430 protein-coding genes, 8 tRNA genes and 3 pseudogenes (2 of these 441 running past the window's edge) are annotated in these 455412 nt (G+C 63.0%); 213 read left to right on the forward strand and 228 right to left on the reverse strand.

Features of this window, described 5'->3' with window-relative positions; translation table 11 throughout:
- The 3 genes in view from ASD44_RS04155 to ASD44_RS04165 are tightly spaced (at most 17 nt apart) and all read right to left on the reverse strand, a layout consistent with a single transcriptional unit that may run on beyond the window.
- Positions 1-136 carry the beginning of a CaiB/BaiF CoA-transferase family protein gene (locus tag ASD44_RS04155; RefSeq protein WP_056109147.1) on the reverse strand. Its footprint begins 1016 nt before the window's first position, so only the first 136 of its 1152 coding nucleotides appear in the window; its start codon is at positions 134-136; its stop codon lies beyond the left edge, outside the window.
- Position 137: 1 nt separating this feature from the next.
- Positions 138-1808 carry an acyl-CoA dehydrogenase family protein gene (locus tag ASD44_RS04160; protein WP_156459768.1) on the reverse strand — a complete coding sequence of 557 codons (1671 nt, stop codon included), beginning with the start codon at positions 1806-1808 and terminating at the stop codon, positions 138-140.
- A gap of 17 nt (positions 1809-1825) precedes the next feature.
- A complete protein-coding gene (locus tag ASD44_RS04165; protein ID WP_056109153.1) occupies positions 1826-3061 on the reverse strand; it encodes a CoA transferase in 1236 nt (411 codons plus the stop codon).
- Between the two features lie 266 nt (positions 3062-3327).
- Between ASD44_RS04165 and dctP the strand changes: the two genes are divergently transcribed.
- From dctP to ASD44_RS04190, 5 genes are read left to right on the forward strand one after another with little or no spacing between them, the layout of a single operon-like run.
- A complete protein-coding gene (gene dctP, locus ASD44_RS04170; protein ID WP_056109155.1) occupies positions 3328-4410 on the forward strand; it encodes a TRAP transporter substrate-binding protein DctP in 1083 nt (360 codons plus the stop codon).
- Between the two features lie 59 nt (positions 4411-4469).
- On the forward strand, positions 4470-4985 hold the full coding sequence (locus ASD44_RS04175) for a TRAP transporter small permease (RefSeq protein WP_056109160.1): 516 nt from the start codon (positions 4470-4472) through the stop codon (positions 4983-4985).
- Positions 4982-6274: a TRAP transporter large permease subunit gene (locus ASD44_RS04180; RefSeq protein WP_056109164.1), complete on the forward strand. Its 1293-nt coding sequence runs from the start codon at positions 4982-4984 to the stop codon at positions 6272-6274. Before ASD44_RS04175 ends, ASD44_RS04180 begins: the two co-directional genes overlap by 4 nt.
- Positions 6250-7629, forward strand: a complete 1380-nt coding sequence (locus tag ASD44_RS04185) for an MmgE/PrpD family protein (RefSeq protein WP_082542378.1) — start codon at positions 6250-6252, stop codon at positions 7627-7629. The genes ASD44_RS04180 and ASD44_RS04185 overlap by 25 nt, the downstream gene beginning before the upstream one ends.
- Positions 7626-8843 carry a CaiB/BaiF CoA-transferase family protein gene (locus tag ASD44_RS04190; RefSeq protein WP_056109170.1) on the forward strand — a complete coding sequence of 406 codons (1218 nt, stop codon included), beginning with the start codon at positions 7626-7628 and terminating at the stop codon, positions 8841-8843. Before ASD44_RS04185 ends, ASD44_RS04190 begins: the two co-directional genes overlap by 4 nt.
- A gap of 9 nt (positions 8844-8852) precedes the next feature.
- Here ASD44_RS04190 and ASD44_RS04195 read toward each other — a convergent pair whose 3' ends face one another.
- Complete coding sequence (locus ASD44_RS04195) at positions 8853-9698, reverse strand: MaoC family dehydratase N-terminal domain-containing protein (RefSeq protein WP_056109172.1); 846 nt, start codon at positions 9696-9698, stop codon at positions 8853-8855.
- 269 nt (positions 9699-9967) lie between these two features.
- Here ASD44_RS04195 and ASD44_RS04200 point away from each other — a divergent pair, with 269 nt between their 5' ends.
- Genes ASD44_RS04200 through ASD44_RS04220 form a run of 5 tightly spaced genes read left to right on the forward strand, consistent with a single transcriptional unit; the run spans position 9968 to position 14184 of the window.
- Complete coding sequence (locus ASD44_RS04200; protein ID WP_056109173.1) at positions 9968-11101, forward strand: thiolase family protein; 1134 nt, start codon at positions 9968-9970, stop codon at positions 11099-11101.
- The gene (locus tag ASD44_RS04205; protein ID WP_056109175.1) at positions 11098-11535 is read left to right on the forward strand and encodes an OB-fold domain-containing protein; all 438 of its coding nucleotides are present in this window, start codon (positions 11098-11100) and stop codon (positions 11533-11535) included. The genes ASD44_RS04200 and ASD44_RS04205 overlap by 4 nt, the downstream gene beginning before the upstream one ends.
- Positions 11532-12575 (forward strand): alcohol dehydrogenase catalytic domain-containing protein, encoded by a 1044-nt coding sequence (locus ASD44_RS04210; RefSeq protein WP_056109182.1) that lies wholly within the window; start codon positions 11532-11534, stop codon positions 12573-12575. Before ASD44_RS04205 ends, ASD44_RS04210 begins: the two co-directional genes overlap by 4 nt.
- 10 nt (positions 12576-12585) lie before the next feature.
- Entirely contained in the window at positions 12586-13752 is a 1167-nt protein-coding gene (locus ASD44_RS04215; protein WP_056115420.1) for a hypothetical protein, read from the forward strand.
- Positions 13753-13764: 12 nt separating this feature from the next.
- Positions 13765-14184: a Zn-ribbon domain-containing OB-fold protein gene (locus ASD44_RS04220; RefSeq protein ID WP_056109183.1), complete on the forward strand. Its 420-nt coding sequence runs from the start codon at positions 13765-13767 to the stop codon at positions 14182-14184.
- Between the two features lie 63 nt (positions 14185-14247).
- On the opposite strand, the gene ASD44_RS04225 is transcribed toward ASD44_RS04220, so the two are convergent.
- Entirely contained in the window at positions 14248-15132 is an 885-nt protein-coding gene (locus ASD44_RS04225) for an SMP-30/gluconolactonase/LRE family protein (protein ID WP_056109186.1), read from the reverse strand.
- 268 nt (positions 15133-15400) lie between these two features.
- Here ASD44_RS04225 and ASD44_RS04230 point away from each other — a divergent pair, with 268 nt between their 5' ends.
- From ASD44_RS04230 to ASD44_RS04245, 4 genes are read left to right on the forward strand one after another with little or no spacing between them, the layout of a single operon-like run.
- Entirely contained in the window at positions 15401-16363 is a 963-nt protein-coding gene (locus ASD44_RS04230) for a branched-chain amino acid ABC transporter permease (protein WP_056109187.1), read from the forward strand.
- Positions 16363-18129, forward strand: a complete 1767-nt coding sequence (locus tag ASD44_RS04235; RefSeq protein ID WP_056109190.1) for a branched-chain amino acid ABC transporter ATP-binding protein/permease — start codon at positions 16363-16365, stop codon at positions 18127-18129. The genes ASD44_RS04230 and ASD44_RS04235 overlap by 1 nt, the downstream gene beginning before the upstream one ends.
- Positions 18122-18829 (forward strand): ABC transporter ATP-binding protein, encoded by a 708-nt coding sequence (locus ASD44_RS04240; RefSeq protein WP_056109193.1) that lies wholly within the window; start codon positions 18122-18124, stop codon positions 18827-18829. The genes ASD44_RS04235 and ASD44_RS04240 overlap by 8 nt, the downstream gene beginning before the upstream one ends.
- Before the next feature lie 56 nt (positions 18830-18885).
- A complete protein-coding gene (locus tag ASD44_RS04245; RefSeq protein ID WP_244478719.1) occupies positions 18886-20100 on the forward strand; it encodes an ABC transporter substrate-binding protein in 1215 nt (404 codons plus the stop codon).
- A 136-nt stretch (positions 20101-20236) separates the two neighbouring features.
- Here the strand turns inward: ASD44_RS04245 and ASD44_RS04250 are convergent, their stop codons facing one another.
- Together ASD44_RS04250 and ASD44_RS04255 are read right to left on the reverse strand one after the other, a co-directional pair.
- A complete protein-coding gene (locus ASD44_RS04250; protein ID WP_056109200.1) occupies positions 20237-21226 on the reverse strand; it encodes an Ldh family oxidoreductase in 990 nt (329 codons plus the stop codon).
- Between the two features lie 38 nt (positions 21227-21264).
- Complete coding sequence (locus ASD44_RS04255; RefSeq protein ID WP_056109202.1) at positions 21265-22446, reverse strand: acyl-CoA dehydrogenase family protein; 1182 nt, start codon at positions 22444-22446, stop codon at positions 21265-21267.
- A 151-nt stretch (positions 22447-22597) separates the two neighbouring features.
- On the opposite strand from ASD44_RS04255, the gene ASD44_RS04260 reads away from it, so the two are divergent.
- From ASD44_RS04260 to ASD44_RS04275, 4 genes are all read left to right on the forward strand, one after another.
- Positions 22598-23533: a LysR substrate-binding domain-containing protein gene (locus ASD44_RS04260; protein ID WP_056109206.1), complete on the forward strand. Its 936-nt coding sequence runs from the start codon at positions 22598-22600 to the stop codon at positions 23531-23533.
- A gap of 144 nt (positions 23534-23677) precedes the next feature.
- On the forward strand, positions 23678-24646 hold the full coding sequence (locus ASD44_RS04265; RefSeq protein WP_056109208.1) for an amidohydrolase family protein: 969 nt from the start codon (positions 23678-23680) through the stop codon (positions 24644-24646).
- Between the two features lie 10 nt (positions 24647-24656).
- On the forward strand, positions 24657-26261 hold the full coding sequence (locus ASD44_RS04270) for an AMP-binding protein (protein ID WP_056109212.1): 1605 nt from the start codon (positions 24657-24659) through the stop codon (positions 26259-26261).
- Positions 26258-27715, forward strand: a complete 1458-nt coding sequence (locus ASD44_RS04275) for a hypothetical protein (protein WP_056109214.1) — start codon at positions 26258-26260, stop codon at positions 27713-27715. Before ASD44_RS04270 ends, ASD44_RS04275 begins: the two co-directional genes overlap by 4 nt.
- 49 nt (positions 27716-27764) lie before the next feature.
- Here the strand turns inward: ASD44_RS04275 and ASD44_RS04280 are convergent, their stop codons facing one another.
- The 5 genes from ASD44_RS04280 to ASD44_RS04300 form a co-directional block, all read right to left on the reverse strand.
- Complete coding sequence (locus ASD44_RS04280) at positions 27765-28514, reverse strand: ABC transporter ATP-binding protein (RefSeq protein WP_056109215.1); 750 nt, start codon at positions 28512-28514, stop codon at positions 27765-27767.
- The gene (locus ASD44_RS04285) at positions 28514-29278 is read right to left on the reverse strand and encodes an ABC transporter ATP-binding protein (protein WP_056109219.1); all 765 of its coding nucleotides are present in this window, start codon (positions 29276-29278) and stop codon (positions 28514-28516) included. Before ASD44_RS04285 ends, ASD44_RS04280 begins: the two co-directional genes overlap by 1 nt.
- A gap of 4 nt (positions 29279-29282) precedes the next feature.
- On the reverse strand, positions 29283-30434 hold the full coding sequence (locus ASD44_RS04290) for a branched-chain amino acid ABC transporter permease (protein ID WP_056109222.1): 1152 nt from the start codon (positions 30432-30434) through the stop codon (positions 29283-29285).
- 4 nt (positions 30435-30438) lie between these two features.
- Positions 30439-31464 carry a branched-chain amino acid ABC transporter permease gene (locus tag ASD44_RS04295; RefSeq protein ID WP_056109225.1) on the reverse strand — a complete coding sequence of 342 codons (1026 nt, stop codon included), beginning with the start codon at positions 31462-31464 and terminating at the stop codon, positions 30439-30441.
- An 81-nt stretch (positions 31465-31545) separates the two neighbouring features.
- Entirely contained in the window at positions 31546-32892 is a 1347-nt protein-coding gene (locus tag ASD44_RS04300; RefSeq protein WP_056109226.1) for a substrate-binding protein, read from the reverse strand.
- A gap of 187 nt (positions 32893-33079) precedes the next feature.
- Here ASD44_RS04300 and ASD44_RS04305 point away from each other — a divergent pair, with 187 nt between their 5' ends.
- From ASD44_RS04305 to dusA, 5 genes are all read left to right on the forward strand, one after another.
- Positions 33080-34540, forward strand: a complete 1461-nt coding sequence (locus ASD44_RS04305) for a helix-turn-helix transcriptional regulator (RefSeq protein WP_056109230.1) — start codon at positions 33080-33082, stop codon at positions 34538-34540.
- Between the two features lie 82 nt (positions 34541-34622).
- Positions 34623-35003, forward strand: coding sequence for a response regulator (locus tag ASD44_RS04310; RefSeq protein ID WP_056109233.1), 381 nt, complete (start codon positions 34623-34625; stop codon positions 35001-35003).
- Positions 35000-35272, forward strand: a complete 273-nt coding sequence (locus ASD44_RS04315; protein WP_056109235.1) for a hypothetical protein — start codon at positions 35000-35002, stop codon at positions 35270-35272. Before ASD44_RS04310 ends, ASD44_RS04315 begins: the two co-directional genes overlap by 4 nt.
- Positions 35272-37956: a sensor histidine kinase gene (locus tag ASD44_RS04320; RefSeq protein WP_056109238.1), complete on the forward strand. Its 2685-nt coding sequence runs from the start codon at positions 35272-35274 to the stop codon at positions 37954-37956. The genes ASD44_RS04315 and ASD44_RS04320 overlap by 1 nt, the downstream gene beginning before the upstream one ends.
- 214 nt (positions 37957-38170) lie before the next feature.
- Positions 38171-39169, forward strand: coding sequence for a tRNA dihydrouridine(20/20a) synthase DusA (gene dusA, locus ASD44_RS04325; RefSeq protein WP_056109241.1), 999 nt, complete (start codon positions 38171-38173; stop codon positions 39167-39169).
- Between the two features lie 13 nt (positions 39170-39182).
- Here the strand turns inward: dusA and ASD44_RS04330 are convergent, their stop codons facing one another.
- Both ASD44_RS04330 and ASD44_RS04335 read right to left on the reverse strand, forming a co-directional pair.
- A complete protein-coding gene (locus ASD44_RS04330) occupies positions 39183-39887 on the reverse strand; it encodes a TIGR02281 family clan AA aspartic protease (RefSeq protein ID WP_056109244.1) in 705 nt (234 codons plus the stop codon).
- 6 nt (positions 39888-39893) lie between these two features.
- Complete coding sequence (locus ASD44_RS04335; protein WP_056109246.1) at positions 39894-40127, reverse strand: DUF1289 domain-containing protein; 234 nt, start codon at positions 40125-40127, stop codon at positions 39894-39896.
- A gap of 157 nt (positions 40128-40284) precedes the next feature.
- Here ASD44_RS04335 and ASD44_RS04340 point away from each other — a divergent pair, with 157 nt between their 5' ends.
- Entirely contained in the window at positions 40285-41292 is a 1008-nt protein-coding gene (locus ASD44_RS04340) for a nicotinate-nucleotide--dimethylbenzimidazole phosphoribosyltransferase (protein ID WP_056109248.1), read from the forward strand.
- Positions 41293-41300: 8 nt separating this feature from the next.
- Here ASD44_RS04340 and ASD44_RS04345 read toward each other — a convergent pair whose 3' ends face one another.
- Positions 41301-42824, reverse strand: coding sequence for a HAMP domain-containing sensor histidine kinase (locus ASD44_RS04345; RefSeq protein WP_056109250.1), 1524 nt, complete (start codon positions 42822-42824; stop codon positions 41301-41303).
- A gap of 87 nt (positions 42825-42911) precedes the next feature.
- Here ASD44_RS04345 and ASD44_RS04350 point away from each other — a divergent pair, with 87 nt between their 5' ends.
- The 4 genes from ASD44_RS04350 to ASD44_RS04365 all read left to right on the forward strand — a co-directional run bounded on the left by ASD44_RS04350 (position 42912) and on the right by ASD44_RS04365 (position 45415).
- The gene (locus ASD44_RS04350; RefSeq protein WP_056109252.1) at positions 42912-43532 is read left to right on the forward strand and encodes a thermonuclease family protein; all 621 of its coding nucleotides are present in this window, start codon (positions 42912-42914) and stop codon (positions 43530-43532) included.
- Between the two features lie 49 nt (positions 43533-43581).
- Positions 43582-44193 (forward strand): glutathione S-transferase, encoded by a 612-nt coding sequence (locus tag ASD44_RS04355; protein ID WP_056109254.1) that lies wholly within the window; start codon positions 43582-43584, stop codon positions 44191-44193.
- A gap of 2 nt (positions 44194-44195) precedes the next feature.
- The gene (locus ASD44_RS04360) at positions 44196-44813 is read left to right on the forward strand and encodes a uracil-DNA glycosylase family protein (protein WP_082542380.1); all 618 of its coding nucleotides are present in this window, start codon (positions 44196-44198) and stop codon (positions 44811-44813) included.
- A gap of 110 nt (positions 44814-44923) precedes the next feature.
- Positions 44924-45415 (forward strand): Lrp/AsnC family transcriptional regulator, encoded by a 492-nt coding sequence (locus ASD44_RS04365; RefSeq protein ID WP_056109255.1) that lies wholly within the window; start codon positions 44924-44926, stop codon positions 45413-45415.
- 39 nt (positions 45416-45454) lie between these two features.
- On the opposite strand, the gene ASD44_RS04370 is transcribed toward ASD44_RS04365, so the two are convergent.
- From ASD44_RS04370 to moaA, 9 genes are all read right to left on the reverse strand, one after another.
- Positions 45455-46330 (reverse strand): NAD(P)-dependent oxidoreductase, encoded by an 876-nt coding sequence (locus tag ASD44_RS04370; protein ID WP_274533090.1) that lies wholly within the window; start codon positions 46328-46330, stop codon positions 45455-45457.
- A 90-nt stretch (positions 46331-46420) separates the two neighbouring features.
- On the reverse strand, positions 46421-47239 hold the full coding sequence (locus tag ASD44_RS04375; RefSeq protein WP_056109257.1) for an ABC transporter permease: 819 nt from the start codon (positions 47237-47239) through the stop codon (positions 46421-46423).
- Positions 47236-47949 carry an ABC transporter permease gene (locus ASD44_RS04380; RefSeq protein ID WP_056109259.1) on the reverse strand — a complete coding sequence of 238 codons (714 nt, stop codon included), beginning with the start codon at positions 47947-47949 and terminating at the stop codon, positions 47236-47238. The genes ASD44_RS04375 and ASD44_RS04380 overlap by 4 nt, the downstream gene beginning before the upstream one ends.
- A gap of 107 nt (positions 47950-48056) precedes the next feature.
- Complete coding sequence (locus tag ASD44_RS04385; RefSeq protein ID WP_056109260.1) at positions 48057-48845, reverse strand: ABC transporter substrate-binding protein; 789 nt, start codon at positions 48843-48845, stop codon at positions 48057-48059.
- Between the two features lie 191 nt (positions 48846-49036).
- The gene (mobB, locus tag ASD44_RS04390; protein WP_056109263.1) at positions 49037-49558 is read right to left on the reverse strand and encodes a molybdopterin-guanine dinucleotide biosynthesis protein B; all 522 of its coding nucleotides are present in this window, start codon (positions 49556-49558) and stop codon (positions 49037-49039) included.
- Positions 49555-50187: a molybdenum cofactor guanylyltransferase MobA gene (mobA, locus tag ASD44_RS04395; protein ID WP_056109265.1), complete on the reverse strand. Its 633-nt coding sequence runs from the start codon at positions 50185-50187 to the stop codon at positions 49555-49557. Before mobA ends, mobB begins: the two co-directional genes overlap by 4 nt.
- Positions 50188-50210: 23 nt before the next feature.
- The gene (locus ASD44_RS04400; protein ID WP_056109266.1) at positions 50211-51131 is read right to left on the reverse strand and encodes a DMT family transporter; all 921 of its coding nucleotides are present in this window, start codon (positions 51129-51131) and stop codon (positions 50211-50213) included.
- A 114-nt stretch (positions 51132-51245) separates the two neighbouring features.
- Positions 51246-51716: a hypothetical protein gene (locus ASD44_RS04405; protein ID WP_056109268.1), complete on the reverse strand. Its 471-nt coding sequence runs from the start codon at positions 51714-51716 to the stop codon at positions 51246-51248.
- Between the two features lie 53 nt (positions 51717-51769).
- A complete protein-coding gene (moaA, locus tag ASD44_RS04410; protein ID WP_056109270.1) occupies positions 51770-52765 on the reverse strand; it encodes a GTP 3',8-cyclase MoaA in 996 nt (331 codons plus the stop codon).
- A gap of 164 nt (positions 52766-52929) precedes the next feature.
- Between moaA and ASD44_RS04415 the strand changes: the two genes are divergently transcribed.
- Positions 52930-53658 carry a class I SAM-dependent methyltransferase gene (locus ASD44_RS04415; protein WP_056115428.1) on the forward strand — a complete coding sequence of 243 codons (729 nt, stop codon included), beginning with the start codon at positions 52930-52932 and terminating at the stop codon, positions 53656-53658.
- Positions 53659-53675: 17 nt separating this feature from the next.
- Here ASD44_RS04415 and ASD44_RS04420 read toward each other — a convergent pair whose 3' ends face one another.
- Entirely contained in the window at positions 53676-54089 is a 414-nt protein-coding gene (locus ASD44_RS04420; RefSeq protein ID WP_056109272.1) for a lysozyme inhibitor LprI family protein, read from the reverse strand.
- 129 nt (positions 54090-54218) lie between these two features.
- Here ASD44_RS04420 and ASD44_RS04425 point away from each other — a divergent pair, with 129 nt between their 5' ends.
- Both ASD44_RS04425 and ASD44_RS04430 read left to right on the forward strand, forming a co-directional pair.
- Positions 54219-54572, forward strand: a complete 354-nt coding sequence (locus ASD44_RS04425; RefSeq protein WP_056109274.1) for a DUF971 domain-containing protein — start codon at positions 54219-54221, stop codon at positions 54570-54572.
- A 43-nt stretch (positions 54573-54615) separates the two neighbouring features.
- The gene (locus ASD44_RS04430; protein WP_056109275.1) at positions 54616-55227 is read left to right on the forward strand and encodes a pyridoxamine 5'-phosphate oxidase family protein; all 612 of its coding nucleotides are present in this window, start codon (positions 54616-54618) and stop codon (positions 55225-55227) included.
- A 12-nt stretch (positions 55228-55239) separates the two neighbouring features.
- On the opposite strand, the gene ASD44_RS04435 is transcribed toward ASD44_RS04430, so the two are convergent.
- On the reverse strand, positions 55240-55692 hold the full coding sequence (locus tag ASD44_RS04435; RefSeq protein ID WP_056109277.1) for a MarR family transcriptional regulator: 453 nt from the start codon (positions 55690-55692) through the stop codon (positions 55240-55242).
- A gap of 50 nt (positions 55693-55742) precedes the next feature.
- Between ASD44_RS04435 and ASD44_RS04440 the strand changes: the two genes are divergently transcribed.
- Both ASD44_RS04440 and ASD44_RS04445 read left to right on the forward strand, forming a co-directional pair.
- Complete coding sequence (locus ASD44_RS04440; protein ID WP_056109279.1) at positions 55743-56645, forward strand: alpha/beta hydrolase; 903 nt, start codon at positions 55743-55745, stop codon at positions 56643-56645.
- Positions 56646-56931: 286 nt separating this feature from the next.
- The gene (locus tag ASD44_RS04445) at positions 56932-58836 is read left to right on the forward strand and encodes a murein L,D-transpeptidase (protein WP_056109281.1); all 1905 of its coding nucleotides are present in this window, start codon (positions 56932-56934) and stop codon (positions 58834-58836) included.
- A gap of 35 nt (positions 58837-58871) precedes the next feature.
- On the opposite strand, the gene ASD44_RS04450 is transcribed toward ASD44_RS04445, so the two are convergent.
- Positions 58872-58946 (reverse strand) — tRNA-Val (locus tag ASD44_RS04450).
- 75 nt (positions 58947-59021) lie between these two features.
- A complete protein-coding gene (locus ASD44_RS04455) occupies positions 59022-59720 on the reverse strand; it encodes a phosphoglycolate phosphatase (protein WP_056109283.1) in 699 nt (232 codons plus the stop codon).
- Between the two features lie 136 nt (positions 59721-59856).
- Here ASD44_RS04455 and rpiA point away from each other — a divergent pair, with 136 nt between their 5' ends.
- The 3 genes from rpiA to gor all read left to right on the forward strand — a co-directional run bounded on the left by rpiA (position 59857) and on the right by gor (position 62946).
- The gene (gene rpiA, locus ASD44_RS04460) at positions 59857-60555 is read left to right on the forward strand and encodes a ribose-5-phosphate isomerase RpiA (protein WP_056109285.1); all 699 of its coding nucleotides are present in this window, start codon (positions 59857-59859) and stop codon (positions 60553-60555) included.
- Between the two features lie 284 nt (positions 60556-60839).
- Positions 60840-61448: a DUF2059 domain-containing protein gene (locus ASD44_RS04465; RefSeq protein WP_056109286.1), complete on the forward strand. Its 609-nt coding sequence runs from the start codon at positions 60840-60842 to the stop codon at positions 61446-61448.
- A 106-nt stretch (positions 61449-61554) separates the two neighbouring features.
- Positions 61555-62946, forward strand: a complete 1392-nt coding sequence (gor, locus tag ASD44_RS04470; protein WP_056109288.1) for a glutathione-disulfide reductase — start codon at positions 61555-61557, stop codon at positions 62944-62946.
- On the opposite strand, the gene ASD44_RS04475 is transcribed toward gor, so the two are convergent.
- Positions 62947-64833, reverse strand: coding sequence for an ABC transporter ATP-binding protein/permease (locus ASD44_RS04475; RefSeq protein ID WP_056109290.1), 1887 nt, complete (start codon positions 64831-64833; stop codon positions 62947-62949). It abuts the gene before it with no gap.
- A gap of 532 nt (positions 64834-65365) precedes the next feature.
- Here ASD44_RS04475 and ASD44_RS04480 point away from each other — a divergent pair.
- Positions 65366-66739, forward strand: a complete 1374-nt coding sequence (locus tag ASD44_RS04480) for a 3-deoxy-7-phosphoheptulonate synthase class II (protein ID WP_056109292.1) — start codon at positions 65366-65368, stop codon at positions 66737-66739.
- Between the two features lie 81 nt (positions 66740-66820).
- Here the strand turns inward: ASD44_RS04480 and ASD44_RS04485 are convergent, their stop codons facing one another.
- The gene (locus ASD44_RS04485) at positions 66821-67891 is read right to left on the reverse strand and encodes a GGDEF domain-containing protein (RefSeq protein WP_056109295.1); all 1071 of its coding nucleotides are present in this window, start codon (positions 67889-67891) and stop codon (positions 66821-66823) included.
- Between the two features lie 318 nt (positions 67892-68209).
- On the opposite strand from ASD44_RS04485, the gene ASD44_RS04490 reads away from it, so the two are divergent.
- The 3 genes from ASD44_RS04490 (at position 68210) to ASD44_RS04500 (ending at position 69696) form a co-directional block, all read left to right on the forward strand.
- Positions 68210-68629, forward strand: coding sequence for a GFA family protein (locus ASD44_RS04490; RefSeq protein WP_056109296.1), 420 nt, complete (start codon positions 68210-68212; stop codon positions 68627-68629).
- An 82-nt stretch (positions 68630-68711) separates the two neighbouring features.
- Positions 68712-69071, forward strand: a complete 360-nt coding sequence (locus ASD44_RS04495) for a diacylglycerol kinase (RefSeq protein WP_056109298.1) — start codon at positions 68712-68714, stop codon at positions 69069-69071.
- Between the two features lie 40 nt (positions 69072-69111).
- Positions 69112-69696 (forward strand): hemerythrin domain-containing protein, encoded by a 585-nt coding sequence (locus tag ASD44_RS04500; protein ID WP_056109299.1) that lies wholly within the window; start codon positions 69112-69114, stop codon positions 69694-69696.
- On the opposite strand, the gene ASD44_RS04505 is transcribed toward ASD44_RS04500, so the two are convergent.
- Together ASD44_RS04505 and ASD44_RS04510 are read right to left on the reverse strand one after the other, a co-directional pair.
- On the reverse strand, positions 69697-70284 hold the full coding sequence (locus ASD44_RS04505; protein WP_056109301.1) for a DedA family protein: 588 nt from the start codon (positions 70282-70284) through the stop codon (positions 69697-69699).
- 13 nt (positions 70285-70297) lie between these two features.
- Positions 70298-70888, reverse strand: coding sequence for a DUF1003 domain-containing protein (locus ASD44_RS04510; protein ID WP_056115431.1), 591 nt, complete (start codon positions 70886-70888; stop codon positions 70298-70300).
- 146 nt (positions 70889-71034) lie between these two features.
- Between ASD44_RS04510 and ASD44_RS04515 the strand changes: the two genes are divergently transcribed.
- Both ASD44_RS04515 and gltX (ASD44_RS04520) read left to right on the forward strand, forming a co-directional pair.
- Complete coding sequence (locus ASD44_RS04515) at positions 71035-72717, forward strand: NAD+ synthase (RefSeq protein ID WP_056109303.1); 1683 nt, start codon at positions 71035-71037, stop codon at positions 72715-72717.
- Positions 72718-72837: 120 nt separating this feature from the next.
- The gene (gene gltX / locus ASD44_RS04520) at positions 72838-74211 is read left to right on the forward strand and encodes a glutamate--tRNA ligase (RefSeq protein WP_056115433.1); all 1374 of its coding nucleotides are present in this window, start codon (positions 72838-72840) and stop codon (positions 74209-74211) included.
- Here the strand turns inward: gltX (ASD44_RS04520) and ASD44_RS04525 are convergent.
- From ASD44_RS04525 to ASD44_RS04535, 3 genes are all read right to left on the reverse strand, one after another.
- Positions 74129-75250 carry a DUF2865 domain-containing protein gene (locus ASD44_RS04525; protein ID WP_056109306.1) on the reverse strand — a complete coding sequence of 374 codons (1122 nt, stop codon included), beginning with the start codon at positions 75248-75250 and terminating at the stop codon, positions 74129-74131. The two genes, gltX (ASD44_RS04520) and ASD44_RS04525, sit on opposite strands and share 83 nt — an antisense overlap.
- 58 nt (positions 75251-75308) lie before the next feature.
- Positions 75309-77666: an NADP-dependent malic enzyme gene (locus tag ASD44_RS04530; protein WP_056109308.1), complete on the reverse strand. Its 2358-nt coding sequence runs from the start codon at positions 77664-77666 to the stop codon at positions 75309-75311.
- A 118-nt stretch (positions 77667-77784) separates the two neighbouring features.
- Positions 77785-78564: an SDR family oxidoreductase gene (locus tag ASD44_RS04535; protein WP_056109311.1), complete on the reverse strand. Its 780-nt coding sequence runs from the start codon at positions 78562-78564 to the stop codon at positions 77785-77787.
- Between the two features lie 113 nt (positions 78565-78677).
- Between ASD44_RS04535 and ASD44_RS04540 the strand changes: the two genes are divergently transcribed.
- The 6 genes from ASD44_RS04540 to ASD44_RS04565 all read left to right on the forward strand — a co-directional run bounded on the left by ASD44_RS04540 (position 78678) and on the right by ASD44_RS04565 (position 85067).
- Positions 78678-79541, forward strand: coding sequence for a UDP-2,3-diacylglucosamine diphosphatase (locus ASD44_RS04540; RefSeq protein WP_156459769.1), 864 nt, complete (start codon positions 78678-78680; stop codon positions 79539-79541).
- Positions 79542-79653: 112 nt separating this feature from the next.
- On the forward strand, positions 79654-80856 hold the full coding sequence (locus tag ASD44_RS04545) for an MFS transporter (protein ID WP_056109313.1): 1203 nt from the start codon (positions 79654-79656) through the stop codon (positions 80854-80856).
- A gap of 131 nt (positions 80857-80987) precedes the next feature.
- Positions 80988-82172, forward strand: a complete 1185-nt coding sequence (locus ASD44_RS04550; protein ID WP_056109314.1) for an ABC transporter permease — start codon at positions 80988-80990, stop codon at positions 82170-82172.
- Between the two features lies 1 nt (position 82173).
- Complete coding sequence (locus ASD44_RS04555) at positions 82174-82992, forward strand: ABC transporter ATP-binding protein (protein WP_056109316.1); 819 nt, start codon at positions 82174-82176, stop codon at positions 82990-82992.
- A gap of 19 nt (positions 82993-83011) precedes the next feature.
- Positions 83012-84385: an MlaD family protein gene (locus ASD44_RS04560; protein ID WP_056109318.1), complete on the forward strand. Its 1374-nt coding sequence runs from the start codon at positions 83012-83014 to the stop codon at positions 84383-84385.
- An 85-nt stretch (positions 84386-84470) separates the two neighbouring features.
- Positions 84471-85067 carry an ABC-type transport auxiliary lipoprotein family protein gene (locus ASD44_RS04565; RefSeq protein ID WP_056109320.1) on the forward strand — a complete coding sequence of 199 codons (597 nt, stop codon included), beginning with the start codon at positions 84471-84473 and terminating at the stop codon, positions 85065-85067.
- A gap of 268 nt (positions 85068-85335) precedes the next feature.
- Here the strand turns inward: ASD44_RS04565 and ASD44_RS04570 are convergent, their stop codons facing one another.
- Entirely contained in the window at positions 85336-91413 is a 6078-nt protein-coding gene (locus tag ASD44_RS04570; RefSeq protein ID WP_056109322.1) for a kinesin, read from the reverse strand.
- A 273-nt stretch (positions 91414-91686) separates the two neighbouring features.
- On the opposite strand from ASD44_RS04570, the gene ASD44_RS04575 reads away from it, so the two are divergent.
- Both ASD44_RS04575 and ASD44_RS04580 read left to right on the forward strand, forming a co-directional pair.
- Positions 91687-92055, forward strand: a complete 369-nt coding sequence (locus ASD44_RS04575; protein ID WP_056109324.1) for an Hpt domain-containing protein — start codon at positions 91687-91689, stop codon at positions 92053-92055.
- 114 nt (positions 92056-92169) lie between these two features.
- Entirely contained in the window at positions 92170-92490 is a 321-nt protein-coding gene (locus ASD44_RS04580; RefSeq protein WP_056109326.1) for a 2Fe-2S iron-sulfur cluster-binding protein, read from the forward strand.
- A 45-nt stretch (positions 92491-92535) separates the two neighbouring features.
- Here ASD44_RS04580 and ASD44_RS04585 read toward each other — a convergent pair whose 3' ends face one another.
- Complete coding sequence (locus ASD44_RS04585; RefSeq protein WP_082542381.1) at positions 92536-93153, reverse strand: DUF922 domain-containing protein; 618 nt, start codon at positions 93151-93153, stop codon at positions 92536-92538.
- 90 nt (positions 93154-93243) lie between these two features.
- On the opposite strand from ASD44_RS04585, the gene folP reads away from it, so the two are divergent.
- The 4 genes from folP to ASD44_RS04605 are packed head-to-tail and all read left to right on the forward strand — an operon-like array spanning position 93244 to position 96184.
- Complete coding sequence (gene folP, locus ASD44_RS04590; protein WP_056109328.1) at positions 93244-94098, forward strand: dihydropteroate synthase; 855 nt, start codon at positions 93244-93246, stop codon at positions 94096-94098.
- On the forward strand, positions 94098-94457 hold the full coding sequence (folB, locus tag ASD44_RS04595) for a dihydroneopterin aldolase (RefSeq protein ID WP_056109330.1): 360 nt from the start codon (positions 94098-94100) through the stop codon (positions 94455-94457). The genes folP and folB overlap by 1 nt, the downstream gene beginning before the upstream one ends.
- The gene (gene folK, locus ASD44_RS04600) at positions 94441-94953 is read left to right on the forward strand and encodes a 2-amino-4-hydroxy-6-hydroxymethyldihydropteridine diphosphokinase (RefSeq protein ID WP_056109332.1); all 513 of its coding nucleotides are present in this window, start codon (positions 94441-94443) and stop codon (positions 94951-94953) included. Before folB ends, folK begins: the two co-directional genes overlap by 17 nt.
- Positions 94898-96184 (forward strand): low temperature requirement protein A, encoded by a 1287-nt coding sequence (locus ASD44_RS04605; RefSeq protein WP_320409823.1) that lies wholly within the window; start codon positions 94898-94900, stop codon positions 96182-96184. Before folK ends, ASD44_RS04605 begins: the two co-directional genes overlap by 56 nt.
- On the opposite strand, the gene ASD44_RS04610 is transcribed toward ASD44_RS04605, so the two are convergent.
- Positions 96181-96729, reverse strand: coding sequence for a DUF924 family protein (locus tag ASD44_RS04610; RefSeq protein WP_056109338.1), 549 nt, complete (start codon positions 96727-96729; stop codon positions 96181-96183). The genes ASD44_RS04605 and ASD44_RS04610 overlap by 4 nt on opposite strands.
- A 23-nt stretch (positions 96730-96752) precedes the next feature.
- Positions 96753-98600, reverse strand: coding sequence for a monovalent cation:proton antiporter-2 (CPA2) family protein (locus ASD44_RS04615; protein WP_056109340.1), 1848 nt, complete (start codon positions 98598-98600; stop codon positions 96753-96755).
- A gap of 248 nt (positions 98601-98848) precedes the next feature.
- Between ASD44_RS04615 and ASD44_RS04620 the strand changes: the two genes are divergently transcribed.
- The gene (locus tag ASD44_RS04620) at positions 98849-99181 is read left to right on the forward strand and encodes a hypothetical protein (protein ID WP_244478720.1); all 333 of its coding nucleotides are present in this window, start codon (positions 98849-98851) and stop codon (positions 99179-99181) included.
- Positions 99182-99253: 72 nt separating this feature from the next.
- Here ASD44_RS04620 and ASD44_RS04625 read toward each other — a convergent pair whose 3' ends face one another.
- From ASD44_RS04625 to ASD44_RS04685, 13 genes are all read right to left on the reverse strand, one after another.
- Positions 99254-99808, reverse strand: coding sequence for a hypothetical protein (locus ASD44_RS04625; protein WP_056109343.1), 555 nt, complete (start codon positions 99806-99808; stop codon positions 99254-99256).
- A gap of 108 nt (positions 99809-99916) precedes the next feature.
- The gene (locus ASD44_RS04630) at positions 99917-100996 is read right to left on the reverse strand and encodes a TIGR01620 family protein (protein ID WP_056109345.1); all 1080 of its coding nucleotides are present in this window, start codon (positions 100994-100996) and stop codon (positions 99917-99919) included.
- Positions 100993-102462: a YcjX family protein gene (locus ASD44_RS04635; RefSeq protein WP_056109347.1), complete on the reverse strand. Its 1470-nt coding sequence runs from the start codon at positions 102460-102462 to the stop codon at positions 100993-100995. Before ASD44_RS04635 ends, ASD44_RS04630 begins: the two co-directional genes overlap by 4 nt.
- Positions 102463-102523: 61 nt before the next feature.
- Positions 102524-103027, reverse strand: a complete 504-nt coding sequence (locus tag ASD44_RS04640) for a histidine phosphatase family protein (RefSeq protein ID WP_056115438.1) — start codon at positions 103025-103027, stop codon at positions 102524-102526.
- A 78-nt stretch (positions 103028-103105) separates the two neighbouring features.
- A complete protein-coding gene (locus ASD44_RS04645; protein ID WP_056109349.1) occupies positions 103106-103498 on the reverse strand; it encodes a PPC domain-containing DNA-binding protein in 393 nt (130 codons plus the stop codon).
- A complete protein-coding gene (locus ASD44_RS04650) occupies positions 103491-104054 on the reverse strand; it encodes a DUF296 domain-containing protein (protein WP_056109350.1) in 564 nt (187 codons plus the stop codon). The genes ASD44_RS04645 and ASD44_RS04650 overlap by 8 nt, the downstream gene beginning before the upstream one ends.
- 201 nt (positions 104055-104255) lie before the next feature.
- Positions 104256-104984, reverse strand: a complete 729-nt coding sequence (locus ASD44_RS04655) for a FadR/GntR family transcriptional regulator (protein WP_056115441.1) — start codon at positions 104982-104984, stop codon at positions 104256-104258.
- A gap of 53 nt (positions 104985-105037) precedes the next feature.
- Complete coding sequence (locus tag ASD44_RS04660) at positions 105038-106117, reverse strand: four-carbon acid sugar kinase family protein (protein WP_056109352.1); 1080 nt, start codon at positions 106115-106117, stop codon at positions 105038-105040.
- Positions 106114-107109: an ABC transporter ATP-binding protein gene (locus ASD44_RS04665; protein ID WP_056109353.1), complete on the reverse strand. Its 996-nt coding sequence runs from the start codon at positions 107107-107109 to the stop codon at positions 106114-106116. Before ASD44_RS04665 ends, ASD44_RS04660 begins: the two co-directional genes overlap by 4 nt.
- Positions 107109-108116 carry an ABC transporter ATP-binding protein gene (locus ASD44_RS04670; RefSeq protein WP_056109355.1) on the reverse strand — a complete coding sequence of 336 codons (1008 nt, stop codon included), beginning with the start codon at positions 108114-108116 and terminating at the stop codon, positions 107109-107111. Before ASD44_RS04670 ends, ASD44_RS04665 begins: the two co-directional genes overlap by 1 nt.
- Positions 108113-109057, reverse strand: a complete 945-nt coding sequence (locus ASD44_RS04675; protein ID WP_056115445.1) for an ABC transporter permease — start codon at positions 109055-109057, stop codon at positions 108113-108115. The genes ASD44_RS04670 and ASD44_RS04675 overlap by 4 nt, the downstream gene beginning before the upstream one ends.
- Positions 109058-109085: 28 nt before the next feature.
- Positions 109086-110042, reverse strand: a complete 957-nt coding sequence (locus ASD44_RS04680) for an ABC transporter permease (RefSeq protein ID WP_056109356.1) — start codon at positions 110040-110042, stop codon at positions 109086-109088.
- Between the two features lie 80 nt (positions 110043-110122).
- The gene (locus ASD44_RS04685; protein WP_056109358.1) at positions 110123-111760 is read right to left on the reverse strand and encodes an ABC transporter substrate-binding protein; all 1638 of its coding nucleotides are present in this window, start codon (positions 111758-111760) and stop codon (positions 110123-110125) included.
- Positions 111761-112087: 327 nt separating this feature from the next.
- On the opposite strand from ASD44_RS04685, the gene pdxA (ASD44_RS04690) reads away from it, so the two are divergent.
- From pdxA (ASD44_RS04690) to ASD44_RS04705, 4 genes are all read left to right on the forward strand, one after another.
- Positions 112088-113077, forward strand: coding sequence for a 4-hydroxythreonine-4-phosphate dehydrogenase PdxA (gene pdxA / locus ASD44_RS04690; protein ID WP_056109361.1), 990 nt, complete (start codon positions 112088-112090; stop codon positions 113075-113077).
- Positions 113074-113979: a dihydrodipicolinate synthase family protein gene (locus tag ASD44_RS04695; protein ID WP_056109363.1), complete on the forward strand. Its 906-nt coding sequence runs from the start codon at positions 113074-113076 to the stop codon at positions 113977-113979. Before pdxA (ASD44_RS04690) ends, ASD44_RS04695 begins: the two co-directional genes overlap by 4 nt.
- A 79-nt stretch (positions 113980-114058) precedes the next feature.
- Entirely contained in the window at positions 114059-115195 is a 1137-nt protein-coding gene (locus ASD44_RS04700; protein WP_056115448.1) for an exo-alpha-sialidase, read from the forward strand.
- Positions 115192-116322 carry an iron-containing alcohol dehydrogenase gene (locus ASD44_RS04705; protein ID WP_056109365.1) on the forward strand — a complete coding sequence of 377 codons (1131 nt, stop codon included), beginning with the start codon at positions 115192-115194 and terminating at the stop codon, positions 116320-116322. The genes ASD44_RS04700 and ASD44_RS04705 overlap by 4 nt, the downstream gene beginning before the upstream one ends.
- Positions 116323-116343: 21 nt before the next feature.
- On the opposite strand, the gene ASD44_RS04710 is transcribed toward ASD44_RS04705, so the two are convergent.
- The 13 genes from ASD44_RS04710 to ASD44_RS04770 all read right to left on the reverse strand — a co-directional run bounded on the left by ASD44_RS04710 (position 116344) and on the right by ASD44_RS04770 (position 128894).
- Complete coding sequence (locus ASD44_RS04710; RefSeq protein WP_156459771.1) at positions 116344-116673, reverse strand: hypothetical protein; 330 nt, start codon at positions 116671-116673, stop codon at positions 116344-116346.
- A gap of 88 nt (positions 116674-116761) precedes the next feature.
- Positions 116762-117487, reverse strand: a complete 726-nt coding sequence (locus tag ASD44_RS04715; protein WP_056109367.1) for a ribonuclease activity regulator RraA — start codon at positions 117485-117487, stop codon at positions 116762-116764.
- 45 nt (positions 117488-117532) lie between these two features.
- Positions 117533-119266: an L-arabinonate dehydratase gene (gene araD, locus ASD44_RS04720; protein ID WP_056109368.1), complete on the reverse strand. Its 1734-nt coding sequence runs from the start codon at positions 119264-119266 to the stop codon at positions 117533-117535.
- Positions 119263-120171: an aldose 1-epimerase gene (locus tag ASD44_RS04725; protein WP_056109370.1), complete on the reverse strand. Its 909-nt coding sequence runs from the start codon at positions 120169-120171 to the stop codon at positions 119263-119265. Before ASD44_RS04725 ends, araD (ASD44_RS04720) begins: the two co-directional genes overlap by 4 nt.
- A 7-nt stretch (positions 120172-120178) precedes the next feature.
- The gene (locus ASD44_RS04730; protein WP_056109372.1) at positions 120179-120961 is read right to left on the reverse strand and encodes an NAD(P)-dependent oxidoreductase; all 783 of its coding nucleotides are present in this window, start codon (positions 120959-120961) and stop codon (positions 120179-120181) included.
- A 1-nt stretch (position 120962) separates the two neighbouring features.
- Complete coding sequence (locus tag ASD44_RS04735) at positions 120963-121841, reverse strand: SMP-30/gluconolactonase/LRE family protein (RefSeq protein WP_056109374.1); 879 nt, start codon at positions 121839-121841, stop codon at positions 120963-120965.
- Complete coding sequence (locus tag ASD44_RS04740; RefSeq protein WP_056109376.1) at positions 121838-123037, reverse strand: mandelate racemase/muconate lactonizing enzyme family protein; 1200 nt, start codon at positions 123035-123037, stop codon at positions 121838-121840. The genes ASD44_RS04735 and ASD44_RS04740 overlap by 4 nt, the downstream gene beginning before the upstream one ends.
- Positions 123038-123091: 54 nt before the next feature.
- Complete coding sequence (locus tag ASD44_RS04745) at positions 123092-123934, reverse strand: ABC transporter permease subunit (protein WP_056109378.1); 843 nt, start codon at positions 123932-123934, stop codon at positions 123092-123094.
- 3 nt (positions 123935-123937) lie between these two features.
- A complete protein-coding gene (locus ASD44_RS04750) occupies positions 123938-124846 on the reverse strand; it encodes an ABC transporter permease subunit (RefSeq protein WP_056109380.1) in 909 nt (302 codons plus the stop codon).
- 3 nt (positions 124847-124849) lie between these two features.
- Positions 124850-125923, reverse strand: a complete 1074-nt coding sequence (locus ASD44_RS04755) for an ABC transporter ATP-binding protein (protein WP_056109382.1) — start codon at positions 125921-125923, stop codon at positions 124850-124852.
- Positions 125924-126010: 87 nt separating this feature from the next.
- Positions 126011-127195, reverse strand: a complete 1185-nt coding sequence (locus ASD44_RS04760; RefSeq protein ID WP_056109385.1) for an extracellular solute-binding protein — start codon at positions 127193-127195, stop codon at positions 126011-126013.
- A gap of 69 nt (positions 127196-127264) precedes the next feature.
- Positions 127265-128176: a dihydrodipicolinate synthase family protein gene (locus tag ASD44_RS04765; RefSeq protein WP_056109387.1), complete on the reverse strand. Its 912-nt coding sequence runs from the start codon at positions 128174-128176 to the stop codon at positions 127265-127267.
- Between the two features lie 25 nt (positions 128177-128201).
- A complete protein-coding gene (locus tag ASD44_RS04770) occupies positions 128202-128894 on the reverse strand; it encodes a GntR family transcriptional regulator (RefSeq protein WP_056109389.1) in 693 nt (230 codons plus the stop codon).
- 260 nt (positions 128895-129154) lie between these two features.
- Here ASD44_RS04770 and ytfQ point away from each other — a divergent pair, with 260 nt between their 5' ends.
- The 8 genes from ytfQ to ASD44_RS04810 all read left to right on the forward strand — a co-directional run bounded on the left by ytfQ (position 129155) and on the right by ASD44_RS04810 (position 138671).
- Positions 129155-130099 carry a galactofuranose ABC transporter, galactofuranose-binding protein YtfQ gene (gene ytfQ / locus ASD44_RS04775; RefSeq protein ID WP_244478813.1) on the forward strand — a complete coding sequence of 315 codons (945 nt, stop codon included), beginning with the start codon at positions 129155-129157 and terminating at the stop codon, positions 130097-130099.
- Positions 130100-130169: 70 nt separating this feature from the next.
- Positions 130170-131684, forward strand: a complete 1515-nt coding sequence (gene ytfR / locus ASD44_RS04780; RefSeq protein WP_320409825.1) for a galactofuranose ABC transporter, ATP-binding protein YtfR — start codon at positions 130170-130172, stop codon at positions 131682-131684.
- Positions 131681-132694 carry an ABC transporter permease gene (locus ASD44_RS04785; RefSeq protein WP_056109395.1) on the forward strand — a complete coding sequence of 338 codons (1014 nt, stop codon included), beginning with the start codon at positions 131681-131683 and terminating at the stop codon, positions 132692-132694. Before ytfR ends, ASD44_RS04785 begins: the two co-directional genes overlap by 4 nt.
- Positions 132691-133674, forward strand: a complete 984-nt coding sequence (gene yjfF, locus ASD44_RS04790; RefSeq protein ID WP_056109397.1) for a galactofuranose ABC transporter, permease protein YjfF — start codon at positions 132691-132693, stop codon at positions 133672-133674. The genes ASD44_RS04785 and yjfF overlap by 4 nt, the downstream gene beginning before the upstream one ends.
- Positions 133671-134426: a FadR/GntR family transcriptional regulator gene (locus tag ASD44_RS04795; protein WP_056109399.1), complete on the forward strand. Its 756-nt coding sequence runs from the start codon at positions 133671-133673 to the stop codon at positions 134424-134426. The genes yjfF and ASD44_RS04795 overlap by 4 nt, the downstream gene beginning before the upstream one ends.
- Positions 134423-136192, forward strand: a complete 1770-nt coding sequence (gene araD, locus ASD44_RS04800; RefSeq protein WP_056109401.1) for an L-arabinonate dehydratase — start codon at positions 134423-134425, stop codon at positions 136190-136192. Before ASD44_RS04795 ends, araD (ASD44_RS04800) begins: the two co-directional genes overlap by 4 nt.
- A 29-nt stretch (positions 136193-136221) precedes the next feature.
- Positions 136222-137145 (forward strand): dihydrodipicolinate synthase family protein, encoded by a 924-nt coding sequence (locus ASD44_RS04805; protein WP_056109403.1) that lies wholly within the window; start codon positions 136222-136224, stop codon positions 137143-137145.
- A gap of 20 nt (positions 137146-137165) precedes the next feature.
- Positions 137166-138671, forward strand: a complete 1506-nt coding sequence (locus ASD44_RS04810; RefSeq protein ID WP_056109405.1) for an aldehyde dehydrogenase (NADP(+)) — start codon at positions 137166-137168, stop codon at positions 138669-138671.
- Between the two features lie 77 nt (positions 138672-138748).
- Here ASD44_RS04810 and ASD44_RS04815 read toward each other — a convergent pair whose 3' ends face one another.
- Both ASD44_RS04815 and ASD44_RS04820 read right to left on the reverse strand, forming a co-directional pair.
- Positions 138749-139924 (reverse strand): GAF domain-containing sensor histidine kinase, encoded by a 1176-nt coding sequence (locus ASD44_RS04815; RefSeq protein ID WP_156459772.1) that lies wholly within the window; start codon positions 139922-139924, stop codon positions 138749-138751.
- 158 nt (positions 139925-140082) lie between these two features.
- Positions 140083-140156, reverse strand: a tRNA-Gln gene (locus ASD44_RS04820).
- 477 nt (positions 140157-140633) lie between these two features.
- Here ASD44_RS04820 and ASD44_RS04825 point away from each other — a divergent pair.
- Both ASD44_RS04825 and ASD44_RS04830 read left to right on the forward strand, forming a co-directional pair.
- Positions 140634-142028: a Ppx/GppA phosphatase family protein gene (locus tag ASD44_RS04825; protein ID WP_082542546.1), complete on the forward strand. Its 1395-nt coding sequence runs from the start codon at positions 140634-140636 to the stop codon at positions 142026-142028.
- Positions 142025-142738, forward strand: coding sequence for an RlmE family RNA methyltransferase (locus ASD44_RS04830; protein ID WP_056109408.1), 714 nt, complete (start codon positions 142025-142027; stop codon positions 142736-142738). The genes ASD44_RS04825 and ASD44_RS04830 overlap by 4 nt, the downstream gene beginning before the upstream one ends.
- On the opposite strand, the gene ASD44_RS04835 is transcribed toward ASD44_RS04830, so the two are convergent.
- Positions 142735-144150: an MFS transporter gene (locus ASD44_RS04835; protein ID WP_056109410.1), complete on the reverse strand. Its 1416-nt coding sequence runs from the start codon at positions 144148-144150 to the stop codon at positions 142735-142737. The two genes, ASD44_RS04830 and ASD44_RS04835, sit on opposite strands and share 4 nt — an antisense overlap.
- A gap of 308 nt (positions 144151-144458) precedes the next feature.
- Between ASD44_RS04835 and guaB the strand changes: the two genes are divergently transcribed.
- From guaB to ASD44_RS04850, 3 genes are read left to right on the forward strand one after another with little or no spacing between them, the layout of a single operon-like run.
- Positions 144459-145961, forward strand: coding sequence for an IMP dehydrogenase (guaB, locus tag ASD44_RS04840; RefSeq protein ID WP_056109413.1), 1503 nt, complete (start codon positions 144459-144461; stop codon positions 145959-145961).
- Between the two features lie 25 nt (positions 145962-145986).
- Positions 145987-146535, forward strand: a complete 549-nt coding sequence (locus tag ASD44_RS04845) for a hypothetical protein (protein ID WP_056109415.1) — start codon at positions 145987-145989, stop codon at positions 146533-146535.
- A 24-nt stretch (positions 146536-146559) separates the two neighbouring features.
- Positions 146560-146979, forward strand: a complete 420-nt coding sequence (locus ASD44_RS04850) for an MAPEG family protein (RefSeq protein ID WP_056109417.1) — start codon at positions 146560-146562, stop codon at positions 146977-146979.
- Positions 146980-146997: 18 nt separating this feature from the next.
- On the opposite strand, the gene rnd is transcribed toward ASD44_RS04850, so the two are convergent.
- The 3 genes from rnd to ASD44_RS18305 form a co-directional block, all read right to left on the reverse strand.
- Positions 146998-148155 carry a ribonuclease D gene (gene rnd / locus ASD44_RS04855; RefSeq protein WP_056109419.1) on the reverse strand — a complete coding sequence of 386 codons (1158 nt, stop codon included), beginning with the start codon at positions 148153-148155 and terminating at the stop codon, positions 146998-147000.
- A gap of 94 nt (positions 148156-148249) precedes the next feature.
- Entirely contained in the window at positions 148250-149377 is a 1128-nt protein-coding gene (locus ASD44_RS04860; protein ID WP_056109421.1) for an S-(hydroxymethyl)glutathione dehydrogenase/class III alcohol dehydrogenase, read from the reverse strand.
- 18 nt (positions 149378-149395) lie between these two features.
- Positions 149396-149845: a hypothetical protein gene (locus ASD44_RS18305; protein ID WP_156459774.1), complete on the reverse strand. Its 450-nt coding sequence runs from the start codon at positions 149843-149845 to the stop codon at positions 149396-149398.
- A gap of 193 nt (positions 149846-150038) precedes the next feature.
- Here ASD44_RS18305 and ASD44_RS04865 point away from each other — a divergent pair, with 193 nt between their 5' ends.
- The 3 genes from ASD44_RS04865 (at position 150039) to ASD44_RS04875 (ending at position 156586) form a co-directional block, all read left to right on the forward strand.
- Positions 150039-152051, forward strand: coding sequence for an acetyl/propionyl/methylcrotonyl-CoA carboxylase subunit alpha (locus tag ASD44_RS04865; RefSeq protein ID WP_056109424.1), 2013 nt, complete (start codon positions 150039-150041; stop codon positions 152049-152051).
- 130 nt (positions 152052-152181) lie between these two features.
- Complete coding sequence (gene dnaE / locus ASD44_RS04870) at positions 152182-155679, forward strand: DNA polymerase III subunit alpha (protein ID WP_244478814.1); 3498 nt, start codon at positions 152182-152184, stop codon at positions 155677-155679.
- Between the two features lie 103 nt (positions 155680-155782).
- On the forward strand, positions 155783-156586 hold the full coding sequence (locus tag ASD44_RS04875; RefSeq protein WP_056109428.1) for a potassium channel family protein: 804 nt from the start codon (positions 155783-155785) through the stop codon (positions 156584-156586).
- A 19-nt stretch (positions 156587-156605) separates the two neighbouring features.
- Here the strand turns inward: ASD44_RS04875 and ASD44_RS04880 are convergent, their stop codons facing one another.
- The 5 genes from ASD44_RS04880 to ASD44_RS04895 form a co-directional block, all read right to left on the reverse strand.
- On the reverse strand, positions 156606-157487 hold the full coding sequence (locus ASD44_RS04880; RefSeq protein ID WP_056109430.1) for a DMT family transporter: 882 nt from the start codon (positions 157485-157487) through the stop codon (positions 156606-156608).
- Between the two features lie 90 nt (positions 157488-157577).
- Complete coding sequence (locus tag ASD44_RS18565; protein WP_156459775.1) at positions 157578-157745, reverse strand: Thivi_2564 family membrane protein; 168 nt, start codon at positions 157743-157745, stop codon at positions 157578-157580.
- 123 nt (positions 157746-157868) lie between these two features.
- The gene (locus tag ASD44_RS04885; RefSeq protein WP_056109433.1) at positions 157869-159185 is read right to left on the reverse strand and encodes a DNA polymerase IV; all 1317 of its coding nucleotides are present in this window, start codon (positions 159183-159185) and stop codon (positions 157869-157871) included.
- A 64-nt stretch (positions 159186-159249) separates the two neighbouring features.
- Positions 159250-159903, reverse strand: a complete 654-nt coding sequence (locus tag ASD44_RS04890) for a hypothetical protein (RefSeq protein WP_056109434.1) — start codon at positions 159901-159903, stop codon at positions 159250-159252.
- Complete coding sequence (locus ASD44_RS04895) at positions 159900-160199, reverse strand: DUF3572 domain-containing protein (protein WP_056109437.1); 300 nt, start codon at positions 160197-160199, stop codon at positions 159900-159902. The genes ASD44_RS04890 and ASD44_RS04895 overlap by 4 nt, the downstream gene beginning before the upstream one ends.
- 235 nt (positions 160200-160434) lie before the next feature.
- On the opposite strand from ASD44_RS04895, the gene ASD44_RS04900 reads away from it, so the two are divergent.
- Entirely contained in the window at positions 160435-160806 is a 372-nt protein-coding gene (locus ASD44_RS04900) for a response regulator (RefSeq protein WP_010909712.1), read from the forward strand.
- Between the two features lie 34 nt (positions 160807-160840).
- Entirely contained in the window at positions 160841-162214 is a 1374-nt protein-coding gene (locus ASD44_RS04905; protein WP_056109439.1) for a PleD family two-component system response regulator, read from the forward strand.
- Between the two features lie 412 nt (positions 162215-162626).
- Here ASD44_RS04905 and rpmG read toward each other — a convergent pair whose 3' ends face one another.
- Positions 162627-162794 carry a 50S ribosomal protein L33 gene (gene rpmG, locus ASD44_RS04910; protein WP_006201775.1) on the reverse strand — a complete coding sequence of 56 codons (168 nt, stop codon included), beginning with the start codon at positions 162792-162794 and terminating at the stop codon, positions 162627-162629.
- 180 nt (positions 162795-162974) lie between these two features.
- Positions 162975-164789, reverse strand: coding sequence for an LTA synthase family protein (locus ASD44_RS04915; RefSeq protein WP_244478721.1), 1815 nt, complete (start codon positions 164787-164789; stop codon positions 162975-162977).
- A gap of 525 nt (positions 164790-165314) precedes the next feature.
- Between ASD44_RS04915 and ASD44_RS04920 the strand changes: the two genes are divergently transcribed.
- The 8 genes from ASD44_RS04920 to gmk all read left to right on the forward strand — a co-directional run bounded on the left by ASD44_RS04920 (position 165315) and on the right by gmk (position 172487).
- Positions 165315-165941, forward strand: coding sequence for a class I SAM-dependent methyltransferase (locus ASD44_RS04920; protein ID WP_056109441.1), 627 nt, complete (start codon positions 165315-165317; stop codon positions 165939-165941).
- A 200-nt stretch (positions 165942-166141) separates the two neighbouring features.
- Positions 166142-167083 carry an ACP S-malonyltransferase gene (fabD, locus tag ASD44_RS04925; protein WP_056115460.1) on the forward strand — a complete coding sequence of 314 codons (942 nt, stop codon included), beginning with the start codon at positions 166142-166144 and terminating at the stop codon, positions 167081-167083.
- A 49-nt stretch (positions 167084-167132) separates the two neighbouring features.
- A complete protein-coding gene (fabG, locus tag ASD44_RS04930; protein ID WP_056109443.1) occupies positions 167133-167870 on the forward strand; it encodes a 3-oxoacyl-[acyl-carrier-protein] reductase in 738 nt (245 codons plus the stop codon).
- A gap of 199 nt (positions 167871-168069) precedes the next feature.
- Positions 168070-168306 (forward strand): acyl carrier protein, encoded by a 237-nt coding sequence (locus tag ASD44_RS04935; RefSeq protein WP_056109445.1) that lies wholly within the window; start codon positions 168070-168072, stop codon positions 168304-168306.
- Between the two features lie 34 nt (positions 168307-168340).
- The gene (gene fabF / locus ASD44_RS04940; protein ID WP_056109447.1) at positions 168341-169603 is read left to right on the forward strand and encodes a beta-ketoacyl-ACP synthase II; all 1263 of its coding nucleotides are present in this window, start codon (positions 168341-168343) and stop codon (positions 169601-169603) included.
- Between the two features lie 99 nt (positions 169604-169702).
- Positions 169703-170890, forward strand: coding sequence for an endolytic transglycosylase MltG (gene mltG, locus ASD44_RS04945; RefSeq protein WP_056109450.1), 1188 nt, complete (start codon positions 169703-169705; stop codon positions 170888-170890).
- 46 nt (positions 170891-170936) lie between these two features.
- Positions 170937-171827: a YicC/YloC family endoribonuclease gene (locus tag ASD44_RS04950; protein ID WP_056109452.1), complete on the forward strand. Its 891-nt coding sequence runs from the start codon at positions 170937-170939 to the stop codon at positions 171825-171827.
- Positions 171828-171830: 3 nt separating this feature from the next.
- Complete coding sequence (gene gmk / locus ASD44_RS04955; RefSeq protein ID WP_056109454.1) at positions 171831-172487, forward strand: guanylate kinase; 657 nt, start codon at positions 171831-171833, stop codon at positions 172485-172487.
- A 10-nt stretch (positions 172488-172497) separates the two neighbouring features.
- Here the strand turns inward: gmk and rsmA are convergent, their stop codons facing one another.
- The 6 genes from rsmA to lptF form a co-directional block, all read right to left on the reverse strand.
- Positions 172498-173319: a 16S rRNA (adenine(1518)-N(6)/adenine(1519)-N(6))-dimethyltransferase RsmA gene (gene rsmA / locus ASD44_RS04960; protein WP_056109456.1), complete on the reverse strand. Its 822-nt coding sequence runs from the start codon at positions 173317-173319 to the stop codon at positions 172498-172500.
- Complete coding sequence (gene pdxA, locus ASD44_RS04965) at positions 173316-174332, reverse strand: 4-hydroxythreonine-4-phosphate dehydrogenase PdxA (protein ID WP_056109458.1); 1017 nt, start codon at positions 174330-174332, stop codon at positions 173316-173318. Before pdxA (ASD44_RS04965) ends, rsmA begins: the two co-directional genes overlap by 4 nt.
- Before the next feature lie 6 nt (positions 174333-174338).
- Positions 174339-175256 (reverse strand): SurA N-terminal domain-containing protein, encoded by a 918-nt coding sequence (locus ASD44_RS04970; RefSeq protein WP_156459776.1) that lies wholly within the window; start codon positions 175254-175256, stop codon positions 174339-174341.
- Positions 175257-175351: 95 nt separating this feature from the next.
- A complete protein-coding gene (locus tag ASD44_RS04975; RefSeq protein ID WP_244478815.1) occupies positions 175352-177613 on the reverse strand; it encodes an LPS-assembly protein LptD in 2262 nt (753 codons plus the stop codon).
- A 161-nt stretch (positions 177614-177774) separates the two neighbouring features.
- Positions 177775-178863 carry an LPS export ABC transporter permease LptG gene (lptG, locus tag ASD44_RS04980; RefSeq protein WP_200946442.1) on the reverse strand — a complete coding sequence of 363 codons (1089 nt, stop codon included), beginning with the start codon at positions 178861-178863 and terminating at the stop codon, positions 177775-177777.
- A complete protein-coding gene (lptF, locus tag ASD44_RS04985; RefSeq protein WP_056109465.1) occupies positions 178860-180059 on the reverse strand; it encodes an LPS export ABC transporter permease LptF in 1200 nt (399 codons plus the stop codon). The genes lptG and lptF overlap by 4 nt, the downstream gene beginning before the upstream one ends.
- Before the next feature lie 324 nt (positions 180060-180383).
- Between lptF and ASD44_RS04990 the strand changes: the two genes are divergently transcribed.
- From ASD44_RS04990 to ASD44_RS05020, 7 genes are all read left to right on the forward strand, one after another.
- On the forward strand, positions 180384-181871 hold the full coding sequence (locus tag ASD44_RS04990; protein WP_162246413.1) for a leucyl aminopeptidase: 1488 nt from the start codon (positions 180384-180386) through the stop codon (positions 181869-181871).
- Between the two features lie 33 nt (positions 181872-181904).
- Complete coding sequence (locus ASD44_RS04995) at positions 181905-182354, forward strand: DNA polymerase III subunit chi (RefSeq protein WP_056109469.1); 450 nt, start codon at positions 181905-181907, stop codon at positions 182352-182354.
- Between the two features lie 45 nt (positions 182355-182399).
- Positions 182400-183017, forward strand: coding sequence for a hypothetical protein (locus ASD44_RS05000; protein WP_056109471.1), 618 nt, complete (start codon positions 182400-182402; stop codon positions 183015-183017).
- On the forward strand, positions 183017-183910 hold the full coding sequence (locus ASD44_RS05005) for a 23S rRNA (adenine(2030)-N(6))-methyltransferase RlmJ (RefSeq protein ID WP_056109473.1): 894 nt from the start codon (positions 183017-183019) through the stop codon (positions 183908-183910). Before ASD44_RS05000 ends, ASD44_RS05005 begins: the two co-directional genes overlap by 1 nt.
- Before the next feature lie 51 nt (positions 183911-183961).
- Positions 183962-184405, forward strand: coding sequence for a hypothetical protein (locus ASD44_RS05010; protein WP_056109475.1), 444 nt, complete (start codon positions 183962-183964; stop codon positions 184403-184405).
- Positions 184406-184419: 14 nt separating this feature from the next.
- Complete coding sequence (locus ASD44_RS05015; RefSeq protein WP_056109477.1) at positions 184420-185184, forward strand: ribonuclease; 765 nt, start codon at positions 184420-184422, stop codon at positions 185182-185184.
- 87 nt (positions 185185-185271) lie between these two features.
- Entirely contained in the window at positions 185272-185868 is a 597-nt protein-coding gene (locus ASD44_RS05020; protein WP_056109479.1) for a glutathione S-transferase family protein, read from the forward strand.
- A 61-nt stretch (positions 185869-185929) separates the two neighbouring features.
- On the opposite strand, the gene ASD44_RS05025 is transcribed toward ASD44_RS05020, so the two are convergent.
- On the reverse strand, positions 185930-186580 hold the full coding sequence (locus ASD44_RS05025) for an outer membrane protein (protein ID WP_056109481.1): 651 nt from the start codon (positions 186578-186580) through the stop codon (positions 185930-185932).
- A gap of 407 nt (positions 186581-186987) precedes the next feature.
- Here ASD44_RS05025 and ASD44_RS05030 point away from each other — a divergent pair, with 407 nt between their 5' ends.
- The 6 genes from ASD44_RS05030 to ASD44_RS05055 all read left to right on the forward strand — a co-directional run bounded on the left by ASD44_RS05030 (position 186988) and on the right by ASD44_RS05055 (position 191814).
- Entirely contained in the window at positions 186988-187752 is a 765-nt protein-coding gene (locus ASD44_RS05030; RefSeq protein ID WP_056109483.1) for an SDR family oxidoreductase, read from the forward strand.
- Positions 187749-189794 (forward strand): excinuclease ABC subunit UvrC, encoded by a 2046-nt coding sequence (uvrC, locus tag ASD44_RS05035; protein WP_056109485.1) that lies wholly within the window; start codon positions 187749-187751, stop codon positions 189792-189794. Before ASD44_RS05030 ends, uvrC begins: the two co-directional genes overlap by 4 nt.
- Before the next feature lie 146 nt (positions 189795-189940).
- The gene (gene pgsA / locus ASD44_RS05040) at positions 189941-190537 is read left to right on the forward strand and encodes a CDP-diacylglycerol--glycerol-3-phosphate 3-phosphatidyltransferase (protein WP_056109487.1); all 597 of its coding nucleotides are present in this window, start codon (positions 189941-189943) and stop codon (positions 190535-190537) included.
- Positions 190538-190543: 6 nt separating this feature from the next.
- Entirely contained in the window at positions 190544-190795 is a 252-nt protein-coding gene (gene moaD, locus ASD44_RS05045; RefSeq protein ID WP_056109489.1) for a molybdopterin converting factor subunit 1, read from the forward strand.
- Positions 190796-190799: 4 nt separating this feature from the next.
- Positions 190800-191294, forward strand: a complete 495-nt coding sequence (locus tag ASD44_RS05050) for a molybdenum cofactor biosynthesis protein MoaE (RefSeq protein ID WP_056109490.1) — start codon at positions 190800-190802, stop codon at positions 191292-191294.
- A gap of 103 nt (positions 191295-191397) precedes the next feature.
- Entirely contained in the window at positions 191398-191814 is a 417-nt protein-coding gene (locus ASD44_RS05055; protein ID WP_082542385.1) for a YbaY family lipoprotein, read from the forward strand.
- Positions 191815-191881: 67 nt separating this feature from the next.
- Here the strand turns inward: ASD44_RS05055 and ndk are convergent, their stop codons facing one another.
- Together ndk and ASD44_RS05065 are read right to left on the reverse strand one after the other, a co-directional pair.
- The gene (gene ndk, locus ASD44_RS05060; RefSeq protein ID WP_056109492.1) at positions 191882-192304 is read right to left on the reverse strand and encodes a nucleoside-diphosphate kinase; all 423 of its coding nucleotides are present in this window, start codon (positions 192302-192304) and stop codon (positions 191882-191884) included.
- Positions 192305-192386: 82 nt separating this feature from the next.
- Positions 192387-193076, reverse strand: a complete 690-nt coding sequence (locus ASD44_RS05065; RefSeq protein WP_056109494.1) for a glutathione S-transferase family protein — start codon at positions 193074-193076, stop codon at positions 192387-192389.
- Between the two features lie 62 nt (positions 193077-193138).
- On the opposite strand from ASD44_RS05065, the gene ASD44_RS05070 reads away from it, so the two are divergent.
- The 3 genes from ASD44_RS05070 (at position 193139) to ASD44_RS05080 (ending at position 196539) form a co-directional block, all read left to right on the forward strand.
- Positions 193139-193651, forward strand: a complete 513-nt coding sequence (locus ASD44_RS05070) for a DinB family protein (RefSeq protein ID WP_056109495.1) — start codon at positions 193139-193141, stop codon at positions 193649-193651.
- A gap of 228 nt (positions 193652-193879) precedes the next feature.
- Positions 193880-194545: a hypothetical protein gene (locus tag ASD44_RS18315; RefSeq protein ID WP_156459778.1), complete on the forward strand. Its 666-nt coding sequence runs from the start codon at positions 193880-193882 to the stop codon at positions 194543-194545.
- Positions 194546-194661: 116 nt separating this feature from the next.
- Positions 194662-196539 carry an ABC-F family ATP-binding cassette domain-containing protein gene (locus ASD44_RS05080; RefSeq protein ID WP_056115467.1) on the forward strand — a complete coding sequence of 626 codons (1878 nt, stop codon included), beginning with the start codon at positions 194662-194664 and terminating at the stop codon, positions 196537-196539.
- Between the two features lie 109 nt (positions 196540-196648).
- Here ASD44_RS05080 and ASD44_RS05085 read toward each other — a convergent pair whose 3' ends face one another.
- The gene (locus ASD44_RS05085; RefSeq protein ID WP_056109497.1) at positions 196649-197890 is read right to left on the reverse strand and encodes a glycosyltransferase; all 1242 of its coding nucleotides are present in this window, start codon (positions 197888-197890) and stop codon (positions 196649-196651) included.
- A gap of 196 nt (positions 197891-198086) precedes the next feature.
- Here ASD44_RS05085 and ASD44_RS05090 point away from each other — a divergent pair, with 196 nt between their 5' ends.
- Entirely contained in the window at positions 198087-200198 is a 2112-nt protein-coding gene (locus tag ASD44_RS05090) for a molybdopterin oxidoreductase family protein (RefSeq protein WP_056109498.1), read from the forward strand.
- 40 nt (positions 200199-200238) lie between these two features.
- Here the strand turns inward: ASD44_RS05090 and ASD44_RS05095 are convergent, their stop codons facing one another.
- The 3 genes from ASD44_RS05095 to purM all read right to left on the reverse strand — a co-directional run bounded on the left by ASD44_RS05095 (position 200239) and on the right by purM (position 202482).
- Positions 200239-200643, reverse strand: a complete 405-nt coding sequence (locus ASD44_RS05095; protein WP_056115471.1) for a host attachment protein — start codon at positions 200641-200643, stop codon at positions 200239-200241.
- Between the two features lie 70 nt (positions 200644-200713).
- Positions 200714-201421 (reverse strand): phosphoribosylglycinamide formyltransferase, encoded by a 708-nt coding sequence (gene purN, locus ASD44_RS05100; protein ID WP_056109500.1) that lies wholly within the window; start codon positions 201419-201421, stop codon positions 200714-200716.
- Positions 201418-202482: a phosphoribosylformylglycinamidine cyclo-ligase gene (gene purM / locus ASD44_RS05105; RefSeq protein ID WP_056115474.1), complete on the reverse strand. Its 1065-nt coding sequence runs from the start codon at positions 202480-202482 to the stop codon at positions 201418-201420. The genes purN and purM overlap by 4 nt, the downstream gene beginning before the upstream one ends.
- 135 nt (positions 202483-202617) lie before the next feature.
- Between purM and ASD44_RS05110 the strand changes: the two genes are divergently transcribed.
- From ASD44_RS05110 to hdaA, 3 genes are read left to right on the forward strand one after another with little or no spacing between them, the layout of a single operon-like run.
- Positions 202618-203244 (forward strand): CDP-alcohol phosphatidyltransferase family protein, encoded by a 627-nt coding sequence (locus ASD44_RS05110; RefSeq protein WP_082542387.1) that lies wholly within the window; start codon positions 202618-202620, stop codon positions 203242-203244.
- Positions 203219-204391 (forward strand): AI-2E family transporter, encoded by a 1173-nt coding sequence (locus tag ASD44_RS05115; protein WP_056109502.1) that lies wholly within the window; start codon positions 203219-203221, stop codon positions 204389-204391. Before ASD44_RS05110 ends, ASD44_RS05115 begins: the two co-directional genes overlap by 26 nt.
- Positions 204392-204399: 8 nt before the next feature.
- Positions 204400-205089 (forward strand): DnaA regulatory inactivator HdaA, encoded by a 690-nt coding sequence (gene hdaA / locus ASD44_RS05120; protein WP_056109504.1) that lies wholly within the window; start codon positions 204400-204402, stop codon positions 205087-205089.
- 22 nt (positions 205090-205111) lie between these two features.
- On the opposite strand, the gene ASD44_RS05125 is transcribed toward hdaA, so the two are convergent.
- Positions 205112-205188, reverse strand: a tRNA-Pro gene (locus ASD44_RS05125).
- Between the two features lie 130 nt (positions 205189-205318).
- Here ASD44_RS05125 and ASD44_RS05130 point away from each other — a divergent pair.
- The 5 genes from ASD44_RS05130 (at position 205319) to ASD44_RS05150 (ending at position 207596) form a co-directional block, all read left to right on the forward strand.
- Positions 205319-205624, forward strand: a complete 306-nt coding sequence (locus tag ASD44_RS05130; RefSeq protein WP_056109506.1) for an ETC complex I subunit — start codon at positions 205319-205321, stop codon at positions 205622-205624.
- Between the two features lie 38 nt (positions 205625-205662).
- Positions 205663-205739 (forward strand) — tRNA-Arg (locus tag ASD44_RS05135).
- A 134-nt stretch (positions 205740-205873) separates the two neighbouring features.
- A complete protein-coding gene (locus ASD44_RS05140; protein WP_056109508.1) occupies positions 205874-206464 on the forward strand; it encodes a hypothetical protein in 591 nt (196 codons plus the stop codon).
- Positions 206461-207054 (forward strand): hypothetical protein, encoded by a 594-nt coding sequence (locus tag ASD44_RS05145; protein ID WP_056109511.1) that lies wholly within the window; start codon positions 206461-206463, stop codon positions 207052-207054. The genes ASD44_RS05140 and ASD44_RS05145 overlap by 4 nt, the downstream gene beginning before the upstream one ends.
- Positions 207055-207128: 74 nt before the next feature.
- Positions 207129-207596 carry a hypothetical protein gene (locus ASD44_RS05150; protein WP_156459780.1) on the forward strand — a complete coding sequence of 156 codons (468 nt, stop codon included), beginning with the start codon at positions 207129-207131 and terminating at the stop codon, positions 207594-207596.
- Here the strand turns inward: ASD44_RS05150 and ASD44_RS05155 are convergent.
- Positions 207589-208842, reverse strand: a complete 1254-nt coding sequence (locus ASD44_RS05155; protein WP_244478817.1) for a hypothetical protein — start codon at positions 208840-208842, stop codon at positions 207589-207591. The genes ASD44_RS05150 and ASD44_RS05155 overlap by 8 nt on opposite strands.
- A gap of 90 nt (positions 208843-208932) precedes the next feature.
- Positions 208933-210102, reverse strand: a complete 1170-nt coding sequence (locus ASD44_RS05160) for a cystathionine beta-lyase (RefSeq protein WP_056109516.1) — start codon at positions 210100-210102, stop codon at positions 208933-208935.
- Between the two features lie 398 nt (positions 210103-210500).
- Between ASD44_RS05160 and ASD44_RS05165 the strand changes: the two genes are divergently transcribed.
- From ASD44_RS05165 to ASD44_RS05185, 5 genes are all read left to right on the forward strand, one after another.
- Entirely contained in the window at positions 210501-211532 is a 1032-nt protein-coding gene (locus ASD44_RS05165; protein ID WP_056109518.1) for an amino acid ABC transporter substrate-binding protein, read from the forward strand.
- Between the two features lie 97 nt (positions 211533-211629).
- On the forward strand, positions 211630-212817 hold the full coding sequence (locus tag ASD44_RS05170; RefSeq protein ID WP_056109521.1) for an amino acid ABC transporter permease: 1188 nt from the start codon (positions 211630-211632) through the stop codon (positions 212815-212817).
- A gap of 3 nt (positions 212818-212820) precedes the next feature.
- Positions 212821-213981, forward strand: a complete 1161-nt coding sequence (locus tag ASD44_RS05175) for an amino acid ABC transporter permease (RefSeq protein WP_056109523.1) — start codon at positions 212821-212823, stop codon at positions 213979-213981.
- Between the two features lie 16 nt (positions 213982-213997).
- Positions 213998-214801 carry an amino acid ABC transporter ATP-binding protein gene (locus tag ASD44_RS05180; RefSeq protein WP_056109524.1) on the forward strand — a complete coding sequence of 268 codons (804 nt, stop codon included), beginning with the start codon at positions 213998-214000 and terminating at the stop codon, positions 214799-214801.
- Between the two features lie 130 nt (positions 214802-214931).
- A complete protein-coding gene (locus ASD44_RS05185; RefSeq protein WP_056109526.1) occupies positions 214932-215603 on the forward strand; it encodes a TIGR02117 family protein in 672 nt (223 codons plus the stop codon).
- Here the strand turns inward: ASD44_RS05185 and ASD44_RS05190 are convergent.
- Both ASD44_RS05190 and ASD44_RS05195 read right to left on the reverse strand, forming a co-directional pair.
- Positions 215594-216817 carry an FAD-dependent monooxygenase gene (locus ASD44_RS05190; protein WP_056109528.1) on the reverse strand — a complete coding sequence of 408 codons (1224 nt, stop codon included), beginning with the start codon at positions 216815-216817 and terminating at the stop codon, positions 215594-215596. The genes ASD44_RS05185 and ASD44_RS05190 overlap by 10 nt on opposite strands.
- 9 nt (positions 216818-216826) lie before the next feature.
- Complete coding sequence (locus ASD44_RS05195) at positions 216827-217072, reverse strand: zinc-finger domain-containing protein (RefSeq protein ID WP_056109530.1); 246 nt, start codon at positions 217070-217072, stop codon at positions 216827-216829.
- 150 nt (positions 217073-217222) lie between these two features.
- On the opposite strand from ASD44_RS05195, the gene ASD44_RS05200 reads away from it, so the two are divergent.
- Positions 217223-219424 carry an RNA degradosome polyphosphate kinase gene (locus tag ASD44_RS05200; protein ID WP_056109532.1) on the forward strand — a complete coding sequence of 734 codons (2202 nt, stop codon included), beginning with the start codon at positions 217223-217225 and terminating at the stop codon, positions 219422-219424.
- A 30-nt stretch (positions 219425-219454) separates the two neighbouring features.
- Complete coding sequence (ppx, locus tag ASD44_RS05205; RefSeq protein WP_056109534.1) at positions 219455-220987, forward strand: exopolyphosphatase; 1533 nt, start codon at positions 219455-219457, stop codon at positions 220985-220987.
- Here the strand turns inward: ppx and ASD44_RS05210 are convergent.
- From ASD44_RS05210 to fumC, 3 genes are all read right to left on the reverse strand, one after another.
- Positions 220980-221390 carry a DoxX family protein gene (locus ASD44_RS05210; protein WP_056115487.1) on the reverse strand — a complete coding sequence of 137 codons (411 nt, stop codon included), beginning with the start codon at positions 221388-221390 and terminating at the stop codon, positions 220980-220982. The two genes, ppx and ASD44_RS05210, sit on opposite strands and share 8 nt — an antisense overlap.
- A gap of 117 nt (positions 221391-221507) precedes the next feature.
- Positions 221508-221927, reverse strand: coding sequence for a DoxX family protein (locus tag ASD44_RS05215; protein WP_056109536.1), 420 nt, complete (start codon positions 221925-221927; stop codon positions 221508-221510).
- A gap of 130 nt (positions 221928-222057) precedes the next feature.
- The gene (gene fumC, locus ASD44_RS05220; RefSeq protein WP_056109538.1) at positions 222058-223455 is read right to left on the reverse strand and encodes a class II fumarate hydratase; all 1398 of its coding nucleotides are present in this window, start codon (positions 223453-223455) and stop codon (positions 222058-222060) included.
- 185 nt (positions 223456-223640) lie between these two features.
- On the opposite strand from fumC, the gene ASD44_RS05225 reads away from it, so the two are divergent.
- Complete coding sequence (locus tag ASD44_RS05225; RefSeq protein WP_056109541.1) at positions 223641-224402, forward strand: NYN domain-containing protein; 762 nt, start codon at positions 223641-223643, stop codon at positions 224400-224402.
- 3 nt (positions 224403-224405) lie between these two features.
- On the opposite strand, the gene ASD44_RS05230 is transcribed toward ASD44_RS05225, so the two are convergent.
- A complete protein-coding gene (locus tag ASD44_RS05230) occupies positions 224406-225938 on the reverse strand; it encodes an acyl-CoA carboxylase subunit beta (RefSeq protein ID WP_056115489.1) in 1533 nt (510 codons plus the stop codon).
- Positions 225939-226179: 241 nt separating this feature from the next.
- On the opposite strand from ASD44_RS05230, the gene ASD44_RS18480 reads away from it, so the two are divergent.
- Together ASD44_RS18480 and ASD44_RS05235 are read left to right on the forward strand one after the other, a co-directional pair.
- A complete protein-coding gene (locus ASD44_RS18480; RefSeq protein ID WP_156459781.1) occupies positions 226180-226332 on the forward strand; it encodes a hypothetical protein in 153 nt (50 codons plus the stop codon).
- A gap of 16 nt (positions 226333-226348) precedes the next feature.
- Positions 226349-227764 carry a DEAD/DEAH box helicase gene (locus ASD44_RS05235; protein ID WP_156459782.1) on the forward strand — a complete coding sequence of 472 codons (1416 nt, stop codon included), beginning with the start codon at positions 226349-226351 and terminating at the stop codon, positions 227762-227764.
- 78 nt (positions 227765-227842) lie between these two features.
- On the opposite strand, the gene ASD44_RS05240 is transcribed toward ASD44_RS05235, so the two are convergent.
- The gene (locus tag ASD44_RS05240) at positions 227843-228700 is read right to left on the reverse strand and encodes an SDR family NAD(P)-dependent oxidoreductase (protein WP_056115492.1); all 858 of its coding nucleotides are present in this window, start codon (positions 228698-228700) and stop codon (positions 227843-227845) included.
- 248 nt (positions 228701-228948) lie between these two features.
- Here ASD44_RS05240 and ASD44_RS05245 point away from each other — a divergent pair, with 248 nt between their 5' ends.
- The 6 genes from ASD44_RS05245 to dapB all read left to right on the forward strand — a co-directional run bounded on the left by ASD44_RS05245 (position 228949) and on the right by dapB (position 233744).
- Positions 228949-229986 (forward strand): cysteine synthase A, encoded by a 1038-nt coding sequence (locus tag ASD44_RS05245; protein WP_056109545.1) that lies wholly within the window; start codon positions 228949-228951, stop codon positions 229984-229986.
- On the forward strand, positions 229983-230726 hold the full coding sequence (locus ASD44_RS05250) for an alanyl-tRNA editing protein (RefSeq protein ID WP_056109547.1): 744 nt from the start codon (positions 229983-229985) through the stop codon (positions 230724-230726). Before ASD44_RS05245 ends, ASD44_RS05250 begins: the two co-directional genes overlap by 4 nt.
- 36 nt (positions 230727-230762) lie before the next feature.
- A complete protein-coding gene (gene sseA, locus ASD44_RS05255) occupies positions 230763-231614 on the forward strand; it encodes a 3-mercaptopyruvate sulfurtransferase (protein ID WP_056109548.1) in 852 nt (283 codons plus the stop codon).
- Positions 231611-232180, forward strand: a complete 570-nt coding sequence (locus ASD44_RS05260) for a GNAT family N-acetyltransferase (protein WP_056109549.1) — start codon at positions 231611-231613, stop codon at positions 232178-232180. Before sseA ends, ASD44_RS05260 begins: the two co-directional genes overlap by 4 nt.
- Positions 232181-232278: 98 nt before the next feature.
- The gene (locus ASD44_RS05265) at positions 232279-232836 is read left to right on the forward strand and encodes an OmpA family protein (RefSeq protein WP_056109550.1); all 558 of its coding nucleotides are present in this window, start codon (positions 232279-232281) and stop codon (positions 232834-232836) included.
- Positions 232837-232937: 101 nt separating this feature from the next.
- A complete protein-coding gene (gene dapB / locus ASD44_RS05270) occupies positions 232938-233744 on the forward strand; it encodes a 4-hydroxy-tetrahydrodipicolinate reductase (RefSeq protein ID WP_056109551.1) in 807 nt (268 codons plus the stop codon).
- Between the two features lie 236 nt (positions 233745-233980).
- Here the strand turns inward: dapB and ald are convergent, their stop codons facing one another.
- A complete protein-coding gene (ald, locus tag ASD44_RS05275; RefSeq protein WP_056109554.1) occupies positions 233981-235099 on the reverse strand; it encodes an alanine dehydrogenase in 1119 nt (372 codons plus the stop codon).
- A gap of 152 nt (positions 235100-235251) precedes the next feature.
- Here ald and ASD44_RS05280 point away from each other — a divergent pair, with 152 nt between their 5' ends.
- Both ASD44_RS05280 and ASD44_RS05285 read left to right on the forward strand, forming a co-directional pair.
- Complete coding sequence (locus tag ASD44_RS05280) at positions 235252-235725, forward strand: Lrp/AsnC family transcriptional regulator (RefSeq protein WP_056109556.1); 474 nt, start codon at positions 235252-235254, stop codon at positions 235723-235725.
- A 161-nt stretch (positions 235726-235886) separates the two neighbouring features.
- The gene (locus tag ASD44_RS05285; RefSeq protein ID WP_056109559.1) at positions 235887-236693 is read left to right on the forward strand and encodes a DUF72 domain-containing protein; all 807 of its coding nucleotides are present in this window, start codon (positions 235887-235889) and stop codon (positions 236691-236693) included.
- 93 nt (positions 236694-236786) lie between these two features.
- Here ASD44_RS05285 and ASD44_RS05290 read toward each other — a convergent pair whose 3' ends face one another.
- From ASD44_RS05290 to ASD44_RS05310, 5 genes are all read right to left on the reverse strand, one after another.
- A complete protein-coding gene (locus ASD44_RS05290; RefSeq protein WP_244478723.1) occupies positions 236787-237557 on the reverse strand; it encodes a PopZ family protein in 771 nt (256 codons plus the stop codon).
- Positions 237558-237757: 200 nt separating this feature from the next.
- Positions 237758-239146, reverse strand: coding sequence for a TolC family outer membrane protein (locus ASD44_RS05295; RefSeq protein ID WP_056109563.1), 1389 nt, complete (start codon positions 239144-239146; stop codon positions 237758-237760).
- Positions 239147-239320: 174 nt separating this feature from the next.
- Complete coding sequence (locus ASD44_RS05300; RefSeq protein ID WP_056109565.1) at positions 239321-239989, reverse strand: protein-L-isoaspartate O-methyltransferase; 669 nt, start codon at positions 239987-239989, stop codon at positions 239321-239323.
- A gap of 81 nt (positions 239990-240070) precedes the next feature.
- A tRNA-Cys gene (locus ASD44_RS05305) sits at positions 240071-240144 on the reverse strand.
- Positions 240145-240283: 139 nt separating this feature from the next.
- On the reverse strand, positions 240284-240574 hold the full coding sequence (locus ASD44_RS05310; protein ID WP_244480480.1) for a PGPGW domain-containing protein: 291 nt from the start codon (positions 240572-240574) through the stop codon (positions 240284-240286).
- Between the two features lie 161 nt (positions 240575-240735).
- Between ASD44_RS05310 and ASD44_RS05315 the strand changes: the two genes are divergently transcribed.
- Positions 240736-240810: transfer RNA gene (locus ASD44_RS05315), tRNA-Asn, on the forward strand.
- 92 nt (positions 240811-240902) lie between these two features.
- Here the strand turns inward: ASD44_RS05315 and ASD44_RS05320 are convergent.
- A complete protein-coding gene (locus ASD44_RS05320) occupies positions 240903-241190 on the reverse strand; it encodes a Dabb family protein (protein ID WP_056109567.1) in 288 nt (95 codons plus the stop codon).
- Between the two features lie 144 nt (positions 241191-241334).
- Entirely contained in the window at positions 241335-241463 is a 129-nt protein-coding gene (locus tag ASD44_RS18855) for a hypothetical protein (RefSeq protein ID WP_274533091.1), read from the reverse strand.
- Between the two features lie 128 nt (positions 241464-241591).
- On the opposite strand from ASD44_RS18855, the gene ASD44_RS05325 reads away from it, so the two are divergent.
- The 4 genes from ASD44_RS05325 to ASD44_RS05340 all read left to right on the forward strand — a co-directional run bounded on the left by ASD44_RS05325 (position 241592) and on the right by ASD44_RS05340 (position 246583).
- On the forward strand, positions 241592-243040 hold the full coding sequence (locus ASD44_RS05325) for a deoxyribodipyrimidine photo-lyase (protein WP_056109569.1): 1449 nt from the start codon (positions 241592-241594) through the stop codon (positions 243038-243040).
- Positions 243041-243051: 11 nt separating this feature from the next.
- The gene (locus ASD44_RS05330) at positions 243052-244392 is read left to right on the forward strand and encodes an FAD-dependent oxidoreductase (RefSeq protein WP_056109571.1); all 1341 of its coding nucleotides are present in this window, start codon (positions 243052-243054) and stop codon (positions 244390-244392) included.
- A gap of 15 nt (positions 244393-244407) precedes the next feature.
- Positions 244408-245256: a DUF1365 domain-containing protein gene (locus ASD44_RS05335; RefSeq protein WP_056109573.1), complete on the forward strand. Its 849-nt coding sequence runs from the start codon at positions 244408-244410 to the stop codon at positions 245254-245256.
- 94 nt (positions 245257-245350) lie between these two features.
- On the forward strand, positions 245351-246583 hold the full coding sequence (locus ASD44_RS05340; RefSeq protein WP_156459783.1) for a cyclopropane-fatty-acyl-phospholipid synthase family protein: 1233 nt from the start codon (positions 245351-245353) through the stop codon (positions 246581-246583).
- Positions 246584-246622: 39 nt separating this feature from the next.
- On the opposite strand, the gene ASD44_RS05345 is transcribed toward ASD44_RS05340, so the two are convergent.
- Both ASD44_RS05345 and ASD44_RS05350 read right to left on the reverse strand, forming a co-directional pair.
- Positions 246623-248596, reverse strand: a complete 1974-nt coding sequence (locus ASD44_RS05345) for a bifunctional 2',3'-cyclic-nucleotide 2'-phosphodiesterase/3'-nucleotidase (protein WP_056109577.1) — start codon at positions 248594-248596, stop codon at positions 246623-246625.
- A 151-nt stretch (positions 248597-248747) separates the two neighbouring features.
- A complete protein-coding gene (locus ASD44_RS05350; RefSeq protein ID WP_056109579.1) occupies positions 248748-250040 on the reverse strand; it encodes an NAD(P)/FAD-dependent oxidoreductase in 1293 nt (430 codons plus the stop codon).
- Positions 250041-250219: 179 nt separating this feature from the next.
- Here ASD44_RS05350 and ASD44_RS05355 point away from each other — a divergent pair, with 179 nt between their 5' ends.
- Positions 250220-250867 carry a 5-formyltetrahydrofolate cyclo-ligase gene (locus ASD44_RS05355; RefSeq protein ID WP_156459784.1) on the forward strand — a complete coding sequence of 216 codons (648 nt, stop codon included), beginning with the start codon at positions 250220-250222 and terminating at the stop codon, positions 250865-250867.
- Positions 250868-250989: 122 nt separating this feature from the next.
- Here ASD44_RS05355 and ASD44_RS05360 read toward each other — a convergent pair whose 3' ends face one another.
- From ASD44_RS05360 to ASD44_RS05395, 8 genes are all read right to left on the reverse strand, one after another.
- Positions 250990-251898 carry a hypothetical protein gene (locus tag ASD44_RS05360; RefSeq protein WP_056109581.1) on the reverse strand — a complete coding sequence of 303 codons (909 nt, stop codon included), beginning with the start codon at positions 251896-251898 and terminating at the stop codon, positions 250990-250992.
- A gap of 259 nt (positions 251899-252157) precedes the next feature.
- Positions 252158-253438 carry an MvaI/BcnI family restriction endonuclease gene (locus ASD44_RS05365; protein WP_162246414.1) on the reverse strand — a complete coding sequence of 427 codons (1281 nt, stop codon included), beginning with the start codon at positions 253436-253438 and terminating at the stop codon, positions 252158-252160.
- Between the two features lie 28 nt (positions 253439-253466).
- Positions 253467-253913 carry a very short patch repair endonuclease gene (locus tag ASD44_RS05370; protein WP_244480481.1) on the reverse strand — a complete coding sequence of 149 codons (447 nt, stop codon included), beginning with the start codon at positions 253911-253913 and terminating at the stop codon, positions 253467-253469.
- A 31-nt stretch (positions 253914-253944) separates the two neighbouring features.
- Positions 253945-255141 carry a DNA (cytosine-5-)-methyltransferase gene (gene dcm, locus ASD44_RS05375; protein ID WP_244478724.1) on the reverse strand — a complete coding sequence of 399 codons (1197 nt, stop codon included), beginning with the start codon at positions 255139-255141 and terminating at the stop codon, positions 253945-253947.
- Positions 255142-255208: 67 nt separating this feature from the next.
- Positions 255209-258133 carry an excinuclease ABC subunit UvrA gene (gene uvrA / locus ASD44_RS05380; protein WP_056109586.1) on the reverse strand — a complete coding sequence of 975 codons (2925 nt, stop codon included), beginning with the start codon at positions 258131-258133 and terminating at the stop codon, positions 255209-255211.
- Between the two features lie 1084 nt (positions 258134-259217).
- The gene (locus ASD44_RS05385) at positions 259218-259823 is read right to left on the reverse strand and encodes an ATP-dependent Clp protease proteolytic subunit (RefSeq protein WP_056109588.1); all 606 of its coding nucleotides are present in this window, start codon (positions 259821-259823) and stop codon (positions 259218-259220) included.
- Positions 259824-259850: 27 nt separating this feature from the next.
- On the reverse strand, positions 259851-260315 hold the full coding sequence (locus ASD44_RS05390) for an SRPBCC domain-containing protein (protein ID WP_056109590.1): 465 nt from the start codon (positions 260313-260315) through the stop codon (positions 259851-259853).
- Positions 260312-260626, reverse strand: coding sequence for a metalloregulator ArsR/SmtB family transcription factor (locus ASD44_RS05395; RefSeq protein ID WP_056109592.1), 315 nt, complete (start codon positions 260624-260626; stop codon positions 260312-260314). The genes ASD44_RS05390 and ASD44_RS05395 overlap by 4 nt, the downstream gene beginning before the upstream one ends.
- A 239-nt stretch (positions 260627-260865) precedes the next feature.
- On the opposite strand from ASD44_RS05395, the gene ssb reads away from it, so the two are divergent.
- Together ssb and ASD44_RS05405 are read left to right on the forward strand one after the other, a co-directional pair.
- Entirely contained in the window at positions 260866-261384 is a 519-nt protein-coding gene (gene ssb / locus ASD44_RS05400; protein WP_056109595.1) for a single-stranded DNA-binding protein, read from the forward strand.
- Positions 261385-261468: 84 nt separating this feature from the next.
- Positions 261469-261894, forward strand: coding sequence for an OsmC family protein (locus ASD44_RS05405; RefSeq protein ID WP_056109597.1), 426 nt, complete (start codon positions 261469-261471; stop codon positions 261892-261894).
- A 32-nt stretch (positions 261895-261926) separates the two neighbouring features.
- On the opposite strand, the gene ASD44_RS05410 is transcribed toward ASD44_RS05405, so the two are convergent.
- A complete protein-coding gene (locus tag ASD44_RS05410) occupies positions 261927-262556 on the reverse strand; it encodes a MarC family protein (RefSeq protein ID WP_056109598.1) in 630 nt (209 codons plus the stop codon).
- Positions 262557-262809: 253 nt separating this feature from the next.
- On the opposite strand from ASD44_RS05410, the gene gyrA reads away from it, so the two are divergent.
- Together gyrA and ASD44_RS05425 are read left to right on the forward strand one after the other, a co-directional pair.
- Complete coding sequence (gene gyrA / locus ASD44_RS05420) at positions 262810-265653, forward strand: DNA gyrase subunit A (RefSeq protein ID WP_056109602.1); 2844 nt, start codon at positions 262810-262812, stop codon at positions 265651-265653.
- Positions 265650-266122 (forward strand): annotated as a pseudogene (locus ASD44_RS05425) (GNAT family N-acetyltransferase); the annotation flags it as partial. The gene gyrA and the pseudogene ASD44_RS05425, both read left to right, overlap by 4 nt.
- A 31-nt stretch (positions 266123-266153) precedes the next feature.
- On the opposite strand, the gene ASD44_RS18860 reads toward ASD44_RS05425, so the two are convergent.
- On the reverse strand, positions 266154-266288 hold the full coding sequence (locus ASD44_RS18860; RefSeq protein ID WP_274533092.1) for a hypothetical protein: 135 nt from the start codon (positions 266286-266288) through the stop codon (positions 266154-266156).
- 191 nt (positions 266289-266479) lie between these two features.
- On the opposite strand from ASD44_RS18860, the gene coaD reads away from it, so the two are divergent.
- The 4 genes from coaD (at position 266480) to ASD44_RS05445 (ending at position 268703) form a co-directional block, all read left to right on the forward strand.
- Positions 266480-266980 carry a pantetheine-phosphate adenylyltransferase gene (coaD, locus tag ASD44_RS05430; RefSeq protein WP_056109604.1) on the forward strand — a complete coding sequence of 167 codons (501 nt, stop codon included), beginning with the start codon at positions 266480-266482 and terminating at the stop codon, positions 266978-266980.
- Between the two features lie 60 nt (positions 266981-267040).
- Positions 267041-267577, forward strand: a complete 537-nt coding sequence (locus tag ASD44_RS05435) for a peptidylprolyl isomerase (protein WP_244478818.1) — start codon at positions 267041-267043, stop codon at positions 267575-267577.
- A gap of 145 nt (positions 267578-267722) precedes the next feature.
- Positions 267723-268235 (forward strand): peptidylprolyl isomerase, encoded by a 513-nt coding sequence (locus ASD44_RS05440; RefSeq protein ID WP_056109607.1) that lies wholly within the window; start codon positions 267723-267725, stop codon positions 268233-268235.
- A gap of 18 nt (positions 268236-268253) precedes the next feature.
- Positions 268254-268703: a DMT family transporter gene (locus ASD44_RS05445; RefSeq protein ID WP_056109609.1), complete on the forward strand. Its 450-nt coding sequence runs from the start codon at positions 268254-268256 to the stop codon at positions 268701-268703.
- Between the two features lie 8 nt (positions 268704-268711).
- Here the strand turns inward: ASD44_RS05445 and ASD44_RS05450 are convergent, their stop codons facing one another.
- The gene (locus ASD44_RS05450; RefSeq protein WP_056109612.1) at positions 268712-269356 is read right to left on the reverse strand and encodes a dihydrofolate reductase family protein; all 645 of its coding nucleotides are present in this window, start codon (positions 269354-269356) and stop codon (positions 268712-268714) included.
- 165 nt (positions 269357-269521) lie between these two features.
- On the opposite strand from ASD44_RS05450, the gene queA reads away from it, so the two are divergent.
- Together queA and tgt are read left to right on the forward strand one after the other, a co-directional pair.
- Positions 269522-270601, forward strand: coding sequence for a tRNA preQ1(34) S-adenosylmethionine ribosyltransferase-isomerase QueA (queA, locus tag ASD44_RS05455; protein WP_056109614.1), 1080 nt, complete (start codon positions 269522-269524; stop codon positions 270599-270601).
- Positions 270598-271728: a tRNA guanosine(34) transglycosylase Tgt gene (tgt, locus tag ASD44_RS05460; protein WP_056109616.1), complete on the forward strand. Its 1131-nt coding sequence runs from the start codon at positions 270598-270600 to the stop codon at positions 271726-271728. The genes queA and tgt overlap by 4 nt, the downstream gene beginning before the upstream one ends.
- Before the next feature lie 2 nt (positions 271729-271730).
- Here the strand turns inward: tgt and ASD44_RS05465 are convergent, their stop codons facing one another.
- A complete protein-coding gene (locus ASD44_RS05465; RefSeq protein ID WP_056109618.1) occupies positions 271731-272162 on the reverse strand; it encodes a DUF4864 domain-containing protein in 432 nt (143 codons plus the stop codon).
- A gap of 147 nt (positions 272163-272309) precedes the next feature.
- Between ASD44_RS05465 and ASD44_RS05470 the strand changes: the two genes are divergently transcribed.
- The 15 genes from ASD44_RS05470 to glpK all read left to right on the forward strand — a co-directional run bounded on the left by ASD44_RS05470 (position 272310) and on the right by glpK (position 287901).
- Positions 272310-272921, forward strand: coding sequence for a thioredoxin domain-containing protein (locus ASD44_RS05470; RefSeq protein ID WP_056109620.1), 612 nt, complete (start codon positions 272310-272312; stop codon positions 272919-272921).
- Positions 272922-273148: 227 nt separating this feature from the next.
- Positions 273149-274561: a circularly permuted type 2 ATP-grasp protein gene (locus tag ASD44_RS05475; protein ID WP_056109622.1), complete on the forward strand. Its 1413-nt coding sequence runs from the start codon at positions 273149-273151 to the stop codon at positions 274559-274561.
- A 126-nt stretch (positions 274562-274687) separates the two neighbouring features.
- Positions 274688-275629, forward strand: coding sequence for an alpha-E domain-containing protein (locus ASD44_RS05480; RefSeq protein ID WP_056109623.1), 942 nt, complete (start codon positions 274688-274690; stop codon positions 275627-275629).
- A gap of 1 nt (position 275630) precedes the next feature.
- Positions 275631-276425, forward strand: coding sequence for a transglutaminase family protein (locus tag ASD44_RS05485; RefSeq protein WP_056109625.1), 795 nt, complete (start codon positions 275631-275633; stop codon positions 276423-276425).
- A 29-nt stretch (positions 276426-276454) separates the two neighbouring features.
- Positions 276455-277186: a peptidase gene (locus ASD44_RS05490; protein WP_056109627.1), complete on the forward strand. Its 732-nt coding sequence runs from the start codon at positions 276455-276457 to the stop codon at positions 277184-277186.
- 173 nt (positions 277187-277359) lie between these two features.
- The gene (locus tag ASD44_RS05495) at positions 277360-278127 is read left to right on the forward strand and encodes a DeoR/GlpR family DNA-binding transcription regulator (RefSeq protein WP_056109629.1); all 768 of its coding nucleotides are present in this window, start codon (positions 277360-277362) and stop codon (positions 278125-278127) included.
- Positions 278128-278253: 126 nt separating this feature from the next.
- Complete coding sequence (glpD, locus tag ASD44_RS05500; RefSeq protein ID WP_056109630.1) at positions 278254-279783, forward strand: glycerol-3-phosphate dehydrogenase; 1530 nt, start codon at positions 278254-278256, stop codon at positions 279781-279783.
- A gap of 31 nt (positions 279784-279814) precedes the next feature.
- Positions 279815-280894, forward strand: coding sequence for an ABC transporter ATP-binding protein (locus ASD44_RS05505; RefSeq protein WP_056109632.1), 1080 nt, complete (start codon positions 279815-279817; stop codon positions 280892-280894).
- Positions 280895-280904: 10 nt separating this feature from the next.
- The gene (locus ASD44_RS05510) at positions 280905-281984 is read left to right on the forward strand and encodes an ABC transporter ATP-binding protein (RefSeq protein ID WP_056109634.1); all 1080 of its coding nucleotides are present in this window, start codon (positions 280905-280907) and stop codon (positions 281982-281984) included.
- 2 nt (positions 281985-281986) lie between these two features.
- Positions 281987-282853 (forward strand): sugar ABC transporter permease, encoded by an 867-nt coding sequence (locus tag ASD44_RS05515; RefSeq protein ID WP_056109637.1) that lies wholly within the window; start codon positions 281987-281989, stop codon positions 282851-282853.
- Positions 282854-282897: 44 nt separating this feature from the next.
- Entirely contained in the window at positions 282898-283773 is an 876-nt protein-coding gene (locus ASD44_RS05520) for a carbohydrate ABC transporter permease (protein ID WP_056115504.1), read from the forward strand.
- Entirely contained in the window at positions 283773-284123 is a 351-nt protein-coding gene (locus tag ASD44_RS05525; protein WP_056109639.1) for a hypothetical protein, read from the forward strand. The genes ASD44_RS05520 and ASD44_RS05525 overlap by 1 nt, the downstream gene beginning before the upstream one ends.
- A 133-nt stretch (positions 284124-284256) precedes the next feature.
- The gene (locus ASD44_RS05530; RefSeq protein WP_056115507.1) at positions 284257-284523 is read left to right on the forward strand and encodes a DUF2160 domain-containing protein; all 267 of its coding nucleotides are present in this window, start codon (positions 284257-284259) and stop codon (positions 284521-284523) included.
- A gap of 75 nt (positions 284524-284598) precedes the next feature.
- A complete protein-coding gene (locus ASD44_RS05535) occupies positions 284599-286323 on the forward strand; it encodes an ABC transporter substrate-binding protein (RefSeq protein ID WP_056109641.1) in 1725 nt (574 codons plus the stop codon).
- An 87-nt stretch (positions 286324-286410) separates the two neighbouring features.
- Complete coding sequence (gene glpK, locus ASD44_RS05540) at positions 286411-287901, forward strand: glycerol kinase GlpK (RefSeq protein ID WP_056115509.1); 1491 nt, start codon at positions 286411-286413, stop codon at positions 287899-287901.
- A 60-nt stretch (positions 287902-287961) separates the two neighbouring features.
- On the opposite strand, the gene ASD44_RS05545 is transcribed toward glpK, so the two are convergent.
- Entirely contained in the window at positions 287962-288444 is a 483-nt protein-coding gene (locus ASD44_RS05545; RefSeq protein WP_056109643.1) for a BA14K family protein, read from the reverse strand.
- Between the two features lie 328 nt (positions 288445-288772).
- Here ASD44_RS05545 and ASD44_RS05550 point away from each other — a divergent pair.
- Positions 288773-288847: transfer RNA gene (locus ASD44_RS05550), tRNA-Lys, on the forward strand.
- A gap of 16 nt (positions 288848-288863) precedes the next feature.
- On the opposite strand, the gene ASD44_RS18705 is transcribed toward ASD44_RS05550, so the two are convergent.
- The 5 genes and pseudogenes from ASD44_RS18705 to ASD44_RS05570 form a co-directional block, all read right to left on the reverse strand.
- The coding region (locus ASD44_RS18705; RefSeq protein WP_244480482.1) for a DNA-processing protein DprA at positions 288864-289356 on the reverse strand (493 nt) is incomplete at its 5' end.
- Between the two features lie 2 nt (positions 289357-289358).
- Positions 289359-289960 (reverse strand): annotated as a pseudogene (locus tag ASD44_RS18710) (DNA-processing protein DprA); the annotation flags it as partial.
- Positions 289960-290547: a glycerol-3-phosphate 1-O-acyltransferase PlsY gene (gene plsY, locus ASD44_RS05560; protein WP_056109645.1), complete on the reverse strand. Its 588-nt coding sequence runs from the start codon at positions 290545-290547 to the stop codon at positions 289960-289962. The gene plsY and the pseudogene ASD44_RS18710, both read right to left, overlap by 1 nt.
- Before the next feature lie 35 nt (positions 290548-290582).
- A complete protein-coding gene (locus ASD44_RS05565; protein WP_056109647.1) occupies positions 290583-291869 on the reverse strand; it encodes a dihydroorotase in 1287 nt (428 codons plus the stop codon).
- Positions 291869-292831 (reverse strand): aspartate carbamoyltransferase catalytic subunit, encoded by a 963-nt coding sequence (locus ASD44_RS05570; protein ID WP_056109649.1) that lies wholly within the window; start codon positions 292829-292831, stop codon positions 291869-291871. Before ASD44_RS05570 ends, ASD44_RS05565 begins: the two co-directional genes overlap by 1 nt.
- Before the next feature lie 171 nt (positions 292832-293002).
- On the opposite strand from ASD44_RS05570, the gene ASD44_RS05575 reads away from it, so the two are divergent.
- Positions 293003-294634, forward strand: coding sequence for a DNA alkylation response protein (locus ASD44_RS05575; protein ID WP_056109651.1), 1632 nt, complete (start codon positions 293003-293005; stop codon positions 294632-294634).
- Here ASD44_RS05575 and ASD44_RS05580 read toward each other — a convergent pair.
- Entirely contained in the window at positions 294616-295554 is a 939-nt protein-coding gene (locus ASD44_RS05580) for an AEC family transporter (protein WP_056109652.1), read from the reverse strand. The genes ASD44_RS05575 and ASD44_RS05580 overlap by 19 nt on opposite strands.
- Positions 295555-295723: 169 nt before the next feature.
- On the opposite strand from ASD44_RS05580, the gene ASD44_RS05585 reads away from it, so the two are divergent.
- The gene (locus tag ASD44_RS05585; protein WP_056109654.1) at positions 295724-296278 is read left to right on the forward strand and encodes a hypothetical protein; all 555 of its coding nucleotides are present in this window, start codon (positions 295724-295726) and stop codon (positions 296276-296278) included.
- Complete coding sequence (locus ASD44_RS05590) at positions 296278-296613, forward strand: DUF6105 family protein (protein ID WP_056109656.1); 336 nt, start codon at positions 296278-296280, stop codon at positions 296611-296613. Before ASD44_RS05585 ends, ASD44_RS05590 begins: the two co-directional genes overlap by 1 nt.
- On the opposite strand, the gene ruvX is transcribed toward ASD44_RS05590, so the two are convergent.
- Entirely contained in the window at positions 296546-297037 is a 492-nt protein-coding gene (gene ruvX, locus ASD44_RS05595) for a Holliday junction resolvase RuvX (protein ID WP_056109658.1), read from the reverse strand. The two genes, ASD44_RS05590 and ruvX, sit on opposite strands and share 68 nt — an antisense overlap.
- A gap of 68 nt (positions 297038-297105) precedes the next feature.
- On the opposite strand from ruvX, the gene ASD44_RS05600 reads away from it, so the two are divergent.
- The 6 genes from ASD44_RS05600 to ASD44_RS05625 all read left to right on the forward strand — a co-directional run bounded on the left by ASD44_RS05600 (position 297106) and on the right by ASD44_RS05625 (position 301711).
- On the forward strand, positions 297106-297813 hold the full coding sequence (locus ASD44_RS05600) for a metal-dependent hydrolase (RefSeq protein WP_056109660.1): 708 nt from the start codon (positions 297106-297108) through the stop codon (positions 297811-297813).
- Between the two features lie 24 nt (positions 297814-297837).
- Positions 297838-298257: a hypothetical protein gene (locus ASD44_RS05605; protein ID WP_244478725.1), complete on the forward strand. Its 420-nt coding sequence runs from the start codon at positions 297838-297840 to the stop codon at positions 298255-298257.
- 100 nt (positions 298258-298357) lie between these two features.
- Positions 298358-298645 carry an Asp-tRNA(Asn)/Glu-tRNA(Gln) amidotransferase subunit GatC gene (gatC, locus tag ASD44_RS05610; RefSeq protein ID WP_056109663.1) on the forward strand — a complete coding sequence of 96 codons (288 nt, stop codon included), beginning with the start codon at positions 298358-298360 and terminating at the stop codon, positions 298643-298645.
- A 5-nt stretch (positions 298646-298650) separates the two neighbouring features.
- On the forward strand, positions 298651-299109 hold the full coding sequence (locus ASD44_RS05615; protein WP_056109665.1) for a GNAT family N-acetyltransferase: 459 nt from the start codon (positions 298651-298653) through the stop codon (positions 299107-299109).
- Positions 299109-300674 (forward strand): amidase family protein, encoded by a 1566-nt coding sequence (locus ASD44_RS05620; protein WP_056109667.1) that lies wholly within the window; start codon positions 299109-299111, stop codon positions 300672-300674. Before ASD44_RS05615 ends, ASD44_RS05620 begins: the two co-directional genes overlap by 1 nt.
- A gap of 239 nt (positions 300675-300913) precedes the next feature.
- Positions 300914-301711, forward strand: coding sequence for a YdcF family protein (locus tag ASD44_RS05625; protein WP_056109669.1), 798 nt, complete (start codon positions 300914-300916; stop codon positions 301709-301711).
- A gap of 48 nt (positions 301712-301759) precedes the next feature.
- Here ASD44_RS05625 and ASD44_RS05630 read toward each other — a convergent pair whose 3' ends face one another.
- The 4 genes from ASD44_RS05630 to aztA form a co-directional block, all read right to left on the reverse strand.
- On the reverse strand, positions 301760-302098 hold the full coding sequence (locus ASD44_RS05630; RefSeq protein WP_056109671.1) for a TIGR01244 family sulfur transferase: 339 nt from the start codon (positions 302096-302098) through the stop codon (positions 301760-301762).
- A gap of 138 nt (positions 302099-302236) precedes the next feature.
- The gene (gene aztC / locus ASD44_RS05635; protein WP_056109673.1) at positions 302237-303208 is read right to left on the reverse strand and encodes a zinc ABC transporter substrate-binding protein AztC; all 972 of its coding nucleotides are present in this window, start codon (positions 303206-303208) and stop codon (positions 302237-302239) included.
- Between the two features lie 21 nt (positions 303209-303229).
- Complete coding sequence (gene aztB, locus ASD44_RS05640) at positions 303230-304105, reverse strand: zinc ABC transporter permease AztB (RefSeq protein ID WP_056109675.1); 876 nt, start codon at positions 304103-304105, stop codon at positions 303230-303232.
- Positions 304105-304920 carry a zinc ABC transporter ATP-binding protein AztA gene (aztA, locus tag ASD44_RS05645; protein WP_056109677.1) on the reverse strand — a complete coding sequence of 272 codons (816 nt, stop codon included), beginning with the start codon at positions 304918-304920 and terminating at the stop codon, positions 304105-304107. Before aztA ends, aztB begins: the two co-directional genes overlap by 1 nt.
- A 196-nt stretch (positions 304921-305116) precedes the next feature.
- Between aztA and ASD44_RS05650 the strand changes: the two genes are divergently transcribed.
- Positions 305117-305458, forward strand: a complete 342-nt coding sequence (locus ASD44_RS05650; protein WP_056109679.1) for a RidA family protein — start codon at positions 305117-305119, stop codon at positions 305456-305458.
- A gap of 135 nt (positions 305459-305593) precedes the next feature.
- Here ASD44_RS05650 and hutC read toward each other — a convergent pair whose 3' ends face one another.
- Together hutC and ASD44_RS05660 are read right to left on the reverse strand one after the other, a co-directional pair.
- Positions 305594-306334: a histidine utilization repressor gene (gene hutC / locus ASD44_RS05655; protein WP_056109682.1), complete on the reverse strand. Its 741-nt coding sequence runs from the start codon at positions 306332-306334 to the stop codon at positions 305594-305596.
- Between the two features lie 16 nt (positions 306335-306350).
- Positions 306351-307706, reverse strand: coding sequence for a formimidoylglutamate deiminase (locus tag ASD44_RS05660; protein ID WP_056109684.1), 1356 nt, complete (start codon positions 307704-307706; stop codon positions 306351-306353).
- Positions 307707-307810: 104 nt separating this feature from the next.
- Here ASD44_RS05660 and hutI point away from each other — a divergent pair, with 104 nt between their 5' ends.
- From hutI to ASD44_RS05695, 7 genes are all read left to right on the forward strand, one after another.
- Complete coding sequence (gene hutI / locus ASD44_RS05665; RefSeq protein WP_056109686.1) at positions 307811-309067, forward strand: imidazolonepropionase; 1257 nt, start codon at positions 307811-307813, stop codon at positions 309065-309067.
- Positions 309064-310620: a histidine ammonia-lyase gene (hutH, locus tag ASD44_RS05670; protein WP_056109687.1), complete on the forward strand. Its 1557-nt coding sequence runs from the start codon at positions 309064-309066 to the stop codon at positions 310618-310620. The genes hutI and hutH overlap by 4 nt, the downstream gene beginning before the upstream one ends.
- Positions 310617-311435 (forward strand): N-formylglutamate deformylase, encoded by an 819-nt coding sequence (gene hutG / locus ASD44_RS05675; RefSeq protein ID WP_056109689.1) that lies wholly within the window; start codon positions 310617-310619, stop codon positions 311433-311435. Before hutH ends, hutG begins: the two co-directional genes overlap by 4 nt.
- Positions 311436-311449: 14 nt before the next feature.
- A complete protein-coding gene (gene hutU / locus ASD44_RS05680) occupies positions 311450-313120 on the forward strand; it encodes a urocanate hydratase (RefSeq protein ID WP_056109691.1) in 1671 nt (556 codons plus the stop codon).
- Positions 313121-313479: 359 nt separating this feature from the next.
- On the forward strand, positions 313480-322032 hold the full coding sequence (locus ASD44_RS05685) for a glucoamylase family protein (RefSeq protein WP_056109693.1): 8553 nt from the start codon (positions 313480-313482) through the stop codon (positions 322030-322032).
- 250 nt (positions 322033-322282) lie between these two features.
- Positions 322283-324061 carry a glucan ABC transporter ATP-binding protein/ permease gene (locus tag ASD44_RS05690; protein ID WP_056109695.1) on the forward strand — a complete coding sequence of 593 codons (1779 nt, stop codon included), beginning with the start codon at positions 322283-322285 and terminating at the stop codon, positions 324059-324061.
- A gap of 67 nt (positions 324062-324128) precedes the next feature.
- Entirely contained in the window at positions 324129-324884 is a 756-nt protein-coding gene (locus ASD44_RS05695) for a heme ABC transporter permease (RefSeq protein WP_056109697.1), read from the forward strand.
- A 27-nt stretch (positions 324885-324911) separates the two neighbouring features.
- Here ASD44_RS05695 and ASD44_RS05700 read toward each other — a convergent pair whose 3' ends face one another.
- Positions 324912-325304, reverse strand: a complete 393-nt coding sequence (locus tag ASD44_RS05700) for a GFA family protein (protein ID WP_056109699.1) — start codon at positions 325302-325304, stop codon at positions 324912-324914.
- A 246-nt stretch (positions 325305-325550) separates the two neighbouring features.
- Between ASD44_RS05700 and ASD44_RS05705 the strand changes: the two genes are divergently transcribed.
- Positions 325551-326207 carry a glutathione S-transferase family protein gene (locus ASD44_RS05705; protein WP_056109701.1) on the forward strand — a complete coding sequence of 219 codons (657 nt, stop codon included), beginning with the start codon at positions 325551-325553 and terminating at the stop codon, positions 326205-326207.
- A 165-nt stretch (positions 326208-326372) separates the two neighbouring features.
- Positions 326373-327026, forward strand: coding sequence for an alpha/beta hydrolase (locus tag ASD44_RS05710; protein ID WP_056109703.1), 654 nt, complete (start codon positions 326373-326375; stop codon positions 327024-327026).
- Positions 327027-327259: 233 nt separating this feature from the next.
- Here ASD44_RS05710 and ASD44_RS05715 read toward each other — a convergent pair whose 3' ends face one another.
- The 8 genes from ASD44_RS05715 to ASD44_RS05750 all read right to left on the reverse strand — a co-directional run bounded on the left by ASD44_RS05715 (position 327260) and on the right by ASD44_RS05750 (position 335310).
- On the reverse strand, positions 327260-327733 hold the full coding sequence (locus tag ASD44_RS05715; protein WP_056109705.1) for a YbaK/EbsC family protein: 474 nt from the start codon (positions 327731-327733) through the stop codon (positions 327260-327262).
- Positions 327734-327748: 15 nt separating this feature from the next.
- Positions 327749-328567 carry an MBL fold metallo-hydrolase gene (locus tag ASD44_RS05720; RefSeq protein WP_056109707.1) on the reverse strand — a complete coding sequence of 273 codons (819 nt, stop codon included), beginning with the start codon at positions 328565-328567 and terminating at the stop codon, positions 327749-327751.
- A gap of 2 nt (positions 328568-328569) precedes the next feature.
- Positions 328570-329364, reverse strand: coding sequence for a TatD family hydrolase (locus ASD44_RS05725; protein ID WP_056109709.1), 795 nt, complete (start codon positions 329362-329364; stop codon positions 328570-328572).
- The gene (metG, locus tag ASD44_RS05730; RefSeq protein ID WP_056109711.1) at positions 329364-330917 is read right to left on the reverse strand and encodes a methionine--tRNA ligase; all 1554 of its coding nucleotides are present in this window, start codon (positions 330915-330917) and stop codon (positions 329364-329366) included. The genes ASD44_RS05725 and metG overlap by 1 nt, the downstream gene beginning before the upstream one ends.
- An 81-nt stretch (positions 330918-330998) precedes the next feature.
- Complete coding sequence (locus tag ASD44_RS05735) at positions 330999-332054, reverse strand: DNA polymerase III subunit delta' (protein ID WP_056109713.1); 1056 nt, start codon at positions 332052-332054, stop codon at positions 330999-331001.
- Entirely contained in the window at positions 332051-332719 is a 669-nt protein-coding gene (gene tmk / locus ASD44_RS05740; protein ID WP_056109715.1) for a dTMP kinase, read from the reverse strand. Before tmk ends, ASD44_RS05735 begins: the two co-directional genes overlap by 4 nt.
- 74 nt (positions 332720-332793) lie before the next feature.
- Complete coding sequence (locus ASD44_RS05745) at positions 332794-333927, reverse strand: D-alanyl-D-alanine carboxypeptidase family protein (RefSeq protein ID WP_056115512.1); 1134 nt, start codon at positions 333925-333927, stop codon at positions 332794-332796.
- A gap of 135 nt (positions 333928-334062) precedes the next feature.
- Complete coding sequence (locus tag ASD44_RS05750) at positions 334063-335310, reverse strand: septal ring lytic transglycosylase RlpA family protein (protein WP_056109717.1); 1248 nt, start codon at positions 335308-335310, stop codon at positions 334063-334065.
- 304 nt (positions 335311-335614) lie between these two features.
- On the opposite strand from ASD44_RS05750, the gene ASD44_RS05755 reads away from it, so the two are divergent.
- The 3 genes from ASD44_RS05755 (at position 335615) to rimO (ending at position 338049) form a co-directional block, all read left to right on the forward strand.
- Positions 335615-335704 (forward strand) — tRNA-Ser (locus ASD44_RS05755).
- A 271-nt stretch (positions 335705-335975) separates the two neighbouring features.
- Complete coding sequence (locus tag ASD44_RS05760) at positions 335976-336629, forward strand: TerC family protein (protein WP_056115513.1); 654 nt, start codon at positions 335976-335978, stop codon at positions 336627-336629.
- Positions 336630-336735: 106 nt separating this feature from the next.
- Entirely contained in the window at positions 336736-338049 is a 1314-nt protein-coding gene (rimO, locus tag ASD44_RS05765) for a 30S ribosomal protein S12 methylthiotransferase RimO (protein ID WP_056109719.1), read from the forward strand.
- A gap of 104 nt (positions 338050-338153) precedes the next feature.
- Here rimO and ASD44_RS05770 read toward each other — a convergent pair whose 3' ends face one another.
- From ASD44_RS05770 to pcsA, 6 genes are all read right to left on the reverse strand, one after another.
- Positions 338154-339221 carry a BMP family ABC transporter substrate-binding protein gene (locus ASD44_RS05770; RefSeq protein ID WP_056109721.1) on the reverse strand — a complete coding sequence of 356 codons (1068 nt, stop codon included), beginning with the start codon at positions 339219-339221 and terminating at the stop codon, positions 338154-338156.
- Between the two features lie 39 nt (positions 339222-339260).
- Positions 339261-340235, reverse strand: a complete 975-nt coding sequence (locus tag ASD44_RS05775) for an ABC transporter permease (protein ID WP_200946402.1) — start codon at positions 340233-340235, stop codon at positions 339261-339263.
- Positions 340222-341349 (reverse strand): ABC transporter permease, encoded by a 1128-nt coding sequence (locus ASD44_RS05780; RefSeq protein ID WP_200946403.1) that lies wholly within the window; start codon positions 341347-341349, stop codon positions 340222-340224. The genes ASD44_RS05775 and ASD44_RS05780 overlap by 14 nt, the downstream gene beginning before the upstream one ends.
- On the reverse strand, positions 341349-342926 hold the full coding sequence (locus ASD44_RS05785) for an ABC transporter ATP-binding protein (protein WP_056109727.1): 1578 nt from the start codon (positions 342924-342926) through the stop codon (positions 341349-341351). Before ASD44_RS05785 ends, ASD44_RS05780 begins: the two co-directional genes overlap by 1 nt.
- A gap of 106 nt (positions 342927-343032) precedes the next feature.
- On the reverse strand, positions 343033-344010 hold the full coding sequence (locus tag ASD44_RS05790; protein WP_056109729.1) for a quinone oxidoreductase: 978 nt from the start codon (positions 344008-344010) through the stop codon (positions 343033-343035).
- Positions 344011-344013: 3 nt separating this feature from the next.
- Entirely contained in the window at positions 344014-344823 is an 810-nt protein-coding gene (pcsA, locus tag ASD44_RS05795) for a phosphatidylcholine synthase (protein ID WP_244478726.1), read from the reverse strand.
- A 278-nt stretch (positions 344824-345101) separates the two neighbouring features.
- On the opposite strand from pcsA, the gene ASD44_RS05800 reads away from it, so the two are divergent.
- On the forward strand, positions 345102-346316 hold the full coding sequence (locus tag ASD44_RS05800; RefSeq protein WP_056115516.1) for a UbiH/UbiF family hydroxylase: 1215 nt from the start codon (positions 345102-345104) through the stop codon (positions 346314-346316).
- Here ASD44_RS05800 and ASD44_RS05805 read toward each other — a convergent pair.
- Positions 346290-347252, reverse strand: coding sequence for an AEC family transporter (locus tag ASD44_RS05805; protein WP_056109733.1), 963 nt, complete (start codon positions 347250-347252; stop codon positions 346290-346292). The two genes, ASD44_RS05800 and ASD44_RS05805, sit on opposite strands and share 27 nt — an antisense overlap.
- A gap of 123 nt (positions 347253-347375) precedes the next feature.
- On the opposite strand from ASD44_RS05805, the gene hspQ reads away from it, so the two are divergent.
- Positions 347376-347699: a heat shock protein HspQ gene (hspQ, locus tag ASD44_RS05810; protein ID WP_056109735.1), complete on the forward strand. Its 324-nt coding sequence runs from the start codon at positions 347376-347378 to the stop codon at positions 347697-347699.
- A 58-nt stretch (positions 347700-347757) separates the two neighbouring features.
- On the opposite strand, the gene aspS is transcribed toward hspQ, so the two are convergent.
- Entirely contained in the window at positions 347758-349548 is a 1791-nt protein-coding gene (gene aspS, locus ASD44_RS05815) for an aspartate--tRNA ligase (RefSeq protein WP_056109737.1), read from the reverse strand.
- A 246-nt stretch (positions 349549-349794) separates the two neighbouring features.
- Between aspS and ASD44_RS05820 the strand changes: the two genes are divergently transcribed.
- The 4 genes from ASD44_RS05820 to ASD44_RS05835 all read left to right on the forward strand — a co-directional run bounded on the left by ASD44_RS05820 (position 349795) and on the right by ASD44_RS05835 (position 352722).
- Positions 349795-350265 carry a YaiI/YqxD family protein gene (locus ASD44_RS05820; RefSeq protein ID WP_056109739.1) on the forward strand — a complete coding sequence of 157 codons (471 nt, stop codon included), beginning with the start codon at positions 349795-349797 and terminating at the stop codon, positions 350263-350265.
- 16 nt (positions 350266-350281) lie between these two features.
- The gene (locus tag ASD44_RS05825; protein WP_056109741.1) at positions 350282-350944 is read left to right on the forward strand and encodes a DUF1345 domain-containing protein; all 663 of its coding nucleotides are present in this window, start codon (positions 350282-350284) and stop codon (positions 350942-350944) included.
- Between the two features lie 115 nt (positions 350945-351059).
- On the forward strand, positions 351060-351929 hold the full coding sequence (locus ASD44_RS05830) for a cytochrome b/b6 domain-containing protein (RefSeq protein ID WP_056115518.1): 870 nt from the start codon (positions 351060-351062) through the stop codon (positions 351927-351929).
- Position 351930: 1 nt separating this feature from the next.
- Positions 351931-352722: a molybdopterin-binding protein gene (locus ASD44_RS05835; protein ID WP_056109743.1), complete on the forward strand. Its 792-nt coding sequence runs from the start codon at positions 351931-351933 to the stop codon at positions 352720-352722.
- Between the two features lie 21 nt (positions 352723-352743).
- On the opposite strand, the gene ASD44_RS05840 is transcribed toward ASD44_RS05835, so the two are convergent.
- Positions 352744-352923 carry a hypothetical protein gene (locus tag ASD44_RS05840; RefSeq protein WP_056109745.1) on the reverse strand — a complete coding sequence of 60 codons (180 nt, stop codon included), beginning with the start codon at positions 352921-352923 and terminating at the stop codon, positions 352744-352746.
- A gap of 332 nt (positions 352924-353255) precedes the next feature.
- Here ASD44_RS05840 and ASD44_RS05845 point away from each other — a divergent pair, with 332 nt between their 5' ends.
- Positions 353256-353666: a hypothetical protein gene (locus ASD44_RS05845; RefSeq protein ID WP_056109747.1), complete on the forward strand. Its 411-nt coding sequence runs from the start codon at positions 353256-353258 to the stop codon at positions 353664-353666.
- A gap of 4 nt (positions 353667-353670) precedes the next feature.
- Here the strand turns inward: ASD44_RS05845 and ASD44_RS05850 are convergent, their stop codons facing one another.
- Positions 353671-356253, reverse strand: coding sequence for a PAS domain-containing sensor histidine kinase (locus ASD44_RS05850; RefSeq protein WP_056109749.1), 2583 nt, complete (start codon positions 356251-356253; stop codon positions 353671-353673).
- Between the two features lie 210 nt (positions 356254-356463).
- On the opposite strand from ASD44_RS05850, the gene ASD44_RS05855 reads away from it, so the two are divergent.
- A complete protein-coding gene (locus tag ASD44_RS05855) occupies positions 356464-357147 on the forward strand; it encodes a flagellar biosynthetic protein FliO (protein ID WP_056109751.1) in 684 nt (227 codons plus the stop codon).
- 65 nt (positions 357148-357212) lie between these two features.
- Here the strand turns inward: ASD44_RS05855 and dksA are convergent, their stop codons facing one another.
- From dksA to ASD44_RS05905, 10 genes are all read right to left on the reverse strand, one after another.
- Positions 357213-357629: an RNA polymerase-binding protein DksA gene (gene dksA / locus ASD44_RS05860; protein WP_056109754.1), complete on the reverse strand. Its 417-nt coding sequence runs from the start codon at positions 357627-357629 to the stop codon at positions 357213-357215.
- 207 nt (positions 357630-357836) lie between these two features.
- Positions 357837-358571 carry a DUF296 domain-containing protein gene (locus ASD44_RS05865; protein ID WP_056109756.1) on the reverse strand — a complete coding sequence of 245 codons (735 nt, stop codon included), beginning with the start codon at positions 358569-358571 and terminating at the stop codon, positions 357837-357839.
- 113 nt (positions 358572-358684) lie between these two features.
- Positions 358685-359440 (reverse strand): SDR family NAD(P)-dependent oxidoreductase, encoded by a 756-nt coding sequence (locus ASD44_RS05870; protein WP_056109757.1) that lies wholly within the window; start codon positions 359438-359440, stop codon positions 358685-358687.
- A gap of 5 nt (positions 359441-359445) precedes the next feature.
- A complete protein-coding gene (locus tag ASD44_RS05875; RefSeq protein WP_200946448.1) occupies positions 359446-361077 on the reverse strand; it encodes an acyl-CoA synthetase in 1632 nt (543 codons plus the stop codon).
- On the reverse strand, positions 361074-362243 hold the full coding sequence (locus ASD44_RS05880; RefSeq protein ID WP_056109761.1) for an acetyl-CoA acetyltransferase: 1170 nt from the start codon (positions 362241-362243) through the stop codon (positions 361074-361076). The genes ASD44_RS05875 and ASD44_RS05880 overlap by 4 nt, the downstream gene beginning before the upstream one ends.
- A 2-nt stretch (positions 362244-362245) precedes the next feature.
- The gene (locus ASD44_RS05885) at positions 362246-363094 is read right to left on the reverse strand and encodes an IclR family transcriptional regulator (protein ID WP_056109763.1); all 849 of its coding nucleotides are present in this window, start codon (positions 363092-363094) and stop codon (positions 362246-362248) included.
- A gap of 3 nt (positions 363095-363097) precedes the next feature.
- Positions 363098-363901: a glucose 1-dehydrogenase gene (locus tag ASD44_RS05890; RefSeq protein WP_056109765.1), complete on the reverse strand. Its 804-nt coding sequence runs from the start codon at positions 363899-363901 to the stop codon at positions 363098-363100.
- A 63-nt stretch (positions 363902-363964) separates the two neighbouring features.
- On the reverse strand, positions 363965-364981 hold the full coding sequence (locus ASD44_RS05895) for a TRAP transporter substrate-binding protein (RefSeq protein ID WP_056109767.1): 1017 nt from the start codon (positions 364979-364981) through the stop codon (positions 363965-363967).
- A 32-nt stretch (positions 364982-365013) separates the two neighbouring features.
- The gene (locus ASD44_RS05900; RefSeq protein WP_244478819.1) at positions 365014-366852 is read right to left on the reverse strand and encodes a TRAP transporter large permease subunit; all 1839 of its coding nucleotides are present in this window, start codon (positions 366850-366852) and stop codon (positions 365014-365016) included.
- 449 nt (positions 366853-367301) lie between these two features.
- Positions 367302-368255 (reverse strand): LLM class flavin-dependent oxidoreductase, encoded by a 954-nt coding sequence (locus tag ASD44_RS05905; RefSeq protein WP_056109769.1) that lies wholly within the window; start codon positions 368253-368255, stop codon positions 367302-367304.
- Between the two features lie 444 nt (positions 368256-368699).
- Between ASD44_RS05905 and ASD44_RS05910 the strand changes: the two genes are divergently transcribed.
- Both ASD44_RS05910 and mazG read left to right on the forward strand, forming a co-directional pair.
- Positions 368700-369884 carry an amino acid aminotransferase gene (locus ASD44_RS05910; RefSeq protein ID WP_056109771.1) on the forward strand — a complete coding sequence of 395 codons (1185 nt, stop codon included), beginning with the start codon at positions 368700-368702 and terminating at the stop codon, positions 369882-369884.
- Positions 369885-369970: 86 nt separating this feature from the next.
- The gene (gene mazG / locus ASD44_RS05915; protein WP_056109773.1) at positions 369971-370810 is read left to right on the forward strand and encodes a nucleoside triphosphate pyrophosphohydrolase; all 840 of its coding nucleotides are present in this window, start codon (positions 369971-369973) and stop codon (positions 370808-370810) included.
- A 3-nt stretch (positions 370811-370813) separates the two neighbouring features.
- On the opposite strand, the gene hflX is transcribed toward mazG, so the two are convergent.
- The 8 genes from hflX to dusB form a co-directional block, all read right to left on the reverse strand.
- Positions 370814-372103 (reverse strand): GTPase HflX, encoded by a 1290-nt coding sequence (gene hflX, locus ASD44_RS05920; RefSeq protein WP_244478820.1) that lies wholly within the window; start codon positions 372101-372103, stop codon positions 370814-370816.
- A 96-nt stretch (positions 372104-372199) separates the two neighbouring features.
- Positions 372200-372445, reverse strand: coding sequence for an RNA chaperone Hfq (gene hfq, locus ASD44_RS05925; RefSeq protein WP_018428055.1), 246 nt, complete (start codon positions 372443-372445; stop codon positions 372200-372202).
- Positions 372446-372551: 106 nt separating this feature from the next.
- On the reverse strand, positions 372552-373412 hold the full coding sequence (locus ASD44_RS05930; protein WP_056109776.1) for a D-amino-acid transaminase: 861 nt from the start codon (positions 373410-373412) through the stop codon (positions 372552-372554).
- 90 nt (positions 373413-373502) lie between these two features.
- Positions 373503-374864 (reverse strand): sigma-54 dependent transcriptional regulator, encoded by a 1362-nt coding sequence (locus tag ASD44_RS05935; protein ID WP_056109779.1) that lies wholly within the window; start codon positions 374862-374864, stop codon positions 373503-373505.
- Entirely contained in the window at positions 374854-377130 is a 2277-nt protein-coding gene (locus ASD44_RS05940) for a PAS domain-containing sensor histidine kinase (RefSeq protein WP_056109780.1), read from the reverse strand. The genes ASD44_RS05935 and ASD44_RS05940 overlap by 11 nt, the downstream gene beginning before the upstream one ends.
- A 116-nt stretch (positions 377131-377246) precedes the next feature.
- Positions 377247-378707 (reverse strand): nitrogen regulation protein NR(I), encoded by a 1461-nt coding sequence (ntrC, locus tag ASD44_RS05945; protein ID WP_056109782.1) that lies wholly within the window; start codon positions 378705-378707, stop codon positions 377247-377249.
- The gene (locus ASD44_RS05950) at positions 378704-379843 is read right to left on the reverse strand and encodes a nitrogen regulation protein NR(II) (RefSeq protein ID WP_056109784.1); all 1140 of its coding nucleotides are present in this window, start codon (positions 379841-379843) and stop codon (positions 378704-378706) included. Before ASD44_RS05950 ends, ntrC begins: the two co-directional genes overlap by 4 nt.
- Positions 379840-380865, reverse strand: coding sequence for a tRNA dihydrouridine synthase DusB (gene dusB / locus ASD44_RS05955; protein WP_056109786.1), 1026 nt, complete (start codon positions 380863-380865; stop codon positions 379840-379842). The genes ASD44_RS05950 and dusB overlap by 4 nt, the downstream gene beginning before the upstream one ends.
- Before the next feature lie 141 nt (positions 380866-381006).
- Between dusB and ASD44_RS05960 the strand changes: the two genes are divergently transcribed.
- Together ASD44_RS05960 and ASD44_RS05965 are read left to right on the forward strand one after the other, a co-directional pair.
- Positions 381007-382227, forward strand: a complete 1221-nt coding sequence (locus ASD44_RS05960; RefSeq protein WP_056109787.1) for a bifunctional 2-C-methyl-D-erythritol 4-phosphate cytidylyltransferase/2-C-methyl-D-erythritol 2,4-cyclodiphosphate synthase — start codon at positions 381007-381009, stop codon at positions 382225-382227.
- A complete protein-coding gene (locus ASD44_RS05965) occupies positions 382224-382745 on the forward strand; it encodes a CinA family protein (RefSeq protein ID WP_056109789.1) in 522 nt (173 codons plus the stop codon). The genes ASD44_RS05960 and ASD44_RS05965 overlap by 4 nt, the downstream gene beginning before the upstream one ends.
- Positions 382746-382791: 46 nt before the next feature.
- Here ASD44_RS05965 and ASD44_RS05970 read toward each other — a convergent pair whose 3' ends face one another.
- From ASD44_RS05970 to ASD44_RS06050, 16 genes are all read right to left on the reverse strand, one after another.
- Entirely contained in the window at positions 382792-383244 is a 453-nt protein-coding gene (locus ASD44_RS05970; protein WP_056109792.1) for a type II toxin-antitoxin system RatA family toxin, read from the reverse strand.
- 7 nt (positions 383245-383251) lie between these two features.
- Positions 383252-384217, reverse strand: coding sequence for a lipoyl synthase (lipA, locus tag ASD44_RS05975; protein ID WP_056109793.1), 966 nt, complete (start codon positions 384215-384217; stop codon positions 383252-383254).
- 127 nt (positions 384218-384344) lie between these two features.
- Positions 384345-384602 (reverse strand): GlsB/YeaQ/YmgE family stress response membrane protein, encoded by a 258-nt coding sequence (locus ASD44_RS05980; RefSeq protein WP_056109794.1) that lies wholly within the window; start codon positions 384600-384602, stop codon positions 384345-384347.
- 91 nt (positions 384603-384693) lie between these two features.
- Complete coding sequence (gene lpdA, locus ASD44_RS05985; RefSeq protein ID WP_056109797.1) at positions 384694-386157, reverse strand: dihydrolipoyl dehydrogenase; 1464 nt, start codon at positions 386155-386157, stop codon at positions 384694-384696.
- A 14-nt stretch (positions 386158-386171) separates the two neighbouring features.
- The gene (locus tag ASD44_RS05990; RefSeq protein WP_056109799.1) at positions 386172-386810 is read right to left on the reverse strand and encodes an SGNH/GDSL hydrolase family protein; all 639 of its coding nucleotides are present in this window, start codon (positions 386808-386810) and stop codon (positions 386172-386174) included.
- Positions 386807-387244, reverse strand: a complete 438-nt coding sequence (locus ASD44_RS18100; protein WP_156459790.1) for a DUF559 domain-containing protein — start codon at positions 387242-387244, stop codon at positions 386807-386809. The genes ASD44_RS05990 and ASD44_RS18100 overlap by 4 nt, the downstream gene beginning before the upstream one ends.
- A 94-nt stretch (positions 387245-387338) precedes the next feature.
- On the reverse strand, positions 387339-388724 hold the full coding sequence (locus ASD44_RS06000) for a pyruvate dehydrogenase complex dihydrolipoamide acetyltransferase (RefSeq protein WP_056109802.1): 1386 nt from the start codon (positions 388722-388724) through the stop codon (positions 387339-387341).
- 485 nt (positions 388725-389209) lie between these two features.
- On the reverse strand, positions 389210-390658 hold the full coding sequence (locus ASD44_RS06010; RefSeq protein WP_056109806.1) for a pyruvate dehydrogenase complex E1 component subunit beta: 1449 nt from the start codon (positions 390656-390658) through the stop codon (positions 389210-389212).
- A gap of 14 nt (positions 390659-390672) precedes the next feature.
- On the reverse strand, positions 390673-391713 hold the full coding sequence (gene pdhA, locus ASD44_RS06015) for a pyruvate dehydrogenase (acetyl-transferring) E1 component subunit alpha (RefSeq protein WP_056109808.1): 1041 nt from the start codon (positions 391711-391713) through the stop codon (positions 390673-390675).
- A gap of 175 nt (positions 391714-391888) precedes the next feature.
- Positions 391889-392212: a septum formation initiator family protein gene (locus ASD44_RS06020; RefSeq protein ID WP_056109810.1), complete on the reverse strand. Its 324-nt coding sequence runs from the start codon at positions 392210-392212 to the stop codon at positions 391889-391891.
- Positions 392213-392276: 64 nt separating this feature from the next.
- Positions 392277-392648 carry a DCC1-like thiol-disulfide oxidoreductase family protein gene (locus ASD44_RS06025; RefSeq protein WP_056109811.1) on the reverse strand — a complete coding sequence of 124 codons (372 nt, stop codon included), beginning with the start codon at positions 392646-392648 and terminating at the stop codon, positions 392277-392279.
- A gap of 31 nt (positions 392649-392679) precedes the next feature.
- Positions 392680-393954 (reverse strand): phosphopyruvate hydratase, encoded by a 1275-nt coding sequence (eno, locus tag ASD44_RS06030; protein ID WP_056109814.1) that lies wholly within the window; start codon positions 393952-393954, stop codon positions 392680-392682.
- 177 nt (positions 393955-394131) lie between these two features.
- Positions 394132-394497, reverse strand: coding sequence for a PRC-barrel domain-containing protein (locus tag ASD44_RS06035; RefSeq protein WP_056109816.1), 366 nt, complete (start codon positions 394495-394497; stop codon positions 394132-394134).
- Positions 394498-394582: 85 nt separating this feature from the next.
- The gene (locus ASD44_RS06040; RefSeq protein ID WP_056109817.1) at positions 394583-394786 is read right to left on the reverse strand and encodes a dodecin family protein; all 204 of its coding nucleotides are present in this window, start codon (positions 394784-394786) and stop codon (positions 394583-394585) included.
- Between the two features lie 109 nt (positions 394787-394895).
- Positions 394896-395732 (reverse strand): 3-deoxy-8-phosphooctulonate synthase, encoded by an 837-nt coding sequence (gene kdsA / locus ASD44_RS06045; protein ID WP_056109820.1) that lies wholly within the window; start codon positions 395730-395732, stop codon positions 394896-394898.
- A complete protein-coding gene (locus ASD44_RS06050; protein ID WP_056109822.1) occupies positions 395729-396598 on the reverse strand; it encodes a VOC family protein in 870 nt (289 codons plus the stop codon). The genes kdsA and ASD44_RS06050 overlap by 4 nt, the downstream gene beginning before the upstream one ends.
- A gap of 283 nt (positions 396599-396881) precedes the next feature.
- On the opposite strand from ASD44_RS06050, the gene ASD44_RS06055 reads away from it, so the two are divergent.
- Positions 396882-398366, forward strand: coding sequence for an NCS1 family nucleobase:cation symporter-1 (locus ASD44_RS06055; RefSeq protein WP_056109823.1), 1485 nt, complete (start codon positions 396882-396884; stop codon positions 398364-398366).
- 34 nt (positions 398367-398400) lie between these two features.
- Here the strand turns inward: ASD44_RS06055 and ASD44_RS06060 are convergent, their stop codons facing one another.
- The 7 genes from ASD44_RS06060 to tpiA form a co-directional block, all read right to left on the reverse strand.
- Positions 398401-399300 (reverse strand): helix-turn-helix domain-containing GNAT family N-acetyltransferase, encoded by a 900-nt coding sequence (locus ASD44_RS06060; RefSeq protein WP_056109825.1) that lies wholly within the window; start codon positions 399298-399300, stop codon positions 398401-398403.
- 101 nt (positions 399301-399401) lie between these two features.
- Entirely contained in the window at positions 399402-399941 is a 540-nt protein-coding gene (locus ASD44_RS06065; protein WP_056115524.1) for a DUF1697 domain-containing protein, read from the reverse strand.
- Between the two features lie 255 nt (positions 399942-400196).
- Positions 400197-400397: a hypothetical protein gene (locus ASD44_RS06075; protein WP_056109829.1), complete on the reverse strand. Its 201-nt coding sequence runs from the start codon at positions 400395-400397 to the stop codon at positions 400197-400199.
- Positions 400398-400438: 41 nt separating this feature from the next.
- Entirely contained in the window at positions 400439-402076 is a 1638-nt protein-coding gene (locus tag ASD44_RS06080; RefSeq protein ID WP_156459791.1) for a CTP synthase, read from the reverse strand.
- Between the two features lie 132 nt (positions 402077-402208).
- Positions 402209-403345, reverse strand: coding sequence for a L,D-transpeptidase (locus ASD44_RS06085; RefSeq protein WP_056109834.1), 1137 nt, complete (start codon positions 403343-403345; stop codon positions 402209-402211).
- 325 nt (positions 403346-403670) lie between these two features.
- Positions 403671-404153, reverse strand: coding sequence for a preprotein translocase subunit SecG (secG, locus tag ASD44_RS06090; RefSeq protein ID WP_056109836.1), 483 nt, complete (start codon positions 404151-404153; stop codon positions 403671-403673).
- A gap of 154 nt (positions 404154-404307) precedes the next feature.
- The gene (gene tpiA / locus ASD44_RS06095; RefSeq protein ID WP_056115527.1) at positions 404308-405072 is read right to left on the reverse strand and encodes a triose-phosphate isomerase; all 765 of its coding nucleotides are present in this window, start codon (positions 405070-405072) and stop codon (positions 404308-404310) included.
- Between the two features lie 121 nt (positions 405073-405193).
- Between tpiA and ASD44_RS06100 the strand changes: the two genes are divergently transcribed.
- The 6 genes from ASD44_RS06100 (at position 405194) to lexA (ending at position 411478) form a co-directional block, all read left to right on the forward strand.
- Positions 405194-407086: a SurA N-terminal domain-containing protein gene (locus ASD44_RS06100; RefSeq protein ID WP_056109838.1), complete on the forward strand. Its 1893-nt coding sequence runs from the start codon at positions 405194-405196 to the stop codon at positions 407084-407086.
- On the forward strand, positions 407083-408093 hold the full coding sequence (gene trpD / locus ASD44_RS06105) for an anthranilate phosphoribosyltransferase (RefSeq protein ID WP_056109841.1): 1011 nt from the start codon (positions 407083-407085) through the stop codon (positions 408091-408093). Before ASD44_RS06100 ends, trpD begins: the two co-directional genes overlap by 4 nt.
- A gap of 4 nt (positions 408094-408097) precedes the next feature.
- Entirely contained in the window at positions 408098-408910 is an 813-nt protein-coding gene (gene trpC / locus ASD44_RS06110) for an indole-3-glycerol phosphate synthase TrpC (protein ID WP_056109843.1), read from the forward strand.
- Between the two features lies 1 nt (position 408911).
- Complete coding sequence (moaC, locus tag ASD44_RS06115; RefSeq protein ID WP_056109845.1) at positions 408912-409409, forward strand: cyclic pyranopterin monophosphate synthase MoaC; 498 nt, start codon at positions 408912-408914, stop codon at positions 409407-409409.
- On the forward strand, positions 409409-410614 hold the full coding sequence (gene glp, locus ASD44_RS06120) for a gephyrin-like molybdotransferase Glp (RefSeq protein WP_056109847.1): 1206 nt from the start codon (positions 409409-409411) through the stop codon (positions 410612-410614). Before moaC ends, glp begins: the two co-directional genes overlap by 1 nt.
- Positions 410615-410755: 141 nt before the next feature.
- On the forward strand, positions 410756-411478 hold the full coding sequence (gene lexA / locus ASD44_RS06125; protein ID WP_056109849.1) for a transcriptional repressor LexA: 723 nt from the start codon (positions 410756-410758) through the stop codon (positions 411476-411478).
- Between the two features lie 75 nt (positions 411479-411553).
- Here lexA and ASD44_RS06130 read toward each other — a convergent pair whose 3' ends face one another.
- On the reverse strand, positions 411554-414133 hold the full coding sequence (locus tag ASD44_RS06130) for a ComEC/Rec2 family competence protein (protein ID WP_056109851.1): 2580 nt from the start codon (positions 414131-414133) through the stop codon (positions 411554-411556).
- Positions 414134-414224: 91 nt separating this feature from the next.
- On the opposite strand from ASD44_RS06130, the gene gltX (ASD44_RS06135) reads away from it, so the two are divergent.
- Positions 414225-415646: a glutamate--tRNA ligase gene (gene gltX / locus ASD44_RS06135; RefSeq protein WP_056109853.1), complete on the forward strand. Its 1422-nt coding sequence runs from the start codon at positions 414225-414227 to the stop codon at positions 415644-415646.
- 183 nt (positions 415647-415829) lie between these two features.
- Positions 415830-417119: a citrate synthase gene (gene gltA, locus ASD44_RS06140; RefSeq protein ID WP_056109855.1), complete on the forward strand. Its 1290-nt coding sequence runs from the start codon at positions 415830-415832 to the stop codon at positions 417117-417119.
- A gap of 125 nt (positions 417120-417244) precedes the next feature.
- On the opposite strand, the gene lpxB is transcribed toward gltA, so the two are convergent.
- From lpxB to rpsB, 13 genes and pseudogenes are all read right to left on the reverse strand, one after another.
- Positions 417245-418438, reverse strand: coding sequence for a lipid-A-disaccharide synthase (lpxB, locus tag ASD44_RS06145; RefSeq protein ID WP_244478727.1), 1194 nt, complete (start codon positions 418436-418438; stop codon positions 417245-417247).
- The gene (gene lpxI / locus ASD44_RS06150) at positions 418413-419327 is read right to left on the reverse strand and encodes a UDP-2,3-diacylglucosamine diphosphatase LpxI (RefSeq protein WP_056115534.1); all 915 of its coding nucleotides are present in this window, start codon (positions 419325-419327) and stop codon (positions 418413-418415) included. Before lpxI ends, lpxB begins: the two co-directional genes overlap by 26 nt.
- Entirely contained in the window at positions 419314-420147 is an 834-nt protein-coding gene (lpxA, locus tag ASD44_RS06155) for an acyl-ACP--UDP-N-acetylglucosamine O-acyltransferase (RefSeq protein ID WP_056109857.1), read from the reverse strand. The genes lpxI and lpxA overlap by 14 nt, the downstream gene beginning before the upstream one ends.
- 14 nt (positions 420148-420161) lie before the next feature.
- The gene (gene fabZ / locus ASD44_RS06160; RefSeq protein WP_056109858.1) at positions 420162-420626 is read right to left on the reverse strand and encodes a 3-hydroxyacyl-ACP dehydratase FabZ; all 465 of its coding nucleotides are present in this window, start codon (positions 420624-420626) and stop codon (positions 420162-420164) included.
- On the reverse strand, positions 420619-421671 hold the full coding sequence (lpxD, locus tag ASD44_RS06165) for a UDP-3-O-(3-hydroxymyristoyl)glucosamine N-acyltransferase (RefSeq protein ID WP_056109860.1): 1053 nt from the start codon (positions 421669-421671) through the stop codon (positions 420619-420621). Before lpxD ends, fabZ begins: the two co-directional genes overlap by 8 nt.
- 66 nt (positions 421672-421737) lie before the next feature.
- Positions 421738-424101 (reverse strand): outer membrane protein assembly factor BamA, encoded by a 2364-nt coding sequence (bamA, locus tag ASD44_RS06170; protein WP_056109862.1) that lies wholly within the window; start codon positions 424099-424101, stop codon positions 421738-421740.
- 220 nt (positions 424102-424321) lie between these two features.
- A complete protein-coding gene (gene rseP, locus ASD44_RS06175) occupies positions 424322-425464 on the reverse strand; it encodes an RIP metalloprotease RseP (RefSeq protein WP_056109864.1) in 1143 nt (380 codons plus the stop codon).
- An 85-nt stretch (positions 425465-425549) separates the two neighbouring features.
- Positions 425550-426374 carry a phosphatidate cytidylyltransferase gene (locus tag ASD44_RS06180; protein WP_056115539.1) on the reverse strand — a complete coding sequence of 275 codons (825 nt, stop codon included), beginning with the start codon at positions 426372-426374 and terminating at the stop codon, positions 425550-425552.
- Between the two features lie 7 nt (positions 426375-426381).
- A pseudogene (locus tag ASD44_RS06185) lies at positions 426382-427119 on the reverse strand (isoprenyl transferase); the annotation flags it as partial.
- Positions 427120-427142: 23 nt separating this feature from the next.
- Positions 427143-427697 (reverse strand): ribosome recycling factor, encoded by a 555-nt coding sequence (gene frr / locus ASD44_RS06190; protein ID WP_056109867.1) that lies wholly within the window; start codon positions 427695-427697, stop codon positions 427143-427145.
- 34 nt (positions 427698-427731) lie between these two features.
- Positions 427732-428454 (reverse strand): UMP kinase, encoded by a 723-nt coding sequence (gene pyrH, locus ASD44_RS06195; protein ID WP_056109869.1) that lies wholly within the window; start codon positions 428452-428454, stop codon positions 427732-427734.
- 218 nt (positions 428455-428672) lie between these two features.
- Positions 428673-429593, reverse strand: coding sequence for a translation elongation factor Ts (gene tsf / locus ASD44_RS06205; protein ID WP_056115545.1), 921 nt, complete (start codon positions 429591-429593; stop codon positions 428673-428675).
- A 134-nt stretch (positions 429594-429727) separates the two neighbouring features.
- Positions 429728-430543 (reverse strand): 30S ribosomal protein S2, encoded by an 816-nt coding sequence (gene rpsB / locus ASD44_RS06210; protein WP_056109873.1) that lies wholly within the window; start codon positions 430541-430543, stop codon positions 429728-429730.
- Between the two features lie 266 nt (positions 430544-430809).
- Here rpsB and chrA point away from each other — a divergent pair, with 266 nt between their 5' ends.
- A complete protein-coding gene (gene chrA / locus ASD44_RS06215; RefSeq protein ID WP_056109875.1) occupies positions 430810-432033 on the forward strand; it encodes a chromate efflux transporter in 1224 nt (407 codons plus the stop codon).
- Here chrA and ASD44_RS06220 read toward each other — a convergent pair.
- Positions 432024-432308, reverse strand: coding sequence for a DUF4031 domain-containing protein (locus tag ASD44_RS06220; RefSeq protein WP_056109877.1), 285 nt, complete (start codon positions 432306-432308; stop codon positions 432024-432026). The two genes, chrA and ASD44_RS06220, sit on opposite strands and share 10 nt — an antisense overlap.
- 10 nt (positions 432309-432318) lie before the next feature.
- Positions 432319-433152, reverse strand: a complete 834-nt coding sequence (locus tag ASD44_RS06225) for a cell envelope integrity EipB family protein (protein WP_056109879.1) — start codon at positions 433150-433152, stop codon at positions 432319-432321.
- A 136-nt stretch (positions 433153-433288) separates the two neighbouring features.
- Between ASD44_RS06225 and ASD44_RS06230 the strand changes: the two genes are divergently transcribed.
- The 4 genes from ASD44_RS06230 (at position 433289) to ASD44_RS06245 (ending at position 436293) form a co-directional block, all read left to right on the forward strand.
- Complete coding sequence (locus ASD44_RS06230; protein ID WP_056109880.1) at positions 433289-433753, forward strand: RidA family protein; 465 nt, start codon at positions 433289-433291, stop codon at positions 433751-433753.
- A 5-nt stretch (positions 433754-433758) separates the two neighbouring features.
- Complete coding sequence (locus ASD44_RS06235) at positions 433759-434484, forward strand: glycerophosphodiester phosphodiesterase (RefSeq protein WP_056109882.1); 726 nt, start codon at positions 433759-433761, stop codon at positions 434482-434484.
- Positions 434485-434540: 56 nt separating this feature from the next.
- Complete coding sequence (locus ASD44_RS06240) at positions 434541-435767, forward strand: GNAT family N-acetyltransferase (RefSeq protein WP_056109885.1); 1227 nt, start codon at positions 434541-434543, stop codon at positions 435765-435767.
- 94 nt (positions 435768-435861) lie between these two features.
- The gene (locus ASD44_RS06245; RefSeq protein WP_056109887.1) at positions 435862-436293 is read left to right on the forward strand and encodes an HIT family protein; all 432 of its coding nucleotides are present in this window, start codon (positions 435862-435864) and stop codon (positions 436291-436293) included.
- Between the two features lie 3 nt (positions 436294-436296).
- On the opposite strand, the gene ASD44_RS06250 is transcribed toward ASD44_RS06245, so the two are convergent.
- Complete coding sequence (locus ASD44_RS06250; protein WP_056109888.1) at positions 436297-436647, reverse strand: AzlD domain-containing protein; 351 nt, start codon at positions 436645-436647, stop codon at positions 436297-436299.
- A complete protein-coding gene (locus tag ASD44_RS06255; protein ID WP_056115548.1) occupies positions 436644-437387 on the reverse strand; it encodes an AzlC family ABC transporter permease in 744 nt (247 codons plus the stop codon). The genes ASD44_RS06250 and ASD44_RS06255 overlap by 4 nt, the downstream gene beginning before the upstream one ends.
- Before the next feature lie 187 nt (positions 437388-437574).
- Here ASD44_RS06255 and ASD44_RS06260 point away from each other — a divergent pair, with 187 nt between their 5' ends.
- A complete protein-coding gene (locus ASD44_RS06260; RefSeq protein ID WP_156459792.1) occupies positions 437575-438669 on the forward strand; it encodes a phosphatase PAP2 family protein in 1095 nt (364 codons plus the stop codon).
- Between the two features lie 68 nt (positions 438670-438737).
- Here the strand turns inward: ASD44_RS06260 and clpA are convergent, their stop codons facing one another.
- From clpA to ASD44_RS06275, 3 genes are all read right to left on the reverse strand, one after another.
- Positions 438738-441203, reverse strand: a complete 2466-nt coding sequence (gene clpA / locus ASD44_RS06265; RefSeq protein ID WP_056109890.1) for an ATP-dependent Clp protease ATP-binding subunit ClpA — start codon at positions 441201-441203, stop codon at positions 438738-438740.
- 7 nt (positions 441204-441210) lie between these two features.
- The gene (clpS, locus tag ASD44_RS06270) at positions 441211-441540 is read right to left on the reverse strand and encodes an ATP-dependent Clp protease adapter ClpS (RefSeq protein ID WP_056109892.1); all 330 of its coding nucleotides are present in this window, start codon (positions 441538-441540) and stop codon (positions 441211-441213) included.
- A gap of 269 nt (positions 441541-441809) precedes the next feature.
- Entirely contained in the window at positions 441810-442139 is a 330-nt protein-coding gene (locus tag ASD44_RS06275) for a phasin family protein (protein WP_056109894.1), read from the reverse strand.
- A gap of 260 nt (positions 442140-442399) precedes the next feature.
- Between ASD44_RS06275 and ASD44_RS06280 the strand changes: the two genes are divergently transcribed.
- Positions 442400-443749: a D-alanyl-D-alanine carboxypeptidase family protein gene (locus ASD44_RS06280; RefSeq protein ID WP_056109897.1), complete on the forward strand. Its 1350-nt coding sequence runs from the start codon at positions 442400-442402 to the stop codon at positions 443747-443749.
- A 47-nt stretch (positions 443750-443796) separates the two neighbouring features.
- Here the strand turns inward: ASD44_RS06280 and ASD44_RS06285 are convergent, their stop codons facing one another.
- The 5 genes from ASD44_RS06285 to ASD44_RS06305 all read right to left on the reverse strand — a co-directional run bounded on the left by ASD44_RS06285 (position 443797) and on the right by ASD44_RS06305 (position 447763).
- On the reverse strand, positions 443797-444492 hold the full coding sequence (locus ASD44_RS06285; RefSeq protein WP_056109899.1) for a DnaJ domain-containing protein: 696 nt from the start codon (positions 444490-444492) through the stop codon (positions 443797-443799).
- 205 nt (positions 444493-444697) lie between these two features.
- Positions 444698-445138 carry a DUF1489 family protein gene (locus tag ASD44_RS06290; protein WP_056109900.1) on the reverse strand — a complete coding sequence of 147 codons (441 nt, stop codon included), beginning with the start codon at positions 445136-445138 and terminating at the stop codon, positions 444698-444700.
- Between the two features lie 95 nt (positions 445139-445233).
- A complete protein-coding gene (locus ASD44_RS06295) occupies positions 445234-446637 on the reverse strand; it encodes an L-serine ammonia-lyase (protein WP_056109902.1) in 1404 nt (467 codons plus the stop codon).
- A 112-nt stretch (positions 446638-446749) separates the two neighbouring features.
- Positions 446750-447268 carry a hypothetical protein gene (locus ASD44_RS06300; RefSeq protein WP_056109904.1) on the reverse strand — a complete coding sequence of 173 codons (519 nt, stop codon included), beginning with the start codon at positions 447266-447268 and terminating at the stop codon, positions 446750-446752.
- 12 nt (positions 447269-447280) lie between these two features.
- A complete protein-coding gene (locus ASD44_RS06305) occupies positions 447281-447763 on the reverse strand; it encodes a hypothetical protein (RefSeq protein WP_056115555.1) in 483 nt (160 codons plus the stop codon).
- A 183-nt stretch (positions 447764-447946) separates the two neighbouring features.
- Between ASD44_RS06305 and mutL the strand changes: the two genes are divergently transcribed.
- A complete protein-coding gene (mutL, locus tag ASD44_RS06310) occupies positions 447947-449806 on the forward strand; it encodes a DNA mismatch repair endonuclease MutL (protein ID WP_056115557.1) in 1860 nt (619 codons plus the stop codon).
- Positions 449807-449842: 36 nt separating this feature from the next.
- On the opposite strand, the gene ASD44_RS06315 is transcribed toward mutL, so the two are convergent.
- Positions 449843-450736 carry a DMT family transporter gene (locus tag ASD44_RS06315; RefSeq protein ID WP_056109906.1) on the reverse strand — a complete coding sequence of 298 codons (894 nt, stop codon included), beginning with the start codon at positions 450734-450736 and terminating at the stop codon, positions 449843-449845.
- Between the two features lie 105 nt (positions 450737-450841).
- Between ASD44_RS06315 and ASD44_RS06320 the strand changes: the two genes are divergently transcribed.
- Positions 450842-451765 carry a LysR substrate-binding domain-containing protein gene (locus tag ASD44_RS06320; protein ID WP_156459794.1) on the forward strand — a complete coding sequence of 308 codons (924 nt, stop codon included), beginning with the start codon at positions 450842-450844 and terminating at the stop codon, positions 451763-451765.
- A gap of 1 nt (position 451766) precedes the next feature.
- Here the strand turns inward: ASD44_RS06320 and ASD44_RS06325 are convergent, their stop codons facing one another.
- The gene (locus ASD44_RS06325; protein ID WP_056109908.1) at positions 451767-452357 is read right to left on the reverse strand and encodes a hypothetical protein; all 591 of its coding nucleotides are present in this window, start codon (positions 452355-452357) and stop codon (positions 451767-451769) included.
- Positions 452358-452481: 124 nt separating this feature from the next.
- Between ASD44_RS06325 and ASD44_RS06330 the strand changes: the two genes are divergently transcribed.
- Complete coding sequence (locus ASD44_RS06330; RefSeq protein ID WP_056115563.1) at positions 452482-452715, forward strand: DUF2093 domain-containing protein; 234 nt, start codon at positions 452482-452484, stop codon at positions 452713-452715.
- On the opposite strand, the gene lpxK is transcribed toward ASD44_RS06330, so the two are convergent.
- The 3 genes in view from lpxK to ASD44_RS06345 are tightly spaced (at most 1 nt apart) and all read right to left on the reverse strand, a layout consistent with a single transcriptional unit that may run on beyond the window.
- Complete coding sequence (gene lpxK, locus ASD44_RS06335; RefSeq protein WP_056109909.1) at positions 452712-453755, reverse strand: tetraacyldisaccharide 4'-kinase; 1044 nt, start codon at positions 453753-453755, stop codon at positions 452712-452714. The two genes, ASD44_RS06330 and lpxK, sit on opposite strands and share 4 nt — an antisense overlap.
- 1 nt (position 453756) lies before the next feature.
- Entirely contained in the window at positions 453757-455073 is a 1317-nt protein-coding gene (gene waaA / locus ASD44_RS06340) for a lipid IV(A) 3-deoxy-D-manno-octulosonic acid transferase (RefSeq protein WP_056109911.1), read from the reverse strand.
- Positions 455073-455412, reverse strand: the end of a protein-coding gene (locus tag ASD44_RS06345) for a lysophospholipid acyltransferase family protein (RefSeq protein WP_244478728.1). The gene runs 428 nt beyond the window's last position; 340 of the gene's 768 nt are visible here — the last part of the coding sequence; the start codon falls outside the window, past its right edge; its stop codon occupies positions 455073-455075. Before ASD44_RS06345 ends, waaA begins: the two co-directional genes overlap by 1 nt.

A 455412-nucleotide genomic window follows, 5' to 3' on the forward strand; every position in this document is an offset into this window, starting at 1 on the left:
CACCCTCGGCGCGCTCGATCTTGATGACGCGCGCGCCGGCATCGGCCAGCAGCAGGCCGCAATAGGGCGCGGCCACCGCCTGCTCGATCGAGATGACGGTGAAGCCGTCCAGTTCCTTGCCGAGACCCGCTCCCATGTCAGTTCTGCCGCGAGAGCAGGCCGCGGCCGATGACCTGCGCCTGGATTTCGGCGGCGCCCTCGAAGATGTTGAGGATGCGGGCGTCGCACAACACGCGGCTGATCTCCGTCTCCAGAGCATAGCCGATGCCGCCGTGAATCTGCAGGCTCGTATCGGCATTGGACCAGGCGACGCGCGCGGCAAGCAGCTTGGCCATGCCGGCTTCGATGTCGCAGCGCCGGCCCTTGTCCTTTTCGCGCGCGGCGAAATAGGTCAGCTCGCGCGCCATGACGATTTCGACCAGCATCATCGCCAGCTTGTCGGAAACGCGCGGAAATTCCGCCAGCTTGCGGCCGAACTGCTTGCGGTCCTCGGCATAGCGCAGGCCCAGCTCATAGGCGTTGCGGGCAACGCCGATGGAGCGCGCGGCGGTCTGGATGCGGGCGCCTTCGAACGTCTGCATGAGGTGCTTGAAGCCCTGGCCCTCCACGCCGCCGAGCAACCCATCGGCCGGGACCTCGAAGTCCTGGAAGGCGATCTCGTATTCGCGCATGCCGCGATAGCCGAGCACTTCGATGTCGGAACCCCTCATGCCCGGAGAGGGGAACGGATCGGCTTCCGAGCCGCGGATTTTCGGCGCGAGGAAAAGGCTGAGGCCGCTGTACCCGGGCGAGGTCGCATCGGTGCGGGCGAGCACGGTCATCAGGTCGGAGCGGCCGCCATGGGTGATCCAGGTCTTGTTGCCGTTGATGCGCCAGGAACCGTCCGGCGCCTTGTCGGCGCGCGTCCGCAGGCTGCCGAGGTCGGAGCCTGTGTCGGGTTCGGTGAAGACGGCGGTCGGCATCACTTCGCCCGACGCGATGCGCGGCAGCCAGTGCTTCTTCTGCGCCTGCGTTCCGCCGATGGAGACAAGCTCGCCGGCGATCTCCGAGCGCGTGCCAAGCGATCCAGCCGCAATCCAGCCCCGGCTTAACTCCTCGGTGGTGACGCACATGGCCAGCTTGCCCATGCCGAGGCCGCCATGTTCGGGATCGATGCAGATGCCGAAAACGCCGAGTTCGGCCAGCTTGTCCACCACTTCGATCGGGATCAGGCTGTCGGCGAGGTGCCAGCGATGGGCGTGCGGCGCGATATGCGTATTGGCGAAGCGCCGGAACTGGTCGCGGATCAGGTCGAGCGTATCGTCTTCCAAGGTCTCGTCGATCTCGCCGCCGGCGCGGACATATTCGATCAGTTCGCGGCGCAGGCCGGCGAGGTCGGTGTGATCGACGAATTCCGAAACCGCCTGCCGCATGGTCTCAGCCGCCTTGCCGACGCCGATTTCGGAGGGCCGGATGTATTCGTTCTGGCTCATCGGCACGCCGCCGATCAATTGCCCCAGATATTCCGCGAAGCCGATCTGCACGATCAACTGCTCGCCGCGCCTGAAGCGTCCGCGCTCCTGCAGCCGCGCCGCCCAGGCGGCGGTGGCGACGATTGCCTTCACCGTCGTCGCCGTCCAGGCGAGGCCATGCACGGCGCGCTGGTATACGTCGCCCAGGTCGCCGTCGAATTTACCATTCTTCATAACCAGCGGCTCGACCGCGCGGCGCACCGCCAGCAGATAGGCTTCGCTCGCCGCGGCGGCGCGCCGGGCCGAGGTGACCAGATCCTCTTCCGGCGAAACGGTCTTCTTGAGCGGTGCGGTCATGGTGTTCTCAATTCCCATCAGGCGCCGGCCGGTGCGGGACCGGCGACGATTCCAGCGTCATGCAATTTGCCGATCTCGGCTGCGGACAGGCCCAGCACAACGGCCAGCACTTCGTCCGTATTGGCGCCGAGGCCGCCGCTCGGCACGGCCGGCAGCCGCGTCTGCGACGGCAGCGTGGCAGCGGCGCCGGGCGTCGGATAGCGGTTGCGGCTCGGATGCTCGACCATGTCGAACAGCCGGCCATCGGTTCCGAAGGGCTCGCCGGCCGCGATGGCTTCCTTCAATGTGTTGTACGGACCCCAGCAGACGCCTGTTCCTTCGAACGCGCGTTCGAGTTCGGCCAATGTGCGGGCTTCGATGGCAGCTATCAGGAGCGGGTTCAGCCTGTCGCGATGCTCGAAGCGCAGCCCCTCGTCGGAGGCGAGATCGACGCCGAGTTCCGCCTCGATCGCCGCAATGCGCTCGCGCAGGCCGAGCGCCTTGACCAAATCGCTCCAGTGCCGCTTCGTCAGTGCCACGATCATCACGCGGCGGTTGTCCCTGGTGCGAAAGTCGCGGCCCAGCGCGCCGAACAGGTCGTTGCCCATGCGCGGGCGATCCTCGCCGGAGACGAAGACCTCCGCAACCTGACCGAGATGGCCGAGCGACGTCGCGGCGACATCGCCCAACGGCACCCGGACTTCCTCGCCCTTGCCAGTCATGCGGCGATTGCGTTCGGCGGCCAGCAGGGCGAAGGCGGCGTAGGTTCCGGTGGCGAGGTCCCAGGCCGGCAGCACATGGTTTACCGGCACATCGCCCATCGATTCCGGTCCCGTCATCGACGGAATGCCGATGGCGCTGTTGACGGTATAATCGACGGCCGAGCTGCCGTCGGCCCAGCCCATGATCCGCACGGTGATGATGTCTGGCCGGTGTTTGGCCAGGTTCTCGTGCGACAGGAAACCGGAGACCGGATAGTTGGTGACGAACAGGCCGGCGCCTTCGCCCGGCGCCGTCGCGATTGATACGGCCAGCTCGCGGCCTTCGGACCGCGACAGGTCGATGGCGATGGACTTCTTGCCCTTGTTGAGGCCTTCCCAATAGAAGCTCGGCCCGTTGGGTGATCGCGGCCAACGGTGATAATCCGGTCCGCCGCCGATCATGTCGAAGCGGATGACTTCCGCGCCCATCTGCGCGCAATGGAGGGCGCAGGAAGGGGCGGCCACGAACGCCGCGCCCTCGACGATACGCAACCCGGAAAGCAGCTTGTACATATCAGCCGGTCACCGATGAACGGCAGTCATCGCGGCAGTATTGGAAAGGGTGCATGGGCATCCGTCTTCACGCTTCTTGGGATCGATTGGCTTGCTTCGATCATTGCCTAGGGCTGTACTAAAGGCGACGCTCAAGAAGCTGAAACCTGTTATGCCGAGGCATGGACTCCCATCCAGGTCCAAAGGCCCGAATGATCCCTCCCGTTGAAAATGCATCGAAGCATTTGACGATCCGGCGCCTTGCCGGAGCTTGGAGGAGCAAAAAAATGATAAATCTGAGGGCAATTCTGCGCGAACCCTGGGCTGCGTTTCGCGGCCTTGCCATCGGCGGCCTCGCCGCTACCGGGTTCACAATGTTCGCCGCGTCCGCCTCGGCCGCCGAATTCGAGTGGCGCTATTATTCGGTGTCGCCGCTGGGTCATCCGTACTCCCAGATACTCGACAAGCATTTCAAGGAAATCCAGAAACGCTCCGGCGACAAGCTCAAGATCGACCTCGTCTATTTCGGCGAGACGCCCTACAAGGGCGCCGAGGCCGAGAAGCTGATGCGTGACGGTCTTGGCGAGATGACCGAATGGCTGGTCGGATACTCCACCAGCACCTATCCTCTGCTGTCGGCGCCAGAACTGCCGTTCCTGCCCACTGCCGCCATGAAGCCGGCGGACCAGATTCCGGCGCTCGACAAGGCTTGGCAGAGCCCAAGCGTCGCCGCCGAGTTGCAGGGCATTCTCGACCGGCACAAGGCCGTACGCCTGTCGCGTTTCTACTGGCCGCCGCAGAACCATTGGCTCAACAAGGCGATCGACGGACCGGCCGGCTTCAAGGGCCTGAAAATCCGCGAGTACTCCGCCGAGGGCATCGACTTCACCACCGCCATCGGCGCGACGCCTGTGTCGATGACCGCGCCGGACGTCTACGCCGCCCTGCAGCGCGGTGCGCTGGACGGCGTCGTCACAGCGTCGACCTCGATGACCGGCATCAAGTGGGGCGAGGTGCTCAAGGCCGGCTACATCACCAACTTCAAGCTGACGATCAGCCTGATCCTGGTTTCGCAGCGGGAATACGACAAGCTGCCGCCGGACGTGCAGAAGATCCTCACCGAGGAGGTCAACAAGGCGACCGACGAAATCCTCGCCTTCATGGTCGACAATGAGACCAAGCTGCATGAGCAGCTCAAGAAGGACTACGGCTTCACCATCACCTACGCCAAGCCCGAGGACTACACGGCGCTGCGCAAGGTTGCCCAGGAGGCCGTCTGGCCGGCATGGGTCAATCGGGTTGGACCCGAAGTCGGCAAGCCGCTGATCAATGATGTGCTCACCGCGCTCGGCGCTCCCGAGCGGCTCTGATCGAATGGAGGACGCCCTGAAAGCGGGCGTCCTTCCCTCCATGTCGAAGGAGCAGTTTCATGGATCGCAAACCCGATGCCTTGCGGGCGATAGACCGCTCGCTTTTCTTCCTCGCCTGCCTTTGTGGCCTGGCCATTCTCGTCTTGCAGCTGGCCGAGATCACTGCCCGCCTGTTTGGCGGCAGCGTCGTCTTCTCGTCCGAGGTCACCGGCTTCCTGATGGCCATCATGGTGTTCCTGGCGCTGCCTGAGGTAACGCGCCTCAACGAGCACATCACCGCCGATTTCGTCGTGCTGATGATGGGCCCGAAGATGCGGCGCTTCATCGAGCATTTCATCGCGCCGCTGTTTTCCGCGATCTATGCCGCCATCCTCATCTACCTGCTCTACACGCTGACCCGAGACTCCTATGTCGATGGCGTCCGCTCGGAAGGCGTGACCCGGACGCCAGTCTTCATTCCGCAGGCAATCCTCGTCTTCGGCACCGCCATGATGCTGCTGCGGCTGGTCCTTCAGCTGGTTTCGCCGCAGCCGCCGCGCCCGCATTCCGACGAGGCGAAGGAACATATCCAATGATCGTGCTGACGGCGATTTTCGCCACCCTCATCGTTTTCCTGTTCGTCGGCCTGCCGATCGCGGTGTCGCTCGGCCTGTCCGGCCTGATCTGGATCATCGCCAAGGACCCGATGCTGCTGCGCGGCGCCGCCTATGCCGTGTGGAACAACGCCAACAGCGTGACGCTGGTGGCCGTGCCGATGTTCCTTTTGATGGGCGAGATCATCCAGCGCAGCCAGGTGGCGGTGAAGTTCTACCGCGCCATGTCGCTGTGGGTACGCTGGCTGCCCGGCGGCCTGCTGCATTCCAACATCGGCGCTTCCGCGGTGTTCTCGGCCGTCTCCGGATCGAGCGTCGCCACCGCCGCGACCATCGCCACCACCGCAATCCCCGATCTGCTGCGGCTGGGCTACAAGCGTTCGCTCGTCGCCGGAACGCTGACGGCCGGCGGCACGCTCGGCATCCTGATCCCACCCTCCATTCCGATGATCATCTATGGCGCGATCACCGAAACCTCGGTCGGCCAGCTGTTCATGGGCGGCGTTATGCCCGGGATCATGATGACGGTGCTGTTCTTCCTCTACGTCGTCATCGCCTCGATGTTCAACCAGCGCAGCAAGCCGCGCGAACCGCGTCAGGCTGTTAGTGTGGGCGAGCGGCTACGCTCGCTGGGCGACATCTTCCCGATCGCGGTGCTGATCGCCGTCATCATCCTCGGCATCTATCGCGGCTGGGCGACACCGACCGAAGTCGCATCGCTTGGCGTCGCCGGCGCCATCATAATCGCCGCGGTGTTCGGCCAGTTCTCCTGGGCGATCTTCCGTGAATCGCTCATCTCGACGGTCCGCTTCACCGCCATGCTGACCTTTGTCATCCTGTCGGCGCATGTCTTCGCCTTCGCCCTGTTCGGCTGGGGGTCGACCCGCGCCGTGGTCGGCATCATCGGTGACCTCGGCCTCCCGCCCGCAGGCGTGCTGCTGGCTATCGTCATCCTGTGCCTGTTCCTCGGCATGTTCATCGACGCCATCTCGATGATGGTGCTGATCCTCGGCGTCGTGTTCCCGATCATCACGGCGGTCGGCTACGACCCGGTCTGGTTCGGTATCGTGCTGGTGCTGCTGCTGGAGATCGGCCTTATTACGCCGCCCGTTGGCCTCAACCTCTACACGATACGGGGGCTGATGCCGGGCGCCACGCTGTCGGAGGTCAGTTGGGCGTCGCTGCCCTTCGTGTTCCTGCTGCTGCTCGGCATCTTCATCCTTTGGCTCTTTCCGGAGATCGTCCTATGGCTTCCACGCAACGTAAAGTGAGCGCCGCACAGACAAACGCGGCGGAACGGTTGGCCGAATTCGCCGTTGGCGCCGATATGACGGGATTGCCGCGCGAGGTGATCGAGAAGGCGCAAGGCTGCCTGACCGACTATCTCGCCTGCGCGCTCGAAGCCCGGTCGCTGCCCTGGGGCAAGCAGGTGACGGAATACGCCGCCATCGGCCCCGCCGGCCCGGCAGCGGTGATTGGTGCCGGCCTTCGGGTTGGCGCGCCGGACGCCGCCTTCGCCAACGGCACGCTCGGCCACGGCCTGGTGCGCGAGGACATGCATGTCGCCAGCTGCTGCCATCTCGGCGTCGTTGTCTGGCCGACGCTGCTGGCGCTGGCTGATCTGACCGGCACTGCCCGGGGCGAGGATTTCCTCGCAGCTGGCGTCGTCGGCTATGAGGTTGGCGCGCGGGTCGGACGCGCTTTGTTCGACGCCGATCTGGCGGCAAAAGTCAGGCCGACCGGCACGGTCGGCGCGATTGGCGCGGCGGCGGCCGGTGCGCGGCTGCTCGGCCTGAGCCGGGAGCAGACGATTGCCGCAATCGGTTTCGCCGCGAACTGCGCCGGCGGCGTCAACGAATGGCCGTGGGTCGGTGGCACCGAAGTGTTCTTCCATGCCGGCTTTGCCGCGCGCAATGCCGTGACGGCGGTGCTGCTGGCCAAGGCCGGCGCCTTCGCATCCCCTACGGCGATTGACGGGCGGGCAGGGCTGTTCGCCGCCTTCGACCGGCGCGACAAGGCGGATGCTATAGTCCCTCTCGCCGACGGAAAGTATGAGATCATGTCCGTCTACTGGAAGCCGGCGCCGGCTTGCAACTATGTGCAGACGCCGTGCCAGGCGGCCCTTGCGGTGGCGAAATCCGGAGTGAAGGCACACGACATAGCCGAAGTGCGGGTCGGCAGCTTCACTTCGGCGATCCGCTATCCGGGTTGCGACCAGGAAGGGCCGTTCGACGGCATTCTTGAAGCCAAGATGAGCATCCAGTATTCCGTTGCGGCGACGCTGGTGAATGGCGTGGTGGCGGAATCCAATTATGCGAAAGTCGATTCAGCGGAGGTGCTGCGCCTCGCCAAGGCAACGAAACTCTCCATCGATCCGCAATTCGAGCGAGTGTTCCCGGCAAAGCAGGGTGCGGAGGTGACGGTCGTGCTCAAGGACGGCTCGCAGATCGGCGAAAGGCGGGACGATATCCGCCCGGTCGATCGTCAAGGCGTTCGCACCCGCTTCCTCGAAACCGCGACGCAGGCTTTCGACAAGGAAAGTGCGGCTGAAATTCTGGCCGCTGTCGATGCGCTCTCCGCAGACGGAGCTGCGAGCGAAATCACCAGACTGGCGGGTAGGGCATGAACAGCAAAGGTGCTACGGGGAAAACGGCCGGGCAGGACAAGACCGCACTCGGCGGCATCCGCATCATCGAGCTCAGCCGGCTTTTGCCCGGCGGGCTGGCGACGCAGATGCTGGGCGACCTTGGTGCGGATGTCATCAAGGTCGAGCAGCCGGTGGTGGGCGACTATACGCGCGCCTTTCCGCCGATGGGCAAGCAGGATTCCGGCTTCTTCCTCGTCGGCAACCGCAACAAGCGCTCGATCACCGTCGATCTCAAGAGCGAGGCCGGCAAGGAAATCGTGCGCAAGCTCGTCGCCGAAAGCGACGTGGTGGTCGAAGGCTTCCGCCCCGGCGTTGCCGATCGTCTCGGCCTCGGTTACGAAGCGTTGAAGGCGCTCAACCCCGGTCTGATCTACTGTTCGATCTCGGGCTATGGCCAGGACGGACCGTACCGCGACGTGCCCGGCCATGACATGAACTATCTCGGCATCACCGGCATGCTGCAGCTCACATCGCGTCCGGGCATCGGCCCGCAGGTTCCCGGCCCGCTCATCGCCGATATAGGCGGCGGCTCGATGATGGCGGTGTTCGGCATACTCGCGGCTCTGATGGCGCGGCAGAAGAGCGGCGTCGGGCAGTTCGTCGATGTCTCGATGACGGATGGCTCGATGCATTTCATGCATTCGCACGCCTCGAACTATCTGCTGGCCGGCGAGGAGCCGACGGGCGGCGAGCACCGCATCGCCGGGGGTTCCATGCCCTACAACATCTATCGTTGCGCCGACGGCAAGTACCTGACGCTCGGCATCATCGAGGACCATTTCTGGCAGCGGCTGCGCAAGGCGCTGGGCCGCGACGACCTGCCGGAAGATCCGTTTCCCGCCCGCGCGGAAATGGAAAAGGCCAAGGCCGTGCTCGGCGACATCTTCGCCGGCAAGCCACGCGACGAATGGGTCAAATTCCTGTGGGAGCACGACCTGCCGGCCGGCCCGGTCAATTCCTTCGCCGAAGCCTTCAGAGACCCGCAGATGGTGGCGCGCGAAATGCTGCTGCATGTCGACCATCCGGTCGAGGGCAAGGTACCGCAGATCGGCTTTCCGGTGAAGTTTTCCGAAACGCCGGGCCAGATCACCCGCCATCCGCCGGTTCTCGGCGAGCACACCGACGAAGTGTTGGAATCGCTCGGTTATGATGACGAGGCGATTGAGGTGCTTAAGGCTGAAAAAGCGGTCTAGGCGGCTTGCCTAGACCAGTATCCCCTCGATCCGCATCGCGATTTCGTTGGCGTGATCGATGGCCGCGAGCTGGAAGGCGCTGCCTTCCGCTCCGCCAACGATTTCGAACGGCGCCACTGCGTAGAGCGGCCGCATCGCAGTCACCTTGAACTCCGCAACCTGCCGGCCGGGCAGGCTGGCTGCGAGCAGATCCATCAGAAGCGTCGCCGTCAGCGGGCCGTGCACGATCAGCCCCGGATACCCCTCGACGCCCGTCGCATAGGGATGGTCGTAGTGGATGCGGTGGGTGTTGTAGGTCACGGCGGAATACTGGAACAGCAGCACCGGGTCCGGCGTGATTGTGCGCCGCCATTGCGGCTCGAAGCCGATGTCGGCGGTGGCGCGCCGTTCCGGTGCGGCCTGGGGGGGCGTCGCCGAGGCGGCTTCCCGGTAGGCAATGCGCTGGCTCTCGCGCACCCGTCCACCATTGGCGCCCTCGATCAGGTGATCCACGGTCAGAAAAACCAGCTCTCCGCTGCGTCCGGTCTTTTCGGCGATGTCGGCGATGGTGGACGTGCGCCGGGCGGCTTCGCCGACAGTCAGCGGCATGCCGATAGTAACCGTGGAGCCAGCCCACATGCGGCGCGGCAGGTGGATCGGCGGCAGAAATTTCCCGCGTGCCGAGTGTCCATCCGGTCCGGCTTCGTCATGACGCATGGCCGGCCAGAACAACGCCCATATCCATGCTGGCGGCCACGCATCGCAGGCGGCGGGACGGGGACGGTCGAGCAGCCCGGCCATGCGCGCTGCGACCAGTTCGGTTGCGACATCGTCCACCGTCTCGCTTTTTCCGATCCAGTCGGCGTAATTCGGCATCGAAATCCTCCGCTATTCGCAGACCACTATTGGACACCTCTTCGCGCGCGGTCGAGACACGCGACGGAAAGTGCTTCGAATAACAGCTATTCCTGTGGGCTGTGCAGTTCTGCTATTCAGGGATAATTGATTGAAATCAATATTTTGGCAGAAGTTCCTGCGAGCATTGCACCTTCGTCCAGCCCTTGGCGGGTCTATGCGGCGGTGACGAAATCCCCCACTCTTGCCCGGTCTGAAAAGACAACGACTTCAGGTGAGGAAACAAACACATGGCTAAAGCGCAGGCGGCGGTTGTCGGCGTCGGGACCACGGCCTATGGCCGGCTTCCCGAATACGACGCCTATGATCTCGGCATGTGGGCTCTGTCGGATGCACTGGCGGATGCCGGTCTCGGTTTCGGCGACATCGACGGCATCGTCATCAACCGCATTCCCGACTATCAGCGCTTCTGCGAGATTGCCGGCATCGATCCGCAGTTCGTCACCATCACGCCTGGCCACGGGCGCTTTGCCGCCATCTGCATTGAAACCGCGATCAATCTTGTGTCGAGCGGCCGCTGCAAGACGGTGGCGCTTGTCTATGGCAACAATGGACGCTCCGCCGGCGCGGCCTATGGCGGCCCGGAGGACAGTTATGGATCTGGCGCCAACGGGCTCTGGTTCCCCTATGGCATGACGTCTCCCGGCGCCTTCCACGCGCTGATGATGCGGCGGCATATGGGCCTCTATGGCACCACGCCTGAGCAGATCGCCCAGATATCGATGACATTCCGCAATCACGCCGCGCTCAACCCGCAGGCGGTGATGCGCCAGCCCTTCGATCTCGACACTTATCTCAACGCGCGCATGATCTGCGATCCGCTGCGGCTGCTGGATTATTGCCTGATCAACGATGGCGGCGTGGCGCTCATCATCACCTCGGCGGAGCGCGCCAAGGACCACGCCAAGCCGCCTGTTTATCTGCGCGGCGCGGCGCTGCAGACGGTGTTCGCCGACTCGATGTTCCCGCCCGACGATTTCTGGCGCGGCGCGATGAAAAAGGTCGCCGACCGCAGCTTCGGCGAGGCCGGGCTGTCGCGTGAGGACATGTCGGCGCTGATGATTTACGACAATTTCACCCCTACGGTGATGTTCTCGCTGGAAGGCTGCGGCTATTGCGGCGAGGGCGAGAGCGGTCCCTTCGTCGCCGAAGGCCATCTGGCGCTTGGCGCGAAATATCCCACCAACACCTCCGGCGGGCATTTGTCGGAAAGCTACATGCAGGGCTGGGCGCTCAACGTCGAGGCGGTGCGCCAGCTTCGTGGCGAGTGCGGAGATCGCCAGGTGCATGATGCGGCCAACGTCCATTATAGCGCCGCCGCACCCGTCTGCTCCTCCATCGTCTATTCGAGGGATGCGTCATGACGCCGATCGATACAACAGTGCCCGAAAAGCCGCGTCCGAAGCTGGACGGCCCGGAAAAACCGTTCTGGGACGGGCTGCGCGAGGGGGAAATCCGCGTGCAGCGTTGCGAGAATTGCGGGAGGCACCGTTTCCCGGCGAGCCGTTACTGCCCGCATTGCCACAGCCCTGAATTCCAATGGGAAGCGGTAGCGGGCGAAGGCGAGGTGGAAAGCTTCTGCGTCTTCCACAAGGCCTACTTCCCCGGCTTCGTGCCCGAAATGCCCTATACCGTGCTCCAGGTGAAGCTCGACAGCGGCGTGCGCTTCTTCTCCAACCCGGCCGAAGGCGAGGCCAAGGATGCACTGGCGGTGGGCACACGGGTGCGTGCCGTGTTCGAGCCGGTGGACAACGATCTCACGCTTCTCAAATTTCGTAGCGCGGAGGCAAGATCATGAAAGCCATGGTTGTCGAACAGCCCGGCGGCGTCGAGGTTCTGACGCCGCAGATCGTGCCCGATCCCGTGGCGCAGCCGCAGGATGTTATCATCAAGGTGGATAGCTGCGGCGTCTGTTTCCACGACATCGTCACCCGCAACGGCACGCTCAAGGCCGGCGTGAAGATGCCGCTGATCCTCGGCCATGAGATCGCGGGAACGGTGGTCGATGTCGGCAGTCGCGTCGGCAAGTTCCGGCCTGGAGACCGCGTGACGACGACGCAGCGCTACCATATCTGCGGTTCCTGCCAGCATTGCCGCACGGGCTACGAGCCACTGTGTGAGGATCGCAAGTTCCTCGGCGATTATGGACTGGTCGGCGGCTATGCCGAGTTCGTCGGCGTCGAGGACGACAATGTCGCCCATGTGCCGGACAACGTGCCGTTGCACGAGGCGGCGATCGTCGCCTGCACCATCGGCACCATCGTCAACGCCATGCGCGAGGTCGGCCGCGTGTCTGCCGGCGAGACCGTGCTGGTTACCGGCTCCGGCGGCGGACTTGGCATGCATTCGATCCAGTTCGCCAGGCTGCAGGGGGCGCGCGTCATCGCCCAGACAACCTCGCCGAAGAAGGCCGAACGGCTGCGTGAACTCGGTGCGCACGAAGTGGTCGTGCACGAGCGCGGAGCCGACTTCTCCGGCGAGGTGCGCAAGCTGACCGGCGGGCGCGGCGTCGATGTGGTGGTCGACAATGTCGGCTCGCTGCTGTTCCAGCCGATCCGCAAATCGCTCGCCGTGCGCGGACGCTGGATCCTGATCGGCCAGCTCAACGGCGATTTCGTGCCGTTCAATCCGGCGCAGCTTTTCCTGAAGAACATTTCGATGCTGTCGGCGACCTCGACGACGCGAAGGCAGCTCGAACAATGCCTGGAGATCGTCTCGCGCGGCGGCATCAAGCCGGTGGTCGATCAATTGCTGCCTTTGTCCGAAGCGCGCCGGGCGCATGAACTGGTCGAGGCTGGCGCGGCGGCGGGGCGCATCGTCCTGCAGCCCGGAGCGTGAGGAGAACAGGGTGAAAATAAACGCAGCCATTGTCGGCGTCGGTGCGTCTGAATTCGGGCGTTTCCTGCCGGATACGCAGCTCAGGCTGGCGGCCAAGGCGCTGAAACAGGCGCTGGACGATTCCGGCCTCGAGCGCGAGGACATTGACGGCCTTTCCATGCACATGGGCTGGCCGCTCGGCCTCGACTATGACCAGGTGGCCGACGGCCTCGGGCTCAACATCCGCTACGTGAACCAGGCCTGGACGCATGGCCGCTTCGTCACCAACACGCTTCAGCATGCGGCGCTTGCCGTGTCGGCGGGCCTCGCCAATGTGGTCGCCTGCGTCACCGCCATCAGCTTCACCCGCGAGCGCGATATTCTCGGCGGGCCGGGCGACATGGAAGGCTACCGCGAGGGCGGCGGCACCCATGGCGAGTCCCCGACTTACGGGCTTACCTCTCCGTCCGGGGGGGCTGCGCTGTCCATGCAGCGCTACATGAAGCTCTATGGCGGCACCAGCGAGAAGCTCGCCGCCGTGCCGATCCAGATTCGCCAGCACGCGCTGCTCAATCCGGATTCGGTCATGAAGGAAGAGCTGACGCTGGAGAAGCACCAGTCTTCACGCATGGTGGTCGATCCGCTGCATCTGTTCGACTGCTGCCTGATGACGGATGGCGCCATCGTCACGCTGGTGACCACGAAGGAGCGCGCCAGGGACCTGAAGCAGAAGCCGGTGGTCTTCGCGGGCATGCAGGGCATTCGCTCCAGCCGCGACGAATTCATCTTCGCGCCGCCAGGTCTTGGCATCGGCCAGCAGCCGGTGACGCATGTGCGCTCGCGCCCCATCGATACCGAAGTGTTCGACAAGGCCGGGGTTACGCAGAAGGACGTCAAGGGCGTCTACACCTACGATGCCTTCTCGCCGCTCGTCCTGTTCGTGCTCGAGCGTTACGGCTATTGCGGCGAGGGCGAGGCGCTCGATTTCGTCCAGAACAATGGCATCGGGCCGGGCGGCAGGCTGCCCGTGAACACGAATGGCGGGTTGCTGTCGGAGGCGCATGTCGCCGGCTGGAACCATATCCGAGAAATGACGCGGCAGATTCGCGGCACCGCGGGTCCCCGGCAGATCCCGAACGCCGACGTCCTGCAATGGGGCACCGTCTGGGGCGATTCCGTAATCCTGACGGCGGCTTGAGGAGGACCGACAATGAGTTTCCATCAAGGCATCACCGCCAAGCCGCGGCCACGCATCACGCCCGACCATCAGCCGCTCTGGGACGGCTTCAAGCAGCACAAGATGATGCTGCCCTTCTGCGAGGATTGCGGCAAGCCGCATCTGCCTCCCGGACCTGTCTGCCCGCATTGCTTTTCCGACCGGCTCGACTGGCGCGAGGTCTCGGGACGTGGCGTCGTCACGACATGGGTCGTCGTCCACAAGGCCTGGTTCCCGGCCTTTGCCGAGGACATTCCCTACAATGTCGTGCAGGTCGAGTTGGAGGAGGGGCCGCGCATCACTGCCAGCCTCGTCGGCGCAGGCGATCAGAAGCTGGACGTCGGCCAGAAGGTGGTCGCGGTCTTCGAGCCGGTCGATGAGGATTTGACGCTGCTCAGGTTCAAGCCGGCCTAGAGGCGGCCGTTATCCAAGGAAGAAAAAGGGCGCGGCAGCGAGTCTGCCCGCGCCCTTTTTGCGTCAGGAATAGAGCGCTTCGGGCAGTCCGGCCACATCCGAGTCCATCGCCAGCAGCCCGCCGGAGAACGGTTCGGACGCGAGTTTCTCGGCGGGAAGGCGGAATCGGGCGGTGGTGACGTACATGGTCTTCAGGTTCGGCCCGCCAAAGGTGACATGCGTCGGCTTGGTCACGCCGAGTTCGAGTGTCTGGTCGACCCTGCCGTCGGGCGTGAAGCGGATCAGGCAACCGCCATCGTAACGCGCATTCCACAGATAACCCGCGGCATCGACGCTGGAGCCGTCCACATCGCCCGGCAAACCCTTGGTGTCGGCAAACAGACGGCGATTGGAAATCGCGCCAGTGTCGACATCGTAGTCATGGGCGAAGATCAGATTGGTGTGGCTGTCGCCGAGGTAGAATGTCGCGCCATCCGGGCTCCAGCAGATCGAGTTCGGCAGGAAGATGTCCTTGTCCTGCACGAGCTGCGTGCCTTTGGGGCCGCTGACCTGCCAAAGCCGGCCATTGGCGCCCGACAGCATCTTGTCCATGCTGGCGACGAGAAAGCGTCCGCGCGGATCAGTCCGCCCGTCGTTCAAAATGTTGTCCGGCCTGTCGCTTTCAGGATGCGAGAGACGGTGCAGGGCACCGTCGGTCGGGCTCCACAGCGCCATGCCGTTGCGGCCCGAAATCAAAACCTCTTGTGAATCGGTGATTGCGTAGGAGCCGAGCTTTTCCGGCGGCGTCCAGCTCTCTGTCGTCCCGGTTGCGGGATCGTAGGCATGAAAGGCCGGCTTCAGCACGTCGATCCACGTCAGCACCTTGCGCTCGGGATGCCACAACGGCACTTCGCCCAAGACATCCTCGGTCTGTGCGACCAGCTTTATGTCCCCGGTCTTGATCGGCATGGGCTTCTCCCTTGGTGGCCTTCGCGGGGCCGTAGCAGCGATTTGACGGAATCCTTATTCGCTTGGCGGAAGCAGGTACCACTATAGCAGCTATGCGTATGGCCTGAATTGACGCGCGAGGGGCGGGGCTACCTACTAGGGCAACTTATCCGGTCGCCTTTCGGGCAGGCCGGACGCTGCGGCAGGATCAGGGAGGATCGCCGATGTCTCTTCGCCACCGGCTTGTTCAGCGCGCATCGCGTCGTGCCAGCCATGTCATGGACGTAGCATGAGCGACAATCTCATCCTGCTTGAGAATTTCCTGCAGGCGCTCGCCGCCGGCCTGATGGTCGGCTGCCTGTATGGATTGATGTGCACGGGCCTCGGCATGATCTTCGGCATCATGCGCGTCATCAACTTCGCGCAGGGCGATCTGATGATGCTGGGCATGTACGCCGCCTGGTACCTGTTCACCGGCTTCGGCGTTCTTGCCTTCCTCGGTCCGTACGCCGGCCCTGTCATTGCCGCGATGCTGGCTGGACCCATCCTCTACGTCGTCGGCTATTTCATGCATCAGTTTCTGGTTTCGCGGGTGACAGGCGTCAGCGTCGCGTCGAGCGACAACCAGGGCCACTACGCGCAGCTCATCCTGACGCTCGGCATCGCGCTCATCCTGCAGAACGGCGGCCTGATCCTGTTCGGATCGGAGCCGAATTCGATCCGCACACCCATGTCCTCGAGCGCCTGGGAAGTCGGGCCGCTCGTTGGCGAATGGGTCAGTGTCTTCCTCAACAAGGCGCGTCTGGTCGGCGCCGTGGTGTCGATCCTGGTGGCCTTGGGCCTCTATGCCTTCGTCACCCGCACACGGCTCGGCAAGGCGCTGCGCGCTTCCGCCGACAACGTCGTGGCGGCGCAGTACATGGGTATCAACGTCGACCGGGCGCACCGCATCGCCTTCGGCATCGGCACCGCGATCACCGCTGTCGCCGGCGGACTGGTCGCCATGTACTATCCGTTCCAGCCCTATGTCGGCATCGAGTTCGTCATCGTCATGTATGCCGGTGTGGTGCTGGGCGGACTGGGCTCCATCACCGGCGCTTTCTGGGGCGGCATGACCATCGGCCTGGTGCAGCAGCTTTCGACGCTGATCCTGCCGATCCAGCTGCAGAACACGGCGATCTTCGTCGTCTTCCTCCTCGTCATTTTCTTCCGGCCCCAAGGCCTGTTCGGCAATAGCGTGGAGCGCGTGTGATGGGCCGCGGTACCAGCTTCAAACGTTCCGCCGGCATACTGGCCGCCCTTTCCGCGGTTTACCTGCTGCTCGTCTTCATCGTTCCGGACCAGTATTACCAGTTGATGCTGACCTTGGTCGCCATCTGGGCGGTCATGGGCATCTCGTGGAACGTGCTGTCCGGTTATTCCGGCCTGGTGTCGTTCGGCCACGCGGCCTTCTTCGGCCTCGGCGCTTACACGGTGGCGCTCTCCTTGCTGCATTTCGGCCTGACGCCGTGGATCGGCATACCGCTGGCGGGCGTCGTCGGCGCGATAGCCGGCGTCCTTGTCGGCCTGCCGACCTTCCGGCTGCGCGGTCATTATTTCGCGCTCGCCATGCTCGCCTATCCGCTGGCGCTGCTCTACGTCTTCGAATGGCTGGGCTATCAGGAAGTCGCGCTGCCGATGCATCGCGAGAATCCCGCCGCCTTCATGCAGTTTTCCGATGGCCGCATCTATTCGGTGATCGCGCTGGTGCTGCTGATCGTCGCGATCCTCATCTCGCGCTGGATCGAGACCACCCGCTTCGGCATGGCGCTGCTTGCCATCAAGCAGAACGAACTGGCGGCCGAAGCGGCGGGCATCGAGACCCGCAAGTGGAAGCTCAAGGCCATCGCCATATCCGGCGCGATCGCCGGCGCCATAGGCGGCTTCTATGCGGTGATCCTCATCGTGGTGACGCCGGCCAGCGTGTTCTCCATGCTGACATCGGCGCAGGCGCTCATCATGGCGCTGTTCGGCGGCATCGGCACCGTCTGGGGTCCCGTCATCGGCGCGGCGATCCTCATCCCCTTGTCCGAGACGCTCCATGCCGAACTCGGCAATGTGCTGCCTGGCATCCAGGGCGTGGTGTTCGGCGTCGCCATCGTGCTGGTCATCCTGCTGGCGCCGGAAGGCATCTTCTGGAAAGTCCGCGATCTTCTCGGGCGCGATGACAAGGACCAAAAGCCCGGCGATGTGGAGACTGTTTTCTCCGATCCCGGAGAACTGATCGAGCGTCCGGAGATCATGTCCGGCAGGACTATCCTCGAAGTCCGCGACCTGTCGAAGAATTTCGGTGGTCTCAAGGCACTGCAGAACGTGTCGTTCAAGGTGCCGGAAGGCGCGGTCGTCGGAATTATCGGACCGAACGGCGCTGGCAAGACCACCCTGTTCAACCTTCTCAATGGCTTTGTCACGCCAAGCACCGGCGAGGTGACGCTCGAAGGCCAGAACCTGATCGGTCTCCAGCCAAGCGGCGTCTGCAAGCTGGGGGTAGGGCGCACGTTCCAGGTCGCCCGCCCGTTCGCCCGGCTGTCCGTGCTCGATAACGTCCTTGTCGGCGCATATGTGCGGGCAGACGACGACGAGACGGCCTTCCGGCACGCCCGCGAGGCCCTGGCTCTGGTCGGCATGGAAGCCGACGCGGATCGCCCGGCTGGCGGGCTGCCGAGCAAGGAGCAGCGGCTGATGGAGCTGGCGCGCGCGCTGGCCGGCAAGCCGAAGATCCTGTTCCTCGACGAAATCCTCGCCGGGTTGGGCTCGAGCGAAATCAACGACGTAATCGTCGTGCTTCGCAAGCTGACCGAGTCCGGCATCACCATATTGATTATCGAGCACACGATGCAGGCCATGCTGCGGCTGGCCGACCACTTCATCGTCCTCGACCACGGGGCCCTGCTCGGCGAGGGCAAGCCGCGCGACATGATGCGCGATCCCAAGGTCATCGAAGCTTATCTCGGCAAAAGGTGGCGCGAACGTGCTTGAGATCAGGGACCTCCATGTTGCCTACGGCGGCGTATCGGCGCTCAACGGCATATCGCTGACCGTCAACAGCGGCGACTTCGTTTCCATCGTCGGCCCCAACGGCGCCGGCAAGACGACGCTGTTCAAATCCATATCCGGCTCGGTGCCGGTGCGGTCCGGTGCGATCACTTTCGAAGGCCGCGACCTCAACGCCGTTCCGGCGCATGAACGTCCGCATCTGGGCATCGCCCACGTTCCGGAAGGGCGGCAGGTTTTTCCAAATCTGACGGTCGAGGAAAACCTCGAGATGGGCGCCTACACCGAGGCTGGCCAGAAGCACTGGAAGGACAATCTCGACTATGTCCTCAAGCTGTTTCCGATCCTGGGCGAAAGGCGTCTGCAGCAGGCGGGCACGCTTTCCGGCGGCCAGCAGCAGATGGTCGCCATTGCGCGCGGACTGGCCTCGTCGCCGAAGCTTCTGATGCTCGACGAGCCGTCGATGGGTCTGGCTCCGGCGGTCGCCGATTCGATCTTCGAGGCGATCGTCGAAATCCGCAAGGCGCGCAACCTGACGGTCCTGCTGGTCGAGCAGCGCGCCGTCGAGGCGCTCGAAAGCTGCGACCGCGGTTACGTCATTGAAACCGGTCGGGTGGTGCTGGAAGGCGCCCAGACTGAATTGCTTTCCGACGACAGGGTCCGCAAGGCCTATCTCGGCATCTAAGACGACCACGAAACATTCGGGAGGAATATAGAATGGTTACACGCAGAAGAGTTCTCATGACCGGCGTCGCGGCGCTCGCAATGTCGGCTGTTTCCTATGGGTCGGTCTTCGCCCAGGCGAACCCGGCCGAGGTCAAGGTGGCGCTGATCGCACCGATGTCCGGCCCCTGGGCGCGCCAGGGCGAATTGATGAAGAAGGGCGCCGAACTGGCCATCAAGGACATCAACGCAGCCGGAGGCGTCGAAAAGCTCGGCGGCGCCAAGATGAAGCTGATGATCTTCGATGCCGGCGACACGACCGAAAAGGCAAAGAACGCCGCCCAGCGCATGGTCTCGCAGGAGCCGGATCTGGTCGGTGTTTCAGGCGCCTGGCTGTCGTCCTTCACGCTGTCGGTCTCGGAAGTGACCGAGCGCGCCGAACTGCCGATGGTGACGCTGTCCTATTCCGACCAGATCACCTCGCGCGGCTTCAAATACATCTTCCAGATGCCGCCGACGGGTGTGAAGCAGGCGGAAGACGCACTGCCGGCGCTGATGGAAGTGGCGCAGAAGGCGACCGGCAAGAAGCCGACCAAGACCGGCATCGTTTCCGACAACACGGCTTCCTCGGTCAGCTTCGCCAAGCCGATGCGCGAGGGCGGATTGAAGGCAATGGGCATCGACCTTCTGTTCGATGAAACCTTCACGCCTCCTCTGGCCGACGCCACCGCGCTGATCCAGCAGGCGCGTTCGAAGCGGCCTGAGTTTCTCATCATGCTGGGCACCTCGGTGCCGGACGACAAGCTGATGCTGGAGAAGGTCAACGAGTTCAATCTCGGCGGCGGCCGCATGCCGATCATCTCGAGCGGCGCTCACATCGGCGCACCGGAGCTTCTGAAGAATATCGGTCCCGACCTGCTCGAGGGCGTGATGTCGGTCGTCGGCAATTGGGGCGCCAAGGGTCAGGAAGAAATCATCCAGCGTTTCAAGACCGAAACCGGCGAACCCTGGATGACGCAGGACTCCATCAGCGCCTATGGCGACATGTGGCTGTTCAAGCAGGCGCTGGAAGACGCCGGCAAGGCCGACAAGAAGGCGGTGGGCGAGGCCCTGCGCAAGATGGACACGACCGAAGGTCCGGCCAAGTATTATCCCGGCGGTCACATCAAGTTCGACGAGGCCGGCCACAACGTCAATGCCAAGCTGATTATCGTGCAGTGGCAGGGCGGCGAACCGAAGCCGATCTATCCGCCGGAATCGGCGCTGGCCGAGCCGGTCTGGCCGACGAACTGATAGGCAGTCCGACTCCCAGGACAACCGCCCGCGGCCAGCGATGGCCGCGGGTTTTTCTTTGAGAGACGAGTGGTTGCCGGGCAATAGAAAAGGCCGCCCTCCCAGGCGGCCTTTTGGATAGTTCCGGCAGCCTGTTTCAGGCGGCGTTGAGGATTGCCTGGATGCCGGCATGGACTGTGTCCGGCATTTCGATGTAGCCGCGTTCGATGGCTGCGGCGCGGTCGGCGCGGGAGCGGTCGAACGGCATCCGCACTGGCTCGCCGCCCTCGACCGGCCGGGTCGAGCGAACGGCTTCGGCATAGCTTGAAATCTCGGCCTTGAAGGCGTCCGTATCGGTCAGGATGTCGGGCCGGATGGCGACGATGAGATAGCCGAATTCGCGCAGTTCGCCGGGGATCATCGGCGATCCCGCCAGCATGCCGAGCATCTGCACCACCATGGCCAGACCCGAGCCGCGATGGCCGCCCCACGGCGCGAAGGCGCCTTGCAAGGCCGCGTCTGGATCGTTGGTCGGCTTGCCGTCAGGCCCGAAAGCCATGCCGGGCGACAATTGCTGCCCTAGCCGCCGCGCCAGCACGACCTGCGCATGGATGATCGCCGAGGTTCCGATGTCCCAGATCACCGGCTCGCCCTTGCTGGGAAAGCCGAAGCAGATGGGGTTGGTGCCGAAGCGCCCCTCCGTGCCGCCATGCGGCGCCACCCAGGGTGAGGCGTTCGACGCGATCATGGTGACGAGGTCGTGTTCGGCCGCCATCTCGGCGTAGTAGGACAGCATGCCGGTGTACCAGGTGTCGCTGGCGCCGACGATGGCGATGCCGCCGGCCTTGGCCTTCTCGATGGCGATCTCGGTCGCCCGCTGCGCCACGATGTAGCCGAGCTTGTCGGCGCCATCGAGCCGCGCCGACACCGGCGTTTCCCTGAGCACTGTGATCGGCCTGGTCGAACGGCCCTGCTTTTCAAGCCGCTCCGAGATCGAGATCATGCGGGCAAAGCCCGCATAGTCGAGACCGCGCAACTCGCTGTCCATCAGGTGGCCGGCGGCGATACGCGCCTCGTCCGCGGTGCAGCCCAGTTTCGTCATGACCTTTTCGGCCAGCGTGTAGGCGTCGGCGACGGGAAGTCGCATGGTTTCCTCCTCCTTTGTGATGATCCGGTCGCCGCTGCTCAGTAGGAGCGCGGCATGCCGAGAACGTGCTCGGCGATGAATGCGAGGATGAGGTTCGTCGAGATCGGAGCGACCTGGTAGAGCCGCGTCTCGCGGAACTTGCGCTCGACATCGTACTCTTCGGCGAAACCGAACCCGCCATGTGTTTGCAGGCAAGCCTCGGCGGCGTGCCATGCGGCTTCGGAAGCCAGAAGCTTCGCCATATTGGCTTCCTTGCCGCAGGGCGCGTGTTGCTCGTAGAGGCTGGCACCGTGATAGACCATCAGCCGCGCGGCTGACATTTCCGCATAGGAGCGGGCGATGGGGAACTGCACACCCTGGTTCTGGCCGATGGGCCGTCCGAAGACGACGCGCTCGCCGGAGTAAGCCGCCGCCTTGTTGATGAACCAGTTCGCGTCGCCGATGCATTCCGAGGCGATCAGCAGCCGCTCGGCATTCATGCCGTCGAGCACGTAGCGAAAGCCCTTGCCTTCCTCGCCGATCAGATGATCGGCCGGAACCTTGAGATTGTCGAAGAACACCTCGGTGGTCGCATGGTTCATCATTGTGCGGATGGGGCGGATGGTCAGCCCGTTGCCGACGGCCTCGCGCATGTCGACGACGAGGATCGACAGCCCGTCGGCACGTTTCGTCACCTTGTCTTTTGGCGTCGTGCGGACAAGCAGAACCATCAGGTCGGAATGTTCGGCGCGCGACGTCCATATCTTCTGGCCGTTCACCACATAGTGGTCGCCTTCGCGCACGGCGGTCGTCTTGATCGAGGTGGTGTCGGTGCCGGCGGTGGGTTCGGTCACGCCGAAAGCCTGCAGGCGCAGTTCGCCCGACGCGATCTTGGGCAGCCAGCGCTGCTTCTGCTCCTCGTTGCCATGGCGCAGGATGATGCCCATGACATACATCTGCGCATGGCAGGCGCTGCCATTGCCGCCATTGGCATGGACGGTTTCGAGAATGGCGACGGCATCGGAGAGGCCGAGGCCGGAGCCGCCATACTCTTCCGGGATCAGCGCGCCGAGATAGCCGGCCTCAGTCATCGCCTTGACGAATTCGGACGGATAGCGCCGCTCGCGGTCCACTTCGCGCCAGTATTTGTCGGGAAACCGCGCGCATAAGGCCGTGACGGCTTCGCGGATTTCAGCCTTGTCGTCGCCCAAGGCGGGATTGTCTGTCGATTTGTTGAGCATGGCGCGTCCTCGCGTGCCTGGTTTAAGCCTGAACCAACAGACTAGTGGCCGCGCTCCGTCATCGTCAGACGCCCACTGATCCTATCAGATATATTGTTAATGGTGGCCCTTGGTCGTATCTTCCGCGGACGCCAGAAGGCATATTGCCCCCATGGAGTTGAAGCAGCTCAAATACCTCCTGTCCGTCTCCGAATTGGGCAGTTTTTCCAAGGCGGCGGTCGTGCTTTCGGTCGCCCAGCCGGTGCTTTCGCGCCAGATCCGCAGCCTTGAGGAAGAGCTTGGGGTCGAACTGCTCTACCGTAACGGCCGCGGCATCGTCGTTTCCGATGCCGGCCAGATCGTCGTCGAGCACGCGCGCGCGATCGTCAACTCCGTCGGGTCCATTTCCGCCGATATCGACACCTTGCGGTCGGACCCGAGCGGCAAGATTTCCATAGGCATGCCGCCGACTGCGGGTTCCGTGCTGACGGCGCCGCTGATCCAGCGTTTCCACGAGGAATATCCCCGCATCAAGCTGAAGGTGCAGGAAGGCTACAGCGGCCATGTCCTCGAATGGCTTTCGACCGGCCGCATCGACGTGGCCATCCTTTATAACGCGCCCAAGACCTCAACGCTGCTGACACAGCCCTTGATCGAAGAGGAACTGCTGCTGATCGGTCCTGGCCGCAAGCCTGATATGGCGGTGGAAGGCCCGGTGAACGGGGCCAGTCTAGCCGAAATGCCGCTCATCCTGCCGTCGCATCCGCACGGGCTGCGCGTGCTGGTGGAGTCGCTGCTCGGCCCGCAGCGCATCTATCCGAATGTCGAATACGAGATCGACAGCCTCAGCGCCGTCGTCAACATGGTGGAACAGGGCATCGGCTATACGATCCTGCCCTACGCCGCCGTCAGCGCCAAGGTCGAGGCGGGCGACCTGACCGCCACCTCGATCGTCGAGCCGAGGATGACGCGGCATCTCGTTCTCGCTACCTCCACCCAGCGTCCCGTCACCAACGCCACCCGCACGCTGGCCAAGATGGTCACGCTGCTGGTCCGCGACCTGGTTAAGGACGGCGTCTGGATGCCGCGCGCGCAGCTCGACCATTAAGCGGGTCCGCTCTCCGGCCTTGTCCGAAAGTCCTATCTATACCTGCTATGCCATTCGCCGCGATTGTCCGCGCGGCGCCGATTTCCGAAAATGCTGCGAACACATTGAGGGTTCAGAGGCGCGGACGCGCCGGGAGGTCTGGACGTGACGGTCGTCGATTCACACGCGCATATCTGGGGCGAGGGCTTCCTGCCGCCGGCGTTCTTTCGCCGCGCCGCCGAACAGTGGGCGGCGAAGGCCGACGATCGCAGCGCCGACATGATCCTGCCGCGGCTCTTGTCCGGCGTCGAGGACCCCGATGGTGACGACTTCGTCGCCAACATGGACCGCGCCGGCGTCGACCGTTCGATGATCATGATGATCGACGTCGGCGAGCCGGTCTTCGGCGAAGAGCCGCGCGTCAATGTCGACCGCCAGATCGAATTCTATGGCGAACTGCAGAAGCGCCACAGAAACCGGCTGCATTGCCATGTCTCGGTGGATTTCCGCCGCGCAGGCTATCTCGACTCCATCAAGCGGGGCGTGAGGGACCACGGCCTCGTCGGCATCGGCGAACTGACGCCGGACGGCTTCGCCGCCGATGGCGAGAATGTTCGCCCGATGTTCAGGCTTGCCGCGGATCTGGGTGTGCCGGTGCAGATCCACACGCGGGCAGGGGTGTGGACCGATTTCGCCGGCGCCGATTATTCCGAGAATAATCCTGTCCATCCGGTTCACGTCGCGCGGCTGGCCAAGGCGCTTCCCGATCTCAAGATCATCCTGTGCCATGCCGGCTTTCCGCTGTGGTGGCAGGTGGCGGCCGAGGCTGTCGCCGATCTCCCCAACTGCGTTCTCGATGTGTCCAACTGGAACGAGCATCTCGCCGAAAATCCCGGTGATCTCGTCGCGCGGCTGGCCACATGGCGCTCGCTGGTCGGCAGCGAACGCATCCTCTTCGCCTCGGATCACGCCTCCGGCAAACGCTTCACTGGAGAGCGTTCCGAACTGCGGCACTGGGTCGATTTCTTCCGCGACCTTCCGGCCAATGCGGCCAGATGGGGTTATCGGTTCACCGAAGCGGAAGCCGAGCAGATGCTGGGCGCCAACGCCCTCAAATTCTACAACCTGTCCTGAGGTATAAGCGATGCCGACGATCCCGAATGCACGAACCATCCCGGCATTGCTGAAGGAGCTTGCGGATACCTGGCCTGACCGCGAGGCGCTCGTTGCTCGCGACAAGCGCTTTACCTATGCCCAGTTGCGGGCGGAAGTGCGCGCCTTCGCCAAGGGCCTGTCGGCCATGGGTATCGGCAAGGGCAGCCGCGTCGCCATCCTGATGGGCAACAAATGGGAATGGATTATCGCCGATCTCGCCGTGTGCAGCCTTGGCGGCATCATGGTCTCGGTCAACACCTGGGTGACGGCGCGCGAGCTTGCCTACATCCTCAACCACTCCGACGCCGACACGCTGGTCTACACCAGCCGCTTCCTGAAATACGACTACGCCGCCATGCTGACAGAGCTTGAGCCGCATGCGGAGGCGATGCCGAAGCTGAAGCGCTTCATCCATGTCGGCGCCGAAGGCTACAAGGAAAGTGTGCCGTTCAACGATGTCTACGGCATGGGCGCGAACGTCTCCGACAGGATTCTGGACGATGCCGCCGCCGCCGTCGATCCGCTCGACGTTACCTATCTGCTCTACACCTCGGGCTCGACCTCGACGCCGAAGGGCGTCCAGCTCCAGCATTACGGCCTGATCGAGAACATGTGGAACATCGGCGAGCGGATGCATTGCACGCATGAGGACCGTCTGTGGCTGGCCGTTTCGCTCTATTGGGGGCTGGGCTGCGAGAACGCGCTCTTCAACATCTTCACCCATGGCGGATGCCTTGTGTTGCAGGAGCATTTCGAGGCCGGCGAAGCCCTGCGCCTCATCGAGGAAGAGCGCTGCACCCTCTACTACGGCACGCCGAACATGGCGCAGGCCATGGCGGAGCATCCTGACCGACCGAAGCGCGATCTGACTACCCTGCGTTCGGGCGGCGCCACCGGCCTGCCGGACCAGCTCCAGCGCGTCGTCGATCTCGGCGCCAGGGAGATATGCCACATCTACGGGCTGACCGAGACCTACGGCAATTGCACCGTCACCGACGGCAAGCTCGACCCGGCCAGCAAGCGTTTCGCCACCGTCGGACGGCCGCTCGACGGGGTCGATCTGCGCGTCGTCGATCCGGAAACGTTCAAGCCCCTGCCGGCAGGCGCCACAGGCGAGGTCCAGGTCAAGCGCTACGTCACCAAGGGCTACTACAAGGACGAGGACAAGAACCGCGATGCCTTCACCCCGGACGGGTATTTCCGCACAGGCGATCTGGGGCTGCTCGACGACGAGGGATACCTTCACTTCCGTGGCCGCATGAAGGAGATGATCAAGACCGGCGGCATCAACGTCGCGCCGGCCGAGGTCGAGGAAATCCTCATGCAGCAGGAAGGCGTGCAACTTGCCTTCGTCGTGGGTGTTCCGGATGCGGTGCGCGACGAGATCATCGGCGCCGTGGTGGTCACTGAACGCGACCCCGGTCCCGGCGCGGAAAAGAAGCTGGCGGAAGCGCTCAAGAAGGAGCTGGCCGCCTACAAGATGCCGCGCGCCTACCGGTTCGTGCGCGAAATCGACCTGCCGCTGACGACGACCGGCAAGGTCAAGAAGAACGAACTGGCGAACCTTTTCCTCGAAGTGCCGGCCGACGCATGAACGACCAGTCCCCGCCCGCGCAGGGCGCGGGACCAGAGCTGGAACCGGATGGGCCGCCGGCGAAGCGGCTTGTTGCCGGCGACTGGCAAGGCATCGCGGGCGCGCTCCTCGTTGCCGCCACCTGCGCCGTCATCGTCGGCGAATTTGGTTTTCGTCAGCAGGCCGGTAACATCGCTGCGATGCTGGTTACCGGGTTTGCGCTGCTGCAATTGCGGCGGCTGAGTTTTTCCGTGCTCATCCTCGCCGCTGCCGGACTTGCCTTCCTCGTCTTCGGCTTTTCGACCCGCTCCGACATGGTTCTGCTGATCGAGTCGGTCGCGGTGCGCTCGGCCTGGGTCGTTGCCGTGTTCGTCTCGCTGCTGTCGCTGCGTTCAGCGGTCAACGACATTCCCGGCATCGTCCGTTCCGGCCTCTATCTGGTCAGTCAGCCGCCCGGCCGCCGCTACGCGGCGCTGACGCTGGGCTCGCAGCTGTTTTCCCACATACTTCAATATGGCGCCGTCACGCTGCTGGGCGGGCTGGTCACCAACATCACGGCGCGCGAGCCCGACGGCTGGCTGCGGCAGGCGCGCGAGCGCCGCATGCTGCTCGCCATCCAGCGGGGCTTCGTTGCGACGCTGTGCTGGTCCCCGGTGGCGTTTCCGATGATCATCTCGACCGCCGTGGTGCCGGGATCGGACTGGATCGGCTCGGTACCCGGCGCGCTTGGCACCAGCGTGCTCATCATGGGGATCGGCTGGTTCCTGGATTCGCTTTTCAAGCCGCAGATGGCCGCGACGCGTCCCATGGCCGTCCTGGGGGCCGCGAAGGACCTGCTGCCGCTTGCTCTGCTTCTCGGCGCCCTTTTCGCCGGCGCTGCCGCCATCGTCCTGACGACCGGCATGTCGACCTCGGTCGCCGTGCTGATCATGGTGCCGTTCATGGCGTTGGTGATCGTGCTGGTTCGCGCCGGCGGTTCGGGCAGCCGCAGGGTCGCGGCGGCGGGCAGCTGGATCCGCCAATTCGCGCGAGAGGAATTGCCGCTGTTCTCGTCGGAATCGATGCTGGTCATCGCCGCCACGTTTACAGGTCTGCTTTCGGTCGAACTGCTGGGTCCGGTCATCCAGACCGTCGCCTTGCCGGCCATGCCCGGCTGGCTGGTGCTCGTCCTGGTGGTCTGGTGGATGCCAGCGGCGGGGCAGGTCGGTCTTCACCCGATATTGGCGGCATCGCTGGTCGGTGGTCTGTTCCCGCAGCCGGCTCTCTATGGTTTGACGCCCGACCAACTCGTCGTCGCGATCACCGGCGGCTGGGCCCTGTCTGGCGCCACGTCGCCGTTCACCGCTGTGACGGCGCTGGTGGCGCGGCTTGGCCGGGTCAGCGCCTACACGGTCGGCTGGCGCTGGAACGGGCTGTTCCTGCTCTGCACCGGCATCGCCGTTTCGCTCTGGGCGGCCTTCAACCCGGTCAGCTGAACCGGCGCTACAAACGGCCGGGGCAACTGAATGCGGTAACCCGTTGCGCCTACAGCGCGAGATATTTGTTGCGAAGCTCGACATCGCCGAGCACGTCCTGCGCCGTGCCGTCGAAAACGATCTGGCCCATATCGAGGATCAGGGCCCGGTTTGCCAACTCCAGCGCGGCCACCGCATTCTGTTCTACGATGATGGTGGTGATGCCGAGTTTCTTGATCTCCCGCACAATGCGTTCGATCTCCTGCACGATGACCGGCGCAAGCCCTTCATAGGGTTCGTCGAGCAGAAGCAGTTTGATGTCGCGGGCCAAAGCGCGGGCCACGGCGAGCATCTGCTGCTCACCGCCGGAAAGCGTCACGCCCTCCTGCTTGCGACGCTCCGCAAGGCGTGGGAAGTGCTCGTAGATCTGCTCCAGGGGCCAGCCCTTGGGCTCGGCGATACGGGCAAGGATGAGGTTCTCTTCCACGGTAAGGCCGGGGATGATGCGGCGATCTTCCTGGACGAGCTGCACGCCGAGTTGAGCGGCCTGGAAATCCTTGAGCTTGTGGAGGGGTTGGCCGTTCAGCCAGATCTCCCCGCCCTTCAATTCCGGGTCCTGGGCTCGGGCCAGCGTACGCAGCGTCGATGTCTTGCCGGCGCCGTTACGGCCGAGAAGAGCAATGACGTCGCCCTCGGCGACGTCGAAGCTGACGCCCTGCACGATATAGCTCTCGCCGTAATAGGCGTGGATGTCGCGCACGCTGAAATAGGCGGGCGCCGTCGTGGCTGCACTCACGTCCGACATCGTCATGGCATTCATCAGTGCACGCCTCCCAGATAGGCTTCCTGGACCTTCGGGTTGCCCCTGACTTCGTCGGGAGGGCCATCGGCGATGATCCTGCCCTGTGCCAGCACCGTGATGCGGTCGGCCAGCGAAAACACGACATGCATGTCGTGTTCGATGATGACTTTGGTCATGCCGCGGCCCTTGAATTTCTTAAGAAGGTCGATGGTCGAATTGGTGTCATGGCGCGACATGCCGGCTGTCGGCTCGTCGAGCAGCAGCAGGCGCGGCTTCTGCACCAGGCCCATGGCGAGTTCCAGCCGGCGCTTGTCGCCGCGCGACAGGCTGCCGGCGATGGCATGGCTCTGTGTGGCGAGGCCGACATCCTCAAGCCAGTGCATGGCCTCGTCGCGGATATCCGTCCGCCTCCAGACCGGTTGGAAGGCATTGAGCCGAAATGGCCCATCGCGCTTGGCGAAGGCCGGAACCATGACGTTGTGGAGCAGGGACAGGTCGGGAAATATCTCCGGCGTCTGGAAGACGCGCACGACACCCATCTGGTTAATCTCGTGCGGTTGCTTGCCGGTGATGACTTGGCCGTCGAAGACGACCGCGCCGCTGTCGGGGGCGAGGCGGCCGATACAGACATTGAGCAGGGTCGATTTGCCGGCGCCGTTCGGTCCGATGATGGCATGGATGGTGCCTTCCTCGACCTGGAGATCGATGTCGGCCAGGGCGTGAAGCCCGGCGAACCTCTTGTGTACGTCGGCGACGTGGAGGACGACGTTGCGTGTCGACATGGTGCTACTCCGCCGGTTGGGTTTGCGTGGCGGGAATCTTCCTGCCATTGCCGGGCCGCCGGTTGAACATCATGCGGATGCGCCGCAGTCCTTCCATAATGCCGCCGGGCAGGAAGATCACGATGAGCATGAACACCACGCCGAGCGTCAGATTCCAGCCGTCGCCGACGAAGAGCGAAAGGAAACTGACGATCGGGTCCTCGATCGCATCCGGCAGAAAACCGAATGCGCCGTGCAGCGTGCCCGGGCTGAAGGACGAAAAGATGTTCTCGCAATATTTGATGACGGCTGCTCCGAGCACCGGCCCGACCAGTGTGCCGGCGCCGCCAAGAATCGTCATAAGCACCACTTCGCCTGACGCGGTCCATTGCATCCGCTCGGCGCCGACAAGCGGATCGGTGACGGCCATCAGCCCGCCGGCAAGCCCCGCATACATGCCGGAAATGACGAATGCCGCGAGCAGATAGGGGCGGGTGTTGAAACCGGTGTAGCGCATGCGGGTCTGGTTGGACTTTATCGCCCGCAGCATCATGCCGAAGGGCGAGCGGAAGATGCACATTGCAATGAAGAAGCAAATGATCAGCATTACGGCGCACAGATAGAACCCGGCATAGCCGCCGCCGCTGATGTTGAGGGCGAAGAGATTGACGCGCGGCAGTCCCGCCGCCGGCTCGATGAACATCGCGTCGATGACGCGCGGATCCTGAAGCGAAAGCTGCAGGCCGGTCTCGCCATTGGTCAGCGGCGTCAGCACCGAATAGACCAGATTGTAGCACATCTGGGCGAAGGCCAGCGTCAGGATGGAGAAGTAGATTCCTGACCGCTTCAGGCTGACATAGCCGATGACCACGGCGAACAGTGCGGCGAAGAAGACGGCCATGACGATCGCCGGAATGGCGTTCATCGTGAACAGCTTGAACGACCATACGGCGGCGTAGGAGCCGACGCCCAGGAACGCGGCATGGCCGAACGACAGATATCCCGTCAGGCCGAAGAGGATGTTGAAGCCGATCGCGAAAATGCCGAAGATGCAGAATTTCTGCATCAGCGCGGGATAGGCCGCGCCGATCGGCTCGAGAAGGACCGGCAGGCAAAGGACGACGGCGGAGAAGCCGGCCAGCAGCAGCCAGTCGTTGCGGGCGGGATTGTTGAACACTGGCTCAGTCCTCCATCATGCCTTTGCGGCCGAGCAGGCCACGCGGCAAGGTCAGCAGAATGACGACGGCGACCAGATAGATGATGACGTGGTCGATGCCGGGGATGATCGCCTTGACTTCGTTCATCGAGGCGAAGGACTGCAGGATCCCGAGCAGGAAACCAGCGACCACCGCGCCGCCGAGCGAACCCATGCCGCCGACCACCACGACGACGAAGGAAAGCACCAGGAATTCCATTCCCATGTGGTAATCGGGCGGCACGATCGGCGTGTACATGACGCCGGCGACACCGGCGATCACAGCAGCGAGGCCGAACACCACGGTGAACCGTCGTTCGATGTCGATGCCGAGGAAACCGACGGTTTGCCGGTCGTGCATGCCCGCGCGCACCACCATGCCATAGGTGGTGAATTGCAGGAATGCGAACACCGCGCCGATCACCGCCAGCGAGAAGAAGAGATAGACGATGCGCCACCACGGATAGGCGAGCGTCTGCCCCATGCCGAGGATTTCTCCGACATAGACGGTGCCGCCGAAGGCTTCGGGCGCCGGTTGCGGTATCGGATTGGCACCGAAGAAGTGCTTGATGATTTCCTGGATGATGATCGCCAGACCGAAGGTCACGAGTATCTGATCAGCATGGGGCCGCTTGTAGAAATGGCGGATGAGGCCGCGCTCCATCACGATGCCGATGGCGAGCATGACGGGGACAGCGAGTACGATCGATGCCGGAACCGAATAATCGTTGAGAAAAGCGCCGAAATCGCCGAGCCACGCCTCGACATAGGGCGTCCGCACCTCCAGCGGTGTGCCCCAGGGCGTCTTCTGTGCGGGATCGATGACGACGCTTTCGAGATTGAGCAGCCGGTTGAATGTGACGGCGCAAAAGGCGCCCAGCATGAACAGCGCGCCATGCGCGAAATTCACCACGCCGAGCGTTCCGAAAACCAGGGTGAGACCGAGCGCGATCAGCGCGTAGGCGCCGCCCTTGTCGAGGCCGTTCAATACTTGAAGCAGAAGTGCATCCATCGCCGTTTGCCGGTCTCGCTATCGAGGTGAAAGGAGCCGACCGCCGGAGGACAATCTGGCGGCCGGCTGTGGACCGTCAGATCAGCACTGCTTCGGATCGGACGGACCAAGCTCGCCACCGAAGATGGCGGGATCGTAGTCGAGCTCTTCGCGCGGTACGACCTTCACGACTTCCATCAGGTCGAATTTGTCCTTCGGGTTCTCCTTGCCCTTCACCACGACGCAGGACTTCATGCACTGATGGTCCTCGGCGCGGTAGAGCGTCTTGCCATTGCCCATGCCATCGAATTCGAAGCCTTCCAGCGCCTTGATGACGGCGGGTGCGTAGAAGGTGCCGGCGCGCTCGCAGGCGTCGGCATAGAGCAGCGCCTGCACGTAGCAGGTGTGCGCGGCCTGTGACGGAGGCGAGCCGAATTCGGCGCCGAAGGATTTGGTGAAGGCCTTGGTCGCGTCGTCGTCGAGTTTCCAGTCCCAGTTGCCGGTGCCGTAGATGCCCTTGACCGCGTCGCCCGCGCCCTGCGCCATCAGTTCGGAGAACAGCGGCACGACGATTTCAAATTTCTTGCCGTTGACCTGCTTGTCGCGCAGGCCGAACTGCACGGACTGGGTCAGCGAGTTGACCATGTCCTTGCCATAGTGGTTGAGGATCAGAACGTCGGCGCCCGAATTAAGGACCGGCGTGATGTACTGCGAAAAGTCCGCTGCGCCGAGCGGCGTGCGCACCGCGGCGACGGTTTTCCAGCCGAGCTTCTCGGTGGCCGCCTTCATCGATTCTTCCTGCGTCCAGCCCCAGGTGTAGTCGGCCGTCAGATGATAGGCCCTGCGCTCCTTGCCGTATTCCTGGCCGAGCACGGGGCCGAGCGCCACGCCCGACTGATAGGCATTGAAGAAGTGACGGAAGCCGTAGCGCTTCTTGTCCTTGCCCGTTGTGTCGTTGGAATGCGTGAGACCGGACATGAAGATGATGCCCAGTTCCTGACACAGACCCTGCACGGCGACCGCCACGCCCGATGACGAACCGCCGGAGATCATGATCGCGCCGTCGCGCTCGACCATGCGCTTGGCGCCGTCGCGGGCCGCATCGGACTTGGTCTGCGAGTCGCTCTGCACATAGGCGACCTTCTTGCCGAGGATGCCGTTGCCCTTGAGCGCGGTCGGCTTCATCGTTGCGATCATGCCGCCGTCGCCCTCACCGTTGAGGTGCTTGACGGCGAGCTGGAAGGCCTTGAGTTCGTCGGCGCCTTCGTCGGCGTAAGCTCCGGTCAGCGGCACGTTCCAGCCGAAGGTCACCGTGTCGCCCTTCGGCATGTTGCAGGACATGTCCTCGGCATAGGCTCCGCGAATGAAATGCATCGGCGCGGCAAGGCCGACGCCCAAGGCCGCACCGCTTTTGAGAATGAAGCGGCGGTTCACGTTCTCGAATTTCATTGATACCTCCCATTGATACCGCGCCGGTGAAGCGGTGCGGATGAGCGTTTCGCCCGCACTATCGTGGGTGATAATTGTCATTCTATCAATAAGCCTTTGGTTTAACAGCGAATTTTTGTAAATCCTTGTAGTTGAATGGCGTTTGTTTTGTCAGTAATTTACAAGCCTGAAATTGGGCGGAGGATGCATGATGCGTAGTCTGGCTGGCTCGAAGATACGGGCACTGCGCAAGAACGCCGGGCTTACGCAGGGCGAACTGGCGCAGCGAACGGGCATCTCGCCGTCCTATCTGAACCTTATCGAAATGAACAAGCGCACGGTTGCCGGCGCGTTGATCGACCGCGTCGCAGCGGGCCTGGGCGTCGAACGCTCCGAACTGGACGACACCGCGGAGCGGCGCACCATCGACGGTCTGAACGAACTCCTGTCGGACCCGGCTTTTTCCGGAAGACCGCAGGGGCCGAGCACCGATCTGGAGTTCGTCAGCCGCCATCCGGAATGGGCCGATCTGCTCTTACGGGTTTACCGGGCCTTCATCGACCGCAACCAGTCCGTTTTGGCCTTGGCCGATCGGCTCAATAGAGACCCGTTTCTCGGAGAAAGCGTCCACCGGATTCTGACCAACGTGACCGCGATCCGCTCAGCATCCGAGATTCTCGAGACGGATGACCGGCTCAGCGATGCGCAACGAAGCCGTTTCCTGCGGATCGTGGCGGCCGACAGCGAGAGCCTGTCGGCGACAGCGAGGGCATTGGCGACCTTCTTCGACAATCCGGAGATGCGTGTCCAGTCGGGCACTGCGATGGAGCAGGTCGATGCTCTCATGCTGGACTCCGACAACTATTTCGGCGAACTCGAGCAAGTCGCCGATGATTTCCGGAAAAGACGGGAATTTGCCGGCGCAATCGCCGGAGCCTGTGACGCGGCCTCGGAGGAGTTCAACGCGCCGCTCGACAGCGTCGAATCCCGGCGTTTCCGTGCGATTATGCAAATGTCCACGCCGCTCGCGCAGCCGGCCGTCATGCGACTTGTCGGGACCCACCCGGCGCTGGCCTCGGAGGAGGCCCGCTCCTATGCCGCTTCCGCGCTTCATGCCTATGTCGCGGCGGCGATACTGATGCCGTATGAGCAGTTTCTCGACGCGACCGAGCGGCGGCGCTACGATCTCGATGCGCTGTCGCGGCAATTCGCCGTATCCTACGAGCAGGCGTCCCACCGGCTTGCGACGCTGCGTCGCCCGGGCGCTGAAGGGGTGCGCTTCGCGTTCATGCGCTCCGACCCTTCCGGCTATATAACCAAGCGTCTCCCGCTGCCGGCACTGCCTTTGCCGCGCTACAGCAACGCCTGCCCTTTATGGGCGATCTACGCCGCTTTCCAGAGCCCCGGCGCGACGGTGCGGTCGTTTGGCACATTGCCGGGAGGCGATCGCTTCCTTTTCTTCGCCCGCGCCATAGAGAAGCGGCCGCAAACGGTTGCGTTTCCCCGGCATCTTCTCTCTATCATGCTTGTTTGTCCGGCTGCGGACGCCAGTCGTGTCGTCTATGCCGACGGGCTGGATGCGCAGGTCTCCGTTCCGGTTGGGACCACCTGCCGGATGTGTCCGCGCCACCAGTGCGGCCATCGGCAGGAGGCCCCGCTTTTCTTGTGACATGTAGTCACAAAGGTGTATGCCGGCTGGCTCGCGATGTGTGTAGGATGGAAAGAATTCGGTGAACGGGAGGTAGCCGGACTTGTCAAAAACCCGCGTTCTCATCGTCGAAGATGAGCCGCATATCGTCGAATCCCTGAGTTTTATCCTGCAGCGCGCCGATTTCGAAGTCGATACCGCGCTGGACGGGACCGAAGCTCTGCGGCGTCTGAGCAGGCATATCTATTCGGTTCTCATTCTCGACATCATGCTGCCGGGGATCAGCGGCCTCGACGTTTTGCGCGCAGTGCGCTCCGACCGGGCGCTGGACCGTCTGCCGGTTATCGTCCTCACCGCCAAAGGGCAGGCGGCTGATCGCAGTGCAGCGGAGGCGTTCGGCGCGACGGCCTTCATCACCAAACCGTTTTCCAACACCGAGATCGTCGAACGGGTCTGCCAACTGGCTGCAGGTGTGTCGAAATGAGGCGCTGGGAGGCGGACGCGCAAGGCACGCGCGATGCCGCGACGCTTCTGCCCGTCGCCGCCGCGTTCCTGTTTCTGCCGCCATTCCTCTTCGTGTTCATAGCACCCGCTCGCGTCGCCGGTATCCCGCTCGTCCTGATTTATGTCTTCGGCGTATGGGCTGCGATCGTGTTCAGCGCCTGGTTGCTGGCGCGCCGCCATGCGCGGATGGCGGAAGGCGCCAGCGACGCGGCAGACGCTGCAGGGCAGCGGCTACCCGGTCAGCACTGATGCATCAGGCCAATTTCGTCGTCTTCGTCTGCATAACCTATGTCGCCATCCTGTTCGCCGTCGCTTTCGCCGGCGATCGCAGGGCGCGCAAGAACCCGGCAGGGTTGCTCTCCTCGCCGCTCGTCTACACACTGTCGATCTCCATCTATTGCAGCTCGTGGACCTTTTTCGGCTCCGTCGGCTCGGCGGCGAAGAACGGGCTCGAATTCCTCACCATCTATCTTGGCCCGACAATCGTGTTCGCCGGTTGGTGGCTGTTTCTGCGGAAGCTCGTCACCGTCGGGCGGGTCCATCACACGACCTCGATCGCCGATTTCATCTCAGCGCGATTTGGCAAAAGTCCGGTGCTCGGCGCGCTCATCACTATCCTGGCCCTGGTTGCCATCACCCCCTATATCGCGTTGCAGCTTAAGGCGCTGACCGCCAGCTTCCAGGTCATCACTTATCCGGCGGGAGCGGTGGTGGCCGCTTCCCGTCCGCTAGAGCCGGACTTCGCCGTCGCCTTCTGGCTGGCTGCGGGCCTGTGTCTGTTCTCGATCGTCTTCGGCGTTCGCAACATCGACGTGAACGAGCGCCATCACGGCGTGATCGCGGCGATCGCGGTCGAGGCGCTGGTGAAGCTCGTCGCCTTCATGGCCGTCGGCCTATGGGTTTTTTTCGTCCTTTCGCGGACGCCGGATTTGATGTTCCGCAACGCGCCGGCAAGCCTGATGAGCCCGGAAGAAGGTTTTGCGGCGCGCTGGGTCGCGCTCTGCTTCCTGTCCGGTGCGGCCGTCATCTGCCTGCCGCGCCAGTTTCAGGTGACGGTCGTCGAGAATTCCAGCGAGGAACAGATCCGCACGGCTTCCTGGATGTTTCCGCTTTATCTCTTGCTCATCAATCTGTTCGTCATCCCGATTGCTATGGCCGGGCTCAACAACCTGCCGCCGGGTTCCGACCCCGATCTCTTCGTATTGACGCTGCCGATGACGAATGGCGGCGAGACGGTCGGCCTGCTTGCGTTTCTCGGCGGATTTTCATCGGCGACTTCGATGGTGATCGTATCTTCGATCGCGCTGTCGACGATGATCTCCAACCATATCGTCATGCCCCTGGCCCTGCGCTTCTCCCTGGTTCCGACCGGCGGGGGACAGAGCGCGCGTAATTTCATCCTCGTCGCCCGGCGCATGAGCATCGTCTTCACCATCTTCCTCGGCTTCACCTATTTCTGGATAAGCCGGACCTCCGGTGCGCTGGCTTCGATCGGGTTGATCTCGTTCTGCGGCCTGATCCAGCCTCTGCCGAGCCTGATCGCGGGGCTGTACTGGCACCGGGCCACACACCGCGGCGCCATTGCCGGCCTCGCCGCCGGCTTCCTGATCTGGGCCTACACGCTTTTCCTGCCGAGCTTCAAAGGCGCGTTTCTGATGTCGGCCGACGTCATCGCCAACGGACCCTTCGGGCTGAACTGGCTGAACCCGCACGCGCTGTTCGGTCTGGATGCGTTCGACCCGCTGGTGCACGCGCTGTTCTGGAGCATGACCGTCAATACGGCGCTGCTGGTAATTGTCTCGTTGCTGCGCGAACCGACGCCGTTGACCCGCTTTCAAGCGACGCTGTTCATCGATATTTTCCGCCGGCAGACGGAAAGCGAACTCGGCGTCATCCGCCGCACGGCGAGGGTCTCGGAATTGCGCCAGATCGCCGACCGCATCCTCGGGCCGGTCGAATCGGTCAGCCTGTTCGACAAGGGCGACGTGGAACCCGCCGTCATCGCCAGCGACGAGCTCATAACCCTGGTCGAAACCCGCCTTGCGGCGAATGTCGGCGCGGCGTCCGCCCGCTCGCTGGTGTCGCGCGTCGTCACTAGCGAAACGATCAGCGTCGACGAACTGAAGCGCCTCGCCGGCGAGGCGGAACAGATTCGCGCCTATTCAGCCGAACTGGAAAGCAAGTCCCGGCAGATCGAGGCGACGGCGGCGGAACTGGCGGAGGCGAACGACAGGCTGCGTGAGATCGACGTGCAGAAGGACGAGTTCCTCAGCCAGGTCAGCCACGAGGTCCGGACCCCGATGACGTCGATCCGCTCGTTCAGCGAGATACTGCTCAAGAACCGCGACCTCGACGAATCGCGCAAGCTCCATTTCCTCGGCATCATCCAGTCGGAAAGTTTCCGCCTGACACGGTTGCTCGACGGAATTCTCGATCTGAATTTCCTGGAGCCGGGGACACAGACCTGGGAGGTGACGGTGTTCGATCCGGAGACCGCCATCGATCAGGCCATCGAGACCTGCGAGCCGCTTGCCCGCGCTGCCGGCGTCAGGATCAAGCGCGGCCGCCGGTCGCGCAATGCCCGCGTGCTTGGAAGCAGGGATCGTCTGACGCAGGTCTTCATCAACCTCGTCTCGAATGCCATCAAGCACAATACGAGCGCCAATCCTGAGGTCGTCGTAACCGGGGCCGCCGGAAGGAAAGGCTTCTACGAGGCGCGAGTGACCGACAACGGTCCGGGCATTCCGCTGAAGGATCGCGAACTCATCTTCACCAAGTTCTTCCGCGGCCAGAAGGCGCGGCAGGGAGGCGTCGGGCTCGGACTGCCGATCAGCCGGCAGATCGTCGAACGGTTCGGCGGCGACCTTAGCTGCACAAGCGCCAAGACAAAGGGCGCCGAGTTCGTCGTCCGACTGCCGCTGCGTTTCGATTAAGGCGCGTCGGCTTCGCAGGCGCACGCTGGCAACCTGAAGCCATTTTTTTCCTGGCCCAGCATCGTCGCGGGCAAATTGCTCAACAGAAGTCTGGAGGCATTCCACGGCATTGAAGCGGAGAGGGGGCTTGCCCACATTGCTCCTGTCGGTGATATGAGGTCGGTCAGGACATGTATTCGGATGTCCACTCCGACGATCGAGATCGCTCAGGAAGATGACGCAGTACCAAGCACATAGACTGGCCATTGCGCCGATGATGGACTGGACGGACCGGCACTGCCGGTTCTTTCACCGTCAGCTGACGCGCCGTGCCCTACTCTACACCGAGATGGTGGTTGCCGATGCCGTCATCCACGGCGCGCGCGAGCGGTTGCTGGGCTTTGATGCACAGGAGCATCCCGCAGCGCTCCAGCTTGGCGGTTCGGACCCCGAAAAACTCGCCGAAGCGGCGCGTATTGGCGAGGCCTTCGGCTATGACGAGATCAACCTCAATGTCGGCTGCCCGTCCGATCGCGTTCAATCCGGTACATTCGGCGCCTGCCTGATGAAGACGCCGTCGTTGGTGGCGGATTGCGTCGCCGCCATGAAGACGAGCGTGTCCATCCCCGTTACCGTCAAATGCCGGCTCGGCGTTGACGACCAGGATCCGGAAGCTGCGCTCGACGCGGTTTGCGATGGCGTGTTCGCCGCCGGCGCGGATGCTGTTTGGGTCCATGCCCGCAAGGCATGGCTGGAAGGCCTGTCGCCGAAGGAGAACCGCGACATTCCGCCCCTGGATTACAATCGCGTCTACCGGCTCAAGGCGAAGAACGCCGACCGCTTCATCGGCATCAATGGCGGCGTTCCCGATCTGCGGGAAGCGGGGACGCATCTTGCCCATGTCGATGGCGTCATGCTCGGGCGCGCAGCCTACCATACGCCGGGAATACTGGCCGATGCCGACGCTGCCTTCTACGGCGCGGAGAAAAACGCCTTCGATTTCGCAGCCCTGATCGACGTCATGGCAGGTTACGCCGCCCGGCATGTCGAGCAAGGAGGCCGCCTCGGTCACGTCACGCGACACATGGTCGGGCTGTTCCATGGGCAGCCGGGCGCCCGACGCTGGCGGCAGATCCTGTCGATGGATGCGGCAAAGCCCGGAGCGGGACCAGAAGTGCTCTACGCTGCCTTTGCCGCTATCGGTGCCGCAGCCAGCGAAGATCGGGCGGCTTGAACGGGCTCGTCGCTCAGCCGCGTAGGATCATGCGGTCGCCGCGCACATCGAAGCCCGACAGCGAACCGATGAAATTCATGCCGAGCAGGCTTTGACCCAGCGAGCCGGGCGCTGCGATCAGGACCGTGATGTCCTTGCGCACGATATCGCCCAGCTTCAATTGATCGGCACGCACCGCCGCTGCATTGGTCATGCCGTTGGCGGTGGAAACAGGCACTGTATAGCTGAGCGTTGCCGGGTTGAAGCCTGCGGCCATGGCGTCTTGCGACGTCAACACAGTGCTTGTAGCCCCCGTATCGACGACCGCGCGGATGGTTGCGCCATTGACCATGATGCGCGCCTCGAAATGGCCGTTGTCGCCTTTGTCCAGCGTCACCGTCGGCCGTCCATCCGCGACGCCGAGCGTCAGCGGGCTCCCGGGTATCAGGCCGGCGCTGACCCGGCTGGCGAAATCCTGCAGTTCATAGCGGTATTGATAGCCGGCGATCAGCCCAAGAATAATGACCGCCCATGTGCCGAGGCTGCGAGCCATGTCACCGACCGGCCGCCCGGAGCGGAACAATCCTGCGCCGACCACGGCGACCAGAACGCCGAGCCAGACCAGCCGGCTGAAATCGTAATTCTCGATGCCCATGGTGCTGCCGGCGCCATCGTTCAGCACCAGCAGCCCGATGGCCGCGGCGATGACGATCAGAATGATCCACAGGCTTCGGCTCATGCTGGTTCAGACCGCCTCACCGCGCTCGCGCGCCATGCGGGCGCGGCGGGTTTCCCGGCGCGGACGGCGCTCTACGGTTGCCAGACGGGCGGGCAGTGCGGCCATGACATGCTGCCGCGCCTCCGGTGTCATCTCGATCCACGCGGCGATTTCATCGCGCGTGCGCCCGCAACCGAAGCAGAAGCCGGTCTTGAGGTCTATCGAGCAGACCAGAATGCAGGGCGATTCGATGGCCGTCATGGGTGTCTCTGCGCGTGCATCTTCCACATGGTGCAATGGAAAAGGCAATGCAAGTCCGGCAATTTGGCGTGAACCCGGTTTCTCAATCGTTTGGAAACGGTGGGCGGTTGTGCATATCGGGCAGGAAAGCTATGCCGCGCTGTAAAAGGACCAGAAGATGACCGTCAGCGCGCTGCCTTTCGACGATTTTCGCAAATTGATCTCAGGGCTGCCGGAGGCCGACCGCTTCGCCGAAGCCCAGACGCGGTCTTTTCTTGCCGGCAAACCGGGCCAGAACGGGCCGCAACTCGGCCGCGTTGTCGAAATGGCCGAATGGCTGTCAGCCTGGACGGGCAGGGCGCCGCCTTCTGTCAACAAGGCGCAGGTAGCGCTGTTTGCAGGCAACCATGGCGTCGCGCGCCACGGCATCTCCCCGCGACCGGTTTCGGCAACGGCCGATGCGGTCGAGTTCTGCGCGGCGGGCGGCGCTGCGGTCAACCAGGTTTGCGTGGCGCATGATCTTGGCCTGCGGGTGTTCGACCTGGCGCTTAATATTCCCACTGGCGACATTACCCAGGAAGCCGCCCTCGACGAACGCGGTTGCGCCGCGACCATGGCGTTCGGCATGGAAGCGGTCGCCGGCGGCATTGACCTGCTCTGCCTCGGCGATCTCGGCGTCGGCAATTCGACCGTCGCCGCCGCATTGCTGGCGGCGATGCTCGGCGGAACGGGGGCGGATTGGGTCGGTCCCGGCTCCGGCGCGGATGCAGCCATGATGGCGCGCAAGGCCGAGGCGGTCGATGCTGCGCTGGCTTTCCATGGCGGCAACCTGAAGGATCCGTTCGAGGCGTTGCGCCGGGTCGGCGGCCGTGAATTCGCGGCCATCGCAGGCGCAATCCTGGCAGCGCGCGTGCAGAAAGTTCCGGTGCTCCTCGATGGGTTCGCTGCGCTCGCGGTGGCGGCTGCGCTGAGGGCCGCCGAACCAACGGCTATCGATCACTGCCGGCTTGCCGGCTTGTCGCCCGAACCCGGTCACGCCAAGGCCGCCGGTATGCTGGGACTGAAGCCTCTGCTCGATTTCACAATTGGCACAGGCGGCGAGGGCGTCGCCGCAGCGCTGGCGGCCGGAGTGGTCAAGGCGGCGGCGCTGGTGGCGTCAGGTGCCGCTGCAGCGGCGAAAAACTGAGACGGCTTCTATCGCCGGCGGCCGACCGCGACAGCCTGGGTCGGCAATGCCGGCAGTTCCTCCATCACGCGCGTCGGCGGGAAGACGGCAAGCGCCTCGGTGCCTTCGCGCAGCTTGGAGTTGAGCTGGAATTCGCCGCCATGCATGGCGATCAGCCCCTGCACGATCGGCAGCCCAAGACCGGTTCCCTGTTCGGCGCTCTTGATGGCGATGGAACCCTGACCGAAGGCGGAAAGCACCACCGGAATCTCGTCTTCGGGAATGCCGGGTCCATTGTCCCGGATGGAAATGTATTGTCCGCCACCGGCCGTCCAGCCGACACGGACCAGCACTTCGCCGCCGGTCGGGGTGAACTTGATGGCGTTCGACAAAAGGTTGAGCGCGATCTGCCGCACCGCCCGTTCATCCGCGAAAAGGCGCGGCAGCACGCTCTCGAAATCCTGGACGATACGGATATCCTTGTTGCGCGCCCGCAGTTCCATCATGTGGCAGCAATCCTCCACGATGTTCAGCAGCATCACCGGCTCTTCGTTGAGCTGGTAGCGCCCGGCCTCGATGCGCGAAAGGTCGAGGATCTCGTTGATGAGGTCGAGCAGGTGCTGCCCGGATTCATGCACGTCGCTGGCGTAAGCGCGATAGGTCGGATTGCCCATCGGCCCGAGCACCTCGTCGGCCATCACCTCGGAAAAGCCGAGAATGGCGTTGAGCGGCGTGCGCAGCTCATGGCTCATCGAAGCCAGGAAGCGGGATTTTGCCAGGTTCGCTTCCTCGGCGCGCCGTCGCGCCTCATCCGACATGGATTTGGCCGTTTCGAGCTCGGCGATCAGCGCGTCCTTTTCCGTTCGGAAAGACAAGAGCATCAGCGACGACCGGTAGAGGTTTTGCGCGACATAGGCGAAGAAGGGCAGCGCCGCCACCAGCAGCGCCACCATGATCGCCTCGACCGGCTCCCAGGGCTGCGACGTGGTATAGATATAGGCCGCGACAGGCAGGGCGAATGTCGCCAGCAGCGCTCCGCTCAGTGAAGAGGCCATGATCGCCGTCGCGGCCATGGCCAACAGCAAAATGACTGCCTTGATGACCTGGAACTGGTCGATGGCGCATGGATTGCAGCCCAGCGCGGCGAAATACACCCAGCCGAGGCCGCTGATGCCATGCGCGATCAGGAAATTCCGCGTCGTCTGCCCCGGCTTGATATCGGCGGCCGCCATGCGGTCGATACGCAGCGCCAGAAGCGCCAGCGCCGCGTAGCATCCGACAGTAATGAGCGCCCAGATGAGGATTTCGCTGCTCATGCTGGCGAACAGGCCGGCGGCCGAAACCGTCAGCACCAGCAAGGGCAGGGCGATGGCGCTTCCGACCATGGCGCGGGCGTGCAGCTTCAGCAGTTCGCGGTCGAAATCGGGATTGCCGCCCTGCTGGGAAAGGCGGTCACGGGTCTTCTTCACCGCGCGCGCGACATCGGTGTTGCGATGGCGCTTCCTGCGGTCCACAATGTTCTTGTCCGCTGTGTTCGAGCGTTGCAGAGACATCAAACTTCAATTCACGCGTGCAGCGGTGTTCGGGCTGTAATCCTCGGCCCCAAACTACGTTCGAATGATTAAGAGACTGTTTGCCATATGAGCCGTTCCTGGTCGCGAAGGCCGCAAAGGCGATATGCGGCAGCACGGCCGCGCGGCCTTGTCCGCCGGCTTTTCGACTACGCTTTGACCTTTGTCCTGCTTGGTTTGCTGATCCTTCTGGCCGCGCGGCTCGATCGCGTGGAAACGAGGAAGGTCCAGGGCGCTACGGCCATCATCAATGACGGAGATTCCCTGACGCTTGGAGCCGAGCGCATCCGACTGCGCGGCATCGACGCACCTGAATACAACCAGACATGTCAACGGAACGGGGCGGATTATCCTTGCGGCCGTCAGGCCAGGCAGGCGCTGGCAAGGCTCGTCGCCGGCAAGGCTGTGTCATGCAGTGGATGGCAGCGCGACCGCTATGGCCGCACGCTTGGCGACTGCACCGCCGGCGGCGTTGATCTGAACCGTGCGCAGGTGGAGGCCGGCTGGGCCGTGGCCTACGGTGATTTCGAGGGGTTGGAAGGGACGGCGCGTGCTGCGAAGCTGGGTATCTGGGCCGGCGATTTCGTCAGCCCGCAGGAATGGCGTGCAACGCACAGCGAGTTCGTCGAACGCAAGCATGACACGCTGGGAAGTCTGGGCGACGGCTTGCGGGAAATGTTTCGCTTCTGATTGGTTGTGCCTATATTATGAAACAAAATCATAGGCCTCGGAGGAAATTATGAAGCTGTTCGACGGTGGTCGCGCACCCAACCCGCGCCGGGTTCGCGTGTTTTTGGCAGAGAAAGGCATCGAGGTGCCGCTTGTCCCCGTCGATATGGGCGCCATGGAGCACAAGAAGGAGGCGGTTGCGACACGCAACCCGTTGCAGCGCCTGCCGGTGCTGGAACTGGATGACGGCACGATCCTTACGGAGTCGGTCGCGATCTGCCGTTACTTTGAAGAACTGCATCCCGAACCGGCGCTTTTCGGTACCGGAGCGCTCGGCAAGGCCGTCGTGGAGATGTGGCAGCGACGTATAGAGTTCAATCTGTTCGGCGCGGTGGCGTATGCTTTTCGCCATATCCATCCTGCCATGAAGGAATGGGAGGTGCCGCAGGTTCCCGAATGGGGCGAGGCCAACAAGCCGAAGGCGCTCGAATTCCTGCGCATTCTCGACACCGAGCTGGCCGGTCGCGAATTTGCCGCCGGCGACGCTTATTCCATAGCCGACATCACCGGCATGATTGCGATCGATTTCATGAAACCAGCGCGCATCGCCTTGCCGGAAGACTGCGCCAACGTCCAGCGCTGGTACAAATCCTTATCCAGCCGGCCGAGCGCCACTGCCTGAGAATGAGCGAACAACTCGAACGGCTGACGGCAAAGGTTCGCGCTTGCCGCATATGCGTGGAGGAGCCCCTGGGACGTCCGCTGCCGCACGCGCCGCGCCCGGTGCTCCTGCCGTCGTCCACGGCCCGCATCCTGCTGGCAAGCCAGGCGCCGGGAACCAAGGTACACCAGACCGGCATGCCGTTCACCGATGCATCGGGAGACAGGCTGCGCAGTTGGCTTGGCGTGACCAGCGAAGAATTCTACGACACGGACAAGTTCGCCATCGTCCCGATGGGGTTTTGCTTTCCCGGCCAGGACGCCAAGGGTGGCGACCTGCCGCCGCGGGCCGAATGCGCGCCGACCTGGCGCGAACCGTTGATGGCGCTGATGCCGCAGATCGACCTGGTTCTGACCATAGGCATCTATGCGCAGCGTTGGCACATGGGATCGGCGCGGTTGCCGTCGCTCACCGAGACGGTCGCGAGCTGGCGCGACATCTGGGCCAGCCCCGAGGTGCCGAAGGTTCTGCCGCTGCCGCATCCTTCATGGCGCAATACCGGATGGCTGAAGCGGAATCGCTGGTTTGAAATGGATTTGCTGCCCTTTCTGAAAGAGGAAATCCGTAGTCGGATCGGCTAGGGTGCAGAGAAAAACCAACTCGATTCATCCGATATGATCGGAATTTCTTTCTTGTTGATCCCGCTCATAAAGCCGAAGATGGTAGAATAGGTTTCTCTAGGAGTCGCTTTATGGACCGTCTCGATAGAAAAATCCTCCGCTTGTTGCAGGAGGATGCGACGCTCGCTGTCGCCGATGTGGCCAAGAAAGTCGGCCTTTCCACGACGCCGTGCTGGCGGCGTATCCAGAAGCTCGAGGAGGAAGGCGTCATCAAGCGGCGCGTCGCGCTTCTCAACCCGGAGAAGATCAATGTCCGGGTCAACGTCTTCGTGTCGATCCGCACCAACTCGCACAGCCATGAATGGCTGCGGCGGTTTTCCGAGGTCATCCAGGAATTTCCCGAAGTGGTCGAGTTCTACCGCATGAGCGGCGATGTCGATTACCTGCTACGTGTCGTCGTTCCGGATATCGCCGCCTACGATGCCTTCTACAAACGCCTCATCGCCAAGATCGAGATCCGCGAGGTCTCGTCGTCCTTCGCGATGGAGCAGATCAAGTACACCACGGAAATGCCGCTGGATTACATGGTGCTCGACCGGGAGTCCGGATCGAATGCCGCCTGATCGGAACCCTCCCGGATTTTCTGACATGCTGGAAACGCTCTATCTTTCCAGCCGCGCCAGCAGTGAGGACGTATCCCAGCGCTGGCCGCCCATCTGCTGCACATCCTTGTAGAACTGGTCGACCAGAGCCGTCAGCGGCAGAGCCGCGCCATTGCGGTCGGCCTCGGCGAGGCAGATGCCGAGGTCCTTGCGCATCCAGTCGACGGCGAAACCGAAATCGTACTTGCCGGCATTCATCGTCTTGTGGCGGTTCTCCATCTGCCAGGAGCCGGCGGCGCCCTTGGAAATGACCTCCACTACCTTCCCGATGTCGAGCCCAGCCTTCTTGCCAAAATGGATGCCTTCCGCCAGGCCCTGGACGATGCCGGCAATGGCGATCTGGTTGATCATCTTGGTCAGCTGGCCGGCGCCGGTCGGACCCATCAGGCCGACCATCTTGGCATAGGCGTCGATCACCGGTTGGGCACGGTCGAATGCCGCCTGTTCGCCGCCCACCATGACGGTCAAAGCCGCATTTTCGGCGCCGGCCTGTCCGCCGGAGACAGGGGCGTCGAGGAAAGAAAACCCGCGCGAAGTCGCGGCTTCGGCAAGCTCGCGCGCGACCTCCGCGGAGGCCGTGGTGTTGTCGATGAAGACGGCGCCGGCCTGTATGGACTGGAATGCGCCGCCGTCGCCGACCGTCACCTGCCGCAGATCGTCGTCATTGCCGACGCAGGAGAACACGAATTCCTTGCCAGCCGCCGCCTCGGCAGGCGTCCTGGCAAAGGCGCCGCCATGCTCGGCGGCCCATTTTTCCGCCTTTGCGGTGGTGCGGTTGTAGACGGTTACGTCGTGGCCGCCCTTGTGCTTGAGATGAGCTGCCATCGGATAACCCATCACGCCCAAGCCGAGAAACGCCACATTTGCCATCTTCAATCCTTTCAGCACGTTGCAGCGGCATGCTTACGCAATCAATCGCATCGAGGCAACGCGAAGCGACCGTCTTTGATGATGCCAGGATTGGTTTTAGCGCTTGAGATGTATGGTGATGCGCCGCTCGATCCATTCGATGCCGTGGCGCAAGACCTCCACGATCACCAGGTAGATGATCGCCGCCCACAGATAGGTCTGAAAATCGAAGGTGCGTGCATAGGCGAGGCGGGTCACGCCCATAAGGTCATAGACCGTGATGATGGCGACGATGGCCGAGCCCTTGATCATCAGGATGATCTCGTTGCCGTAGGGACGCAGCGCGACGATCAACGCCTGCGGCAGGATGATCTTGCGCAGCGTCACCCACCTCGGAAGCCCGAGCGCCGCCGCGCCCTCCCACTGGCCTCGGGAAACGCTGTCGATCGCACCGCGCAGGATCTCGGCCTGATAGGCGGCGGTGTTCAGCGAAAAGGCGAAGATGGCGCAATACCAGGCTTCGCGAAAGAAGACCCAGAGCCCGACTGATTCCAGCGCCGGCCGGAAGGAGCCGAGGCCGTAATAGATGAGGAATGTCTGGGCCAGAAGCGGCGTGCCGCGGAAGAAATAGACATAGGCGTAGGAAATGGCCGCCAGCACCTTGTTGTTCGACATGCGCGCATAGGCGATCGGCACCGACAGCACCGCGCCGATCGCGACCGAGATGGCCACGAGCAGCAGGGTGACTTTCACGCCATCGACATAAGACGGGGCATACCGCTCGAAAATCTCTGGTTTCCATGCTGTGACCAGGAACCACACCAGCGCCAGCGCCAGCAGCGCCCACAGCGCCAGCAGCGCATATCCGAGCACGCGCCGCCTAGGCCAGCCGCGCGGCGGCGGCGGTGGACGATCGACGATGTCGACCGCGCTCATCGGCGCACCGCCTGTTTGCTGACCGCGCGCTCTATGGCGTTGATGCCGACGGACGAGATGATGGCCAGCGCAAGGTAGATCAGGCCCGCCAGGCCGAAGAACAGGAACGCATGCTTTGTAACACGCGCGGCGACGCCGACCTGCCGCAGGATGTCGCTCAGCCCGATTGCCGAAACGAGCGCGGTATCCTTGAGCAGGATCAGCCAGAGATTGGCCAGGCCGGGCAGGGCGATGCGGATCAGTTGCGGCAGGATGACGAACCGCATGGTCTGCACGTTCGACAGGCCGATCGAGTACCCGCCTTCATATTGTCCGCGCGGTATGGCGCGGAATGCCGAAAGAAACACTTCGCTGGAGTAGGAGGAGAAGACGACGCCGAGTGCGATCATGCCGGACACGAAGGCGTTGACCTCGACCGTTGCGCCGGGACTGACAAACTGCAGCAGTTTCTGGATGCCGATCTGCGCGCCGTAAAAGACGAGGAACAGCGTCAGCAGTTCAGGCAGGCCCCGGAAGATGGTGGTATAGACATTGCCGGCGAGCCTCAGCGAAGCCTCTTCGGACTGTTTGGCCAGGGCGACCAGAAAACCGATGGCGAGCCCTACGGGGAGCGTGGCAAGGGCCAGCGATACGGTGATGAACACACCATAGGCGATGTCATCCAGCCAGCCTTCAGGTCCCCAGCTCAGCAGCGTCCATGCGCTTTGCATCCGCCCGCCTGTTTCCCTTCCGTTCAAAAGGTCGAGCCGTGCATCCCCTCACGCACGACCTGTTCATGGACGGCGCGGGTTCGCGCCGTCCATGAACATGGAATCGATCAGGACTCGCTGCCGTAAACGTCGAACTTGAAGTACTTGTCGTTGATTTCCTTGTACTTTCCGTTGGCGCGAATGGCGTCGATGGCTGCGTTCAGCTTATTCGCCAGATCGGTCTCGCCCTTGCGGATGGCGACGCCGGCGCCCGGACCAAAGATTTCCACCGGCTGCGGCGAAGGCTGGCCGAGGATCTTGCAGCAGGCGCCGTCCGGCGAGTCCAGCCATTGGGTGAGCACCACAATATCGTCTTCCACGGCGTCGAGGCGGCCGTTGGCGATATCGAGCTGGTATTCCTGGGCGGTCGGATAAGGCTTGACCGTCGCATCCGGATAATTCTTCGACGCGAAATTGAAGTGGGTTGTGGAGCCCTGCACGCCGATGGTCTTGCCGGCCAGGTCTTCCTTGGCGACGCCCTTGATGGCGCTGTCCTTCGGCACTGCGATGGCGGAAGGCGTATTGTAGTATTTATGGCTGAAATCGACCTGCTCCAGGCGTTCCGGCGTGATCGACATCGACGCGACGATGGCGTCGAACTTGCCGGCCTTCAGCGCCGGGATCATGCCGTCCCAATCCTGGGTGATGAACTCGCACTTCACCTTCATCTCGTCGCAGAGCGCCTGCGCGATGTCGATGTCGAAGCCTTCGAGCTTTCCGTCGGCGGTCAGATTGTTGAAGGGCGGATAAGCGCCTTCGGAGCCGATTTTCAGAACTTTTTCCTGTGCCTGGGCGGCGCCCAGCATCAGCATGGCGGTCGAAGCCGCCGCCAGCGCAACTCGCAGTGAAAGACGCATGAGGTCCTCTCTTTATGATCTAGCCGTGGTTCGACGCGGCTTTCCAGGTGCGTTCCCATGCACCCACTGACCAGATACTCCCACTCTTTTCGCGCAAAAAGCAACTGCAAAACCGCGGGTCAGGCAGCCATTCGACGCGGGACATTCGTTTAGCTCGATCGCCGAAAACGTCATCTTTCCTTGACGTTACGTCACTTTGTCGATTTTGGACGCAGCCCGATGGTCGCTTCGACGAAATCGCTGATTGCTCCGATGTCGTCGAGGTCGAACACCGGCAGGTTCGAGCCTTCAACGGCGTGATCTGCGGCAATGGCGATGATGCCGGGGTCACTGTCGGAAAGCGGGGCGCGGTCGCGGGCGTCGAGGCGTCTTACTTCGATCTTGCGGTGTGATTCCCGCTTGTAGCCTTCGACGATAACGAGATCGGCAGGGGCCAGCCGCGCCAGCACCGTTTCGAGCGCCGGTTCCTGCTCGCCGCGCAATTCATGCATCAGAGCCCAGCGGCGGTCGGAGACGATGGCCACTTCCGTGGCACCGGCCTTGCGGTGCCGGAACGAATCCGTGCCGTCCTTGTCGATGTCGAAATCATGATGGGCATGCTTGACGGTCGACACGCGCCAGCCGCGCCGGACCATCTCGGCGACGAGCCTTTCCGTCAGCGTCGTCTTGCCGGAATTCTTCCACCCTGTGATGCCGAGGACGTGGCTCTTCATGGGTCCATGCTTGATGCGATGCGCCGCGCTTCCGCAAGCTCGGCCGGCGTGTTGATGTTGAAGAACGGATCTACCTGTATTCCGCTCATGTTGGCGATCGGGAATTCGACGTCCATGTTCGGGTACCGGTTGATGAACGCCGTAACCCGCCGTTCTTCGTCGTCCGTGATGGCGTGCCGAAGCGCATGACGCAGGCCGACCGGCCAGAGAGCCGAGGTCGGGTGGGGCCGCCCGGCCGACGATGCGACCGCTATGGCGTCCTCAGATGCATCGGACAGTGAGGCTGCGAGCCTTGCGACGAAATCCGTGGGCAGGAACGGCGTGTCGCCTGCAATGGTCGCCACCTGATTGAAGCCGAGGCCGGCGGCCCACTCCATGGCGGCCAGGATGCCGGCCAGCGGACCGGGGAAATCGGCAAGGCCGTCGGCGACGGTCGTGAGGCCGAGTTGTGCAAAGCGGGCAACATCGCCATTGGCGTTCAGCGCCAGGGCCTCCACCTGCGGCGCCATGCGCCGGGCAACATGGTGCAGGACCGTCTGGTCGCCGATCATCAACAGGCCCTTGTCGCCGCCACCCATGCGCTGCGACAGCCCTCCCGCCAGAATGGTGCCGGCAATCCCAATCGTCATCGTTCTCCGCCCGAATGCCCGACCTATATGCCGTCGGGTTCCATGGCCGGTCCAGTGCTTTCCGCTGCGGGGCGGCGAGGGCCGACCACTCGTTCCCTGTAGAGGGTGTAAAGCCCGGACATCACGATCACCAGCGCCCCGACGATCATGGCCAAGTCCGGAACGTCGCCGAAGATGACGAGACCGAGCATGATGGACGACAGAAGCGACGTGTAACGGAACGGCGCTATGAAGGAGATTTCACCCATGCGCATGGCCGTGATGATGGCCTGGTAGCCGATCAGCAGCAGAACGGAAGCGAGGGCCAGAAGCCCGAACGACTGGCCCGACATCGGCGTCCAGCCCCCGAAGGGCTGCAGGAGAAGCCCGCCCGTCAGCATGATCACCAGCGTCGTCATGGTCGACACGAGAAGCGTGGGGACGTGCTGCGGTATGCGTTTGGTGGCAAGATCCCGCACCGCGCAGAAGAAAACACTGGCCAGCGCCAGGAGCGAATAGAGGCTGAAACCCTCGAAGCCCGGCCGCACGATGACCAGCACGCCGGCAAAGCCGGCCGCGATTGCCAGCCAGCGTCGCCACCCGACGCCCTCGCCGAAAACCAGCGCCGCACCCATCGTCACCGCCAGCGGCAGCGCCTGCAGGACAGCGGATACATTAGCGATGGGAAGGTGGGCCAGCGCCGCCAGGAAGGTGACAGTGGCGAAAACCTCCGCCGCGACCCGCAAGCCGACCATTGGCTGAAGCGCCAGCCGCAGATCGGCAAGCGCACCGCGCCGCCAGGCCAGCAACCCGACGAACACGCAGGCGAAAAGGCCGCGCACAAGCATGATCTGCGCCGGGTTCATCTCTTCCGACACGAATTTCGTAATGGCGTCGTTGACCGTGAAGCCGGCCATGGCCACGGTCATATACACGGCGCCTTGCAGATTGGGGGACAGAGACACGGACAGGTCCCATTCGATCAGACTATGAGTTCACGACCTAGCATCCGCTGACGAACCAGCAACGCCAAAGCGATAGGCCAAGGACACCGGGCGCGTCATCATCGGTTCAATAGTTCAGGGTCCGTGCAGGCTGCCGGCGATGCGTCCGACCAACGGATCGTACTTTGCCTTGAGCGACGCGGGATACTCGATGACGATGCCGTGCACGATGTCGGTCGGGCCGAACACGTAGCGTTCGTAGAAGACCTCGTCGCCGTCGGTGCCTGAAAGCACCACCCAGTTTTTTCCCGTTCGGGAATACGTCGCCGGCCGGTCCTTTTCAGCCTTCGCAGCGGCTTCCCGGGTCTTCGGCGTTTCGTCGAGGACGTTATAGGAGCCGAAGATGGCAAGGCTGGCGCCGTCGTCGGAGAGCCAGCGCAATCCGTCGCCGTTCTCCGGCGGCGCCTGTTCCTGACTGAATATATCGGACGGGAAGGTTGCTGAGGTGCCGAAGCGGTCGTTCTCGTAGGTGAATGGCGCCGCCAAGGCGATCGATGCAACCAGCGTGAAGCCAAAAAGGGCCGAAATTACCGCGAAGCGCTCCATGAAACCTCCAGGACATCTGCCTGGAAACATCTTGCATCATTCCGCTTCAAAAATCAGCCGCCGGTAACACTCATATGGCGTGAAACGGCGGGACGGCTGGTGCGGCGGTCGATGATGAAGTCATGGCCTTTCGGCTTGCGGCCGATCGCTTCGTCGATGGCGGCGGAAAGCAGCTCGTTGCCTTCCGAGGCCCGCAGCGGCTTGCGCAGATCGGCGGCGTCTTCCTGTCCGAGACACATATAGAGCGTGCCGGTGCAGGTCAGCCGCACCCTGTTGCAGCTTTCGCAGAAATTATGCGTCATCGGCGTGATGAAACCGAGCCTGCCGCCGGTTTCGGCAACCTCGACATAGCGCGCCGGGCCGCCGGTCTTGAACGGGATGTCGGCCAGCGTGAATTGCTGCGCAAGCTGGGCGCGCAACAGCGAAAGCGGCAGGTACTGGTCGGTGCGGTCGGCGTCGATCTCGCCCATCGGCATCGTCTCGATCACCGTCATGTCCATGCCGCGGCCATGGGCCCAGCGCAGCATGTGCGGGATTTCAATGTCGTTGAAATCCTTCAGCGCCACGGCGTTGATCTTCACCTTGATGCCCGCCGCCTGTGCCGCGTCGATACCGGCCAGAACCTTGTCGATGTGGCCCCAGCGGGTGATCTGATGGAACTTGTCGGCATCCAGCGTGTCGAGCGACACGTTGATGCGCTTGATGCCGCAATCGGCCAGCTCCGCTGCGAAGCGCGAAAGCTGCGAGCCGTTGGTGGTGAGCGTCAGTTCTTCCAGCGCACCGCTGGCGAGATGGCGCGAAAGCTCGCGCACCAGATGCATGATGTTCTTGCGCACCAGCGGCTCGCCGCCGGTGAGGCGCAATCTCCTGACGCCTTTCTCGATGAAGACGGTGCAGAGCCGGTCGAGCTCTTCCAGCGACAGGAGGTCTTTCTTGGGCAGGAACGTCATGTTCTCCGCCATGCAGTAGGTGCAACGGAAGTCGCAGCGGTCGGTGACCGACACCCGCAGGTAGTTGATGGTACGACCGAATGGGTCGATCATGTCCATGCGTTTCCGTTCCCTTGGCCAGCGCGCTGCCCGCGCCGTTATATACCGCTATGTGATACGATCGGGCGCAAGGTTCAAGATAGGATGTCTCGGACTTTGGTTATATCGCGTCTGCGACGCGACGCGTCCTGCCACGGCAGCGCCCGATATTGATGAAACAGGCCATGACACAGAACATCTATGACGATCCTCGTTTCTTCAAAGGTTATAGCGGCCTGCCGCGCTCGGTCCACGGACTGGCGGGCGCACCGGAATGGCCGTCGCTGCGGGCGTTGCTGCCGCCATTGAGCGGCGCATCGGTCATCGATCTCGGCTGCGGCTTCGGCTGGTTCTGCCGCTGGGCGCGCGAGCAGGGGGCCTTCGATGTCCTGGGGCTCGACGTCTCGCGTAACATGCTGGAGCGGGCGCGGAATGAAACGCAGGACCCAAATATCCGCTACGAAATCGCCGATCTCGAACAGTTGATGCTGCCGGCTGCGTCGTTCGATCTTGTCTACAGCTCGCTCGCCTTCCACTACATCGTCGATCTGGACACCATGCTCAACACCGTACATCGCGCGCTGAAGCCGGGCGGCAGGCTGGTGTTTTCAGCCGAGCATCCGTTGCTGACCGCGCCCTCGCGCCCCGGCTGGACGGTCGATGGCGATGGTCGCAAGGTCTGGCCCGTCGACGATTATCTGGTCGAAGGCCCGCGCACGACCGACTGGCTGGCGTCGGGCGTGGTCAAGCAGCATCGCACCATCGCGACCTATTTCAGGCTTCTCCGTGAGGCTGGCTTCACGCCGGCCCACATCGAGGAATGGGGGCCGACAGACAGCCAGATCGCCGCGGACCCCGCATTGGCTGAGGAACGCCAGCGGCCAACCTTCATGCTGTTTTCCGCGTTCCGGTGACCGCGGAAGCGAAACGCCTAGTTCGCCGCCGGCACCGGACAGCTCATGTCGCCTTCCTCGCAATCGAGGTAGCCCCGGAACGTATCGATGCGGCCCTGCGTGATGCCGTCGAGGCACATCGATACGGTTGCCGGATAGGCGCTTCCCTCAGCCACGCCGGAACTCGAGAAGTCGCATTCGGCGTCGCGGAACCCGATCCACGCCTTTTGCGCCGTGACGAGCAGCTTGCGCGTATCCGCATCGTCCTTGAGCCGGCCTTCGATCTGTTTGTAGAGCTTGTTCAGTTCGGCGTCCGATGCCTGATAGGCCTTGTCGGCGCATTCGTTCGCCGACATCTGGTCCGGCGCCTCCGTGCAGTCCTCAGCCCGGGCTGCTGTCGAGGAGAGGGCCATGAGAGCCAGGGCGGGCAAAGCGAAAAGCAGTGTGCGCATCGTATCTTCCTCACAGGGCATGAATCGGAGCCTGAGCCCACAATGACCAGCTTGCGCAGTCGATGCAATTGTTTGCGGCTTTAACTCGGAGCAAATCCGGCGTAACCGGAAGCGGAGGGAGAGACGTGCATGACTGCGCCCACCGAATTGAGGGTCTCGAAGGACCGCAGACTGCTGACCGTGAGCTTCCCCGGCCATCAGCCGTTCCAGTTGCCGGCGGAACTGCTGCGCGTGCTTTCGCCGTCCGCCGAAGTGCAGGGACATTCGCCGGAGCAGCGGGTAACGGTGCCGGGCAAGCGCGAGGTTGCTATTTTCAAGATCGAGCCGGTCGGGAATTATGCCGTGCGCATAACCTTCGACGACATGCACGACACCGGTATTTTCACCTGGGACTATCTCCACACGCTCGGTCACGAGCATGTAACCCGGTGGAACGACTATCTTGCCGAGCTTGAAGCAAAAGGCTTGAGCCGCGATCGCTAGAACAACGCGCGACGCTTTTCCGGAGTGCCCAATGTCCAGGCCAATGTCCAGGATAGAATCCATCGAGCAGCTCGAAACCCTTTATGGTGTGCCCGGTCAAACGTCGCTGGTGAAGGAACTGGACCACGTCATTCCTGAATATGCCGCCCTCATCGAGGCGTCGCCCTTCGTCGCATTGGCGACGAGCGGACCGGAGGGACTGGATTGCTCGCCGCGTGGCGATCTTGCCGGCTTCATCCGCATTCATGACGAGAAGACGCTGATGATGCCCGATCGCCGCGGCAACAACCGCGCCGACTCGTTGCGCAACATCATCCGCGATCCGCGTGTTGCCCTGCTGTTCCTCGTGCCGGGCTCCGGCACCACGCTGCGGGTCAACGGAAACGCGCACATCACCGCGGACCCGGACCTGTGTTCCTCTTTCACCGTCGAAGGAAAAGCGGCGCGGTCTGTCACAATCGTCAAGATCGAGTCGGTCTATTTCCAATGCGCCCGCGCCATTCATCGCTCGGATTTGTGGAACCCCGAAAAGCACGTCGATCCGAAATCGCTGCCGACGCCCGGCCAGATACTGGAAGTCGCCAGCCGCAAGGCGATCGACGGCGATGCCTACGACATTGAATGGCCGGAGCGTGCCCGAAAATCGATGTGGTGAGCGCCCGGACTGTCAGGCGCTATCGAGCGCCTCGGTGATCTTGCGCATTTGTTCGCCGATCAGGTCGCATTGTTCCAGCGTCGATTGACCCATGGCGGTCTCGATCAGCGCCGTATGCACTTTCAGCGCCTCCATCAGAAGGGTTATTCCAGCCTCGGTCAGTTCCAGGCGCAGGATGCGTTTGTCCTTGCCGTCGCTTTCGCGGCGAAGCAGGCCGCGCTTTTCAAGCTGCGGCAGAAGCATGGTGATGTTGGATCGTCCGACCAGCAGCTTGCGCGCAAGGTCGTGCTGCGACATGCCGGGGTGGCGGTAAAGGTTCATCAGCACGTCGAGTTGTGCCGGTTTCAGGTCCAGCGGCGCCAGCTTGGCCGTCAGCGTCCGTTCCAGGACATGGCAGGCGCGGGCGACCGCAACCCAGTTGCGGAAGCGCGGATTGTCCCAGGGCAGGTCTTGTTTATTGTTCATGGTTGAACTAACATGTTCATGGTTGAACGATCGGCTTTTGGATTCGGAATATGGCACCATTTGGTTTGAAGGTCATCCGCGGTGCGTTCGGCTTCGGCGAGCGTGTCGCTCCCGCACTCACGGGCAGGGCCGCCTTCGAGCTTTTCTGCCGCACGCCAAGCCCGAAGAAGATGACCGAGGGCGAGCGCCGTGCTGTGACGCGGGCGTCGTCATTCATGAGCGAGGCGCGCCACCATCAGCTGAAAACCAGAAGCGGCTGCATCGTCGCGCATGAGTTCCGTCCGCAGGGCGGGGCGGCCGCGGGCACTGTCCTCGTCATGCATGGTTGGCGGTCGCGCACCGAATATATGCGCAGCCTGATCGAAGGCTACCGCAACGCCGGTTACAAGGTCGTATCGCTGGATCTGCCCGGCCATGGCCAATCGCCGGGACGCCGGCTCAACCTCGTCAGCGCGGTGGAGGCGGCGGCGCAGGTGGGCCAATGGTTCGGTCCTTTCGCGGCCGTCGTCGGCCACTCCTTTGGCGGTGCCGTGGCCGCAAATGCCGCTGCGGGATCGGTCCCGGGAATTCCGCCGCTTGCCACCGAATGCCTTGTGTTGGTCGCCGCGCCCAGCTCGATGCCGGCGGTGTTCGCCGACTTCAGCCGGATGCTCAATGTCGGGCCCCGGTCTCAGAAGGCCATGGCGGGCAGGGTGAAACGCATTTCCGGCCGCCCGCTCGACGAATTTATGGGTGAAAGGCAGCTGGCCGAAACTCCGGTGCCAACGCTGGTTGTCCACGCTCCTGACGACAAGGAAGTGCCGGCCTGGCACGCGCAGCGCTATGCCGATGCCGGTCTCCATGTCCGGCTTCACTGGGCCGACGGTCTCGGCCACCGCCGGATCCTGGCCGACCGCGCCGTCGTCACGCGCGCCGTCGATTTCGTCCGCGAAGGTCATCTGGTCGTTCACTGAGGCCGAGGGCCTTCTTCGACAAAATATCTTCCGAACGGGCTTCTCTGTCGGGCCGGGGTCATGGTGTGCAAGGGTTTGCTGTATGGTCGGCCGGCCGGCCGGCTCTGCTTGGCGCCCGGCGGCTCACCGTTTTGTGAAACGCTTCTGCAACAACCCTGCGGAAATTTATGGAAGCTTAACGAAATCGGTATGAATCGGTATAGTCGTGTCATACATCCGCCACGCCGCCGGCGAGGCTCGGGCATTGCGGAAGAGGGATCCGGCACTGGCCGGAAGCGGGTGATCCATGAAATGCTTGGACAGAAGAACAGTCGTGCTGCCTTTGGCGGTCGCCGCGACATTGGTTTTCGGTGCGCCACAAGCCGGAGCGCAGGGGTTCTTCGAGTCACTTTTCGGCGGTGGCGTGCGGCATTCGCGCCAGCCGGCCGGAGAATTTCCGCCAGCACCCAAACCGAGAAAGAATACTGCCGCCAGAACCTCCACAAGCGGCGGCGGGGCCGCCAGGATCAGCAGCCCCAGCTATTATACCTACAAGGCGGATTCGCTGGCGCGGGTCGACTTCTCGTCGCTGATCGGCGGCGAACCCGTAACCACCGGGGCAACGGTTCAGAAAGCCGCGTTTGATCCCTCGACCGCCGACGTGGCATTCCGCGAAGCGTTGTCCGGCCTGAACGGCTATGATCTGTTGGCCGAGCGCGACATCGGCAAGGCGCTGCTTGCTTACTATTCCGCCAATCCCGAATTCATCTGGGTGTCAGGCTCCAGCGCCAACGAGCGCGCCAGGGAGGCCGTCCGGGTACTAAGCGAGGCCGCAAGCCATGGGTTGGTTCCGGCCGACTATGCGGTGCAGATTCCAGCGGCAGGAAATCCTGCGGAGGATGCCGGAGCGCGCCTCCAGGAATTGATCCGTTTCGAGATGGCTCTGTCGGCGCGCGTTCTGCGCTACGTTCACGACGCCCGCAGCGGCCGCATAGATCCCAACCGGATTTCGGGCTATTACGACTTCCCGGCCAAGCCACTCGATATGGTCAGTGTGCTCGATACGCTGGCCCATACGCCGGCGCCGCAAGCCTATCTCGAATCCTGGCATCCGCAGAACGCCGAGTACAAGGCCCTGCGCGCCGAACTGGAAACGCTCGAGGCGACGACTGAAAACGAAATTGTCGTCGATCCGAAGCTTATGCTCAAGCCTGGCCAGACCAGCCCGGAACTGCCGAAGCTGCTGGCGCTGATCGCCCGCGATCTCGATGACGAGATGGGCGGCGAATATGGCGAAACGCTTGTGCGGCTGGCCTCCAGCGAGACATACGTGCCCGAACTGGTCCCGGTGATCGAGGCGGCGCAGAAGAAAGCCGGCGAAAAGGGCGACGGCGTCGTCGGCCCGCGCACCGTTGCCGCGCTTGCTGGCACGTCCAAGGCCGACCGGCTCGACAAAGTCCAGTATGCCATGGAGCAGTTGCGTTGGCTGCCGTCCGATCTGGGCAGCCCCCGCGTCTTCATCAATCAGCCTGCCTTTACCGCCAGCTACATCGACGGCGGCGAGGAGAAGCTGAAGATGCGGGCGGTGATCGGCAAGATCACCAACCAGACTTCATTCTTCTACGACGAGATCGAGCAGGTTGACTACAATCCGTATTGGGGCGTGCCGCAGTCCATCATCGTCAACGAGATGCTGCCGCGTCTGCGCCGCGATCCGGGCTACCTGGACCGGGCGGGCTATCAGGTGACCGATTCGCGTGGCAAGCGTATCCCGTCGTCCTCGGTAAACTGGGGCGCTTACGGCTCGAAAGTGCCTTATGCGATCCGCCAGGAACCGAGCGAGGCCAACGCTCTGGGCGAATTGAAGATCCTGTTCCCCAACAAGCATGCGATCTACATGCACGACACCCCGCAAAAGGCGTTCTTCCAGCGCGACATGCGTGCGCTCAGCCATGGCTGCGTGCGCCTGCAGGATCCGCGCGGCATGGCCGCCGCCGTGATGAACAAGCCCGTCGATTATATCGCAAAGAAGATCAAGGCCGGCCATTCGGTGGACAAGGTGACACGCAAGATTCCCGTTTACGTATCGTACTTCACCGCCTGGCCGGATATGTCGGGCAAGGTCGAGTATTTCAACGATGTCTATGACAGGGATGCGCGGCTGAAGCAGGCGCTGGAAGCCACCGAGCAGACGCGCGCGCCGTCTGCCTGAGACCGGGGCGGATCGAGCTTAAAGTTCAAGGGAAATGGTGGGCGATGTAGGGATTGAACCTACGACCCCACCCGTGTGAAGGGTGTGCTCTCCCGCTGAGCTAATCGCCCGCCGCGGCCCGAAGGCCTGACGCGCCGCGATATAAGGGAGCGGCCGGGCCTAAGTCAACCACCTGACTGGCCGCTTTATCCGGCTTGCCGCCCGCCGCTTGCGGCAGTCATCATGCGCTCGACCAACTCGACCGTCAGCTCATCGAAATGCGAGATGATCGCAGTCGGCTCGAACTCCCGCACATGCCGGTCGGTATAGCCGAAATCGACGGCGACGACCGGGATTCCCGCGGCTTTTGCCGTATCGATGTCGGTTTTGGAATCGCCAACCATGACGGCCCGTTCCGGGTCGCCGTCGGCCAGTCGTATGGTTTCGAAGAGGTGCCGCGGGTCCGGTTTCTTGAAAGGAAAAGTGTCCTGTCCGGCAATGGCGATAAAATGCCTGGTGAGCCCCAGCGCCTCGATCAGCGTCAGCGAACTGGCCTCGTATTTGTTCGTGCAAACGGCGAGCGCGTAGCCGGCGTCCTCGAGACGGGCAATCGCTTCCAGCACGCCCGGGTAGGGCAGGGATTTGCCGGGGATGTTGCGCGTATAGTGGTCGAGATAGATATCGAAGAGCCGATCAAGGTCCGCTTCCGATATTGCCTTCTGCCGGTCGGCATAGGCATACTCGATCATCGCCCGGCCACCGTGGCCGATATAGCGCCGGATCGCCATCGGATCGACAGCGGAAATGCCTTCGCCGGCAATGCTGTGATTGAGGCTGTCGAGAAGGTCCGGACCGGTGTCGATCAGCGTGCCATCCAGGTCGAAAACAACGATCGGGCGTTTCATGAAGGATCCTGTCTTTTTGCGCTGCCGCAGGCGATAGCCGCTCGCCGCCGATCAGGCAACCGGTGATTGGCCCTTGGGCTACCCTTTGACCCGTCCGCCAAAAATGCTAGGAGCGCCCAATGGGGGCGAACTTTCCATGGATGCCAGGCAGTTGAAGATCGAGGCCGCAAGGGCGGCGCTGGCCCATGTCTCGGATGGCATGCGGCTCGGAATCGGCACCGGCACGACGGCCGAGGAATTCGTCCGCCTGCTGGCGGCCAAGGTCGCCACCGGCTTCCGGGTGCTCGGTGTGGCGACGTCCGAGCGAACGGCGGCCTTGTGCAACGAACTGGGCGTGCCGCTGTCGACGCTGGATGAGACGCCTCAGCTCGACCTGACGGTCGATGGCGCCGACGAACTGGACCCCGCCCTGACGCTGATCAAGGGCGGCGGCGGCGCACTTCTGCGGGAGAAGATCGTGGCCGTCGCTTCCGCTCGCATGATCGTCATCGCCGACCAGACCAAGATGGTCGGGACGCTCGGCCGTTTTCCGCTGCCCATCGAAGTCAATCGATTCGGCCTCAAAGCCACTGAGATCGCCATCGCCGAAGCGGCAAGCGCGCTCGGCCTGTCTGGCGCCGTTACATTGAGGGTGACGGATCGCCAGCCTTTTGTTACAGACGGCGGGCATTTCATACTCGATGCATCTTTTGGCCGCATTCCGGATACAAGAGCGCTGTCGAATGCTCTTCACGCCATTCCGGGTGTGGTCGAACACGGTCTTTTCATTGGGCTGGCGGATATGGCTATCATAGCCGGCGACAGTGGCATCGAAACCGTCCACGCTGCCCGATAATCAGGGTCAGGACCTATTAATATGATCGAAATGGCGCCTGAAACGGCAAAGAGATGCAAGGAGAAGCCCGAAGGCCGATGTGGTTTTATCGGCCGAGGGCTTCGACGCCGCAGCTCGAAGCCGTTTCGGCGTCCTTCGGATGCGGTCCATCTGGCCAGCAACTTCGTCGCGAAAGCTCGACAATGGTCAACATTGCCTTCGCCTTCGCTCCTCGTATCCGGCCAGATGGCCTCACACCATTTCGACCAGATTAACAGGTCGTGACCCTTAGGGAGTTTTGTTGAATGACGCTGCATACCCGCATCCGCCGCCTGTCAGCCATGGCGGCGACATCTGCTTTCATCGCCTTTTCTTTCCCGGCCTTCGCACAGGACATCAGCGAAGCGCACTTGAAGGCGGCTCATGCGGCGATCGCATCGATCCACGCCACCGATCAGTTCGACCTGATCCTGCCGCAGGCTGCTGGCGCGCTGCAGCAGCAGCTTATCCAGAAGAACCCCGACATGGGCGACCTGATCACCAAGACCATCAAGGAAAAGACGCTTGCCATGGCGGCGCGGCGCGCCGACCTGGAAAAGGAGGCGGCGACGGCCTACGCCAAGGGCTTCTCCGAGAAAGAGCTTACCGACATTGCTGCGTTCTACAATTCGGAGGCGGGTAAGAAGCTTCTGGAAAGCGGTCCGATCGTTACGCGTGAATTGGGCAAGGCGGCTGAAATCTGGCAGAACGGCGTTGCCCGTGATCTGGCCCAGCAGGTTGGCGAGTCGCTTGCCGCTGCCGTAAATGCCAAGGCGCCTGCGCCTGCGGCGCCAGCTGACGGAGCTGCGCCCGCCGCACCCGCGGGTGGGGCAGCACCAGCGGCTCCCGCCACGCCGGCAGCTCCAAAGCAATAATCCTCGCAGCATGTACACAACCGAAAGCCCGGCTTCTGCCGGGCTTTTCTTTTGCCTTTCCGCAGCCTACCTGTGATTTCGCAATAACGAACTGCAGGAGCATCGCATGGCCGCCTATGATTACGACCTCTTTGTCATCGGTGGCGGTTCCGGCGGGGTGAGGGCGGCAAGGGTCGCCGCGGCGCTCGGCAAGCGGGTTGGCATAGCCGAGGAATACCGCTTCGGCGGCACCTGCGTCATCCGCGGCTGCGTGCCGAAGAAGCTTTTCGTCTACGCTTCCCAGTTCCCTGAGCATTTCGAAGACGCGGCCGGCCATGGCTGGACGGTACCGCAGGCCAGTTTCGACTGGCCGACACTGATCGCCAACAAGGACCGCGAGATCGCCCGCCTCGAGGGCATCTACCGCAATAACGTCCAGGGCGCCGGCGGCGAGACCTTCCAGACGCGCGCCGTACTGGTCGACAGGCATACAGTTCGGCTCGAGGCCGAGGGCCGCACAATAACCGCCGACCAGATTCTCGTCGCCACCGGCGGGCGTCCGGCGCTGCATCCGGCGTTGCCCGGCCACGAGCATTGCATCACCTCCAACGAGGCGTTTCATCTGGCCGAATTGCCGAAGGCGATCATGATCGAGGGCGGTGGCTACATCGCGGTTGAATTTGCCAACATCTTCCACGGCCTCGGCGTCGCCACCACGCTGGTTTACCGCGGCACCGAGATACTCAGCCGCTTCGACATGGATCTTCGCCGAACCCTGCATGAAACCATGGAGACGAAGGGCATCAGGATTCTCTGCCATTCGATTTCCGAGAAGGTCGAAAAACGCCCTGACGGCAGGCTGGACGTGACCGTCACCGGCGGTGAGGTGCTGACGGTCGATCAGGTCATGCTCGCCATCGGTCGTACGCCGAACACCGAGGGGCTTGGACTGGAAGCGGCCGGCATCGAGACTGGCGTGACCGGCGCCATTGAGGTCGATGCCTTTTCGCGCACCAATATCGACAACATCTGGGCCATAGGCGACGTGACCAACCGTGTCCAACTGACGCCGGTGGCGATCCATGAGGCAATGTGCTTCATCGAGACCGCCTTCAAGGACAACCCGACCCGTCCCGATCACGAGACGATTGCCACGGCGGTGTTTTCGCAGCCTGAAATCGGCACAGTCGGCCTGTCGGAAGACGAGGCGGTGAAGCGTTTCGACGAGGTCGAGATTTATCGCGCGACGTTCAGGCCGATGCGGCACACGCTTTCGGGCCGTCAGGAAAAAATGCTGATGAAGCTGGTCGTCGACGCCAAGAGCCGCAAGGTGTTGGGCGCTCACATCCTGGGACCCGACGCCGGCGAAATGGCGCAGCTTCTCGGCATTCCAATCAAGGCTGAACTGACCAAGGACGATTTCGACCGCACCATGGCGGTTCACCCCACCGCCGCCGAGGAACTGGTCACCATGTACAAGCCGACCTATCGCGTGAAGAACGGCCAGCGGATCGACTAACTACTTCTGCTTCAGCCTGACGCGCGGGATGCGCAGCCAGCCATCGTCCATGGCAGGCGGACGCGCCAGGATCTTGGTGATCTCGGCCGGCAGGGTGGGCTGCAGCGGCTTCTTGCTCGCCGCGCCGTCGGCGATCGTCAACACGCTGTGATAGAACTCTTCGCCTGTCAGCGAGCGGGGTGGCACCGGCTCATGCATGACGCTGATGACGGTGACGTTCGGGCAGTTGTCCTTGATCGCCTGATGGAAAGCCGTCTTGCCGTCTGGATCGAGCGCCGCCGTAGCCTCGTCGAGGAACAGCAGGCCGGGCTGCTGGAGGAGAATGCGCCCGACCACCAGTTTCTGTTTCTGGCCGCCTGAGAGCTCCTGGTCCCAGCTCTTGCCCTCGCGGCTGGTCTCGCCGAGATATTCGATGAATTCACCCAAACCCGCCTTGTGCAGCGCCGATGCGACACGCGTGTCGGAATGGTCGTCCGCCGACCCCGGCAGGCAGACCAGTTCCTTCAGTGAAATCTGGGGCAACTTCACTTCCTGCGCGGCGTAGAATGTCTTCACGCCTTCCGGAAACACGATGGTGCCCTTGCCGTAGGGCCAAAGGCCGTTGATCGCCTTGATGAGCGAAGTCTTGCCGCAGCCGGACTCGCCTTTCAGGAAGGTCCATTCCCCGCGCCGGAAACGCAACCGCTCGGTGGCGAGGAAAGGGGTCGTCTCGTGACCCTGATGCGTCAGCTCCAGATGCTGGATAGTCAGGCCGAAAACAGGGTTCTGCGTGGCGTAGCGGAAATCCGACTGGCCGGTCTGACGGTAGAACGCGGCAGGCTGCTGGACGTTCTCGATCGCCTCTGCCAGATCCATAACGCGCTTGGTGTTGGCGCGCAGCGTCGCGATCGCCGGCATGACATGGATGAACCATGAGCACTGGCTGATCAGCGAATTCACCAGTTCCGCGCCGGTTATGTAGCCCTTGAGGTCGATGCGGTGGTTGATGAACGGGATGAGCCCTGGTCCATAGGCGACGATGCGGGCGCCGACGAAATTATAGACCAGTTCGAAAGATGTGTAGCCGGCATGGACCTTGTTCAGCCGCGCCCACGTGCTGTCGATATCGACATAAAGCCGTTCGTGCATTTCTTTCTGCACTCGCTCGCCGCGCGACGCAGCCACATGGAATGACCGGCGCAGGAAGGTCGTCAACTCGCCACGGTAGCTGCCCTCGGCCTTCTGCATGCCGATGGAAAGGCGCTCCAGCAGGCCGCCGAGCTTTATGGCGATCCACGTGTTGACAGGGACATAGGTCGCAACGGCGACGAAAGTCAGCACCGCGCTGCCATAGTGGCCGAGGAATTCCAGCCCGGTGACTTCGGTGGAAATGGAAAGCAGCTTCTGACCAACGAAGAAAAGCGAACTTGCGACGGCCATGACGCCCATGGCGAGCCCGATGGCGCCGCCGGTCAGGCCCTTGATCGATTCCTGCACGCGCTGGTCGATATTGTCGGGTACGGAAGTGTCGGCCCCATGCTGGGCATGGAAATGCGTATGGTTGGAATCGAGCAGCGCTTCGTTGAAGCGGCTATCGAGCCAGCCCCGCCATTTGCGGTGCAAGGTCGATGAAACGAACGTGCGCGCGCCTGTAATGCCTGCATCCTTTAACAACACCAGCAGGACCAGCATCCCGGCATTGCCGAGAAGCGAGGCCAGCGGCGTGGTGTTGGCGGCGTCATGGAAGAAGGCGATGGAATTTACCAATTCGCCGGAGGCTTCGGCAAACCAGACGCCGGCTTTGCTCGACAGCGCCGTCAACAGCGCGATCACCAGCGTCAGCGCCCAGGCTTCTTTCCACCGGCTGGAGAACCAGTAGGCCCGCATGAGCCCCCAGAAATTCCTCATCGATGAAACCGGCGTAAGCGGCGCTCGCTTACCCGTGCGGCTAAAAAGACGTGTCAGCATTGATTGGCGCGGTCTTGCGACCCGAATCATATCTTCCGCCCCACAACCCTTCTTATTGTTACGAAGAGTAACACCGCTTGATCAGAGTCCATGAAAAATATCGCCAGAACTGCCGAGTCCGCATGATGGCGTGGTAAGGGAGCCACAGCTTCCCTTACGGAAGGATGAGATAAATCGGCGAAAATTAACGATGCTTAAACGAAGATGGCGCGCAAGCAGGCGCTTTCGTTTCCTGCCTCAAAATTGAGCGAAGACTTTGCTGGCAAACAATGGCCGTCGCGAATCACTCCGGCGCTGACCTGGGGTCATCATCGATGCGTTGTCCTGTAGCGACGCGAGGAGAACGGTCCGTCGCTTTGCGGCCAAATCCGGGCTAGAATAGCCAACTGGCTTCATGTATTGAGCCGCCAACCCCATATGGGGCAGGGCTGCGGGCAATTGTTGCCGCCTGCAAAGCGCGTTGGGTGCCGAAATGACGAAATGGTCGCCGAATTCCTGGAGAGCCAAGCCTATCCAGCAGGTGCCGGCCTATCCGGACCTGAACGCACTCAAGGAAACCGAAGGCCGATTGGCCACCTTCCCGCCGCTGGTCTTTGCCGGCGAGGCGCGCAAGCTGAAGAAGCATCTGGCCGCCGTCGCCGCAGGCGAGGCGTTCCTTCTTCAGGGCGGCGATTGCGCCGAGAGCTTCGCCGAGCATGGCGCCGACAACATCCGCGACTTCTTCCGTGTCTTCCTGCAGATGTCGGTCGTGCTGACCTTCGCCGGCTCGCAGCCGGTGGTGAAGGTCGGCCGCGTCGCCGGTCAGTTCGCCAAGCCGCGTTCCTCCGATACGGAAACCAAGGACGGCGTAGCGCTGCCGAGCTATCGCGGCGACATCATCAACGGCATCGAGTTCGAATCCAGGTCGCGCATTCCCGATCCTGCGCGGCAGGAAATGGCGTACCGTCAATCGGCGGCAACGCTGAACCTTTTGCGGGCCTTCGCGCAGGGCGGCTACGCCAGCCTGGAAAACGTCCATCGCTGGATGCTGAGCTTCGTCGCCGACAGCCCGCAGGCCGACCGCTATGAGGCGCTCGCCAACCGCATCACCGAAACCATGGATTTCATGCGGGCGGTCGGCATCACTTCGGAAACCAACTTCGCACTGCGCGAGACCGATTTCTACACCAGCCACGAAGCCCTCCTGCTGGGCTATGAGGAGGCGTTGACCCGCGTCGATTCCACCTCCGGCGACTGGTATGCGACCTCCGGCCATATGATCTGGATCGGCGACCGCACGCGCCAGCCCGACCATGCCCATATCGAATATTGCCGCGGCATCAAGAACCCGCTCGGCCTGAAATGCGGTCCGTCGCTGACGCCCGATGGCTTGCTGGAGCTGATCGATCTCCTCAATCCGGAGAATGAGCCAGGCCGCCTGACCCTCATCGCCCGCTTCGGCGCCGACAAGGTCGGCGAACACCTGCCCAAGCTGGTGCGCGCGGTCAAGAAGGCCGGCCGAAGCGTCGTCTGGTCATGCGACCCGATGCACGGGAATACGATTACCGCCGCCGGCTACAAGACGCGTCCGTTCGAGCGCATTCTGACCGAGGTCCAGACTTTCTTCGACGTGCATCATGCCGAGGGCACGCATCCCGGCGGCATCCATATCGAAATGACCGGCAAGAACGTCACCGAATGCACCGGCGGCGCCCGCGCCATCACGGCCGAGGAATTGCAGGATCGCTATCACACGCATTGCGACCCGCGCCTCAATGCAGATCAGGCAATCGAGCTGGCCTTTCTCGTTTCGGACCTGCTCAAGAAGAACCACGTCCGTCCGCAACGGACAGAAGCCGCGGAATAGGGCCTGATCGAAATGAAAAATGGCGCCGGAGACGGCGCCATTTTTGTTGTCGGCATTGGCCGACGGTTCGATCCCTAAATCTCAGTCCTTCTTGTACAGCATCCAGTTCTTGCCGGTGCGCCCGGCCATGACCGAATGCCGCGTGACCTTGTTGCGGCCCTCGACCTTGGAACGATAGAGGGCGCGGTCGGCCTTGGTGTAGAGGTCTTCGGGGCTGTCGGCTTCCGATGCCATGCAAACGCCCATGGAAACGGAGACTTTCCCGTAATTCGCGCCCGTCTGGCTGCTGGAAAACGACGTCTGCTCGATCAGCAGGCGGATACGGTCGGCGACCTCGAATGTCGTGCCCTCGCTGACGCCCTCGACGATGAGGGCGAATTCCTCGCCGCCGGTGCGCGCCACGAACATGTTGGCGCCGATGCTGGTGCGGAAGATGTCGGCGATCTGCTGCAGGATCTTGTCGCCCACCGGATGGCCGAAGCGGTCGTTGATGTCCTTGAAGCGGTCGATATCGGCCAGGATCAGTGCGTTGAACAGGATGCCGCGGTCGCTGTTGTAGATGCGGGCGATTTCCTTGTCGAAAGCCCGCCGGTTCCAGATTTGCGTGAGTGGATCGGTGTCGGCGAGGCGCTTGTATTCCTCCAGCGTCGACTTGACGCTTTCCAGTTCGGCCGTCTTGTCGTGCAGGGTCGCGGCAACATGTTTGCTGTGATCGATGGTCGAAGTGGTTGCCATCGATACGGCGCTGACCACTTTTTGCAGCAAGTCCTTCGAGATCGCGCTGCGGCTGTTCAGCCCATCCGACGTTTCGTCGAGAATCCTGCCGTATTTTTCCATGTGGGTGCGTTCGCTGCGCAGCAGGGATGCGACATCTTCCAGTTCCTGCGCGAGCACGTCGCGCGCCTGTTCGACGACGCTCTGCCCATGATTGTGGGCGAAAAACCTATGGCTGATGGCGTCCAGTTCCTCCTGCGTCGGCCGGTTCCCCAGACCGACGACGGCGAGGCTCAGCTCGGAAGTCGGACCGCTCAGCACTTCGTAGAAGATTTCATAGTTGCGGGGCAGGCCGAGAACGCCCAGTTGGCGCATCGTGGCGACCACGGTGCCGGCAATGTCAGTGGTTACTTCCGGTGACACGACAGCCGGTTGCATGAAAGACCTATCAATCCCCTCAAACCACCGATGGTTCGCCATTGCCGGGCGGGCAAGTGCAGACCTTACCGTTGGCACATGGCGAAGGGTCGCGTTCCGATTGCGATCTTCGCTTGCATCAAAGTAGCCCAGCTCGCGCTAAAGTTTCCTTAATTTGCCGGCTTTCCGGGGCTTTTATTGATCCCGTTGCTACCACAGGGTGTGACGGGGGCCGCCATCCGAGGGCATTCCCGCGCTTGCATGTCGTATTCTCACGCGCCGTCTTGCGCGCTGGCCATATGATCGCTGGATAAGGCTATCGCCGGATAGGAGGACACCATGGAAGCAAATCACACTGGTTCGTGCCTGTGCGGCGCGGTTCGGTTCGTCACCCGAGGCCCTCTGCGTGGCGTCGTCTATTGCCACTGCTCGCAATGCCGCAGGCAGACCGGCCATTATTACGCGGCGACGAATGTCGCCGACGCCGATATCGCCATTGAAGGAGCGGACAATGTAAGCTGGTACGCGGCCTCGGCATTCGCCAGGCGCGGCTTTTGCCGGACCTGCGGCTCGGCACTGTTCTGGAAGCCAATCGACAACGATTACGTTTCCGTCATGGCCGGCGCCTTCGACAGGCCGAGCGGCTTGAAGGGTGAGAGCCACATCTTTGTCGCCGACAAGGGCGACTATTACGAAATCGGCGACGGCTTGCCGCAATTTGAGAGGTCCTCGCCAACGATCCATGTTGCAGACGGCTGAAAGACGTTGGATAAGCGCGCTTTGCACCGATCTGCCGGGGTGACGACCGAGTCTTCCCCGGTCGGGCTTTCAGGGAACTCGCATGAAGCGGCTGATCGACGCCTTCCATAATTCGGTTAGGGCCTTCCGCAAACTGGCCAGCAGCGAGGCCGCATTCCAGCAGGAACTCATCCTGCTGGCCATCGCCCTGCCGCTCGGCTGGTTCGTCGCCTCGAGCTGGACCATCTATGCCCTGCTGATCGCCTCCATTCTGGTGCTGATCCTGGTCGAGGTGCTGAACACCGGCATCGAGGCTGCCTGCGATGCGATCTCGCGTGAATTCCACATCGACATCCAGCTCGCCAAGGATTGCGGTTCGCTGGCGGTGCTGATCTCCATCGTACTCGCGGCAGGTGTCTGGATCATCGCCATCGTCGAACGGCTGACGGGCCTACCCATCTAGCCGGGCGCATCCTATATGGCGGTTACCAAAGGAGACTGCCATGGACGACGCCCCCCTGCCATTGCTGGAACAGCGCTCCGGCCTGCCGGAAGATCTGCGCTGGCTGGCGGACAGATATCCACGCAATGAATGGCAGGCGCATGAGAACATCCATGGCATGGCTGGATTCTGGCTGCAGCGACACGACATGTTCCGCGAACTGGGCGGTCTGCTCAGCGGGGGTATCGCCGACTATCGCGAGGGCCGTCTCACGGCGCCAGAATTTGCCCGCTGGTTCGCGCCGCGCCTCAATCATTTTCTGGGCAATCTGGATGGCCACCATAATGTCGAGGATCAGCACTATTTCCCGATCTTCGCCAAGGCCGAGAGCCGGCTGAAGCGCGGCTTCGACATTCTGGATGCCGATCATCACACGATCCATGATGCGCTGGAGCGCAACGCGGCGGCGGCCAATGCGTTTGTCAAAGCATTGCAGGAAAGCGAGGACAGGCAGCGTTTCGCAGCAGACGACTATGCCGGCGAGAACGACCGATTGCTGGCGATGCTGACCCGGCACCTGGACGACGAGGAAGACCTCATCATTCCGCTGATCCTCGATCGCGGCGACCGGCAACTCGGCGGCTGATCAAGGCCCGTGCTTGCGCTCCCTCTTGGCGACATGATGCGCCAGCAGGAACGCCGCGACTGCCACCACGAGCCCGACTGCCAGCGCGATCAGCAGCCTTTCATGATGGACCAGAGTGCGTCCGACGACCTGCTCGGCTCCCAGTCCGAACACATAGCCTATGGCGCAGAAAAGCGCCGCCCATATTGCAGACGAGATCACGTTCAACACCACGAACCTCGGCAACGATATGCCTGAAAGTCCTGCGGCGATCCCGCCCACCAGTCGCATGCCGTAGATGAATCGGTTTCCGAGCACGAAGGCGTTCGGGTGTTGCCGCACGAGGCTGTAGGCATGGCTGAAGCCGGGCCGGGTCCGCATCCTTGTGGTCCACGGATGATCGGCGAAGCTGCGGCCAACCACAAAGAATCCGGTATCGCCGGCGAATGCGCCGAGAAAAGCCGTCGCAAATGCCTGCCATGGGATGAAAACATGCTGATGGGCGAAGAAGCCGGCAAGGATGGCGACGCTTTCGCCCTCGGCAAGGCAGCCGAGGAAAACAGCAATCAGCCCGTACTCCTCGATCAGCTGATGGATCGTATGCGTCATCGCCTTTCGGTTCTCAAAGACCTGATGACCATTTCGCGGTCATCAGCCGGTCCTCTATGCGTTTCAATCGCTCGGCCACAAGGGCGATGTCGCTGCGGATGTCGGTGATCTGGTCCGGCATGCCGCTCATCTGCGCATGGCGCAATTCGTCCAGCTTCTCGTGCAGCGCCATGATCTCGATTTCGGCCTTCAAGTTCACTGCGTAGTCGTGCGCAGCGTCGATCCGGTCGCGCTGGCTCTGCCGGTTCTGCGACATCATGATGACCGGCGCCTGCAGCGCCGCGATCATCGACAGCACCAGATTCAGGAAGATGAAGGGGTAAGGATCGAACGAGTCGCGGCCCAGCAGCCAGGCATTGGCGATCGCCCACAGGACCAGAAAGGCAAGGAAGCCGAGGATGAAAGTCCAGGAGCCGCCGAAGCGCGCGATGCCGTCTGCCACCTTGTCGCCGAAACTCTGATGCGCGGCATAGGCGTCGTTTGGATTGTGCGCAATCGTCTTGCGCTCGATCGTGCTTTGCAAAACCCTGCTTTCCAGCTTGCCCAGCCCTTCGGCGCCGGGCTTCAGCCAGCGTGCGGCAAGGTCCTCGATCGTCTTGTTCATGGCGGCCTCCAAGCATTCCTCCTGCCAGTCCTAAAGGCTGCTCGTGTCCGCCGGAAGTGAAATTGCTGGCGCAGCCGAGGCATACTCTCCAATGGCCCAAGCGTTTGCGGTTGCCGGTTGCGGGCGGCCACGGTAAATCCGCAGGCATGAGCAGAAAAACCGCCCCCGATACGCTTCGCATCGCCGTCGCCCAGTTGAACCCGACCGTCGGCGACATTGCCGGAAATCTCGCCAAGGCGCGCGAGGCGAGGGCGGATGCCGCACGGCAGGGCGCCGACATCGTGTTGTTCACGGAACTCTTCATCGCTGGCTATCCGCCGGAAGACCTTGTGCTGAAGCCGGCCTTCCTCAAGGCGTGCGAGCGGGCTGTCCTCGACTTCGCCGAGGAAACCTCGGATGGCGGCCCGGGTTTCATCATGGGGACGCCGCTGAAACGCGACAGCGGCACGCACAATTCGGTCATCGTTGCAGACAACGGCAAAATTATTGCCGAGCGCTACAAGGTCGATCTGCCGAATTATGGCGAGTTCGACGAGAAGCGCGTCTTCCAGGCTGGTCCCGAGATTGCCGGGCCGGTGAATTTCCGTGGCGTCAGACTGGGCATCCCCATCTGCGAGGACATCTGGGGAGATCTTGCCGTCTGCGAGACACTGGCCGAAAGCGGCGCCGAACTCTTGCTGGTCCCGAACGGTTCGCCCTACTACCGCGCCAAGATCGACGTGCGCCATCAGGTCGTCATCAGGCAGGTCATCGAATCGGGCCTGCCGATCATCTATGCCAACCAACTCGGCGGCCAGGATGAACTCGTCTTCGACGGCGCATCCTTTGCGATCGCAGCCGACAAGTCGCTGGCGTTCCAGATGAGCCAGTTCGAGGAGACACTGGCGATCACAACCTGGAGCCGCGAGGGCGAGGGATGGGTGTGCAGCGCGGGGCCGATGTCGCGCATCCCGGATCGCGAGGAGGCCGACTACCGCGCCTGCATGCTCGGCCTGCGCGACTACGTCAACAAGAACGGCTTCAAGAATGTGGTCCTTGGCCTCTCAGGCGGCATCGATTCGGCCATCTGCGCGGCGCTCGCCGTCGATGCGCTGGGCGAGGAGCGGCTCCGCGCGGTGATGATGCCCTACCGCTATACCTCGAAGGATTCGCTGAAGGACGCCGAGGACTGCGCCCGCGCGCTCGGCTGCCGCTATGACATCGTGCCGATCTTCGAACCTGTGGACGGCTTTTCGAAGGCTTTGAAGCCGCTGTTCGAGGGCACCAAGGAAGGCATCACCGAGGAAAACCTGCAAAGCCGGGCGCGCGGCACGATCCTGATGGCGATTTCCAACAAGTTCGGCTCGATGGTCGTCACCACCGGCAACAAGTCGGAAATGTCGGTCGGCTATGCGACGCTCTATGGCGACATGAATGGCGGCTTCAACCCGATCAAGGATCTGTACAAGATGCAGGTCTACGGGCTATCGCGCTGGCGCAACGCGCATGTGCCGCCGACCGCGCTCGGTCCGTCCGGCGAGGTGATTCCGGCAAGCATCATCGACAAGGCGCCGTCGGCCGAGCTACGCGAAAACCAGACGGATCAGGACTCACTGCCGCCCTATCCGGTGCTGGACGATATTCTCGAATGCCTGGTCGAAAACGAGATGGGCGTCGACGAGATCGTCGCACGCGGCCATGAGCGGGCCACCGTCACGCGCATCGAGCATCTGCTCTACGTCGCCGAATACAAGCGTCGGCAGGCTGCCCCCGGCGTCAAGATCACCAGGAAGAATTTCGGCCGCGACCGCCGCTATCCGATCACCAACCGGTTCCGCGACCGGGGCTGAACCGAGCCGCCCTTGACTGAGGACATGGGCGGCTTCCCATGGACGCGGCAATGCCCTATGTCTCGACCGGTGCGCGGGGGCGCGCTTGTCAACGCCGAGAGCATCCTTTACGCCGCGCCCATGACAGTCACAGTCCGCTTTGCCCCATCCCCGACCGGCCGCATCCATATCGGCAATGCGCGCACGGCGCTTTTCAACTGGCTGTTCGCGCAGAAGAACAAGGGCCGTTTCATCCAGCGCTTCGACGATACGGACGTCGCCCGGTCGACGCAGGAATTCGCCGACTCCATCCTCTACGATCTTCACTGGCTGGGCATATTCCCCGACGCGACCGACTATCAGTCGAGGCGTGTCGAAATCTATGACGCCGCCGTCGAGCGGCTGAAGGCGGCCGGCGTCCTCTATGCCTGCTACGAAACCCCGGAGGAACTCGACCTGCGGCGCAAGGTGCGCCGCACGCGCGGACTGCCGCCCGTCTACGGCCGCGAGGCGCTGACGCTGACCGCCGCCCAGATCAACGAATACGAGTCCGATGGCCGCCGGCCGCACTGGCGCTTCCTGCTGCCAAACTTCAGGAGCGACCCGCAGGAACCCGAACGCACGGACGTCCATTGGAACGACCTTGTTCGCGGCGACGAAACGGTCGATCTGGCCTCGCTGTCGGACCCGGTCCTGATGCGTGAGGACGGCACCTACCTCTACACGCTGCCGTCGGTCGTCGACGACATCGACATGGGGATCAGCCATGTCATTCGCGGCGACGACCACGTCACCAACACCGGCGTCCAGATCGCGCTGTTCAAGGCGCTGGGAGCCGAGCCGCCGGTATTTGGACATCACAATCTGCTCACCACCACATCGGGCGAGGGGCTTTCCAAGCGCAGCGGCTCGCTCTCCATCGAAGGATTGCGCGCGGGCGGCATCGAGCCGATGGCGGTGGCGTCGCTCGCCGTGCTGATCGGCACGTCCGAGAATGTTCATGCCGTGCCCTCCCTGAGCGAGCTTGCGGAGAATTTCGACCCGGCCACCACGTCGAAATCCTCTTCAAAGTTCGACCCCGAAGAACTGCTGGTGCTGAACCGGACGTTGTTGCATCACATGTCCTTTGCCGATGCGCAGGACCGCCTCCTCGTGCTCGGCATTTCAGGCGAACGCGCCGAACCTTTCTGGAATGCTGTGCGCGGCAACATCGACCGGTTGAGCGACGCCGTGGCCTGGTGGAACGTCGTCAATGACGGCCCTGCCCAGAAGCCGAAATTCCCTAGGGAAGACCGCGATTTCCTCCGGCAGGCGTTCGATTTGCTGCCCGACGAGCCGTGGGGCGCGACCATCTGGAAGCAATGGACCGGTGCGATAAGGGAAGCGACTGGCCGCAAGGGCAAAGCGCTGTTCATGCCGCTCCGGCTGGCGCTTACTGGACTGGAGTCGGGGCCGGAGCTTGCGGATCTGTTGCCGCTTGTGGGACGGGAAGGAACGTTGGCCCGACGACCCTGACTTTGCGGTCCGGATCCGGCGTGTGCGAAATGGCTGGCGTGACGCCCGGCTCTTCGACGGCGCTGGCCCTGGTGGCTTTGGACGGCGCCGGCGCGATGGCTGGCATGGTCATCACCGACGAGCTTTCCGAAACCGGCTGGCCCGCCGTGACGGAGCCGCCTCCGATAATCGAGAACGTTCCCGCCGCGTTGCAGCCGCAGCTGACGGGCCGCGCCACGCCGGGCTTCTTGTAGAGATAGGCGGTCGGCAATTCGCTGTAGGGACGGCCATTGGCGGACGAGGTCATTTTCGCCGAATCTTCGGCAAGCCCGCGCTGGTAGAACACCTGCATCTCGGTGCCCGGGCAGCTCGACTCGCAGTTCTTCTGGTCGCGCTCGAAATCACCAAGCGAGGCGGCATTGGACATCGGGTAAAAATAACCATCGCAGGTACGCACGCACATGGTGCGGTACTCGCCGTCTGGCGAGCCGCTAAACCCGGGTGGACTGATAATGAGGTGCGCGCTTTGCCGAGGCTCGTCCTCGGGGGCGATCTGTTCGATCTGCCGTAACTGATCTTCCGGCGTCTCCTGCAGCGATTCACGAGTTGCCGCCCTGGCTTCCGTCCGTTCCACTACGCCTGGCCGGTTGCAGCCATGGGCATCCAGGCGGGATAGGATGCGGTAGCGTTCGGCCCGGCCGCCGCCGCCGCCCGCCAACTGCTCGCGCTTGCGCTGCAGGGCATCGAGATTGCCGTTCATGCGGTCCAGCGTCGCGTTCAGAGAGGCGCATTGCGCGACGCTGCCACCGAAAAGGAAGAAATTGCATCCAGCGCTGCGCGCGCGATCCCGGGCCTTGGCGATCTGGTCGCGCTGCCTGTCGATGGCGTCGTCATATCTGCCGATCTGCCGTGCGCTCCCACCGCCACGCGGCAGGCTGGCCAGTTCGGCTTGCAGTTGACGGCATATGCGGGAGGCGGCCTCAGCTTCGACAGCCGCGGAGGAGGCTGCCATGCCGAACAGCACGGCGACCAATATCAGCCTCCAGCCTTTGCCCTTCATCGGTTTGCCCCACCGGCAGATTCGCAAGACACTAGCCTGCGGCGAGTTAACCTTTTCTTTAGCCTGTTGCCGGACCTGTCTCAGCCATCCGATCCTGAAGCTTCAGCGTGGCCTGCGCCTGTTGGGAAGCCTCGACCACCGCCAGCGCCGTCATGTTGACGACGCCGCGCGATGTAACGGAGGGGGTGAGGATATGGGCAGGTTTTTCCGTTCCCAGCAGGATCGGCCCGACATGCAGCGCATCCAGCATGGTGCGCAGCGCCGTCAACGTGATGTTGGCCGAATCCAGGCTCGGGAACACAAGCAGGTTGGCTTCGCCCTTCAGCCGCGAATGCGGGAACACGCGCTGGCGTAGATGTTCAGAGAGGGCGGAATCAGCGTGCATTTCGCCGTCGCATTCGAGGTCCGGCGCGACGCGGGCCAGGATTTCGGCAGCCTTGCGCATCTTCTGCGCGCTTGGCGCATCGCGTGAGCCGAAATCCGAAAGCGACAGCAGGGCGGCTTTCGGCTCGATGCCGAACCGCCGGATTTCCTCCGCCGCCAGGATGGTCATCTCGGCGATCTCCTCGGCGGTTGGATCGATCGTCACATAGGTGTCGGTCAGGAAAAGGACGCCGCGCTGGGAAATCAGCATGGAAAGCGTCGACAGGTCGCGGTCCTTGATGCCGGCGCGTGCGCCGATGATGAGCGTGACGTTTCGAAGGTGCCGGGCAAAGCGTCCCTCCAGCCCACAGATCATCGCGTCGGCGTCGCCGCGCTGGAGCGCGAGGGCGGCGATCACGGTGTTGTCGGTGCGAACCATGGTGCGGGCCGCTTCCGGGGTGACGCCGCGCCGTCCGCCGCGTTCGATCAGCAGATCGACATAGTGCCGGTAGCGCGGATCGTCCTCGGGATTGATGAGGTCGAAGTCGACGCCCTGCTTGATGCGCAGCCCGTAGCGCTTCAGGCGCACCTCAATGACATGCGGCCGGCCGATCAGGATCGGCGAGGCGATGCCTTCCTCGAGCACCACTTGCGCGGCGCGCAGCACGCGCTCGTCCTCGCCATCGGCATAGATGACGCGCTTGGCGTTCGACGTCTTGGCGGCCGAGAACACTGGCTTCATCACCAGCCCGGAGCGGAAGACGAAGCGGTTCAGCTTGTCGATATAGGCGGGCATGTCGGCAATGGGCCGTGTCGCAACGCCACTGTCGTTGGCGGCCTTGGCCACGGCCGGTGCGATCCGCAGGATCAGGCGCGGGTCGAAGGGCGAGGGAATCAGGAAATCCGGCCCGAAGATCGGCGTTTCGCCTGAATAGGCGCGCGCCGCCACGTCGGAAGGCTCCTCGCGCGCAAGCGCCGCGATGGCGCGCACCGCGGCCATCTTCATTTCCTCGTTGATGGCGCTGGCGCCACAATCCAGCGCACCGCGGAAGATGTAAGGAAAACACAGTACGTTGTTGACCTGATTGGGAAAATCGGAACGACCGGTACAGATCATCGCGTCCGGCCGGGCGGCGCGCGCCATTTCCGGCATGATTTCGGGGTTGGGATTGGCAAGCGCCAGGATGAGCGGCTTCGGCGCCATCTCGGCCAGCAATTCAGGTTTCAGCACGCCCGCCGCCGACAAGCCGAGGAAAACATCGGCGCCGGAAATGACATCGGCCAGCACGCGGGCAGGGGTATCCTTGACGTATGGGTCCTTCCAGCGATCCATTTCCTCTGTGCGGCCCTTGTAGGCGACGCCGAAACGGTCGGTGACCCAGATATTCTCGATACGTGCGCCGAGCGACACCAGAAGGTTTAGGCAAGCTAGCGCCGCCGCCCCCGCGCCGGACGTGACGATCTTGACGTCCTCTATCTTTTTACCCGCCAACTCCAACCCGTTCAGCACCGCCGCCGCCACGATGATGGCCGTGCCATGCTGGTCGTCGTGGAAGACCGGAATGCCCATGCGCGCCTTCAGCCGTTCCTCGACCTCGAAGCACTCCGGGGCCTTGATGTCCTCCAGATTGATGCCGCCAAAGGTCGGTTCAAGCGCTGAGACGGTTTCCACCATGCGGTCGATTCCCGGCGCGTCGATCTCGATGTCGAAAACGTCGATGCCGGCGAATTTCTTGAAAAGGACCGCCTTGCCTTCCATCACCGGCTTGGAGGCCAGCGGGCCGATATTGCCGAGGCCGAGCACAGCGGAGCCGTTGGAGACCACCGCCACCAGATTGGCGCGGCCGGTATAATCGGCGGCGGTCGCCGGATCGTCGCGGATTTCCAGGCAGGGTGCTGCGACGCCGGGAGAATAGGCCAACGCCAGGTCGCGCTGGTTGCCCAGCGGCTTGGTCGCCTGGATCTCGAGTTTTCCCGGTGTCGGGAATTTGTGAAAGAATAGCGCCGCCTCGTCGAGGTCGGATCGCGCAGCTTTTTTGTTCTCGGCGTCCATGCTCGGCCCCGTGGAATCTCTTTTTTGGTTCTCTTACGCCGAAAAGCCGGTCCCGGCCATCAAATGTACGGCAGCCCGGAATCGACCCGGATCGGCGCGGCCCGCTGCGTCTCTCAGTCTAGAAAGCACTGACGTAAAGTCCGCCGTCGACCGGGATATTCTGCCCCGTCAGATAACCGACATGGATGGAGCAAAGAAACGCGCAGATCTGACCGAATTCCTCCGGCGTTCCGAGCCTTTTGGCCGGGATTTCGGCGCTGATGCGCGCCTTTCGCGCCGCCGCGGCGTCCGGCGATTCGACCGAACCGGGTTCATGCGGACCGCGCAGCCGATCGGTGTCGAGCTTGCCCGGTAGCATGTTGTTGATGGTGACGTTGCGGTCGATCACCGTGCGCGCCACGCCCGCCAGGAACGAGGTGAGGCCCGCGCGTGCTCCCGAAGACAGATCCAGCCCCGCAAGCGGCATATAGACCGAGAGCGAAGTGATGTTGACGATGCGGCCGAAGCCGCGCTCGGCCATGCCGTCGATCACCGCTTTGATCAGCTCGATCGGCGTCACCATGTTCTGGGTGACGCCTTGAAGGATTTTTTCGCGGTCCAGTTCGCGGAAATCGCGAAAGGGCGGTCCGCCATTGTTGTTGACCAGGATGTCCGGGTCGGGGCAGGCGGCGAGCAGGGCCATCTGGACGTCGGGCATCGAGACATCACCTGCAACCTCGGTCACGGCAACGCCATGCCGACGCCTCAGGTCTTCAGCGGTCCGGGCGAGCACATCCGCATCGCGGCCATTGACGATCAGATCGCAACCGGCTTCGGCGAGCGCTGTGGCGCAGCCGCGGCCCAGTCCCTTGCTCGATGCGCATATGATCGCCTTCTTGCCGCGTATTCCCAAATCCACTTTGAAATCCTTTCCTGTTTGCGGGGAGGCTAGCCTTGCTTCGGGGCAAGCCGCAACCGTCATATGTTTGTTGCATGAATCGGGGCATACGCATCGCGAAAGGTGAGGTCGCGATGCCCAGTGCCCAACCCCGCACGTTCCGCAGCATATTCCTGTCCGATATCCATCTCGGCTCGAAGGCGGCCAAGGCGGAATTCCTGATCGATTTCCTGCGCCACCATGACGCCGATATCATCTACCTTGTCGGCGATATCGTCGACGGCTGGCGGCTGCGCCGCTCCTGGCACTGGCCGCAGAGCCACAATGATGTTGTCCAGAAGCTGCTGCGCAAAGCCCGCAAGGGTGCAAGCATCACCTATATCGCTGGCAACCACGACGAATTCGCCCGTGATTTCCAGGGCACCCATTTCGGCGGCATCGTCGTTGCCGACAGGGCGATCCACGAAACCGCCGATGGCAGGCGCTTTCTCGTCATCCATGGCGACCAGTTCGATACGGTGGTCCACAATGTGCGCTGGCTCGCCTATTTCGGCGACTATGCCTATGACGCGGCCATGTTCATCAACCGGGTCGTCGGTCGTATGCGCCGCCTGTTCGGCATGCCCTATTGGTCTTTTTCTTCCTGGGCCAAGACCAGGGTGAAAAAGGCCGTGAATTTCATCGGTTCCTTCCAGGCGGTGCTTGCCGAGGAAGCCCGCCGCTCAGAGGTCGACGGCGTGATCTGCGGCCACATCCACCACGCCGTCATCGACGCCTTTGGCGACGTGGAATACATCAACACCGGAGACTGGGTGGAAAGCTGTACGGCGGTGGTCGAGCATTTCGACGGGCGCATGGAATTGCTGCACTGGGCTCATGTCCTGCCCGCGCCTGCTGAAACGCCGGAGGAACCGATGGTGCCGGTCTTCGCCTTGCCGTTCACATCCATGCCCGTCACGCAGGGTCGTGCAAAGAAGGAACCGGCTCACGCGGCCTGACGAAGCGGCCAGGTAATTCATTGGGCCAGCCGGTTTCACCTCGTTTTTCAGCGTGTTAATGGCGCGTAGGCGCAGTCGGACAGGACCGATTCGCCTTCCGGACCGTGTTCGCATGTCCTTGCCGCCGCTGTCGCCAGAACAGAAGGTCAAGCCGCGCTATTTCGAATTGCGCATGGCGGCGATGTTCTTCACCCTGCTCGTGCCGGCCGGCATCTACCTGCCATATTTCCCGCTGTGGCTGGAAGCCAACAATTTCGGCCCGGAAGACATCGCGATGATCCTGTCCGGACCGATCTTCCTGCGGGTTCTCACCACGCCTCTTTTCACCGCGCTGGCCGACAAGGCGCGCGACCGGGCCGATGTCTATATCGCATTGGTGTTGGCTTCCGTTGTGCTTTCTGCCGGATATTTTCTGACGCCCACCTACGCCATCGTGCTGACCGTTTCCCTGGCGCTGACGGTGGTATGGACACCGCATTCCCCGCTGGCCGACTCGATCGCGCTTTCCGGGGTCCGGCGTTTCGGCGCCAACTACACGGCAATGCGGATCTGGGGCTCGATCTCGTTTCTCGCGGCAAATCTCCTGGGCGGCGTCGTCCTGGCCGGCATGGGCGTTGAAATTGTGCCGGCAATCGTCTTCGCCGCCTTCTGCGTTGCCTTGCTGACAGGTTTGTTCGCCCCACGTCTGGGCAGGCCGCGCGTGTCTTCGCCTTTATCCGTGGTGGATATCCAGCAGTCGGGGCCGAAGCTCGCCACGCCCTATTTCCTTTTCTTCGCCGCCGGCACCGGCATCATCATCGGCAGCCATGGCTTCATGTACGGTTTCCTGTCCATCTATCTGAAATCGCTCGGCCTGGACGATTTCGTCATCGGCGTTCTCTGGGCCTTCGGCGTCGTGTGCGAAGTGGTGATGTTCACCGTCTTCAATTCCCTCTTCGGGCGTCTGCCGGTCGTTTCCGTTATGATCCTGGCGGCAGCGGGGGCCGTTATCCGCTGGATACTCTACCCACTGGTCTGGCCTCTCGGCCTCGGGCTCTCCGGCCTTTTTGCCGTACAGGCGCTGCATGCCTTCTCCACGGCGCTGGTCATCATCGGCGTCCAGAACATGATCGCCGAATCCGTCTCGGATGAACGCACCGGGGCGGCGCAAGGCATCGCCTATTTCGCCAACGGTTTCTGCATGGCCGTCGTGACGCTGGTCTCTGGACCACTGTACGAAAGGTTCGGCAGCGGCGGGTTCTTCGCCATGATCCCGGTGGCGCTGGCGGGGTTGCTGATGATTGTGGTTGCCGGCCGATATCGCCCGGCAGCTTGATTTCAGCCCACGCCACAAGTCTCCCGCCGTCATCGACCGAAATGACACGCCACGTATATTTCTTGCCGAACAAGGCCTTGCGGCCTTGCAGTCAAATCGACAGGCAGGCCTTGCCGGGATAAACAGGGCGCATGTTGACCCTCGGCAAACGCGATAAGGGCCCCGCCGGCCCCGACTCCGAGCACCAGCCTCAGATCGCCGTCGGCGAGGAAGATGGCGTGCTTGGCTGCGCCTTTTCAGGCATCTGGACCACGCGCACCGTCGCGATGGTCGACAGTGCCATGCGCGAGATCGAAAACAAAAGCGGATTCAAGACGCTGGCGCTCGATCTTTCGAAGATAGAAAAGCTCGATACCGCTGGCGCCTGGCTCATCGACCGCCTGATCAGCGCCAATGAGAAGAAGGGCGTGGAGGTCCAGCTTCAGGGCCACAACGAGATCGCGTCCATACTGCTCCAGGCTGTGGGCGACGCGGCACGGCGCGATGGCGAGGTTCCGCCGCCGCAGCGGCCGAATATCGTCCTGCGCATGCTGGAAGCCATCGGTCGGCGTGTCTACGACATGAAGGACGATTTTTTCGCCTCCATGAACATTCTTGGCGCCACCATACGTGGGGCGCAGATGAAGCTCGGCCGCGGCCATGCCGTGAATCCGGCCGCCATTTTCAACCAGATCGACCGGATGGGCGTCGGCGCCATACCGGTGGTGCTGTTGATGTCGGCCATCGTCGGCGCCATCGTTGCCCAGCAGGGCGCCTATCAGTTGCGCTATTTCGGCGCCGATATCTTCGTCGTCGACCTGGTGGGCGTGCTGGTGCTCAGGGAACTCGGCGTGCTCTTGACCGCCATCATGATCGCCGGGCGCTCGGGCAGCGCCATCACCGCCGAGATTGGCTCCATGAAGATGCGTGAGGAAGTCGATGCCCTCAAGGTCATCGGCCTCAATCCCATCGGCGTGCTTGTCTTTCCGCGCCTTGTGGCGCTGGTGATCGCATTGCCATGCCTGACGATAATGGCCAATTTCGCTTCGCTCGGTGGAGGTATGGTGGCCGCATGGCTCTATTCCGACATTCCGCCGGCGGCATTCATCGAACGGCTTCGCGTCGCCATCGACCTCAGCAGCATTTTCTCGGGCCTGATAAAGGCCCCATTCATGGCCATGATCATCGGCACGATTGCTTCGGTGGAGGGCATGAAAGTGGGCGGCAGCGCGGAATCGCTTGGCCAGCACGTCACCGCGTCGGTGGTGAAGTCGATCTTTGTCGTCATCATCCTCGACGGCTTGTTCGCCATTTTCTACGCCGCGATCGATTTCTGACATGACAGCAGCGACCCAATCAGCGGACGTAACCGAGGCAGCGCCGGGTCAGGACGATCTGGTTCTGTCGGCGCGCGACATCACCGTCGCGTTCGGCGACAAGCTCATTCTCGACAAGCTGTCGCTGGACATAAGACGCGGCGAAATTCTGGGTTTCGTCGGCGCGTCGGGAGCCGGCAAGTCGGTATTGCTGCGCACAATCCTCGGCCTCAACAAGAAGCAGGCAGGAACCATCAAGCTCTTCGGCATCGATGTCGATCAGGCGAGCGAGCGCGAGCGCCTTCGCATCGACATGCGTCTTGGCGTGCTGTTCCAGCATGGCGCGCTGTTTTCCGCGCTCACGGTCATGGAAAACGTGCAGGTGCCGATGCGGGAATATCTTGACCTGCCGAAAAAGCTCATGGACGAGTTGGCGATGCTCAAGATCGAGCTTGTCGGTCTGCCGCAGGACGCGGCGCAGAAATTCCCGTCGGAACTGTCCGGCGGCATGATCAAGCGCGCGGCGCTGGCGCGGGCCCTGGCGCTCGATCCGGATATCGTATTCCTTGACGAGCCGACTTCGGGTCTCGATCCCATAGGCGCCGCCGACTTCGACGAACTGGTGGTGAAGCTGCGCGACACGATGGACCTGACCGTCTACATGGTCACCCACGATCTCGATTCGCTCTTTACGGCTTGCGATCGTGTGGCCGTGCTGGGCCAGAAGCGTGTCCTGGTCGAAGGCACGATCGAGGATATGCTTAAGAGCGAGGAGCCGTGGGTCAAATCCTATTTCCGCGGGAAACGCGCGCGGCAGCTTGATCTTGCGGCGCGGGCGTAGGACCTAGAGAAGAGAGCGCATGGAAACCAGAGCCAACTATGTCATTGTCGGCATCTTCACGCTGGCCGCGATCCTGGCGGCCTTCGCGTTTGTCTACTGGACGGCGGCGATCGGCGACAAGGGCGAGACGGCGATCCTGCGCGTTCGTATTCCCGGGTCCGCCTCCGGCCTGAGCCGTGGCAGCTTCGTGCTCTTCAACGGCGTCAAGGTCGGCGATGTGCGCCGTGTCTATATCGACGTGAACAATCCCAACGCGGCCATCGCCGAGACCGAAGTGGACCGGTCGACCCCGATCACCCGGTCGACGCAGGCTGATATCGGTCTGGCCGGCCTGACAGGTCAGGCCAACGTCGAGCTGAAGGGCGCCGATCGTAACGAGCCCAAACTGCTGGATCAGGCGGAGGCTGAAGGCAAGGTGGCCGAGATCGTCGCCAATCCGTCAGCGGTCACCAACCTGCTTCAAACCGCGCAGGACATCTTCACCCGTGCCGACAAGGTGATTTCGGAACTGGAAGGCTTCACCAAGGACGTGCGCGGCCCGCTCACGCAGACCGTGCAGAATGCGCAGACATTCTCGGATGCGCTGGCTCGCAATGCCGATGGCATCGACAAGTTCCTCGCCAGCGTCAGCGCGCTTTCGGTCGAATTGCAGGGCGTATCCGGCAAGCTCGACGGAACCCTCAAGGCTGCGGAAGGCCTGCTCAACGCGGTCGACAAGGATCAGGTCAAGCAGATCGTCGCCAATGTCGAGGTGTTCACCCGGGGCCTGAAAAAGTCGAGCGACCAGTTTGACCAGATCATCCAGGGCGTCAACACGGCTGTGGGATCGATCAACGACTTCGCCCAGAAGACGCAAGGAACGCTGGCCAAGGTCGATGGCGTTCTCGATGGCGTCAATGCCGAGGATGTCCGCAAGGCGCTCACCAACATCCAGCAGGCCAGCGCGAACGCCAACAAGGCCACGCAGGATATCGCCAAGATCACCGACAAGTTCAGCGACCGCGCCGACGACATCGATCAGACCATCCATGACGCCCAGCAGCTTGCCGAACGCCTCAACAACGCGTCGGTCCGTGTCGACGGCATCCTTGTGAAGGTGGACAAGCTGCTCGGATCGGACGAGACCAATGGCGTCATGGCGGACGCCCGCGCGACGTTGAAGTCGTTCAAGCAGGCGGCCGACACACTGAACGCACGGCTCGGCACCATCACCGACAACATCGCCAAGTTCTCCGGTCAGGGCCTGCAGAATGTCGATGCGCTCGTCCAGGATGGCCGCCGGTCGATCAATCGCATCGAAGAGGCGATCACCGACCTGCAGCGCAACCCGCAGCGTATCCTGTCGGGGGGCGACGGCGAGGTTCGGCAGTATGACGGAAGGGCGCGGCGTTGACTTTGCCCGCCATCGAAAGCAAGAAAAGACCGTTGAGGGACGGTGATGGCCCGGCCGGAAGGCCCATGTACGGTGGGATTAACGCGTGAAGTCGATTATATTCAGGTCGGGCGTTGCGTTGCTTGCTCTTGGCATAGCCGGATGTGCGGCCTTGCCCGGCGGCGGCCCGGCTCCGCTCGACACCTTTGAGCTTTCCGCTCCGTTTGTCGAGGTCCGCAGCCATAGCCGGCGTCAGATCCTGATTGCCGAGCCCAGCGCGCTCAAAGCGCTCGACGGCCAGAACATCGTCATCAAGACCGGCAACCGCGCCATCCAGTATCTCAAGGGCGCGCAATGGGCCGATCGCCTGCCGCTGATCGTGCAGGCCAGACTGGCGGAGACGTTCCAGCGCTCGGGCAGCTTTGCCGGTGTCGGCAAGCCCGGTGAAGGGTTGGCGATCGACTATCAGGTCATCACGGAAGTCCGCTCGTTCGAAATTCGCGCCGACAGGGGCGAACAGGCGCAGGTCGAACTCTTCGTGCGGCTTTTGAACGACCGCAACGGCGAGGTCCGCGCCTCGCGCACCTTCACGGCCAGCGCGCCAGTTTCTGGCGGCGGCAACCAGGCTTATGTGGCCGCGCTCGACAACGCCTTCGGCCAGGCGGCGCAGGACATCGTGCGCTGGACGGATTCGTCTATCTGAGCTTTCGCACTTCGCAGCAGCTCCCTTATCCGCCTTCACTTCGTTCAGGCACCTTCTCCCGCAAAGGGAGAGGGCGGAGCCTGGCGCATCTATTCTTGCGAATTGCCATGATGAGAGATTGGCGGCACCGGTCGCGTTGCCTTCTCTCCTTGTGGGGGAAGCTGATCGACCCTGGTTTGATCCGGGGAGGTCCGATAACGGGTTAAATAAAAAGGCGGGAAAATCCCGCCTTTTTGTTGTCTGCCTTGAAATGCAGTTCGGGTCTCGCTCAGCGTAGGCGTCCGCTGGCATGGGCAAGCATGGTGTAGACCTTGCCGGTATCAGACGTCAGGTAGGTCTGCGTCATGATGTTATCGCGGTCGTTACGCGAAACGTCCTTGAGCAGCTTCTCGAAGTCGTCGCAATACCGGTCGACGGCTGCGCGGAACTCGGCCTCCGCCTGGTATTTGCGGCGGATTTCATCAAAGGTCTGCTGGCCCTTGAGCGTGTAGAGGCGGCGTGTGAACACATCGCGCTCGCCCCGGCGGTAGCGTCCCCACAGTTCGATCGACGCGTCATGGTCGATGGCGCGGGCGATGTCCACCGACAGCGAGTTGAGAGACTCCACTACATGGAGGGGCGACCGCTTCGCCGGTGCGGCCTTCGGCGCTTCCGGCCTTGTGGCAGGCGCGGCGGGCTTGGAAGCCTCTTCCTGGGAGGCCTTCGTCAGCAGATCGCGAACCCATCCACCTTGCGGATTGCGTTCGCCGGCGTCGCGCTGGCGCGGCGTCGTCTCGGCCGGCCGGTCGAGAGTAAGCGGACCACGAAGGGCCGGCTCCGCGGGAGCCTGCGGCTGCCGGCGCTCCTGCGGCGGCTGAGCGGGACGGCTTGGAGCTTCCGGCGTGCGGTTTGCCGTTGGTTGCACCGGGCGGCTTTGCGGCCCGGAGACATCGACTGTACGTCCGGATTTCGCAACGATCTCCGAAAGTTCCTTGAGCGCGTTGATCTGCTCGGAAACGGCGCGGCGAATAGCCGTGGTCGATTCCTTCGCTTCCTCGGGCATCTCGATGACACCCTTCTTCAGTTCCGCGCGGGTGAGGTCGAGTTCGTTCTTGATTGAGCCGGCCGTGCGGCGCATCTCGTCGGTCGCATCGGCGAAGCGCTTGGTCGCCGAGTCGATGACCTCGCTGATGGCCCCACGGATTTTGTTGGCCGATTCCAGCGTCTTGCCTTCCGCGTTCTCCAGCGTCTGGCCGACGAGGTTCTCGAACGAACGCATGACCCGTTCGAGGTCTTCGGATTTCTTGACCAGGCCGACAGCCAGGTCTTCCAGCGAGGACTGGCGCTCGAGCGTATGTTCGAGGTTACTCTGTGCCGAACCCAGCAGTTCCGACGCGCCGGAAAGCAGACGGCTGTGTTCGTCGAAGCGTGTCGCGATCGAAGCCACCTCACGCAGCGTCGCCGAGGACAGTTCGGTCAGACGCGTCGTGTTGGTGTCGACCAGCCGCGCCGAGCTGGCGAAAGTCTGCGCTGCTTTTTCGGTGGTCGCGGCGAAGCTCTGCGTGCTGCCGGAGAGCTTTTCATCGACCGCGCTCAGATTGGTCGCGGCATTCTCGATCAGTTGGTTGAGCTGGGCGCTGGAGGCGGTCATGCGGTTGAGGAGCTCGCTGACATTCTCGGCCAGTGTCGAGCGGGCGCCTTCGACCGCAGACAGCGTTTCCGTTGTCCGATTGGCCAATGCGTCCATGAGGACGGCGTTTTCCTGACGCAGCTTCTCGGTGGCGCGTTCGGTGGCTTCCTCCATGCTTCGCTGCAGTTCGGAACCGCCCTCGGCGAACCGGTCGACCAGCGGCCGTGCGGTTTCGTCGAGGATCTTGGAGATTTCCTCCGAACGGGCCGCCAGCATGGCGTTGAGCTCCCGCGTGTTGGCGCCGATGGTCTTGGCCGCCTCGTTCGTGCTCTGGCCGATGTGCTGGCCAACCGCCGTGAAGGTCTCGGCGATGGTGTTGGCGCGCGAAACGAGCTGGTTCTCGGCTTCCGAAATGTGCTCGCCGAGCTTGTTCCTCATTGTTTCAGCGGAAGAGGTCAGGCGGCTTTCCACATTGGTGATCTGCTCGTCGACCCGGGAGGCCGCGGCAGCCGCGCTGGCTGCCAGTCTTTCGTCGGCGCCGGCAAGCGCCTGCTCGATCTCGCGGGCGTGGATCGCCAGTTCCTGGCCGGTCTGCCGCACCCGCTCGGCAACACGCTGTTCAGTCTCGGAAAACACACCGACGATGTTGTCGGCATGACCACCGATGGCTGACGAGGTTTCCGCGATCCGAGAGGCGAGGCGCTCGTCCGCTTCCTCGAACACGCGTCCGATTTCGGAGGCGCGCGTGGTCAGGGCTTCCGAGCCTTCGGCGATACGCGCCATCAGCTGCTGGTCGGCGGTATCGAATATACGGCCAAGATCGGAGGCACGGGCGGCCAGCGCTTCCGCCGACTCGCCGATGCGCAGGCCGAGCTGCTGGTCGGCATTTTCGAAATTGCGCAGGATGTCGCCGGCGCGCGCCGCAAGCGACTGCGCCGTTTCCATGGCGCGTGCGACGAGCCTCTGGTCGGCGATGTCGAACCTGCTGGCGATGTCCTCGGCACGGGCGGCCAACTGTTCCGCCGTTTCCTCGGTGCGTGCCAGCAAGGTTTCGGACGTGCTCTGCGCCCTTGCCGCGAGGCGGTTGTCGTTCTCTTCGAAGACGCGGGCAATATTCTCGGCGCGAGCCAGCAAGGCAGCAGAGGTCTGTTCGGCCCGCTCGGCGATCTTGCGATCGGCGTCGGAGAACGCGGCGCCAGCCTGCTCGTGCAGGGCGGACGTCACTTCCATCACCTTCTCGCGCAATGCACCGGCAACGAATACGGCGCTCTTTTCGAGCACGCCGCGAATGTTGTCGACACCGGTGGAAAGCGCCCGCTCCATCGTGCCGGCGCGCTCCTCGATGATGCCGGTTTGGCGGTTGAACGCTTCTTCCATCTTCTCGATGTCAGTTGCGATGATGTCGGATATCTGCGTGCTCTTGACGGCGATCTGATCGATATGGCCGGATACGGCGGTATCGATTTCCCGGCGCGCCTCCGACAACCGTCCAAGGTCGTCTTCCAGCGCACGGGTCAGCATGTTGCGGCCCTCGGCCAGCTTGCCGACATGGCCGGCAATGACCTCATCGATGCCGCCACGGCTTTCCGTGATCTTTTCGAGATCGGATTCGAGCGCGCGCCGCAGGATGTCGCGGCCTTCCGCCAGCTTCTCGACCTGACCGGCGACAAGCCCGTCGATGCTCGACCGGCTTTCGGCGAGCTTGGCAAGGTCTTCTTCCAGCGCACGGCGCAGGATGTCGCGGCCCTCGGCGAGTTTCTCGACCTGGCCGGCGACCAGCCCGTCGATGCTTGACCGGCTGTCTGCCAGCTTGGCCAGATCGTCCTCGAGGGCGCGGGTGAGGGTGGAGCGGTCGGCGGCCAGCCTTTCCATATGGCTGTTCACCAGATCGTTGACGGTGCGCAGGTCGCCTTCGAGCGCCTGCGCGAACTGGTCGCGATCCCCGACCAGCTTCTGCGATTGTTCGGCGATGACATCCCTGATCGTGTTCAGGTCCGATTCCAGCGCACGGCGCAGGATGTCGCGGCCTTCGGCGAGCTTCTCGACCTGGCCAGCAACCAGACCGTCGATGCTGGAGCGGCTGTCGGCCAGTTTCGCCAGATCGTCCTCCAGCGCCCGGGCGAGGGTGGAGCGGTCCGCTGCAAGGCGCTCCATATGCGCGTTGACGAGTTCGTTGACGTTGCGCAAATCGCCTTCGAGGCTGTTTGCGAACGCGGCGCGGTCGGCGCTGAGCTGCTGCGACTGGTCGGCAATGACGCCCTTGATCGTGTTGAGATCGGATTCCAGCGCGCGGCGCAGGATATCGCGGCCTTCGGCGAGCTTCTCGACCTGTCCGGCGACCAGCCCGTCGATGCTCGACCGGCTTTCAGCCAGCTTGGCGAGGTCGGATTCCAGCGTCTGCGACAGCAGTCCGCGTTCCTCCACGAGCCTGCCGGAATGATCAGCGACCATCTGGCGAATGCTTGAAAGATCTGTATCCAGGCTCTGCCCGAGCAGGTTGCGGTCGTCGGCCAACTTGAGAGAGTGATCCTCCATCAGGTTCTTGAGGCTGTTGACATCGGCTTCGAGGGCCTTGGCCAACAGCGCGCGACCCTCGGCAATCTTCTCGACCTGAGCGGTGACAAGACCGTCAATGTCGGCGCGGCTATCGGCCAACTTGTTCAGGTCGGCCTCCAGTGCGCGCGAAAGGATGCTGCGGCCCTCGGCCAGTTTCCCGACGTGTCCTGCAACCATTTCATCAATGATCGTACGAGCTTGCACAAGTTTGTCAGAGTCTTGGTTCAGCGCATGGGCCAACCGTGCGCGGCCTTCTTCCAGTCGTTCCAGATGGCCGCCGAGCGAGGCGTCGATGGCGGCGCGGGATTCATTGACCTTGCGCAGATCCTCTTCGAGCGCACGCGAGATGAGGTTGCGCCCCTCGGCAAGCTGCTGCACCTGGCCGGCGACCGCGGCGTCGATGCCAGCCCGGTCTTCGGCCAGCCGGTCGATGTCGGCGTGCATGGCAGCGGCCATGCGTTCGCGGCTCTCGGCCAGTTTGCGGCTGTGGTTTTCCACCGCTTCCTCGATGCCGGCGCGCGCCTCTGCGAGCCGCTCGATGTCGGCATCGAAGGAGCGCGACACCGAATGACGGGCGGCTTCCATGCGGCCGGCAAAATCCCCGGCCCGTGCTTCCAGCATGGTCGACGTCGAGGAGATGATGTCGGCCATGTCGGCGCCGATCTGGGTGCGGCCCTGATCGATCATCGCTGACAGCGTGTCCTTGCCTTCGGTGAAGGTGGTAGCGATCTCGCGGGCCCGCTCGACCAGCGTCTCGTTGATCTGACGGGCGCGCGCTTCCAGCGCCGCGTTGAGCTTCTGCGTACCGGTGTCGAGGGCTTCGGCGCGCGTCTGGAATTCGCTGATGAGCGCCTGTCCGCGTTCGGCAAGCGTGCGTTCGATGCCGTTGAGGCTGGTTTCGAACTCGGAACTGAGCGTACGTGCAGCGCCACCGAGCAGGGAGACCATGCCGGCGGTGCGGTCGTCGAGCAGATCGGTCAGCGACCGGGTCAAGCCGTCGGTGCTGTCTGTCAGCTTGGCGATGCGCGTATCGAGGAGGGAGGCGAAGGCCTCGCCTGATGTGGAAAGCCGATCCGTGATGGTGTCCAGCCGGGTCTCGACCGAATCGAAAATGGACATCGAGCTTTCGTTGATGCGGTCGATCAGCGTATCGCCCGAATTGGTGATGGTCATCGACAGCTTGGTCGATGCGCCGAGGATGTTTTCACGGATGATGTCGCTGGCCGAATTGATCTCGTCGCGCAGCGTCTCATGCGCGCCGGAGATCGACGCCCGCACGCGTTCGGCATGGCCGACAACAGCTTCCCGCTCATTCCCCAATCCATCGACCAGAAGACGGATTCGTGCTTCGTTCTCGGAATAGGAGCGTTCGATCTGGTTGACTTCGCTGTGGACGAGCGTTTCGAGCTCGACGGCGCGCGCCAGCGTGCGTTCAATGCCTTCACCCATGGCCGCAACCTCGCGGCGCACGGCCTGGCCGATCATCATCACACGGTCCTGTGCAAGGTTTTCCGGCTCTGCGAGGCGGAAGGCGACTTCCGTCATCGACTGCGCGGCAAGACGCATGTCCTGCGCGCGGCGGATCATCACGGCGAAGGCCCAGAAGAGCACGATCGGAACGACGGTGGCGACAGCCATGCCGATAAGTTCGGGACGGGCCAGCAACTGCTCGACCGTGCTGATGCTCCAGATCGAGGGGCCGAAAAGCAGATTGGCCAGCGCGGCGGCGCCGGCAACCCAGGCAATCGAAAGAAATGCAACGACCCAATAGACGGTGTTCGAACCGCGGCGGTTGAGACCGTTCATCAGCGACCGGAAATCCTTTTGCCGGTCGTCATTGGCGGGCGCGAAGGGCTGGGATCCATTCGCTGGTTCGATCGGCCGCAGTTCGGCGGGCTTCGGCTGCGAAGTTGGCTTGCCGGCCTGATGCGCGGCCGGCTTGGCCGCTGCGGGCGTCTGCGTCCTGGCTGCCTGCGGCGCGTTGACGGGGGGATGTTCGGCCCTCCCGGCGCGCGCCAGCTCGTCGGCCGCCTGCGATATCTGGGCTTCCAAATCCTCCATCGAGGCGGCCATATCGAGGCCGCCTTCGTCGTCGCCGGAAAAGTCCAGGTCGAGTGCCTGTTCCAGTTCCTTGGCCACGTCACTGTCGAGCGACTTGGTTGTCGTTGTTTTCTTCGCCATGCCTTCGCTACCCTGTACTAGCTGCCGCGGGACCTGTTATTTGTCTTGTGGTGCCCGCGCACGAGGCTGAATTTCGACCCCTCGTATCGTAATGACACAGGGGGGTAAAGAAAACATGCATTCCGGCACATACGTAAAACTTTAAATATAAGGTTAACAAAGGCGTGAGTCCGGCGCCGTTTTTCGGCCCTTTTTTCAGGCTTTCCGTTAACTCGATATCCACGAGGGCGGCGCTAACGTCGTGCCGCCTTTGATTTGCGTGAGGTAAGAGTGATGCGTGGCGACTTCGGTGTGGCGTTTTCCATGCCCGGTGGCGAGACCTGCGGTAAGGCAAGGTCCCGACCTGTCGATCTGGTCCATCTGGCGCGCCAGACGCTGGGAGACCGCGAGGTGGAGCGTGAGGTGCTCGACCTTTTTATTCACCAGGCTGTCTCGGTTCGGGAAAAGATCATGTCCGCGGACACCAAGCAGCGCCTGTTCATGGCGCACGGACTCAAGGGTTCGGCGCGCGGCATCGGCGCCTTTGCCATAGCCGATTGCGCTGCTGTCATCGAAAAAGATCCAGAAGACGTCCATGCCTTGAAGCGGCTGGGCGTGCTCATCGACGAAGTCCGCGATTTCATCGCCGCTATCAGCCGTTGAACCCGCGCAGCCGCCGGTTGTCCCTTGCCGGCGAATGGCGACGGGCCGCGCAGCCGCCTGTTGACTTGTGCCGAAGAGCCGTTATTCGGGCAGGGACTTCCCTTCAGGTGACAAATGGCCAAACTGACCTTCATTGCCCTTGACGGCACGCATTTCGATGTACAGGCCGACAACGGCTCGACAGTCATGGAAAACGCCGTCCGCAACGCCGTGCCGGGCATCGAAGCCGAATGCGGCGGCGCCTGCGCCTGCGCCACATGCCATGTCTATGTCGACGAAGCCTGGACGGCGGTCGTCGGCGAACCCGAGAGCACCGAGGAGGATATGCTGGACTTCGCCTATGACGTTCAGCCCAACTCACGCCTGTCCTGCCAGATCAGGGTACGCCCCGAGCTGGATGGCCTCGTCGTCAGGGTTCCCGCGCGTCAAAGCTGACGATCGCTGGTCGTCGAGCCGCTTCGGTCCGCCGGAATACGGCGCTCAGCCGGGCAAACGCCCGTTGTCGATGCGCTCCATCCTGTAGCGAAGCAGCCGCAGGATGCGGCGTTCGAAATTGACCCCTTCCACACGGTCGAACTGCAACTGCGCCTGATCGTGCTTTTCCAGGATTTTGGCGGTGATTTCCTTCGCCTTGGCCGTGGCCTGCGCGCAGGTCTTCTGCGCCGCGCTGGATTTGAGGGCATCCTCCAGTTCGCGCGCATGGTTCTTGGCGATGACGACGTGGCTTTCCTCGTGACGCTTGATGTCGGAGGAAAGCGTATCCCAGAACACCCTTGTCTCGGCATCCGCCTTCGCGCGCTGCCGCCAGCGCGGCAGGATCACATGCGTCTTCACCGTCACCGTCGCCGCCATGATGCGGCACGAGCCATCCTTCTCGCCGTAGCCGATGCGGCTGGTAAACACCATGCGGGTCGCGCCAGGATGCCGGTTGCCGGTCGTCTTGACCTGCGGCCCGCGCTTCGAAAGCTCCTTTTCGATTTCCTCCAGCGTCCGCCCGCCCACGCTGAAATAGCTGTAGGTTTTGACGAGGTTCGCCGCACCGGCCGGAACAACCAGGCCGGCGAGGATAAGCGCGCTGATAAAAAGGCGATTCATCATGTTGTCTCCGCGTCCACCTTGCTTTAGGGCCGGTTGCGGCGCAACGGAAAACCTTCCGCTTGCAGATGGCAAGGTCGTGGACTCGTGCCGATGACGCAGAAACGGTGGCAGTTGGCGCATGGGCGTCATCTTGACCTTGGCGATAGAGCCGTGGTCATGGGCGTCCTCAATGTGACGCCTGACAGTTTTTCCGATGGCGGCCTGTTCATCGAGCCGGGTCCAGCACTGGCGCAGGCGCGCCGCATGACAGGCGAGGGCGCCGGCATCATCGATGTCGGCGGCGAATCGACCCGTCCGGGCGCCGCGGCGATTGGCGCACAGGAAGAGCAGGCGCGCGTCCTGCCCGTCATCGAAAACATCGCGGCCAGCGAGGAAACGCTGATCTCCGTCGACACCTACCGCGCCGAGACCGCGCGCCGGGCCGTTCAGGCTGGCGCCCATATCGTCAACGATGTCTGTGGCTTGCAGCGGGAACCGGATCTGGCGCGCGTCGCTGCCGAGACGGGCGCGGGCCTCGTCGTCATGCATACCGGGCGCGACAGGCAGAAGCTCGCCGACGCCATAGCAGACCAGTTGCAGTTCTTCGAAAAGTCGCTGGGAATTGCACGGCGCGAGGGTGTTCGGGACGACCAGGTCGTGCTCGATCCGGGTTTCGGCTTCGCCAAGGAGACGGCCGAGGAAAACCTCGACCTTATGGCGCGGTTTTCCGAGCTGCTGGCGCTCGGCTTTCCGCTCATGGTCGGCACCTCGCGCAAGCGCTTCATCGGCAAGGTGACGGGCAAGGACGCCGCCGAGCGGGCCGCCGGCACCGCCGCCACCAGCGTTATTCTGCGCTTGAAGGGCGCGCATCTGTTTCGCGTCCACGATGTCGCAATCAACGTGGACGCGCTGGCCATGACGGATGCTATGCTGGCGCGCGAAGCGACGCGGAAAGGCGCAGGCTGATGTACCTCATACGCATGAAGAACTGCGCCTTCTTCGCCCGCCACGGCGTGCTGGACGAGGAGGAGACGCTAGGACAGCGGTTCTACGTCGACGCCGTGTTGACGGTGGACCCCGCGCAGCCGCTCGATGCGGACGCAATCGACAGCACCGTCGACTACGGCGTCGCCTTCACCGTCATCGAGAAAATCGTCACCGGGGAGCGGCGTTTCCTGATCGAGGCGCTGGCGCTCGAGGTCGGCAAGGCGCTGACGGCGCGCTTTCCGCAAATAAAGAAGGCCGAGATCACCGTCCGGAAGCCCAACGCCCCGGTTCCCGGCGTTCTCGATCATGTCGAGGTGGTCGTTGTCTGGCCGCAATAGCGCCGCCTGGCTCAGCCTGGGAGGCAATCTCGGCGATCCGGCCAAATCCATGGCCGCCGCGCTGCGCATTCTCGATGCGGACGACCGGACGCGCGTGGTTGCGGTGTCATCGCTCTACCGGACGCCACCCTGGGGCAAGACCGACCAGCCCGACTTCCTCAACGCAGCGGCGCAACTGGACACCAGGCTATCGCCGCGCGACCTGTTGGAACTGTGCCTGGAAGCCGAGCACAGATTGAAGCGCATCCGCGCCGAGCGCTGGGGACCTCGGCTGATAGACATCGACATTTTGCTGTTCGAGGACACGGCGGTGCATGAGCCGGGACTGGAAATCCCGCACCCGCGCCTGACCGAGCGCGCCTTCGTGCTGGCGCCGCTTGCTGAAATCGCCCCGTCACTGGATATCGACGGATTGTCGGCATCCGAAAGGCTGGCAATACTTGAAACTGCCGGTATCGAACGGCTACCGTCAGAGCCAGACTGGTGGAAAGCTTGATCTGATACACGCGTCGGGGCAACTGCATAGGAGCAACATGTCCAGGTTTGCGGCGAAGAACGATCTGGCCCGGCAGAGGGTGCCCGGCGAAGAAACCCGGGTCGAATATGTCGAACTGTTTTTCGACCTCGTGTTCGTATTCGCAGTCACCCAGATATCCCACACCTTGTTGAAGCATCTGACGGTGTCGGGTGCCTTTCAGGCCGCGTTTCTGCTCATGGCGGTCTGGTGGGTGTGGGTCTACACGTCCTGGGTTACCAACTGGCTGGACCCGCGCCGCAATGCGGTGCGGCTGATGTTGTTCGTCCTGATGCTGGCGGGGCTGATCCTTTCGACGTCGATCCCGGAGGCGTTCGAAACCCGCGCGCCGGTCTTCGTCGGCGCTTACATCTTCATGCAGCTTAGCAGGACCGCGTTCATCGTCTGGGCCCAGCGGGATTTCAACGCCCGCAATTTCCGGAACATGTCGCGGGTGCTGGCCTGGTTTGTGCTTTCCAGCGTGTTCTGGATTGCCGGGGCTTTTGCCGAGCACGAAACCCGCTTCGCTATCTGGATCGTGGCGCTGTTGATCGAGTACGTCTCGCCGGCAGCGCGCTTCTGGACGCCGTGGTCTGGAGCGTCCTCGACGGCGGATTGGGATATTGATGGCGGCCACATGGCCGAACGCAGCGCCCTTTTCATCATCATCGCGCTTGGTGAATCTGTGCTGGTAACTGGCGCGACGATTGCGGAGGCGGACCTGACATTTGGCGCGGTGGCGGCATTTCTGGCGGCATTCGTCACCACGCTTGCCATGTGGTGGATCTACTTCAACGCGGGTGCCGAAATGGGCAGGCACAGCATCGAGGCCGCGAACGATCCCGGAAGGTTGGCGCGGATCGCCTATACCTACATGCCCGTGCTGCTGGTTGCCGGCATTATCGTTACGGCCGTCGGCGATGAACTTGCGCTCGCACATCCAACCGGCCATCACGCTGAACTGGCGACAGTGCTCGTTCTCACCGGAGGCCCGGCGCTCTATATCTTCGGAAACATCATGTTCAAATGGACGGTATCGGGCGCCGTCCCGCGATCGCACGTCGTCGGCCTGCTTTTATTGCTGCTTGCCGGCGTCTTCGGTCACAACTTCGATCCCATGCCTCTCAGCGCGATCACGAGTGTGATTCTTTTGATTGTCGCCTATTGGGAGCACCGCCTGAAGGAAGTTCGCACGATCGTGCAGAACGCCTAGCCGGCGAAGCCACCGGCGTCGAGGAACGCTTGTTCCTCGGAGGTCGTCACCCGTCCCAGTGCCTGATTGCGATGCGGGAATCTGCCAAAACGCGAAATGATATCAAGGTGTTCGACGGCGTATTTCAGGTATTCTGGGCAATTCATCTCGCATAGCTTCACCGACCGTTGCTGATCGGTGATCAATTCGGAGTGCTCGAAGGGCAGATAGAGAAATACCCGCAATTTTTCATCGATCGCCAGGTCGTGACCGCGTTCGATCGCCTTGTCGGCGAGGTGGCGCGCCAACGGGTCGGTGGCAAACATATGCGCGGTTCGGCGAAAGCAGTTGCGCGGGAACTGGTCGAGCAGGATCATCAGCGCCAGCGAACCCTCGGCGCTTTCCGCCCAGGCGTCGCATTGGCGGCTCGCTGCCGAGTAGTGCAGGTCGAGGAATCGTTCCTTGAACATCGCGTCGAACGCATCATCCTTGCGGAACCATGCGTCCGGCCCGGCATTGCGCCAGAATTTCGTCACCGCAAACGCGCGTTCGTCCAGTTTCGTCATAGGTTCTCCGTTCCGCCTGCTGATCAGGATGCCGGCTGTTCGCTTGCCGGTTTCTTGGCCAGCACGCCGGCGGTTTCCTCGTTGAGCGCCTGGCCCGGCCGGCGCGGTGTCGTTACCGGCGCCGGAACCGGCGTGGCGATGTTGCCCTTCATGAAATTGCGGCCGTCGCGGATATCGCCCGCCAGTTGCAGATCGAGCCGCTGTGCGTCGCGCACCCGGACATCCTCGATCACCTCGGCGACTTCCTCGGGGTCGACGCCGAGGGCTTCCAGCGTCGAGCCGCCGAAGACAAGAGCCGATTCGAACGTCTCGCGCAGCTGATAGTCGACGCCGGCATGGATGAGTTGCAGGGCCGTGCCGCGGTCGAAGGCGCGCGCCAGCACCGTCACCAGCGGGAACTCAGCCTTGGTCAGCTCGGTGATGCGCACCGCCACATCCGGCTTGTCGACACAGATCAGCACCGCGCGGGCGCGGCCTGCACCTGCCGCGTGGAGAATGTCCAGCCGTGTGCCGTCGCCGTAGTAGACTTTGAAACCGAAATCCGCCGCCGCCTGGATCATCTCGACGTCATTGTCGATGATGGAGACGTCGATGCCGCGCAGAAGCAGCGGCTGGCTGGCGATCTGCCCGAACCGGCCGAAGCCGATGATGAGCACGCTGCCGCTCAGGCTGTCGGCTACGTCGACGCCGTCCAGCGAAAGCGTGTCGCGCGGGGTGATGGCGCGTAGCCCCAGCATTGCCAGCGGCGTCAGCACCATGGAGATGATGATGATGGCGGTCAGCATGGCGTTGGCCTGGCTGTCGATGATGCCGACCGCCGCCGCCGCCGAATAGAGCACGAAGGCGAATTCGCCGCCCTGCGCCATGACGACGGCGCGCTCCAGGGCGTCCTTGTGCGAGGCGCGCAGGAAACGCGCGACGAGATAGATGCCGAGCGCCTTCATGATCATGTAGGCGACGACATAGACGGCGATCAGCTGCCAGTTGGCCGCCACGACCGTCAGGTCGAGCGACATGCCGACGGCCAGGAAGAACAGACCGAGCAGAATGCCACGGAACGGCTCGACATCGGCCTCGAGCTGGTGCCGGAAGGTCGATTCCGACAGAAGCACGCCGGCCAGGAAGGCGCCCATCGCCATGGAGAGACCGCTAAGCTGCATGACGAGCGCCGAACCCAGCACGACAAGCAGCGCGGCGGCCGTCATCACCTCACGGGCCCGGGCGTCGGCCAGGATGCGGAAGAACGGGTTGAGCAGATAGCGGCCTGCGATGACCAGGCCGACGATTGCGCCGATGCCGATGCCGATTTCCGCAAACCGCTCGGAGAGCGTGGTTTCCGTGCCGCCCGGCGCCAGAAAAGCCACCAGCGCCAGCAAGGGCACGATCATCAAGTCCTCGAACAGGAGGATGGACACCATGCGCTGGCCGCTTGGCGAGGACATGTCGCCGCGCTCCTCCAGGATCTGCATGACGATGGCGGTCGATGTCAGAACGAAGCCGGCGCCGGCGACAAAGGATTGCGCGATAGGAAAGCCGCCGAGCAGACCGACGCCGGTGAGCAGCAGCGCGCACAGCCCGACCTGCAAGGCGCCCAGTCCGAAGATTTGCCGCCGCAGGCTCCAGAGCCGCGATGGCTGCATCTCCAGTCCGATGATGAACAGGAACATGACCACGCCGAGTTCGGCCACATGCAGGATGGCCTCCGATTCGGCGAAGATCTTCAGTCCGAACGGGCCGATGACGACGCCTGCGGCCAGATAACCGAGAATCGAGCCAAGGCCGATTCGCTTGAAGATGGGCACGGCGATCACTCCGGCCGCCAGAAGCGCGACCACCTGCACCAGATCGCTGCCAGATGCCTCTACCGCCATGCGTGCTTTCCACTGTCGCCGTGTTCTGGGCGGTAGGTTAAACCGCCTCTATCCGGGCGAGGATAGGGGGTTCGCAGCCGATAGAACAGCCCTCAATCCGGTTAGATGGACTGACAAGAAGGCGCCGGCGACCAGTACGAATCCGCTACCTCGGCATGACGGTGGAACCGTCTTGGCGGAAGGGCTTGCAAAAATTGGAGCGATCGATTGCCCGTTGTCATGAACCTGCGCTAAGGAGCTTGCGGCCTTTGGCCAGCGAGGGGCTTGAGCGGCCTGCGGAATTGACCGCAACCGGTTCAAGGAGAGGATTGATAATGAAGAGATTTTTGATGCTTGCGGCTTGCGCCGCGGCACTCGCGGGATCGGCGTGTTCGAAAGCGCCGGAATGCACCAGCGAGCAATTGACCAAAAAAGCGCAGGAGATGACGACGGCGCTTCAGGAGGCGGTGACCAAGGAGCCGGCCAAGGCGGCGGAACTGAGCGCCAAGGTTCAGGAAGTGGTGGGCAAATACCAGGGCGCGACGACTGCGGCCGAAGCCTGCAAGGCTTATGATGAAGTGATCGCGGCCATCAAGGGCTGATCGCCATCAAGGGCTGATCATTGTCCGAAAGCATGGGCGGCAGCCATTGGCTGTCGCTTTTGTTTGCTTGGGTCAATTCTTGGCGATTGCCCCGACCTGGACGTCGTCGACGCGTTTCAAATTCATGCCGATGACCGGCACAAGCTGTTTGTCGACGCGCACCGAAACCGTCACCACCATGGCGTCGTCGTTGGGGATACGAGCCTGCATGACGCCGCGCAACTGGTTGCGGTTTATCGCGAAAATGACTTTGCGCGCATCGACCACATTGCCGGAAATGATATCCAGTCCGGATCCACCGGCGCCACCCATGAAGCTGCCTTTGTAGCCCTCGCGGCCCTTGTGCTCGACGGTGGCCGACATCTTCTGCGTGAAGACGCCGACGCGGCAACCGCCATCCAGGCTCATGCCGATCTTGCCTTCGGGTGTCGAACCGACGAACGTGCAGTTGAATTTCGTACCCTTGTATTTTCCGGCGACGATTTCGCCCGGTCCGACCCAATTGCCTTCGACGGACTGGAAGAACTGTTTGTCACGGTCTGCGGAGACGGCTTGACCGGTCAGGCCGGCAAGCATCGAAACCGTCAGGGCCAAAGGCATTACGGCAGTCGAAAGCATGCTTTTCATCAGGTAACACCCGGCAACGGAACTGTGGGAAGACGTTGGTTAACCATGACCAGGATTGGTTAATGCTTCGTCACCCGGCGCTTGTCCGGCGCGAAAAAACAGGGCGATTCAGCTGCCGTTTTTACCGGGTTCATTGGCCTTGCTCGTCGCAAATGACGTCAGCGCCGCGAGGAAATCGCCCATGCCCGGCCGCTTCGCCGCCGTAAAGGGCAGGGGCCGCGCCGTCTCCATCGCGGCCATGCCGATTCGCGCCGTCATCATGCCGTTGACCACGCCTTCGCCGAGCTTGGCCGACAGCCGCGCCGCCAGCCCGTGGCCAACGATCTGCTGGACGAAACTGTCGCCCACCGCGATCGAGCCGGTCACGGCCAGATGCGCGAGCACGCTGCGGGCAAGCCTGAAGAAACCCAGCGTGCCGGGCCGTCCGCCATAGAGTTCCGAAAGCCGCCGGATCAGCCGGCCGGCTTCGAAGACGACATAGGCGACATCGACGAGCGCGCGGGGGCTGACCGCCGTGACCAGCGAAACGCGCTTGGCGGCGTCAAGGATCATTGTCTTGGCCTGCGCATCCAACGGCCCGAGAATCTCGATCTCGGCGAGCTTGACGAGGTCCGCGCCGTCGATGATCTCATGCCGGAGGTCAGCCAGCGCCCGCCGACCCGCCGCCGTCTGCGGCTTGGCGGCGACGAAGGCCGACAGTTCGTCGACCACGGAACGCGCCGCCTTGGGATCGTTGCGGCCGATAGCGTCCAGCGCCCGTTTCTGCAGCTTCTCCACTTCCGCGAGGCGGCTGATGGCGAGGAATTCCCGCGCGAGGATGACCAGCAGCGCCACCACGGCGACGACGGCAACGCCGGCTGCCAGCCAGCCCAGCCACTGCGCGCGCTCGAACAATTCGCGAATCAGGCTGTCGGTCCACAGGCCGACCGCGAGGGATACCAGGATGCCCAGCGCGCCGATGAAGATACTGCCGAGCATGGAATGGCGGCGCGGCGCCGTAGCTGGAGGCGGGGTCGCGGTGACAATCTCCGGCACGTCGAAGACATCGATTTCCGCCGGAACGACGACAGCATCGGCTTTTACGGAACGGGGCCGGCGCCCCGTCGCTGTCTCAACTGGCTTTGGCGCGGCCTTGCTTGCCGTCTCCTGCGGCTCGATCCGGAAGGCGGCCGGTTTGCGAACCGTCATGCCAGTCTGTCTCCCATCAGGAACTGTAGCGCCCGGTCGAGCCGGATGTGTGGCAGCGAAAGGGTGAGCCCCTCAGCCGTGCGCTCCAGCTTCGGCGGTCGAAAACGCACGAACCGGATGGCGGCATCCTCGCTTGAGTCGGAACGAGAGTCCTCGAAAACGGAATTAATATCGGACGGTAAGTCACCGGGAAATATTGCAGTTTCCGTCTTTCCGTCGAACCGGTCGTTGCCGATTTTCTCACCCGACAAGGGCGTGCCGATGATGACCGGCAAGGTCTCCCGGCCCTGCTTGACTGTGCCTTCTCGGGTGGCGCGCACAGCTGCCATCGCCACCACATCGACATCGGCGCCGCTGAAGCTGGCGCGGGCTATGGCCCGGTCGGCCAGTCTGCGCACGATGGCCTGCAGCCGGTCATGGCTTTCATGGTGAAGATGATCCGCCTTGGTGGCGGCGATCAGGATGCGGTCGATGCGCCGGGCGAAGAAATCCGTGAGAAAACTGCCTTGGCCGAGGCGGAAGCAGGCGAGGATCTCCGTCAGCGCCCTTTCAAGATCCGCCACCGCGCCGGCGCCGGCATTCAGCGCCTGCATGGCGTCGATCAGCACGATCTGCCGATCGAGCCGGGTGATGTGCTCGCGGAAAAACGGCTTCACCACATGCGTCTTGTAGGCCTCGTAGCGTCGTTCCATCATCGCCTGCAGCGAGCCGGAGCGGGCGCGCTTGTCGCCGAGGTCCGGCAGGGGCGCGAATGTCAGCGCCGGCGAGCCTTCCATGTCTCCCGGCATCAGGAAACGGCCTGGCGGCAATGTCGACAGCGCCCGCTCATCCAGCTTGCAGGCCTTGAGATAGGCGGTGAAGCTCTCGGCCAGCCGCCGCGCCGTCATCTCGTCCGCGTCTGTATTCGGATCGGTGGCGGCGGCCAGCGCCAGCCAGTCTTTCGACAGATCGGTGCGAACCGGCAGCAGCGCCATTTCCCTGGCGTCGTTAGAAAACTCGGCGAAGGACTTGCCCAGCAGCGGCAGGTCGAGAAGCCATTCGCCGGGATAATCGACGATGTCGACGGACAGTTTGCCGGCGGAAAACATGCGGTTCCAGGCCGAAGCGGACTCGTACTCGATGGTCAGCCGCAGTTCGGAAACCGCGCGTGTCGAATCCGGCCATATGCGGTCGTCAACCAGCGCGTTGATATGGTCCTCGTACTGGAAGCGCGGCACGTTGTCGTCCGGCTGCTCCTCGAGAAAGGCGCGAGCGATGCGGCCGGATTTCTGCGCTTCGAACAGCGGCAGCCGCCCGCCATGGACAAGGTTGTGCACCAGCGCCGAGATGAACACGGTCTTGCCGGCGCGCGACAGCCCGGTAACGCCGAGCCGCAGGCCGGGAGAAAACAGCCCGGAAGCACGGCCTGCCATGGTTTCAAGCGCGATGCGTGCTTCGTCGGACAAGGTGGTCAGGGATGACGCCAATCGGATTCCCTTGAAGTGTGGCAACCCGATATAGGTTGGCTTGGCCGCCTTTGAAATGGGCTCAGGCGCCGGAAGGTGTCAGGAAGGCCCGCAATCGGCCTGCTCCCGGCGCCGCCTTGGCAAGCCCGCCATCGAAATAGATGACCGCCAGTCCGGAGGTCGGAAACCCGGAGCCGAGTGCGCCGAGCGCCTCCGTTTCGCCGTCGCCAGAGACGGCAACAGCCAAATCTTCCATCATCGGGTTGTGGCCGATCACCAGCACGGAACGGGAAGCTCCATGCTCCCGGATCGAGTTGAGGTATCCGGTCGCATCGTCGGAATAGAGCGTGTCGAGGAACAGCACGCGGCCCGTGTCGGCGTGGCCTGCAATGCCCTCAAGCGTTTGCCTCGCCCTGACAGCCGTGGAGCAGAGCGTCAGGTCGGGCACGTAGCCGCGGGTATGCATGGCCATGCCCATTTTCTCGGCATCGGCTTGGCCGGAGGCGTCGAGCGTTCGGTCGAAGTCACGCGTTCCGGGCTGGGCCCATCCTGCTTTCGCGTGCCGGAGAAGATAAAGCCTGCTCAATTGGGGCCTATAAGAGTTGCGCTGCAGCCGGGTCGGCAACATTCCGCCTACACGCAAAACCGTCGGCTGGCCACCGTGTCAGCCAGCAGGCAGCCATTCCTCGAGGGTCACTTCGAAGGTGATGCAGACAATATTGGCGCCGGCCACAAATGGCCCGCCATAGACGTTGCCGTCCGTATCCGACACGACGCCCGACAGGGAGGCCGCCAGGGAGCCGTCCGGCTTGCTGCGAACCTCGCCGGCGATGCTGACGACCTCGACCGCCGGCCCGGCGACATGAACGATCTTGCCGTTCGTCGAGCCAAGGCAGGCATCCACCAGGCTGCCCAGCGCGCCCCGCACGAAGGCATTGCGGAAGCCGTGGGCAAGGCAAAGCTTTTCCAGTCCCTGGACCAGATCCTCGTTCGGCGCGATCCGGCCATAGGCCACGCGCCCCATCGATCCCTCTTCGACGAGTGCCAAGTCAGCCATGGAGCGCGACCTTTCGGGGCTGGAGGAGCAGCATGTTGGTTTCAGGATCATGCGCCTGACGCAGTTCGAAGCCGGCAAGACAGGTTACCAGAACAGGGATCGGAGCCTCCCCGACGACGCACCGCTCGGTGATGAGATGCCCACCCTTGACCGTTCCGTTCTCGGTCCTGATCGCAGCATGGCAATGCACCAGCGGCGCGCCATCGACCGCCTTGCCGAGTGTCGCGTTGCCGAAGATCATGAAGGCGCGGCCGGCCTGCAACGGCTTGCCGTAGGCGATCACCGACTTTCCGCTCAGATCGGGCGGCGCGACGCAATAGGTCAGCGTATCGAAGCTGCCGCCGAGGATCGTGGTGGATGCGCTGGCGATGCCGTTTTCCGATAATGGACCCACCAGCGCATCGAACAGGCTTTTGCCCGGTTCGAGCAGGAGCCTGATATGGCGGGCCTGTTGCGCATCCAGACTCTGGATACGGACGGGATTGAAGCGTCCCGGATGCACGAGCGTCCGCGGGCGCGGGAAGGGCGTGTCGGAATAGGTGCTCGTCTTCGTCATTGGAGCAGAACGATATTACGTCGTCGGCGGCAAATCTTTTCAAAGACCAACGAAGTAAGTCCAAACGAGAAAGAAACGTTCCCGTATCAGCCTCATTTGCGAAAGAGTACGCAGGCTGGCAAACCCGCGCTCTGGCCCCTTGTATTTGGCAGACTCGGATGTCTCGCCTTGCGCCCGTTTCAGAGCTGAGAAGCCCGCCTTTCAGCGCGACAGGTCGAGCATCTTGTTTTCGAACAGCCGGTTGCGCGATCCCTCGAGATGCTCGCGCATGCGCTCGCGCGCCAGCTCGGCCTCACCATTGGCGATAGCCTCGCAGATATCGCGATGCTCCTCGTAGACCTGTTCGAGCTTCACCAGCGGTCCCATCAGCGACAGGCCATGCAGGTTCATGCCGACGGCGATGTGCTGCCGCAAGGCGTCGAGACAGGCCGTGTAATAGTGGTTGTTGGCGGATTCCGCGACTGCCCTGTGGAACAGGAAATCGACGTCCGAGCGGTGGGTCTGGTCCCGCGTCGCCTCCCGCAATTCCGAAAGCGCGGCCCGGATGTTGCGCAGCGCGCCGTCATCGCGGCGCAGCGCGCCGAAGAAAGCGGCATCCGGTTCGATGGTCAGCCGGAACTCGTAGCAACGTTGGATATCGGCGATCGACTTGACTGGCGAAAAGCCTAGCGATGTCCGCTGCGCGTCAAAAACGCGAACGAAGGTTCCCGAGCCCTGGCGGGAATAGACAAGCCCGACCTCGCGCAGGCGGCCAAGCGCGTCCCGCACCACCGGTCGCGAAACGCCGAGCAGGGTGGCGAGATCGTGCTCTCCCGGCAGTTTGGAGCCGGACGGGAACTCGCCGGAGACGATGCGCTCCTGCAACTGTCCGAAAACCTTGTCGACGAGCTTCGGCGCCTTGGAGGCCATCCTGCCGGAAGGCTGGTCCATCTGGCCGCTGCCAGGCTCGGCATCCGACTGGTTCTGATGCATCTCGGTCGTCATCAGCACTCCGCTCGCTCGCTGACCGGCTCCCTCAACAGTTCGGAAAGAACGTCGATGGTGCCGAATCCGCCTGATTTCACCACACAGCGCAGCTTTTTGCCATTCGGCATCGCGATTTCGAACCATGGCAGGCCAGGGGCAGCTTCGCCGCGCGGAAACAACACATCAGCGCCGAGTGCCGACAGGATGGCAAGCGCCGTATCGCCGCCGCCCATGACCAGCGTTGCCGGCTGAAGCAGTTTGACGGCTGCCGCGATGGCTGAGCCGAAACGGGCGGCAACGAGCGCCGGTTCCGTGTCCATATCGCCTGTGCAATGCACCGCCAGCGGCAGACGATAATTGCTGGCCGCCTTAAACCGGCCTGCCGGGGCATCGCACAAGACAAGCGAACTGCGGTCTTCGGCAAGACGGGCGATCTGGCGCTCGGTGATCGGGTCGCGCGAGCCGAAGGCGAACAATGTTGCCTGTGTCGACCGCAACGGCTCGTCGGGGGCAGCTTTTCCGGTGGCCAGACTGCGGGCCAGGGCGAGGCCGATTCCGCGCGCGCCGACGGCAAGTGTGTCCTGCCAATCGCGCTGCTGCGCGACGATCCGGTCGAGATCGGCATCGGATTTGGCATCCGCCACTTCCACAGCAAGGCCGAGCGCGGCAAAAAGCGGTCGGATGGCAAGCGGTGCGTCAACGCCTCTGCCGGCGACCGCGCCATCCTTCACGATGCGGCCCTGATCCGGCACGGCGGCCGCGACGAGGATACTTGTTCGCCCGGTGCATTCCGCCAAGGCCGCTGTTTCCGCTCCAATGTTCCCCTTCAACCGGGAATCGATCTTCTTCAGAACGATCTTCGGGAGAAAAGGCGTGAAGCCTGCCGCGGCCTGTGCGACGCAGGCCGCTGCTTCCTCGGCAGGCAGCGTGCGCGAAGCGGTGTTCACCGCCAGCACGTCAGGGCCACCTGCAACAGCCCGGTTCACGGCTTCAGGCGTCATCGCCACCGCCACTGTCAGGCCAGCTGCGACCAAGGGCGCCGATGTGTCGAGCGCACCTGTCAGATCGTCGGCGACAATGGCGAGTTTGAGCGTCATCCCGGCGCCACGGCTCCGACCGCGTGGCAGGCGACATGATGGCCGGCCCCGACATCGCGCCATTCCGGCACGACCCTGCGGCAGACATCCATGGCGATCGGGCAGCGCGTGTGGAACCGGCAGCCTGCCGGCGGATCGAGCGGGCTTGGCACGTCGCCGGTGAGAATCTGGCGGCGGCGCGTTTTTTCGATGATCGGATCGGCTTCCGGCACCGCCGACAGCAGCGCCCTCGTGTAGGGGTGCAGCGGATTGGAGAAGAGCTGCTCGCGCGTCGCCAGTTCGGCGAGCCGCCCGAGATACATGACGCCGACCCGGTCGCTGATATGGCGCACGACCGCCAGATCATGGGCGATGAACAGATAGGTCAGCCGGTATTTCTGCTGCAGGTCGAGCAGCAGATTGATGATCTGCGCCTGGATGGAGACGTCGAGCGCCGAGATCGCCTCGTCGCAGACGATGAATTTCGGCTCGCAGGCGAGCGCGCGGGCGATCGCCACGCGCTGGCGCTGGCCGCCGGAGAGTTCATGCGGATAGCGCGAGGCAAAACGCGCCGGCAGGCCGACATCGCCGAGCAGCCGCGCCACGCGTTCCGGCAGCTCCACCTTCGTCGCCAGCCTGTGGAACAGGATCGGCTCGCCCACCGCTTCGCCCACCGTCATGCGCGGGTTCAGCGTGGAGTAGGGGTCCTGGAAGACGATCTGCAACTGCCGGCGGTAGGGCCGCATCCGCTTTTCATCGAGCGAGACGATGTTCTCGCCCTCGAACATCACTTTGCCGGAGGTCGCCTTGTGCAGGTTGAGCAGGGTGAAGCCGGTGGTCGACTTGCCGCAACCGGATTCGCCGACCAGGCTCAGCGTCTCGCCTTCCATGATGTCGAAATTGACATCGTCCAGCGCGTGCACCGTTGCGCCGACCTCGCCGAAAGCGCCCAGGCGAACGACGAAATGCTTGACCAGGTTCTCGACCCGGATCAGGGGTTCTGCCGCAGCCATCACGCCGCCTCCCTGATTTGCCGCTGCGCTACCCAGCAGGCGACGCGATGCGTCGGTGTGCCAAGCGGCTCAAGCGCGGGCACCCGTTCGTGGCAGATCGCTTCGCTCAACGTGCAGCGCGGCGCGAACGGGCAGCCGGCGGGCCGCCGTCCGGGTTCCGGCGGCGTGCCGCCGATGGAGGCCAGCCTCGCCGTGCGCTCGTCGGTCAGCTTCGGAATCGATGCCAGCAGGCCGCGCGTATAGGGATGGCCGGGCCGCGCGAAAAGCTCGTCAACCGGCGCATCCTCGACGACGGTTCCCGCGTAGAGGACGGCAACGCGGTCAGCCAGCCCGGCGATCAGGGCGAGATCGTGAGTGATCCACACCACCGACATGCCGAGTTTGGCGCGCAGCTCCCTTACCAGATCGACGATCTGCGCCTGGATCGTCACGTCCAGCGCCGTTGTCGGTTCGTCGGCGATCAGCAGTTCGGGATCGCAGGCGAGCCCAATGGCGATCATGACCCGCTGGCGCATGCCGCCCGACAGTTCGTGAGGATAGGCGCCAATGCGCTTTTCCGGCGCCGGGATGCCGACAAGGCGCAGGAGTTCGATCGCCTTGTCCTTCGCTTCGGCCTTGGACAGGTTTCGATGGTAGATGAGTGGCTCGGCAAGCTGGTCGCCGATGCGCATGACCGGATTGAGCGAGGTCATCGGGTCCTGGAAGACGAAACCGACCTTGCCGCCGCGCACTTCGCGCAATTCCGCCTTCGACATCTTGAGCAGGTCGCGCCCGGCGAAATCGGCGGTGCCGGATTTCACCCGGATCTTGTTGGGTAGGAGGCGCACCAGCGACAGCATCGTCAGGCTCTTGCCGCAGCCGGATTCGCCGACCACGCCGAGCGTCTCGCCCTTGGCGACCGTCAGGTCGATGCCGTCGACGATGATCGCCGGGCCGCGGCGCGAGTCGATCTCGATGGTGAGGCCGCGAACGTCGAGAAGCGGCTTGTCCTGTGCCGGCGCGGTCATTTGCTGCCTTTCGGGTTGAGCGCGTCGTTGAGACCGTCGCCGAGGAAGGAAAAGGCGGCGGTGGCCAGCCCAAGCACCGCTGCCGGTGCGGCCAGAAGGTGCGGATAGTGTTGCCAGACGCGCAGTCCGTCGGAGATCATGTTGCCCCAGGACGGCGTTGGCGGGTTGACGCCCACACCGAGGAAGGAGAAGGCGCTTTCCAGAACCATCGCCGTGCCAAGGCCGGCGCTGACGGAGACGATCAGCGGCCCGAGCGCATTCGGCACCACATAGCGCGTCAGGATCAGCCGATTGGTCAGGCCGAGCGCTCGCGCCGCCGTCACGTATGGCCGTCCACGGATCGACAGCACCTGCGCCCTGACCAGCCGCGCATAGGGCGGCCACGAAATCAGCGCCATCGAGCCGAACACCAGCAGGAAATCGACCCAGACGGTCTCACGGTAGAACGGATTGAGCGTTTCGAGATAACGCGCCTCCATCCAGGCCATGGCCGGACCTTTCAGAGACGCATTGATGACCACGACCAGCAAAAGGTTCGGAACCGACATGGTCATGTCGGTCAGCCACATGACGATGCGGTCGAACCAGCCGCCGAAGAACCCCGCCATGGCGCCCAGCGTCACGCCGATGACGACGGCGACGGCGGTCACCACCACCGCCACAACGAAGGCCGTCCGGGTGCCGTAGATGACGCGCGAAAGCACATCGCGGCCAAGGTCGTCGGTGCCGAACAGATGCGCGAGCGAGGGCAATTGGTTGCGGGCGTTGAGGTCCTGGGACAGGAAGTCGTAAGGCGTCAGCCACGGTCCGAAGACGGCGACGAAGGCCAGCAGCACCACGATGACAAGGCCCGCCACGGCAAGCCGGTTGCGCAGCAACCGATGCCAGGCGTCGCGCCACAGGCTGACGGGCGGTTCGTCATCGACCAGCGGCACGGTCATGGGCTGCACGGAGGGCTGCATGGACATGCTAGCGGCTCCTCATCTGGTCGGCGGCGCGCGGATCGAGCAACGGATAGAGGACGTCCACCAGAAGGTTGGAGAGCATGACCAGGAACGAGCCGATCAGCGTGATGGCGAGGATCACCGGATAGTCCGAATTGGTCAGCGCCTGCACGGTCAGGCGGCCGAGGCCGGGCAGGCCGAAGACCAGTTCCACGAAGATCGCGCCGTTGACGATGGTGATCATGATCAGGCCGAGCTGGGTGACGACCGGCGTCAGCACCGGCCGCAAGATGTGCTTCACCGCCACCGCCATTTCCGGCACGCCCTTGGCGCGCGCGGTGCGGACGAAATCCTCCGACAGCACTTCGATAACGGCCGCGCGTGTCTGACGCACGATCAGCGCGATCGGCTGGAACGACAGGACGATCAGCGGCAGGAGGATGCGCACGTCGAAGATGCCGCCCCAGCCATAGGGCACGCTGCCGCTGGGCAGGATGAGGATGAGCAGCACCATCAGCAGCGGTCCGGCGACGTAGGGGGGTATCGCCCACAGAAACAGCGCCGAGCCGAGAATGGCGTAGTCAGTTTTGGTGTTCTGGTTCATCGCTGCGATCATGCCGAGCGGAATGGCGATGACCGCCGTCAGGATGATGGCGCAGAGCCCGAGCTTGAACGAGACCGGCGCGGCCGCCGAGATCATCGCCCAGACCGAGCGGCCCGAGGTCAGTGAATTGCCGAAATTGCCCTGGACGAGGTTGAGGATGTAACTGCCGAACTGGATGAGGAACGGCCGGTCGAGGCCGGCGGCCTGCCGGATCGCCTCGATCCGCTCGGGATTGTAGGCGACATCGCCCGGCGCCCGCAGGAAGATCAGCTTGATAGGGTCGCCGGCGCCATAGAATGCCATGGCATAGACCGCCAGCATCACCAGCAGAACCGAAGGAATCCACAGCAGCAGCCGTGTCGCGACATAGCGCAGCATGCGGGCCTCCTACCGTTCAACCCGTGTCTTGTGAAAGATAGCACGGGGACGGCCCAACCGTCCCCGTGCGCGAACCGGCGTCAGCCGATTTCGATGTTCCATGGCGCCACGACCTGCCAGTCGAGGTTCTTTTCCATGCCCTTGACGTTGGCGTTGGCCCAGCGCGACATCGCCTGCGCATACCAGGGGATGAACGGCCAGTCCTCGCGGAACAGCTTCTGCGCCTCCTGCGCCAGCGCGATGCGCTGCGGGTCGTCCGCAGCCTTGGATGCAGCCTCGGTCAGAAGCGCATCGACCTTCTCGTTCTTGTAGCCGCCGAGCTTGTTTTGGGCATTGGAAGAGGTCGAGGCTATGGACCCGGCCAGATAGCTCGCCGCATCCGGCACCCGGGTGCCGACGTCATCGCGGAATATCTGCACCGAGTTCTGGTCCGGACCGGCGTAATTGTCCTGCTGCGGCTTCATGTCGACGGCGGTGATGCCGAGGTTCTGGCGCCACTGTTCGGCGATGAACTGCGCGGCAGCCTCGTTGGCCGGCGAGGAAATGCCGACGAACAGGATTTTCGGCAGCCGTTCCGGCCCGCCATATTTGGATTCCTTCAGCGCTTTCTTGGCGGCCTCCGGATCGTAGGGGTAGGGCTCGAAGCCGGAATTTTCCGCACCCGGCACCGAATTGAGGATCTGATCCGTCTTTTTGTGGGGCCCGTCGGGGAAGGAGGCCTTCATCAGGCCATCGCGATCCACCGCCATGATCAGCGCCTGGCGCACCTTGGGATCGTCCATCGGCGCGCGCGAGGCATTGAACCAGAAATGCTGGCTGGTCGGGATGATCGGCCCGGCGGCGAATTCGGCGCCCAGATCCTGCACGATCGTCGATGTAACCAGTTCCGTGTGGGCATTGTATTCGCCAGACTTCAGCATCGAGGTGGCGGTCACGTTGTCCTCCACCGAGGTGATCTCGATGCGCGCCAGCTTCGGCTTCGGCCCGAAGAAGTTCTCGTTCGGCTCGAACACCAGCTTGCCCTGGTCGATATCGATCGATGTCAGCTTGAACGGGCCGGAATAGACTGCGCCCGCGTCCGGCGTGAACCAGTCGGCGATCTCGTTGCCGTCGGACCCGCGCGACTGCGACGCCTTGGTGATCGGAATGATGTGATTGGCGACGCGCATGAAGAAGATCGGATCGGATTCCGTCAACGTCACCACAACGGTCCCTTCGTCTGGAGCCGTGGCGCCGGAAATTTCCGTTGCGCTGCCGCCGGTCAGTTCGGCGAAGCCTGTGACCTTGGCCAGAACCTGGTCGGCGCGCTGGCTCTTGCTGGACGGCATCGCAGCCACGTTCCATGAGCCGATGACGTCGGCCGCGGTGATCTTGCTGCCGTCGGAGAAGACCGCCTTCGGGTCGAGCTTGAAGGTCCAGGTCTTGCTGTCGGCGGAAGCTTCCCAACTCGCGAACACATAGGGATGGAGCTTGCCGTCGGCGTCGAAATACATCGGTGAAGCCCACCATGTGGAATTCCACCGGTAAGGCACGCCGCCGCCGCGCAGCGGCGACCAGTCCTGGTTGAATGCGGGGTTGATGACCTTCAGAACCTGGCCTTCCTGCGCCACGACAATCCGCGCGCTGAGACCGAACAGCGTCAGGCCCACGCTCGTGCCGAGGCCGAGCTTCAATGCGTCGCGCCGCGAAAGACCGGCCCGCTCGTTCACTTCAGACATAGATACCTCCCTTGGAAATCCTATCCGTGCCGGCCGCCAATGTTTAGCGCTCTCACCGTGCCAGGCGCGCCAACATGGCATTATTTGTAAACATGTCAATAGATGAATCGACTGCCATATCCAACTGAAATACGCGGTCGGAACCAGGGCAGCGGCACAGGAATCCGGTTTATTGTTGAAATCCATAGCTTTGTGAGTTTGACGCGTATCGCTGCGAACGCCTCGGACATAAATAGCAACTTGACAAGTTATGCCGGATGCATAAACCTCGCCTCGATCATTGGGCGGCATTGCCGGCCATGTTTCCTTCCAACGGACTTCGGGCGCATGACTGACCTCAGCCGCAAGATCGGCATTACAATGGGTGATCCTGCCGGTGTCGGCCCGGAGATCATCTGCAAGTCGCTGGCGGCCATGAACCCCGCTGACCGCCGCTCGGTGCGGGTATTCGGCGACCGGCGCAGCCTGGAGGCTGCTGCGACAATCGTAGGCGCGCCGCTGACCTTCGGCGAACCGGGTGAGGGCGGCGATGCAGTGGCCGTGCACCACATCGAGATCGGCGGCGGCATGATTCCGTTCGGCAAGGTCGATCCCCGCGCCGGAGATGCCTGCTTTCATTTCATTGCGCGCGCCGTCGAGGCGGGGCAGGCCGGCGAGATCGGCTGCATCGTCACCGCGCCGATCAACAAGGAGGCGCTCAACCTTGCCGGCCATCACTATGACGGCCATACGGGGATGCTGGCGCACCTCACCGGTTCGAAATCATCCTGGATGCTTCTGGCTTCCGAGCGCATGTCGGTCATCCATGTCTCGACGCATGTCTCGCTTTCTGAAGCCATCGCCCGGGTCAAGCCACCGCGCATTCTTGAAACCATCCGCACCGGCTATAGGCATATGCGCCGGCTGGGCCTCGAGGCTCCGCGCATCGCCGTCGCCGGGCTCAATCCGCATTGCGGCGAGAACGGTCTCTTCGGCCATGAGGATGACGAACAGATCGCTCCCGCCGTCGCCGCGGCCCGCGCCGACGGCATCGACGCCGTCGGGCCGATCCCGCCGGATACCGTCTTCCATCGCGCTTACAATGGCGCGTTCGACCTCGTCGTGGCGCAGTATCACGACCAGGGCCATATCCCGATGAAGCTGGTGGCGTTCGATTCCGGCGTCAACATCTCGCTCGGCCTGCCCATCGACCGTACCTCGGTCGATCACGGAACCGCCTTCGACATCGCCGGCACAGGCAAGGCCAAGCACATCAACATGGATTCGGCGATCGCCTATGCGCGAAGACTCGCCGCGACGCCGCGGGGGACATCATGAGCAAATTCGCAGTCAGCGGCGTCTTCAGCGCCGCCGCCACGCCCCTCAACGCCGACCTTTCGGTCGATCACGCGCGCTTCGCCACGCATTGCCGGCGGCTGCTCGATGCCGGCTGCCATGGCGTAGCACTTCTCGGCACCACGGGTGAGGCGAACTCCTTCTCCGTCGCCGAGCGCAAGGAAATCTTGGAAAAGGTGATTGCGGCGGGCATCGATCCGGATGCGCTGATGCCGGGAACCGGCGTCGCCGCGATTCCCGAAACGGTCGATCTCACCCGCCACGCGCTGTCGGCCGGGGTGCGCAAGGTCGTCATGCTGCCGCCCTTCTACTACAAGGGCGTTTCAGACGACGGGTTGTTCGCCGCCTATGCCCGCACCCTGGATGCCATCGCCGACGATCGGCTGAGGGTGGTGCTCTATCACATTCCGCAGGTTTCCGGCATTCCGCTGTCCGTCGATCTGGTCAGCCGGCTGGTCACGGCCTATCCGGACACCGTTGTCGGTGTAAAGGAATCCAAGGGCGATTTCGCCAATATGCAGGCGCTGATCAAGGCCTGTCCGAACCTCGCAGTCTTCCCGGGCGCCGACCCGCTGATGCTGCCTTTGCTGAAAGAGGGCGGTGCCGGCTGCATCACGGCGACCTCCAATCTGATCGCCGATTCGCTGCGCACCGTGTTCGACGGCTACGCCGATCCTTCGGCGGTAGCGCAGGTGGAAGCCGCGCAAGCGCGCATCGACGCCTGGCGCACGCTGTCCAATTCCTATGCCCAGATCCCGACCATCAAGGCGATGATCGGCATCGAGAATGGCGAGACCGGTTGGGAACGGCTGCGCCCGCCGCTGATGCCCCTGTCGCCGTCCGAAATCGCCGATCTGGCGCCGCGCATCGCCTCGTTGCCCTGAGGATATGCCGATGTCCGCGAAACCCGCACTGGCTGGACAGCAAACTGAGCCGCTCACGCATGAAGCCGTGGCGGCTCGCATGGACGGACGCATCGCGTCCGTTGTGCCGGGCCGTTCGGAAGCGGTCCTGCCGTCGCCCTGCATCCAGAACCATGCCGCGAATTTGGCCCGGCTTGCCGACGGTTCGCTCGCCTGTGTCTGGTTCGGCGGCACGATGGAGGGCATGGGCGACATTTCCATCTATCTGTCGCGGCTGGCGGCGGGCTCGGATCGCTGGTCGGCGCCGGAAAAGCTCTCCGACGATCCGGACAAATCCGAGCAGAATCCGCTGCTGTTCACCGCGCCGGACCGCAAGGTCTGGCTGCTCTACACCTCGCAGACATCCGGCAACCAGGACGGCGCGGTGGTGAAGCGGCGTGTCTCGGCCGATGGCGGCAGGACGTTCGGGCCGGTCTCCACGCTTTGCGATGTCCCCGGCACCTTCGTGCGTCAGCCGATCGTCGTGAACAGCGCTGGCCACTGGCTGCTGCCGGTCTTCCGCTGCATCGGCATTCCGGGCACCCGCTGGACCGGCGACGCTGATACCGCCGCTGTGCTGATATCGAGTGACAGCGGCGAAAGCTGGACGATGCACGACGTGCCGGACAGCATCGGCGCTGTCCACATGAACATCGTGCCGCTCGGCGGCGACCGCATGGCGGCCTTCTACCGCAACCGTTTCGCCGAGCAGGTGCTGCGCAGCGAATCGCAGGATGGCGGTCGCAGCTGGAGTGCGCCGGAGCCTACCGATCTGCCGAACAACAATTCTTCCGTGCAGGCGGTGGCGCTTGGGGATGGGCGCATCGCCATCGTCTACAACCATTCCAATGCCGGCATGTCGGACGCGCGACGGCTTTCGCTCTATGACGAGATCGAAGCGGACGGCGACGAGGCTCAAGCGCAGACCGCTGCCCGATTCGGCCCCGCCGCCATCTGGGGCGTGGCGCGCGCGCCCCTGAGCCTCGCGATCTCCGACGATGGCGGGCTGAGCTTTCCCGACCGCCGCGATCTGGAAACCGGCGACGGCTACTGCCTCAGCAACAATTCCAAAGACGGGTTGAACCGCGAGTTTTCCTATCCGTCCATCGTCGGGGAAGGCGGCACGCTGCACATCGCCTTCACCTATTACCGCCGCGCAATCAAATACATCCGCCTGGACCTGGAGCCGCGGCCATGAACGACTTGAACACGCCGATCTCGCTGGTTCGGCCGCCGCTCATCGAGTTTGGCCCGGGCACCGCTTCACGGCTTTCCGGCTGGATTCGCGCGCGTGGTTTGCGCAAGGCGCTGGTGGTGGCGGACGCCTTCAATGCGCGCCGCATCGACACCCTCCAACTCGGCATCGAAACCGTGGTGTTTGGGGACGTGCGGCCTGAGCCCGATCTGCCGAACCTCGAAGCGCTGATCGAAACGGCCGACCGAAGCGCCGCCGATCTCGTCATCGGCTTCGGCGGCGGCAGCGCCATGGATTTGGCCAAGCTCGCATCGGTCATGACCGGAACCGGACAGCGGCTCGCCGAGCTGGTCGGCGTCGGCAAGGCCGGCAAGCGCAAGATCGCGCTGGCGCAGGTGCCGACCACCTCCGGCACCGGCAGCGAGGCCGGCACGCGCGCGCTGGTGACAGACCCGGCGACGCAGGCAAAGCTTGCCGTCGAAAGCATGGAAATGCTGGCCGATATCGCCGTGATCGACCCGGCCTTGACGGTGACGGTGCCGCCCGCCGTCACCGCCGCCACCGGCGTCGATGCGATGGCGCATTGCGTCGAGGCCTACACCAGCAGGAAGGCGCATCCGCTGGTCGATCTCTATGCTCTCGAAGGCATTCGTCTGGTTGGCCGCTATCTCGCGCGCGCCGTCCGCGACGGCAGCGATATCGAGGCGCGGTCAGGCTTGTCGCTGGCCTCCCTCTATGGCGGCTTCTGCCTCGGTCCGGTCAACACGGCCGGCGGCCATGCGCTCGCCTATCCGCTCGGCACCCGCTGGCACATCGCCCACGGCGCCGCCAACGCGCTGATCTTCCCGCATGTGCTGGCCTTTAACGTGCCGGCTGCCGGCGACAAGACCGCGCGCATTATCGAGGCGCTGGGCCTGGGCGGAGCAGCGAACGGCCGGGATGTGCTGAAATCCACCTACGATTATTGCGGGTCGCTCGGCATCGAGATGCGGTTGTCTAAGCTCGGCGTGCCCGAATCCGATCTGGGCGTCATGGCCGACGATGCCTACGCCATCCGACGGCTTCTCGACAACAATCCGCGCGATCTCACGCGGGAAGACATTCTGTCGATCTACCGGGCTGCTTATTGAGCGCGGGGCGGACTGAAGCAGTCAGCACCTGCGCTTCCGGGCCTCGTGGATTGCTGCTTCTTCCGCCTGCAATCGTTCGATCCGCGCCGTTTGCCGACTGGTGACGGCGCCGACCGCGCGCGTTCCGCCGAGCAGCCAGTTTGGGACGGAAAGTTTCTCGACCTTGCCGCGGCTGATCGCGGTCTTGGAGAGGTCGGATGCCTTTTCCCCCATCGCGACATTGAGGTCCTCGCAGCTCATCGCCTCATATTGAGCCGTATCGACGCCGCCTGTGGCCACCGCCGAAGCGCATCCGCTGATCGCAGCCAGGCCGACAAGAAGAGCGGTCGCGCGGAGCGCTGGAATCACCATCGAAGGCCTCGCATAAGCTTTTCTGTCCCGCCACGGCCATGGTGGACAGGCAGGCTGCAAGTGTCAATTGCCGTTGCGTGTCAAAAGCCTAGCGGCCGGTCTTCTTGCGCCACGCGGCATAATCGGACTGCGCCTTGTCCGACGTCGGCGGATAGAGGCCGATGATCGCCGCGCCGTCCTTGACCTGTTCGAGCACGAAGTCTTCGAACGTTTCCATGCCGGTGCATTCTTTGGCGATCTCGTCAGCGAGATGCGCCGGGATCACCATGACGCCGTCGCCGTCGCCCACCAGCACGTCGCCGGGGAAGACCGCCGCGTCGCCGCAGGAAATCGGCACGTTGATGTCGAGCGCCTCATGCAGCGTCAGATTGGTTGGGGCGGACGGACGCTGGTGATAGGCCGGCATGTCGAGCTTGCCGATGCCCTCGGCATCGCGGAAGCCGCCATCCGAAACGATGCCGGCGCAGCCGCGCATGGCGAGCCGCGTCACCAGGATCGAGCCGGCGGAGGCGGCGCGCGGGTCCTTGCGGCTGTCCATGACCAGCACATGGCCGGGCGGGCAGGTTTCCACCGCGACGCGCTGTGGATGACCCGCGTTGCGGAATACTTCAATCGGGTTGCGGTCTTCACGCGCCGGAATGTAGCGCAGCGTGAATGCCTGGCCGACCATGTTGCGGCCCTTCCAGTTCACCGGCGAGACCCCCTGGATGAACTGGTTGCGCAGGCCGCGCTTGTAGAGCGCGGTGGCGACCGAAGCGGTTGAAACCTGCATCAGCAGGTCGAGGGTTTCGTCGCTCAGGGTAAAATCGGTCATGGAAGCATCCTCGTATCGATCGCAGCCGGCTCGGGCCGGTATCGTTCAGAATATGACGGGCTCGCTCACCGGCGCGCCGAATTCCGCTTTCAGGAAATCGAAGTCGCAGCCCTTGTCGGCCTGTTCGATGTGTTTGGAGAACATGTAGCCGTAGCCGCGCTCGTAGCGCGGCGCGGGCGGCGTCCATGCAGCCCTGCGCGCCGTCAATTCCGCTTCGTCCACCAGCATGTTCAGGCTTCTGTTGGGAATATCGAGTTCGACCATGTCGCCATTGCGCAGCAGCGCCAGCGGGCCGCCGACAAAAGCTTCGGGGGCCACATGCAGCACGCAGGCGCCGAACGAAGTGCCCGACATGCGCGCATCGGAAAGCCGCACCATGTCGCGCAGGCCGAGCTTCAGCAGCGCCTTGGGCATCGGGATCATGCCCCATTCAGGCATCCCCGGTCCGCCCTGCGGTCCGGCATTGCGCAGCACCAGCACGGTGTCGGGCGTCATCGGATAATCAGGGTCGTCGATGATCTTTTTCAGTTCCGGATAGCTGTCGGCGATCAGCGCCGGCCCGGTGTGCCGGTGGAATTTCGGGTCGCACGCCGCCGGCTTGATCACCGCGCCATCCGGGCAGAGGTTGCCCTTCAGAACCGCCAGCGATCCCTCATGGTAGACCGGGTTCGACAGCGGGCGGATGACATCGTCGTTCCACAGCTTGGCCTGGTCCAGCCCGTCGGTCAGCGGCTTGCCGGTTACGGTGATGGCGGTATCGTCGAGCTTGTCGCCGAGCTGCTTCATCAGCGCGCGCAGGCCGCCGGCATAGTAGAAATCCTCCATCAGATAGGTCGTGCCGGAAGGCCTGATGTTGGCGATCACCGGCGTCGTGCGGCCGATGCGGTCGAGATCGTCGAGTTCCAGCGGAATGCCGGCACGGCGCGCCATGGCGATCAGATGGATGATCGCATTGGTCGAGCAGCCGGTCGCCATCGCCACGGTGACGGCGTTTTCCACCGCCGCCGGCGTCAGGATCTTGTTCGGCGTCAGGTCCTCCCACACCATCTCGACAATGCGGCGTCCGCATTGCGTCGACATGCGCTGGTGGCCGGCATCCGCGGCCGGGATCGAGGAGGCGCCGGGCAGGGTCAGGCCCATCGCCTCGGCGATGGCCGTCATGGTGCTGGCGGTGCCCATCGTCATGCAGTGGCCGTAGGAGCGGGCGATGCCGCCTTCGATACCTTGCCACTCCTCCTTTGTGATGGTGCCGGCGCGCCGCTCGTCCCAATATTTGAAACCGTCGGTGCCGGAGCCGAGATACTTCCCGGCGTAGTTGCCACGCAGCATCGGCCCCGCCGGCAGGAAGATGAAGGGCAGCCCCATCGTCGTCGCGCCCATCACGAGGCCCGGCGTGGTCTTGTCGCAGCCGCCCATCAGCACCGCCCCATCGACGGGATGGCTGCGCAGCAGTTCCTCGGTCTCCATCGCCAGCATGTTGCGGTAGAGCATGGTGGTCGGCTTCACGAAGTTTTCCGACAGCGACAGCGCCGGCAGTTCCATCGGGAAGCCGCCGGCCTGCAATATGCCGCGCTTCACCCACTCGACCCGGTCCTTGAAATGCATGTGGCAGGGCTGCGCATCCGACCAGGTGTTGATGACCGCGATGATCGGCCGGCCCTCCCAATCGACCGGATCGTAACCCATCTGCATGGTGCGCGAGCGGTGGCCGAAGGAGCGCTGGTCGTCCGGCACCATCCAGCGGGCGGATCGGAGGTCTTGGTAGCTTTTGCGGGTCATAGGCGTACCTCTGGAGAATTAGGCGCTTCGGTGACCGAAAGCGTCATCGTGCCGGACAGCATCTCGCCCGGCTGCAATACATCCATCGCGCAATCGGCGCCCAGTTCAGGGCGGTTGATCGCGTCGGGCAGATGGCTCACCGGCTCGGCGCAGACGATTGGCCGGTTATCGGGAACGAAGACATGGAGATGCCGCAGGGCGCCATCGGCGGTGAGAGTCAGCGAAGCCTGGTGTTCAGGCCAGCAAATGACCGCGCTGCGCGGGCTCCAGTTCTTGAAACACCCGTCGAACCAAGGATTCTGGCCAAGCGCGGCGGGGTGAGCCGGGTCGAATTCCGGGCGCTGCGTCAACGGCGCGACTGGCAGGCCGCGCGCATCGCGGGCATATACGCCGGCGGAGCGGAAGGCGAGGGTGGTCTGCGCGGTCTTGGGAAACCAGGGGTGCAGTCCGATGCCGAAGGGCATCGCGGCATTACCCTCGTTTCGAACTGAAATCGCTACACGAATTCCGGCCTTGGAAAGACCGATTTCCTGCGTTGCCCGGTAACGATAGGGATTACCGTCTGCTTCGAATATCTGGGTCAGCACGACCCTGTCGCCGGTCTGCTCCCCCACCTGCCACGGTCGCTCGCGCGAAAAACCATGGACGGCCATGTCCTCCTCCGGATGATTCACCGGAAACTGGAATGTCTGGCCGCCGAAGCTGAAACGCCCGTGGTTGATACGGTTGGCGAACGGAATCATGGGGAAACAGCCCGCCCTGAAAGGCGCCAGCGCTTCGGTCCTCGGTTCAAGAACCGCTAGCGCGGTCCCGTCCGGGCGGGCCCATTCCGCCGTCAGGATCGCCCCGCCGACATCCGGGTCAATCCGCACCCGGTAGCCACTGCCTGAGAGATCCACAATCATGACGGCCTCAATCGTTCCGCGAATAGCCGTCGGACGCGAATGCGCCGCCCTGGAAGCGTTGGGCGATGGCGTCGCCCGGCTCCGGCAGCCGCCCGAAACGGGATGCATCGTCCTGCGGCACGAAGCCGATGCGCGCCGCATCGTCTTCGCCCCACCAGGAGGCCGCATTCGCCGAGACGCCCCAGACGATCGCATGGCCGGTTTCCGGGGCCTCGATAGCCGCGATCAGCAGCCGTTCGAGATCGTCATGCGAAAGCCATGTCGACAGATGCCGCGCCTCGGTTGGCGCGGGCAGGCACGAGCCTATCCGCACATGCACGCTTTCCAGCCCATGCTTGTCGAACATCATGCGGCCGAGCAGTTCGCCATAGGCCTTCGACAGGCCGTAATAGCCGTCCGGCCGCATCGGGTCACGGGTGTCGAGCGTACGGCCTCGTTCGTAGTAGCCGATGGCGTGGTTTGAGCTGGCGAAGATTACGCGCTGCCCGCCCTGGCGCGCCGCCTCGAAAATATGCGTCAGCCCGAGAATATTGGCTTCGATGACTGGACGGAATGGCTGCTCGGCGCTGATGCCGCCGAAATGGATGATTGCATCGGCTCCGGCCACGATCCCGCTCACCACCGCCCCGTCAGCCAGATCGGCTTGAACGAACGAAGCGCCTTCGGGGATTGGATCGGGAAAAGGCTTCACATCGGAGAGCCGCAGCCGATAGCCAGCGGCGGTCAGGCGCGGCGCGACAACACGCCCCAGAGTGCCTGAAGCGCCAGTCAGAAGTATATGTTTTTGCATCTCAAACGCCCCGCATACGCACGACCGGTGCGCCGGCGACGGGCGCCTCCGCCAGAAACACGCCGCCGGCCTGCGGCGCGGCTTCCAGCGCCGCTTCGTCGATCGCGCGGTGCGTTGTGACTGCAATTTGCCGCAGGCCGGGACCGCAGAAGCACGGCATGGTCGGCGTCGGCACTGGTAAAGGGTAGCGTTCGCGCAATTTTCCATCAGGCGTGATGCGGTTGAGGACGCCGGCGGAAACCCCGGCGCTCCAATAATCGCCTTCCGCATCGCAGGCGCCGCCATCGGGGCGGCCCGTCCCCTCGTCGAGATCATAGAGCCGCTTGCGGCCGCTAATACCACCGGTCGCGGCATCGAAATCGTAGTGATCGACCCACGGGCCGCGCGAATCGGTGTGGTACATGACCGTGCCGTCGGCCGACCAGGCGAGACCGTTCGAGACGCAAAAACCCTCTGCCGCCACGGTGGCAGCGCCGTCCGCCGTCACGCGGTAAAGCTTGCCGACGGGCTGGCGGTCGGGGCGCATATCCATGCTGCCGACCCAGAACGCGCCGTCCGGCCCGACCTTGCCGTCATTGAGGCGCGAGGTCTCGGCCTCGTCGTAGCCGGTCCACAAATCCCGGCGGTTTCCGGTCTCCGGGTCGAACACGATCACCTTGCGCTGGAGCGAGACGACAAGCGCGCCGCTTTCGCCAAGGCCGAGCGCGGTCACCGCGGTTTCGAATGGCCAGCGTCGGCGCAAGCCATCCTCGAGGCCGATCTCAAGCAGTTCGTGGCCGGGAATGTCGCAAACGAACAGCGTCCCGCGCCGCTCGTCCCAAACCGGGCTTTCCAGCAATTTGCCGCGGATGTCGGCGATGCAGCGGAACGGACCCATCATTCGGCTCCGGTGCTGCGACGGACGACTTCCGGGTGGTCGAGCACAAAATCGGACAATTCGAGGCCGAGGCCCGCGCCTTCGAAGGGATGGATTTGTCCGTTTTCGATACGCGGCATGACGGTCACCAGATCACGATACCATGAGGTGTAGTAGGCGCGCACCGATTCCTGGAAGACGGCGTTCGGCAGATTGAGCGACAGGTGGATCGAAGCCGCGAAGATAACCGGCCCGGTGCAGTCGTGCGGCGCGACCGGGCGCTGGAAGGTTTCGGCCATGGTGGCGATCTTCTTGGCTTCCGACAGGCCGCCGCACCAGGAAACATCCAGCATCACGTAATCGGTGGCGTCGGCACGCAGCACGTCGAGGAACTGCGACCGCGTCGCCAGCGTCTCGCTCGCGCAGACGGGTATGCCCGCATGGCGCGCATAGATGGCGAGCGATTGCGGGTTGACCATCTTGACCGGGTCTTCCGCCCAGAACGGATCGAACTCGCGCAGGCCCCGCGCAATCGTCAGCGCCGATGTCAGGTCCCACATCGAGTGCAGCTCGACCATGACCTCCATCTGGTTGCCGACCGCGTCGCGGATCTGGCGGAACGGCACCAGCGCCTTGTCGAGGTCGCTGGCATGGATGAAGTTGCCGCCGTTCTGCACCGCGAAGGGGTCGAACGGCCATATCTTCATCGCGGTGATGCCTTCCGACAGAAGGCTTTGCGCGAGCGCGCCGGCGTCGCGATGGAAGGCAAGCTGGTCTTCGTACGGGCCTTCCTTGGCCTCTTCGGAATCGCCGATGTAACGGCGCGCCCCGCTCTTGTTGTAGGTATAGCCGGCGCAGGTGTTGTAGGTGCGGATCGACGGCCGCGACAGTCCGCCGAGGAGTTGATGGATCGGCTGGTTCACCGCCTTGCCGAATATGTCCCACAAGGCGACGTCGATGGCCGAGGCCGCGCGGATTTCCACGCCGGAAGACCGGAAACCCACGTAAGGCGACAGGAGCAGGCTGGAAATGCGGTCGATTTCGAGCGGGTTCTTGCCGACCAGCTGCGGCGCGATATCGCTGTGGATATAGGCTGCCACCGCATTGGCGCCGCGGAACGTCTCGCCAAGCCCGACGATGCCCTCGTCGGTATGCACCCGCACCCACAATATGTTGTTGAGGTGCGGAAGCTGGATGGTTTCGACGGCGGTGATCTTCATGGAATTTTCCGTAGGCGTATGACGGGAGGAGGCGGCTGTCGCCGCGTCCAGCTATTAGTGCACGGATGCCGGTCGGCCCCGCGCCACGATCTGCGTCGGGTTGACGAAGCGCAGCGCGATCAGCAGCCAGACCAGCGAGGTGACCATGTAGATCACCGCCATGGCGTCGATCGATTGAACGGAGCGTACACCGGCCGCGAACACCGAGTAATACAGCGCCACGACGAGCGTCTGGCTTGTCGGGCCGGCGGTGAGGAAGGTCAATTCGAACATGCCGACGGTGCGCACCAGCACCAGCAGCATCGATGCGAGGATGCCGGGCAGCAGCATTGGCAACAGCACGTAGCGGAACAGCCTGAACGTGCCGGCGCCGAACACACGCGCCGCCGCCTCCACTTTCGGATCGATCTGCTCGATGAAAGGCACCATGACCAGGATCACGAACGGCACGGTCGGCACCAGATTGGCCAGCACCACGCCCCAGAAGGTGCCGCCGACGCCGAACTTGTAGAGCACGGTCGTGAGCGGAATGCCGAAGGTGATCGGCGGCACCAGTAGTGGCAGCAGGAAGATCAGCAGCACCAGCTTCTTGCCCGGAAAGTCGCGCCGCGCCATCGCATAGGCGGCAGTGACGCCGAGTATGCCTGAGAGCAGCACGACGGTGAGCACGATCTGGAACGTCACGACGAGGACATGGTCGAGCTGGAATTCAGCCCATGAGGCGGCATACCATTTCGTCGTGAAGCCTTCCGGCAGCCACGTGCCGAGCCAGCGCGTTCCGAACGAGGAAACGACCACCGCCGCGATGACGGCGAGTACGTTGAGAATGAAGAACCCCGTCACCACCCAGACGACGGCGATCCAGAGTTTTGCAAGCGGAGAGGTATCGCGGATCATCTGTCAGCCTTTCCCGCCCGCCGTGGAGCCGCGGTAGAAGAAGGAACGGAAACCGAGCAGCGCGGCAACCACCAGAAGCTGTACGGCGGCCATGATCATGGCGATGGCCGAGGCCATCGAGTCGTCATACTGCTCGAAGGCGGCCTGGGCCGCGGCAATCGAAATGACACGCGTCGGACCTGAAGGCGCGCCGAGCAGCACCGCCGAGGGGAACACCGCGAAGGCCTGCACGAAGGTCAGGCAGCAGGCGACCACCAGTCCGGGGACCAGCAGCGGCAGCATCACATGGCGGAAGCGCTGCCAGCCGCTTGCGCCGTGTGTAGCCGCGGCGCGCTCAAGCGCTGGATCGATGCCGGTGATGTAGGAAAGCGTCAGCAGGAAAGTGAACGGGAAAACCGTGATGATCAGCGACGCCAGCACGCCCCAGTAATTGTTCACCAGCCGGACCGGACCGTCGATCAGCCCCAGGGTGATCAGCGTGCGGTTGAACCAGCCTTGCGGGCCGAGATAGTTGAGCAGCCCTTCGGCCACCAGCACGGTGCCGAGCGTCACCGGCAGGACAAGCAGCGTTGTCAGCAGCCGCTGGTGCTTCATCAGCCGCACCCGCATGGCGATCGGCACCGCCAGCAGGATACTCACGATCGTCACCGGCACGGCGAGCCAAAGCGTGGCGCCGATGGTGCGGTAGAGATAAGGATCGGAGAAGAACTTGCTGTAGTTCGCCAGCGCGCCGCCGCCCTCGATCGGGTTGAACGACAGCACCAAGCCGTACAAAAACGGATAGATGAAGACAAGGATCACGAACAGGAATGCGGGCAGGATCAGCAGCGTGACGCCGTCGATGCCGCGATTGGCCAGGCGCTGGCGCAGGCTCGGCGTCGGCAGTTTGTGATCAAGGACAGCGGTGGACATCGCCTAAACCTCCGCAGCGAAGACCAGCGCACGGCCGGCCTCGATCTGCAGCGTGATGGCGCTGCCGAGATCGGCCTTGCGCGAGCCGTGGAAGACCAGTTCCATGCCATTGCCAGTCAGTGCGGTGCCTACATATTCGCGGCCGCGATATTCGATGGTCTCGACCTTGGCCGACAGGGTGTTTTTTCCCTTCTTGCCTTCGATCACGTCATCGCCGCGCGCCGCCAGAACAGCTTCGTCTCCCATCTTGAGATCGCCCATGGCGCGCCCGGTCAATTCGGAGCCGGCCGCGGCAATGGTCGCCTTGCCATCGTCGATGCGCACCACCTTGCCGACAACCTTGTTGCGGAAGCCCATGAATTCCGCCACGTCGAGATAGAGTGGGCTCTCATAGAGGTCGTGCGGCGCGCCGACCTGTCTTATCGACCCGTCGCGCAGAACGACGATACGGTCGGCCAGCGACAGAGCCTCGTCCTGGTCGTGGGTGACGTAGATGGTGGTCGCGCCGAGCTGGTTGTGGATGCGGCGGATTTCAGCGCGCATCTCCAGCCGCAGCTTTGCGTCGAGATTGGACAGCGGTTCGTCCATCAGGACCAGCGGCGGCTCGATGACGATGGCGCGGGCGATGGCGACGCGTTGCTGCTGACCGCCGGAAAGCTGGCCGGGCAGCTTGTGGCCCTGGCCCTGCAATCGCACCAGCGACAGCGCCGCATCGGCGCGCTTGTCGATCTCGGCGCGCGAGAGGCCCCGCATCTTCAGGCCGAAACCGACATTCTGCAGAACGGTCATATGGGGGAACAGCGCGTAGTTCTGGAACACCATGCCGAAGCCGCGATCTTCGGGCTTGAGCTGGTCGATGCGCTTGCCGTCGAGATAGATGCCGCCGCCCGTCGTGCCGAGCAGGCCGGCGATGCAGTTCAGCGCCGTCGACTTGCCGCAGCCGGAAGGGCCGAGCAGGGCGACGAACTCGCCCTTGCCGATGGTCAGGTTGATTTCGTTCAGCGCATTGAAATTGCCGAAAGCACGGCTCATGCGGTCGAGCCGCAGTTCATTGAAGGACGTTGAGGCGAGCGGCATAGCCGAAATTCCATCTGCGGACGTGAGAAAGGGGAGGCTGCCGCGGACGAGATCGCCCGCAGCAACCGATTTGCGTCGGATCGGCGTTTAGCCGGCCGCGACCTCTTCGTCCCAGCGGCGGAACGCGGTCACCAGGGCTTCCGGCTCGAGCGGCAGCTCGATCGGATTGTTGCCGATCCAGTCCGCATAGTCGGGACGGCCGAACTCGGCGATGATGTCCTGGCTCTTCTGCGGCGCCATCGTCAGCGGAACGTCCTTGACCGCCGGGCCCGGATAGAAATAGCCGGCGTCATAGGAGTAGGCCTGCTGTTCCGGCTGCAGCGCGAACTTGATGAACTCCATCATCACCGCGATCTTGTCTTCCGACACGCCCTTGGGAATGGAGAAATAGTGTGCGTCGCAAACCCAGTGGAAGCCGGTCAGCTTGCCGACGGCGGCTTCCTTGGGCACCACGCCGAGCGCGCGTGGGTTGATGTCCCAGCCGGTGGTGGTCACGGTCATGTCGCGCGTGCCTTCGCCGAACTCCTTCATCAGGGCGCCGGTGCCGGCGGGATAGTATTCGATGTTCTTGTGCAGTTCCTTGAGATAGGCCCAGGTCTTGTCCCAGCCCTTGGCCGGATCCTTCGGATCGGTGTCGCCGAGCAGATAGGGCAGGCCCATCAGGAAGGTGCGGCCGGGACCGGAATTGGCAGGACGGGCATAGATGAACTTGTTCTTGTTCTCTTTCGCCCAGGCAAGCAATTCCTCAGCCGTCGTCGGCACCTTCTGCACCTTGGCCGGCATGTATTCGATCAGCGGGCCGGACGGGTAGTAGGAGACGACGACGCCCTTGCCCTTGGACAGGCCCTGCATGCGCCAGGCTGGATCGAGATAGATCTTCTGCAGGTCCGGCAGCCCGGAATCCGGCATCGCGATGATGTCGGTCCAGATGTCGTCGGCGAGACCGGCCGAAAGAGCGTCTGGACCGATGATGACCATGTCGATGTCGATGCGGTTGGCGCGCTGCTGCGCCTTGATCTTGCCCGGCAGTTCGGGCGAGGGCGCCTTGTTGAAGGTGAAGCGCGACACGAGATTCGGGTTCTTCGCGGCGAAATTGTCGAAGATCGGCTGCGTCAGCGCCAGATTGCCGGCTGCGTCGATGACGTTCAGCGCGACTGGCGACGACGGCAGTTTGGCCGACTGGGCGAAAGCCCCGCGCGGCGCGATGATGGCCCCGCCGGCAGCGAGGCTCGCTGCGGCCAGGAAGTGACGACGTGAAAGGTCTTTGGTCATTCCATTTCTCCTCCGTTTTTCACTGATTTTCCAATCGCTTCCTCCCAGAAGCGAATGGTCTTTCCATTACTAGACAAGTCCGTCCTGGCTCCATTGGGCGAGGACGGTTCCGAGGGCCTTGCGGTCCCCATCTTCGAGTTCGGGCAGGCCAGGCAGGCGCACCGGGCCGACCTCGTGGCCGCGCAGGCGCAGCGCCTCCTTGACGACGGTGACGTTGGCGCCGTTGCGATGTTTGGTGCGCATGGTCTCGAAAGGCGCGATGCTGTCGATGATGGCGCGGGCGCGCGCATAATCGCCGGCTTCCAGCGCGTGCCAGACGGCAAGCGAGCGTTCCGGCGCGACATTGACCAGGCCCGAGGTGAAGCCCTTGGCGCCCAGCGCATAGAAGGGCAGAGCCCAGCTTTCGGCCAGTCCGCATATCCAGGTCGCCTTGGTGCCTTTCGTGGCGCGCACGCAATCGGCGAAGAGTGCGGTATTGGTGGAGGCGAATTTCACGCCGGCAACGCGCGGATGGGTGCCGAGCCGGACCATCTCGTCCAGCGGGATCAGGTCGGAACGGATATAGGCGACCAGCGGCAGATCGGTCGCCTCGGCGATGGCGACGAAATAGTCCACCTGCGAATGCGGAGCGGCGAACGGGTCGAGCGGATGATGCACCATGACGCCGTCCGCGCCTTCACGCTGGGCGGCACGCGATACCGCGATCGCCTCGCGTACGGAGCGTCCGGCGGCGGCTGTAACGGCGGCGCGCCCATCAACGGCTGCGACAGCCACGGCCTGCAGGCGGATGACTTCATCGGCGGTCATGCTGTAGAATTCGCCGGTATTGCCACCGGACACGATGTTATGGACGCCGGCCGCCGCGATGTCGGACACGATGCGGCCGGTCAGACCCGGTTCGATCTCGCCGTCTCCATCGTAAGCGGTCACATGAACGCCTGAAATGCCCTGCAGCACCTGGCGGTAGGCGTCGAATTCCATCTGTCGTTTCTCCCTGCGAGCGGTTCTAGAAAACCAGCTCGATATGCGTGTTTCCGGCCAGAACGATATGCTCGCGCATCAGCCGTTCAGCCCTGTCGGTATCCCGCGTCACGATCGCCTGCATGATCGCCTCGTGCTCGAGGAATGAGGCGCGGCGCACTTCCTCGCGCGAAAGCACGGTCACCCTTGCGGCGTGGTCGTACATGCGCTGGGCGTTCTGCAGCCGGCGCAGATACTCGCAGCCGGACGCCTCGTGGATGGCGTCGTGGAATTTCTCGTTGAGGACGATGAGATCCTGTACGTCGCCCGAAGCCAGGGCGGTGCGCATTTCCTCGATGATGCTGCGCAGCCCGTCGAAAGCGTCTTCCGCGCCATGCTTGGCGGCTTGCCGGGCGATGATGCTTTCGAGCGCCGCGCGGGCCAGGGTCATCTCCTCGGCCTGCCGCGCTGAAAAGGTGACGAAGGTGCCGCGCCGGGCTTCGGTGCGCACCAGGCCTTCGCTTTCCAGCTGCCGCAGGGCTTCCTTCAACGGGCTGGTGGAGATGCCGAGTTCGGAGGCGAGCTGTCGTTCGTTGAGGCGCATACCGGCCTTGAGACGGCCGGCGATGATCGCCTGGCGCAGGCTGTCATGGACGTGCTCGCGCAAGCTCTTGAGCTTGATCGGCTCAAGCGTGTGCGTCGGCCGCGTTTCGACGGCGTCTGCCGGCGAACCATCCATGAATTGCTCCTCCTGCTCTTCCCGGTCGCTTCGTCGCATCCCTGATTTGATATGTCAACATCTGATACATCAGATTTCACAGTGCGCGTTTCGGGGCAAGATTGACCGCGTTCACGACTGACGATTTGTGATCGCCGACCTGCAGAAGATCGCTTGAATAAGTAATACTATACGACTATACGAAACCTCGACGACTGCGGAGGAGCCTCGGTCGGTTCTATTTTGGGAGGTAATTTTTGATGTCCAGATTCCTGAAATCCATGCTGCTCGGTTCGGCGACCGCCTTGGCGTTCGGCGGTGCAGCCATCGCCGCCGACCTGACGGTCGGTTTTTCTCAGATCGGTTCGGAGTCCGGCTGGCGTGCCGCCGAAACCAGCGTCACCAAGCAGGAAGCTGAAAAGCGCGGCGTCGACCTGAAGTTCGCCGATGCGCAGCAGAAGCAGGAAAACCAGATCAAGGCGATCCGCGGCTTCGTCGCCCAGGGCGTCGATGCGATTTTCGTCGCTCCCGTCGTCGCCACCGGTTGGGATGCGGTGCTCAAGGAAGCCAAGGACGCCGAAATCCCGGTGATCCTGCTTGACCGTGGCATCGAAGGTTCGCCCGACCTCTACATGACCATGGTCGCTTCCGATCAGGTTCTGGAAGGCAAGGTTGCCGGCGATTGGCTGGTCAAGGATGCAGCCGGCAAGGAATGCAACGTCGTCGAGTTGCAGGGTACCACCGGTTCGTCGCCCGCCATCAACCGCAAGAAGGGTTTTGAAGATGCGATCGCCGGCACGCCGACGATCAAGATCATCCGCAGCCAGACCGGCGACTTCACCCGCGCCAAGGGCAAGGAAGTCATGGAAGGCTTCCTGAAGGCGGAGAATGGCGGCAAGAACATCTGCGCGCTATACGCCCACAATGACGACATGGCCGTCGGCGCCATCCAGGCGATCAAGGAAGCCGGCCTCAAGCCCGGCTCCGACATCAAGGTCGTTTCCATCGACGCCGTGCCGGATATCTTCAAGGCAATGGCCGATGGCGAGGCCAATGCCACGGTCGAGCTGACGCCGAACATGGCTGGCCCGGCCTTCGACGCGCTGGCCAAGTTCAAGGCCGACGGCACTTTGCCGCCCAAGACCATCATCACCGAATCGAAGCTCTACACGCAGGCTGACGATCCGATGAAGGTTTATGAGGAAAAGAAGGGCCTCGGCTACTGATCTTCCTGCGGGCCGGTTCCTGTAACCGGCCCGCTCCTCTATCCTGACGGTCATCTTTGGGAGACGACCAGTGAGCGAGCCCAGCCTCCTGCTCAGCGCGACTGATATGTGCAAGTCGTTCCTTGGCTTCAAAGCCCTGGATGGCGTCGACTTCAATATGCGCGCCGGCGAAATCCATGCTTTGCTGGGCGAGAACGGTGCCGGCAAGTCGACACTGATAAAGGTCCTGACCGGGGTTCATCGCGCTGATAGCGGCATCGTCACACTCAAGGGCGAGCCGGTCGTGGTGCGTGATACGCTGCACGCCCAGCAGCTTGGCATCGGCACGGTCTATCAGGAAGTCAATCTGCTGCCGAACCTGACGGTGGCCGAAAACCTTTACATCGGCCGCCAGCCGAAGCGGTTCGGCCTGGTCGATACCCGCACCATGCAAAAAGAGGCGAAAGCGCTGCTGGCGCAATACGACATTCATATTGATGTCGGCGCGCAGCTTTCCTCGTTTTCCGTCGCTGTTCAGCAGCTGATCGCGATTGCCCGCGCCGTCGATATGTCCGGCTCGGTGCTGATCCTCGACGAGCCGACCGCAAGTCTCGACCGGCATGAGGTCGAACTGCTGTTCGGCGTCATGCGCAAGCTGCGCGACCGTGGCCTCGGCATCGTTTTCATCACCCATTTCCTCGATCAGGTCTATGCCGTCAGCGACCGCATAACGGTGCTGCGCAACGGCAAGCTGATGGGGACACGCAACACGAAGGAATTTCCCAAGGTCGATCTGGTGTCGATGATGCTGGGCCGCTCTCTCGTCGCGGCGACTGAGCAGGGGCGGAGGCAGGCGCCGCCGCCTTCCGACCGCAAAATCACCTTTTCGCAATTTGGCCGCGACCGATCGATCGAACCCTTCGACCTGACGATTTCCGCCGGCGAAGTCGTCGGCGTCGCCGGTCTGCTCGGCTCCGGCCGCACCGAGACGGCGCGGCTGATGTTCGGGATCGACATGCCCGACAAGGGCGCCATGACCATCGACGGCAAGCCGGCCAGGATCGCCTCGCCGCGCGATGCGGTCCGGCTCGGCTTCGGCCTCTGCCCGGAAGACCGCAAGGCCGATGGCATCATCGGCGACCTTTCCGTACGCGAGAACATCGCGCTGGCGCTGCAGGCGCGGCGCGGCTGGCTGCGCCGCATGTCGACGCGTGAGCAGACCGAGCTGGCGAACCGCTTCGTCAAGGCGCTCGATATCCGCACCACCGACATCGACAAGCCGGTTAAGCTGTTGTCCGGCGGCAATCAGCAAAAGGTGATCCTCGCCCGCTGGCTGGCGACGCAACCGCGTTTCCTCATCCTCGACGAGCCGACGCGCGGCATCGATGTCGGGGCCCATGCCGAGATCATCGAACTCATCAACAAACTCTGTGACGACGGGCTGGCGCTGCTGGTGATTTCCTCCGAGATCGAGGAAATCGTCGCCTATTCGACACGGGTGCGGGTGCTGCGTGACCGCATGCATATCGGCGAGCTTTCCGGCAACGAGATCGGCACCGGCAACATCATGCGCGCCATCGCAGGCGAGGGCGGGGCTGTGCAATGACGATGCTCGTTTCAGGCCTGCGCCGCGCGGCGCCGCAACTCATCTGCCTTGCCGTCATCCTGTTCTTCAACTGGCTGGCCTTCCCGGGCTTCTTCAATCTCCGCATCCAGGACGGCCGGCTTTTCGGCAGCCTGATCGACGTGCTGAACCGCGGCGCGCCTGTCGCCATCCTCGCTGTCGGCATGACGGCGGTGATTGCCTCGAAGGGCGTGGATCTTTCCGTCGGCGCCGTCATGGCGATGGCAGGAGCCGTGGCAGCGACCATGACGGTGGCGGACTATTCCTTGCCGGTGGTCATTCTGTCGGCGCTGGCGGTCGGCCTTGCCTGCGGCCTGCTCAACGGCTTCCTGGTGGCTGTCCTCGAATTGCAGCCGATCGTCGCGACCTTGATCCTCATGGTTGCCGGACGTGGCATCGCGCAGCTCATCACCGAAGGCGTCATCGTAACCTTCGTCGAACCCGGTCTCATCTTTTTCGGCACCGGCTCATTCCTGGGCATACCCATGCCGGTAATCATCGCGGCGGTGCTGGCGCTGGTCACGGTACTCATCGTGCGGCGCACGGCGCTCGGGCTGCTGATCGAATCGATCGGCGTCAATCGTGAAGCCTCGACCTATGCGGGCATCAACAGCCGCCTGCTGATTGTCCTTGCCTATACGTTCTGTGGGTTTTGTGCCGCACTGGCGGGCATCATCGTCGCCGCCGACATTCGCGGCGCCGACGCCAACAATGCCGGCCTGTGGCTCGAACTCGACGCCATACTCGCGGTGGTGATCGGCGGCACGTCGCTGCTCGGCGGGCGGTTCTCGATCCTGATGTCAGTTCTCGGCGCCATCATCATCCAGGCAATGAACACCGGCATCCTGATCTCCGGCTTCCCGCCGGAATACAACCTCATCGTCAAGGCCGCCGTCATCATCCTGATCCTGTTGGCCCAGTCAGCCTCGCTTGTCGGCTTCCGTTTGCCGAAAACCAGCACGGTTGCGGTCAGGAAAGTCGAAGCGCCATGACGTCCTCACGCCTTCTGCCGTTCTATGCCACGCTGGTCATTTTCGTGCTGGCTTACGCGGTCTGCGTCATCCAGTTTCCCAACATGCTGTCGACGCGCGTGCTCGGTAACCTTTTGACCGACAACGCCTTCCTCGGCGTCGCCGCGGTTGGCATGACGTTCGTGATCATCTCCGGCGGCATCGATCTTTCGGTTGGTTCGGTCATCGGCTTCACCACCGTGCTGATCGCCGTGCTGATCGGCTGGTACGGCTTTCACCCGCTCGCGGCCTTCGCCGTGGCTCTGGTCATCAGCACGCTTTTCGGCGCCGCCATGGGCGCGGTCATCCATTATCTCGACGTTCCCGCCTTCATCGTCACGCTGGCCGGCATGTTTCTGGCGCGCGGCATGGCTTTCGTCATCACCACGGATTCCATTCCGGTCACGCATGAATTTTACACGACGCTGCAGGAGCTTTATGTCCGCATGCCGGGCGGTGGACGGCTGACGCTGATCGGCGGCCTGATGGTCCTCGTCTTCCTCGGTGGCATCGTGCTGGCGCATTTCACGCGCTTCGGCTCCTACGTCTATGCGCTGGGCGGCAACCGCACCTCGGCCGAACTGATGGGCGTCCCGGTGGCGCGCACGACGGTCGGCATCTACGCCCTGTCAGGCTTCCTGTCCGGGCTCGCCGGTGTGGTCTTCTCGCTCTACACCTCGGCCGGCTATTCGCTGTCGGCCGTCGGCGTGGAGCTCGACACCATCGCCGCCGTGGTGATCGGCGGCACGCTGCTGACCGGCGGCGCAGGGCTGGTGGCCGGGACTTTTGTCGGCGTCATCATCCAGGGCCTGATCCAGACCTACATCGTCTTCGACGGCACGCTTTCGAGCTGGTGGACGAAAATCGTCGTCGGCCTTTTGCTCTTTGCCTTCATTGCCCTTCAGCGGCTATTGGTTGTCCTGTCCGCGCGCAAGCGGAAGTCCGGGGGGGCACCTGCATGAATTCCGTCCAGTCGGGTCTCAGCCGCACGCTTGCGCCAAAGGGTATCCATGGCCATGTCATGGGCGACCTCGGACGCGGCATCGTTTCGGGCGCGCTCCCCGAAAACTCCATCCTTCCGCGCGATGCTGAATTGCAACAGCGCTACGGTGTTTCGCGCACAGTGCTGCGCGAAGCGCTCAAGACGCTTGCCGCGAAGGGCCTGATCCAGCCCAAGGCCAAGATCGGCACGCGCGTGGTTCCGCGCGACGGCTGGAACCTGTTCGACCCCGATATATTGCAGTGGCATGCCGATACCGGCGTCGTCGATGCGCAGTTCCTCTTCAATCTTCAGGAAATGCGGCTGGCGCTGGAGCCGGAAGCCGCGGCGCTGGCGGCGCTTCGGCGTACCGAGGCGCAGGTAGGAGAACTCTATCACTGGGTCGACCTGATGGGCGCCGCCGGCATCACCGGCAATGACTTTGTCCAGCACGACCTCCACCTCCACATCTGCGTCGCCGAGGCATCGGGCAACCCGTTCATGAGGGCGATCAGCGCCCTGATCGAAGTGGCGCTGGTTGCGACCTTCACCGTCAGTTCGCCGATCCCCAACACCGAACGCCACAAGCTGTCCGTGCAGCGCCACCGTGACATCGCACGGGCGATCGAGGATCGGGACCCACAAGCGGCAAGGACGGCGATGCGCCGGGTAATCCAGGAAGGCATCGACCGCGTTTCCGTGGAAACAGGCAGGAAGCCTGAGGACAGATCATGACAGACAGTGCCGGGCGCAAGGGCGCCAGATTCACGCCGGCCGAGTGGCCGCGCAAGCTGCGCTCGCAGGAATGGTACGGCGGCACGTCGCGCGACAATATCTACCACCGGGGCTGGCTCAAGAATCAGGGCTATCCGCACGATCTCTTCGATGGACGCCCGGTAATCGGCATCCTCAACACCTGGTCGGACCTGACGCCCTGCAACGGTCATCTTCGTGAGCTTGCCGAAAAGGTCAAAGCAGGCGTCTGGGAAGCTGGCGGGTTCCCGCTGGAGGTCCCGGTCTTCTCGGCTTCCGAAAACACCTACCGCCCGACGGCGATGATGTACCGCAACCTCGCCGCGCTGGCGGTCGAGGAGACGATGCGCGCGCAGCCGATCGACGGCGCGGTGCTGCTGGTCGGATGCGACAAGACCACGCCCTCGCTGATGATGGGCGCGGCATCTACGGACCTGCCTTCGATTGTCGTCACCGGCGGGCCGATGCTGAACGGCTGGTTCCGCGGCGAGCGTGTCGGGTCCGGCACCGCGCTGTGGCAGATGTCGGAGGCCATCAAGGCCGGCACGATGAGCAGGGAAGACTTTCTGGACGCCGAGCAGGCGATGAGCCGGTCTTCCGGCACCTGCAACACGATGGGCACAGCCTCCACCATGGCGTCCATGGCGGAAGCGCTCGGCATGGCGCTATCCGGCAACGCCGCCATCCCGGCTGTCGACAGCCGCCGCCGCGTCATGGCGCAGATGACAGGCCGGCGCATCGTGCAGATGGTGAAGGACGATCTCAAGCCGTCCGACGTTCTGACCAAGGAAGCCTTCGAAAACGCCATCCGCACCAATGGCGCCATCGGCGGCTCCACCAATGCTGTCGTGCATCTGCTGGCGCTGGCCGGCCGTGTGGGAATCGACCTGACGCTGGACGATTGGGACCGGCTCGGTCGCGAGGTGCCAACGATCGTCAACCTGATGCCGTCCGGCAAATATCTGATGGAGGAGTTCTTCTACGCCGGCGGCCTGCCCGTCGTGCTCAAGCGGCTGGGCGAGGCCGGTCTCCTGCACAAGGATGCGCTCACCGTTTCCGGCGAAACCCAGTGGGATCAGGTCAAGGATGTCGTCAACTGGAACGAGGACGTCATCCTGCCCATGGACAAGCCGCTGCGGCCGCAGGGTGGCATGGCCGTCCTGCGCGGCAATCTGGCGCCCAGGGGAGCCGTGCTGAAACCGTCCGCCGCATCGCCATCGCTCATGGTTCATCGTGGTCGCGCTGTCGTCTTCACCGACATCGACGACTATAAGCGCAAGATCGCCGACCCTGATCTCGACATCGACGAGACCTGCATCATGGTCCTGCAGAACTGCGGGCCGCGCGGCTATCCGGGCATGGCCGAGGTCGGCAATATGGGCTTGCCGCCGAAGGTGCTGAAGAAGGGCATCACGGACATGATTCGAATTTCCGATGCGCGCATGTCCGGCACGGCCTATGGCACCGTGATCCTGCATGTCAGCCCGGAAGCTGCCGCCGGTGGACCATTGGCAATCGTGCGCGACGGCGATTTCATTGAAGTCGACGTGCCTAACCGGCGTCTTCACCTCGACGTTTCGGACGAAGAGATTGAACGCCGGCTTCAAGCCTGGAAAAACCCGATGAGCCGTCCGCAGAGCGGCTATGCCATGCTCTATCACGACCACGTTACCGGCGCGGACACTGGCGCCGATTTCGATTTTCTGAAAGGTATGCGCGGCAACGCCGTGCCCAAGGATTCCCACTGATCTTTTCTGATTCCCGATTGGACTAAGCCATGCCATTGCCCAAAAAACTCACAGGCATTCTGCCTGTCGCGCCGACACCTTTCCACGCCGACGGGCGCGTCGACGAGGAGGGTATGCGCCGCGTCATCGACTGCATGATCGACCAGGGCGTCGACGCCATCTGCATCCTCGCCAACTATTCGGAGCAGTTCCTGCTTTCGGACGAGGAGCGCGCCACGCTGACGCGGCTGTCGCTGGAGCACGCGGCGGGCCGGGTGCCCGTCATCGTCACCATCAGCCATTTTTCCACGGACATCGCCACGCAGCGCGCGAAATTCGCCCAGGACCTCGGCGCTGCCATGGTCATGATGATGCCGCCCTATCACGGCTCGGGCCTGTTTCCCGCGCCGGCCGGCATCTACGAGCATTTCCAGACTGTCAACGACGCCGTCCGCATCCCGATCATGGTCCAGGATGCGCCGCTTTCCGGCGTTGCGCTCTCCGTCGATCTACTCGCCAAAATGGCGCGCGAGCTTGAAAACGTTTCCTATTTCAAGATCGAATGCCCATTTGCCGCCGACAAGCTGGCAGCGCTGATCGAGGCTGCCGGCGATCACATAGACGGGCCGTTCGACGGCGAGGAGGCCGCGACCCTGCTGGCCGATCTCGACGCCGGCGCGACCGGAACCATGACCTCGGCCATGTTCCCGGAGCAGATCCGGCCCATCGTCGTCGATTACCTGGCGGGAAACACCGATGCGGCCTTGGCGCAGTGGAAAAAGTGCCTACCTCTCATCAACCATGAGAACCGCCAGTGCGGCCTGCGCGCCTGTAAAGTTGTTTTCGCAGCCGGTGGCGTCATCCGTTCCGATGCGGTAAGGCACCCGCTCAAACCCATGAGCGAGCGAACCAGGACCCGGCTGCTCGAACTTGCACGCGATCTCGACGTGCTGGCGCTGCGCTGGGGCAAGTAGCGACTGAAAGGACGACCAGAATGCTGACAGGCAAACATCTCATCGCTGGCGAATGGGTGGGCGACGAACACACGTTCAAATCCGAGCCTTCCAGCGGCGAGGCGCATGATTTCGCCGTTGGCACCCCGGCGCATGTCGACCGCGCTGCCCGGGCCGCCGAGGAGGCCTACTGGAGCTACGCGGCCCTGTCGCGCGCCGAGCGTGCCGCCTTCCTGCGCTCCATTGCCGAGGAGATCGACAAGCTCGGCGATGAGATCACCGCGATCGGCACGCAGGAAACCGGCCTGCCGGCTGCGCGCCTGACCGGCGAGCGCGGCCGCACCACCGGCCAGCTGAAACTGTTCGCCTCCCACATCGAGGACGGCGCCTATCTCGACCGGCGCCATGATGTGGCGCTGCCCGACCGGCAGCCGCTGCCGCGCCCCGACATCCGCCTGATCCAGCGGCCCATCGGCCCGGTCGCCGTGTTCGGCGCCTCGAACTTCCCGCTCGCCTTCTCGACCGCCGGCGGGGACACCGCTTCGGCGCTGGCCGCCGGCTGCCCCGTCGTGGTCAAGGGCCATTCCGCGCATCCCGGCACCGGGGAACTGGTGGCGCAGGCGATCGATGCGGCGATCCGCAAGCACAAGCTCCATCCCGGCGTCTTCTCGCTGGTGCAGGGCGGCAACCGCGATGTCGGGGAGGCGCTGGTCAAGCATCCGCTGATCAAGGCGGTCGGTTTCACCGGCTCGCTGCGCGGCGGCCGCGCGCTGTTCGACCTGTGCGCGGCGCGACCGGAGCCGATCCCCTTCTTTGGCGAGCTTGGCTCGGTCAACCCGATGTTCGTCATGCCGGCTGCGGTGAAGGCGCGCGGCGAGGCCATAGCCAAGGGCTGGGCCGGTTCGCTCACCATGGGGGCAGGGCAGTTCTGCACCAATCCCGGTGTCGCTGTGGTCGTCGACGGGCCGAACGTGGAGGCGTTCCGCTCGAGCGCCATCGAGGCGCTTGGGCAGGTCTTGGCGCAGACCATGCTGACCGACGGCATCGCCGACGCCTACCGCGCCGGCGTCAGCCGCATGCAGAACACCGGCAAGGTGGCGGAACTCGTAGGCACGGGCACCAACACCCGCGCCGCGTCGCCCTACCTGTTCGAGACGGACGGCGACACTTTCCTCGCTCACGAGGAACTGGCCGAGGAAGTGTTCGGCCCGCTCGGCGTGCTGGTGAAGGCGAAAAATGTCGGGCAGATGGAAGAGATCGCCAAGGGCCTGCACGGCCAGCTGACCTGCACCCTGCAGATCGACGAGGCCGATTATGGCGAAGCCCGCAAGCTGCTGCCGATCCTCGAGCGCAAGGCCGGCCGTATCCTCGCCAACGGTTTCCCGACCGGCGTAGAAGTCAGTGACGCCATGGTCCATGGCGGGCCTTACCCGGCCTCGACCAATTTCGGCGCCACCTCGGTCGGCACCATGGCGATCCGCCGCTTCCTGCGCCCGGTGGCGTTCCAGGACATGCCGGTAGCGGTGCTGCCGGAGGATTTGCGGTAAAGGCGAATAGGCCGGGAGCCGGCTTGCGCTAGCGTCCGTCAGAAAGCCCGCCGCTCACCCGGCGGGTTTTTTTCAATCTAGCCTAGCGGCATGCGAAACGTGAACCGCGTCGCACTGTCATTTGAGGTTGCCTCCAGGCTGCCGCCGTGGACGCGCGCTATCTCATGCGCAATGTAGAGACCGAGACCCAATCCCTGCTGGCTCGGTCTCACCTTGCCGCGAAAGAACGGCTGGAACAGGTTTTTCAATATTTCCTCGGGAATAGGCTTGCCTTCGTTCTCCACCCACAGTTCGAACTGGCCGTCGTCTGTGGACGCCCCAACCCGCACCGGTTTTTGTTTCGCACCATGGATAATGGCGTTGCCGAGCAAATTGGAGAACATCTGACCGATGCGCTCGTGATCGACGGCAACCAACTTTGTCAGCTTGAGATCTGCAATGATTTCGAGCTCGACATTCACGGTCCGGAGTTCCGCGATGACCTGCTCGAGTACCGGCTCCAACGGCTGCTCGGCATCGATCTCCAAATCCAGGCCGTCGCCGAGACGCGCGCGCGCGAAGTCCAGCACGTTGTCGATCAGCCCGCGCATTCGCATCAGGCTGCCCTGCATCAGCTTGACGATGCTCAGATGCTTGTCGTCCAGGGAAGAGCGCAAAAGCATGTTGGTGCCGCTCTCGACCGAGGCAACCGGGTTGCGAAGGTCATGACCCAGCACGGCTATGAACTGCTCGCGCAGTTCCGACATCTCGCGTTCCTTCTTCAGATCCGACTGAGCTCTTGATAAATCCGCGTCGGCGTCCAGATGAGCGGCGATCAGCTCGGCGAACAGCTTGAACATGCCGGTGATCTTGGAATTCCTTAGTTGAGCCGGGGCCGGATCAATCGCACAAAGAGTGCCGAAGAACTCTCCGTTTCTTCGTATGATCGGCATCGAAATATAGCTTTGAAAGCCGTACATTGCCGGCGTCGGATGAGCGCGATATGCCTCGTCCTCGGTAACCTGATCGATGATGACTGGCTCCAGGCTTTGCCTGATTTGGTCACAGATGGTTGTCTCGACCTTCAACTCGTCTCCCGGCTTCAACCCGAAATCGATGTTGTCGAGACTATCGCATGTCACCCATCTGCTTTCGGTGACGCGGGCGACGGCTGCAAACCGCATGCCTGTGGTTTGGCAGATAACGTCGAGAATGATCGGGATCGCAGCGATGCGTCCGATGGCATCAATATCGGCTTGGAAGTCGTGCGGCACGTGCTGGATCCCAGGAGTTTTCCAGATACACTATTCGCGACCGATTTCCTTGTCATCCATCATATGGACGGCCCTTGCATGACCTTGGCAGCAATGGTGAGAAATCACATGCTTATAAGGAACACCTGGCAAGCGACTGCTTTTTCTGAAGAACAAGATGGCTGGGGAACCTGGATTCGAACCAGGACTAACGGAGTCAGAGTCCGTGGGTCTACCGTTAACCTATTCCCCAAAAGCACCGGATCGGTGGCTTGGTCTGAAATGGGCTGCGCGTAAGCGACCTTGGCGGCTCGGTTTGCCGCTCCCGTTTCTGCGCTGCCTTGTAGCCGCACGCTGGAAATAGTCAAGCCTTTGGCGCGTTTCAATTCCGACCGCATCCAGGGTCCTCAAATTCAGCCTGCGTAGGCGGGACCGGCTGGTGAAACCGGAAACAAACGTCGTCGTCAGCCGCGAAACTTTGTGCCCGCGCGCCCGTCGCGGCAAAGGGACCGGCTATCGGTAGTGGTCCTCTCGAACCTCGCCGGCGCGCCCCCTTGCACCCGTCCGACCCGGAATTTCGGCGATCGGCTTCCGCGATGGCATCAACTCCAAATATCCCGCCTTTACGCTTGGTGATCGGGCGCGGCGCTGCTAATCTGGCGGCAACTTGAAACCAATGCGCATGCTGCGTCCGGTCCGCCGGCTCGCGCGGTGCTGGAAGGAAACGACAGTGGAAGACCGCGAAGCTGGCGCCGATGCGCCGGGAGCGGCCTTGTCCCGGGGGCTCGCGGCGTCAGGCAGCGTCGAGGTCCCAGCAGCCAGCCGGCAATCGCCCGGCGTCGAGGCGGCGTGGCCGGCAAGCGCCGGGCCGGGGGACGGCGGTCCGCAGCAGCCAAATCCGAATGCCCCGCAAGGCAAGGGCCGGAAACGGCGTAAGCGCAAACGGGGCCGCAAGGTTTTCGCTCGGGACGGTATCGGGCAGAAACCTGAAATTCAGGGCCGAGAGATTTCGGGCAACGGCAACGCGAGCGTAAAGCCTGCCGTCTCAATCAAAGCGGACGCCGAGGCCGCTGCGCAAACCGGTTCGGCTACCCCGTCCGCAATGCAGCCATCGTTGCGTCCGCTCCACCGGGAACTGCCGGTGTTCGCCGCCCTCGATCTCGGCACCAACAATTGCCGACTGCTGGTTGCGATCCCGCAGCGTCACGGCCAGTTCCGGGTCATCGATGCGTTTTCGCGTATCGTGCGGCTGGGTGAGGGGCTTTCCGCCAGCGGCCGGCTCAGCGATGCGGCCATGGACAGGGCAGTCGAAGCGCTGAAGATTTGCGGCGACAAGCTGCGCAACCGCAAGATCCGCCGCGCCCGCCTCATTGCCACAGAAGCCTGCCGTTCGGCCGTCAATGGCCAGGAGTTCCTTGAACGGGTCGAGCGCGAAGCCGGCCTGAAGCTCGAGATCATCGACCGCCAGACCGAGGCGCGCCTGGCGGTTTCCGGTTGCGGTTCGCTGGTGGACCGCAGCACCAGGGGCGTGGTCTTGTTTGACATTGGTGGCGGCTCGTCCGAAATCGCCCTGATCGATGTCAGCGGACGCCGCTCGCCGCGGCTTGCCAATCACATCGTTTCCTGGACGTCCTTGCCGGTCGGCGTCGTTTCGCTGGCGGAGCGCTATGGCGGCCGCACCGTCTCGCGCCAGACTTTTCAGGCGATGGTCGACGATGTCGCCGCGCGCCTGGCCGATTTCGAAGGCCGCGACCGGCTGGATCATCTTGTCGCCGGCCACGATTTCCACCTGCTCGGCACCTCCGGCACCGTCACGACGCTGGCGGGCGTTCATCTCGATCTCGAGCGCTACGACCGGCGGCGGGTCGACGGTTTGTGGATGGACAATGGCAGCGTCGATCTGATGATCGAGAAATTGATCGGCTGGGACTTCGAGCAGCGCGTCGCCAACCCCTGCATCGGGGCTGATCGCGCCGATCTCGTCCTCGCTGGCTGCGCCATTCTGCAGGCCATTCGCGGTGTGTGGCCGTCGGAGCGGCTGCGCGTTGCCGACCGGGGATTGCGCGAGGGCATATTGAGCGAACTGATGGCCGACGAAGGCATGTGGCGTGGAGACCGGCAATGACGCAGAAGCCGACGAAGCCGGGGACTGCCGGCATCCGCGTGCTGCGGACCAAGGTCAAGAAAAAGCGAGGCCTGAAGGAATCGTCGCGCCGCTGGCTGGAACGCCATTTGAACGACCCGTATGTCCAGCGCTCGAAGGCCGACGGCTACCGGTCGCGCGCCGCCTACAAGCTGATCGAGATCGATGACAGGCACCATTTGCTCAAGCCGGGCCTGAAGGTGATCGATCTTGGCGCGGCGCCAGGCGGCTGGTGCCAGGTCGCCGCGGCGCGGACCAAATCCTCCGCGGAAAATCCGCATGTTGTCGGCATCGACTATCTTGAGATGGATCCTGTGCCTGGCGCTGTCGTTCTGCTGATGGATTTTCTGGACGATGATGCCCCGGCCAAGCTTGCCGAAGCGCTCGGTGGCGATCCCGACATCGTCCTGTCTGATATGGCCGCACCCACCACCGGCCATCGACGGACCGACCATATACGGACCATGCATCTGTGCGAGGTGGCCGCCGATTTCGCCATGTCGGTGCTGAGGCCGGGCGGGCATTTCCTCGCCAAGACGTTCCAGGGCGGCACGGAAGGCAGCCTTCTGGACGCGTTGAAACGCAATTTCCGTTCTGTGCATCACGTCAAGCCGCCGGCGTCGCGCGATGAATCGGTCGAGCTTTACCTGCTTGCCAAGGACTTCAAGGGACGCGAGCCGCCGGCGGATTAGCCGGCCGAGGAAATGCTGTCGACCGTCTTGGCGCCGATGCCCTTGTGTCCGGAAACAGATGCGCCGGCATCCGGTGGAAGGCGCACGAACCAGAACATTGCCGCCGCCGAAACCAGAGCGACAACAAAGAAGGCGATGTGAAAATCGCCCAGCACCAGCGGGCCGCCATGCCAGGCGGTTTGCAATTCGAGGATGCCGCCCGCAAAGGCAACTCCCAGAGCGATGCAAAGCTGCTGGGCCACGGCTGCGATGGGCGTCGCCTTGCTGACGTCTTCGGAAGAAATATCCGCATAGGCCAGCGCATTGATGCCGGTGAAGAACATCGACCGGATGAATCCGCCCAGGAAAATGGCGGCGATCATCAGAATGTAAGGCGTTACCGGGGTGAAAAGGCCGTTGACAGCCACTGTGACCGCCGAAATCAACGATCCGCCGATCAGCACGCGCCGGAACCCGACGGCCCGGAAAAGCCAGGTGGCGACGACCTTCATGCCGATTGCGCCAAGAGCGCTGACGAAGGTTATCATGCCTGACTGGAACGGGGTCAGGCCGAATGCCAATTGGAACATCAGCGGCAGCAGGAACGGCACCGCGCCGATGCCAATGCGGAAGAGGCCGCCTCCGAGCACGGATGCGCGGAACATCTGGTCTTTGAACAGGTCGAGCGCCAGTAACGGGTTCCGGGCGCGGCGGGCGTGGAGCAGATAGATCAGCCCGGCAGCAATTCCGATCGCCACGGTGAGGCCGCCGACGATGGGCGGAAGCGCCGGAAGACTGACGATGGAAAGGCCGAAAACGACACCCGATGCGGCCAGTCCGCTCAGGATGAAGCCAGGGTAGTCGAGCGGCGGCGTTTCTGTTGGCGGCATTTCGGGCAGATACCGGCTGGCAAGCAATATGCCGAGAATGCCGATGGGCACATTGATCAGGAAGATCCAGTGCCAGCTGAAATAGGTGGTGATGAAACCTCCGATGGGAGGTCCGACAAGAGGACCAACCAGCGCCGGTATCGTTAGCCAGGACATCGCGGTGACCAGATCGCTCTTTGGCGTGGAGCGCACCAGAACCAGCCGTCCGACAGGCGTCATCATCGCGCCGCCGACCCCTTGCATGAATCGTGAAATCACGAACGCGCCGAGTGAATTGGCGAATGCGCAAGCGACAGAACCGACGATAAACACGCCAATCGCCAGCCGGAAGATCGTCTTGGCGCCGAACCGGTCGGCCATCCAGCCGCTGATCGGGATGAAGATTGCTAGTGAAACGAGATAAGCCGTCAGCGCCAGTTTCAGGGCGATTGGACTGGTCTGGATGTCGATCGCAATCGCCGGCAGCGACGTCGCGATGATCGTCGAGTCCATATTCTCCATGAAGAGGGCGACCGCGAGGATGAGCGGAACGATGCGATTCACGATAGATCCAGTCAGATTCAGCAGCTTTGGAGGCTGTGGGATTGGCGCCGGGTATCATGCCTTGCGCCTGATGTCGCGCGATTTCATGCCGGTTTCGGATGGTGGAACAACGCGGATCGAAACGACTTTGATCCGTTCAGCCCGTAGACGCTGGTCGGAATATGCGGGCATTGAAAAAAGCTGCGCTGTCTTCACTTTTCATCCTGGGCGGGACGTGTTACCAGCCACCGCCAATCCTGCAGAGGAAGAGACGAGTCGGCGCTGCCCGTATGGTTCCAGCGCCTTTCCTGCATTTCCGGGGGTGGCCCATGTCCAAGATCATTGAAATGTCGACCGGCGCCATGGCGCTCACCTTCGACGACGTTCTGCTTCAGCCCGGGCATTCCGAAGTGATGCCTGGCGAAACCAACATAAGCACCCGCATTGCCAGGGACATCGACCTCAACGTGCCGATCCTTTCGGCCGCCATGGATACGGTCACCGAGGCCCGGCTTGCCATCGCCATGGCGCAGGCGGGCGGCATCGGCGTCATCCACCGCAATTTCACCCCGGTCGAGCAGGCCGAACAGGTGCGCCAGGTCAAGAAGTTCGAATCCGGCATGGTGGTCAACCCAGTGACCATCGGTCCCGAAGCGACATTGGCCGACGCCCTCGGGCTGATGAAATCGTACAGCATTTCCGGCATTCCGGTGGTGGAGAACGGCGGCAATGGCGGCCAGAAGACCGGCAAGCTCGTCGGCATCCTGACCAACCGTGACGTCCGCTTCGCCTCCAATCCAAACCAGAAGGTTCGTGAGTTGATGACTCACGAAAACCTCATCACCGTCAACGAAACGGTCGACCAGGACGAGGCCAAGCGCCTCTTGCATCGGCATCGCATCGAGAAACTGCTGGTCGTCGACAGCCAGGGCAACTGTGTCGGCCTTATTACGGTCAAGGACATCGAAAAGTCGCAGCTCAATCCCCACGCGTCAAAAGACAGCCAGGGCAGGCTGCGCGCGGCTGCTGCCACCACGGTCGGCGATGACGGCTTCGAGCGGGCCGAACGGCTGATTGATGCCGGCGTCGATCTTCTCGTCATCGATACCGCGCACGGTCATTCCCAACGCGTCCTCGACGCTGTCACCCGTGTGAAGAAGATGTCCAACTCCGTCCGCATCATGGCTGGCAATATCGCCACCGCCGAGGCGACCAGGGCGTTGATCGATGCCGGCGCCGACGCGGTCAAGGTCGGCATCGGACCGGGCTCCATTTGTACCACACGTATTGTCGCAGGCGTCGGCGTCCCGCAATTGTCGGCCATCATGGCGGCTGTGGAGACCGCCGAAAAATCGGGCGTTTCCGTCATCGCCGATGGCGGCATCAAATATTCCGGCGATCTGGCGAAAGCGCTTGCGGCCGGATCGACCGCCGCGATGATCGGTTCGCTGCTTGCCGGCACGGATGAGAGCCCGGGCGAGGTGTATCTGCATCAGGGCCGGTCGTTCAAAGCCTATCGCGGCATGGGCTCGGTGGGCGCCATGGCGCGTGGGTCCGCCGATCGCTATTTCCAGGCCGAGGTTCGCGACACGCTGAAACTTGTTCCGGAAGGCATCGAGGGGCAGGTGCCTTACAAGGGACCTGTGGCCGGCGTATTGCACCAGCTTGCGGGCGGCCTGAAAGCCGCTATGGGTTATGTTGGTGGCCGCGACCTTGCCGATTTCCGCGAACGTGCCACTTTTGTACGCATATCCAATGCCGGACTTCGTGAAAGCCACGCCCATGACGTCACGATCACCCGCGAAAGCCCCAATTACCCGGGAGCAATCTGACCGGCTGGCCGCCGAAACCGGCGCCATGGTCGAGTTTGTCCTGGGTTTGCAGCGGCACGCAGCCGCCCTCTGTATTGCGACGGCTTGCCTGTTCCTGGCCATGACGGGCCTTGAATTCCTGTATTTCCAGCAGCTTAGCGGTGGCTTGCCGTCGCTCGACCTGCGGTTTTTCGGCTTTACGCCGGATGAAGCGATGGTTTGGCTGACCGCCCTTGGCCGGCGCGGCAGCGAAATCATCATCGTATGGCACTATCTCACCTTCGATCTCGTGTTCCCCGCGCTCTTCTCGCTGGCGCTGATGAGCCTGCTGCTGGTGAGCGGAAACGCATTGCCGCGCTTCGCTGCAGTCCCCGAGCGAATGCAGGCGGTTTTTGCACTTGTCCTGGTTCTGCCCTACACGCTGTGTGACTATGCGCAGAACATTGCCGTCGTGCGTCTCCTGTCGGATTTCCTCTCTGCGAACCCGGATTCTCTGGCTTTCGCCTCCACGCTGATCGTCTGCAAGTTCGTTTTCGGTGTCATTCCCGTGATCGTGATCGCCGCTTTCCTGCTTGCAGGCCGGAAGAGGCAATAAATTCGCCGCATCCTAGGAGCTTGGATGAGCCCGACCGCAATATTATGGCCCATGCTGGCGCATGTGCTGCTCGTCTACATGGTCTATCTGGTGCTGGGTGTCCGAAGGCGCAGAACGGTAATGACCGGCGCGACCAAGGTCGGTCAGTTCAAGGTTCGTTCGCAGGAACCGGAAATCAGCGCGACCGCCGCCGCCAACGTCATGAACCAGTTCGAACTGCCAGTGCTGCTTTATGCGCTGTGCCTGGCGCTCTATGTCACCGATGGCGTGTCATACATCACGCTGGCGCTGACGTGGATTTTCGTAGCGATCCGCTATTTCCACGCCTGGGTTCATCTGACCAGCAACGATCTGCGGCTGCGCAGCGGGTCTTTTGCCCTTGGCTTCCTTGTCCTCGGCCTGGGTTGGATATGGCTTGCGCTGCATATCCTGGGCATCGTCTGAAGACCGACCGCGCCGCCGTCAGGCCTCGATGTCGAACACTGCGATCTTGCGCTTTTCGAACTTGATGCCGATTTCGCCGCGCACCAGACGAAGCGCCTTCTCACCAAACACGGTACGGCGCCAGCCTTGCAGGGCAGGGACTTCGGCAGCGTCGCCTTCACCCGCGATTCGGTCGATGTCGTCGCTGGAGGCGAGGACTTTCGTGGCGACGCCTTCCTGTTCGGCCACGATGCGCAGCAGCACCTTCAGCAACTCCGCCGCGGCGCTGGTGCCTTCCGGTGGCTGGAAGTTTTTCGGAAGCTTCGGCATCTCCTCTTTCGGCAGATCGAGGGCGGAATTGATGATGCCGAGCAGGGCGCTGGCCGTCGCCGACCGCTCCCAGCCCTTTGGTGTCGTCCGCAGCCGGCCGAGCGCCGTCACGTCGCGCGGCGCCTGCTGGGCGATCTCATAGATGGCGTCGTCCTTGAGCACCCGGCCGCGCGGCACATCGCGTTCGCGCGCCTCGCGCTCGCGCCATGCGGCGACAGCCTGCACCACCGCCAGTTCCTGCGGTTTGCGCAGCCGCATCTTCAGGCGTTTCCAGGCGTCTTCGGGATGTGGATCGTAGGTCGCCCGGGAAGTCAGGACCTCCATTTCCTCGTTGAGCCAATGCGCGCGATCTTCGCGCTCCAGCTCGGCGCTGAGATACTGGTAGACGTCGATCAGGTGGGTGACGTCGGCAAGCGCATAGTCGAGCTGCTTGTCGGACAGGGGCCGATGTCGCCAGTCGGTGAAACGTGACGACTTGTCGAGCCGCTCGCCGGTGACCTTCTGCACCAATTGATCGTAGGAGACGCTGTCGCCGAAGCCGCACACCATCGCCGCCACCTGAGTGTCGAACACCGGATGCGGGACGAGGTCGCCGAGATGGACGACGATTTCGATGTCCTGGCGAGCGGCGTGGAAAACCTTGGTGACGGCCTCGTTGGCCATCAGCTTGAAGAACGGCTTGAGGTCGATCCCGGGCGCCAGCGGGTCTATCAGCGCGGTGACACCGGGCGCGGCCAACTGGATGAGACACAGCACCGGCCAGAATGTCGTTTCGCGGATAAACTCTGTGTCAACGGTGACGAATTTCGACTTTTCGAGTGCGGTGACGGCTGTTTCAAGCTCGTCCTGAGTGGTAATGACGTGCATCAAATCGCTTTTTTGCCAGGAAGTTCTCTTTCCATTTCAGTCGATGGCGCTTTCGTCAAGTCAAGCAGCGGCTTGAGTGCCCCACTTGGCAATTTTAGTAGACCACAACGCTTCGGATCGACTTGCCTTCGTGCATGAGGTCGAACCCGCGATTGATCTCTTCCAGCTTCAGCGTATGGGTGATCATCGGATCGATCTCGATCTTTCCTTCCATGTACCAGTCGACGATCTTGGGCACGTCGGTGCGGCCGCGCGCGCCGCCGAAAGCCGTTCCCATCCATGTGCGGCCGGTGACCAGCTGGAACGGCCTTGTGGTGATTTCCTGCCCGGCTCCGGCAACACCGATGACAATGGATTTGCCCCAGCCGCGATGAGACGATTCAAGGGCTTGTCGCATCACTTTCACGTTTCCGGTGCAGTCGAACGTATAATCGGCACCGCCGATCTGGTCGGCGCCGCGCTTGGTCAAATTGACGAGATAGGGCACGATGTCGCCCTCGACCTCCTTCGGATTGACGAAATGCGTCATGCCGAAGCGCTCGCCCCATTCTCGTCTGTCGTTGTTCAGATCGACGCCGATGATCATGTCCGCGCCGGCCAGCCGCAGGCCCTGGATGACGTTGAGGCCGATGCCGCCGAGGCCGAACACCACCGCCGTCGCGCCGATCTCGACCTTGGCGGTGTTGATGACCGCGCCGATGCCGGTGGTGACACCGCAGCCGATGTAGCAGATCTTGTCGAACGGCGCGTCTGGATTGACCTTGGCCAGCGCGATCTCCGGCAGCACGGTGAAGTTCGAGAAGGTCGAGCAGCCCATGTAGTGGAAAATCTTGTCCTTGCCGATCGAGAAGCGGCTCGATCCGTCCGGCATGACGCCCTGGCCCTGCGTGGCGCGGATGGCGGTGCACAGATTGGTCTTGCGCGACAGGCAGGACGGGCACTGGCGGCACTCCGGCGTATAGAGCGGGATGACGTGATCGCCCTTCCTGAGTGAAGTCACGCCCTTGCCGACATCGACCACGATGCCTGCGCCCTCATGGCCGAGAATAGCCGGGAAGATGCCCTCCGGATCGGCGCCGGACAGGGTGAATTCGTCGGTGTGGCAGATGCCGGTCGCCTTGATCTCGACCAGCACCTCTCCTTCACGCGGTCCTTCGAGATCGACCTCCATGATTTCGAGTGGTTTTCCGGCTCCAACGGCGACGGCGGCACGGGTTTTCATTGCAGATGCTTCTCCTGCTCATAAATCAAACTCAAACGTCGAGAATTTCACGATCATTCCAATCGTTCCGTAGATCGCCTCTGCGATACCGGCGAAGAAGACAGAAAACTGCAATGCCGGTAACGAACGGAATGACGGCACCACTGTAAATCCACGGCTTTGCTGCCTCCGCATCACCGTTGAAATAGGAATTAACCAACCAGACGGTGGCGACGGTAGCGAGGATCGATAGCAACAAATCGACCAGATAGATTGCAGTGAAGACCAGGAACCTTGGCCAAATCCCGTGCGAGGCGCCGCCGCTGCTACAAGGATCGAGACGAAGAACCCTCGGATAAACGGCGCGATTGGAATTGCGCCCGTCTGAATTTCGTACACATGGATAACCTGAGTGGTTGCGACGGCACCTATGCCGGCCGCTAGAGCGAGAGCTATAATGTTCAGCGAGAACCTTTTGGCCCAAACCATGTGTCGTTCCCTTCTGAACGGCGTTTAAAGCATAGCGATCAAACATTAGCTTCATCGACAAGCTGAAGCCACAGTGTCTTTTCCAGGTTCCAGAGATCGGCTGAATGTGTGAGGTGTTCGACGCCAGCATGACGCTTGAGCAGGACCGTCTAACTCCATAGAAAGGTATGCAGGCCGGAGGAACGACGTCTCGATGTTCAAGAAAATCCTGATCGCCAATCGCGGTGAAATTGCTTGCCGCGTCATCAAGACCGCAAAACGCATGGGCATCGCGACGGTGGCCGTGTATTCCGACGCGGACCGTGACGCGGTTCATGTCGAAATGGCGGACGAGGCAGTGCATATCGGCCCGTCGCCGGCGGCGCAAAGCTATCTCGTGGCGGAAAAGATCATCGAGGCCTGCAGGCAGACCGGCGCCGAAGCCGTCCATCCCGGTTACGGCTTCCTGTCCGAGCGCGCCTCTTTCTGCGCCGCGCTGGAAGAGCAGGGCATCGTCTTCATAGGCCCCAAGCCGAAGGCCATCGAGGCGATGGGCGACAAGATCGAATCGAAGAAGTTCGCCAACGCCGCACAAGTGAGCACCGTGCCGGGCTATCTCGGGGTCATAGAGGACGCCGACCATGCCGAAAAGATTGCCGGCGAGATCGGCTATCCGGTGATGATCAAGGCCTCCGCCGGCGGCGGCGGAAAGGGTATGCGCATTGCGTGGTCTGACGCCGAGGTGCGGGACGGCTTCGACCGCGCCCGATCGGAAGCGAAAAGCTCCTTCGGCGACGACCGCGTCTTCATCGAGAAATTCGTCGTCGAGCCGCGCCACATCGAGATCCAGGTGCTGGGCGATGCCCACGGCAACGCCATCTATCTCGGCGAGCGCGAATGCTCGATCCAGCGGCGCAACCAGAAGGTCGTCGAGGAGGCTCCGTCGCCTTTCCTGGATGAGAAGACGCGGGCGGCGATGGGCGAGCAGGCGGTGGCGCTGGCGAAAGCCGTCGATTACCAGAGCGCCGGCACCGTGGAGTTCATCGTCGACAAGGCGAAAAACTTCTACTTCCTTGAAATGAATACCCGATTGCAGGTCGAGCATCCGGTGACCGAACTGATCACCGGCGTCGATCTGGTCGAACAGATGATCCGGATCGCCGCCGGCGAGAAGCTTGAGATCAAGCAATCCGACGTAAAACTGAAAGGCTGGGCGGTGGAGAGCCGCCTCTACGCCGAGGACCCGTACCGCAATTTCCTGCCGTCCATCGGCCGGCTGACCCGTTATCGGCCGCCGGAGGAGGGCACATTCGGAAACGTGACGGTCCGTAACGATACCGGTGTGACCGAGGGATCGGAAATCTCGACCTATTACGATCCGATGATTGCCAAGCTCTGCACCTGGGCGCCGACGCGCCCGGAGGCGATAGATGCCATGTCGGAGGCGCTGGACAATTTCGTCGTCGAGGGCATTGAGCACAACATCCCGTTCCTCGCCGCGCTGATGCAACATCCGCGATGGCGGGAAGGACGGCTTTCCACCGGCTTCATCGCCGAGGAATATCCGGATGGATTCGCGCCGCGGGAGCCGGCGGAAGAGGAGAAGACAGTTCTGGCTGCCGTGGCGGTGGCGATCGAGCTTCTGCGCCGCGACCGGCTCGACCGCCTGTCCGGTCGGCTGGCGCCGCATTCAGGCGCAATCAAGGCCGAATGGGTGGTGCGGCTGGGCGACGACTATATCGATGTGACGATGACCGAAGGCATGATCGGCGTGCCGTTCGAAGCAGATCTGGCGATCGGCGGCGCGAAGCCCGTCACCGTCGTGTCCGATTGGCGGCCGGGCGATCCGATCTGGGTCGGCGTGGTCGGCGGAACGCCGGTTTCGGTGCAGGTCAGACCGGCCCCTAACGGGGTCCGGCTCGCTTGGAAAGGCCTGTCGGCGATGGCGCGCACCATGTCGCCGCGCATCGCTGAGCTCGACCGGCTGATGCCCGTCAAGCTGCCGCCGGACACCTCCAGGATGCTGCTTTGCCCGATGCCCGGCCTCGTCATGTCGATCGCCGTCACGGAAGGGCAGGAGGTCAAGGCCGGCGAAACGCTTGCCGTCGTCGAGGCGATGAAGATGGAGAACGTGCTGCGCGCCGAACGCGACCTGACGGTGTCGAAGCTCAACGCCAAGCCCGGTGACAGCCTTGCCGTCGATGCCGTCATCATGGAATTCGCCTGAATGGGGCGATGTGATCGCAACCGCGCTGGACTTGCCAGGCGTGGTCCGGGACAATGCGTCATCATCGAATTGAGTCCCTTGAGCAGCACGATACCCGATGGCGGATGACAGACTTCCACGCGACCCGCTGATGCGTGAGGCGGCGATGCGCGCGGCGCGTCCCGAACGGCCCGACCGCGCCTTCGTGCATCTGCGCGTCCACTCCGCCTATTCGCTGCTGGAAGGCGCGTTGCCACTGGGAAAGATCGTCGGCCACGCCATCAAGGATGAAACCCCCGCAATCGCCGTCACCGACACCAACAACCTTTTCGGCGCGTTGGAATTCGCGCAAAAGGCGGTCAAGGACGGCATTCAGCCGATCATCGGCTGCCAGGTCGACCTGGTGTTCTCGGGCGAATCGAACGAGGGCCAGCGCGACCGCCGCCGTCAGGGCGCGGACATGCATCCGGTGGTCATTCTCGCTGCGACCGAGGCGGGTTATGCCAATCTCGTCAGGCTGGTGAGCCGCGTCTATCTCGACACGCCGCCGGGCGAGGCCATCCATCTCAGCACCGGGATGCTGGAAAAAAATACCGATGGCCTCATCTGCCTGACCGGCGGCCCGCGGGGACCGATCGGCACGGCGCTCAAGCAGGACCATCGCGATCTCGCCGAAACGCGGCTGTTGATCCTCAAGGCGATGTTCGGCGACCGCCTCTATGTCGAACTGGAGCGCGTCTCGGGCTACGACCGCCGCGTCGAGCAGGGGGCCATCGACCTTGCCTACCGCCACGAACTGCCGCTGGTCGCGACCAACGAGGCGTTCTTTCCGGCGCGCGACGACTATGAGGCCCATGACGCCCTGATCGCCATCGCCGAAGGCGCGGTCGTCGCTTCGGACAACAGGCGGCGGCTTTCGCCAGACAATCACCTGAAAAGCCAGGCCGAAATGGCCAGGCTGTTCGCCGATTTGCCGGAAGCGATCGACAACACCGTCGAGATCGCCTTACGCTGTTCCTACTATCCGAAGAATCGCAATCCGATCCTGCCGCGCTTCACGGGCGGCGATATCGCCGATGCCGAAACGGGCGTGAAGGCGGAAGCGGAGGAACTGGCGCGGCAGGCGCGCGAAGGCCTGGAGGCGCGGCTGGCGGCGCATGGCCCGACGCCGGGACATACGGTCGAAGACTATCAAAAGAGGCTGGACTACGAACTCGGCATCATCGAGCGGATGAAGTATCCGGGCTACTTCCTCATCGTTGCCGACTTCATCAAATGGGCGAAGGCGCAAGGCATTCCCGTCGGTCCCGGCCGCGGTTCCGGCGCCGGATCGCTCGTCGCCTACGCCACCACCATCACCGACATCGACCCGCTGCGTTTCTCGCTGCTGTTCGAGCGCTTCCTCAATCCTGACCGCGTCTCGATGCCGGATTTCGACATCGATTTCTGCCAGGACCGGCGCGAAGAGGTCATCCGCTACGTACAGGCCAAATATGGCCGCGACCAGGTCGGCCAGATCATCACGTTTGGAACGCTGCAGGCGCGGGCGGTACTGCGCGATGTCGGGCGTGTCCTGCAGATGCCGTACGGCCAGGTGGATCGCCTGTGCAAGATGGTGCCGCAGAACCCGGCCAACCCGGTCAAGCTGGCGGATGCCATCGCCGCCGAGCCACGCTTCGCCGAGGAGGCCGAGAAGGAGCCCATCGTCCAGACGTTGCTCGACATTGCGCAGAAGCTGGAAGGGCTCTACCGGCACGCCTCGACCCACGCCGCCGGCATCGTCATTGGCGACCGGCCGCTGTCCGAACTGGTGCCTATGTACCGCGATCCGCGTTCGGACATGCCGGTGACGCAGTTCAACATGAAAAAGGTCGAGGACGCCGGCCTGGTAAAGTTCGATTTCCTCGGCCTCAAGACGCTGACGGTGCTTGAAACGGCGGTGAAGCTCATCCGCCGGCGTGGCATCGATATCGACCTGGCCGATATTCCCCTCGACGACCCTGAGACCTACGCCATGCTGTCGCGCGGCGAGGTGGTCGGCGTGTTCCAGGTTGAAAGTGCGGGCATGCGCAAGGCGCTGATCGGCATGAAGCCGGACCGGATCGAGGACATCATCGCGCTGGTGGCGCTCTATCGCCCCGGTCCGATGGAGAACATCCCGACCTACAACGCCCGCAAGCACGGCGAAGAGGAGATGACCTCGATCCATCCCAAGATCGACCATCTGGTGAAGGAGACGCAAGGCGTCATCGTCTATCAGGAACAGGTCATGCAGATCGCGCAGGAGCTGTCGGGCTATTCGCTCGGCGAAGCCGATCTGCTGCGCCGCGCCATGGGCAAGAAAATCCGCGCCGAAATGGACAAGCAGCGCGAGCGCTTCGTCACCGGCGCGGTCGACCGTGGCGTCGGAAAACCGCAGGCGGATTTCATTTTCGATCTGCTGGCCAAGTTCGCCGATTACGGCTTCAACAAGTCGCATGCCGCCGCCTATGCGGTCGTGTCCTACCAGACAGCCTATCTCAAGGCGCATTATCCGGTCGAATTCCTGGCTGCCTCGATGACGCTGGACATGTCGAACACCGACAAGCTCGCCGATTTCCGCCAGGACGCCATGCGGCTTGGCATCGAGGTCGTCGCCCCGTCGGTGAGGAGCAGCTTCCGCGATTTCGAAGTCGGCGAGAACAAGATCTTCTACGCCCTTGCCGCCATCAAGGGCATCGGCGATGCCGCCGTCGAACATATCGTCGAGCGGCGCAAGGAACGCCAGTTCACCAGCCTGGATGATTTCGTCCAGCGGGTCGATCCGCGCATCGTCGGCAAGCGCGTGTTCGAAAGCTTGATCATGGCCGGCGCGCTGGATTGTTTCGGCCGGGACCGCGCCTCCATGATGGCCGGTGTCGAGGCCATCATGAATGCCGCGGCTTTCGCCCAGGCCAGCGCTACCAGCGACCAGATCGACATTTTCGGCGCCGGTGGCGCCGCGGCGAAACCGGAAGCCATTCGCCTGCCTCCCGTCGATCCATGGCTGGCCGCCGACCGGCTGCACCGCGAGTTTCAGGTCGTCGGCTTCTACCTCTCGGCGCACCCGCTGGATGAATACAAGGCGGCGCTTGAGAAGATGCGCGTCCAGAACTGGGGGGATTTTTCGGCGGCGGTGAAGCGCGGCGCCACTGCCGGACGGCTAGCTGGCACGGTCACCTCCAAGCAGGAGCGCAAGACGCGCACCGGCAACAAGATGGGCGTCATCACCTTTTCGGACACCAGCGGCCAGTACGAGGCAGTGCTGTTTTCAGAGACGCTGGCGCAATACCGCGACCTGCTGGAACCCGGCAAATCGGTGGTGATCGAGGTCGGTGCCGAAGACCGGCCTGAAGGCGTCAATCTGCGCATCAACAAGGTGCAGTCTCTGGAAGACGAGGCGAGCCGGGTGCAGAAATCGCTCCGCATTTTCGTGCGCGACGCCGCTCCGCTAAACACTCTGGCCAGCCAGCTCGGCGTCAGGGGCGAGGGCCAGGTGAGCTTCGTGCTGCTCAAGGGCGAGGCGCAGGGCGAGGTCGAGATCGCACTGCCGGAGCGCTACAGGATTTCCCCGCAGGTCGCCTCGGCCATGCGCGCCATCCCGGGCGTCGTGGAAGTGGAACTGGTCTAGGTGCTGGGGCTGGACAAATCGGCCCGACATGCACTGAAAGGCCGCCCTGTCGCCGTTCTCTGCGTGCTGGACCTTTCGCACTTCCGGCGCTATCGGCATTGGCATGACCTCTGAAGACAAGGACCTCGAACAGGACGCCTCCGCGTTCGGGCGGCTGCGCGATACGCTGCGGCGGCTTTATCACGGCACAACACCCGCGGCCTTCCGCTTCCAGATCGCCGCCGTGCTTGTGGACCTCGCCATCATCGGCTTTTTCGTCGCGACGCCGGTGCTGCAGGAGACCCGTGCCTTCCTGTGGCTGGATTATGCCGTGGCGGCGCTGGTGGCAGCCGATATCGGCGCCCGCCTTCTCGCGTCCAACGACGTCCTGCGCCAGTTCAGGCAGCCGACAACCTGGGTCGACATTTTCATCCTGCTGACGCTGCTGTTTCCTACCGCTCTCGCCAATCTCGGCTTCCTGCGCATCCTGCGGCTTTGGTCGCTGTCGCGCAGCGGCGGGTTGTGGCGTCATTTCCGCGATCCGCATCTGCGCGAATGGCGCGACGCCAGCCATGCGGTCATCAACCTGCTGACCTTCCTGCTGGTCGTCACAGGTTTCGTCTACACCTTCTTCTTCCGCGACGGGGCAGGGCTCGCCGGGTATGTCGATGCGCTCTACTTCACCGTTGCGACCGTCACGACGACCGGTTTCGGCGACATCGTGCTACCGGGCATGGCGGGAAAGCTCACAGCCATCGTCACCATGATCATCGGCATCTCGCTGTTCGTGCGGCTCGCGCAGGCGATCTTCCGGCCGGCCAAGGTCTACTTCCCATGCCCGCAATGCGGCCTGTCCCGCCACGAACCGGATGCGGTGCATTGCAAGGCCTGCGGACATATCCTGAATATACCCGACGAGGGAAACTGACGGGAACAAGGCCACGATGTCAGCTCGCGGCGACCTCTGCCGGCTTCGGCGCGCGCCGCTGGATGTTGAGGAGATTGCCGGCCAGGATCAGCGCCGCGCCGCCGGCGGTGAAAATGTCGATCTGTTCCTGGTAGAGCAACCAGCCGATCAGCGCCGAAAGCGGCACCCGCAGGAAATCCATCGGCGAAATCACCATGGCGTCGGCATGCGAAAGCGCCCGCGCCATGCAGAAATGCGATGACATGCCGGTGAAGGCGATGACGATGATCCATGGCCACAGTTCGAGCGGCGGATTGCGCCATTCCATCAGCGCAGGACCCAGTCCGAGCACGGACTGAACGACCAGCATCCAGAAGATGATGCGCACGACGCTTTCGGTGCGGGTCAAGGATTTGACCATAGCCACCGAAATGCCGAAGCACACGGCGGCGCCAAGAACGATCAGATGCCCCGGATCGACCGAATCGGTCGCAGGACGCACGATGACGATCACGCCGACAAGGCCAAGCACGATCGAGATGATACGGTTGCGGCTCAGCTTCTCGCCCAAGAAGGCGACGGCGAGCAGGGCTGTCCAGATCGGCGTGGTGAATTCGATGGAAATCAGTACTGCCAGCGGGATCAAGGTCAGTGCGTAGAGCCACGCACCCTGGCCGACATAGTGTACGACGTTGCGGGCGACATGCACGCCCAGACGCTCGGATCGCATGGCGGAAAAACCGCCATTGGTCATCACCAGCGGCAGCAGGATGAACCAGCCGATCACCGAACGCATCTCAAGCACCTGGAAAACGCCGAGCACGCTCGTGGTTTCCCTCCCGGCGATCGACATCGCCAGGAAGGATGCTATCGAAAGCACCATCCAGAAAGCGGCTTTTGGGACAGAAGGTTCGGATGCCATGGCCGCTATGTCGCAAGCCACGGCATCGCCCGCAACCGCTAGGCTAACGCTTTCGCATGGGCCAGTTCTGACCCATTATTTTAGATAGTCCTAAAATACAGCCAGGTACTTCAGCAGCGAGATGATGCCGATGATGATGACGACGATCTGGGCGATCTGTTTCATCCGACCGTCGAGCGGCAGGCGCTGGACGAGCCAGAGCACGAGGATGATCACCAGGAAGGTGATCAGGATGCTGATAAGTGCAGAAGAAGCCATTTTCCCTCACAAATGAAAAGTAACAAACAAGGCGCATAACGCGCTGATCCCGTTGGTGGTTCCACCGGGGACGTGCAGGGCGGCGAACTTGTTGTGGACAGGTCCCGGGGAAACACCGACGGCTCAATCGTCCAACGGTTCGGGTGGGTGCGCGTTGCGTCCCTTGCCGAACGTGTAGCCGGTCTCGACCGCCTTGCGGCCGAACTTGTCGCGTAGCGTATCGATCGCGCCTTCGGCCATGGCGCGCTTGCGAGACTGCACATCGACAAGATCGGGCGGGTCGGCTTTTCCATCGTCGGAAAGGTCGCTGACACCGATGCCAAGCAGGCGAAACCGGGTCCCATCGGTCTCCCGCCGCAGGAGTTCCAATCCTGTGGAGAAGATGCGGTCGGCCAGCCGAGTCGGATCGCCGAGCTGGCGGTTTCGGGTCCGGGTCTTGAAGTCCTGGGTTTTCAGTTTCAGCACTACGGTGCGCCCGGCGATTCCCGCCTTCTTCAGCCTTGCGGACACCTTTTCGGATAACGCCCGCAACACAGGCACCAGATCCGGCAGCGTCGCCAGATCGGTGTCGAAAGTGGTTTCCGCCGAAACGCTTTTTGCGTCATGATCGGGGTGAACGCGGCGGTCGTCCTCGCCCCGCGCCAGCCGGTAGAGCCTGTCGCCCATCACGCCATAGCGCCGCAGCAGGTCGCCATGTTCCATCTTTTGCAATTGGCCGATGGTGCGGATGCCGTCGCGCTGAAGCGTCGATTCGAAAGCCTTGCCGACGCCCCAGATGAGCGTCACCGGCTGCTCGGCGAGGAAGGAGACGGCTTCCGCCTCGCCGATGATCGAGAACCCGCGCGGCTTGCGGAAATCGGAGGCGACCTTGGCGAGGAACTTGCAGTAGGAAAGGCCGGCGGAGACGGTGATGCCGATGTCCTTTTCGACGCTCTGCGCAAAGCGCGCCAGCACAAGCGCCGGTGGCAGGCCATGCAGCCTCTCGGTGCCGGAAAGATCGAGGAAGGCTTCATCGATGGAAATCGGCTCGACCAGCGGCGTCAGCGCCTGCATCATTGCCCGCACCTCGCGGCCGACCCGCACGTATTTTTCCATGTCCGGCTTGATGACGATGGCTTCAGGGCAGGCGGCAAGCGCCTTGAACATCGGCATGGCCGAACGGACGCCCTGGATACGGGCGATGTAGCAGGCCGTCGAGACGACGCCGCGCTTGCCGCCACCGATGATGACCGGTTTGTGCTTCAGGGCGGGGTTGTCGCGCTTTTCCACCGCGGCATAGAAGGCGTCGCAATCGATATGGGCAAGATGCAGACGATACAGCTCGGCGTGGCGCGACAGTCGCGGACTGCCGCAGCGCTCGCAGCGCTGGGCGCCGCCGCTTTGCAGCGTCAGGCAGTCACGGCAGAATCCATGTTCGGGATCGTTGACGGTATACGCCATCGCTGGAACTCGAGCGGAGCAACGGGAATCTCATAGCACCCTGAACCGGCCAAGGCGACGGAGTCTAGAGGCCGAGGGCTGCCGCGATCTTCGGGCCGGCCTCGCGCCAGTCCTCGACCATGACGATGTCGTCCGGCAGTTGCGGCAACAGGTGCCGCAGCGCATTGTCGCTCATCAGGTGAAAGAGATGGATGTCGGGAAGCGTTTCCCGTGCCGACAAAAGGTTGCTGGGCTGATCGTCGACGAAAGCGACCGGCCTTTGCGTCTGGCCACGCAAACGGGCGATCGCCGGTCCCTTGGCCATATCCGTGGTCAGGACCGGATAGTGAAGGCCGAGCGCCGCCAGATGGTCGCGGCGGATGGCGCGATGCTTGTGCGGCATCATCGTCAACAGCACGATTTCGGCGCGGCCATGGAACTCTGCAAGCGCCTCCGCCGCGCCGTCGGTGACGCTCTGCCACTCCGCCTGTCCGTCGAAGAATTCGGCGAGCAGGGCGGTTACTTCAGGCTGTTCGATAACCCTGCCGCTTGCCCTTTCCGCGATATTGCCGGTCAGGCGCAGCGACCGCATGCTGACATCGAAGCCGCGTTGATCGAGAAACTTCGGGAACGGCCGGCTGAACTCGAGCACCACGTCATCGACGTCGAGCACCAGCAAGGGGCGGTCGTCGTCGGCCAGTTCCTCGATCTGGCGCAGCGTTTCGGGATCGTCGCTCATATGGATCGCTCATGATTGTCGTCGCCGAGTGGCAAGGCCTTGAATGCCTTGCCGACGGCGTCGGGCGGCGTGCCGGTTTCTTCCGCGAATCGCATCAGGGTCGGTTCGTGCGCCAGGATGAATTGCAGCACGCCGGCCATGAAACCCGGTTCGCGCGCGGCGCGGCGGATGGAATTCGCGTCGATGCCGGTAATCGCCAGGAAGCGCGGCAGCAGTTCGGGATCGGCGGCGATGAAGCCCAGCGCGCGAACGGCTATCGCTTCGGCCTCCTCGCGCATTGACGCTTGATCTTTCATCGTTACCTTTGCTTCGTGCGCTATGAGAGTCTCGCGCTCCGAAGTAGCTGGTGAAGTCGCCGGGGACAAGTCGCAGGCTTTGCCTGATTGCCGCACGTAAAACTGAATGGCTTTTGCTGCGGCGGATTTGCCTTTCATCAATGTTCTTGTTGTAGCCTGAATACGGGTAAGGTGCGTTTGCGGTCGTGAACGCATAGCGGCTCCTTTTCAGGAAGGATGCCGGATTGGGGATTTGATGCCTAAGAAAGTGATGATCGTCGAAGACAATGAGCTCAACATGAAGCTCTTTCGCGACCTCATCGAGGCGAGCGGCTACGAGACCGTGCGCACCCGCAACGGGCTGGAGGCGCTGGATCTGGCGCGCAAGCACAGGCCCGATCTCATCCTCATGGATATCCAGCTTCCCGAAGTCTCGGGGCTGGAGGTGACGAAATGGCTCAAGGAGGATGACGATCTCCACGTCATTCCCGTCATCGCCGTCACCGCCTTCGCCATGAAGGGCGATGAGGAACGTATCCGCCAGGGCGGCTGCGAGGCCTACATTTCGAAGCCCATCTCCGTGCCGCGCTTCATCGAAACCATAAAATCCTATCTGGGCGATGCATGACGTGGCCCGTTCAGACCACCTGGAGCAGTAATCGATGACCGCGCGGATACTTGTCGTAGACGACGTGCCGGCCAATGTGCGGCTCCTGGAGGTTCGCCTGCTGGCCGAATATTTCGAGGTCCTGACCGCCTCGAATGGCCCCGACGCCATCGAGACCTGCGAGAACGGCAAGGTCGATGTCGTGCTTCTCGACGTCATGATGCCGGACATGGACGGGTTCGAGGTCTGCCGGCGCCTGAAGCGCGATCCGGCGACCGCGCATATTCCCGTCGTCATGGTCACCGCGCTGGATCAGGTTTCGGACAGGGTGCGCGGTCTTGAGGCCGGCGCCGACGATTTTCTCACCAAGCCGGTCAACGACTTGCAGTTGATGACGCGGGTGAAGAGCCTCGTGCGCTTGAAGACATTGACGGACGAATTGCGGCTGCGCGCCTCGACCACCCGTAACATCGGCATCGAGGAACTGCTCAGCCGCACCTTCAACGCCGAGGAGACCACGCCGAAGGTGCTGCTCATCGACGAACGGAAATCGTCCTTCGAGCGCATCCGCAAGATTCTTGGGCCAACCGCCGAGATCGACGTCGCGACCGATCCACATGCCGGCTTCTTCCAGGCAGCGGAAAATGCCTATGAATGCGTACTGATCTCGACCGGCTTTGCCGATTTCGATCCGTTGCGTCTGTGTTCCCAGCTGCGCTCCCTCGACCGCACGCGTTTCCTGCCGATCATTCTGCTGGCGGACGAGGGAGAGGAGGAGCGGATCATCCGCGGGCTGGAATTGGGCATCAATGATTATCTGACGCGCCCCATCGATCCGCACGAGTTGACGGCGCGGCTGCGCACCCAGGTCCGCCGCAAGCGCTACAACGACCAGCTGCGCGCCAGCGTCACGCAGACGATCGAGATGGCGGTGACCGACGGGCTGACCGGCCTGCACAACCGCCGTTACCTCGACAGCCATCTCCAGACGTTGTTCGAGCGGGCCGTGGCGCGCCGGCGTCCGCTGTCGGTCATGATCACCGACATCGACCGCTTCAAGTCGGTCAACGACACGCACGGACATGACGGCGGCGATGATGTGCTGCGCGAATTCGCCCGTCGCCTGCGCAAGAATGTGCGCGGCATCGATCTGGCCTGCCGGTTCGGCGGCGAGGAGTTTGTCGTCGTGATGCCGGATACCGAAGGCCATGTGGCGGAAAAGGTGGCTGAGCGCATCCGGGCCGAGATCGCCAAGGAGCAATTCGCCATCGGCCACGACGGCAAGACCATCGCGGTGACCGTCAGCGTCGGCGTCTCGTCGCTGCTCAAAGGGCTGGATTCGGTCGAGGCGATGATGAAGCGCGCCGACCTCGCGCTCTATGAGGCCAAGAGCGGCGGTCGCAACCGCGTCGTTGCCAAGGCGGCCTAGGAATCAGCGGCCGCCCGGATCCGGGCCTGTCGCGCCGTCAAGATGGCATGGTTACGAATTTACCTTAATCCAAGCGATTCGCGAGCGTTGGTTAAGAAACTATTGATTTCGATAAGCTCTTGCGCAAATGTGCGGGCAACGGGATGGCGTTGGCGCGGGGGGACGGCCACAGCATCCAGGAATACCCCATGATGCTCAGGTCCGCCGCATCTCCTGGGTCCGTGGGGTCGGCCGGCCGGCGCTGGCGTATAGTGGCCTCCTCGTACCGCTGCCAGATTGCCGACCGGCCCCCTTTGTTTAATGCCGCACAAGAAGATCAGCGGATAACCCCAGCTGGCCTAGAGTTTTTTCAACCTGAGAAACAAAAAAGCCGCCCGAAAGGGCGGCTTTTTTCGTCCGTAGGAAACCCGGATTACTTGATCTTGGTTTCCTTGAATTCGACGTGCTTCTTGGCGACCGGGTCGTACTTGCGGAACGACAGCTTGTCGGTCTTGGTGCGGCTGTTCTTGCTCGTCACGTAGAAGAAGCCGGTGTCGGCGGTCGAAAGAAGCTTGATCTTGATGTTTGCGGCTTTGGCCATGGTGATCGTCCGTTGATGTCTTGGAGTTAGAGCCGCAAGTGCCTCGGAATGTTCCGGACGCGGAAAACTTGGCGGGACACATAAAGAAAGCGCCCGGAAAGTCAAGCCTCGGCCCAAGTTGCGGGCAACGACAGATCGAAGCGGGGAAACTACCTGCCGTCTGCGTGAAGCTGACGCCGGTCATGTCGTATGCCCGTTCGGCTTTTCGACGGTTTCAGGGAAGAAATCGGACGCCGCTTTGCGCTTGCCAAACATCATGTCGTACTGGATGAAGCGGAAGTCGCGGATTTCCGGATCGATATCCTTCGCGCGCGCCCAGTCCGGCGTCGCGTCGCCATTTGCCGACAGCAGCAGGTTGCGATCGACGACGCTGTACTGCTTGCGCATTTCACCAAGGAAGCCCGTGTAATAGGGATGCGTAATGCCAGCTGTCTTGAGGATGTGGTACGGCAGGAACGCCGGGCTGACGGCGCCCATGTCTTTCACTGGACCGGTCTTGTTCGACCACACGACCAGCGGCGTCTGGTGATGCAGCAGCATCTGGTCCGGCGATTCCTTGCGCGGCGCGACAGGCTCCTTGAGGAAGCCGGTTTCAACGTAGACGGGTCCTAGCGGCGGCAGGTGGTCGCCGAAGAAGGCGATGACGGTCGGCCGCTCGCGCTTGTTCGCCCATTCGATCAGCTTCTGAAGACCCTTGTCGGCATCCGAGGCGCCTTCAGTGAAGCTCAGCAGCGAATCCTGCGCCCATTGGCTGGTCGAAGCCTGCACCTTGTGAGTCGGATCCGGATAGCGGTGCGGCTCGTAAGGCCCGTGGTTCTGCAGACTGACGGCGAAGAAGAAGAACGGGTCGTCGGTGGCGTCGGCCTCCTTGATGATCTCCTCGGTCATCGAGGCATCCGAAGCCAGCGGACCGCGCTTTTGCATGTTCGGAAGGTTCTCTTCCGACTTGAAGTCGTCGAAGCCGAAATCCTTGTAGACCGGGCTGCGATTCCAGAACCAGTTCGTACCGGGGTGGATGGCGCGCGTCGCATAGCCTTCGCTTTTCAGGAAGGTGGCGACGGACGGAATCGGTGCCCGCACATATTGCTGGTAGGGGATGCTGCCGGCCGGCAGGAAAGCATTGGAAAAGCCGGTCAACGCCTCGAATTCGATATTAGCGGTCATGCCCCCGAATTCAGGCGAGAACATATGCCCCGACTGCAGCCCGCGCACCGTCGGGATTGGGTCAGGCGTGATCTTCACGTTGGGCAGCCGGCTCGGATCCCAGAAAGATTCGCTCATCACCACGATAATATCCGGCTTCTGCGGCGGCATCGAAATCGCGGCCTCGGGCTTGGCGATCGCGGCAATTGCCTTCTCCGAATAGCCGGCAGGCGCCGAGACATGCGCCATCGGCACGTTCAGCGCGAACGCGAGGGCAAAGCCGTTCGAATTGTAGTTTTCCTTCTGGTCCCACATCATCGGGATGATCTGCAGCCGATCGCGGCTCCACGAGAAGGTCGCGTAGTCCATGATCGAGACGAAGAAGGCCAGCAGAGGCACACTGATGACCAGCCGCGCCAGACGGCCCGTATAGGGAATCGCCGGGGCGCGGCGGCGCCATGTACGCCAGGCATAGATCAGCAACGCCAGCCCGGCGATAATTCCAACTGCCATCGCGACACCGGCAAACGGCCTTTCGCGCACCAGCAGCGGCATCAGTTCGACGATCTGCCGTGCGTAGAGAAAATCGGTCGGGTAGAGCGGATCGCCCAGATAAAGCGATTTCTGGTGACCAATGAAAGCAAGCGCCAGGATAAGCGGCGCTACCACGAGCAGGCTGAGATGCCGTCGGCCGAGCACGGCGTCGAGCGCAACCAGGATCAGCGCAAACAGGATAACCGTGGTCCAGCCCGGCTTGAACGGTTGCAGGAAAAACTCGACGGTGGCCAGGAAATCGCCCCGGAAAATCAGTTCGACGGAAAAAACCAGCGCAGCCGACGCCAGCAAGGACACCAGGACGCAACGCAGGGCCGGCCAAAAAGCACGGTTCTGAGCCACAATTTGCGATTTGAAATCACCAGATGCCGCCGCCGCGACCGCCTGGCCTGTCACACTAGCTGTCACTTTGAACCCCGACCGCGAACGTCATGCAATTGTCACTAAACCGTCACCCAGACCTAAAGGTTGCGGCGGAATTGAGAAGAGCTGGCAAACAAATCGTGTTCGGTTTTAACCGAGTGTGATCCGGAAAAACCCCGCGAGGCCAGACAGTTGGCGGCAATTCGATTAGACAGGATCGTGCGTCGGCTCAAGTCCAAATCGCATGGAATCAAGCCCGGAACGAAAAACGAAAGCTTCGATTCCCGTAGTCTCGTTTTTGACGAACGGCCGAACCGAGAGGGCGTGTCTCACATTGAATTTCTGCTAATGCTGGGAAGCAATCGCCCGCGATGTCACCGACTCCCGGCGTGCGGGACGTGCAACGGGCTGACGGCTCTTGCTTTTCGAGGGCTCTCGTCTTGAGGGAGAAGCGCTGGGATGACCACCGACCGAGACACCGTGCGGTCCTATGATTCGGTCGCGGCCGAATACGCCGCCGAGGCCGCGGCGATGCCCGGATGGGTCGCGACAGAAATCGATGCGTTCGTAGCCGATCTGGGTGGCTCGGGCAGAGTGCTCGAGATCGGCAGCGGTGGTGGGCGAGATGCGCTTGAGCTTGAGAGCCGGGGGATCAGCGTCCGGCGCACTGACATCTCGAAGGGTTTCGTCGATCTGCTTCGCGAGAGTGGCTTCGAGGCCGACCTGTTGGACCCGCTGACCGACGAGTTGGCCGATCCACGGCGTCCCGATGCGCCGTACGACGGAATCTGGGCCTGCGCCTGCCTGATTCACGTCGCGCGCAAGGATTTTGGGACGGTAGTTGGGCGGCTTGCCGAGGCGACCCGGATTGGCGGGCGGCTACATGCTTCTGTTAGAGAGGGCGATGGCGAGGACGTGTCCACACACGGCAGCGCTGCAACGCCTCGACGTTACGTCGAGACATACTGGCGCGAGCCTGCCCTGCGGTCCGCGCTCACAGACGCTGGCTGGCTCGTCAGCGAGGTGCGCCGGTACGTTGGAAAGCCCGATGATCGGTGGCTGAGCATTCGGGCGAGTCGGTCATGACTCAAACAAGGTTGTGAACCCGGATGGAGGCAGCGTGTCATGTCCGAATGCGGCGCCAAGCGGGGTAGATCGGGCATCCGTTCGGGGTCGATAGCCGAAATTCAAACTGAGACACGACCGCCGCACCGACGCGAGGCGAGGCTTGACTTCCAGGCCCGGCTTGGCGCAACAGGCTGGCGAGAGCAACGATGAGGCTGCAAATGGCGATTGCGTTCACCTTTCCGGGCCAGGGCAGCCAGGCTGTCGGCATGGGCAAGGATCTTGCGGAGCATTTCCCGGAGGCGCGCCGTGTCTTTCAGGAAGTCGATGATGCTCTCGGCCAGAAGCTTTCGACGCTGATCTGGGAAGGCCCTGAGGAAACGCTGACGCTGACGGCAAATGCACAGCCGGCGCTGATGGCCGTTTCGCTTGCGGCGATTCGGGCATTGGAATCACGTGGGTTTTCGATGCGGGACAAGGTCGGTTACGTGGCCGGTCATTCTCTCGGTGAATATTCGGCGCTGGCCGCTGCGGGCTTTGTCTCGGTCGCCGATGCGGCGAAACTCCTGCGCATTCGCGGAAATGCCATGCAGTCGGCGGTGCCGGTTGGCGAGGGCGCGATGGCAGCCATCATCGGCCTCGAACAGGCAGACGTCGAGGCGGCCTGCGCTGAAGCGGGTAGAGGCTCGGTCTGCCAGGTGGCCAACGACAATGGCGGCGGCCAGCTGGTGATCTCGGGCGCAAAGCCGGCGGTGGAAAAAGCCGCCGCCATCTGTACCGAAAAGGGCGCCAAGCTGGTGCGCATGCTGCAGGTCTCGGCGCCGTTCCATTCGGCGCTGATGGCGCCAGCGGCGGAAGCCATGCGCGAGGCGCTGGCCAATGTGACAAAGGCCGCTCCCTCGGTTCCTGTCATCTCCAATGTCACCGTCACGCCGACAACCGATCCGGACGCCATTGCCAAACGCCTCGTCGAGCAGGTCACCGGCCGCGTCCGCTGGCGTGAGACAGTTGAGTGGTTCGGCGCCAACGGCGTCACCACGCTTTATGAGATTGGTTCCGGCAAGGTTCTTTCCGGTCTTGCCCGCCGCATCAACCGGGACATCGCAACTGCCAATATCGGCAATCCGGCCGACATCGAGGCCGCGCTCGCGGCGCTTGGATGATTGCAACTCGACCACGCCCTTGCCAAGGGAGTGCTCTACGGAGGGGAACATGTTCGATCTGACCGGCCGCAAGGCGCTTGTTACGGGCGCATCGGGTGGAATTGGCGAAGCGATCGCGCGGCTCCTGCACGCGCAAGGCGCTGTCGTCGGCTTGCATGGGACGCGTGTCGAGAAGCTGGAGGCGCTGGCCGCCGAACTCGGCGACCGGGTCAAGCTCTTCCCGGCGAACCTGTCCGACCGCGACGAGGTGAAAGCGCTTGGCCAGAAGGTGGAAGCCGACCTCGAAGGCGTCGATATCCTGGTCAACAATGCCGGCATCACCAAGGACGGCCTGTTCGTGCGCATGTCGGACGCCGACTGGGATTCGGTGATGGAGGTCAATCTGACCGCCGTGTTTCGCCTCACCCGCGAACTCACGCACCCAATGATGCGTCGCCGTCATGGCCGCATCATCAACATCACCTCGGTGGTCGGCGTCACCGGCAATCCGGGACAGGCGAATTACTGCGCCTCGAAGGCCGGCATGATCGGTCTGTCCAAGTCGCTTGCGCAGGAAATCGCCACCCGCAACATTACCGTGAATTGTGTGGCCCCGGGCTTCATCGAATCGGCGATGACCGAAAAGTTGAATGACAAGCAGAAGGAAGCGATCATGGGCGCTATCCCGGCCAAGCGGATGGGTACGTCCGCCGAGGTCGCTTCCGCCGTCGTTTACCTTGCCTCGGACGAGGCGTCCTACGTCACCGGCCAGACGCTGCACGTCAATGGCGGCATGGCGATGATCTGATCGATTGAATTCGCATCGAGAAAAAGGCCGTTGCGCCTTGGAGCCATGGCCTTTTTGGTGTAATGCGGCCCGCAACCCGGCGGTTCGGGCAAAAACCGACCTGTCCGTTGTTGCATTTCGGCAGGACTATCTTTGAGCTTGATTAGCGGCAATCGGCCCGCTAACGAAGACAGACAAACATGAAGACGAGGATGCCCACATGAGTGACACCGCAGAGCGCGTCAAGAAGATCGTTATCGAACATCTTGGTGTGGAAGCCGACAAAGTGACCGAACAGGCGAGCTTCATCGACGATCTGGGCGCGGACAGTCTGGACACGGTCGAACTCGTCATGGCGTTCGAAGAAGAATTCGGCGTCGAGATTCCTGATGACGCCGCCGAGACCATCCTCACGGTTGGTGATGCGGTGAAGTACATCGACAAGGCTTCGGCCTGACGATTTCTCTACGCATTGGCTGGGAGGGCGCGCGATGAGGCGTGTCGTGGTCACAGGCCTCGGCTTGCTTTCGCCGTTCGGCTACGGAACCGAGCATAGCTGGAAGAACCTGCTGACTGGCCGCAGCGCGGCCAGTCGCGTCACGACCTTCGAGGTCGATGACCTGCCCTGCAAGATCGCCCATGTCATCCCGCGTGGCGATGGCGCCAACGGCACCTTCAATCCGGAAGCCCTTCTGGAGCCGAAGGAACTGCGCAAGATCGGCGACTTCATCCTCTACGGCATCGCGGCGGCTGACGAAGCGCTGAAGGATTCCGGCTGGGAACCGAAGACGCATGAGGAGCAATGCGCCACCGGCGTGATGATCGGTTCGGGCATTGGCGGCATTGAAGGCATCGCCGAGAACGCCATCATCCTCAAGGAACGCGGCCCGCGCCGCATCACGCCATTCTTTATCCCCGGCCAGATCATCAACCTGGTCTCCGGCCAGGTCTCGATCCGGCACGGGCTCAAGGGCCCGAACCACGCCGTCGTCACTGCGTGCTCGACCGGCGCGCACGCCATCGGCGATGCCGCCCGATTGATCCAGTATGGCGATGCCGACGTGATGCTGGCCGGCGGCGCCGAAGCGCCCGTCACGCGGCTTTCCCTTGCCGGCTTCGCGGCGTGCCGGGCTCTTTCCACTGACCGCAACGACACCCCTGAAAAGGCATCGCGTCCTTACGACCGGGATCGTGACGGCTTCGTCATGGGCGAGGGCGCCGGCGTCGTGGTTCTGGAAGAACTGGAACATGCCAAGGCGCGTGGCGCCAGGATTTACGGCGAGGTGGTTGGCTACGGCCTGACGGGCGATGCCTATCACATCACTGCCCCCGCCGAAGATGGCGACGGCGCATTCCGTTGCATGACGGCGGCGCTGAAGCGCGCGAAGCTTACGCCGGCTGACGTCGATTACATCAACGCGCATGGCACTTCGACCATGGCAGACACGATCGAACTCGGTGCGGTCGAACGGCTCGTCGGCAACGCCGCCTCCAAGATATCGATGTCTTCGACAAAATCGTCGATCGGGCATCTGCTCGGTGCGGCGGGCGCAGCCGAAGCAATCTTCTCCATCCTCGCCATCCGCGACAACATCGCGCCGGCGACAATCAACCTGGACAATCCAGAGCGCGAAACCGCCATCGACCTCGTGCCGCACAAGCCACGCAAGCGCCAGATCGATATCGCGCTGTCCAATTCGTTTGGATTCGGCGGCACCAATGCGTCGCTGGTTTTCCAGCGCTATAACGGTTGAGATCGAGACAGCGTCCGTAGCTGCGGAACGCTGCCAATTTTGCCATATTCGCTCCTACGCTGCCGGAGGGGATTCTTTGAAAGATCGAAGGTAGGTGCCATGAACACCAGTCCGGCCAATGGAGAGTTCGGTCAAAAACCGGCCGGACCGATCGTGCCGAAAACGGCCAACGAAGCACTGCGCCCCGAGGCCGGCACGCCGCCGCCGAGCAAGCGGTCGCGCGCTTCCCGCAGCCAGATCGTGGTTTTCCTGAATTTCGTCGTCTCCTGCATCCTCCTGGCGGTGCTGGCAGCGGGTGTGGCGCTCTATTTCGGCAAGCAGGAATTCAACGGACCCGGACCCTCGGCCAGTGGCGACACCTTCCTGGTGAGGCCCAATACCGGCGTTCAGGAAATAGCCGACCAACTCGAGCGGCGCGGTCTGATCAGCGACGCGCGGGTCTTCCGGCTCGGCGTGCGCGCCTATGGCAATGATTCCGCCATCAAGGCCGGCGAATACCAGATCAAGCCGAACGCCTCCATGCACGAGATCATGGAACTCCTGAAAAGCGGTAAGTCGGTGATGTATTCGCTGACCATTCCCGAGGGCTTGACGGTCGAGCAGGCGTTCCAGCGCGTGGCCCAGCAGGAAGCCCTGACCGGCGAAATGCCTGCGTCGCTGCCGCCCGAAGGCACCGTTGCCACGGACACGCTGCGCTTCACCCGCGGCGCCACGCGCCAGCAGATGATCGACAAGCTGATGGCCGACCAGAAGCAACTGGTGGACGAGGTCTGGGCGCGCCGTGCGCCGGATCTGCCTATCGCCAACATCGACGAATTCGTGACGCTGGCTTCCATCGTCGAGAAAGAAACCGGCAAGAGCGACGAGCGTTCACGTGTCGCCGCTGTTTTCCTGAACCGCCTTGAAAAAGGCATGCGGCTGCAATCCGATCCAACCATTATCTACGGCCTGTTCGGCGGCAAGGGTAAGCCGGCCGACCGCCCGATTTATCAGTCGGATCTGGCCAAGCAGACGCCGTACAACACCTATGTCATCAGCGGCCTGCCGCCGACGCCGATCGCCAATCCCGGCCGCGCCGCCCTCGAAGCTGTCGCCAACCCATCCAAGACGAAAGACCTTTATTTCGTCGCCGATGGCAGCGGCGGCCATGTTTTCGCGGCCACGCTGGAGGAGCACAACGAAAACGTGGCACGCTACCGCGCATTCCAGAAGAAGCAGGCCGACGAGGCCGCCAAGGCCGGCGCAGCGCCGGCGGCGGCTCCGGCGACCGGCGGAGCGGCGCAATAAGCCGCGTTGAGAGGCCGATTGGGGCCGCATTGGGGGATATGAGGAATTGAGCCTGCAGAGCATGACGGGTTTTGCCCGTGCTGTCGCCGAGCATGACGGGACGGCCATCGCCTGGGAGGTGAAATCCGTCAACGGCAAGAGCGTCGAGGTCCGCCTGCGGCTGCCTTCAGGCTTCGAACGGCTCGAGCCGGCGACGCGTCAGGCCGTGCAGAAGCGCTTTGCCCGAGGCAGTTTCCAGGCGACTCTTGCCATCGCGCATCCGGGCGCCATTCAGGCGCAGCCGGTGGTCAACGAGGCCTTCCTAAAGGACTTGGCCGGATTGGCGCGCCGGCTCCAGGAACAGTACGGCGCCACCCCGGCGACAGCCGATGGCCTTCTGTCGCTGCGTGGCGTGCTCGAACTGCCGGAAGCCATCGAGACCGACGAAGCCCGGGCAGCGATCGACCAGGCGATCGAGGCCACCCTTGCCCAGGCGCTGACCGGGCTGGAGGAGGCGCGCCGCGCCGAAGGGCAGGCGCTCGGTTCAGTGCTTTCCGGCCACCTCGATTCCATCGAAGTGCTGACCGCCAGGGCCGAAGCGGATCCGTCGCGCGAACCGGCAACCATCCGCGAAAAGATCGCCGAACAGGTGCGTCTTTTGATGGACAATTCGGCAAATCTCGATGAGAACCGCCTCCATCAGGAGGCCGCTTTCCTCGCCACCAAGGCGGATATCCGCGAGGAGATCGACCGGCTCAAGACGCATGTGGCGTCGGGCAGGGCGCTTTTGGCGGCAGGCGGCGCTATCGGCCGCAAGCTCGATTTTCTGGCGCAGGAATTCAATCGCGAATCGAATACTCTGTGCTCCAAGTCGAATGCCGCCTCGGTCACCGCTATCGGACTGGAGCTCAAGGCGGTGGTCGATCAGTTTCGCGAACAGGTCCAGAATCTGGAGTGACAGATGGTGCCCACGGACACCGCATCCCGCATCCGCCGCCGGGGCTTGATGCTCGTGCTGTCGTCACCCTCGGGTGCCGGCAAATCGACCATTGCGCGCAACCTCATCGAAAGCGATCAGGGGTTCGAGCTGTCAGTCAGTGTGACGACGCGTCCGCGCCGGGGCAGCGAGATAGATGGCATTCACTATCATTTCCGCTCCAAGCGGGAATTCGAGATCCTGCGCGACAATGACGAACTGCTGGAATCGGCGGAAGTTCACGGCAATTTTTACGCGACGCCACGCGAGCCGGCGGAACGCGCCATGGCCGAAGGCCGCGACATGCTGTTCGACATCGACTGGCAAGGCGCCAAGCAGCTCAAGGAAAAGATGCGTGGCGACATCGTTTCGGTCTTCATCCTGCCGCCGTCGATGAGCGAGCTGAAAGCCAGGCTCAAGCGCCGCGCCGAGGACCAGGAAAAAGTCATCGAGACGCGGCTGAAGAATGCGCGCGAGGAAATCGAGCATTGGACCGAATACGACTTCGTCGTCATCAACGACGATCTGGACAGGGCCTTTGCCGAAGTTCGCGCCATCGTCGTCGCGGAGCGGCTGCGCCGTGACCGGCGTCCGGGACTGTTCGATTTCGTTTCGGGCCTGCTGGACGAAAAGACCGGTTGAGTCCGAAGCCTCAGATCAAATTGGCGAGCCGGACGAATTCCTCGACGTCCAGCGTTTCGGCCCGGCGCGTCGGGTCGATGCCCGCTTTCGTCAGCAACGCTTCACCGCCAAGGCTTTTCAGGCTCTGCCGCAGCATCTTGCGTCTCTGCCCGAAGGCGGCTTCCGTAACACGCGCAAGCTTCGTCACATCGGCCGGCAGGGGCGACAAACGCGGCGCGATATGTACGACCGAAGACGTGACTTTCGGCGGCGGCGTAAACGCCTGCGGTGGCAGATCGAAGACGATCTTCGCCTCGGTGCGCCAGCCGGCCAGGACGCCAAGCCGCCCGTAGCCGTCGCTGCCCGGCTTGGCGACGATGCGTTCGGCTACCTCGCGCTGGAACATCAGCGTCATGGACCGGTAGAAAGGCGGCCAGCCTTTCGATATCAGCCAGCGCACCAGCAATTCGGTGCCGATATTGTAAGGCAAATTGGCGACGATCTTGGTCGGCCCGTCGGCCAATGCAGCAAAATCGGTCTTGAGCGCGTCGCCGGCAATAATTTCAAGCCGGTTCGGATAGTGGCCGGCAATTTCGGCTAGCGCCGCGAGGCAGCGTTCGTCGCGTTCGATGGCGACAACGCGCTTGGCGCCGTGCATGAGCAACGCCCGTGTCAGACCTCCGGGGCCGGGACCCACTTCTATGACTGTGACGTCCTTTAACTCGCCTGCCGCGCGCGCGACCTTGCCGGTCAGGTTGAGGTCGAGCAGGAAATTCTGGCCGAGCGACTTCTTCGCCTGCAAACCATGCTTCTCGATGACCTCCCTCAGTGGCGGCAGGCCGTCCGCGCTCATGCCGGCTTTCCAGCAGCAAGATGCCGCGCCAGCTTCAGCGCTGCGATCAGGCTGTCAGGCCGGGCGATGCCCTTGCCGGCGATGTCGAAAGCCGTGCCATGGTCTGGCGATGTCCGCACGAAAGGCAGGCCCAGCGTCACATTCACCGCTTCGTCGAAAGCCAGCGCCTTGGCCGGGATCAGCGCCTGGTCGTGATACATGCACAGCGCCGCGTCATAGGTGGCCCGCGCCCGCGGATGGAACATCGTATCGGCCGGCAACGGCCCCACGGCATCGATACCCTCGCTGCGAAGCAGCTCGACGGCAGGCCGCACGATCCGGTCATCCTCCAGTCCCATCGATCCGCCTTCGCCGGCATGCGGGTTGAGCCCGGCAATGGCCAGTCTCGGGCTTTGTATGCCGAATCGTTCATTCAGATCACGTGCGGTGATACGCCCGATCGCGGCGATCAGTTCGGTGGTCAGCATCCTGGGCACATCCGACAGCGGGACATGGATCGTCACCGGCACGGTCCGCAGGTCGGGTCCGGCCAGCATCATCACCGGCGTGACCGCTCTGCCGAGATGCCGGGAGGCAAGGTGGGCCAGATATTCCGTATGCCCGGGAAAACCGAAACCGGCGTCGTAAAGCGGCTTCTTGGCAATCGGGCAGGTGACGACAGCCGCGGCGACCCCTGTCAGCGTGTCGGCCACGGCTTTTTCTATGGCCTCGATCGTGCCTGCGGCGTTCGCAATATCTGGCTGCCCGGGCGTATTGGTGAAACGGGCTTCAAGCGGCAGAATCGGCAGCGTGTTATGAAATGCCGCCATGGCCTGGCTGGGATCGGCCTCGATGATTGGAATGTCGACACCAAGCGCTTTTGCACGCGCAGCAACCAGCGCGGGATCGGCAAGCAGATAGAAGGGGGGAACGCCGTTCTCCGCACGTCTACGCCATGCTTCTATCGCGATTTCAGGCCCGATGCCTGAGGGGTCACCGACGCTGAGAGCCAGCGGAAGGCCAGCGTGCAGCACGTCGGCTCAGCGCTTGACGATGCGGGCTTTGGCCCTGATCTCTTCGAGGTACTTCTTGCTGAGTTCCTCGGAACCGCCTGACGCGCCCTCGCTTTCGAACATCATCTTGGCGACCTTGTCGTCGGACACCTCGCGCGAACTGCAGATGCCGATGAACTCGACGCCGCGTTCCGTCTCCCGCACGCCCGTCGCACCGCCAACATTGGTTTTCTTGATCTGCTCTGCCCACTCTGTAGGCAGTTCCGGCGTTAGCACCCGACCGAGATCGCGCACGGTCACGTCGATCAGTCCCTTGGCGAATTCGCGGCTGGTGGCGCAGCCGTTGAAGCGGGCGCGCATGGCTTCCGCCTCGCGCTTGCGCTTGCCGAGGATGGCGCCGCGTTCGCTGGCTGGAACGACGAAGATGACCTGTTGAAGCATGTATTCGGTGGCGGTCGGCTTGTTTCCGTTCTTGTCGAGCATCTTCCGCACAAGGTCCTGCTGGCTTGATCCGCCGCTTTCCGACCGCGACCGTGCCGAGAGCGCCTGGTTCCACGCCATCTGCGTGCGAATGAACTCCTTGAAGTGTTCCTTGGTCACGCCCGACTGCGCCATGACGCCGTCAAGCTGCTGCAACTGCATCTTGTTGGACGAGGCGAAGCGCGCATACGCATCATTGACCTGCTTGTCGCTGATGCGCACGCCGATGCGGCGCGCTTCGGCCAGTTTCAGCGCCTGCTCGACCATTTCGTCTTCGGCATTGCCCTTCCTGCGCTGCAGCTTCAGAAAAGCCGCGCGGTGTTGGATGTCACCCGTGGTGACGGCGATGTCGTTGATGACGTATTTGATGGAACTCGCAAAAGCCGGCGGCGTCGGAACAATCACCGAAACGGATGTTGCCATCACAAGCAACGCGAAGCTCGCGGAAAAAAGAAAACGTCTCATCGAAAGCACTCGTTCTGGTTTCGGCCTTAGCTGCTACCTGGGGATATGAAGGATTTCGTGCATGCATTATGCGGCGAAACCATGTCCCGGCAGGACTATTCGAAGGCCGACGTCGCCGACCCGAAATCGCCCAGCGTACGGAACGAGATGTTGAAGCCGACGCTCTGCGATACTTCCTTCGTGGTCTGGCTGCGCGTTTCGGAGAACGTCATCAGATAGGAGAAGCATTCGTCGTCATAGGCGAAGCCGATGCCGTCCTTGATCAGGACGCTGTTCTCAAGGTCATAGGTTCCCGCGCTGAAGACGCGCCAGTTCTCCGCGAAGCGGGCGGAGCCGGCAAGCGTGATTTCATGGCGATCTGTTGTGAAGCCGTAGAGCGGCTGCGCCTGGATATAGGCGTATTTCGCCGAAACGCTGATCGGGGAGGCGCCGCTATAGGCCATCTTGACCTCGCCGCGGCGCATTTCGAGCGTGTTCTCATCGAACCGGCCGCTGAGCGAAGACGAGAAGCCTACGGGACTGGACACGCCGATCAGGCCGACGAAATCCGACACGTCGGTCTCAAGGCCGGAATAGGCGCCGACATTCACGAGGTCCGGGCTGTCGAAGGAATTCCGGCCACCCAACTGGTAGGACTGGCCGAACAGCGCGTTCGTACCCCAGCCATTGTCGTAGCTGCCCGAATAGCGGAAGCCGAGATTGGCGCGGCTGCCGCCTTCGATGCGGTCGTAGCCGGAGAACTTGTCACGCTCGAACAGGGTGCTGGCATCGAAGACGAAGCTCTGCGCATCCTCGTTCGGAACCGCGAGACCGCCGACATACTGCTCGTTCGGGCGCACGAACAGCTGCGCAACGGGTTCGACGACATGCGAGGAGCCAACACCTGAGAACAGTACCGGCCAGCGCATCTCGAGACCCAGCGTCGCCATCGCCCGGAAGAAGGAAGACTGCGTCTCCTCGGTGGTACCGAGCCGAGTGGCCATCTCATTGATTGCGTTCAACGAATCCTGTGACGCGTTCAGGTAGTTGGCGTCTGCCTGGAAAGCCAGCAGCGGCGTGAACACCAGGCCGCCATCCGTGATGATGTCTTTTTTCCACTCGGCTTGGCCGGTCAGGCGGCCGGAATCGCCTTCGACGCCGGGAACGCGAAACACGCCGTTAAGAGGAGGGGCAGCAGGAGGATCGGGCAAGAATCCGCTCGAGGAATCAAGGTCGTCCCGCCGCAGCGCGCGCGCATTCACGTTGAGCGAGAGTTGCCCGCCATAAAGCGGCGTGTCTGGGATATAGGCGTAGTCCAGCGACGGCAGCACCCAGGGTTGCTCGGCATCGCGGGCCGAAGGGTGGGTGTCCAGAAGATTTTCCTGAACGTCGAAATGCATGCCGCGCAGGTCGAAATAATTCCGGTCGTTCAATCCCGTCAGGTAAACCTCGGAGCGGATCACAGAGTCCTGGAGGCCGCCAATGCCATAGGTCTTGGAAAAATTCTTGTCCGACTGAACCAAGATGTTCCAGCCGAAATCCCAACGTTCATTGATGGCGAACTGGCCCTTGCTGCCCATCATCCCGCGCAGCTTGTTGGGATCACCCTTGGGTCCTGCGTCCACGGTATTCGGATCGAAGGCGCTCGGATCGTTCTGGCTGATACCAGCCATCTTCAGCGTGTATTCGCCGTTGTTGAATTTCTGGCGCCACTCGGCCTCGCCGAGGAAGCCCTGCTTGGTGAAGCCGGTGCCCGTCACCGTCAGGTCATAGGTGGGCGACAGGGCGAAATAGTAAGGCACCCTCACGCCGACGCCGAGCGTGTCCTTGTAGGTGATGCCGGGAATCAGGAAACCGCTCTTCCGCTTGACCGTCGGGTCGGCGATCTCGAAGGCAGGAAGATAGGCGATCGGGAAGCCGAAGAACTCGAAATTGGAATTCTCGAAACGAACCGTTTTCTTTTCGCCGTTCCAGATGATCTTGCGCGCCTTGATGCGCCAGACCGGAGCCTTGTCGGGCTGTTCCTCGCAGGGTTCGCAAGCCGTGTAGACGCCATTGTTGAACGTGGTGAGGACGCCGCCCTGGCGCTCCGCGCTCTCGGCAGCGAAATAAGTCTTGTCGACCGTCTCGACCCGCAGCGCGTTGACGAAACCGTCGGCGAAATCATCGGTGATGTCGATATGGTCGGAACTGATCTTGGTGCCGTCGCTGTTGACCAGCTCGACATTGCCGCTGGCGACGAGACGCTGGGTCTTGCGGTTGTATTCGACGCGCTGGGCGACCAGGTGGTTGCCGCCATATTCGATCTGCACGCCGCCGACAGCCGTCACCGTCTGGCCGTCATTGTCGTAGACCAGCGTATCGGCCTCGAGCAGCATCTGCGAGCCGGCAGGCACGCTTGCGGACGCCAGATCGCCGACTTCCTGAGCCAACGCCGGGCCGGCGATCAGGGAGCAGCCGATCAGGCACGCCAAGGCGCTGACACCGCTCAGGAGCGTCAACCTTGTTGGCCTACGGTTTTGCAGAACCGCCCCCTCCACTAGCCATCTTCCTTATACAGCAGGAACGTTATCCCGAAGAACATCGCGACGACAACGGGAAACCATGCCGCTACAACAGTTGGTACGAATCCCGCAACCCCAAAAGCCTTCACGAGAACCGAAACGACATAAAGCAGAAAGCCGGCCAATATGCCACCCAGAATCATCGTAGCCGACTGCCCCATCCGCGCAAAACGCATCGATACTGTAGCGGCGATCAATGTCATGGCGACCAGCAGAAAAGGCATGGCCACCAGAGAATCAAATTGCATGGCGAATGCATTGGCCTTGAGGCCGAACGAGCGGGCGACCTCGATCTTCGCCGGCAGCTCGTAAAAGGGGATCGTTTCCGGTCGGGCAAGACGTTCCTGGACAAATTCCGGCTTGAGATTGGTGGGGATTCTGTCGGTCTGTTTCGTCACCAGCGCATCGGCGCCTTTCATGATCCTGACGTTCTGAAGCTCCCAGTAACCATCGCGCAGGAAAACGCGCTTGGCGTCCTTCCTTTCGACGATATCGCCCTCGCGATCGAGGATGAAAAAAGAGGCGTCGGCCATTTCCAGGCCCTGATTGAGGATAGCCCGGGCGCCGATGATCGTATCGCCGGAATCGGTCTTCTGACGGAGCCATGGGGCGGCGTTGGCGGAAACCGCGTTGGATTTCCCGGAACGCAACTGGCTCTCGATCTGCTCGGAATGAGAAAACCCGGCAGCCGCCAGAGGGTTGAGAACGCCCACGGCCAGTATGCCGAACAGAAGCGCGCCGACGCAGGCGGGCAGCAGGAACTGCCACGCGGATATGCCCGCGGCACGGGCAATCACCAGCTCATAGCGCCGGTTCAGCGAAACCAGCATCGCCATGGCCGAGAAAAGCCCGACGAACGGTATCGTCTGCAGCATGATCATCGGCACGCGCAGAGCGGAGATTGCGAGACCGATCTGGTAGGAGAATCCGGGCAGGCGCGCCGTGCGGCTGGTCAATTCCGTGAAATCGATCAGGAAGACGAGCGCAAACAAGCCAAGGAAGAACCACAGCGTAATGGTGACGTAACGGATGAAGAAGTATCGGCCGAGGGTCCAACCCATCAGGCGGCTCCCTTCGGTGCCGGTCCGCCAAAGATTCGGTTCCGGATCGCCGTGAGATGGGCGAGCGCGCGCCGGCCGAACCCGGACAGCGTTTCCGCCCAACTTACCGGCAGGCTCATGGTACGATGAGTCCTGATGAACCATATCGCAACCAGCGAGATCACGATCGGCGCCAGATACATTACATAGATGAACGACGGCTGTATCCGGGCGCGGCCTTCGGCGAAGAAGCAGATCCACCGCACGATCAGGGCGATGCTGACCGCCGTTATCAGCGGATTGACGCGAGCCTCGCGATGCGACCGTGCGTCACCCGCCACCGCGAGCGCAATGAAGGCGAAGGCCAGCGGCAGAAGCCATTCCGAGAATCGTTTCGCCAGTTCCGTCCTGTAGAGATTGGGATTTTTCTTCGAGATCGAATCATTCGGGCTCGGGTTGAGCAGATATTGTGTGGTCTGGTCCTTGGGCAGCAGCCGCACTCCCGACACGTCATCGTCGAATGCCGAGAGATCGAAGGCATAGGAGGTGAAGGTGATCACCGAAACGTCTCCGGACGGCGTTTTGCGGTGAACGACGCCGTCGTTCATCACCAGCACCTTCTCGCCCTCGCGTTCCACGATGGCTCCAGTCTTGGCGTAGTAGACGAGATCGATGCCCTCCTGGCGGGAGTCGGCGACGAATATCTGGCCAAGGCGATTGTCAGCGAAGCGCTCGCCGATCTGGACGAACAAGCCATCATCGACCTTGCGGAAGGTGCCTTCCTGAATGATGACAGAGAGGAAGTCGGCGCGCGAATCGGCAACCAGCTCGCGATTGCGCTGACGGGCGTAGGGGTCGACGCCATTCTGGACGACGAAACAGAGGACACTGGCGCCGAGTGCCAGCAGGATGATCGGACGTATCACCGCGAGTCGCGACGCGCCGGCAGCGTTGATGACGACCAATTCCGAATCGGAATTCATCGCGCTCAGCGTCTGCGCGACCGCCAGGATCAGCGCAAAGGGCACGACGATGGTCAGCACGGAAGGCAGGATCAGCGTGGCGACCTCGAAGAACACCAGCGCCGATTGGCCGTTGTCGGTGACGAGGTCGATGCGCGCAAGCACCTGGGTGGTCCACACGATCGCCATCGTCCACGCCAGCGCCCCGACAAAGAGCGTGAAAGCGCGACGCATAATGTAGCGCTCGACTACCTTCATTCAGGCTCGCTCTTCTCGATTGGAACTTTCAGACATCGTACTCCGGACAAAGCTACCCGCCCGGTGACGCCCACACAACCGGTGCGATCTGGTTCCCGTCTCACATCGTGCTTGCCGGCGAGGGAGAGTCTCGACGCTAAGGGATAAAAAAGGACGAAAAGAGATGGTTAACAGACTGTTGTAGGGCAAATCCATGGCCAGGCGCGACCAATCGTCCGGGCTGGCGACGATGTTTTGGGGGGCCGGAACCGGCAGCGGGTTGCCAACCGGCGCAAAACCGCGAAATGTCGCGCATTATCCGATATGTCCCGAAAGCAGGTTTCAGTGGCTTCAATACCCGCAATTTCCTTCGCAAAACCGTCAACGCCGTCCAGGGGAACAGTCTTTCTTTTTGCCAGGGAAAGTCAGGGCCTGACCGAAGCCGCCAGAAGCTGTGACCCCGCCGGAGTGCTCGACCGCGCCTTTTCCGTCGCGGATTTTTCTGGCCAGTTCGGCGTTTCCGTCAATCTGCTCGCCCCCGAGGGCACTTCGCTCGACCGCCTTGTCGCCATCGGCGCCGGCAAGGAGGAATTGACGGAATACGCCTGGATGAAACTCGGCGGCATCATCGGCGCGGCCATCCGGACGGCGCAAGACGTCTCCATCGTGTTGGATATTGCCGATGCCGAGACAGGCGCTTCGGCTGCGGCAAATCTCGCCGCCGGCCTGATGCTCAGGACATATGCTTTCGACAAATACAAGACCAGGAAAGACAATGGCGATAAATCGCCCCGGAAGCCGGCGAAAATTGCCATCCACACCGCCGACCCGGCCGCTGCTAGGAAAGCGTTCGCCGATGCGAAGGCCGTCGTTAGCGGCGTGCTGCTGGCGCGCGACCTCGTCAACGAGCCCGCCAATATCCTCGGGCCGCTGGAGTTCGCAGCGGAGGCAGCGAAGCTCGCCGACGTTGGCGTCAAGGTGGACGTGCTGACCGAGAAGGAGATGAAGAAGCTCGGCATGGGCGCGCTGCTCGGCGTCGCGCAAGGCTCCCCCCGCGGCGCCCGCGTTGTCGTCATGCAGTGGACTGGTGGCAAGGCTAAGGACAAGCCCGTCGCCTTCATCGGCAAGGGCGTGACTTTCGATACCGGCGGCAACTCCATCAAATCGGCTTCCGGCATGGAGGAGATGAAGGGCGACATGGGTGGCGCCGCCGCGGTAGTCGGGCTCATCCATGCCCTGGCGACCCGTAAAGCCAAGGTCAATGTGGTCGGCGTCATCGGCCTGGTGGAAAACGCGGTGGACGGTCATGCCCAGCGCCCGGGCGACATCGTCACGTCCATGTCGGGCCAGACGATCGAAGTGCTGAATACCGACGCCGAAGGCCGTCTCGTCCTCGCCGACGCCATCTGGTACTGCAATGACAGGTTCCAGCCGAAGGCGATGGTCAATCTGGCAACACTGACCGGCGCCATCATGATCGCGCTCGGCCAGCATTATGCCGGGCTGTTCTCCAACAATGACGAACTGGCCGGCTGGATGATCGACGCCGGCGCGGCAACGCACGAGCGGCTGTGGCGGATGCCGCTCGGCCCGGAATTCGACAAGCTGATCGATTCGAAGAACGCCGATATGAAGAACATTGGCGGGCGTTATGGCTCGGCCATCGTCGCGGCTCAGTTCATCCAGCGCTTCGTCAAGGATACGCCCTGGGCGCATCTCGATATCGCCGGCACGGCGATGGGGGCGCCGGGAAGTGAAATCAACCAGTCATGGGGCTCGGGGTTCGGCGTGCGATTGCTCGACCGTCTCGTTCTGGATCATTATGAGGGATAGTCCGCCTGCACCCCAGATCGTTCCGCTGAAGCCATGACCGAAGTCCTGTTCTATCACCTCACCGAATCGACGCTGGAGGACGCGCTGCCGGACCTGCTCGAACGCAGTGTCGGGCGAGGGTGGCGGGCGATCGTGCAGACCGGCACCGAGGAACGCCGCGACGCGCTCGACCAGCATTTGTGGACGTTCCGCGACGATGCGTTCCTGGCGCACGCCAGATCGAATGAACCCTATCCCGCCGAGCAGCCGATCCTGCTGACGACGGACGACGACAACCCCAACCAGGCCAACATACGCTTCCTCGTCGATGGTGCATCGCCGCCAGATCTCGGTGCTTATGAGCGTGCCGTCTTCCTGTTCGACGGCCACGATGCGGGACAGGTCGATGCGGCGCGCGAGCATTGGAAGGTCATGAAATCGGCCGGTCACGACGTCACCTATTGGCAGCAGACACCCGATCGCCGCTGGGAGCGCAAGGCGTGAAGGCCGCACTCGCGCTCGGCAACTGGCGACCCTGAGAGAGACAGAATGCGTTTTCTTTTTCTGCTGATATTCCTGGCCGGCGGCGGCATGGCGGCCTATCCCTGGCTGTCGGCCAACATACTTGAGCATGAGGTCGGCAAGTGGCGCGTCTACGACGCCGCCGGCGGCTATGTGCCGGCGCAACCGAGGTTGAAGGAAGCCGACGCGCCGCTCAAGATTATGGTCGATCTGGCCACCACCGGCATCGGCAAACTGCCGCCGGACTCGGCCATCCTCACCCTGACCGCCTCGGTAAACGGCAAGACCGTGCTGGCCAGGGCCATGACCTTCGCCGACGCCACCGCGACCGACACCAACCCGCAGATGCAGGCGCGGGTTTATCGCGCCAGCGCCGGCGTGATCGACCCTGTCGAAGACGGTGCCTATCTCTTCACCGTCGGCAAGGGCGATGCCGAGACGGTGCCCGTTCAATCGGTGGACCTGATCCTCGCCACCGCCGGGCCACTGCCGGGTTCCCGCGTGCAGCCGCTGGGCTTCGCCGCCATGGCCATCGGCTTCATCGGCCTGGTGCTTGCCTTTCGAGGCGGCCGCGGCGGACAGCCTGAAAACCCGAACTCGCAGCCGCCGCCACCGCGCTGGGGCAGGGGCGGCTCGGCCTCCTGATGAACTACCGCCACGCCTATCACGCCGGGAATTTCGCCGATGTGGTCAAACACGCCGTGCTGGCGCGGCTGGTCGAGTATCTGAAGCAGAAGGACAAGGCGTTCAGGGTCATCGATACCCATGCCGGCATCGGGCTTTACGACCTGTCCGCTGCGGCGGCCGCCAAGACCGGCGAGTGGAAGGGCGGCATCGGCAGGCTGATCGACGCCCGACTGGGACCGGCCGGCACGCCATTGCTGGCGGGCTATCTGGACGCAGTCCGCGCAGCCAATCCGAAGGGCGGCCTGAAACGTTACCCGGGTTCCCCGGCGATCGTCAGGCATCTCCTGCGCAAGCAGGACAGGCTCTCGGCGATCGAACTGCATCCGCAGGACGCGGCGCGATTGAAAGCGCTGTTCGACGGCGATTTCCAGGTGCGGGTCATGCAGCTCGACGGCTGGCTGGCGCTCGGAGCGCATCTGCCGCCGAAGGAAAAGCGCGGACTTGTGCTCATCGATCCACCTTTCGAGGAGGGTGGGGAGTTCCTGCGCCTGACGGAAGGGCTCGCCAAGGCACACCGGCGCTGGCCAAGCGGGATCTACGCGCTGTGGTATCCGATCAAGGACCGGGTGGCGGTTGCGGGGTTCCGCAAGGGATTGGTCAATTCCGGCATCGCCAATATTCTGGACGTGACCCTTGATGTCAGGACGTCGTCTGGCGAGCCGAGACTGGACGGGACCGGCATGATCGTCGTCAATCCGCCGTTTACGCTGGAACGCGAATTGCGTGTCATCCTGCCGGAACTGTGCGCCATCATGGCCGTTGACGATGGCTCGGCGTGGAAACTGGAATGGCTTGCCGGTGAAGCGCCTGTCGCCAAATCCGACGGCGCCCCACAATTCGACGGCGCTTGACCGCGACCGGACGAAACCTCACAGTGCTTTCAGATTTTCCAAGAGGCCGACATGACTCGTTTCGTCAAAACCCTGCTTGCCCTGCTGACCGGCCTGGCATCGCCGCTGGCTGCCGTTCCGATGGCCTCGTCCGCCGATCTGCAATCCTCCGTCTATGAGAGCGATCCGGGCGTGTGCGGCGAAGCCTGGGTTCTCAACAAGATCACCAGCCGCTTCCGCTATCAGGTCACCCATGTTCCGCATCTGGGCGATGTGAACATTGTCGACTTCCGCAGGATTCACGAGCGCCGCTATCTGCCGGCGCGCGAGGATCGCCCGATTGGCCGCCGCTACTGCGGCGCGACCGTCGCGCTTTCGGACGGTCACGATCGCACCGTCTGGTATCTTATCGAGGAAGGCCAGGGCTTCGCGTCCATCGGCAACAATGTCGAATTCTGCGTCGCGGGCTTCGATCGCTGGCTGGTTTATAACGGCCGTTGTCGTATTCTGCGCTAGGACGGAAGTTTCCGATGTCGGGGTTGCGCCGGAGATTGCTGCCGGCGGTTCTGGCGTCGCTTGCCCTGCTGGCGGTGGCCTGCGCTCCGGCTGATGACGGGAAAACGCGGGAAAAAAACGCTCCTGCTGGACCCGGGCAAAAGACATCGTCGAAAGAGCAGACATCCGTCAAAGGGGAGAGCATCCCAGCCGGCAGCGGTTTCGATTTCTACGTGCTGTCGCTGTCCTGGTCGCCGAGCTACTGCGAGGCCGAAGGCGCCGACGCCAACCGTCAGCAATGCGGCGCGGCGCGTCCCTATGCGTTCATCGTGCATGGTCTGTGGCCACAATTCGAACGCGGCTTTCCGCAGGATTGCCCCACTGACCGTTCCAAGGTGCCGGATGCAACGGTGCGTAGTCTTTACGACCTGATGCCCTCGGCTGGACTGATCCGTCACGAATGGCAGACGCATGGCACTTGCAGCGGCCTCGGCCAGCAGGATTATTTCCGGGTGTTGCGCGCCGCCCGCGAAAAGGTCGCCATACCGGGGGCGTTCCGCCGGCTCGACGACTATCGCACGCTTTCGCCGCAGGACGCCGAAACGGCTTTTCAGGAATCGAACCCCGACCTGCCGCCCGACGCGATCGCCGTTACCTGCGACCGCCGCTATCTGCGCGAGGTCCGCATCTGCCTGACCAGAGACCTCGAGTTCCGCGCCTGCCCGGAAATCGATCGCAAGGCCTGCCGGGCGTCGAAGGTTGTGATGCCACCGGTGCGTGCGTCATCGAACACCCGGTAATGTGCGAACAATGATTGCGCCGATTCCGGCTGTTGCCTTCGGTACGCCGCACCGTACAGTGCCGCCGACCAAAAACAGGATGCTCCCATGCCTAGACTGCTCTACGCTTCCGCGTCGCCCTACAGCGCCAAGGTGCGCATGGCGGCGCTCTATGCCGGCATCGCCATCGATGCCGTTCCGGTGAAAACGGATGACGAACCTTCCTTGCTCATCGACGCCAACCCGCTCGGAAAAATACCGACCCTGATCCTGGACGATGGACGCGCTGTCTATGACAGCAGGGCGATCACCCAGTATCTCGGCCGGCTTTCAAGGAACGTGCTGTTTCCACGCAATCCGGAAAAACGGCTGGACGCCGAAGTTCTCGAGGCGCTTGCGGACGGCATCTGCGATAGCGCTTTGTCGATGGTCTACGAGCGGCGTCTCCGTTCCGAAGACAAGATTTCGGAAGAATGGCTTGAAAAGCAGTGGTCGAAGATCACCCGGGGCCTAGATGTGCTCAACGCCAACCCGCCGAAACTGCCGGCCAGGATAACCGTCGGCCAGATCGCGCTGCGGGCGACGCTCGGCTATCTGGCGCTGCGGTTTCCGGGAAAGTGGGAGAAGGGCCGGTCGCGGCTGGTTCGATGGGCTGTGCGCTTCGACGAAAAATTCCCGCAGCTCAAGCCATTCATACCGTCCTGATCGGCAGGCAATAAAAAAGCCGGGCGCGAAGCCCGGCTTTTCTTTTCGTCCGATCGTCAGATCAGAACTTCATACCGACGCCGAAGTTGACGCGGTTGTCGCTCGACTCGACGTTGCCGGCATTCGAGAAGTCCTTGTCGCCGTAATCGGTGTAGCGATACTCGACACGACCGAAGACCTGCTCGGTGATCTTGATGTCCGTACCCACGCCGGCCGTCCAGCCAAGCATGGTGTTGGTGTCGCGACCAGCTGCGTTGGAGACCTTCAGCCTCTGTGCAGCGCCACCGGCGGTGCCATAGACGAGGATGTCCGGGCTGACAGCGTAACCGAGACGGGCACGGAGCGATCCGTCGACGCCCGACTTGGAGTTTTCGCCGGCATTGCTGCCTTTTTCGCCGTTGTAGCCGACATCGCCTTCAACGCCGTAGACGAAGTTGTCGGACTGCCAGTTATAACCGGCGAACGCGCCACCGAGGAAGCCATCGGTATCGATGTCGTTGCCCGGCGTATGCGTGGTGCCGGCAAAGCCGTAGCCAACGGTCAGACCGGCATAGGGGCCAGCCCAGGAGGCAACCGGCAGCTCAGCAATGGGAGCCGGAGCCGGGGGCTCTTCCGAGACCACGTCGGCGGCGAAAGCAGGCATCGCGGTAGCAAGGGCGAGAATTCCAAGCGCCGCTGCAGTCGGCCTCGCAAATTTGAGGTTCGTTTTCATTCTTTTACTCCTTAAGCCACAGCACATGGGCTCGTTGTCATGAACACCTCCGACCCGTCCGAGGGGAGTAACGGATCCGGCGTTCATCTGTTCCGGAATGTGGTGGCCAAATGCGGCTGAAGCGAACCTGAACTTGGGTCATTCCCCGGCGCGAATGAGGCGGAAAATGGACGTTGCATCTGTGCAACATGTTTTGTCAGCAGACTGGAGGAGGGGGGTCGCAAGCCGGCTTGGAGCAAGGCGTCCGAAAGCCTATATTGGGTTTCAGCCTGCCGAATCCTTCAGCGGATTCGAGCGTTTCGAGTGCCCTTTGCCACAATGCTGCCCAAGGTAAGAACGGCAATTAACGGTTGGCCGGTCAAATTTGGCCGAACCGGGCTTTTGCGGGACAAAACAAGGATTGACAGATGAAGGAAGCCGCCGGAACGGCGCTGGTTACGGGAGGATCGAAGCGGCTTGGCAGGGCGATTGTCGAGGATTTGGCGGCGCACGGCTTTGCCGTCGCGATTCATGCGAACAGCTCTCTGGATACGGCCGAGGCTCTGGCCGCGGAAATCAACCTTGCAGGTGGCCGCGCCGCCGCAATCGGCGCCGATCTGACCGACATGGCCGCCGCTGCGGGGCTCATCGACCGAGCCGCCCGCCAGCTCGGGCCGATTTCGCTTCTCGTCAACAACGCGTCGATCTTCGAAAATGATTCCGTTCTGGATTTCGATTGGCAAAATTGGGACAGGCACTTCGCCATCCATGTGAAAGCGCCGGCCATCCTGACGCAGACCTTCGCCAAGGCGTTGCCGGCGGCTTTGGACGGGCTTGTCGTCAACATTGTCGATCAGCGCGTCTGGCGGCCGACGCCACACTATTTCTCGTATACGCTTTCCAAATCCGCACTGTGGGCGGCGACCCAGACAATGGCGCAAGCGCTGGCGCCGCGCATCCGGGTCAACGCTATCGGCCCGGGCCCGTCCCTGCGCAGTGCGCGCCAGTCGGATCAGGACTTCCAGCACCAGGTCGACAATCTGATGTTGAAGCGTGGCCCGGAATTGCCCGAATTCGGCGCAACGATCCGCTATCTCTGGCAGGCGCGCTCGATCACCGGCCAGATGATCGCCCTCGACGGCGGCCAGCATCTTGCCTGGCAGACGCCGGATGTGACAGGCATGGTGGAATGAGTCCTGCAAACGTCAGAAGTGGAGCGCGTGGCCTGACCGCGGCGGACGATCTTCCCGAGGTCGATGCCATTGACGATGAAATAGTCGAAGCACCAGTTCCGTCCGGCCCCGAGATCGCTTTCACGGCCATAGACTGGACGCCGCATGCCGGCGATGCCGACGGCATGATCGGCGCCGAGGTGATCCAGACGCTGGTGAAGCGCCTCCCCAATGCGCCGGGCGTTTACCGGATGATGAATGCGACCGGCGACGTGCTCTATGTCGGCAAGGCGCGCAGCCTGAAGAAGCGCGTCACGCAGTATGCGCAGGGACGGTTCCACACCAACCGCATCGGCCGGATGGTGCGCGAAACATCGACGATGGAGTTCGTCGTCACCCGGACCGAAATCGAAGCGCTTCTTCTGGAAGCCAATCTTATCAAACGCTTGCGTCCGCGTTTCAACGTGTTGATGCGGGATGACAAATCGTTCCCCTACATCCTTCTGACCGGCGACCATGCGTCTCCGGGCATCTACAAGCATCGCGGCGCCCGTTCGCGTAAAGGCGAGTACTTCGGCCCGTTCGCCTCGGCGCAGGCGGTCGGGCGCACCATCAACGCATTGCAGCGCGCTTTCCTGCTGCGCAGCTGTACCGATTCTTTTTTCGAAAACCGCACGCGGCCGTGCCTGCTCTACCAGATCAAGCGATGCGCCGGCCCCTGTACCGGTGAGATTTCTCACACTGCCTACGCAGAACTGGTCGGCGAGGCGAAGGGCTTCCTTTCCGGCCGCAGCCAGAAAGTGAAGACGGAAATGTCGTCCGCCATGCAGGAGGCGTCGGCAGACCTCGATTTCGAGCGCGCCGCCGTTTATCGCGACCGGCTGGCGGCCCTGGCGCATGTGCAAAGCCATCAGGGCATCAACCCGCAATCCGTCGAGGAGGCGGATGTCTTCGCCATCCATCAGGAGGGCGGGCAGGTGTGCATCCAGGTGTTCTTCTTCCGGACAGGACAGAACTGGGGCAACCGCGCCTATTTCCCCAAGGCCGATCCGGCGCTGGAAGCATCGGAGGTGCTGGGTTCCTTCCTGGCGCAGTTCTATGACGACAAGCCGACGCCTCGTTCCGTGTTGTTGTCGCAGGAAGTGCAGGATCAGGAATTGCTCGTCGAAGCGCTTTCGACGCGGGCAGGGCGCAGGGTGTCCATCAATGTCCCGCAGCGTGGCGAGAAGAAGGATCTGACCGACCATGCGCTGCAGAATGCCCGGGAAGCGTTGGGCCGCCGGCTGGCCGAGACCTCGACGCAGGCCCGCCTGTTGACCGGCTTCGCCGAAACCTTCGGCACCGAAAAGCCGCCCGTACGCATCGAGGTCTATGACAACTCCCACATCATGGGCACGAACGCTGTCGGCGCCATGATCGTCTCGGGGCCGGAAGGGTTCGTGAAGAACCAGTATCGAAAATTCAACATCCGCTCGACCGACATCACGCCGGGCGACGATTTCGGCATGATGCGCGAGGTCATGGAACGGCGGTTTTCAAGGCTGCTGAAGGAGCATGGCGAGGAGACCGGCGCTGGCTCGGACAGCGACGATGTCTCCGGCTCCTTCCCGGCCTGGCCCGACGTCATCCTGATCGATGGCGGGCAGGGCCAGATGTCGGCTGTCCGCAAGATCCTGTCCGATCTTGGCATCGAGGACCGGGTCGTCGCCATCGGCGTCGCCAAGGGCCAGGACAGGGAAGCCGGGCGCGAGCGGTTCTTTGTCGAGGGCAAGCCGTCCTTCTCGCTGCCCGTTCGCGACCCGGTGCTTTATTTCGTCCAGCGGCTGCGCGACGAAGCCCATCGCTTTGCCATCGGTTCGCACCGCGCCCGGCGCAAGAAAGAGATGATAAAGAGCCCATTGGACGAAATCAGCGGAATTGGCCCGGGCCGTAAGCGCGCCTTGCTCCTGCACTTTGGCACGGCGAAGGCTGTTGGCCGCGCGGCGATGGAGGATCTGATGAGCGTAGATGGAATTTCCGAATCCGTCGCGCGGCTGGTGTACAACCATTTCCATGAAACATGAGGGGATGCGGTCATGAATGCGACACATCGCTCTCGCCACAATTGACGGACGGCTGTCCGTTTCGTCTGGTCAGCCGAATTTCGCCAGTTGACCCGCTACATGCGCTTCTGATTTGAGTACCGAGGCGGAAGAAAGATCAGGAACCCATGGCCAAACGCGCATTCAATCTTCCCAACATGCTGACCTACGCCCGGATCGTGGCGGTGCCGCTGGTGGTGCTGTGCTTTTTCCTCGAAGGGCACTTGAAGTCCAGCGACTTCGCCCGCTGGTTGGCGCTGTTGATCTTCCTGCTCGCTTCCGTGACCGACTATCTTGACGGCTACCTGGCGCGGGCCTGGCAGCAGACGTCCAACATAGGCAGGATGCTGGACCCGATCGCCGACAAGCTTCTGGTCGCTACATGCCTGCTGCTTCTCGCCGCCGATACCGACCGCCATGCCGGGATAGCCGGCTGGTCTCTATGGGCTGCGATCATCATCCTGTGCCGGGAAATCCTGGTGTCGGGGCTGCGCGAATATCTGGCGGCACTCAAAGTCTCTGTGCCGGTCACGCAATTGGCCAAGTGGAAGACTGCCATCCAGATGGTCGCCATCGCCTTCCTGCTCGCCGGTCCGGCTGGCGACAAGATCTTCCCGCTCACGACACAAATCGGACTGGTGCTGCTTTGGATCGCCGCCGTGGTCACCCTATATACGGGCTACGATTATTTCCGTGCCGGTCTGAAGCACATTGTCGACGAATAGACGGTCATGAAACTGATCTATTTTGCCTGGGTCCGGGAACGGATCGGTAAGCCGGAAGAGGAAATCGATCTTCCCGCCGGTATCGAGACCGTGTCCGATCTCCTGCGCTGGCTGCGCGGGCAGGGCGACGAATATGAGCACGCTTTGCAGGTTCCGGAAGTGATCCGCGTCGCCATCGACCAGGAGCACGTCGATCATCGCGAGAAGATCGGCGGCGCCCGCGAGATCGCGCTGTTTCCGCCGATGACGGGCGGCTGACGCCATGACCGCTCCGGTCTTGCCGAGCGTGCGCATCCAGGCCGAGGATTTCGACCTTGCCGCGGAGATGGCCCGCGTCGCGGCCGGTCGCAAAGACATTGGCGCCATCGTTACCTTTTCGGGGCTTTGCCGCGACGAGGCCGGCGCGCTGGCTGCGCTTGAGCTGGAACACTACCCAGGCATGGCCGAGGCCGAGATCGGACGCATCGCTATGGAAGCTATGGCGCGCTGGCCGCTGCAAGGCCTGACGGCGATCCACCGCTACGGCAAGGTCAGGCCGGGCGAGAATATCGTTCTTGTGATTGCGGCTTCCGCGCATCGTCAGGCGGCTTTCGAGGCCGCCAGTTTCCTGATGGATTATTTGAAATCGCGCGCGCCTTTCTGGAAGAAAGAGCATCGTGCGGACGGAACGCAGGGCGCGTGGATCGACGCCAAGGAGGCGGATGAACGGGCTACAGCGCGTTGGGATCGGACTTCCCCACTGGACAGGAAGGCGTAGAACGCGGCGGGGACGCCGTTCTCGAACATACCCGAAGAACGCCGCCGGCCCGCCTTGGATTGTCCGCATTCCTTCTGCCATCTAGTGGCAAAGGAGAACCTCAATGCTGGACCGGATCGCGGAATTCTTCATCTTCGGATTTGCGCCACTCGTCGTCGGCATGCTGGCGACGCCGGATTTCTCCATGGCCGCCGAACAGACGCTGACCGGCGAGGCCACATATCGCGAGCGGATCGCATTGCCGCCGAATGCCGTGCTTACCGTCCAGCTTGCCGATGTCTCACTGGCGGATGCGCCTGCCGCCATGGTAGCTGAACGGGAGTTTCGTCCGGCCGGCCAGGTGCCGGTCAAGTTCGAGCTGAAGTTCGATTCTTCCGCCATCCAGCCCAAAATGACTTATGCGCTGCAGGCCCGCATCACAGTCGACGACAAGCTGATGTTCATCAACGATGAGCGCCTGCAGGTCGATCCGCTCACGGCCGGGCCACAGAAGATCATGTTGAAGATGGTGAAAAACTGATCGCGGCGAACGACGGACAACAAAAAAGCCGGGCAGAAGCCCGGCTTTTTATTGAACGTTTGCGACCTTAGCCGACGACTTCCGTGTCGGAGAACCAGTACTTGATTTCCTGCGCGGCGGTCTCCGGCGCATCGGAGCCGTGGACCGAGTTCTCGCCGATGGAAACCGCGTGGACCTTGCGGATGGTGCCTTCGTCGGCATTGGCCGGATTGGTGGCTCCCATTACTTCGCGGTTCTTGGCGATGGCGTTCTCGCCTTCGAGAACCTGTACCACGGTCGGGCCGGACGACATGGACTCGACCAGTTCTTCGAAGAAGGGCCGGCCCTTGTGCACGGCGTAAAAACCTTCCGCCTCGCGACGGCTCATCCACACGCGCCTTGAAGCCACAACGCGCAGGCCGGCGTCTTCCAGCATCTTGGTGATTGCGCCGGTCAGGTTGCGCCGGGTCGCGTCCGGCTTGATCATCGAAAAGGTGCGTTCGAGCGCCATGGTCTGTCCTTGTGCGGATAGGAATTGCTGAGTGGCGCGCTCTATACAAGCCGCCCGGCCCATTGCCAAGGCCTCGCTTCCCTCACGCCGCGGCCGCGACCCTTCGCCCCAGTCCATCGAAAAGATCGAGACAGCGCTCGAACCAGGCATTCACCGGATCGCCGTCCTCCAGTAACGGATACGAGGTCGAGACCCGCGCCCACTGCAACGCGCCGAAAACGATGTAGTCGGTAAAGAGCGGCGACGATCCGCCGATATAAGGTTGATATTTGAGCGTTTCGCGCACGGGATCCAGCCGCTTGCGGAATGCCGGCAGATGTTCGTCGCGTTCGGCATCCACTTGCTCGAGCGGCTTGCCGTAGCGCGCTTCGCGGCTTTGGCGGAAGTAGACCATGTTTTCCGCATCCTGCAGGCGGTAGATATCCATCAGCGCAACCGATCCCAGGAAGGGGTGAAGCTGCGTCTGCGACCAGCGTTCGATGAAACGCGCCGAGGCCTTGCCGCCTTCTCCGCCGAAAAGCGTTGGCCGTTCGGGATAGGCGTCATCCAGATAGACGGCGATGGCGAACGAATCTGCTACTATCTTGTCGCCGTCGCGGATGACGGGAACGATCTTGGCTCCGCCTTCGACATGAGGAACCTCAAGGAACCGGGTCGGCACTGCTGTGAAGCCGAGCCCCTTGTGCGCGAGCGCCATTCTTGCCTTCCAGCAATGCGGACTGAAAGGGCGCGACACGTTCTTGCCGACGAGGTCATAGAGCAAAATGGTCATTGGCGTTCCTGACTGCCGAGGTTAGGTAGTGCGCCGAAGCGCCAGCCTGCGAGGGACAAACGGTGAAACAGCATTTCATGATGCTTGCGGCCTATAATCAATGGGCCAACAACAGGATATACGATGCTGCCGCCGAGCTGACCGACGAGGAGTTCAGCCGCGATGTCGGCGCGTTCTTCGGTTCGATGATGGGCACGCTCAACCATCTCCTGGTGACTGACCGCATCTGGATGAAGCGGTTTACGGGCGAGGGGGACGCCCCGTCCCGGCTGGATGCGATCCTGCACAAGGCTTTCCCGGTCCTGCGCACCATGCGCGAAAACGAGGATCGCCGCATCCTCGACTGGGTCGATTCCCTCGATGCCAAGGCGCTTGCAGGCCGCTTCACCTATATGACGGCGACCGACATGCGAACCATCTCGCAACGGCTGTCACCAGCGCTCGACCACCTTTTCAATCATCAGACGCATCATCGTGGCCAGGCCCATATGATCCTGACCGTCCTTGGAAAGTCCTCCGTCCAGCTGGACCTGATTTATTTCCAGCGGACCGAGGACGGTCGCGCATTCGCTTGATAAGGTCGAAGGTCATATAGACTTATATGCAAGGTGACCTTGTCTTTGGACAGCATGATTCAAATTAAATATATGTTAAATATAAGTTTACGGCATTCGTAAAACCGCAAAAAACCAAGAACCAGCAATTAGACTTCTAAGAAGAAACCAAAAGTATTCTTTATTCGTAGTCAAATGTGCGAGGGGCCATCGCTCGTCGTGATTTTGAGGCAACCTATGGAGAATATCATGGCAAACGTCATCCAAAGACTAGCCGGTACGCTGGCGGCGGGAGTGATTGTCGCTGCGGTTTCTATTCCGGCCTATGCAATCGACATCGGCAACCGCGACGGAGGTTTCGGTGTGTCTGTCGGTATAGGCGGTTCCAACGGCCTCGGCGTCGATGTAGGCGCCACGGTAGGAAGCCGGACGAACGGCATCAATGTCGATTCCAACACCAAGGTGGGTAGCAGCTCGGGTCTGGCCGTCTCCCGTACGACCGCCTCTGTTGGCGGCGCCAATGGCATCAATGCCAAGGCAAACGCCGATGTCGCCACCAGCAAGGGTCTGGCGGATGCAGACGTCACCGCTTCGATCGGCGGCACCAATGGCATCAATGCCAATGTCAATGCCAATGTCGGCGGACCGAAGACCGTCGATCTGGGTATCGATATAGGCATCGGCGGACCTGGCGGACCTGGTGGCCCCGGAGGTCCCGGAGGTCCCGGCGGGCCTGGCGGCCCTGGTGGTCCTGGTGGGCCGGGCGTGAACCCGAACACCCCAAGTGTCATTGCCGATCTCTCTGCCGGCGAGGTCACGAGGCTGAAGCGCCGCTGTGTCGACGTGCTGAGCGGTGGCGGCGGCTACGATCCCAGCCTGCGCCAGCTCTGCATGATGCTGCGGCAGCTCCGCTAACGCTGAACCCCTCGGTTCACAGTGAACATCCTGAAACGGCCCGCTTCGGCGGGCCGATTTCTTTCGTGGCGCACAGTCTTGCGCAATGCGGCCTCGCCGTGCAAAACCGCCGCGCCATGCTTGCAATCAACGATCTTTCACTCCGCATCGCCGGACGCCTTCTCCTCGACCATGCTTCCTTGACGCTGCCTGCGGGCACCAAGGCAGGCCTTGTCGGCCGCAACGGCACCGGCAAGACGACGCTGTTTCGCGCCATAACCGGCGACCTGTCATCCGAGACTGGTTCCGTCAGCATCCCGAAAAATACCCGAATCGGACAGGTGGCCCAGGAAGCGCCGGGAACCGAAGAGCCGCTTATCGAGATCGTGCTCAAGGCCGACAAGGAACGGGCAGCCTTGCTGGAAGAGGAAAAAACAGCGACAGACCCCGACCGCATCGCCGAGATCCATATCCGGCTGGCCGATATTGATGCGCATTCGGCCGAATCCCGCGCCGCCACCATTCTGGCTGGCCTCGGATTCGACGATGACGCGCAGAAACGACCGGCGGCGTCCTTTTCGGGCGGCTGGCGCATGCGCGTCGCGCTCGCCGCGGTGCTGTTTTCCGAGCCGGACTTGCTGCTGCTCGACGAGCCGACCAACTATCTGGATCTCGAAGGCACGCTGTGGCTGGAAAACTATGTGGCGAAATATCCGCATACGGTTCTGCTGATCTCGCACGACCGCGATCTTCTCAACCGCGCCGTCAATTCGATCGTTCATCTCGACCAGAAGAAACTGACCTTCTGGCGCGGCGGCTACGACCAGTTCGAGCGGCAGCTTTCCGAACAGCGCGAGCTGCAGGAGAAGGGCCGCGTCAAGCAGGAGGCGCACCGCAAGCACCTGCAATCCTTCATCGATCGTTTCCGGGCAAAGGCCTCCAAGGCGCGGCAGGCGCAGTCGCGCATCAAGGCGCTGGAGAAGATGAAGCCCATCGGCGCGATTCTCGACGACAATGTGCGCCCGTTTTCATTTCCGGAGCCGGTCAAGATCGTGGCGTCGCCGATCGTCGCGCTGTCCGGCGTTGATGTCGGCTATGCGCCGGGACAGGCCATTTTGAAGAAGATGACGCTGCGAATCGACGCCGACGACCGCATCGCCTTGCTCGGCGCCAACGGCAACGGCAAGTCCACCTTCGCCAAGCTTTTGGCAGGGAGGCTGAAGGCCGGTACGGGAACGATGACCGTAGCCCCCGGGCTGAAGGTCGCAATCTTCGCCCAGCACCAGCTCGATGACCTGCGCCCCGAGGAAAACGCCTACGAGCATGTTCGCCGGCTGATGCCGGAGGCGCCGGAATCAAAAGTGCGGGCCAAGGTCGCCAATTTTGGCCTTCCCACCGAGAAGATGAACACCGCCGCAAAGGATTTGTCCGGCGGCGAGAAGGCCCGGCTTTTGATGGGATTGGCAGCCTTCGATGGACCGAACCTGTTCATCCTCGACGAGCCGACCAACCACCTCGACATCGATTCACGCGAGGCGCTGGTCCATGCGCTGAACGATTTTCCCGGTGCTGTCATCCTGATTTCGCATGACCGCCACTTGCTGGAAGCCACCGCCGACAGGCTCTGGCTGGTCAAGGACGGTGCGGTCCATCCCTATGACGGCGATCTCGACGATTACAAGACGCTGGTCACCGGAGTCTCCTCCAACAGCCGCGAGAAGCGCGAGGCGGACAAAGCGTCCAAGGCCGACCGGCGTCGCGAAGCCGCCGCCCGCCGCGCCGCACTGGAGCCGCTGGCCAAGGAAATCCGCGCCACCGAAGGGCTGATGGATCGGCTGCGCAAGCGCCTCGACAGCATCGAGGACGAGCTGGCCAATCCAGCGCTCTATGAGAAGGACCCGGTCGGCGCCACAAGGCTCGCCAAGGAGCGCTCGCAGCTATCGTCACAGCTCGCCGGGCATGAGGAACGCTGGCTGTCGATGAGCGCTGAGTATGAAGAGGGGATAGCCGAATAGGCTTTCGGGTCGGGGCAACGCTGCCTCGCCCGAAAACCCTTCCTCCCGTGGACCGCCGGAGAGATGTGGGACAGTTTCGTCTACCTCCTTCCGTCACGGGCTCAACGGCTTAAACGGCTTCCGCCGGTTCTCGTGCAATCCTTTCAAACAGCAGTTTCGCCGCCGTTTTTGCACCATCGGCATTCATGGTGAGCGCGACGGCGCTGGCGCGTGCGCGCGTCCGGGGTGCCAGCGCCTTTGCAAGCGCTGCCGACAGGGATTCGAGCGTCGGCACCGCGCCGTCATGCGCGACCCCCACCCCCAGCGCGGCCACCTGCGTCGCCCAATAGGGCTGATCGACGATCTGCGGCACGATCACCTGCGGGTTGCCCGACCGCGTCGCCGTTGTCGTCGTCCCCGCGCCGCCATGGTGGATAATCGCGGCGACCCGGCGAAACAGCGCCTGCTGGTTGACCTCGCCGACGAGAAAACAGTCGTCGCCGTCGTCGAGCAGGGCCGCGTTGGCCCAGCCGCGCGCCACGACCGCACGATGGCCCTGTGCACGCACGGCTTGTATCGCGGTGTGCGCCGCATCCCTCGTGGTCGGCAAGGCGATGCTGCCGAAACCCACATAGACGGGCGGGCTGCCCTTTTCCAGGAAAGCGTCAAGATCGGCTGGCAGCGGGCGTTCGTCCCGCAGTACCCACGCGCCGGTCTGTATCGCGGCGCACAGGTCCGTCGGCTGCCAGGGCCAGAGGACTGGATCGGAAGCCAGCAGCGGCCGATCGGTGAAAACATGGTCGCGGACGTTATCGATTTCAGGCAGGCCGATCGCGGCACGGTGGGCGTTTACAGCGCCGCTGAACCGCGCGTTCATGGCGCTGGCGTTCAGATCCCACAGCGCTCGCGGGTCGTTGACCTCGGGCGGCAGCGGGTCGCCTGGATAGCGGTAAGGCCGATGATGATGCGACGGCAGGAACAGCGGGCAGAAGCTGGCGTGGAAATAAGGAACGCCCATTTTTTCGGCCACGCATTGCGCCGCCGCCGCCGACGGCATCAGGCCGGTCGCCAAGATGGCGTCGCATCCCTCGGCCGCCGCGCCTACCGCCTCATACTGTCCGGCGATCATTTCCGTCGCCAGCTGGTTGAAATCCGCCGGCGCCGATGGTTTTGCCTTGTCCTTGATCCAGGTGCGGACCGAGGTGAAGGCAGGCGCCAGAGGGACGCCGGCGCGCGCCAGAAGGTCGACGAACTCATCGTCGGGCGGCGCCGAAACCACGGCCTCGACGCCCAGTGCCTGCAAGGCGACGCCCAGCCCGGCCAACGGCTCGGTGTCGCCGCGCGATCCATATGTCGAAAGCAATACACGCATTCGCTATCCCTTCTTTCCGGTTCAGGGACGCGTTCATACAGCCGGGCATGGGTCTTGCCGCAAGTCCCCACTGCGCCATATCTATGGCATGGAGGGGAGAATATCGGCTGGATGGCCGTCCCGACTCCGGCAAGCAACGAATTTGGCGCAGACGCTGGCTCTACCCGTTGCGCTTATTTCCCGCTAGTTTCGATGCATGAACCAGCATGCTCCGCTCCGCATCGGCCACTCCGCCTGTCCGCACGACTGTCCATCGACCTGCGCGCTCGATGTCGAGCTGCTCGGGCCTGACCGCATCGGCCGCGTCCACGGCGCCAGGGACAACAGCTACACGGCCGGTGTCGTCTGCGCCAAGGTCGCCCGCTATGCCGACCGCATTCATCATCCCGACCGCCTGCTGAAACCGCTGATACGCGCCGGAAGCAAGGGCGAGGGCGTCTGGAAGGAGGCGAGTTGGGAAGCGGCGCTCGATCTCGTCGCCGAAAAGTTCGACGCCGCGGAAGCCAACTACGGCTCGGAAACGGTGTGGCCCTATTTCTATGCCGGCACCATGGGGCTGGTGCAGCGCGACGGCATCGAAAGGCTGCGGCACGCCAAGAAATATTCCGGCTTCTTCGATTCGATCTGCACCAATCTCGCCTGGACCGGCTGGTTCATGGGGGCAGGGGCGCTGCGCGGCGCCGACCCGCGCGAGATGGCGAAATCGGACTGCGTCGTGATCTGGGGCACCAACGCCGTCGTCACACAGGTCAATGTGATGACCCACGCGATCAGGGCCCGCAAGGAGCGCGGCGCCAGGATCGTCGTCATCGACATTTATGAGAACGCCACGGTCAAACAGGCTGACATCGGCCTCGTGCTCAAGCCCGGCACCGATGGCGCGCTGGCCTGCGCGGTCATGCACATCCTGTTCCGCGACAATCTTGCCGACCGTGCCTATCTGGAAAAATACACCGACGACCCGAAAGGCCTGGAAGCGCATCTGCGGGACAGAACGCCCGAATGGGCGGCGGCGATCACCGGCCTGCCGGTGGAGGAGATCGAGGCCTTCGCCCGGCTGGTCGGCACCACCAGGCGAACCTTCTTCCGCCTCGGTTATGGCTTCGCGCGCCAGCGCAACGGCTCGGTGAACATGCATGCCGCCCTGTCCGTCGCCGCCGTCACCGGCTGCTGGCAGTATGAGGGCGGCGGTGCCTTCCATTCCAACTCCGGCGTGCTCAAGCTGCACAGCGACGTCGTCAAGGGTGCGCGGCTGCGCGATCCCGGTATCCGCTATCTCGACCATTCACGCATCGGCCCTGTGCTCACCAACGCGCCAGACGCGCTCTATGGCGGCCCGCCGGTCACGGCCATGCTGATCCAGAACACCAATCCGGCGAATGTCGCGCCGGAACAGCGGCTGGTGAAGCAGGGTTTCCTGCGCGAGGACCTGTTCACCTGCGTGCACGAGCAGTTCATGACCGATACGGCCAGGCTCGCCGATGTCGTACTGCCGGCGACGATGTTTCTGGAGCACGACGATATCTACAAAGCCGGCGGCAACCAGCACATCATCCTGGGTCCCAGGCTGATCGACCCTCCGGAAGGGCCGCGCCCCAACCATTACGTCATCGAGGAACTGGCCAAACGGCTGGGCGTCGCGCATATGCCCGGCTTCGGGCTGACCGAACGCCAGCACATCGACATCATGCTGGAAAGCCGCGGCCTTGGAACCTTCGAGACGTTCAGGGAAGGGCGATGGGCCGATCTGCAGCCGGATTTCGACACGGCGCATTTCCTGGACGGCTTTGGTCATCCCGACGGCAAGTTCCGCTTCAAGCCGCAATGGGTTGGCGGCGCTGCCCCTAACAAGCCGCCCAGCAGCATGGGCGTCGCCTTCGGCCCCTATGACCGACTGCCGGAATTTCCGGACCATGTCGATCTGATCGAGGTCGCGGACGCGGTGCATCCGTTCCGGCTGGCGACCTCGCCGGCGCGGAACTTCCTCAATTCCACCTTTGCCGAAACACCCGTTTCGAAAGCCAAGGAATGCAGGCCGGAATTGCTGATCCACCCGCTGGACGCCTCGGCCCTTTCAATAGGGGAAGGCGACCGCGTCGAAATCGGCAACACACGCGGTGAAGTCGTGCTGCACGCCAGGCTTTTCGACGGTGTGCGGCGCGGCGTCGTCATTGCCGAAGGCATCTGGCCGAACAGCGCGCATGAGCGCGGCGAAGGCATCAACGTGCTGACTGGCGCCGACGCGCCCGCGCCCTATGGCGGCGCGGCTGTCCACGACAACAAGGTGTGGGTGAGGGCGCTTGCATAAATCCGCCCACGGAATCCTCAGGACGCCATGGGCGGTGTTGTCATGCCGCTTGCAGCGCCTTTTCGATGTCCTGCAGCGAGTGTCCGGTCAGGTCCTTGGCGATTTCGCCGATCAGGGCAGCCTGTAGCTGTTTATGATAATTTTTACGCAGCTCGCCCAGCGTGCGCGGTGCGGCGATCACCACGACAGCGTCTGCCTTGTTCTGCAACACCCGCTTGTTGAGCAGGTCGGCGATGCCGGCGGCAAACCCATCTTCCTCGCCTTGGCTGGCGTCCGGATTGGCCGAACTGCTCTGGTGGCGCGCGCCGCCACTCTTGTTGTCAGTATCGACTTCACCGACCGGGACAGCCTTTAGCGCGAGGTTGGCTTCGTCGCCTGTATTTCGGAACAGATTCAGTTTCTCGCCGTCGGCAACCGCGACAAGAGCGCCATTTGGAAGCAGCATTTGCATCTCCGGTGTTAGGGTGATGCAGCGACAACGCTTCAGGGCCTGTTTGGATGCAGGAGGCAACCTGCTACGGCGTGATCCGCGCCAGTTGCTCGAGATTGAAATCGTCCCGCAGCGGGCGCGGGGCCATGATCGACACCATGGCATTGTCTCGGTCGTCCGATACGCCCGGGAACACAGCGCGTCCTTGCTGCATGGCCACCTTGCCTTCGGCCACCAGACGCAACGCCAGCGGGTAGAGGTGATGCTCCGCCTTGAGCACCCGGGCGGCGAGCGCTGCCTCGTCGTCATCGATCATGACCGGCACCGCCGCCTGGGCAATGATCGGGCCGTCATCCATCTCGGGCGTGACGAAGTGAACGGTGCAGCCATGGATACGAAGTCCGGCATCCAGCGCCTGCCTGTGGGTGTCGAGCCCCTTGAAGGCCGGCAGCAGGGCAGGGTGGATGTTGATCATCCGGCCTTGCCATTTTTCGACGAAGGAAGCGGTCAGAAGCCGCATATAACCGGCCAGTGCGACGATCTCGGCGTCAAGCGTCGCAAGCGCTGTGTCGATCGCCGCGTCATGCGCTTCCTTGCTGGCATGATCCTTCCGGGCGACCACCTGCGTGGGGATGCCCCGCGCGATGGCTATGCCCAGACCCGCGGCATCGGCCTTGTCGGAAATGACGCCGACGATCTCGGCCGGGAAGGCCGGATCGGACGCGGCGGCAATCAGCGCCGTCATGTTGGAGCCGCGGCCGGAGATCAGGATGGCTGTGCGTTTGCGCGTCATAGATCGATCCTGCCCCGGTAGATGACACCGGCGTCGCGGCGCGGCACGATCTGGCCGATCGGCGTCACGGTTTCACCGGCTTCCTGCAACACGGCCGCGACCTGCGCGGCCTGGCCGGAGGCGACGACCACGATCATGCCGACGCCGCAATTGAAGGTCCGCATCATTTCCTCGGGCGACACCCCGCCGGTCCTGGCCAGCCAGGAGAACACCGGCGGCACGTCGATGGCGTCGAGGTCGAGCTCGGCCGAGAAATCCTTCGGCAGGACGCGCGGGATGTTTTCCGGGAAACCACCGCCGGTGATGTGCGCCAGGGCCTTCAGCCCATGCGTGTTGCGGACCGCCTTGAGCACCGATTTGACATAGATGCGCGTCGGTTCGAGCAGCGCTTCGCCGAGCGTCCGATCCTTGTCGAACGGCGCCGGCGCATCCCATTTCAGACCGCTGACCTCGACGATACGTCGCACCAGCGAAAAGCCGTTGGAATGAAGGCCCGACGAGGCGAGGCCGAGCAGCACGTCGCCCTCGACAATGTCGTCGGTGGGTAAAAGCTGCCCGCGCTCGGCCGCGCCCACGGCAAAGCCGGCGAGATCGTAGTCTTTCTCCTGATAGAGGCCGGGCATCTCGGCGGTCTCGCCGCCGATCAGCGCGCATCCGGCCATCTTGCAACCCTTGGCGATGCCGCCGACGATGGCTGCGCCCTGGTCAGGATCGAGCTTGCCGGTGGCGAAATAATCCAGGAAGAAAAGCGGCTCGGCGCCCTGCACGACGAGGTCGTTGACGCACATTGCCACAAGGTCGATGCCGATCGTGTCGTGCTTGCCGGCGTCGATGGCGATCTTGAGCTTGGTGCCGACGCCGTCATTGGCGGCTACCAGAACCGGATCCGAAAAGCCGGCCGCCCTGAGGTCGAACAATCCGCCAAAGCCGCCGATCTCGCCGTCAGCTCCCGGCCGGCGCGTGGCGCGCACCAGAGGCTTGATCTTCTCGACCATCAGATTGCCGGCATCGATATCGACGCCCGCCTCAGCGTATGTGAGCCCGTTCTTCTGCTCGCTCATCATTGTTCCTGCTTGAAGGCCTTCAATTGGCGCTATTCGCATGAACCGTCCGGCCCCGCAACAGGAAGGGTCCATTGCGACATTGCACACGCTACAAAACCGTGGATAGCGCGCATCCTTGTCTGAGCCATTGCGATGGCCGAGACTTCCGCCCATCTAATCGGAAAGCAGCTTGTCGTCGGAAAGAACCTAGCCCTGAACCTCGTGGTCACGATACCGAACCTTATAACGATCCTGCGCTTCGTGCTGGTGCCGGCGGTCGTGCTCGCCATGCTTCAATCCCGTTGGGACTGGGCGTTCGCCGGCTTCGTGGTGGCGGGCGTCTCGGATGGCGTCGACGGCTTCATCGCCCGCCAGTTCAATCAGCGTTCGCAACTCGGCGCCTATCTCGACCCGGTCGCCGACAAATTGCTGCTGGTCAGTGTTTTCGTCGTGCTGGGCATCATCGGCCAGCTGCCGCTGTGGCTGGTGGTGGCGATGGTTTCGCGCGACGGACTGATCATCTGCGCAGTGCTTCTTTCGTCCGTCATGGGGCATCCCGTGGAAATGAAGCCGCTGATGGTTTCGAAGGTCAACACGACCTTCCAGATCATACTGGCCGCGGAAGTGCTGGCCGAGTTGGCGTTCGCGGCGGACTTCGGCCCGCTGCGGGAGGCGCTGATAATCCTGTGCGGCCTCTTGACCGTGGCTTCGGCCGCGGCCTATCTCGTGGCTTGGCTGAGGCATATGAGTGGTTATGGCGAAGGCACCCCGGGTACCTGACGGCAGCGAAGCCGAGGCGGCAATGTCTACCGCTTTCCGCCGGCAAGTCTTCTTCTGGCTGGTAAGCGCTTTCGGTCTGGCGCTTTTCCTCTATGTTTTCAGCGACGTACTGCTGCCGTTCGTCGCCGGCATGGTGCTGGCCTATTTCCTCGATCCGGTCGCCGACCGGTTGGAACGGCTCGGGCTGTCGCGTCTGTGGGCGACGGTCGTCATCCTGTTTGCCTTCATCATCGTCCTGGTTCTGGCGTTCGTCATCCTGGTGCCGGTGCTGGCCTCGCAGATGGCGGACTTCGCCGCCAAGTTGCCGGAGTATCTGACCCGGCTCCAGCAACTGATAACCAGCTACGACCCGCAATGGCTGAAGCAACGCTTCGGCGTCGATGCCAACGGGTTGCGTGAGGGGCTGAACTCGCTCCTGACCTCCGGGTTCGGCCTGCTGACGACGGTCTTCACCTCGATCTGGAGCTCCGGCGTCGCGCTGGTGTCGGTCATCAGCCTCTTCGTCGTCACGCCGGTCGTCGCTTTCTACATGCTGCTCGACTGGGATCGCATGGTCGCCGTCGTCGACAGCTGGGTGCCACGCGACCATGTGCGCACCGTCCGGCAGATCGCCGCCGACATCAATTCGGCGACTGCGGGCTTCGTGCGCGGGCAGGGCACGCTCTGCCTCATCCTGGGCACTATCTACGCCGTCGGCCTGACGATCACGGGGTTGAATTTCGCCATCCTGATCGGCCTGTTCGCCGGGCTGATCAGCTTCATTCCCTATGTCGGATCGCTGACCGGCCTGGTGCTGGCGGTGGGCGTCGCCTTCGTCCAGTTCTGGCCCGACTGGACCATGATTGTGGCCGTCGCCGCCGTCTTCTTCGTCGGCCAGTTCATCGAAGGCAACATCCTTGCGCCGAAGCTTGTGGGCAAAAGCGTCGGTCTGCATCCTGTGTGGCTGATGTTTTCGCTGTTTGCGTTTGGCGCTTTGTTCGGCTTCGTCGGCCTGCTGATCGCGGTTCCGGCAGCGGCCGCTGTCGGCGTTCTCGTCCGCTTCGCCATCGGCCGCTATCTGGAATCGCCGCTCTACAAGGGAAATTCCACCGAACCGCCACCGCCCCTGCAGCCGCGCCGCAAGGGACAGCGGGTCGCCAGCCGTTGACACGGACAATGGAAAAACCGCGCCAGTTGCCGCTCGAACTCAGTCATGGCACCGGCTATTCGCGCGATGACCTGATCACCTCGCCGGCGAATGAAGAGGCGGTGGCGCTCATCGACCGCTGGCCGGACTGGCCGTCGCCGGTCGTGGTGTTCGCCGGACCGCCCGGCTGCGGCAAGACCCATCTGGCGTCGATCTGGCGCGAGGAGACAGGCGCTGTCCAATTAAACGGGGCGAGCATCGGCAGCGGCGCGGCAAAACTCGGCGCCGGCCCGGTTCTCATCGACAACATCGACGCGGCGCCTGTCGATGAAGCAGGCCTTTTCCATCTGATCAACGCGGTGCGCAGCGCCGGCACGCAGCTTCTGATCACCGCCCGCCGTTTTCCCGCGGCATGGGGGATCACTTTGCCGGACCTCGAATCGCGGCTGAAAGCTGCCGCTACGGTCGAGATCCATGAGCCGGACGATCTGCTGCTCACAGGCGTGGTGACAAAACTGTTCGCCGACCGGCAGATCGAGGTCGAGCCGCACGTCGTGCAATATGTGGTGCGGCGTATCGAACGGTCGCTTTCGACGGCGATACACGTCGTCGATCGGCTCGACCGCAAGGCGATGGAGCTCAAGACACGCATTACGCGCGCGCTCGCCGCCGAAACCATCAGCGCCCTCGACGAAGGCCAGTGGGATTTCGATATTTAGGCAAGGCTGGATGAGGAAGGATTGGTCGGAGTGGAGAGATTCGAACTCCCGACCCTCTGGTCCCAAACCAGATGCGCTACCAGGCTGCGCTACACTCCGAGGCCGCGTTGTGCCTATTGATTTCGGCGCGACATGGCAAGGGCAAAAAGAGCTGTCGGCTTGCCGTTCCCGCAATTGCACAGTAAGCACGGTCCAACGGCGTCACCGCCGGTCATCGATGAGGTTTGCCATGTCCGCCCGCATTTTCAGCCCCGCCAAGACCGCCATGCAGTCCGGCAAGGCCAAGACCGGCTACTGGGTCCTGGAATTCGACCCCGAAACGCCGCGGAAAATCGATCCGCTGATGGGCTACACGACGTCCAGGGACATGAAGAGCCAGATCCGTCTGTCCTTTGAGACAAAGGAAGAGGCGATCGCCTATGCCGAGAAGCAGGGCATCGCCTATCGCGTTGATGAACCGAAGGAAGCCAAGCGGCGCCAGATGTCCTATGCGGAGAATTTCCGCTATGACCGCCGCACGCCCTGGACGCACTGACAGCGTTCATCGAAGTCACGCCGGCACGTCCGGCCAGCGGTCCCGTAGCTCAGCCGGATAGAGCACCGGCCTTCTAAGCCGATGGTCGCAGGTTCGAATCCTGCCGGGATCGCCATTTCTCTCGTTCAGCGGCCATGCCGTAGATGCGAGAGCTGCGCAGCGAAGCTTTTCCGGATGTGACGAAACGTGATCGAACAACTTCTGTTAAGAGGTTGTAACGAAAAGCATTTCATTGCGTGATGCTACGACATGACTGACGAGCGCCAATCCACCCTGCGAAACCGCCTGCTGGCCCTCCTTATCGCCGGTATTGGCGGCCTTGCAGCCACAGCAATTTCATTCGGGATGGCCGTCTATGCCGCCGCCAATCCGGAGCCCGTGCCGGTGGTCGCGCCGGGCAAGGCGATCGACACCGGCCGCTGGATCATCACGCCCGAGCGCGCCTATTCCGGCAACACCCCGCCGACCGGTATCCCGTCGCCCGATCCCAGGACCTATGTGATGCTCGAATTCGATCTGGAGAATCGCTCCGCCGTCTCGAGTTATGCATCGACGAACCTGATCTCGCTCGATCCGCCCATACCCGGCTTGAAAAATCCGGTTGTGCATCTTGCGCGCGATTCCTGGATCGCCAGTCCGGTTCACCCCGGCATGCCGGAAAAGATGGTCATCGCCTGGGAGTGGCCGGCGGGGCTGTCCGTGCCTCGGGCTTTGCGCGTGCTCGTCGGCGGCCAGTTCTACAAGCGTCGCGACAATCTCTATGGCGCTTCCAGCTGGTTCAATGGCGACACGGTGGCTGTGGTGGAACTGCCGGTGACGGCGGAGCAGCGGCCGCAATGAACGGCGCTGTCCGCAGCCTGACAGCCGTGATCGTGGCCGCGGGCGTTCTTTACGCCATGCAGCGCTCCACGCCACTCTACAGCGATATCACCTCGCCGGTGCCCGTCGCCGGCAGGCAGGGCGAACGGGTCGACACCAGCGCCTTCGCCATCGGCATCGCCAAGGTGTATCTGGCGCGGAGCATTACATTCCCCAGTCTCAGCCGGACGCAGCACTATGCGACGTCCGGCGTATGGGTGGTCGTCGAATCCGCGGTCGAGGCGAAGAACGAAAGCCTTGGCCTCACATCGGCTGAGTGGCTTGGCCCGGATGGTCTGCGCTATCGCTACAGCCAGCGCCTGACCAACGTGCCGGGAATGCCGGGCAACGAGCAGTTCGAGCCCGGTATCCCGCGCCCGATGCTGATGATCTTCGAGGTTCCTGAAAGCCAGATCGCCGGCGCCAGGCTGCTGGTGGCGCGATCTCCCTATGCACCTCTGGCGGAGGAGGCCTGGATCGACATGGCCGCGCTTTCGACAGACGACATCCATCCATCGATCACGCTCAGCCGGGGTGGCCAGCAGATGCCCTGGATACTCAAGGTCGAATGATGGACGTGTCTGCGAACCCGCACCCACGCAAATCCTATTGGCTGAGCCTCGCGGCGCTGGCCGTGGTCCTGCCGGTGGCCATCGTCGTCCACTCGCAGGGCGAACTCATCCAGTGGCTGCGCGCGGCTTTCCGCTCTCCCACAACCGTGGAAAAAGGCGCATCGCAGTCCTATGCCGGAGCCGATTGGCGACTGACCGGCTTGGCTCGGTTGCCCGGCGCTCTGCCCGGAACCACGGTCGTGCTGGCCGAATATGAAGCCGCCGTCGAAGACGAAGCGCGCCTGCGTGACAGCTTCCCTTGCAAGCTCGCGCTTGTCGACGACCGCGGCCGCCGCTGGAAAGGCACGTTCATGGTCGATCCCGTCGTGCGCAAGATGCGTCCTGATGCGGCGCAAAAACCTCATTGCGGCACAGCCGAGGCCAGTCGCAAAGGCGACACCATCCGGATGGCGGAAAGTTTCGTGATTCCCCAGGACGCCGACGGCTTGATGCTGTCGCTGGCGCTATACGGCGGAATGCCCGATTCGCTTCTTCTCAAATAGCTGCCGCCCGACGCTCCGTCTGGCGCTGCGTGTCGGTCGATACAGCATATTCAAGCACGGCGGCGAGCAGGGCGATCCTGACTGCGTCGAACAATATGCCGCCGTCCAGATCGCTCGGGCTGCCGATGAACACCGCCATGACGCCTGCGATGACATTCCAGGTGTCGAGGTCGAACGGCCCGATGGTCCGGGTCGCGGCGTACCACAGCCATGCTCCGAACCAATTGATCGCACGGTAGGCGACGACAAAGGTGAGCAAGGTCGCCAGACCCGTGCCGAGCGTCAGCTTGAGACATCTCCAGACCGGACTGTAGCGTGATCGGTAGCCGCCGATGAAATGCGCGGCAAAATCGTGCAGCCATTTGCGCCAGCTCGATCCGGCGGACGGAACAGGCGGCGTTGCCGCCGATGGTTTCGCCGACAGATCATAGCCGTTGATGATCGCCGCCATCACCAGCCAGATGAGCGGCAGCAGGGCGTAGAAGAACAGGCTTTGCAACTGGGTGGACAGTGCGGGTTGGATGAATTCGACCGGCGTGAAGCCATCGGCCGCATAGGCGGCGATCGACAGGCTCGCGCCTTGCTCCCCGCCCGTATCCAGGACCGCGGCGGCGCCGATCCAGGCGATGAAGGCATTCTTCCATTCGTTGATCGCGTAGAGCGTGATGAACACCCAGCTCGCATCGGCGGCAACGGTCAGAAGCCGCCACCATGGCTGTTGCGAACGCTTGCTCATGCGTTTCGAAACCCAGCGGACAGCCCAGCAGGCCAGGATGGACGCGATGAGCCCGGTGGATTCCAGCAGGTCGAAGACCTTCAGCTTCTCACCGAGCTGCATCCGCTCCAGAGCAAGCCGGGAGTATTCCCGCACCGTATCGCCGAGGAAGCCCCAGGCGGCGTAGTAGGCGAAGAAGGGCAGGATCACAGCCGCCGTGACGGCCAGCATTCGGTCGCTGCTCTTCTGGTCTTTCTCGGCAATGGCGCCGCCCGCTTGCCGCCGCAGCGCCGCCAGGGCTGGCAGGCCTGGCTGAAGCGCGGCGAACATGGCCACCACGACCAGCAGCTTCGCCAGCACCACCGAAGACAACACGATCATGCCGCCGACAGGATTGCGCACGCCGACAAAGAGCGCGGCCTCCAGAAGAAGATCGCGAACGATGTAGCCCGCTGCCCCGATGAGCAGCAGCTGCGGCCAGAAGCGAGCGAGGAGGGTGGCGGTCAGCCGAAGCGGCCGAAGCATGTCCATGATCGTCGACATGGTGTGAGACTAACGGGTAGAGCCCGGCATCTCAACACGCTTTCAGGCAGGACACATGGATTTGCCGCTGCAGATGTTTCAAACAGCCGCCGCCGCGGCCAACCCGGCTGTCAGATCGACCTTCAGGTCCTCGACATTCTCCAGCCCGATCTGCAACCTCAGAACCGGTCCGGCATAATTCCCCTTGGCGATGGTGCGGTCGGCGAGGCTGACATGCACTGCCAGGCTTTCAAAACCTCCCCATGAGTAACCAAGACCGAAAATCTTCAGCGCATCGAGGAAGGCATGCGCCTGCTTCACGCTGCCGCCGTCCAGCACGATCGAGAATATCCCGCTGGAGCCGGAGAAATCGCGCTTCCAGAGCGCATGATCCGGGTGGCTCGGCAGCGCCGGATGCAGCACCTGCGCCACGCCCGACTGCGTTTCCAGCCAGCCAGCAATTTCCAGCGTACTCCTTTGGTGATGCTCAAGCCGCACGCCCATGGTGCGCAGGCCGCGCAGCACCTGGTAGACGTCGTCCGGCCCCGAGCAGCACCCCAGCATGAAGAAGGAATCACTGAGTTGCTTCCAGCATCGTTCATTGGCCGACACCGTACCCAGCAGCACGTCGGAATGGCCCGCCGGGTATTTCGTCGCGGCATGAATCGAAACATCGACGCCGAAATCGAGCGGCTTGAAATAAAGCGGTGTCGCCCAGGTATTGTCCATCATAACGATGGCGCCGTGCTCGTGTGCGGCCTTCGATATGGCTGGGATGTCCTGGACTTCGAACGTGTTGGAGGCTGGCGATTCGGTGAAGACGATTTTTGTGTTCGGTCTCAGCAGGGCGGCGATTCCAGAGCCGATTCGCGGATCGTAATATTCCACCTCGACGCCGAGCCGCTTCAGCATCGTGTCGGCGAAACTGCGCGTCGGATTGTAGACCGAATCGACGATCAGGAGATGCGAGCCGGCCTCGGCAAACGCCAGCAGAGGAATGGTGACGGCCGCCAGCCCGGAGGGCACGATGATCGTGCCTGCCGAACCTTCGAGTTCGTCGATGGCCTGCGCCAGCGCGTCGGTCGTCGGTGTCCCGCGCGTGCCGTAAGTATATTTCTGCTTGCGCGCCACCATCGTCGCGGCATCGGGATAAAGCACAGTCGATGCATGGACGACGGGCGGATTGACGAACCCGTGATAATCGCGCGGATTGTTCCCGCTGTGGGCGAGACGCGTGTTGATGCCCCACAGGGCCTTGTCTTTCGTCATATGCCTGCTGCCTGACGTTGGTGGCTAAGCCATAATGCGACGTCGGCACAGGCGCAACATCCTCCGCTTGCAGCCAGGAGCGCAAATGCTGGACCAGATTGTTGCAGGACATTGGCGAGCCCGAAACTGCATCTAATCCGCGCTTTGGATCAGCTAATTTCTGAGACAAATGACCTTATTTGAGGCGATTAAGGGTCCACAATTCCAAACCTTTGTCCATTTGGTCATTTTCCTTGACCTAACAGGAATAATCGCCTTCGATGCAGTTTGTGAACGGGAACGCAGCCCGCATAGAGGCTGGCCACGTCGCGCTTCGGAAGTGGGCTGGAGCGGCTCAGCTGCGCTGAAACAAAAATGACCGGGCCATGCCCCGGACAACAGAAAAGGGTTTGTGGGTTATGAAACACATTGCAATCAGCGTTTTGGGAGCGGCGGCTGCGATCGGGCTGATGGCCTCGGCCGCCTCGGCCGACACCTTGAGCGACGTGAAGGCCAAGGGCTTCGTCCAGTGCGGCGTCAATACCGGCCTGGCCGGCTTCTCCGCCCCGAACGACAAGGGCGAATGGACCGGCATCGACGTGGACTTCTGCCGCGCGGTGGCCGCCGCGGTGTTCGGCGACGGCACCAAGGTGAAGTTCACCGGCCTGAGCGCCAAGGATCGCTTTACCGCCCTGCAGTCGGGCGAGATCGACATTCTGTCGCGCAACACCACCTGGACGATCAACCGCGATACCGCGCTCGGCCTGAACTTCGCCGGCGTGACCTATTATGACGGCCAGGGCTTCATGATCAATTCCAAGAAGCTGCCGGGCGTCAACTCGGCTCTGCAGCTCTCGGGCGCGGCTATCTGCGTGCAGTCCGGAACGACCACCGAGCTCAATCTCGCCGACTACTTCAAGGCGAACAAGATGGAGTACAACCCGGTCGTGTTCGAGAAGTTCGAGGAGGCCAACGCTGCGTATGACGCAGGCCGTTGCGACGCCTACACCACCGACCAGTCCGGCCTCTATGCGGTGCGCCTGCAGATGAGCTCGCCGAACGACCACGTCGTGCTGCCGGAGATCATCTCCAAGGAGCCGCTCGGCCCGTCGGTCCGCCAGGGCGACGACAAGTGGCTCGACATCGTCAAATGGACTTATTTTGCGTTGCTCAACGCCGAGGAAGCCGGCGTGACCCAGGCCAATGTCGATGAGATGAAGAACTCCGACAATCCCGATATCAAGCGCCTGCTTGGCTCCGAGGCCGAGACCAAAATCGGCACCGACCTCGGCGTATCGAATGATTGGGTTGTCAATATCGTAAAGGCTACAGGCAATTACGGCGAGATCTTCGAGCGTAATGTCGGGCAGGGTAGCCCACTCAAGATCGCGCGCGGCATCAACGCGCTGTGGACCAAGGGCGGCTTGCAATACGGCATGCCCATCCGCTGATCGGCCAATGGGCCGGGGCAACGCCCTGGCCCATTCACTTCGTCCGGCACGCAAACAATAAAGATCAGGCGGCCGGGCCGACAGGAAGGGGAACCCTGTGGCGCAAGAAGTTTATCATGAAGCGGAGCCGGCCAAGGCGTCGCTGCTCTACGATCCGAAAGTTCGCGGCATCGCCTTCCAGGTGATCCTGATCGCGCTGCTCGTGCTTGGCATATGGTGGATCGTCGACAACACCATCGTGAATTTGCGGCGCTCCAATATCTCGACCGGCTTCGGCTTCCTGCGCGGACGCTCCGGTTTCGACATTTCCGATCGGATGATCGACTACGGCTCCGATTCGTCCTATGGCCGCGCTCTGGTCGTCGGCATACTGAATACAGCAGTGGTCGCGATTAGCGGCATCATCACCGCCACCATCGTCGGTTTTCTGGTCGGTGTCGGCCGCTTGTCCAACAACTGGCTGATCCGCAAGCTGGCGATGGTCTATGTAGAGGTTTTCCGCAACATTCCGCCGCTGCTCGTCATCCTGTTCTGGTACCAGGGCGTGCTGGCGCTGCTACCCAATGTGCGCGACAGCTTTGCTCTGCCGTTCGGCTCCTTCCTCAACAATCGAGGCTTCTATTTTCCGCGCTTCGTCTGGGGCGACGGCTCGTGGCTGATCCTCGCGGGGCTGCTGGCCGGAATACTGCTCTCCTGGTACGTCGCGCGCCGCGCCTATGCCCGTCAGATGGCCACCGGCCAGCGCTTTCCGGTATTCTGGACGTCGCTGGCGTTGATCGTCGGCATGCCGCTGCTTGGATACTTCCTCGGCGGATTGCCGGTATCCATGGACTTCCCCCAGAAAGGCACGTTCAATCTCACCGGTGGAACGAACGTCAAGCCGGAATTCCTGTCGCTGTTCCTGGCGCTGTCTTTCTATACGGCCTCCTTCATCGCCGAGATCGTGCGTGCTGGTATCGTCGGCGTGCCGAAGGGGCAGACTGAAGCCTATTCCGCGCTCGGGCTTCGTTCGGGACAGGGTCTTCGACTGGTGGTCATCCCGCAGGCGATGCGCATCATCATTCCGCCGCTGACCAGCCAGTATCTGAACCTGACCAAGAACTCCTCGCTCGCCGTCGCGATAGGCTATCCCGATCTCTATGCAATCGGCGGCACGATTCTCAACCAGACCGGTCAGGCGATCGAGGTCGTGGTCATATTCGGTATTGTCTACCTGGGTATCAGCATCTTCACTTCAGTGCTGATGAATTGGTTCAACACCAAGATGGCGTTGAAGGAAAGGTGAGCCATGCAGGAACATGACATGTCCTGGGTGCGCACCGAGATGACGCTTGCGCAGACCGCGCCCCGCTCGCAAGTCGGGCCGGGAGCCTGGATTCGTAGAAGCCTGTTTTCTACGCCGACGGATTCAGTGATGACCATCCTCGCCGCGCTCGTGGTTGCATGGGCGCTGCCGCAAATCCTCAACTGGCTTTTCTTCAGTGCGATATGGAGCGGCGCCGACCGCACCGCCTGCCTGACCACGGAACAGGGTGGACAACTGCCCGCGGGATGGTCCGGCGCCTGCTGGCCGTTCGTCACCAGCCGTTTCGGTCAATTCATGTTCGGGCGCTACCCGCTGGAAGAGCGCTGGCGTCCGATCCTGACAGGCATCATCTTCGTGGCGCTGATTGTGCCGCTGATGATTCCAAGAGCGCCATTCAAGCGATTGAACGCGATACTGTTTTTCGTGGTCTTCCCCTTTATCGCCTTTTTCCTTCTCGTTGGTGGCGCATTCGGGCTGCGCTTTGTCGAGACCCCTCTGTGGGGTGGCTTGCTGGTGACGCTGGTGATCTCCTATGTCGGCATCGTCACCTCGCTGCCGATCGGCATATTGCTGGCGCTGGGACGACGCTCGAAGATGCCGGCGGTGAAGCTCCTCTCGGTGGTCTTCATCGAGACGGTGCGCGGCGTACCGCTGGTCGTGGTGCTGTTCATGGCATCCTTCATGCTGCCTCTCTTCGTGCCACCGGGCGTGACGTTCGACAAGCTGCTGCGGGCGCTGATCGGCGTGGCGCTGTTCTCGTCCGCCTACATGGCGGAGGTCATTCGCGGCGGCTTGCAGGCGATCCCGAAGGGCCAGTACGAAGGCGCGGATTCGCTCGGCCTCGGCTATTGGCAGAAGATGGGGCTGATCGTCATGCCGCAGGCGCTGACCCTGGTCATCCCCGGCATCGTCAACTCCTTCATCAGCCTCTTCAAGGACACGACGCTGGTGTTGATCATCTCGATGTTCGATCTGCTCGGCGTCGTGAAGCAGAACATATCCGGCGACCCGACATGGGCGACGCCGCAGACCGCCAAGACCGGTTATGTCTTCGCCGCGGCGGTCTTTTGGATCTTCTGCTTCGGCATGTCGCGCTATTCGCAATACATGGAACGCCGGCTCGACACCGGCCACAAACGATAGGCAAGGAACCCGGTTCATGGCCACCGAGAACGCAGTCAGCGCCGAAGAGCTGAAAGTCAACGCCAACAAGATGCAGGTGTCCGACACCGACGTCGCCATCGACATCGTCGGGATGCACAAATGGTATGGCGAGTTCCACGTCCTCAAGGACATCAATTTGAGGGTCATGCGCGGCGAGCGCATCGTCATCTGCGGCCCGTCGGGTTCCGGCAAATCGACGATGATCCGCTGCATCAACCGCCTCGAGGAGCACCAGAAAGGCAAGATCATCGTCGACGGCAAGGAACTCACCAACGATCTGAAGAAGATCGACGAGGTGCGCCGCGAGGTCGGCATGGTGTTCCAGCACTTCAACCTGTTCCCGCATCTGACCATTCTGGAGAACTGCACGCTGGCGCCGATCTGGGTGCGCAAGGTTCCTAAGAAGCAGGCGGAAGAGGCCGCCATGCACTTCCTGACAAGGGTCAAAATCCCGGAACAGGCGCATAAATATCCCGGCCAGCTGTCCGGCGGCCAGCAGCAGCGCGTGGCGATCGCCCGCTCGCTGTGCATGAACCCGCGCATCATGCTGTTCGACGAACCGACATCCGCGCTCGACCCGGAGATGATCAAGGAAGTGCTGGAAACCATGGTCGGGCTGGCAGAAGAGGGCATGACCATGCTGTGCGTGACGCACGAGATGGGTTTTGCCCGCAAGGTCGCCAACCGCGTGATCTTCATGGATCAGGGTCAGATCGTCGAACAGAACACGCCGGCCGAGTTCTTCGACCATCCCCGTCACGAACGCACCAAGCTGTTCCTGTCGCAAATTCTCCACTGACGCAGATGCAAGCTTGCGGTGAACCGATCCGGCCGCATCACGGCCGGATGTTGTTTTGCCGATACGCCGCGAAGCCGCCTCTATCCGATCCTGTTTTCGACTCTTCGCCAAACACTAAGGCTCAAGGTTCGTGAGAGCATCCGGAATCGTGCGGTGGGCTGCGGTGACATCCTTTGCCATTGCCCTCGCAGTGGCGCTTGGAACTCTGGTGCCGCGGCCGTTCTGGCCGGCCAGGCCGCAGCAGCTTGCCAGCCATCGTATCCTTGTTCTCGCCAATCCGATCCACACCGACATAGCGATTCCAGTAGACGAGGCGCTGCTTCGGCGGTTTGCCTTCCTCAGAACCGCCGGCCTGCCGATCGATGCCGCCGGGGCCCGCCATATCGCCTTTGGCTGGGGCAGTCGTGCCTTTTACATTGCGACTCCGACATGGTCGCAGTTGAAGCTCACCCCGCTGCTCAAGGGGTTGACCCTCGATGTTTCGGTGATGCACGTTCAACTGACCGGCGAAATCTCGCAACAGCAACCGAACGTCATCGCCATCGACCTCGATGAGGCGAGCTTTCAGGCGCTACTTGGTTTTGTCGAAGCCAGTTTCCGACAAGGAGCCAATGGACCGATTTCGATCGATGGCGCCGCATACAATGACTATGACGGCTTCTTCGAGGCCAATGGCCGGTTCACGGCGGTGATGGGTTGCAACACCTGGACGGCGGCGGCGTTGCGCGCCGCAGGCCTGCGCACCGGCTGGTGGACGCCGGCGCCGCCCTTGCTGGCGCTTTCCCTCAGGCTCTACAATTGATCGGTCGGCATCCTCCAGCCGTACAGCCAGTCCAGGTCGGCGGCGAGGCGCTGCGGAGACCGAAGGCCGAGCACGACGTTCCGCGCAAGCGCGACCGGCCCACCGGCATTCCAGGCCAGCTTATTGAGCGCGCCGCGGCTCGTCACCCGCGCGATGCGGGGCCGGCGGAAGTGCTCCCATCCGTTCAGCGCGTCCGCCAATCCGCCATCCGGTACTTTCGAGACGAAGGCGGCAAGCGTCGCAGCGTCTTCGATGGCCATGGCCGCGCCCTGGGCTGCGAAAGGCGTCATGGCGTGCGCCGCATCGCCGATCAGCGCCATGCTTTGCGATACCCAGGCTGGTTTCTGATCCACGGTATGGACCGGCCAAACCGTCCATGGTCCTGCCAGTTCGATCATCGCCTTGAGACGAGCCGCCGCGCGCCGGACGGACGTTTGCAGCAGGGCGATATCGGCGTGACCCGACCAGGTTTCGCTTATCCGCACGCCTTTGGTGAAGGCGACGAGGTTGATCGCGCGCCCGGCGCGAACCGGATAGGCAACGAGGTGAAAGGTCGGGCTGAGGAATGTCGTCACGCATTCGGTCGGCGCAATGGCGGCGAAGGCTTTGCCGCCCGGGCTGTCGGTTTCGACCGTCGCCCGCCAGGCGAGTTCGCCCGTAAAAGCAGCCGTTGCGTTGCCGCTGCCAAGGCTGCGGATCGCTGACCAGACGCCGTCGGCGCCGATCAGCAGCGAGGCATATTCTGTGGTAGTGTCGCCGTTCTTCGAGACGGCAACAGCAATGCCCGCGGCATGAGCGGTGCATCCGGTAACCCGTGCGCCGGTGATCAACTCCACGCCCGGCATTTGCCCGGCCCGTTGCACCAAAGCCGCCTGCAGATCGGCGCGATGCACGGCCAGATAAGGGGCGCCCCAGCGGCTCTGCGCCAGCTCACCGAGCGGTATCCGCGCCAGAAGCTTCAACGATGCGGCGTCCCTCAGCAGAACGGCCGGCGGCTGCACTGCATTCGGCAGCAGAAAATCGAGAACGCCCAGGGTCTTCAGGATATGCGTTGCGTTGGGGGAAAGCTGTATGCCGGCGCCAACCGCCTGCAATTGCTCTGCCTGCTCGAACAATCGCACCGGATAGCCGCGCAAGCCGAACGCTATGGCGGCTGTCAGGCCGGCAATGCCGGCTCCGGCAATGAGGATCGGCCGGGACCGCTGGTCCGGCATCGGGCCAGCTCAGGCGGCGCGGTCGACGTAGAGGCAACCCGCCGGCTTGGTTTCCGTCGCCTTCAACTGCGGCGAATAGCGGTAGAGCGTCGAGCAATAGGAGCACACCGCCTCGGCCTCGTCGCCCATGTCGATGAAGATATGAGGGTGGTCGAAGGGCGGATTGGCGCCGACGCACATGAATTCCTTGACGCCGATTTCGATGGCCGCATGTCCGGCATCGTTCTGGAAATGGGGAATGGAACCGCCGGCCATGGTCGTCTCCGTCTGAATTCGCTCCGATATGCAGCGTTTGGAGCATATCCTCTTTCTTTGCAAGGTCGATGAAATGAAACTGTCGCAAATCCCTGCCAGAGGATAAATTGAGCCGGATAACCGGCACGCGCTGCTGGAGAAAACAGGGACATGAACGAACTCAAGCCCATTCAGTCCGAATTTATCGACATCGAGGGGTCGGCTGCCGACAGCGGCAACCCCGACCGTTTCGTCAACCGCGAATTCTCATGGCTGCAGTTCAACCGGCGCGTCCTTGAGGAATCGCTCAACGACAATCATCCGCTGCTCGAGCGGGTCCGGTTTCTGTCTATTTCCGCCGCCAATCTCGACGAGTTCTTTATGGTGCGCGTCGCCGGTCTGGCCGGTCAGGTGCGCGAAGGCATCGTGCTGAAGAGCCCGGATGGCCGGACGCCGGAACAGCAATTGGAACAATTGCTTAAGGAGGTGGAGCGCCTGCAGGAAGACCAGCAGAAAAGCCTTTCCGCGCTCATGGGCCTGCTCGACAAGCAGGGTATAGCGACCATCGAGAGAAGCGCTCTCACCAAGGACGAGAACATCTGGCTGGAAGACCATTTCCAGGAGCAGGTCTTTCCAGTGCTGACGCCGCTTTCCATCGATCCGGCGCATCCGTTTCCCTTCATCCCGAACCTCGGTTTTTCCATCGCGCTGCAGTTGCGGCATCGTAAGAACGGTGAGGAAATGAGCGCGCTGCTTCGTCTGCCGACGGCGCTGCGCCGCTTCATCCGCCTGCCGGACCGAAAGAATCACGTCCGCTTCATCCCGCTCGAAGAAGCCGTCAGCCTCTACATCGGCAAGCTTTTTCCCGGCTATGAGGTGAAGGGTTCCGGCACGTTCCGCATCATTCGCGACAGCGACATCGAGGTCGAGGAAGAATCCGAGGATCTGGTCCGCCTGTTCGAAACGGCGCTGAAGCGCCGCCGCCGGGGTTCTGTGATCCGCATCGAGTTCGACATGGCTATGCCGGAGGAACTGCGCGATTTCGTCGCCGGGGAACTCGGTGTCTCATCCAGCCGCATCAGCGTCCTCAAGGGGCCGCTGGCGCTCAGCCAGATTTCCGAAATCGTCTCGGTGCCGCGCGACGACCTCAAATTCGCGCCCTACAACCCGCGGTTCCCCGAGCGCATCCGCGAGCATGGCGGCGATTGCTTCGCAGCCATCCGCGAGAAGGACATCGTCGTCCACCACCCGTATGAATCCTTCGACGTCGTGGTGCAGTTCCTGCGTCAGGCCACAGCCGATCCGGAAGTCGTGGCGATCAAGCAGACGCTTTACCGCACCTCCAACGACAGCCCGATCGTGCGCGCGCTGGTCGATGCCGCCGAGGCCGGAAAGTCGGTGACAGCGCTGGTCGAGCTCAAGGCGCGTTTCGACGAGGAGGCCAACATCCGCTGGGCGCGCGACCTCGAGCGCGCCGGCGTTCAGGTGGTGTTCGGATTCCTGGAGCTGAAGACACACGCCAAGATGTCGCTGGTGGTGCGGCGCGAGGACGGCAAGCTGCGCAACTACGTGCATCTTGGCACCGGCAACTATCACCCGATCACCGCGCGCATCTACACCGACCTGTCTTTCTTCACCACCGATCCGCGCATCGCGCGCGATGTGGCGCAGATCTTCAACTTCATCACCGGCTATGCCGAGCCGACGGGCGAGATGTGCGTGGCGCTGTCGCCCTATACGCTGCGTTCGCGCATCCTCGATCACATCAACGACGAGATCGCCCATGCCCACAATGGCAAGCCGGCGCGCATCTGGATGAAGATGAATTCGCTGGTCGATCCGATCGTCATCGACGCGCTTTACGAGGCGAGCCGCGCCGGCGTCGAGATCGAACTGGTGGTGCGTGGCATTTGTTGCCTGAGGCCGCAGGTGCCTGGGCTTTCGGAGAACATCCGCGTCAAGTCGATCGTCGGGCGCTTCCTCGAGCACAGCCGCATCTATTGTTTCGGCAATGGCCACGGACTGCCGTCGGACGAGGCCATCGTCTACATCAGTTCGGCAGACATCATGCCGCGCAATCTCGACCGGCGCGTTGAATGCATGGTGCCCATCACCAACCTCACCGTTCACGAACAGATCCTCGGTCAGATCATGCTCGGCAACATCATGGACAACCAGCAAAGTTTCGAAGTATTGGCTGACGGAACCTCGCGTCGGGTGACGCTGGACGAGGGCGAAGAACCGTTCAACGCGCAGGAATATTTCATGACCAATCCAAGCCTGTCCGGGCGAGGGGACGCGCTGAAGTCCCATGCGCCGAAGCGAATCGCCCAGTTCAAGCGGCGCAAGAAATCCAGCGCAGCGGCGGGCTAGAGTGCTTCATGGCCAGATTGAACCGTTCTAATGATATTTGAATCCCAAGGCCGGTTGCAGGATCGGCGGCCGGTCTCGATCGTCGATATCGGGTCCAACTCGATCCGTCTTGTCGTCTATGAGGGCTTGGCCCGCTCGCCGACTATCCTTTTCAATGAAAAAATGCTGGCCGGCCTCGGCCGCGGCATCGTTTCGACCGGGCGTCTCGATCCAGAGGCGGTGACCCGCTCGATGGATGAATTCCAGCGCTTTCGGGCGCTGTCGGATCAGGCGGGCGCGGAACGGATTTACGTGCTGGCCACGGCGGCCGCGCGTGAGGCGGTCAACGGACCGGACTTCATCCACCGCGCCGAAGATGTCCTCAAAACCGAGATCCGCGTCTTGACCGGCCGCGAGGAGGCCTACTACTCCGCACTGGGGGTCATGTCGGGCTTTTATCCCGCCGATGGCATCGCCGGCGACCTGGGCGGCGGCAGCCTCGAACTTGTCGATGTCGAGGGCGACCGCATCGGCGACGGCATAACCTTGCCGCTCGGCGGCCTGCGCCTGCAGGACATGGCGAAGAATTCACTCGCCCAGGCGCAGAAGATCGCCCGGGACGAACTCGCCCGCGCGAAGCTGCTGAAAGGCGGCGAGGGTAGGGTGTTCTACGCCGTAGGCGGCACCTGGAGAAACCTTGCGCGTCTCCACATGGAGATGACCAACTATCCGCTTGGCGTCATGCACCACTATGAAATCGGCACCGCCGAGACCGCGAACTTCCTGCGCCAGGTCGCCAGAGGCGAGGTGGAGAAGGTCAAGGGCATCGAAGGCGTCTCCAAGAACCGCCGGTCGCTGCTGCCCTACGGCGCCGTGGTTCTCCAGGAAATCCTGGCCGCCATGGCGCCTTCCAAGGTGGTGGTTTCCGCGCTCGGAGTGCGCGAAGGCTTTCTCTATTCGCTGCTCGATGAGGCGGAGCAGAAAACCGATCCGCTGCTGACCGCTGCCGAGGAGCTCGCCCGGCTGCGCTCGCGATCGCTGAAACATGCACAGGAGCTTGCCGAATGGACAGGCATCGCCCTCAAGGCATTCGGCATCGAGGAGACTGTCGAGGAATCCCGCTATCGTCAGGCGGCCTGCCTGCTGGCGGACATCGGCTGGCGTGCGCATCCGGAATATCGTGGCACGCAGTCGCTCAACATCATCGCCCATGCTTCGTTCATTGGCGTCGATCATCCGGGCCGCGCATTTCTGGCGCTGACCAATTTGTTCCGTCATGAAGGCGTTTTCACTGAATCTTCAGCCGAACTGAAGACATTGGCGACGCCGCGCTATCTCGAGCAGGCGCGCGTTCTGGCGGCGATGATGCGCGTGGTCTACCTGTTGACGGCGTCCATGCCGGGCGTGATGCCGCGGCTGAAATGGGAAGTCCGCGCCGGCGATACGCTGGCTCTGGTGATACCAGCCGATCTTGCCGGTCTTTATGGCGAAAGGCCTGCCGGAAGGCTGGCTCAACTGGCGAAGATCACCGGCCGTCGGTTGGTGCTGGCTGTGGAAGGCGGACCGAGCGTTTCGGTCAAATAGCAGCAGAGCGTCGGAAATCGATGGAAAATTTGCCGGCGCCGGCGCAGGCAAGCGCCAGGAATCCGCCAGCCAGTGCAATATCCTTCATCAGCATCTGCTGATGCATGAATGCGAGCGCCGGGTCGCCGCCGCCCTGGCCGAAATGGCCGATAAAGCCGGCGGCAATGCAGAACACCGCCAGCAGCAACGAGGCCGGCCGCGTTAGCAAGCCGATGACGATCAACAGGCCGGCGCCCGTTTCGAACAAGCCGACGGCCCAGCCTGTTGCCATCGCAAAGGGCACGCCAAGGCCGGCGAAGTAAGCCGCTGCCCCGTCGATGTCGCCCAGCGTGTGCAGCCCTGAGGGGATGACGAGGCCTGCCATCAGCAGGCGCGCTATCAGCAGAAAGAGATCGTTTGGCATGGCGGCAACCTCCAAGGGGTCCCCTGGAGGCGCATATTAGCATCTCGTCAGGCTGGAGGCGACGCAGCAAAAAGGGCGTGAGAAAACCTCACGCCCCAGATACTTCCGACCGGAATTTCAGCCGCGGCGGCCGTCGATGGAATAAGCGCCGGCGCCGAGCACGGCGAGCAGCAGGAAACCACCCGTGAGGCCGAGATTCTTCTGCAGCATCAAGGCGTTTCCAGCCTGCGAGAAATCGAGATGGGCGACAGCGGTTGCAGCGAACGTGAACAGGGCAAGGACGATTGCCGCAATGCGGGTCTTGAAGCCAACCAGAATGGCGAGACCGCCAAGCAGCTCGACCAGCCCGGAACCGACGGCCGCGACCGTCGGCATCGGCAGGCCGATGCTGGCGAACCATTGCGCCGTGCCGGCAATCGCTGTCAATTTTGAAAAGCCGGCGAGGATGAAGAGGATCGATAGAAGGACGCGCCCGGCCAAAATGGCAACCGATGCGTTGGCTGCCGTAGCGGTACCGGCAGAAGAGTTGAGGGACATGACAAATCTCCGATGTTGAATAACCGCCAGATAGCGCAGGCTGATTGTTCACTAAAGCCTGCTGCGGGAAGACACATCGTTCACCGCTCGTAACATTTCCGCGAACGCGTCGTGAGCCTTCGGTGGCGGTCTAGCCAGGACGCGTCATGTCCTCCGGCTTCACGATACGGTCATAGTCCGCTTCGCTGACCAGACCGGTCGCCAGCGCCTCTTCCTTCAAAGTCGTGCCGTTCTTGTGCGCTGTCTTGGCGATCTTGGCGGCGTTGTCGTAGCCGATGGTCGGCGCCAGCGCCGTGACCAGCATCAGCGAGCGGTCGAGGGCAGCTTTGATATTGTCTTCGCGCGCCTCAATGCCGACGACACAGTTGTCGGTGAAGGACGTGACCGCGTCGGACAGCAACTGCACCGATTGCAGGAAATTGTAGGCCATCAGCGGATTGTAGACGTTGAGTTCGAAATGACCCTGACTGCCGGCGAAGGTCAGCGACGCGTTGTTGCCGAACACCTGCACGCAAACCTGCGTCAGCGCCTCGCACTGGGTCGGATTGACCTTGCCAGGCATGATCGACGAGCCCGGCTCGTTCTCAGGCAGGGAAAGCTCGCCAAGGCCGGAGCGAGGCCCCGAGCCCAGAAAACGTATGTCGTTGGCGATCTTGAACAATGCGGCGGCGGTCGCGTTGATAGCGCCATGCGAGAACACCATGGAATCGTGCGCTGCCAGAGCCTCGAACTTGTTTGGCGCGGAGGTGAAGGCGATGCCGGTGATGGCGGCGATGCGTTCCGCCACCTTCTCGGCGAAACCGACCGGTGCGTTCAGCCCGGTGCCGACCGCTGTGCCGCCCTGCGCCAGTTCCTGCAGGCCGGGAAGCGTCTGCTCGATCCGCTTGATCGAGGAAGCCACCTGCGCGGAATAGCCGGAAAATTCCTGGCCGAGCGTCAGCGGCGTCGCGTCCTGCGTATGCGTGCGGCCGATCTTGATGATGTGCGCGAACTCCTTGACCTTCGCTTCCAGCGCCGCATGCAAGTGCTTCAGCGCCGGCAAAAGGTCATGGACGATCCGCTCGGCGCAGGCGATGTGCATGGCCGTCGGGTAGGTGTCGTTGGACGACTGGCTCATATTGACGTGGTCGTTGGGATGCACCGGCGTCTTCGAGCCCATGACGCCGCCGAGCAGTTCGATCGCCCGGTTCGAGATCACTTCGTTGGCGTTCATGTTGGACTGCGTGCCAGACCCGGTCTGCCAGACAACCAGCGGAAAATGGTCGTTGAGCTTGCCGTCGATGACCTCTTGCGCCGCTTTTACGATGGTCTCGCCAAGCTTCGGGTCGAGCCGTCCGAGCGCCATGTTGGCTTCCGCGGCGGCGCGCTTGACGACGCCGAGGGCGCGCACGATCGACGCCGGCTGCTTTTCCCAGCCGATCTTGAAGTTGCCGAGCGAACGCTGCGCCTGGGCGCCCCAGTAGCGATCCGTCGCGACCTCGATCGGGCCGAACGTGTCGGTTTCGGTTCTGGTCTTCTGCGCGCTCACGGCCGGTCTCCACTCTGCAAGGTCGGCAACGGCGTATCGCGTTGCACAATGCCCTTCAAGTGGAGAATGGAAGCCGTGGAAATACAAATCGGTTCAGCTGTCGTCATGATGGGGATGGTTGCCTATAATCCAAGGTTGCCATGAATCGGCAAACTGTCACCGAGTTGCTGTCGTCAGGAGATTCTATGCCTTCCGAAGCCCGTTCTCCACGCCTCGCCGTTCTGATCGATGCCGACAATGCTTCTGCCAGGATCGCCGACGGGCTGTTCGAGGAAATAGCCAAGATCGGAGAGGCCAGCGTCCGCCGCATCTATGGCGACTTCTCAAGCCCCCGATCCAAGGGTTGGGCCGATATCCTTTCCAAACACGCCATCATCCCGCAACAGCAATTCGCCTACACCACAGGCAAGAATGCATCAGACATCACCCTGGTGATCGATGCGATGGACTTGCTTCACAGTGGACGCTTCGACGGGTTCTGCCTCGTCTCCTCGGATAGCGATTTCACCCGGCTCGCCGCACGTATCCGCGAGGAGGGCGTGGATGTCTTCGGCTTTGGCGAGCAGAAGACGCCGGAGAGCTTCAGGCAGGCTTGCCGGCGGTTCATCTATACGGAAAACCTGCTGACGCTCGGGTCCACGCCAGCGGGCAGGCAAGACGCGGTTCCGGCTAGCAAGCCCCTTCAACCGCCTGGTGCAGCCACGCCGATGATCAAGAAAGTCATCGCACAAATGGAAAGCGAGGACGGTTGGGTCTTGCTCGGCACGGTTGGAAAGCAACTTTCCAATCTTTATGCTGATTTCGATTCCAGAACGTTCGGCTTCGGAAAACTGAGCGATCTCGTCGAAAGGACAAATGCCTTCGAGATCGACCGCCCGAAAGGCGGCGGCGTGCGTATCCGCGTCAAGCCGACCGCCAAACCGGGGAAATCGAAGGCCGGCAAATAGCGGCTACAACGGAATGTTGTCGTGCTTCTTCCAGGGATTCTGCAAATCCTTGTTGCGCAGCATTCTCAGCGCTTTGGCGATGCGTCTGCGGGTAGAATGCGGCGCAATGACTTCGTCGATATAGCCGCGCTCGGCGGCGACGAAAGGCGACAGGAAGCGATCCTCGTAAGCCTTTGTATGCGCTGCGATCTTATGTTTATCGCCGATGTCCTTGCGATAGATGATCTCAACAGCGCCCCTGGCGCCCATCACGGCGATCTGAGCCGTTGGCCAGGCATAGTTCATGTCGCCGCGCAGATGTTTCGAGGCCATCACGTCATAGGCGCCGCCATAGGCTTTGCGGGTGATGACGGTGATCTTGGGGACGGTCGCTTCGGCATAGGCGAACAGAAGCTTGGCGCCGTGCTTGATCAGCCCGCCATATTCCTGCGCCGTGCCGGGCAGGAAGCCGGGCACATCGACGAAGGTGACGAGCGGAATGTTGAAGCAATCGCAGAACCTCACGAAGCGCGCAGCCTTGCGGCTGGCGTCGCTGTCCAGCACCCCGGCCAGCACCATCGGCTGGTTCGCGACGAAGCCGACCGTGCGTCCCTCGACCCGGCCGAACCCGGTGACGATGTTCTTGGCAAAACTCTGCTGGATTTCGAAGAAATCGCCTTCGTCGCAAGTTTTGAGGATTAACTCCTTGATATCGTAGGGCTTGTTGGCGTTGTCGGGGATGAGCCGATCGAGCGACATATCGTGCTCGGTCACCGACTGGTAGCTCTCGATTTCCGGAATCTCGGCGGTATTGGAAGCCGGTAGAAGATCGACCAGCCGGCGCATCTGCAGCAGCGCCTCGACGTCATTGTCGTAGGCGCCGTCAGCAATGGACGATTTCGTCGTGTGCACCGAAGCACCGCCGAGCTGTTCGGCGGTCACCGTCTCGTTGGTGACGGTCTTCACCACGTCCGGTCCCGTGACGAACATGTAGGACGTATCGCGGACCATAAAGATGAAATCGGTCATCGCCGGTGAATAGACGTCGCCGCCGGCGCAAGGGCCCATGATGACGGATATCTGAGGGATGACGCCGGAGGCCAACACGTTGCGCTGGAAGATTTCGGCATAGCCGCCGAGCGCCGCCACGCCCTCCTGGATACGCGCCCCGCCGGCGTCGTAGATGCCGATGATCGGCGCGCGGTTGCGCAGCGCCATATCCTGGACCTTCATCACCTTCTCGGCATGCGCCTCGGACAACGAGCCGCCGAACACGGTAAAATCCTTGGCGAACACATAGACCGGACGGCCGTTGACGGTTCCCCATCCGGTGACGACGCCGTCGCCGGCTATCTTGGTCTTTTCCATGCCGAAATCGGTCGAGCGATGCTCGACATACATGTCGAATTCCTCGAACGACCCCTCGTCGAGAAAGATTTCAATCCGCTCGCGGGCCGTCAGCTTGCCCTTGGCGTGCTGGGCGTCGATGCGCGCCTTGCCGCCGCCCATGCGGGCGATGTCACGACGGCGCTCGAGTTCTTTCAGCACGTCCTTCATCGGCATTCCTCCACGGCAATTCCATTTTGGTATCGGCGCACAATGGCGAGCGCAAGCCACGGTTTCAGAATGGTTTTGTTGCACCGCAGCATGAAGGGTCTTGCTTTTAGCGGCGAACTCCTCCATATGCGGCGTCATAGGCGCTTGGGCTGGGCAATCCGGCCTTCTCTACGAATTGAGACTGGTTGCGTCTGTTTCTCCCTTTCCGGCAACGGTGAAGCGGTGGAAAAGCCCCACAGGCATGAAGCTTGCGGGCACGACAGCGCAGCCGCGCGGACCGGATCGGTCCGCCGCCTTGTCGTTTCATGACAAATTTTTCGACGGCAGGTTGCGCCCTGCCGCCAAGCTGTTTGCGGCCAGAGGCCGCCTGAAAGAAGACTATTTTGACCAATGAAAATCCCGTAGAATCTTTGAATTCTGCAACACAGAACAATGCGGAGCTTTCCGGCTTCGCCAAACTCGGAATTACCGGCCAGCTCCTCAAGGCTACCCATGCCGCCGGCTTCACCGAACCAAAGCCGATCCAGGAGCAGGCTATCCCCGCCCAGCTCGAAGGCCGCGATATTTTCGGTATCGCCCAGACCGGCTCAGGCAAAACGGCGGCGTTTGCACTGCCGATTCTGACCAAGATCATCGCGCTCGGCACCAAGCGCCGCCCAAAGACGGCGCGCGCCCTCATCCTTGCACCGACGCGTGAACTCGCCGTGCAGATCGAGGAAACCATCAAGGTGCTCGCCAAGGGCGCGCATGTCTCGACGGCGCTCGTGCTGGGCGGCGTCTCGCGCTACAGCCAGGTCAAGAAGGTCGCCCCGGGCGTCGACGTGTTGATTGCCACGCCAGGCCGGCTGACCGACCTGGTTCGTGAACATGAGCTCATCCTCTCGGACACCAAATGGCTGGTGCTCGACGAGGGCGACCGTATGCTCGACATGGGCTTCATCAACGATGTCCGCCGTATCGCCAAGGCGACGGCGCCGGACCGCCAGACGGCGCTGTTTTCCGCCACCATGCCGGACGAAATCGCCGAACTGGCCAAGGGGCTGCTGAAGAACCCGGTGCGTATCGAGGTTTCGCCGCACAGCACCGCGGCGGCCGAGATCACCCAGTCCATCGTGCTCGCCCGCACCAAGCAGAAGCGGCAGGTGCTGTCGAACATGCTGGCGGACGAGGCGATGAAGTCGGTCATCGTGTTCTCGCGGACCAAGCATGGCGCCGACCGCGTCACCAAGGATCTGGAGCGCGACGGCTTCAAGGCTGCCGTGATCCATGGCAACAAGAGCCAGAATGCCCGCCAGAAGGCGCTGAATGATTTCCGCGCCGGCTCGGTCCGCATCCTCGTGGCGACCGACATCGCCGCGCGCGGCATCGACGTGCCCGGCATCAGCCACGTGGTCAATTTCGACCTGCCGGACGAGGCGGAAAGCTACGTCCACCGCATCGGCCGCACCGGCCGCAATGGGCGCGACGGCACAGCCATCACGCTGGTCGATCCCTCCGAGAACGGCAAGCTGCGCCAGGTCGAACGCATCGTCCGCATGAAGCTGAATGTGATCGCCGATCATCTCGGCTCGCCTGACCCGCAGCGCGAGCCGCGGCAGCCCGGTGAACGGAACCATGAACCGGCCAACGACCGCGGCGACCGCCAGCGCAACGGCGACAAGCCGAACAGGAACGGTTTTGGCAAGAATCGCTTTGGCGGCAAGCCGCAAGGCGAGCGTCATGCGGCCGGCAGGCCGGAAGGCGAGCGCAAACCCGGCGGCGGCAAGCCGTTCGGTGGCAACAAGCGGCGCTTCGGCGGACGCAGCAAGCCGGCGCGCGCGGCCTGACGACAAGCCGCACAGGCCGATGAAAAAAGGGCGAGACTTCGGTCTCGCCCTTTTTTGTGGATGTTCTTACGTCTTCGGTCAGTTCGGGTTCGGCATGCTCTCGCTGATGTCGGCGTCCGGCCTGCTTACCCGGGCTCCGAAGCTGAGCGGACGCTTCTCCCACCCCGTCAGGATCTTGACGAAACGCAGGGTGAGGGCACGCGGCAGGATGCTGAGAAATTTCAGGCACCATGTCAGCCGGCGCGGAAAGCTGGTTTCGAACCCGCCGCGGTCTATGACCCGGACCATGCGCCGCGCCGCCGCTTCCGGCGACAGCGTCGCAGGCAGACGAAGGCCGCTCTTTTGCACCAGCGGCGTGTCGATAAAACCGGGATTTACGATCTGGATACGGACATTGATCTTGTCGAGATCGAATTTCAGCGATTCGGCCATGTTGTTGAGCCCGGCTTTCGTCGCGCCATAGGCCGCGGTCGTCGGCCAGCCGAAATAGGCGCTGACCGAGCCGACAAGCACGATCTGTCCGCGGCCACGCATTTTCATGCAGCGGACCGCTGGCACCAGCCCGTTGAGGACACCCAGCAGGTTGACCTCGTAAGCGTTGCGGAACTTGCGCACGGAAAGGTTCTCGCCCGCTACGGGCACATAGCTGCCAGCGTTGAAGATGGCGAGCGCGACCGGCCCGACGTCCTTCTCGATCGCGGCCACCGTGGCGGCCATGCGCTTCTCGTCGGTCACGTCGCAGGGATAGGCGAGGATGCGGCCCGGCAGCGCTTCCGTTTCCGCGATCAGCGTATCGATCGGGTCTTCATCCCGCGCGGTGACGGCGACGGTGAAACCTGCGGCTGCAAGCTCCTTCGCTATAGCGCGGCCAAATCCAGAACTGCCGCCGGTTATCCAGGCGGCGCCGTCATTCGGGATGGCGCGGTAGAGTGGCATCAAATAACCCCAAGTCTTGCCCATACCTGCTGTAGCCACAGGAAAATCGAATGAAAAGGGTGTTCTGCTTTTCCCCTGCTCACAATCAAGCTTGGCACGCTTTAATTTCCGAAGCAGCGACTTTTTTACCATTTCGATATGCCTTGAGCCTGAAATGATCCGGTCCAGGGAGTTTCATGTCTTGAAAGCCGCGCGCCACGTTTTTAGGGTTTGGTGCGCAGCCTGTTTATTCAAAGAAGGATTTTTTGATGCCTGCTTCGGTCATTGACGCCATCGGCAACACACCCCTCATCAGGCTGAAGCGCGCATCCGAGGAAACAGGCTGCGAGATTCTCGGCAAGGCTGAGTTCATGAATCCGGGCCAGTCGGTCAAGGACCGCGCCGGCCTGTTCATCATCGGTGACGCAGAACAGCGCGGCCTGCTGAAGCCGGGCGGCGTCATCGTCGAAGGCACCGCCGGCAACACCGGCATCGGCCTGACGCTGGTGGCAAAGGCGCTCGGCTACCGCACCGTCATCGTCATTCCGGAGACCCAGAGTCAGGAGAAGAAGGACACGATCAAACTGCTCGGCGCCGAGCTGATCGAGGTGCCCGCCGTTCCGTACAAGAACCCCAACAACTATGTGAAACTGTCGGGACGCCTGGCGCGGCAGATGGCCTCGACCGAGGCCAACGGCGCGATCTGGGCAAACCAGTTCGACAATGTCGCCAATCGCGACGGCCATATCCGCACCACTGCCGAGGAAATCTGGAAGCAGACCAACGGCAAGGTGGACGGGTTTGTTTCGGCGGTCGGTTCCGGCGGCACGCTGGCGGGCGTCGCGGCGGGACTGCGTGGCAAGAGCAAGGGCGTGAAGATCGCGCTCGCCGATCCGCTGGGCGCGGCGCTCTACAGTTTTTATACGGATGGCGTACTGAAATCCGAAGGCAGCTCGATAACGGAAGGCATCGGGCAGGGGCGTATCACGGCGAATCTCGAGGGGTTTGCGCCTGATTTCTCCTACCAGATCCCGGACGACGAGGCGCTGCCCATCGTCTTCGACCTGATCCAGGAAGAAGGGCTTTGCGTCGGCGGCTCCACCGGCATCAACATTGCCGGCGCTATCCGGCTGGCGCGCGAACTCGGACCGGGCCACACCATCGTCACCATCCTTTGCGACTACGGCACGCGCTACCAGTCGAAGCTGTTCAATCCGGAATTCCTGCGCGGCAAGTCTCTTCCGGTGCCGGAATGGATGGAACGACGCTCTGAGATCGACGTGCCGTATGAGACGGTCGAAGCATGAGCCTGAAGACCGAAGCGCTCTTCCGCGACGATGCCTATCTGCGGACCGGCGCGGCGCAGGTGGTCGCGATCAATGACCGTGGCGGCATCGTTCTCGACCGGACGATCTTCTACGCGACCTCCGGTGGACAGCCGGGTGACACTGGCTATTTCCAGCGCGCTGACGGCAGCCGCATCGATATCGCGGCCACCGTCACCGGCGAGACCAAGGATGAGATCATCCACGTTCCGGCGCCGGACCAGCCGCTTCCCGAAATGGGCGAAAGCCTTACGCTTGCAATCGACTGGGAGCGGCGGCACCGGCTGATGCGCATGCACACCGCCTGCCACCTGCTCAGCGTCGTCTGCCCGTTCCCGATCACCGGCGCGTCTGTCTCGGAGGACGATTCGCGCGTCGATTTCGACCTGCCGGACACCGGCTATTCGAAGGAAGACGTGACCGCGAAACTGCTGGAGCTGGTGCGGGCCGACCATCCGGTCTTCACACGCTGGATCACCGATGAGGAACTGGCTGCCAATTCCGGCTTGATAAAATCGAAGAACGTTCGACCGCCGAGCGGCACCGGCCGCATCAGGCTCGTATGCATCGGCGAGGACGCTTCGATCGACAGTCAGCCGTGCGGCGGGACGCATGTGAAGCGTACCGGCGAGGTCGGTGAGATACACATCGGCAAAATCGAAAAGAAAGGCCGCGAGAACCGGCGTTTTCGTATACGCTTCGGCTCGGCGCCGCCTGTCTGACCGGTTGCGCGACGTTCAATCCTCGGAGCAAAATAAATGGCTGAAGACAGTGCCTTTACCGTCGATGCTGACTGGCTTCAGCAGCGCCTCGGTCAACCAGGGCTGACGGTCGTCGACGGCTCCTGGTATCTGCCTTCGCACAAGCGCGACCCCAGAGCCGAATACGAGACGGGGCATATTCCGGGCGCGCTTTTTCTCGACCAGGATGCGATATCCGACCAGCGCACCGACCTTCCACACATGCTCGCCGCGCCAAAGGACTTCGCGCAATATGTCGGCGCAATGGGAATTTCGGCCGACGACATGATCGTCGTCTATGACGGGCCGGGTTATTTTTCAGCGCCGCGCGCCTGGTGGATGTTCCGCGCAATGGGCGTTTCGCAGGTTTTCGTCCTCGATGGCGGCCTCGACCGCTGGATCGCCGAAGGCAGGCCGGTGACGGTGGAGCCGACCAAGGTTGCGCCGTGCATTTTTCACGCCGACTTCGACGCTTCGCATGTGGTGAAGCTGGATGAGATGCGCCGGATCGTCGACAGCGGCTCGGCGCAGATCGCCGACGCCCGGCCTTCGGGCCGTTTTTACGGCACTGAACCGGAACCGCGTCCAGGCGTGCGTTCCGGCCACATGCCCGGCGCGCACAGCGTGCCGATCACCGCGCTTTCCGAAAATGGCGAACTGCTTTCCAAGCCGCGGCTGCGGGCGCTGCTGGAAGATGCCGGCCTCGACCTTTCCCAGCCCATCGTCACGCTTTGCGGATCCGGCATCACGGCTGCGGCCATCAACCTGGCGCTCGAGACCCTCGATCATAGTGAAAACCGGCTCTACGACGGGTCGTGGACCGAATGGGGCCGCCTGGCCGACACGCCAGCGACGACGGACGACAAATGACACCGACGCAGAACGGCAGGGCCGATGACATCGGCGTCACGGTGACGTTCCTCGAAATGCACGCGCCGCCCTCGCATTACCCGCCGGCGCCCTACAACCGGCAGATCGCGCTGTTGCGGACGAAGGACATCCCGCTCCACTTCTACCGCTACATGATGGATCGGGTCGGCCGGAAATGGCATTGGGTGAAAGCGTTGCGGCTGGACGACGAGGAACTGTCGGCCGGCCTGCATCGGGAAGACCGCGACATTCGTATCCTCTATCTCGACGGCGCGCCCGCCGGTATCTTCGACATCAAGCCGAACCTGCCAGATGAGGCGGAGCTTGTATATTTCGGCCTGGTGGACCACGCCACGGGGCAGGGGCTCGGCCGCTGGTTCCTCGGGTCGGCCATTTCAGCCTGCTGGTCGCACGGGCCTAAGCGCGTGACGGTGCAGACCTGCACGCTCGACCATCCCGCCGCCTTGCCGCTCTACCAGAAACTTGGCTTTGTGCCGGTGGCGCAGAAAAAGGAAATCATACGACCCCTGACCTTTGCCGAGCGCGCCGACAGCGTCATGCGCTAAATCACCGCCTGAACGCGCCGTTCATCTCTGCTTCAGTCTCCTTTTGCAAATATGCATTCGGAAAGCGCCGCACCCGGCGCGCTGAAGGAGACTGAGCCATGATCACCCGCCGTTTGTTCGCTGCCACCCTCGCCACGGCGATTGCCATGCCGAGCCTTGCCTTTGCCCAGGCCGCGACGCCTTCTGGCGCGCAGATCGAGCGCCAGTTGCAGGCCGCGCCGCGCACGAAGCTCCGGCCCAATGAGCGGGTGACGATTCGCGAGTTCAAGCGCCGTCCCGACCTTCGCCGCAGGGCGCCCTCCATTGACATCCAGTCGATCAACTTCGCATTCGGCTCGTCGGCGATCGCGCCGTCGCAATATGAAAAGGTCGACAACATCGCCGACGGTCTGCGGCGCATCCTGCGGCGCAATCCGCGCGCTCGAATCCTGATCGAGGGCCATACGGACGCCGTCGGCTCGGCATCGTCCAATCTGGCGCTTTCCGAGGATCGCGCCGCATCGCTGAAGCGCACACTGGTGCGCCAGTTCGGCGTGCCGGCCCGCGCGCTCGACACAGTCGGCTACGGCGAGGAATTCCTGCTGGTTCCGACGCAGAACGAGAACTGGCGCAACCGCCGGGTGACGTTGCGGCGTTTCGACGACTTCATTCGCTGAAACCGCGTCCGTCTGGATCAACACACAATGGGGAGCCCGGCTTGAACAGGCCGGGCTCTTTCCATATCCGTTGACAGGATGAATGCGAGAAGGAGCCAGCGATGACGATCAAGGTGGTGATGGCAGGGGCGACCGGATGGGTCGGCAAGGCGCTGGTGCCGGCGATCCTGGCACAGGACGACCTGAGTTTGGCCGGTGCGGTTTCCCGCGGCGCGGCGGGACAGGATGCCGGCATCGCGGTCGGCGCTGCGTCGGCTGGCGTCACCGTTGCCGCCTCGCTCGATGAGGCGCTGGCGGCGGCTTCCGACGTGGTGGTCGACTACACCAAGCCGCATGTGGTCAAAGGACATGTGCTGCTGGCCATCGAAAAAGGAAAACATGTCGTCATCGGCACGTCCGGCCTCGGGGCCGCCGACTATGCCGAAATCGACGCGGCGGCGAAGGCCAATGGTGTCGGCGTGCTGGCGGCCGGCAATTTCTCCATCACCGCCACGCTGATGAAGCGCTTCGCGCTGATGGCGGCCAAATATGTGCCTGATGTGGAGGTCATCGACTATGCCAGCGCCCGGAAGCCGGACGCGCCGTCCGGCACCGCACGCGAACTGGCAGAGGCTCTGGCCGAAATCCGCAAGCCGGCGACGTCGAAGCCGCAATCCGAAGTCTCCGGCTTCCCGGAAACCCGGGGCGCCGCGGTCGGATCGGGCGAAGGGGTGCAGGTGCACGCCTTGCGCCTGCCGTCCTATATTCTGTCCTGTGAGGCGCTGTTCGGCCTGCCGGACGAAAGGCTTACGATCCGTCACGACGCCGGATCGTCCGCCGCGCCTTATGTGGCGGGGACCTTGCTGGCGATCCGGCGGGTCGGGCAGTTCAAGGGACTGGTCCGCGGTCTCGACGCGCTGATGGACTAATTCGAAAATCACCAGACCGGCAAATGCGCTGATGCTAAGGATTTCTTAACCATATGCCGGTCAATCTGGGCCGTCACATCATCGTAACACTGCGATGCTATATGGACAGTGTCGAAAGGTTGGCCGACCGCGGATGAACCGGCGGTTTTCCTGACAGACGAGGAAGCGGGGTTTTGCCCCGCTTTTTTGTTGTCTGGCGTCAGGTCGGCACAAAGCCTGTCCGGTGCCGATCCAGTCTAGGCCGCGGCCAGCGCGGCCTTCGGTTCCATGACTTCGTAACCCAGCGCCTCGGCGACGGCGGCATTGGTGACTCGGCCCTTGTGGATGTTGAGGCCGTTGCGCAGATGCCGGTCGTCGATCACCGCCTTGAGGCCCTTGTCGGCAAGCTGCAGGCCGTAGTGCAGCGTCGCATTGTTGAGGGCATGGGTGGATGTCACCGGCACGGCGCCCGGCATGTTGGCGACGCAGTAGTGAATGACGCCGTCGATCTCGTATGTCGGTTCGGCATGGGTGGTCGCATGCGAGGTCTCGAAGCAGCCGCCTTGGTCGATGGCAACGTCGACCAGCACCGCGCCCTTTTTCATGCCTGACAGCGTTTCGCGGCTGACCAGCTTCGGCGCCGCCGCGCCCGGGATCAGCACTGCCCCGACGATAATGTCGGCAGAGAAGCACTCTTCCTCGACGGCTTCGACGGTCGAGTAGCGGGTGTGGACCCGGCCGTTGAAAATGTCGTCCAGTTGGCGCAGGCGCGGGATCGAACGGTCAACGATAGAGACATCAGCGCCGAGGCCGACGGCCATCTTGGCCGCCTGCAGGCCGACGACGCCGCCGCCGAGAATAGCGACCTTGCCCGGTAGCACGCCCGGCACCCCGCCGAGCAGCACGCCGCGTCCGCCATTGGCCTTCTGCAATGCCGTTGCGCCGGCCTGTATGGCAAGCCGGCCGGCCACCTCCGACATCGGCGCGAGCAGCGGCAGCCCGCCGCGCTCGTCAGTCACCGTCTCATAGGCGATTGCGGTGACGCCAGATGCGAGAAGTCCCTTGGTCTGTTCCGGATCGGGAGCCAGATGCAGATAGGTGTAGAGGATCTGCCCTTCGCGCAATTGCGCCCATTCGTCCGGCTGCGGCTCCTTCACCTTCACCACCATGTCGGATCTGGCGAAAACCTCCGCCGCATTGCGGGCGATCGCGGCGCCGGCGGCGCGGTAAGCGTTGTCATCGGCGCCGATGCCGGCCCCGGCGCCGGTCTCGACCAGCACCTCATGGCCATGCGCCACATATTCGCGCACCGACCCGGGCGTGAGACCGACACGATATTCGTGGTTCTTGATTTCCTTGGGACAACCCACGCGCATAGCAGTCAATCCTCCTTGCCTGCGTGCACTTCCTTATAGACGCAGTGAACCACGAAACGTTCCGAATGTGCTTGCGAAATGGGGTTGCGCTTGCCGGGCAGCGTGGATAATCCTTGCGCGAATAATCCCATACTTCGCAGGATATACGAAGAATGCCGCTGGACAGGATCGATATTGCCATTCTGGACACTTTGCAGAAGGACGGCCGCATTCCCAACGCGGCCCTGGCCGAGAAGGTAGGTCTGTCGCAATCAGCCTGTTCCCGCAGGTTGGACAATCTGGAGAAGTCCGGCACCATCCGCGGCTACCATGCGCGCCTTTCCAATGCGGCGCTGGGCCATCAGATGACAGCGATCGTGCATATTTCCCTGTCGGGCCAGTTCGAAAAAACGCTTTCCGATTTCGAGGCCGCGATCAAACGCTGCCCGAACGTTTTGTCCTGTCACCTGATGTCCGGCGAATACGATTACATCCTGCGCATCGCTGCGAGAGACCTTGCTGACTACGAGCGCATCCACAAGGAATGGCTCTCGGCCATGCCGCATGTGACCAAGATCAACTCGTCCTTTGCGCTGCGCGAAATCATTGACCGCACCACGGTCGGGCTGAAACCGGAAGCGGCGTAACTCCAGTCCTTTCGGGTCGAATCCGGGCGGGAAACGCTGCCAGCTTTGGCAGCAGGCTTCTCGGCAACCGCTGTTTTCGGATGGCCAGACGGCGCCGGACATGATTTCTAGGCTTTGCCTGCGAGGCTGGAAGCGGTGCAAGTGGCGATAGGAGGACGAGTATGAGCAAGGCAGGCACAATCCGCGCCGGCATGGGCGGCTGGACCTTCGAGCCGTGGGATACGTCCTTTTATCCAGAAAAATTGTCGAAGGCGAAACAACTCAACTACGCCACGCGGCAGGTGCCGACCATCGAGGTCAATGGCACTTATTATTCGAGCTTCAAGGAGCCGACATTCGTCAAATGGGCCAAGGAAGCGCCGGACGGCTTCGTCTATTCGCTGAAAGGCAACCGCTTCGTCACAAACCGAAGGGTGCTGGGCGAGGCAGGCGAATCGATGATGCGCTTCCTGGAATCCGGCGTCGCCGCGCTGGGCGAAAAGCTCGGCCCCATCCTGTGGCAATTCGCGCCGACCAAGAAATTCGACCCCGACGATTTCGAAGCCTTTCTCAAGCTTTTGCCAGAGAAGCAGGATGGCGTGACGCTGCGCCATGCCGTGGAGGTGCGCAATCCGTCCTTTGTCGTGCCGGAATTTCCGGCGCTTGCGCGCAAGCACAAGGTGGCGATCGTCTATGCCGATCATGCGACCTATCCGGTGATCGCCGACATCACCGGCGATTTCATCTATGCCCGGCTGCAGACCGGCAAGGACGACAACCCCGATTGCTACACGCCAGAGGCCCTGGACGCCTGGGCAGGTCGCGCCAGAGTGTGGTCCGAGGGTAGGGTGCCCGACGACCTGCCGCGCGCCGACGACAAGACAGACGCGCCGGTCAGGCCGCGCGACGTGTTCATCTACTTCATCACCGAAGGAAAGGTGAGGGCGCCTTTCGGCGCCATGGCCCTGATGAAGCGCGTCCCCGGTTGATGCATGTTGCCCAGAATCGCGCAGCGGTCTTGGGCAACGACATGAATCAAGACAAGACTTGAAGCACGTGGTCTGAACCTCACGCGACGTGCTTCAGGTGCCGCGCGCCACGCGTTCGATCTCTTCGCGCACCAGCCGCTCGACCAGCGTCGGCAGGTTGTTGTCCAGCCAGTCCTGCAGCATCGGCCGCAGCATGTCTTCGGCCATCTCGTCGAAAGTCTTCTTGCTGCGGCTGGCGAAAGCCTCGGAAAGCTCTCCGAAGGAGGCGGCGACCTGCCGGCTGGTCTGTTCGGAAACAAGGGACGGTTTTGCAAGGTCGTCGCTTGCTGATGCAGCGGGCTCGACGTGCCGGGGCTGGTTAGCCCGTGCCTCGATCGCAGGATCGACACGCTCTTCAATATTGAATGCCGACGACGCCTCCGCGTTTGAGACGTCGGTCTCGCCACGGGTTTCGGTAGGGCTGGAAGGCGCCTTCTCGATAACGAGGTCGCGACGCCATTCAGCGACTGTCTCGGCCACGGGTTTCTCTTCGCCGTCATCGACTTCGGACGAGTTGACCGGCGCGTCCTGTCCAAAACGGTCGAAACCGCCGGAGAAAGCTCTCGGCTCGGAAGAGGGAACAGGCTCCGCGTCAAAACGCGCCGCAGGCGCAGGGTCGGAGGCGATCTGCGCCTGGACGTCAGCAAGCGTGACCGATTTCCTGACGTCAACCGAACCGCGCAATTCGCTGCGGAAGGTCTCGGCTTCGGAAATGACCGCTGACGGCTCGAGATCCTGCCGAAGGTCCGAACTGTCCTCGGGCGGTTTGCGACCCGTATCGCTGTCTTCGATGATCCTGCGGATGGAAGCGAGTATCTCTTCCATCGAAGGTTCGCGTTGTGCAGTGCTTGCCGTTGCCATCGTCACATCCGCCGCCTTTTGTGACCGTAATCCAGATTTCCTTCCGGCACGAACCGGATACGAATCATGCCGCCAGCGTAGCCGACGCAGCGGCTGACGAGAATCCCCATTCTGGGGAAGCTTTGGATTTCAACAGATTACAAGGCGGGCAGGTTGCAGGCGGCTCAACGGCCGTCGGGCGTACGCAGTCCGATCCACTTGTCCTTGACCGCGTTGTAGTGCTCTTCCGGATGGTATTTCGCCACCTGGAGGCCGAGACGCTCGACCGAAAGATGGCCCATGGCCGAGAGGATCGCATAGCTTGCAACGACGACGTCATGCTGGGCGGTCGCCAGGTTGATCTGCGCGTCGGTGACGTCGTTCTGGGCGTTCAGGACGTCGAGCGTGGTTCGCTGGCCAACATTGCGCTCTTCGATGACGCCGTTCAACGCAAGCTGCGCCGCCGAAACCAGCGAACGGTTGGCGTCGACGCTTTCGCGGGCCGCCGTGTACTGGGTCCAGGCGGAGGTGACGGCGGCGCGGACGTTGTCGCGGCTGACATCGACCTCAATACGCGCCTGCCCAAGCGATTCCTTCGACTGCCGCACCTGCGCCGAAGCCCGGCCGCCCTGATAGATCGGCACGGTCAGCGTGGCGCCGATGTTGGCGGACGTGGAATAACCGTCCTGACCGGTGGAGACGCCGGCGAGGCCGTCGCTGTCACGGTAGTTGCGCGAAATGCCGGCGGAGGCCGAGACCTGCGGCAGCAGCGCGCCTTCGGCCGATTTCACCGAAAAGCCGGCGGCATCGACCAGATGCTCAGTGGCAAGGATTGCCGGATGTTCATTGGCTGCGATGCTGATCGCTGCCTCCAGGCTGCCCGGCAGGAGCTTGCCCAGCGGTGAAGCCGCCGACAGCTTGCCCGGTTCGTCACCGACGATCTGCCGGTACACGGCCGCGCTCGACAGCGCCTGCGCCCTGGCGGCGCTGGCCTGCGCAACCGCCGCGGAGCGCGACGCTTCAGTCTGGGCGACATCTGTGCGGGTTCCTTCACCGACATCGAAGCGGGAGCGGGCGGCGCGCACCTGCTCACTCAGCGCCTTCAGATTCTGCTCGGTTAGGGCTGCAACCTGGCGGTCGCGGATGACATCCATGTAGGCGCTGGCCGCATTGAACAGGATGTTCTGCTCGGTGTTGCGCAGGGTCTCGTTCGATGCGCGAACACGCGCCTGGGCTGCCGCAACATTGTTCTTCGTCTGGAAGCCGTCGAACAGGCTCTGGTTGATCTGCACGCCGAAAGCGCCCGTCGTCGTACGGGTGCTGGCATTGTTGCGCGAGGTGTTCGTGTAATCGATGCTGGCGGAGCCGTTGATGGTAGGGCGATAGCCCGACTTGGCGATGGCAACGGTCTCGTCGGTGACGCGGACGCCGGCGCGCGCCGAATTCAACTGGGAATTGTTTTGATAGGCCTTGGAGAGAGCACCGAGAATGCTTTCAGCTGAAGCTGAAACAGGTGAAAACGCAGCGGCTGAAACAAGCAAGGCGACAAAAAGACTCTTGTTCACGGACTTCACGGCACGTCCCTCATCATTTTAACAGAAACGGCGCAACACCGGCCCCTACAGAAGGCGGCCCAGGTCGCGCATCCATGTTTCCTGTTGCCTGCCCGACAGAAACCGAGTCGTCTCAGCAACGATAATCAAAGCTCTAGCCAACATGACAATACGCTGGCCGCAAGGCCAAACCACTCAGAATTCAAAAACGTGGCTACGTTCAAATCCGGGTAGTGGCTTTATTGCCGCATTAAATGCACGGCGTCCGGTCACGACGCCAGTAGTCTTTAAAAATAGACGTGCCACACCGGTGTGGCCATGCCCCTCGACGGCAACCAGCCGGCCGCCTTCAGCAAGCTGGGAACACAACGTTTCCGGCACTTCGTCGACGCTGCCGCCAATGAAAATGACATTGTAAGGCGCGCCCGCTGCATGGCCGTCGCGCAACGGTCCCTGGACAATTTCGGCATTGGCGCAACCGAGCGCGGCGAGCGTTGCGCCCGCAGCCTCAGCCAGGGCCGAATCGCTTTCGAGCGCGATGACGGACTGGGCAATTCTGGAGAGAACGGCAGTCGAATAGCCCGTGCCGCAGCCGACATCGAGAACCTTGTCCGCCGGCGTTACCTCGGCAAGCTGGATGAGCTTGGCCATCGGCGAGGGCTCCATGAGATAACGCGGCCCGGCATCGCTGCTGGCCACACGGATATCCTCGTCGATATAGGCAAGATCCGGACTGGCGGAGCCGATGAAGGCCTCACGCGGGATTTCGAGCATGGCGTCCAGCAGGGCGGCGTCGGTAACGTCGGTCGTGCGGACCTGTCCGTCGACCATCTTGACGCGGCGTGCGGAAAAATCTGCGTTCATGTAAGGCGTCCCGCTCATGGCGCAGACCGCGCCGGATTGTCGATGAAACACCCTCCGGCGCTGGTGCGCGGGAGCCGGGATTGGAGGCCTCGCCCGGAATCGAACCGGGGTGCAAGGATTTGCAGTCCTCTGCGTAACCACTCCGCCACGAGGCCTCATTGCTCCCGGCGTTTCAGGCAAACTCAATAGGTGGCCCGAAATTTTGCGTCAAGCGGGCGCGACGCAATAAGGCTGCTTTCTCGCAACTTGGCCCGGCTTAATTCAGGCGACGTGCAAAAGAGCCAAAGCCGGTGCTCAGGTCTGGCGCCGCCGCCGCCTTCGTTCCCACCACACGACCGAGCGACGGCGGAGACGGCGGACCGAGGCGAATTCGTAGGAAAGCACCAGAAGCCCCAGCGGAACCATCCAGAAACCGAGAATCGGCAGAAAGCCCAGACATCCGAAGATGATCAGGACGACGCCGATGACGATCCGCAGCCATCGTGATTGCGGCATGGTGAACTGCCGCCCGAAGACGGAGATTTTCCGGGGCGGGGGCGGGGCGCTGTCGTGCTGCGCGATCATTTGGTCGCCTTCTGCGGTCATGTCCGATCGATAGCCTGATGCTTCCGTGACGCGACTATATGATGGCACGGCGCGCTCTTTGCCAGAAGCCGCCCCCAGACAGATCGAAAAAATCCGAAATGCTGCTTTGCAAAGCCGAAACGGGTTTGCTATAGGCTGCGCCGTTCACATATGAGCCCTGTTCCCCGGTAGCTCAGTGGTAGAGCAACCGGCTGTTAACCGGTTGGTCGCTGGTTCGAATCCGGCCCGGGGAGCCAACAATCCAGATTTTTCGGGTTTTTCGACAGGCGATCACGCCCGAATGTCTCCGCGCGCAGGTTCAACTGCGTGGCTGCGCCGCTCGCAGGCGTCAGCCCGAGACGATATCGGCGGAGAATCGCAATTCCCTGAGCGGCCGGACCTTGGCTGTGATTTCAGAATAGAGCGGATGAGCCTTGTAGGCGGCAAGAGCCGCCTGGTTTTCGAACTCCGCATAGACCACGAGGTCGATTTCATCCGATAGGGGGTCTACCCTGGTGTTGGGCGAGACCTCGAAAGCGCTCGAATGCGGGATTTCGGCGAGACCCAGCAGGCCGGTGCGGATCGCTTCCAGGTCGTCTGTTCGCCGCGCGCTGAAGAACACGATGTGACGGATCACTGAAGCCTCCCTGGCCGCGCGGTCGCTGCTGAATGTCCACGCGGACTTCCGCACCACGTCAGAGCGTGTTCTGGGTCAGCCTGTCCCATGCGTCAATCGGCGACGATGTCGCGGCGCATCGTGAGCTATTCGGAAATTGTTCCGTCAGCCCGTAACATAACGGACGATGTGCCGGAGTTCCCGGACGCCCTGGTTTGTATAACGCGCCTCATTGTAGAGACCGTCCCAGATGATGAAGAAGGCAATGGCGGCGATGACTATGACGTAGCGCATGATTATTGATTAGCGCATTTCTGTCCCGCCATCCAGTTGCAACCGCAAGGCGATCGCGTCCGTTATACGGGGACGGATTTGCACGCGGCGTTCAAGATTGCCATGCGTGCCGACGGAGCAGAGACCGCATGGCAAAGGACGAACCCAAGGATAGATCCAAGCCGGTCCTCGTACTCTTTCGAAACGATCTGCGCGTGGCGGACAACCGGGCCCTGGCTGCGGCGGTTCAATCCGGCAAGCCGGTAACGGCGGTTTTCATTCGCGACGAAAAGGACGGGTCGCGACCTGCGGGTGGCGCGGCGCGCTGGTGGCTCCATCATTCACTGCAAAGGCTTTCAGAAAAGCTCGCCGGTCTGGGATCTGGTCTCTGCTTGCGCCGTGGCCCTATGCACGAGACCGTCGCATCACTTCTCAAAGAGACCGGCGCCGACACGGTGTTGTGGAATCGCCGCTACGATCCACCGTCCGCCGCCGCGGATGCAGGCCTGAAGAAGAGCTTGCGTGAACACGGCCTGACTGCCGAAAGTTTTGATGGATGCCTCCTGCATGAACCGTCCCGCCTGAAAACGGGAGCCGGCGGTTTCTACAAGGTCTACACGCCTTTCTGGAAGGCGCTCTGCTCGGGTCCGGAGCCGCGTGATCCGGTGGACGCGCCGGACAAACTGGTTTGCAGCGACCGAACGCCGAAATCCGAGAAACTGGACGACTGGAACCTGCTGCCGAAAAGGCCGGATTGGGCCGGCGGCTTCCGCGAACGCTGGAATCCCGGGGAAGATGGGGCGTGGTCTCGTCTGAATGCATTCCTCGAAACAGAGCTTGAGGATTATGCCGAGGGCAGGGACAGGCCGTTCGCCGATGTGACGTCGGGACTGTCTCCGCATCTCGCTCATGGCGAGATCACGCCTTTCCAGATCCTGGCGGCGCTCAAGCGCAAAAAGGCGACTGGTGGACATGATGACCGCGAAAAGTTCCGCAAGGAACTTGGCTGGCGCGAGTTCTGCTATCATCTGCTTTTTCACAATCCCGACCTGCGCAACAAAAACTTCAATTCAGCCTTTGACGGATTCTCGTGGTCGGGCGATCCGAAAAACCTGCACGCGTGGCAGCGAGGCCAGACCGGCTACCCCATCGTCGATGCCGGTATGCGCGAATTGTGGACCACCGGCGTGATGCACAATCGCGTCCGCATGATTGCCGCGTCCTTCCTCATCAAGCACTGCCTGATCGACTGGCGCGAAGGCGAAAAATGGTTCTGGGACACTCTGGTCGATGCCGATCCCGCCAGCAATCCAGCCAACTGGCAATGGGTCGCCGGTTCCGGCGCGGACGCGTCTCCCTACTTCCGTATTTTTAACCCGATCCTGCAGGGCGAAAAGTTCGACCCGGACGGCACTTACGTCCGCCACTTCATTCCGGCGCTGGAGAAAATGCCAGCAAAATACATCCATCGTCCGTGGGAGGCGCCAAAAGACATTCTGGCGCAGGCCGGCGTGAAACTCGGCTCAGATTATCCCGTACCTGTCATTGACCACAAGGAAGCGCGCGAGCGCGCGCTCCGTGCCTACAAGTCAATGTGACAGGGGAATGAATGAACATCGTGCCCATCAACCGTGGCGCTGCCGGCGGGAAGAAGATTGCTGTCATCGGATCGGGAGTATCGGGAGCGGCGGCGGCCTGGGCGCTGAACCCCGTCGCGGATGTAACCGTGTACGAGGCTTCCGACAGACCGGGCGGGCATACCGCCACCATCGACGTCGACTATGACGGCGTCCGCCTGCCGGTCGATATCGGCTTCATCGTCTACAACGAATTGAACTATCGCGACCTGACGGCGCTGTTCGCGCATCTCGGCGTCGCCAGCCATGCCAGCGACATGGGCTTTTCGCTTTCGCTTGACGGCGGGAGGCTCGAATGGTGCGGTTCGACCCTGCGCACCATCTTCGCCCAGAAGCGGAATGTCTTCTCGCCCGGCTTCCTGTGGATGCTGCGCGAAATCCTGCGTTTCAACCGGGAATGCGTCGCAGACCGCGATTCCGGCTCTCTCGCCCATTCCACGATCGGCGATTATCTCGCCCGCAAGGGCTACTCGGCCGCGTTCCGCGACAACTATCTGGTCCCGATGGCGGCGGCGATCTGGTCGACGCCAAGGGCGCAGATGCTGGAATATCCGGCGGAGAGCTTCGTCACCTTCCTGGACAACCACCGCCTCATCCATGAGCGCCGGCCGACATGGCGCACGGTCACGGGCGGCTCGCGGACCTATCTCGACAAGCTCCTGGCGCCGCTTGGCGACCGCCTTCGGCTGTCCTGTCCTGTTCGCACGATTGTCCGCGATGCCTTTGGCGTGACGGTCTGGGCCGGGGACAACCCGCCCGAGCGCTACGACAGTGTGATTGTCGCGTGTCACAGCGATCAGGCGCTGGCGCTGCTCGGCGATGCATCGAGCGCCGAAGAGGCGATCCTCTCCGCGATCCCCTACCGGCCGAACCGCGTCGTGCTGCATCGCGACCCGAGACTCATGCCGAAACGCCGCGCGGCCTGGGCCGCCTGGAACTACCTGCGCACCTCGCACGAGCAGGAGGAGCCGGAAGTGTCGGTCACGTACTGGATGAACCGCCTGCAGGGGCTGGATGCGGCCAAACCTGTTTTCGTCTCCCTCAACCCGATCATCGAACCGCGCGGAGACCTGGTCTTCGGCGAATGGTCGCTTGATCATCCGCAGTTCGATTCACGCAGCATCTCGGCCCAGGCGCGACTTGACGATATACAGGGCACGCGCGGAACCTGGTTTGCCGGCGCATGGACGGGCCACGGCTTCCATGAGGATGGTCTGCGCTCCGGGCTCAACGCAGCCCTCGCTTTGGGCGCAACGGTGCCGTGGCGCGCACATGCAGTCAGTGCCGATCTGCCGGCGCTGGCGGCGGAGTAGGGCAGGCTTCGACCGATGACCGCAAGGGAACGCATAACCACGATGGAAGCGAACGGGCCGCCGCCCGAAGCAGCCGGCGTGCTCTATCCGGGCGAGGTCATGCATGCGCGGCTGAAGCCCTTCGGCCACCGCTTCGTCTACTCGGTCTTTTCGCTGCTGGTCGACATAGACCGGCTGGCGGAACTGTCGAGGATGACTCCATTGCTCAAGGTCAATCGGCCGGGGCTGACATCGTTCTTTGAAAGCGACCATGTCGAGCATGATGGCGAAACCCTGCGCAGTTTCGTCGATCGGCTGCTGGCGGGAGCGGGCCTGAAGCGGCCGGCGATGCGCATCTTGCTGCTCGCCTATCCGCGCATGTTTGGCTACGCCTTCAATCCGATCTCGGTGTATTTCTGCTACGGCGAAGGCGGCGCGCTGGTCGCGATGATCTATGCCGTGCGCAATACTTTCGGCCAGCGGCACACCTATGTCGCGCCCGTAGAGCCCGGCGACGTCGATTCGGCCGGCGTACGGCAAACGCGCACAAAGATATTCCACGTTTCGCCATTCATCGACATGGGCGCCCGCTATCATTTCCACATCCTGCCGCCCGGAAAGGCCGTGAGACTGCGCATCAACGAGACCGAAAAGGGCGAGCCGCTGCTGGTCGCGACCTTCACCGGCGAGGCACAGCCGCTTGGCACAGCCCGGCTTGCTGCGTGCCTCTTGAAGTTTCCGCTGATGACATGGAAGATTGTGGCGGGAATTCACTGGGAAGCGCTGAAGCTCTGGTTGAAGGGCGCGCGTTTTCGTTCGAGTCCGCCGGCGCCTGAAACGGTCAGCTATCGCGACCATGGCGCGGCGGTCGAACCTGGGGAATGAACGCAGTAGGAAGCAGGCACGCGGTCGCTCCGCTGCCCAGGAGACGCGGGCTACGACAATGGTTCAGACACAAGGGAGCGGACATTCCGGCAGCATGGCGATCGACCACGCCGTCAGGCTGGATGAGTTGAACTTCGCCGAATTCGTCAAAGGCCTGCCGGCCAAGGCGAGCATGGTGCTTAAGGCGACGATGGGGCTGCCCCACGGGTCGCTCAAGGTGCGTTTGCCGGATGGCCGATGGGTTCTTCTTGGCGGCAACGGGCCGGGCCCGGACGCGGAGCTGGTGCTGAACAACTGGCGGCTTCCCTCCCGCGCATTTTCGGGCGGCACGATCGGCGTCGCCGAATCCTACATGGATGGCGACTGGGAAAGTTCTGACGTGACCTCGTTCCTGGAACTGTTCGTGATCAACACCGAGACGGGCGAGAACATCGCCGGCGGAGCCAGCTGGCTGATCAACACCGTACAGCGCATCCGCCATTGGCTGAACGAGAACACGCGCACCGGTTCCAAGCGTAACATTTCCGCCCACTACGACCTCGGCAACGCCTTCTACAGGGAATGGCTGGACCCGAGCATGACCTATTCCTCGGCGCTCTACGCCAAGGGCGCGAACGACCTGGAAAGCGCGCAGGCGGCCAAATACCGGGCGCTCGCCAAGGATATCGGCATCAGCGCAAACGACCGCGTGCTCGAGATCGGCTGCGGCTGGGGCGGCTTCGCCGAATTCGCCGCGCGGGAAGTGGGCTGCCATGTGACCGGGCTGACCATCAGCCGGGAACAGCACGACTTCGCCAGGGAGCGCATCCACAAGGCAGGGCTGGCCGACAAGGTCGAGATCAAGCTGCAGGATTACCGCGACGAGACCGGCCGATACGACCGCATCGCGTCCATCGAGATGTTCGAGGCCGTGGGTGAGAAATACTGGCCGGTCTTCTTCCGCAAGGTGAAGGATTGCCTGAAACCGGGCGGCACCGCAGGATTCCAGATCATCACCATCAACGAGGCGGCGTTCAAGACCTATCGGGCAAGGCCGGATTTCATCCAGCGCTACGTCTTCCCCGGCGGGATGCTGCCGACGCCGTCCATCCTGAAGTCGCTCGGGGCCGAACACGGCCTGGCGCATCTGCGCGAACGGGTGTTTCCGCAGGACTATGCCCGCACGCTGGCCGAATGGCGCCAGCGCTTCTGGGCGTCATGGGAAAGGCTCGCCCCGCTCGGCTTCGACGAGCGCTTCAAGAAGCTGTGGGAGTTCTATTTGCACTATTGCGAAGCCGGCTTCCGGGCCAGCTACATCGACGTGCGGCAGGTGATCTACAAGGCTTAGCGTCTTCTCCCGTTCACGGGGAAAAGACACTGTCCAGTCCTACAGCGTGATGCGGTATTTGGCGAAACCACCTTCGCCGTCGCCGGCCGGTTCAATCTTCAGCGATTTCACCGATGCTATGAAATCCTTGCCTTTGGCGCCGGTCTCGAACAGCACGCTGGCTCCGGGCAAAGGCGCGAACGACCAATTGGCGTCGGCTGACGGGTTGATGGTGCCCTGATCGACGATATAGCGCACGATCACGTCGCGGTTGGTGTCCGGCGCTTCATAGATGATCTTGCTGTCGTTGATCTCCGGGAAATTGCCGCCGCCGCCAGCCCGGTAATTGTTGGTGGCGACGACGAATTTCTGTGCCGGATCGATCGGTTTGCCGTTGAACATCAAATCCTTGATGCGGTTTGCGTCGGCATTGGCGACGCCGCCCTTGGAATCGTATTTCGGCGGCGGCGACAAATCGATCTTGTAGGTCACACCGTCGATGACATCGAAATTGTAGGACGGGAAATCGCCGTTGATCAGCGGCTGGTCGGCCTTGCCGGGCTCCACCTTGTTGAAGATGCCGGCAGACATCTCCAACCATTCCTTCACCTGGGCGCCGGTGATCTCCACGGCGCGCACCGTGTTCGGATAGAGATAGAGGTCCGCGACGTTCTTGATGGCGATGTCGCCGGCGGGAACGTCCGTGTAGTAATCCGGCCCGCCGCGCCCGCCGGCCTTGAATGGCGCCGCCGCCGAAAGCACCGGCAGGTCCTTCCACTGCGATTCCTTCAGCAGGTCCTTGACGTACCAGGTCTGCGCCTGGCTGACGATCTGTACGGAAGGATCGTCGGCGACCAGCGCGAAATAGGAATAGAGCGGCGCCGATGTCTTGCCGACCGGACGCCGCACATATTCAAGCGTCGCCTCATGGTCTTCCTTCAACGCATCGACGACGCGCTGGTCGTCCTCGACCGTCGCCTTGTTCTTGTTGTCGACGCGCTCGTAGATCGGCCGCGCTTCGGAGGTGGCCGAGACCACGCGCCATTTGCCGCCGTCGCGCTCCAGCAACAGATCGACCAGGCCCATATGCGAGCCCCAGAAGCCGCCCATCACCGCCGGCTTGCCCTGCAGCGTTCCCTTTTCCGTATCGACGCCCTCGAGGCCCTGGAAATCCTTCTTGCCGGGGAAGACGAGATGCTGGTGACCGGTGAAGACCGCGTCGATGCCTTCTACGCCGGCGACGAAGAAGGAGGCGTTCTCCATCTTGTCGCCCTGCTTGACGTCGATGCCGGAGTGGGAGAGCGCAATGACGATATCGGCGCCTTCCTCCTTGATCTGCGGCACCCAGGCCTTGGCCGCCTCGACGATGTCGCGCGTCATCACATTGCCTTCGAGGTTCTTCAAATCCCAGACCATGATCTGCGGCGGCACGAAACCGATGATGCCGATCCGGATCGGCTGTTCCTGCCCGGTCCCGTCCTTGATCTTCCTGTCGAGGATCACATAGGGCTTGAGGTAGAGCTTGTCGTCGCGCGGGTTCGAGGCCAGTTCGGTGCCGCGGATCAGGTTCGCGCACACGAACGGAAAATTCGCGCCGGCCAGCACCTTGTCGAGGAAGGACAGGCCGTAGTTGAATTCGTGGTTGCCGAGCGTCGAGCACTCGTAGCCAAGCAGGTTCATGCCCTTCATGACCGGATGCAGATCGCCATCCTTCATGCCCTTCTCATAGGCGATGTAGTCGCCCATCGGGCTGCCCTGCAGCAGGTCGCCATTGTCGATCAGCATGGCGTTGGTTGCTTCCTTGCGCACCGCGTCGATGATGGAAGCCGTGCGCGACAGGCCCATCGTGTCGTTCGGCTTGTCGGCGTAGTAATCGTAGGGAAGCACGTTCACATGGATGTCGGTGGTTTCCAGGATGCGCAGATGCGCCTGGTTGGCCTGCGCGCGCGCCGAGAACGGGTGCAGCACGATCAGCGCGCCCGTCGCGGCGGCGCCCGCCAGCAGCGATCGGCGCGAAATGAGCATCTCGGACATGATTGCGTTCTCCCGTATAAATTGCTTAGCCGGCATTGCGACTCTCGCGCCAAACTTCAGCCAAGTCCAGCAGGAACGCATCACGAAGGGATGACAGGCGGATGACCGTTTGCCGCCCGCACAGCGGGCGAGTGCGCGACGCCCGATCCGGCTACCTCTCCGCCTGCTTCTTCGCGTTGCTGACCTTGTCGCTGTCGCCCTGTGTGATGAGGCGGGCGCTGCGCTGTCCCGTCACGTAAATCCACAACCAGCTCAACGAGACCGTCAGCCGGTTTCTCAGGCCGATGAGGAAGTAGATATGGGCGATGCCCCATATCCACCAGGCGAGCCGGCCGGTGAGCTTGATCCAGCCGAAGTCGATGGCGGCGGCGCGCTTGCCGATCGTCGCCAGGTCGCCGTCGTGCCGGTACTGGAACGGTTTAGGCCCGTCGTCGCCGGCCAGCCGCGCCAGCACGGTTTTCGCCACATGCCGGCCCTGTTGCTTGGCCGCAGGCGCGACGCCGGGCACGAGCCGGCCTTCTTTCCAGGCGACATGCGCCGTGTCGCCGACGGCGAAGATATCGGCGTGGCCGGGCACCGTCAGGTCGGGTTCGACCATGATGCGCCCGGCGCGATCGGCGGCGACGCCGAGCCATTCCGCCGCCGGCGAGGCGGCGACGCCGGCCGCCCAGATGATGGTTTGCGCCGGCAAGCGTTGCCCGCCGAACACCACGCCCTCGGCATCGCATTCCGACACCGGGCGGTTGAGCTCGACCGTAACGCCCAGCCGCTCCAGCGCCGCCTTGGCGTAGGCCGACAGTTCCGGCCGAAAACCGGAAAGCAGGCGCTCACCCGCCTCGATCAGCACGACCCGGGCGGCGCTCGTATCGATGTTGCGGAATTCGCCGGCGAGCGTGTCGCGCGCCAGTTCGGCGATGGTGCCGGCCAGCTCGACGCCGGTCGGCCCGCCGCCGATGATGACCAGCGTCATCAGCGCCTGCCTTTTGGCCGGGTCGGTCTCCCGTTCAGCCTGTTCGAACGCCAGCAGGATCCGCCTGCGGATCGCGGTCGCGTCCTCCAGCGTCTTCAGGCCCGGCGCAAACGGCTCCCACTCGTCATGACCGAAATAGGCGTGGCGCGCGCCGGTCGCCAGCACCAGCGTGTCATAGGCGACGGTCTCGCCATCCTCGAGCAGCACCCGTCTTGCCTCGCTGTCGACGCCGGTGACGGTGCCGAGCAGGGTGGTGACATCCTTGCGCCGGCGCAGCAGGTGCCGCACCGGCCAGGCGATCTCCGATGTCGCCAGCGAGGTGGTGGCGACCTGGTAGAGCAGCGGCTGGAACAGATGATGGTTGCGCCGGTCGATGAGCGTCACCCGGACCGGAGCGCCGGCCAGCGCGCGGGTGAATTCGAGGCCGCCGAACCCCGCGCCGATGACGACGATGTGGTGGCTGGCTGCGTTCATTGCATCACCTCCGGGAGGGGCATCGATCCAGATGCCAATGCTCCTTAGATGTAGGTGCTTTTGTGCGCTGCAGCAATGCCGGCCGGCTCCCCGCGCCCCGTCCTGCGATGTCGTGAATGCGCATGCGGCGACGGCGCGCCCGGTATAGGCTGAACCGGACGATGCGATGAGGTGCCATCATGGGCGATGATCGGGACGGCGAAGGGCCGGCGCAATATGCGTCGCCGCCATGTTTCATGCATGAACTCGATCCCGCCTTCCGGGCTGCGCCCGCCGACTGGACCGACATACGCCGCTGGCGCAAGGCCGAGCGGGACCGGCTGATCGCGGCGCGTCTCGCCATTCCGGCCGATGCGCGCGCCGCCATGTCCGCCCGGATCGCCGCCCGCCTCGACGCCGCCATCGGCGATGTCGCCGGCAGGATGGTCAGCTTCTACTGGCCGTTCCGTGGCGAGCCGGATTTGCGGCCCTGGGTCGAAACGGTGAATGCGCGGGGCGGGCGCACGGCGCTGCCGATCGTGGTGGAGAAAGGCCGGCCGCTGATCTTCCGCGCCTGGAAGCAGGGCGAGAAGCTGGACAAGGGCGTGTGGAACATCCCGATACCGGCGCAGGGCGATCCCGTTTTGCCGGACGTCGTCATCGCGCCGGTCGTCGGCATCGATCCGGACAAGTACCGCCTCGGCTATGGCGGCGGCTTCTTCGACCGCACGCTGGCTTCAATGCCGCGCAAGCCCCTGGTCATCGGCGTCGGCTACGAAATGCAGCGCATCCCCACCATCTATCCGCAGGCGCACGATGTGCCGATGGGCGAGGTGGTGCTGGGCTGATGCCGGGCTTATCCGCCCGCAGGTCCGCAGCGCCGGAAACCTCCCCGGCGCGAGCAAGGGGGGCACGACAGCCCTGCTTCATCATGTTTGGCAACCTCCCTTTGCAAGGAAGGATCAGCGCCTCATGACGTGTCGGGAAGGGCGCGCCATGCGAGGCCGTGCGTTTCGAGGACGACGCCCTGCGCCGCGCTCCAGCGATGCCTGGGCAGGCTGAGCGGCGGCGCGCCGGGCGGACGGCCGACGCGCAGCGGATAAAGGCCGGAAAAGCGTTCGCGGGGACCACCCCGCGCCTCTGGCGCGATCCTCCCCGCAAGGGTGAGGCGATAGTCTCGCAGGACCCGCCAGCGGGCGAAGCGCCGCGCCTGTTTCGGCAGATCGTCGAGTGCGGCGGCCAGCGCGCAGACGCGGCGCATCAGGCGCTGGTCGGGCAATCGGTCATAGGGCGTCGGCTCGAGACGCACGGGCAGGGGCCGCCGCCCTCGGCCAGGATCGCTGGCGCGCGGCGGGCAGTCGATTTGAGCATAGCGCCTGCGGTGGAAGCGCTTCATGGGATCGACGAGGGAAAAGCGCGGCATCCGCACCGGCGGCTTCGGCGCAGTCGAGACGGGCGGCGGAGGCGCGGCGAAGAGCGGGGCCATGATTCCGGCCACATAAGTGCGCGGCAGGGCGACCGGCCTGACCGCGCCCGCGACCCGGCGGCCGCGCTTCAGCTCCCACGGCCGCAGCGCCGGCGTCGGCAGGTCGGCGGCGAGGACGATGACCAGCCGCCGCGCCGCCGCCTCGGCGGGCAGCAGGATGCGACGGACCATGGTGTGGATGCGCCGCGAGACGGTCGCTGGATCGCAAAGCCTGCGAAACGCCCGGACGGGAGCGCTGTCGCCGCTGCTGTCGGCATCATCCGCCTCCGCCGTTCCGGTGATGAAACGCATCGCCTGACCCGTGTCGTCGGCCAGCCCGATATAGACGAGCATGAGGCTGAGCAAACGCCGCAGGGTGGCGTGATGGCGGGCGATGATGGCGGCGTCGGCCATGGGTGAGTCCTCGTGGGCCGAGGAGTATGGGGGAAGTGGGAGGGGGTGTGGATGGGATTTCAAACTCCAGCCAAACAGACGTAATGGTTGGCACCTGAATTTGAACACATCTGCACCGGTGGCAATGTAGACACTGATGAGACATTGGTTCGGCTAGGGTTCAATCCGTCAGGAGGAAAGATGTTGTCCATGTTCCGATAGAACGAAGCAAGTTCGCCTAATATGGTTTTGAACAGACTGCGGTGCTGCACGCGGGTAATCAGTACAGCGAATGCCAGCGTACCTTGTGATAAAGGTCCGCAATATGTCTCCAGGGTATCCTGAACTGGCTGCGTGGCTTTGTGCTGGGATTTGAGGACATGTTTTCAAGCTTGATGCCGGGGTCGTAGTAGGCCAGACCCTGAGCGAGCGAGTTGAGCAAAAGTTCGAACCCAGTCCCCTCACCGAGAAAGACCTTCGGCCCAAAGCGATAGAACGTGCTTGGCAAGAGTCGTCTTTCGCCAGGCACATAGACCGCCTTGGCGTGCTTCTTGTTCCAATGTGTCAGCAACTTCGGGAAGCTCCAACTCATCACCACGGTGCCATCGTCGTGAACGACAAAAAGGCTTCCGCCCGGATTCGTGATTTTCAGTTCCCTCGTGTCGAAGCCATCCAGTATCGTTGTAAGGCCTGTTGCCCGAGCCTTCTTTCCTACCCGGTACGAGCCACCGAAGTTCATACGGTCGGCACGACCACGTTTGTCGGCATAGCCGAACCGCCTGACAAAGTCCCCGACCGACATGCCCGTGTATTCACCCCCATCCGGTTCGGGCGTGAGCAGGGTCATCTTCTTTGACCGCGGAATATTGTCGAAATTTGGGGACTGAGCGGCCTTGACCTCCCAGCCAAAGATATCCGGCTCCGCCTTGCCGTTGTTCGATATTCCGAGCTCGGCTTCGAGAGTGTAGCCGATGCCATTGAGGCTCATGTAGGGGACAATTACACCCGATTTCATTCTCTTCGACTCGACCCAATCAAGTTCATGAATGCGGCGGAGTTCGGCGAATATGCGTTCGTCATCACCGACCTCCGTTCCCAGTAGGGGAATGACCCTGAAAACACCTTCCGTTTCCAAGTCGGTCAGAGCGCTGATTTGCCTCGCAAGAAGCGTTTCCGGACCAGCGGCCCAACCCACAACCCTGCGATCGCCGGTAACGCCGAGAAAAAGAAGCCGTCCAGCCTCGCGGGTGTTGAGTAGGTGGTTGGGCGCTCCCTTTGCACCTTCGAGAAAACCTGAGAGTCGTACCTCTGGGTATTGAGGATAGAAGATCAGTTTGGCGTTCGGAGCGGGTAGGGTCCGGCCGTCGGCCTGAAGCCAGTCGAGGGGAAACGACGCCTTGATGATTGATCGGCCTCTGTCTGAGACATCGATATAGAATTCGCCTGCCGGCAGGATATTGAAAGCCTGCAACTCCCCTTTCGAAACGTACGGCTGGTTCTTCGAATTATCATTTGGGGCGAGATACTTCAGCAGAAGCCTCGTTACGCCCGTGACACTCATCATCTGCTGCAGCTGGTCAAGCGACAGGTCAGATAAAGGCTCGTTCTGTCGCCTCGGCATTTCCGGGAACCCCGCGAATCACGAAGTCAGTCTGACTCGAATCCAGCGAAGCACCGATTCGATTCATCACAAGGTCAAATGGAAGCTTCGCGCGGCCGGTCAGAGCACATTCCCACACAGTGCCGACGCGCCAGCCCCCTTCGTGAAGGAGGTCGATGGCACGTGCATCCCGCGCCACGTTGGAGGCTATCTTCGCCTGCCAGAACTCCGGTCGCGTGGCGGGGAGTCGGAAAAGATGGCAGTCATGGCCATGCCAGAAACACCCGTTGACGAATAGCACCGCCTTTCGGGCGGGAAACACCAAGTCCGGCTTGCCCGGCAATTTGCCGTGCAGGCGATAGCGATAGCCTGCGGCATGCAGGCTTCTTCTTATCTGGATCTCCGGTCTGGTGTTCTTGCCGCGTATGCCGGACATCATCCGGCTGCGGGTGGCTGGGTCTACGACATCAGCCACGCTTCACCGCGGCAAGGATGTGTGGTTTCATGGCTTCGGCCACCGATTCCACAACAGGGACGACCACGCCGTTGCCGAACTGCTTGTAAGCCTGCGTATCAGAGACGGAAATGTTGAAGGTGCGGTTGCCGCGTTCGTAACCCATCAGGCGTGCGCATTCCTGCGGAGTGAGGCGCCGGGGACGCTTTCCCTTGCCCTGATCAATGAGGATCTCCGACCCGTCCTTGTAGTAACGGGCCGACAAGGTACGCGCGACGTCATTCGGTCCAAACAGCCCGAATCCGAACCCGTTGCCTGCGGCTTCGTGCTTCTTCCTATAGTTTTGCAGATACTGCCAGAGATGGTCCGTCAGGGTGTATTTGGGATCGACATCCTTCAAAAGGACGGATTTAAGGGTCGGAGCGGGTCCATCAGGCACGTGCATGTCATCGAATGAGAACGGGGCTTCGTCGAGAAAACCGACAATGAATATCCGGTCACGCCCCTGAGGCACCCACGGCCGGGCGCTGATGACGCGCGTGCTCACATGATAGCCCAGTTCCCGGAGTGTATTCACAATGACGGCAAACGTCCGCCCCTTGTCGTGACGCTGAAGATTCTTGACATTCTCGAGGAGGAAGGCTTCGGGCCGGTGGTGCTTGATGATCTTGGCCACGTCGAAGAAAAGCGTACCCTGCGTCTCGTCGAGGAATCCATGCTGACGTCCAAGAGCATTCTTCTTGGACACGCCTGCAATCGAGAAAGGCTGGCAGGGGAAGCCCGCCAGAAGGACGTTGTGCTTAGGGATGCGGTCAAGCGCTGTGGCATCCTTTGTCCATTCGCGGATATCGCCGGCAAAGATGTGGTCAGGGTCATGGGAGAAGTTTTTCCGGTAGGTGGCGGAAGCATATTTGTCCCACTCGCTAGTGAACACGCATCTCCCGCCGATGGCCTCGAAACCCATTCGGAGGCCCCCGATACCTGCAAACAAGTCGATGAACGTGAACGGCGCGTCCGGCTGGGCTTTCGTGTGACTTGCGGCAAGTAGCTTCAGCATGTCGATTGCCAAAGCTGTCGGCATCGCCTCGCCTCGTTCATGTCGATAGGCGGAGCTCATGGAACATTTGGTGACCCGGGCTGCTTCTTCGATCGTCAGACCGGCCTGTTCGCGCAGTATCGAGAACTCGGTTTTCGGGTTATAGATGTTCACAGAGCCGAATCTCCAACTGGGTCAATTTTTCCCAGATTGCCACGGAATGACCCAGAAGACTAGGGCGCTACTCCGCCGCCACCCTTCGCCTCGCCCCCGGCCGTCTTTCCAGCAGCTCCTTCAAAAACTGCCCCGTATAACTGCGCTTCTCCGCGACAATTTCTTCCGGCGTTCCGCTCGCCACCAGTTCGCCGCCGCCGTCGCCACCTTCGGGGCCGAGGTCGAGCACCCAGTCGGCCGTCTTGATGACCTCCAGATTATGCTCGATGACCACAACCGTATTGCCCTGGTCGACCAGTTCCTGCAGCACTTCGAGCAGCTTGGCGACGTCGTGGAAATGCAGGCCGGTGGTCGGCTCGTCGAGGATGTAGAGCGTCTTGCCGGTCGCCTTGCGCGACAGCTCCTTGGCCAGCTTGATGCGCTGCGCCTCGCCGCCCGACAGCGTGTTGGCCTGCTGGCCGATGTGGATGTAGCCAAGGCCGACATCCTTCAGCGTCTGCAGCTTGTCGCGCACGCCTGGCACGGCGGCGAAGAAGTCGACGCCTTCCTCCACCGTCATGTCGAGCACGTCGGCAATCGACTTGGTCTTGAAGGTGACGTCCAGCGTCTCGCGGTTGTAACGCTTGCCGTGGCAGACGTCGCAGGTGACGTAGACGTCGGGCAGGAAGTGCATCTCGATCTTGATGACGCCGTCGCCCTGGCAGGCCTCGCAGCGGCCGCCCTTGACGTTGAACGAGAAACGGCCCGGCTGGTAGCCGCGCGCCTTGGCCTCCGGCAGGCCGGCGAACCAGTCGCGGATCGGGGTGAAGGCGCCGGTGTAGGTGGCGGGGTTGGAGCGAGGGGTGCGGCCGATCGGCGACTGGTCGATGTCGATGACCTTGTCGAGGAATTCCAGGCCCTCGATGCGGTCGTGGTCGGCCGGATGCTCTCTGCTGCCCATGATGCGGCGCGAGGCGGCCTTGAACAGCGTCTCGATCAGGAAGGTGGACTTGCCGCCGCCCGACACGCCGGTGACGGCGGTGAAGGTGCCGAGCGGAATCTCGGCGGTGACGTTCTTCAGATTGTTGCCGCGCGCGCCGACGATCCTGATGCGCTTGCCCTTCTTGCCGGGACGGCGCGCCGCCGGCGTGGCGATTTCCAGTTCGCCCGACAGATACTTGCCGGTGATCGAATTGGGGTTGGCCATGATCTCGTTCGGCGTGCCCCTGGCGATCACCTCGCCGCCGTGGATGCCGGCGGCGGGGCCTATATCGACCACATAGTCGGCATGCAGGATGGCGTCCTCGTCATGCTCGACGACGATGACGGTGTTGCCGATGTCGCGCAGGTGCTTCAGCGTATCGAGCAGGCGGGCATTGTCGCGCTGGTGCAGGCCGATGGACGGCTCGTCCAGCACGTAGAGCACGCCGGTGAGGCCGGAACCGATCTGGCTGGCGAGGCGGATGCGCTGGCTCTCGCCGCCTGACAGCGTGCCGGAATTGCGGGCAAGCGTCAGGTAATCCAGCCCGACATCGTTGAGGAACCGCAGCCGCTCGCGGATTTCCTTGAGCACCCGCACGGCGATTTCGTTCTGCTTGTCGTTCATCTGCGACGGCAGCTCGGTGAACCATTTGTCGGCCTTGCGGATCGACTGTTCGGTCACCTCGCCGATGTGCTTGCCGGCGATCTTCACCGCCAGCGCTTCCGGCTTCAGCCGGTAGCCGTTGCAGGCCGGGCAGGGGGTGGCCGACATGAAGCGCTCGATCTCCTCGCGCATCCATGCGGATTCGGTTTCCTTCCAGCGCCGCTCCAGGTTGGGGATGACGCCCTCGAACGTCTTGGTCGTCTTGTAGGAGCGCAGGCCATCATCATACTGGAACGCCACCTCGCGCGCGCCGGTGCCGCGCAGGATTGCCTCTTTCGCCTCGGCGCCGAGGTCCCTGAACTTGTCGCCGGGCTTGAAGCCATAGGCCTTGCCCAGCGCCTCCAGCGTCTGCGCGTAATAGGGCGAGGACGACTTCGCCCATGGCGCGATGGCGCCGTCGCGCAGCGACAGGTTCTCGTCGGGGACGATCAGCATCGGGTCGATGGCGCGCTGGCTGCCCAGCCCGTCGCAGGTCGGGCAGGCGCCGGCGGGGTTGTTGAAGGAGAACAGCCGCGGCTCGATTTCCGCAATCGTAAACCCGGACACCGGACAGGCGAACTTTTCCGAGAACAGCAGGCGCTCATGCGTCTCGTTGGCGGATTTGTTGACCGCGTCCTCACCGGTCTGGCTGGCGTCGAGCGGCCTGTCGGCGAACTCGGCCACCGCCAGGCCCTCGGCCAGCTTCAGCGCCGTCTCGATCGAATCGGCCAGCCGCGTGGCAAGGTCGCCGCGCACCACGATGCGGTCCACCACAACGTCGATGTCGTGCTTGTATTTCTTGTCCAGCGCCGGCACCTCGGCGATCTCGTAGAAGGCGCCGTCGACCTTGACGCGCTGGAAGCCTTTCTTCTGCAGTTCCAGCAATTCCTTGCGGTACTCGCCTTTGCGGCCGCGCACGATGGGCGCCATGATGAACAGGCGCGTGCCTTCGTCCAGCGCCAGCACGCGGTCAACCATCTGGCTGACCGTCTGGCTTTCGATGGGCAGGCCGGTCGCGGGCGAATAGGGAACGCCGACGCGCGCGAACAGCAGGCGCATGTAGTCGTAGATCTCGGTGACCGTGCCGACGGTCGAGCGCGGATTCTTCGAGGTGGTCTTCTGCTCGATGGAAATGGCCGGCGACAGCCCGTCGATCTGGTCGACGTCCGGCTTCTGCATCATCTCGAGGAACTGGCGCGCATAGGCCGAGAGGCTCTCGACATAGCGGCGCTGGCCTTCGGCGTAGATCGTGTCGAAGGCAAGCGACGACTTGCCCGAACCGGAAAGCCCGGTCATCACCACCAGCGAATCCCGCGGCAGGTCGAGGTCGACATTCTTGAGATTGTGTTCGCGCGCGCCGCGAATGGAAATGTATTTGTGGTCGGCCATGCCGGTCCGCCGCCTCGATATCTGATTGCCGGATTGGCGGATGCCGCCGTTCCCCTGATGTAGGTAGTTTTGCCGCTACGTCGAGATGCCGCAACCGCCCCAGCGCGTTTAACCGCCTTTGGCGGGATGCGGCAAGCAAAAAGAACAAAGGTCGAACGACTTGCTGACAGCGTGTTGGCAGGAAGTCCGTCCCGGACGCCTGACGCGACCGATCACTTTTTCTCCCATCCGTCACGCGACACTTGACCCGGCTTCGGCGCGGGTCCAGATTTATTTCCGTCGATGAGGCCGATCGCCAGCAGGGCGATCTTCGAGCCGAAACAGGCCGTCTGCGAGACGCCGCNAGGCTACGAATAGGCGCCTTCAACGACACAAGAGCAACGAGCAAGGGAGCGAGGTATGACCCCACCGGACAGTCCCAGCCGGCTCCGCGTTTCGCTGGAGCCGCGGCGAACCTGAAATTGCCACGCCGACCGGTTAGGCCATGTCGGTTCGTCGAAATCCCCCACATTGAGAAACGATAGTCGGATCAGCGGCTGAACCCGCGGCGCATCCGAAAAATAACGCCGGTAAACCACTCCCGGCAAAAATGAGTTGATCTCATAAGGCCCCGACCGCTTTGCAAATGCAGCGGCGGGGCCGTTTTCGTTGCAGCAATGGGCTTTTACGCAGGCCCCGCACATCATTGGTCAGGAGGTTGACGGCTCGATCGCGAGCGGCGGTCTTATTTCTTCTTCAGCTCGAACTCGTTGCCGAAACCAGCCTCTGCGCGGACGAAGCCGGATATGCGCACATCGAAATTGCCAACCTTGTACCGGCNCATCTTCGGCGGGCCGTAAGTCCGGCTCCGGTTCAGCCGGCTTGACGATGCGATAATCGCTTTCGACGCCGGGCAGGGTACCGGACACCGGCTTCTCGCCCGCATGGGCGTAACCGGCGACAAAAGCCGCCAGCACAAACGCGCCGGCGCGCGCGGTAAGGATTGTTGCGCTCATCGGTAAAGCATAACGGTTCGAGCGGTTCAGGGCCAGTGGCTTCCGCAACAGGAGCTGGTCTGGCTGGCGAACGAAGATAGAAACGCCGCCTACGCCGCGGCCTTGCGGGTGTCATAGACATGGTCAACGACGCCCCATGCCCGGGCCTCATCGGCGGTCATGAAATAATCACGGTCGAGCGTGCGCTCCACCTCCTCCAGCGGGCGGCCGCAATGCTCCGAATAGAGCCGGATCATGCGGCGCTTGATCTTGAGGATATTTTCGGCGTGGCGCTCGATGTCCGAGGCCTGGCCCTGGAAACCGCCCAGCGGCTGGTGCACGACGATCTGCGCGTTGGGCAGGGCGATCCGCCGCCCCGGCGTGCCCGCCATCAGCAGGAACGATCCCATCGACGCGGCAAAGCCCATGCAGACGGTCGAGATCGGGCAGCGCACATAGCGCATGGTGTCGTAGATGGCGAAGCCGCTGGTGACGACACCGCCGGGCGAGTTGATGTAAAGGGAGATTTCCTTGTCGGGATTGTCCGCCTCCAGCGACAGTATTTGCGCGCACACCAGCGCCGCCATGCCGTCTTCGATCTGGCCGTTGATGAAGATGATGCGCTCGCGCAGCAGCCGCGAGAAAATGTCGAAGGCGCGTTCGCCACGGCTCGATTGCTCGATCACCATCGGCACCAGGTTGGCAAGGCCGCTCATTGTCGGTTCTCCGTTCGTTGGCGGCGCTCAGGCCGCGCGCAAAAGCATGATCGTGTTGGCTGGAGCCGGCCGTGGCCGTGGCTTGCTCGAGAGAGTGAGACGGCAACTCGGAACGCCGGCCAGCGCGACCGCGGGAATGGCGGCAAAGTCGCCATGCACGATGCGCAGGCGGGTGCCGCCGGAGGCGGAACGGGCAAGCTCGAAACTGACGGTGCTGTCCATGCCGGAGGCGTCGCCGTTTTCACGGTCGTCCCGTTCACGCCAGGAATAGCGCAGCAATCGGCAGGGATCGGCCTCGAGAACCTCGCATTCTATCGGCGCCGCGCCGGGACGCAGTTGGAAGCGGCTGCCAGCCTTGATGGCGGGATCCATGTCATTGGGCAGCAGCCACGCAGCCAAAAGCTCGGGCACGGTGAGCGCCCGCCAGACCTTTTCCGGCGGCTCGGCCAGGTCGCATTCGACAACGATCGGCGCGGCGGGCTTCTCGGTCATTGATCCATCTCCTTCAGCACCGTCTTCAATTTTTCCACATGCGCCGGCCAGAAGGCGCGGTAACGCTCGATCCAGCCGAGCAGCGGCCCAAGCCCGTCCGGATCAGCCCGGTAGTAGGCGTTGCGGCCGGCGCGGCGTTCCTGAACCAGCCCGGCGCCGCGCAGCACGGCCAGATGCTGCGATACGGCCGGCTGCGTCACCGACGTGCCATCGCGCAGCTGCGACACGGTCATCTCGCCGCCGGCCAGCCGCTCGAACAGCGCGCGCCGGGTCGGGTCGGCCAGGGCGCGGAATATCTCTGCTTCGATCATGGCAGAAACATAAGTACAAACTTATTCGTTTGGCAAGCGGCGAGAACAGCTTGTATCGCTTCCGGACGGACTGGCCTTTGCCTCTGCTGACATTTCCTTGACAAAGCAGGTGCGGATTGAATAGAACATAAAGGGAACAAAAACATTGTGGGTAAAACTGCCTCCTGGCAGGCACGCGCTGCGCGCAGCCTGTAAGGTGCGTGGATCAAATCGGTTTCGGATGAGCGTGGAGAAGTGTGATGGCGGGCAGCGTCAATAAGGTCATTCTGGTGGGCAATCTCGGCGCCGACCCGGAAATCCGCCGGCTGAACTCAGGCGAACCGGTGGTCAATCTGCGGATTGCGACCTCGGAAAGCTGGCGCGACAAGAATTCGGGCGAACGCAAGGAAAAGACCGAGTGGCACAGCATCGTCATCTTCAATGACAATCTGGCCAAGGTCGCCGAGCAGTACCTGAAGAAGGGCATGAAGGTTTATCTCGAAGGCGCGCTGCAGACCCGCAAATGGGAAAAGGATGGCGTCGAGCGCTATACGACCGAGATCGTGCTGCAGAAATTCCGCGGCGAACTGCAGATGCTGGATTCGCGCGGCCAGGGCGAGGGCGGTCAGGTCGGCGGCTATTCCGGCGGCGGTCGCGACAGCTTCGGCCAGTCGGGTCCCGGCGGCGGCGACGATTTCGGTGGCCGCGGTTCGGGCGGCGGCGGCAATCGCAGTGGCGGTGGTGGCTCGCGCGATCTGGACGACGAAATCCCGTTCTGATCGACGCTGCGCGGGACCGTTTGCAGTCTCGATAAGGGTGGCGCAGTGGCTTGGCCTGGTGGCGCATGGCTTGAGGGATATTCGGTGAAGGCACGGGTCAAGTGGGTCGAGGAACGGACTTTCGTCGGCGAGTCCGGCTCCGGCCACAAGCTGGTCCTCGGTACGGCGTCCGCGCCCGGCGGTGCGGCGCCGGGACCGAGCCCGATGGAACTCGTGCTGATCGGCACCGGCGGCTGTTCAGCCTATGATGTCGTGCATATCCTCGAAAAAGGCCGCGAGGCGGTCGAGGATTGCGTGGTCGAGCTCGACGCCGACCGGGCCGAAACCGACCCGAAGGTGTTCACGCGCATCCACATGCATTTCATCGTCAGCGGACGGGCGCTTTCCCTCGACAAGGTCAGGCGCGCGGTCGATCTGTCGATCGACAAATACTGCTCCGCCTCGGCGATGATGGCCAGGACCGCTGCGATTACCCATGATTTCGAAGTGGTGGATACGTCGGCGAAGTAAGTCCCGGACAGGCTGGTCCCGGTAGAGGCATATCACCCCGCCATCAGCGCCTTCACGCCGTCGGCGACGAACTGCACCGCCAGCGCCGCGAGGATGACGCCCAGCAGCCGCGTCAGGATGGAGCGGCCGGTCTGACCGAGTATGCCATCGACGCGCTCGGCCAGCAGGAACACCGCATAGGTGATGGCCAGGCACAGGAAAATGATGCCGACCAGCGCCATCTGCGCGGCAACGCCCTGAAACGAACCGGACAGCAGCACCGTGGCGGAAATCGCGCCGGGTCCGGCGATCAGCGGGATCGCCAGCGGAAAGGCGGCGAGGTTGTGGATGTGGTCGCGGGTAATGGCGACGTCGCCGATCTTCTCCTTGCGGTCCTGACGCCGCTCGAAAACCATCTCGAAGGCGATGAAGAACAGCAGGAAGCCGCCCGCCACCCGGAAGGCGGGCAGGGTGATGCCGAATACCGACAGGATCGACGCACCCGCCAGCGCGAACAGCGCCAGCACGAGAAAACCGATCACCGAGGCGCGGATGGAGACCTGCCGGCGCTCGTCGCGGTTCATGCCGCGCGTGATCGCCAGGAAAAGCGGCGCCAGACCCGGTGGATCGATCGTCACGAGAATGGTCACGAAAGCATTGAAAAGACTGTCGAAACTGGACATGGGCCAGACCCTCTGGCGGTCAGGCTAGCGTGATCGCGGCTTGCGCGCCAGTCCAGTCACGTCGAACGCCGCGCGCCAATCGGCTCCGACGCCTGCGCCAATCGCGATAGGTTGCCGCAGCGTCCGCTCGAAAATCGCCCATCCATTTGAATCTTCGTGGAAAATCAGTTCTGGAAAAGCTGCCGCGCCATTGGAGAAATCCAGCGGCTTCCTATATAAAAGGCCTGTGATTCCCTCTTTCGTGTGACGCATTTTGAACGACCAGAAGACACCGCTCGGGCCGCAGGGTCCTTCCGGCATCGAGCCGATCTCGATCATCGAGGAGATGCAGCGCTCCTATCTCGATTACGCGATGAGCGTGATCGTGTCGCGCGCGCTGCCGGACGTCCGCGACGGGCTGAAGCCCGTTCACCGGCGCATCCTCTATGCGGCGCATGAGAGCGGCTATCACTGGAACCGCAAATATGTGAAGTCGGCCCGTCCGGTCGCCGACGTGATGGGTAAGTACCATCCGCATGGCGACGCCTCGATCTACGACGCCCTGGTGCGCATGGCGCAGGACTGGTCGCTGCGCGTGCCGCTCATCGACGGGCAGGGCAATTTCGGCTCCATCGACGGCGACCCGCCGGCGGCGATGCGCTACACGGAATCGCGCCTGACCAAGGTCGCGCATGAGCTGCTCGAGGACATCGACAAGGAGACCGTCGACTTCCAGGACACCTACGATGCGTCGGGCAGCGAACCGAAAGTCTTGCCGGCGCGTTTTCCCAATCTTCTGGTCAATGGCTCCGGCGGCATCGCCGTCGGCATGGCGACGAACATTCCGCCGCACAATTTGTCCGAAGTCTGCAACGGCGCCATCGCGCTGATCGACGACCCGGCGATCGGCCTGCCGCGGCTGATGGAGATCATCCCCGGTCCGGACTTTCCGACCGGCGGCCTGGTGATCGGGCGCGCGGGCATCGAGAGCGCCTATGCGACGGGCCGCGGCTCGATCCTGATGCGCGGGCGCGTCGAAATCGAGCAACGAGCCAACGACCGGGAAGCCATCGTCATCACCGAAGTTCCCTATCAGGTGAACAAATCGTCGATGATCGAGAAGATGGCCGAACTGGTGCGCGACAAGCGCATCGAAGGCATTTCCGACATCCGCGACGAGAGCGACCGGCAGGGCTACCGTGTCGTCATCGAGCTGAAGCGCGACGCCGTCGCTGACGTCATCCTGAACCAGCTTTACCGCTATACGCCGCTTCAGACTTCATTCGGGGCCAACGTCGTGGCGCTGAACGGCGGCAAGCCCGAAGTCATGACGCTGCTCGACATGCTGAAGGCCTTCGTATCCTTCCGCGAAGAGGTGATCAGCCGCCGCACCAAATTCCTGCTGCGCAAGGTTCGCGACCGCGCCCATATCCTGGTCGGTCTCGCCATCGCCGTCGCCAACATCGACGAGGTCATCAAGCTGATCCGCGGCGCGCCGGATCCCACCACCGCGCGGGAGCAGTTGATGACCCGGCGCTGGCCGGCGGCGGATGTCGAGTCCCTGATCCGGCTGATCGACGATCCGCGCCACCGCATCAACGACGACGGCACCTACAATCTTTCCGAGGAGCAGGCGCGCGCTATCCTCGCGCTGCAGCTGTCGCGCCTCACGGCGCTTGGCCGCGATGAAATCGCCGACGAATTGAACAAGATCGGCGCGGAAATCTCTGATTACCTTGACATATTGTCCTCGCGGGCGCGCATCCAGCAGATCGTCAAGGACGAACTGGCAGCCGTGCGGGACGAGTTCGGCACGCCGCGGCGCACCGAACTGCTCGACGGCGCGGCCGACATGGACGACGAAGACCTGATCCAGCGCGAGGACATGGTCGTCACCGTCAGCCATTCGGGCTACATCAAGCGCGTGCCGCTGTCGCTCTACCGGGCGCAGCGCCGCGGCGGCAAGGGCCGCTCGGGCATGTCGACCAAGGACGAGGATTTCGTCACCCGGCTGTTCGTCGCCAACACGCATACGCCGGTGCTGTTCTTCTCCTCGCGCGGCATCGTCTACAAGGAAAAGGTCTGGCGCCTGCCGATCGGCAATCCGCAGTCGCGCGGCAAGGCGCTGATCAACCTGCTGCAATTGCAGCAGGGCGAGCGCATCACCACCATCATGCCGCTGCCCGAGGACGAGGCGAGCTGGGGTGAGCTCGACGTCATGTTCGCCACCACGCGCGGCACGGTGCGCCGCAACAAGCTGAGCGAATTCGTCCAGGTCAACCGCAATGGCAAGATCGCCATGAAGCTGGAGGAGGAAGGCGACGAGATCCTCGGCGTCGAAACCTGCACCGACAATGACGATGTGCTTCTGACGGCGAGTTCCGGCCAATGCATCCGGTTCCGTGTCGACGATGTGCGCGTCTTCCAGAGCCGCAATTCGGTCGGCGTGCGCGGCATCTCGATGGCTGAAGGCGACCGGGTCATCTCGATGGCCATCATCGAGCACGTGGAAGCCGATCCGGCCGAACGCGCCGGGTATCTCAAGCAGGCCGTTGCCGAACGCAAGGCCGCGGCTTTGGCTGCCGGCATGGAAGTCGAGACGGGCGGCGAAGAAGAAATCGCGTTGACCAATGAGGACGTGGGTGAAATCGGTGACCTGTCACCGGAGCGCTACGCGGAACTGAAGGCGCACGAGCAGTTCGTTTTGACCGTCACCGAGTTCGGCTACGGCAAACGGTCGTCGTCCTATGATTTCAGGCTGACCGGCCGCGGCGGCAAGGGCATCCGTGCCACGGACGTGTCGAAAGTCGATGAAATCGGCCGGCTAGTCGCAACCTTCCCGGTCGCCAACGATGACCAGATCATGCTGGTTTCGGATGGCGGCACGGTCATTCGCGTGCCGGTCCACGGCATCCGATTCGCCAGCCGCGCCACCAAGGGCGTGACCATCTTCAACACTGCGGAAGGCGAGAAAGTGGTCTCGGTCGAGCGTATCTCCGAACCGCAGGGCGAGGACGAAGATGCCTTGCCGGCCGGCGAAGCCGGCCAGGCGGACGCTGGCGGCGAAGGACCCGGCGACGGTTCGGCCGGGGCAGCGGATGGCAGCCCGGAGGCTTGACTGTTTCCGCGCCGCGCCTGGCCCTGGCCGCCGACCTTGCGGCGATTGAAGAGCTGACGCGGGCGGCCTACAGCCCTTACACCGCGCTTCTCGGTGCGCCGCCTTTGCCGGTGACAGAGGATTATCGTCCGCGCATCGACCGCGAGGAAATCTGGCTGCTCGATGACGGCCCAGAGGGGGCTGCGGGCGGACTTTCGGGTCTCATCGTGCTGGAAACCATCCGGATCATGTGATGGTGTTCAGCGTCGCGGTCGCACCATCGAGCCAGGGTTTTGGGCTGGGTGTCCGGCTTCTGGGCTTTGCCGAGGAACAGGCAGCGAAAGCGGGGCTCAGCGAAGTTCGGCTGCATACCAACGCGCGGATGGAGCGGTACATCGCGCTCTACCGGTCGCTTGGGTTTGTCGAAACTGGCCGCCGGCCCAATCCGGTGCGTCCGGGATGGACGGTCGTGGATATGCTCAAGCGCCTGCGCGTTTACGCGGCGCGGCGAACGGGGCGGGTCAGTAGCGGCGCGGGCCGAAGCGGTCTGTCCGGCGGGCGTGCAGTTTCACACGTTCGGCTTCCTGATGCAGACCGAAGACGGTAGCGATCAGCATGGCGACAGTCATTGCGGCAGCTAGCATGAAGATCATCATTTTGGTTCTCCTGCGCCTTACAACGATCAGATGGGGCTTTGGTTTCATCTAATGAAGAGGCAAGGTAGTGAACTGTGAGTGAAAGCTTCGTGATCGGCCCGTTCATCTGTCGTTCATGGTTGCCGAAAGGTTCACGAGAGCGTTGCGGGCGGAATTGCCTTTGACCGAAGGGGCAGCTAGAAGCAGGCTGCATGACTGATCGCATCGCCCTCTATGCCGGCTCCTTCGACCCGTTGACCAACGGTCACCTGGATGTGCTGAAGGCGTCGCTCGCCGTCGCCGACACGATCTATGCGGCGATCGGCGTGCATCCCGGCAAGAAGCCGCTGTTTTCGTTCGAGGATCGGGTGAAGCTCATCGAGGCCGCCGCGAAGTCGGAACTCGGAAAGGATGGCGCGCGCATCAGGGTCGTTTCCTTCGACGGGCTGGTGATCGATGCGGCGAAGAAGCATGGCGCATCGATCATGATCCGCGGCCTGCGCGACGGCACCGACCTCGACTACGAGATGCAGATGGCCGGCATGAACGAGACCATGGCGCCGGAATTGCAGACTGTTTTCCTGCCCGCCAGCCCCTCGGTGCGAACCATTACCGCCACACTTGTCCGCCAGATAGCCTCGATGGGAGGCGATATCCGCCCCTTCGTGCCGGCGGTGGTGGCCGGCGCGCTCACGGCCAAATTCGCCAGATAATTTCGGAGAAAATCCATGCTTTTCAAAAGGCTCGCCGCCTGTCTCGTCCTTCTTGCCGGCATGTTCGCCGGTGCTGCCGCCTTCGCGGCGGAGCCCGACAACACGATGGTCATCACGCTGAAGGACGGCGACGTGACCGTCGCGCTGCGGCCCGATCTTGCGCCCAAGCATGTCGAGCAGATCAAGAAGCTGGTGCGCGAGGGCGCCTACAACAACGTCGCGTTCCACCGCGTCATCGACGGCTTCATGGCGCAGACCGGCGACGTGCGTTACGGCGACATGAAGGACGGCTACAGCGCCGACGCCGTCGGCACCGGCGGCTCGGACCTGCCCGACCTGCCGGCCGAATTCTCCAAGGAGCATTTCGTCCGCGGCGTGCTGGGCATGGCCCGTTCGCAGGACCCGAACTCGGCCAATTCGCAGTTCTTCATCATGTTCGACACGGCGGATTCGCTCGATGGCCAGTACACGATCATTGGCGAGGTCGAGAGCGGCATGGATCTCGTCGACAAGATCAAAAAAGGCGATTCGGCGCAAAACGGGGTTGTTTCCGACCCTGACCGCATGATCAAGGTGCGCATCGCTTCCGACAAATAACGGGAGATCGGCAGTCGGCAATCGGCAGTTGGAGAGCTCTTCGTTTAGAAGAAAACGCTGCCTTTTTCCACTTGCTACTCTCTCGACTGCCTACTGCCGACTGCCTAATTCACCACTGCCGATCAATTTTTGAAAGGAACTCGATATGGCCGACATCAAGGATCGCGAAAACGCGCTCATCATGGAGACGACCCAGGGCAACGTCGTCATCGAAATGCTTCCCGACCTGGCGCCCGGCCATGTCGCCCGCATCAAGGAACTGGCCCGCGAAGGCGCTTATGACGGCGTCGTCTTCCACCGCGTCATCGACGGCTTCATGGCGCAGACCGGCGACGTGAAGTTCGGCAATTCCTCGTCGTCTTCATTTGCTCCTTCCCGCGCAGGCATGGGCGGTTCCGACAAGCCGGACCTGAAGGCCGAGTTCTCCAACGCCAATCACGGCCGCGGCACCTGCTCGATGGCCCGTTCGCAGAATCCGAATTCGGCCAACTCGCAGTTCTTCATCTGCTTCGACGACGCCGCCTTCCTGAACCGCCAGTACACGGTCTGGGGCCAGGTCATCGAAGGCATGGACAATGTCGACAAGATCAAGCGCGGCGAGCCGGTGCAGGACCCCGACAAGATCGTGTCGCTCAAGGTCGCGGCGGACGTGAAGTAAGCAGAACGGGGCAGAGCGATGATGGGGCTTGTCTGGTCGCTGCTCGGCATATTGTCGGGCGCATTCATCGCCATCCAGGCGCCGATCAACTCGCAACTGGCGCGCGGCCTCGGCCTGCCCGTGGCCGCCGCCGCCTTCTCGTTTCTATCGGGCGCCATCGTGCTGGGCATCATCACGGTGGCGCTGGTGCGCTTCCAGGGCATATCGCTGGACTGGAAGGCGCCGGCGCCGTGGCTGTTTGTCGCCGGCGGCGTGCTTGGCGCTTTCTATGTGACGCTTTCGACCATCCTCACGCCGAAGATCGGCGCGGCCGCGCTGATGGCGTTTCTCGTCGCCGGGCAACTGACCGCCGGCATGGTGCTGGACCGCATCGGCTTCCTCGGCATGGCGGTGCGCGAAATCTCGCTCGGCCGGCTGGCCGGCGCGGCGCTTCTGTTGATCGGCGCGCTGCTCGTGCGGCTTTACTGACCGGACACTCAGCCCTTCGATATGACGATATGCGTCGCCAACTCGCCTTCCGTCCGGTCCGTCACCGCATAGCCGAGCGCCGGCAGGTCGATGCCGGCAAAAAGCGCTTCGCCACGGCCGATCACGACAGGCGATACCGCCAGATGCATGGTGTCGATGGCGCCGACGCGCAGATATTGCTGCACGGTCGAGACGCCGCCGCCGATCTTGACGTCGAGCTTGCCAGCAGCGGCCTTCGCCTGCTCCAGCGCCGCCTCGATGCCTTCCGTCACGAAATAGAACGTCGTGCCGCCCTCCATCACGATCGGCGCGCGTGGATAATGCGTGAGGATGAAGGTCGGCGCATGGTAGGGCGGATTGCTACCCCACCAGCCTTTCCACACATCGTCCGGCCATTCGTCGCGGATCGGTCCGAACATGTTGCGGCCGAGGATGAACGCGCCGAAACCCGACATGGCAGCGGCCCCGTATTGTTCGTCGATGCCGGTCGTTCCGCCTTCCTTGCCGACCATGGCGCGGAAGGTTTTCGTCGGGAAAAACCACTGGTGCAGTTCCTCGCCGCGTTTGCCGAGCGGGTTCTGCAGGCTCTGTTCGGGTCCTGCGCCAAAACCGTCGAGTGAAATGGCGAATCCGCAAACGCGTACCTTGGGCATAGTCAGCTCCAGCCTTGTGTTCCAATGCTGGCTTAACGAAACCGATTGCGTTTCGCAATCGGTGCGAGCAGAAAGCTGACTTCTGCTGACACACAACGGTTTCCAGCTGGCCGTGAGGTCAGAATGCGGTGGCAGACGGGCAGAGTTCGGGCTATTGCCGCTGGCATGAAAGTGGATCTGTTCGATTTCGACCTGCCGGAAGAGAGGATCGCGCTTCGCCCGGCCGAGCCGCGCGACAGTGCGCGCCTCCTGGTGGTAAAGCCGGGTGAGGGGCTGAAGGACGGCGTGGTGCGTGACTTGCCCTCGCTTCTCGAAGCCGGGGACGTGCTCGTCTTCAATGATACCAAGGTCATACCGGCGCAGCTGAAGGGGGTCCGTCGCCGCGGCGACGCGGTGGCCCAGGTCGAGGCGACGCTCCACATGCGGGTGGCGCCAGAGCAATGGCGGGCCTTCATGCGGCCGGGAAAGCGCGTCGCCGCCGGCGACCGCATCCATTTCGGCCATAACGGCAACTCCTGCTTTCTCGGCCAACTCGACGCGACGGTGCTCGAAAAAGGCGAGGGCGGCGAGGTGCTGCTCGGCTTCGATCTTTCGGGTGCGTTTCTGGACGAGGCGCTGCACGCGGTCGGGCATATTCCGCTGCCGCCCTACATCGCCTCCAAGCGCGACGACGACGAACGCGATCGCAGCGACTACCAGACGGTCTATGCGCGCGAGGAAGGCGCTGTCGCCGCGCCCACCGCCGGTCTGCATTTCACGCCGGAGCTTTTCGCCGCGCTCGACGCCAAGGGCATAGAGCGCCGGTTCGTGACGCTGCATGTCGGGGCAGGTACCTTCCTGCCGGTCAAGGCCGACGACACGGCGGACCACAGGATGCACGCCGAGACGGGCACCGTGTCCGCCAACGTGGCGGCGGCGCTGAACGACGCGAAGGCGCGCGGCTCACGCATCGTCTGCGTCGGCACGACCTCGCTTCGGCTGCTGGAAAGCGCGGCGCGTTCGGATGGCAGGGTCGCTGAATGGTCAGGGCCGACCGACATTTTCATCACGCCCGGCTACCGGTTCAAGGTTGCCGACATGCTGATGACGAATTTCCATCTGCCGCGCTCGACCCTGTTCATGCTGGTGTCCGCGTTTTGCGGCCTGGAGACGATGCAAGATACCTATCGGCACGCCATCGAAGGCGGCTACAGATTCTACTCCTACGGGGATGCAAGCTTGCTTTACAAGGCTGACCAGCAATGACGCCGGACTTCACTTTTCGCCTGCTCGCCACCGATGGCAAGGCAAGGCGCGGCGAAATCTCCATGCCGCGCGGCGTCGTCCGCACGCCGGCCTTCATGCCGGTGGGAACCGGCGGCACGGTCAAGGCCATGTATATGGACCAGGTCCGCGACCTGGGCTCCGACATCATCCTCGGCAATACCTATCATTTGATGCTGCGGCCGGGCGCGGAACGCGTCGCCCGGCTCGGCGGCCTGCACGAGTTCGGCCGCTGGCAGGGTCCGATCCTGACCGACAGCGGCGGCTTCCAGGTCATGTCGCTGTCGAATTTGCGCAAGCTGACGGAAAAGGGCGTCACTTTCCGTTCGCATATCGATGGCGTCGCCTACGAGATGACGCCCGAGCGCTCGATCGAAATCCAGGGCCTGCTCGATTCCGACATCCAGATGCAGCTCGACGAATGCACGGCGCTGCCGGCGACGCCGGAGGAAATCGAGCGCGCCATGGAGCTGTCCCTGCGTTGGGCCGAACGGTGCAAGACCGCATTCGGCGTCCAGCCCGGCAAGGCGATGTTCGGCATTGTCCAGGGCGGCGACATCGCCGCGTTGCGCGTCCGCTCGGCGCAGGCGTTGTCAGCCTTGGATCTGAAGGGCTACGCCGTTGGCGGCCTTGCCGTCGGCGAGCCGCAGGCGGTGATGCTCGACATGCTGGACATCACCTGTCCCGAACTGCCGGCGGACAAGCCGCGCTACCTGATGGGCGTCGGCACGCCGGATGACATCCTGAAATCCGTGGCGCGTGGCATCGACATGTTCGACTGCGTGATGCCGACGCGGGCAGGGCGCCACGGGCTTGCCTACACACGGCGCGGCAAGGTCAATCTTAAGAACGCCCGCCACGCCGAAGACCCGCGTCCGCTGGACGAGGAAAGCGATTGCCCGGCGTCGCGGGACTATTCGCGCGCCTACCTGCACCATCTGGTCCGTTCGCAGGAGGCGCTCGGCGCCATGCTGCTGACCTGGAACAATCTGGCATATTATCAATCGCTCATGCAGGACATACGCGACGCCATCGAAGCTAGGAATTTCGAGGCACAGGCGGCGGAAATCAGCGAGGGCTGGGCGCGCGGCGATATTCCGGCGCTCTGATTTCAGACGCTGGTGGAGACCGCCGCCCGCAGGCTGCAACTGGTGATGCGATAGACGCCGTCCGGCTGTAGCTCCAGCATGTAGACGGCTTCATAGTCCTTGCCGTCGGGACCGACGATCATCACCTGCTGGACGACCGATGTCGGTCCTGTCTCCTGCGACTTGCCGAAGGCAAAACTCTGCGGCTTGCGCACCGGCGGATAGCCATTCGTCACCATGCCGATGAAAGCCTCGGGCGTCGGGTACATGCGGGTGATGTTCGGCGCTGCGAAACTGTAGGCCAGCGCGCCATTGTCCTGCTGGAAAGCTTTCAGCTGGCTGTCGATGGTCTTTTGGGCCGATTTGATTTCGGCTTCGCCCGCCATGGCCGAAAACGCCATGACCAGACCGGCGAGCGCGAACAGGACATGGCGTAAAGCACGGCTTTTCAGCATCGAACCGAAATCCTGATTGTATCCAGTATCTGATACGTACCTTCGGCCGGTCCGGTTTCACACCATAGCCCCCCAATACGCGATTAAGCCCACCTTAAGGCTATGCTTTCATCCTGATTGCGGGGAAGACAATTCAGGGGACGAACCATGTCCGATCTCGTAGTCGGCCGCCGCAGGCTGATGTCTGGCGCCATCGGCCTTGCCGTCGCAGCCTCGATGCCTGGTTGGGCGAGGGCCGGGATCACCATCGATCAGGTCGCTTTCGATCCGGACATTCCCGCACTTGGCAACCCGTACGGCAATGTCACAATCGTTGAGTTCGTCGATTACCAGTGCCCGATCTGCAAACTCTGCTTTCAGGAATTGCGGAAGCTGCTGACCGAGGATGACAACGTCCGGCTGGTCATGAAGGACTGGCCGATTTTCGGCGAAGCGTCGCGCGACGCAGCCTCGCTGACGCTTGCAGCCGGGCAGAATTATGGCGCGGTCGTCGCCGCGCTGATGGAAAACCAGCACCAGCTCTCAAGCCGCCGCACCGACGCCATCGTCGCATCGGCAGGTATGGATGCCGGAACCCTGCGTCAGGCAGCCGAGGGCAAGCGTGGTCTCATCGGCGCCGTGCTTGCCCGCAATGACGCGCAGGCTACCGATTTCCAGCTCAGGGGCACGCCCGCTCTGGTTGTTGGCGGCACGTTGTACAAGCGTGGCCTGCCGCTGGCGGAGTTGAAAGATGCGGTCGCGAAGGCCCGGGCAACATGACCGACCTCCCTCCGGCGAAAGTGCACCGGCGCCGGACGACATGACTGCCTGTTGTTGCCGCTTCTCGCTCTGCACCGCCCGAAAGCACGAACTGACCCCGATGCGGACAGGCCGCCCAAATTTTAGGCAATTTTCGCCAGTCGCCGGTGCGATGGCCCTAAATGGTCGATTACGCTTGATTTTCCCCGTCGAGGTCATGTCAAATGGCGGCATAGGGGAGTACGCGATTGGTCGCTTTCGACGAAATGCTTCCAGAGGAATCGGGACCGCGAAGGCCCTATTCGGCGTATGATCGCTGGTTGAAAGAACAAGACCCCGCCAGACTGACCCAGAAGAAGGAGGACGCCGAAAGGGTCTTCCGCAAGACCGGCATCACCTTTGCCGTCTACGGAGAGCTGGAAGCCAGCGAACGGCTTATTCCGTTCGACATCGTACCGCGCATCATTTCCGGCAGTGAATGGCGCAGGCTGACACAGGGCATCGAGCAGCGCGTCCAGGCCCTGAACGCCTTCCTCGACGATATCTACCATCGCCAGGAAATCCTGCGCGCCGGGCGTGTGCCGAAAGAGTTGATCGCCAGAAACGCGGCGTTCCTGCCGGAGATGATCGGTGTGCGTCCGCCTACCGGCGTTTATACGCACATCATCGGCGTCGACATTGTCCGCATCAACGAAAACGAATTCTACGTGCTGGAGGACAATGCCCGCACGCCCTCCGGCGTCTCCTACATGCTGGAGAACCGGGAAACGATGATGCAGCTCTTCCCGGAGCTGTTCCAGAAGATCAAGGTGCGGCCGGTCGAGAACTATCCGCAGTTGCTCAGGCAATCGCTGGCGGCTGTCCGGCCGCAAAGCGCCAAGGGCGCGCCGACCATCGCGGTGCTGACGCCGGGCAGCTACAATTCCGCCTATTTCGAGCACGCATTCCTCGCCGACCAGATGGGCGTCCAGCTGGTTGAAGGATCGGACCTGCGCGTGGTCGATGGGCATGTCACCATGCGCACCACCGAAGGCTACAAGCAGATCGACGTGCTCTATCGCCGCGTCGATGACGCCTTCCTCGATCCGTTGACGTTCCGGCCGGATTCGGCGCTCGGCGTGCCCGGCATCATGGACGTCTACCGCGCCGGCAACATCACCATCGCCAACGCACCGGGAACAGGCATCGCCGACGACAAGGCGATCTATTCCTACATGCCCGAGATCATCGAGTTCTATACCGGCCGCAAGGCGATCCTCGGCAACATCCCCACCTGGCGCTGCTCGGAGCCGGACAGCCTGAAATACGTGCTGGAGCACATTGCCGAGTTGGTGGTCAAGGAGGTGCATGGTTCCGGAGGCTACGGCATGCTCGTCGGCCCCACCGCCACAAAAAAAGAATGCGCGGATTTCGCCAGGAAACTGGCGGCAAGACCGTGGAACTACATCGCCCAGCCAACCTTGGCGCTTTCCACCTGCCCGATCCTCACCGAGAAAGGCCTGGCGCCGCGCCATGTCGATCTGCGGCCTTACGTGCTGGTGTCTGACCGTATCCAGATCGTGCCGGGCGGCCTGACCCGCGTGGCGCTGAAGGAGGGATCGCTGGTCGTCAACTCATCGCAGGGCGGCGGGACGAAGGATACGTGGGTGCTGGATGATTGATAGGCAGTCGGCAATCGGCAATCGGCAATCGGCACGATGGGGCCTTGGTCCAGAATTTCCTGCGGGATCCGCTAGGACAAATAGTAACGATTGCCGATTGCCGACTGCCGACTGTCGAGACTTCCAATGCTTCTAGGCCGCACAGCCAACGGGCTCTACTGGATGAACCGCTACATCGAGCGGGCCGAGAACATGGCGCGCCTTGTCGACGCAGGATTGCGCATGGCGCTGACGCGGACGCAAAGCACCTCGGAAGAATGGCACTCCGTTCTCCTCAGCGCCGGTTCCGAACAGGCCTTTGCGCAGAAATACAAGGACTACACTGTCGGCCACGCCTCTGATTTCCTGCTGCGCGATACGTCGAACCCGTCCAGCGTCATGTCGTCGATCGAAACCGCCCGCCACAATGCCCGCATGGTGAGAACGGCGCTGACCCGCGAGACCTGGGAGAGCATCAACGACGCCTGGATGTCGCTGAAGCGCATCCTGGCAAAACCCATCGACGAACGCGACCTGCCGACGGTTCTGGACGCCATCAAGCGCGAGACGGCGATTATCCGCGGCTCGTTCTACGGGACCATGCTGCGCAACGAGATTTTCGACTTCTCCCAGCTTGGTACCTATGTCGAGCGCGCCGACAACACGGCCCGCATCCTCGACGTCAAATATTACGTCCTGCTGCCGTCGATCTCGTGGGTTGGATCGACGCTCGACAACTACCAGTGGGAATCGATCCTGCGATCGGTCTCGGCGCATCGCTCGTACCGTTGGGTCTACGACGCGGACTACAAGCCGACCAACATTGCCGACTATCTGATCCTCAATGTGCGGATGCCCCGCTCGCTGACATTCTGCTACCGCTTCATCGCCGAACATCTGAAATTCCTGAGCGACGACTACGGCGAACGCCACGCCTGCCATCAGACGGCGGAGCGAACCCACGCGATGCTGAGGACCGGCTCGATCAAGGATATATTCGACACCGGCTTGCACGAGTTCCTGGTGGATTTCATCCGGGACAATACCCGCGTGGGCGACGAAATCGCACAGAACTACCGGTTCTACTGAGATGCGCCTGAAAATCAGCCACAGGACCGAATATAGCTACGAAATGCCGGTGCCGTATGCCTTGCAGCGGCTGCGGCTCTTCCCTGCCAGCAGTGCGCTGCAAACAGTGGGCAAATGGGCGCTGAACGTGGAAGGCGCGCGCGAGGAAGTCCGCTTTCTCGACCATTTCGGCAACGATACGCGCCTGCTGAGCGTCGAGAGCGGATCGAGCATTATCGCCATAGAAACAGCGGGCGAGGTCGAGACCTTCAACAAGGCGGGCGTTTTTGGCCCGCATCAGGGTTTCGCGCCTCTATGGCTCTTCACATCCGAAACGCCGCTGACCGCGCCCGGCAAACGCATTCACGATCTCGCCGCTTCCGTGGGCGAAGGCACGGATGTCGAGCCGCTTCACCGGCTGATGAACGCGATCAGCGAGCGGGTGAAATACACGCTCGGCGACACCAACTCCGAAACGACCGCCGAAGAGGCCGTGGCTCTGGAAGCAGGCGTGTGTCAGGATCACAGCCACATCTTCATCGCCTCGGCGCGACTGCTGGGGTTTCCCGCCCGCTACGTCAGCGGCTATCTGATGCTCGATGGCGTTGCCACGCAGGTCGCCAGCCACGCCTGGGCGGAAGCGCATGTGCAGGGGCTGGGATGGGTCGCCTTCGATACGTCCAATTGCATTTCGCCGGACGAGCGCTATGTGCGGATCGCAACCGGTCGCGACTACCGGGACGCCATGCCTGTGTCGGGGATTAGGCTGGGGCAGGGGCAGGAACAGCTTGCGGTCACCATCACGGTAGAGCAGTAATCCGCAAACTCACGCGGGAAACCGATTCCATGACCTATTGCGTCGGCCTCAAAATCGATCGCGGACTCGTGTTCATGTCGGACACGCGGACCAATGCCGGGATGGATTCCATCTCGACCTTTCGCAAGATGCATGTCTGGGAAGAGCCCGGCGAGCGGGTGATCGTCCTCATGTCTGCCGGCAACCTTGCGACGACGCAGGCCGTTGTCAGCCTGCTCGACGAGCGCAGCAAAGCCGTTGTGGACCGGCATCAGGCGTTGCTGGAAACCGCCTCGATGTACCAGACCGCGTGCATGGTGGGCGACATCGTGAAGGAAGTTATCGCCAAGTCCATACCGGTCGGCGAAACGGCGGACGCCTATTTCAACGCATCCTTCATCCTTGGCGGACAAATCCGTGGCAGCGAACCGCGCCTGTTCATGATCTATCCCGAGGGAAATTTCATTGAATCCACCGACGATACGCCCTTCTTCCAGATCGGTGAGACCAAATACGGCAAACCGATCATCATCCGCGCCTATGACAGGACCATGAGCTTTGCCGAGACGGTCAAGCTGCTGGTCGTATCTTTCGATTCGACGCTGAAGTCGAACCTGTCGGTCGGCCTGCCGATCGACCTGCTGTTCTACGAAAAGGACACATTCAAGGTCGGTATCAGGAAACGGTTCGCTCAGGACGATGCCTACTACCGCACGATTTCGGAGGGCTGGTCGAACGCTCTGAAGGCCGCTTTCCAGAACCTTCCGGATTTCTCCGAATAGACGCGGTTGGGCGGGAGGCGCGCACCGTTTCGCGACCGGCGAACCGGTCGAAATATCAGCCCCCCGTCAAGTTCACATTTGCAAACAGGCATTTTCCATTAGCCGGCTCTCGCTCTTTTCAGAGGTTTCGTTTTCGGTTAAGCTAAAGAAAAACGAAAACGGGAGGATTTGTCATGTTTCTGTCGCCGCGCCATTCCGAGATCATTCAGATGGCCAAGGACAATGGGCGCGTGCTGGTGGAGGACCTGGCGACGCATTTCAGCGTCACACCGCAGACCATCCGCAAGGACCTTAACGATCTCTGCGACCAGCGGCTCCTGACGCGCGTCCACGGCGGGGCTTTGTTTCCATCGGGCATCGAAAACATGGAGTATGAGGCGCGCCGCAAGATCGCCGCCGACGAGAAGGAAGCGATCGGTCTCGCCGCTGCGCGGCTCATTCCCGACAACGCCTCGCTCTTCATCAATATCGGCACCACGACAGAGGCCGTTGGCAAGGCGTTGCTGGATCATGCCGGCCTGATGGTCATCACCAATAACATCAATGTCGCCAACAGGATGCGGGTGTATCCTTCGATCGAAGTGGTCATCGCGGGCGGCGTCGTTCGCGGTTCGGATGGCGGCATTGTCGGCGAGGCCGCCGTCGACTTCATCAAGCAGTTCAAGGTCGACTATGCCGTCATCGGCGCATCCGCTATCGACCATGACGGCGCCATCCTCGATTTCGACTTCCGCGAAGTGAAGGTTGCGCAGGCGATCATCGCCAATGCCCGGCATGTGATTCTGGTGTCGGACCAGACCAAGTTCGAGCGCACCGCGCCGGTTCGCATCGGCCATCTGAGCCAGGTCGACACGTTCATCACCGACAAATGCAACATCGCATCCGTGCGCAAGATCTGCCAGGAATCGGAGGTCGAACTGATCGAAACGCAGCGCTCCTGACAACTTCGGAGCACCCGGCGTGACCCTTTTGAGTTTGCGTTTGACATTCGTTCTCTTTTCGAATTATCGTCGAAATGGTTTCGAAAATGCAGGAAATGCTGCATCGCGAAATCGAGGGAGGACGTCTTGGCCACATCCCCGGTCCATGACATTTTTGTCATCGGAGGCGGCATAAACGGTTGCGGCATAGCCCGCGACGCCGTGGGGCGTGGCTTTTCCGTTTTTCTGGCCGAAATGAACGATCTGGCCAGCGGCACCTCGTCGGGATCGACCAAGCTCATTCACGGCGGCCTGCGTTACCTCGAATTCTTTGAATTCCGCCTTGTTCGGGAAGCGCTGATGGAGCGCGAGGTGCTGTGGCGCAACGCGCCGCACATCATCTGGCCGATGCGCTTCGTTCTGCCCTTCCACAAGGGCGGGCCTCGCCCCGCCTGGATGGTCAGGCTCGGCCTGTTCCTCTACGACCATCTCGGCGGCCGCAAGCTGCTGCCGCCGACCCGCACGCTGGACATGAGGCGCGACCCCGCGGGAAAGCCGCTCAAACCGCTGTTCGCCAAGGCTTTCGAATATTCGGACGGCTGGGTGAACGATGCGCGCCTGGTTGCGCTCAATGCCCGCGATGCAGCGGATCGCGGAGCCACCATCCGCACACGCACCAAGGTCGTCGGCGCCCATCGCGAAGGCGATGTCTGGCTGCTGTCGCTTCAGGATTTGCAGACGGGCGAGACCGGGCAGGTGAGGGCGCGCGTGCTGGTCAACGCCGCCGGGCCGTGGGTGGATCATGTGCTGTCGGCGACGCTCGGGCAAAACGACATCCACAACGTCCGGCTCGTGCAGGGCAGCCATATCGTCATACGCAAGAAATTCGAGGATTCGCGCGCCTATTTCTTCCAGAACAAGGATGGCCGCATCATCTTCGCCATCCCTTATGAGGAAGACTTCACCCTGATCGGCACCACCGACCAGGATTATCCCGGCGACCCGCACGATGTGCGCATCAGCGATGCCGAGATCGATTATCTATGCGCCGCCGCGAGCGAATATTTCGCCGAGCCGGTGCGCCGCGAGGATATTGTCTGGACCTACTCGGCGGTGCGTCCGCTCTATGACGACGGCGCTTCGAAGGCACAGGAAGCCACGCGCGACTACGTGCTCAAGGCTGAGGGCGGGCACGGCGAACCGCCGCTGCTCAATGCCTTTGGCGGCAAGATCACCACCTATCGCCGGCTGTCGGAATCGATGCTGGAGAAGATTGAGGAGTTTCTGGGAGCCCGCGGCAAGCCATGGACGCAAGCCGCGCCGCTGCCCGGTGGCGACTTTCCGGCCACCGGCTTCGATGCCCAGGTGGCGAAGCTGAAGAAGGCTTATCCCTTTCTCGACGCCCGTCTGGCCCGGCGCCTGACCCGCCTTTACGGCACGCGTGCGCACAATCTGCTCGGCCTGGCGAAGTCCATCGCCGATCTTGGCCGCGATTTCGGCGGCGACCTCTACGAAGCCGAGGTTCGCTATCTCATCGAAAACGAATGGGCCGTCACCGCGGAGGACGTGCTGTGGCGGCGGACAAAGCGCGGCCTCCACCTGACCGGGGAGCAAGTGACGGCTTTGACTGACTATATGCGCAAGACTGGCGGTCAGAAGACGGAAGCGGCAGAATAGAAACGGGCGCCGGGACCAGGGGAGGAACGGCATGCTTGAACTGAGGAATGTGACAAAGGTCGTCGGCGCCGCAACCCACATCTCGGATGTGTCGTTGACCTTTCGGCATGGCTCCCTGAATGTCCTTCTCGGCCCGACGCTGTCAGGCAAGACCAGCCTGATGCGGCTGATGGCAGGCCTTGATGTCCCCACCTCCGGTTCGATCTTCTTCGACGGCCAGGATGTGACCGGTCGTCCGGTGCAGAAGCGCAACGTCGCCATGGTCTACCAGCAGTTCATCAACTACCCGGCGATGACCGTCTATGACAACATCGCGTCGCCGCTGCGTGTCGCCGGCATCGACCGCGGCACGATAGACAGCGAAGTGCGCAAGGCGGCGGCGCTGCTCAAGCTCACACCTTATCTTGACCGCACGCCGCTCAGCCTCTCCGGCGGCCAGCAGCAGCGCACGGCGCTGGCGCGGGCCATCGTCAAGAATGCGAGCCTGGTTCTCCTCGACGAGCCGCTGGCCAACCTCGACTACAAGCTGCGCGAGGAACTGCGCGAGGAGCTGCCACGCATCTTCGCCGAGGCCGGAACCATCTTCGTCTATGCGACCACCGAACCGCATGAAGCGCTTCTGCTCGGGGGCAACACGGCGACGCTGTCGCAGGGACGGGTGACGCAGTTCGGGCCGACGATCGACGTTTTCCGCAGTCCGGTCGATCTCGTGACGGCCAAAACGTTTGCCGATCCGCCGTTGAACACGATCGTGCTGGCCAAGAAAGGCAACAGCTTCCTGCTCGAAGGCGGCGTGAAGCTGCCGGTACCGGAAAGCCTCGCCGGCATCGCTGACGGCCCCTATACGATCGGCTTCCAGCCGCACCATCTGTCGTTCGAACGGCGCAATGCCGCGGCCGTTCCGGTGCAGGCGAAAGTTTCGATCACCGAGATCACCGGCTCGGAAAGCTTCGTGCATCTGAATTTCGCCGATGCGCGATGGGTGATGCTGGCCCATGGCATCCACAAGCTCGAACCGGACGAACAGGTCGAGGTCTTCATCGACACGCGCCATATCATGGTTTTCGACGACGTCGGCCGGGCCATGACCGCGCCGAAACTGGCGGCGTGAGGAGAGGGCGATGGCGCGCATCGAAGTCAACCACATCCGTCACTCCTACCTGCCGAACCCGGCGAAGGATTCGGATTTCGCGCTCAAGGAAGTGCATCACACCTTCGAGGATGGCGGGGCCTATGCGCTGCTGGGTCCCTCCGGCTGCGGCAAGACCACCTTGCTCAACATCATTTCAGGCCTGCTTTATCCCTCGCACGGCCAGCTTCTGTTCGACGGCCGCGACGTGACTCGCCTCTCCACCCAGGAACGCAACATCGCGCAGGTGTTCCAGTTTCCGGTCATCTACGACACCATGACCGTCTACGACAATCTGGCGTTCCCGCTGCGCAATCGCAGCGTGCCGGAAGCCGAGATCGACCGCAAAGTCCGCGAGACGCTGGAGATGATCGACCTGGCGGACTGGGCCAAACGCAAGGCGCGGGGCCTCACCGCCGACCAGAAGCAGAAGATTTCGCTCGGCCGTGGACTGGTGCGGTCCGACGTCAACGCCATCCTGTTCGACGAACCGCTGACCGTGATCGACCCGCACATGAAATGGGTGCTGCGCTCGCAACTGAAGCAGTTGCACCGGCGCTTCGGCTACACGATGGTCTATGTCACCCATGACCAGACCGAGGCCCTGACCTTCGCCGACAATGTCGTGGTCATGTATGACGGCGAGATCGTCCAGATCGGCACGCCGGCGGAACTGTTCGAAAGGCCCAGGCATACTTTTGTCGGCTACTTCATCGGCTCGCCCGGCATGAACTTCATGCCGGTATCGGTCGATGGCCGCACCGCCCGGCTCGGAGATCAGGGCATCGAACTGCCGGGAGCGCCGAAAGAGGCAACGGGCGCGATGGAACTCGGCATCCGCCCCGAATATGTCCGCCTTGGCAGGGACGGCATGGCGGTGTCGGTCAGCAAGGTCGAGGATGTCGGGCGGCACAAAGTGGTCCATGCGACGCTGGAAGGCCGGGACATCGCAGCCATTCTCGGCGAGGACGACGAGGTTCCGGCCGAGCCGCGCATCCGTTTCGATCCCGCCGGCATCAACCTCTACGCCGACTCCTGGCGTGTCGATCTCGACCGCAGCGGAGGCGCATGACCATGGACAAACCCTGGAACAACAAGGCCTGGTTCCTCGTCCTGCCGGTTCTGGTGCTGGTGGCGTTTTCCGCCGTCATCCCGCTGATGACGGTGGTCAACTACTCGGTCCAGGATACGTTCGGCAACAACGTCTTCTTCTGGGCCGGCACCGAATGGTTCGAGGAAGTGCTGCATTCCGACCGCTTCTGGGCGGCGATGGGGCGCAACCTTGTCTTCTCCTTCATCATCCTGGCCATCGAAGTGCCGCTCGGCATCTTCATCGCGCTCAACATGCCGCGCAGCGGCTGGGGCGTGCCGGTCTGCCTCGTGCTGATGGCCTTGCCCTTGCTCATTCCGTGGAATGTCGTCGGCACCATCTGGCAGGTTTTCGGCCGCAGCGACATCGGCCTCATGGGCTACTACGTCAACGCGATCGGCATCGATTACAACTATGTCCGCGACTCGCTCGATGCCTGGGTCACGGTCATCGTCATGGATGTCTGGCACTGGACGAGCCTCGTCGTCCTTCTGTGCTACGCCGGCCTCGTGTCGATACCGGACGCGTTCTACCAGGCCGCCAAGATCGACGGCGCGTCGCGTTGGTCGGTCTTCCGCTACATCCAGCTGCCGAAAATGCAGCGCGTGCTTTTGATCGCCGTGCTGCTGCGCTTCATGGACAGTTTCATGATCTACACCGAACCCTTCGTCGTCACCGGCGGCGGGCCGGGCAATTCGACGACGTTCCTCTCCATCGACCTTGTCAAGACGGCGCTCGGACAGTTCGACCTCGGTCCGGCGGCGGCGATGTCGATCGTCTACTTCCTCATTATCCTGCTGTTGTCATGGGTGTTCTACACCGTGATGACCAACTACGACGCGGAGCGCTGAGCATGTCGGGCGTCGAACACAGGACCGACAGTGGCCGCGCCGGCATGATACCGGCGGCCGGGACGCCTGCGGCCGCGGGCGCCGACATCATCGCCCGGCGCATGCGCAAACGCGGCGGCCAGTCGCGCTGGTGGTGGCTGGTGCCGACGATCTACATCGTCTTCCTGCTGCTGCCGATCTACTGGCTCATCAACATGAGCTTCAAGACGAACACCGAGATCATATCGTCGATGACGCTGTACCCGCACGCGCCGACGCTGCGCAATTACGCGGTCATCTTCACCGACGCGTCCTGGTATTCGGGCTACATCAACTCGATCACCTATGTGGTCATGAACATGGTGATTTCCGTCGCCGTGGCGCTGCCGGCGGCCTATGCGTTCTCGCGTTATCGCTTCCTCGGCGACAAGCACCTGTTCTTCTGGCTGCTGACCAACCGCATGGCGCCGCCCGCGGTTTTCGCGCTGCCGTTCTTCCAGCTCTATTCGGCATTCGGGCTGATCGACACGCATATCGCCGTTGCGCTGGCGCACTGCCTGTTCAACGTGCCGCTGGCGGTGTGGATCCTCGAAGGCTTCATGTCCGGCGTGCCGAAGGAGATCGACGAGACCGCCTATATCGACGGCTATTCGTTCCCGCGCTTCTTCATCAGGATATTCATGCCGTTGATCGCCAGCGGCATCGGCGTCGCCTGCTTCTTCTGCTTCATGTTCTCGTGGGTGGAACTGCTTCTGGCCCGCACGCTGACGACAACCGACGCCAAGCCGATCGCAGCCGTCATGACCCGCACCGTGTCGGCCTCCGGCATGGATTGGGGCCTGCTCGCCGCCGCCGGAGTGCTGACGCTGATCCCCGGCGCGCTGGTGATCTGGTTCGTGCGCAACTACATCGCCAAGGGCTTCGCCCTGGGGAGGGTTTGATGGACGGACGTCAGACAATTTCCGTGAAAGAGGTGCGTAACCTCGCGCTGTCAGTTTTCGACAAAGTTTTGGCGTCGGGGATCGAGACGATTGATATTGATCGGCCATTTTACTGGTCCGTGTTTCCGACTGAGGTCTTCTCGATCGAGAAGCCGGACCTTGTCTTGTCGGATGCAAAAGACGATCTCACAGACCTGCGATCAGAATCGAGCGATTCCGACTCACCACTTTCACTCGGTTTGCCTTGGCATGCCCTGAATCATCTTGCCGGCATCTGCTCGGCACTAGCTGCCAGTGCATTGAAAGCACCCCCTCTGGAAGGGCAGTATGACAGGAGACGCCATGACTAGGTCTCGCCGCTGGCCTGTCCCCTTCATTTCCGTGCTTGTCGTCTACGCCGTTCTGGCGGGGCTGCTTGCTTCTGCCGTTCCCGCCAAGGATGGAGTGCGCGACTGGACCGCGCCCCTGCTCAAGGGCGGCTGGATGGCATGGACCTTCCCGACCGGGATGTTCTTCCTCACCATTTTCGCGCTGCTGTCGCTGATGGCCGTCTGGGAGTACGCCTCGCCCGGCGGCAATCCGCGCGTTGGCGTCCTGCGCTTCGAGACGACGCGCGGCGACCGGCTTTTCATATCGCTGCTTGGCAGCGCCTTTATCCATCTCGCTTGGCTGGGTCTCGTCGGACCCAGCCTGTGGTGGGCTCTCGCTCTCTCCGTGGTCTACGCCATTGGCGTATTTCGCTACGTATAGGGGGAGAATTCGTTGGAGCGGTCGCGTGCAGGCGACCGCTCCGCATCGCACTTGAAACCAATGTGGAGGAGACTCATGCGACGTCAATTTTTAACATCGACCACCGCACTTGTCCTGCTTTTGGGCGCCACTAACGCCTATGCCGGCATGGACGAAGCCAAGGCTTTCCTGGACAAGGAGATCGGGGATCAGTCCTCGCTCTCCCGCGCCGACCAGGAAAAGGAAATGCAATGGTTCATCGATGCCGCGAAGCCTTTCGCCGGCATGGAAATCAAGGTGGTGTCGGAAACCATCACCACGCATTCTTATGAATCCGAAGTGCTCGCGCCGGCGTTTTCCGCCATCACCGGCATCAAACTCAAGCACGATCTGATCCAGGAAGGCGACGTTGTCGAAAAGATCCAGACCCAGATGCAGACGGGTGAGAACCTGTATGACGGCTGGGTCAACGATTCCGACCTGATCGGCACGCATTGGCGCTACCAGCAGGTTCGAAATCTGACCGACTGGATGGCGAACGAGGGCAAGGATGTCACCAATCCCGGCCTCGACCTCGCCGATTTCATCGGCACGTCGTTCACCACCGCGCCGGACAAGAAGCTCTACCAGTTGCCCGACCAGCAGTTCGCGAACCTCTACTGGTTCCGTTACGACTGGTTCAACGACGAAAAGAACAAGGCCGATTTCAAGGCGAAATACGGCTACGACCTCGGCGTGCCGGTCAACTGGTCGGCCTATGAGGACATTGCCGAGTTCTTCACCGGCCGCGAGGTGGGCGGCAAGAAGGTCTATGGCCACATGGACTACGGCAAGAAGGACCCGTCGCTCGGCTGGCGCTTCACCGACGCGTGGCTTTCCATGGCCGGCAACGGCGACAAGGGCCTGCCCAACGGCCTTCCAGTCGATGAATGGGGCATCAAGGTCGACGAGAACTCGCGCCCGGTCGGCTCCTGCGTCGCCCGCGGCGGCGACACCAATGGCCCGGCCTCGGTCTATGCGATCCAGAAATACCTCGACTGGCTGAAGGCCTACGCTCCAGCCGCGGCGCAAGGCATGACCTTCTCCGAATCGGGGCCGGTGCCATCGCAGGGCGAAGTTGCCCAGCAGATGTTCACCTACACCGCCTTCACGGCCGATTTCGTCAAGCCGGGTCTGCCGGTGGTCAACGAGGACGGTACGCCGAAGTGGCGCTTCGCTCCGTCGCCGCACGGCGTTTACTGGAAGGACGGCATGAAGCTTGGCTACCAGGATGTTGGCTCCTGGACGCTGATGAAATCGACGCCGGACGACCGCGCCAAGGCCGCCTGGCTCTATGCGCAGTTCGTGACCTCCAAGACTGTCGACGTGAAGAAGAGCCATATGGGTCTGACCTTCATCCGTCAGTCGACGATCGACCATCAGAGCTTCACCGACCGCGCACCCAAGCTCGGCGGCCTCGTCGAGTTCTATCGCTCGCCGGCCCGCAAGCAGTGGTCGCCGACCGGCACCAACGTGCCGGACTATCCGAAGCTCGCCCAGTTGTGGTGGCAGGCGATCGGCGACGCTTCGTCGGGCGCCAAGACGGCCCAGGAAGCCATGGACTCCCTCTGCGCCGAGCAGGAGAAGGTCATGGAGCGCCTGGAACGCGCCGGCGTCCAGGGCGATATCGGTCCGAAGATGGCCGAGGAGCACGATCTCGAATACTGGAACAAGGACGCCGTTTCCAAAGGCAACCTTGCCCCGCAGTTGAAGATCGAGAACGAGAAAGAAAAGCCGATGACCGTCAACTACGACGAACTGGTCAAGAGCTGGCAGAAGTAAGGTCCGCCGCGCCAAAGTGGCGACGTCGTTACATGGGGGAGGCGGCACATGGCCGTCTCCCTCATTCATATGGAACAGGGAGACACCATGAGCGGCTACATCCTCGCGATCGACCAGGGCACCACATCCTCACGCGCCATCGTCTTCGACGGCCAGATGAAGCCGGCAGGCTCCGGTCAAAAGGAGTTCACCCAGCACTATCCGGCTTCGGGATGGGTGGAGCACGATCCGGAGGAAATCTGGTCGAGCGTCGTCGCAACGGTGAAGGCCGCGCTCAAATCGGCAAAGCGCAGCGCCTCGGATATCGCCGCCATCGGCATCACCAACCAGCGTGAAACGGTGGTGATCTGGGACAAGGCCACCGGCACGCCCATCCACAATGCCATCGTCTGGCAGGACCGCCGCACGGCCTCGCTCTGCGCCAGGCTGAAGAAGCAGGGGCTGGAGCCGAAGTTCAGCAAGAAGACCGGCCTGCTGCTCGACCCGTATTTTTCCGGCACCAAGATCGCCTGGCTCCTGGACAAGGTCAAGGGCGCCCGCAAGCGCGCCGAGAAGGGCGAACTGCTTGCCGGGACGATCGACACATTCCTCATCTGGCGGCTGACCGGCGGCAAGGTTCACGCCACCGATGCCACCAACGCCTCGCGAACGCTGGTGTACAACATCGCGACCAATGCCTGGGACGAGGAACTGCTCAAGATTCTTCGCATTCCCGCATCGCTGCTGCCGGAAGTCAAAGATTGCGCCGATGATTTTGGAATCACGGAGAAAAACCTGTTCGGCGCCGAGATAAAAATACTCGGGGTCGCCGGCGATCAGCAGGCGGCCACCATAGGCCAGGCCTGCTTCAAGCCGGGAATGATGAAATCGACCTACGGCACTGGCTGCTTCGCCATCCTCAACACGGGCGCCGACATCGTGCGTTCGAAAAACCGCCTGCTGACGACCATTGCCTATCGGCTGGGCGGCAAGACCACCTATGCGCTCGAAGGATCGATCTTCATCGCCGGCGCGGCCGTACAATGGCTCCGCGACGGAGCCAGGATGATCGACAAGGCGGCGAAAAGCGGCGAGCTCGCCGCGCAGGCCGATCCGACGCAGAATGTCTATCTGGTGCCGGCCTTTGTCGGCCTCGGCGCGCCGCATTGGGATGCGGAGGCGCGGGGCGCGATCTTCGGCCTGACGCGCAATTCCGGCCCGGCCGAATTCGCGCGCGCGGCGCTGGAATCGGTCGCCTACCAGACCCGCGATCTGCTCGACGCGATGCGCAAGGACTGGAAGTCCGGAGCCGCCAGGACCGTTCTGCGGGTCGATGGCGGCATGGTCGCTTCGGACTGGACGATGCAGCGCCTTGCCGATGTGCTGGACGCGCCCGTCGACAGGCCGACAATTCTCGAGACCACCGCGTTGGGTGCGGCCTGGCTCGCGGGCTCGCAGGCCGGTGTCTGGCCGAAAATGGCGGAGTTCGCCAGGGCGTGGTCGCTCGACCGGCGCTTCGAGCCGGACATGGACAAGGCGACGCGCTCGGCCAAGCTGAAGGGTTGGCATGACGCGGTGCGCCGCACCCTCAGCGCATGAAAGAACCCGCGCGGTCAAGCGCGGGTTCTTTCCAGATCGGGATTGCTCGACAGTGCGCTGTCAGTAGGGCGAATAGCACTGCTGACGCGGACCGTTATACGGCTGGAACGTGTTGTCGGATGCCCGGTACGACCGGTAGCGGTCATAGCACCACTGCACATGCGCGCTGCCGCCGCGATAGGCCGGGGGCCGGTCGTTGGCGATCGCGCCGGAGATTATGGCGCCCGTGGCAAAGGCGGCAAGCGGGAACCACAAGTCCCCGTGGCGACGGTAGCCCGGGCGGTGGTAGCGGTATCCGCGATGGCCGCGCCAGTAGTGACCGTCGCCGCGTCGGATGACGTCACGTCTTATGACGGTGCCGTTGCCGCGGCGAATGATATGACGGCGAAGGAGCCGCCGTTCCTGCACCTGCTGGACATCGGATGACGCCGCGGGCGCATTGACTGTCGGCATGACAGGCGCGGCATTGACCGGCACCGCTGCTGCGAAGGCGAACGAAACAGACAGTGTCGTCGCCAGTAGCGTAGACATGAACTTTGTCATGGAGATTCTCCTCGGAAGGGGTTGATGGAAGTCCCTTTGCGCTAGAAACGGCCAGGACGGGAATTTGTTCCGCTTATACGGCCGATGCCCGCGGTCGAGACAGGCCGCTAAATGCTGGAAGATACCGATTGCGGGCGCGCCCGCCCATAAGCGCAATACACAGGACTTTATGGGTTTTTCCGGTTGACCGGCCCCCGCACTCTCCCTATGTTCCGGCGCAATTTTCGGGGGCTGTTTTCCCGAACGCAGCGCCGCCAGATGCGTACTGGCATCGATGCAACGATGTTGAGGCGCGGGAAGATTTCCCTTCGTGGCAAACATCAGGGATGGGCCGGTAGCTCAGCGGTAGAGCACGTGACTTTTAATCATGTGGTCGTGGGTTCGATCCCCACCCGGCTCACCATTTCCTGTTGATTGCGTCACCCGGCATTGAAGAGCAGGGATACCTGTCCGCCCGAATGGCGCTCCAGGCGTCCGGCAAGATCCAGTTCCAGAAGCACCATGAACACCTGCGCGGGATGCAGGCTGGTATGGACGATGATGTCGTCGATGGCGACCGGCGCAGGTCCCAGCGCCTCGACCACGCGGTCCCGTTCGGTGTCGCCTGGTGGCTGGATCGCGGAGAAATCCGGCGGTTCTTCCAGCGAAGCCCGGAACGAAGGTTGCGAGCCGGCCATGGGTTGGATGGCGCCGGTGATGTCGGCGGTTTCCGTCACCAGAATGGCGCCGTCCTTGAGCAGGCCGTTGGTGCCGCCGGCGCGCGGGTCCAGCGGCGAGCCCGGCACGGCAAAGACAAGCCGACCCATTTCGCCGGCCAGCCTGGCGCTGATGAGCGACCCTGACCGCTGCGCCGCCTCGACCACGACGAGGCCCATGGCCATGCCGGCGACCAGCCGGTTGCGGCGGGGGAAANNACAATGGCGCCGCCACGGCGGGCGATTTCCGTGCAAAGCTCGATGTTCTCGGGCGGGTAGGGCTGATCGACCCCACCAGCCAAAATCCCGATGGTGCCGGTGTCCAGGCTGCCCTGATGCACGGCCGTGTCGATGCCGCGCGCAAGACCCGAGACCACCGCATAGCCGTCGCGGCCGAGTTCCGCGGCAAGCATCCGCGCCATCTTCATGCCGGTGAGCGAAGCGTTGCGGGAGCCAACGATGGAGATGGCCGGCATCCGCAGCACCGCGCCGTCGCCTTTGATGGCCAGCACCGGCGGCGGATTGTCGATTTCCTTCAGCGGCGTCGGATAGTCCGGTTCGCCGATGCAGACGAATCGTGCTCCGGCTTTCCGGGCCAGTTCCAATTCCGCTTCGATCTCGCTGACGGCCGGAATGCGCGGCAGCCGGCTGGCGCCGCCGGAGATCATCAGTTCCGGCAGGATTTCCAGCGCAGCCTCGGCCGAGCCGAAACGGTTGATGAGATCGCGAAAGCTGGCCGGGCCGACATTGGCGGTGCGGATCAGGCGCAGCCAGTTGAGCCGTTGCCGGTCGCTGAGCAGCGGCGAGGCGCTGGCAACCATCAGCCCTTGGCCCCGATCCGGCCTTCGGTGCCGGCCGTCAGCCGCGCTATGTTGGTCTTGTGCTTGTAGAAGATCAGCACGCTCATGACGGCGAAATAGGCGGCGTATTCATGCCAGCCGAACAAATAGAGCGCGACCGGCACCACGACACAGGCCGTGAGCGCGGCAAGCGAGGAATAGCGGGACACAAGCGCTACGGCGATCCAGACCGCCATGAAGCCCAGCGCGACCGGCCAGACAAGCCCGATCAGCACGCCGAGATAGGTGGCGACGCCCTTGCCGCCCTTGAAGCCGAGCCAGACCGGGAAAAGGTGGCCCAGAAACGCGCCGAATCCGGCGAGCGCACCCGTCTCCGCGCCGTAGCGCAGGGCGATCAGCGCCGGCACGGTTCCCTTGAGAGCGTCGAGGATGAGGGTGGCCGCGGCCAATCCCTTGTTGCCCGTGCGCAGCACGTTGGTGGCGCCGATATTGCCGGAGCCGATCTGGCGCACGTCGCCCAGGCCGGCAAAGCGCGTCAGCAGCAGGCCGAATGGGATCGACCCGCAGAGATAGCCGAAAACCAGGGCTAGAACCGGAAAGAGCGACATTATCCCCCCAAGGCGCTGCCGGTCTTGGAAGCCGGCTAGACCGAAAATACAGTGTGGCCGGCGACCATCGTTTGCAAGACCCGGCCTTGCAGCCGCGCTCCCTCGAAACAGGTGTTCTTCGAACGCGAGCGGATGGCACTTTCGCTGACAATCCACGGCTCGTCCAGATCGACCAGAACGATATCGGCCGGCGATCCGGGTTTGAGCGTGCCGCCTTCCAGCCCATACAGCCGGGCAGGGGCGGTGGACAGGGTTTCGACCAGCCGCAAAAGGGGCGCGTCGCCATTGTGATAGAGCCGCAGCGCCACGCCCAGCAGCGTCTCAAGTGCGATCGCGCCGGCCTCGGCATCGGCAAAGGGCAGGCGCTTGGTATCGACGTCCTGCGGGTCGTGCGAGGAAACGATGACGTCGAGCGTACCGTCCTTCAGCGCCTCGATCATGGCAAGCCTGTCTTCCTCGGCGCGCAGCGGCGGCATCAGCCGGAAAAAGGTCCGGTATTCGCCGACATCGTTCTCGTTCAGCGCCAGATTGTGGATGGCGACGCCCGCCGTGACCCTGGCGCCATCGGCCTTGGCGCGCCGGATCGCTTCAATGGAAAGAGCGGTCGATATCTTGGCGGCGTGGTAGGCGCCGCCGGTCAGCCGCGCCAGCATCAGGTCGCGTTCCAGCGGGATGGCCTCGGCCTCGCGCGGAATGCCGGCAAGGCCGAGCCAGCTTGCGTAAAGCCCTTCGTTCATCACGCCCGACGAGGCAAGGTCGGCATCCTGCGTCTCATGCGCGATGACGGCGCCGAAGTCGCGCGCATAGGTCAGCGCCCGGCGCATCACCAGCGAACTTGCGATGGTGTGCCGCCCATCGGTAAAGCCGACGGCGCCCGCCTCGCGCAGCAGGCCGAACTCTGTCATTTCGCGGCCTGCCAACTGCTTGGTAATGGCCGCTGCCGGAAACACATTGACGATTGCCGTGTCCTTCGCGGTCCGCAGCACGAACTCGACCAGCGCGACATTGTCGATCGCGGGATCTGTATCAGGCATCATGACGATGGAGGTGACGCCGCCCGCCGCGGCCGCGACGCTTGCCGACGCGATGGTCTCGCGATGCTCGCCACCTGGTTCGCCGATGAAGACGCGGCTGTCGACCAGACCGGGCAGGAGCGCCTTGCCGGCGCAATCGACGACCGTGGCGCTCTCGGGCGTGCCCTGGTTGAATGCGGAGGCACCAGACGCGAGGATTTTGCCGCCATCGACGATGACGGTGCCGGTTTCATCGAGGCCGCGCGAAGGATCGACGATGCGGGCGCGGTGGAAGACGGTGGCTGTCATCAGCTGCGCTCCCCCGTACCGCGCCCTGAGTCGAGCAGGGCTTCCATCACGGCCATGCGCACCGCGACTCCCATCTCAACCTGTTCCTGGATGACGCTTTGCGGGCCGTCGGCGATCTCGGAGGCGATCTCCACGCCGCGGTTCATCGGGCCGGGATGCATCACCAGCGCGTCCGGCTTGGCGTATTTGAGCTTTTCCGCGTCGAGTCCGAAATAGCGGAAATATTCGCGCACCGAAGGCACGAAGGCGCCGGCCATGCGCTCGCGCTGCAGGCGCAGCATCATCACCACGTCGGCGTCCTTCAACCCTTCCGCCATCGAGCGATGGACGATGACGCCCATCTGCTCGATGCCGGTCGGCAGCAGCGTCGAGGGCGCGACGACCCGCACTTGCGCGCCGAGCGCATTGAGCAGGAGGATGTTGGAGCGCGCGACGCGCGAATGCAGGATGTCGCCGCAGATCGCCACGATCAGTTTCGACAGCGGCCCCTTGGCGCGCCGGATGGTCAGCGCATCGAGCAGCGCCTGCGTCGGATGCTCATGCGTGCCGTCGCCGGCATTGACCACCGCGCATCCGACCTTCTGCGCCAGAAGCGCCGCAGCGCCGGCCGACTGGTGGCGGATGACGAGGATGTCAGGGTGCATGGCATTCAGCGTCATCGCCGTGTCGATGAGCGTTTCGCCTTTTTTCACCGAGGAACTGGCGACCGACATGTTCATGACGTCGGCGCCCAGCCGCTTGCCGGCCAGTTCGAACGACGACTGCGTGCGCGTCGACGCCTCATAGAAGAGATTGATCTGCGTGCGGCCGCGCAGGCTCGATGTCTTCTTCTCGACCTGCCGGGAATTGGCGACCGCGCGGTCGGCCCGTTCCAGCAGAAGTTCGATGTCGGATGGGGAAAGATCGCGGATGCCGAGCAGATGTCGGTGGCGGTAGATTGGCAGAGACGCGGTGTCGGTCATGTCAAAGCGCTGCTATAGGGCCGAGAAGCAGGACCCGCAAGCGCTGCCTCTGGATAGGCGGGCTTTCCACCGGTATTTTCGTCGCACCGCCCTCATGCCTCCGCTATAACCCGGCGGGCACTGCGGATTCGCAGTCGGAATGCGACCCGGAAATGCGACAAGGAATGGTGTGTGACTGAAGAGGTGATCAATCAGCCGCCGCCGCTCACGGGCGGCAACGCCTGGCGAGGCGATCCTCTGCTGATCCAGCTGGCCGAGCGGTTTTCCGACCCGGTCCGCAAGGAGCTCGACGGGCTCGGCCGTTTTGTGCTGACCCAGGAAGCGCAGGACCTCGCGCGCCTGGCCAATGTCGAGACGCCGAAGCTGCGCACGCATGACCGGCAGGGCAAGCGCATTGATCTCGTCGAGTTCCATCCCGCCTATCACGCGCTGCTGCGCCGGTCTGTGGCGATCGGGCTGCATTCCTCGGTCTGGGAAAATGGCGACACCGAGATCGGACGCCGTCATCAGGTGCGGGCCGCGCGCTTCTACCTGACAGCGGAGCTCGAGACCGGTCATCTTTGCCCCATCACCATGACCAGCGCCTCGCTGGCGGCGCTGATGGGCAATCCGAAGCTGTTCCGCGAATGGGCGCCGCGCGTGACGACGCGCAAATACGACCAGAGTCAGAAGCCGCCGGTCGAAAAGACCGGCCTGACGCTCGGCATGGGGATGACGGAAAAGCAGGGCGGCACCGACGTACGGGCCAATCTCACCAAGGCCGAGCGCGCCGGTTCGAGCGGCTTCTACCGCCTGACCGGCCACAAATGGTTCATGTCGGCCCCGATGTCCGATGCCTTCCTTGTTCTGGGGCAGGCGCCGGAAGGCCTTTCCTGCTTCCTCGTGCCGCGGATCCTCGGCGACGGCACCGGCAATGGCTTCCGCTTCCAGCGGCTCAAGGACAAGCTGGGCAACCGCTCCAATGCCTCGTCAGAGGTCGAGTTCGAGAACGCCATCGCCGAGATGGTTGGCGAGCCCGGCGAAGGCATCAAGACCATCATGGACATGGTGACGCTGACGCGGCTCGACTGCGCCATTGCCTCCTCGGCCATCATGCGCGCCGGGCTGGCCGAAGCCGTCAACCACGCCCGCCATCGCCAGGTCTTCGGCACTCCGCTCATCGACCAACCGATCATGCAGCGCGTTCTTGCCGACATGGCGCTGGATGTCGCGGCGGCTACGGCGCTGTCATTCAGGCTGGCGCGCTCCTTCGACGAGGCCGCCAGCGACCGTGGCGAGGCGGCCTTTGCGCGCGCCATGACGCCGGTGGTGAAATACTGGGTGTGCAAGCTCGCGCCGGCGCTGCTCTACGAGGCTATGGAATGCCTGGGCGGCAACGGCTATGTCGAGGAGGGGCCGCTGGCGCGTTACTATCGCGAGGCGCCGGTCAACGCCATCTGGGAAGGCTCCGGCAACGTCATGGCGCTGGACGTGCTGCGCGTGCTCGGCCGCGCCCCCGCTCTTTTCGAAGATGTGCTTTCGGGCATCGACCGCGACCTCGGCGCAAACGGAAGAGGAACCATCAGCGTGCTGCGCGCCGCCATGCAGGTGGCGTCGACCGACGAAGGCTCGGCCCGCATCCTGACTGAACAGCTCGCGCTTTCCGCCGCTGCCGCCGAATTGCGCCGTCTCGGCGCCGGCCGCATTGCCGACGCCTTTGTCGAGACGCGCCTCGCCGGCCAATGGCGAACGACCTACGGCATGATCGATTCGCGCCATGACGCGCGCATGATCATCGACACGCTCTATCCGCCGACGAACTGAGCCGCGATGGCAAGCATCGCCGGAATGGTGGCGAAGGACAGCAAGGTCTGCAGCGTCGTCACGGTCGCGTAGAGTTCCGCGTCGCCGCCCATCTGCCTGGCCAGGACGTATCCATTTAGCGCGGTCGGCACCGCGCCACACAGGACGAGAAACAGCAGCGCCTCGCCAGTGACTCCGAAGGCCAGGGCGACCGCCAGCAGCAATGCTGGAAAAACGATCAGCTTGACCACCACCGGTATCAGGATCGCCAGCCGCGGCTCGACCAGGCTGCCCAGCCGCAAGCCCGCGCCGATGCCGACAAGCCCAAGCCCGAGCGCTGCCTGACCGATCAGATCGAGGGATTTCTCGACCGGCGCGTAGAGCGGAAAGGGCAGGGCGCGCCAGAGCACACCGCCCGCGGCGGCAATGACCATCGGATTGGTCAGGATGCGCCGGATGATCGTCGCCCAGTCGGCGCTTCTGTTGGCAAAGCGGGTGACGACGAAGACCGTCATCAGGTTGATCGGCAGGATGATGACCGCCATCATCAGCGCGATGACAGCCATGCCGGCCGGCGGAAAGAGTTTTTGCGCGATCGCCAGCGCCATGAACGCGTTCCAGCGAACGGATGTCTGGAAAACGGACGAAAACTCTTCCCGCCGCACCAGACCGGTCCGGCGCAGCAATGGCCACAGGCCGAGCACCAGGGCAAACACCAGCGGCAGGGTCACGGCCAGCGCCAGCATCATCGCGTCGAGCTCCAGGCCGCGGAAATCCGCATTGACGATGGTGACGAAGATCAGCGCCGGGTAGAACAGCCAGTAGCCAAGCTGGTTTATGCCTTCCCAACCTTCGGCGTCGATCAATTTGACGCGGCACAGTATGTGTCCGCTGAGGATCAGCAGGAAAATCGGCAGGAGACTTTCGAACGTCGCTTGCATGGGCCACCCCGTATCGCGGGCGAGCCATACCAGCCGGGGTGGGGATGTAAATGGACCAGCCTGTCACCGGTCTTGGCCTTGTGGATGGCCGTTAACCTTAACAAATGGTTTCCATTGCGGGCGACATGCGCAAAGCCCACTGTCGTTGGATACTATCGGCAGGGACCTTATGCGCCAGATATTGTCATCATTTCTGTGCCTCCATTGGGCAGTCGCCTTCGCCATACCGGCGTTTGCCTGCATCGGCGGACTGCACGGCATTGAGGCGGCGCTCGGATTGATCGGCATTCCGGCCACCGGCGAACAGATTGGCGCAGCCGGGGCCGGGCTGGCGATTCCAGTCGCTGTAGCGCTGTTGCTGGTTGCAGTCTTGTTCTGCTGGGCCAGCGTCGAGTTGTTCATCGGAGATTCGGACCGGCCTCAAGGCACCGAATCTGTGGTGAAAGCGGCATTTACCGCGGCTGGCTTGATGCTCTCCGCGACACTTGTCGCCGGTACGACAGCGGACATGGATGGCGTCTTCGTCGCTGTTACGATCCAGATGGCGGCGCTTGCGGCCTGCTACGTGACGTGCGTGGGTGAACGGCTTGGAAATGCCAGGCTTGCCGGAGCCGCCCGGTCGAATGACAGCCGCGAAGCCGCCCGCGCCATGGCGATGGGCGCGGCGCGGGTCTATACGCGTCCCCGGCTTGCCGTCCTCCCATCGAACCACGAGGGCAGGTGATGCGCTACGTGCTTATCCTGTGGGCCGCGCCGCTGGCGCTTTTCTGGGGTTGGTTCTTCCTGTCGCTCAACGACATGAATTTCGGCTACGTGATGCTGAGCCGGCAGTTGCACGATCTTGTGTTCGAGCTCTACGGCGAAATCCTGGGAATCGACCCCGCCGCCATTCCGGGCATGGTCGCCAAAGCCTGCGTGCTGGACTCGTGCCTGCTTTTCGCGATCCTGGCGTTCCGCAGGCGCAAAGCCATCGCATCATGGTATTCGGGCTTCAAAGCCCGTCATCTCGAGCCGCGTTACGAAGTGTCTGGAGACGGTCCAAAACTCCCTGCAGAATGAACGCGGCGGCGGCCGAATCGATCTTGCCGGCGCGCTTGCGGCGCGAAAAATCCATCTCGATCAAGGTGCGCTCCGCGGCAACCGTGGAAAGCCGTTCATCCCACAAAACAAAGGGCAGGGCGGTCAGCGATGCCATGTTGCGCACGAACGCGCGCGACTTCTGCGCCCTTGGCCCTTCCGAGCCATCCATGTTGATCGGCAGGCCAAGCACGACCGCGCCGACATTGTCCCTGGTGAGCTGGGCCAGCAATACGTCGGCATCGAGCGAAAACTTCCTGCGCATGATGACCGGCCGGGGATGGGAGAAGGACAGCCCGCTGTCCGATACGGCGATGCCGATCGTCTTGTCGCCGAGGTCCAGCCCCGCGAGCGTCCTGCCGTTCCGCAGGTAGAGCGGCAGTTCCTCGACGGCGACAATGCCCACGTGCTTTCCTTTGACTTGAACCGATGCCGTTCTATCCTCTGGGGAACGAAAAATCGAGGAGACTGTGGATGAAGCTTACCTGGTACGGGCATTCGGCCTTTCGCATCGAAACCGGTGACCTGAAAATCCTTATAGACCCGTATCTTATCGGAAATCCCTCGTGGGAAGGCGGGTGGGAAGGCCCTGCTGAAGGCGTCACGCATGTTTTGCTGACGCATGGCCATAGCGATCATATCAGCGGCGCGGCGGAGGTTTTGAAAAAGACCGGCGCCATGCTGGTCGCGAATTTCGAAATATGCATGTTCCTGGTCGGCCAGGGCGTCAGCGACAAAAAGATCAATCCCGGCAATATCGGCGGCACCGTCGATTGCGACGGTTTCACCACGACTTTTGTGCAGGCTCTGCACTCTTCGTCGGTGCCGGGCGAGGGCGGACAAAATACCTACATGGGCAATCCCGGGGGCCTTGTGCTGCATTTTCCCGAGGACAAGACGCTCTATCACATGGGCGACACCGACATCTTCTCCGACATGGCGCTGATCAACGAACTGCATGAGCCGAAGATCGGTCTGGTGCCCGTTGGCGACCGTTTCACCATGGGCGGCGCGGTGGCGGCGCTTGCGTGCCGGCGCTTTTTCAACTTCGAGGCCGTCGTGCCCTGCCACTATGCGACGTTTTCGTTGCTCGACCAGACGCCCGACAGGTTCGTCGACGGGCTGGATGGCTCCGGCATCCGGGTCTTTGTCCCCGGGGTTGGCGAGAGCGTAGATGTTTAACAGCCAAAAAAAGGGAGCAGGAATATGCGTTTGGGGGATTTTCTTCTCGCTGGCATGATCATTGCCAGTCCGTCTTCGGCTCTCGCCGCCGACGATTTCATCAAGGGCGTTTATCTCCAGACCGAGGAGCTTTGCGCGCAAGCCAAGAAGGAGGGGGTCGAAGCCGTCGCGGAAGCCGGCAACATCGTGCTCTCGGAACGCGGACTCGAAAGCGTCGAATACAATTGCGAGTTCGTTCAGGTGACGAAGGCGCAAAGGTCGCCGGCCTGGGCGGTTACAGCCATCTGCCAGGAGCCGGGCCACTTGTCTCCCGATGTGTTGTCGGTAACGCAGATGTCTCCGACGCAGATCGAACTGGTCTCCGTCACGCCAGCTTCCGCCGAAGGGGAGGTCGGTGGCAATGGCGGCAGTTATGTCCTTTGCGAAGGGCTGTCCATGCCGTGACGAAACGGCTGGCGCAACATTGATACGCCCGGACGACGCATGTTGCGTGGCAAGCGCTGCGCGGCTATAGCGCGGGCAAGGTTTCCCGAGGCAATAGAGAATGTCAGTCGATCTCCAGACCGTTAAGCGCGTCGCTCGCCTAGCCCGCATCGCGGTGAGCGAAGATGATGCCGAGCGCATGACCGGCGAACTCAATGCGATCCTGGGCTTCGTCGAGCAGCTCAACGAGGTCGACGTCTCCGGCGTCGAGCCGATGACCTCGGTGACGCCGATGGAGATGAAGAAGCGGCAGGACGTCGTCACCGACGGCAGCAAGGCCGCCGACGTCGTCGCCAACGCGCCGGCCACGGAAGAGAACTTCTTTCTCGTGCCGAAGGTTGTGGAGTGAGCGTCATGGCGATCGAGATCGCCGTCGAAAGCCCCTTGCAGGACGATGTGAGGACGCTGGTCTCGGAGCTGAACGAGGCGCTGATGGCGCTGACGCCGCGCGAATTCTGCCATCATCTGACCGTCGAGCAGATGGCCGACGGGAGCACGACCGTCTTTGTCGCACGCGAGGATGGGCAAGCTGTCGGATGCGGCGCGCTGAAGCGGCACGGCGACGGCATCGGCGAGGTCAAGCGCATGTACACGCGCCCGTCGCATCGGGGCCGCAGGATCGGTTCGTTGATCGTCGAACAAATAGAAGCGTTGGCGAGGCGGGAAGAGCTCGGGCAACTCGTGCTCGAGACGGGCGACCGCCATCCCGCCGCCTGGACTGTATATGAGCGCGCCGGCTTTCGCCGTTGCGGTCCGATTCTGGATTACCCGGACACGCAGTGGTCGGTGTTTTACGAGAAGAAGCTAGCCTGATGACCGATTTGACCAGCCTGACCATTGCCGAAGCCCGCTCCAAGCTGAAAGGCAAGGAGATCAAGGCGGCCGAGATCACCGACGCCTATCTGGCCGCGATCGACCGCGCCAATCCGGCGCTCAATGCCTACGTCGCCGTCACCCACGACAAGGCGCGCGACATGGCAAAGGCGTCGGATGCCAGGCTGGCCAAAGGCGAAGCGGGAAACCTGGAAGGAATTCCTCTCGGCATCAAGGACCTGTTCGGCACCGAAGGCGTTCACACGCAGGCCTGCAGCCATGTGCTGGACGGCTTCAAGCCGCGCTACGAATCGACGGTCACCTCCAACCTGTGGGCGGACGGCGCCGTCATGCTCGGCAAGCTCAACATGGACGAGTTCGCCATGGGCTCGTCCAACGAAACCTCCTACTACGGCCCGGTGATAAACCCGTGGCGGCGCTCCCGCGTTGACACGACGGTGATGCCTGCGGCGCGCAAGGACGAGGGTGGATTTGTTTCTCCTGGCGGCGCCGCGGAGTCGCGCACACTCGACAATGCGCAGTTGGTTCCGGGCGGCTCATCCGGTGGCTCGGCGGCGGCTGTTTCGGCATTCCTGTGCGCCGGCGCGACCGCGACCGACACCGGCGGTTCCATCCGCCAGCCTGCCGCATTTACCGGCACGGTCGGCATCAAGCCGACCTATGGCCGCTGCTCGCGCTGGGGCGTCGTCGCCTTTGCCTCCTCGCTCGACCAGGCCGGGCCGATCGCCCGTGACGTGCGCGACGCGGCGATCCTGCTGAAGTCGATGGCCTCCGTCGATGCGAAGGACACCACCTCGGTCGACCTTCCGGTGCCGGACTATGAGGCGGCGCTCGGCCGGCCGGTTCGCGGCATGAAGGTCGGCATTCCGAAGGAATACCGCATCGACGGCATGCCGCAGGAGATCGAGGCGCTGTGGCAGAAGGGCATTGTCTTGCTGAAGGATGCCGGCGCCGAGATCGTCGAAATCTCGCTGCCGCATACGAAATACGCCTTGCCGGCCTATTACATCGTCGCGCCGGCGGAGGCATCCTCGAACCTGGCCCGTTACGACGGCGTCCGCTACGGCCTGCGCGTGCCGGGCAAAGACATCATCGACATGTACGAAAAGACCCGCGCCGCCGGTTTCGGCGACGAGGTGAAGCGCCGCATCATGATCGGCACCTACGTGCTGTCGGCCGGCTACTACGATGCCTACTATCTGCAGGCGCAGAAAGTGCGCACGCTGATCAAGAAGGATTTCGAGGACGTGTTCGCCGCGGGCGTCGATGTCATCCTGACGCCGGCGACGCCGTCGGCCGCCTTCGGCATCGCCGACGAGGACATGAACGCCGATCCGGTGAAGATGTACCTCAACGACATCTTCACCGTGACGGTGAACATGGCCGGCCTGCCGGGCATCGCCGTCCCCGCCGGCCTCGACGCCAACGGCCTGCCGCTAGGCCTCCAGCTGATCGGGCGGCCGTTCGACGAGGAAACACTCTTTCAGACCGCTTATGTCATTGAACAGGCGGCGGGCCGGTTCCAGCCGGAGAAATGGTGGTAGTGCGTCCTTCGAGGCTCGCTTTGCTCGCACCTCAGGATGAGGGCGGCTGGTACTTCGATACGCGTTCAAACACTGGCACTGGAAAGAAGGCGATGAAGAACACTTCTGGGGCTGAAGAAAGTCTGGATGTCGCTCTCTGAGCGACTGATCATATTTCTCCGGAAGACTGGTCGAAATTACGCCAGCCTCCCTCATCCTGAGGTGCGAGCGGAGCGAGCCTCGAAGGACGCACCAACAAGATGTTCTTCTACCTTTCGAAAATCATCTGGTTTTTCATCCAGCCGATAAATTTGGTCATCTTCCTGCTTTTCGCGGGATTGGCGGCCGCCTTGCTGGGCAGGATGCGATGGATGATCGCGGGCACGATGCTCGCTTGCGTCATTCTGGTCCTTTGCGTCTGGACCTCTCTCGGGTCGCTCCTGCTCGGCCCGCTGGAGGAGCGCTTTCCGCGTCCGGTTCCGCCGCAAAAGGTTGACGGGATCGTCATGCTCGGCGGCGGCTTCGAGGCCTCCATCAATCTGGCGCGCGGCAGGTACGATCTCAATCGGGCCGGCGACCGTATCGTCGAGACAGCAGTGCTTGCACGGCGCTATCCAGACGCAAAAATCGTCATCTCCGGTGGCGCCGAAGGCCTCCTGCTGACGGGCGAGGCCGACACCTATGCCGCCAGCCGTTTGCTGGCGGGTCTCGGCATCGCTCCTGAGCGCCTTGTGCTCGAGGGCAAGTCCCGCAACACCTATGAGAACGCTGTTTTCACCAGGGAAATGGTTGCCCCGAGACCCGGCGAGACATGGCTGCTCGTCACCTCGGCGTTTCACATGCCGCGTTCGAAGGCGCTGTTCGACAAGGCCGGCTTTCCGACCGTGCCATGGCCGGTGGACTACCGCACCTCGGGCCGCGAGGGTTTCGGCCTGCTGCAGGACAACGCGACGGACTCACTCGACAACGCGACGCTCGCCGTTCGCGAATGGATCGGGCTTTTGGCTTATTGGATGTCGGGCAAGATCGATTCGCCGTTTCCCGGCCCGGACGAATAGTCAAAACCGGGCAGGGGCGTTACGCCTTCGAAGCACTCCGGTAAATTCTCAGCCCTTCGCTTCGTCGACCATGGCGAACAAGTTGGTGCTGCGCGTACCGGTGCGGCAATAGGCGAAGATCGGCCCCGGAAGGCTTTCCATGGCATCGGCATGTTCAGCCACCTGATCCGGGGTGATCTGGCCGCTGATGACCGGAATGAAGCGGAATTCCAGTCCTGCCTTTTCCGCCTCGGCCTGAACGGCATCGTGCGAGGGCTGGCCGGGCTGCTCGTCGTCCGGGCGGTTGCAGATGATGCTCTTGAAGCCCGCGGCCTTGATCGCCGCGACGTCGCCCGGCTGGATCTGCGGCGAAACCACATAGTCCTCGGTGATCTGACGGTATTCCATGGCTCGCCTCGCAATGCTTTTCTGTTGCCGATGTTGTGCCACCGCAAAAGCAACGCTGCAACCTGCCATCGCTCCGGGGGCGTGGCTGCCGCGATCGCAGCGGCCACATCACTCAAATATGAGCGGGCGCCGGCCCGATCAACTGCCCTTAATGGCGCCTTTGATCTGGGCGATGTTGTTGCGCATCATGTCGATGTAGGTGCCGGCCGGCCCACCGGGCTGTGACAGCGCGTCGGAATAGAGCGTGCCGCCCACCTTGATGCCGGTCTCGCTGGCGATCTGTTCGATCAGGCGCGGGTTGGTGATGTTCTCCACGAAAATCGCCGCTGCCTTGTCCGCCCGAATTTGTTCGACCAGCCTGGCGACGTCGGCTGCCGACGGCTCGGCATCGGTCGAGACGCCTTGCGGCGCCAGGAAGGTCAGGCCGTATTCATGTTCGAAATAACCAAAGGCGTCGTGCGAAGTAATGACCACGCGCTTTTCGAGCGGAATGGCGTCGATAGATGCGTGGATTTCGCCATCGAGAGCGTCGAGCTTCTGGATATAGGCCGACGCATTCGCCTTGTAACCGTCGCAACCGGCGGCGTCCGCCTTGCAGAACGCGTCGGCGATGTTGCCGACATAGATCTTCGCATTGGCCACCGACTGGAACGCATGTGGATCGACGGGACCGTGGTCGTGACCTTCATGCGAAGCTTGGTCGTGGTCGTGATGTTCGGCCTTGGCGTTGCCTTCCTCTTCCTCAGCGAACTCCGGCTTGAACTCGATCGCCTTCACGCCCTTGGTCAGTTCGACGATCGAGGCTTTTGTCGCGCTTGCTTCCACCAGACGCTGCAGGAAACCTTCGAAATGCAGGCCATTGACCAGCACGACCCCGGCCGAGGCCATCGCCACGGCATCGGCCGGGCTGGGCTCGTACACATGGGCGTCGCCATCCGGCCCGACGATCGTCGTGACGGCGACGCGGTCGCCTCCGACATTGCGGGCGAAGTCGCCGATGATGGAAAAACTCGCCACCACCTTCAGCGGTTCGGCCAGCGCCGGCTGAGCGGCGAGCGATGTTAATGTTATAACAGTCACCAGCAAGGCGTGACGAAGGGGCTTCAGCATCCAGATTCTCCTTGGTTGAGTTCAGGCCGTCCTGTGACGGTGGTGGGCGACGCGTGCGCCAAGCAGGCCGCGGGTTCCGAAAAGGATCGACGCAACATAGACCGCGCCCGCCGACAATATGATCGCAGGCCCGGAGGGCAGCGACGCGTGATAGGAAATGAGCAAGCCGGCAGCGCATGAGGCAAAGCCGATGCAGACGGCCAGCACGCACATCGGTTCGACCCGCACGGTCCAGAAGCGCGCGGCGGCGGCGGGCAGGATCATCAGCCCGACGGACAACAGCGTGCCGAGCGCCTGGAAGCCGGCAACGAGATTGAGCACGACCAGCCCCAGAAAGATGAAGTGGATCGGGCTGCCGATGCGGCTGACGGAACGCAGGAAAAGCGGGTCGAGGCATTCGGCGACAAGACCGCGCCAGAACACGCCAAGGGTCGCCAGCGTGACGACCACCACGCCGGCGATCAGGGCCAGCGCTTCGCCGTTAAGCGCCAGCACGGTTCCAAACAGCACATGCATGAGGTCGACGCTCGATCCGCGGATCGACACCATCAGCACGCCGATCGCCAGCGATATCAGGTAGAACGCCGCCATCGAGGCATCCTCGCGCTGGATGGTGAAACGCGACACCGCGCCGGCGCCCAGCGCCACGATGACGCCGGCAATGATGCCGCCGATGGTCATCGGCATGATTTCCAGCCCGAAGAGGAGAAAGCCGGCGGCGGCCCCGGGCAGGATCGCATGGGCCATCGCATCGCCGGACAGGCTCATGCGCCGCAGCATCAGGAAGACGCCGACCGGGCAGGCGCCGAGCGCCAGCATCAGCGAACCGAACAGGGCACGCTGCATGAAGGCGAAGTCGGCGAATGGCGCGATGAGAAAATCATAAACGGGCTGCATCAGGCCGCCCTCGGCCCGTGATCGTGCCCGTGGTGGGAATGATCGCCATGGCCATGTTCTCCGTGACCATCGGCGGCATGGTCGTCCGCCTCGCACCACGGCGCATCGTCTTCCCAGGCTTCGTGAAAACGCCGCGCCCGCAAAAGATTGTCCGCACGCAGCGTCTCGGCCGTGCCACCCCAGGCGACGGGTTGGCGCGCCAGCAGCAGCGTTTCCGGGAAATTCTGCCGAACCAGTTCGAGGTCGTGCGCCACGACCATCACCGTCCGTTCCTCGCCATGCCACCGCTTGATGAGCGCGATGAGATCGCCGACCGTCTTGGCGTCGACGGCGTTGAACGGTTCGTCGAGCAGGATCAGGTCAGCGTCCTGGACGAGCACGCGCGCAAACAAGGCCCGCTGCAATTGCCCGCCGGACAGCGTGTCGATCGGCCGCTTTTCGAAGCTCTCCAGTCCGACAGCCGCCAGCGCCTTGCCGACGGATTCGCGGTCCTCGGCAGTATGGCGTCCAAGCAGTCCGCGTCTCGGCCAGAGACCGAGCGAGACGAGATCGACGACGCGGGCCGGAAAGGAGCGGTCGAGTTCGGACTGCTGCGGCAGATAGGCGGTCCGAGCGCCCTCCATCTTGAGGATCGCGCCGGCCATCGGCTTCAAAACACCGACGATGCCCTTCATGAGCGTAGACTTGCCCGAACCATTGGCGCCGACCACCGCCGTCAGCGAACCCTTGCTGACGCTGCCGTTCAGGTGATGCACGGCCGGATGGCTGTTGTAGCCCAGCGTCAGGTCGCGGAACGTCAGGCAGGCTTGGGTCATCGATCGGTCCTGAGGATTGTCCGGCAGCGGTGAGGGCGTATGTGATGTTATTACATTTGTCAATCGTGCTGTTGTGCTCGCGCCCTCTTTTCAGGTCGGTATGGACGGCATTGCGGTGAACGGCGCGCGCATGATGCCTTGCCGCCACCATCCGCCACTTCTAAAGAGACGCAGTCACCAAGAAGGAGAGTTTCAAATGAGCATTCGTCGTATCGATGTCGGACCCCGCATGAGCCAGGCCGTCATCCATGGCAATACCGTCTATCTCGCCGGCCAGGTCGCCAAGGGCGATGGCGTCGGAGCCCAGACGAAAGCCGTGCTGGCGCAGATCGACGAGTTGCTTGCCAAGGCTGGCTCGGACAAGACCAAGATCCTGCAGGCCATCATCTGGCTCTCCGACATGGGCCAGTTCGCCGAGATGAACAAGGAATGGGATGTCTGGGCGCCGCAGGGCAATACGCCCGCCCGCGCCACCGGCGAGGCCAAGCTGGCCGCGCCGGAATATCTGGTCGAGATCATCGTCACGGCCGCTGTTTAGTTCATTCCGTCTCCCCGTTTACGGGGAGAAGGTGGCCCGAAGGGCCGGATGAGGGGCGGTGCGAGTCCGCCAAATCCTGGCGCCGCCCCTCATCTGCCTGCCGGCATCTTCTCCCCGTAAACGGGGAGAAGAAAGCTATCCCTGGTTGGGCGTAAACCGGGCGACCAGGCTGTGGCTCTGCGCCGGGTAAGCGAAGCGCACATGGGTGACCGGCCGTTCGGCGTTCCATGTCCGCCGCTCGATCACCAGGCAGGGCGATCCGGCCTGAATTTCCAGCGCAAGCGCCAGGTCGCCGTCTGCGGCGATGGCGCTGATGCGGTGTTCGGCTGCGCTCCAAGGGACGCGGTCGAGCAGCCACGGACCTGGTGCGGCCGCGGCGAAACTTTCCGCGGCGGCATCCGGTACGGCGCTCAGATTGATCAGCCGCCTCTCATGGCAGAATGGCCGCTTGCCGGCAAAGTGCCGGCATTGCAGCGCCACCAGCGGCGCGACCGCGTCGAGGCCGAGAAGGCCCCGGTCTTCCCCGGTAGCGCGGCGTCGGTCCGCCGACAGAAGCTCGTAGCGGTAGGGCAGGCCCAGCGCTTCGACTTCGGTGCGAATGTCGTGGATTTCCAGCACCGCAGGCTGCGCCTGGGGTTGGCGCACGAAGCTGCCGGAACGGCGGCGGCGCTCGATGAGGCCCGCCTTTGCCAGTTGCGACAGTGCCTTGTTCACCGTCATGCGGGAGCAATTGTACTGGATGCCGAGTTCATGTTCGAAAGGAATGCGGTGGCCCGGCGCCCATTCACCCGACAGGATGCGCTCGCTGATGTCGGACAGAATGCGCTGGTGCAGCGAAACGGCGGTTTCCGCCATGGTCTTGCCGATCCCGTCCATCGCTGCCGATTCTCGTTCAGTTGCCGCCAAGCTGCATCATGGCGGCGCGGAAGCGTCGCGCAATCGGCTCGCGGCGAATATGGCGGCCGTTGCTGACCAGTTTCCTGCCGCGAACCCAGGCGCAATCGACCGCCGCGCCGTTGGCGAATATCCAGGAATCGAGAATGGCGTCGCCCGATTTTCCGGCGAGGGAAGGGTGGCTGGCATCCAGGGCGATGAAATCGGCCGGCGCTCCGACTGCCAGAGTTGAAGCGGTCACGCCCAATGCCTGTGCTCCTCCCGCCAAGGCCGCGTCCAACAGCGCGCGTCCGTTCGACTGGCCTTGCGAGGCGAGGACGTTGCGCGTGCGGCTGGCAAGACGCTGCGCGTATTCGAGCTGACGCAATTCGTCGGCGACGCCGATGAGGACGTTCGAATCCGAGCCGATGCCGAAGCGGCCGCCCTGTTCCCGAAAGCCCTGGCCGTCGAAGATGCCGTCTCCGAGACTGGCCTCGGTGATCGGGCACAGGCCTGCGACCGCGCCGCTTCTGGCGAGCGTGGCGGTCTCGGACTCCGTCATGTGCGTCGCGTGGATGAGGCACCAGCGGGAATCGACACCGGCACTGTCCAGCAGCCACTGCACCGGGCGCGCGCCCGACCAGGCAATGCAATCCTCGACCTCCTTCACCTGTTCGGCGGCATGGATGTGGATCGGCCCCTTCGGAGATAGAGCCGCGACCTGCTTCAGTTCGTCCGGTGTGACGGCCCGCAGGCTGTGCGGCGCGACGCCTATGCTTGCGCCTTCGAGGCTTTTCACGACCGCCGCGGATTTATCAAAAAGGTGAGAGAAGCCATCGGTTGAATTGATGAAACGCCGCTGACCTTCGCTCGGGGTTGTCCCGCCAAACGTGAAGTGCGCGTAGAACGAGGGCAGGAGGGTCAGCCCGATGCCGGTCTCGCTGGCGGCGGCGGCTATGCGTTCGGCCATCTCGGCGATGTTGGCGTAGGGACCGCCATCGCGGTCATGGTGGAGATAATGGAACTCGCCGACCCGTGAAAAGCCGGCCTCCAGCATCTCGACATAGAGCTGCGCCGCGACTGCCTCGACATGGTCGGGGGTCATTGTCAGGGCAAAGCGATACATGGTCTCGCGCCATGTCCAGAAAGTGTCGGCGCCGGGGCCGCGCGTTTCGGCAAGTCCGGCCATCGCGCGCTGGAACGCATGGCTGTGAATGTTGGGCATGCCGGGTAGGACGATGGCGTGGCGCTCGTCATCGGGCAGGGGCGATGCGTCCGGCCGCAGGTTCGTGATGGTTCCCGCTTCGACACCGATCCGCACGCGCTGCCGCCAGCCGCCGGAAAGCAGTGCCTGGTCCGCAAAGATCGCCTTCACCTTGGCCTCCCGGTTTTTCCACCGACGGCGACAGCGCGCTGCAATGCCGCTTGTGCTTCGTTCTCATATGTATATACATAATAGCAGCAAAGGGAAGTGTCGGAATGGCAGCCGGACAGTCGAACTCAGGGGCAGGGGGCAAGGTCTGGCGCAATGCGCGGCTGGCCACCCTGTCAGCCTCTCTGCCGGGGCTCGGTCTTGTCGAGAACGGGGCGATCGTCGCCATAGATGGCCGCATCGTTTACGCCGGTCTTGAAACGGACATGCCCTCCGCGCCAGCGGGTGCGGAAACCATTGACTGCGAAGGCCGCTGGATCACGCCGGGGCTGATCGACTGCCACACCCATCTCGTCCATGCCGGAAATCGCGCCAACGAGTTCGAGATGCGGCTTGCCGGGGCGACTTATGAAGAGGTCGCGGAGGCGGGCGGCGGCATCGTTTCGTCGGTCCGGGCGCTGCGCGCCGCCAGCGAGAACGAACTTGTGGCGCAATCGCTGCCGCGCCTCGATGCGCTGATGGCCGAGGGCGTCACCACGGTCGAGATCAAGTCGGGCTACGGGCTGAATCACATGCATGAACGCATGTCGCTGCGTGCTGCCAGACGGCTGGGTGACCTGCGTCCGGTTAGAGTGGTGACCACATACCTCGCACTTCATGCATTTCCAGCCAACCTGCCGCCGATGCCCGGTACTGCGCCATATGCCGACAAAGACGCATACGTCGAAGCCATAGTCAGGGACAATATTCGCGCGATTGCTGTGGAGAAACTGGCCGACGCCGTCGACGGTTTCTGCGAAGGCATCGCCTTTTCGCCTGAGCAAATCGCGCGCCTGTTCGACAAGGCGAAAGAACTTGGTTTGCCGGTGAAGCTGCACGCGGACCAGCTGTCCAACCTGCATGGCGCCGCACTCGCCGCCCGCTATGGCGCGCTGTCGGCCGATCATCTCGAATACGCCGACGAGGACGGCGCTGCCGCGATGGCCAAGGCTGGGACCGTGGCGACCATGCTGCCCGGCGCATATTACTTCATCCGCGAGACGAAGAAGCCGCCGGTGCATCTGTTCCGCAAGCATGGCGTGCCGATGGCGGTCGCCACCGACTGCAATCCCGGCACCTCGCCGCTCACCTCGCTGCTCTTGACCATGAACATGGCCGCGACGCTGTTCGGCATGACCGTGGAAGAATGTCTTGCCGGCGTGACGCGTGAGGCCGCGCGGGCGCTGGGACTGGGAGCCGAGACCGGCACGCTGGAGGCCAGCAAGTGGGCGGACCTCGCCATCTGGGACGTCGAAGCGCCGGCCGAGCTCGTCTATCGCATGGGCTTCAACCCGCTCCATGCCCGCATCTGGAGGGGAATGTGACAGACATCATCCTCAATCCCGGCAATGCCACGCTGGCCCACTGGCGCGCCATCTATCGCGGCGCGGCGCCGAGGCTGGACGATGCCTGCCGGCCGCGGATCGAGGCAAGCGCGGAGGCCGTCGCCCGCATCGTCGCCAGGGGCGAGCCGGTCTATGGCATCAACACCGGCTTCGGCAAGCTGGCCAGCGTGCGCATTCCAGCAGCCGACCTCGAAACCCTCCAGCGCAACATCGTGCTCAGCCATGCCGCCGGCGTCGGCGAGCCGATGCCCGTGCCGGTGGCGCGGCTGATGATGGCGCTGAAGCTGGCGTCGCTGGCGCAAGGCGCTTCCGGCGTCCAGCCGCGCACGGTAGCGCTGTTGGAGGCGATGATGACCGCCGACGTCATTCCGGCTGTGCCGGCGCAAGGCTCCGTCGGCGCTTCGGGCGATCTTGCCCCGCTTGCGCACATGACCGCCGCCATGATCGGCGTCGGCGAGTGCTTCACCCCGCATGGCCGCGTGCCGGCGAAGGTCGCCTTCGTCTCGCATGGACTGGAGCCGCTGACACTTGGGGCCAAGGAGGGGCTGGCGCTTCTCAACGGCACGCAATTCTCCACCGCCTATGCGCTGGCAGCCCTGTTCGAGGCGGAAAATCTCTATCAGTCGGCGTTGATAACGGGCGCGCTGTCCACCGATGCGGCCAAGGGCTCGGACGCGCCGTTCGATCCACGCATCCATCTCCTTCGCAGGCATCGCGGCCAGATCGAGACCGCGGAGGCGCTGCGCAATCTGATGGCGGGCAGCGCCATCCGCGAATCACACAGGGTCGGGGACGAGCGGGTGCAGGATCCGTACTGCCTGCGCTGCCAGCCACAGGTAATGGGCGCGGCGCTCACCGTACTGCGCCAGGCCGCCGATACGCTGGAAACGGAAGCCAACGGCGTCACCGACAACCCGCTGATCTTCCCGGCCAGCGGCCTTGGGGACGATACGGCGCTGTCGGGCGGCAATTTCCATGCCGAGCCGGTGGCCTTTGCCGCAGACATGATCGCGCTCGCCGTTTGCGAAATCGGCTCGCTGTCGGAGCGCCGGATCGCCATGCTTGTCGATCCGGCACTGTCGGGCATGCCTGCTTTCCTGACGCCAAAGCCCGGTCTGAATTCCGGCTTCATGATCCCTCAGGTGACGGCGGCGGCCCTTGTCTCGGAAAACAAGCAGAAGGCCTACCCGGCCTCGGTCGATTCGATCCCGACCTCAGCCAATCAGGAAGATCATGTTTCCATGGCCGCCCATGGGGCGCGGCGGCTGATCGGCATGATCGAGAATGCCACGGCGGTCATCGGCATCGAGTTGTTGGCTGCCGCGCAGGGCTGCGACTTCCATGCGCCGCTGGCGTCCAGCGCGTCGCTTGAGGCCGTGCGCCAGTTGCTGCGCAGGAGCGTGCCGCATCTGGACGAAGACAGGCATTTCCATCCCGACATGGAAAAGGCGATCGGCATGGTCAGGGCAGGGGCGCTGGTGAAGGCCGCAGGTGCGGTGAAATTGCCGGCAATGGCTGAGGCGGCGTCATGAACGAGGCGCCCTTTCTCACCGTCACCCGCGGCGATGCGCCTTTGCTGGTGTCGATCCCGCATACCGGCATCGATCTGGCCGGGCTGGAAAGCCGTTTCGCCTCGGAATGGACCGCGCGGTGCGACACCGACTGGTGGATCGAGAAGCTCTATGATTTCGCTGCCGGGCAGGGCGCGACTGTCGTGCGCACCGCGATTTCGCGCAGTGTGATCGACGTGAATCGCGACCCTTCCGGCGCTTCGCTCTATCCCGGCCAGACGACCACCGGTCTCTGCCCGACCGAGACCTTCGAAGGCCTGCCGCTGTATCGCCCGGGCGGCGAACCGGACCCGGCCGAGATCGACCGGCGCAGGGTCGCCTATTTCGCGCCCTACCACGAGGCCCTGCAGGCCGAGATCGACCGGCTGCGCGGTTTCCATGGCAAGATCGTGCTCTACGATTGTCATTCCATCCGTTCGGTGCTGCCGCGCCTGTTCGATGGCACGCTGCCGCTGTTCAATCTCGGCACCAACGACGGCAAGGCCGCCGATCCGGTGCTGCAGGAACGGGTAACGGCGATCATGGCCCGGACGGGAGAAAGCTTCGTGGTCAACGGCCGTTTCAAGGGCGGCTGGATCACCCGCAATTATGGCCGGCCCGAAAACGGCGTGCACGCCCTTCAGATGGAGCTGTCCTGCCGCGGCTACATGCGCGAACCGGCAGGGCCAAGCACGCCGGACAACTGGCCCGCTGCCTTTGACGCCGGCTTCGCCGCGCCGATCCGGGCGACGCTGACCGGGATACTGGAAACCGCGGCGGCCTGGGCGCGGGACTGACAATCGGAGGGATCATGACCACCCGCATCGACAATGCCCGCACCATCCGCGCCGCGACCGGCACGGAACTCAGCGCCAAGTCATGGCTGACCGAAGCGCCGCTGCGGATGCTGATGAACAATCTCGACCCGATGGTGGCGGAAAAGCCGGGCGAACTGGTCGTCTATGGCGGCATCGGCCGGGCGGCGCGCGATTGGGAAAGCTTCGACCGCATCGTCGGCGCGTTGAAGGCGCTGGAGGCGGACGAGACCCTGCTCGTCCAGTCCGGCAAGCCGGTCGGCGTTTTCCGCACTCACAAGGATGCGCCGCGCGTGCTGATCGCCAACTCCAATCTCGTGCCGCACTGGGCGACCTGGGATCACTTCAACGCCCTCGATAGGAAGGGCCTGATGATGTACGGCCAGATGACCGCCGGGTCATGGATATACATTGGCTCGCAGGGCATCGTGCAGGGTACTTACGAGACCTTCGTCGAACTTGGCCGCCAGCATTATGGCGGCGACCTTTCCGGCCGCTGGATCCTGACCGCCGGACTCGGCGGCATGGGCGGGGCGCAGCCGCTCGCCGCCACCATGGCCGGCGCCTCCTGCCTTGCCGTCGAATGCCAGGCGAGTCGCATCGAGATGCGATTGAAGACCGGCTATGTCGACGTGCAGGCGAAGGACCTCGACGACGCGCTGGCGATCATCGACCGCGCCGGCAGGGACAAGAAGGCCGTGTCGGTGGCGCTGCTCGGCAATGCCGCCGATGTCTTCCCCGAACTGGTGCGGCGCGGCGTCAGGCCGGATGCCGTCACCGACCAGACCTCGGCGCATGACCCCGTCAATGGCTATCTGCCGCAAGGCTGGACGGTGGCGGAATGGGAGGAGAAGCGCGAACGCGACCCGAAATCCGTCACCAAGGCGGCGAAGAAATCGATGGCCACCCATGTGCGCGCCATGCTCGATTTCCACCGCGTGGGCGTGCCGACGGTCGACTATGGCAACAACATCCGCCAGATGGCGCTGGAAGAGGGGGTGGAGGACGCCTTCGATTTCCCTGGCTTCGTGCCGGCCTATATCCGGCCACTGTTCTGCCGCGGCATCGGGCCGTTCCGCTGGGCGGCGCTGTCGGGCAATCCGGAGGACATCTTCAAGACCGATGCCAAGGTCAAGGAACTGACGCCTGGCAACCATCATCTCCACAACTGGCTCGACATGGCGCAAAAACGCATCAAGTTTCAGGGCCTGCCGGCGCGCATCTGCTGGGTCGGGCTCGGCGACCGCCACCGGCTCGGGCTGGCCTTCAACGAGATGGTCGCCAGCGGTGAATTGAAGGCGCCGGTCGTCATCGGCCGCGACCATCTGGATTCAGGATCGGTGGCGTCGCCAAATCGCGAGACGGAAGCGATGAAGGACGGCTCGGACGCCGTGTCCGACTGGCCGCTGCTCAACGCGCTGCTCAATACCGCGTCCGGCGCAACCTGGGTGTCGCTGCATCATGGCGGCGGCGTCGGCATGGGTTTTTCGCAACATTCCGGCATGGTCATTTGCGCCGATGGCACGTATGACGCGGCGCGGCGACTCGAACGGGTGTTGTGGAACGATCCTGCGACCGGAGTCATGCGCCATGCCGATGCCGGCTACGGCGATGCCATCGAATGCGCGAAGGATCACCATTTGAACCTTCCCGGTATCCTCACGTGATTCAGCACGCTGCCGATATATGACGCATCCCGCCGCACGGCATCCACCTTCTGCGTGAAGGCAAGGAAATCAAAGAATTAAAGCCGTTTGCCAATCGTTACCGCCAGATCGGATCGATAAGGTCGCAGGCCGCGGGGGAAATCACGAAAAAGCCCGAATCCGTGCCTTCCGATCCCCTCGGTTTTGTGCGAGGCATCGCAGCGGAGGTTGTCGGTGGGGCAACGCCTGCTATTGTTCTTGGAAATGTGTGAAGCAACCCGGTTCGGACAGCGTCTGATGCAACCAATCTTTTGTGGATCGGTTTCGCAAACGCAGCCCGCAATGAGGGTTGGGCTGCATCCCGCCCAATGGATTAATTGATGAATATTCAAACCAGTCCCGCGGCCGTGGAACGCACCGGCGCCAATTTTCCCGCCGCCACCGACGAGCCGATTCGCTTGCAGTTTCTGCCCGAGGATCGGCTGCGCAGCCTGGGCGAGCAGCTGGCGCGCGGTGAAATCGCTGAAATCGCAGGTTTCGAGCCTGTCGATTTTCAGACGCGCATCCGCGACAACGCCAGAAAAATCCAGGACGTCTACGTCACCACGAATGCGGCGCAGGGCAGGGGCGAGACGATCACGCCGGCGGCCCAGTGGCTCCTGGACAACAACTATCTGATCGAGGAAACGGTCTATCAGATCAAGCGCGATCTTCCGCGCCGTTTCTACAAGCAGCTCCCGGTTCTCAAATTCGCCAACGGCGCGACCATGCCGCGCGCGCTGGCCCTGGCGTGGGTCTATGTCGCGCATTCCGACAGTTCGATGTCGGCGCAGATGTTCAAGTCGATCGTCGAGGGCTTCCAATCCGTGCAGCCGATGAAGATCGGCGAAATATGGGCTCTGCCGTCGCTGTTGCGCTTCGTGCTGATCGAAAACCTGCGCCGGCTGGCAGTGAGGGTGGCGCGCTCCCGTGACATGCGGCAGATCGCCAACGATGTGGCGGACAAGGTCCTGAGCGTTCGTGACGACGACGACCGGGCTCTGCTGGGCCCTTACCAGGCGCATGCGCGTGACACGACATTCGCGACACAGTTGCTGTATCGGCTACGCGATGGTTCCCAGAATGCCGGGCGGGCGCTGGAATGGCTCGAGGACGAGCTGGAAAAATCCGGTTCCGACGCTGAAGAGATCATCATTGGCGAGCATCAGACGCTTTCCAGCGGCAACGTCACCACCGGCAACATCGTTCGCGGCCTGCGGCTCATCAACGACATCGACTGGACGGTCTGGTTCGAGGATGTCAGCCGGATCGACGCGCTGCTGCGCGAGCGCACCAATTTCAGCGCACTCGATTTCGCGTCGCGCGATCAATATCGCACCGAGATCGAAGAGCTTGCCCGGCATTCCGACAGCTCCGAGTACGAGGTGGCGGAGAAGGCCACCGAACTCGCCGGCTATGCCATGAGCGGACCCCAGGATGAAGCCGCATCGGAAGGGGGCCATCTTGTCGATGTCGGTTTCTTCGTCGTTGGCCCCCGCCGGCTGGACCTTGAAAAGGCCATCCGCTACCGGCCGCCGATTGGCACTCGCATCCAGCGCTCGTTCCGCAGCACTGGCTGGCTGGGCATCGTGGTGCCTGTCTTTGCTCTCACCGTTTTGCTGCTTTGGCTGTCCGGAAATGCTCTTGCAACGTTGGGGCTGCCGCTTCCTGCCATCACTCTGATGCTGGTCCTTTTCGCGGTCCCCGCCAGTGAAGGCGCTCTCGCTTTCTTCAACACGATCGTGCTGCTGTTCCTGAAGCCGACCCGCCTTGTCGGCTACGAATACAAGGATGGGGTCCCGGCGGAAGCGCGCACGCTGGTCGTCGTGCCGTCGCTCATCGGCTCGCGCGACGATGTCGAAGAGAGCATCCGCAACATCGAGGTCCACCACCTGGCGAATGCTTCCGGCGAACTCTATTTCGCGCTGCTGTCGGACTGGCCGGACAGCAAAGCCGAGATCGACGCCACCGACAATGAAATCCTGCAGTTCGCCCGTGAGCAGATCGCCAAGCTGAATGCGCGTTATCCGCAGGAAGGCGCGCCGCTGTTCCATCTTCTGCATCGGCGCAGGCTTTTCAATGCCAGCCAGGGCACGTGGATGGGCTGGGAACGCAAGCGCGGCAAGCTGCACGAATTGAACCTGCTGCTGCGCGGCGACAGCGACACAACCTTCATGCCGCTCGATGCGCCGCTGCCCGAGCATGTCGAATACGTGATGACGCTCGATGCCGACACGCGCACGACCCGCGACGCCGTCGTCAGGCTTGTTGGCAAGCTGCGCCATCCCCTCAACAGTCCGAAGTTGAACCCTGGCCACAATGCCGTTACCTCCGGCTACACGATCCTGCAGCCGCGCATCACCCCGTCGCTGACGACAGGCGACGAAGCGTCGTTCTTCCAGCGCGTTTTCTCGGCCAACCGCGGTCTCGACCCTTACGTCTTCGCCGTTTCCGATCTCTATCAGGACGTGTTCGGTGACGGCTCGTTCACCGGCAAGGGTCTCTATCATGTCGACGCCTTCGAGGCGGCGCTGAAGGGCAGGATCGAGGAAAACACCATCCTCAGCCACGACCTGCTGGAAGGCGCTCTGGCCCGCTCGGCGCTGGTGACCGATGTCGAGCTCGTCGAGGACTACCCGACGCGCTACTCCGTCGATGCCTCGCGCCAGCATCGCTGGGCGCGCGGAGACTGGCAGCTGCTCGGCTTCATCCTCAATCCGCGCTCCGGCGTACCGGCGCTTTCGCGCTGGAAGATGGTCGACAATCTTCGCCGTTCCTTGACCCCCATCTTCTGGGTGATGGCCTCGATTGCCGGCTGGTCGCTGCTTCCGTTCACCCAGGCAGCGCAGTGGCAGGCGCTTCTGATCCTGTCTCTGTTCATGGCGCCGACCTTCGACATCATCAACGCCATCGTGCCCAAGAGCACGGATGCCACGCCGCGCGGCCATTTCACCGCGCTGGCGCATGACGTCGCATTCGGAACCGCCATGGTGGCGCTCAAGGTCGTGCTGATGGCCCATTCGGCATGGATGATGGTCGACGCCATCATCCGCACGCTCTACCGCCTCCTTGTCAGCCGCAAGAACCTGCTCGAATGGCGGACCGCGTCGCAGGCCCAGAAGGGCGGCAACGATTTCGGCTCCTACTACGGACTCATGTACGGCGCGGTCATCATTGGCGTCGTCGGGCTGGCGATCCCGGTCCTGGCGGATTCCACCGGCGCTTTCGTCGCCTTCTTCTTCGCGCTGTTCTGGGTCGGATCGCCGGCTTTCGCTTGGCTGATCAGCCGGTCGGCGGAGACCGAGGACCGCCTGCATCTGTTTCCAAAGGACATGCACGCATTGCGCGTCGTCGCCCGGCGGACCTGGCACTATTTCGAAACGTTCGTGACGGCGGAACATCATCATTTGCCGCCGGATAATTTCCAGGAAAGCCCGACGCCCGTCGTGGCGCCGCGCACATCGCCGACCAATATCGGCGTGTACCTGCTTTCGGTCGTTTCCGCCCGCGACTTCGGCTGGATCAGCATGTCGGACGCCGTCGGGCGTATCGAAGCCACCTTATCGACCATCGAGGGCATGCCAAGAAGCCGCGGCCATCTCTACAACTGGTACGACACCACGACGCTCAAGCCGCTTTATCCGCTTTACATTTCCAGTGTCGACAGCGGCAATCTGGCTGGACATCTGGTGGCCGTCGCAGCCGCCTGCGCCGAATGGGCCGAAGCGCCTTCCGTCCATCTGCATGGCGATTTCGAAGGCGTCCTCGATACGGTCGCCATCCTTGAAGAGAGCCTCGAAGACTTGCCAGACGACCGCCGCCAGCTGCGACCGCTGCGCAAGCGCCTGACCGACCGGATCGACGGCATGCGTCGCGCGGTGCAGACCATCAAGGCGCAGCCGGAAATGGCGTCCATCCGCACCATCAACCTTGCCGTCCTGGCTGGCGAAATCCGCAAGCTCGCCGCCGCGATCGACACCGAGGTGAACTCGACGCTGAGCGACATCATCGTCGACTGGGCCGGCCGGCTGGAAGCCGTGTGCGAGGCCCATGTCCACGACGCCCACAGCGATCACAAGGCTGTCGAGGCCCTGCGCACGAAGCTTCTGGCCTTGCGGGAGCGAGCCCGTCAGTTCGCCTTCGAGATGGATTTCTCGTTCCTGCTGCGTCAGGAGCGCAAGCTGCTGTCCATCGGCTACCGGGTCGAGGAGCACCAGCTCGATGAGAGCTGTTACGATCTCCTCGCCTCCGAGGCGCGCCTCACCAGCCTTTTCGCCATCGCCAAGGGGGATCTGCCGACCGAGCACTGGTTCCGGCTCGGCCGTCCCATCGTCGAGATCGGCTTCCAGGGCGCGCTGATGTCCTGGTCCGGCTCGATGTTCGAATATCTGATGCCGCCACTGGTGATGAAGGAGCCGCAAGGCAGCATTCTCAACCAGACGAGCAAGCTCGTCATCAAACGGCAGATGCAATACGGCCGCTCCAAGAACGTGCCGTGGGGCATTTCGGAAGCTGCCTACAATGCCCGCGACCGGGAACTGACCTACCAATACACCAATTTCGGCGTGCCCGGCCTCGGACTGAAACGCGGCCTTGGCCAGAACACCGTGATTGCGCCCTACGCCACGGTTCTGGCGGCCCAGTTTATGCCCCGGGAAGCCGTCGCCAATCTGAAGCGCCTGAAAGACGTCGGCGCACTGGGACGCCACGGCTACTACGACGCGGTCGACTACACGCCGCAACGCGTGCCCGAGGGCACGGACCACGCTGTCGTGCTGAACTACATGGCCCACCACTCCGGCATGTCGATTGCGGCTGTTGCCGACGCCGTGTTCGAGGGCCGCCTGCGCGATCGGTTCCACAGCGATCCGGTCATCGAGTCGGCCGAACTGCTGCTGCAGGAAAAGGCGCCGCGCGACATTCCGATCGCGACCATTCGAACGGAAGCCGACGACCGCACCGCCAAGAACGATCTCGAGCCGCAGAGCCCGGATACCCGCATCATTCTCGATCCGGCCTGGGCCTTGCGCTCGACCAGCCTGATGTCGAATGGCCGTTATTCGGTGATGCTGAGTGCCACCGGCTCCGGATACAGCCGCTTCGGCGAACTGACTGTCACGCGCTGGCAGCCGGACCCTACGGAAGACAAGCTCGGTTCCTACATTTTCCTGCGCGACGTTGAAACCGGCGACTGGTGGTCGGCCACCGTCGAGCCGAAGCAGGCGCAGAACGAGGCGACGCAGACCCTGTTCTCCGATGACAAGGCAAGCTTCATCAAGAGCGTCGGCTCGCTGCGTTCCGAGATCGAGTGCATCGTCATTTCGGAAGGCAATGGTGAGGGCCGGCGCGTCACCCTGTCCAACGACGGCGCCACCGACCGGCATATCGAGGTGACATCCTTCGCCGAACTGGTGCTTGGTTCGGAGGTGTCCGACAATGGGCATCCGGCTTTCTCGAAAATGTTCATCGAGACCGAGATCGAGCCGGACAACAGCGCCATCTTCGCCTATCGCCGCAAGCGCGAAACCAGCGAGCCGGACATCGCCGCCGTCCACTTCGTGACGGACCCGTCGAGCCAGGCGCGCGATACGGAGGCCGAGACCGACCGCCGCGCCTTCATCGGCGCCGGGCGGACGCTGGACAATGCCGCGGCCTTCGACAGCGGCGCCAAGCTCAGCGGCACAGCCGGCTTCACGCTTGACCCGATTGCATCGTTGCGGCGGCGAGTGCGGGTGCCGGCCAACAAGAAGATATCGCTGGTCTTCTGGACGGTCGTCGGCTCGAACCGCGCCGAACTTGAAGAGGCGGTGGGGCGGCTCGATCATGCCGAGAGCTTCGCCCGCCAGGCCATGCTCGCCTGGACGCGGTCGCAGGTGCAGACGCGCCATGTCGGGCTGTCGCTGACGGACGCCGCGAACGTCCAGAAGCTCGCCCGCTACCTGATCTATCCGGATCCTTTCCTGCGCCTGCCGCCGGAATCGATCGCTTCCGGGCTCGGCAAGCAATCGAGCCTCTGGCCGACAAGCATTTCGGGCGATCTTCCGATCTTCGCGGTGCGGATAGCAGACGTCGCCGACCTTGAAATCGTCGCTCAGGCGTTGCGCTTCCAGGAATACATGCGCACGCGCGGCATGACGGCGGACCTTGTCATCGTCAACGAGCAGGCGTCTTCCTATGTCCAGGACCTGCAGCAGGCGATTGAATCGCTGTGCGAGAACAGCCGGCTGCGGGGCAAGGAACTCGGGCCCCGCCAGCACATCTTCGCCGTGCGCCGCGACCTCATGGACGAGCCGACCTACAAGACCCTGCTCGCCGTCGCCCGCGTGGTGCTCCATACCCGTAACGGAACCATTTTCGACCAGATAGAACGGGCGGAGGCTGCCGCGCTGCAGGCGAGGGACGGTGAAACGCCCCGCCCATCCGCACGCGACCAGGAGAAGCGTCCGGCCATTCAGGAGCCGGCGTTGGAGAGCCTGCCCGAAGGGGGCAAAGGGCTGAATTTCTGGAACGGTTACGGCGGCTTCGAAGGCGACGGACGCCATTATGTGACGCGGCTGACGGGAAACCGCACCACGCCCCAGCCATGGATCAACGTCATCTCGAACGCCGCTTTCGGCTTCCATGTCTCGGCGGAAGGAGCCGCCTTCACCTGGAGCCGCAACAGCCGCGACTACCAGTTGACGCCATGGTCCAACGACCCGGTCACCAACAGGCCGGGCGAGGGCATCTATATCCACGATCTGGCGAGCGGCAAGGCGTTCTCGCCGCTGGCCTGCGTCGTCCGCGATCCCGGCATGGTCTACGAGACGTGGCACGGCCAGGGCTTCTCGACCTTCCGGTCGAAACGCGGCCCGTTGTCGATGGACCTGACGCATGTGGTCGATCCCGCCGATCCGGTGAAGGTTTCCCGGCTCAGGATCCAGAACTCCGGTTCGACGCCGGCGAAGTTGCGCGTCTACGCCTATGCCGAGTGGGTTCTCGGCATTCATCGCTCCAAGACCGCCGCGACGATCGTGCCGTCGTTCGATAAGACCGCCGGCGCCGTTCTGGCGCAAAACCCCTACGATCTCGACTTTGGCGAACGCATCGCCTTCCTGGCGACCGACGGGGATTTGCAGTCCTATACGAGCGACCGGCGGGAATTCCTCGGCAGGCATGGCAGCAGCCGGATGCCACAGGCGGTTAACGCGGGCGCGGCCCTATCCGGCCGCACCGATGCCGGCGAAGATACCTGCGCCGCGCTCGCGCGTGACGTGGAGGTTCCGGCCGGCGGCGACGTAACCGTCCTGTGGCTTCTCGGCGATGCGGCTTCCCTTGAGGAAGCGCGTGACCTGGTCAAAAAGCATCGGGCAAAGGATTTCGACGAACGCCTTGCCGAAAACGAGCAGGATTGGCGCGGCTTCCTCGATACGATCCAGGTCGAAACGCCGGACAAGGCGCTCGACGCCGTCGTCAATCACTGGCTCCCGTATCAGAGCCTGGCTTGCCGCATACGCGCCCGCTCGGCCTTCTACCAGGCCAGCGGCGCCTTCGGCTTCCGCGATCAGCTTCAGGACACGATGGCGTTGCTTGCCCATGATCCGACGCTGGCGCGCGAGCAGATCATCAACGCCGCCAAGCGGCAGTTCAAGGAAGGCGACGTGCAGCATTGGTGGCTGCCGCGCACCGGCGCCGGTGTGCGCACGATGATCTCCGACGACGTGGTCTGGCTTGCCCATGCGGTAGCACGCTACATTTCTGTGACGGGCGAGAAGGCGTTGCTGAAGGAAAGCCTGCCTTTCCTTGAGGGAGAACCTCTGGCTGAAGGAGAGCACGATTCCTTCTTCACGCCGGAAGTGTCGAAGAAGACCGCCACGATCTACGAGCATTGCGCACGCGCGCTCGACCTCGCCATGGAGCGCACCAGTGACAACGGCTTGCCGCTCATCCTCGGCGGCGACTGGAACGATGGCATGAACCGGGTGGGCGAGGAGGGCAGGGGCGAAAGCGTCTGGCTCGGCTGGTTCCTGCTCAGGACGCTCGGCGACTTCGCGCCGATCGCCCAGGCCCAGGGTGACGCCAGGCACGCGCAGGCATGGGAAAAACATGCCGGCCTGCTCAAGCGGGCGCTGGAGAACACGGCCTGGGACGGCGCATGGTACCGGCGCGGCAGCTTCGACGACGGTACGCCGCTCGGCTCGCGAACCTCGGACGAATGCAAGATCGACTCCATCGCCCAGTCATGGAGCGTCCTGTCCGGCGAAGGCGATCCCGCCCGCTCGCAGACCGCCATGCAGGAGGCGATGAAGATGCTCGTCGATGACGAGCTCAAGATCGTCAAGCTGTTCACGCCACCGTTCTCCAAGACCGACAAGGACCCCGGCTACATCAAGAGCTATCCTCCGGGCGTCCGCGAGAATGGCGGGCAATACACGCATGCCGCGACGTGGTTTGTCATTGCCCTGGCCGAAATGGGGCGGGTAGACGACGCCTATCGCTGCTTCTGCATGCTGAACCCGGTCAACCATGCCCTCGACGAGGCCGCGGCCGAGCATTACCGCGTCGAACCGTTCGTGGTGGCAGCCGACATCTATTCCGGCCAGGACAAGGGCGGACGCGGCGGCTGGACCTGGTACACGGGGTCGGCCGGATGGCTTTATCGCGCGGCGGTGGAAGGCATTCTTGGAATCGAGCGGCACGGCAAACGGATCGAGTTCAATCCCCGACTTCCAAGCCATTGGGATGGCTATACCGTTCGCCTCAACATGTTGGGGTCGCAGTACACGGTGAAGGTCCAGCGCGCCAGGAGCGTCAAGTCCATTTCGGTCCAGGTCGATGGGGTGAAGACGAAGTCGCAAGGCTTCGAGCTCAAGGCGGGCGTCTCCAGCGAAGTCGTCGTCACGATACCGCGGTAGAATCACAGCGGCTGGACGGGTGAGTAAAATTGCGGCAGTCTTTGCAACTGCCGCAATTTCGCCTTAGACCTGACATTTTACCTGCTTTCTCAAAACGTTACCGGATCACGCCAGATTTCGGCCCGTTGTTATGTTTTGTACGATGAATCGGAACACTTGGGGGCTGCTGCCATTGTTTTGCGACCTATCTAATTGTACGAAGTCGCTGAATTGATGCACTGCACAATGGAAAGATACGCGGAGTAACCGAGTGTCCCTTTTGCAAATATACTGGAGAGCGCTGGGCTATCTCGCTTCCGACAAGAAGCGGGTCGCTTTTATTTGCCTGGCCAACGTAACGCTTGCCGTCGTGACCATCCTGGAGCCGATCATGTTCGGCCGCGTCATCGACGCGATTTCGGACAAGACCGGCGCCTTCGGACCGCTGGCCATGTGGGCCGGGCTGGGTGTCTTCAACATCATCGCCTTTGTCCTCGTTGCCCGCGGCGCCGACCGTTTCGCGCACAAGCGCCGCACGGAAGTGCTTTGCGATTCCTTCGAGCGCGTCATCACCATGCCGCTCTCGTGGCATCATCGCCGCGGCACGTCCAATTCCCTGCACACGCTGCTGCGCGCGGTGGAAGCGCTGTTCAGCCTGTGGCTGGAATTCATGCGCCAGCACCTGTCGACCGCCGTTGCGCTGGTCCTGCTCATCCCGACCGCCTTGGCACTGGACGTCCGCATGTCCCTGGTGCTGCTGGTTCTCGGCGTGCTCTATTTCGGCATTGGCCGGCTTGTCATGCGCAAGACCAAGGAAGGGCAGGCGAGCGTCGAGCGTCACTATCATACCGTGTTCGCCCATGTGACGGACTCCGTCTCCAACGTCGCCGTCCTCCAGAGCTATAACCGGATCGGTCACGAGACCGAGACGCTGAAGCGCTACGTGAAGGATCTTCTCAACGCACAGAATCCGGTACTCGACTGGTGGGCTTTCGCCAGCGCCATGCATCGGCTGTCGTCGACGGTCTCGATGATGGTCGTGCTGCTGATCGGCGCCTATCTGGTCACGCATGGCCAACTGCGCATCGGCGACGTCATCGCCTTCACCGGCTTTGCCACGCTGCTGATCGCCCGTCTCGACCAGGTCTCCGCCTTCGTGAACCAGATTTCCGAAGCGCGCGCCAAGCTCGAGGATTTCTACAAGCTCGAGGATTCCGCCGTCGACGAGGCCGAGCCTGCCGATCTGCGCGACCTCGGCAACGTCACCGGCCATGTCCGTTTCGAGAATGTCGGCTTCGAGTTCCCGAATTCGGGGCAGGGCGTCGACGATGTTTCCTTCGAGGTTCATGCCGGCCAGACGGTTGCCATTGTCGGCCCGACGGGCGCCGGCAAGACGACCCTCATCAACCTGCTGCAGCGCGTCCACAACCCGGAGCGCGGCCGCATCCTGATCGATGGCATCGACACCCGCACGGTGACCCGCAAGTCGCTGCGCAATTCGATTGCCACCGTCTTCCAGGACGCCGGCTTGTTGAACCGGTCGATCGAGGAGAACATTCGTATCGGCCGTGCCGAAGCCAACTATGAGGATATCCACGCCGCGGCGCAGGCCGCCGTCGCACAGGATTTCATCCTCTCCAAGAGCGAAGGCTATGACACGGTCGTCGGCGAGCGTGGCGGCCAGCTTTCGGGCGGCGAACGCCAGCGCATCGCCATCGCGCGCGCCGTGTTGAAGGATTCGCCCATTCTGGTGCTCGACGAAGCGACCAGCGCGCTCGACGTGGAAACCGAAGGCCGCGTCAAGGAGGCCATCGACGATCTGCGCCGTGACCGCACGACGTTCATCATTGCACACCGTCTGACGACGGTCCGCGATGCCGATCTCGTCGTGTTCATGGACAAGGGCAAGATCATCGAGATGGGCGGCTTCGCCGAGCTCTCGCTGCGCAACGGCCGCTTTGCCTCGCTGCTGCGCGCCGGCGGCCTGCTCAACGACGAAGAGGTCCGCCGTCTCAGCCGCCTGTCGCCTGTTCAGGACGCGGCTGCCTGACCTTCGGGCAGCCCGCGATCAAAGAGCGCAATTGCCGTCTTGTGCGTGCAGGGCTATCTAGAGGCCCATGAGCGATACAAGCGCAGGCTCTGCAGGCTGGAGCAGCATAGCAAACCCGACCCGCTTCATGGCGCTGGCCGACAGGCTGGTGCCATGGCTGTCTGTCGTGGCCGCCGCCTTGCTCGCCATTGGGCTCTATATGAGCTTCGCCGCGCCGGAGGATTTCCAGCAGGGCATCACTGTCCGCATCATGTACATCCATGTGCCTTTCGCCTGGCTGTCGATGATGTGCTACACGCTGATGGCGATTTCCGCGCTCGGCACGCTGGTCTGGCGTCATCCGCTGGCGGATGTCGCGCTGAAGGCCGCCGCTCCGATCGGCGCCGTGTTCACCGCGCTCGCCCTTGTGACCGGCTCCATATGGGGCAAGCCGATGTGGGGCACATGGTGGGTCTGGGATGCGCGACTGACATCGGTCTTCGTGTTGTTCCTGATGTATCTCGGCATCATCGCACTGACGCGGGCGCTCGACGATGCGGGCAGGGCGGCCTGGGCCGCAGCCGTCATCACCCTGGTCGGCTTCATCAACGTGCCGATCATTAAGTTCTCGGTCGATTGGTGGAATACGCTGCATCAGCCGGCGTCGGTGTTCCGCCTCGATGGCCCGACCATCGCCCCCAGCCTCCTGTGGCCGCTGCTGGTGATGGCCGCGGGCTTCACCGTACTCTTCTTCGTCCTGCACATGACGGCGATGCGGACGGAAATCCGCCGGCGGCGGGTGACGTCCATGCGCCGGCTGGCGGCGCGCAACGCCGAAGCATAGACCCCAAGCGGCTATTGATCCTGCGGCCTACCCCTCGGAGCGGCCCGCTGCCTCGCGATCGCGCTCGTAGCGTCTCGTCAACGGAAATGGCGGCAGCCAGGACTCGCGGCGGATGATCCAGCTTTCGTAGGTCGGCACCAACTGGTCCGGCGCATCCAGCGACCCCAGATGCACCTCGATCTCGTCGCCGCTGCGAGCGAAGACGGAGGAGCCGCAGCGCGGACAGAAAAACCGCCCTGCATAGTCTCGTGTTTCGCCCGCAATCGTCACTGCATCCTGGGGGAACACCGCGGCGGCGTAAAAAAGCGCCCCATGATGCTTGCGGCAATCGAGGCAATGGCAAACGCCCACGCGATACGGGCGCCCCGCCGCGACAATCCGGACATCGCCGCAAAGGCACCCGCCAGTGAATCGGTCCATACCGCGTCTCCTCTATCCTGGCCGCCCATAATTTGCCGGCGCCTGCCTAATTCTGCAGGGGTAGGGATCAACCTTCATGTGATCCCCTGCAGGAATCCACTCATTTTTTCCGGTGTATGTCGGAATTCCACCTCGTCTTGCGTCCTTTGAATGCCCCACTCGAAAGAAGGATGAAGAGATGCGGAAACAGATCTTGACCCGCCACGTTGCGCTGGGTGACGTCACGCAATCCCTCGGAGCATTCCAATGATCCCCACCATTACCGCCTTTGAAAGCTCTCCCGACCGCGGCCAGGGACTGGCGCGTGACATGCGCGTTCGCTGGGCGCTCGAAGAAGTGGGACAGCCTTACGACGTTCGTCTCGTTTCATTCAAAGAGTTGAAGCAGCCGGCGCATCGTGCGCTGCATCCTTTCGGCCAGATTCCGACCTATGAAGAAGGCGATCTCGCTCTGTTCGAGTCCGGATCCATCATATTCCATATTGCGCAGCGCCATACGGGCCTGCTGCCGGACGATGCCAACGCGCGCGCGCGGGCGATCACCTGGATGTTTGCCGCGGTCAGCACAGTGGAGCCGCCAATCCTCGAACTGCAGACCCTCAAATTCGGGGAGGGGGACAAGCCCTGGTTCGAACAACGCTTGCCGCTCGTCAAGGACCGCATCCGTGACCGGCTGCGCGAACTCTCAGTTCGCCTTGGCGATGCCGACTGGCTGGACGGCGCCTTCAGCGCAGGGGATTTGATGATGGTGCATGTTCTGGCCAGGCTGCGTCCATCCGGCCTGCTGGAGGAATACCCGAACCTCGCCGCCTATATCGCCCGCGCCGAAGCGAGGCCTGCCTTCAAGCGTGCTTTCGCCGCCCAACTGGCGGTTTTCGCGGACGGGCCGAAAGCAGCCATCTAGAGCAACGCCGAAGACGACCGCGCATCATTCCAGAACGATCGTGGCCCGCCGCTCCAGCCGAAGCCCTACGCAGCGCGGGCAGGGTGTTGCATCCTATTGGTCGAACGGCTCCATTTTCGCCAAGGAGGGCGTTAGAGTTCGCGAACGTGAATCAGGGATCGGCGAATGGCGACTTTCATCTTGATACCCGGAGGCTGGCAGGGCGGTTGGGCTTTCGAGAAAGTCGCAAGCATCCTCACCGCGCGCGGGCATAAAGCACTGCCTATTACTCTGTCGGGTCTCGGCGATATTCCCGCCCCAACGGCCAATCTCGACACTCACATAAAAGAAGCCATCAGCGCGGTTAAGGCGCATGATGACGATCTGGTCGTGGCTGGACACTCCTACGGCGGCATGGTCGTCAGCGGCGCCGCGGATGCCGAACCGGCCCGCATTCGAGCATTGGTCTATATCGACGCCTATGTCCCCGAATCCGGCGATTCCGTCTGGTCGCTGACGACGTCCCGTTTTCGAGACGTTTTCGTGGCTGGCGCCAGGGCCGACGGATTGAATTGCATGCCGCCGCCGCATCTGGAGACGCGATGCCGGCCGCATCCGATGGGAACGTTTCTTCAGTCGATCAGTCTCAGCAGACGCTGGCGCGAGGTGCGCCAAAAAATCTTCATTGGCGCACATGGATGGGAAGGAAGTCCGTTCCTCGATCTCTATCAACGATTAAGCGCTGACCCTGCGTGGTCGACAGTCGCCTTGAATTGCGGGCACAACATTGCTCGGCTGGAGCCGGAAGCCTTGGCGGAAATATTGCTGGCTCAAGTCTGATCGAGGCACTGCCTGGCCATTGGCGGTCAATCCCGGTTGGCGGCGCGGCGCTATGACGTCGGGTAGAGGGGTTACACCGCAGTTGAAGAAGCAATCCCGGCGCTTACGCATAAGTCGCATAAGATAGATTATGGAACTTACACGGATGCAGACCGCGCCCGAAATGGCTTGCCCTGCAACGGTTTGGCTCCTTTCGTCTCCGTCTGCTCGTCCGTCCCCGACACGCCGGCTGCTCAAGCCGCGGCGAGATCGGCTGCGCGCGCATGCGCGGCAGCCAGCAGCGCGCGCGGCTCGGCTGAGAATACAGCGTCATGCGCCCCGGCGGCGGCCCAGACCTGATCGAAGCCAAGAAGCGTCTCGTCGGCAAACGCCGGAATGACAATCAGGTGGCCGATCGGCGAAACGCCGCCGATGGCGAAGCCGGTTTCGTCGCGTATGTGGCGCGGATCGGCCCGCTTCAGCGCTTCGCCTGCCAACGAGGCTGCTTTACCGATATCGAGCCGGTTGTTGCCAGCGACCAGGAAGAGATAGAGTTTCCCACTGGATTCACCCTGGAAGATCAATGACTTGACGATCTGCGCCACGCTGCAGCCGCACTGGAGCGCGGCATCTTCGGCGGTGCGCGTCGAAGCGCCCATCCGCAGGATCTCGATTTCGAGGCCTGCGGCGACAGCAGCCTGCGTCACACGTTCAATGCTGCCAGCCATAAGAAATCTCGTCCATCAGTTTGATTCATATGGAATTTCGATCGTCATGCCGTCATAGGCCGGCTCGACGTTTGCCGGCGTCTCGGCGGCCACTGTCGCGTAGTCGAGCGGAATATGCATATGGGTCAGGATCGCGCGGCGCGGCTGCAACCGGCCAATCCACTCCAGCGCTTCCGCCAGCGACAGATGGCTGGGATGCGGGCGGTATTGCAGCGCATCGATCACCAGCACATCCAACCCTTGCAGCTTCTCGGCCGTCGCAGCGGGAAAGTCGCTGACATCGGGGCAATAGGCCAGCGGGCCGATGCGAAAACCAAGCGAGACGATGTCGCCATGGATTTGCGGCAGCGGCTCGAAGGTGAGGGGACCCCCCTCTCCTTCCACGCGCACCGGCCTGGCATGGTCGATCGTGTGGGCCATGAGGATGGGTGGATAGGAACTGCCGGCTGGCGTCTCGAAGCAATAGCCGAACGCGGCGCGCAGGCGCTCCAGCGTCGGTTCGTCGGCAAAAATGTCCACGAGCTTGCGCTGTGTCAGGACGAAGCTGCGCAGATCGTCGATGCCGTGAATATGATCGGCGTGCGGGTGCGTATAGACCACGCCATCCATGTGCGTCACCTTCGCCAGCAGCATCTGCTCGCGAAAATCGGGGCCGGTGTCGATGGCGACGGTGGTGCGACGGCCATCCGGCTTGATGCGTTCCACCAGCGCGGCGCAGCGCATGCGGCGGTTTCTTGGATCGACCGGGTCGCAATTGCCCCAGTCGCCGGTCAGCCGCGGCGTGCCAGGCGAAGAACCGCAGCCAAGGATCGTCAGGCGCAGCAGGTCCGTCACGCTCAGGCGTCCGGCGTGCCGGCGCGCGGCATCTTCTTGAACAGACGGAAGACATTGTCCGTGGTGATGGCGGCAACCTCGTCCGCATTCACCCCTATTGTCTCGGCCAGCACACGGGCGGTGTCGGCGACAAATGCCGGTTCGTTGCGCTTGCCACGATGCGGAACGGGCGCGAGATAGGGCGCGTCGGTCTCCACCAGCAACCGGTCATGCGGAACATTCGCCGCGACTGAACGCAATTCCTCGGAGTTCCTGAAAGTCAGGATGCCGGAGAACGAGACATAGCCCCCCAGCGCCACGCCGATTTCCGCCAGCCTGCGGCCGGACGAAAAGCAGTGCAGGATGAACGGGAAGGCGCCCTTCCCTGTCTCGTCCTCCAGTATGGCCGCCATGTCGTCGTCGGCATCGCGCGCATGGATGACCAGCGGCAGGCCGGTTTCGCGGGCCGCCGCGATGTGAGTGCGGAACACCTTGGCCTGAACATCATGCGGCGCGCCGTCATAGTGGTAGTCCAGCCCCGCTTCGCCGATCGCCACAACCTTCGGATGGCCGGACAACTCGACAAGCTCGCCGACCATCACGTCCGGCTCCTCGGCAGCGTTGTGCGGATGCGTGCCGACCGAACAATAGACTTCGTCGAAAGATTCTGCTGTTTCAAGCACCTGCTGGAAACGCTTCACACGCGTGCAGATCGTCACCATCCGCCCAACACCGGCGGCGCGGGCACGGGCGACAACGGCCGCCCGCTCCTCGGCGAAATCCGGAAAATCGAGATGGCAGTGACTATCGACCAGCATCAGGCGCTGCCCTCGGCCTGCTCGACATAGCGCGGGAACACCGGCTGCGGCGCCGGCAGCGGCGTTCCGGCCACCAGCGCGTGCGCGTCCACGACGTGCGCAAAGCTGCGCTCCTCTTCCGGCACCGCCAGCGTATCGAGCAGCCTGGCCGCGGAACCCGGGATATAGGGCTGGCACAATATGCCGACGCGGCGGATCACCTCGGCCGTCGTCCACAGCACGGTTTCCATCCGCGCCGGGTCGGTCTTCTTCAGCGCCCACGGCTCCTGCGCGGCGAAATAGCGGTTCGCCTCGGCGACGACGCCGAAGATGGCGGCCAGCGCCAGATGGATGCCCTGCTCCGCCATCGCCTTTCGCGCGGTGACCAGCGCCGCGTCGGCCTGGGACAGGACGGCACGATCGGCTTCCGCCAACTCGCCGCGCCGTGGCACGACGCCTGCGCAGTTCTTGGCGATCATCGACAGCGACCGCTGCGCCAGATTGCCCAGATCGTTCGCCAGGTCGGCATTGGTCCGGTTGACGATAGCCTCGTGACTGTAGCTGCCGTCCTGCCCGAACGGCACTTCGCGCAGGAAGAAATAGCGCACCTGGTCGAGGCCGTAGTGCTCGACCATCGTGAAAGGATCGATGACGTTGCCGACGGATTTCGACATCTTCTCGCCGCGGTTGAACAGGAAGCCGTGGCCGAAGACGCGCTTCGGCAACTCGATGCCGGACGACAGCAGGAACGCCGGCCAGTAGACAGCGTGGAAGCGCACAATGTCCTTGCCGATGATATGGACATTGGCAGGCCAGAAATCCCATTTCTCTGCTTTTTCATCTGGATAGCCGGCTGCCGTGATGTAGTTTGTCAGCGCATCGACCCACACATACATGACATGCTTCTCGTCGCCCGGCACCGGCACGCCCCAATCGAACGTGGTGCGGGAGATCGACAGATCCTTCAGCCCGGATTTGACGAAGCTGACGACCTCGTTGCGGCGTTCCGAGGGGCCGATGAAATCGGGCTGGTTCTCATAAAGCGCCAGCAGGCGGTCCTGATAGGCCGACAACCGGAAGAAATAGCTCTCCTCCTCCACCCATTCGACCGGCGTGCCCTGCGGACCGTAGCGCACGTCGTCGGCGCGGACCTCGGTTTCTTCCTCTCCGTAATAGGCTTCGTCGCGCACCGAGTACCAGCCGGCATAGCCGCCCTTGTAGAGGTCGCCATTGGCGGCCATCGCCTTCCAGATAGCCTGGGAGGCCTCGTAGTGGCGCTTCTCGGTGGTGCGTATGAAGTCGTCGTTCGACGCGTTCAGCGCCGTCGCCATGCGCTTGAACTCGACCGCGTTGCGGTCCGCCAGTTCGCGCGCCGAGATGCCCTCTTTCTTGGCCGTTTGCAGCATCTTGATGCCGTGCTCGTCGGTGCCGGTGAGGAAGAACACGTCCTTGCCGTCCAGGCGCTGGAAGCGCGCCAGCGCGTCGGTCGCGATCAGCTCATAGGCATGGCCGATATGCGGCTTGCCGTTCGGGTAGGAAATGGCGGTGGTAATGTAGAATTTTTCGCGGGACATGGAATGCCGTCATGAATATCTGAAGGAATGCAGCGGTGGATATCGCATCGGAAAGGCGAACGCCATCCCGCGCCGGACGCATCACATTCGCATCGCAGAGTTCAGGCGGTCGATCATCGTCAAGGCGTGCTGCTTCTTGTCGAGATTGTATGTCTCGGTCTCAACTATAGCCTGGCGCGCCTCATGCCAAGTGTCGGACAGCGTTTTGGCGCGGCCAAGCGCCCCTGAAGCAGCCGCCTCGCTTGCGGCGGTTTCCAGAAGCGCGAGTGCATGGCTGTTGAAGATATCGAACGGGATCGCCTGGTCACGGCCCGCCACCGCATCGGCAAGGCGGTGCGCGCCGGCAATGTCCGGTCGCTTCGAAGCCACCAGCCGGTCGAGCGCGGATGCGATCTCCAGCCCGCCATACTGGGTCAGCAGGACGGCGGCGCGCACGCTGCCCCCTGCCCGCTCGGCGAGCGCCGTGCGTGCCGCGGCGTCTTCGGGCGGCGGCGGCTCTATGGTCTCCAGCACTTCGAAAAGACTGTCCCTGTCCAGCGGCGATATCCGGATCATCTGGCAACGCGACCGGATTGTCGGCAGCAGGCTGCCCGGCGCATGGACGACGAGAATGAACAGCGTTCTTGAAGGCGGCTCCTCAAGATTCTTCAATAAGGCATTGGCAGCATTGACATTCATGTCGTCGGCCGGATCGATGATGACCACCCGGTAGCCGCCGTCGTGCGAGGTCAGCGACAGGAACTGGCTGACCTTGCGGATTTCGTCGACCGTCACCACGCTCTTGAATGTCTTCGTCTTGTCGTTCAGCGGCCGGGTCAGATGCAGGACCGACGGATGCGCCCCTGTCGCGATCTGGCGGAAAAGCCCCGACGCGGGATCGGGCACGGCCAGCCGTTCAGGCGCTGCCTCGGCGTGCGGATGCTTGAGGACATGATGCGCCACATGGAAGGCGAGCGTCGCCTTGCCAATACCCACCGGCCCGGCCAGGATGAGGGCGTGCGGCAGCTTTCCAGAGCGGTAGGCGGCGGCCAGCATATCGGCCACCTGCGCCTGCCCCACCAGGCGCGGGTTTTCCGACGGTTCGGCAACACCGTCCAGCGTGTCGTGCTGCTCGGGCGCGATGCGTTCGAAAATCATGCCGACGCCGCCTGCTTTTTCCCCGCGAGTTTGCTTTCCAGAGCGGCGAACACCGCGTCGGTGACGGCATCCTCGACCTCCTCCGGAGTACGAGAAGCGTCGATCACGACGCAGCGTTCCGGTTCGTTATGCGCAATTGCCAGAAAAGCCTCGCGGCGGCGCTGATGGATGGCGAGCGTTTCCTTCTCGAAACGATCCGGCTGTTCCTGATTCCGGCGCACGGTCGCACGGCGCAGCCCCTCTTGCGGGTCGAGGTCGAGGATCAGCGTCAGGTCCGGGGCCATGCCGTTGACGGCGATGCGCTCCAGGAGATCCATGAAATCTTCATCCAGCCCGCCGGTGACGCCCTGATAGACCCGGGAGGAGTCCATGAACCGGTCGCACAGGACGATCGCGCCGCGCCCGATCGCCGGGCGGATGACCTGCTCAACATGGTCGGAACGGGCGGCGGCGAACAGCAGCGCCTCCATTTTCGGCCCGAACGGTTCGGCCGCGCCGGAAAGAAGCACGTGCCGCACGGCCTCGGCCCCCGGCGAGCCGCCAGGTTCGCGCGTCACCACGACATCGTATTTCTTGGCGCGCAGTTTTGCCGCAAGACGCTGGATCTGCGTCGACTTGCCGGCGCCTTCACCGCCCTCGAATGTGAGGAAAAAACCGTTCGCCAATGCCGGACCCTGAAGTTTCACCGGACCGTCTTAGCCCTGACTCGCCGCAAGGTCCACGCAGGAGACCAATCGAACTAGCGCAGCCAGCCCACTGCAAGCTCTTTCGCGGCGTCCATCGCGCGGCGCGGCAGCGAACCGGTTTCCACCGTCTCGGCTGCGAACAACGGCACCTCCTGGCTCAGCGTGTCGCCGATCGTCACGCGCAGCGAACCGACCGGCTGGCCCTCCTCCACCGGCGCCGCCAAGGGACCGTTGTAGACGATGCGCGCCGTCAGGCTGTCCTGGTTGCCGACCGGGAGGAAAATCTCGACCGGACCTTTCGCTTTCAGTCCCACCTCCGACTTCGCCCCGCCAAACACCTGCGCCTGGCCGACGATTTCAGCGTCGCCGAATATCGTCTTCCTGTCGAAGGAATGCAGGCCCCAGTCGACCAGCTTGCGCGCTTCCTCGGCCCGCTCCCGGTCGTCCGCCAGCCCGCTCATGGCGACGATCACGCGGCGATTTCCCTGCTGCGCCGAGCCAACGATGCCGAAGCCGTCCTGGTCGCTGGCGCCGACCGCTAGGCCGTCCGCGCCGATATCGGCGGAAAGCAGCGGATTGCGGTTGCGCTGCAATATCTTGTTCCAGGTGAAGTCCTTGCCGGCATAGTAGCGGTACAGGTTCGGATATTCCCGCCACAGATGCAGCGCCAACAGCGCAAGTTCCCTCACCGAAGTCTGCTGGCCTGCGCCCGGAAGCCCGGTCGCGTTGACGAAGGTCGATTTCTGCAGGCCGATGACGCGCGCCCGCTCGGTCATCTGGCGGGCGAAATTATCCTCCGAGCCGGCGAACCCCTCGGCGACGATGATGCAGCCGTCATTGGCGGCCTGCACGGTGATCCCCTGAATCAGGTCTTCGAGCCGGATCGACGATTTGAGCGCCGCGAACATGGTCGATGTGCCCGACGGCGCGCCGCCGGTGCGCCACGCATGTTCGCTGACCACGAAGGTGCTGTCTAATGTGAAGCGCCCGGACTTGAGCGCCGCAAAGGCCATCTCGACCGTCATCAGCTTCGCCAGCGACGCCGGCTGGATCAGTGCGTCGGCGTCCTTGGAGAAAAGCACCGCGCCGGTTTCGGCGTCGATCATGAAGGCGTGGGCCGCCTTGGTTTCGAAAAGCTGCGCGTGGGCATCCGCCGTCGCAACCAGCATCAGAGTCAGCACAGCCATGATCACCGCGATCGATCTGCGGCCACTGTTGCTCACTGCGATGCGCCCTCCCCGGCTCCATGTTTCGCCCCACGCAGCCTAGCAGGCGCTCGGCGAGCCGGGCAACAGGTGAGACTTTGCCAGGAAGCCGCCGCGTCAGTCCCGCACGACGAGTGCGTCGGCCGCGCCGCTGGACCAGGCGGCTTCGAGCATGGCGTCGATGCTGCGCCGGCCGTCGGGGCGAAGGCTGACGGAATACCAGGCGTGGCCGTCCGTCCCGGATTTGTCGATCGCGGCCTTGCCGATGCCGGAAAGTGCATTGGCCATGCGTTCCGCCTGCGCGGCATCCTCATAGGTGCCGACGGCGACATATTCGCCCGTGTTGTCGATGCGCGCATCGCCGGGGTTGGCCCGCTTCCACGAAGCGACGATGTCGGAGGACGACATGGCGCTTCTCTCCATGGCGGCGAAAGCCTGCGCGGCGCTGCCGACGCGCTCATCGGCATAGGAAAGCGACGCGACGGCGAACGGCGGCTGGCGGCCGCCGAGGTCGGGACGCTCCGGCGCGATCGGGCCGAAATCGGGCAGCGTCAGCTCGCCAGCGGCGGGAGCCTGCGCCGCCAGCATTGGCTGGAAGGCAGCCTCGCCGCGCGAATTGGAGAGCTGGCCCGGGAACGGAACCGCGCCGGCGCCGCCAGGCGCCGCGCTTGGCGTTGCGCCGTTCATGGCGATCATCACCCCGGTGGGCAGACCGACCGACGGATCCAGAGGCTTGTTGCCCGTCTGGTAGGATGCCATCAGATACTGGTCGTCATGGCCGTCCAGCGGCGCGCGCCCGACATAGTCGACCTTGACCCTGGCTGTGCCGCTATGGGCATAGTCCAGCATTTCGGCGGCGCGCTTCGACAGGTCGATGATGCGCCCGTCATGATACGGACCGCGATCGTTCACCCGCACGATGACCGAACTGCCATTGGCCATGTTCGTCACCCGCGCATAGCTCGGCAGCGGCATGGTCGGATGCGCCGCCGTCAGATGGCTGACGTCGTAGATTTCGCCATTCGCCGTCAGCCGGCCATGGAAAGCGTCGCCATACCAGGAGGCCGAACCGACCTTTGAATACTTCCGGTCTTCCTTGGGGTAATACCACTTGCCCCGCACCTGATAGGGCTTGCCGAGCTGGTCCCGGCCGCCGCCGCGCTTGATGCCATAGCGGGCATTCGTGACGCGCGGGCTGGCCTTCACGCCATATTCGGATTCGGCGAAATATTCCTTCGAGCGGCTCTTGGTGTTGACCATGCCCTTGGGCTGCGGGGTCGCACAGGCGGCCAGCAGCGCGGCGGAGGCCGCAACGAGAACGAAGGCCGATGCGCGACGAAGACGCGGGCGCGCCAAAACCTGCATTTTGTGATTGTCCCCTACAGTCCCGACGCCGCTACACGAAACACAAGCGGAGGCAAGCTATTCCCGGCAATCCAGCGCTCAACCCCATATCCCTTTTGCGCAGGAATTGTTTAGCACGCTATTAATCGATTGCGGCGAGAAACCGGCGATATTGTGGCGTTCCGCCCCGTTCCGGCCGTCCGACAGCATCGGATTGGACCGGCAGCCCGTCAAGGCGTGCGGCCCGCTTCCCGGCAAGCGCCTTGAACACCCTTTTGCAAGCGCCTTGAAAAGCCGAAGCGCTTCACGCATACAGCAGCAGTCCGGAGGGATGGCCGAGCGGTTTAAGGCACCGGTCTTGAAAACCGGCGTGGGTGCGAGCCCACCGTGGGTTCGAATCCCACTCCCTCCGCCAGTTTCCGTATCTCAGCCAATTCGCTCCATGCTCCATGGGGCGGCCTGAACGGCGGGCGGGCAATCGCCGGCTGGACGAAAGTTCGAACTCCGTCTCTTCCATGCGCCATTTATGGCGGTTGCCAAGCCTGGCTGGCCAAAAACCCCGGAAAACCCTCGTCCCGCGCGGCTTTTTTGTTTGATGTCGCGATGAATGCTTGACGTGGAGGAAGTGCGCACGTTAGGCGACGAGTTACGCAAATCTAGACATCGAAAGGAGGGTTTTCCACATGATGGAGATTTTCACCGGCCCGGGTTTTTCAGCCCTCCTTCAGGTCATCGCCATCGATCTGGTGCTGGCAGGCGACAATGCCATCGTCATCGGCCTTGCCGCCGCCGGGCTTCCCGTCGAACAGCGCAAGAAGGCCATCCTCATCGGCGTCATCGCGGCGACGGTCCTGCGCATCCTGTTTGCGGCGGTCACCGTACAATTGCTCGCCATCCTTGGCCTGCTCCTGGTTGGCGGCATCCTGCTTCTGTGGGTGTGCTGGAAGATGTGGCGCGAACTGCGCACGTCGCACGCAGAGGAGCACGAAGCCACCGAAGCCCTGTCCAATTCCAACTACGCCGGCGACGCCACCGGCAAGACGCCGCGCAAGACCCTGCGCCAGGCGGCAACGCAGATCGTCATCGCCGACGTCTCCATGTCGCTGGACAATGTGCTGGCGGTGGCCGGCGCGGCGCGCGACCATTTCGCCGTGCTGATCATCGGCCTTGTGCTGTCCATCGCATTGATGGGCCTTGCCGCCACTTTCATCGCCCGTCTCCTGCATCGCTTCCGCTGGATCGCCTATATCGGCCTTTTGATCATCCTCTATGTCGCGCTCGACATGGTCTATCGCGGCTGGATCGAAATCCTGCCGCACGTCAACAACGCGGTGAATTGAGCGCTCAGCGTTTTCGCAAGCAGGCTTGCCTCCGTCGTTCCGGCCGTATCCATGCGGCCGGAACTGTGATACTGCGCCGCCTCGTTTCAATGGCCGGAAATTTGCAATGACCGCCCCACGCGTCAGCTTCGTCAGCCTCGGGTGCCCGAAAGCGCTCGTCGATTCAGAACGCATCCTCACCAGCCTGCGCGCCGAAGGCTACGAGATCGCGCGCAAGCATGACGGCGCCGACCTTGTCGTCGTCAACACCTGCGGCTTTCTGGATTCCGCCCGCGCCGAGTCGCTCGACGCCATCGGCACCGCGCTGAAGGAAAACGGCAAGGTGATCGTCACCGGCTGCATGGGAGCCACGCCGGAGCTGATCCGCGAGAAGCATCCCAATGTGCTGGCCATCACCGGGCCGCAGGCCTATGAGAGCGTCATGGCCGCGGTGCATGAGGCCGCGCCGCCGCAGCACGATCCCTATGTCGACCTGGTGCCGCCGCAGGGCGTCAAGCTGACGCCGCGCCACTACGCCTATCTGAAGATTTCCGAAGGCTGCAACAACCGCTGCACCTTCTGCATCATCCCTGCCCTGCGTGGCGATCTCGTTTCCCGTCCGGCGGCCGACGTGCTGCGCGAGGCGGAAAAGCTGGCCAAGGCAGGCGTCAAGGAAATCCTCGTCATCTCGCAGGACACCAGCGCCTACGGCGTCGACATCAAATACCAGACCAGCATCTGGCAGGAGCGCGAGATCCGCGCCAGATTCCTCGACCTCGCCGAGGAACTCGGCAAGCTCGGCGTCTGGGTGCGGATGCACTACGTCTACCCATACCCGCATGTCGCCGACGTCATCCCGCTGATGGCGGACGGCCGGATTCTCCCCTATCTCGACATACCGTTCCAGCACGCGTCGCCGCGGGTGCTGAAGAACATGCGCCGTCCCGCGCATGGCGAAAAGACGCTGGACCGCATCCGCTCCTGGCGCGACATCTGCCCCGACCTCGCCATCCGCTCGACTTTCATCGTCGGCTTCCCCGGCGAGACGGACGAGGATTTCGAGATGCTGCTCGATTGGCTGGACGAAGCAAAAATCGACCGGGCCGGCTGCTTCAAATACGAGCCGGTGGGCGGCGCCCGCTCGAACGAACTCGGCCTCGAACAGGTGCCCGAGGACATCAAGGAAGCGCGCTGGCACCGCTTCATGCAGCGCCAGCAGAAGATTTCGGCTGTTCAGCTGGCGAAGAAGGTCGGCAAGCGCCTGCCGGTCATCATCGACGAGGCGCATGGGAACGTCGCCAGGGGCCGCACCCGGTACGACGCGCCGGAAATCGACGGCGCGGTGCATATCCAGTCGCGGCGGCCGCTGCGGTCAGGCGACATCGTCACCGTCAAGATCGACCGCGCCGACGCCTACGACCTCTACGGCGCGGCGGTCTAGAACCGTTCGAATGAAGCGCAACCGGAACGCTTGATACGTTCCGGTCGGCAACGGAACGAGAAAGGGCGCCCGAAGGCGCCCTTTAATTTGTCATGCCGACGAACTTACTGCGGCAGCTTGTCGTCCACGCCCTTGACGTAGAAGTTCATGCCGAGAAGCGTGGCGTCGTCGGCGACCTGCCCGTCCTTGAGGAACTCGGAGCCGTCCTGCTTCATCACCGGGCCGGTGAAGGGGTTCCAGCCGCCCTTGATCTTGGCTTCGGTTTCCTCGGCCATCTTCTTGGTTTCATCCGACATGTTGGCGTAAGGCGACATCACGACTTCGCCATCCTTGATGCCGCCCCAGGTGTCGGAGGTCTTCCAGCTGCCGTCCAGCGCCGCCTTGACACGCTCGAGGTAGTACGGAGCCCAGTCGTCGACGATGGCCGTCATCTGCGCCTTGGGCGCGAACTTGGCCATATCGGAGGACTGGCCGAAGCCTTTAAGGCCGCGCTCTTCGGCGACCTGCAGGGCGGCGGTCGAGTCGGTGTGCTGGACGATGATGTCGGCGCCCTGGTCGAAGAGCGCCTTGGCGGCGTCCGCTTCCTTGCCCGGATCGAACCAGGAATTCACCCAGACGATCTTGATCTTGAAGTCGGGATTGACCGATTGCGCGCCGAGCATGAACGAATTGATGCCCATGACGACTTCGGGAATGGGGAAGGACACGATGTAGCCGGCCAGGCCCTTCTTCGATTCCTTCGCCGCGATCTGGCCGAGAATGTAGCGGCCTTCGTAGAAGCGGGCGTTGTAGATGGCCAGATTGTCGGACTTCTTGTAGCCGGTGGCGTGCTCGAACTTGATGTCCGGGAACTTGGCGGCGACCTTGACCATGGAATCCATGAAGCCGAAGGACGTGCCGAAGATGATCTTGCAGCCTTCGCGGGCCAGGCGCTCGAAGGCGCGGTCGGAATCCGGTCCTTCCGGCACGTTTTCGAGGTAGGACGTCTCGACCTTGTCGCCGAGTTCCTTCTCGACCTGCAGCCGGCCCTGGTCGTGCTGGTAGGAATAGCCGAAATCGCCGATCGGGCCGACATAGACCCAGCACGCCTTCAGCTTTTCCTGTGCCTGCGCTCCGGCTGTCAGCGACGCCATGGCGGCCGCGGCGGCCAGGGCGATCATGGTTTTCTTCATTGTGTTACCTCTCTGGTGTCCCATAGTCTTTTAGATCCCTTACCTGTCCGGCACGAAGGCGCTGCCGAGCGATGCCGGCGTGTTCATCATCGTGAGCCGCTTATTGCGCGAGATTAGAACAAGAACGAGCACCGTGGCCAGATAGGGCAGCGCAGAAAGAAACTGGCTGGGCAGGGATTTTACGCCGGCCGCCAGCGCGTAGAGCGGACCCGGCAGGAAGGACAAATCGCCAAGGTTGATCGCCTGTATATGCAGCTGCGCAATGGTGATGGCGCCAAACAGATAGGCGCCTGCCAGAACCCGCCATGGCCGCCAGGAGGCGAACACCACCAGCGCCAGCGCGATCCAGCCGCGCCCGGCCGTCATGTTCTCCACCCATTGCGGCGTGTAGACCAGCGAAAGCTGCGCCCCCGCCAGACCGGCGCAGGCGCCGCCGAACATCACCGCGAGATAGCGGATGCCGATGACCGAGATGCCGAGCGCATGCGCCGAGCCGTGATTGTCGCCGACGGCGCGCAGGGTGAGGCCGGCGCGGGTGCGGAACAGGAACCATGAGACGGCGATGACCAGCACGATGGACAGGTAGAAAAGCGGGTCCTGGCCGAACAGCAACCGCCCCACAAGCGGCAGGTCCGAAAGGCCCGGAATATAGATATTCGTCATCCGCACCCCCGGCTGGCCGACGAAGCCAACGCCGAGCATGCCGGAGAAACCGGTGCCGAGCAGCGTCAATGCCAGGCCGGTCGCGACCTGGTTGGTGACGAAGGACAGCGCCAATATGCCGAACAGCAGCGAGAACACCGCGCCGACGAGGATGGCGGCCAGCGCGCCGAGCCACGGCGAGCCGGTGGAAAGGGCGACGCCGAAGCCGGTGACGGCGCCCATCAGCATCATGCCCTCGGTGCCGAGATTGAGAACGCCGGAGCGCTCGACCACCAGTTCGCCGAGTGCGGCGATCAGCAATGGCGTGGAGGCGGTTGCGATCGTCAGCAGGATCGCTTCAAGCATTCCCATGGGTAACCTCCACAGGCGCCGGCGAGGGCGCGGTTTCCATCGTCTTGGCCACAGGTCTCACGAGCCTGATCCGGTAGAGGATGAGCGTATCGGCGGCGAGCACGAAGAACAGGAGTATGCCCTGGAAGGCGCGCACGACCTTGTCGGAGACGCCGAGCGATATCTGCGCGGCCTCGCCACCGAGATAGGTGAGCGCCAGGAGCAGCCCGGAGAAGATGATGCCGAGCGGATTCAGGCGGCCGAGGAACGCCACGATGATGGCGGTGAAGCCGTAACCGGGCGAGATCGTCGGCTGCAGCTTGCCGATGGCCCCCGACACTTCCGAAATGCCGGCCAGCCCGGCGAGACCGCCGGAGATGAGGAAGGCGAAGAACACCATCCTGGACGAGGAGAAGCCGGCGAAGCGCCCTGCCCGCGGACTTTGGCCGAGCACCCGGACTTCGAAGCCCTTCAGCATGCGCGACAGCATGAACCAGAGCAGAAGCGCGGCGACGATGGCGAAGACAAAGCCCCAGTTGGCGCGGCCGGACATCGGCATGATCTCGGGCAGCGTCGCCGCCGGGCTGAACTGGATCGTCTGCGGGAAATTGAAGCCCTTGGGATCGCGCCACGGTCCACGCACCACCCAGTCGAGCACCAGCTGCGCGACATAGACAAGCATGAGGCTGGTCAGGATTTCGTTGGTGTTGAAGCGCGTTTTCAGGAAGGCAGGGATGGCGCCATAGGCCGCGCCGCCCACGATGCCCATCAACAGCATGAGCGGCAGCGTCAGCCAGGTCTGGAAATCGGGGAACATGACCGGGATGATCGAACCGACAATCGCGCCGATGATCAGCTGTCCCTCCGCCCCGATATTCCAGTTGTTGGAGCGGAAGCAGATGGCAAGGCCGACGCCGATCAGGATCAGCGGGGCCGCCTTGATCGCCAGCTCGTGCCAGGACCAAACCTCCAGCAGCGGATCGATGAAGTAGTAGTACAGCGCCATGACCGGGTTCTTGCCGAGCAGGGCGAACATGATTGCCCCGACCACGACCGTCAGGCCCAAGGCGATGAAGGGCGATACGACGCTGAACAGCGCCGAGCGCTGAGGGCGCTTGATGAGTTCGATGCGCATCAGGCCGCCTCCCCTTCATGCGGCGCATGGCCGGGTTCGGCGCCACCCATCAGCAGCCCGATCTTTTCCAAGGTAGCTTCGGCGGCCGGCATGGGCGCGGACAGCGTGCCATTGTGCATGACGGCGATCGCGTCGGAGATCTCGAACAACTCGTCGAGGTCCTGGCTGATGACAAGAACCGCCGATCCCGCCCGCGCCAGTTCGATCAGGGCCTGCCGGATATGCGCGGCGGCGCCGGCGTCGACGCCCCATGTCGGCTGGTTGACGACCATCACGGCGGGGCTGCGGTCGAGCTCACGCCCGACGATGAATTTCTGCAGATTGCCGCCGGAAAGGGCGGCGGCCTCCGGATCGGGAGCGCTTTTGCGCACATCCATCACCTCGATGATGCGCTGCGCGGCATTGTAGATCGAAGCGCTTTTCGTCACCCCGCCAGTGCCGACGAAAGCCTTGCCGTCGGTGGCATGGCGCGAAAGCAGCAGGTTTTCCGAAAGCTTCATGCGCGGGGCTGCCCCGTGGCCGAGCCGCTCTTCCGGCACGAAGGCCGCGCCCAGAAGCCGGCGCCCGGTGATGTCGAGCCTGCCTGCATCCTTGCCGCGAATGCGCACGGCGGCGGCATCCGACTGTCTTGCTTCGCCGGAAATGGCTTCGAAGAATTCGCCCTGGCCGTTGCCGGCGACGCCGGCGATGCCGATGACCTCGCCTGCCCTGACGGCAAGCCGGATGTTCGTCAGCGGAACGGAAAAGGGGGTCGCCGGCTTGCGGCTCAGCCCGTTGATTTCCAGCAGGGTCTGCGCCTGGGCGATCCCTTCCAAAGGTGCCCGCACGACGCTTTTGACCTCGCTGCCGACCATCATGCGCGCCAGAGAGGCCGCCGTCTCTTCGCGCGGATTGCAATGGCCGACCACCTTGCCGTGCCGCAAAACGGTGGCGCGGTCGCAGATGCGCTTCACCTCCTCGAGACGATGCGAGATGTAGAGGATGGATTTGCCCTCGGCACGCAGCCGTTCCAGCGTTTCGAACAGCTTGTCCGCCTCCTGCGGGGTCAGCACCGAGGTCGGCTCGTCGAGAATGATGAGTTGCGGGGTCTGCAGCAGGCAGCGGATGATCTCGATGCGCTGTCGTTCGCCGACCGAAAGGTCCCCGACCAGTGAATCCGGATCGAGCGGCAGCCCGTAGCTGTAGGAAAGAGCCCTCGCCTTGGCGGCGATCTGGCCGATCGGCGCGCCATCATCCAGCGACAGCGCGATGTTTTCCGCCGCGCTCAGCGCCTCGAACAGGGAGAAATGCTGGAAGACCATGCCGATGCCGAGTTTCTTGGCAACGCCCGGGCTGGTAATCGCGACCGGCTGGCCCTGCCACAGGATCTGGCCGGAATACGGTTCGAGCGAGCCGAACAACATCTTCACCAGCGTCGATTTGCCGGCGCCGTTTTCGCCAAGCAGCGCATGGATTTCGCCCTTGGCGATATTGAGATCGACATTGTCACAGGCTTTGAGCGTGCCGAATATCTTCGTCAGCCCGCGGACTTCGAGCAGAGTCTCGGCGTCGTGATGTGCACTCACAGTGCCTCCCATCTGTTTCCCAGATATGTTCTGTGTTCCCGATGGCATCGTAGGCACGCAGGCCCTAACACGCAAAGCAGCAGCCACTTGAAAGAGCTTCAAGAATTTCAGCGAAAACTCAAGGGATAAGAACCGTCGTCCCCGTCGTCTTGCGGCCCTCCAGGTCAGCATGCGCCTGGGCCGCATTCTTGAGCGCATAGCGTTGGTTTATCTTGATCTTGACCGCGCCGCTCTTGACCACGTCGAACAGCGCGGCGGCGGATTTTTCGAGGTCATCCCGACGCGCATTGTAGACAAACAGGGTCGGCCTGGTGACGTAGAGCGAGCCCTTCTGGGCAAGTATGCCGAGGTTGAACGGCGGCACCGACCCCGACGACTGCCCGAACAGCGCCATCAGGCCGAGCGGCCTGAGGCAGTCGAGCGAGCCTTCGAACGTATCCTTGCCGACCGAATCGTAGACGACGTCGCATTTGCGGCCACCGGTGATCGACGCCACTTCGGCGACGAAATCCTGCTCCCGGTAATTGATGACGTGGTCGAAGCCGTGCGCCTTGGCCAGTTCGATCTTGTCGGCCGAGCCGGCCGTGCCGATGACGGTGGCGCCGAGGTGTTTCGCCCACTGGCCGAGGATGAGGCCGACGCCGCCCGCTGCCGCATGATAGAGGATCGTGTCGCCGGGCTTGACCTTGAAGGTGCGCAGCAGAAGATATTCCGCCGTCATGCCCTTGAGCATCATCGCCGCCGCCTGCTCGAAGCTTATCCCGTCAGGAAGCTTGACCACCTTGGCCGCATCGATGACACGCCGATCGGCATAGGCGCCGATGTTGACGGCATAGGCGATACGGTCTCCCGCCTTCAGCCAGTCGACGCCGTCTCCCACTTCCAGGACCACGCCGGCCGCCTCGCCGCCGGGCGTCATCGGCAGGCCGTTCGGCGCCGGATAGAGGCCGGTGCGGAAATAGACATCGATGAAATTCAGCCCGATCGCCTTGTGCTCGACCAGGATCTGCCCGTTGCCCGGCCTGCCCGGATCAGCGGAGCCATAGACCATGGCTTCGGGACCGCCATGGGCGTGGACGAGTATAGCGTTGGACATGGATCAGGCCTTCTTCGCGCCGAGTTTGGGAAATAGCTGCATCACCCCGCCGATGCAGAAAAGATAGATGCCGGTGATGGTGATGCCGACCTTGGTGAAGATGCCGGCCTGCTCTCCCAGAACGCCGATCTGGTCGTAGAAGGACGCGAGCGCCGATTGCGCCAGCGCCAGTCCGCCGAAGGCGCACCACAAGAGCGTCATGCCGAGATTGATCGGCCGCAGGCGGATGACGCGCACCGGATGGATGAAATTAACCGGAACGAAGGTGAGGATGCCGGCGACGACGACGACCGCGAACGAAACCCATTCACCCGGTTCGATGACGAACAGGGTGAACACCACCATGTTCCAGACGACGGGGAACCCCTTGAAGAAATTCTCCTTCGTCTTCATGCCGGTGTCGGCATAGTAGATGGCGCTCGACACCACGATGATCGCCGCGGAGAGGAACGACAACCCCTCGCCCATGAAGCCGCGTTGGTAGAGCGCGAAGGCCGGGATCATCACATAGGTCACGTAGTCGATGACGTTGTCGAGCAATTCGCCCGACCATGTCGGCAGGATTTCCTTGACCTCCAGCTTGCGGGCGACCGGACCGTCGATGCCGTCGACAAGCAGGGCAAGGCCGAGCCACCAGAACATCGCGGTCCACCGCTCCTCGCTCGCCGCCACCAGCGACAGGAAAGCGAGGAAGGAACCGGATGCCGTCAGAAGGTGAACCGAGAAGGCGCGCGCCTGCGGCCACGTCACCTTTTTCTTCGGTCGGGGAATGCGCTCCGATATCGCCTTGGGCAGCCGTGGCTTCTTCTTCACGTCAGGCGCCGGCATGACGTACGGACCCGTTTCGCGGATTGCAGGATGCAGGCGCACGGCGCCTGGGGAGCATGAGCTTTCTGGTCGTTCCGGCCACAGCCATTCTTTTTCCCCGAATTTCGCCAGAGACTAATAGCAGCACGGCTTCCCGCACAAGCGATATCCCGGCACTATCGACGTAAGGCGATTGTTCAAATCGCCGCGTTGATCGTTCGAGGGCCAGCGCATTATATGCTCCATGACAAGCCGGATTGCCGGCGCGCAGCATTGGATGGCCGGTGGAACAGCCTCGCACAGCAAATATCCTCGTCGCCGGCACCGGTCCTGTCGGCCTGATTGCCGCGCTGGGACTTGCCGATGCAGGGTTTCCGGTCGTGCTTGCCGGGCCTGCACCGGCGGGAACGGACGGCCGGACAACGGCGCTGATGAATCCCGCGCTCGCCATGCTGGCGAAGCTGGGCGTGCTGGATCGCCTGGAAGGCAAGGCGGCGCCCTTGCAGGTGATGCGCATCGTGGATGCGACGCGGCGGCTGGTCCGCAGTCCGGTGGTGACATTCCGCGCCAGCGAGATCGACGAGGCGTATTTCGGCCTCAACATGCCGAATAAGGTGCTTGTCGAGGCGCTGGTCGACGCGGTGTCCGCCCACCCCGCCATAGTCTGGAGCAAGGCGCTTGTGTCGCATTGGGCGTTCGAGACGGATCGTGTCCGGGCCATCCTCGCCAATGGCGAAGAGCACGTTGCAGCGCTCGCCGTCGCGGCGGACGGACGTATGTCGCCGGCGCGCGAGGCCGCGGGCATCGAGGTCAGCAACCATGCCTACCCGCAGGCGGCATTGGTCGTGAATTTCGGCCACGCGCGCGGGCACGGCTTCACCTCGACCGAGTTCCACACCGAAACCGGACCCTTCACGCAGGTGCCCCTGCCCGGCGACCGGTCGAGCCTCGTCTGGGTGGTCAAGCCGGAGACGGCTGCCGAATTGGCGGAACTGGATGACGAAACGCTGTCGCGCCGCATCGAGACGCAGATGCAGTCCATGCTCGGGCGGGTGACGGTCGAGCCGGGCCGGCAGGTCTATCCGCTGTCGGCGGCGGCGCCGCGCCGTTTCGCCCAGAACCGCGTGGCGCTGGTCGGCGAAGCCGCGCACCTGTTTCCGCCCATCGGCGCGCAGGGGCTTAATCTCGGCATCAGGGATGTCAGCGATCTGATTGAAATCGTGTCGAAAAATCAAGCCGATCCCGGCGATTCCAATGCCTTGGCGGCCTATGACCGGAAACGCCGCCCCGACATTCTGGCCCGCAGCGGCGCGGTCAATCTGCTCAACGCCTCGCTGCTCTCCGACATGCTGCCGGCGCAGATGGCGCGAAGCGCCGGTCTTGCCATGCTGGACCGGATTGCGCCGCTGCGCGCCCTGTTCATGCGCGAGGGGCTGCGTCCCGGCAGCGGGCTTTCCGCGCTGTTCGGATCGCTACGGGAACAGGTCCGGCGGCAGTAGGCCGGCGCGGATCATGTAAAGCAGGCACGTCACGGTGATGACCGAAAAGCAGGTCGTCATCAACACGCTGGCCGAGGCGCGCTGGACCCATACATTGTATTGCTGGGCGATGACGAAAACGTTGGTGGCAGACGGCAAAGCCGCCAGCAGCACCGCCGAAAACATCCAGGTCTCGGAAAAATTTCCGACCCAGCTCAGCACCACATAGCAAAGCAGTGGCTGGCAGATCAGCTTCAGCACGACGATCGGCGCCAGCTCCGGCGGCACGCGCTTCAGCGGCCTCAGCGCCAGCGTGACCCCCATCGCGAACAGCGCGCAGGGCGCCGCCGCGCGGGCAAGGTAGTCGAGCAGTAGATTGACAGCCTGCGGCGGCTGGATCTGGAAATAGGCCGCTGCAATGCCGAAAAAGGTGGCGATGATGAACGGATGCAGGAATATCTTGCGCAGCACGTCCGTCACCAGTTGCGGCAGCGAGGTCTGCTCCTTGCCGGACACCGCCATGAGCAGCGGCGCAATGATGAAATGCATGACGTTTTCGAAGCAGAAGATCAGCGCCACCGGCACCGCCGCCTGCTCGCCGAACGCCAGCAGCGCCAGTCCCGGCCCCATATAGCCGATGTTGCCGTAGGAGGCGGCGAAGCCCTTGATCGTCGATTCTGCGATCTCGCCGCGCGAGACCAGCATGGAGCCGATGAACATGGTGGAGAAGATGATGAGGGTGGAAAAGGCAGAGCCGAGGATGAACCCCCACTCGGTCAGTTGCTCGAAGGGCGTCTTCGCCAGCAACTGAAAGAACAGGGCCGGCAGGGCGACGTAGATGATGAAGATGTTCATCCAGCCGAGCGCTTCCAGCGGCTGCCGGGCAATTCTTGCCACGACGAAACCGATGAAAATCAATCCGAAGAATGGAAGTACGAGACCGAAAACGTCCGACATTGCTCAATCGCCTGAAACCAGAGCCGGCGCTAACGCGCGGATTGCTGCTTCGTCAAGCGCTTTGGGATTGAACTAAAGGCCCCTGTGCGCCAAATAAGATAAGAAATTCAAGTGGTGAGTAAGATGAAGTCAGCCAAGTTCTCGATCGGACAGGTGGTTCGCCATCGGCTGTTCCCGTTTCGCGGCGTCATATTCGACGTCGATCCGCAATTCGCCAACACCGACGAGTGGTATGAATCCATTCCGGTGGACGTGCGCCCGCGCAAGGACCAACCCTTCTACCATCTGCTGGCGGAGAATTCGGAGACCGAGTACATCGCCTATGTCTCGGAGCAGAACCTGCTCGAGGACGAGTCCGGTGAACCGGTCCGGCATCCGCAGATCCGCGAATTCTTCGACAAGACGCCCGAGGGCCGCTACGAGCCGAAGGGACAGTTGAAGCACTGAGTAGAGACAAGAAAAAGGCTCCCAGGGGAGCCTTTTTCTTGCGAAATAGCCGGGCGGCTCAGCCGTCCTTCTTCGTCGTAGCCACACGCAGCGACAGCTCGCGAAGCTGCTGCGGGCTCGCCTCCGAAGGCGCGTTCATCAGCAGGTCGTCGGCCTGCTGGTTCATCGGGAACAAGGCGATCTCGCGCAGATTCCTGGCACCGACCAACAGCATCACCACCCGGTCCACGCCAGCGGCCATGCCGCCATGCGGCGGTGCGCCATACTGGAAGGCGCGATAGAGACCGCCGAAGCGCTCCTCGACGGTGGTGCGATCCAGCCCGACGAGTTCGAAGGCCTTGACCATGGTTTCCGGCAGATGGTTGCGGATGCCGCCCGAGGCGAGTTCGTAACCGTTGCAGACCAGGTCGTACTGGAACGCCTTGATCGACAGCGGGTCGGAGCCGTTCAAGGCGTCGATGCCGCCCTGTGGCATGGAGAACGGGTTGTGGGCGAAGTCGATCTTCTTCTCGTCTTCATCCCATTCGTAGAACGGGAAATCGACGATCCAGCACATTTCGAATCGATCGCGGTCGACGAGGTTCAACTCCTCCCCTGCCCGCGTGCGCGCGGACCCGGCGAAGGAGACAAACTTCTTCGGATCGCCAGCAACGAAGAAGACGGCGTCACCGTCGGCAAGGCCAAGCTGTTGACGAATCGCTTCGGTGCGCTCCTCGCCGATGTTCTTGGCGAGCGGCCCGGCGCCCTCGATCTTCTCGCCTTCCTTCCGCCAGAAGATGTAGCCGAGGCCCGGCTGTCCCTCGCCCTGCGCCCACGAGTTCATGCGGTCGCAAAAAGCGCGTGAACCGCCGGTCCTGGCCGGAATGGCCCAGACCTGGGCCTTGTCATCGTTGGCCAGGATGTTGGCGAACACCTTGAAGCCCGAGCCCCGAAAATGGTCGGAGACATCCTGCATTTCGATCGGGTTGCGCAGGTCTGGCTTGTCGGAGCCGTATTTGCGCATCGCCTCGTCATAAGCGATGCGCGGGAATTTCTGCGTCACCGGCTTGCCGTTGGCGAACGTCTCGAAGACGCCGCGCATCACCGGTTCCATGGTGGCAAACACGTCCTGCTGCTCGACAAAGCTCATTTCGAGATCGAGCTGGTAGAATTCACCGTAGAAGCGGTCGGCGCGCGGATCCTCGTCGCGGAAGCAAGGCGCGATCTGGAAATAGCGGTCGAACCCCGAAACCATCAAAAGCTGCTTGTACTGCTGCGGCGCCTGCGGCAGCGCGTAGAAGGTGCCTGGGTGGATGCGGCTCGGCACCAGGAAGTCGCGCGCGCCTTCAGGCGACGAGGCCGTGAGGATCGGCGTCTGGAATTCGTTGAAGCCCAATTCGCCCATAAGCCTGCGCATCTCGGAAATCACGCGCGTGCGCGTCATGATATTCTTGTGCAGCGTCTCGCGGCGCAGGTCGAGGAAGCGGTATTTCAGCCGGATGTCTTCCGGATAGTCCGGCTCGCCGAACACCGGCAGCGGCAGTTCCTTCGCCGACGACAGCACTTCCATGTCGACAGCATAGATCTCGATCTCGCCGGTCGGCATGTTCTTGTTGACGGTCTCGGCGGTGCGCGCCTTGACCTCGCCATCGACACGGATGACCCACTCGCCACGCACCGTCTCGGCGATCTTGAACGCCGAGGAATCCGGATCGGCGACGATCTGCGTCAGGCCGTAATGGTCGCGAAGGTCGATGAACAGCAGGCCGCCATGGTCGCGGACGCGATGGACCCATCCCGAAAGGCGGACGGAGGCGCCGACATCGGCCTTCCTCAACTGGGCGCAGGTATGGCTGCGGTAACGGTGCATGGTCGAATATTCCGGTCAGAAGTTAAGCGTGACCGAAGCAGTTTGGCCCGGTCCGAAATCGGCGCGAAAAGCGCATGGGCATCCCCGTTTGTCAAGCGAAGGCCTGTGTTTTGCCCGCTTGGCCACGCTTGCGCCGGTGAAGCCCGGTCGCGGCAACGCAGATAAGCTTTCGTTCTTGCGGTGCGAACTTCGAGAGCCTACGCAAAAGCAAGTGCCATTCCTGTCCGTAATCTGCCAAAAGTCGCCATGCCCAACGTTTCAATCCTTGTCGATGCCGATGCCTGCCCGGTGAAAGCCGAAGTGGAGAAGGTGGCCGAGCGGCACGGCGTCGTGGTCACTTTCGTTTCGAATGGCGGTCTGCGCCCGTCCCGCGACCCGATGATCCGCAATGTCGTCGTATCCAAGGGCGCGGATGCCGCCGACGACTGGATCGTCGAAAACGCCAAGGCCAACGACGTGGTGGTGACGGCGGACATTCCGCTTGCCGCCCGCGCGGTGGCGCTTGGCGCGCATGTGCTCGGGCCGACCGGAAGGCCGTTCACGCCCGAAAGCATCGGCATGGCGGTGGCGATGCGCGACTTGAAGCAGCACTTGCGCGAGACCGGCGAGAGCAAGGGCTACAATGCCGGCTTCTCGCCGCAGGACCGCTCCCGCTTCCTGTCCGAACTAGACCGCATCTTGCGGCGGGCGCTCAAATCCGCCACACCTGCTCCCTGAAAGTCGAGGGGAAGCAATGCCGTCCAAAACCGCCGCCCCGCTTCATCGCCATATGCAGTTCGCCATCTCGGCCGGCATCGGCGCCGTGGCCGGTATTGTCGCGCTGCTGCTGAAATCCTCGCTGGCCTACTCGATCGGCGCCAACGCGTTCTTCATCGTCTATATCGCCATCGTCCTGTGGCAGATGCCGATGTTGACCGCCGACTATCTGAGCAAAAATGCGCGCGCCACCGACCAGCCGGTGGGCATCATCTTCATCGTCACGCTGGTCGTCATCGGGGTTGCGGTCGTCTCGCTGTTCCAGCTCATCAACAGCAAGGACAGCCCCGACCTCGCCGGCCTGCTTTTTTCGCTGACGTCCGTTCCGCTCGGCTGGTTCACGCTGCAGGCGATGACCGCATTGCACTACGCGCATGTCTACTGGATGGATGATGATGGCGCGAAATCCGGGAAGAAGGTGCCGGTTGGCGGTCTGGAATTTCCCGGCAAGGATCGGCCCGACGGCTGGGATTTCCTCTATTTCGCCGCGACGATCGGCATGACGTTCCAGACGTCCGACACCGAGATCACCACGACGGAAATGCGCCGCATCACGCTTCTGCATGCGGTGGTGTCGTTCTTCTTCAACACCGTCATCGTCGCCGCCGCGGTCAATCTTGCAGTCAGCCTGGGCGACTGAGCGGCAGCGCGTTCACAAAAATTCGTGAACGCCAGAAACATCGCTTTCACCCGAGACGTACTAGGATAGGAACTGAACGCGTTGGCCGCCTGTCGGCGCAACCGGAGACGACATGATGGATTCGGCCGTCACGCCCACGCAATCGGAACTGCTGACCCCACACGGCAAGGGACCCCTGATCTACCGCCAGTCGCGGTGGACGCGGCTGACCCATTGGATCTGGGCGTTCTCTCTGTTCTTTCTGCTTCTGTCCGGCCTGCAGATATTCAACGCCCGGCCGCAGCTCTACATCGGCAAGGAGTCCGGCTTCCAGTACGACAACACAATCCTGCAGATTGGCGCTGAAAGCACGCCGAACGGACAACGCGGCTTTACTGAAATCTTCGGCATGAAATTCGACACGACGGGCGTTCTCGGCCTGTCCGGACCGGAGGGGCAGCAGCGCGTCCGCGCCTTCCCGTCATGGGCGACCATCCCGTCCTATTACGACCTCGGCACAGCGCGCGTGGTGCACTTCTTCTTCGCCTGGGTGCTGGGAACGACTTTGCTGGTCTGGCTGGTTTCCAGCCTCGCCAACGGCCATCTGCGCCGCGATCTGGCTCCGCGGGTGCAGGATATTCGCCGCCTGCCGCAGGATGTGGTCGACCACATCAAGCTGAAATTCCACCACGTCCGCGAATACAACACGCTGCAGAAGCTCGCTTATGGCGGCGTGCTTTTCGTGCTTCTGCCGCTGATGATCCTGACCGGCTTTGCGATGTCGCCGTCGATGAACGCCGCCCTGCCCTTCCTCAACGACATTCTCGGCGGAAGGCAGACCGCGCGAACCATCCATTTCACCGTCATGCTTCTGCTGGTCGCCTTCTTCATCGTCCACATGCTGATGATCCTGGCGGCCGGTCCGATCAATGAACTGCGCTCGATCGTCACCGGCTGGTATCGCACCGACCCGCCTGCTCGCGACGACGCCGAAAGGAGCGCATGAGATGGCGAAGTTCATGATCAGCCGGCGCAAGTTCCTGACCTCGGCCAGCATCGGCGCCTCCGGCATGATGCTCGCCGGTTGCGATGCGTTCGACAGCCAGCTCGGCATCGGCAAGGGCCTGCGCAGTTTTCTCGAGGGGGCGAACGATCTGACCCACCGCGCCCACCGGCTTCTGGTCGGCGCAAACACGCTGGCGCCGGAGTTTTCGGAGAGCGATATACGTCAGCCCATGCGGCCGAACGGCGTCACCGCGCCGGACGACGATACCTACAAGGGGCTTCTGGCGAACGATTTCGCCGACTGGCGGCTGGAAGTGACCGGGTTGGTGGAAAAGCCGCTGTCGCTGACCCGTGACCAGCTGATGAACATGCCGAGCCGCACGCAGATCACCCGCCACGACTGCGTCGAGGGCTGGAGCTGCATCGCCAAATGGACCGGCACGCCGCTGGCGCTCGTGCTCGACCAGGCGGTGGTCAAGCCGGAGGCGCGCTACGTCATGTTCCACTGCCTGGACACGATCGACAAAGGCCTTTCAGGCGACATCAAATATTACGGCACGATCGACCTGATCGACGCCCGCCACCCGCAGACGATCCTGGCCTATGGCTGCAACGGCAAGCCGCTGCCTGTCGAAAACGGTGCGCCGCTGCGGGTGCGCGTCGAGCGGCAGCTCGGCTACAAGCAGCCGAAATACGTCCACAAGATCGAGCTTGTCTCAGGCTTCGCCGACATTGGCGGCGGCCGTGGCGGCTACTGGGAAGACAATGGCTATGACTGGTACGGCGGCATCTGACTGCGGCATCCCGCGCAGCCGTCAGGCCGCCGTCCTGACGATGTCGTTGTAGGTATCCAGATCGACATAGAAGACACGGATGATCTCACGGATCAGTTCGTCGTCTTCATAGCCCTGTGATCTCAGAATGTTGACGGCAGTCAGGATGTCGAAGCGCTCGGTGAGCCGCCGCTTCTGGTAGTCTTCGACAAAGCGTTCCATTCGAATTGTCCCCCGTCCGATTGCCCAACGCGCTTACCAACGCTGAAATCGTCGAAGGAACGGTACGAATGATCGCTTGCGCGGAACTTGCCGACGCTGCGATGTCTTCCCCCTCGATCTGCCCCAAACCAGACTCGGAAAAAGCGGGCGACTCACAGGCCCGGCTGAAGAATATCACGCAGCTTTACATGACGTAATATAGTTGGGTCGCCGGTCAGGAATTTGCCGAACGGCCTGCCTCGCTCCGCCTGAGCGGCGATCCTGCATCCCGCTCGTGCATCAGGCGTCGATCCCGGCTAGAAGAGGAACCTGGAAACGCCGCCAAGTGCATCATGAATATCCGAACGATTCTGTCACTGATCATCGCTGCGACAATCCCCGCAGGAGCCGCAAAGGCCGGAATTGCCGACGGCACCCTGCCTGCCGGTTCATACCGTTGCGAGGTCTATCTTCTGGGCGCGTTCCTGACGCTCGGCGACATCCACATCAAGGGAAGCGTCTACAGCGGCCCCAGCTATTTCGGTGCCGGTGGACAGGGTTACAACTATCAGATCAGCCCGAACGGTGAGATAAGCTGGCTGGGTCCTCTCGGCGGCTTCACGTCCGGCGGCAACAGCGTCTCGCTGACCCAGATCACCGCTGACACCGAGCCGAACGCCTCGTTCGACATCATCATGCGGCAGGCGGATGGCGCCTTCACCGCATCGACATGCACGAAGCGGCAGACGCCTTCCGTCCCCTAGCTGGTCAGCTTTCCAGGACGTCCTTGACAACGGTCGCCAACTGCTTGAGCGAAAACGGTTTTGGCAGGAAACCGAACTGCGCGTCCGCGGGCAGGTTCTTGGCGAAGGCGTCTTCCGCATATCCCGAAACGAAGACGAACTTCACGTCAGGCTGGCGCTTGCGCAACTCTCCCAGCAGCGTCGGTCCGTCCATTTCAGGCATCACCACGTCGGACACGACAATATCGATCTTGCCTTCCAGGGCATCGAAGATTTCGAGCGCCTCGACCCCGGAAGAGGCTTCGTGGACGGTGTAGCCGCGCGAAGTCAGCGCCCGCATTCCCCCCATGCGCACGGCGTCCTCGTCCTCGACAAGAAGCACGGTCGCCGAACCGGAAAGATCCTTGGCCTCGGCCGGCTTTGCCGCAACTGCGGGCTGCGGCGTCTCGCCCTGTCCGCTCTTGACCTCGCCTTCGCCCGCTTTTGCGGCATGGCGAGGCAGGAAGATACGGAACACGGTGCCCTTGCCCTGTTCGGAATCGCAGAAGATGAAGCCGCCGGTCTGCTTGATGATGCCGTAGACCATCGAAAGGCCGAGGCCGGTGCCCTTGCCGACTTCCTTGGTGGTGAAGAAAGGCTCGAATATTTTCTTCAAGACCTCCGGCGCTATGCCGCTGCCGGTATCTTCCACCTCGACCAGGACGAAATCCGCAGGCGCCAGCTCGCGGTATGGAAACGCCTTGCTCTCCTCCAGCGTGAGGTTGCGTGTGCGCACCAAAAGGTCGCCGCCCTCGGGCATCGCGTCCCGGGCGTTGACGGCAAGATTGACGATGACCTGCTCGAACTGGCCGATATCGACCCTGACCGGCCACAGGTCGCGGCCATGCTCAATCTTGAGCTTGATGCCGTTGCCGACCAGCCGCGCCAGAAGCATTCGCAGATCGGCCAGCACGTCCGTGAGGTTGAGCACCTCCGGCCGCAAAGTCTGCTTGCGCGAGAAAGCCAGCAGTTGCCGCACCAGCGAAGCAGCGCGGTTGGCATTCTGCTTGATGTTCATGATGTCCGGGAAAGACGGATCGGACGGCCGGTGGTTGGTCAGCAGGAGATCGGACGCCATGATGATGGCGGTCAGCACATTGTTGAAATCATGGGCGATGCCGCCGGCGAGCTGCCCCACCGCCTGCATCTTCTGGCTTTGCGCCATCTGGTTTTCGAGCGCCTTCTGCTCGGTCGTCTCGACGGCATAGACGATGGATGCCTCTTCGGCGCCGTCGCCGGTGCCGTCCGCCACCGCATTCACGTAGAAGCGGATATGGCGCTCTTCATTGTCAGGCAGAACCGTATCGATCGGTGCGATATCGGCCTGGCGTTGCCGGGCCTTTTCGAGCGCCGCGCTGAAGGCGGCGCGGTCGCGCTCGTGGATGACCGTATCGAGCCGCACGCGCCGGTCCAGCGCATCCCGGTCGACAACCGTCGAGAACAGCGACAGGAACGGCGCGTTTGTGCGCAGGATGCGCCCGCTCTGGTCGACGGCGGCGATGGCCATCGGCGTCGAGTTGAAGAACCGCGTGAAGCGCACCTCGGAAGCCCTGAGATCGGCGGAGGCGTCCTCGCCCTGCGTGCGGTTGAGCACGATTGTCCTGGTCGGGCCATGGATGCCGTCACGGCTGGCCGTGACCCTGTGCATGAAGCGTACCGGCAGCGCCTCGCCCTGCATGGTGGTGAGGTCGAGGTCGATGACGGCGTTGCGCGTGGTGCCGGGATCGGCCTTGACCGAGCGGATCAGCGCCATGCCGTCTCCGGCGACAATTTCCGGCAGCGTGACTGCGCCCGGCGTGAAGCTTGTGAGATCGATACCCAGCCATTCGGCCAGCGTCGCATTGACGTAGGTGACGCGGCCTTCCTGGTCGGCAGAGAAGAAGCCTGCCGGCGCATGGTCAAGATGGTCGATGGCCTTCTGCAGATCCAGAAAGAAGCGCTCCTGCTCGGCCCGTTCGCGCGAAATGTCGGCAAGCTGCCACGCCAGCAACGGCTGCCGCTGACCGGGGACGTTGAACGTCCGCGCCGCCGTCCGATACCAGCGGGCGCCGGGCTCCGCGCCGGGACGAATCGATTGCGTCAGGCGAAACTCGCCGTCACCCGCCTGGCCATCCCGCAGGTCTGAGGCCAGCCGGAAAACCGTCGCCGAAGCCTCCGGCACATCCGAAAGCAGCCCCTCCACGGTCTTCAGGTCCGCAGCCGATGTCGCGCCGGTCATTTCGGCATAGGAACGGTTGGCGTAAATGACGCGGCCCTTGTTGTCGGTGACCAGCAGCCCCTGCGACATCGAATCGACGAACGCCTTGGAGAGTTCGTCACCGGTGGAGCGCGGGGCGATCTGAATGAAGCCAATGGCGGTGGCGAACAGAAAGCCGACCCCGATCATGGCAAGCACGCCGAGCATGCCGAGCAGGAACGGATCGCCGAAACGCTCGCGGAACACGCCGAAAACGACGGCGGCGCCGGTCAGCACGACGATGAAGACGATCAGCCGAACGACGGCGCCGGGCCGCGTGCTCTGGTCGACGATCGGCGCCGGATAGAAATCGCCGCGCGTTTCTTTGGCCATACGCCCCCTGCTCACCAACTTCAGTCGCCCCCTGCCTTAAGCGGTTGAATCATATTCTCCTAGTCCGGAAAAGACCTGAGCGGCAATGTCCCGTGAAAAAGGTGACGGCAGCCGGATCCCCTTTCGACTTCACAATGGGTTGTATGAACTTGCAGCTTCGTACCGCATGAGGCTACTGTCGCGCACTTCAATGTCGGATGGGGGACACCGATGCTCGAATGGCTGGATGGCTTGGCGGGTCCTGACTATGCACCCGCCCTTCTGTGGACCTTTGCCGCCCTTGTCCTGCTGGCGATTGTTCTTGTCATAATCAGGCTTGTCCGGAGAATGACGTTCGGGACCTATGTCGCTGGCGGGCGCAACCGCAAGACCCGGCTGGCCGTCATGGATGCCACCGCCGTGGACAGTCACAGGCGCCTGGTGCTCGTTCGACGCGACGACATCGAGCATCTCCTGCTGATCGGCGGCCCGACCGATGTTGTCGTCGAGCGCGACATCCGGCTTGTCGCCCGGCGTCCGGCGCCTGCCAGCGACCCAGGACAGGCGCAGACGCGGCCGCGGCCCCAGCAGCCGGCCCCCGTATCCGCAACACCGGTCGCCAAGCCGCAGGCGGCTCCGCCTCCCGCAATGCGGTTTCCCGAACCCGTAGCCGCGCCGCGTCCGCAGCCCTATCTGGCGCCGGCAGCGCCGCGGGCCATGTCCCCTTCGTCAAATCCAGGCCTGGCGAAAACACAGACGGCCACCAAGAACGATCCTATCGACGATGCGTTGATGCAGGAACTGGAGATGTCGCTGGATGACGAACCGGTTTCGCGGTCGGTACCGGGGAACGTCCCGTCGCTGGACGACGAAATGACCAAGCTGCTCGGCGAGCTTTCCACCCACAAGAAGTAGCGGACAAGAAAAAGGCCGGGCAAGCCGGCCGGAAATCGATCTTTTTAGATGTATCGGTACAGCGCTCAGTCGTCGCGGTAGACCTTTTCGCGCCGCTCGTGCCGTTCCTGTGCTTCGATGGAAAGCGTAGCGATCGGCCGGGCGTCGAGCCGCTTCAAGGCGATTGGCTCACCCGTCTCTTCACAATAGCCGTAGGTGCCTTCCTCAATACGCTGAAGCGCTGAATCGATCTTGGAGATCAACTTGCGCTGGCGGTCGCGGGCCCGAAGTTCGATCGCCCTGTCGGTCTCGGAAGAAGCCCGATCGGCGAGATCGGGGTGGTTGGCGTTTTCCTGTTGCAGAATTTCGAGAGTTTCGCGCGCTTCGCGCAGAATGTCGTTCTTCCAGGTCACCAGCTTCTGGCGGAAGTAAGACTTTTGTCGTTCGTTCATGAACGGCTCATCTTCGGACGGCACGTAATCGGCAGTAACGATATCGTTCATTCGACTCACCCGACAGCCCTAAAAATTTGGGCCTATATATTCACCGACCGATGCCGGCACAAGCGCAATCGATCAGCCGGTCACGCATTTGTTAGGGACCGGATGCGGCGTTCGAAGATGCCGGAAAGCGGCGTTGCCGGGCTTTGGGGCGGGGAAAGCCGCCACGCCCTGCGTGTCCGGCGCGGACGCGCAGGAAGCCCAAAACGGTCAGGTTTCGTGTAGGGCGAGCTCGAACGTCACGCAAACCGGGTTGGCGCCTGGCGAAAGCGTGCCCTCGGTGATGACACCGTCAATATCGACGATGGCAATGCGCAGACGGCATTTGCCCGCGCGCACTTCGCCCTGCGTGATGAGCACTTCTGTCGCGAAGGACGGCACCTCCGGTGCATCCTCAAAGACCGCGCCGACGACGCTGCCGACACCGTGAACGACAGCGTTTTCAATGCCGTGCTGGCGGCATAGCGCCTCGATGGCCTCACCGATCTCCTCATTGGGTCGAACCCGGCAGATAAAGCCGCGCATACCGGACCTCGTATCATCCGGCGAGGAAACCGGCATGAAGAGGCGAAAGTTGGTCTCCGGATCCTCCTGCACGTCGAACCGGGCGCCGGAAGCGCCCCAGGCTTCGGCTTCGACTGGTTCCGCAAGTTGGCTTTCCAGCGGCAGGAGGTGGCCCATGCGGCGCTGGCCGTCCGCCGTGCGCCATACGCCGTGACAATGGAAAAAGGACGCGCCGTCGCGACGTCCGACAACCATGCCGGCGTCTTCGATCACCGCCGTTCCGTCTGGCGCATAGGTATCGCTGTACCACGCGGCGTGCGCGCCGTCGGGCGACGGGGCCGGTATGACATAGCGCAGCGGATTTACGCGCGCGTTGCGAAGACGGATGTAACCACTTGAGAAGCCTGTCTCTTCCAGTGCCGCCGCGACCGCGTCGTTCATGCTCCTGCCGGGACTGAGTACGACCTTTTGCTTTTCAATCCGACAAGGGACGGATACGGCGCGCTCGGCCGGGAGCGGTCCGGGGTGGACGATGGTCCGGGCAAAACGGCTCATTACGCCGCGAGGCCCGCATTGATGAAGCCGCCGTCAACCGCCAATATCTGGCCGTTGACGTAACTCGCATCGTCCGACAGCAGGAAGGCGACGGCGCTGGCGATCTCGCGGGGTGTACCGTAACGGCGCATCGGAACGCGCGAGTTCCACTGCTGACGGACCTGTTCCGTATGCACCTGCTGGGCCATCGGCGTGTCGATCGGCCCAGGCGCCACCGCGTTGACGCGGATACCCTGCGAGCCCAGCTCGTTTGCCATCACCAGCGTGAGCAGGTTCTGGCCACCTTTGGAGGAGCCGTAAGCCACCCTGCCCTTGTTGCCGCAAAGACCGGAAACGGAGGTTATGTTCACGATTGAACCGGACGACCCATGCGCCAGCCAGTGCCGTGCCGCGGCGCGCGAAACGATGAAGGTTCCTGTCAGATTGACGTCGATGATGCGCCGGAATTCCTCGACGCTGGTCTCGACCGCCGGCTTGTCCATGGCGATGCCGGCGCAGTTGACGATCCCGACAAGCGGACCTTCGCCGGCAGCCGCCATGATAGCCGCCTCGACGTTCATCTCATCGGCCACGTTGCAGACGATGCCGTTCGTTTCCGGCAGGCCAAGCTCGGAACAGGCTTGCCGTAGCGGCTCGGCGCGCAGGTCAAGCAGGAATGGGTAATACCCACGCTCGAAAAGCAGGCGCGCCGTCTCCAGCCCGATGCCCGACGCGCCGCCGGTGATCGCCACGGCTTTCCGTTGCTCGCTCATCATCGCTCCTATGCGGACAGTTTCTGCGCCGAGGGATCGAGCTCGCCGCGCCTGTCGAGCTCTTCGCGGATCATCTTCTTGGTGATCTTGCCGTAGGCCGATTTCGGCATTTCGGCCCAGAAAATGAAGCGTTTGGGCATTTTGTAGCGGCTGATCCTGGTTTCCAGCCATGACTGGATGTCCCTCGGATCGGGATTGGCTCCCGCCCTTGCCACGCAGACCGCGACGCCGACTTCACCCCACATCGGATCGGGAACGCCAAGCACGGCGACCTCGCTGATCTGCGGATGGGCGAGGATTTTTTCCTCGATCTCGCGTGGATAGATATTGGAGCCGCCGGAAATATACATGTCCGACGACCGACCGGTGATGTAGACGAAGCCGTTCTCGTCCATGTGACCGAGATCGCCGGTGCGGAACCAGCCATTGCGGAACGCCTTGGCGTTGGCGTCCGGATTGTCATAGTAGCCGGCGAACACCGCCGGCCCGATCGTGCAGATTTCGCCCGTCTCGCCGGCGGCAAGCGCATTGCCCTCATCGTCCTGGACCTGCACTTCCATGCCCGTTCGCTCGAAACCGCAGGTGCCGATACGCGCATCCGGACCGTCCTCCAGCGAATGGAACGCCGGCGGGAGCACGGTGATGTTGCCAGTAACTTCTCCCAAGCCAAAATATTGCACCAGAACGGGGCCGAGCTTTTCCAGCGCCCGCTTCTGGTCGGCCCTGTACATCGGCGCGCCGGCATAGATCATGTAGCGCAGCGAGGAGCGGTCGAACCGGTCGACGGAAGCGTCCTCGACGAGCAGTTTGACGATGGTCGGCACGGTGAAGATGTTGCTCACCCGCCATGTCTCGACCAGCGACCAGACCGTCGGCGCATCCATCTTGTCGGTCGGCAGGATGATCGTCTTCACCCCATGCGCCACTTGGGCCAGTTGGTGCACGCCTGCCCCATGCGACAGCGGCGCCACGACGATGGAGGCATCCTTGTGCGTGGTGCCGGGCATCAGGTCGCACAGATGATTGGTGACGACGAAAGCCATCTGTCCGTGTGTCAGCACCGCGGCCTTGGGCCGTCCGGTGGTGCCGGACGTGTAGAAGAACCAGCAGGGATCGTCCCGGTCGACGGCTACAGCCGGAACGGTTTCCCCCATATGACGCTCGACAAGGCTGTCATAATCCGGGCCGAAATCGGCTTCACCGATGGCGACGACGAATTCAAGTGACTGCGCGGCTTCCCGGCAGGCCCTGGCGTGGCCGGCAAAGCCCGCGCCGCAGATCATGCCGCGTGCGCCACTTGCCTTGGCCAGATAGGCCACCTCATCCGGCGACTGGCGATAATTCGCCGGCACCCAGACGGCGCCCAGCCGGAAACAGGCGAACATGGATTCGAACATCTGGTTCGAGTTGGCCGACTGGATCAGCACCCGGTCGCCCTTCGCCACGCCATACTCGTCGCGAAGCGCGGCGGCGAAGGCGTTGACGCGGGCTTCCATCTCCCGCCACGTCCATTGGCTGTCACGCCAGACAAAGCCGATCTCGTCAGGATTGCGCCGCGCCGACTGGCTCAGGAACTGCGCCAGATTCATGACTCGGGTGGTGACCGGCGACACGCCGCCGCGCGGATTGTCGGACATCAGCGAACCCGTTCGAGCAGGGAAACGTAATTGGCGACGGCGGCGCCGCCCATGTTGAAGACGCCGGCCAGGCTTGCGCCCGGCACCTGCATGTCGCCGGCCTCGCCGGCAAGCTGCATGGCCGCCATCACATGCATGGAAACGCCAGTGGCGCCGATTGGATGGCCCTTGGATTTCAGACCGCCGGAGACGTTCACCGGGAGCCGCCCGTCCTTGCGCGTCGTGCCGTCGCGAACGACGCGGTGGCCCTGTCCCGGCTCGGCAAGCCCCATGGCCTCGTATTCGATCATTTCGGCGATGGTGAAGCAGTCATGCGTCTCGACCAGCGACAGGTCGTCCAATGTCAGACCGGATTCGGAAAGCGCCTTCGCCCAGGCCTGCCGGGCCCCTTCGAACGCGGTGACGTCGCGGCGCGACAGGGCCATGATGTCGTTCACCTGCGAGCGGCTGCGGAAGGCGATGGCGCGGTTGAGCTGCTTCGCCGTCTCCTCGTCAGCGAGAACCAGCGCCGCAGCGCCATCCGAGATCAGCGAGCAGTCGGTGCGGCGCAGAGGCGCGGCGACATAAGGATTCTTGTCGGAGATCGTGTTGCAGAAATCGAAGCCGAAATCCTTGCGCATATGCGCATAGGGATTGGCCAGGCCGTTCGAATGGTTCTTGGCGGCGATCATCGCCAGTTCTTCCGAGCGGTCGCCATATTTCTGGAAATAGGTCTGGGCGATGCGGCCGAACAGCCCGGCAAAGCCGGCGTCGATCTCGGCCTCTTCGGCCCGGTAGCTGGCGCCGAGCAGGATGTCGCCGACATCGGCGGTCGGGATGGCCGTCATCTTTTCCGCACCCACCACCAGCGCGACGCGCCCACGGCCGGCCTCGATGAAATCCATCGCCGCATAGATCGCCGCCGAACCTGTGGCGCAGGCGTTCTCCATGCGCACCGCGGGGACATGTTTCAGCTCGTCATTCGACATGGCGACGAGCGCGCCCTGGAAATCCTGCTTCTGGAAACCGTTGTTCATGACGCCGACGAAGACACCGTCGACATCCGCGGCCTGGACGCCGGCATGCTCAAGCGCCGGCATCGCCACCGCGGCCATGAGTTGCTCGGTGTTTTCGTAATCCAACTTGCCGAATGGCGAATGCGCCCAGCCGACGATCTGCGCCCTGCTCATGGTCACGGTCTCCTGTTGGTCTGTTTGCCGTTACCGCGAGGGCCGGCATTGTTTCGTGTTCCGAACATCTGTCCGAGCTTGTCTTCGACGCGCCGGGCCTCGTCGCGGAGGTAACCGGCGATTTCCAGCTGCCGCGCCGGCTGCAGCCGATTGTCGATCGCCGCCACCGAAAGCGCACCCACCGGGCGGCCTTCAGCGTTCCGGATCGCCACGCCGACGCCCCATGAATTGGCGTAGATCAGTCCGGGATTGAGCGAATAGCCGTTGGCGCGCGTGGCCGCGACGTCCTGCCGGATGCGGTCCGCGGCGAGCATCGGATAATGCTCGGCAAGCGTGCGTTCATTGGCTTGTAGCATCGCTTCGACTTCGTCGTCCGGCAGCGCGGAAAGCATGGCGAGCGATCCGGCGCCGACGCCGAGCGGATGCTCGAAGCCGGCCTGCAGCGCATGGGTACGGACCGGATAGGTTCCTTCCTCGCGATACAGGCAAACGGAGTTGGTGCCGCGCGGCACCGACAGGAAGGACGAGTCCTCCGTCCGCCTCGACAGGCGTTGAAGGCTTTCCATGGCCAGTTGCAGCAGGCCGTAACGCCGCGAGGCAAGGCTGCCGAGGACAAAGGTTTCCTCGCCGAGGAAATAGAGGCGGCTCGCCTCGTCCTGTTCGATCAGGCCGGCCCGCATCAGCGCGAGCAGCAGCCGGCGCGCGGTCGGCTTGTTGAGCTCCGTTTCGGCGACGAGTTCGGAAAGCGAAGCGCCCCGGTCGGCGTGACGGCCGACGATGGAGAGCAGCGCCAGCGCCCTGTCGACGCTTTGCGAACCGGTCATGTCGCGGAGCGGCTGGGAGATGTTCATGGCTCAGCCGAACTCCGCCACCGCGCAGCTCTGCCCGCCGTCGACGGGCAGGCATACGCCGGTGATGAATTGCGCCTCCTCGGACGCCAGGAACACGGCGGCCGCGGCGATGTCCCAGGCCGTGCCCATACGGCCGACCGGCACCATCGCGTTGCGCGCGGCGACCATGTCCTCGACCGAGCCGTACTGGGAGGAAATCTGCTTGTAGATCAGGGGGGTATCGATCAGCCCCGGCATGATGCAATTGGCGCGGATACCCTGGCGCGCATACTGCATGGCGAGCGCCACGGTGGCCTGGTTCACCGCCGCCTTGGTCGCGTAATAGGCGAAATAGGGATAGCCGACGTAACGGATCGCCGCGAGCGATGAGATGTTGATGATCGCGCCCCTGCCCTTCGCCAGCATGTGCGGGATCACCGCCTTCGAGGTGCGGTAGACCGGGCCGATATTGAGGTCGAGCGACGCCTGAAAGGCCTTCTCGTCCAGCTCGACCGGACCGCCCATATGGGTGACGCCGACATTGTTGTGCAGGATGTCGATGACGCCGAAGCGCTCGATGGTCGCCGCGACCGCCTTGTCGATTGACGCCTGTTCGGTGACGTTAGCAGCCAGCGCCACGGCCTCGTTGCCCTCGCTGGCAATGATGCCCGCCGTTTCCTCGGCCGCCGCCGGATCGAGGTCTATACATGCGACCCTGGCGCCTTCGCGCGCATAGGCGACCGCCGCGGCCTTGCCGTTGCCCCAACCGGGCCCCGACGAACCTGCACCGAATACAATCGCTGTTTTGCCTGCGAGACGATCGACCAAAATGCTTGCCCAATGTGTGAAAACTTGCGGCGGGCGCCTGGACGCCCGCCGCGTTCGTTGAAATCAGCCGAGGCTCGTGCCGACGGCCTTTTCGAGAATGCCCCAGGCCTCGTCGCCGAACTTGCCCTTCCATTCGGCGTAGAAGCCCTTTTCCTTGAGCTTGTCGCGGAAGGAGGCCGGGTCCGTGGCGTTGATCTTCATGCCCTTGGCAGCCAGATCCTCCTGCGTCGTCGAGTTCAGCTTCTCGACGTCGGCGCGCTGGTTCACGCCCGCCTCGTTGATGTTCTTGGCGACGATGCCGCGCACGTCTTCCGGCATCCGCTCCCAGGCGCGCTTGTTGGCGAGGAACCAGAAACCATCCCACATGTGGTTGGTCATCGAGCAGAACTGCTGCACTTCGTAGAGCTTGGAGGTCGAGATGATCGCCAGCGGGTTTTCCTGGCCGTCGACGATCTTGGTCTGCAGGGCCGAATAGACTTCGGCGAAGTTGATCGAAGCCGGAGCCGATTCGAACGCCGAGAACATCGAGGTCCACAGCGGGCTGACCGGCACGCGGATCTTGAAGCCCTTCAAATCGGCGGCTTTTTCGATCGGACCGACCGAGCTGGTGATCTGGCGGAAGCCATTGTCCCAGATCTTGTCCAGCACGACGAGGTTCGACTTCTCGATCTCGCCGCGCACATATTTGCCGAGATCGCCATCCATCGCGGCCCACACGGACTTGTAGTCCGGGAAGGCGAAGCCGATGCCGCTGATCGAGGCGTTCTTGACCAGCGTCGAAAGAATGAGCGGCGAAAGCGTAAAGAATTCGACGCCGCCGGAGCGGATCTGGCTCAGCATGTCGGTGTCGGCGCCGAGCTGGCTGCTCGGGAATATCTGGATCGCGACGCGGCCGCTGGTCTCTTCCTGGATTTTCTTGACGGCTTCCTGCGCCCGGATGTTCAGCGGGTGGCTGACGGCGAGATTGTTGGCGAACTTGTAGTTGAACTCGGCGGTCTGCGCCCCTGCATACCGGATCGTTGAAACAAGCGGCACGGCGGCGGCAGCGCCCAGAACCAGACTGCGTCGAGTGATATTCATGTCATTTCCTCCTGATGTTTTTTAATTGCAATTCAAAGATATGCGATGGAAAGCGCAGGTACGGCGGCAATCACCAGAAGGCCGACGACAAGGGCCGCGAGATACGGCCAGATCGCACCGACAGCCTCGTCCGGCGAGACGCCGCCGATCTTGCAGGCAATGTAGAAGCCGATGCCGATGGGCGGCGTCATCAGGCCGATGTTCATGGCCGTGACCACCACCATGGAATAGTGGATTTCGTTGATGCCCATGCGCTGGGCGATCGGGAACATGATCGGCGCCATCAGCACGATCGCCGGCAGGCCCTCGAGCACGCAGCCGAGCAGCATGAAGACGGCGATCGACACCAGCATGAACGAGAACCAGCCGCCCGGCAGTCCGGTCATGTACAGCGCCAGCTGATTGGCGAAGCCGGTCTGCGTCAGCGCCCAGGCCATCGCCGACGCGGTGCCGAGGATGAGCAGGATCGCCCCCGACAGCGCCGCCGTCTCGACCAGCATGGAATAGAACTTCTTCCAGCTGATGCCGCCATAGAGCAGCATGCCGATGATCATCGCGTAGACGACCGCGATGGTCGAAACCTCGGTCGCCGTGGCAATGCCGCCCCCGACGACGGAGCGGATGAGAAACGGCAGGACCAGCGCCGGCGCTGCGATCAGCAGCGTCGTGCGGATGACGGAGAACGGCGCCCGCTTGACGCCGTCCATCTTCTCATGGCCGGCTTTCCAGCGGGCGAGCGCCACCAGCATCAGCAGCAGCACCATGGCGATGACGAAGCCGCTGGTGAACAGGGCTGCGATGGAGACGCCGGCCACCGAGCCGAGTACGATCAGCACGATGGAGGGCGGGACCGTGTCGGCCATCGCCGCGCCGGTCGCCAGCAACGCGATCATCTCGTTCGGCTTGTGGCCGCGGCGCTTCATTTCCGGAAACAGCGCCGGCGCCACCGTCGCCATATCGGAGACCTTGGAGCCGGAAATGCCGGAAACCAGGAACATGGAACCGAGAAGCACATACGACATGCCGGCCCGCACATGGCCGATCAGCGACGCCAGGAATTCGACGATGGCCTTGCCCATGCCGGTCGCATCGAGGACGCAGCCGAGCAGCACGAAGATCGGAACCGACAAGAGGATCAGGCTGGACATGCCCTCATCGATACGGCCGACCAGCACGATCAGAGGCACGGAGGTCGAGAAGGTGATGAAGGCGATGGTGCCCAGGCCGAAGCAGAAAGCAATCGGAACGCCGAGGAACAGGCAGATGGCGACGATGACGACGAGGAATATGGCGATGTTGATATAGCCGAGGCCGAGGAACACCGGCGTCAGCAGCCAGCCCACCACGCCTAGGGCAGCAACGGTCAGAGCGGCCAGGATCAGGTTCTTCACGCTGGAACGGCGCACCGCATGGCCCACCGCCAGCAGCAGCATCAGCACGAAACCGGCGATGATCGCCGATTCGCGGTAGCTCATCGGGATGTTGAGAGCCGCCGAGGTGACGTAGGATTCTTCCTCGACATATTCGATGGCCGGAAAGATCAGCGCGCCGATGACGGTCGCCACGATCAGCAGCGCCAGCGTATCGACATATTCACGCACGCGTGGCGGAAACATGCCGAGGAAAAGCGTCAGCCGCATGTGTTCGTTGCGGTCGATGGCGATCGCCGCGCCCAACATGGCCAGCCAGAGGAAGCAGATGGACGCCGCCTCGTCGATCCACACGATCGGCAATTGCAGGACGTAGCGCGAAAAGACACCGGTCAGCAGGAGACCGATGACGCCGACAAGCAACAGGGCGGCAATGATCTCGACCGGCCGCATCCAGCGCGATCCAGGCCGTGCGTCAACGACCTCGGAAATCGTATCGATAGTGAGAGTCTCCTCTCCCGCGGCGGTGGTGCTCAAGCTTTCCTCCCAGCAGTTCAGCTTTTTCTCGGCGCCCGGCCAGCGAATGTTCCGTAGCGGAAAAATTCCTCCTCCCAACCCGGCACGTCGTTCCATAATATGGAACTATCTTGCTGACTTGGCCTTTCTTGCCATGAAAATCCGTATGGAACAAGAAAAAATGAACAATCGATGCCACGACGATGTGGAACGATGATTTTAAGAGCCTGCGAGAATAAGACGATATGCGCGGCGGATTATTCGGACCCGGGCAGGTCTATCCACGGCAAGACAACGGCCGGCTACCTATGAACAATCATAGGTAGCCGGCTGGAAGAATGTCCTGGCATAGGCGGAAAGGTCGAACCGGACCCACGGCGCCAGAAGACGGACGAGGGCGGGAGAGAAAATTCCGCCGCCCGCCCTCCTTGAGCTCAGAAATAGCTCAAGCGTCGCGTGTCGGAGGCGCGAGCGCCTGTCGAGGGCCACGAACTGTCTTCGAGACGCGCTGCCGAATTGCGAACCACGGGAAGCACCCTGTCGCTGAAGGCATGAAGAGCGACGCGGTCGTCCGTACCGTAGACCATGAATTCAGTCACGCCGGACTGAACGTAGTCCATCAGCAACAATGAGGTCTGCGCCGAAAAATCCGACAGGCTTACCGCATCGCCAGCCTTGGCGCCCTCGGCGAGGCGTTGCGGCAGTTGCAGCGGCAAGGCAAACTGCATCTTGTGCTGCCGCCCAAACTCCGCCGCCGTGGCCCGTGCCCGCGCCACCAGCACCCGCACATCTTGCGGCGAACCGCCGGCAAGCTCGATCGTGTCCGCATGGCGGGCAGCCACTTTCAACGCCGTGCCCGAAAGCGCCTTCATGCGCACTGGCAGGGCGTGGGACGCTCTGTTGGGAACGAATGCGCCGCGCAGGCTGTAGAACAGCCCCTCGTGGTCGAACGGCCGCTCGTTCGCCCACAGGCGCTTGAGCAAGGTCACATACTCGTCCGCCTGCCGCCACGAAGCGGCGTGGCCGGAGCGGGGCCGGTCCTCACCTGTCGCCTCGCCCGAGAAATCCGGCAGCAGGCGCAATCCGAGTCTGCCGCCAAGCCGTGCCTGCAAAGCGCCCAGTTGGCGCGCAGCCAATATCGGCGACAACCGGCTGACACGGTGGGTGAGAAGGACATTCAATTGCTCGCCGAACGGCATCGCATCATCCGACGCGCCTTCGGCGATATCACCAGTCTCTCCGCCGATCACAAAACCGCTGAAGCCAAGCGATTCCGCCAAAGCCAAAGATGCCGGCAGGCTCTCGTTCCGTCCAACGGGTGAGCCCTGGTTGTTTGCCGCAAAGCTTCTTGCATCGATACCAGGCACGAAAGTGAACTCGACATTCATCGGATCTCTCCTTCGTTTGAAGTAAGGACTGCTGGGTCGTCTCCTGGGGAATTGATCGAAGATGGCCGTTCAGGCAATCAGCCCGAACACCAAGGCAGCCGCGAAGCCGAACGACAATACGAAGAAGGCATAGGCCCCGGCTGCGCCGGGCCGAGTCGCCACCCTGCCGGAATGGGTCTTCCTCATCGTCGTCTCTATCCGCGTAAAAGCCATGGTCGCTCTCCGATCGAGAAATAGTCTATAAAATCACTAGACTTTGTCGATTGCTATTTTCGAACGATCCTTGGGAAGATGTTCTGCGGGGACAGGCCCCTGTAGAAGTTCATTCCTGAAGCGGCTGGCAAACCATTTGAAACGCGCCGCGCATGCGGGCGCAGTCGCGAAAGCACTGGCGAAGACTGTGCTTTTTGCGTATCACTCCGCCGCGTCAAAGGAACAGCCTTCATGCTCGATCATCTTCAGCCCGCCCCAGCCGATAAAATCCTTGCTCTTATTGGCCTTTACCGAGCCGACCCCCGCGCCGACAAAGTCGATCTCGGCGTCGGCGTCTACAAGGACAGCGCCGGCCGCACGCCGGTGATGCGGGCCGTGCGCGAAGCGGAAAAGCGGTTGCTGGAGACGCAGGAAACCAAGACGTATCTCGGCCTCGCCGGCGATACGGCGTTCAACAACGCCATGGCCGCGCTGGTCTTCGGACCGGCTGCCGATTCGAGCCGCATCCGCGCCGCGCAGGCGCCGGGCGGTTCGGGCGCCTTGCGGCTTGCCGCGGAACTGCTCAACCGCGCCAGACCCGGCACGAGGGTCTGGGTCTCGAACCCGACATGGCCGAACCACATGCCGATCATGCGCGAGGCGGGACTTGAGACGCGCGACTATCCTTATTTCGACCCCGCATCCGGAACGGTGCGCTTTGAAGAGATGATGGCGGCGCTGCAGAAGGCGGAGGCTGGCGACACGGTCCTGCTGCACGGCTGCTGCCACAACCCGACCGGCGCCAACCTTACGCCGGCGCAATGGCAGGCCGTCACTGATCTGGTCGTGGAAAAAGGTTTGATGCCGTTCATCGACATCGCCTATCAGGGCTTCGGCGAAGGTCTCGAGGCCGATGCTGTCGGCGTGCGCACGGTTGCGGCGAAAGCTCCGGAAATGATCGTCGCGGCGAGCTGCTCCAAGAATTTCGCCGTTTACCGCGACCGCGTCGGCGCTGCGATCCTGATGGCGAAGGACAGCACCCAGGCCGATGTCGCCGCCAGCCAGCTTCTGTCGGTCGCGCGCACCATGTATTCGATGCCGCCGGATCATGGCGCGGCGGTCGTCCGCATCGTGCTGGAAGATCCGGACCTGCGCGCCGACTGGGAAAACGAACTTGAGGAAATGCGCCAGCGTATGCTGGACCTGCGCATCCGCTTCGCCGAGGCGCTGCGCCGGCAGTCGAACTCCGACCGCTTCGACTTTGTCGCCGACCACCGGGGCATGTTCTCCCGCCTTGGCCTCACCGAAGCACAGGTGGAGCGCCTGCGTGCCGAACACGGCATCTATATGGTGGGCGACAGCCGCATCAACGTCGCCGGCCTGCCGGAAAACGGATTGGACGAGCTGGCCAAGGCGATCGTCTCGGTTCTCGACTGAGGGTGGACTGCCTGCGCCTGTGGACAATGGCGGGCGCGACGCTCCCGCCATTGGCTCGGCGCCTGCGGGCGCTGTAGCATCCGCCCATGAAACCCTCCCAGGATATTTCGCGGCTGATCGAGATCATGGCCGCCTTGCGCGCGCCGGTAACGGGTTGCCCGTGGGATATCGAGCAGAATTTCCAGACCATAGCGCCCTACACGATCGAGGAAGCCTATGAGGTGGCCGACGCCATCGCACGCGGTGATTTCGACGACCTCCGTGACGAACTTGGCGACCTGCTGCTGCAAGTGGTCTATCACGCGCAGATTGCCGAGGAGGAAGGCCGGTTTGCCTTCGGCGATGTCGTCGAAGCCATCACCAAAAAGATGATCCGCCGCCACCCGCATGTTTTCGGCGACGCGGAAGCCCGCAGCGCCGGTATGGCCAAGGGCATGTGGGAAAAGATCAAGGCGGAGGAAAAGGCTGAAAAGCGTCAGTCGCGCATTGCCCAGGGCCTCGATCCTGAGGACCACGGCAAGGGCTTCTTGGACAGCGTGCCGGTGGCGTTGCCGGCGCTGACCCGCGCCCTCAAGCTGCAGGAGCGAGCCGCCCGCGTCGGTTTCGACTGGGGCGAGGCCGCGCCGATTTTCGACAAGATCGAGGAGGAGATCGGCGAACTGCGGGAGGCGCTTGCCGCGGGAGATACGGCGTCGATCAAGGGCGAATTCGGCGACGTGCTGTTTGCGCTCGTCAATCTCGGCCGTCATCTGAATATCGATTCGGAAGCCGCGATCAGCGGCACCAACGAAAAATTCCGCCGCCGCTTCCACCAGGTCGAACAGATGCTGGAAACCACCGGCAGGTCATTGGACGAGGCAAGCCTCGAAGAGATGGAAGAACTTTGGCGCGAGGTCAAACGGGCGGAAAAGCAGACGGACGGATAGCGTCTAACCGCCGCCTTTGCGCCCGGAAAGCCTGCCGTCGATTTCCTCGCGCGCGGTATCCGTCACCTTCAGCGAGAGCGAGACGCTGCCATCGTCATTGTCGGTGCGCGTCACGACCTCGCTGTTGCGGTAGATCCAGTCGAGGAAACGCATCTGCGCCGGCGCCAGCGTGATCTCGACGGACCGCAATTCGCCTGACACGCGGGTCTCGATCAAGGCCATCAGCGCATCGAGCCCCTCCCCGGTAATCGCCGAGATGGCGACCGGCGACTTGCCCGGCTCGTTGCCTGTTTCCAGCAACCGTTCGCGGCTGCCCGCATCGAGCTGATCGATCTTGTTCCAAACTTCAACAACTCGGTCGCCGTCGCCGACATCGACACCGAGATCGGCGAGGATGCGCTCGACATCCTCGGCCTGCGCTGCCGTGTCGGGATCTGAAATATCGCGCAGATGCAAGACCAGATCGGCTTCCACCACCTCTTCAAGCGTTGCCCGGAAAGCGGCCACCAGATGTGTCGGCAAGTCGGAAATGAAGCCGACCGTATCGGACAGGATCACCGGCGTGCCGTGTGGCAGGCGCAATCGCCGCAATGTCGGGTCGAGCGTGGCGAACAGCATGTCCTCGGCAAGCACCCCTGCCCCGGTCAGCCGGTTGAAGAGGGTAGACTTGCCTGCATTGGTGTAGCCGACAATCGCCACGACCGGGAACGGCACCTTCCGGCGCTTGGCGCGATGCAGATCGCGCGTGCGCCGTACGGTCTCGAGTTCACGCTTCAGCTTGACGATCTTGTCCTGCAGGACGCGGCGGTCGGCTTCGATCTGCGTTTCGCCGGGGCCGCCGAGGAATCCCGCGCCACCGCGCTGCCGCTCAAGGTGGGTCCAGCTGCGAACGAGCCGGCCCTTCTGGTAGTTCAAATGCGCAAGCTCGACCTGCAACGTGCCTTCCTTGGTGCGCGCCCGTTCGCCGAAGATTTCCAGGATAAGGCCGGTGCGGTCGAGAACCTTGACGTTCAGTTCTTTTTCGAGATTGCGCTGCTGCACCGGCGTCAGCGGATGATCGACGATCGCAAGCTCGGCGTGGGTTTCCTTCACGATGTCGGCGAACTCGGCAACCTTGCCGCTGCCGAGCAGAGTCGCCGGGCGTGGGTCGTTGACGGTCACGACGCTGACGTTGACCGGATCGAGATCGATGGCGCGCGCCAGGCCGACAGCCTCGTCGAGGCGAGCCTGTGCCGAACGGGCAAGCCTTGGCCGGCTTCTGTCATCTTCATCGTGAGTGGCGCGGTTCAGCACCGGAACGATGACAAGCGCCCGAGTCCGGGCCTTTTCACCGTTGCCGGTTCCGCTGGCGCCGCGTGTGCCGCGGCCCGCATCTGTATCTTTTTGCAACTAGCCGCCTTGGCTTTCCTCGCCATCGAACATCTGAACCGGCTGGCTCGGCATGATCGTGGAAATGGCATGCTTGTAGACAAGCTGGGAGTGACCGTCCCGCCGCAGCAAAACGCAGAAATTGTCGAACGAAGTGACAACTCCGGTCAGCTTCACGCCATTGATAAGGAAAATTGTGAGTGGATTTTTGCTCTTGCGAACCGAATTCAGGAAAAGGTCCTGAAGATTCTGCGATCGTTCAGCCATTGTTCTTATCTTTCGCCGATCCCCGTGGACTTGCACCCACGCGCCAAAATAAGACGCAAAATCCAGGGTGCAAATGCATTGCCGCTTTTCTACCGTTTTGCGGTTATCAGGCCGGCGTTTTTTCCGCAACGTCAAAAAGCGCCTTGCGCAAGGAAAGCGCGATCGAGCCGGGCTTGCCGTCGGCGACCGGCTGACCGTCGATTTCCACCACCGACAGTGAAATCGTCGTGGCCGAGCTTATGAAGGCTTCGCGCGCCGCCTTGGCTTCCTTGACCGAAAAACCGCGCTCCTCGACCTTCAGGCCAAGCTTTTCGGCGACCTCGAACAAGGTCGTGCGGGTGATGCCCCGCAGGATGCCGTGCACCGCCGGCCTGGTCACAAGGACATTGTCCCTGGTGATGATCCAGGCATTCGACGAACCGCCCTCCTTGACCATGCCCTCGGCATCCACGAACCAGGCTTCCTGCGCGCCGGCATCCTTCGCCTTCTGCTTGGCCAGCACATTTGGCAACAGGCCGACGCTCTTGATATCGACCCTATCCCACCGGGTTTCCGGTACGGTGATGACCTTGATTCCCGTCGCGGCGCGCTTGTCAGCCAGTGCGGGGTTGCCTTTCCTGGCCGTCACCACCAGGGAGGACGCCACATCTTCGGGAAACAGAAAATCCCGGCTGGCGACACCGCGGGTGACCTGCACATAGACCAGCCCATCATGGACGCCGTTGCGCTGGACGACTTCGCGGATGATGATTTGAAGCACCCGGCGATGCACCGGCCAGTCGATGGAAAGTTCCGTCAGCGAGCGGTTCAGCCGGTCGAGATGGCGGCCCATGTCGACGATGAAGCCCCGCGCCACCTCGCACACCTCATAGACGCCGTCGGCGAATTGGTAGCCGCGATCCTCGATATGGACGGCGGCATCCCGGTGGGCGACATAACTGCCATTGACGTAGGCGATGCGTGGCATGGTTCTCTCTCAAGGCAGTCGGCAGTGAGATTGCATCTAGCATAATCGAACAAACCGCAACAGCAAAGTCCTCCTGCCTCCTGTCTACTTTCACACCCCCAGCGACTTCAGCTTCCGATGCAGTGCGGAGCGTTCCATGCCGACGAATTCGGCGGTCTTGGAAATGTTGCCGCCAAAGCGGTTGATCTGCGCGATGAGATAATCCTTCTCGAACTGTTCGCGCGCCTCGCGCAGCGGCAGGGCCATGATATGCTGGTCCGACTGGTTGGGTGTTCGTGGCATCACGTCGCCGATCTCCGACGGCAGCAGATCAGCGGTGATCGGTGCGTCGATATTGTCGCCACGCGCCAGGATCATCAGCCGCTCGACATTGTTGCGAAGCTGACGGACGTTTCCCGGCCAGTTGTGCGCCTGCAGCACGGCCATCGCATCATCGCCGATGCGGCGCGGCTTGATGCCCGACTGGCGGGCAATCTGCTTCATGAAGTTGTCGACGAGATAAGGAATGTCTTCCCGCCGCTCCGACAGGCCAGGCACCATCACCGGCACAACGGCCAGCCGGTGGTAGAGGTCCTCGCGGAACCGGCCCTCGGCGATCATGGCCTCGAGGTTTTGCGACGTAGACGAGATGATTCGCACGTCCACCTTGACCCGCTTGGTGCCGCCCACACGTTCGAATTGCTGCTCGACCAGTACGCGCAGAATCTTGCTCTGTGTTTCGCGTGGCATGTCGGCGACTTCATCGATGTAGAGAATGCCGCGATGCGCCTCCTCCAGCGCGCCAACCTTGCGCTCGGTGCCGTTCGATTCGGTGCCGAACAGTTCGATCTCCATGCGCTCCGGCGTGATCGTGGCGGCTGTAAGCGCAACGAACGGGCCGCTCTTGCGGGTCGAAAGCGCATGAATGGCGCGCGCCGCCAGCTCCTTGCCCGAGCCCGACGGGCCGATGATCATGATGCGGCTGTTGGTCGGCGCCACGCGCTCGATCGTCTGCCGCAACTGGCTCATCGCCGAAGACATGCCGATCAGGTCGAACGTCTCGCCGCTGCGCTGCTTGAGGTCGGAAACCTCACGCCGCAGTTTCGACGTTTCAAGCGCCCGTTCCGCAATAAGGATCAGCCTGTCGGCCTTGAACGGCTTTTCGATGAAGTCGTAGGCGCCGCGCCTGATCGCCGAAACCGCGGTCTCGATATTGCCATGGCCCGAAATCATCACCACCGGCAGGCTTGGATGAAGCGTCTTGATCTCGTCCAGGAGGGCCAGCCCATCCAGCCGCGATCCTTGCAGCCAGATATCCAGGAAGACCAGCCTCGGCACCCGGTCGGCGATGGTCGCCAGCGCACTGTCCGCATCGTGGGCGGTGCGCGTTTCGTGACCCTCGTCACTCAATATGCCCGCGACGAGTTCGCGGATGTCTTCCTCGTCATCGACAATGAGAATATCAGAAGCCATTACCGACCTTTTCAGTTTGTCTTTCCTTTGCTGCGCCCGCCGCCGCAGCTCCGGCGGAAGCCGGCAGGATGATGCTGATCATGGCGCCCCTGCCGCCATGGAAATCCGCAGGCGCATCGTGAAGTTCCAGCCGCCCGCCATGGTCCTCGACGATCTTCTTGACGATGGCGAGACCAAGGCCGGTGCCTTTCTCCCGCGTCGTCATATAGGGCTCGAGCAGCCGTTGGCGATTTTCACGCGGCAGTCCCTTGCCATTGTCGATCACGTCGACGCGCATCGCCCCGTCCTGCCGGCCGGCGCGGATGCGGATGACGCCGTGCGACCCGTCGCTGCGGTCGACCCCCTCCATCGCCTCCGCCGCGTTCTTGATAAGGTTGCCGAACGCCTGCGCCAGCAACCGGCTGTCGAACGTGCCCTTGAGCGGTTCATCGCCAAACGCCCGTTCGAAAGCTATGTCCGACCGGCTGACCTCCACCAGGAAGGATGCCTCGCGCAGCGGCTCGCGAAGGTCGATCGACTTCATCTCCGGTTTCGGCATGCGCGCGAAAGCGGAGAATTCATCGACCATGCGGCCGATATCCTCGACCTGACGGATAATTGTGTCCGTACATTGGTCGAATATCTCGCGATCTTCGGTGATGACTTTGCCAAAACGGCGGCGAATGCGCTCGGCCGAGAGCTGGATCGGTGTCAGCGGGTTCTTGATTTCGTGGGCAATGCGGCGCGCCACGTCCGCCCAGGCAGACGAGCGCTGCGCCTGGACGAGGTCGGTGATGTCATCGACCGTAACGACATAGGATTTCTCCTCAAGGTGGCCTTCGCCCTCCTCGATGGTGATCTGGACGTTGAAGGTCCGCTCAGCGCCGGCGCGGTAGAAAGTCACCTGGTCGCGATAGACCGGCTTGCCCGAGTTGCGGCCGATTTCGAACACCCGCCCGACATGCGGCAGCACGGCCGACAGGTTCTGACCAAGCGCGGCCGTCCCCGAAATCGCCAGCATGGTTTCCGCCGACCGGTTGACGATGCTCACGATGCCGGACGAATCGACGCCGATGACGCCCGCGGTGACGCCGGCCAGAACCGCTTCGGAAAAGCGCCGGCGCTCGTCGATGAGATCCTTGGCGGAGAGCAGCTCGTTGCGCTGGGATTTGAGCTCCAGAAGCATATTGTTGAACGTATCGCCGAGCGAGGCGACATCGCCGTCGGATGGCCGAACCGGAACCGACACGTCGAGATTGCCGGTGGCCACCTCGTCCGCCGCGCCGATCAATTGGCGTATGGGCCGCACCAGCCGGTCGGCGACCGCGATGCCGGTCCAGATTGCCGACAGGACGATAATCAGCGTCAGCGAAAGATAAGGCAGTGCGAAAGCCACCTGCGAGGTCGCGCGGTTGCTTTCAAGGCCGCGATATTCATCCGTATTGGCGCGGACGATCTGGCGCGCCCTGATCACTTCGGGATCGACCACGCGGATCGTGTAGAGGAACAGCCCGTCGATCTCCCTCAGCTTGATGATGGCTCCCATGATGTTGCGGGTCTCGGGCGCGATCAGAAGCGGGCGCCCATTCTCCGCTTCCTGGATCGAGCCCTCCGGAGGTTCCGGCATGGCGAAGTCCGCATTGGTCTGCGCGCTCATGACGAAGGAACCATCTGGCCTGACCAGTCCCGCATGGGCAAGCCCGCGCCCCATCGTTTCCTTGTTCAGCAGGTCGAGGAAACCGGCGCGATCGAGACTGTAGAGCGACCGCGCATTATCGAGGTCGTAAGCCATCGACATGGTCGTGCCTTGCAGATTGCGGCCATTTTCCTGAACATAGGCGTCGGCGATCGACAGCGACGAGTTGATGATCGTCTTGGTCCGGATCTCGAACCAGCGGTCGAGCCCGATGTTGAGCGTGACGGCCGCGATGATGGCTACCATGATCGCCGGGATTGCCGCCACCAGGGCAAACATGGCGACGATGCGCACATGCAGGCGCGAGGCGGCCTTGCCGACCTTGCGGGCCATCAGAATGCGGTGGATTTCCCGTCCGATAAGGGCTGTCAGCGAAACGATGAAGGCCGCGTTCAGGCCGATAAGCGCCAGCGTGGTCGATTCGTCCGGCTTGATCGGCGTGACGCCGACCAGAATCGCAAAGGAGACGGCCGCCGCCAGCAGCGCACCCAAAATGGCGATCACGCCCGGCAGGGCAAGCAGCCGCCGCGCGTCGAGATTGGCCTTTTTGCGGAAAAGCGGGCCGGTAAATGAGGGGGCTTGAATCGCCATGTCGCCGTTAAGACCTACAACTGCGTCGCATCTATGCAACGCATTGTGGCGATTATGCAACAAATCGGCGGTGAGCGAAAATGTTTCGCTGGCTTTCCACGCGAATGTGAAAAGGCTCAAACCTGACGCGAAGATTTATAGACGTTGACGCCCAGTTCGCGGATCTTCTTGCGCAGTGTATTGCGGTTCAGGCCAAGAAGCTCGGCCGCCTTGATCTGGTTGCCGCGCGTCGCCGTCATCGAAGCCAGCACCAGGGGATATTCGACTTCGGCAAGAATGCGCTCGTAGAGACCGGCCGGCGGCAGATCGCCACCGAACGAGGCGAAATAGCGCTGCAGATAATGCTCGACCGCCTGACCGACTGACAGATCGTCCGGGATCAACACGGTCGCGCCGGGCACCACTGGCATTTCGCCGGTTTTCAGCTCGGCTTCGATGATTTCGGGCGAAATCTCGTCCTGAGCATAAAGAGCGCTCAGCCGGCGGACCAGATTCTCCAGTTCGCGCACATTGCCGGGCCACGGATAGCGCTTCATCAACTCGATGCCGCCGGTGGAAATGCGCTTTGTTTGCAGGCCTTCCTTGGCCGCCAGCTTGAAGAAATGCCGCACCAGATCCGGCACGTCCTCCGAACGCTCGCGCAGGGCCGGTAGCCGCAGCGGCACGACATTGAGGCGGTAGAACAAATCCTCGCGGAAAAGCCCCTGGTTGATCAGCGTGCGCAAATCCTTGTTGGTCGCCGCCACGATGCGCACGTCGGTCTTGATCGGGGTGCGACCGCCGACCGTGGTGTATTCGCCCTGCTGCAGCACGCGCAGCAGCCGGGTCTGCGCCTCCATCGGCATGTCGCCGATCTCGTCGAGAAACAGCGTGCCGCCCTCTGCCTGTTCAAAACGACCTGTCGAGCGATTCTGCGCGCCGGTGAAAGCGCCTTTCTCGTGGCCGAACAGCTCCGATTCGATCAGGTCGCGCGGGATCGCCGCCATGTTGATGGCCACGAACGGGCCGCCGCGGCGGCGGCCATATTCATGCAGCGCCCGCGCGACGAGTTCCTTGCCGGTCCCCGATTCGCCGCTGATCATCACCGTCAGGTCTGTTTGCATCATGCGCGCCAGCATCCGGTAGATGTCCTGCATCGCGGCGGAACGGCCGACCAGCGGCATCGTCTCCGGCTGCTCGTCGGCCCGGCTTTCGACCTTGGGGCGGCGCGGCTCCGCCAGTGCGCGATTGACGATGTTGAGAAGCTCGGTCAGGTCAAACGGCTTCGGCAGATATTCGTAGGCGCCGGTTTCGGAGGCTCGGATCGCCGTCATGAAGGTGTTCTGTGCGCTCATGACGACGACCGGCAGTTCCGGCCTGGCCTTCTTGATCCGCGGCAGCATGTCGAAGGCGTTTTCGTCCGGCATGACCACGTCGGTAATGACGAGATCGCCCTCGCCCGCCGCAACCCAGCGCCATAGAGTCGAAGCGTTCGAGGTTACCCGCACATCGTGGCCGGCGCGCGAAAGGGCCTGGTTGAGCACGGTGCGGATGGCCGCATCGTCGTCAGCCACGAGAATATTGCCGCGGGCGCTCATATGCGCTCTCCTTCGTCACAATTGGCTTCCGGTGGGGCTTCACGCCAGGCAGGCATCAGGATTCGGAATGTCGTGCCGCGTGGTGTCGACTCGCATTCGATGATTCCACCATGCTCACCGACGATTTTCGCCACCAGCGCCAGCCCGAGTCCTGAACCGTTCGGCTTGGTGGTGATGAAGGGGTCGAACAGGATCGGCAGCAGGTCATCAGCGACACCGGAGCCGTTGTCGTGCACGCAGAACTCAAGTGGCAGCGAGACGCGATCCTGCGTGCCCGGAACCGCCATGCGGATGCCGGGCCGGAAGGCGGTGGACAGGCTGATTTCGCCCTGCGGGTCGCTTCCGATCGCCTCCGCGGCGTTCTTGACCAGGTTGAGGAAGACCTGGATCAGCTGGTCGCGGTTGGCGTAGACCGGAGGCAACGATGGATCATAGTCCTCCAATATCTTGATCCGGTTGGCGAATCCGTTCCGGGCAAGAGCTTTTACATGGTCGAGGACGACATGGATGTTGACGGGATAGCGGTCGATGGGCCGCTCGTCCGAAAACACCTCCATGCGGTCGACCAGGGACACGATGCGGTCCGTCTCGTCGGTGATAAGCCGCGTCAACGCGCGATCTTCGTCGGATGCCGACAGTTCCAGCAACTGTGCGGCGCCGCGAATGCCGGACAGCGGGTTCTTGATCTCGTGCGCCAGCATCGCCGCCAACCCCGTCACCGACCGGGCAGCGCCGCGATGCGTCATCTGGCGGTCGATCTTGTCCGCCATCGAGCGTTCCTGGAACATCACGACGACCGAGCCGGGAAATTCGGGTACCGGCGCGGCGTAGAGATCGACCACTTTTTCGATACCCAGGCGCGGCGACGATATATCGACGCGGTATTCGTTGACCGGCGTGCGCCGCTCACGCACCTGATCCACCAGGGCCAGCAGCGGACTGCCGAAGGGGATCAGCTTGGTCAGCGTGTTGCGCGCCAGCATCGTCGCGCTGGAGCGGAAAAAATCCTCGGCATCGGCGTTGGCATAGGTGATGTGCCCTTCCGGCCCGACCATGATGACCGGCCTGCGGATGGTATTGAGAAGGATCTGCGCGGCGTCCGCCATCTCGCCCGGCTGTTCTGCCATCGTCTTCATGCCGCTCTCCGCACATTTGCATCCGCCGCCCGCAGGAACGCCTCGCCGAGCGCCGCGATGACGCATTTCGGATCGAGGCCGGTCAGGATTTCCTTGCGCAGTTCCGCCGACGTGCCGGTTGCGTGCCGGTCGAGATACCAGCCGAGATGCTTGCGCGCCTGCCGGACGCCGCTTTCGATGCCGTACAGGGCGAGCATGTCCTCGTAGTGGGACACGACGTAATCGCGCAAAGCGCCCGAAGTTTCGGGAATGCCTTCACATTTCGCGCCGGACGCCTCCGCTGCGATGCTTCCCGCGAGCCACGGCGCGCCATAATGGCCACGGCCGACCATCACCGCATCGGCGCCCGACTGCACAAGAATTTCCGAAGCGTCGGCTGCGCCAAGCACGTCGCCATTCGCCACCACGGGGATCGATACCGCTTGCTTGACGCGGGCGATGGCCGACCAGTCGGCCCTGCCCTGGTAGAACTGGCAGCGGGTGCGGCCATGGATCGTCACCATCTTCACGCCTGCCTGCTCGGCGCGGCGCGCCAGCAGCGGCGCGTTGAGCACGCTGTCGTCCCAGCCCAGTCGCATCTTGACCGTCACTGGCACGTCGACGGATTCGATCACCGCATCGATCAGCGTCATGGCGTGGTCAAGATCGCGCATCAGCGCCGAGCCGGCATAGCCGCCGGTGACCTTCTTGGCCGGGCAGCCCATATTGATGTCGATGATGTCGGCGCCTTCGCCCGCGGCGATACGGGCGGCCTCGGCCATGTGAGAGGCTTCGCGCCCGGCAAGCTGCACCATATGCGTGGGCAGCCCGCTGTGGCGGATGCGCAGGTTGAATCCCGCCCTGCCCCTGGCCAGTTCGCCGCTGGCGACCATTTCAGACACGACAAGGCCGGCGCCGTGCCCATGGGCGCGACGGCGGAACGGCTCGTCGGTTATCCCGGACATCGGCGCAAGGAAGACCCGGTTACCGGCTTCGGCGTTTCCGATAGGAAGCGGCAGGGCCAAATCCGTCAAAGCAGGCATGCACAAAAACCAAGCAAGTACATCATTTGCCCAATATGTAGCCAAGTTTGTTGGTATCTGCAACGTGCAATGGCGGCAAGATTGAGGCTGTCGGGGGAAAATACTGGCATTGAGCCTGAACGCTGGCTAAGCCATTGCCAAATGACAGCACCGATCGACCATTCCAATCGAAAATCGCCGAAAACGAGCGTCGTGATCGTCGCTGCCGGCCGCGGCGAACGCGCCGGACAGGCGCACGGCCCCAAGCAGTATCGCGAGATCGGCGGCAAGTCGGTCATCGCCCGCGCGGTCGATGCATTCCTGACGCACCCACAAATCGCCAGCGTGGTCGCCGTCATCCATGCCGATGACATCGATCTGTTCCGGTCGGCGGTGCCGCAATGGCGGCAGGTCACCATCGTGACCGGCGGGCCGACGCGCCAGGATTCCGTGCGGCTCGGCTTGCAGGCGCTGCAACAGGATCCGCCCGATCAGGTTCTGGTCCACGATGCCGCCCGGCCCTTTGCCGATGCGCAGATGATCGGGCGCGTCGTTTCGGCCGTCGGCGAAAAGTCGGGCGCGCTGCCCGTCCTGCCCGTTTCCGATACGCTGAAATCCGCGCCCGCGGGCATGGTCGAGGCGACCGTTCCCCGCGACGGTCTCCACGCCGCCCAGACCCCGCAAGGCTTTCCTTATCCTGCGTTGTTCGATGCGCACGAAAAGGCCCATGCGGCTGGCCGGAGCGATTTCACCGACGACGCCGCCATCGCCGAATGGGCCGGCATGCCGGTGAAAATCGTCGCCGGCTCGCCCGACAACATCAAGATCACCTGGCCCCGGGATATCGACATGGCAAATCAACGGCTTGCGGCGGAACGCTCCAGCTATCCCGATGTCCGCACCGGCAATGGCTACGATGTGCATTCCTTCGAACCCGGCGATCATGTCACGCTTTGCGGCGTGGAAATTCCCCACGGCAAAAAGCTGTCGGGCCATTCGGATGCCGATGTCGGGCTGCATGCACTGACGGACGCGCTGCTTGCCACTTGCGGCGCTGGCGACATCGGCACGCATTTCCCGCCTTCCGATCCGCAATGGAAGGGTGCGGCGTCGCGGCTGTTCGTCGAGCACGCGGCCCGGATCGTGCGGGCGCGAGGCGGCCGCATCGCCAATGCGGACATAACGCTCATCTGCGAAGCGCCGAAAATCGGCCCGCATCGCGAGGCGATGACGCAGGCGATGGCCGTGATGCTGGAAATTTCCCCCGAACGCATCTCCGTCAAGGCAACCACAAACGAGAAACTGGGTTTTATCGGACGCGAGGAAGGCATCGCCGCCATCGCGACCGCAAGCGTGATCTATCCCGGAGAAGTCCCCGCATGAGCGAGCCCGGCACAGGAGAGGTGAAGCAGACGGAAATCGGCGCCCTCGCGGACCGTTTTCTGAAAGCATGTTCCCACCATGGGATTCTCGCCGCCACGGCCGAAAGCTGTACCGGCGGCCTGATCATCGCGGCGATGACCGACATTCCGGGATCGTCCTCGATGGTGGACCGGGGTTTCGTCACCTATTCGAACGAGGCCAAGATGGACATGCTGGGCGTGCTCCCAGCCACCCTCGAAGCGCATGGCGCTGTGTCCTCCGAAACGGCCGGTGAAATGGCTACAGGCGCGCTGGCCCGCTCGCGAGCCGGCATTGCGCTTGCGGTAACCGGCATTGCCGGACCTGATGGCGGCAACGCCACCAAGCCGGTGGGGCTGGTCTGGTTCGGCCTGGCGGTCGAAGGCAAGCCGGTGGCGACGGAAAAACGCCTGTTCGAAAATCGCGGCCGCGACTTCATCCGCCGCGAAACCGTGCGTCATGCGCTGGAAATGGGATTGAAGGCGCTGGGCGAGGACTGACCGTGCCTCGAGGGACGACTTGTCGGCAGCCTCGAGGAGCGAATTCCTAACCGGAAACCCCATAGATCGCATCGGCCCGTTTCTCGAAAGCCTCGGCGAACATGCGGAAGGCGCGATCGAACATCGTGCCCATGACGGCGGCCAGGATCCGGCTCTTGAATTCATAGTCGATGAAGAAGCGCACGAAGCAGCCGTCGCTTGCCGGCTCGAAGCTCCAGATGTTGGTGAGGTATTTGAACGGCCCGTCGATGTATTTGACTTCGATGACACGCTCGTCGGGTTTCAGCAGGACCTGGGTGGTAAAGGTCTCGCGGATCGCCTTGTAGCCGATGCTCATGTCGGCAACGAGGATCGTGCGGCCGTCGCGTTCCTTGCGCGAGCGGACTGTGAGCGATTCGCATAGCGGCAGGAATTGCGGATACTTCTCCACATCGGCGACCAGCGCGAACATCTGGTCTGGCGTGTGGGCGACGCGGCGGGTGGCTTCGTATTTCGGCATAAGCCGGCTAGGCGCTTTTCTGAAGCTGCGCCTCACGCGCGGCGCGAAGCCGGGCGAAATCGTCGCCGGCATGGTGCGACGAGCGTGTCAGCGGGCTGGAGGCAACCAGCAGGAAGCCCTTGGTGCGGCCGACCGTCTCATACGATTTGAACTCGTCCGGCGGGATGAAGCGGATGACCGGATGATGCTTCTTCGACGGCTGCAGGTACTGGCCGATGGTCATGAAATCGACATTGGCTGAGCGAAGGTCGTCCATGAGCTGAAGCACCTCGTGCCGCTCCTCGCCGAGGCCGACCATGATGCCGGACTTGGTGAAGATCGACGGATCGAGCTCCTTCACCCGCTGCAGCAGCCGGATCGAGTGGAAGTAGCGCGCGCCCGGCCGCACGGTCAGGTAATTCGACGGCACCGTTTCGAGATTATGGTTGAAGACATCCGGCTTGGCGGCCACGACGATCTCCAGCGCGCCTTCCTTGCGAAGGAAGTCGGGCGTCAGGATTTCGATGGTCGTTTCCGGGGTCGCTGCGCGGATCGCGCGAATCACCTCGGCGAAATGCTGCGCCCCGCCATCGGCAAGGTCGTCACGGTCGACGGAGGTGATGACCACATGTGTCAGGCCCATCTGCTTGACGGCGTGGGCGACGCGGGCCGGTTCGCCGGCATCGAGCGCGGTTGGAATGCCGGTGGCGACATTGCAGAACGCGCAGGCACGGGTGCAGATCTCGCCCATGATCATGAAGGTCGCGTGCTTCTTTTCCCAGCACTCGCCGATGTTGGGGCAGCCGGCTTCCTCGCAGACCGTCACCAGATTGTGCGACTTCACGATCTCGCGCGTTTCGGCATAGCCTTTCGACACCGGCGCCTTGACGCGGATCCAGTCCGGCTTGCGCAAGACCTCCTGATCCGGCCGATGCGCCTTCTCGGGATGCCGCGGCCGGGGTCGGTTGGCGATCGTGTCTAGTACCGTGACCATGTCAATCCAAGTTCTGGCAGCGCCAAGTCGGCGGCACCAACCACCATTTAGGACTTTTCGCCGTCAAGAAAAAGGCCGGCGCGGCGCATGGCCCCGACGGCCTTTTTCGCATGGCTCGCTTCAGCCGCTAGCGCCGGATGACGCGGCCGAGGAAAATCAGGATGCAGGCGCCGATGAAACCGGTGATCAGATAGGCGACCCAGCCGGTGCCGAAGCTCTGCATGTTGAGAGCCGCCAGGATCGCATTCAAAAGCACCGCGCCTATGATGCCCATGATGATGTTCATCAGGACACCGGTGTTGCTCTTCATGACCATTTCGGCAAGCCAGCCGGCAAGCCCGCCGACGATGATTGCCGCAATCCAACCCACGCCATTTACGTCCATGCTGTCAGCTCCTCACTGAATGGGGCAAATCAGCCCCGAGATTGATCCGTCGCACGCCTAGATTCCACCATGTCGCGCGAAGTGCAAGCCGTCACGCATTCAACGCCCGGCCGTAGGCATCGAGCACGCTTTCCTTCATCATTTCCGACAGGGTCGGATGCGGGAAGATCGTATGCATCAATTCTTCCTCGGTGGTTTCGAGGTTCATCGCGACAACGAAACCCTGGATGAGTTCGGTGACTTCGGCGCCCACCATGTGCGCACCGAGAAGCTGGCCGGTCTTCTTGTCGAAAACCGTCTTCACCATGCCCTGGTCTTCGCCGAGCGCGATCGCCTTGCCATTGGCGACGAACGGGAAACGCCCGACGCGGATTTCGTGGCCCGCTTCCTTGGCCTTGGCCTCGGTCAGGCCGACGGAAGCCACCTGCGGATTGCAATAGGTGCAGCCCGGTATCTTCAGCTTGTCCATCGGATGCACATTCGGCAGGCCGGCAATCTTTTCGATGCAGATCACCGCCTCGTGTTCGGCCTTGTGCGCCAGCATCGGCGGGCCGGCGACGTCGCCGATGGCGTAGATGCCGGCGACGTTGGTCTTGCCGTAGCCGTCGATGACGATGCAGCCGCGGTCCGTCTTCACGCCGAGCGCCTCGAGACCGATGTTCTCGATATTGCCCTGCACGCCGACGGCGGAGATCATGCGGTCGGCCGTTATGGTCTGCGTTTTGCCGTCCTTGGTTTGGATGTGCGCTGTGACCGAGTTCGCAGCCTTGTCCACCTTGGTGACCTTGGCTTCCAGCAGGATTTTCATGCCCTGCTTCTCGAATCGCTTCTGTGCGAATTTCGCGATTTCGCTGTCCTCGACTGGCATCACCTGCGGCAGCACCTCGACGACCGTCACCTCCGCGCCAAGCGTCCGGTAGAACGAGGCGAACTCGATGCCGATAGCGCCCGAGCCCATGACCAGCAGCGACTTCGGCATCTCCTGCGGTACCAGCGCCTCGAAATAGGACCAGATCAGCTTCCCGTCAGGCTCGATGCCGGGCAGCGCGCGGGGCCGCGCTCCCGTGGCGACGATGATGTGCCTGGCCTTGTAGGTGCCCTCGCCCAGCGCGTTCTTGGGCAGCGGCGCCTGCGGCAGCATCGGCTTCTTGGCCGTCTTGGACACGACGATCTCGCCCGGCCCGCCATCCTTGCCGGCCTTGGTCAGCTTGGCCTCGCCCCAAATGACGTCGACCTTGTTCTTCTTCATCAGGAAGCCGACGCCGCCATTCATGCGCTCGGCGATGCCGCGCGACCGCGCCACGACCGCCTTGATGTCTGCCGAGATCTTGCCTTCGATCTTGAGGCCGTAGTCCTTGCCATGCTCGGCATAGTGCAGGATTTCCGCCGAGCGCAGCAGCGCCTTGGTCGGGATGCAGCCCCAGTTCGAGCAGATGCCGGCCAGATGCTCGCGCTCCACGATCGCCGTCTTGAGCCCGAGCTGCGCGGCCCGGATAGCGGCGATGTAGCCGCCCGGTCCGGAACCGATGATGATGACGTCGTAGGTGTCAGCCACGGGTGTCTCCTTGTTCAAAGGTCCAGCATCCTGCGCGCCAGCGGCGCCAGAGCCTGACCGATCTTGCGGGTGTTTTCTGCGTCGAGGTGCACACCGTCCACCGGGCTTGGCGTGGCAACAGTGGCGGCGTCGAAGAAACCGCAGCCCTCCGCCTGCGCCAGATCGGCGTAAAGGCTGGCCAGCGCCCGCGACGCCTGGTTGCCGGCCGCGTACACGCCCGGCAGCCTCGGGTCGTCGATGCGGTTCATCAGCGGCGGCGAGACCAGCAGCACGCCCGGCGTCGTCGCTCCCATCTGATAGGGATGATTGCGGACGATCTGCACCAGCCGCCACACACCGCGCTGCGCCGCGATCGGGTCGCCATGGATCGCCGGCTTCATGTCGTTGGTGCCGAGCAGGATGATCACCAGGTCGAGCGGCGAATGGGAACCGAGAAGGGTCGGCAGCACGCGCGCGCCGTTGCGGTCCTCGGCTGCCGTGTAATCGTCGAATGCCGTCGTGCGCCCGCCAAGCCCTTCGGCAATGACGTGGACACCGCCGCCGAGCGCCGCCTGCAGCGCATTCGGCCAGCGGTCGTCGAACGGATGCCGGCACTGACCGGCGGCATCATGACCCCAGGTGAGGGAATCGCCATAGCAGAGGATCGTCTTCATGGTGACGCGCCCGCGCATTCCCCTCCCCCTTGCGGGGAGGGGCCAGGGGTGGGGGTGTTGCCGACAAGCGCGGCGGATATGCGATTTAGTACCGACCTGAAATCCAGGATTGCTTCTTCATTGGAGAATCTCAAGACAAGATAGCCGCCAGCCTGCAGTGCATCGGTGCGAGCTTGATCGTAAATTTTTGCAGAGGCAGTCTCGTGGATCGGTCCATCAAGTTCGACAATCAGACGATACTTCAGACAACAGAAATCAGCGACATAGCAACCAATTGGAACCTGTCTGCGGAAGTGCGTTCCAGAGCCGGCAAAATCACCTCGAAGATGTTTCCAAAGCGTCTTTTCCGCTTCGGTCATCGCTCGACGAAGCTTGTGAGCATTGGACTTCGCCGTCAACGTTATGATTTTTGAGGGTGATTGCTTCCACGGCATCGTCAATCTCCGCCGCGTTGCCCAGCGTCACCACCCCCACCCGGCCCTCCGGGCCACCCTCCCCGCAAGGGAGAGGGTTTCGCGCCGAGCCGCATCACACCAGCATCCCCATCGGGTTTTCGATGTAGCGCTTGAAGGCCACAAGCAGTTCCGCGCCCAGCGCGCCATCGACGGCGCGATGGTCCGTCGACAGGGTCACCGACATCACCGTCGCCACCTTGACCTCGCCGTCCTTCACCACGGCCCGCTGCTCGCCGGCGCCGACCGCGAGAATGGTCGCCTGCGGCGGGTTGATGACCGCGGCGAAATCCTTGATGCCGAACATGCCGAGATTGGACACGGAAGTGGTGCCGCCCTGATACTCTTCCGGCTTCAGCTTCCGGTTCTTGGCCCTGTTGGCCAAGTCCTTCATCTCATTGGAAATAGCGGACAGCGTCTTCTGCTCGGCCTTGCGGATGATCGGCGTGATCAGCCCGCCGGGGATCGACACGGCCACGCCGACATCGGCGTGCTTGTGCTTGACCATCGCCTGCTCGGTCCACGATGCATTCGCATCGGGCACCGCGACCAGCGCCATCGCCATCGCCTTGATGACCATGTCGTTGACCGACAGCTTGTAGGTCGGCGCTTCGCCCTTGTCGGTCTTCTTCATCGGCGCCGCCGCATTGAGCTGCGAGCGCAGGGCCAGCAGCGCGTCGAGCTCGCAGTCCAGCGTCAGGTAGAAATGCGGGATGGTGGACTTCGCCTCGACCAGACGCCGGGCGATGGTCTTGCGCATATTGTCGTGTGGGACAAGCTCGTAGGAGCCCTGCTCGAACAGCTTGAGCACGGCATCGTCCGACATTGCCTTCGGCGCCGACGCGGCGGCACCCGCCGGAGCCTGACCAGCCGCGGGCTTCGCAACGCCGCCCTTGGCGGCCGCCTCGACATCGGCTTTGACGATACGGCCATGCGGACCCGAGCCGGTAACGCCCGACAGATCCACGCCAGCGTCCTTGGCGATGCGCCGCGCCAGCGGTGAAGCGAAGACACGATCGCCACTTGCGGCTGCGCTGTTTGCGGCCGGCTTCGCGGGCGCGGCGGCAGCGTCTGCCTTTGGCACTTCGGCTTTTGCCTCAGTCTTGGGTGCTTCACCCTTCGGAGCCTCCTGCGTGGGCGCCTCGTCTTTGGCCTCTGCCTTCGGCGCATCAACCTTGGCCGGGGCATCGCCGCCCTTCGCGGCTGCGCCCGCGTCCTCGCCTTCCGCCGCCAGAACGGCGATCAGCGCATTGACCTTGACGCCTTCGGTGCCGGCCGGAACGACCAGCTTGGCCACCGTCCCTTCATCGACGGCCTCGACCTCCATCGTCGCCTTGTCGGTCTCGATCTCGGCGATCACGTCGCCAGGCGAAACCTTGTCGCCTTCCTTGACCAACCACTTGGCGAGATTGCCCTCCTCCATCGTGGGCGAGAGGGCCGGCATGGTGATGTTGATAGGCATTAGTATCCTCCCGCGTACAGGGCTTCCGGGCTCTCGTTAAAGTTCGGCAACCAGAAGTCGAATAATATCCTTTGAGTTAGGCAGACATGTTCAAGAATCGGATCAGAGGTGTGCCGATGCATCAAACCCCTCCTTCGATCTAGCCTGACAGTACTCATCGGTCGGTCTGAAGAACGCTGTAGAGGTAGACATGTCGATGTCGACAATGCCCATCTCTGCAGCATTGGGAAGCCCTGCGTCTATTCGCGATCGAAGCCGAAACTTCATGGAAATCAACCATTCGTCATGACTCGCCAGTAAGGCTGAATCATCGTCCCCAATCGGCACTGTCTCTGCCTCGAAAAAATGGCGGTATCGTTCGAATGCAGGAACTGGCTCAAAATCGCAAATCCACCAAGGCTGGTCAGACTCCCTGAATGTGAGCACACCGAGCGTGTCCCGCTCACCAGTGATCAAATCCCAGGAGTCCGGATTATGTTCCACCTTCAGCCCCGATATGTAACGGCTTTAACCGCCTCGACGACCTCGCCGACATTCGGCAGGGCCAGCTTTTCCAGATTGGCCGCGTAAGGCATCGGCACGTCCTTGCCGGCTATGGTGATGACCGGCGCGTCGAGATAGTCGAACGCCTGCCGCGATACCTGGTTGGCGATGTAGTCGCCAACGGAGGACTGCGGATAGCCTTCCTCCACAGTCACCAGCCTGTTGGTCTTCTTGACCGAGGCGATCACCGTATCGAGGTCCATCGGGCGTATGGTGCGCAAATCGATGATCTCGACGTCGATGCCCAGCTTGGCAAGTTCGGCCTCGGCCTTGATCGCATAGGTCATGCCGATGCCCCACGACACGAGCGTGACATCCTTGCCCGCCTTGTGGATGCGCGCCTTGCCGATCGGCAGCACGAAATCGTCCAGCTTCGGCACGTCGAAGGACTGGCCGTAGAGGATTTCGTTCTCGAGGAAAATCACCGGATTGGGATCGCGGATCGCCGCCTTGAGCAGGCCCTTGGCGTCGGCCGCCGTGTAAGGCTGGACGACCTTGAGGCCCGGAACATGGCTGTACCAGGCGGCGTAGTCCTGGCTGTGCTGCGCGGCGACGCGCGCCGCCGCTCCGTTCGGCCCGCGGAACACCATCGGCGCACCCATCTGGCCGCCCGACATGTAGAGCGTCTTGGCCGCCGAATTGATGATCTGGTCGATCGCCTGCATGGCGAAGTTGAAGGTCATGAACTCGACGATCGGCTTCAACCCGGCCATCGCCGCGCCGACGCCGACGCCGGCGAAGCCATGCTCGGTGATCGGCGTGTCGACGACGCGCCTGGCGCCGAATTCCTGCAGCAGCCCCTGGGTGATCTTGTAGGCGCCCTGGTACTCGGCCACTTCCTCGCCCATGACGAAGACGTCGGGGTCGCGCCGCATTTCCTCGGCCATGGCGTCGCGCAAGGCTTCGCGCACGGTGGTGGAGACCATCTCGGTGCCGGCCGGAATGTCGGGATCTGCCGCGATTTCGGTTTTCGGCGCGGCGGCGACCTTGGTCGCCTCCTTCGGAGCGGCTTCCTCGTCCGCCTCGCGGGCCTTGCCGCCGGCGTCGTCCGCCGCCTGCTCGGGTTCGTCGCTGCTTTCCGCCTTCGGTGCCGGCTTGCTGTCGCCGCCAGTCTTGGCGTCGCTCGCCTTCACATCGCCGGCGCTTTCGCCGTCCTGCAGCAGCACCGCGATCGGCGTGTTGACCTTGACACCCTCGGTGCCGGCGGCGATCAGGATCTTGCCCAGCGTGCCTTCATCGACGGCTTCCACTTCCATGGTCGCCTTGTCGGTCTCGATCTCGGCGATCACGTCGCCCGAGGAAATCTTGTCGCCCTCGTTCTTGAGCCACTTGGCGAGATTGCCCTCTTCCATCGTCGGCGAGAGAGCGGGCATGAGAATTTCGATCGGCATATCCCTGCCCTCCCTTAGAGTACGATGTCGGTCCAGAGCTCGGATGCATCCGGCTCGGGATCGTTCTGGGCAAATTCCGCGGCGTCGGCGACGATGTCGCGAACCTCCTTGTCGATGGCCTTCAGTTCGTCCTCGCTTGCCCACTTCTTGGCCAGCAGACGGGCCTTGACCTGCTCGATCGGATCGTGGTCGGAGCGCATTTTCTGCACCTCCTCCTTCGACCGGTACTTGGCCGGATCGGACATGGAGTGGCCGCGATAGCGGTAGGTCTGCATCTCGAGGATGATCGGCCCCTTGCCGGCGCGGCACCATTCGGTTGCGACCTCGCCGGCAGCCTTGACCGCGCGCACGTCCATGCCGTCGACCTGAATGCCGGGAATCTTGAACGAGGCGCCACGATGCGAGAAATTGGTTTCGGCCGAAGAGCGTGTGACAGCCGTGCCCATGGCGTAGCGGTTGTTCTCGATGATGTAGATCACCGGCAGCTTCCACAGCGAGGCCATGTTGAAGCTTTCGTAGACCTGCCCCTGGTTGGCGGCGCCGTCGCCGAAATAGGTCAGCGAGACGCTCTTGTTCTCGCGATAGCGGTTGGCGAAGGCCAGTCCAGTGCCCAGCGATACCTGCGCGCCGACAATGCCATGGCCGCCGTAGAAATTCTTCTCCTTTGAGAACATGTGCATGGAGCCGCCCTTGCCGTGCGAATAACCGCCGCGCCGGCCCGTCAACTCCGCCATGACGCCACGCGGCGACATGTCCATGGCCAGCATATGGCCGTGGTCACGGTAGGCGGTGATCATCTGGTCGCCGTCCTGCAGCGACATCTTCATGCCGGTGACGACGGCTTCCTGGCCGATATAAAGGTGGCAGAAACCGCCGATGAATCCCATGCCGTAAAGCTGGCCGGCCTTTTCCTCGAAACGCCGGATGAGCAGCATGCCCTTGTAGGCCGCGAACTCCTCCTGCTTGCTGAAATCAGCCGGCTTCGGCGTCGCCGGCACGGCGGTTTTGGACTCGGATTTCGATTTGGCAGGCGCTTTTTTGGCTGCAGTGGCCATGCATCACTCCCTGATGGCGTCTCTTCGCGGACATGAGAAGGGAGTTTTGCCTCCCACCTGATTGGGGAAAAGGCTAGCATGCCGAATGCCGTTCGGCCATGCGGAAAAATGCATGGCTGGCATGCATCTAAACACCTAGAATCATTGAAAATTAACTTGATTAACTGGAATTCAGTTAATCAATATTTCCCGGCCGCATGATGACGACCTCGTCGGCGTGCGAAAGGTTGAGCGCCCGGCGCGCCTGCTCGTCGAGCATGTCTTTCTCGAGCGTACCGTCATGCAACAGCTGCACGCGCCGCTCCAGTTCGGTCCGGCGACCTTTGACGGCATCGAACTGCGCCTGCAGATCCTGGGTCTGCGCCTGCAGCCGGTACTTCGAGTAAATCCCGAATTCGCCATGATAGGCGTGAAAGCCGAAATAGGCCAGCACGACGGCGCTGATCGTGGGAATGATCAGCCGGCCTGTGTTCGTCTGCTTGTGCTGGCGTGTCCACATGAAAGGAATCCTCGTCGCTCCTTTCTCGCTCGATTGTGCTTAATGGACGGTTACGGATTCGGTATTACCAGCGCCCATGGCGGCGATTCCATGCAAAAAGCAGTTCGGCGAACCGGTCATAGAGAAATCGCGTGACCGGCGCCGTCAGCGGATTGCCGAGCAGGCCGGCGATCCACCCCTCGCCCGGCGTGCGCCGCCATATCGCGAACATGACGTCGGCTCCGACGAGAAGGTTGCCGCCATCGTCCGTCGCGTGAAGCCGCCGCCTTATGTCGTCGATGGACGCGCCGAACCGGGCCAGCGCGCATGGCTCAAGATTTATATCGCGGAATTCGATGAAGCCGGCCTTCACGGCCTCGATCAGGCGGCGCTTCTGCCGCCTGATGCCGGCATCGCAGACCGGGCTACGAGTGTTGTACCATACGGTCAGCGTCATCCTGCGCCCTTTCGAGGGCTGGAAGACCCGATCAGGCCTTGAGGATCGACGTCCCGGCGTAGCGCGCCTGCCTGCCGAGTTCTTCCTCGATGCGGATCAGCTGGTTGTACTTCGCGGTGCGGTCGGAGCGGGCGAGCGAGCCGGTCTTGATCTGTCCGCAGTTCGTCGCAACCGCCAAGTCGGCGATGGTCGAATCCTCGGTTTCGCCGGAACGATGCGACATGACCGCCGTATAGGCCGCCTTGTGCGCGGTTTCGACGGCGTCCAGCGTTTCCGTCAGCGAGCCGATCTGGTTGACCTTGACGAGGATCGAGTTGGCGACGCCCATGCGGATGCCGTCGCGCAGCCGTGCGGTGTTGGTGACGAAGAGATCGTCGCCGACCAGCTGCACCTTCTTGCCGACGAGGTCGGTGAGATGCTTCCAGCCTTCCCAGTCGTCCTCGGCCATACCGTCCTCGATGGAGATGATCGGATAGTCGGCGGCGAGCTTGGCCAGGTATTTGGCCTGCGCCTTGGGATCGCGCGTCTTCTTCTCGCCTTCGTAGACGTAGTTGCCGTCCTTGAAGAATTCGGTGGCGGCGCAATCGAGGCCGAGCGCCACTTCCTCGCCGGGCTTGAAGCCCGCCTTCTCGATCGACTGCATGACGAAATCGAGCGCCGCCTGTGCGCTCTTCAAGTTCGGCGCGAAACCGCCCTCGTCGCCGACATTGGTGTTGTGGCCGGCATCCTTCAGCCGCTTCTTCAGCGTGTGGAAGATTTCCGAACCCCAGCGCACGGCTTCGCGCAGAGACGAGGCGCCGACCGGGATGATCATGAATTCCTGGAAGTCGATCGGATTGTCGGCATGGGCGCCGCCATTGATGATGTTCATCATCGGCACCGGCAGGACATGCGCGTTGGCGCCGCCGACATATTTGTAGAGCGGCAGGTCGGCCGCCTCCGCCGCCGCCTTCGCCACCGCCAGCGAAACGCCGAGAATCGCATTGGCGCCGAGGCGGCTCTTGTTCGGCGTGCCGTCCAGCTCGATCATGGTCTGGTCGATGTGGATCTGGTTTTCGGCTTCCATGCCGCCGATCGCCTCGAACAGTTCGCCGTTGACCGCCTCGACCGCCCGCTCGACGCCCTTGCCGAGATAGCGCGAGCCGCCGTCGCGCAGCTCCATGGCTTCATGCGCGCCGGTCGATGCGCCCGAGGGAACCGCCGCCCGGCCCATCGAGCCGTCCTCGAGAATGACATCGACCTCGACGGTCGGATTGCCACGGCTGTCCAGAATTTCACGGCCCACAATATCGACGATGGCGGTCATGGCGAGGTTCCCGGTGATCGGTTGGAGACGTGGCACGTCTTAGCCAAAGTGCCGCAAAAGGCAATCCGCCGCCGCAAATATTGCCGGCGGCAGGGTTGCATTTCCTGCCTCGGCTCAGGGGTTGGAACGCAAAAAGCCCGGGCACTGCCCGGGCTTTCCATTCAAAGCCTGTGGCGATCAGTTCCAGTAAGGCTGGACGCCATAATATTCATAAGAGGCGTTGCGAGCCGTTTCGCCGTCAGCGGTGGTGAGTTCCTTGATCGAATAGGCAGGCGCCGCCTTCAGCTGCTCCTTGCTGTACGGCACGACGTAGCCGCCCTTGTCTTCGTCATAGTCGAGGCTGGACCACGGAATGGCGTGGTATTTCTCGCCAATGCCGAGAAAACCGCCAAAACCGATGACAGCGAACATGATGCCGTTGGAGAGCTTGTCCAGCATCACGTCTTCGATGGAGCCGATGCTGTCGCCTTCGGTGTTGTACACCGACGTGCCGATAACACGCGAGGCGGAAATGGCTTCGGTGTGTCCTGTCTGGGTAGTCATGATTTACTCCTCGTCATTGTGTGACTGATGCGACGTCAATGACGAGACGGGACGAAAGTTCCGGACTTTTTCGGCGTAGAGGCGATCAATCCGTCAGGACGAAAGTCACTTTCATGTTGACGCGATAGGCGACGATCTTGCCGTCTTCGATCTCGACCTTCTGCTCCTGGACCCAGGCGCCCCGGACGTTCTTCAGCGTCTTGTTGGCGCGGTCGATGCCCCGCTCCAAGGCATCCTGAAAGCTCACCTTGGACGACGAGGTGATTTCGGTCACACGGGCTACGCTCATGATTTCCTCCTGACAATCCCCATCCGCCGGTCGAGCCTACAACTGCCGCCCGGCCACCACAAGCATAAGGCGAAACAGCAAACGCCTGGGGCAGGCTCCAGGCGCTTTCCTATGACCCTTTGGCGACCTGATCCAGCCGCATCAGCGTCTCCAGCAGCGCGGGCATGTCTTTCAGCGGCACCATGTTCGGGCCGTCCGAGGAGGTCGAATTGTCGGGGTCCTGATGCGTTTCGATGAACACGCCGGCGACGCCGACCGCGACGGCCGCCCGCGAGAGCGTCGCGACGAAACGTCTTTCGCCGCCGGACGAGCCGCCCTGCCCTCCGGGCTGCTGCACCGAATGGGTGGCGTCGAAGATCACCGGCGCGCCGATATCGGCCATGATCGGCAGCGCCCGCATGTCGGAGACCAGCGTGTTGTAGCCGAAGGAGGCGCCGCGCTCGGTGGTCAGCACATTCGGATTGCCGGAGTCGGTGATCTTGGCGACAACGTTCTTCATGTCCCACGGCGCCAGGAACTGGCCCTTCTTCACGTTGATGACCTTGCCGGTCTTGGCCGCGGCGACCAGCAGGTCGGTCTGGCGGCTGAGGAAAGCCGGTATCTGCAGCACGTCGACATGCGGGGCGACCAGCGCGCACTGCTCTTCCGAGTGGATGTCGGTGAGCACCGGAAGGCCGAATTCTTTCCGCAGATCGTCGAATATGGGCAGCGCCATTTCCAGCCCGGCTCCCCGTGTGGCGGAAAGCGACGTGCGGTTCGCCTTGTCGTAGCTCGTCTTGTAGACGAGGCCGATGCCAAGCTTGCCGGTCAGTTCCTTGAGCGCGCCCGCCATGTCGAAGGCGTGCTGGCGCGATTCGAGCTGGCAAGGACCGGCGATCAGCGCCAGCGGCGCGGCATTGTCGAAGGTGACGTTGCCGACGGTCACGGCTGCATTGGGCTTGCTCATGCTCTTTCCTCGAAAATAAAGATCGCGCCCTGACCGGGCGCGGCGTCGATGACAATATGGTGTTCGAAAATACGATATTCGACCGTGTTTGCGGAAAGAAGCCGCGCAACCGCGTCGCTGTCGGAAATCTGGAAGACCACCGCCGCGAATCGCAGGCCCGACGCCGATACCGGCTGCACCCCGAAGCGATCGCGAAATGCCTGCGGCGTCACAGTCGTGATCTTCGCGTTCGGCAGTGTGAGAATATCGGCACTCACGGCCCCGCCCGGAGCGCCTGCGGCAATCGTAAGGAATGCTGTCTCGACATCAGGGCCGGAACTGACGGCGACGACCTCGCGGATCGCGGCGGCCCCATTGGCATGTTTTTGGAGGGCGGCGCGATCCACCTCGGGCGCGTTCACCCGTTCACAAGCGAAGGCAAAACTGTCTGACGCCCCTCCGCCTGCCGCGAAGGCCAGCCGGAACGAAACCGTATCGCTTTTTCCCGCCGCATCGATGAACGGCCGTGAAAAATCCAGCCGGTTGCCGGCGGAAACCCCGGCCTCGACATAGCGCGCGTGATCGGCGTCGGCATCGTTCGTGCCGAAAACGATCGCCGAAAATCCGTCCTCGCCATGCACCGCGCGCCACGCACGGTCGCGTGCGACAAAGACGTTGCCTTCCGCCACCGCTTGCCCTGCCGCCACGGCGTCGCCAACGGCGAGCGGCTCCAGGAACGTGCCGTCGGCCAGATAGACGCAGCAGTTTTCCGTGCCGAAAGGATGCTTGCCACGGGGAGCGACCCTGAAGCCAAGCGCAGTCAGCCGCGCCCGTGCGACATCGAGGCTGGCGGTCGGCAGGACGAGATGATCGAGCGAATGGATCATGCGGTTCCTGTGCACGAACTGGATGAAGGGTTCAAGCAGGTCGTCGTTCCCGGTCCTGCCTTCTCGCCCTGCGATAGAAGGTGGCCGAGCCGGGACACGAGGCGTAGCGGGGGCTGCTGAGATCGACTCACATGCGGCTCGGTTCCCCGGTCCCCAATAAGCCCGCTCCGCATTGAATATCTTTAAGGCGGAAGGCACTTAATCGCGCGGTTTCCCTTCCGTAAGGTGAGGCGTACCCTTGTGTTCGTGCGGGAGACATCGCGCGGCTACAAGGGGACGAAACATGACAACCGATACGATAGCAGGGACCGGGTCGATACCGGGCGCATCGCCCGACCTCTACAATGAGGATCTGGCGCCGGCGGCGGTCCGCAACTGGGGACCATTCTCGATCTTCAACGTCTGGACTTCGGACGTTCACAGCCTGTGGGGCTACTATCTAGCAGCCAGCCTTTTCCTGTTCTGTGGCGGCTTCCTGAATTTCATCATCGCCATCGGCATCGGCTCGCTGATCATCTTCGTGCTGATGAATCTGATCGGCTATGCCGGCGTCAAGACGGGCGTGCCCTACCCCGTGCTCGCCCGCGCCTCGTTCGGCATCTGGGGCGCCAACGTGCCGGCGCTGGTGCGCGCCATCGTCGCCTGTTTCTGGTACGGCGCGCAGACGGCCGCCGCCTCCGGGGCCATCGTCGCGCTGCTTGTCCGCTGGCCGGCCTTCGCCGACTTCCACGCCAACAACCATATGCTCGGCCACTCGACGCTCGACGTCATCTGCTTCCTGGTGATGTGGGGCCTGCAACTGCTCATCATCCAGAAGGGCATGGAAACGGTTCGTCGCTTCCAGGATTGGGCCGGCCCCGCCGTGTGGGTAATGATGCTGATCCTCGCCATCTACCTGTGCGTCAAGGCGGGATCGTTCAGCTTCGTCAGCGACATTCCGATGGACGTGCTGCTGGACAAGACCAAGGATGCCGGCGTTCCCGGCACGCCGGGTTCGTTCGGCGCGCTGGCGGCGGTCGCGGCGATCTGGGTGACCTATTTCTCGGCGCTCTACCTGAACTTCTGCGATTTCGCCCGCTATGCGCCGGACAAGGCGGCGTTGCGCAAGGGCAATCTCTGGGGCCTGCCGGTGAACCTCATCCTGTTCTCGCTGGTCGCCGGCGTCACCACAATCGCCGCCTTCGACGTCTATGGCGAAGTGCTGCTGCATCCCGACCAGATCTCGGCCAAGTTCGATAGCTGGTTCCTGGCCGCGCTCGCCGCCCTCACTTTCGCGGTGGCGACGCTTGGCATCAACGTGGTGGCGAATTTCGTCTCGCCGGCCTTCGACTTCTCGAACGTCTTCCCGCGCAAGGTGGACTTCAAGAAGGGGGGCTACATCGCGGCGGTGATCGCGCTGCTGCTTTACCCGTTCGCACCGTGGGAAGGCAGCGCCGCCTCCTTCGTCAACGTCATCGGCGCGACGATGGGGCCGATCTTCGGCATCATGATGGTGGACTATTACCTGATCCGGAAGGGCGAATTGGATGTGGTCGGCCTCTACATGGAAGACGGCGAATATCGCTTCCAGAACGGCTGGCACGTCAACGCCTTCATCGCCGCCGCGATCGGCGCGGTGTTCTCGTCGATCCTGCCCAACTTCACCGACTGGCTGCCGGCCTGGTGGGGCGTCTACGGCTGGTTCTTCGGCGTGGCGATCGCCGGCGCGGTTTATTACGTGCTGCGTTCGGCCGCGCTCGGCTCGGGCGCCAGAACGGCACGGGCCTGATGGTAACGAGGGCCGCGCACCAGCGCGGCCCTTTTCATTTTCCTGTCCGGGCTGACAGCGCCTTCTCGAACCAGCAATGAGCGTAGGGATTGTCGTTGTAGCGGTCGATCTCGATATAGCCGTGCCGCCGGTAGAGCGCCTGCGCCTCCGTCAGTGCGCGGTTGGTGTCCAGCCGCACGCGCCGGAAGCCCCACTGCAGTGCCACCGATTCGAGCTGGTCGAGCATCCGCCGCGCCAGGCCGAGCCCCCGCGCCTCGGGCGCGATCCACATGCGCTTGATTTCCGCCGTTTCGTCGTCCAGCCGCAGCAGCGCCGCGCAGCCAACCGGTCGGCCATCCAGCCGCGCCAGCAGGAACAGGCCGGCCGGCGGCGTCATTTCGGCGGCGGAGACCGACTTGCCGGCCTGCGGATCGAAACCATCGTCAAAGCGCACCGCCAGTTCGGCGAAATACTGCTCCAGGCACCAGCCGGCGTCATTTGAAGAGGATGGCCCGGCTTCTATCGTGATGCGCGCGGCATCCAGCAGCCGCCGTACCTCGTTCATCGCCGCGACCAGCCGACTTCGGCGCGCTGCGTCCAGCGGCATCAGAAACGAGGCGGCCAGATCGTCGGAAAGCCTGTCATAGGCGCGGAACTCCTTGCGGCCCGCTGCCGTAAGAACCGCGCGTCTTGCCCGTGCATCGCGCATCGATTTTTCGACGGTTACCAGCTTCTGCTGTTCGAGCGAGCGCAACAGCCGGCTCATATAGGCCGAGTCCAGGCCAAGCGTGGCGCGCAGCTCACTCACGTATCTGCCCTGCTCGCCGATCTCGAAGATCAGCCGCGCCTCACCAAGCGGCCTGCCCCGGCTCAGATAGCTGTCCTGCAGCACGCCGATGCGCTGGGTCACGGCGCGATTGAACTGGCGGATTTCACGTATGTCGTTCTGGTCCATTTACCTGACTTAAGTCAGGTATTTCGCCATTGCAAGGCTCGAAGGCTAATGAGCGCTAGGCTTCCCTCATCTCGGAAGCGAGCCGAAATACAATCGCCGCCTCAGCCTGTCACCATTTCCGCCAGCTTGCGCACCGTGTTCCAGTTGCGCGAGGTGCCGACGCCGAACCGCTTGTGGTTGGAGGCGGTGAGCAGGCGTGAATTGGGCGTGGCCCGGGAAAAGAACAGCCAGATGTCGCCGCCGACGATCCGCAGTTTCTCGTCCGGCGCGACCGCGGCCTTCAACTGGTTCTCCACCTCGTCCGGGACCGGTTTACGCATCACGCGCACCGCGACTTGGGCAGGCGTTGCGAGCGATTCCGCCGGAAACGGATTGCCTTGCGCGAGTTTCTTCCAGGCGTCGGCCGGGCGCACGACGATGTCGACATGGCGACCGAAGGTTTTCTTAAAAGCGATTTCGAGGCTCGCTTCGAGTTTCGCGACAGGGGTGTTCTCGGCTTCGAAAACCAGATTGCCGGTGGCGGCCAGCGTGCGGGGATTCCGCAGGCCGAGCGATACGGCCATGTCCTTGAGATCGGCCATCACCACGCGCCGCTGCGGCGTCAGCACGATGCTGTAGAGGAGCGCGACGTAAGTTGGCACCAACTCACCCGATCAGCTTGTCGTATTCGGCGTGAGTGCCGATCCAGAACCAGACGAGATCGTCATCCTTCCTGACTGCTACCGCCCTGTAGGTACGGCCGATACGAACCGACCAATATCTGCCAACCTGTTTGAAATGCAGTGAGGGATGGAATGGATCTGATTTGAGCCGTCGGAAATTGACGTCGGCCTGCCGCTGTACAGCTCTAGGCAAAATTGCGTAGGCATCCCAGAATGCGGATGCGGCATGATGCTTCAAAGAGGCCTGGTCCGTCCGGCCGCCAATTCGGCGAGCGCTTCTTCAGCGCGTTTGTCCAACTTGCCGGCCTTGGCATCCGCCTCGATCTGGCGATCCCAACGCTCTGCCCGGAGATTTTCGAACCATTCGACGAATGCTTCGAATTCCTTGCCTTCCAGCGCCTCGACGGATTTGGCTATCTGTTCGATCTTACCCATGAGGCCATTCTACCACATTGGCCCAACCGACGTCGACGGCCTCACACCAACCTAGACTGCTCCACCGCCGCGTTGATGAATGAAGCGAACAGCGGATGCGGCTCCAGCGGCCGGCTCTTCAGTTCGGGGTGGTACTGCACGCCGATGAACCAGGGATGGTCGGGATATTCGACCGTCTCCGGCAATACGCCGTCGGGCGACATGCCGGCGAACACGAGGCCGCAATCCTCCAGCCGCTCCTTGTAGTCGATATTGACTTCGTAGCGGTGGCGGTGGCGCTCGGAAATCTCGGTGTCGCCATAGATGTCGGCGATCTTCGATCCGGACGACAGCCGCGCATCGTAAGCGCCGAGACGCATGGTGCCGCCGAGGTCACCCGTTTCGCGGCGCTTCTCAAGCATGTTGCCCTTCAGCCATTCGGTCATCAGCCCGACGACCGGCTCGCCGGTGGCGCCAAACTCGGTAGACGATGCGGACTCGATACCAGCCAGCGACCGTGCAGCCTCGATGCAGGCCATCTGCATGCCGAAGCAGATTCCGAAATACGGCACCTTGCGCTCGCGCGCGAACTTGGCCGCCAGGATCTTGCCTTCCGAGCCGCGCTCGCCGAAGCCGCCGGGCACCAGGATGCCGTGAACCTTCTCCAGCCAGGGCGCCGGGTCCTCCTTTTCGAAAATCTCGCTCTCGATCCAGTCGAGCTTGACCCGGACCCGGTTGGCCATGCCGCCATGCGACAGCGCCTCGATCAGCGACTTGTAGGCGTCCTTCAGGCCGGTGTATTTGCCGACGATGGCGATGGTGACTTCGCCCTCGGGATTGTGAATGCGCTCGGACACACCCTGCCACGGCTCCATGCGGGGCTTCGGCGCAGGCTCGATGCCGAATGCCGCCAGAACCTCGGAATCCAGCCCTTCCTTGTGATAGGCGATCGGCACGTCGTAGATGTGGCCTACGTCGAGCGCTTGGATGACGGCGCTCTCGCGCACGTTGCAGAACAGCGACAGCTTGCGCCGCTCTTCCTTGGGGATCGAGCGGTCGGCGCGCACCAGCAGAATGTCGGGCGCGATGCCGATGGAGCGGAGCTCCTTGACCGAATGCTGAGTCGGCTTGGTCTTCAACTCGCCGGCGGCCGGAATCCACGGCATCAGTGTCAGGTGGACATAGACCGCATTGTTGCGCGGCAGGTCGTTGCCGAGCTGGCGGATCGCTTCCAGGAACGGCATCGCCTCGATGTCGCCGACCGTGCCGCCGATCTCGCAGATGACGAAATCGTACTCGTCATTGCCTTCGAGGACGAAATTCTTGATCTCGTCGGTGACGTGCGGGATGACCTGCACGGTGGCGCCGAGATAGTCGCCGCGCCGCTCACGCTCGATGATGTTCTTGTAGATGCGGCCGGTGGTGATGTTGTCCTGCTGGTTGGCGGAGCGGCCGGTGAAACGCTCGTAGTGGCCGAGGTCGAGATCGGTCTCGGCCCCATCGTCGGTCACGAACACCTCCCCATGCTGATAGGGTGACATCGTGCCCGGATCGACATTGAGATAGGGGTCGAGCTTGCGGATGCGCACGCGGTAACCTCGCGCCTGCAGCAGTGCTCCGAGAGCCGCCGCGGCTATGCCTTTGCCAAGGGAGGAAACCACGCCGCCGGTGATGAATACATATCGGGCCATGGGAGTCATCGCTTAACGCTGCCGGACCGATTCCGCCAGAAGAAAAACCACTGCGAACGGTTTTTCCATAACGCGATGCTTGACCGGCCAAAACGAAAGGGCCGGCGGATCGCCGGCCCTCCGAAGAAAATGTTCCGATCGTCAGAGAATGACGACCTTGGCTCCCACGGGCACACGGCGGTACAGGTCCATGACGTGCTCGTTGATCATGCGGAAGCAGCCATTGGATGCGCTGGTGCCGATGGTCTGCGGCGCAATGGTGCCGTGGATGCGCAGGTGCGTGTCCTTCTTGCCGTCATAGAGGTAGATGGCGCGGGCGCCGAGCGGGTTCTGGCCACCGCCGGGCATTCCATCCTTGTACTGGCCATAATGCTTCGGCTCGCGTTCCTGCATCTCCTTGGTCGGGATCCAGCGCGGCCATTCCTGCTTGTCGCCGACAGCGACGCTGCCCTTGAACTGCAGGCCTTCCTTGCCAACGGCAATGGCGTAGCGACGGGCCGTCGAGGACGAATCGACAAGATAGAGCCGGCGTTCACTGGTATTGATGACGATTGTGCCAGGAGCGTAGCCGCTGAAGCTGACTTCCTGCGGCTCGAATTCCGGCTTGACCTTGAAGGGCCGCTTCGCCTGCCTCTTTTGCAACGCCGCATCGAGCGCACGGGTTTCTGGCAGCAGCGAAATCGACGAGGCCGACGCACCGCCCCCAAACAGACCGGCGAAAAGGCCGCCTGTCGGACGGGCTGCATCACGCGATTCGCTGCGCAATTCGCCATTGTTGCCGGTCAGCGCCACATTCATCGCTTCCGCTGGCAGCACCTCTTCGCGTTCCTGCTCGACCTTGGCCGGCTTGATCGGATCGAAAAGCTTGATCGACTGCCTGGGCGCGGCCTTGGTCTCGGCGACCTGCTCGGTCTTGCCCTTGGCTCCGCTGCGCTCCAGTTTTTTGGCGAGGAATGCCTCGCGTTCAGCCTGGGCGCGCGCCTTGGCTGCTTCACGCATGGCGAGCTTCTTGGCTTCGATCGCCTTTTCCCTGGCAACCAGCCTGTCGGCCTGAATCTTGGCCTCAAGTTCGGAAATACGCGCCAGATCGGTGTCGGTCGGCTTCTTTTTCCGCTTGAGAAGCTTGAGTTCGGCCGCGTCGCTTTTCTTTGCGGCAACGGTGACGACGTCTGTTTTGACCACTGCCTCGGGGGCAGAAGTCGGCATGGCTGCGTAAGCCGGCGCACCGGAAACGAGCGCGGCGCAGAGGCCGGCGAAAATGAAGCTGCGAAGCTGCATGGCGAAGATCCGATCAGATATGCTTGTTGCCCACGGCATCGCACGGCACTCACAGAGCACCGGGTGGCCGCAAAAAAGCTATAATCGATTGAGGCAACGGGCCTCAAGCGGCCCATAGGTCAGGAACAGATCGAATCTTCGTGATCGTGCGGCATTTGCCGCAACTGTGACCAAACAACAACAGCCGGTGGCATAATTCGCTGAGGCCCATTCCGAAAAGCACGCAGCAATTCTCGGAAAGGATCACGCTTCATCGAGCTGTTTGCCGCCTTTGTACCCTGCGAGGCGATTTCGCCGCGCGGCAAAAAGCTCTGAACGGAACCGGCTACTGGTTGGGAACCTGCGGCTGCGCGGGCTGCGCCGCGGGAGACGAGGCGGGCGGGGTAACGCCGGACGCCGGAGGCGTGACCGGAGCAGCCGCTCCCGGCTGCTGCGCCGCAGGAGCATCGTTGCCCGAGGGCGGCGTCGGCGCGGTGTTGCCGGACGGAGCGGCAGGCGTCGCCGTGCCCGGAAGCTGGTCGAGCACGCCGTTGCCGCCACCGTTCTGCTGCGTCGCCGGCGCCCGGTCGAGAATGTCGATCGGCTTATCGCCATAGCGCGCCAGAATGGACAGGATCAGCGACGTCGCGAAGAACGCGGCCGCCAGGATCGCCGTCGCGCGCGTCAGCGCATTGGCCGCCCCACGGGCGGTCATGAAGCCGGAGCCGCCGCCGATACCCAGACCGCCGCCTTCGGAGCGCTGCAGCAGCACGACGCCAACGAGGGCCAGCACCACCATAAGATGGACGACGATCAGTATGGTTTCCATTGCATATCCCGGCAAAGCGTTCGGCCCGCGCGAACGCGACCGCTGAATTGGAGCCGGCTCTTACAATGCTTTGACGGCATTTCCAAGCCCGCGCCCGGAATATGGGAATTGACCGCCCTTATGCAATGTTTTTTGGCTGAAGGAGCGGGCCCTGTCAGGATCGGTAGGCGTCGGCGATGCCGAGGAAATCGGCGGCCTTGAGGCTGGCGCCTCCGACCAGGGCGCCATCGACATTGTCGATCGTCAGCAGTTCGCGCGCATTGGATGGCTTGACCGAGCCTCCGTAGAGAATGCGGATTTTCCCGGCGGTTGCGGCTCCAAGCTTGCTGGCAAGCTCGGCGCGCACATGCGCGTGCGCCTCCGCCACGTCGGCGACGGTGGGAACCAGCCCCGTGCCGATCGCCCAGACAGGCTCATAGGCGATGATCGTCGACGCCTGCGTTGCGCTGGCCGGAACCGAGCCGGCGATCTGGCGCGACAGGATATCGAGCGTGGCGCCGACTTCCCGTTCGGCTCGCGTCTCGCCGATGCAGATGACCGCCACCAGCCCGGCCCTCCATGCGGCCACGGCCTTGGCCTGCACCATCGCGTCGGTCTCGCCGTGATCGGTCCGGCGCTCCGAATGGCCGACAATGACGTGGCTTGCGCCGGCATCCTTCAGCATTTCTGCAGAAATATCGCCGGTATGCGGCCCGCTTTCCTCGGCGTCGCAATTCTGTCCGCCGGTATGAACCGGTGTGCGCGAAAGAATTTCCGCCGCACGGGTGAGCAGGGTCGCCGGCACGCAGACCAGCGCCTCGGTCGCCGCGTCCAGCCCGCTCATGAAGCCATTGCCGATCATCAGCAGTTCGTTGAGCGAAGCGCTGGTGCCGTTCATTTTCCAATTGCCGGCGACAAGCGGGCGAATTCCTGGCGTCATGGCGATATGCTCTCCGGTGACCTGCAATGGACACTTTCACTACCAAAATCAGGCCACAAAGCAATCGACACTGGCCCGGAAGGACGCTATTGCGCTCCTTCGGGCAAATTCGGAACACAATATGCTTGGTAGTTTGAGAAACGTGGCGGGAACCTGGGTCGCCAAGGGGCTGCTCTTCCTGTTGGTGATCAGCTTCGCTGTCTGGGGCATTTCCGGCCGCCTCCTGGGCACGGTTGCCGGACACCATTCAGTCGTTGTTGCCGGAGGAACGTCGGTATCCGTTAACGAATACCGGCTCGCCTACGATCGACAGCTCTCGCTCATGTCGCAGCAGTTCGGCCAGAGGCTGACGCGCGAGCAGGCCAATACGCTCGGCATCGATGGCCAGGTGCTGACGCAGCTTGTATCCGGAGCGGTGCTCGACGAGCAGGCGCGCAAGCTGGGTCTGGGCCTTTCCAAGGACCGGCTGGCGCAGCTCACCTTCGATGATCCCGCCTTCCACGGTCCCGACGGCAGGTTCGATCGCCAGACGTTCGAATATCTCCTGCGCCAGATCGGCATGCGTCCGGAAGACTACCTCAAGAACCGCTCCCAGGTCGCCGTGCGCCAGCAGATCGTCGAAGCCGTTTCAGACGGCATGAAAATGCCGGATACCTTCATGAAGGCGGTCGCGCTCTATCGCGGCGAAGACCGCACCGTGGAGTATCTGGTCCTGCCCAAGTCGCTGGTGGAACCCATCGAAGCGCCCTCCGACAGCGCGCTTTCGACGTATTTCGACCAGAACAAGAAGACCTACGCGGCGCCTGAATACCGCAAGTTCTCCTACGTCCGGCTCGAGCCGGAAGACATCATGGATCTGAGCGCGGTCAGCGACCAGCAGGTGGCCGAGGACTATGAGAAGAACAAGGCGCGCTACACGACACCGGAAACGCGCACCATCGAACAGCTTGTGTTCAAGTCGGCCGACGACGCCAAGGCGGCGTTCGATTCGCTGAAAAGCGGCGCGACCTTCGACAAGCTTGTAACTGCGGAAGGCAAAACCCAGGCCGATACCCTGCTCGGCACGCTGCCGAAGGACAAGATCGCCGACAAGGCCGTCGCGGACGCCGCCTTCGCGCTGAACGTCAACGAGGTCAGCCCGGTCGTCCAGGGCTCCTTTGGCCCGGTGCTCCTGCGCGTTACCGACATCAAGCCGGAGGTGGTCAAGCCGGTTGCGGAGGTGTCCCAGCAGATCAAGAAGGATCTTGCGCTTGCCGAAGCCAGCCGCATCCTGCTCGATGTGCACGATTCTTATGAAGACGCCCGCGCCGGCGGCGCTTCCATGCAGGAAGCCGCCGACAAGCTGAAGCTCAAGGTGGTCACCATCGATGCCATCGACCGCTCCGCGCGCAAGCCGGATGGCGCGGTCATCGAGACCCTGCCCGAATCGGCCTCGCTCATTCGTTCCGTCTTCGACGCCGAAACCGGCATCGAGAATGAAGGCCTGACGACCGCCGACAATGGCTATGTCTTCTATGAGGTCAGCGGCATCACCCCTGCCCGCGACCGGACGCTGGATGAAGTGCGCCAGAAGGTCGTCGCCGACTGGACCGCGGCGGAAACGTCCAAGCGGCTTACCGCCAAGGCGGAAGAACTCGAAAAGCGGGCCAAGGACGGCACGGCCCTCGACGCCATCGCCGGCGAGCTCAAGCTCGAAAAGCAGACCAAGCGCGGATTGAAACGCGAGGCCGACGACGCCGACTTCGGCAAGGACGGCACCGCCGCCATGTTCGGCGTCGGCGAAGGCGGCACCGGCGTCGTGGCGGCCCCGACGGGCGAGGCCAAGATCCTGTTCAAGGTGGCGGAAGTCTTCGAGCCGGCCGGCGCGGACGCCAGCACCGTACCGGCGGAAGCACAGAAATCCTTCGCCTCCGGCCTGTCGGACGATCTGCTCGATCAGTTGGTCGCGCAGTTGCAGACGCAGTACAGCGTGCAGATCGACCAGACCGCGATGACCCAGGCGCTCGCCCAATGAGCGCACTGAAGCCGCATATCGCCAAGGTTGCGGTTGGCGACGTCCTGTCCTTCGACGAGGCGCGCGAGGCGTTTGAGGTCATCATGTCCGGCGACGCCACGCCCGGCCAGATCGGGGCTTTCCTGATGGCGCTGCGCGTGCGCGGCGAAAGCGTGCATGAGATTTCCGCCGCGGTCGCCACCATGCGCGCCAAGATGCTGCGGGTCGATGCACCCGCCGGCGCGATCGACATCGTCGGAACCGGCGGCGACGGACTGCATAGCGTGAATATCTCCACCGCTTCCGCATTCGTCATCGCCGCATGCGGCGTTCCGGTCGCCAAGCACGGCAATCGGGCGCTGTCTTCGTTGACCGGAGCCGCCGATGTCCTGGCCGCGCTCGGCGTCAACATCGAACTGCAACCGGAGGCGATCAGCCGCTGCATCCACGAGGCCGGTGTCGGCTTCATGTTCTCGCCGTCGCATCATCCGGCGATGAAACATGTCGGGCCGACGCGCGTCGAACTGGGCATCCGTACCATCTTCAACCTTATCGGTCCGCTTTCCAATCCCGCCTGCGTCGACCGCCAGATGGTCGGCGTCTTCTCGCCCGAATGGACCATTCCGGTCGCCGAGACACTCAAGGCGCTTGGCACCCAATACGCCTGGGTGGCGCATGGCGACGGTTATGACGAGATCACCACGACCGGTGAAACGCAGGTGGCGGAACTGTCCGACGGGACGATCCGCACCTTCACGCTGACTCCGGAGGCTTTCGGCATCGCCCGCCACACCCAGGAAGAGCTCAATGGCGGCGACGCGGCTTTCAATGCCAATGCGCTGCGCACCATGCTCGAAGGAGCGCCCGGCGCGTTCCGCGATACGGTTCTGATGAATGCCGGCGCCGGTCTCGTGGTCGCCGGCAAGACCGCCAAGCTCGCAGAAGGCATCGCCATGGCCGCCGAGGCGATCGACAACGGCCGGGCGGTTGCCGTCCTCGACAAGCTTATCGCTGTTTCCAACAGGTAACGCGATGGCCGATATCCTGAAAAAGATCGAAGCCTACAAGCGCGACGAGATCGCGGACGCCAAGGCCCGCGTCCCGCTGGCGGAAATCAAGGCGCGCGCCGCCGATGCCAGCGCGCCCCGCGGCTTCATCGCCGCTCTGGAGACCAAGCGCGCAGCCGGCAAGATAGGTTTGATCGCCGAGATCAAGAAGGCGAGCCCTTCCAAGGGCCTCATCCGCGCCGATTTCGATCCGCCTTCTCTCGCCGCGGCCTATGCGAAGGGCGGCGCGGCGTGCCTGTCCGTGTTGACCGACCGGCCCTCCTTCCAGGGCGCGCCGGAGTTCCTGACCGGGGCCCGCAACGCCGTGTCCCTGCCGGCGCTGCGCAAGGATTTTCTCTTCGACCCCTATCAGGTCCATGAGGCGCGGGCCTGGGGCGCCGACGCCGTCCTCATCATCATGGCCAGCGTCGATGACGCGATGGCGGCCGAACTTGAGGATACGGCGTTTTCGCTCGGCATGGACGTTCTCATCGAAGTGCATGACGAAGCCGAGACCGAGCGGGCGCTTCGGCTGAAATCAAGGCTGATCGGCATCAACAATCGCGACCTGCGCACCTTCGAGACGACGTTGCAGACCTCGGAACGGCTCGCCTCGATGATCCCGAACGATCGCCTGCTGGTGTCCGAAAGCGGCATCTTCACCAATGAAGATTGCCGCAGGCTGCAGAAAAGCGGGATCGATACCTTCCTGGTCGGCGAAAGCCTGATGCGGCAGCCCGACGTGACGCAAGCGACGCGCGCGCTGCTCAGCCTCGACATCGCCGCGGCGCAGGCCTGAGATGGCCGGCGATTCCCTGCCCGTCCCAGGCCTCACCCATATCGGCGCCACCGGCGAAGCCAACATGGTCGATGTCGGCGGCAAGGCCGAGACTGTTCGCTTCGCGGTGGCCGAAGGGTTCGTCTCCATGCAGCCGGAAACGCTGCGCATGATCCTCGACGGCAATGCCAGGAAGGGCGACGTGCTGGGCACCGCGCGCATCGCCGGCATCATGGCCGCCAAGAAGACGCATGAGCTGATCCCGCTCTGCCACCCGCTTCTGCTGACCAAGGTGTCGGTGGAGATCGAGCCCGACGAAAGCTTGCCGGGCTTGCGCGTGACGGCGCAAGCCCGCGTAACCGGCAAGACGGGCGTGGAAATGGAAGCGCTGACGGCAGCCTCCGTCGCCTGCCTGACCATCTACGACATGGCCAAGGCCGTTGACCGGGCCATGGTCATATCCGGCATTCGGCTGAAGCTGAAAAGCGGCGGAAAATCAGGCGATTACGAGGCGGCGTGATGGCGCTTGTTCCCGTCGCCGAAGCACTGCAGCGCCTGCTGGACGGCGTTGAGCCCTTGCCCGCCGAGAACGTCGCGCTGCACGAGGCTTTCGAGCGTGTCCTTGCACAGCCTCTGGTCGCCCGGCGTACCCAGCCGCCCTTCCACGCTTCCGCCATGGACGGCTACGCGGTCAAGGCGGCCGATGTGTCGACCGCGCCCGCCCGGCTCACCGTGATCGGCGCCGCGCCCGCTGGCCAAGGATTTACCGGTACTGTGGAGCGCGGCCAGACAGTGCGTGTCTTCACCGGCGCGCCGCTGCCGGCGGGCGCCGACACGGTCGTCATCCAGGAAAACGTCCGCGCCACCGGCAACGGCAACGTCGAGGTGCTGGAGCCCACCAGCCCTGGCCGCAATGTCCGCAAGGCCGGCCTCGATTTTGCCGACGGCGACGTCGTCCTTGAAAGAGGCCGGCATCTCGATCCCGCGGCCCTTTCGCTGGCGGCTTCGGCAAACTATCCGCGAGTCCCCGTCATCGGCCAGCCGCTCGTCGCCATCATCGCCACCGGCGACGAATTGATGCTGCCGGGCGCTGAACTCGGGCCAGACCAGATCATCTCGTCCAATGCCTATGGCGTCGCCGCCGCGGCCCGCTCGGTTGGCGCGCAAGCCCTTGATCTCGGCATCGCCAAGGACAGCAAGGACGCCATCGCAGCCTTGGTGCGCAAGGCGGTGGCGGCTGGCGCAAACGTCATCGTCACGCTCGGCGGCGCGTCCGTCGGCGATCACGATCTCGTCCACGACGTGCTCACCGGCGAAGGCATGACGCTCGATTTCTGGAAGATTGCCATGCGTCCCGGAAAACCGCTGATGTTCGGGCGCATGGGGCCAATCCGCTGCGTCGGCTTGCCTGGCAACCCGGTGGCGAGCCTCGTTTGTACGCAGCTGTTCCTCAAGCCGCTGCTGGCCCGCCTTGGCGGGCGGCAATTCGTGCAAGACATCCGCGAGGCACAGCTTGCCGCCCCGATGGCCGAAAACGACCAGCGCCAGGACTATGTGCGCGCCGTCGTCCACGATGGAGCAAGCAGCCTAACGGCGACGCCTTTCAGCGTGCAGGATTCGTCCATGCTGCGCATGATGGCCGACGCCAACGGCCTGATCGTGCGCGAGCCTTTCGCCCCCGCCGCCGCGGCCGGGGACCCTTGCAAGGTGTTGATGCTGCGCTGACGTCCGCGTGGCGGCGGGCTTGCTGAACAAAACGTCAACACATTCATTAAACTTTAAACGGTTGCGGAACACAACTGGAACAGATAGTGTTTGTTCTGGGTTTGTTTTTTCGATTCTGTTCGACACCCTTGGGGGGCCGCAATGCTGACGCGCAAGCAACATGAACTGCTTCTTTTCATCCATGAAAGGCTGAAGGAAAGCGGCATTCCCCCTTCCTTCGACGAGATGAAGGAGGCGCTGGATCTGGCTTCGAAGTCAGGCATCCACAGGCTCATCACGGCGCTGGAAGAGCGAGGCTTCATCCGCCGGCTGCCGAACCGCGCCCGCGCCCTGGAAGTGCTTCGCCTGCCGGATTCGATCGCGCCAGGTCTCAACGCCGCGCGGAAATTCTCGCCCGGAATTATCCAGGGTGGCCTCGGCAGGCCGCAGCCGAAGGAGCCGACCCGTCTGCAGGCCGCCGGCAACGACGACGATGCCGCCGCCGCCATTTCCATTCCCGTCATGGGCCGCATCGCCGCCGGCGTGCCGATCGACGCCATCCAGCACAAGACCCATTCGATTTCCGTGCCGCCGGACATGATTTCGGGCGGCGAGCACTACGCGCTCGAGGTCAAGGGCGATTCGATGATCGAGGCCGGCATTTTCGACGGCGACACGGTCATCATCCGCAACGCCAACACCGCCAGCCCCGGTGAGATCATCGTCGCCCTGGTGGACGACGAGGAGGCGACCCTCAAGCGCTTCCGCCGCAAGGGCGCATCCATCGCGCTGGAAGCGGCGAACCCCGCCTATGAAACCCGCATCTTCGGCCCCGACCGGGTCAAGGTGCAGGGTCGGCTGGTCGGGCTGATCAGGCGCTACTGATCCGGATCAGGGCCTTGGCTTGGCTTGGCGTATCGAATACGACACGCGGCTTGGAGTTTGCCGCGCATGGTTGCGTCATTCATCTTCCGAATTTTGCTCGTCTTCCGCGTTTCGTCTTTGACGGCTCGCGTCCTGGCGTGACCGGCGCTCGAACGGCGGCAGCCCCCTCGCCTCGCGCGAGAACTGTCGCTGCACGTGCCAGGGCCGGTAGTCGCCAACGATGGCGAACTGGATTTCCGCTGGCGCGGCGGCTGACTGCGAAGCGAAATACACGGCGGCGCTGCCCGATTGCGCAAGCTCCTGTCTGGTGATGACCGCAACCAGCGGATCATGGCAGGGATCGGAAGCCGTTGCGTCGTCGATGACGATCAAGGCCGCAAATCCACAGGCATTGCGGGCCGACCGTTCGTCCTTCACCCGCGCCACGATTGCCCCCGAGACGTGCCGCGCCACGCAACTGTCCGGAGTGCAGAGAAATGGCGTGCCGGGCGGGAGGTCGAGCGCGCCGGTTGTGGCCAGCCTTGTTTCTTCGCCTTTGAGGGTTTCGGGCCCGATCACAGTTTCCGCATCAAGCGCGCGACGCCAGTTGTCGATGGTGAACTGGTTCGGCTTCGGCCGATTGACCGCGAGTTCGCCGCCGCCGATCGGCATGGCGATCAGATGCGCATCCTCCGAGACCAGGACGTCCGGCGTTCGCACGCTCGGCATGGCGAGTATGCCGCCAAGCGCGAACGGAATGGCCGCCAGGCGCAGCCGGGTCGTCGCCACGGTCGCGATCACCAGCGCGACGGTGACGAGCAGGACGGACTGGATGGACACCAGCCCCACCGCATCGACTGGCGACCGCACGGAAATCCAATCGGAGATGGCGATCATCGCCGTCAGCCCCTTTCCCATCACGTAGAGAAATGGCCCGTCGGCGCCGAACGGCATGGCGATGGCGGAGAGCACCGCGAAGGGCATCACCGCCAGCGAGACGATGGGCATCACGGCGAGGTTGGCGAACAGGCTGAGCGGCGACACGCGCTGGAAGTGCCACATGGCGAACAAGGCGGTGGCGCTGCCGGCGATGATCGTGGTCGCGGCGATGCCGACCCCGGCGCTGAAGAACCGGCCCGTGAGATCGGCGAGGAGTGAGCGCTCCGCCGGCGGGCCGCTTGAGCTTTTGGTCGCGCGGTAGTCCGACCACCACGCATAGGCGCCAACCAGCGCCGCGGTCGCGGCGAACGACATCTGGAAGCTGGGGCCGACCACCTCGTGCGGCGACACCAGGATGACGATGACCGCCGAGATGGCGAGGTTGCGCATGGTCAGCGCCGCGCGATCGAACAGCACCGCCGTCAGCATCACCGCCAGCATGATGAAGCTGCGCTCGGCGGCGACGACGACGCCCGAAATGGAAAGATACGCCGCGATCGAAAACAGCGCCGCCGCGGCGGCATATTTCTTCACCGGGCGTCGCGAAGAAAAGCCGGGAAACAGCGCGAAGGCGGCGCGCAGCATCACCATCACCGTGCCGGCGACCAGCGCCATGTGCAGCCCGGAAATCGAGATGATGTGGTAGATGCCGGTGCGCCGCATCGCCTCGTTGATCGGCTCGGGAATGCCGGCGCGCACGCCGACCATGAGGGCGGCGGCGATTTCGCCTTCCGGTCCGCCAATGGTGGCGCGGATGCGGCCTGCGATGGCGTCGCGGATATTCTGCACCGCCGTCGCCAGCCGCGCCTTGAGCGGCACCTCCTTGATTGGCTCCAGCTTGGGATTGCTGAGGAAAAAGCCGCTGCCGCCCAGGCCCTCGAAATAGCTTTCGAAGGAGAAGTCGTAGCCGCCCGGCCGCACCGGCCCGGTCGGCGGCAAAAGTCGCACGAAACCGCTGACCTGCGATCCCGCCATTGTTCCGGCCGGGATGGCGCGGGCCGACAGCCGCACGCGCTCCGGCTGGTAACGCAGCTTCGGCCGCGCGGTCGAAATCACGTCCAGCGTCAGCCGCACCCGGCCGCTGGCCAGTTCGTCGATTGAAACCACCCGACCGGTCAGGCGCGTGGAAATGTCCGACCCGAGCGTCTCGCCGCCGCCCCGCCAGGTCTCGACCTTCGCCGCCAGAACGCCGAGCGCGCAAAAGAACCCCACAGCGAACAAAAGATGCATTTTCGGCCGCGAGCGGCAGGCGAGCATCAGGCAGGCCAAAGCCACGACGCACATGACCGGCTGCAGGAAACCGGGTTCGGATGCCAGCGCGAAATAGAACAGGGCGCCAGTGGCCAGGAAGACAGGAACGAGCAGGAAGCCGACGCCTCGGTCGAGTTCCGTACCGGAGGCCATGGCAAGGCCGCGGACAAGGTCATGGACGGAAATCCGGCCAAGACTTTGCGCCAGCCGCCATCTGGCCGGACCGGGCCGGGAAAGCTGGATCTTTCCGGGCAGATATTCCGCGGGAAGGATTTCACCTTGAGGGGCAGGTCCGTGCGCCGGCTCCCGCAACGGCGACGCTGCCGCGCCGTCATCGGCTGTGACCGGCGAGCTTCGCATAGCCGCGGTATCTACCCGCAAGCCGGCATGAGAATCCGGCGCCGGCGTCGGCGCGAACAGCGACCGTTCGCTGACGTCGCGGTCAGCTTTCCCGCTGTCTTTGCCGCCCCGGCCCTGCCCCGCCATCGGGTCTGCCCCTTGCGCCCCTGCCCCCCTATGCTACATGAACGCCCGGCGCGGAAAAGTCCGCCAATGCCCGAAGGTTCTGAAGAGTTCTATGTCCGAAACGGTCGTTACCCGCTTTGCCCCCTCGCCCACCGGCTATCTCCATATCGGCGGCGCGCGTACAGCGCTGTTCAACTGGCTCTATGCCAGGCATACGGGCGGCACGATGCTGCTGCGCATCGAGGATACCGACCGCGAACGCTCCACCGATGCGGCCACCGCCGCCATCCTTGATGGACTGTCCTGGCTTGGCCTGACCTGGGAGGGCGAGCCGGTCTCGCAGTTCGAGCGCGCCGCTCGCCACCGTGAGGTGGCCGAGGAACTGGTTCGCAACGGCAAGGCCTATTATTGCTACGCCACGCCGGCGGAACTGGAGGCGATGCGCGAGAAGGCCCGCGCCGACGGGCGCCCGCCCCGCTACGACGGCCGCTGGCGCGACCGCGACCCGTCGGAAGCGCCTGCCGGCGTGCGCGGCGCGATCCGCATCAAGGCTCCGTCCGAGGGCGAAACTCTGGTGCGCGACAGGGTGCAGGGCGACGTGCGCTTTCCCAACAAGGACCTCGACGATTTCATCATCCTGCGCTCCGACGGCAACCCGACCTACATGCATGCCGTGGTGGTCGACGATCATGACATGGGCGTTACCGACATCATCCGCGGCGACGACCACCTGACCAACGCAGCGCGCCAGACGGTGATCTACGACGCCATGGGCTGGACCGTGCCGAGGATGGCGCACATTCCGCTCATTCACGGCGCCGACGGAGCGAAGCTGTCCAAGCGCCATGGCGCGCTCGGCGTCGAGGCCTATCGCGCCATGGGCTATCTGCCCGAGGCGCTGCTGAACTATCTGGCGCGGCTTGGCTGGAGCCATGGCGACGACGAAATCATGTCCGTGGCCGACATGGTCTCGTGGTTCGACATCGTCGACGTCAACAAGGGCGCCGCGCGCTTCGACTTCGCCAAGCTCGAAGCGCTGAATGGCGTCCACATGCGCGCCATGGACGACGCGGCGCTGACGAATATCTTCATCGAGACGCTGCCGCATCTGCCGAATGGCGAGGCGCTGGCCGCGAAGCTCGACGAGAAGGCCAAGGACCGGCTGCTACAGGCCATGCCCGGGCTGAAGGAGCGCGCCAGGACACTGGTGGAGCTGGCCGACAGCGCCTATTTCCTCGTCGCCGACCGGCCGCTGGCGCTGGACGAGAAGGCGCACGCGATTCTCGACGCCGATGCCAAAGCCGTGCTTGCGGCATTGCTGCCGGGATTCGAGGCCGTGACCGACTGGAACGCGGCATCGACCGAGGCCGTCGTACGGTCTTATTCCGAGGCAAACGGCCTCAAGCTCGGCAAGCTTGCGCAGCCCTTGCGCGCCGCTCTGACGGGCCGCAGCACGTCTCCCGGCGTGTTCGACGTTCTGGCCGTGCTGGGTCGCGACGAAAGTCTGGCGCGCATCGGCGATCAAATCGATTAGAGGGGACCTGGCACAAGAAATTGGCATTGAAAGGCGCGTATTGCGGTGCAACATTAGCGTTGGACCAATCAGGCATGCACCCTCGGGCGGGGTAGTGTTCTCGCGCATTCAAAAATTTTTCCAACGCTTTGCGTTGCAAGATAATTTTGCCTGAAGGGCAAGAGGAAACAAAAGGAGTTTGCGATGACCGAAAAGACTGCAACACTGGACCTGGGCGGCAAGTCCCACCAGTTCAAGGTCCGAAGCGGCTCCATCGGCCCGGACGTCATCGACATCGGCGCACTCTACTCGACGACGGGCGCTTTCACCTACGATCCAGGCTTCACCTCGACCGCCGCCTGTGAATCGGAAATCACCTTCATCGACGGCGATGCTGGCGTTTTGCTGCACCGCGGCTATCCGATCGACCAGTTGGCCGAGCATGGCGACTTCCTCGAAGTCTGCTACCTGCTTCTTTACGGCGAGCTGCCGACCAAGGCCCAGAAGGACGATTTCGATTACCGCGTGACGCGCCACACCATGGTGCATGAGCAGATGTCGCGCTTCTTCACCGGGTTCCGCCGCGACGCGCATCCGATGGCCGTCATGTGTGGCGTCGTCGGGGCGCTGTCGGCGTTCTATCACGACTCCACCGACATCTCCGATCCGTACCAGCGCATGGTCGCTTCCATGCGCCTGATCGCAAAGATGCCGACCATCGCCGCCATGGCCTACAAGTACCATATCGGCCAGCCCTTCATTTACCCGAAGAACGACCTCGGCTTCGCCGCCAACTTCCTGCACATGTGCTTCGCCGTGCCGTGCGAGGAATACAAGGTGAACCCGGTGCTGGCGCGCGCCATGGAGCGCATCTTCATCCTGCACGCCGACCATGAGCAGAATGCCTCGACCTCGACGGTTCGCCTGGCCGGCTCTTCCGGCGCCAACCCGTTCGCCTGCATCGCCGCCGGCATTGCCTGCCTGTGGGGGCCGGCGCATGGCGGCGCCAACGAGGCGGCGCTCAACATGTTGTCCGAGATCGGCCATGTCGACCACATCCCGGAATTCATCGGCCGCGCCAAGGACAAGAACGACCCGTTCCGCCTCATGGGTTTCGGCCACCGCGTCTACAAGAACTACGATCCGCGCGCCAAGATCATGCAGAAGACCGCGCATGAGGTTCTCGGCGAGCTCGGCATCAAGGACGATCCGCTGCTCGACATCGCCATGGAGCTGGAAAAGATCGCGCTGACCGACGAGTACTTCATCGAGAAGAAGCTCTACCCGAACGTCGACTTCTATTCGGGCATCACCCTGAAGGCGCTGGGCTTTCCCACCACCATGTTCACCGTGCTGTTCGCCGTCGCCCGCACCGTCGGCTGGATCGCGCAGTGGAAGGAAATGATCGAGGACCCGCACCAGAAGATCGGCCGTCCGCGCCAGCTCTACACCGGCGCGCCGGAGCGGGACTACGTGCCGATTGCCAAGCGGTAAAACGGCAGTCGGCAGTCGGCAGTCGGCAGTCGGCAGTCGGCAGTCGGCAGTCGGCAGTCGGCAGTNAGACTGCATCGTGCACAGATTTCAGCCGTGCAAGGCCAATTTACCCGATTGCCGATTGCCTATTGCCGAATTACTTCCATCACCGCCTCGGCTGCGATCTCGCCGGCCGGGCGGTCGGTCGCCATGCGGCGGCGCACCTCCGCAAAGCCTTCCTTCTGCCAGGCGCGCATCTCGGTGTCGGTGAACAGCGCCTCGACATGCCGCGCCAGATTCCCCGGCCGGACATAGTCGTTGTAGAACTCCGGCACGATGGCGCGGTCGGCGATCAGGTTCGGCAGCAATGCCGACCAGGACGTGATCAGCCGCTGCGCAAGGCGCATGACCGAGTCCAGCCGGTATGCCGAAACCATCGGCACCCCGCTCAGCGCAAGTTCGAGCGAGACCGTGCCGGAGGCAATCAGCGCCGCATCAGCCTGGCCGAAAGCCTGCCATTTGGCGTCCTGGGCGGTGACAATCTCGGGCTGATCCCGCCAGCCGGAAACCGACGCGCGCACCAGATCGGCCACATGCGGAACGGTCGGCAGCAGCAGCCGCAATCTATGCCCACGCGCCTGCAGCACCGAAACGGTTTCGCCGAACGGTTCGATCAGCCGGCGCACCTCGCTGCGACGGGAGCCCGGCAGCAACAGCAGCGTCTTGGTACGCTCCGCCGAGAGATCGCGCGGATTGCGCTGTCCTTCGGCTGCCAGCGCGACGCCGGCATCGTGCGTCAGCCGGTGGCCGACATAGGTGCCCGGCGGCCCACCCAGGCGCTGCAATTCGGCCGGCTCGAAGGGCAGCAGGCACAATATGCGATCGACATAGGGCTTCATGGCGGGCGCCCTGCCCGGCCTCCAGGCCCAGACGCTGGGGCAGACATAATGGATGACCGGAATGGACGGGTTCGCCGCGCGCACCTTCTTCGCAACCCGCAGCGAGAAATCCGGACTGTCGATGGTGACGAGGCAATCCGGCTGCTCGGCGGCGATGGCAGCGGCTGTCTGGCCGATGCGGCGGATCAGCCGCGGCAGGTCGCGCAGGATGGCGCTGACGCCGACCAGCGCGATCTCTCCGGCATCGAACAGCGAGGCAAGCCCGAGTTGCTGCAAATGGCGACCACCGATGCCGGCAAGGTGAACCTCGCGGCCGCTGGCAAGCTGCAGCGCCCGTACGAGATCCGCGCCGAGCAGATCGCCGGATTCCTCCCCGGCGACCACCGCGATTCTGAGCGGCCTGCTGTCCGTCGGCTCATGCTCCATGGATGCGGTCTCCATGAACATCATCCTTCGCCGGCAGGCCGATGACGAACAGGCCCAGCCGGTCTGCTGCTTCGATCACCCTGCCCGCCTCCATCACCAGCGAGCGCCCGGCCTCGACGGCGATGCCGGACAGCCCGGCGGCATGGGCCAATTCGACGGTCTGCGGGCCTATCGATGGCAGGTCGGCGCGCACTTCCTGCTCGGGCTTGGCGCATTTGACCAGCACCCCGCCCGCCTTTCCGGCAAGGCGTCCGTGACCGCGTAAATCCTTCACCCGCTCCAACAGGCCGTTGGTGCCCTCGATGCCTTCGAGCGCGACAGCCCTGCCACCGATCGCCACCGCGGCCTGGCCGATGTCGAGCGCCCCGATGGCCTTGGCGGCCGCACGCGCGGCCTCGATGTCCCGCCAGTCCGATTTTTTAGGCGCGATCTTTCCGAAAGCGCCTTCGCTAGCAAGCAGATCGGGCACGATCTCGTGCGCGCCGACCACCTGGAAGCCCCGTGCCTCAATGCCGCGAACCAGTATCTTCAATAGGCCGTCGTCGCCGCGCGCCAGCGCGCGGAGGAGGAGCGGAACGATGGACAACAGCCCGAAATTGAGGCGCATGGCCGAAAGACGTGGGCGTCGCCTAATCTCACCGGCCAGCACCAGATGGGTGACGCCATGGCGCTTCAGTATGGCCGTGAGCGAGCCGACATGCTCCAGCGCCAATGTCTCATGTTCGTACCGGTCAAGCCCGGCATCGGGCCCGACCTCGCCTTCAACAATGAGGACGAAGGGGGCCAGGCCTTGCCGCTTCAGCGTATCGGCCACTTCGATGGGCAGGCTGCCGCCTCCGGCGACGATCCCGACCTTGCTGCCGGGAGGAAGCTGAAAACGCGCGGCGTCTTCAGTCTTCGTCATCGGCATCGTCGTCGGCTCCGCCCGTCAGCGGCGGCATGGCGTAATGGCGCTTGCCCCGGCTGGAGATGAAGTCGATGATCTTCATGGCTGTGGGCGATCCGGAAAATTCGCCGCGCGCCAGTTCGACATTCTCGCCGATGGTGCGGGAGCGGTCGAAGATCGTCCGGTAGGCCCGGCGCAGCAGATGGATTTCGGCGCGCTCAAGCCCCGAGCGTTTCAGCCCGATAATGTTGAGCCCGCGCAACTGGGCACGGTTGCCTACGGCAATCGCGTAGGGGATGACATCGCCGACCACGGCCGAGCAGCCGCCGAGAAAGGCATTGTCGCCGACGCGGACGAACTGGTGCACGGCGGTCAGCCCGCCGATGTTGACGTTGTCGCCGATCTCGCAATGGCCGCCGAGCGTCGCGCCATTGGCGAAGGTCGCGTTCTTGCCGACGATGCAGTCATGCGCGACATGCGCATAGGCGAGGAAATTTCCATTGTCGCCGATCACCGTTTCGCCCCGGCTTGTATCGGTGCCGGTGTGCATCGTCACGCCCTCGCGGATGGTGCAGTTCGAGCCGATGATGAGCGTCGTTCGCCCGCCCTTGTGCCGCGCGTTCTGCGGCGGCGCACCGAGCGTTGCCATCGGGTAGACCCTGGTGCCTGCGCCGACCGTGGTCGCTCCCATGATCGAGACATGGCCGACCAATTCCACGTTGTCCGCGACAATGGCATCGGCGCCGACATGGCAGAAGGGACCGATGCGAACGCCCGCGCCGATCTGCGCGCCGGCTTCGACAACCGCCGAAGGATGGATGGAAGTCTCGATTTTCATAAGCACCCGGGGGTTCAGTCGTTCTCGACCATCATAGCGGAAATCTCGGCTTCCGCGACTTTTGCGCCGTCGACAAGACCCTCGCAGGCGAATTTGAGGAGATTGCCGCGTTTTTTGATCTTCTTCACCGCAATGCGCAACTGATCGCCGGGAACGACGGGCTTGCGGAACTTGGCCCCGTCGATGGTGAGGAAGTAGACCAGGGATGGTTTGGTCGTCCCGAGTTGGCGGATGCAGATGGCGCCGGCGGTCTGCGCCATCGCCTCGATGATCAGCACGCCCGGCATCACCGGCTGGTCCGGAAAATGGCCAAGGAAATGCGGCTCGTTGATGGTCACGTTCTTGATGCCGACGGCGGAATCGTCACCGTCGATCTCGACGATGCGGTCGATCATCAGGAACGGATAGCGATGTGGCAGGAGCTTCAACAGCCCCATAATGTCCACCGCCTCCAGCGCAGCGCCCGCCGCGTCAGCCATTCTTGTCCCCCTTGGTGTGCTTGGTGAAATTCCGGATGGCTGAAAGCTCGCGGAAGAAATCGCGCATCGGCTGCGCCGGCAGGCCGGCCCAGCGCTCGCCGGCCGGAATATCGTACATCAGGCCGGAAGACGCGGCCACCTGGGCGCGGTCGCCAACGGTGATGTGGTCGGCGATGCCGACACGGCCGCCGAGCATGACGAAATCGCCGAGCGTCACCGAACCGGAAAGACCGCAATGGCCAGCGATAATGCAGCCGCGCCCGATGCGGACATTGTGGGCGATCTGCACCAGATTGTCGATCTTGGTCCCCTCGCCGATGATTGTATCGGCCATGGCGCCGCGGTCCACCGTGGTGTTGGAACCGATCTCGACATCGTCCTGGATGATGACGCGGCCGATCTGCGGCATACGTTCCGGGCCTTTCGGACCCGGCACGAAGCCGAAACCGTCCTGGCCGATGCTGGCGCCGCCATGGATGATGACGCGATTGCCGATCAGCGCATATTGCACGCTCACATTGGGGCCGACATAGCCATCACGGCCGATCTGGCATCCGGCTCCGATTACGGCGTTGGGGGCAATGATGGTGCCGCTGCCGATGGCGGCGCCCGGACCGACCACCGCGCCGGCCTCGATGATGGCGCCCTTCTCGACCTTCGCAGTCGCATCCACATGAGCCTGCTTGGAGATGCCCTTTTCAGACGTCAGCGCGACGGGCGTGGCCGCGGCCGGGAAAAGCAGCCTGCCGATCGTGGCGAACGCCAGTTGCGGCCGCTGGTTGACCAGCACGGCGACGCCGGTGGGCGCCGCGTCAGCCAGTTCAATGGGACAAAGGACGGCCGTCGCGAACAGTGACGCCATCAGGCCGGCATTGCGCTTGCCATCGACGAAGACGAGCGCGCGCTCGCCGCCTTCGGTCGCGGAAGCTATGGTGTCGATGACCGTATCGGCATAGGCTGGGTTGACCAGCGACGAGCCGGTCAAGTTCGCGACCTCGGCCACCGTATACTGGCGGGAAGGCGCGAAAAACACCGGTTCGGTCATCGCAAAGCAATATCCAGCTGATCGGGTCACACGTTTCCGGACCGCGAGGCCCGGAAACGTCCGCGCTTAGAAGCGGGTGGACATGCCGAAGTTGAGTTCCTGGACGTCGTCGGTCTTTTCCTTCTTGACCGGCACGGCGTAGTCGACGCGCAGCGGCCCGAACGGCGAATCCCACAGGATGCCGATGCCGACGGAAGCGCGCCATTCCATATTAGCCGACCCGGACAGAACACGGTTGGACGCTAACTCCGTACCGTAGAGGGTCGCAGCGTCGGCAAACACCGCGCCACGCAGGCCGAGGCTTTCCGGAACTGCTGGCAGCGGGAACTGCGCTTCCGCCGAAGCATTGAAATAGGTCGTACCACCGACATGATCGTCCGCATCGTTGGCTATCGGACCGATGCCATTGTACTCGAAGCCGCGGATCATACGGTCGTTGCTCTTGAAATGGTCGAACACGCGCAGCTTGCCATCGCCATAGCTGGCGATATAGCCAGCGCCGCCCGAAAACACGCCGACGATATCCAGCTCTTCCGACAATGTCTGGTAGTAGGAACCGCGCGCCGTCAGCTTGACATATTTGGCGTCGCCGCCGACGCCGGCGAACTCGGCGCCGAGATTGGCGTAGATACCGCTATGCGGCTTCTTCTCGTTGTCGATGGTGTTGTAGATCAGCGCGCCGCTGATCGACGACTTCAGCCACGGGCTTTCATCGATGCCATCGAGGATTGCAGTGGAGACCGTACATTTCAGAGGGTCATATCCACCGGCGGTTATGCAATCGTCATCCAGCTCGTACTTCTCCTGGGAGATATTGTACGCAAGTTGGGTGGTGATGTTGTCGGTGATCGGCAGGCCGAAACGGATCGTCGCGCCGGTCGATTCAGAGTCGTAATTGTCATAGTCGCGGGTCGACTTGAAGATGTCGAAACCAGCCGAGATGCGGTGGCCGAGGAAATACGGCTCCGTGAATGAGAACGAATAGTCGCGCGAATTCTTGCCGCCGCCCGCCGAGAAGCGGATGAACTGGCCGCGGCCGAGGAAGTTGCGCTCGGACACCGAACCCTGCACCGAAGCGCCGGGCGTGTCGCCACCGGTCGAATAGCCGGCGCCAATGGAAAATTCACCGGTCGATTTCTCGGTCACATCGACGACCAGGACGACCTGGTCCGGCTCGGAGCCGGGCGCCGTGGAGATATCGACCTTCTCAAAGAAATCGAGGGCTTCCAGCCGCTTCTTCGCGCGCTGGATCAACACCTGGTTGAAGGCGTCGCCTTCGCTGATATCGAACTCGCGGCGGATGACGTAGTCGCGCGTACGCGAATTGCCGCGGATCTCGATGCGCTCGACATAGGCCTTGGTGCCCTGATCGACCGTATAGACAACCGAAATGGTGCGGTTTTCGTAATTGCGGTCGCCGCGCGGCGTAACCTGCGCGAAGGCATAGCCCTGGCCAGCAACACGCTCGGTGATGGCGATGATCGAATCTTCGACATCCTTGGCGCTGTAGACATCGCCGGCATGGGACTCGACCACCGAATTCAAAGAGGCCGCATCGACTTCCGGAATGGTGCTGTCGACGGACACGTCGCCGAAGCGGTAGCGCTCGCCTTCCTGCACGGTGATGGTGACGGTGTATTCGTTGGTCGCATCGTCAAGCTCGCCGAACGCCGAGACGACCTGGAAGTCGGCATAGCCGTGATTGTAGTAGAAACGGCGCAGCAGCTCTTCGTCGGCGCGCAGCTTCTGCTCGTCATAGACGTCGTCGCGCAGCAGGAACGACAGCACGGTCGAACGCTTGGTGTTGATGACATCGGCCAGACGACGGCTGGAATAGGCCGTGTTGCCGACGAAATTGATCGCCGCGATCTTGGTGCGGTCGCCTTCGGTGATGTTGAACACAACATTCACGCGATTGTCGCCCAGATCCATGATCTGCGTCGTCACCGAGGCGTCGTCGCGGCCGATATTGCCGTAGGCAGCCTTGACCGCCTGGACATCGGCGTCGAGCGTGGCCTGCGAGAACGAACCGCGCGGCTTCAGCTGTACGACGTTCGAAAGCTGCGCGTCCTTGATCTTCTTGTTGCCCTGGAAGAGCACCTGGTTGACCACCTTGTACTCGGACACGGTGATGACCAGCGAGGAGCCGACCTGGTTGATCTGGACGTCGGAGAACAGGCCGGTGCCGAACAGGCCCTTGACGGCCTCGTCGATGTCGCCGCCCGAGAACGACTTGCCGGGCTTGATCGAGACATAGTTGCGGATCGTGTCGGCATCGACGCGCGTGTTGCCACGCACTTCGATCCTGCTCACCACAGCAGCCTCGGCCGCCGAAACGGCGGCGAACTGAACAACAAGCGCACCTGGAACAACCAGGGCGGCGGACAAAGCCGCCGCTGAAGCAGCGCTAAGAAACTTGGATGCCTTCATCGGGCTCTATAACCTTTTTCTCGAAGTCCCCACGGCGAGAAAACCGGACGTCGCGGTAAATTTCCCATACCGTAATAACCGGATTTTCCCTACACGCAAGGCTTCTGGTTAATTTGTATTTACTTCCCGCGCAGGCGTGGCTTTCGCGTCACGCATATCCCCACGCATGGTAAACGCACCCTCAATGCCATTGGCTGACGTACTGAATTTGTTCATGATTTCAGCACCCGAACAGATCGTTCCAGAACACGAACCCCATGAAGCCCAGAACCAGAACCAACCCCGTTCGGTAGACGGCCTCCATCATCCATTCCGAAACGGGCCGCCTGATGACCGCCTCGATGGCATAAAAGGCGAGATGCCCGCCATCCAGCGGTGGAATCGGCAGCAGATTGAGGATGCCGATGCCGACGGACAGCAACGCCACCAGCTGCACCAGCCATTCGAAGCCGAGCTTGGCCGCCTGACCGGCCATGCCGGCGATCTTCACCGGACCGCCGAGCTGGCATTTGTCCTCCCGGCCGACGGCGAAGCGCGTCAGGAACTGGCCTGTGCGCTCGATGATATGGCCGGTTTCCGACACCGCCGCTGAAAGCGCCTGCACCGGACCGTAAGTGACGAGCCGCGGCTGGCCGACCTGCTCGTTATTGGTGACACCGATGATCGCAACCTTGACCTTGTTTCCAAGCGCGTCTTCCTGCTCCATCAGGCTCGGCGTCGCGGTCAGACTGACTTCCTTGCCATCGCGCAGCATGACGAAGGTGATCGCGTCCCCTGCCCGGCCTGAAACCAGCCGCTGCACGTCGCCGAAGGTTTCGACCTTGCGACCATCGACGCTGACGAAACGGTCGCCCGGCATCACTCCGGCCTGTGCGGCGGGGCTGCCGGCGGTCACCGAAGCCACCATCGGCTCCGAGACATAGCGCCCGTAGACGGAAAACAGCACGGTAAACACAGCGATGGTCAAAAGGAAATTGAACAGCGGACCGGCGAACACGGTGGCGGCGCGCTTCCAGATCGGCTGCGTGTGGAAGGCGACCTTGCGCTCGTCCTCGCTCAGGGCGTCGAGTTCCTCGGCGCCGGGCTGGCTGGAGGTCGCGTTCATATCTCCGACGAACTTCACATAGCCGCCGAGCGGCACGGCGCAGAGCTTCCAGCGCGTGCCGTGCCTGTCGTTGAAGCCGACGAGTTCCGGCCCGAAACCGATGGAAAAGGCCTGAACGCCGATGCCGCAGGCGCGGCCGACCAGATAGTGACCCATCTCATGCACGAAGACCACGACCGTCAGCACGAACAGGAACGGCACGAGCGTGCCGAGGACAATGCCCTCGGTGCTGAAGACGGCGTGCATGATCTCGGTCAAAAGGTGCCCTCTATGCCGTAACGGCCGGCTCTGACTTCTTCGTCAAAGCAGGCAAATCCATGACGCGCGCAACAGCCCGCGCCCTTCATGCGGGGAAAAGTCCCTGCGCCGGGTGCTCGGCCGACGCCGCCATCCAGCCGATCAGGTAAAGGGCGAACGCCGCCGCGACAAGCCCGTCCACCCTGTCCATGACGCCGCCATGGCCAGGGATCAGATTGCCCGAATCCTTGCGCCCATGCCGCCGCTTGACCCAGGATTCGAACAGGTCGCCTGCCTGGGCGACGACTGAAAGCACCAGCGCCACCAAAGCCAGCGTGAAAATATTGCCGGCGCCGGCCAGGATCGCCAGCAGCACGCCGGCCACGACGCCGCCAACCGCGCCGCCGACCGCGCCGCTGCGTGTCTTGCCGGGCGATATGGAGGGCGCGAGCTTCGGCCCGCCGACCGCGCGCCCGACGAAATAGGCAAAGACGTCTGTCGCCCAGACGACTGCGAAAAGAAACAGCACCGCAACCAGCCCTGCATGGTTGGAATCGCGAAGCAGCGCCAGCGACAGGCCGGAAAGCCCGGCATAGGCGAGCCCGGCGGCGTCCCATTGTCCGGTGCCGCGCATGGAGGAAAAAATGGCCGTCGCCGCCACGATAGCCGCCAGCAGCAGCAGAAGGGACCAGGCCGGCAAATCGGCGACCACCGCCAGCGCGAAAACCAGCATGAGCGCTTGCGGCAGCAGGTTTGTGGCCGGCCCGATCGACGACACCGCCGACCGCGCCATCTGCGTCCATTCGTAGAAAATCGCGCCAGCGATTACCGCGCTGGCCAATCGGAACAGGAAACCGCCGAACCATGTCGGAACAAGAATGACCGCAACCAGCACAAGCGCCGAAATGACGCGAACTTGAAGGTTGCTCATTGCGCGCTCATGACGCGACGTCTTGAGCGGCGAGGCCTCCAAACCGCCTTTGACGCCCGCTGAAATCGCGCAGCGCTTCGGCAAAATGGTCGCGGCTGAAATCGGGCCAGTAGCACGGCAGGAAAACCAGTTCGCTGTATGCCGCCTGCCACAGAAGAAAGTTGGAAAGCCGCAATTCACCGCTGGTGCGGATGACCAGGTCAGGGTCGGGAATGTCCGAGGTGTCCAGGGCGGACGAAAACGTTTCCATGGTGATCGCCTCGGCGGCGATTTCGCCTCGGGCGACGGCATTCGCCAAGCGGCTCGCGGCGCGTACGATCTCGTCGCGCCCGCCATAGTTGAAGGCGATGACGAGCGTCAGTCCTGTGTTGCCGGCGGTCAGCGCCTCGGCGTCTTCAAGCAGGCCGCGAATGTCCGGCTGCAGGCCGACGCGGTCGCCGATGATACGAACCTTGACGCCGTTCTGGTGCAATTCGGCGAGATCGCGCCGGATGAAAAGCTTCAGCAATCCCATCAGGTCGCTGACTTCCGACTTCGGCCGCGACCAGTTCTCGGACGAGAAGGCATACACCGTCAAATAGGACACTCCGAACTGCGGAGCCGCCCGCACCGCCTGGCGCAACGCCTCGACGCCGGCCCGGTGGCCGGCAAGTCGCGGCAGGCCGCGGGCCTTAGCCCAGCGGCCATTGCCGTCCATGATGATCGCGACATGCGCGGGTGCCCCGGGGCTTGCCATTCTCTCGCTTTCGGGTGGCTTTGCAGCAGACCCTAAACCTGCATGATTTCCGCTTCCTTTTCGGAAAGCAGACTGTCGATGGTGCTGATCGTCTCGTCCGTCAGCTTTTGCACGCTGTCGGATCGCTTGCGCTGGTCGTCCTCGGAAATATCGCCGTCCTTTTCCGCTTTCTTGAGAAAGTCCATACCGTCGCGGCGCACATGGCGCGCAGCGACACGGGCATTCTCGGCATAGCCATGCGAAATCTTCACCAGTTCCTTGCGCCGCTGCTCGTTGAGCTCGGGCAGCGGTATGCGCAAATTGGTGCCATCGACGATGGGGTTGAAGCCGAGATTGGCTTCGCGGATGGCGCGGTCGACGGCGCTGACCATGGATTTGTCCCAGACCGACACCGAGATCATGCGCGGCTCCGGAACCGATACGCTGGCGACCTGATTGATCGGCATGGCGGTGCCGTAGGCCTGCACCTGCACGGCGTCGAGGAGATTGCTCGAGGCACGCCCGGTGCGCAGCGAAGCCAAGTCCTGCTTGAAGGCGGCGATCGCCCCGTCCATGCGCCGTTTCAGATCGTCATAGTCGCCACTCATAACCGTCTCCTCGGCCCGTTCGCCGGGCTCGCTTTCAATCGTCTGCGACGACCGTGCACCGGCCGCCGCCTCTCAGTATATCGCCAAACCCGCCCTTCTCGTGGATCGAATAGACGATTATCGGAATGTTGTTTTCGCGCGCAAGGGCAATCGCAGCCGTATCCATGATCGAGAGACCGCGATTGATCACTTCGGCATGGCTGATCCGCTCGAAACGGGTCGCCTTGGGGTCCTTCTTCGGATCGGCGGAATAGACACCGTCCACCTGCGTGCCCTTGAACAGGGCATCGGCGCCGATTTCGGCCGCACGCAGCGCGGCCGCCGAATCGGTGGTGAAGAACGGGTTTCCCGTGCCGCCGGCGAAGATGACGACCTTGCCCTGGTTCATATAGGCGGTGGCCTGGCGCTGCGAGAAGCTTTCGCACAGTTCCGGCATGGCGATGGCCGACAGCACCACCGCATCGACGCCGATCTTGATGAGGGAGGTACGCAGCGCCAGCGAATTGATGACCGTCGCCAGCATGCCCATATGGTCGCCGGTAACACGGTCTCCGCCCTTGGAGGCGACCGCGACGCCGCGGAAGATATTGCCACCACCGATGACCACGCCCACCTCGATGCCCAGCGCCCGCGCTTCAGCAATGTCCGATGCGATGCGGTCCACAACCGATACGTCGATGCCGAAATGCTGATCGCCCATGAGCGCTTCGCCGGAAGCCTTGAGCAGGACACGTCGGTAGAGAGGCTTTGCCGTCATATCGTCCCCGAAATCATGGTGGCGGACATGCAGGGCGGCTCGCCGCCCGGCGCCACCCGATATTGCCGCAATGGCTTGACCCGATACACGAAGGACACCGCGATGTCACGCGGGGCCGCACGCGTGCTTTCGAACGTTTTCCTTGAGTTCAAACAGAAAATCGGCCGGGCATCTTTCAGGACACCCGACCGATAAACGCTCGTAAAAATGCTGGAGACCTAGCCCTTGGCGGCAGCCGCAACTTCCGCCGCGAAGTCGGTCTGTTCCTTCTCGATGCCTTCGCCGAGGGCGAAACGCACATAGGCGGTGATCTTGGCCGGAGCGCCGATTTCCTTCTCGGCTTCCTTCAGCGCCTTCTCGACGGTGAGGTCGGGATTGAGCACGAAAGCCTGCTTCAACAGCACCACTTCCTCGTAGAACTTGCGCAGCCGGCCCTCGACCATCTTCTCGATGATGTTCTCGGGCTTGCCGGAGGCGCGCGCCTGATCCGAGAAGATCGCCTTCTCGCGCTCGACAGCGGCCGGATCGATTTCCGATTCGCTCAGCGCCAGCGGGTTGATCGCCGCGATATGCATGGCGACCTGACGCGCGAAGGCGCCGGCCTTGTGCGCATCGCCGGTCGTCTCGATCGCCACGAGCACGCCAAGCTTGCCGAGATTATCGGCAACCGAATTGTGGATGTACGTCGCAACCGCGCCCTGGCTGACCGTAAGCTTGTCGGAGCGACGGAAGGACAGGTTTTCGCCGATGGTGCCGACGGCATCCTTGATGGTGTCGGTGACCGACTTGTCGGAACCGGGATACTTCGCCGCGGCGACAGCTTCCGTCTTGCCATAGGCCAGGGCGACCTTGGAGACATTGGCGACGATCTGCTGGAAGGCGTCGTTGCGGGCGACGAAGTCGGTCTCGGAATTGACCTCGACGATCGCCGCTTCGCGCACGCCGGAATCGACGCCGATAAGGCCCTCGGCCGCGGTGCGGCTGGCCTTCTTGTCGGCCTTGGAAATGCCCTTCTTGCGCAGCCAGTCGACCGCGGCTTCCATATCGCCATTGGTTTCGGCCAGGGCCGCCTTGCAGTCCATCATGCCCGCGCCGGTGAGGTCGCGCAGTTCTTTGACCTGTGCTGCTGAAATGCTCATTGTCGCCTCTTTGTTCGAAATGCCCATTGGATTCAAATGGGTGGCGCACCATCGAGCCTTCGATGATGCGCCTCGCTCAAGCGCTTAGCGCGCCGATGTGTGAGATGGATGAAGGCCGCGAACGGCCTCCACGATCAGGCTTTCGGTGCGTCGTCCGTCGGAGCAGGCGTCTCCTCGGCAACCGGAGCCGACGCTTCTTCGATGGCCGGCTCGACCGGAGCCTCAGCCGAAGCGCCGACGTCGACGCCCAGAGCGCCCTGCTGGCGCGCGATACCGTCGATCGCCGCCTTGGCGATCAGATCGCAATAAAGCTGGATGGCGCGCGCCGCGTCGTCATTGCCGGGGATCGGGAAGTCGATCTTGTCCGGATCGCAGTTGGAATCGATGATCGCGACGACCGGGATGCCGAGACGCTTCGCCTCGAGGATGGCGATGGCTTCCTTGTTGGTGTCGATGACGAACATCAGGTCGGGCGTCGAGCCCATGTCCTTGATGCCGCCGAGCGCCTTGTCGAGCTTCTCGCGCTCACGGTCGAGGTTCAGGCGTTCCTTCTTGGTGAAGCCATGGGCTTCGCCGCCCGACAGGATCTCGTCGAGCTTGCGCAAGCGCTGGATCGAATTGGAGATCGTCTTCCAGTTGGTCAGCATGCCGCCGAGCCAGCGGGAGTTGACGTAGTACTGGGCCGAACGCTGCGCGGCGTCGGCGACGATGTCAGAGGCCTGGCGCTTGGTGCCGACGAACAGCACGCGGCCGCCCTTGGCGACAGTATCGGAAACCTGCTTCAAAGCCTGATGCAGCAGCGGAACCGTCTGCGACAGGTCGATGATGTGGATGTTGTTGCGGGCGCCGTAGATGTAGGGCGCCATCTTCGGGTTCCAGCGGTGGGTCTGGTGGCCGAAGTGGGAACCAGCTTCAAGAAGCTGGCGCATGCTGAAATCGGGCAATGCCATTCTTTATTTCCTTTCCGGTTGGCCTCCACGGACAACGACGTTTCGGGAAAAGCCCCTGACGCCACCGGCGGTCGCCTCCGGATTTCTCCCGGTCGGAAACCAAAGTCCGTGTGTGGAATGAGCGCGCATATAAAGGGGAAGGCCGGGAAAAGCAAGCGGGGCGGCAATAGGGTGCCGCGACACGAGGCCGCTTGCGCGCGGCGCGGCAAACCGGCATCGATTGGTTTCGACCCACCCGCCCTGCCACCAGGAAGGCCGCCCGGCCCATGCCGCTTCCCGAAACGATGGAACCCGACAAAGCCGTCGGCACGTTCGCCAGTATCTTCCTGATCTTCCTCAGGCTGGGGCTGATCTCTTTCGGCGGACCCGTCGCTCATCTCGGTTATTTCCGCGACGAGTTCGTAACGCGCCGACGGTGGGTGGATGACCGGCATTATGCCGATCTCGTTTCCCTGTGCCAGTTCCTGCCCGGGCCGGCCTCCAGCCAGGTCGGCTTCTCGCTCGGTCTGCTGCGCGGCAATGGCTTGATTGGTGGCCTGGCCGCGTGGCTGGGCTTTACGCTGCCTTCGGCGGTCCTGATGCTGGGTTTCGGTTTAGGAGCAGCGTTGTTGGCCGGCCCGACGGCGGACGCCATCGTGCATGGGCTCAAGCTGGTTGCGGCCGCCATAGTGGCGCAGGCGCTTTGGGGCATGACGCGTTCATTGGTGCCCGACCTGCCGCGCGCTCTGATCGCCCTCGCAGCTCTCGCCATATCGCTGGCAGTCGGCGGCTTCCTGGGGCAAATCGGACCGATCGTGCTCGGCGGTCTTTTCGGCGCCTATTTCTGCACAGCCAAGGCCGGCATGGCGCCATCGAGCCTCCCCGTCCCGGTCTCCAGGCAGGCTGGCCTGGCGGCGGTCGCCGCGGCGATGCTGCTGTTTGTGGCATTGCCTCTGGCTGCAACCCTCGGCGGCGGCGCGCACATCGTCGGACAGTTCAATGCCTTTTATCAATCCGGCGCGCTCGTCTTCGGCGGCGGGCACGTCGTGTTGCCCTTGCTGCAAGCCTCTGTGGTCGAGCCCGGCTGGGTATCCCAGGAAAGCTTTCTTGCTGGCTACGGACTGGCGCAGGCCCTGCCCGGCCCGCTCTTCACCTTCGCGGCCTATCTCGGCGCGAGCATGGCTCCGGGTTTCGCCGGCATCGTCCTCGGCCTCATGGCGCTGATCGCGATATTCCTGCCGGGCCTGCTGCTCGTCTATGGCGCCCTGCCCTTCGTCGGCGCCTTGCGCGCAAACGCCCGCACCGACGCGGCCATGCAGGGAACGAACGCCGCTGTCGTCGGTGTACTGGCTGCCGCCTTCTATGATCCGGTACTGGTAGGTTCGCTTTTCAGTCTGTTCGACGCTTGTTTGGCCTTGGCCAGCTTCGCAGTGCTGGTTTTCGCGCGAGCGCCGTCCTGGGCGGTGGTGCTGCTGGTTCCGGCCGTGATGCTGGTGCGCGCCTACCTCTGATGCTGCCGCCGGAAATCCCGCACCTTCACCCGCTTGTACACCGCCACGATCTGCTCGCGGCTGCATTCCACCGCACCCAGCCGCACGGCCCGGTCGCGCTCCAGACCGGTGATGTCATAGTGCGGCGCCGCCGTTTTCGGCGGTCCCTGGTAGGAAGAGCGCTTTATGCCGAGCTGCGCGGCGAAACGGTGAAGTTCATCGACGTCGTCGGCCAGCAGATGGCACCATTTGCGGCCGGCCCACTTCCAGATCGCAGCATCGACATAGACCGCCATGCACCGGCTGCTACTGATTGCAGGTCTTCTGCGGCGCCGGGTCGAACAGGGAAAGATTGACCAACTTGCCCGTCATCGAAAACTCGCCGTAGTCCATCACCAGGTCGCGCGTCAGGCCGTTCTCATGCAGCTTGAAGGAGATGCGGTACTGCGGAACTTCCTCGCCACCCTGCTTGTCGCTTTCGTCGAAATACGCGATGTCGACCGGCCAGTACTTATCCTTGGCCAGTTTCGACAGAGCCGGCAATTCGGGGTCGCTCTTGCTCGCCTCGGTCGCCTTGCCGACGACGACGGTCGTGGCCATGATCTTGTTGGCATCCTCGGATCCGTCGAAAAGGCTGGTTTCGTAAAAGTTTTCACCCTTTTCAGCCTTGCCGATCAACTCGACCAGATGCTGTGTCGGAAACTGCGAGGCCGTCAGTTCCAGCGAATCCTTCTTCGGCTTCTCGATGTCGACCCTGACCCCTTTGGTATCGCGGACCGCCTTGCCCCTCACCTCCTTGTCGAGATTCTGGTCGACGAAGGATTTGGTGAGGAAGGAAAAAGTCTTGCCCTGGCCGTCCTCGAATGTCGTCGTCTGCTGGTCCGTCAACCGCGAACTTTCACGCGTGTCGATCTGTGTGACAAAGCGGAAATTGACCGTATACCCCTCACAGGCCGAGCCATTGAACTCGTAGACCATCCGGCCGGAGATGCCGGTGATGCCGGAGCGTTCGGACGCCTTGTCCAGCGAGAGGTCATAGACGGCGCGATGCGGCTGCAGGGGCGGCACGGCCAAGGCCTGGGCTGGCAACAGGGCAGCCGAAAGCAACAGGGCTGGAAGAACGAGGCGCTTGGCCCGCATGGCGGTCTCCGGTCATGGCGGCTGATGCAGCGCGCGGGGATAGATGATCCAGCTTAAAAAAAGTCGTGGCATAAGCGAGGCAAAAATAGCAATTTCGGCCACGCCGACGCATGTCATCAAGCAATAGGGAAATACCATGGCTGAAACAATCGAAAAGCGGCTGAGCGATCTGGGCATCGTCATCCCGGCGGCCGCGGCGCCGGCCGCCAACTATGTGCCCTATGCGCGAACCGGCAACCTGCTGTTCACGGCCGGACAGTTGCCGCTCAAGGATGGCAAGCTCCAGGCTGCCGGCCTGCTGGGACGCGAAGTCGACACTGCGACGGGAAAGGAAGCGGCGAAGTTCTGCGCCATCAACGTGCTGGCGCAGGCCAAGGCCGCGCTCGGCGATCTCGAGAAGATCAGCAAGCTGGTGAAGATCACGGTCTTCGTCGCCTCGACCCCGGATTTCACCGAGCAGCATCTGGTCGCCAACGGCGCGTCCGACCTTCTGGCGGCGGTCCTTGGAGAGCGCGGCAAGCACGCCCGCGCCGCCGTGGGCACCGCCTCGTTGCCGCTCAACGCAGCGGTCGAGGTCGAAGCGATATTCGAGGTCGAATAGCGATCATGAGCGATCTTTCCTGGTTGACCGCGCGCCCCATCGCCCATCGCGGCCTGCATGACCTCAACAAGACCCGGTGGGAAAACACGCTTTCCGCCTTTTCAGCAGCCGTGAAGCACAACTACGCCATCGAATGCGATGTCCATCTGACGTCGGATTTCGTTCCGGTCGTCATCCATGATGACGACTTGAAGCGGCTGGCGGGCCAGGACGGGTTCGTCTGGCAGCGCACGGCTGCGGAGATGCGGCAACTGCGCATCGGCGGCACCGCCGACCATGCCCCGACACTGGACGAGATGCTGAAGCTGGTCGCCGGGCGCGTTCCCCTAGTGATCGAACTGAAAGGCACGCCGGGTCGCGACGAAGGGCTGGTGGCCGCGGTCGGCGAAAGGCTGAAGAAATACGACGGCAAGGCGGCGATCATGTCGTTCGACCACTGGCTGATCCGCGATTTTTCCAAATTTGCGCCGGGCATCCCCGGCGGCCTCACTGCCTATGGCAAGGAGAACAGGCTGATCGAGGCGCATTTCTCCATGCTGGCCCACGACCTCGCCTTCACTTCCTACGCCGCCGGCGACCTGCCGAATCCGTTCGTCAGTTTCGTGCGCAAGAAGCTGAAGATGCCGGTCATCACCTGGACGGTTCGCGACCAGCCGGCGCTGGAGCTGAGCTACAAATATGGAGACCAGATCACCTTCGAGGGCTTCCGCCCGGAAGTGCCGGTCGCGTGAAGTCGCAAGCCACAGGGTGGCCTTGCACCCGCCATGCGGACGATTAAGTAAGGCTGATGAATCAAGGCAGCGACGGAGCCGGCAAGACTGCGCGGACGGATTATGTCGTGCGTATCGCCAACGGCATGGCCGCGTTCGATGCTCCTGAATGGGACAAGCTCGGCGGCACCGTTCCCGGATCACCGGGCGGCTACAACCCCTTCCTTTCCTTCGCCTTTCTGAGTGCGCTGGAGGATTCCGGCTGCGCCATCCGCCGCAGCGGCTGGCAAGGCCACCATCTGCGGCTGGAAACGGCCGACGGCCGTCTGCTCGGCGCCGTTCCCTGCTATGTGAAGTCGCACAGCCAGGGCGAATACGTGTTCGACCATGGCTGGGCCGACGCTTTCGAGCGCGCCGGCGGACAATACTATCCGAAGCTGCAATGCTGTGTCCCGTTCACCCCGGCAACCGGACCGCGCCTGCTTGTGTCGCAGGGCGAGGATGAGGATGCCGTCAAGGCCGGCCTTGCCGCAGGCATCAAGCTCGTCACCGACAGGGTGGGCGTATCCTCCGCACACGTCACGTTCATGCCGCAAGCCGATATCCCGACCCTCGAAGCTGCCGGCTTCCTTCACCGCACCGACAAGCAGTTCCATTTCTTCAACGAAGGTTTTGCCACTTATGACGATTTCCTGGCGACGCTCGCCTCCCGCAAGCGCAAGGCGCTAAAGAAGGAGCGGCGCGAGGCGCTGGCCGACGGCATCGGCATCGAGCGGTTGACCGGCAAGGATTTGACCGAGCGGGTGTGGGACGATTTCTACGCCTTCTACATGGATACGGGCGGCCGCAAATGGGGCCGGCCCTATCTCAACCGGGAGTTCTTCTCGCTCATTGGCGAACGCATGCCGGACGATATCCTGCTTGTCATGGCCAAACGAAACGGGCGCTACATCGCCGGAGCGATCAATTTCATCGGCTCGGACGCGCTTTTCGGCCGCAACTGGGGCTGTATCGAAGATCATCCCTTCCTGCATTTCGAGGTCTGCTACCATCAAGCAATCGACTTCGCCATCGAGCGAAAGCTGAAGGTCGTCGAAGCCGGCGCGCAAGGGGAGCACAAGCTGGCGCGCGGCTACCGGCCCGTCACCACGCATTCCGCGCATTACATCGCCCACCCTGGCCTGCGGCGCGCCATTGCCGACTATCTCAGGCGTGAGCGGCAGGACGTCGAGCAGATGAGCGGGTATCTGGAAGAGCACACGCCTTTCCGCAAGAACCTGGAACAGACGATAGAGGATGAGTAACCGCAGTCTGGCGCGCCTCGCCGGCTATGGCCAAGTGGCGTCAGTTTGGAGTACCCCTGCGGTCAGTCGTTCGTCCGCTTTTTCGAGGCCAATCATGACAGAATACGATCCCGCCAACGTCTTCGCCAAAATCCTGCGCGGCGAACTGCCTGCATACAAATTCTACGAAGACGATGCGACCGTCGCGTTCATGGACCTGATGCCCCAGGGCGACGGGCACGCGCTTGTGGTTCCGAAGGCGCCGTCGCGCAATCTGCTCGATGCCGATCCGGAAACGCTGGGCGCCTTGTTCAAGACCGTGCAGAAGGTGGCCAAGGCGCTAAAATCCGCCTTCAACGCCGACGGCGTCACCATCCGGCAATTCAACGAACCGGCGGCGGGACAGAGCGTCTATCACCTCCACGTCCACGTTCTCCCTCGCTTCGAGGGCATTGAGCTGAAACCCCATGCAGGGGTAAAGGAAGATCCGGACGTGCTCACCGCCAACATGGAAAAGGCGCGCGCCGCCATGCAGGCCGCCGGCTGACCGTCAAAGGCCCATATAGAGCCCGATACAAAGCACGATTTCGGTGATGACGATGCCGACCAGCATCCGCTTGCCACTGACGATATAGGCAAAAAAGCCGAGCCCGGCGGCGCCGATGCGGAAGGCAAGTGACGTATCGGCCAGGGCGCCCGTGGGAAACACGATCAGATTGCCGATGACCGCCGCCACCAGCGCCGTCGCCATGGTGCGCACCAGCACCATGGCCTCGGAGTCTTCCGACATCCGGCCGCCGAGATAGACGCCAAGGAAGCGCCATATGTCGGTGGCCATCCATCCGCCGACGAGAATGAAGAGATAAGGCCACCACCAGGCCGAATTGCTGAAAAACATCATTCGGCCCGCCTCCTCCTGGTGACAACGTGCCAGCCATAGGCAAGGCCGCCACCGATGAGCCCGGCCGCAAGCAGATCGAACTCCGGCAACAGCAGGTGGAAGACAGGGCCGAGCACCAGCCCCAGCACCATGGCCACATGGACGGCGCGCTCCCGTGCCGAACCCCATAGCGACGTCAGGAAGTAGATCGGCGTCAGCATGAACAGCACCGCCGACACCGCCGGCGGCAGCGATTGCGCCAGGACGAAGACGACAGCCACCACCAGCATGTTGAACAGGATCAGCGTAAAGCCGAGCCCCGCATAGTAGGTCGTGCGCATGTCGCGCGGCACGGTTCGGAAACGTTCGAGGGCGACCACCCAGGAAGTAACGGCCACGCAGTGCGCGAGTGCGTAGAGCACCCACCTTGGGGTACGCTCGGTGCGCACCTCGGGCATGATCGACACCACCATCGGCATCAGCCGGATTGCCGACAGCGTCACGGCAAGCGCCGCTGCCGGCAGCGCCGTATTGGAGATGACGCTGCCGACCAGCACCACTTTCGAGGGGAGCGCCCAGACGATGCCGGTCATGAACACGGTCTGCGTCAGCGTCAGCCCGGCATCCTTGGCAAGTGCGGCAAACCCGATGAAGGAACTCGCAAGGATAAGACCCGGCAGGGAAAAGGCGGCGCGAATGCCTCTCAGCAGCCAGACGCGGCGGCGGTATGAACGTCTCGAAAGGGATGGATCAACAGGCATCGAAATGTCGGGTAGCATAGAGGCGGCGCTGGAACGATATCAAAATGTGTCTGGCCCAGCAGTTGGCCTCTGGGTATTTCGACCCGATCGATCCTGACCCACACCTGAAGAATTGCCGCCGGACGGCGCCGATTAGCGAAATGGCAAGCGGTTTGCGCATAAGTTCGCGCGAACCCATGAGGATCGCATGGTCGAGACAATGTCCATCACCCCGCGAACATCGCCAGCCTGGCACGATTACGGGCGAATCTTTCTGGCTGCCGTGCGGCGTCACCGCCAGATTCATGCGCTGGCGATCGGTACGTTGGTTCTTTCCCTGCTGATCGGCTGGCATACCCGCAGCGTGCCCGACTTCGGGACCGTAGCCGATTTCGGGCTGTACCTGCTGGCGGCTTTCTGGCTCGGCGGCTGCGGATTTGCGCTCGTCAAACTGGCCTGGCTCGCGATTGTGGAGCGCGATCCCCACCCTCTTTCGTCATTTCTGCGGCCATTCGGGCATTTTTTCAGCAATGGCGAACGCCTGGCGAACGGCATCAACGGCATAGCCGCCTTTATCCTTTTTGCCAGCGCTTTCGGCGTGCTCAAGGGTTCGATATCGATCCTGAAGCCGTTTTCCTGGGACGAAACGCTGATGCGGTTCGACCGCCTCCTCCATTTCGGCAGGGAGCCTTATGAATGGCTCTGGTGGCTGGTTAGCAGTCCGCTCGCTGTTCTTGGCCTGAACTTCGCCTACAATTTCTGGTTCGTTGTCCTCGTCGGCTCGATATTCGCCTGCGCCATAACCCAGCGCGACAATGCGCTCAGGCATCGCTACCTCATCAGCTTGATGACGCTGTGGCTTGTCGGCGGATTTTTCGTCGCAATCGGTTTCTCATCCGCCGGTCCCTGCTATTTCGCTCGGCTTGGCCTGGGCGACGACTACCAGCCGCTCACCGACGCCCTCGCCGCAGCCGCACGCAGTCACGCGGTCTGGGCTCTGCAGACCCAGGATACGCTTTGGAGCGGCTACCTGAATATCGCCAACGGCAATACCGGCATTTCGGCCTTCCCGTCCCTGCACGTGGCGACCGCGGTTCTTATCGCGCTTTATGCGGGCGCGCGGTCGAAACTGGCCGGGGCCTTGCTGGGTGTCTTCGCCGTCCTGATCATGACCGGCTCGGTTGTACTGGGATGGCATTATGCCGTCGACGGATACGCAGGCGCCATCCTTGCAGTGATCGTATGGAAGACGGCGGGTCTCTTCATCCGGCGCTTTCCGGCCGCGGATATGCCGCTCCGCTAGATCCTGCCAACAAAAAAGCCCCCGGCGAACCGGGGGCTTTTTCGATTTTCGCGACTGGCTGGCGGTGCTCAGCTTTTCCGCGGCAGTTGCGGCACCAGGCTGCGCTTGCCGCCGTCCTTGCCTTTCGGCTCTTCTTTCTTCGCGACCGCCTTCTTGGCCGCCGGCTTCCTGGCCGGAGCCTTGCGGGCCTTCGGCCTATCGGCCGGCTCTTCCTTCTTCGGCTTCACCGGCGCTTCGTCGGCCAGCGATTCCAGCTTGAGGCCGGATTCGCCAGTCTCCTTTTTCTCGACCGTGACGCGCACCGTGCCGCCGTTCTTCAGCTTCCCAAACAGCACCTCGTCCGCCAGCGGCTTCTTGATATGCTCCTGGATGACGCGGCCGAGCGGACGCGCGCCCATGCGCTCGTCGTAGCCCTTGTCGGCCAGCCACGCGATGGCGTCGGGCGACAGGTCGAAGGTGACGCCACGCTCGGAAAGCTGCGCTTCCAGCTGCATGACGAACTTCTGCACGACCTGATGCACGACCGGCACCGGCAGCGAGCCGAACGGGATGATCGCATCGAGACGGTTGCGGAATTCCGGCGTGAACAGCCGGTTGATGGCCTCCACGTCGTCGCCCTCGCGCTTGGTCGAGCCGAAGCCGATGGCAGCGCGCTGCGCATCCGAAGCACCCGCATTGGTGGTCATGATCAGGATCACGTTGCGGAAATCGATCGACTTGCCGTTATGGTCCGTCAGCTTGCCGTGGTCCATCACCTGCAACAGGATGTTGAACAGGTCCGGATGGGCCTTCTCCACTTCGTCCAGCAAAAGCACGCAGTGCGGATGCTGGTCGACGCCGTCGGTCAACAGGCCGCCCTGGTCGAAGCCGACATAGCCGGGAGGCGCCCCGATCAGCCGCGAGACGGTATGGCGTTCCATATATTCCGACATGTCGAACCGCAGCAGCTCAACCCCGAGCGACGCCGCCAACTGCTTGGCAACCTCGGTCTTGCCGACGCCGGTCGGACCCGAGAACAAATAGGAGCCGATCGGCTTCTCCGGCTCGCGCAGGCCGGCGCGCGCCAGCTTGATCGCCGAGGTCAGCGCGGTGATGGCGGTATCCTGGCCGTAGACGACCCGCTTGAGTTCGATCTCCAGACCCGCCAGCACCTTCTCGTCATCCGCCGAGACGGACTTCGGCGGGATGCGCGCCATGGTGGCGATAGTCGCCTCGATCTCCTTGATGCCGATGGTCTTCTTGCGCTTGGCCTCGGGCACCAGCATCTGCGAGGCCCCGGTCTCGTCGATCACGTCGATCGCCTTGTCCGGCAACTTGCGGTCGTTGATGTAGCGGGCCGAAAGCTCGACCGAAGCCTTGATGGCGTCGGCCGTGTACTTGACCTTGTGGAAATCCTCGAAATAGGGCTTCAGCCCCTTCATGATTTCGATGGCGTCCTCGATGGTCGGTTCGTTGACATCGATCTTCTGGAACCGGCGCACCAACGCCCGGTCCTTCTCGAAGAACTGGCGGAACTCCTTGTAGGTGGTCGATCCGATGCAGCGGATCGCGCCGGAAGACAGCGCCGGCTTCAACAGGTTGGACGCATCCATGGCGCCGCCGGACGTTGCGCCGGCGCCGATCACGGTATGGATTTCGTCGATGAACAGGATGGCCCCCGGATAATCCTCGAGCTCCTTCACGACCTGCTTCAGCCGTTCCTCGAAATCGCCGCGATAGCGCGTGCCGGCAAGCAGCGTGCCCATGTCGAGCGCGAAGATGGTCGCGTCGTTCAACACCTCCGGCACATCGCCCTCGACGATCCGCTTGGCCAGGCCTTCGGCGATCGCCGTCTTGCCGACGCCGGGGTCGCCGACATAGAGCGGATTGTTCTTCGACCGGCGGCACAGCACCTGGATGGTGCGGCTGATCTCCGAACTGCGGCCGATCAGCGGATCGATGCGGCCCGCCTTCGCCTTGTTGTTCAGGTTGACGCAATAGGCGGTCAGCGCATCCTGCTGCTTCTTCTTGCCGCCGTCCTCCTGCGGATCGGCGCCTGGTACGCCGCCCTGCTCTTCCTCGGCCCCGCGTGGGGTCCTGCTCTCGGAAGCGCCGGGGCGCTTGGCGATGCCATGCGAGATATAGTTGACCGCGTCGTAGCGGGTCATCTGCTGTTCCTGCAGGAAGTAAGCGGCATGGCTTTCGCGCTCGGCGAAGATGGCGACAAGCACGTTGGCGCCGGAAACCTCTTCGCGGCCGGATGACTGCACATGGATCACGGCGCGCTGGATCACGCGCTGGAAACCGGCGGTCGGCTTGGAATCCTCGTCATAACCGGTGACGAGATTGTCCAGTTCGGTATCGATATAGGTAACCACGGTCTGCCGCAGTTCGCTCAGGTCGACATTGCAGGCGCGCATGACGGCCGCGGCCTCGGCGTCGTCGATCAGGGCGAGCAGCAGGTGTTCGAGAGTTGCATATTCGTGGTGACGTTCATTGGCGAATGTCAACGCCTGGTGGAGCGCTTTTTCCAGCCCTTGGGAAAATGCAGGCATCAATTCCTCACTTCTTCTCCATCACGCATTGCAGCGGATGCTGATTCTGTCGGGCGAAATCCATGACCTGAGACACTTTGGTCTCGGCCACCTCGAATGTATAGACCCCGCATTCGCCCACCCCATGATTGTGAACATGGAGCATGATGCGCGTGGCGGCTTCGCGGTCCTTCTGGAAAAACCGCTCCAGGACGTGGACCACGAATTCCATCGGGGTGTAGTCGTCGTTGAGGATCAGAACCCGATACAGGCTAGGCTTCTTGGTCTTGGTCTTCGTGCGCGTGATGACAGCTGTGCTGCGTCCGGCCCCATTGCCGTCACCGCCTTCGTTTTGCATACGCGCCACATGTGTCGTGGCAGTTAGACCGATTGTCACTTAGCCCTGCCTCTGGGTCGAATCCCCGTCTATGTAACGACATGTAGGTCTTCGTTGCCGGATTTTAAGCCCTTCTGGTTGCCTGACAATACAGCCAGGCCGCCAATCCGCCGGGTTTTTCGCAAACTTGATTTATGCGGACGCCATGAAACGAAAAAACCCGGCCGCAGAGAGGCGACCGGGTTCGTTTGCGGGGCGAATGCCTGCAATCGGACAGAATTGAAGGCCCGTTACTTCGCCTTGGCGACGAGCGATTCGAAAGGCTTGTAGGTTTCCTTGGCGAGCTCGGCGTAGAGATCGCCGATCTTGGTGGCTTCGGCAACAAGCGACTCGTACGACTGCTTCACGTAGTCGGTCTGGATTTCCACCGCGTTCTCGAACGACTTGGCGGAAAACAGCTTTTCGAAAAAGGCGCTGCCGTTCTCAAAGCTCTTCTTGCTGTAGTCGGTGGCCTCGACGGCGATCGCCTGGGCGCCCTTGGAAACGGACGCGAAGCTCTTGAGCCCGGTGTCGGCGAACTCCTTGCCGTATTTACTGAAGTCCTCGTAGGTCTGGGTCATCTGCGCGGCTCCTTGGATCCGACTTGTTGTGCAATGCCCTCTAGATATTGTGCAGCGCACAAAAAGTCAATGTGCGCCGCAATCAGTGAGTCGGATGCGCCGCCGTTTACTAAGATTCGAATAAAGTTTGCCTCGACTGCGGGAAAATTGGTGAACGCGGCGGTTACCATAAACGGATTGGTAACGTTGCCCACGCTAGCTTGCCCCATCGGGCGGGACCTTTGCCCTCCCCAGCAACAAAAAAGTCAAAGGGTAAAACAGTGCGTAAGGCGTTGGCGGCAGTTATTTCCAAATCCCTCTCATCCTTTAAACCGGCCGTGATCGCCCTTTTGGCGATGACGATCGTCGTGGCCGACGTGACGGCCTCCCTGGCTGCGCAATACGCGGCCGTGGTGATCGACGCGAAGACCGGCAAGACGCTTTACGCCAAGGACGCGAATGCGCGGCGCTATCCCGCTTCGCTCACCAAGATGATGACCCTTTACATGGCTTTCGAGGCCCTCTCGAAGGGCAAGATCAACAAGAGCACGCCGATCGTCTTCTCGGCCAACGCAGCAGCCGAACCGCCAACCAAGCTCGGCGTCCGCAAGGGCGGATCGGTGACGGTGGAAACCGCTATCCTGTCGATGGTGACCAAGTCGGCCAACGATTCCGCCACGGCCATGGGCGAGTTCCTGGGCGGCTCGGAAGCGAATTTCGCCCGCATGATGACGGCGAAGGCGCGCGCGCTCGGCATGAAGAGCACCGTCTTCCGCAATGCCCACGGACTGCCCAACCCGGCCCAGTTCACCACAGCCCATGACATGGCGGTCCTCGGCATCGCGCTGCGCGAGCACTATCCGCAGTATTACGGCTACTTCTCGCAGCGTTCGTTCATGTATGGGCGCACGCGCATCAACGGCCATAACAGGCTGCTCGGGCGCATCAAGGGCGTCGACGGTATCAAGACCGGCTACACCCGTGCCTCTGGCTACAATCTCGTGTCCTCCGTCGAAGATGGCAACCGCCGGCTGGTGGCGGTCGTCATGGGCGGCGCCTCGGGCGCCAAGCGCGACGCTCAGATGGCCCAGCTGATCAAGGCCTATCTACCGAAAGCCTCGCCGCGCGGCGACGGCCCGCTGGTCGCGCTGGCGGAGAACAATCCAGTCACGGCGCTCGCCAAGGTGCTGTTGCCCAAGAACGACGTGCCGACGCCCGGCCGCCGGCCGCGGGAAGAGGTTCAGGTGGCCTCGGCAAACGCCGAGATCGAACTGCCGACCAAGGCGGAAGCCGCCGCTGTCGCGCCGGTGCCGGCTCCGGTCGTGGAAGCCTATGCCGCGGCCGAACCCGCCGCGATCGATCCTGTGTCGACCGCGTCCGTCTCGGCCGGCTGGGTCGTCCAGGTCGCGTCATCCCCCAGCCCGTCGGAAGCGCAGTCGGCTCTCGACAAGACCGCGAAGAAGGCGCCGGCCGTGCTCGCCGACGCCGCTGGCTTCACCGTTCCCTTCGCCAAGGGCGGGGTAACGTTCTACCGCGCGCGCTTCGGCGGCTTCGAATCCAAGGATGCCGCATGGAACGCCTGCAACACTTTGAAAAAGAAGAAAATTTCCTGCTACGCCGTACAGCAGTAATCGATACGGCGGGATACTCCCGGGTAATGTTTTAGGTCGAAGGAGCGCTAGTTGTGATTAGAGAGCAGGATGTCCTTGGCTTTGTTGATCCGCGCCGCCAGGAAAGACGCCTCACCGATATCGGGGTGGAGGCGTTGCATCAGGCGTCGGTGCGCCTCGCGGACCTGCGCCGGGGCGGCGCCCGTTTCAAGACCAAGGACCTCGTAGGCCTCCTCCTTAGTCATGGCGCCCGGACCTGGCGCAACGCCCAGCCCTTCGCGGATGTACGGTTGCGCGTGCTCTCGCCAGACGGGAAAACGGCTGTCAAGATACGCCTCTAGAAGCCGGACGCTGTCGGGGTCGCCGCCAACTTCGCGATAGAGTCCCGTCAGTTCGTGCAATTCCATCGAACCGAGCATCCGTCCCTCGCTCAATCCTGCAAGAACAAGTCCTTCAAGGCGACCAGTGCGATGGTCGAGGCTCATTTCCAGCGCGGCAGTCCGCACTGTCGCGTATTTCTGGCCAGCAGACGGCTTGGGCCGGTTTTTCCAGGTAAAGCCCAGCCACAGGATGGCTGCGGCGAGGAAGGGCAATGCCAGCCCGGCGCGGCCGGCCGAGATGGCGCCCAGACCACAAAGCAGAAGCGCCAGCGGAGCCAGTCGCCGCATGGAACGCGCCATGGTCGATGGGTCGGCGCGCAGGAACAGCGCCAGCACGGCGAGCAAGAGCAGGATTGCGGCAAAGGCCGCGATAAGAACGCTCATATATCCAGGCCAATCAGGGTCATCGGTCGATCATAAGTGCATTTGCACAGCGGCGGCAAAGCCGGAGCTGCTTCATCGAAGACTCCACCTCGGTGATCGATGCGAGTCGTCGTGTCGCAGGCGGTTCGCGGTTGCTAACGAACAATAATGGCGGCCGGTGGACCGCGCTTTCAAATTTACGCGAAGATGAAGCTGGAGCCGGGTTCTAGAGCAGGCCGAGTTCGGCCAGTTCCTGCCGCAGCTTGGGCGGCATTTCGGCGATTCCGGCCGCCGCGCCTCGGGCCAGGTCGACCGGCGCGTCGGCCGGTTTCAGATAACGCCAGCCCTGGAAAGCCCGGCGCGACTGCCATGCAGTCCGCACGACGGTGGTATCCAGCACCAGATGGCAACGGCCAATACCCTCCGAGTCGGTGAAGGGGCGGATTTCCGTGATGCGCTGACGGCACTGCACATTGCCCTTGATGACCCAGTAGAGCGATCCGATGCCGACGATCTCGGCACCGCGCGTCGGCACCATGCGGGTGGTGTGGAAATGCTCCATGGCCTGGCCGGCGCGGCGCTTCTCATCGAGGCGGAATGCGATCCATTCCTCCAGATCCTCGACGCTATCGCAGCCGACGCAGAGCTTTATCAGATTGAGAGCCATGGCCGGAATCTAGCGGTTGCCTGACGCCGGTTCAACATCGCCACGGGTTTTGCACAGGGTCGCTTTCCCCCCGCTCACAGGAAAGGAAGCGAGCTTCAGCATTCCACCACATTGACCGCCAAGCCTCCGAGGCTCGTCTCCTTGTATTTCTCGTTCATGTCGCGGCCTGTCTGGCGCATGGTCTCGATGGCGGCGTCCAGCGGCACGAAATGCGAACCGTCGCCCTTGATCGCCAGCGAGGCGGCCGTCACCGCCTTCACCGCGCCAAGCGCGTTGCGCTCGATGCAGGGCACCTGCACCAACCCGGCGACCGGATCGCAGGTCATGCCGAGATGATGCTCCAGCGCGATCTCGGCGGCGTTCTCCACTTGCGCGGGCGTGCCGCCCATGACGGCGCACAGGCCGGCCGCCGCCATCGCAGAGGCCGACCCCACCTCGCCCTGGCAGCCGACTTCGGCGCCGGAAATCGAGGCATTGCTCTTGATGATGCCACCAACCGCCGCCGCCGTGAGCAGGAAATCGCGGATCGAAGTCTGGTCGGCTTCGGGGTGGAAATGCAGCCAGTAGCGCATCACCGCAGGCATCACCCCTGCCGCCCCGTTGGTTGGCGCGGTGACGACGCGGCCCCCAGCGGCGTTCTCCTCGTTGACCGCCATGGCGTAGATGGAGAGCCAGTCATTGGCGAGCAGCGGGTTCGGACGGTTCAGCCGCCACTCCTCCTGAAGCTTGTCGTGCAATTGCCGCGCCCGGCGGCGCACCTTCAGCCCGCCCGGCATGATGCCTTCCTGCGCCAGGCCCCGGTCGATGCAGGCGCGCATGGCGGTCCAGACGGCATCCAAACCGGCGTCGAGTTCTTCGCCCGGCATCTGCGTTTCTTCATTGATGCGCTTCATCTCGGCGATCGACAGGCCGCTCCTGGCTGCCATCGCAAGCATCTCGGCCGCGTTGCGGAAGGGATAGGGCACCTTCTTGCCTTCGGTGGTGATGCTTCCCCTCGCCTTCGCCCGCTGCAATTCCTCCTCGGAAACGACGAAGCCGCCGCCGACCGAATAGTAGATGCGCTTCAGCAGCAGCCGGTCGCCGGCGTCATAGGCGTAGAACGTCATGCCGTTGGCATGGCCGGGAAGCGGCGTCTTCTTGTCAAGCACGAGGTCGATTGCCGGATCGAACCGGTAGGACGGGTGGCCGGGCGGCGAGACGCGCCTGACTGCCGCGATGCCGGCGACGATGGCATCGGCCTCGTCGGGATCGACCTGCGACGGGTTCTGGCCGGCAAACCCCAGGACTACCGCCCTGTCCGAGCCATGGCCAATGCCGGTATAGGCGAGCGAGCCATGCAGGCTGGCCGCGACACGGTCCACCGTCGCGCCGGCGGGGCGCGGCCAGTCGTTGCCGGCCAGTTCGTCGAGGAAACGGCCGGCGGCCGTCATCGGTCCCATCGTGTGGGAGCTCGACGGGCCGATGCCGATCTTGAACAGGTCGAAAACCGAGAGGAACAATGACGCCTCCGCTGGCGCGACGAATATAGAGAATTCAGCTAGAAATTCTGCTCATTTGCACGTCGTGGCTGCGCGTGTGCCGACCTTGCCTGCTCCCGCCGCGACATGCCTTCTACTCGCACTGATACTGGCTGAGCGCCCATTCGCCGGTCACTGACAAAAGGTCGGCGATTTTCCACGCATCGCCGATTTTCTTCAGCTTCCATTCCAGCCGGTGCGGACTGCCATCGACGACGAACGCAACCACCACATTGGCGCTGTCGCCGCTGACGGCATCGAGCATCTTGAGGCTGCCGCCGATCTGCGCCTTGTCGGCCGGCGCATTGTCCAGCGCCATGTTCGGGTCGAGACATTCGCCCTCGGATTTACGCAAGGCATCCGCCTTGTCGAGCACGGTCCTGGCGGGATCGATGAAGTTGCCGCGCTGGGCCGGGTCGAGTTCGGAGCCGAGCTTCTCGTAAAACGGCTTCACCAGCGCCAGGGGACCATCCATCTTCAACGGGACATTGCCGCCGCCTGAAGCCGCCAGGGCCGGTTGCGCGGGCGCCGCGCCCAGCAACCCTTCGGCGGACGCACTCACCCCCAATGGCAGCAGGCACGCGATCATGAAAACCCACCGCCGGCTACGCATGTCCGACTTCTCCTAGTCCAGGCTTTCGCCCGTCATGCATTCCAGCGTGCTGAGCGTCCAGCCATTGGTCTTCGACGTCAGGTCGGCGACTTTCCAGGAACCGCCGACCTGCTTGAGCGACCAGATCATTTCGCGGCGGGACCCCTCGCCTTCTCCCTCCGGGAAGAGATCGAAGCGTGCGGTCACCTCCGCCGTGTCGCCGCTGATCGTTTCGTCAAGCTTCAGCGTGCGCGAAACCGTCTTCTGGTCGAAATCCTGCGCGTCCAGCCCCGGATCGAAATCGATGCACGGCATCTGGTCGGGGTTTTTCCGCAGCGCCTCGTCATTGAGGGCGAAAAGCTTCGTCACCGGTTCGGTGAAGCGGTCGCGATATTTGGCGTCCGGCTCGAACTTGACCGGCGTGTAGAAGAACTTGACGGCGTCCGCAGCGGGACCAGCTACAGCAATGGGGGGCGCGGCCAGCACAAGGGCAACGAACAGGAACGGCATTTTCATCGGCGTCGATCCATCGGAAACGGGATTCGCGTTGGCACCAAACATTTCATCCCGGCTTTTTTGCGGTCGATCAAGCCCATTGCGCTCGAACATCGATCGGCCATGAATGAAGCCGAAGGTTTTGCAGAGGTTTCATCGCCGCGCTGCTATCCCGGCTGCGTCGAATCCCCGTATAGTCTTCCGATGCCCATTCGCCAGCTTTCCGAAACGATGATCAACCAGATCGCCGCCGGCGAGGTCATTGAGCGCCCGGCAAGCGTCGTCAAGGAACTGGTCGAGAATGCGCTCGATGCCGGCGCCACGCGGGTCGAGATCGTCACCGCGGGCGGCGGCCTCGGCCTGATCCGCGTCACCGACGACGGTTCAGGCATCCCTGAGCAGGAACTGGAGCTTGCGGTCGCGCGTCATTGCACGTCCAAGCTGTCAAGCGACATACACGATATCCGGTCGCTGGGCTTTCGCGGCGAGGCGCTGCCCTCCATCGGCTCGGTGTCGCGGCTTTCCATCCGCTCCCGCACCGCGACCGGCGATACCGCCGCCGAGATCGGCATCGAGGGCGGCCGCGTGTCGGCGGTCAGGCCAGCCGCCGCCAACAAGGGCACGACGGTCGAGGTGCGCGACCTCTTCTTCGCCACCCCCGCCCGCCTCAAATTCATGAAGGGCGAGCGCGCCGAGGCCTCGGCCATCGCCGATGTGGTGAAGCGCATCGCCATCGCATTTCCCGCCGTCCGCTTCACCCTCGCCGGTTCCGACCGCTCGACGCTGGAACTGCCGGCGACGATGGAAGACGCCGAAGGAAGGCTGCGCCGAATCGCGCAGATCATGGGCGCGGAATTTCCCGACAATGCGCTGCATCTCGATGCCGAGCGCGAGGGCGTGCGCCTGACCGGCCATGTCTCCATCCCGTCCTTCACCCGCGCCAACGCCTTGCAGCAATATGCCTATGTCAACGGCCGCCCGGTGCGCGACAAGCTCATCGCCGGCGCGCTGCGCGGCGCCTACGCCGATGTTCTGCCGCGCGACCGCCATGCGGTGACGGCGCTGTTCCTGACGCTCGACCCGGCGACGGTCGACGTCAATGTGCATCCGGCCAAGGCCGATGTGCGTTTCCGCGATCCCGGCATGGTGCGCGGGCTGATCGTCGGCGGCATCCGGCAGGCGCTGGCGGGGGCCGGCATTCGCCCGGCGACGACCGGCGCCGCCGGCATGATGGCGGCGTTCCGGCCCGGCGCGGCGGGGTATGCCCGCGCCGCCGCCTCCACGACCGGTCACGGCGGCTACGGGTCTTACCGGACCTCGGGCTCGGCGGCGTTCGACATCCAACGCTCGCACCAGCGTCCGCTCGACTTTGAAACGGTTGTCGCCGCGGGCTTTGGCGAGGATCCGCAAGTCTTCGACACCGGTTCGCTGCACAGCGCCGACGCCCGCGCCGGCTTTGGCGAGGCTGACGCGTCGCTTTTGCAGATGGAATTGGGGGCGGCCCGCGCGCAGGTGCATGAAAACTACATCGTCGCGCAGACCGCCGACTCGCTGGTCATCGTCGACCAGCACGCGGCGCATGAACGGCTGGTCTACGAGGCGTTGAAAAACGCGCTGCATTCGCGGCCGCTGCCGGCGCAGATGCTGCTTCTGCCCGAAATCGTCGATCTGCCGGAGGAGGACGCCGAGCGGCTGGCGCTGCATGCGGAAACCTTCGCCCGTTTCGGTCTGCGGCTGGAACGCTTCGGTCCCGGCGCGGTCGCCGTGCGGGAAACGCCCGCCATGCTTGGCGAAACGAATGTCGTGCAACTGGTGCGCGACCTCGCCGACGAGATCGCCGACAACGACACTGTCGATACGCTGAAGGCCCGGCTCGACCGCATCGCCGCGACCATGGCCTGCCATGGCTCGGTTCGGTCCGGCCGCAGGTTGAAGCCGGAGGAGATGAACGCCCTGCTGCGGCAGATGGAGGCGACGCCCGGCTCCGGCACCTGCAACCACGGCCGCCCGACCTATATCGAGCTGAAGCTGGCCGATATCGAGCGGTTGTTCGGGCGGCGATGAGTTTTTACCCTCCCCCTTGTGGGGAGGGCGCGAGCGCTACCGCTTCAAATTCACCAGCACCACGCCGCCCAGCGCCAGCGCGCCGCCGAGAATGCCGCCGAGCGAAGGCACTTCGCCCAGCCAGAAGAAGCCGATGATCGTCGCCATGGGCGAGATGAGATAGAGGAAGTTCGAGGCACGCGCCGCTGGCAGGCGCGACAGCGCCGTCGACCAAGCCGCATAGGCGATCAGGCCGGGGACGATGGCGAGGAAGACGACGGCGCCGATGCCGGCATTGTCGGCTACCGCCGCTTCGCGCAAGGCGCTTGGCAGGAAGAACGAAAGGCACAGCGCGCCGAGCACCATGTTCCAGGCCGAGATGGTCAGCGGATGGTGCCGGACGAGCAGCGGCTTCTGCACGATGGTGTTGATGGAGGAGCACAGCGCCGATCCGAGCACCAGAAGCGCGCCGCCGTTGAAGCTCAACCCTTGCCCTTCGCCGATGGCGATGATGCCGATGCCTGCGAACGATACGAAGGTGCCGAGCCATGCCAGCCTGGAAAAGCGCTCGCCGAGCAACGCCATAGCCATGATGGCGGTGAAAATCGGGCTGACATTGATGATGAAGGACGCCGCGCCGGCGGAAACAGTCAGTTCGCCGATGTTGAGCAGCGCCGTGTAGAGCGCGATGAAGATCACACCGCCGACGGCGAACCGCCAAAGTTCCTCTTTCCGGGGCAGCGCAGGGCGGCGGATGGCGAGGTAAAGGGCTGCGGGCACCGCCGCGATGGCGAAGCGCAGGGCGCCGAGTTCCAGAGGGCCGAAAGCGGCAAGTCCGGCGCGGATGGCCGGAAACGCCGATGCCCAGCCGACAACCGTCAGGGCGACGGCGATGGCGGCGGTCGTGTCGATGCGCGGTGTCGTATTCGAAAGGCTCACTGTGGCGCTCATGGCTTGTGCTCTGTTGAACGGGCTAAGCATTAGCTGTGGTAGGCCGGCACATGACACCCGTTTCCCGCCATTGACAAACGACGAAATCGGCGATGAGCTGTGAGCATGGATCACAGCTACGACATGCTGCCACTCGAAACCCTGCGCGCCTTCGACGCGGCGGCGCGCAGCGGCAGCTTTTCGGCAGCGGCCGACAAGCTAAACCTCACTCACGGCGCCGTCAGCCGGCAGATCGCCAAGCTCGAAGACTGGCTCGGGTTGAAGCTGTTCGACCGCGGCGCGCGCGGCGTCGCCCTCACCATCGAAGGCAACCGTCTGCACCTGCGCACGACGGAAGCGTTCGCGCTGATCGCCTCGAACTCCGACCGCTGGGTAGAGCCGCGCGGCACCGCCGTCGTCAGGCTGACGTCGATACCGTCCGTCAGCGGCCTGTGGCTGATGCCGAGGCTTCCAGCGCTCGAAAGCGGCGAACCGCGGCTGCGCATCATTCTCGATGTCGACATCCGCCAGGCGGACCTCGCCGACCAGGGCATCGATCTGTCGATCCGCTGCGGGCGCGGACGCATCCCGGATCGCATATCGCTGCAACTGTTCGAAGAGCACATCTTTCCGGTCGCGTCGCCGGAACTGGCGGACGACATCGGCAAGGGCAACCCTTCCCGGCTGCTCAAATACCCGCTCATCAACGATTCCGACGCGTCCGGATGGCGGGCATGGCTCGGCGCACAGGGCATCGACTATCGCCCGCGTCCGCAGGATCGCCGCTTCGAGGATTACAACCTCGTCCTCGACGCTGCCGCCCATGGTCTGGGCGTCGCGCTGGCAAGGCCGCCGCTGACCGAACATCAGCTCAAATCCGGACGCATCGTTCCGGTGGACGAGCGCACCGCTCTCAATCCGGTATCCTACTGGATGGATCGCCCGCTTGGCCGGCCCCGCGCCGCAGCCGCCGAGCTGGCGCAGCGCATCGGCAAACAGGCCGGCGTGGATCGCGGGCGCATCGATGCGTTCCTGAAAGCCGAGCGGTAGCCTAGAACGCCAGGATCAGCGCCAGCAACATTGCGGCGACAACCGCTGAAGCGGTCACGATCAGGCCGACCGAGATTTTCTCGCCGGTTGATTCTGCGGGAGCCTGCACACCGCGTATCGAACGTTTTTGGACGGCTCCCTTACCGGACTTGACCGCCAAGGCGTCAGCCTGCGCGGCAGGCGGAAGCACCGCGAACCCATGCAATGGAAAGGGAGCGGGACGGTTTGATGCGGGTGGTTCGGCCGCGCGCGCCCCTGGCGCAGACACGTCCGTACGAGCCAGAGGATCGGAAGCGCCGCCCGGAGGACGCGGTTCGTCCGCCGCGACTTCGGTCGAAAGGGCCGCTCCCGCGAGCCTATAGGCGCGCAGGACAGCCGCCGATCCATCCTGTTGCGACCGCACCGCCTCCGACAGAGGCAACGCCGCCGACGGTATCGGAGTGCTGATCGTGCTCGCAGATGAACCTGTTGGTGGCGCGGGAGCAACCAGCGCCTTGACCAGCGCGACCTTTGCCGGGTCGGCCTTGGCCAGCGGCTGCGACTTCACCGCTTCCGCAATCAGCGACATCAGGCGAACGGCGGAAATGGCCATGCAGTCCCGGCTTTCCTACGACTTTCGCAGCCTTGCTAGCAACCGAACGTTGCGTCAGGCTGGTTGCGCTTGACCCTGGCCCCTATTTGTGGCGATGAAATCGTATGGAGACCGGCACAGCAAGATGATGAACCGTTTCGAAGGCCCAGGCGGCCGGGAAGCCCGCATCCGCTATCTCGATGGCGATTTCCAGATCACCAGCCCCGGCGCGTTCGTGCGCTGCGCCGTCACAGGTGAATCCATTCCGCTGGACGACCTGAAATACTGGAGTGTCGCCCGGCAGGAGCCCTACGCCAATGCCGTCGTTTCGCTCGGCCGCGAGATCGAAGCCCATCCGGAGTTGCGCAAGCGCAGCTAGCTGCCCGTTCCCGGATTGGCCAGCCGACGCCGCCGCCACGCTTCCCGCGTCTCATTGACGATACGCTCAGGCGTGTTCTCGAGATCGAAAACCGTTTCGATTTCAAGCACGTCCAGCTTTTCCCTGAATCCTTCCGGTAAGGGCTCCTGGGCCAGCCGCACGGCATCCTTGGCCGTGGTGATCAGGCCAAGGCCTTCCTTGTCCGCATCCGCCGCTAGATCGCTCAACTCGTCCTGCGCGTAGAAATGATGATCCGGGAAGGATCGGCGTTGCATCACCGTTCCGCCCGCTTCTTCGACACTTCGGAAGAATTTATCCGGATGACCAATGCCGGCGAAGGCGAGGAATTTCCCGCCCGCGATTCCGTCATCGATGCGCGGCTGGGTACGCGCGGCGAAAATCGGCTTTCCCGCGCGCGCCACCTGCCGCACCACCGCATCCGCCTCGGTGCCGTCGCCCATCCGCAGCAGCGCATCGGCGAAGGGCAGCTGGTCCGCAACCCGCGCGCGCAACGGCCCGCCCGGTATCACATGCCCGTTGCCCAGCCCATACCGGGCATCGACGACGATCAGCGCGAAATCGATATGGATGCGGCCGCTCTGGAACCCGTCATCCATGATGAGGAAATCGCAGCCGTGCTTGTCGATGAGCAGCCGCGCACCGGCCGCCCGGTCTGGCGTCACAGCCACCGGCGCGTGGGCGGCGAGCAGCAGCGGTTCGTCGCCGACATGCTTGGCGCTGTCATGATGGACATCGACGATATGCGGCTCCGCGAAGCTGCCGCCATGGCCGCGCGAGAGGAACCCGGGCTTCAGCCCCATCGAGAGCGCCTGCCGGCAAAGCGAAATGGCCACCGGCGTCTTGCCGCTGCCGCCGACGGTGAAGTTGCCGACGCACAGAACGGGCGCTGCAATCCTTTCGCGTCTCGCCGACTTCATGCGGCGACCGGCGACCGCGGCATAGGCCGCAGACAGCGGAAAAAGTGCCCGCGCCCGCCAGTCCGGCTTTTCCCACCAGAAGGGCGGCGCTTCGCTGGCCATTCTACCGGCCGTTCGCCCGTTTGAGCCGGGCCTTGACGATCAGCGGCTGGATGAAAGGCTCGAGTGTTTTCAGGGTGCGCGACAGCGCGCCGCGCATCTCGCCCACCGTAGCGGCGCCGGCGGCGATCATCTCGTGGCGGGCCACTTCGTTGGAAAGCAGGAAATTAACCGCCCCGGCCAGCATGTTGCGGTCGCGCACGAGCTTGGCGCCCCCGCTATCCAGCAGGCGTTGATAGGATTCGCGGAAATTCTGCACGTTGCGCCCGGCCAGCACGGCCGTATCCAGCATCGCCGGTTCCAGCGGGTTCTGTCCGCCCTCCGAGGTCAGTGAACGGCCAACGAAAGCGATCTCGGTGAGCCGCAGATAAAGCCCCATCTCGCCGATCGTGTCGCCCAGCAGGATATCCGTGTCGGCGGTGATCTTGTCGCCGCTGCTGCGGCGGGCGAGGCTCAGCCCCATTCCCGTAATATGCGCGGCGACCGCATCGCCCCGGTTGGGATGGCGTGGCACGATGATTGTCAGCAGGCCCTTGTGCCGGCGGCGCAGCGCCGCATGGACTTCCGCCGCCACCGCCTCCTCGCCGTCATGGGTGGACACCGCGGCCCATGTCGGACGCTGGCCGATCTGCCTGGTCAGCGCCGCGAGAGCCTTTTCGTTGGCCGGGGGTGGGGCCGTATCGACCTTGAGATTGCCGGAAACGGTGACGGGCCGGGCGCCAAGCGCGCTAAAGCGCTCCCCATCGAGTTCCGACTGGGCCACCACATGCGCCATATTCTCGAACAGCGCCTCGGCGATGTGCGCGCGCTTTTTCCACGAGGCGAAGGAGCGGTCCGACAGCCGGCCGTTGACAAGTACCTGCGGCACGCTCCGGGCGCCGAGTTCGAGGATGGTTATCGGCCAGATTTCCGACTCGGCGATGATCGCCAGGTCCGGCCGCCAATGATCGAGAAAACGGCTGACCGCCGGCTTCAGGTCCAGCGGGACATACTGATGGATGACGCGCCCGCGCAAGCGGTCCTCGACCACTTTCGCCGACGTCACCGTGCCGGTCGTCAGCACGATATTGACCCCGAAATCCAGAATGCTTTCGACCAGCGGGATGACCGCGATCGTTTCACCGACGCTCGCCGCGTGCACCCAGATCAGTGGCCCCTCCGGCCGCGGCTGGCTGGCGACCCCCCGGCGCTCTCGGCTGCGGCTGCGGTCCTCTTTCCCGTTGGAAGCCCGCCACGCCACATAGGGCCGCGCCAGCGGATAGGCGGCAGCCCCGGCGAAGCGGTAGAGGGACAGCATCGTCCTGGCCCAGCGCTCGCTCATCAGCGCTCGTCCACGAGGCGATATGCCTTGGCCGTGGCGCAGTTCAGCTCGGCGGTCAATTCGCGGCGCTTGTTTTCCATCTCGGTTTCGTCCGCGTCGGCGGCGACGAAGATGGGCTCGCCGACCGCGATGGCCGAACGCCCGAAGGGCAGATTGATCGTTGTCTTGTCCCAGCTTTTCTCGATCACCTTGCGGCGGCTCGTCGCCAGCGCGCCGGGAAAGATCGGGCGTCCGGAGAGCTTTGCCAGAAGCACGACGCCCATGCCTGATTCGCGCGGTGTTCCATGCGGGATGTCGGCAATCATGCAGACGTTCTTGCCTGACATGAGCGACTTTTTC

This window comes from Mesorhizobium sp. Root554 (assembly GCF_001427025.1).
In the GTDB taxonomy this organism is placed as follows: domain Bacteria; phylum Pseudomonadota; class Alphaproteobacteria; order Rhizobiales; family Rhizobiaceae; genus Mesorhizobium.

Bases quoted from the DNA above. Each gene is read 5' to 3' on its own strand.
- ASD44_RS04160 (WP_156459768.1), bottom strand. From the start codon at position 1,808: ATGACCGCACCGCTCAAGAAGACCGTTTCGCCGGAAGAGGATCTGGTC.
- ASD44_RS04165 (WP_056109153.1), bottom strand. From the start codon at position 3,061: ATGTACAAGCTGCTTTCCGGGTTGCGTATCGTCGAGGGCGCGGCGTTC.
- dctP (WP_056109155.1), top strand. From the start codon at position 3,328: ATGATAAATCTGAGGGCAATTCTGCGCGAACCCTGGGCTGCGTTTCGC.
- ASD44_RS04175 (WP_056109160.1), top strand. From the start codon at position 4,470: ATGGATCGCAAACCCGATGCCTTGCGGGCGATAGACCGCTCGCTTTTC.
- ASD44_RS04180 (WP_056109164.1), top strand. From the start codon at position 4,982: ATGATCGTGCTGACGGCGATTTTCGCCACCCTCATCGTTTTCCTGTTC.
- ASD44_RS04185 (WP_082542378.1), top strand. From the start codon at position 6,250: ATGGCTTCCACGCAACGTAAAGTGAGCGCCGCACAGACAAACGCGGCG.
- ASD44_RS04190 (WP_056109170.1), top strand. From the start codon at position 7,626: ATGAACAGCAAAGGTGCTACGGGGAAAACGGCCGGGCAGGACAAGACC.
- ASD44_RS04195 (WP_056109172.1), bottom strand. From the start codon at position 9,698: ATGCCGAATTACGCCGACTGGATCGGAAAAAGCGAGACGGTGGACGAT.
- ASD44_RS04200 (WP_056109173.1), top strand. From the start codon at position 9,968: ATGGCTAAAGCGCAGGCGGCGGTTGTCGGCGTCGGGACCACGGCCTAT.
- ASD44_RS04205 (WP_056109175.1), top strand. From the start codon at position 11,098: ATGACGCCGATCGATACAACAGTGCCCGAAAAGCCGCGTCCGAAGCTG.
- ASD44_RS04210 (WP_056109182.1), top strand. From the start codon at position 11,532: ATGAAAGCCATGGTTGTCGAACAGCCCGGCGGCGTCGAGGTTCTGACG.
- ASD44_RS04220 (WP_056109183.1), top strand. From the start codon at position 13,765: ATGAGTTTCCATCAAGGCATCACCGCCAAGCCGCGGCCACGCATCACG.
- ASD44_RS04225 (WP_056109186.1), bottom strand. From the start codon at position 15,132: ATGCCGATCAAGACCGGGGACATAAAGCTGGTCGCACAGACCGAGGAT.
- ASD44_RS04230 (WP_056109187.1), top strand. From the start codon at position 15,401: ATGAGCGACAATCTCATCCTGCTTGAGAATTTCCTGCAGGCGCTCGCC.
- ASD44_RS04235 (WP_056109190.1), top strand. From the start codon at position 16,363: ATGGGCCGCGGTACCAGCTTCAAACGTTCCGCCGGCATACTGGCCGCC.
- ASD44_RS04245 (WP_244478719.1), top strand. From the start codon at position 18,886: ATGACCGGCGTCGCGGCGCTCGCAATGTCGGCTGTTTCCTATGGGTCG.
- ASD44_RS04250 (WP_056109200.1), bottom strand. From the start codon at position 21,226: ATGCGACTTCCCGTCGCCGACGCCTACACGCTGGCCGAAAAGGTCATG.
- ASD44_RS04255 (WP_056109202.1), bottom strand. From the start codon at position 22,446: ATGCTCAACAAATCGACAGACAATCCCGCCTTGGGCGACGACAAGGCT.
- ASD44_RS04260 (WP_056109206.1), top strand. From the start codon at position 22,598: ATGGAGTTGAAGCAGCTCAAATACCTCCTGTCCGTCTCCGAATTGGGC.
- ASD44_RS04270 (WP_056109212.1), top strand. From the start codon at position 24,657: ATGCCGACGATCCCGAATGCACGAACCATCCCGGCATTGCTGAAGGAG.
- ASD44_RS04275 (WP_056109214.1), top strand. From the start codon at position 26,258: ATGAACGACCAGTCCCCGCCCGCGCAGGGCGCGGGACCAGAGCTGGAA.
- ASD44_RS04280 (WP_056109215.1), bottom strand. From the start codon at position 28,514: ATGAATGCCATGACGATGTCGGACGTGAGTGCAGCCACGACGGCGCCC.
- ASD44_RS04285 (WP_056109219.1), bottom strand. From the start codon at position 29,278: ATGTCGACACGCAACGTCGTCCTCCACGTCGCCGACGTACACAAGAGG.
- ASD44_RS04295 (WP_056109225.1), bottom strand. From the start codon at position 31,464: ATGGATGCACTTCTGCTTCAAGTATTGAACGGCCTCGACAAGGGCGGC.
- ASD44_RS04300 (WP_056109226.1), bottom strand. From the start codon at position 32,892: ATGAAATTCGAGAACGTGAACCGCCGCTTCATTCTCAAAAGCGGTGCG.
- ASD44_RS04305 (WP_056109230.1), top strand. From the start codon at position 33,080: ATGATGCGTAGTCTGGCTGGCTCGAAGATACGGGCACTGCGCAAGAAC.
- ASD44_RS04315 (WP_056109235.1), top strand. From the start codon at position 35,000: ATGAGGCGCTGGGAGGCGGACGCGCAAGGCACGCGCGATGCCGCGACG.
- ASD44_RS04320 (WP_056109238.1), top strand. From the start codon at position 35,272: ATGCATCAGGCCAATTTCGTCGTCTTCGTCTGCATAACCTATGTCGCC.
- dusA (WP_056109241.1), top strand. From the start codon at position 38,171: ATGACGCAGTACCAAGCACATAGACTGGCCATTGCGCCGATGATGGAC.
- ASD44_RS04330 (WP_056109244.1), bottom strand. From the start codon at position 39,887: ATGAGCCGAAGCCTGTGGATCATTCTGATCGTCATCGCCGCGGCCATC.
- ASD44_RS04335 (WP_056109246.1), bottom strand. From the start codon at position 40,127: ATGACGGCCATCGAATCGCCCTGCATTCTGGTCTGCTCGATAGACCTC.
- ASD44_RS04340 (WP_056109248.1), top strand. From the start codon at position 40,285: ATGACCGTCAGCGCGCTGCCTTTCGACGATTTTCGCAAATTGATCTCA.
- ASD44_RS04345 (WP_056109250.1), bottom strand. From the start codon at position 42,824: ATGTCTCTGCAACGCTCGAACACAGCGGACAAGAACATTGTGGACCGC.
- ASD44_RS04350 (WP_056109252.1), top strand. From the start codon at position 42,912: ATGAGCCGTTCCTGGTCGCGAAGGCCGCAAAGGCGATATGCGGCAGCA.
- ASD44_RS04355 (WP_056109254.1), top strand. From the start codon at position 43,582: ATGAAGCTGTTCGACGGTGGTCGCGCACCCAACCCGCGCCGGGTTCGC.
- ASD44_RS04360 (WP_082542380.1), top strand. From the start codon at position 44,196: ATGAGCGAACAACTCGAACGGCTGACGGCAAAGGTTCGCGCTTGCCGC.
- ASD44_RS04365 (WP_056109255.1), top strand. From the start codon at position 44,924: ATGGACCGTCTCGATAGAAAAATCCTCCGCTTGTTGCAGGAGGATGCG.
- ASD44_RS04375 (WP_056109257.1), bottom strand. From the start codon at position 47,239: ATGAGCGCGGTCGACATCGTCGATCGTCCACCGCCGCCGCCGCGCGGC.
- ASD44_RS04380 (WP_056109259.1), bottom strand. From the start codon at position 47,949: ATGCAAAGCGCATGGACGCTGCTGAGCTGGGGACCTGAAGGCTGGCTG.
- ASD44_RS04385 (WP_056109260.1), bottom strand. From the start codon at position 48,845: ATGCGTCTTTCACTGCGAGTTGCGCTGGCGGCGGCTTCGACCGCCATG.
- mobB (WP_056109263.1), bottom strand. From the start codon at position 49,558: ATGAAGAGCCACGTCCTCGGCATCACAGGGTGGAAGAATTCCGGCAAG.
- mobA (WP_056109265.1), bottom strand. From the start codon at position 50,187: ATGACGATTGGGATTGCCGGCACCATTCTGGCGGGAGGGCTGTCGCAG.
- ASD44_RS04405 (WP_056109268.1), bottom strand. From the start codon at position 51,716: ATGGAGCGCTTCGCGGTAATTTCGGCCCTTTTTGGCTTCACGCTGGTT.
- moaA (WP_056109270.1), bottom strand. From the start codon at position 52,765: ATGGACATGATCGACCCATTCGGTCGTACCATCAACTACCTGCGGGTG.
- ASD44_RS04415 (WP_056115428.1), top strand. From the start codon at position 52,930: ATGACACAGAACATCTATGACGATCCTCGTTTCTTCAAAGGTTATAGC.
- ASD44_RS04420 (WP_056109272.1), bottom strand. From the start codon at position 54,089: ATGCGCACACTGCTTTTCGCTTTGCCCGCCCTGGCTCTCATGGCCCTC.
- ASD44_RS04425 (WP_056109274.1), top strand. From the start codon at position 54,219: ATGACTGCGCCCACCGAATTGAGGGTCTCGAAGGACCGCAGACTGCTG.
- ASD44_RS04430 (WP_056109275.1), top strand. From the start codon at position 54,616: ATGTCCAGGATAGAATCCATCGAGCAGCTCGAAACCCTTTATGGTGTG.
- ASD44_RS04435 (WP_056109277.1), bottom strand. From the start codon at position 55,692: ATGAACAATAAACAAGACCTGCCCTGGGACAATCCGCGCTTCCGCAAC.
- ASD44_RS04440 (WP_056109279.1), top strand. From the start codon at position 55,743: ATGGCACCATTTGGTTTGAAGGTCATCCGCGGTGCGTTCGGCTTCGGC.
- ASD44_RS04445 (WP_056109281.1), top strand. From the start codon at position 56,932: ATGAAATGCTTGGACAGAAGAACAGTCGTGCTGCCTTTGGCGGTCGCC.
- ASD44_RS04455 (WP_056109283.1), bottom strand. From the start codon at position 59,720: ATGAAACGCCCGATCGTTGTTTTCGACCTGGATGGCACGCTGATCGAC.
- rpiA (WP_056109285.1), top strand. From the start codon at position 59,857: ATGGATGCCAGGCAGTTGAAGATCGAGGCCGCAAGGGCGGCGCTGGCC.
- ASD44_RS04465 (WP_056109286.1), top strand. From the start codon at position 60,840: ATGACGCTGCATACCCGCATCCGCCGCCTGTCAGCCATGGCGGCGACA.
- gor (WP_056109288.1), top strand. From the start codon at position 61,555: ATGGCCGCCTATGATTACGACCTCTTTGTCATCGGTGGCGGTTCCGGC.
- ASD44_RS04475 (WP_056109290.1), bottom strand. From the start codon at position 64,833: ATGAGGAATTTCTGGGGGCTCATGCGGGCCTACTGGTTCTCCAGCCGG.
- ASD44_RS04480 (WP_056109292.1), top strand. From the start codon at position 65,366: ATGACGAAATGGTCGCCGAATTCCTGGAGAGCCAAGCCTATCCAGCAG.
- ASD44_RS04485 (WP_056109295.1), bottom strand. From the start codon at position 67,891: ATGCAACCGGCTGTCGTGTCACCGGAAGTAACCACTGACATTGCCGGC.
- ASD44_RS04490 (WP_056109296.1), top strand. From the start codon at position 68,210: ATGGAAGCAAATCACACTGGTTCGTGCCTGTGCGGCGCGGTTCGGTTC.
- ASD44_RS04495 (WP_056109298.1), top strand. From the start codon at position 68,712: ATGAAGCGGCTGATCGACGCCTTCCATAATTCGGTTAGGGCCTTCCGC.
- ASD44_RS04500 (WP_056109299.1), top strand. From the start codon at position 69,112: ATGGACGACGCCCCCCTGCCATTGCTGGAACAGCGCTCCGGCCTGCCG.
- ASD44_RS04505 (WP_056109301.1), bottom strand. From the start codon at position 70,284: ATGACGCATACGATCCATCAGCTGATCGAGGAGTACGGGCTGATTGCT.
- ASD44_RS04510 (WP_056115431.1), bottom strand. From the start codon at position 70,888: ATGAACAAGACGATCGAGGACCTTGCCGCACGCTGGCTGAAGCCCGGC.
- ASD44_RS04515 (WP_056109303.1), top strand. From the start codon at position 71,035: ATGAGCAGAAAAACCGCCCCCGATACGCTTCGCATCGCCGTCGCCCAG.
- gltX (WP_056115433.1), top strand. From the start codon at position 72,838: ATGACAGTCACAGTCCGCTTTGCCCCATCCCCGACCGGCCGCATCCAT.
- ASD44_RS04525 (WP_056109306.1), bottom strand. From the start codon at position 75,250: ATGAAGGGCAAAGGCTGGAGGCTGATATTGGTCGCCGTGCTGTTCGGC.
- ASD44_RS04530 (WP_056109308.1), bottom strand. From the start codon at position 77,666: ATGGACGCCGAGAACAAAAAAGCTGCGCGATCCGACCTCGACGAGGCG.
- ASD44_RS04540 (WP_156459769.1), top strand. From the start codon at position 78,678: ATGCCCAGTGCCCAACCCCGCACGTTCCGCAGCATATTCCTGTCCGAT.
- ASD44_RS04545 (WP_056109313.1), top strand. From the start codon at position 79,654: ATGTCCTTGCCGCCGCTGTCGCCAGAACAGAAGGTCAAGCCGCGCTAT.
- ASD44_RS04550 (WP_056109314.1), top strand. From the start codon at position 80,988: ATGTTGACCCTCGGCAAACGCGATAAGGGCCCCGCCGGCCCCGACTCC.
- ASD44_RS04555 (WP_056109316.1), top strand. From the start codon at position 82,174: ATGACAGCAGCGACCCAATCAGCGGACGTAACCGAGGCAGCGCCGGGT.
- ASD44_RS04560 (WP_056109318.1), top strand. From the start codon at position 83,012: ATGGAAACCAGAGCCAACTATGTCATTGTCGGCATCTTCACGCTGGCC.
- ASD44_RS04570 (WP_056109322.1), bottom strand. From the start codon at position 91,413: ATGGCGAAGAAAACAACGACAACCAAGTCGCTCGACAGTGACGTGGCC.
- ASD44_RS04575 (WP_056109324.1), top strand. From the start codon at position 91,687: ATGCGTGGCGACTTCGGTGTGGCGTTTTCCATGCCCGGTGGCGAGACC.
- ASD44_RS04580 (WP_056109326.1), top strand. From the start codon at position 92,170: ATGGCCAAACTGACCTTCATTGCCCTTGACGGCACGCATTTCGATGTA.
- ASD44_RS04585 (WP_082542381.1), bottom strand. From the start codon at position 93,153: ATGATGAATCGCCTTTTTATCAGCGCGCTTATCCTCGCCGGCCTGGTT.
- folP (WP_056109328.1), top strand. From the start codon at position 93,244: ATGACGCAGAAACGGTGGCAGTTGGCGCATGGGCGTCATCTTGACCTT.
- folB (WP_056109330.1), top strand. From the start codon at position 94,098: ATGTACCTCATACGCATGAAGAACTGCGCCTTCTTCGCCCGCCACGGC.
- ASD44_RS04610 (WP_056109338.1), bottom strand. From the start codon at position 96,729: ATGACGAAACTGGACGAACGCGCGTTTGCGGTGACGAAATTCTGGCGC.
- ASD44_RS04615 (WP_056109340.1), bottom strand. From the start codon at position 98,600: ATGGCGGTAGAGGCATCTGGCAGCGATCTGGTGCAGGTGGTCGCGCTT.
- ASD44_RS04625 (WP_056109343.1), bottom strand. From the start codon at position 99,808: ATGAAAAGCATGCTTTCGACTGCCGTAATGCCTTTGGCCCTGACGGTT.
- ASD44_RS04630 (WP_056109345.1), bottom strand. From the start codon at position 100,996: ATGACGGTTCGCAAACCGGCCGCCTTCCGGATCGAGCCGCAGGAGACG.
- ASD44_RS04645 (WP_056109349.1), bottom strand. From the start codon at position 103,498: ATGGCTGACTTGGCACTCGTCGAAGAGGGATCGATGGGGCGCGTGGCC.
- ASD44_RS04650 (WP_056109350.1), bottom strand. From the start codon at position 104,054: ATGACGAAGACGAGCACCTATTCCGACACGCCCTTCCCGCGCCCGCGG.
- ASD44_RS04655 (WP_056115441.1), bottom strand. From the start codon at position 104,984: ATGGACCAGCCTTCCGGCAGGATGGCCTCCAAGGCGCCGAAGCTCGTC.
- ASD44_RS04660 (WP_056109352.1), bottom strand. From the start codon at position 106,117: ATGACGCTCAAACTCGCCATTGTCGCCGACGATCTGACAGGTGCGCTC.
- ASD44_RS04665 (WP_056109353.1), bottom strand. From the start codon at position 107,109: ATGGCTGCGGCAGAACCCCTGATCCGGGTCGAGAACCTGGTCAAGCAT.
- ASD44_RS04670 (WP_056109355.1), bottom strand. From the start codon at position 108,116: ATGACCGCGCCGGCACAGGACAAGCCGCTTCTCGACGTTCGCGGCCTC.
- ASD44_RS04675 (WP_056115445.1), bottom strand. From the start codon at position 109,057: ATGACCGTGCCGCTGGTCGATGACGAACCGCCCGTCAGCCTGTGGCGC.
- ASD44_RS04680 (WP_056109356.1), bottom strand. From the start codon at position 110,042: ATGCTGCGCTATGTCGCGACACGGCTGCTGCTGTGGATTCCTTCGGTT.
- ASD44_RS04685 (WP_056109358.1), bottom strand. From the start codon at position 111,760: ATGTCTGAAGTGAACGAGCGGGCCGGTCTTTCGCGGCGCGACGCATTG.
- pdxA (WP_056109361.1), top strand. From the start codon at position 112,088: ATGACTGACCTCAGCCGCAAGATCGGCATTACAATGGGTGATCCTGCC.
- ASD44_RS04695 (WP_056109363.1), top strand. From the start codon at position 113,074: ATGAGCAAATTCGCAGTCAGCGGCGTCTTCAGCGCCGCCGCCACGCCC.
- ASD44_RS04700 (WP_056115448.1), top strand. From the start codon at position 114,059: ATGGACGGACGCATCGCGTCCGTTGTGCCGGGCCGTTCGGAAGCGGTC.
- ASD44_RS04705 (WP_056109365.1), top strand. From the start codon at position 115,192: ATGAACGACTTGAACACGCCGATCTCGCTGGTTCGGCCGCCGCTCATC.
- ASD44_RS04710 (WP_156459771.1), bottom strand. From the start codon at position 116,673: ATGGTGATTCCAGCGCTCCGCGCGACCGCTCTTCTTGTCGGCCTGGCT.
- ASD44_RS04715 (WP_056109367.1), bottom strand. From the start codon at position 117,487: ATGACCGATTTTACCCTGAGCGACGAAACCCTCGACCTGCTGATGCAG.
- araD (WP_056109368.1), bottom strand. From the start codon at position 119,266: ATGACCCGCAAAAGCTACCAAGACCTCCGATCCGCCCGCTGGATGGTG.
- ASD44_RS04725 (WP_056109370.1), bottom strand. From the start codon at position 120,171: ATGATTGTGGATCTCTCAGGCAGTGGCTACCGGGTGCGGATTGACCCG.
- ASD44_RS04730 (WP_056109372.1), bottom strand. From the start codon at position 120,961: ATGCAAAAACATATACTTCTGACTGGCGCTTCAGGCACTCTGGGGCGT.
- ASD44_RS04735 (WP_056109374.1), bottom strand. From the start codon at position 121,841: ATGATGGGTCCGTTCCGCTGCATCGCCGACATCCGCGGCAAATTGCTG.
- ASD44_RS04740 (WP_056109376.1), bottom strand. From the start codon at position 123,037: ATGAAGATCACCGCCGTCGAAACCATCCAGCTTCCGCACCTCAACAAC.
- ASD44_RS04745 (WP_056109378.1), bottom strand. From the start codon at position 123,934: ATGATCCGCGATACCTCTCCGCTTGCAAAACTCTGGATCGCCGTCGTC.
- ASD44_RS04750 (WP_056109380.1), bottom strand. From the start codon at position 124,846: ATGTCCACCGCTGTCCTTGATCACAAACTGCCGACGCCGAGCCTGCGC.
- ASD44_RS04755 (WP_056109382.1), bottom strand. From the start codon at position 125,923: ATGCCGCTCGCCTCAACGTCCTTCAATGAACTGCGGCTCGACCGCATG.
- ASD44_RS04760 (WP_056109385.1), bottom strand. From the start codon at position 127,195: ATGACCAAAGACCTTTCACGTCGTCACTTCCTGGCCGCAGCGAGCCTC.
- ASD44_RS04765 (WP_056109387.1), bottom strand. From the start codon at position 128,176: ATGGAATTCGACGCCTACCGCCAGGTGCTGCAGGGCATTTCAGGCGTT.
- ASD44_RS04770 (WP_056109389.1), bottom strand. From the start codon at position 128,894: ATGGATGGTTCGCCGGCAGACGCCGTCGAAACGCGGCCGACGCACACG.
- ytfQ (WP_244478813.1), top strand. From the start codon at position 129,155: ATGCTGCTCGGTTCGGCGACCGCCTTGGCGTTCGGCGGTGCAGCCATC.
- ASD44_RS04785 (WP_056109395.1), top strand. From the start codon at position 131,681: ATGACGATGCTCGTTTCAGGCCTGCGCCGCGCGGCGCCGCAACTCATC.
- yjfF (WP_056109397.1), top strand. From the start codon at position 132,691: ATGACGTCCTCACGCCTTCTGCCGTTCTATGCCACGCTGGTCATTTTC.
- ASD44_RS04795 (WP_056109399.1), top strand. From the start codon at position 133,671: ATGAATTCCGTCCAGTCGGGTCTCAGCCGCACGCTTGCGCCAAAGGGT.
- araD (WP_056109401.1), top strand. From the start codon at position 134,423: ATGACAGACAGTGCCGGGCGCAAGGGCGCCAGATTCACGCCGGCCGAG.
- ASD44_RS04805 (WP_056109403.1), top strand. From the start codon at position 136,222: ATGCCATTGCCCAAAAAACTCACAGGCATTCTGCCTGTCGCGCCGACA.
- ASD44_RS04810 (WP_056109405.1), top strand. From the start codon at position 137,166: ATGCTGACAGGCAAACATCTCATCGCTGGCGAATGGGTGGGCGACGAA.
- ASD44_RS04830 (WP_056109408.1), top strand. From the start codon at position 142,025: ATGACGCAGAAGCCGACGAAGCCGGGGACTGCCGGCATCCGCGTGCTG.
- guaB (WP_056109413.1), top strand. From the start codon at position 144,459: ATGTCCAAGATCATTGAAATGTCGACCGGCGCCATGGCGCTCACCTTC.
- ASD44_RS04845 (WP_056109415.1), top strand. From the start codon at position 145,987: ATGGTCGAGTTTGTCCTGGGTTTGCAGCGGCACGCAGCCGCCCTCTGT.
- ASD44_RS04850 (WP_056109417.1), top strand. From the start codon at position 146,560: ATGAGCCCGACCGCAATATTATGGCCCATGCTGGCGCATGTGCTGCTC.
- rnd (WP_056109419.1), bottom strand. From the start codon at position 148,155: ATGCACGTCATTACCACTCAGGACGAGCTTGAAACAGCCGTCACCGCA.
- ASD44_RS04860 (WP_056109421.1), bottom strand. From the start codon at position 149,377: ATGAAAACCCGTGCCGCCGTCGCCGTTGGAGCCGGAAAACCACTCGAA.
- ASD44_RS18305 (WP_156459774.1), bottom strand. From the start codon at position 149,845: ATGGTTTGGGCCAAAAGGTTCTCGCTGAACATTATAGCTCTCGCTCTA.
- ASD44_RS04865 (WP_056109424.1), top strand. From the start codon at position 150,039: ATGTTCAAGAAAATCCTGATCGCCAATCGCGGTGAAATTGCTTGCCGC.
- dnaE (WP_244478814.1), top strand. From the start codon at position 152,182: ATGCGTGAGGCGGCGATGCGCGCGGCGCGTCCCGAACGGCCCGACCGC.
- ASD44_RS04875 (WP_056109428.1), top strand. From the start codon at position 155,783: ATGACCTCTGAAGACAAGGACCTCGAACAGGACGCCTCCGCGTTCGGG.
- ASD44_RS04880 (WP_056109430.1), bottom strand. From the start codon at position 157,487: ATGGCATCCGAACCTTCTGTCCCAAAAGCCGCTTTCTGGATGGTGCTT.
- ASD44_RS18565 (WP_156459775.1), bottom strand. From the start codon at position 157,745: ATGGCTTCTTCTGCACTTATCAGCATCCTGATCACCTTCCTGGTGATC.
- ASD44_RS04885 (WP_056109433.1), bottom strand. From the start codon at position 159,185: ATGGCGTATACCGTCAACGATCCCGAACATGGATTCTGCCGTGACTGC.
- ASD44_RS04890 (WP_056109434.1), bottom strand. From the start codon at position 159,903: ATGAGCGACGATCCCGAAACGCTGCGCCAGATCGAGGAACTGGCCGAC.
- ASD44_RS04895 (WP_056109437.1), bottom strand. From the start codon at position 160,199: ATGAAAGATCAAGCGTCAATGCGCGAGGAGGCCGAAGCGATAGCCGTT.
- ASD44_RS04900 (WP_010909712.1), top strand. From the start codon at position 160,435: ATGCCTAAGAAAGTGATGATCGTCGAAGACAATGAGCTCAACATGAAG.
- ASD44_RS04905 (WP_056109439.1), top strand. From the start codon at position 160,841: ATGACCGCGCGGATACTTGTCGTAGACGACGTGCCGGCCAATGTGCGG.
- rpmG (WP_006201775.1), bottom strand. From the start codon at position 162,794: ATGGCCAAAGCCGCAAACATCAAGATCAAGCTTCTTTCGACCGCCGAC.
- ASD44_RS04920 (WP_056109441.1), top strand. From the start codon at position 165,315: ATGACCACCGACCGAGACACCGTGCGGTCCTATGATTCGGTCGCGGCC.
- fabD (WP_056115460.1), top strand. From the start codon at position 166,142: ATGGCGATTGCGTTCACCTTTCCGGGCCAGGGCAGCCAGGCTGTCGGC.
- fabG (WP_056109443.1), top strand. From the start codon at position 167,133: ATGTTCGATCTGACCGGCCGCAAGGCGCTTGTTACGGGCGCATCGGGT.
- ASD44_RS04935 (WP_056109445.1), top strand. From the start codon at position 168,070: ATGAGTGACACCGCAGAGCGCGTCAAGAAGATCGTTATCGAACATCTT.
- fabF (WP_056109447.1), top strand. From the start codon at position 168,341: ATGAGGCGTGTCGTGGTCACAGGCCTCGGCTTGCTTTCGCCGTTCGGC.
- mltG (WP_056109450.1), top strand. From the start codon at position 169,703: ATGAACACCAGTCCGGCCAATGGAGAGTTCGGTCAAAAACCGGCCGGA.
- gmk (WP_056109454.1), top strand. From the start codon at position 171,831: ATGGTGCCCACGGACACCGCATCCCGCATCCGCCGCCGGGGCTTGATG.
- rsmA (WP_056109456.1), bottom strand. From the start codon at position 173,319: ATGAGCGCGGACGGCCTGCCGCCACTGAGGGAGGTCATCGAGAAGCAT.
- ASD44_RS04970 (WP_156459776.1), bottom strand. From the start codon at position 175,256: ATGAGACGTTTTCTTTTTTCCGCGAGCTTCGCGTTGCTTGTGATGGCA.
- ASD44_RS04975 (WP_244478815.1), bottom strand. From the start codon at position 177,613: ATGCTGCTCGAGGCCGATACGCTGGTCTACGACAATGACGGCCAGACG.
- lptF (WP_056109465.1), bottom strand. From the start codon at position 180,059: ATGAAGGTAGTCGAGCGCTACATTATGCGTCGCGCTTTCACGCTCTTT.
- ASD44_RS04995 (WP_056109469.1), top strand. From the start codon at position 181,905: ATGACCGAAGTCCTGTTCTATCACCTCACCGAATCGACGCTGGAGGAC.
- ASD44_RS05000 (WP_056109471.1), top strand. From the start codon at position 182,400: ATGCGTTTTCTTTTTCTGCTGATATTCCTGGCCGGCGGCGGCATGGCG.
- ASD44_RS05005 (WP_056109473.1), top strand. From the start codon at position 183,017: ATGAACTACCGCCACGCCTATCACGCCGGGAATTTCGCCGATGTGGTC.
- ASD44_RS05010 (WP_056109475.1), top strand. From the start codon at position 183,962: ATGACTCGTTTCGTCAAAACCCTGCTTGCCCTGCTGACCGGCCTGGCA.
- ASD44_RS05015 (WP_056109477.1), top strand. From the start codon at position 184,420: ATGTCGGGGTTGCGCCGGAGATTGCTGCCGGCGGTTCTGGCGTCGCTT.
- ASD44_RS05020 (WP_056109479.1), top strand. From the start codon at position 185,272: ATGCCTAGACTGCTCTACGCTTCCGCGTCGCCCTACAGCGCCAAGGTG.
- ASD44_RS05025 (WP_056109481.1), bottom strand. From the start codon at position 186,580: ATGAAAACGAACCTCAAATTTGCGAGGCCGACTGCAGCGGCGCTTGGA.
- ASD44_RS05030 (WP_056109483.1), top strand. From the start codon at position 186,988: ATGAAGGAAGCCGCCGGAACGGCGCTGGTTACGGGAGGATCGAAGCGG.
- uvrC (WP_056109485.1), top strand. From the start codon at position 187,749: ATGAGTCCTGCAAACGTCAGAAGTGGAGCGCGTGGCCTGACCGCGGCG.
- pgsA (WP_056109487.1), top strand. From the start codon at position 189,941: ATGGCCAAACGCGCATTCAATCTTCCCAACATGCTGACCTACGCCCGG.
- moaD (WP_056109489.1), top strand. From the start codon at position 190,544: ATGAAACTGATCTATTTTGCCTGGGTCCGGGAACGGATCGGTAAGCCG.
- ASD44_RS05050 (WP_056109490.1), top strand. From the start codon at position 190,800: ATGACCGCTCCGGTCTTGCCGAGCGTGCGCATCCAGGCCGAGGATTTC.
- ASD44_RS05055 (WP_082542385.1), top strand. From the start codon at position 191,398: ATGCTGGACCGGATCGCGGAATTCTTCATCTTCGGATTTGCGCCACTC.
- ndk (WP_056109492.1), bottom strand. From the start codon at position 192,304: ATGGCGCTCGAACGCACCTTTTCGATGATCAAGCCGGACGCGACCCGG.
- ASD44_RS05065 (WP_056109494.1), bottom strand. From the start codon at position 193,076: ATGACCATTTTGCTCTATGACCTCGTCGGCAAGAACGTGTCGCGCCCT.
- ASD44_RS18315 (WP_156459778.1), top strand. From the start codon at position 193,880: ATGGCAAACGTCATCCAAAGACTAGCCGGTACGCTGGCGGCGGGAGTG.
- ASD44_RS05080 (WP_056115467.1), top strand. From the start codon at position 194,662: ATGCTTGCAATCAACGATCTTTCACTCCGCATCGCCGGACGCCTTCTC.
- ASD44_RS05085 (WP_056109497.1), bottom strand. From the start codon at position 197,890: ATGCGTGTATTGCTTTCGACATATGGATCGCGCGGCGACACCGAGCCG.
- ASD44_RS05090 (WP_056109498.1), top strand. From the start codon at position 198,087: ATGAACCAGCATGCTCCGCTCCGCATCGGCCACTCCGCCTGTCCGCAC.
- ASD44_RS05095 (WP_056115471.1), bottom strand. From the start codon at position 200,643: ATGCTGCTTCCAAATGGCGCTCTTGTCGCGGTTGCCGACGGCGAGAAA.
- purN (WP_056109500.1), bottom strand. From the start codon at position 201,421: ATGACGCGCAAACGCACAGCCATCCTGATCTCCGGCCGCGGCTCCAAC.
- purM (WP_056115474.1), bottom strand. From the start codon at position 202,482: ATGAGCGAGCAGAAGAACGGGCTCACATACGCTGAGGCGGGCGTCGAT.
- ASD44_RS05110 (WP_082542387.1), top strand. From the start codon at position 202,618: ATGGCCGAGACTTCCGCCCATCTAATCGGAAAGCAGCTTGTCGTCGGA.
- ASD44_RS05115 (WP_056109502.1), top strand. From the start codon at position 203,219: ATGGCGAAGGCACCCCGGGTACCTGACGGCAGCGAAGCCGAGGCGGCA.
- hdaA (WP_056109504.1), top strand. From the start codon at position 204,400: ATGGAAAAACCGCGCCAGTTGCCGCTCGAACTCAGTCATGGCACCGGC.
- ASD44_RS05130 (WP_056109506.1), top strand. From the start codon at position 205,319: ATGTCCGCCCGCATTTTCAGCCCCGCCAAGACCGCCATGCAGTCCGGC.
- ASD44_RS05140 (WP_056109508.1), top strand. From the start codon at position 205,874: ATGACTGACGAGCGCCAATCCACCCTGCGAAACCGCCTGCTGGCCCTC.
- ASD44_RS05145 (WP_056109511.1), top strand. From the start codon at position 206,461: ATGAACGGCGCTGTCCGCAGCCTGACAGCCGTGATCGTGGCCGCGGGC.
- ASD44_RS05155 (WP_244478817.1), bottom strand. From the start codon at position 208,842: ATGGACATGCTTCGGCCGCTTCGGCTGACCGCCACCCTCCTCGCTCGC.
- ASD44_RS05160 (WP_056109516.1), bottom strand. From the start codon at position 210,102: ATGACGAAAGACAAGGCCCTGTGGGGCATCAACACGCGTCTCGCCCAC.
- ASD44_RS05165 (WP_056109518.1), top strand. From the start codon at position 210,501: ATGAAACACATTGCAATCAGCGTTTTGGGAGCGGCGGCTGCGATCGGG.
- ASD44_RS05175 (WP_056109523.1), top strand. From the start codon at position 212,821: ATGCAGGAACATGACATGTCCTGGGTGCGCACCGAGATGACGCTTGCG.
- ASD44_RS05180 (WP_056109524.1), top strand. From the start codon at position 213,998: ATGGCCACCGAGAACGCAGTCAGCGCCGAAGAGCTGAAAGTCAACGCC.
- ASD44_RS05190 (WP_056109528.1), bottom strand. From the start codon at position 216,817: ATGCCGGACCAGCGGTCCCGGCCGATCCTCATTGCCGGAGCCGGCATT.
- ASD44_RS05195 (WP_056109530.1), bottom strand. From the start codon at position 217,072: ATGGCCGGCGGTTCCATTCCCCATTTCCAGAACGATGCCGGACATGCG.
- ASD44_RS05200 (WP_056109532.1), top strand. From the start codon at position 217,223: ATGAACGAACTCAAGCCCATTCAGTCCGAATTTATCGACATCGAGGGG.
- ppx (WP_056109534.1), top strand. From the start codon at position 219,455: ATGATATTTGAATCCCAAGGCCGGTTGCAGGATCGGCGGCCGGTCTCG.
- ASD44_RS05210 (WP_056115487.1), bottom strand. From the start codon at position 221,390: ATGCCAAACGATCTCTTTCTGCTGATAGCGCGCCTGCTGATGGCAGGC.
- ASD44_RS05215 (WP_056109536.1), bottom strand. From the start codon at position 221,927: ATGTCCCTCAACTCTTCTGCCGGTACCGCTACGGCAGCCAACGCATCG.
- ASD44_RS05225 (WP_056109541.1), top strand. From the start codon at position 223,641: ATGCCTTCCGAAGCCCGTTCTCCACGCCTCGCCGTTCTGATCGATGCC.
- ASD44_RS05230 (WP_056115489.1), bottom strand. From the start codon at position 225,938: ATGAAGGACGTGCTGAAAGAACTCGAGCGCCGTCGTGACATCGCCCGC.
- ASD44_RS18480 (WP_156459781.1), top strand. From the start codon at position 226,180: ATGAAGCTTGCGGGCACGACAGCGCAGCCGCGCGGACCGGATCGGTCC.
- ASD44_RS05240 (WP_056115492.1), bottom strand. From the start codon at position 228,700: ATGCCACTCTACCGCGCCATCCCGAATGACGGCGCCGCCTGGATAACC.
- ASD44_RS05245 (WP_056109545.1), top strand. From the start codon at position 228,949: ATGCCTGCTTCGGTCATTGACGCCATCGGCAACACACCCCTCATCAGG.
- ASD44_RS05250 (WP_056109547.1), top strand. From the start codon at position 229,983: ATGAGCCTGAAGACCGAAGCGCTCTTCCGCGACGATGCCTATCTGCGG.
- sseA (WP_056109548.1), top strand. From the start codon at position 230,763: ATGGCTGAAGACAGTGCCTTTACCGTCGATGCTGACTGGCTTCAGCAG.
- ASD44_RS05260 (WP_056109549.1), top strand. From the start codon at position 231,611: ATGACACCGACGCAGAACGGCAGGGCCGATGACATCGGCGTCACGGTG.
- ASD44_RS05265 (WP_056109550.1), top strand. From the start codon at position 232,279: ATGATCACCCGCCGTTTGTTCGCTGCCACCCTCGCCACGGCGATTGCC.
- dapB (WP_056109551.1), top strand. From the start codon at position 232,938: ATGACGATCAAGGTGGTGATGGCAGGGGCGACCGGATGGGTCGGCAAG.
- ald (WP_056109554.1), bottom strand. From the start codon at position 235,099: ATGCGCGTGGGTTGTCCCAAGGAAATCAAGAACCACGAATATCGTGTC.
- ASD44_RS05280 (WP_056109556.1), top strand. From the start codon at position 235,252: ATGCCGCTGGACAGGATCGATATTGCCATTCTGGACACTTTGCAGAAG.
- ASD44_RS05285 (WP_056109559.1), top strand. From the start codon at position 235,887: ATGAGCAAGGCAGGCACAATCCGCGCCGGCATGGGCGGCTGGACCTTC.
- ASD44_RS05290 (WP_244478723.1), bottom strand. From the start codon at position 237,557: ATGGAAGAGATACTCGCTTCCATCCGCAGGATCATCGAAGACAGCGAT.
- ASD44_RS05300 (WP_056109565.1), bottom strand. From the start codon at position 239,989: ATGAACGCAGATTTTTCCGCACGCCGCGTCAAGATGGTCGACGGACAG.
- ASD44_RS05310 (WP_244480480.1), bottom strand. From the start codon at position 240,574: ATGACCGCAGAAGGCGACCAAATGATCGCGCAGCACGACAGCGCCCCG.
- ASD44_RS18855 (WP_274533091.1), bottom strand. From the start codon at position 241,463: ATGCGCTACGTCATAGTCATCGCCGCCATTGCCTTCTTCATCATCTGG.
- ASD44_RS05325 (WP_056109569.1), top strand. From the start codon at position 241,592: ATGGCAAAGGACGAACCCAAGGATAGATCCAAGCCGGTCCTCGTACTC.
- ASD44_RS05330 (WP_056109571.1), top strand. From the start codon at position 243,052: ATGAACATCGTGCCCATCAACCGTGGCGCTGCCGGCGGGAAGAAGATT.
- ASD44_RS05335 (WP_056109573.1), top strand. From the start codon at position 244,408: ATGACCGCAAGGGAACGCATAACCACGATGGAAGCGAACGGGCCGCCG.
- ASD44_RS05340 (WP_156459783.1), top strand. From the start codon at position 245,351: ATGGCGATCGACCACGCCGTCAGGCTGGATGAGTTGAACTTCGCCGAA.
- ASD44_RS05345 (WP_056109577.1), bottom strand. From the start codon at position 248,596: ATGTCCGAGATGCTCATTTCGCGCCGATCGCTGCTGGCGGGCGCCGCC.
- ASD44_RS05350 (WP_056109579.1), bottom strand. From the start codon at position 250,040: ATGAACGCAGCCAGCCACCACATCGTCGTCATCGGCGCGGGGTTCGGC.
- ASD44_RS05355 (WP_156459784.1), top strand. From the start codon at position 250,220: ATGGGCGATGATCGGGACGGCGAAGGGCCGGCGCAATATGCGTCGCCG.
- ASD44_RS05360 (WP_056109581.1), bottom strand. From the start codon at position 251,898: ATGGCCGACGCCGCCATCATCGCCCGCCATCACGCCACCCTGCGGCGT.
- ASD44_RS05365 (WP_162246414.1), bottom strand. From the start codon at position 253,438: ATGAGTGTCACGGGCGTAACGAGGCTTCTGCTGAAGTATCTCGCCCCA.
- ASD44_RS05370 (WP_244480481.1), bottom strand. From the start codon at position 253,913: ATGTCCGGCATACGCGGCAAGAACACCAGACCGGAGATCCAGATAAGA.
- uvrA (WP_056109586.1), bottom strand. From the start codon at position 258,133: ATGGCCGACCACAAATACATTTCCATTCGCGGCGCGCGCGAACACAAT.
- ASD44_RS05385 (WP_056109588.1), bottom strand. From the start codon at position 259,823: ATGAGCGGCCTTGCCAACCTGGTGCCGATGGTGATCGAGCAATCGAGC.
- ASD44_RS05390 (WP_056109590.1), bottom strand. From the start codon at position 260,315: ATGACCGAGAAGCCCGCCGCGCCGATCGTTGTCGAATGCGACCTGGCC.
- ASD44_RS05395 (WP_056109592.1), bottom strand. From the start codon at position 260,626: ATGATCGAAGCAGAGATATTCCGCGCCCTGGCCGACCCGACCCGGCGC.
- ssb (WP_056109595.1), top strand. From the start codon at position 260,866: ATGGCGGGCAGCGTCAATAAGGTCATTCTGGTGGGCAATCTCGGCGCC.
- ASD44_RS05410 (WP_056109598.1), bottom strand. From the start codon at position 262,556: ATGTCCAGTTTCGACAGTCTTTTCAATGCTTTCGTGACCATTCTCGTG.
- ASD44_RS18860 (WP_274533092.1), bottom strand. From the start codon at position 266,288: ATGATGATCTTCATGCTAGCTGCCGCAATGACTGTCGCCATGCTGATC.
- coaD (WP_056109604.1), top strand. From the start codon at position 266,480: ATGACTGATCGCATCGCCCTCTATGCCGGCTCCTTCGACCCGTTGACC.
- ASD44_RS05435 (WP_244478818.1), top strand. From the start codon at position 267,041: ATGTTCGCCGGTGCTGCCGCCTTCGCGGCGGAGCCCGACAACACGATG.
- ASD44_RS05440 (WP_056109607.1), top strand. From the start codon at position 267,723: ATGGCCGACATCAAGGATCGCGAAAACGCGCTCATCATGGAGACGACC.
- ASD44_RS05445 (WP_056109609.1), top strand. From the start codon at position 268,254: ATGATGGGGCTTGTCTGGTCGCTGCTCGGCATATTGTCGGGCGCATTC.
- ASD44_RS05450 (WP_056109612.1), bottom strand. From the start codon at position 269,356: ATGCCCAAGGTACGCGTTTGCGGATTCGCCATTTCACTCGACGGTTTT.
- queA (WP_056109614.1), top strand. From the start codon at position 269,522: ATGAAAGTGGATCTGTTCGATTTCGACCTGCCGGAAGAGAGGATCGCG.
- tgt (WP_056109616.1), top strand. From the start codon at position 270,598: ATGACGCCGGACTTCACTTTTCGCCTGCTCGCCACCGATGGCAAGGCA.
- ASD44_RS05465 (WP_056109618.1), bottom strand. From the start codon at position 272,162: ATGCTGAAAAGCCGTGCTTTACGCCATGTCCTGTTCGCGCTCGCCGGT.
- ASD44_RS05470 (WP_056109620.1), top strand. From the start codon at position 272,310: ATGTCCGATCTCGTAGTCGGCCGCCGCAGGCTGATGTCTGGCGCCATC.
- ASD44_RS05480 (WP_056109623.1), top strand. From the start codon at position 274,688: ATGCTTCTAGGCCGCACAGCCAACGGGCTCTACTGGATGAACCGCTAC.
- ASD44_RS05485 (WP_056109625.1), top strand. From the start codon at position 275,631: ATGCGCCTGAAAATCAGCCACAGGACCGAATATAGCTACGAAATGCCG.
- ASD44_RS05490 (WP_056109627.1), top strand. From the start codon at position 276,455: ATGACCTATTGCGTCGGCCTCAAAATCGATCGCGGACTCGTGTTCATG.
- ASD44_RS05495 (WP_056109629.1), top strand. From the start codon at position 277,360: ATGTTTCTGTCGCCGCGCCATTCCGAGATCATTCAGATGGCCAAGGAC.
- ASD44_RS05505 (WP_056109632.1), top strand. From the start codon at position 279,815: ATGCTTGAACTGAGGAATGTGACAAAGGTCGTCGGCGCCGCAACCCAC.
- ASD44_RS05510 (WP_056109634.1), top strand. From the start codon at position 280,905: ATGGCGCGCATCGAAGTCAACCACATCCGTCACTCCTACCTGCCGAAC.
- ASD44_RS05515 (WP_056109637.1), top strand. From the start codon at position 281,987: ATGGACAAACCCTGGAACAACAAGGCCTGGTTCCTCGTCCTGCCGGTT.
- ASD44_RS05520 (WP_056115504.1), top strand. From the start codon at position 282,898: ATGATACCGGCGGCCGGGACGCCTGCGGCCGCGGGCGCCGACATCATC.
- ASD44_RS05525 (WP_056109639.1), top strand. From the start codon at position 283,773: ATGGACGGACGTCAGACAATTTCCGTGAAAGAGGTGCGTAACCTCGCG.
- ASD44_RS05530 (WP_056115507.1), top strand. From the start codon at position 284,257: ATGGCATGGACCTTCCCGACCGGGATGTTCTTCCTCACCATTTTCGCG.
- ASD44_RS05535 (WP_056109641.1), top strand. From the start codon at position 284,599: ATGCGACGTCAATTTTTAACATCGACCACCGCACTTGTCCTGCTTTTG.
- glpK (WP_056115509.1), top strand. From the start codon at position 286,411: ATGAGCGGCTACATCCTCGCGATCGACCAGGGCACCACATCCTCACGC.
- ASD44_RS05545 (WP_056109643.1), bottom strand. From the start codon at position 288,444: ATGACAAAGTTCATGTCTACGCTACTGGCGACGACACTGTCTGTTTCG.
- plsY (WP_056109645.1), bottom strand. From the start codon at position 290,547: ATGTCGCTCTTTCCGGTTCTAGCCCTGGTTTTCGGCTATCTCTGCGGG.
- ASD44_RS05565 (WP_056109647.1), bottom strand. From the start codon at position 291,869: ATGACAGCCACCGTCTTCCACCGCGCCCGCATCGTCGATCCTTCGCGC.
- ASD44_RS05570 (WP_056109649.1), bottom strand. From the start codon at position 292,831: ATGACCGACACCGCGTCTCTGCCAATCTACCGCCACCGACATCTGCTC.
- ASD44_RS05580 (WP_056109652.1), bottom strand. From the start codon at position 295,554: ATGCAAGCGACGTTCGAAAGTCTCCTGCCGATTTTCCTGCTGATCCTC.
- ASD44_RS05585 (WP_056109654.1), top strand. From the start codon at position 295,724: ATGCGCCAGATATTGTCATCATTTCTGTGCCTCCATTGGGCAGTCGCC.
- ASD44_RS05590 (WP_056109656.1), top strand. From the start codon at position 296,278: ATGCGCTACGTGCTTATCCTGTGGGCCGCGCCGCTGGCGCTTTTCTGG.
- ASD44_RS05600 (WP_056109660.1), top strand. From the start codon at position 297,106: ATGAAGCTTACCTGGTACGGGCATTCGGCCTTTCGCATCGAAACCGGT.
- ASD44_RS05605 (WP_244478725.1), top strand. From the start codon at position 297,838: ATGCGTTTGGGGGATTTTCTTCTCGCTGGCATGATCATTGCCAGTCCG.
- gatC (WP_056109663.1), top strand. From the start codon at position 298,358: ATGTCAGTCGATCTCCAGACCGTTAAGCGCGTCGCTCGCCTAGCCCGC.
- ASD44_RS05615 (WP_056109665.1), top strand. From the start codon at position 298,651: ATGGCGATCGAGATCGCCGTCGAAAGCCCCTTGCAGGACGATGTGAGG.
- ASD44_RS05620 (WP_056109667.1), top strand. From the start codon at position 299,109: ATGACCGATTTGACCAGCCTGACCATTGCCGAAGCCCGCTCCAAGCTG.
- ASD44_RS05625 (WP_056109669.1), top strand. From the start codon at position 300,914: ATGTTCTTCTACCTTTCGAAAATCATCTGGTTTTTCATCCAGCCGATA.
- ASD44_RS05630 (WP_056109671.1), bottom strand. From the start codon at position 302,098: ATGGAATACCGTCAGATCACCGAGGACTATGTGGTTTCGCCGCAGATC.
- aztC (WP_056109673.1), bottom strand. From the start codon at position 303,208: ATGCTGAAGCCCCTTCGTCACGCCTTGCTGGTGACTGTTATAACATTA.
- aztB (WP_056109675.1), bottom strand. From the start codon at position 304,105: ATGCAGCCCGTTTATGATTTTCTCATCGCGCCATTCGCCGACTTCGCC.
- aztA (WP_056109677.1), bottom strand. From the start codon at position 304,920: ATGACCCAAGCCTGCCTGACGTTCCGCGACCTGACGCTGGGCTACAAC.
- ASD44_RS05650 (WP_056109679.1), top strand. From the start codon at position 305,117: ATGAGCATTCGTCGTATCGATGTCGGACCCCGCATGAGCCAGGCCGTC.
- hutC (WP_056109682.1), bottom strand. From the start codon at position 306,334: ATGGACGGGATCGGCAAGACCATGGCGGAAACCGCCGTTTCGCTGCAC.
- hutI (WP_056109686.1), top strand. From the start codon at position 307,811: ATGGCAGCCGGACAGTCGAACTCAGGGGCAGGGGGCAAGGTCTGGCGC.
- hutG (WP_056109689.1), top strand. From the start codon at position 310,617: ATGAACGAGGCGCCCTTTCTCACCGTCACCCGCGGCGATGCGCCTTTG.
- hutU (WP_056109691.1), top strand. From the start codon at position 311,450: ATGACCACCCGCATCGACAATGCCCGCACCATCCGCGCCGCGACCGGC.
- ASD44_RS05685 (WP_056109693.1), top strand. From the start codon at position 313,480: ATGAATATTCAAACCAGTCCCGCGGCCGTGGAACGCACCGGCGCCAAT.
- ASD44_RS05695 (WP_056109697.1), top strand. From the start codon at position 324,129: ATGAGCGATACAAGCGCAGGCTCTGCAGGCTGGAGCAGCATAGCAAAC.
- ASD44_RS05700 (WP_056109699.1), bottom strand. From the start codon at position 325,304: ATGGACCGATTCACTGGCGGGTGCCTTTGCGGCGATGTCCGGATTGTC.
- ASD44_RS05705 (WP_056109701.1), top strand. From the start codon at position 325,551: ATGATCCCCACCATTACCGCCTTTGAAAGCTCTCCCGACCGCGGCCAG.
- ASD44_RS05710 (WP_056109703.1), top strand. From the start codon at position 326,373: ATGGCGACTTTCATCTTGATACCCGGAGGCTGGCAGGGCGGTTGGGCT.
- ASD44_RS05715 (WP_056109705.1), bottom strand. From the start codon at position 327,733: ATGGCTGGCAGCATTGAACGTGTGACGCAGGCTGCTGTCGCCGCAGGC.
- ASD44_RS05725 (WP_056109709.1), bottom strand. From the start codon at position 329,364: ATGCTGGTCGATAGTCACTGCCATCTCGATTTTCCGGATTTCGCCGAG.
- metG (WP_056109711.1), bottom strand. From the start codon at position 330,917: ATGTCCCGCGAAAAATTCTACATTACCACCGCCATTTCCTACCCGAAC.
- ASD44_RS05735 (WP_056109713.1), bottom strand. From the start codon at position 332,054: ATGATTTTCGAACGCATCGCGCCCGAGCAGCACGACACGCTGGACGGT.
- ASD44_RS05745 (WP_056115512.1), bottom strand. From the start codon at position 333,927: ATGGCTGTGCTGACTCTGATGCTGGTTGCGACGGCGGATGCCCACGCG.
- ASD44_RS05750 (WP_056109717.1), bottom strand. From the start codon at position 335,310: ATGCAGGTTTTGGCGCGCCCGCGTCTTCGTCGCGCATCGGCCTTCGTT.
- ASD44_RS05760 (WP_056115513.1), top strand. From the start codon at position 335,976: ATGGAGATTTTCACCGGCCCGGGTTTTTCAGCCCTCCTTCAGGTCATC.
- rimO (WP_056109719.1), top strand. From the start codon at position 336,736: ATGACCGCCCCACGCGTCAGCTTCGTCAGCCTCGGGTGCCCGAAAGCG.
- ASD44_RS05770 (WP_056109721.1), bottom strand. From the start codon at position 339,221: ATGAAGAAAACCATGATCGCCCTGGCCGCCGCGGCCGCCATGGCGTCG.
- ASD44_RS05775 (WP_200946402.1), bottom strand. From the start codon at position 340,235: ATGGGAATGCTTGAAGCGATCCTGCTGACGATCGCAACCGCCTCCACG.
- ASD44_RS05780 (WP_200946403.1), bottom strand. From the start codon at position 341,349: ATGCGCATCGAACTCATCAAGCGCCCTCAGCGCTCGGCGCTGTTCAGC.
- ASD44_RS05785 (WP_056109727.1), bottom strand. From the start codon at position 342,926: ATGGGAGGCACTGTGAGTGCACATCACGACGCCGAGACTCTGCTCGAA.
- ASD44_RS05790 (WP_056109729.1), bottom strand. From the start codon at position 344,010: ATGTCCAACGCTATACTCGTCCACGCCCATGGCGGTCCCGAAGCCATG.
- ASD44_RS05805 (WP_056109733.1), bottom strand. From the start codon at position 347,252: ATGTCGGACGTTTTCGGTCTCGTACTTCCATTCTTCGGATTGATTTTC.
- hspQ (WP_056109735.1), top strand. From the start codon at position 347,376: ATGAAGTCAGCCAAGTTCTCGATCGGACAGGTGGTTCGCCATCGGCTG.
- aspS (WP_056109737.1), bottom strand. From the start codon at position 349,548: ATGCACCGTTACCGCAGCCATACCTGCGCCCAGTTGAGGAAGGCCGAT.
- ASD44_RS05820 (WP_056109739.1), top strand. From the start codon at position 349,795: ATGCCCAACGTTTCAATCCTTGTCGATGCCGATGCCTGCCCGGTGAAA.
- ASD44_RS05825 (WP_056109741.1), top strand. From the start codon at position 350,282: ATGCCGTCCAAAACCGCCGCCCCGCTTCATCGCCATATGCAGTTCGCC.
- ASD44_RS05830 (WP_056115518.1), top strand. From the start codon at position 351,060: ATGGATTCGGCCGTCACGCCCACGCAATCGGAACTGCTGACCCCACAC.
- ASD44_RS05835 (WP_056109743.1), top strand. From the start codon at position 351,931: ATGGCGAAGTTCATGATCAGCCGGCGCAAGTTCCTGACCTCGGCCAGC.
- ASD44_RS05840 (WP_056109745.1), bottom strand. From the start codon at position 352,923: ATGGAACGCTTTGTCGAAGACTACCAGAAGCGGCGGCTCACCGAGCGC.
- ASD44_RS05845 (WP_056109747.1), top strand. From the start codon at position 353,256: ATGAATATCCGAACGATTCTGTCACTGATCATCGCTGCGACAATCCCC.
- ASD44_RS05850 (WP_056109749.1), bottom strand. From the start codon at position 356,253: ATGGCCAAAGAAACGCGCGGCGATTTCTATCCGGCGCCGATCGTCGAC.
- ASD44_RS05855 (WP_056109751.1), top strand. From the start codon at position 356,464: ATGCTCGAATGGCTGGATGGCTTGGCGGGTCCTGACTATGCACCCGCC.
- dksA (WP_056109754.1), bottom strand. From the start codon at position 357,629: ATGAACGATATCGTTACTGCCGATTACGTGCCGTCCGAAGATGAGCCG.
- ASD44_RS05865 (WP_056109756.1), bottom strand. From the start codon at position 358,571: ATGAACGACGCGGTCGCGGCGGCACTGGAAGAGACAGGCTTCTCAAGT.
- ASD44_RS05870 (WP_056109757.1), bottom strand. From the start codon at position 359,440: ATGATGAGCGAGCAACGGAAAGCCGTGGCGATCACCGGCGGCGCGTCG.
- ASD44_RS05880 (WP_056109761.1), bottom strand. From the start codon at position 362,243: ATGAGCAGGGCGCAGATCGTCGGCTGGGCGCATTCGCCATTCGGCAAG.
- ASD44_RS05885 (WP_056109763.1), bottom strand. From the start codon at position 363,094: ATGAACATCTCCCAGCCGCTCCGCGACATGACCGGTTCGCAAAGCGTC.
- ASD44_RS05895 (WP_056109767.1), bottom strand. From the start codon at position 364,981: ATGAATATCACTCGACGCAGTCTGGTTCTGGGCGCTGCCGCCGCCGTG.
- ASD44_RS05905 (WP_056109769.1), bottom strand. From the start codon at position 368,255: ATGAATGTCGAGTTCACTTTCGTGCCTGGTATCGATGCAAGAAGCTTT.
- ASD44_RS05910 (WP_056109771.1), top strand. From the start codon at position 368,700: ATGCTCGATCATCTTCAGCCCGCCCCAGCCGATAAAATCCTTGCTCTT.
- mazG (WP_056109773.1), top strand. From the start codon at position 369,971: ATGAAACCCTCCCAGGATATTTCGCGGCTGATCGAGATCATGGCCGCC.
- hfq (WP_018428055.1), bottom strand. From the start codon at position 372,445: ATGGCTGAACGATCGCAGAATCTTCAGGACCTTTTCCTGAATTCGGTT.
- ASD44_RS05930 (WP_056109776.1), bottom strand. From the start codon at position 373,412: ATGCCACGCATCGCCTACGTCAATGGCAGTTATGTCGCCCACCGGGAT.
- ASD44_RS05935 (WP_056109779.1), bottom strand. From the start codon at position 374,864: ATGGCTTCTGATATTCTCATTGTCGATGACGAGGAAGACATCCGCGAA.
- ASD44_RS05940 (WP_056109780.1), bottom strand. From the start codon at position 377,130: ATGGCGATTCAAGCCCCCTCATTTACCGGCCCGCTTTTCCGCAAAAAG.
- ntrC (WP_056109782.1), bottom strand. From the start codon at position 378,707: ATGAGCGCCCGCGGCAATATTCTCGTGGCTGACGACGATGCGGCCATC.
- ASD44_RS05950 (WP_056109784.1), bottom strand. From the start codon at position 379,843: ATGAAGACGATGGCAGAACAGCCGGGCGAGATGGCGGACGCCGCGCAG.
- dusB (WP_056109786.1), bottom strand. From the start codon at position 380,865: ATGCCTGCTTTGACGGATTTGGCCCTGCCGCTTCCTATCGGAAACGCC.
- ASD44_RS05960 (WP_056109787.1), top strand. From the start codon at position 381,007: ATGACAGCACCGATCGACCATTCCAATCGAAAATCGCCGAAAACGAGC.
- ASD44_RS05965 (WP_056109789.1), top strand. From the start codon at position 382,224: ATGAGCGAGCCCGGCACAGGAGAGGTGAAGCAGACGGAAATCGGCGCC.
- ASD44_RS05970 (WP_056109792.1), bottom strand. From the start codon at position 383,244: ATGCCGAAATACGAAGCCACCCGCCGCGTCGCCCACACGCCAGACCAG.
- lipA (WP_056109793.1), bottom strand. From the start codon at position 384,217: ATGGTCACGGTACTAGACACGATCGCCAACCGACCCCGGCCGCGGCAT.
- ASD44_RS05980 (WP_056109794.1), bottom strand. From the start codon at position 384,602: ATGGACGTAAATGGCGTGGGTTGGATTGCGGCAATCATCGTCGGCGGG.
- ASD44_RS05990 (WP_056109799.1), bottom strand. From the start codon at position 386,810: ATGAAGACGATCCTCTGCTATGGCGATTCCCTCACCTGGGGTCATGAT.
- ASD44_RS18100 (WP_156459790.1), bottom strand. From the start codon at position 387,244: ATGCCGTGGAAGCAATCACCCTCAAAAATCATAACGTTGACGGCGAAG.
- ASD44_RS06000 (WP_056109802.1), bottom strand. From the start codon at position 388,724: ATGCCTATCAACATCACCATGCCGGCCCTCTCGCCCACGATGGAGGAG.
- ASD44_RS06010 (WP_056109806.1), bottom strand. From the start codon at position 390,658: ATGCCGATCGAAATTCTCATGCCCGCTCTCTCGCCGACGATGGAAGAG.
- pdhA (WP_056109808.1), bottom strand. From the start codon at position 391,713: ATGGCCACTGCAGCCAAAAAAGCGCCTGCCAAATCGAAATCCGAGTCC.
- ASD44_RS06020 (WP_056109810.1), bottom strand. From the start codon at position 392,212: ATGTGGACACGCCAGCACAAGCAGACGAACACAGGCCGGCTGATCATT.
- ASD44_RS06025 (WP_056109811.1), bottom strand. From the start codon at position 392,648: ATGACGCTGACCGTATGGTACAACACTCGTAGCCCGGTCTGCGATGCC.
- eno (WP_056109814.1), bottom strand. From the start codon at position 393,954: ATGACCGCCATCGTCGATATTGTGGGCCGTGAAATTCTGGACAGCCGT.
- ASD44_RS06035 (WP_056109816.1), bottom strand. From the start codon at position 394,497: ATGACTACCCAGACAGGACACACCGAAGCCATTTCCGCCTCGCGTGTT.
- ASD44_RS06040 (WP_056109817.1), bottom strand. From the start codon at position 394,786: ATGAGCGTAGCCCGTGTGACCGAAATCACCTCGTCGTCCAAGGTGAGC.
- kdsA (WP_056109820.1), bottom strand. From the start codon at position 395,732: ATGAGCAAGCCCAATGCAGCCGTGACCGTCGGCAACGTCACCTTCGAC.
- ASD44_RS06050 (WP_056109822.1), bottom strand. From the start codon at position 396,598: ATGATCCATTCGCTCGATCATCTCGTCCTGCCGACCGCCAGCCTCGAT.
- ASD44_RS06055 (WP_056109823.1), top strand. From the start codon at position 396,882: ATGACAACCGATACGATAGCAGGGACCGGGTCGATACCGGGCGCATCG.
- ASD44_RS06060 (WP_056109825.1), bottom strand. From the start codon at position 399,300: ATGGACCAGAACGACATACGTGAAATCCGCCAGTTCAATCGCGCCGTG.
- ASD44_RS06075 (WP_056109829.1), bottom strand. From the start codon at position 400,397: ATGGGTAAGATCGAACAGATAGCCAAATCCGTCGAGGCGCTGGAAGGC.
- ASD44_RS06080 (WP_156459791.1), bottom strand. From the start codon at position 402,076: ATGACTCCCATGGCCCGATATGTATTCATCACCGGCGGCGTGGTTTCC.
- ASD44_RS06085 (WP_056109834.1), bottom strand. From the start codon at position 403,345: ATGCAGCTTCGCAGCTTCATTTTCGCCGGCCTCTGCGCCGCGCTCGTT.
- secG (WP_056109836.1), bottom strand. From the start codon at position 404,153: ATGGAAACCATACTGATCGTCGTCCATCTTATGGTGGTGCTGGCCCTC.
- tpiA (WP_056115527.1), bottom strand. From the start codon at position 405,072: ATGACGCCAGGAATTCGCCCGCTTGTCGCCGGCAATTGGAAAATGAAC.
- ASD44_RS06100 (WP_056109838.1), top strand. From the start codon at position 405,194: ATGCTTGGTAGTTTGAGAAACGTGGCGGGAACCTGGGTCGCCAAGGGG.
- trpD (WP_056109841.1), top strand. From the start codon at position 407,083: ATGAGCGCACTGAAGCCGCATATCGCCAAGGTTGCGGTTGGCGACGTC.
- trpC (WP_056109843.1), top strand. From the start codon at position 408,098: ATGGCCGATATCCTGAAAAAGATCGAAGCCTACAAGCGCGACGAGATC.
- moaC (WP_056109845.1), top strand. From the start codon at position 408,912: ATGGCCGGCGATTCCCTGCCCGTCCCAGGCCTCACCCATATCGGCGCC.
- glp (WP_056109847.1), top strand. From the start codon at position 409,409: ATGGCGCTTGTTCCCGTCGCCGAAGCACTGCAGCGCCTGCTGGACGGC.
- lexA (WP_056109849.1), top strand. From the start codon at position 410,756: ATGCTGACGCGCAAGCAACATGAACTGCTTCTTTTCATCCATGAAAGG.
- ASD44_RS06130 (WP_056109851.1), bottom strand. From the start codon at position 414,133: ATGGCGGGGCAGGGCCGGGGCGGCAAAGACAGCGGGAAAGCTGACCGC.
- gltX (WP_056109853.1), top strand. From the start codon at position 414,225: ATGTCCGAAACGGTCGTTACCCGCTTTGCCCCCTCGCCCACCGGCTAT.
- gltA (WP_056109855.1), top strand. From the start codon at position 415,830: ATGACCGAAAAGACTGCAACACTGGACCTGGGCGGCAAGTCCCACCAG.
- lpxB (WP_244478727.1), bottom strand. From the start codon at position 418,438: ATGGAGACCGCATCCATGGAGCATGAGCCGACGGACAGCAGGCCGCTC.
- lpxI (WP_056115534.1), bottom strand. From the start codon at position 419,327: ATGACGAAGACTGAAGACGCCGCGCGTTTTCAGCTTCCTCCCGGCAGC.
- lpxA (WP_056109857.1), bottom strand. From the start codon at position 420,147: ATGAAAATCGAGACTTCCATCCATCCTTCGGCGGTTGTCGAAGCCGGC.
- fabZ (WP_056109858.1), bottom strand. From the start codon at position 420,626: ATGGCTGACGCGGCGGGCGCTGCGCTGGAGGCGGTGGACATTATGGGG.
- lpxD (WP_056109860.1), bottom strand. From the start codon at position 421,671: ATGACCGAACCGGTGTTTTTCGCGCCTTCCCGCCAGTATACGGTGGCC.
- bamA (WP_056109862.1), bottom strand. From the start codon at position 424,101: ATGAAGGCATCCAAGTTTCTTAGCGCTGCTTCAGCGGCGGCTTTGTCC.
- ASD44_RS06180 (WP_056115539.1), bottom strand. From the start codon at position 426,374: ATGAGCAACCTTCAAGTTCGCGTCATTTCGGCGCTTGTGCTGGTTGCG.
- frr (WP_056109867.1), bottom strand. From the start codon at position 427,697: ATGAGTGGCGACTATGACGATCTGAAACGGCGCATGGACGGGGCGATC.
- pyrH (WP_056109869.1), bottom strand. From the start codon at position 428,454: ATGACGGCAAAGCCTCTCTACCGACGTGTCCTGCTCAAGGCTTCCGGC.
- tsf (WP_056115545.1), bottom strand. From the start codon at position 429,593: ATGAGCATTTCAGCAGCACAGGTCAAAGAACTGCGCGACCTCACCGGC.
- rpsB (WP_056109873.1), bottom strand. From the start codon at position 430,543: ATGGCATTGCCCGATTTCAGCATGCGCCAGCTTCTTGAAGCTGGTTCC.
- chrA (WP_056109875.1), top strand. From the start codon at position 430,810: ATGCCGCTTCCCGAAACGATGGAACCCGACAAAGCCGTCGGCACGTTC.
- ASD44_RS06220 (WP_056109877.1), bottom strand. From the start codon at position 432,308: ATGGCGGTCTATGTCGATGCTGCGATCTGGAAGTGGGCCGGCCGCAAA.
- ASD44_RS06225 (WP_056109879.1), bottom strand. From the start codon at position 433,152: ATGCGGGCCAAGCGCCTCGTTCTTCCAGCCCTGTTGCTTTCGGCTGCC.
- ASD44_RS06230 (WP_056109880.1), top strand. From the start codon at position 433,289: ATGGCTGAAACAATCGAAAAGCGGCTGAGCGATCTGGGCATCGTCATC.
- ASD44_RS06235 (WP_056109882.1), top strand. From the start codon at position 433,759: ATGAGCGATCTTTCCTGGTTGACCGCGCGCCCCATCGCCCATCGCGGC.
- ASD44_RS06240 (WP_056109885.1), top strand. From the start codon at position 434,541: ATGAATCAAGGCAGCGACGGAGCCGGCAAGACTGCGCGGACGGATTAT.
- ASD44_RS06245 (WP_056109887.1), top strand. From the start codon at position 435,862: ATGACAGAATACGATCCCGCCAACGTCTTCGCCAAAATCCTGCGCGGC.
- ASD44_RS06250 (WP_056109888.1), bottom strand. From the start codon at position 436,647: ATGATGTTTTTCAGCAATTCGGCCTGGTGGTGGCCTTATCTCTTCATT.
- ASD44_RS06255 (WP_056115548.1), bottom strand. From the start codon at position 437,387: ATGCCTGTTGATCCATCCCTTTCGAGACGTTCATACCGCCGCCGCGTC.
- ASD44_RS06260 (WP_156459792.1), top strand. From the start codon at position 437,575: ATGGTCGAGACAATGTCCATCACCCCGCGAACATCGCCAGCCTGGCAC.
- clpA (WP_056109890.1), bottom strand. From the start codon at position 441,203: ATGCCTGCATTTTCCCAAGGGCTGGAAAAAGCGCTCCACCAGGCGTTG.
- clpS (WP_056109892.1), bottom strand. From the start codon at position 441,540: ATGCAAAACGAAGGCGGTGACGGCAATGGGGCCGGACGCAGCACAGCT.
- ASD44_RS06275 (WP_056109894.1), bottom strand. From the start codon at position 442,139: ATGACCCAGACCTACGAGGACTTCAGTAAATACGGCAAGGAGTTCGCC.
- ASD44_RS06285 (WP_056109899.1), bottom strand. From the start codon at position 444,492: ATGAGCGTTCTTATCGCGGCCTTTGCCGCAATCCTGCTCTTGCTCGCC.
- ASD44_RS06290 (WP_056109900.1), bottom strand. From the start codon at position 445,138: ATGGCTCTCAATCTGATAAAGCTCTGCGTCGGCTGCGATAGCGTCGAG.
- ASD44_RS06300 (WP_056109904.1), bottom strand. From the start codon at position 447,268: ATGCGTAGCCGGCGGTGGGTTTTCATGATCGCGTGCCTGCTGCCATTG.
- ASD44_RS06305 (WP_056115555.1), bottom strand. From the start codon at position 447,763: ATGAAAATGCCGTTCCTGTTCGTTGCCCTTGTGCTGGCCGCGCCCCCC.
- mutL (WP_056115557.1), top strand. From the start codon at position 447,947: ATGCCCATTCGCCAGCTTTCCGAAACGATGATCAACCAGATCGCCGCC.
- ASD44_RS06315 (WP_056109906.1), bottom strand. From the start codon at position 450,736: ATGAGCGCCACAGTGAGCCTTTCGAATACGACACCGCGCATCGACACG.
- ASD44_RS06320 (WP_156459794.1), top strand. From the start codon at position 450,842: ATGGATCACAGCTACGACATGCTGCCACTCGAAACCCTGCGCGCCTTC.
- ASD44_RS06325 (WP_056109908.1), bottom strand. From the start codon at position 452,357: ATGGCCATTTCCGCCGTTCGCCTGATGTCGCTGATTGCGGAAGCGGTG.
- ASD44_RS06330 (WP_056115563.1), top strand. From the start codon at position 452,482: ATGATGAACCGTTTCGAAGGCCCAGGCGGCCGGGAAGCCCGCATCCGC.
- lpxK (WP_056109909.1), bottom strand. From the start codon at position 453,755: ATGGCCAGCGAAGCGCCGCCCTTCTGGTGGGAAAAGCCGGACTGGCGG.
- waaA (WP_056109911.1), bottom strand. From the start codon at position 455,073: ATGAGCGAGCGCTGGGCCAGGACGATGCTGTCCCTCTACCGCTTCGCC.